Origin of the sequence: Tenacibaculum jejuense, from assembly GCF_900198195.1 — a bacterium.
GTDB classification, from domain to species: domain Bacteria; phylum Bacteroidota; class Bacteroidia; order Flavobacteriales; family Flavobacteriaceae; genus Polaribacter; species Polaribacter jejuensis.
Genome location: NZ_LT899436.1, coordinates 173,014 through 634,386, shown reverse-complemented (window position 1 = coordinate 634,386; position 461,373 = coordinate 173,014). Strand labels below are relative to the sequence as shown.

Below are 461,373 nucleotides of genomic sequence, written 5' to 3'. Positions count from 1 at the left end.
GAAGTAATTGAGAAAACTCATTATACTTTTTACTTCCTAAATGAGAACAATCTGCATCTTTTATTAGTTTTTCTAATTCTGAAACAGGCTCAACATCCATTTTTGTTGCCAGAATAGTTTTCCCGATAGTATTTATCATATTCCCTTCTACGCCTTCTTTCGATAAAAAATCAGATGCTATAACTACACTTTCTGCTTCATGATTGTTAGGATCAACCGTAAATCCTGTATCATGAAACCAAGCTGCTAAAACCAAACACTCTTTATCATTTTCTGATAATTTTGCTTCTTCTGCTAACTCTGACGATTTTTCAACTACACGAAGTGTATGCGATAAACTATGATAAACTAGTTTCTTGTCTAGTTTTTCATTTAAAATATTCATCACAAAACTTTCTGCTTTTTCTAGAAGAGTGCTCATAAATCCGTAATTTAGTTTAGTAAAAGTAACTAAACTTTAGCAATTTTTATAACGCAAGGTTTCTTGTATTATTTCGACTTATACTTATGCTTACTTGGAAAAATATTATACACTTTACCGTTGATGGTAACCCAACTCCAGATAAAAGAGTTGAGAAAACAGATGAAGAATGGAAAGAAATCCTTTCTCCTGAACAATTTATGATTACTCGATTAAAAGGAACTGAAAGACCTTTTAGTGGAGAACATTGTACTTCATTTACTGAAGGAAAATATAGTTGTGCTTGTTGCGGCACTCCTTTATTTGATTCTTCAATAAAATTTGATTCTAGTTCTGGTTGGCCAAGTTTTACTCAGCCAATAAAAGAGAACGCTATTAAATATCACAAAGATTCTTCACATGGAATGATTCGTGTTGAGATTGTTTGTAATACTTGTGATTCTCATTTAGGTCATGTTTTCCCAGACGGACCAGAACCTAGTGGTTTACGTTATTGTGTAAATTCTTTATCAATTCAATTAGACGATGAAAACTAAAATAGCTACAGTTGGCGGTGGATGTTTTTGGTGTACTGAAGCCATTTTTAATCAAGTAAAAGGTGTTGAAAAAGTAGTTTCTGGTTATGCAGGTGGAAACGCTCCTGGACATCCAACATACAGAGAAATTTGCTCTGGCTTAACAGGACATGCAGAAGTGATTCAGATTACTTATCAACCTGATGTAATTTCTTTTCAGGAAATTTTAATCATTTTTATGACTACTCATGATCCTACAACGCTAAATCGTCAAGGAGCAGATGTTGGTACTCAATACCGTTCTGTTATTTACTATCAGAATGAAGAAGAAAAAAGCATTACCGAAGAAGTTGTAAAACAAGTACAACCTTACTTTGATAATCCAATAGTTACTGAAGTAAGTGAAATGCCAATTTTCTATCCAGCAGAAGATTATCATCAAAACTACTATGAAAACAACAAAGAACAAGGCTATTGCAATTTTGTGATTACTCCTAAGCTTTCTAAGCTTAGAAAATTATATGGTGATAAATTGAAATAAATGCTAGTTTTCTTTTTAGTAAGTAATCATTATTCAACTCGACATAAAACCTGTAAATAAAATATTACTTCATGAAAAGATCTAAACTGAAAATACCTAACAGTAAAGGACAAATTTTAAATGCTTTTTTAGAATTACCAGCAAATCAAAAACCTGATTTCTTTGCCATTTTCGCACATTGTTTTACATGTACTAGTTCTTTAAGTGCTGTAAAAAATATCAGCAGAACACTTACGAATTATGGTTTTGGAGTTGTTCGTTTCGATTTTACAGGTTTAGGTAAAAGTGAAGGTGAATTTCATGAAAGTCATTTTTCTGCAAATGTTGCCGATCTTATTGCGGTAAGTGAATATATGAACACTAATTTTGAAGCTCCTTCTTTATTAGTTGGGCATTCTCTAGGTGGTGCAGCTGTGCTTACTGCAGCAGCAGAATTAACTTCTGTAAAAGCTATAGCAACAATTGGTGCGCCAGCAGATGTAGAACATGTAACGCATTTATTCTCTCACGGAATTCACGAAGTAGAGCAAAAGGGAGAAGTAAATGTGAATATTGGAGGAAGACCTTTTAAAATTAATAAAGAGTTTGTTGATAATTTTACGAAAACAGATTTACCAAGTATTGTAAAAGAATTAAGAAAACCAATTTTGATTCTTCATTCACCAATAGATACTGTTGTGGGTATTAAAAATGCTGAGAAAATATACCATAATGCACATCATCCAAAAAGTTTTGTAACGTTAGATAATGCAGATCATTTATTAACCAATCCAGAAGATAGTAAATATGCGGGTAATGTTATTGGGGCTTGGGTACAACGTTATTTTCCTAAAAAATCAAAAGTAAACTTAGACTCAGCTCAAGAACAAGCTGTTGGACATTTGAATTTAATTGAAGATAATTTCACCACAAAAATTCAAACTAGCAACCATAGTTTAATTGCTGATGAACCTGCTAGTGTTGGTGGAGACGATTTTGGTCCTTCTCCTTTCGATTATCTTAATGCTGCTTTAATTGCGTGTACTACAATGACACTTAAAATGTATGCCAATAGAAAACAGTGGGATTTACAAGAAGTATTTGTATATGTTACTCGTGTAAAAAAATCTAGTGAAGAATTAGGAATAACTTCAGAAGGAATCAACAGACACGACCATTTTACAAAAAAAATAAAACTGGTTGGTGATTTAGACGAAAAACAAAGAGCTCGTTTATTAGAAATCGCTGCAAAATGTCCAGTTCATAAAACTTTAGAAAACAAAGCGTATTTTGAATCTAGTTTAATAGATTAAAGAAGTATCTTTATGTATTATTTCAATAAAAATCTATGATTTTTAATATTAACAATACATTTAGCAATTCGCTTCCAGCAGATAAAACTTTAGAAAACACAAGAAGGCAAGTTGTTGATGCTTGCTTTTCTTATGTTACACCTAAAAAAACAGCAAAACCAGAACTTTTACATGTATCGGAAACTTTACTCGAACATTTAGGTTTGACTAAAGAAGACACAACATCGGATGAGTTTTTGTCGATTTTTACTGGAAATAAAGTTTTAGAAAACACACATTCGTATGCCATGTGCTATGGCGGACATCAATTCGGGAATTGGGCTGGACAATTAGGTGACGGTAGAGCGATTAACCTTTTTGAAATTGATTATAATAATGAACATTGGGCATTACAATTAAAAGGTGCTGGTGAAACTCCATATTCTAGAACGGCAGACGGACTGGCTGTACTTCGTTCTTCTATTCGTGAACATTTGTGTAGCGAAGCTATGCATCATTTAGGTGTACCAACTACACGATCTTTATCGTTGAGTTTAACTGGAGATCAAGTGTTACGTGATGTGATGTATAATGGAAATCCAGATTACGAAAAAGGAGCTGTAGTGTGTAGAGTTGCGCCTAGTTTTATTCGTTTTGGAAATTTTGAAATTTTAGCTGCTCGTCAGAATCATGAAACACTGCAATTGCTTACAGATTATACTATTAAACATTTCTATCCTGAAATTACTTCAGAAGGAAAACAAAAATATCTAGATTTTCTAACTGCTGTTAGAGATCGAACTATTGAAATGGTAGTCCACTGGCAACGTGTTGGATTTGTTCATGGTGTAATGAATACTGATAACATGTCTATCTTAGGATTAACTATTGATTATGGTCCATATGGCTGGTTAGAAGATTTTGATTATGAGTGGACTCCTAATACTACTGATGCACAACATCGACGTTATAAATTTGGCAATCAACCCTACATTTGTATGTGGAATTTATTCAAATTGGCAAATGCGTTATATCCTTTGATTAATGAAGTAGAACCACTTCAAGAAGTTCTAGATACTTTTGAAGGATTATATATTGAGCAGTATTCTAAAATGATGATGCAAAAACTTGGTCTTTCTATCAATGGAGATTATGTTGAACTTATTTCATCTTTAGAAAAGGCTTTACAACTTATAGAAACGGATTATACTATCTTCTTTAGGAATTTAGCTTCAATTTCAAAAAGTGATACAACTGCTAAGGCTATAGAAAAAATAACGTACGCATATTATAACGAAGAAGCTTTACAAGGAGAAGTTTTATTGCAGTGGAAAGATTGGATGAATAATTACATTGAAGTATTACAAAATGAAACTATTGAAGATGATGAAAGAAAAGTTAAAATGAATTCTATTAATCCAAAATATGTGCTAAGAAATTACATTGCACAATTAGCAATTGATGATGCTGATAAAGGAAATTATGAATTAATTGACGAATTATACCAAATGCTAAAGAAACCTTACGATGATCAACCTGAATATGAAAAATGGTTTACTAAGCGACCAGATTGGGCACGACATAAAATAGGTTGCTCTATGCTATCATGTAGTTCTTAATTTAAAAAAATACTCTCAAGTCTCTTATAATTCATTTAAGAGGCTTTTTTTAAGACTTCAGAAAATTAAACTAAGAATATCCTGAATACCGAGTAAAAGTTGATTTATTGACGCAAACCACTTTTTATTTGCAAAAAATTAGCTTTTATTTTAAGATGAAAAACACACATATTGTTTTACTTCAAGCATCTGTAAACTAATTTGTACTTTTGTTAGGAATAACTCTACTACTATGAAGAAATTCTTTGTTTTAGCCATAATTTTTATGTGCATATATGGTTGTGCCAGCTATAAAGCAAAGTACGATGTTAAAAACTACGTACCTAAAAAAATCACCGAGAAAAAACCTACATATTCTTTCTATTTAATTGGAGATGCCGGTAACGTGAAAAATTATGGCGGAAAACTTCCTTCATTAACATATTTTGAAAAAGAACTAATTAATGCTGATGAAAATAGTACAGCTATATTTTTAGGGGATAATGTATATCCTGTTGGAATTTACCCTAAAGATCACAAAGATTATAAACTTTCAAAGTATCGTTTAGAGGTTCAAACCGAAGCTGCAAAGAAAAATAAAGGAAAGACAATTTTTATTCCTGGTAATCATGATTGGTATAATAGTGTAGACGGATTAAAAAGACAGGAAAAACTTGTAGAAAAAGCTCTAGGAAAAAATACTTTTTTACCAGAAAATGGTTGTGGTTTAGATAAAGTAAACATCAACGATAATCTTACATTAATCACAATTGACAGTAAATGGTTTATTACAAACTGGGATAAAGAACCAAAAATAAACGACAACTGTGATATTAAAACTAGAGAACGTTTTATTGAAGAACTTTGGAGCTTATTTAAAAAGAATAGATATAAAAATGTTGTTGTTGCGATGCATCATCCGATGTATTCTAATGGACCACACGGAGGAAGTTTTTCTTTTAAAGATCACATGAGTCCCGCTCCTATTTTAGGAACCTTCAAAAATATGTTACGCTCACATGCGGGAATTCAAACAGATAATTTCCATAAACAATACAGTGATCTTGTTCGTCAAATAGAAACTATCGCTAATGATTTTAAAAACAATATTGTTTTTGTAAGCGGACATGAACATAATTTACAATACATAGAAAATAACGGATTTAAACAAATTGTTAGTGGTTCTGGTTCTAAACAGTCTCCTGCTCTAGCTGGATACGGAGCTAAATTTACTTATGGAAATTATGGTTATGCTAGATTAAACTTTTATGAGGATGGTTCTGCCATAGTGGAATATTATGCCGCTAATGAAAAAGACAAAAATAAACTTTTATTCAGCGAACAAATTATCGATCCAATTAAGAGGAAAACAAATTTTGACTTTTCTGAATTTGAACAACATAAAAAAGAAGTTACAACTTCATTATATACCAAAAACGCAGTAAATGTTTCTGGTTTTCACAAATTCATGTGGGGAGATTTAAACCGTGAAAAATATGGTAAAGAAATTAGTGTTCCTGTTTTAGAATTGGATAACGTTTTTGGAGGTTTAAAACCAATACGTCGTGGTGGTGGAAATCAAACCAACTCTTTGAGACTACAAAATCCTGAAGGAAAACAATACGTACTCCGTTCTATGTATAAAGACGGAAGTAGAATTATGGGTGGCGTTTTAAAAGGTACTTTCTTAGTTGATGTAGTTCAAGATATTTTTACCATGTCACATCCGTATGCTGCTTTTGTAATTCCAGATATGGCTGAAGCTGCAGGAATTTATCATACAAATCCGAAATTATATTACATGCCCAAACAACCTGCTTTAGGTATGTATAACGATATTTTTGGCGGTGGTTTATATCTGTTAGAAGAAAGGCCAGCTGGGAATCGTGAAGATGTTGATTCTTTTGGAAACTCTGAAAAAATCATCAGTACATACGATATGCTAGAAAAAATCAGGAAAAACGGAAAACATACAGTTGATCAAAGTTTTACGGTACGTTCTCGATTATTTGATATGGTCATCGGAGACTGGGATCGTCATGAAGATCAATGGCGTTTTGCTCGATTTGAAACTAAAGATGGAAAAAAATATTACAGACCTATTCCAAGAGATAGAGATCAGCCATTTTCTAAGTTTGATGGAGTTTTGATTCCAGTATTAAAGTTAAATACGCCATTAATCAAAAACATGCAAACTATGGATTATGACATTAGAGACATGAAATGGTATAATAATTATCCTCGTTTCTTTGATGCTGAATTCTTAAATCAATTAACTCTTGACGACTGGTTGAAGGAAGTAAAATACATTCAAGAAAATCTTACTGATGAGGTTATTGAAAAATCAATTCAACAATTCCCTAAAAGCATTTACGATATAGACGGAAAAGAGTTGATTGCTAAAATTAAATCTAGAAGAGATAAATTAGAATCTTTTGCTAGAAAATATTATGCTAAACAAGCTAAGAAAGTTCAAATAGTTGGTACAGACAAAGACGACATCTTTATTATTAAACGTTTGAACGACGATGAGACTAGCATTGAAATCTTAAGAAAACAAAATAAATTTTTTAGCAGAATTTTCAAAACCAGTGAAACTAAGGAAATTCAACTTTATGGTTTAAATGGAAAAGATCAATTTTTTATTTCTGGTCATGTTAAAGAAGGAATCTTATTACGTTTAATTGGAGGACACAACAACGATCTTTACGAAGACAATTCTTCAGTCGAAGGAAATAGTAAAATGACAAAGGTTTACGATTATATTTCAAAGAAAAACACTGTAAACGGACAAGAAGCTGATGATTTAAGAGAAGACAATTATTTTAAAAACACTTACAATCATAGAGATATTGAAAATAATACAACACTTGTTTTTCCAAGTTTAGGAGCTAACCCAGATGATGGTTTCTTCTTTGGTGTAAATGTTACTCATACGCGCTACGGTTTTAAGAAAAGACCTTTTGACAATCAGCATAATTTAACAGCAAACTATTATTCTAGCACAAGTGGTTTTGATATTAATTATACTGGTGAGTTTACTGAGTTTATTGGCAATTGGAGTTTAGAAGTAAAGGCTAGAGCCACAAGTAGTAATTACTCTTTTAACTTCTTTGGGTTTGGAAATGAATCTGAATTTGATCAAAATAATGATTTAGACTTTTATAGAGTAAAACGTGAAGAATTATTAGTTTTTCCTTCTTTAATAAGACGTTTTAACTGGGGAAGTACAGTAAAATTAACCGGAACTTTTGAAGCGATTAAAGTTGACAATACTCCAGGAAGAAACATTACAAACTTCACAAATGGAGTTACAAATATTTTTGATAGAAACTACTTTGTAGGTGGAGAAGTTAGTTTTAATCACAACAGAACAGATAATAATAGCTTTCCAACAAAAGGAATGAATTTCGATGTAACGATGGGAGCTAAAATGAATGCTGATAATACAGATCGTCATTTCGGATATTTAAAAACTTCTTTAGCTATTTATCAAAATTTAGTTCCTAACAGAAGTTTAGTGTACGCTACAGAAGTTGGAAGTCATATTAACTTTAAGAATCGATTTGAAATTTACCATGCATCTAGCCTAGGAGGAAATAGAAGCTTAAGAGGATATAATAATCAGCGTTTTACAGGTACAGAGAGTTTTTATCATTCAAATGATTTACGTTTACGTTTAGGAAGCTTTAAAACGTTTATACCAATGCGTGTTGGAGTAACTGGTGCGTTTGATTATGGTAAAGTGTGGAGTCCTTTTGCTCCCACTTCTAACACATGGAATTCAAGTTATGGTGGATCTTTTTGGCTTAGTGGTTTAGATATGTTTACTGCAAATTTAGCGCTATTCAATGGAGACGATGGAAGTCGTTTTACATTTAGTTTAGGATTTAACTTTTAAAAAATGACTCAAGAAATTACCATATTTATCGCATCAATCTTTGGATTCTTAGCAATTATTTTTGGAGCCTTTGGTGCACATTTATTGAAAAAAAAATTATCATCTGATCAATTAGACAGTTTTGAAACTGGTGTTAAATATCAAATGTATCATGCTATTGCTTTATTAGCATTAGGATTACAGTTTAACGAAAAATACAGCAACACAGTTCTATTATTTAGTATTGGTGTATTTCTATTTTCTTTTAGTATTTATGGCTTAGTATTGTCTGGAGCTTTTGGAAAAAAGATGAAGTTTTTAGGTCCAATTACACCGTTAGGCGGACTTTGTTTAGCTGCAGGATGGTTGTTATTAGGAATTTCTTTTTTATAGTATAAAACTGGAAAAATTACTCGACTTTAAACTCATAAGCTTTTAACTTTTCTAGAGTTGTGTATTGTAATGCTTTTCGATGTGTTGCTTCCAAAATAATATGAGGAGCTTTACCATATTTTTCTGCTTCCAACCATCTTGAAATGCATAAACACCATTTTGACCCTGGTTTTAATCCTGGAAATTTCCAATGTGGTATTGGAGTTGATAAATCATTTCCTCTTTTTTTAGTGAATTCAAGAAATTCTTCTGTTACTACTGCACAAACAACATGTGTTCCATAATCATGATCGGCAGTTCTACAGAAACCATCTCTAAAATAACCTGTAGCAGGATTTTCACAACAACTTTCTAATTGTTTTCCTAAAACGTTTAATTCCATAAATTCTCTTTAGTGATTTGTTTTTTTAGAAAGATCAAGTTCATATAATTTCCCTCCTTTTCCATGAGATCTTTCATCTGTGATAAATAATTTTGTGCCATCATCATTAAAATCGATCGCTTCTTTTTGAGACACAAAACCAAGATCTAATTCTTTTAGTTTTCCTTTCAGAAAATTGTCGCCGTCAAAATCATAAAATAACAAAACAGTATTAGAAGTTAATAAAGCTACTTGTTGCCCGTTATTGGAAATACTAGAAGATGTAATCCAACATTTCATTTTAGAACAGTTTTCAAAACTACTAATAAATTCTGCATTATATTTTCCTTGACTTGCTGGTATTTTGTACAAACTTGTTTTTCCGTAATCTTTTTTAACTCTACTTTTTGTAAAAATGTACAAGCTGTCATTATAATACAATATACTTTCTGCATCAAAAAAGCGTTTTTTCTTTTTAGGAGGAAACTTTGTTTGTTCGGGATATTGAAATTGTATTTTTTCAACCTCAACGGACTTCTTTTTCATTACCGCTTCAAAATTGATCTTCAGAATAGTTAAATCTCTTCTTATATTTTCATTGTTTCCGAAATCAGCTAAATACAAGTTTCCTTTTTGGTCTGAAGTAATATCTTCCCAATCGTTATTTTTTGCATTTACGACAACAGTTCTTTCTATTTTTCCTGAAGAATTGACTAAATAAATTTCGTTTTTATTACCCCCATCATTATGCATCCAAAATAAATTCTTTCCATGTATTTTTTCTATACCAGAAACTTCATCTAATAGCTTAGGCAACCTCGCTAACTTTTTTAATTGACCATAGTTTGAACAACCAAAACTTAAAAATAATACAACTAGGTAATAGCTTTTTTTCATAAATTAAAGATAAATAAAAAAAGCTCCTGAAATTAGGAGCTTTTATCATTTTATTTACACGTAAACTATATAGTTAATGTATTTTTTATTGCAGTTGTATATGTAGTTTCGGTAACTGTATCTACATAGTTCCAATCTGTTTTTACAGCTCCAGAAGTAACAGTTAATTTCATAAATCCACGATCAACTAAATTCGCAAAATTTAAATCATCGATTAAAAGTTCTAAAGCACTTCCTAATTGAACAGCTCCTTGTGCTCCTACAAATGATTCAAAACCTGGTGAAGAAACAGAACTTGTTGCTAACTCATCACCAACTTTATCTCCTGTGGCAGTTATTAAATTCGATTGCCAAGCATTATGAGTATCACCCGCTAATACCACAACTTTTTTATCTCTAAACGTTTCTAATATTTCTTCTCGTTCCGCATAATAACCATCCCAAGCATCTAAATTATATGGAATAACAGTTTTTACTCTTGCGATTTCTTCTGCAGTTAAAGTAGTATCATTTTGTAATAACCTTGTTTTAATTTGAACCAATTCACCCAATGCTACTTGAAATTGTGGACTACCAAAAAGTGTGATTAATTCTGCTGGAATTAACATTTTCCCCATTAAAACTTGTTGCCCTATAATTTGCCATGCACTGTTTGAAGCTTCAATTTCACTTTTAAACCAAGCTTTCTGTTGTGCTCCTAACAAAGTTCTAGACGGATCTAACCAAGCTTGTTGAAAAGCTACAGCATCAAAACCACTTGCAGTTGTATAATTTGCATATTCTAATTGCTTATCTCTACCTACTATTCTAGTATCTAACATTACTAAATCGACCAAGTTTCCTAATTGCAACTTTCTATAAATAATTGAATTATCTGTTAGATTCGTGGTGTTTGGTAAATATTCACTGTAAGCTTGTAAAGCACTTCTTTTTCTTTCTTGATAATCTCCTTCATTATCTTGATGATTCTCTGCTCCATCAATATAAGCATCGTTGGTAACTTCATGATCATCCCAAACACAAATAAAAGGTTTCTTTTGATGTAATTCTTTTAATTGTACATCTGATCTATATAAACGATAACGCTTTCTGTAATCATCTAAAGTAATAATTTCTCCTATTGGATCTGGATCTCTAAATGAACCATAAGTATCTTCACCATATTCATAAATGTAATCACCTAAATGTACTACAACATCAGCATCAGATTGGTTGATCGCTTCATACACATTAAAATACCCATAAGCGTGATTCGAACAAGAAGCTACAGCTAATTTTAGCTCTGAGGTATTTGCTCCAAAAGTTAAAGTTTCACCTACCGGAGAAGTTGCTTTATCATTTACATTTACAAAACGATAATATAACTTTAAGTTCTCATCTAAATCTTTTACTTCAATAGCTACAGTAAAATCTCTGGAAACATCTGTTTCTACTTCACCTTGTCTAACTAACTCTGTAAAGTCTTTGTTTTTAGCTAATTGCCAAATTAATTTTACAGTTGGATTTGTAGTAGAATAGCGAGTCCAAATAATAACTTGAGAGTTTGTTGGATCAAAACTTGCTACGCCAAGATCAAAATTCTTTTCAGTGATATCTGAAGGTATAGGATCTGTAGTTACATCTGGATCGGAATCACAACTAATAAAATTTGGTGCTAAAATAAGCCCACTAGTTACTAATAATGAGTTTTTTAGAAAACTTCTACGTTTTAAATTGGTTGACATGATATTTAGGAATTAAGTATTCACATAATTACATGCCTTATTTTTCCTAAACGTTACATAAAGTTAAGTTGTTTGTAAAGTTACCAACCTCCTGTAGCTCCACCTCCACCGAAGCCTCCGCCTCCAAATCCACCTCCGAAACCGCCTCCATCAAATCCACCACCACCGAAGCCACCTGAAGATCCTCCAAAACCACCAAAGCCACCGCTTCTTCGAGAAGAACCTCTTCTTCTACTTCTATCTTCTCTTCCAGCATTACTTAGAATAATAGTTTCTAGTGAAGATGTTGATCTTCCTGTTTCAATTCTATATGCTTTATATCCAATAAAAATAAATAGTGAAAAGAAAATAACAATTACAATAATGATTACACCGGCGTTAGAAGAAGAATTCTTTTTTCTAGTTCCTTGATATTCTCCATTCATTACTTTGAAAATGGATGTTACGCCAGAACTTAAACCTGAATAATATTGTCCCTTTTTAAAATAAGGAAGAATATCATATTCTATAATTTGTCTAGAAACAAAATCAGTTAATAAGTGTTCAGTACCATAACCAGTTCTAATGGTAACTTTACGATCGTCTTTAGCCAAAAGAACAAAAACTCCGTTGTCTTTGTCTTTCTGACCAATTCCCCATTTATGAGCCCAATTCGTTGCCAAATAACCTATTTCTTCTCCTTTAGTACTATTAATAATAGCAACTACAATTTGAGTAGAAGTTGTATCTGAATAACGAACTAATTTGTTTTCTAAAGCAGTTTTTTCGTTTAAAGTTAATAACCCTTTTTGTTCTTTAACTCCTTTTTTCTTTATGTAATAATCGTAGACACTTGTTTGAAACTTTGGTTTCTTAGGAATATTATACTGAGCAAAACTGAATTGAAATGCAACAAGAAAGAAAATTATAGTAAAAAAGCTCTTTTTCATTTAACCTTTAGATACTTCATTTGGTAATTCATCTACATCATCTTTATCCCAAGGAAAATGAGCCTTTAATTCTTCTCCTGCTTTTAATACTCCTTGAACTAAACCTGCTGTAAAATTACCGTTCTTAAAATTATGTTGTATGATATCTCTAGTCGTTTCCCAAAAATCATTTGGTACAACAGCATTTATACCTTTGTCTCCGTAAATCACAAATTTATGATCTACAACTGCTACATAGATTAACACCGCATTTTCTGCTTTAGTTTGATCCATGTTAAGCATTTTAAATACTTCTAATGCTCGATCGTAATGCGAAAGTGATGTAGTTGCTTCAATATGCACTCGAATTTCACCAGAAGTATTTAACTCTGCTTGTCGAATAGCCTCGACTATTTCTTGTTCTTCTGCTTTAGAAAGAAAATCTTCTACTTGAGACATTTATTTTCCAAAATCGAAATTAACATCTGGTGCTTTTTCTGAACCTGGATCAGCTTTGTAACGTACCATTTCATCAAAATTTAAGAAACCTGCATATAAAGATCCTGGGAATTTTTTGATGTGCTTATTGTAAATATTAACAGATTCGTTGTATCTATCTCTAGCAACTTTAATTCTGTTTTCTGTTCCTTCTAACTGGCTTTGTAATTCTAAAAAGTTACGATTTGCTTTTAACTCTGGATAACGCTCTACAGAAACTAACAACTTAGATAACGCACCTGATAAACCTGATTGTGCTTGTTGAAACTGCGCCATAGTTTCTGGAGTTAATTTACTAGCATCGATATTTACAGAAGTTGCTTTTGCTCTTGCGTTAATTACATCTGTTAACGTACTTTTTTCAAAATCTGCAGCACCTTGTACTGTTTTCACAAGATTACCTATCAAATCATTTCTTCTTTGATATGAACTCTCTACATTAGACCATTTTGTTTTTGCATTCTCCTCATACTCTACAGCAGTGTTATTAAAACTAACTCCTGATTTAAAAAAGTATATCACTAATGCTACAACTACTAATATAGGAACTAACCATTTTTTCATAATTTCGATTTTTTGTTATTCAATTTGATTTTTGATTTTTATTAACTCTGCTTTTACAGCTTCTAATCTGCTGATGATCTCCTGATTTTGTACTATTTTCTCTGGATTTTGTTTGAGTTTTTGTTTGGCGCCATCAAGAGTAAAACCTCTTTCTTTTACTAAGTTATAAATCAACTTAAAATTCTCTATATCCTCAGGAGTAAAAAGTCGATTCCCTTTTGCATTTTTTTTGGGTTTGATAATGTCAAATTCTCCTTCCCAAAAACGAATTAAAGATGTATTCACATCAAATGCTTTGGCAACTTCACCAATTTTATAATACCTTTTTTTAGGGAGATCAACGTGCATGTTACTTTAATTCTATTTTTCCAGATTTACCAAACTTAATTTTATTTTCTGGAAAATCTTGTAAAGTCAACTTTTTTATTTCGTTAAATGCACGTTCTTGAGTATCTAAAAAAGGGTATCTGGTTTTAGTTTGAATAGCTGAATGGATTTTTCCTTCAATAAAATCTCCATTCTCTTTCAGTTTCAATTCAAATATTGGCGAATATGCTTTTGAACCACTCATACTAAAACGTTTGTATGTTGCAAAATTCCCCATACTGTAAGCGATAAATTTCCCTTTATAAACTTCTATTGCTCTTGGTACGTGTGGACCGTGACCTAATACAATTCCTGCTCCAGCATCAATCATTTTATGAGCAAATGCATATACATTACCTCTATTCTCTCCGTAGAAATATTCTGTTTTTCTAGGTACATTTTTATGCTTAGTTCCTTCAGCTCCTCCGTGAAAAGAAACAATTACTATATCGACTTTCTTTGCTAAGTTTTTCACCATTTGTGTTCCCTTAGTTACAAAGTTCAACTTTAAACAGTCTTTATTCGGAGCAAAAGCGATTAAACCGTATTTAACTCCGTCCTTTTCAAAAACAGTAGTCGGTTTAGATAAAACCCCTGCACTTGCTATTCCAGAATTATCAAGAGTTTTTAAGGTATTTTTAATTCCTATACTTCCAAAATCTCCAATGTGATTATTTGCAACGCTTACAACATCAAAACCTGCTTTTTCAAAATGCTTACCAAAAGATTCTGGGCTTTTAAAAGAATAACATTTAGATGGATCTTTACATCGTTTTGCATTTTTTCCTGTATCAGTTAAAGTTCCTTCTAAATTTCCAAACAACACATCAGCTTTATCGAAAACAGTTTGTACATCTTTAAAAGGGTATGTTCCTTTTGGAGGTAAATACGATGCATTAGGAAAAGTGGTTCCTAACATCATATCTCCAACTGCCATAAAGTTAATTTCTTTTTCTTTTACTTGAATTGAATCAGCTTGTTGTGCATTCAAGCCTCCTAATAAACTAAATATACTAAGTGCTAGTACTCTTTTTTTAATTAACATATTTTAATACTGAGGTAAAAATTAGTCAAAAGACTGTCCTTCGTCTTCAGAAGCCTTTTGCATTGCTAAAAATTGTTCTGGTGTTAAATCTCCGTAATAATAGTATATTGGATTTACAGCTACACCATTTCGATGAACTTCATAGTGTAAATGTGCAGATACAGATCTTCCTGTATTTCCTACGTAACCTATAATATCTCCACGTTTTACAGTTTGCCCTTTCTTAACTCCAATCTTACTCATATGAGCATATACAGTTTTATAACCATACCCATGTTCAATGTAAACTACTTTTCCAAAAGTTGCACTTCTATTTGCTCTAGAAACTGTTCCATTTCCTGAAGCATAGATTGGTGTTCCTTTAGGTGCTGTAAAATCCATTCCCTTATGCATTTTACGAATTTTTAAAATTGGATGCATTCGCATTCCATAACCTGAAGCCATTCGTGTTAAATCTTCAGCTTTTAAAGGCTGAATTGCAGGTATAGAAGCCAACATTTTTTCTTTTGCTTTTGCTAAATCTACTATTTCATCTAGTGATTTCGATTGTACCACTATTTGTTTAGACAATACATCTAAACGTTTGGTCACATCAATAATCATTTCACTGTTATCAAAACCTTCTAAATTCTTGTAGCGATTTACTCCACCAAAACCTGCTTTTCGCTGTTCGTCTGGAATTGGATTTGCCTCAAAATATGTTCTATATATGTAATTATCTCGTTCCTGTAAATCACCTAAAACTTCAGTAACTTCTTCTATTCGCTTTCCTAATAATTCAATGTGAAGCTTAGAATTTTCTAATTCTCTTTTTTGTGCTTTTTGTTTTGGTGATTCAATGAACTGACTTAAAACCATAAATCCAAGAAACATCGTAAGTCCAACCCCCAATAGTATAATGATACTATTCTTGAACTTATCGCGCTTTCGTAACTCAATTTGCTGGTACGATAGCGTTTCTGGATCGTAATAATATTTTACTTTTGCCATATGACCAAATGTAGTACTTTTGTGTCCTTTGAAAGGACCTTGTTTTAGTTGATTAGACATGCAAAGTTATGAAATGTTTCAAAACTCAACGATTTCCTTTCTTTTATTAGAATTATTTTAACGTAATAACCTATGAAATCTCAAGAAATTAGAAGCAAGTTTTTAGAATTTTTTAAATCTAAACAACACGAAATTGTGCCTTCTGCCCCAATGGTATTAAAAAATGACCCAACCCTTATGTTCACTAACTCTGGGATGGCCCCATTTAAGGAATTTTTCTTGGGAAATAATACGCCTAAAAACCCACGTATTTCAGACTCTCAAAAATGTCTTCGTGTTTCTGGTAAACACAACGATTTAGAAGAAGTTGGTTATGATACTTATCATCACACCATGTTTGAAATGTTAGGTAACTGGAGTTTTGGTGATTACTTTAAAAAAGAAGCAATCGCTTGGGCTTGGGAATTGTTAACTGAAGTTTACAAAATTCCTAAAGACATTTTATATGTTACCGTGTTTGAAGGTGATGAAGGTGATGGAACAAAAATGGATCAAGAAGCTTACGATTTATGGAAACAGCATATTTCTGAAGATCGTATCTTAATGGGAAATAAAAAAGATAACTTCTGGGAAATGGGAGATCAAGGACCTTGCGGACCTTGTTCTGAAATTCACGTTGATATTCGTTCTGCTGATGAAAAAGCTAAAGTGGACGGAAAATCTTTAGTTAATGAAGATCATCCTGAAGTTGTTGAAATATGGAATTTAGTTTTCATGCAGTACAATAGAAAAGCAGATAAATCTTTAGAAGAACTACCTGCTAAACATATTGATACAGGTATGGGATTTGAGCGTTTATGTATGGTTTTACAAAACGTTCAATCGAATTATGATACAGATGTATTTACTCCGTTAATTAGAGAAATTGAAACTATTACTGGTGTACAATATGGAAACGATGAAAAAGTAGACGTAGCTGTTCGTGTAATTGCAGATCACGTAAGAGCTGTTTCTTTTGCTATTGCAGACGGACAATTACCAAGTAATAATGGAGCTGGTTATGTAATTCGTAGAATTTTAAGACGTGCTATTCGTTACGGATTCACATTTTTAAATCAGAAAGAAGCTTTTATTTACAAGTTATCTGAAACTTTAGCTCACCAAATGGGCGAAGCTTTTCCTGAAATAAAAAAGCAAGCCACTTTAGTTCATAATGTAATTAAAGAAGAAGAACAATCGTTCTTAAAAACTCTTGAACAAGGACTTCTTTTATTAGATACTGTAATTCAAAATAGTGCTTCCAAGGAAATTTCTGGACGTAAAGTATTTGAATTAAAAGATACCTATGGTTTCCCAGAAGATCTTACAGGTTTAATTTTATCTGAAAGAGGATTTTCTTATAACAAATCTGAATATGATGTTGCTCTAAAAGAACAACAAGAAAGAGGTAGACAAGCTACTGCACTTGCAACAGACGATTGGGTATCTTTAATTGATGATGAAGTTGAAGAATTTGTTGGTTACGATACTTTAAGTGTAGGTGTAAAATTAACTCGCTACAGAAAAGTAACCACAAAAAAAGATGGTGATCAATATCAATTAGTATTTAACATGACTCCTTTTTATCCTGAAGGAGGAGGACAAGTTGGTGACAAAGGTTTCTTAGAAGATGCTCATGGTGACGTGATTCATATTTTAAATACCAAAAAAGAAAATAATGTAATTATTCATTACACGAAAAATTTACCTAACCATTTAAACGAGTCGTTTAAAGCTGTAGTAAATGAAGAATACAGAAGACTTTCTGCAAGTAACCACACAGCAACACATTTATTACACCAAGCTTTACGTTCAATTTTAGGAACACATGTGGAACAAAAAGGATCTTTAGTAAGTCCTAAACATTTACGTTTCGATTTTTCTCATTTTTCTAAAGTTGATAGCGATCAATTAAAAGAAATTGAAGCATTTGTAAATGCTAGAATTCGCGAAAATCTTCCGTTAGAAGAAAAACGTAATATTCCAATGCAACAAGCAATCGACGAAGGGGCAATTGCTTTATTTGGAGAAAAATATGGCGATAGTGTAAGAGCAATTAAGTTTGGACAGTCGATGGAATTATGTGGAGGAACACACGTTCAACAAACTGGTGATGTTTGGTATTTCAAAATTAAATCTGAAGGGGCAGTAGCTGCTGGTATTCGTCGTATTGAAGCAATTACAAACATGGCTGTAGGAGAGTATTTCGAAGATGTTGAAGATAAATTTAATGCTGTAAAAGATGTGTTGAAAAATCCTAAAGATTTAACTAAAGCAGTTACTTCTTTACAAGATGAAAACGCTGCTTTAAAAAAGCAAATAGAACAGTTATTAAAAGATAAAGCTAAGAACATGAAAGGTGATTTAAAAAATCAAATCACTGAAATTAATGGTGTAAACTTCTTAGCAACAAAAGTAGATTTAGATCCTGCTAGTATTAAAAATCTACTATTTGAATTAGGAGGTGAGATTGACAATTTATTTGTCTTATTTGCTACTGCTCCTACAAAAGAAAAAGCAATGTTAACGTGTTATATTTCTAAAGATTTAGCTAACGAAAAAGGTTACGATGCTGGTAAAGTAGTTAGAGAATTAGGAAAATTAATCCACGGAGGTGGTGGTGGACAAAATTTCTTTGCTACGGCTGGAGGTAAAAACCCTGGTGGAATTCCTAAAGCATTAGAACGCGCTAAGGATTACATCGTATAACAAAAAATATTAACGCCAATCTGAATTAGTTTAAGATTCTTATGATGAGATTCTGAAATACTGAAACAAGTTCAGCACAGGTAAATTCAGAATAACACTAAAAAATCTAAGGTCATTATGACTTTAGATTTTTTTATTTTTACAGTCATGAAAGAGAAATTATCACATTATTGGAAATATATTAATTTTTGGGTTTGTTTCATCGGTTTTAAAACAATAGAACATTTCTATAGAGATGAAATTGCTTTTTACTATGACCAAATCCCAAAACCATACATAACAGTGGCTTTAATTCTATTATTAATATTTATAACCTATAAATCTTTCATCCCAAAGAAAAAAGATACAGATTCAGTATTTATACCTAGTGAAAACGATTATACTCATAAAGATACTAGCTTAGGTTTTTCTATATTCTTAGTAACTGGTCTTTTAGGTTATGCTTACATTGTTAATGTTTACCAAATTAACTACATGATAGTTTTCACAATGATCTTTGTATCATTTGTAAGTGGTATATTTCTTAGAAAAACAGCATCCTTCCAAATTAAAAAAGGGTTAATAACTTTTAAAAGTGGTAAAGAGGAACGAACTTTTAATGTTTCAGAAATAACTAGTTTAAAAGTATTTCAGAATCAGATTATTCTTTTCAAAGAAGACTCACAGGAATTAATTTCTTTTCTTGAATTAGAAAAAGAAGATTTCCAAAACATCAAAACATACTTTAATAAAAGAGTACCGGAAATTTCAATTGCTTTAGGCCAAACATCACAAAAAACTTAAAAACAAAATATTAAACTAAAGTAAAAATCTTTTATTACTGTTAAGTATTGTAGGAATTCTACACAATAGAAAAATGTATACTAAACGCCTTTTATTAGCGTTTAGTTACAGTTATTAAATTTGAAACCTCAAAAGCATCAACCCTAATTATTTTCTTGCTTCTAAAATTTCAAGTTAGCTGTTTTATACATGAAAAACTATTTTTATAGAGAACTCTGTTTAATTTTTTTCTTGTTTTTACTGATGCAAGTAAATTCACAAGAAACATCAAAATTTAAGGAACCTATTACCAAAACTTGGATTAATACTTATGGTAATATTAGGTTATCGAATCGTTTTTATTGGGTCGCACAAACACATTTTCGCTTTCAAGAAACTGAAAAAACTCCTTTTGTAGGTCAGCTTGCACAAATCTATAATAGACATGCCATCGGATATATTTACTCTAAAAAATTTAATATTAGTTTAGGAGGAGTATTACGACTTAACTTTAATACCGATGAAGAATCTACAGATAGAAATTTAGTTCCAGAATGGAGAATTTGGCATCAATATATGTTTGCCTCTCCTCTTTCATCATTACTATTTTATCATCGTATTCGTATTGAACATCGTTGGACAAAAAGTTTTTTAGAAGATAGTGAATATACTTTTAGGAATAGATGGCGTTATATGTTTAAAGCAAAAATACCGATAAACTCTAGTCAATTTAAACCAAAAACTTTTTATGTTTCTCCAGAAGCAGAACTCATATTACAGAGCGGAAAAACAGTTGCAGGAAGTGTAATGGAAGATTTAAGATTACATATGTCTGCTGGTTATATCGTAAGTCCTAGACTTACATTAGCAACAGGAATAATGTATTCTCATGGGCAAACACTAAGTGATGCAACCGTATTTAAACAAAGTTGGACCGCTAGATTTCATGTGTATTTTTCTTTAGATCCTAGAAATATTAAAAACAAGATTCCTGCAATACATATGGACGATTAATTTTTAGCCTTATGAAAGTATCAAAAACTTCAATTATATTTTTTTTAGTGTTATTTGTAACACTTATAGCAATAGCTATCAATGGAAATGTTAAGCAAAATCATCTTCAAGAAAAAATAACTTCACTAGAAAATGAACATCTTTTGCTTAAAGAAAAAGTAGTTCAAGAAAAAAATTTAACTCATATTGACTCTTTATTGATAGATGGTAAATATGAAACCGCGTTAACGGCATATGAAAAACAGTTTTCAGATAGTATTGTTAATCAAGACAAAGACTATGTGAAATTCCGTATTAAAATTGCCAAGCAATTTGTCAACTTAAAACAGATAGAGAAAAAGAGTAAAATCACTCAAAATATTACTAATGCTAATGCATCACATCAAAATGCAAATACAAGATTAAAAGACGAGAAATACGATTCTTTATATACCATCTTAAAAAAAACAAGACGACAATTGTATGCTTCTAGAAGAAAATTAAAAAAGAAAACTTCTTTTGGTTATTTGACATTTAAAAGCTCAAAAAAACATATAATTCATTATGTAGGCGAGATAAACAATAAGAAAGCAAATGGATACGGAATAGCTATTTTTGATACAGGGGGTAGATATGAAGGAAACTGGAAAAATAACAACAGAGAAGGAAAAGGTATATTTCACTGGGCAGATGGAGAATATTATGAAGGAGACTATAAAAATGATCTTAGAAACGGATCTGGAACCTATTTTTGGACCAATGGAAAAAAGTATACCGGTGGATGGAAAGATGATGAAAGACAAGGAAAAGGAATTTACTACAATAAAAAAGGTAAAACATTAGCTAAAGGTATTTGGAAGAAAGATAAACTTGTAGAAGAAACAGAGTAAAAGCACAGGTAAGAATTACTATCTGCAAAAATTTCTATTAAATTAGCCAAGAATAAATTAATTCTTCTACAAATGGATATTTATACTGCAGACTTGTGTGATGACTTTATTGATATACTTCAAGTAGCTACTCCAATAGATTTTAAAGATTATGGTGGTCGTAAAAATTTTCATGGTGAAATAGTTACGATAAAATGCTTTGAGAAAAATCCATTAGTAAAACAAACTTTAAACACAGATGGTACAGGCAAAGTTTTGGTTGTAGACGGAGGCGGATCGTTGAAATGTGCACTTATGGGTGATAATTTAGCAGCTTTAGCTATTAAAAATAACTGGAATGGTGTACTCATTTATGGCTGTATTAGAGATAGTAGAGAAATTTCTACCATGGAAATTGGAATAAAAGCCCTAAACACAACTCCAAGAAAAAGTATTAAAATACCAGAAGGTGATATTAATAACACAGTTTCTTTTGCTGATGTGAATTTCACTCCAGGACATTATATTTACTGTGATGAAGACGGAATAGTAGTTTCAGAAAAAAAATTAGTTTAATTTAATCTTCTTATGAACTTACAAACACAAATTCCACTTAAAAAACAACCTCACAACTTAATTGATTACAACTCTAAATTGCTATTATTAGGTTCGTGTTTTTCAGAAAATATTGGAAATAAACTTCATTATTTTAAATTTCAAGTTAATCAGAATCCTTTTGGAATTTTATTTCACCCGAAAGCTATAGAAACATTAATTACAAATGCAGTAAACGAAAAAAACTATGCTGAAACAGATATTTTCAAACTAAATGAACGCTGGCATTGTTTTGATGTACATTCTAGTTTAAGCGAAATTAAAAAGGAAGGTTTATTACAAAATATAAATACTGCAACTCAATTCACTTTAACTAAATTATTAAGTGCAAGTCATATTATTATTACTTTAGGAACTGCTTGGGTGTATCGTTTTATTTCATCAGATCATATTGTTGCAAACTGCCACAAAGTACCTCAAAAGCAATTTTTAAAAGAATTATTATCTGTAGAAGAAATTGCAGCTAGTTTAGAAAATACTTATACCTTAATTAAAAGTATAAATCCAAAAGCAAACATAATTTTCACTGTTTCTCCCGTACGACATTTAAAAGATGGATTTATCGAAAATCAAAGAAGTAAATCTCATTTATTTGCAGGAATTCATGAAGTTGTTGTACCAAGAAAGCAGGTTTATTATTTCCCTTCTTATGAGATTTTAATGGATGAATTACGTGACTATCGTTTTTATAATTCTGATATGATTCACCCAAATGAGACTGCTGTAAGTTATATCTGGGAAAAGTTTTCTGAAACTTGGTTTAGCGAAAACACATTACAAACATTAAAAAAAGTTGAAGAAATTCAAAAAGGATTAGCACACAAACCTTTTAATTCAAATTCCGAGGCACACCTGAAGTTCTTGGAAAAACTAAAATTTAAACAAGAGCAGTTACAAAAGGAATTTTCGTTTATGAAGTTTTAACCTGAATTATGCAGTAGGATTTCATTTATTAATCTTAGGCTAGGTTATTACTAGCTTTATTGAGTATTTTAAGTTTCACCCATATAGTTAATCTAACGATTAAATATTCAGATAAGCAAGTCACTCCTTTTGGCGGTATAAGTTTGATGAAAAGTTTTATCAATCAAACAGGAATTAGGGAGTGTATATTAGAGCTAGATTTACCACAATAGGGTTATAATCGCAATTATTCGTCCGAGCATACTATAGCGTCTTTCTGGTTAGGTGTTTGGACTGGTACTTCCCGTTATATTCGTTGTTATTGGATTCGTTATGATAGGACTCTTTATTATATTTTGAGATGGCATCAGATGCCATCTCAATCGAGGGAAACGCAAAAAAAGAGATATTAGAACGAGGGCTTTATTAGAAAACCTGAAACGTTATTCGTTTTAAAACAAATTAGTTAAGATGCTTGCTATTTAGAGGTGAAATATGTGGAATATTTTTAAATAAAACTACATTTTATAACCAATACTAATATTTCTGAGTTTTTTTTTGTTATAATCAAAAAACATTTTTACTTTAGTAATCGAATAGGAAAAATAAAAAGTCTCATAATTATGAAATTAAAAATTGCTATACAATTTTTTTTGTATTCATTTTTCTTTTTTTATTGTTCAAATATGGCTTTCGCTATATCTGATATAAAAATTAATGTTATTATTCTTAATAGTACTAAGAAAGAATTTAAATCAGGAACATTAATAATTAATGATAAAAACAAAAAAGAAGTAAAAAAGATGATCATTAATACTCTTTCATCTACAATCTTTTTAGATGATGAAAGTACTCAATATAATTTTTCTTTTAAATCTACAGGTTTTATAACTAATTTCTATTATTCACAAAACAATGAGATCATTATTCGTTTAAGTACTACCAAATCCTTAAATAGCATTTCTTATAATAAATATCTTTTAAATCAGAAAGATACTAATGATAGATATTTAGAAGGAGAACTTAGCTTTATACTTTTTGGCATTCAATCTACAATATCAAACGAAATGAAAGCTTTTAAAGAAAAGTATAACGTTAGTTTTGAATACAAAAACTGCGTTGTTGATCCAATTTTAATGAAACAAGTATCCGCTCATAATAGGGAAATCTATACATACTTAAAAAAGAAAATAGGTACACAATGGCTATTAGAATTGCCCGTATCTATATTAGGAATAAAAGAAAGGTAATCTAAAAATTGCTTTGAAGTTGAAAAAACCGACTAAACAACTTCAAGGGTTATATAAATCAAAGTCGGTATCATTTAAAATCTTTTAATTATGAAAAAAGTTTTGTTCTTAGGAGTAATTTTAGCTTTTACGCTAACTTCTTCTGCAACCAAAAAAGAAAAAGAAAAATTTGGAAGACAATGTTGTACTAAGACACAGTACATGTCGGATGGTAGTTCTGTAGCCATCACTGCTTGTGCAGGTTGGTTTTTATCTAATAATGCTAGAGCATTAAATAGAGCTTGTGCAAAAGTAGATGAAGCTATGGGAGTAAAATAATATTTAAATTTAATTACAATGTTAAAATCACTTTTTTTGGGATTATTTTCCCTTGCAATATTCAGTAATACTACTACTAAATCATCATCAGATAATAATTTAAATAGTAATAAAGATTTTTGTAGAGTTACTTGTACTGTTTCTGTACCTGACGGTTTTGGTGGTTCTATTGGTATTTCAGCAACAGCTGGTAACTTTTTGACAGGTTGCAAAAAAGCTCGTGAAAGAGCGTGCAAAAAAGCAGCAAGAAAAAGCATGAGTGCAATAATGGATAACTCATAATATTTTTATTAATTCAAATTAAAGTTAGGTGTTAATTGAAATATTATCACCTAACTTATTAAATAACAATATGTATGAACAAAATATGTTCTTTTTTATTTTCATTATTTAGTATTTTAAATCTTTTTGCTCAAAGTTATGAGATTGAGTATAACCAAATTGTTGATTTTGATGCTCACACAACTGAAGCTGTTTATAAGTTAATTTATAAAGAAAAGCAGAGCGTGTATTATCAATTGAACAGTGAGTTTACGGAAAATAATGGAAATGATGTTATAGAAGCAAACGAAGGGGTGGTACCTTTTGTTCAAAAAAATTACAAAAACAAAGAAATTGTTTACAATCAACCTATAATGAGTAGCATTAAGTTTGTTTCGGATAAGCTTCCAATACAGACGTGGAAATTAGAAAATAAAACAAAGAAAATAAAATCATTTACTTGTAAAAAAGCAGTAACAACGTTTAGAGGGAGAACTTATACGGCTTGGTATACGGAAGATATTCCTTTGATTGGAGGGCCATGGAAATTTGATGGATTACCTGGTTTAATTTTATCGGTTAGTTCTGATGATGGCGTTTTAAGTATCGAAGCAACTAAAATACAAAGGAAAAATATAGCTAACATTATTCACTTTAACTATAAACAAGATAAGCTTATTTCTTGGAAAATGTACTGTGAAAAATATAGAAAAGTAATTGAACGTATTAGAAAGAATTTAAAGGCAGATACTGACCCAGATATGGAATATGATCTAAATATAAATTTAATAGAGGACATTGGGCTATAATTTTAAAAGTAAGTTTACAAAAGTATTATTTAATAGCTCTATTTTAATAGGGCTATGTTTTTTATTTTCCTCTCCTTTATCAGCTCAAAGTTTCAGAGGAATTATAAAAAACGTAAAAGGAGAAATAGTAAATGATTGCTATATTCTTTTACTTAATGCTGAGACAAAAGAAATTATTGAGTACACTATTCCTGATAGTAAAGGCACATATTATATAGAGAATAAAAAAAAAGATATAAAAAAGATTACAATAAAATGTCAAGGATTACCTTATGTTACTCAGTTTAAAAATATTGATATTCATAAGGGTTTACATTTATATACTACAAATTTTAATTTGATACTTAAAGATCATCAACTTGATGAAGTTATTGTTATTTCTAAACGTATTGCGATAAAAGTAAAGAATGATACAGTTGTTTATGACGTATCTAAATTTAAGAGATTAGAAGATAGAAAGGTTATTAACGTTCTAAAAAACATGCCAGGCATTCAGGTTGATGATAAAACTGGGCTTATACGATATAAAGGAAAACCCATTGAAACCATTTTATTAGATGGAGATGATTTATTTGGTAAAGGGTATTCTATTGGAGCACGTAATATTTCTACAGAAATGGTAGATAAAATTGAAGCCATTGAAGATTATCATGATAATAAGCTTAAAAAAGGAATTAAAAAATCAGATAAGGTTGTACTTAATCTTAAATTTAAAGAGAATCAATTTAAACTTTCTGGTGAAGCCAGTTTAGGTTTGGGGAAAAATCATTATTTAGGAAATATAAATACGATTAATCTTTCAAGTAGACTAAAAGGTTTTGGTGTTTTTAATTTTAATAATATCTCTATTAATGAAACATCATTTAAAGATGAAACGTATGCGATAGAAAACAAAGAAGAATTAGAAAATTCCAGTGTGGATTTTTTTAAAGAAAGTTCCTTAACTCAAAAAACTAATTTTCCTAGAAGTTACATTAATAATATTAAATTTGGAACGCTTAGTAATCTATTTAAGCTATCAGATAAAATTTCATTTAAAAATAGTATCTCTGCTTTTAATGATACAAGTAAAAACTCATTTATATCTAAAAATAGTTTTGATATTAATAACTCAACTATTGAAACATCAAACCAAACTTCTAATATTAGCACGCCAGAATTTGTATCATTATCAAATGAAATGAACTATGATATTAGCAAAACTTCACTTTTAAAGTATCAAAATAAATTTGTGAGTTATTATAACGGTTTTAATCAAAGTAATTTGCAAAACAATACTGATCTTTTTGAAACTTATATAAATCAAACAAAGTTTTATTATCAACAAAAAATAAATTATTCAAGAAAGATTTCTAGAAAAGAATTATTAGAGTTGAATTTATTTCATTCAAATGATGATCGAAGACAAGAATTATTTTTATTAAATCAGGGTAGTATTCTAGTTAATGGAGTACCAATTAATAGAGAGAATACAGAAAGTAAGCGTAGGTTATTAAAAGGAAAAATGTCTTATTTAAAAAAGATTAAAAGATGGGATTTAGAACTTGCAGCTACTCATATTTTTGATGATGAGGATTTTAATTTTCTTCTAAACCCTGATACATATAATTATCAATCGCGAAGTAATACTTCTCATTTAATGCTAGAAACGAACTATAATAAAAGAAAAAAAATACAACTTAAAGGAAAAATAATATTAGGATATTCAGATAGAGCATTAAAAAACAGATTTGAAAATACAATCAATAATAAAAAAGGGTTCTTTATAAATTCCAAATTAAAAACACGATTTAAATTAGGAAAAAAGAATTCTTTTGGAATCACTTTTGAAAATAATAATAAATTAAACAATAATTATTATCTGTTTTCAAATCCTTTCCTAATTGATACACGGACAATTACAAGTAGTAGACCTTCTTTAGATTTTGAAAAATCTTGGAATTTGTCCATGAATTTCTCTCGATATAATCTTTTAAAGCAATCTAGCTTTTCATTTTTAAGCTCGTATGAAGAGGTCAGTAATTTTTTTATAGCTGAACAAACTATTAATGAAGATATTAATATCATTACTTATTTTCAGACACCACAAGCTAAAAGAGATTTAAATATTTCAGCATCGACATCCTTTTTTATAGATTCAATAAATAATAAGATGAGTGTTAATGCCAGTGCTATTTATAGTAATTATTTTAATGTTTTGAATAATAATGTCATTAGAAGTGTAAATTCATCTATCAACAATTTTAACATAGAACTTAATAGTGCATTTGAAGGTTTCTTTAATTATAAAAGTAGTATAGGTCTAACCTATATCGAAAATAAGCAAGAAAATACAAGAGTATTTATTAATAGTAATATAAATGCACGTTTAGAAACAATATTTAAGTTAGCTAAAAAAACTTATTGTAAAGTAGAACAAGAATTATTACTTCCAAGAGGTAGTAGAATTAATACAAATCAATTATTTATAGATTTTTCATTTAATCACATTGGAAAAAATATTGAATATTTTATCTTGGCTAAAAACTTATTGAATAAAAGTTCATTTAATCAGATTTATACAAGTGAATTTTCAACTAGTATTTTTTCAAACGACTTGTTTAATAGATATATTATTTTTGGTTTAAACTATTCATTTTAGCCTTGGAGTTTGATAGAGATTATATAATAAAATTTTCTTTCAAAAACATCATTCTAATCTTGATTAATTTCTCTTGGTCTGTACCGTTCGATGATGTTTAAATGTCTGGATCCATTTTCTGCTTTTAATTTATCATCTGTTTGATCACTTCGTTCATAATAATCAAAACCCATTTGAATTTTAAATTATCAGCGACTATTTATTAATGAGATTAATTTTCCTTCTAAAAATGCTACAGACAGTCGCCACATAAAAAGCATGCTTGAGTGAAAATAACATCTGATAGTTCATCGCATCAATTGGGAGTTATGAAATCACCAAGGCATTATTGTTTTCAAATCGATTAGAACACCAAAGTGTTTTTTCACTATCGTTGGCAAAGACGGAGATATTACTAGAGATGATCGGAAGAACTTCTGACCATCTCTACCCTTTACAGACAGCCTCTTTTTATTTTAAAATCTTACAGGTATTGATCAACATTACCCCAAGGACCGCCATTAATGATATCAATACCATGACCTTGCAAAAACTCAGTTGCCTGTCCGCTTCTTCCTCCACTTCTACATACAGCTATAACTGGTTTGTTCCATGATTTTATTTTTTCAACATGGTTTGGAATAGTATCTAAAACAATATGTTTAGCGCCTTCACTATGACCTTCATTCCATTCTGCCAAAGTTCTTACATCTAAAACTATTGCATCTTTCCCTAAATATTCTTGTATTTCGTTTGCCATATTTTTCTTTCTAAATAAATTAAATATATTCATTTTATACTACTTGTTCATTCAATAATAACGATAGCCCATCATCTATTAAACTAGCGAATTCTTCATTTGTTTTTAAGCCATTTAAGTACTCTTTAATAGAAGTTTGAATTTCATAATTCTGAGTTATTGCTATTTCATACAACTCTAATACCAACAACCAATCTTCGTTAAACTTTTCTTCTACTAGATTAAAAATTGCAATAATTTTTTCTTCAGAAAATGTATTGCTTTCTCTCATTTGTCGTACTTGGTCATACAAACCATACAACTCACGATCTGATGAAGAATAATTAATTTTATGTGTCTTTGTTTCTGAAACTTTCCCAAGGTCTTCAAAAGAATTTACATCAGCAGGACCAGCATAAGCAGAAACAACATCTACACCAACAGCCATATCATAAATCCCCCAATCTGGATGAAATAAAACCGTATCGAAATGAGTAACAGTACAATTTTTAAATGAGATTAGTAAAATTTTACCTCGCAAATCTCTCGTTCCTGTAATTACTTCTCCTTCAACTTTTACGCCTCCTTCAAACTCAAGATTTACTGTTTTTCCTTCATAAATTCCATAAGCCTCTAAATCTCTCGGACTCATATTTTCAATAGGAATATTAATACCTCTTAATTTTCCGATAGGGCTACCAAAACCTTCAGCATGATAGTTTGTACCATGACCAATTAGTTCTTTATCTCTGTTTGATAAAGCTGTTCCTCCAGTGGTTTGAATGTAAATTGGCTTGTTATTTTCGTCGGTGATAACATTAGAAAACACTCCCGAAACTTGAATACCTGTAGACAATTCGATTGTTCCTAAATTTTTAGAATCAATTAATTTATTAATTCCACTTAAACCACCTTTACGAATTCCCATAGTATTCGCATATTGTTCTAAAACCAAACTTAAATGCGCAAAATCTGGAGTTACGAATAATTGTGGCTGTGGTTTAGTGATATCAAAAGAAACATTTGAAGCTTCTAAAGTATATGGTAATTTCTTAACAGCATCTTGCATACACCATTTACTTTCTCCAATAGAAGAAAGTAATCCTGCTCCATAAATTTTAGGGTTTTCTACAGTTCCTATTAAACCATACTCTACTGTCCACCAGTGTAAGTTTCTAATTTGGGCCATTTCAGACAATTCACCCATATTATTTTGCAACCATTCTACTTTCTCTTGTGCTTCTTGAATCTCTTTCTGACTAGAATTCGGATTTTCCTTTAAGATTGAAAGTAAACGAATAGCTTCATACATTTCATAATCTCTAGAAGAGGAAATGGCTTTTGCTCCAATTTCTCCAAACCTTCTTAAATATTCTGCATATTCTGGATTCGCAATAATTGGCGCATGACCTGCTGCTTCATGAATAATATCTGGTGCTGGAGTATATTTGATATGATCTATTGTTCTCATATCAGAAGCAATTACTAAAACATTATAAGCTTGGAATTCCATAAAAGCATTTGGAGGGATAAAACCATCTACAGAAACTGCTGCCCAACCAATTTCTTTTAAAATTCTATTCATTCCTTCCATTCTTGGAATTGTATTTACAGAAATACCTGTTTTTTGCAATCCATCGATGTAAGATTCGTGAGCTACTTTACCTAAATAATCTACATTCATTCGCATAACATATCTCCATACCGCTTGGTTTTGTGCCGTATATTCATCATAAGGTTGCTTTACAACAAATTTATGTAAATGCTGAGGTAGTTTTTTCGTTACTTCATTTAACTCAAAGTGAGTTTTCATACGTTAAAATGTTTGTGTTGTTTGTAAAGATAAAAATACTCATTTCGAAATTAATAGCCTTATGATTTTCGATTTTTGTATATTTACAAAGAGTAAAAAACAGTATAGTTAACAAGATAAAAAGTCATACGCTAGACACCCAAAATTAATATTAGCATCTAACTATTACCCCCGTTATTTAATTCATATTATGCAAGTTTTAAAAACTACTACTATCCCTAATCATATCATAAAAGTTAAAAACGCATACCCAAATTCTAAAAATAGTATTCTACCAATGAAAACAGCTATCAAGAAGCACACTAAACAACCTTTCTTTTATTTCACATAACATAATAATTTTTAACAATTTAAGTTATACCTAGTAATTGAAAAGTGGTATACATTATAATCATATATTTAATTATCAAATTAACCTATGTCAAAATCTGAAGAAACAGATTTAACCCTATTAATTCACTCCTTAAGCCCTAAAGTTTATAACTCTTTTAAGAGGAATTTAAATTTAAAATCTGAACCCAAAATAAAGTTAAAACTCCTAGAAACCATTAGGAAAAAGAAAGTTTATAATAAAAGTGCTTTTATTAAAAAACATAAGCTTGCTTCTTTAAAATTTAATACATTAAAATTTGATTTATTTCAAGAATTAATAGAGCATTTAAAAATTTCTGATCGAAAATTTTCAGACATTAATGTATATAATGAGCTTATAGAACTTGAAGTTCTATTAAAAAATGCGTTGTATACAAAAGCCAAAAGAAAACTAAGTAAATTAAAAAAAATAGCTACTGAAAAGTGCGATTTTGATATTTGCTGTTTACTACAAAAAAAGGCTGTAGAGTTTCGATTATTTAACTATGAAAAAGGAAAAAATAGTTTTAGAGAAGGTGTTACCGAATTAGAAAACTATATCCGTCTTTCTGAAAATTTAAATTCGTACAAACTTTTAGCTGAAGAAATTTGCGAGTTACATTATCAATTTCTTGATAAAAGAATTAAAAATAGAGATGAACTTTTAAACTACAACAACAATCCTTTACTTCAAGATGTTAGTAAAGCAGAATCTGTACTATCGGTATACTTCTTTTACAGAGCAAAATCATTTATTTACATGGGAAATAATGATTTTATAGAAGGAAAACGCTATTCATTTCTTGCTTATGAACATTTGAATAACAACCCTTCAAAATACAGAGATGATTTTTTACTAAAATTTAAAGCCTTAAATAATTATTTGGATTCTAGTATGAATTTAATGGAAACCAGTCCGTTTGAAAAGATTCATCCTGAAATTCTTAAACTCATTGACAACAACAAACATAACTTTAATGCAATAATTAAGAGTTTTAGTACCATAGCTAATGATTGCTTAGTATTGAATTATTTATGGATTAAAAAAGATGTAAATCGTTTTTTAGAGATTGTTCCTCAAATAAAAAAGAACTACGATTTGCATAGCGAAATGACCGGACCTAACTTTAGTATTGAGGTTTTATTATCTATAGCTCGCATGTACTTTTTAAACGGTATGCTAAAAGAAGCTAATTATTATTGCGTTATGATTAGTGATAAAAAGACTAATCCTGCTTCTCTTATCATTTCATGTGGTAATATTTTAAGAATCATGATTCAGCACGACCTTGGTGATCATCAGTTGATTTCTCACTTAGTTCCAACTAGTAAGTATTTTTTAAAAAGTAATGAGCGTCTCTTTAACTTAGAAAAAAGTATTTTAAATGGTTTACATAAAATAAAACCATATTATTCTGAACCTGAAAAAAGGAAGCTTTTTAAAGAGCTTTATGCTGAAGTGTATGATAAATTTAATCAAGCTGAAGATTCTATCCTAGATAAAAAAATAGGAATTTTAGATTGGCTGAAATCTAAAATAGGCAATAAATAAAATAATTTAACCAATTATAGACTAAACTATAAAAAACTAAAAAACAAGAACTTAAAAACAAATCTATTTTATACTATCCTGAATTATAAAAAACTTAACAACTGAAAAAAAAATGATGCGTAAAGAAAAAAGATTCATCTTGCGTTCGATTCAAAATTCATCTTTAAAGATTTAAGTTAGACTTAAAGTAAGGATAATAACGAAATCGTTTTCAATACACTTTTCTTAAGATTAAGAACATAGGGAAGAATTAATCTTAAAAATTATTTATAGTGATTATTTGAATAGTTAGACTTTTATCTAACTCCTCAATTTTAAGGTGCAAAAAAAGGGTGAACTTAAGTTCACCCTTTTTCATAGTTAACAGAATTATTTACACTAAACTCAAGCAGCCTTAAGCTTACTTAATTCTTCCTTCTTTATCTTTATTTCGTTTTCTAATTTATTTAATCTTTTCTCTACTCTGCTGATAATTGCTTCTTTTCTCTGAATATCTTCAGCAGTTAATGCTCCTTCTTTCTTAGCAGTTTCTAACTGATCTTTCTTTTTCTTTAAACCTTGTCTTCCACTAATTAACATTTCTTCGTTAACACTAATATCATCTTCAACCTCCATTATTTTCATTCTCTTTTCTTTAGAAATCTTATCTTCAATTTCTTTCTTTTCAGCTTTTAATTGACTGTCAAGTTGTGTTAACTTTTCGTTTTTCTTGCGTAAAGCTTCTAATTGTTTTTGGTAAGCTTCTTCACTAGCTTTTATTTCTTTCTCTAATTTCTCTCTTGCAGCTTTTAACTCTTGCTCTCTTGTTGCTAAATCACTATCAGCTTTTGTATCTACTACAGGAGTTTTTTCTGTCTTAGTTTCTGTAGTTTCAATTTCTTTCACTTCAGCAACTTTTACATTTAAAGATTTCTTGAATGAATTTAACTCTTCTTTTTGAGTTTTTATCTTCTTATCTAGTTTAGATAATCTAGCCTCAACATTTCTGATAATCGTTTCCTTTCTTAAAACCTCTTCTTTAGTAATTCTATTCTTACTTTTATCTTTTGTTAATCTAGACTTTATTCTTTCTAATCCTTCAACTCCACTTAACAACATTTCTTCGTTAACACGAATCTCTTGCTCTTTACTTTTTATGGCTTTCTTATCTTCTCTAGAAATATCTTGAGAAAACGCAGTTTGAATACTAAAACAAACAATAACGATTGCAGGGATTAAACTTTTAAATATTTTCATTTCTTCTTTTATTTATGCATTCTATGTTTACACTAATATTTGAAACCTTTTTTATAAAAAAGTCACAAACATAACTTGTTTTTTTCGGGGTGCAAATTTACAAATAAAAAGAACACAAAAAACATTTTAACACAATCTATTAACATAGGTAAAAATGTAACGTTTTCAAATATTTAGCTACATATAGGAAATGCTAAATTATATTGTTATGAGTTTTGGAGGAGCAACATCTGCTATGATAGCGAGTATTAAGAATAATAAAAGACCTCGTAAAAGTGCTATTGAAAAATTAAAAAAACATGGTTATTATGATAATGACAACCCAGATCAATTATCTTTTAATAAGACAGCTACTGAAGAACAGTTAGAAAAAATAAGACAAGAGGCTAAAAAAGAAAATAGAAGAAAACTTCTTACATATTTAATTCCAATTGGTTTCATTTCTATTGCCGCTTTAATCGCAATCGGTTTCGTGAAATTTTAAATAAAAAACCTAAAATCTTTACTACTTTTACTTATCAAATTATACCAAATGGATAAGAAAGTAATTTTAATGATTTTAGATGGTTGGGGAATTTCACCTAACCCTGAAATTTCTGCAGTAGATAAAGCAAATACATCTTTTATAGATTCTTTATATACAAAATTTCCTCATTCTGAATTAAGAACTGACGGTGAATATGTTGGACTTCCAAAAGGACAAATGGGAAATTCTGAAGTTGGTCATATTAATTTAGGAGCTGGAAGAATTGTATATCAAAATCTTGCTAAAATAAACAAGGCTATAAAAGATGATACGTTAGCAAAAGAAACTGAATTACTTAATGCATTTAAATATGCAAAAGAAAACAATAAAAACATCCATTTATTAGGTTTAGTTTCAGACGGTGGAATACATTCGCACATTAATCATTTAAAAGGATTATTAGATGCAGCTAAGAATAATGATATATCAAATATTTTCTTACATGCATTTACTGATGGTAGAGATACGGACCCAAAATCTGGAGCTGGCTACATTAAAGATATAGAAAATCACATGATGAATAGTACCGGAAGTTTAGCTTCTATTACTGGTCGTTATTATGCAATGGATCGAGATAACCGTTGGGAAAGAGTAGCTTTAGCTTATAATGCATTAGTGAACGGTGAAGGAACTTTATCGACTAACGCTGTTGAAAGTATTGAAGCAAGTTATAAAAATGATATTACCGATGAATTCATTAAACCTATCATTTTAACTGACGAAAACAATCAGCCTAGAGCTATAATTAAAGAAAATGATGTTGTTATCTTTTTTAATTTCAGAACAGATCGAGGGAGACAATTAACTCAAGCGTTGAATCAAAAAGATTTTGCAGATCAAAATATTAAGAAGTTACCATTATATTTTGTTACCATGACAAATTACGACAGTACTTTTGAAGGAATCCATGTAATTTACGACAATAAAAATATTGAAAACACTTTAGGAGAAGTTTTAGAAACTGCAGGAAAGAAACAAATCAGAATCGCAGAAACTGAAAAATACCCACACGTTACATTTTTCTTCTCTGGCGGAAGAGAAAAAGAATTTGTAGGAGAGAAAAGAATCTTATGTCCTTCTCCAAAAGTAGCTACTTACGATTTAAAACCTGAAATGAGTGCTTTTGAAATTAAAGATGCAATCGTTCCTGAATTAGAAAAAGGAGAAGTAGACTTTGTATGCTTGAATTTTGCGAATGGAGACATGGTAGGACACACAGGAGATTTTGATGCTGCTGTTAAAGCTTGTGAAGCTGTTGACACTTGTGTGAATGAAGTTGTTACTAGTGCTTTAGCTAATGGGTATACAACCTTATTAATTGCAGATCACGGAAATTGTGAAACGATGATTAATCCAGACGGATCACCAAATACTGCACATACTACAAATCCGGTTCCATTAATTTTAATAGATAACGAATTAAAATCAATCAAAAATGGAATTTTAGGAGATATGGCTCCAACTATATTACATTTGTTAGGTATAGAAAAACCAGCTGAAATGACTCAAGAGTCTCTGGTATAAATCTTAAATAACAATGAAAAAAATAATATATGCAATCACCATATTTTTAATCGGTGCATGTTCTTCTTATCAAAAATCGAATGCAAAGTTTAAAGCAGAAAAAGATAGTGATGGAAACCTAGTTGGATACGCTACTCAAAATGACTTTAAACAAGAACCATACGGAAGCGAATGGTTTAATGATTATTATGAGTATTACGAAACAGATAAAAAAACCATTTCTGAGTTAACTCCTTATTTAAAAGATGTTACTATAAAAGCTTTTATGGGAACTTGGTGTGATGATAGCAGACGTGAAGTCCCTAACTTTTATAAGATTTTAAATGAAACAAATTTTGATCAAAATAGATTAGAACTTGTTACCGTAAACAGAGACAAAAAAGCAAAAGGAGTAGAAAAAGGATATAATATTGAAAGAGTTCCTACATTTATTTTTTATCGAAACGGAAAAGAAATTGGAAGATTTGTAGAACATACTGTTAACGATGCTTTTTTAGAACAAGACATACTACAAATTGTATCTGGCAAAGGATACAAACATGCATACGAGAAATAAATATTATGGCTCTAATCATTTTAGAATCAACAAAATGTTCTTTATGCAACAAAAAGTTAAAAGCAGATGATGAAATAATTTCATGGTCTGCTTTTTTAATGCCTGATCATAAATTTGGGAAATTTTCAAATTCTGGAATGCATAAATCTTGTTTTGAAAACTGGAAACATAAAGATGAATTTCAGTATTTAAACAGCTACAAACCTTATTTGGATTTTAATGATTCACACATTAAAACAATGATAGAAAAACATGGAATGCCGGACTGGTTAAAAGAAGTACAAGCGTTTAGAAAAACGCATCCCGAATTTAAACCTTAAATGTTTCAACGAATCGAGTATATTTGCACTTTATTTATTCCATAGGAAATGATTATACCAAAAAACAGAGAAGAAATAGAGTTAATGCGCGAAAGTGCTTTAGTAGTTTCTAAAACTTTAGGAATGTTAGCTAAAGAAGTAAAACCTGGAGTTACTACTTTATATTTAGATCAGCTTGCTGAAGAATTTATTAGAGCGCAAGGTGCAATCCCTGCTTTTTTAGGATTATATGATTTTCCAAACACACTATGTATGAGTCCAAATTCTCAAGTAGTACATGGAATTCCTAACAACACTCCTTTAGTTGAAGGAGATATTATTTCTATCGATTGTGGAGCTTTAAAGAATGAATTCTACGGAGATCATGCTTATACATTTGCTGTTGGCGAAATTGATCCAGAAACTAAAAAACTGTTAGACATCACAAAAGAAAGTTTGTATGTCGGTATTCGTGAATTTAAACTTGGAAACCGTGTTGGAGATGTTGGTTATGCCATTCAACAATTTACTGAAAAACATGGTTATGGTGTAGTAAGAGAATTGGTAGGACATGGAATTGGTAGAAAAATGCATGAAGATCCTGAAATGCCAAATTATGGAAGACGCGGTAGAGGAAAGAAATTTGTTGAAGGCATGGCTTTAGCTATTGAACCTATGACAAACATGGGAACTCATAAAATACGATTCCATAAAGACGGTTGGACTGTAACTACTTTAGATAATAAACCATCTGCACATTTTGAACATGATGTTGCTCTAATTGATGGAAAACCAGAGTTACTTTCTACTTTCCAGTACATTTACGAAGCTTTAGGTATTGAAAGTGATGAAGAAAACGAATTTAGACAACAACCTTTAGTTCTTTAATCGTGTCGCTTTTTAAGACTGTTTTAAATACGATTCCAAGACCAATTTTAATTAAAACTAGTTATTGGGTTCGCCCTGTAATTGCTTGGTGGTTAAAAGGAGATAATTTCACTGATCCTATCGATGGGAAATCTTTTAAAAAGATGCTACCTTATGGTTATGAAGTTCAACGTGAAAATGTATTATCTCCATCTACTCTTTCGTTAGAAAGACATCGCTTACTTTGGTTATATTTACAGCAAGAAACCAACTTTTTTTCATCTAAAGAAAAGAGAAAACTATTACATATTGCTCCTGAACAATGTTTTTTACACCGTTTTAGAGCATTAAACAATCTAGAATACATCACTTCAGATTTAGAATCGCCAATTGCTGATGTTAAAGCAGATATTTGTGATTTGCCTTTTGAAGATGAATCTTTCGATATTATTTTTTGCAATCATGTATTAGAACATATTCCAGATGATACGAAAGCAATGCAAGAATTGTATCGTATTTTAAAACCAGGTGGTTATGGTATCTTTCAAATTCCTCAAGATTTAAACAGAGAAACTACTTTTGAAGATGACTCTATTACAGACCCTAAGGAAAGAGCTAAAATATTTGGTCAATACGATCATGTTCGTGTTTATGGAAGAGATTATTTCAACAAACTACGTTCTATAGGTTTTGATGTAAAAGAAGTAGATTACACAAAACAAATCGCCCCAGAACTAGTGGAGCGATATGCTTTAGCTAAAGGTGAAATTTTACCTTTATGCTATAAAACAGGACAATAAACAGTTATTTATTTTCTTTCAAATAATTCTCTAAAGGTTGAAGTTTTTTATCTCTTAAAAATACAACTCCGTCCTTTTTAAGTTGATACTTACCTGTAGCTTTCTTTTCAATAACTACATCGTTAGTATAAGTTCCTTTGGCATCTTTCATTTTACTAACTTTTTCTCCAAGAATATTATACCAACTCGTATTTTTTCCTTTTTGAGCCTGAATTTTATTTTTATAAAAACTACCTAAATAGCCAATATCTTCGGCCAATAAAACTCGATTCTCGTTTTCAGAAATTTTAGAAGAGCCAAATAAATATCCTTTTAACTTTTCAGTTTCTTCATCATATAATGTATAAATATCTCCACCTAAATGACCACCTAACTTATACCATTTTTTATCAATCTTTACGATGTTCTCATCTTCATCGTACTTATCAATTATATCCGCTTTTTTCATAGCCTTTAATTGTCCTTCAATGTTTTTAATTCGAAGAGAACTCTCATTAACTAAATCAAAAATAAATGTGTTTGAACTGTTATTCGGATAAGCTACCAATTGCTGATTTCCCCTTGGTAATAAAACTGCCTCAAAAAAAAGAGACATCGAACTTACACTTTTGATATCTGGTAACTCAAAACCCTCATTTTCTTTCGACTTGTAACAATAAATCTGCGTTGCTTTTCTTGGTTTATCTAGAAATAAAAATACCCCTTCAAAAGTTAAGGCTTTCTTATATAAATTTGGTTTAATTAACACTTTGCCTCTGTCATTCAATAAACCATATTTATCTTCCTTTTTAAAAATAGCAAAACCAAAAGCATTAAATTTAAAAATTGTATCAGCTTTAATAGATAACGCATCTGAGATAACATTCCATTCACGTTTTAATGAATCTATTCGTTTTTGTTCTTTTTCAGCCATTAACTTTAGCTGTTCTTTTTCTTTTTGTTGTGCTTCAATCTTCTCTAATTTTTCTTCAATATCAACATACAATTCCAACATTTGCTTGTAAGTTTCTGAAGATTTACTTCTAGATAATTGAAAATACTTTTTTGCGAAATCCCTTGCTTCTGCATATGCTTTAAGCTCGTAGTATATAAGAGTTCCCATTTCAGCAACTTTAGCTTTTTGAATAGAATCTATTTTGGATACTCCTTTATCGAAATTAATTTTTGCAGACTGATAGTCTATTTTCTCCATATCTTTTTCAGCTTTACTGAAATAGACCTTTGCAATTTCATAATTAGATTGTGCAGTTGAGATATAAAAATTAACAGCTACAAAAATGACAAATAATCCCCTTCTCATTTTTATGTATTTATAGTTTATGACCTGTGATTGATCTTATTTAAGACCTCCACTAAAATATTATGAGAAAGAAATTTAAAATATACCTAAAGCTAGGTAAATTAGTTTGAATACTCCTCTATTTCACCTTGGGCATTTGTGAAAAGTAATACTACTTTTAATTCTGGATGTTTTTCTAAGAAAAGTTTAGTTTTTTCTAATCCCATTGCCATAAATGCTGTAGCATAAGCATCAACATCTGCACAATCTCCATTCATTAAAACTGAAGCACTTAATAAATTATTCTCTTGAGCTAATCCTGTTTTGGGATTTACAGTATGTACAATTTTTTCTCCTTTTTCATTGACTTTAAACTTTCTGTAATTTCCTGAAGTTGCCATAGATTGATTATCTAATAAAATAAATCGAGACTGACTTCTTGATCCATCGGTTTTAGGATCATCAATTGCTACTTTCCAAGCAGAATTTCTAGAGTTTTTACCTCTAGCTCTAATTTCACCACCTATTTCAACTAAATAATCTTTAATATTTTTGCTTTCAAGAAATCGTCCTACCACATCAATACCCAATCCTTTTGCATAAGCATTAACATTAAATTCCATTTCTGGAGCTTTTATAACTTTATTATCTTTTAAAGTCATTTTATCAAAACCTGTAATCTTCATTAATTCTTTAATCTCATCTGAAGTAAGATTCTTCTTTTCTTTACCAGAACCAAAACCATACGCATTAATTAATTTCCCTATGGTTGGATCAAAATATCCATCGGTTTCTTTGTATAGGCGTTTTGCTTTATCAAAAGCTTCAATAAAATAAGCATCTACAACAACTGTTGAATCGTTTTGATTTATTTTAGAAATTAAAGATGTTGGTATGTAGGTAGATAATGAATTATTAAAATCTTTAAATATGACATTAATTGGTTCCTGAAAATTTTCAGTGCTCTTGTAAATTATATTATATGTTGTTCCAAAAACATTTCCTCTTAATTTAGTATATAATTCTTGTGTTTTTTGAACTTCTTCCTTTTTTTCTTCTACCTTACACGATTGAAAAAAAACTAGGAAAATAAGCAGGAAAGAATAGTATTTTGGAGCCATTAATTTATAATTTTTTAACAAAAATAAATCAATCTGTACTAAAATACCGTTAATGTAAGTTTTTGTTTCATCATTTTTTTAAATTTGCTACTTACATTAACTACATAAAAGATGAAAAAAATAGTATTATTTCTATCGGCTGCTTTTCTGTTAGCTTCTTGTGCCTCAACAAAAGAACTAGAAGCCCTAAAGGCAAAACACGAACAAACTAAAGAAGAATTGTTAACCGTAAAAACAAACTTAACAAAATGTTTAGTTGAAAAAGAGAAATATCAAGATCGCTCTAAAGATTTAGAAGGAAGAATTGACGAACTAAGAAAAGACAAAGAAAATACTATTCAACAAGTTGAAAATTTAACTGTTTTAACTAAAGGTGCTAACGATAATATTAAAGAAACTTTAGCTCAATTAAGTAAAAAAGATAAATATATTAATAAAATTAGAGCTGCTGCATCTAAGAAAGATTCTTTAAACTTAGTAGTAGCATTTCATTTAAAGAAAGAATTACAGGACGGAATTGACGATCAAGATATCGAGGTTAATGTAGAGAAGACCGTTGTATTTATTTCTATCTCTGATAAATTATTATTCAAGAGCGGTAGCTATACTATTACAGATAAAGCTTCTAAAGTTTTACAAAAAGTTGCAACTGTAGTAAATGGACAACCAGAAATGGATGTTATGATTGAAGGTCACACTGATGATACTCCAATTAACACTGCGGCTGTTAAAGATAACTGGGATTTAAGTGTAAAACGTTCTACAGCAATTGTTCGTGAGTTACAAGCAAAATACAATGTAGCTCCTTCTAGATTAATCGCTGCTGGTAGAAGTAGTTTTATGCCTTTAGTTGCAAATGATACTCCTGCTAACAAAGCGAAAAACAGACGTACTAAAATTATTATTTTACCACGTTTAAATCAATTCTTTGATTTATTAGACCAAAAGGTTGAATAATAAATAATTTTATTTATAAAATTTAAAAACCACCTTAGTATAGGTGGTTTTTTTTATGCTTTATCTTCTGCTTTTCATAACATCAAATATGGGAACCTTATGAAAATTAAACACGTTATAATTAATAATTCACAAAGGCTTTAATCGGGTAATAAACTCTACTATCACAGTAAGTATTGTAATTCACAAACTAATCCAATAAACAGCATAAAATAAATCAGCCAGAGTAAAAATACTCTGGCTGATTTATTTATATTTTAAAAATCTGATTCTTACTTTAAGAATCGATAGGTGAATTTAATTAAAAATATATTCTCTAATTCTTGTTCTAAAATTTGATTATTCAAACCTCCTAGTAAAGATCGATCTGGATCTTGACTTCCAGTAGTTCCTTGAGACCATACAAAGAAAAACTCTGATCCTGGTATATATTCCCAACGCATTACTAAATTAGATCGAAACTGCGCAAAAGAAAAATCTGGGTTAGAAAATTCATAATCTGTAGTCCCATCTAAATTTTCATCTATCTGAAAAACATCATCTACATTGTTGAAATCAATTTGATTTTCATCTAAAAAAACAACTCTATTATCAATATTCTCTGAAAGTGAATTGGATACATAATTAAAATTACTATACCTTCCTCTAGCTATAAAAGGCTGTCCGTAATATTGAATAGATAAATTTGGATTAATACTATAATTTGCTCTAAATGTAAAAGACAAATTATTATTATCTATCTCTCCTAAAATATATCTTGGGGTTGTTCCATTTACTCTTTCTGAAACGTATTGCGTTTTATTTATGTTTTCTCTAAAATTAGTACTTAACGAAACACTTAAAGCATCTAATGGTTGATAATTCAAATTAAGATTATAATTCTTTACATCAAAACTATCGTCTGTACCGTAATTATTACTATAACCTATAGAAAAATTAAATCTTCTACTTGAATCTGATCCAATTGCAAAATTGTAATATACTTCTTCTGAATTTCTCCAACGCGGACCTCCTCTTAAAAATGAATTCTGGATAGATCTCGGACGATATCCAATTCTTCCTTCTGTATTCCAGTTATTATCCCAATTAATATTTCCTCTTGTTTCATATTCAATTCGGTTAAAATTCCCTGCAAAATCATACATACTTCTTAAAACTACTCTTGCTGATGCTCTTCTATATATTTTAGTAGGATTTTGCCATAAATATTCTATGTTTCCAAATTGCCAGATTTGATCTGTTTGTCTTAAAAAACCAATATCATTTAATTCAAATTCTGGAGATTTCCAGTTTGCGCCTAAAAAGAAACGCCAGTTTCCTCCTCCTCTTTTCCCACCGAAAAATCGTCCACCCGTTCCAGTTAATGATGTTCTGTTAGGATCTACACTTAAGTGATTAGCATCTACTCTTTGAAATAAATGACGAATAGATTCTTGAGTTCTTTGAATAGCTTCTTTACTTCCTGAAACATGACTCATAGAGAAGTTTCCTTGAATAAAGTAATCTCTATTTTTCCATTCATGTCTAAAATCTAAACCACCAGAATACGCTGATTTATGAAGTGTATTAATCGATTGTAAATCTCTATTAGTTGCGGTAAAAATCCCTCCGAAAAAAGACTTTCTGTCATTGAAATCTTTTTGAACTCTGGTAACAAAATAATTTGTTAATGGCTCAACTAAAACCTCTCTTCTTTCTCCATTATTATCTATCTCAGCATACTCATTATCTGTTACAGTTTCTAAAACACCAATAGACCATCCGTCTCTAGTTTTTCCAGAAAACTTAGCTGCAGCAATTATTGAACTATTAATTGGTGTATCTACGAATTCTCCATCATTAGAATCGGCAGAAGTCTGTGGAGTCCTTCCAATTCTTCTACTGTAAAACACATTATCTTGTCCTCCAACCCTAAAATCAAATATATTTTTATTCTCAACAAAGAATGGTCTTTGCTCTCTAAAGAAAACATCATCAAAACCATCCAATACAATATTTCCTGGATCGGCTTCAACCTGACCAAAATCAGGATTTATAGTAACATCTAAAGTTAAATCATTAGTGACTCCAATTTTAGCATCTAACCCACCATTAACTCTAAAATTTTCTCCATCTCGGAAAGGATTCCCTGGTTCTTTTTCAAAAGTTTCATAAGACAATACAGTAAATGGCTGAATTTCTAGTTGCTTTTGAGATTTTAGATCTATTAATCCATGCAATTCACCAGCTTCACTTACAAAACCAGAAATATCATTCGGTATTCTTTGCCATAATGATCTCTCGTTTTTTCTAAAGATTGTTCTGTTGAAATTCAATCCCCATATTTGTTCTTTTGCTTTACCAAAACGTAATTGACTAAATGGTATTTTCATTTCTCCTGTCCAACCTTTATCATCAATTACCGCATCTGTATACCAAACAGGATTCCAACTTTCATCCCAGTTTTGACCATTTTGAGTTACAAATTCTTCACCTTTTACTCCTGCAGCAGTAACGGTAAAAACAAAAGCAGTTCTTTTATCATGGTAACTATCTATAATTACATTTACACGATCTCCGGCAAAACCATCACGACGCGTTAAACGCGCTTCAATCTCTTCAGGAGATTCATCAAAAGCTCTAATAGCTACATAAAGATATTTAGCATCGTAAAGAATTTTGAACTTTGTTTGAAAAGCAGGAGCGACTCCTTCTTCAGGATTTTTTTGAATAAAATCACCACCCCAAGGTACAGTACCCCAAGCGTCATCATCTATCCTACCATCTATAAGTATCTCTTTATCAGTTTTTTTAGTCGTATAAATTTTCTTCTCTAAACTTTGTCCCCATCCGAATTGCAAACAAAAAATAGAAAAAATTAACAGTAATGTTCTTACCCTCATTGTTAGTTTTGAATCGTTGTCGCAAAAGTATACCAGAAATCTCTTAACAATATGTTAATTCGCATTTTGAGATTCTTAAATAAAATTAAACCAACCTCCTATTTGTCAGTAAAATAAATATTTGTAAATTTGCACTCCTTTTTTAAGGAAAATTAAATTATTTATTAATAGACAAAAACTAAATCGTGTATGAACACATTAAGTTACAAAACAGTATCAGCTAACAAAGCAACTGTAAACAAAGAGTGGGTTGTTGTTGATGCGGACGGGCAATCATTGGGTCGTTTAGCTTCTAAAGTTGCAAAACTTATTAGAGGTAAACACAAGCCAAATTATACACCTCACGTAGACTGTGGTGATAATGTTGTGGTTATCAATGCTGAAAAAATTAACTTAACAGGAAGTAAGTGGAATAACAAAACTTACATCCGTCACACTGGTTATCCAGGTGGACAAAGATCGTTAACTGCTCAAGAAATGTTCGACAAGAACCCTACTAGATTAGTAGAAAAAGCAGTAAAAGGTATGTTACCTAAAAACAAATTAGGTAGCGCTTTATTTAGAAATTTATATGTATATGCTGGTGCAGAGCATGCTCAAGAAGCTCAAAAACCAAAATCTATTAACCTTAACGATCTTAAATAATGGAAACAGTTCACAAAATAGGTAGAAGAAAAACAGCTGTTGCTCGTATTTATCTTTCAGAAGGTAAAGGAAACATCACGATCAACAAAAGAGATTTAAACAATTATTTTACTACTCCAACTTTACAATATAAAGTTAGACAACCTTTAATGTTAACTGAAAACTTAGAGGCTTATGATGTTAAAGTAAATGTTTATGGTGGTGGTGTAACAGGACAAGCTGAAGCTATCCGTTTAGCTATTACTAGAGCTTTAGTTTCAATTAACGAAGAGCACAAAGCAGTATTAAAGCCAGAAGGATTATTAACTCGTGATCCAAGAATGGTTGAGCGTAAGAAATTCGGTCAGAAGAAAGCACGTAAGAAATTCCAGTTCTCTAAGCGTTAATCGTTTATTGGAACTGTTTTTCAAAAAATATTTTTTTATCAACAGTTTAGTATCTAAATAGTTCAGACGTAAAACTACTGGACTATTGTGAAAACAGAACGTAAACACATTTATTAAAATGGCAAACATTCAAGAATTATTAGAAAACGGAGTACACTTCGGTCACTTAACTAGAAAGTGGAATCCAAACATGGCACCTTATATTTACACTGAGCGTAATGGTGTTCATATTATAGATTTATATAAAACTTCAGCTAAGATCGACGAGGCTAAAGAAGCTTTAAAAAAGATCGCTAACTCTGGTCGTAAGATTTTATTCGTAGCGACTAAGAAACAAGCTAAAGATATCGTAGCTGAAAAATCTAAATCTGTGAACATGCCTTACATCACTGAAAGATGGCCAGGTGGTATGTTAACAAATTTTGTTACTATCCGTAAAGCGGTTAAGAAAATGACTGCTATTGATAGAATGAAGCAAGATGGTTCTTTCGATGCTTTATCTAAAAGAGAAAAATTACAAATTAACCGTCAACGTGAAAAATTAGAAAAGAATTTAGGTTCTATTGCTGATATGACTCGTTTACCAGGAGCGTTATTTGTAATCGACGTAAAGAAAGAGCACATTGCAGTTGCTGAAGCTCAAAAATTAAATATTCCAATCTTTGCAATGGTTGATACAAACTCTGATCCAAGACCGATCGATTTCGTAATCCCTGCAAATGATGATGCTTCTAAGTCTATTGACAAAGTTTTATCTTATGTTACTGAAGCTATTTCTGAAGGTTTAGCTGACAGAAAAGCTGACAAAGAAAAAGCTAAAACAGAAAAAGAGACTGAAAGCAAGAAAGCTGAAGAAGTAAAAACTGAAGAGGCAAAATAAATATTTAAAGGTTTCATTACATTGAAACCTTTAATTTATTTTATCATTGTACAATTAAATACAACCTTAAAAAACAAACAAAATGTCAAAAATTAGCGCTGCAGACGTAAAAAAATTAAGAGAGACTACAGGTGCAGGAATGATGGACTGTAAGAACGCTTTAGTTGAAGCAGAGGGTAACTTTGATAAAGCTATTGAAATCTTACGTAAAAAAGGTCAAAAGATCGCTGCTAAAAGAGCAGATCGTGATTCTTCTGAAGGTGTAGCTATCGCTAAAATCAGTGACGACAATACTTACGGTGTTGCTATCGTATTAGCTTGTGAAACTGATTTTGTTGCTAAAAATGACACATATAAAGAATTAGCTCAGCAATTCGTTGATATCGCTATCAACTATACTAATAAAGAAGATTTTTTAGCTGCTGAATTCGAAAGTGGAGTTACTGTTGCTGAAAAATTAATCGAGCAAACTGGTGTAATCGGTGAAAAAATAGAAATCCCTTCTTTTGAAAGAATTGAAGCTCCTTATGTTGGTTCTTATACTCACGTTGGAAAGATTTCTGCTTTAGTAGGATTAACAAAAGCAATTGATAAAGCTGCTGAATTAACTAAAGATTTAGCTATGCAAGCTGCTTCTATGGGAGCTACAACTTTATCTTACAAAGATTTCTCTCCTGAGTACGTTGCTGCTGAAACTGACGCTAGAATTGCTGCTATCGTTAAAGATAACGAAGAATTAGTACGTTTAGGTAAAACTTTAAAGAACGTTCCACAATTCGTATCTAGATTACAATTAACAGACGAAGCTTTAGCTAATGCTGAAGAAGCTGCTAAAGAGCAATTAAAAGCAGAAGGTAAACCAGAAAAAATCTGGGATAAAATCTTACCAGGTAAAATGGAAAGATTTATTTCTGATAACACAACTTTAGATCAAGAGCAGTGTTTATTAGATCAGAAATTCATCAAGGATGAAAAGAAAACTGTTGCAGAATACGTTTCTTCTTATGGTGATGTTGAAGTTAAAAACTTCGTAAGAGTTACTTTAGGTTAATTCTTATTTCAATTATAAAATTAAAAAAGCTGTCTAAATTTAGACAGCTTTTTTTGTTTCGATATTTTTACAATATCCGTTTTTGAGATTTTTTACTGTATGATAACTTTCTTTGTTATCGTTTTATTGTGTTGTTCTACTTTAATAAAATAAATTCCTGTGCTTCCGAAATCACTTCTATTCAAATTCACAGCATTTTTATCTGTTATTTTATTAAAAATCATTTTTCCTGTAGTATCATAAATCAATATTCTTGAACTTTGATTACTATTACCAAATGAAACTGTAATTTTTTCCAACTTTAAAGGATTAGGATAAACTAATACTTCATTAGCTTTACTTACTTCTTTTCTTGCAAAACTAGACTTGGTGAACCCGTTTAATGTTACCAACTGTGTTGTTACTCTCGCATTACAAATAGCACGTAAGACTAAAGTATACTCTGTACCTTGCTGTAATCCATCGATAGTCATTTCAGGAATAGAAGATCCTTCATACGATGTAGCTCTTGGACTGTTGATATTTCCTGTAAATTGTCCTTTTGGCCAAGCTCTTAATTCATAGGTTTTTACATTCAATAAATCTGTAAATGTTACAGTAATAGATGAATTTGTACTGCTTTTCACTTTAAAATTCTCAATAATAACTTGATTGTTACATGCTTCTTTTCCTCTTAATGTAGTTGCATCAATCTGAACTAATTTTGTAGTCCCACCAGAAGCACAAATTGCACGTAAAACTAATGTATATGGTGTACCAGCTTCAAGTCCTTCAATTGTTAATGGTGAAGAATTTCCACCTTTATAAACTAAAGCAGCCGGAGTATTAATATTTCCAGTAAACTGTCCTTTTACCCAAGCACGTAATTCATACTTACTAACATTTTTAATTTCATCAAAAGCTAATGTTAAAGAGGTTTCGGTAGTGTTAGTTATCGCTAAATTTGAGATTTCAGAATCTATATTACACTTTTCTTCAGCACTAACTATTTTCCAATTTTGATTTTTATTTCCTTTTTGAAAAGCCCATAAATGCATTGTATTTCCATTGTTTCTGTCTACAACTTTAGAACAGTGTAAAGGCTCAAGAAAGTAATCCTCGCCCACTTTAGTAATACTCCATTTTTGATGATTTGCAGTAGCTTCTGTCCAAGTTCCAAAATTAAGATTTGGATTTTGAGTTGTATCATTTTTCTCACATGCAGCATATGGAACTTCAAAATACTCGTTATTTCTTAAATTCTTAATTGTATAATAGTTTCCTAATTTTACAATTTCCCATTTTGCACTATCTGCTGAAGTATTTGCTAAATCTACTGTTCTTCCGTTAGGACTATTTAATTTCTTATTATCGTACGGATTTTCGATATAATAAATACCATCATCTAAGTTGGCATCTGGTCTAGAAGCATCTCCACCAGTATCTGGATTATTACAAGATTCTCCTGGTAAACCATAACAACCTAAACCTGTTGGTCCGAATTCAGGATTCCAATTAATTCCAGGAACCCAATTATCACCAAGTTCATAAGCACCAACATCAGGAGCTTTTCCTTTATATCCATTAGTTATTCCGTTAATTACTCTACCATAATCAACAGCTTTAGCATTGGGTTTAAGTTTGAAATTATTACCAGCATGATTCACAAAAGAGTTCTTATCAATTAAATTATTTTGTTTGTCAGATTGAGGCTCCCAAGTTACTTCTGTTTCTTGATTTCCTGCTTGATCTGTTACTTTTCTATCTGTAATATTATTCCAAACTTTAACATTCGTGAATTTAGTCCCTGCTTTATGCCAAGCTCCCATGGTTCCACCTTTAGCTTTTACTAATGTATTATTGAAAATATCAAGGTCTTTACCATCCCAATTGATTTGAACATTCGTCCATTCAACATTCCAAACTACATTATGATGTACAGAAAAAGCTTCAGCATCGTTATCTAAATAAATTCCTGCTGCCTTTTTTAATTTTCCTCTACCTTCTGCATCGTGAAACCAATTGTGGTGAATTTCTGTGTTTTGTGGACCACCAACTGTGTAAAAAAGTGCACAATCATCGTTAATTAAATTACTTCTTGATACGTCATTATAACCAATCTCACAACGATTTCCATTAAAATTGATTCCGTCTCTACCTGCATTAAAAATTGTGTTTCGTAAAATTTTATTATCAGTTCCACCTCTTGCAACCAACGGAGCATCATATGAACCTAAATAATTAAAATCATGAATATAATTGTTCTCTAATTTATTAGAGCTTCCTCCTAAACGAACACCAGTAGCAGCACTAAAAGCAATTTCACATTTTTCTACTACATTATTTTTCCCATTTACTTCTACACTTGGTTTTCCAGCGTTAAAACCTTTAAAAATTCCTTGTGTATGATTTCCATAAAAAGAAGAAACCTTATATAGTCTATTATTATTAGAGTTCGATTTCATTAGGATAGCTCCACCAAAAACAGCTAAATTTTTGATTTCTATAAAATTTCTCTGATTTAAATCTATAGTAACTTTACGTCTTCTCATTTGTACTTTTCCATTAACTGGAGCAGTACCATTAGGCATTTGTACAAATAATTCTTTTGTTTTACTGTTAAACCACCATTCATTTTGATAATCTAAAGCGTCTTTGACTCCTTCTAAATAGAAATCACCTTTACTTGCTGGATCATGAAAAGTTCTGATCCAGGTTGGATTTTTATCTAAATTGAAATTTACTCTCCCTGAAGAACTTGAAGTGATAAAAGCTTTCCAAGCAATCCATCCAGAACCAGGACGATCTCCGTAAAAGAAAATAGCTCCTCCCTTCCAATTAATATTTGGGATTTTAGAAGAAGTTAAGAAGGCACCATTAGATACATTTTTGTTACTTCCGCCATCGTTTCTCAAAGAATTTAAAGTAAAAGGCTTTCCATCTGTATTGTTTGGCCAACGTGCTAAATCCATAGCAACATTACCGTTCATTACAAAGTTTTCTTGACCAAGATCCCAATTGACCTTCGTTTTATAAATAGATCCTTTGTCTTTTTGCCAACCATTTAAAGCTTGCATAGCTGTAATGATTACTTTTTCTCCTGGTTTGGAAGTGTACACAATTGGTGCACCAGCTCTACCTGATCTTGCAGGTCTAATAACTTCTTCATAAGTTCCTCCACCAATAACAATAATATCACCAGGTTGGGCAACAGCAGAAGCTTTATTGATTGTTAAAAAAGGTGCGTTAGCACTTCCATTGTTTGAATCATTTCCTTTCTTAGAAACGTAAATATCTCTGGCATGAGATAGATGTACAATAAAAAGCATGGATAAGATCAGACTTTTTAGACATAGTTTTTTAATAATTTTATAATTTTTCATCATTTGGTTTATTTAGGGGTTTATTTTGCAGGATATAACATTGAAAAGTATTAATTATTGCATATTATTTAAAAAAATAACAATCATTAACATAGTACAATAATTATAAACGTATTTACTTTTAGAAAAAACACGAAGAATTATAGATTCATCTTATGAACTTAACAGTAGAATGTTACAACAAAAGATATTAGGATAACAACGTAATGTTATACTAAATGTAAGAGCCTGTAAAGAATAATAAAATCAGTTTGTTTTTTATGAAGGTGGGTAAGATACTTTCATGATTTTTAGATTTAGGGGGTTATGACATCTAAATTAAAAAAAATAATATTCTGTTTTTGAACAGATTATAATAAAATCACATACTAAATCCACCTAACTTATTTAAAGACTTACTCTTAAATTTTCGTATTGGTCGGATTATCACTATCTCTTTTTTTATTATGAATACTTTGTATATTTGCACAACTTTCAACAGAACTATGCAATACAAACGAATACTTCTAAAATTAAGCGGAGAAGCTCTAATGGGAGAACGCGACTATGGAATAGACCCTAAAAGATTAAAAGAATACGCCTTGGAAATTAAACAAGTAGTTGAAAAAGGTGTAGAAGTTGCCATTGTTATTGGAGGAGGAAATATTTTTAGAGGTGTTTCTGGTGCTGCGAATGGTATGGATAGGGTTCAAGGTGATCACATGGGAATGCTAGCAACTTGTATTAATGGATTAGCTTTACAAAGTGCTTTAGAAGATGAAGGTGTGTATACCAGAATGCAAACTGCTTTAGAAATTAAAGAAGTAGCAGAACCTTATATCAAAAGAAAAGCGATAAGACATCTAGAAAAAGGTAGGGTTGTAATTTTTGGTGCTGGAACTGGTAATCCTTATTTTACTACTGATACAGCTGCCGTATTAAGAGCAATAGAAATTGATGCAGATGCAATTTTGAAAGGAACTCGTGTTGACGGAATTTACAACGATGATCCTGAAAAAAATAAAGATGCCATTAAATTTGAAACTATTACTTTTAAAGATGTAATCAACAAAGGATTAAAAGTGATGGATATGACTGCTTTTACTCTTAGTGAAGAAAATAAATTACCAATTATTGTTTTCGATATGAACAAACAAGGAAATTTAATTAAATTAGTTTCTGGAGAACCAATTGGAACAATAGTTGATCATAAATAAACCCGTTAAAAACGAGTTAATTAAATTATAAAGAGATGACTGAAGAAATAGATTTTATTTTAGATAGTACTAAAGAAGCTATGGTTAATGCTATTTCTCATTTAGAGAAAGAATTAAGAAGCATTAGAGCAGGAAAAGCATCTCCTGCAATGTTAGCAAATGTACAAGTTGATTATTATGGATCTCAAACTCCATTAGGTCAAGTAGCAAATGTAAATACACCAGATGCAAGAACAATCTCAATTCAACCATGGGAAAAAAACATGTTACAAGAGATTGAAAAAGCGATTATGATGGCTAACTTAGGTTTCAATCCTATGAATAATGGTGAAAATATTATCATTAATGTACCACCTTTAACTGAAGAGCGCCGTAGAGATTTAGCAAAACAAGCTAAAGCTGAAGCTGAAAATGCAAAAGTTGGAGTACGTAACGCACGTAAAGATGCTAACAATGAAATAAAAAAAGTGGATGTTTCTGACGATATGAAGAAAAATGCTGAAGCTGATGTACAAACTTTAACAGATAGCTACGTTAAGCAAATTGACGAAAAACTAGCTGTTAAAGAAAAAGAAATTATGACTGTTTAATTTTTCTCAAAATAAATTAAAAAAGAGTGTTTTAAAACACTCTTTTTTTTATTTTTCTTATCTTTTTAATATTTACCTTTGCACAAATTTTTTTAGATGACTTTTTGGACTAAAATCGCAGGATTTATTTTACGAAATCGCTACCTAGTGTTAACTACTATAGTTATTATCACTGCACTTTTACTTACCCAGTCCAAATACGTTCGATTTTCTTACACGGAAGCAAATCTTCTTCCAGAAAATCATGAAGCAAATATTCAATACAACAAATTCTTAGAAATTTTTGGTGAAGAAGGAAACCTAATCATTCTAGGAATAAAAGACAGTACTTTTTATTCTTTAGATAAATTCAATTCTTGGAATAAATTAGCTCGTGAATTAGATAGTGCTCCAGAAGTAGAATTTACAGTTTCTATTTCAGATATTAAGAAACTAAAAGCTGATCGTAAAAAAAGAAAGTTTGTTGTTGATCCTTTGTTTGAAAAAGAGCCAACAAAACAAGAAGAAATAGATCAAATTAAAATTCAACTTTTTGAGAAACTTCCTTTTTATGAAAATATTTTATTCAATAATGAAGGAACAATTCAAACAGCTATTTATCTAAAAAAAGATATTGTAAATAAACCTGAACGTGCTCAGTTTATTGAAGAAACTCTAATTCCAGCCATAGAAAAATTTAAAGCTGAAAACAACTTGGATGTTAAAGTATCTGGAATGCCATACATTCGAACTTTAAACTCTAAAAATATTTCCGAAGAAATGGGAATATTTGTGTTAGGCGCATTGTTTATTACAGCAATCATATTCTTTTTCTTCTTTCGATCGTTTAGAGCTACGTTTATCACCTTGTTAGTAGTTATAGTTGGTGTAATGTGGGCCTACGGTTTTATTGGTTTATTACGTTATGAATTGACTGTTTTAACAGCTTTAATTCCGCCATTAATCATTGTGATTGGAGTTCCTAACGCGGTATTTTTAATTAACAAGTATCAACAAGAGGTAAAAAAACACGGTAATCAAGCAAAATCATTACAACGTGTAATTTCTAAAATTGGAAATGCCACGTTAATGACAAATATTACAACTGCTTCTGGTTTTGCGACTTTTGTTTTTGTAAAAAGTAAATTACTTCGTGAATTCGGAATTTTAGCTTCAATAAATATCATTAGTATTTTCATTTTAGCACTGTTAATTATTCCTATTCTATATAGTTTTATGCCTCTTCCGCAGAAAAAGCATTTAAACCACTTAGAAAAAAGGTGGATGGAAAATGTAGTAGACTGGATGGAAAGAATGGTGAGAAAACAACGAATTTATATTTATATAACTACTGTTGTGATTATCATTTTAAGTATGATAGGTTTATATCAAATACGAGTTTCTGGTAGTTTAATTGAAGACATGCCTAAGGGTAAACAATTTTACAAAGACATCAAATTCTTTGAAAGTGAATTTGGTGGTATCATGCCTTTAGAGATTCTTATTGATACGAAGAAAGAAAAAGGTGTTATGAAACTTTCTACATTGAAAAAGATGGAAAAGTTAAATGAAACTATTGAAACTTTCCCTGAGCTTTCTAAACCTATTTCGGTAAACAACTTAGTGAAGTATTCTAAACAGGCATACTACAACGGAAATCCGAAGTATTATCAATTACCAACTAGTCAAGAAAAGAGTTACATTTTTGCATATACAAAGAATTCTAATAGTAACTCTGGAATGCTAAAAAACTTTGTGGATAGTACTGGTAGATATGCGCGTATTACAACATTTATGAAAGATATTGGAACTGATAAAATGGATATCATTCAAGATCGATTAAATGCTGTGATTCAAAAACAATTTAAAGGAGACAAGTTTAGTGTTTCTATGACTGGTAAAGCTTTAGTTTTCTTAAAAGGAACCAATTACTTAATTAAAAACCTAGTAATTTCTTTATCGTTAGCTATTTTATTGATTTCAATTTTTATGGCTTGGATGTTTAGATCTCCTCAAATGATTTTAATATCGTTAATTCCAAATATGCTTCCATTGTTAATTACTGCTGGATTGATGGGGTTCTTCGATATTCCTATAAAACCATCAACAATTCTTGTTTTTAGTATTGCTTTTGGTATTTCTGTAGATGACACCATACATTTCTTGGCAAAATACCGACAAGAATTATTAGCAAACAACTGGAAGATAAAACCTGCAGTTTATGCTGCTCTTAAGGAAACTGGTGTAAGTATGTTTTATACTTCTATTGTATTATTCTTTGGGTTCTTAGTATTTACTATTTCTAGTTTTGGAGGAACAATTGCTTTGGGTGGTTTAGTTTCTGTAACGTTATTACTAGCTATGGTTTCTAACTTATTATTGCTACCTTCTTTATTACTTTCTTTTGAGCGAAAAATTGCAAATCAGAAAGTATTAAAAGAAACGAACTTTAAAATTTTTCCGCCTAAGGAGAAGAAATAATATAAAAATTAGACATAACATAAAAAACGCACACTTCTTTAAAAGTGTGCGTTTTTGTTTCACAATCCAAATTATACAAATTATCTAAACTAAAATCGTTTATCTTTTAATTAATCGTTTTACTATTCTTCCTTGAGTTGATTGAATATTGATCATATACACTCCTGATGGCAAATCTTGAATATTTAATTTCTCTGTTACCTTATCAATAGACTTTACTTTCACTCCTGTTATTGAAAAAACATCTAATCTTCTTATACTAATATTATTTGAAACATCAATATTAAGAATACCGTTCGTTGGGTTTGGATATAAAACAATAAAGTTCTTCAACTCTTCATTCTCTATACTTAAAGTAGTATCAAATGTAGCTGTAACTGTTCCTGTTCTTAAGGTCAATCCTGTAACAATAGTGTTTGTAATTTGACAATAATAAGTTCCATCATCAGCAGAAGAAGGATTCAAAATATCGTAACTAGCTTCATTAGCTCCTGTTATTGGCGATCCATTTTTATACCACTGATATACATTATTATTTCCAGATACTTGAGCTTCTAATCGATAATCTGTATCAGTCAGCTCAATTGTTTCATCTTCGCTAACATTAGCTTGTGTTTCATATAGAAACTGAGTAAATGTATTGTAAATTGAAAATTCATCTTCAAAGTCACCAAATTGAAACTTATTATTATCAATATTAAAATTATTCAGTGAAGTGATATTGGTTAAATCTGGAATATCTCCTTCCAACTTATTAAAAGGAATTAAAAATGTTTCTAGTTGCGTTAATTGATTTAAACTTGGCGGCAGATTATTTTCTAGATTGTTAAAGCTTAAATCTAAATATTTTAGTTCTGATAAGCCTCCTAAACTTTCAGGTAAAGTTCCTGTGAGGTTATTGTTACTTAAGCTAATTCTAGTAATGTGTTTCCCTCCATTTACAATTTCTGTAGTTACTCCTTGCCATTTAGTTGCATTGAAAGGTGAATTCATAATAGCCCTATTTAAAACTCCAGTCCAATTTTGGTTGTTTGTCCAATTTCCTCCATCTAAGGAATTGTACATATCAACTAAAGCATTTATTTCTTCATTCGGAACATTGTTGTATGCAGTACAATCTTGTCCCCAAACAATCTCAGGATTTCTTTGTGCAAATCGTGAATTTTCCCAATCTGAAATTGTTGTTTGCGGAACGGCGATACAATTTAAATATGCATTAGAAAAACTGAACGATCTTGAAAAACCTCCATCAAAATCAAATTGATTATCAAAAACTTGTGGAGAAATACCAATTCTCAGTCCTGTAATCTCATTAGAACTTACCTGCAATGATGTTAGGTTTACGAGATTGGAAAAATCTAAATTTCCTTCAATATCATTTCCTTGGACATCTAAATGTTTCAATAAACTTAAATTATTTACTTCAGCAGGAAGCCTAGTTAATACATTCTGATTTGTAATTGGATCAATCTGACTACTTAAAGTTAACTGCTCCAAATTAATTAACATTCCTATTTCAGCCGGAATTAGTGAAATAGCATTACTTGACATTTTAAATATTTTTAACTGACTCAAATTTCCAATTTCAGCTGGCAATTCTCCCTTAAGTAAATTAGAGTTTAACTCTATTTTAGTTACATGTTTTTGTCCATTTATCACAGCTGTAGTTACACCGAACCAAGCACCAACATTTACTTTTTGAGTTATATCTGAATCCCAAAGTACTCCGTTATATGAACCTGTTAAGTCATTTCTCCAATTATTTCCATCTGTCGCATTAAATAGTGCTATTAACGCTTCTCTTTCTAAATCTGAAATACTATTATTGGTAACACCACTACAATTATCTGAATATACAACACCATTATCTAGAACGCTGTTTTGCTCATTAAAACCAGATAATTGCCAAGACACTAATTCGTCACTTGGTACTTCCACACAACCACAAGCATTTCTCAATAAAGAAAATCTACCAAAATTAGAACTTCCAAATGCTGTAGGTGCAATATTGATTTTTAAATTTTCAATAGTATTATATTCTAATTTTAACTCATTTAAAACAGTTAGATTACTTAAATCTAAATCGCCAGATATCTGGTTAAATTCTACTCTTAAATTTTTTAAATTTAATAAGTTATTAATGGTAGTTGGCAACTCTATTAATTCGTTATTTTGAACATACAATTCTTCTAAATTTGCCAGATTCCCAATAGATACTGGTAAACTGTTAATTTTATTTATTCTTAAATCTAGCTTTTTTAAACTAAGAATATTACCAATTTCATTGGGTAACGAGACTAATGTCTTCTCTCGTGTACTGAGATCATTTTGTTCAGTTATTAACAACTCTTCCAACACAGTAAAATTTCCAATACCAACTGGTAAACTAGATAACGAATTATTAGAAAGATCTAAATATGTTAAACTTGATAAATTTCCTATTTCTGTAGGTAAACTTGAGATGTTATTTCCTCTTAAATCTAAACGCGTAAGTTTACTTAACTCTCCAATCTCTGGCATTAATTCTGTTAAATTCCCTCTACCGTTAAACCTTCCTAAGTTTAATTCTACTAATTCAGTTAAGTTTTTAATTTCCGAAGGTATAAAACCATTTAATCTTCTATTTGAAAGATCTATTCTTACGATATGTTTTTGTCCATTAACAATTTCTGTAGTTACTCCTTCCCAAGCACCAACATTACTTAAACTGTTTGGATCAGTACCCCAAAACTGACCTGTCCAATCTGTACCTCCACTTGTAGCATTATAAAAAGCAATTAAAGCTTCACGTTCTAACTGCGGTACTCTAAATCCTGTACAATTATCACTAAAAGCAACACCATTGTCTATACTTACCGTATTACTTGGAGAGGTTTCCCAATTACTGACTTCTGAAGCAGGAACTTCAACACAAGTTAAATTAGGATTTACAGATAACCTTGCTGAAAAAGGAGCTTTCCCTAACTTTAAACCTGTTATCCTATTATCAGTAAGGACTAAACGTGTTAAAGAAAGAAGATTACTTAAATCTAGGTCACCTTCAATTCGATTACCAGAAGCATTAAAATTTGTTAAACTTGATAAATTGTTTATAGATAACGGTAAACTTGTTAAGTAATACGTTGTACCTCCGTCAAAAGTAACTTGATTCGCAACACTTAAATTTTCTAAGTTAGATAAATCCCCAATTTCTTCAGGTAAACTTGTTAGTCTGTTGTACTCGATATCTAGAATTTTAAGAGCATTTAGATTCCCAATTGTAGCAGGTAGACTCGATAACTCATTACCTCTACCAGAGCCGTCTCCTAAATATAACTGCTCTAAAGCTATTAATCCATCTATAGTATTTGGCAGTGATGTTAATTTATTATCTTGTAGGTATAATTGTTTTAAGCTTGTAATATTACCAATCTCGTCAGGTAAAATCGTTAATGTTTTTTCTCTTGTATTTACATTATTTTGACCTGTTATTCTTAACTCTTCTAGCACAGCAAAATCACCAATCCCAGCTGGTAAACTCGTTAATGAATTGTTAGAAAGATCTAGATAGATCAAACTTGACAAACTTCCTATTTCTGTAGGTATAGTAGGTAAGATATGACCTCTTAAATCTAATCGTTCTAGTTTTGTTAACTCTCCAATTTCTGGTTTTATTTCTGTTAAACTACCTCTTCCATTAAACACTCCTAAGTTTAATTCTACTAATTCAGTTAAGTTTTTAATTTCTGAAGGTATGAAACCGTTTAAACGAGAACTTCTTAATTCTAATTTTACAACATGTTTTTGTCCATTAACAATTTCTGTAGTTACTCCTTCCCAGGCACCAACGTTACTTAAACTGTTTGGATCAGTGTCCCAAAACTGACCTGTCCAATCTGTACCTCCACCTGTAGCATTATAAAAAGCAATTAAAGCTTCACGTTCTAACTGTGGCACTCTAAATCCTATACAATTATCACTAAAAGCAACGCCATTATCAACAGTTACTGTACTTGAAGTCGCTGCTGTTGTTTCCCAATTATTAACTTCTGAAGAAGGTACTTCAATACAAGTTAAATTAGGATTACTAGACAATTGTGAAAAGAAGGGAGCTTTACCTAATTTTAAGTCAGAAATACGATTGTCGGTAAGATTAAGAGACGTTAAAGTCATAATGTTACTTAGGTCTACACCTCCTTCGATTCGATTACCAGAAGCATTAAAGTTTATTAAGCTTGATAAATTGTTTATGGATAAGGGTAAACTTGTTAAGTAGTATGTTGTTCCTCCATCAAAAGTAACTTGGTTCGCAATGCTAAAATTTTCTAGATTAGATAAATTTCCTATTTCTTCAGGTAGGCTTGTTAACCTATTATATTCTATATTTAGAATCTTAAGAGTGTTTAGATTTCCTATTGAAGCTGGTAAACTTGATAACTCATTACCTCTACCAGAACTATCACCTAAATTTAACTGTTCTAAAACTACTAATCCATCAATAGTATTTGGCAATGATGTTAGTTTATTATCTTGTAAATACAATTGTTTTAAACTTGAAATATTACCAATCTCATCTGGTAAAGTAGTTAACGTTTTCTCACCTGTATTTACATTATTTTGACTTGTTATGCTTAACTCTTCTAATACAGTAAAATTACCAATCCCTGCTGGTAAACTCGTTAATGAATTGTTGGAAACATCCAAATATGTTAGACTTGATAAATTTCCTATTTCTGTAGGTATAGCAGGTAAGATATGACCTCTTAAATCTAATCGTTCTAGCTTTGTTAACTCTCCAATTTCTGGTTTTATTTCTATTAGATTCCCTCTTCCATTAAACACTCCTAAGTTTAATTCTACTAATTCAGTTAAGTTTTTAATTTCTGAAGGTATGAAACCGTTTAAACGAGAGTTTCTTACCTCTAATTTTACAACATGTTTTTGTCCGTTAATAACTGCTGTGGTAACACCGTTCCAGGCTCCAACATTACTCAAACTATTTGGATCTGTATTCCAAAACTGACCTGTCCAATCTGTACCTCCACCTGTAGCATTATAAAATGCAATTAAAGCTTCACGCTCTAATTGCGGCACTCTAAAACCTGAACAATTATCGCTAAAATCTACTCCATTATCAATACTTATAATACTATTTGTAAGAGCTGTACTTTTCCAATTATTCACTTGATCAGAGGGAACTTCAATACAACTTAAATTCGGATTAGATGTTGTCTGTATAGAAAAAGGAGCTTTCCCTAATTTTAATCCACTTATACGGTTACCAAAAAATCCCAGATAATCTAAAGCTAAACTGTTGCTTAAATCTATATCACCTTCGATACGATTTGAACTTGCTTCGAAATTTTTCAGACTTGTTAAATTAGTTATAGTAGCTGGTAAACTTGTAAGATGATAAATTGTTCCAGCATTAGCACTTGTTTGATTTGTAATATTTAAATCTTCTAAAGAAGATAAATTTCCAATTTCTACAGGTAATGCCGTTAATTGATTGTTCTGTAATTTTAATATTTTAAGTCCACTTAAACTTCCTATTCCAGTAGGTAAACTCTCTAACCTATTATTCTGTAATGGTAATTCTGACAACAATGTTAAGCTGCCAATAGTATTTGGTAATTCTTTTAACTGGTTATCATGAAGTGTTAACTCTTGTAGTAATGATAAATCACCAATATTAGCAGGAAGTTTAGTATCAAAAATCGCATTATCTTCACCTAATCTATTTTCATGTAGTCTTAAAAATTTCAATTTTGTAAAACCACCTAAACCTGCAATTACCTGTAAATCATTATTATTTAAATATAGCGTTTCTAACTCTGTTAGGTTTGAAAATTCTACTGGTGTATTTGAAATGCTATTTGACGATAAATCTAAAAATTGTAGTAATGTTAACTGTCCAAATTCTGAAGGAATACTAGCAATTTCGTTGTTAAAACCTCGCATTAAAGTTAGTAATGTAAGATTACCTAACTCTGGTGGTAATAATGTAATTTGATTATTTTGAAACTGTAAAGTTTTCATGTTGACTAAGTTCCCAACAGAACTAGGAATTTCATCAATATTATTAGAACTAAAATTAAGTTGTTCTAAAGCTGTTAAGTTTCCTAAACGATCAGACAGTGAAGGAATTTGGTTGTTACTAACATTTAATATTTTTAGATTCACCAAATCATAAAAATCTTCAGGTAACGAAGAAATTAAATTGCCATTCAAGTACAGTTGTTCGAGTTTTAATAGGCTTCCTAATTCAGGAGCAATACCTTGTAAACCATAACTTGTCAAATTTAAATAAAACAACTCTGTAAACACGTTGATATCAGATGGCATCACATCATTAATATTTTTTTGTGCAATATGAATTTCAGTTACTCTTGTTTCACCATTTATAACTTTCATGGCAATCCATTCATTATCATTCACTCCATTTTTTACTGTGCTTCCATAAGTATAATTATCATCTATAAATAACTTTTTTAATACTTCTCTTTCTTGTAAATTAGGCAATGCTGTTCTATCTGCCTGATCATGCATTACAATTCGTAGACCTAAATCGAAACGAGAACTCGATAATGTTATAAAGCTATTAGGATTAAAAGCTTCTAAGTAAGCTAGATTTGGAGTTTCAGAAATATTAATACTGTTTGGAGAAGAAATAGTACTGGGTATTTTAAGAAAACTAATACCTGTATTTTTAATATTGATGGCTCCGAGAGTAAATAAAGAAAAATCTAGTGTTCCAGATATCATAGGATTTTCTCCTATACTTATGGTAGACACTCCAACAGGAAATAAATCTTCTGAAATTACACCCGTAAGCATATTCTCATTTAATACTAAAAGAATTAAATTGTTGAATCGAGTAAAATCAGGAAAAGCACCAGACAAATTATTCTCTCTTAACTGAATAATTTCCATATTTTCTGGAAATTTAGTCACTAGTAATTCTCCTGTAATACTATTTTTTGCCAATTCTAAGCGTCTTAACTCTGAAAAACCATTGAAATCAGGTAATTCTCCTACAACATTGTTGTCATTTAGTATCAAGCGAATTACATGTTGCTGTCCATTCACGATTGAAACAGTTACTCCATGCCAAGTAGAAACATCTGAAGTACCATTAGGATCAGTATCCCAATTCGTGTTATTTGTCCAATTATCTCCATCTGTAGCATTGTAAAATGCTATTAGAGCTTCTCTTTCTGCTTGCGATACTTGGCCTTGCGCCCCCCAAAATATCACAACAAAAAGAAGTAAAAGTAATTTTGTTTTCATATGTAAGTTCTTTAATTCATCAAAACTACATTTGTAAACTAAGGAAGTAAATACCTAGTATTGGGTATTTTGGAGATCGTATAAAAAACAAAAGGCCCTCAATTAAGAGAACCTTTGTTTTAAATTGAATAGATAAACATTTAAAGTTTATCTCTATACATTATATGCCCCAATATTATGAAATAATTATCAAATTAATCACACATATTTTAACTATTTCAAATATTATATTGAAAAATCGTCTCTTTTTTATCAAATTAATTAAAACACACTGAAAATCAAAACTTAAACTTATTATCACTCTCTTAAATATCTTTTTAAAAAAGCTTTTAAAACTATAACTTCTTGTATTTTTTTTCTTCTTCGGTAAGTAGTCATAAAACACTATTGTAATTTCTCTCTAATAAATTATATTTGTTCCTCAATTTTTTAAAAGATGAAAACAAGTAGCGTAAAAGAATTATTAGCTTCAGAAAAGCTTCTTCAAGAAGTAAATGTTAAAGGTTGGGTAAGAGCGTTTAGAAGTAATCGTTTTATTCAATTAAATGATGGTTCTACTATAAATAGCATTCAATGTGTTGTAGATTTTGAAAATACAGATGAAGCTTTATTAAAGAGAATTAATACAGGCGCTGCTGTTTCTATTAATGGGACTCTAGTTGAAAGTCAAGGAAAAGGACAATCTGTAGAAGTTCAAGTAACTAATGTTGAAATTTTAGGAGATGCTGATCCAGATGAAGTTGCGAAAACTATTTTACAACCTAAAAGACACTCTTTAGAGTTATTAAGACAACAAGCTCATTTACGTGTTAGAACTAATACGTTTAGTGCGGTAATGCGTGTGCGTTCTGCGCTTTCTTTTGCTGTACATCAATATTTTCAGCAAAATGGGTTTTATTATGTAAACACACCTATTATTACTGGTTCAGATGCTGAAGGAGCTGGAGAAATGTTCAGAGTAACTAATTTTGAAACGAATAAAGCTCCATTGAATGAAGAAGGTGAAGTAGATTACAGTCAAGATTTCTTTGGTAAGCAAACTAACTTAACCGTATCTGGACAGTTAGAAGCTGAAACCTATGCCATGGGATTAGGTAAAGTATATACATTCGGACCTACGTTTAGAGCTGAGAATTCTAATACAACTAGACATTTAGCTGAATTCTGGATGATAGAACCTGAAGTTGCATTTAATGACTTAGATGCAAACATGGATTTATCGGAAGATTTTATTAAATATGTTTTACAATATGTATTAGATAACTGTAAAGATGATCTAGAGTTTTTAGAAAATAGACTTTTACAAGAAGAGAAGACAAAACCACAAGCTGAGCGAAGTGAAATGTCTTTAATAGAAAAGTTAAGATTTGTTGTAGACAATAACTTCAAACGTGTTTCTTACACAGAAGCTATTGATATTTTACGTAACTGTAAACCTAATAAGAAAAAGAAATTTCAGTATCTTATTGATGAATGGGGAGCAGATTTACAATCAGAACACGAACGTTATTTAGTTGAAAAGCATTTTAAATGTCCTGTGATTTTATTTGATTATCCAGCGAAAATTAAAGCATTTTACATGCGTTTAAATGAAGATGGAAAAACAGTAAGAGCTATGGACGTACTTTTCCCTGGAATTGGAGAAATGGTGGGTGGATCTCAAAGAGAAGAGCGTTTAGATGTACTAAAAGAAAAAATGGCTGCTTTAGATATTCCTGAAGAAGAATTATGGTGGTATTTAGATATTCGAAAATTTGGTACGGCTGTTCACTCTGGATTTGGTTTAGGTTTTGAACGTTTAGTTTTATTTACAACTGGAATGAGTAATATTAGAGACGTAATTCCTTACCCTAGAACACCACAAAACGCAGAATTTTAATTCTACAGTGATATATTAACAAGATCATCGTCATTCTTCCATAAGAATGGCGATTTTCTTTTTCATCGAATTCATATATTTGTAATTATGTTAAAGCAAAGTTTACATCATAAATTACTTCAAAAATTGTCTCCACAACAGATTCAATTAATGAAGTTAATACAATTACCTACTCAGGCTTTCGAAGAACGTTTAAAACAAGAAATCGAAGAGAATCCTGCATTAGATACTGGAAAAGAAGAAACTGATAATTTTGATGATACTTTAAGTAATGAAGCAGAATTTGATGATACTGGGAATGAAAAAATAGATGCTGAAGATATTAATATTGACGAGTATTTAAGCGACGATGAGTATCCAAGTTATAAAACACAGAGCAATAATTATTCTTCAGATGATGAAGAAAAACAAGTTCCTTATGCTGCAGGAACAACATTTCATCAGTCACTTAAAAATCAATTAAATACATTTAGAATTAATGATGAAGAGAGAGTTATTGCCGAATTTTTGGTTGGAAGTATTGATGATAGCGGATACATTAGACGTGAAATAATTGATTTAGTAGATGATTTAGCATTTACGCAAAACGTTTTTACTTCTGAAGAATTAGTATTGAAAATTCTAACTGAAGTAGTTCAAAAATTAGACCCTATAGGCGTAGGAGCTAGAGATTTAAAAGAATGCTTAATCATTCAATTAAAGTCTAAAACTGAAACTAAAAGTAGAGCTTTAGCTATTAAAGTTTTGGAAAGTGCTTTTGATCATTTTGTAAAAAAACATTACAAGAAGCTTTTAGATAAATTCAATATTTCTGAAGAAGAATTAAAAGAAGTGATTGGTGAAATCTCTAGGTTAAATCCAAAACCTGGAAGCTCATACGCTGGAAATAATAAAATAGCTGAACAAATTGTTCCTGACTTTACAATACGAATTTTAGATGGACAATTAGAGCTAACTTTAAACTCTAGAAATGCTCCTGAATTGCATGTTTCTAGAGAATATAACGAAATGCTTAAAGGCTATCAGAGTTCAAAAGATAAAAGTAAATCTCAGAAAGATGCTGTAATGTTTATCAAACAAAAGTTAGATGCTGCAAAGTGGTTTATTGATGCCATTAAGCAACGTCAACAAACATTATTGGTAACCATGAACTCCATAATGCATTACCAGTATGATTATTTCTTAACCGGTGATGAACGTAAGCTAAAACCTATGATTCTTAAAGACATTGCAGATCAAATTAATATGGATGTTTCTACTGTGTCTAGAGTTGCAAATAGTAAATATGTATCTACTCCTTACGGAACTAAATTAATTAAAGACTTCTTTTCTGAATCTATGAAAAATGATCAAGGAGAAGATGTTTCTACAAGAGAGATTAAAAAGATTTTGGAAAATGTAATTGCAGAAGAGGATAAACGTAAACCCTTAACGGATGAAAAACTATCTAAAATTTTAAAAGAAAAAGGATATCCTATTGCAAGAAGAACTGTAGCTAAATATAGAGAACAACTAGATATTCCTGTGGCTCGTTTAAGAAAAGAAATTTAATGAGCTGGCAAAAAGCAATATCAACTATTTTGCATCCAGTAGTTATGCCAACTATTGGAATATTAACGTATTTTATAATTACTCCTCATCATATTTCTGTAAGAGAACAGTTGTATCTTTTTGTAACAGTTTTTATCTCTACATACATTTTTCCTATGTTTTTACTGATTTTTTTAAAATTGATAGGGAAAATTAAATCTTTTGAAGTAAGCACTATTAAAGAGCGTAAAATACCGTTATTTTTAATGACTTGTATATTCTTATTCTTAGGTAAGTTCTTTAGACAATATACAATCGTAAATGAACTTTCTTTTTTGTTTTATGGAACGCTTTTAGCTTTAATAATTGTTTATTTTATATTCTTTTTAAAAATTAAAACAAGTTTACATTTACTTTCTACAGGAAGTGCTTTAGGTTTTTTTGTTATACTACAATTAATATATAATATTTCATTGCTACCGCTACTTTTAATTTTCACACTTTTAGCTGGTTTTTTAGCAACGGCAAGACTTGATCTTAAAGCTCATACTCCTAAAGAAGTTTACTTAGGCTTTTTATTAGGTTTTAGCTGTCAATTAATAGCTTATTATACACTGTAATTAAATTACAAGAGATAAAAAATAACTCCGAATTTTAGAATATTAGAATCTACACTCCGGCTATTTATAAATGTATTATTATACACTGGTGTTAAACCATAATACATATAGAAATTAAACGTACCATAACCAGCTGATAACTCTAAACCTGTTTGAAAGTTGTTATATATAGGAACATTACTAAATTCAACTATATTTTCGTTTTCGGTATAACTAAAAAGATTATTAAGGTTATAAGTCATTTTTACACCAGTATAAATTCTCCAAAAAGAATAGGTAATAGCATCTGATGTTCTCCATCGGAACTGAATAGGAAACTCAAGGTTGTGAAGTGTTAATTTATTTGACGTGATATTTTCTGCTAATTGAACTGTATTATCATTAACTAATTGTATTCCATGATTAAAAGAATTAAAACCATAACCTGCACCAACTCCAATCGCAATATTACCTCTTTTATTTAAAGGTATATCTCTAATGTAACCTACGGATAAGCTATAAGAAAATCCTGTACTACTAGTTCCTCTTGGCTGGTTTAACATAATATCATAGCTTACCCCCAAATACAGTTGATCTTCTAAATATTTGTCTCCAATTTTAAGTGAATCTACTTGCGAAAAAGACATGTAAAAACTAACGAAAAACAATAAAGTTGAAAGAAGATATTTTAACATAAAAATCAAATTAGTTTTAACTAAAAAAGAGCAATATAACTATTGCTCTTCTTTAACTATTTAGAAATAATATTTCTTATTTTTTAATGCTACTTCCTTTTTGAGTTGATAAACTCAATTTAAGTGCATTTACCTCTCTTAATTGTAAACGAATATCTGTAAGCGTACCTACATTTGATTCTTTATCAGCTTTAATTGAAGTCGTCATAAAAGGAATTTCTTTTTCAGAAACTTGTTGACGCTCATTTAAAATAAAAGCTGGTATATCATCTGGTGTAGCTATTTTATCATTCAATTGAATTCTATTATACTTAGAACCCCATTTGTCTGTATCTTTAGCTCTACCTACATATATAGTACTTACTAAACTTTTATGTTCTAACTTCTTTACTTCAGTAGCACTTGGTAAACGTGGACTATCTACTTTAAGATCAGTTTCACGCATTACTGTTGTTACCATGAAGAAGAATAATAACATAAAAACAATATCTGGTAAAGAGGCAGTTGATATGGCTTGTTGACCTGATTTTTTCTTTTTAAATTTAGACATAATTCAATGTTTTATAATTTAATTACTATCATCAGAATCTAAGTCAGTAATAATCTGAGGGTAACTAGATTTGATATTTTCTACCTTCTTTTTTAACTCCTCATCTTTACGACCAGTTTTCTTATATGCTTCTTCTAATTCTGTAAAAGACATACCATACTTTTTCTTGCATAGTTTATTTCTTAATTCAGAATAAGCACTTAACAATTCGTTTTGAATAGTTACATATGTACCGTAATCGGCAGCTCTGTCACTTTCAATAGATATAATCGCTTTGTTTGGGTGATCTGACGAATCAGGATTTCTATCACCTCCACAATAATCGCACTCAGTACCTTTATCTGCTCCTGGTAAAGGATTTCCTATTCCTCCTCCGTTGTCGATAAATTTAAGCGCAGCGCTCTTCAAATCTTTTAACTCTAAAACATCACCGTCAACAAATAAGTCATTATTTCTATTGATACTTATTTGAAAGATATTTTTCTCTTTAATTTTTGGCGGATCATAATCTTTTGGAGGTTTTTCAGCTAATTTTTTAGAAATACCTGAATCAACATCCATTGTTGTTGTTACAAGGAAAAAGATAAGTAGCAAGAAGGCTATATCTGCCATCGAACCTGCATTAATTTCTGGGTTTTCTCTTCTTGCCATTCTTTATTATTTAATTAATCCTTTGAATAAATCAAATACAAAGAATGCTCCTCCTACTACTAAAAGGATAAGACTTGACCAAATTCCTGTACTTGTTAACTTTGAAACAGAACTTCCTTCTGCTGCAATTACTTCCTTATTTGCATCTAAAACTTGACTAGAATCAGATACTAATGAAGAAACTAATAAAATCACTCCAAGAACTGCTAAACCTAATAAAGTTTTCTTAAGTGCTTTTGGATTTTTAGCTACTCCTAATATAGAGGCTAATACTGCAATCGCCATTGTAACGATAAGTATTACTATACCGAAGGTAACTATAGGGCTAGATGCATCAGACATAGCTACTTTGTCTTCTGAATCTGTCATCATTACGTTGATAAAAAGACCGAAGCCTACAACCGAAATAATAGCTACTAATAGTGTTAATATTTTATTATTCATTTGCTAACTTTATTATTTTTTATACTTAGCTAACAAATCAATTAAAGAAATTGATGCGTCTTCCATGTTGTTTACTATACTATCTACTTTAGATACGATATAGTTATAGAAAATTTGTAAGATAATTGCTACTACTAATCCAAATACTGTAGTTAAAAGTGCAATTTTAATACCACCTGCTACTACCGCTGGAGAGATATCATTTGCTACTGCAATTTTATCGAAGGCATCGATCATACCAATAACCGTTCCCATGAAACCAAGCATCGGTGCTAAAGCGATAAATAAAGATAACCAAGAGATGTTTTTCTCTAATAATCCCATTTGTACACCTCCATAACCAACTACAGCTTTTTCAGCAGCATCTAATCCTTCGTCTGCTCTTTCTAAACCTTGGTAAAAGATTGAAGCAACAGGTCCTTTTGTGTTTCTACACACTTCTTTAGCAGCCTCTACACCACCTGAACTTAAAGCGTCATCAACCTTAGCTACTAATTTCTTAGTATTTGTTGTTGCCATGTTTAAATAGATAATTCTTTCTATTGCTATAGCTAAACCTAATATTAAAGTAACTAAAACAATCCCCATGAATTTAGGATCTCCTTCAATAAAACGTTGTTTTAATTCTTGGTGGAAAGTTTTTTCAACTTCCTGAGCAAAAGTTGATTGAATAGCCCCAAAGAACATAATTCCTGTAAGTGTTAGGACATTTACTGCTTTTTTCATTTTGTTATAATTAATTTAAATAGTTAACGTGTTAAAAATACAAATTTTTAAATTGTCTAAACTGGCGTACAAATTACTATAATTTTAGTTTTTTTTGTTAAAAAATATGTACCCCAAGTTTTCAGACTGCCAATTAACAAAAAAATGTTGGTTCAGTAAAGAAAATTAACGGTTATTGTTAAAATACTTTGTCTTTTTAATGGAAACAATAATTCAATTAAGATAAATTTACGAAATCTCACCTCGCAATGGAGTTTCAAAATAATACTTGAATTGTTGATCAGATAAATCTTCTCCCAACAGGTACATCATTTTTGCAATTGCAGTCTCTGTTGTGATGTCTTTTCCATTTATAATCCCCATATCTTTTAAGTCTGTACTCGTCTCATACAAACCTAAAATCACACTTCCTCCACTGCATTGTGTAACATTTACTACTCGCACTCCTTTTTGTATCGTTTTAGCTATCAAATCAATAAACCATGACTCTGTAGGAGCATTACCAGAACCATAACTTTCAAGTATTAGTCCTTTTAAACCTTCAACATTAACAATAGCTTCAACAACTTTTGGTGTAATCCCTGGAAATAATTTCAGTATTACTATATCTGAAATCAAATTTTTTCTGAAAATTAATTTAGAATTCTTCGATTCATTTCTAAGCAACAAATGCTTATTAAAAGATAAATGTACTCCACTTTCTGCAAGTGGTGGATAATTCATTGATGTGAACGCTTCAAATTGTTCTGCGTTAATTTTTGTTGTTCTATTTGCTCTGTACAATTTGTATTCAAAATACAATCCGACTTCTTGAATTATAGGTTCTCCTTTCTCTGAAGCACAAGCTATTTCTATGGATGTAATTAAATTCTCTTTGGCATCTGTTCTCAAATCTCCAATAGGCAATTGCGATCCTGTAAAGATTACTGGTTTTTGTAAATTTTCGAACATAAAACTTACTGCAGAAGAAACGTAAGACATGGTATCTGAACCTGTTAATACAACAAAACCATCGTATTTATTATAGTTCTCTTCAATAATTTCAGCAATTGTTATGTAATAAGATGTATTCATATTAGAAGAATCTATTGGTTCTTCAAATGAAATAGTGTCTATTTCACAATTTAATTGCTTTAACTCTGGAATTTTCTCTAAAATCTGGCTAAAATCAAATGCTCTTAATGCGTTAGATTTATAATCTTTTACCATTCCTATTGTACCACCAGTGTACACTAATAAAATATTAGGTCTACTTGTCATTTTGTCAACTTTTTATCCACATTTTGATTGTGGAATAATTTATGTTGTAAATTTATCAAACTAAGAAAGAATACAATTATTAAAAGTAAAAAAGTATAACTATGGTAATGGATCTTGGATATTACGTAATAATGGGAGCTTTTGCTTTAATCAGTAGTTTGGTAAGCAGTTCTCTTAAAAGAAAGTTTAAAAAATACTCTAACATTCGTTTACGAAATGGAATGAGTGGTGCTGAAATAGCTCAAAAAATGTTAGATGATCATGGAATTTATGATGTTAAAGTAATTTCTACTCCAGGTAGTTTAACTGATCATTATAACCCTCAAAATAAAACTGTAAATTTAAGTGATGTCGTTTATCACGAAAGAAATGCTGCTGCTGCTGCGGTTGCTGCACATGAAGTTGGACATGCTGTACAACATGCTCGTGCTTACAAATGGTTAAAAATGCGATCTAATCTAGTTCCCTTAGTTGGTATATCATCTAAGTTTTCGAATATTTTGATCATGGCAGGATTAGTTTTAGGGCTAACTTCTAATTTAGGATATTATGCGCTTTCTATCGGAACTGCTATGTTTGGAGTTGCAACTCTATTTAGCTTTGTAACTTTACCTGTTGAATACGACGCTAGTAACAGAGCTTTAGCATGGTTAAAAAATAAAAACATGGTTACTCGTGAAGAATTAGCAGGTGCGCAAGATGCTTTAAAAGCTGCGGCAAGAACGTACTTAGTTGCTGCTATTGGTTCTTTAGCAACTTTATTATATTGGGCAATGCGATTAATGGCTGCAAGTCAGAATAGAAACGATTAGTTCTTCTATTCAAAAGAATGTAAGGAAAGTGTATTTTAATCGTCAAAGAAGTAAATTTTACTTATGAAAAAACTTTATACTTCATTGATTTTAACTTTAATATTTTCCTTATCAATGTCGGCGCAAGAAATGACACTTACTAAATTAGGAACTATATTAGAGAGAGCTAGTGACAGCATTATCAGTCAAAAGCCTCAATGGCGTTTCGTTATTAAAGATGTGCCTTTTATTGCCATAGCAGACTCTACTCACAATAGAATGCGAATTATTTCTCCGATTGGGGAAAGCGATAAATTAAATGAAGAATTAAAAACAGCTTCTTTAATGGCTAATTTTCATACTGCTTTAGATGTTAAATATGCTATTTCCGATAATATTTTATGGTCTGTATTTATTCATCCTTTAAAAGAGTTAACCGAAGATCAAGTTTATGATGCTGTAAGTCAAGTATATTATGCACACGTAAATTTTGGAACTACTTTTTCGAGTACATCTTTAGTGTTTCCTGGAAATAAAAGACCTCAAAAAAAACCTAAAAAAGTTGAGAAAAAAATTCTCAAAAAGATATAATTAAAAGCCTCAGTATATTTACTGAGGCTTTTTTTCTTTACTTTTTAAATACTTTAATTGATCTTAATTTTTTACTATCTTCAAATTGTAGAATATAAAATCCTGTTGAAACTGTATTCACATTAATAATCAAATTCTCTCCATCAAATACTTTTGCAATTGGTAACACTTTACCATTTACTCCAATTAACTTTAAGTTTCTTACCGACTTAAGAGACGGAATTCCTTTTACAATAAGTTTATCTTTAAAAGGAATTGGATACACTTTAATTCCCCCAAAGTCTTGTAAATCTACACTTGGAGCTATTTCATTTGTTTTTGAATCTTGACTTACAGCTTCTTCAGGTGAATCTATATACTTTACAGAAAACTCTGCAACAGAAGCCCATCGTTTACCATCTACTTCAGAAAGTGCTCTAAAATATAAATAACGTGTTTTGAATTGTTCAAAATCTGCCGATTGTTTTAATGTTGATTTTTGGAATGATCCTGTTGAAAGTTGTTTCCAATTACTTCCATCCCATCCAAAAAGAATATATTCTTTTACCATTCCTGTAGTTCCTGATTGGCGACCTTGATACGAAAATCCTACTACTTCTTTTTCTTTTCCTAAATCTATCGCTATAAAATGTGGATGTGATGTATTATCGTCGTACCAATTTGAATGCCAGTAAGTATTTGGATCTCCATCCGCAGCTTTCTCCTTCGAATGATCTGCATTAGTAGTTTCTTCACTATTGGTATCGTAAACTACACAACCAATACAATCTTCTTTAATGTCTGGTTCGTTTGAATTATCATTCACTTTAACTTCTACCACATTAGAAAAATCTGAATAATCAGAACTATCATAAGCTCTAACTCTATATTGGTAAGTTCCTTCAGCAAGGTTTTCATCTGTATAAGTTGTTAAATCATTTACAAAATTGATTCTACTAAATCCTTGTCCGTCGTTTCTCTGAATTGTAAACCCTGATTCATTATTAGAATTATCTTTCCATCTTAATGTTACATTTTTATCAGTTAATGCAGCAGTTAAATCACTTGGAGGAGTAATTGTATTATCAGTAATTGTTACTTTTATTTCTACTGTATTAGAAAAATCTGAATAATCAGTTCCATTATAAGCTCTTACTCTGTAAGTGTAAGTTCCGTCAGCCAAATTTTCATCTGTATATGTAGTTTGATCGTTTATAAATCCTACTCTACTGAACCCTTGTCCGTCATTTCTTTGAATTGTAAATCCTGACTCATTATTAGAATTATCTTTCCATGTTAATGTTACATTTCTTTCATTTAAAGAAGCAACTAAATCGCTTGGAGCTGTAATTTCAGTATCTGTATTATCTTCACTGTACAAATCAGACTCCCAAATACCTCTTCCATATGTAGCCAAACGAAGTTTTCTTGTACCATAGTGAATTTCTAAATCTGTAGTTTGAACACCAGGAAGATTTTTAGAAAACGAAACCCAAGAACTCAAATTATCATTCGTGTAGTAAACACCAGATTGCATTCCAACATAAAGACCATTTTTACTTGTATCATCAAACACTAAACATTGAGCAGCAATATTTGGCAAATTACTTCTGATGTTTGTCCAATCACTTCCTGCATTTGTAGAAATATATACTCTAGAACCTGTAGCAGCGATGGCAACTCTTTCCGGATTATTTGGATCGACAGCTATAAAGTTTACATCACCTCTAAAATTACTTACTTCGGTCCAAGTCGGATTACTACTTTGTCCGTTTTTCGTTCTCCAAACTCTTCCTTCTTGAGCTATATAAATGTAGTTGTTATTCGATTTAGCAATTGCCATTTCATCTAAATTACCACCAACATTTATTCTTGAGGTAATATTAGTCCAACTTCCACTTCTTCCACCATTATTACTTCTGTATAAATCTCTATATCCAACATAGATTTTTCTACTATCAATAGGATCCATCGTAAATGGTGTTACCCATTCTCCACTAAAATTTCCTGGCTTACTAATATTTCCAATACTGTTTCCACCGTCTGTACTTTTATACAAGCTACCAAACTGAACAGTTCCATAAACAATATTTCTATTGGTATGATCGATAAAACATTCCATTCCATCTGCTCCTAACCACTCAACAAATTGTCTGCTAGAACCTCTCATAATATTAGTTCCATTGTCTTGCGCTCCACCAACAATCATATTAGCGTCTGTTGCTGAATTTCCTATTCTATAATATTGACGAACAGCTAATCCTCCTTGAGTTAAATCGCGCATATTATTTCCACGATCTGAACTTCTAAAGATTCCACCGTCGCTACCTACATAAATAGTTCCGTTGATATATTGCATTACTTCGATATCAGCATGAACATAAGAGCGATCTCCAGGACTGCTCCATGATGCTAATTTTGTAAATGAAACTCCACCATCTAAAGACCTAGAATAATCCATTCCTCCAACATGAACTTCATTTGCATTTGTATTTGAAACTGTGATTGCCATATCTCTTGAAGCTTGTGTAAAATACACATCATTTGTAGAAAGTGTTTGATAACTTGATCTTGTAGAGAAACTAGATCCGCTATTCGTAGATCTGTATATATATCCAAAACTACTACCTCTTTTTTGTACTAAATACACCATATTTGGATTTGCAGGAGTTACAGCCATTTTCATACGTTCTGTTCGACTTAAACCACTGGTAATTCTACTAAAAGAAGCACCTCCATTTGTTGATTTATAAAAACTACTTCCGCAGGCATAAACTACATTTGTATTTCCTGGTTTAAATTCTACGTCTTCTGAATTTGCATTTAATACTGAAGAAAAACTAGCTCCTTTGTTTGTAGAACGATATAGCGCTCTAGAAGTTCCTATAAAAATTGTATTTCCATTAGGATGAATTAAAATTCTTCTTGGTGTTCCGCTTACTCTATAAATTTGCGACCAAGATGAACCTCCATTAGTAGATCTCATGATTTGTCCAGCAGAATTCCCAAGGTAAACAGTATTAGAATTTGTTGGATCTATAGCTATAGACCAAATAGACATGTTTGTCATATTATCTCCTAAGGGTGTCCAAGAAGAACCTCCGTTTGTAGTTTTCCAAATACCTCCACCAGGTGAACCTGCGTAAATAATGTTTTGTTGATTTGGTTCAACAGCAATAGAAACTATTCTACCCAAACCTGGAGACCAACTCCTAGTTCTAGTCCAGTTAAATGGCCCTAATTCTTTCCATCCACTCACATTTCGTGCTTGTCTAGATTGAATTTCTTTTGTGTTGTACTGCTTGTTAAATTTTTCACATTCATCTACAACTTGCCTGTCACTAATTACACGACCATTTGCATCTTGATTACGTTTTGCCCAATACAAGTTTCGCATGAATAATTTAAATCCGCTGCCCTTACCTTTACTATGAGTTTCGTAATATTTTTCTCCTAAGCGTTCTAGCTTTTTAACTTTTAAGTTTTCTTTCTGAGATAATTCGTATAACTCTTGAGCCTTGGCTACGGAGAAATTACACGATAGCAGTATTACTGCTATCGTTAATTTTAATGAGGTTAATTGTTTCATTTATAATTGGTTTTTAGTTGATAGTATTCTTATTTTATCATAACTCTTTTAGCAACACTTGTTTTTCCATTCGTAATTTTTAATAGATAGATTCCTTTAGGCAAAGCTTTTACATCAATTTTTTCTGAAACTGTAGCTCCTGGAGAAATTCTGTTAACTTGTTTAGTTAATACTAACTTCCCTAAGATGTTTCTAAGACTTACTTTAGTTTCTTTAGCTTTCATGTGTTTTACTTTGAAGTTTAAAAATTCCTTTACAGGATTGGGATACACATTAAGAGCAATTTTTTTAAAGTTATTTTTACTTAGAGAGTTTAATTTGATTCCTGGTTGTGAAGAACAAGTTGCTAATTCTATCCATTCAGCTCCATTCCATTCGAATGCTTTTCCTTGGTAAATAACTTTATCTCCTGCCTGATAGTTTGTATTTTCTTGCCAAGGATCAATTCCTGAACATGGATCTCCATTTTGATTATCACAAGAACCTAAACCTGTCCAATCGTTATTTTCTCTTTTAAATAAATTACCTTGATAAACAACTAAATCTCCATCTTTGTAATTGGCTTCACTAGTCCATTCATCTACGCCATAACAATTATCGCTACTACAGGCTCCTAAATCATTCCAGTCGTTATTCCCAGTTCTTTCAAACAGTCTACCATTATATACTACTTTATCTCCAGCTGTATAATTTGTATTCTCTGCCCAATTGTTAACTCCCGCACAACTCACTTCATCTCCATTACCTCCTCCTCCGTTGTCTGAACACGAATCCACACAACTTGCTCTGTTAATACTTCTTCGTATCACACTTGCAGGCTGTGAACCAAATCCTTTTCTAAGGTTTGTTCCTACACTATTAAGATGACAATAACTCATGATTGTTCCTCCGTCTGAAGGAGCTCCTGGTCTACTACAATTTCCTTCTGTTTGATAACAACCATCGATAGCAGTATTATTTCCATTCCAAACACAAGCATGTGTATGACTAGAACCAAAATTATGTCCTAGTTCGTGAGCAATTGTTGAAATATTCCACGAGTAACGAGGTACATTCGAATAATTTCTATAAATACCAGATAAACCATAACGATACGAGCCACAAAGTGCATTAACCCAAGCAACTCCTCCTGAATAATTATAGGTTACAAAATGGCCTAAATCACCATTAAATCCGTTTCTATTTCTGTAGCTTCTATAGCTATCTAGGTCATTAAAAGGCGCTGTTGAAGTCCAAGATCTAATTCCTGAAAGTTTCAAATTAACTCCTTCATCATTATAAAGAATAGCAACTTGATTGAACATAGCTTCAACAAAAGCTGACGCAGCACTTGCCCCTCCTTTATCTCTTACCACATCATTCGCAATATCAAAAAAGATTTTTGGGCATTTACCTGCATTTGCTGCTGGTTGTTTACTCTTTTTTTCTAATTCTTTAGGCGCTTTAAGATGATGTAATTTTTCTATTTGACATTTAAAATCATTTAAGTGACTTATATCTTTATCTTCATAAAGAATATGTTCGTTACTTCCTTTAATTTTTCCTAAAACAAAATTCCCTACTTTATCATCTAGGCTTATATAACCGTATATTTCACCATTTCGAATAGACATAGCAACTCTCGAATTACTTTCATTTTTTATAATTCCTCGATAATGAGTAATTTCTAAAGGTTTAGTTATTTGTTTAGATGGTAATTCTTTTGAAGAATAATCATCTGACTTAAGAGAAACTTTTACCAATTGTAAAATCATTGTAGACGATTTATTGGGCAAAGGCAAAATCATAGCTTCAGGAGATGAATTTGAATTCGAAAAACGTCCCATTACGCGAGAACTCAACGATAATAATTCATAGTTTTTCAATTCTTTAGGAATCTTGATTCGTTGTTTCCTTCTACTATTCTTTCCGAAATTAAAAAGATTTATTTCTTCAAATTTCTGTCCTTCAGATTGAGCTGATAAAATACGTTCTCTAGGTTTAATTTTTTGTGCAGTGCACGTTAAAGACATTGTTAGCACATACAATACCAACAACTTAAAGTTTGTTTTCATGTTTTCTATTAAAAAAAATTGGTTGGGAGATAGTTAAAATGAGATATAAGGTTAGCTAGGCCTATAAAACTTACATTTTAAAAGCTATCAATAAATACTACTATAAAGCCTAAAAAGACTTCATACTTTTCAATAAAATATCCGGATAAATTATGCTGTGTTAAGCAACAGCTACCACATGGTGCATCTAATTAGAATGCTATCCATTTATCATATTATTAATTTAGGACTACAATGGTTAGCTATTGTTTTTAAGGGAATTAAGTAAGTTTTCATATAATAGGGGATTTTGGTTAATTAAATTGGTTAACCAAATATACATACTCTTATTCAAATTATTGCAACTAATATGCAGATTTTCACATAAAAAAACACTTATAAACACATGTTAATCAATAAGATCACTACATTATTAATAAAGATTTAAACAGAATATTAAAGCAATTTCATCAACTTCCTATAAACTATTGATTATTAGCTAAAGATTTGGAATAATATAGATTGACTTTATAAAAGTCTGTTTCAACCTATTTTTATCCCAATTCAACAGTTTTACATTTCATATACCTTGTAACAATTATAGTTTTGAATTGTCTTTAAAAAATAAAAATTCAATTATGAAATTATTTAAACAACTACTATTCTTACTTTTTATTAGTTCTTTTAACCTGTCAGCTCAATTTTCTATTAATGGAAAAATAACTGACAAACAGAATCAACCTTTACCTTTTGCCAATGTTATTCTATTAAGTAAAGAAAAAGGTGCACTTCCTAAAGGAATGGTTTCAGATGATAATGGAAAATATTCTTTTGAAAAAGTGAAAAAAGGAACATATACAATTGAAATATCTATGTTAGGCTTTAAAACTAAAAACCTTAAAGCTTTTGAATTAAACAGTAATAAAACTTTCAATTTTACTTTAGAAGAAGAAAATGAATCTCTTGATGAAGTTGTTATACAAAGTAAAAGACCTGTAATTAGGCAAACCGCAGAAAAATTAGTTTTAGATTTAGAAAAATCTGAAATGCTGAATAGTAATTTACAAGATGTCGTAAAAAGAGTTCCTGGAGTTATTGTAACCAATAATGGAATTAATTTTGCCGGACGATCGGACATTCGAATTTTGATTAATGGAAAAACTACTGACTATATGGATGTAGAAACTCTATTACAAAACTTACCTGCCGATAATATTGCTAAAGTAGAATTAATAGAACAACCTGGAGCTGAATTTGATGCAGAAGGTTCTGGTCCAATTATAAATATCATCTTAAAAAAGAATGTTCGTTTAGGAACTCACGGATCTGTTGGAGTTTGGGTTGGTGAAGATGAAGGAATTGAATATGGTGCTAATGCTTCTATTGCTAGTTATAAAAACAAATTAAATTGGCAATTAAGTACTGGATATTCTGCACCAACATGGAGAAACGATCTTTTTATCAATCGTAGAGTTGTAGATCCAGGAACAAATGAAACAGTTACTTATGACCAAGCAACTATTGAACCTTTCGACCCAAAAAACACTTGGTTGTCTGGTAGTATTGACTACTATATTAATGATAAAAACACTATTGGTTTTAGTACTCGATATAACAACACAATGTCTGATAGAGTTGGTAGTAGTAATACTGAAGTGCGTTCTTCAACTAATATGGAACGTTTTGTAACTGAAAACTCTTTTGATAGAGAACGAAATACATTTAGTATTAATCCGTATTATGAATTTAAATCAGATCATGATAAGTTTATTTTAGACTTTAATTATGTAAACTTTATTAATGAAAATATAAATACCATTGAAGATGTAGATGGTAATACTGTACCATTTGTTAATCAACGATACTTACAAGATGGAAAATACACCATTAAAACTATTAAAGCTGATTACAATAAAAATATTACAGATGAATTTAAAGTTAGTTTTGGTTCTAAATTTTCTGATGTAGATACAGATAGCGACCTAAAATTATTTACGCAAAATGCTAGTGGTGATTTCGATTTTCAAGCTGATGATAGCAATCGTTTTATTATCGATGAAAGAATTTTTGCACTATACACAAAAGTAAATTATAAATGGAGTGATTGGTCTTTATCTGCAGGTGTTCGATACGAAAACAGTGATACCAGAGGAACATCTACATCTACTGATGAAACTAGAACTCGAATTATTTCTCAACTTTTCCCAAGTGCTTCTTTAAGCAAAAAACTTACAGAAAAGTTAGGAGCAAATGTTGCATATAGTTATAGAATTAGAAGACCAAACTATAATAGTTTAAATTCTTTTGTTACTCTTTACGATCCTTTAACTTCTGAAGTTGGTAACCCAGCTTTAAAACCAGCATTTACAAACAACTTACAGTTTAATTTAACTTTTGATAATCAACCTTTTTTTACCGTAAGTTATAGTGAAACTAGTGACGATTTATTCTTATTTATCTCACAAGATGATGCAACAGCACAAATTTCTAGAACAACCATTAATCTTCAAGATAGACAAAACTGGAACTTCAGATTATTCGGACCTTTAAGCTTTATTGAAAATCTTGACGGATTTACAGGTTTCATTGTAGATTACAACAAATTTGAATCAAATGAATTAAGTCCGAACTTATTTTTATCTAAATGGAATTTAGGTTGGTATACGCAAGCTAGTTACAAATTACCTTGGGATATTAATGCGGAAATGTCTAGTTACTTTGGTACTGGAGCTTTAGAAGGACAAATTGATGCTGGTTGGATAGGAGATTTAAGTTTCTCTTTTGGTAAAAAGTTCTTAGATGACAAGTTAAAAGTTAACTTAGGCATTAACAAAGTATTGAACAGAGGTTTTGTTGGTACTGTTAATTACGATAATATTGATGCTAATATTGAAAGTAACGGATCTCGTCAAAATGTTCAACTACGATTAACGTATAGTTTCGGATCTAGATTCGGAAAGAAAAAAGCAAAAAGAAATGCATCTGAAGAAGAACAAAATAGAATAGATAACAACAACTAATTACTATGAAAAAGGCATTACAATACACAATTTTATTTATCATCTTAATCTTACTAAAATCTATTATTAACGTCAACATAAAGAGTTATTTGATTTTTCATAATGTTGAAAATTATAATATTGTTTTAGTAACAAAAACAGTAAGTAACATTATACTAGGTATAATTTCAATCTTAATAGTCAAGAAACTAGATTTAGTTAAATTTAGTGGTATCAGACCGGTTAAAATCGAGAAAAAATTATTACTAATTTTTCCATTGGTTTATATCGTTGGATTAAATTTATTATTCGCTGATGATATTCCAAATTTTACAACCACTAACTTAATTGTCTTATTAACTTACTGTTTAAGTATTGGTATTGCTGAAGAATTAAGTTTAAGAAGTGTCTTAATACCTCTTCTGATAAAGTACTTTGGTGATTCAAAAAAATCAATAATTAAATCTGTACTTATAGCAGCTACTATTTTTGGATTACTACATTTTATAAAATTCGATAAAGGAGTTTACGGTGAGATTTCACAATTTTTCTTTGCAACCTTTATTGGAGTTATGTTTGGAGCTTTATTAATTGTAACCAAAAGAATTTATCCATTAATTATAATTCATATGCTTATCGATTTTGCAGCAAAACTTGACGATATTGGTGTGAATTTTAAACCAGAAGGTATCAGTGAAACAGATTTAACTGGAGCTATTTTTACAGTTATTATTACATTACCCTGTCTATTTTATGGAATGTATATTATGAAAAAACACATTCCGAATGAGCTTTCTATAACAGAATAAGCCAACAACAATTATAGCTATTAGGGCTTTTACTTAAAAGTTCTAGCCCTAATTTTACTTTACAATCTCCTAACGCTAATCATTCTATTAAACATTATACTATAACTTATTATCGTAGATAATAATGCTATTACTTTTGGTTTTATCTCAAGCCAATTAATCTGTGTATATTTAATTTTTCTATAGCATATTGTTTGATTTTATTTTCAACAAAAATCACATGAATACCAAACTTAATAAATCTGACTGGATACTACTCGCTTTGTTATACGGAGCTACAACCATTTTAAATGGAATAGATTATTACAGAAGTGAAAATAAACTTATTGAATACATTATTGATTTACCTTTAGATACAGTTTCTTCTATTATACTTATCTTAATTTTCTTGTATTTTATTATTCCTAGATACTTAATTAATGCAAAAAAATACACAACTTTCTTCTTTATTAGTTTGGCTGTATTGACTACTATTGGTTGTTTAGATAGACTCGTAGGTTTTGTAACCGCAGGAAGAAGTTGGAGTGATTTTCCTAATTTTCTTTTATTCCTTCAAGCAGGTTTATATGATGCTACAGACATGATTGGGTTTCCTTTGGGAATTTTATTAATCAAGAAATTTTATGAAGGACAAACTCAATTTTTAAAAGTTGAAAAACAACAAAAAGAAAACGAATTAAAGTTATTACGCTCTCAAATCGATCCGCATTTTCTATTTAATAACCTAAATACTTTAGATAGTTTAATTGATACAGATTCTGAAAAAGCAAAAGAATACATCAATCGATTGTCTTTAATATATCGTTACCTCATTCAAACTAAAGATTCTGAGGTTATGGAACTTTCTAAAGAAATACAATTTGCCGAAAATTATATCTTCTTAATAAAAACAAGATTCGAGTATGATTATGATTTTGAAGTCATTAAAAATGTAAGCCTTAAAGATTCATTTATTCCAACAGGTGCTATTCAAACATTATTAGAAAATGTAGTAAAACACAATAAACCCGACGGACAACAACCAATTCAAGCATCGATAACTATAGATGAAAATCGTTTAACTGTAGTAAATACAAAATCGAATTTTAAGGTTAAAAACGATTCACTAGGAACCGGATTAGATAATTTAAAAACGAGATATCAATTATTATCCGATCAAGAAATTAGTATTATAAATACAGATCATAACTTTAAAGTTTCTATTCCTATCATTAAACTATCTGAATAAAATACCGCTTATGAAAATTTTAATTTTAGAAGACGAAGTTCCTGCATATAAAAAGCTATTAAATTATTTAAATGACTTTTTTGAAATCGAAGTACAACACGATTGGGCTAGATCTATAAAAGACGGGAGAACAATGTTACTCCAAAATTCTTATGATTTTATTTTATCGGACATTCAATTGTTAGATGGAATATCATTCGATTTATTTGATGAAATTAATTTAGAAGCTCCAATTATATTTTGTTCTGCTCATGACGAATATTTATTTAAAGCTTTCAACACAAACGGAATTGCCTATATTTTAAAACCGTATACAAAACTTGACTTCAATAAAGCTATTGAAAAGTATAAAGCGTTATTTCAAAAGGGAGATTATAATAATTTAGACACCAAAATTATTACAGAACTAAAGTCAGCTTTAAAGGAAGAAGAAACCAATTATAAAAAACGATTTGTTATTAAGAAAAGTACAGGAATTCAGCTTTTAAATGTTAATGAAATTACATTAATAGAAGCTTCAGGTGATTTTTGTATTGCTACAGATACTAACGGTAAACGTCATACGATTTCTCAGAACTTAAGCTCTATTTTAAAACAACTAAACCCAAACAAGTTTTTTAAGATTAATAGAAGTGAGATTATAAGTATTGATTACATTGAAAATATTGAAAATCACTTTAAAAATAGATTATTACTTACAGTTACTGGCTGCAAAGAAAAACCTATGACAAGCACTGCTACTACATCTGAATTTAGAAAATGGCTGGAGAGTTAAAACACATTTTCAAAATCATTAAAAATGTGCTTTTTAGATAAGCAATAAAAGAATTAAAGCTATAATCTAACTCGTTTGAGTTCAAGTGAAATTCTGGAAAAGAATTTTACCTCGACAACAATCTTTTAGTAATCAAAATTGTCTTTCTCGGTACAATTTTCTATCGAAAATCTCTCGAATTGATAATCTTAATCATCTTAAATTTTTATATCAAACTCACTTCAAATCAGGTTAGATTTTATTTACTACTTTTTTTAAGAGTATTAAGTCCTATTAACTTGTACAAAGGACAAAAATTAACAAAACTAGTGAGCAATAAAACAATAGCCAAAGAAAGTAAAACATAAGCTAAAGTACCTACAATAATTCCTTTCCAAAACAATCCTGCTATTACAACTACTAAAAAGATTCTAACAATGCGGTCGATACCGCCCATATTTTTTTTCATGTTTAATGTCTTTACGAATTTTATAAATCAAAAATAATTTCTATGCATGATTCATGCAGTGACATTTGTTACAAGACTATATTATATTTCAGGAAGTTTTAAAAAAGGAAGGGTTTAGCTAAAGTTTTGGCTGATAAGAGTTACTTTACCTTGTCCTAATTTTACCAAACCATCAACTTCTAATTTTTTCAGCAATCTGGAGATAACTTCTCTAGAAGAACCTAACTCGTAAGCAATTTGTTGATGTGTAGTTTGTAATGTATTATTTTTTTTAAGAGAAGTTTCTTTCTTTAAATATTCTAGTAAACGTACATTTTTATTAGAAAAAGTTAAAATCTCAATAATATTAAGCAATTCATCAAATTTCAAATCAAATAAGTCATAGATGAATTCATTCCATTTTGGATATTTTTTAGCAATTTCAAAAGCTTTATTTGCTGGAATCAATACTATTTTGGAATCTTCTTCTAAAATTGCCTTGACACTACTTTTTTGTTGTTTAATTAAAGTGATAACAGACATAACACAACTCTCTCCTGGTTTTATGTAATATAACAACACCTCATTTCCATTAACTGACTCCTCTTTAAACACCTTTGCTAGTCCAGAAACTAACAGTGGAATTGACTTTACATAATCTCCTTGTTTTAAAATAACAGTTCCTGCCTCCATATCAACAATTGAGCTTATTGCAATCAATTCATTTTTTAAACTTGGCATTTTAGCTAATTCTGGAAAGTAATTATCTAGAGCTTCTGCAATCAAATTTTAACTATTTAACTTATCTTATAAAGATAAAAAAGCTCGTCTAAAATTAGACGAGCTTTTTTTAAATATAGTAATTTTTATAATTAGTCTCTACTCATAAAAATTCTTAATACATACCAGAATAATAACATTAGCGATGCAAATAAACCAATTGCAGCAGGAATATAATCTTCCGTAGTAAATCTATGAACTAGGTTAGATGTTTGATATAAAATTGATCCTCCAGCTAAAACACACATTCCTACAGAGAACCATAAGCCTAAGTTAAATCCGAATAATGATCCTGCTATAATTAAGCCAATTGCTATAAAAAAACCTATAGTTAAAGCTGATCTTAAAAAAGAAAAGTCTTTTTTAGTCATTAATACCACTGCAGATAAACCAGCAAAAAGTGTTAGTGTTACAATCCCTGCTTGTTGCAGTATTGCGAAACCTTGTCCATCTGTATAAGCAATAGCTATAAAAATTAACGGTATAAAGATAAATGCTTCTGCAAATACATAACCTGCATAAGCCATGTATTGTAAATTCTTATCTGTTGTTTTTAACGCTGTACTTTCTGCATAATTTGTTATCAACATGAAACCTCCTAAAAGAAGTAACCATCTGTAACCTTGTGTCATTGATAAAGCGAATTCTACAATAGCAGAACTCTGTAACAACACATATTCAAATAATACAAATAATAATACTCCTCCAGCCACATGAGCATAAGTTTTCTTATAAAATGCAACGCGTTCTACTTCTGTTGACTGAGCTACCAAAACTCTATTTGATGGATTATCAAAAGGATTGAATGAATTTTCCATAATAACTTTATTTATTTTTTAATTTATTTTAATACTACTTTACTTAGATACTCGTTAGTTCCATCTGTGATTTTAACTAAATAAACTCCTTTAGTTACTGAACTTAAATTAAAAGGAACTGTATTTGTAGAATTAGTTGTTTTCTTATTGTAAACTATCCTACCGTTTAAGTCATAAATTTTTACTGCAACTTTATCATTTGTAAAGTCTCCTTTCAAATTTACATTAAAAATTCCAGTTGATGGATTAGGGTAAATTTTTAACGCTTCTTTAGAGAAATCTTCTAAATTTAAAACTTCACTATCGCCAAATACAGCTAAAACTCCTGTCGTAGTTCCTTCAGATCTAAATGTTTCACTAGAATTGAAAACTCCATAATTTGTAGTAAAAGCTCCTACGATTAATTGATCTTTATGACCTGTGGTTACTATACTAGTTGGAACACTAAATCCTGTGGAAGAAAAAGTTTTAACCCATTGAAACTCTCCTTGCTCGTTGTACTTTATGATGAAAGATTCGTTTCCATTTTCAAATTCCTCATATAAAATTACATCATCGGTAATGAATAATTCCTCTTTAAATGTACCCGATATATACACATTACCTTCATCATCTGTATCAGAAGAATACGATGAAATTCTAGATGTACTTGAAATACCTTTAACCCACACAAAATCTGAATCGTTATTAATTTTTGCTACATATAAAACATCAGAATAACTGGTATTAAAATCAGCAATTCCAATAGCATTGAATGAAAAATCAGGTTGATTTTCAAAACTTAAATCACCAACTATATAAGTAGTGTTTGTTTTGTGAGGTAATATTTTTACTCTATTAACTGGATAATTCCTGTAATTTGAAGTATGCCCATAATTAAAAACGTTAAGCACATTTAAATTATCATCAATTTCAAATATTACATGTCTACCATTCGAAGTAGTGTCAGCTTCTTTCTTTTCAAAAACAGTTCCATTGTAGACAAGCTCATCTCCTTCAAATTCACCAATTAAATACGATTTTCCATTTACTCCTTTGTTAATACTTAAATTTGAAATTGCTAAATTATTTCCTTTGGTTTCTATATCTAAAGATGTACTTAGGGTTAAATCAGGATTAAATAACATTACTTTAAGCTCTATACTTCCTCTAATGATAATTAGTAACTTTTCATCATCTAAAACTGTAATATCTTCGTAGTTATAATACGTAGCATCTACAGCTGTAACTTCATAATCTGATAACACTCCATCTTCAGATATTTTAAGAATTACTAAGTTATTTTGCCCATTAGTAATAGGTGTTATTTTTTGACCTTTAACTTCAATTTCTTGAGTTATATAACCAGCTAAATACACAAAACCGTCGTGATAATTAATTTGTTCTCCTCCTTTAATTGCAGTTGTAAAACTACCGTTTAAACTACATGACCAACTTATATTATTATTTAAATCAGACTTAATTAGTGTAAAATTAGAGGTTCCAAAAAGATTATTAGATCTTCTTCCATCTCTTAATAAAGCATAGTAATTATTATTCTTATCAGAATCTACATCGACAACATAAGAACTCGTGGCATTTTCTCCAGAAATTTCATTTTCCCATACTTCGGAACCATTCTCTGTCTTACTTAAATAAAGATTATAATTATCTGTATTTACTTCTGAAGTAAACAATACATCATTATTTCCATAACAAGGTATCTTTAGTCGTGGCCAATCTGCAACTGATGTAATAGTTTCTGAGCCATCAGCATTAAAGGTTAAATGTGCAATACTTGCACTATTCCTTGAGTTTATTAATACAGACAAACGATCATTTTCATCATAAATAAAACTTGCATTAAAAAACTGTACTGCATTTAAATAGCTTAATTCTTCAAATATTCTTAGCGATGAAACTTCTGCTGTATTTTCATCAATATTTACAATAAAAGGGTACCCGCCTGTAGTTGGTCTTGGCAACGCTAAACCATTTAAATTACTTTCTGTAAAAAATTCAATTCCGAATAAATATAATTGATCGTTTTTAATGGTAAATTTTGCTCCACTTGATATTCCTTGATTATTATCAGGATAAGTTACTGAATTTGCATACAGCGCATTAAAATTTGAATTAAATCCAGCATAAAAAATAGTTGATATCGCATTATCATCTTCTAAAACAAAACCACCAATATTAGCTGTTCCGTTTATAATTCCTGTTATTAAAATCGTATTATTTAAATACGTGATATCACTCGTTAAAACATTTATATCTAAAAATTGTTCGAAATTAACTCTTGAAAGATCAATGTCCACAGAATAAATTTCATTAATAATGGCTACATAAAATTTATTATTATCAGGATCTATTGTAAATGTTGGCTTAATATAATCGTGACTAACAAGTCTTCTTCTAGCGGAAGCGTCACTTCCAATAAAAACCGTATTTTCAAGCGTTCCAGATAAAGTGTAAGAAGCTAGAACATAATTATTTTCCCCAACATCTTGTAATTCGGTTCCTTCTAGTTTATCTCCTCTTTTATAACTTCCTAAAACATAAATTTTATCATTATAAATTTTAAACTGAAAAGCTTCTACATTACCATTTAACTGGCTATCACTTTGAACTACCCAACCTAAATCTCCATTGGTTTTATATTGTGCAAGAAAAAAATTTTCGTTTACACCTTCACTTTTTAGCACTTTATCTCCAATGGTTGTTTCACCGTAAAATCTTCCTAAAACATACAGATTTCCTAAGTTGTCTTTTTGTAATTCAACTACAGTTTCTGATGCATTTCCACCAAAAGCTAAAATGGTATTCCAATCAGGTTCATTTGATTTTTTTAGTACAGCATTTTGAGCTGTCATTGATAGGCACACCAATAACAGCGAAAACATAAGTAATTTTCTTTTCATTTTATTTAACAATTTTTATTTTAAAAGTTGATTAATTTCTTAATCATTTAGTTTTAAGACAGCCATAAATGCTTGCTGTGGAATTTCTACATTTCCCACCTGACGCATACGCTTCTTACCTTTCTTTTGCTTTTCTAAAAGTTTACGTTTACGAGAAATATCACCTCCATAACATTTTGCTGTTACATCTTTACGTAACGCTTTTACCGTTTCACGAGCAATAATTTTAGCTCCGATTGCAGCCTGAATTGGAATATCGAATTGCTGACGCGGAATTAATTCTTTTAATTTCTCACAAATTCTCTTTCCAATAGAATAAGCATTACTATCATGTAATAAAGAAGAAAGTGCATCAACAGATTGTCCGTTTAATAACATATCTACACGTACTAACTTTGATTTTTTCATTCCTATAGGATGATAATCAAAAGACGCATAACCTTTTGAAACTGTTTTTAAACGATCATAAAAATCGAATACAATTTCTGCTAATGGCATTTCAAAAATCAACTCAACACGCTCTGGAGTTAAATAGGTTTGATTAATAATTTGCCCACGTTTTTCAATACATAAACTCATTACCTGACCAACGAAATCAGATTTTGTTATAATCGAAGCTTTGATAAAAGGTTCTTCTACTCTATCTAATTTTGATGGATCTGGTAAATCAGAAGGATTATTTACAATAATAATCTCATCTGGTTCTTTCTTTGTATATGCATGATAAGATACGTTAGGAACCGTAGTAATTACTGTCATATTGAACTCACGTTCCAAACGTTCTTGAATAATTTCCATGTGTAACATCCCTAAGAATCCACATCGGAAACCAAAACCTAAAGCGGCTGAACTTTCTGGCTGAAATACTAAAGAAGCATCATTTAATTGTAACTTCTCCATAGAAGCTCTTAATTCTTCATAATCTTCAGTATCTACAGGATAAATTCCTGCAAATACCATTGGCTTTACATCTTCAAAACCTTCAATAGTATCTGTAGTTGGATTAGCAAAATCTGTAATAGTATCTCCTACTTTTACTTCTTTAGCTGTTTTAATACCTGTAATTAAATATCCAACATCTCCTGTTTTTATTTCTTTTTTAGGCTCTTGATTTAATTTTAACGTACCAACTTCATCAGCAAAATAATCATTTCCTGTAGCCATGAATTTAATCTTCTGATTCTTTTTTATAGAACCATCAATAATTCTAAAATACGTTTCAATTCCACGGTAAGAATTATAAACACTATCAAAAATCAAGGCTTTTAATGGTGCTTCGGGATTTCCTTTAGGTGCAGGAATTCTATCTATAATTGCTTCTAAAATCTTATCCACTCCAAAACCTGTTTTTCCACTTGCAGGAATTACATCTTCAGGATCACAACCTAACAAATCAACAATATCATCTGTTACTTCTTCTGGGTTTGCAGAAGGTAAGTCTACTTTATTTAATACTGGAATAATTTCTAAATCATTCTCTAATGCCAAGTATAAGTTAGAAATGGTTTGTGCTTGTATACTTTGAGCCGCATCTACTATTAATAATGCACCTTCGCAAGCAGCAATTGAACGAGAAACTTCGTAAGAGAAATCTACGTGACCAGGAGTATCAATTAAGTTAAAAATATATTGTTCTCCTTCATGAACATAATCCATTTGTATTGCGTGAGATTTAATGGTAATTCCACGTTCACGCTCTAAATCCATATTATCTAATAATTGATCTTGCTTTTCGCGTTCAGTTACAGTTTGAGTAAAATCTAAAAGTCGATCTGCAAGCGTACTTTTACCATGATCAATGTGGGCAATAATACAAAAGTTTCTAATGTTCTTCATTCGTTCTAATAACTTCTTATGGCCGACAAAGATACGGTATTTGAAAGCTACTTCAAATAAAAATTACAGGCTTAATTAGAAAGAAACACATCACTTTTATATTGGATTCATAATTTCAATTATGATTATAAAATTAATTTCTTCAGTTTTTTGAATTTGATAAAATTTATATCTATAATTTTAACTAGATTCGATATTAGTTTAAAAAAAGCACGTTTTTCCAAACGTTTTTTTTCCCTTTTAACCTTAATTATTTCCTTTTGACTATATTTAATTAGTTTAAAACAAGGCCTCTCAACTACATTTGTCCAAGAATTTATTTCGAAGATGAAATGTTAAGATTTTCGAAATAACACGACTTAATTAAAGTCAAGTTTAACTAACAATTTTCAAAAATGAAATCACGCATTTACCCAATTATTTTATTTAGTCTTTTAGTGTTGAGCAGCTGCTCAACATCTGAAGTACCAATTGAGCAACTTCCAATTGTTCAACCTACGGAACAAATCACTTATGAAAAAGATGTGAAAAATATTATAAGTAATAGTTGTGCAACAACAAATTGTCACGACGATGTTTCTCCTGCTGCTGGTCTTGCTTTAACAAATTTTGATCGAGTTAGAAACGCAGCTGAAAATGGAAATTTATTCGGTCGTATTAATAATTCGGCTAATCCTATGCCTCCATCGGGATTACTTCCAACATCTACTAGAAATATTATTAGCCAATGGAGAGCTGATGGATATTTAGAAGAATAATCAAATAGAAAAAAATAACCCAAAATAAAAACACATAACATGAGACTTATCGTAATTTTTTTATTGATTTCACAATCGATATTTAGCCAGAAATTTTACACAAGAACTGGATCTACAGGTTTTAAAGCTTCTGTTGATGCATTTGAACCCGTACAAGCATTAAACAAAAGTACCACAGCAATTTTAACTAATGATGGTGAAATTGCTTCTCAATTATTTATTAGTGCTTTTAAATTTAGATTAGCATTAATGCAAGAACATTTTAATGAAAGTTTTATGGAATCTAACGAATTTCCGAAAGCTATCTTTAGAGGTAAAATTGAAGATTTTGACACCAATTCTTTACAAGGTAGTAAGGAGGTAAACATAAAAGGAAATATTACTATTAAAGGCATTAGTAAAGAAATTGAAACTAAAGGAACTGTTACTAAAGTAAATGACAAAATTAATTTAGTAACAAAATTTGAACTTTTACCTGGAGATTTTAATATTAAAATTCCGAGTGTAGTAAGACGTAAAATAGCAAGAATAGTTACTATTGATTTGAATTATGACTTTTCTGAAAAAAAATAAAAAACTTTTAATTGCACTTTTTTTAATCGCTCTAGTAGGATTTGGAGGTTATTTATATATTTTTCAAAAACCTGAAGAAGTATCTGAAATTAAGCCTTCTTTTATAGGAACTTCAAAAGATTTTATTTCTAAGAACAGCGCGAAAATTACAGAATGGAATACTAAAATTATTGAAATTACAGGTACTATTTCATCTGTTAGTAATGAAGGTGTGATTTTAGATCACAATGTTTTCTGTCAATTTCTAGAAGACCAAAAATTAAATACATTAAACGAAAATCAAACTATCACTGTAAAAGGTATGGTCATAGGATATGATGATTTGTTAGATGAATTAAAACTGAACCAATGCACATTAAAAAAATAACTTTACTTTTCTTCTTTTTACTAACTATACAAACAAGTTCTCTTTTTGCTCAAGATGACTTACTTGATGAACTAGACGATTATAGTAATGAAGAAACAACAGGAAAGTCTAAAAACGATAAAAAAGCACAAAATAAATTTGAATTGCCTGCTTTTAAAACTTTAAAGATTGGAAATCTTCAATCAACAAAAATAGGTGACAAAGGAGAACTGTATTTAATTGTTTCCCATAGATTCGGACCTTTAAAAGATGGATTTGATACATTTTTAGGTTTAGATCAAGCGAATACCAAAATTGAATTATTATATAGTTTTTGGGAAGGCACACAATTTAGTTTGAGTAGAGAATCTTTTGAAAAAACAGTTGCTTTAGCTGTAAAAAGTAGATTCACTAAGCAATCAGATTCATTTCCTTTCAATTTAGTAGGTTATGCCACAGCCAACATTAATACCGAGTTGAGTAATAGCCGATTTACAAATTACACATTACAAGATGGAGATAGAATGAGTTATGCGGTTCAACTTTTAGCATCGCATCGATTTTCTAAGCGTTTTTCATTCCAATTTGCTCCAACTTATGTAAGAGAAAATTTACAAATTTTAGAAGAAACAGGAGCTGCCAATCACAATCAGTTTGCAATGGGATTTGGTGGACGTTTAAAACTAAGCAAACGTGTTAGCTTAAATGCTGAGTACGTTCATAATTTTAACAGAGATGAAAATTCAATTTTTTACAATCCCTATACGTTCGGTGTAGATATTGAAACGGGAGGTCATGTTTTTCAATTACTATTTACGAATGCACAATCTTCAAATGAACCAGGATACATTAGCAATGCCGGGGGGGATATTGCGTTCGGTTTTAATATTGTGAGAGTTTTTTAGTAAGTTGATTCGGTCCTTTTCTAGATAGACCTATTTATTCCATCGTGATTGGGATAAATTAGGTCTATTGTTTTTCTAATTTTATCTAAAGTTTGAATAAGTTCTAAACTAAAATCATTTGATAAAATTGGACTTTCAATTAAACCTTTATCTAAACATTCCATAACGTGTGCAGCTTCAAAATAATATCCAAAACCTTTTCCGTCATCTTCTTTTAATTCTTGAATTCCATCTTCAGTTTTTATAAGAATAGGACAATTCATTTCTCTAGAAATTTGAACGGTTCCTTTTTCAAAATGAAAAATAGAATAGTTTGGCGCGTCACAAGTAAATCCTGCTCTTAAATATGCTCTTTTTTGATTCTCGTATTCAAAAACAACATCTATATGTTCATCAGATCCTGTCGGACTTTTAATTGCATTCGCTATAATATTGTCTGGAACACCTAAAGTTTGAAGCGCCGTAAAAACAGGATAAATTCCAATATCTAATAAAGCTCCGCCTCCTAAATCTAAATTATACAACCTACTATTTGGATTATATGCTCCATGAAACATAAAATCTGACTGAACAACTTTTAACTCTCCTAATTCTTTTGATTTTATAATTGATAAAACTTTTTGGAAAGTAGGAACCAAACGTGTCCAAAAAGCTTCCATTAAAAATGTATTTTGTTTTTTAGAAGCACTAATCATAGCTTGTACTTCTGTTTCGTTAATTGCAAAAGCTTTTTCACATAAAACCGCTTTTTTATGTTGTAATGAAAGTAAGGTATGTTCACAATGAAATGTATGCGGTGTAGCAATGTAAACGATATCTACGTTTTCGTCTTCGAGCATTTCCTTATAACTTCCATATGCTTTTTGAAAACCAAACTGACTCGCAAACTTTTCTGCTTTTTCTATATTTCGAGAAGCTGTAGCATATAACACTGCATTATCTAGCATTTTTAAATCTCCAGCAAATATTTCAGCAATCCATCCACAACCTAAAATTGCCCAATTGTATTTTTTCATAATGTTGGTAATAATCTTATTCTTATGCTCCTAAACATATTCCGAATCCTATTACATAAATAACAATAATGAATAGTGCAAATCGGTAAAAAAATTTAGAAACTATTATATCCTTTTTTCTTTAATAATAGCCTGTTAAAATCCCCAACAATGGTAAACCTAAAAATATGGCAATAAAAATATAAGACTCGTTAATTAAGTTTAGTGGTACTATAATTAATGTACTGATAGCAAAAATGAATACAATTTTAGCTCTTGATTTATGTTTTTCTTTTAACTTAAAACTTACAGCTAACAATATAAATGCAACCAACAAAATTAAGGTACTATGTACACCTAAAAAAAACATGAATTTATATTAATAAACTTAAACAAAGGCCTAATCCTACGATATAGGCTACTATAATGAAAGTAGCTAATCTATAAAGAAATCTCGATACTTTTTTGTCTTTTTCTTTGTAATAAACACCAGTTAAAATTACCATTACAGGAATAATAACCATAGAAAATAGAAAGCCTAAATATCCAATTCGCACGAATCTAAAATAAAAGAACAGAAAGATAAATCCGTACACTCCTAAAAAGAATAAAATTGTAGCCTTTGTCTTGTCTTTCTTTCTAAGTCTAAAACTGGTTAAAAACACAAAAAATAATAGTGTTAACAACACAAAAAATAGCCTTGAAAAATACATTTTAAGTTTTTAACTCTTTTTAATTATAATTACATGCCGCCAAAGCACATTCCTAAACCAACTAAAACATATAAAGCTGCCAAAATAAATAAAACGGTAGAAGCTCGTTTATTTTTTCTTCTAACTGCAATAGCAACAACTATTAACACCAAAGGCGGGCCCAACATTATTAAAATAAGTGCTGTAAACAATCCTGATAAATCACCTACTTCTAGAAAATTCATGTATGCTTCTTTTTTTTGTTCTTTTAATTTCTAATTTTTCAATTCCTTAAACAACCTTAAATTTTTTTACTATTCTGTGAAATTTACATTCCAGAACAAACTCCCCAACCAATAATAAAATATAAAATGGCTAATATGTAGAAGACTGTAGCCACTTTCTTATTCTTTCTTCTAAATAAAAAACCTATTAAGCCTAAAACTAAAGCAGGTCCTGCAAGCATTAGTAAAACTAGTACCCATAATCCAGACATTCCTCCTTCTAAAAAAATCATATGCTTTCTTTTTTAAGTTCTTCTAAACGTTGTTTTTTATCGTCTCTGTAGAATAAATTCATCGTTTCAAAAGGAATAATTTTATAGTCTTTATCAACGATATGTACACATGATTTTTTTACTGCACGCACATCGAAATTATAAGCATCTATAAACTGCATGATAATTATTCGAAATAGATTATCATAACCCAAATTTGGTGCATCTATATTGGGTAAACAGCACATAATAGACTTTAAGTTTTCTTGAGCAACTTCTACAGAATTCCCTGTACTAAACAATTCTATCATTTTTCCATGTAGTTGTTCATCTTGTTCATAAACAATAGTATTTTTACTATTATCTAATAAATCAGCAGGATTTACATAACGTGTTAACGGAAATACTTCTCCTCCAAGTTTTAAAGCATAGCCCATTACTAAAGCATCAGGATTACAAGGAACTGGAATTAAATCATCTGAATTAAAAACTGGAGATTGTTCCAAAATTTTCCTTCGAACTTCTGTTAATGTTAATCGATCTTTCTCTGGATCAAAATTCTCTAATCGACCAGCTATTTGTGTCGGTTGAAAAGTAACTCCTCGTACACATTCTTGTTGTAGTGCATATTCAATAATTTCTCCTATTTCGTGATCATTTAATCCTTTTTGAAGTGTTACAACCAATGTTGTTGATAAATTAACTTCATTCAAATTCGTTATAGCTTGTTTTCGAACTTCAGATAATTTGGCTCCTCTCATTGTTTTTAAAACCTCATCATCAAAAGAATCAAACTGTAAATAAATTTCAAAATCTGGCGTGTAGGTTTTTAGCCTTTTTACAAATTCTTTGTCTTTTGCTATTTTTATTCCATTCGTATTTACCATTAAATGACGAATAGGAAGCGTTTTCGCATAATCTAAAATTTCAAAAAACTGTGGATGAATAGTTGGTTCACCTCCACTAATTTGAACTACATCAGGTTCTTTTTCATTTTTTACAATCGTATCTAACATTTTCTTTATCTCCTCCAAAGTTCTGTGTCTTCCATACGTTGGTGAAGATCCTGCGTAACAAGTCGGACAAGTTAAATTGCATCGATCTGTTACTTCTAATACTGTTAAACAGGAGTGTTGTTCATGATCTGGACATAATCCACAATCGTAAGGACAACCATAATGGGTTTTCGTATTAAATGTATAAGGTGTTTCAGAAGGTTTATTGTAATTTCTAATATTCTTATAATATTCTACATCATCAGCTATTAAGACTTTTGAGTTTCCATGTTCAGGACAACGCTTTAACATATATACTTTATCGTTTTCAAAAACGATTTTAGCATCAACTCTTCTTAAACATTCAGGACATAAACTCAATGTAAAGTCGTAATAGGTATATTTTCTAACGGGCATAATTCATAGCTTTTAAAATAAACTTATAATAATATAACCAACAAGTTATACATAATATTTGAATGGAACTTAATCCGAAAACAAAAAACTCATTTGGCTTTAAGAATTCTATACAAAATCGAAATCCGAAATAACTCAGCATAAAAACTTTAAAAAGATCTCCGTTTGTTGAAAATTTACTCTTAAAGTTTTTTAAAAGAAAGAATAATAGGATTAGAAAAATCAATTCATAAAATGCTAAAGGATGTCGTAGTAAACCATCACCTAAATCCATTCCCATAAAAAAAGAAGTTTCTTTTCCGTAAGTAAACTCATTAATTCCTGTTAAAAAACAACCTATTCTACCAATAAAAATTCCAAGAATTATGGGTAAAGTAAATAAATCACCAGAAGATTGTTTTTCTCCAATAATTTTTTTAGAAATTTCCACTCCTAATAGACCACCAAACAAACCTCCCATGATGGTTTTCACATTAAATAAATATACGAGCGAATTTTCTAGTGCAACAATTGGATGTTCTAAAAAACCGACTATTCTTGAACCAAAAAAAGCTCCAATAGCCGCTCCGAGAATAATATAAAGTCTATTTTCTGAAAGAATATGATCGTTAGATTTCTTTTTTAGATATGCGTAATAACGATATCCAAGAAAAAAAGCTAAATATTCTAATATCAGATGAATATTAATTTTTACTCCAAAAAGTATGGGTTCAAAAGGGATTTCCAACAATTTATTTTTTAGATGAATTCAAACTTATAAAATCATTCTAAAAAAAACAGTAATTTTGCAACGATTTTTTGAATTATGGTAAAGATAGACAACATAGAACTTCCTGATTTTCCATTGCTTTTAGCTCCAATGGAAGATGTTAGTGATCCGCCTTTTAGAGCACTATGTAAAGAAAATGGTGCAGATGTGGTATATACTGAGTTTATTTCTTCTGAAGGATTAATTCGTGACGCAGCAAAAAGCGTTATTAAGCTTGATATTTACGAAAAAGAGCGTCCTGTTGGTATTCAAATTTTTGGTGCTAATATGGATTCTATGTTACGTTCTATAGAAATTGTAGAAAAAACCAAACCCGATATTATTGATATTAATTTTGGTTGTCCGGTAAAAAAAGTAGTTTCTAAAGGAGCTGGAGCAGGTATTTTGAAAGATATTGATTTAATGGTAAAGCTTACTGAAGCTATGGTGAAACATACAGATTTACCTGTTACTGTTAAGACTCGTTTGGGTTGGGACCATGATTCAATTCGAATTGTAGAAGTTGCTGAACGCTTACAAGATGTTGGAATTAAAGCGATTTCTATTCATGGTCGTACTCGTGCGCAGATGTATAAAGGTTTTGCAGATTGGAAACCTATTGCTGAAGTAAAAAATAATCCTAGAATGCATATTCCTGTATTTGGAAATGGTGATGTAGATTCTCCAGAAAAAGCTATGGAAATGCGAGATTCTTATGGATTAGATGGTGCTATGATTGGTAGAGCTGCTATTGGTTACCCATGGTTTTTTAATGAAGTAAAACACTTTTTTGAAACTGGTGAGCATTTACCTAAACCAACAATTGCTGAACGTGTAGAAGTTGCACGTCGTCACTTGCAAATGTCTATCGATTGGAAAGGTGAACATTTGGGAGTTGTAGAAACTCGTAGACATTATACTAATTATTTTAAAGGAATTCCACACTTTAAAGAATATCGATTAAAGTTAGTTACTTCTGATGACCCACAAGATGTATTTAATGCTTTTAATGAAATAGAACAGAAATTTGGTAATACTAGAATACCAGAAATCAAGTAGTTTTTCCATTCATCTTAGCTTTTATACCTTTTAACGACATCTAATAGACTTGTAACCAAATCAATATATTTAAGTAAGATATCTATTGTAACTTAGCAGTGAGTTAGTTAATTATAAATGATCCCTAATTATTCACAATTAATTAATCCATATTTACTTATATAAATGAAACATAAAGTAAATCTTGAAAAAGTAGATCACTAAAAAGAAACATTTATATAATGGAAAAACTAAATCCTGGCGCTGGGTTATATTTTAAGTTTTCTTTCACCATCCTCTAAATCGAAATGCTTCTTAGAGTAAATTTCTGCATAATAAATTCCCTTTCAAATACTACACAACAAATTGATTTTCAATATTAAATGTGACCTTTTAAAAAATCATGTGTCTTATAAATGTAAATGAATGAATCCTTTAAGTTATTCTTAGATTCAACATACATTTAATCTTTTACATGAAACATAAAGTAAATCTTGAAAGAATAGGTCACTAAAAAGAAACATGTATAGATTTGAATAATAAAAAATATCCTAGCGCTGGGTTTTAATTATCTTTTTATAATCTTGAAGAAATTAAAAGCTTATTTTTCAAAATAAAGAATAGTATGTATTACATATAATTGTATGTAATAAAAGAATAAACGTTTATTTACTTTTCTATAAATGCTTTTGTAATTCTACTTCCTGCAATTTTTGCAGCTAAGAAACCTAAACTTAATATTGTTAATATTACTGTAATTAGATTAAACCATCTGAATTCTACAGGATATGGAAGATCTGGACTTAATTTGAATAACCCGAATTCTTTTTGTAAAAAGACTAAACTCAGACCTAAAAACAAACCTATTCCCATTCCTATCAGACAAAGTAAAAAGCCTTGAAATACAAATATTTTTTTTATTTCCTTTAACGAAGCTCCTATATTCAGTAGAGTTTTAAGATTTTTTCTTTTATCGATAATCATCATAATAATTGCTCCTATTAAATTAAATAAAGCAATGATTACGATTAATGTAAAAATAAGATATGATACAAAATTTTCAGTATTTATAACCTTTAAGATTAATTCATTGAGTTCTGCTCGTGTTTGAACTTTGTACGTTTCTCCTAATTCTAATTGTAACTCTTGAGATATTTCATCTATCAAATCTGAATTTCTTACCTTCAATTCTACTGCAGAAATTCGATTATCTTCATATCCCATTAATTTTTGAGCTACATGTAATTCAGTAAAAACAAATTTATTCCTAAACTCTTCTGAACCACCATAAACACCAACCACTTGAGTATTAACAGATCGATATGCATTATTTGGATTAATAATACCTGTTCCTGGTTTTGGCATAAAAACTACTAATGGTCTTAAAAAGTTTTGTATTCTTAATTTATCGTCTATACCATAACCAATTACAGCAGTGTTTTTAAAGTCAGGATCAATCCAATGTCCTTTCCACAAAATGGAATCTACTTGTAGTACATCAGTGTAATTTACATCAACTCCTTTAATATAAGCAATATGATTTTTGTCTCCATATTTTAAAAAAGCTCTTTCTTCTACAACTTTTGAAAAATCAGCAATTTTAATATTAGATACTAAAACTTCATCTAACTCTTTTGTATACAATAAACTCTTGCCTTTATTTGCTGAAATTTTTATATCAGGATCAGAACTATCTAACATAGAATAGCTATACGCTCTTAATCCAGAAAAAGCTGATAATATGATAAATAACGCTAAAGTTCCAATAATTACTCCTAGCATTGCTATGATTGTAATTATATTAATAGCGTTTGTGCTATTTTTTGAACGCAAGTAGCGTTTTGCTATGTAAAATGGAAAATTCAATTGTTACAAAAATTATTGGCAATGTAACAATTATTCTCGATTATCTTTTTTGACGACGTGGTAATATTTCTGGATTTTTAATAGGATTTTCATCTTCTCCTTTCAAAGACTTATCAATGTCCTCAATATAATCTAAACTATCGTCACCAAAAAATAACAATTCAGGCATTCTTCTCAATTGATTTTTGGTTCTTTGCGATAATTCGTGACGAATTAATGGAGTATTCGATTTTACTCCTTCTAAAATTTCGTCTCTTTTTTCTGAAGGGAAAACGCTTAAAAAAACTTTAGCCACACCTAAATCTGCTGTAACCGATACTTTCGATACAGAAATAATTACTCCCTTCATTCCATCTTGAGCAGCACGTTGTAAAACTTCAACTAAGTCTTTTTGTAGTACTCCTGCTATCTTTCGCTGTCTATTAGTTTCTTCCATAGTGCAAAGTTATAGATTTATTGTGGAATAGCATTTTTTTACTGTAAAACTATTTCTATAAAAAAAATGCTATTTCTTTTTAAAAGTACTTTAGACTTAAAAGAGAAATAGCATCTTGTTTTTTTAGTTTAATTAGGGCGTATAAATTTTATTTTTTATCGCATACATCACTAAACCGACTCGATTTCGAACATCGAGTTTAGTAAATAAGCTGTCTCTATAACCGTCTATGGTTTTAGGACTTAAAAACATACGCTCCGCAATTTCTTTGTAAGTAAGTTCAGAACAAGCTAATCGCATAAACTTTATTTCATTCTCTTTAAAGTTTACTTGATTTCTGTTTCCTTTTCCAGAAACTGAATCTAGCAATAAGTTAGTTACATTACGGGTATGATAAAAACCATTTTCCATAATTTCTAACAACGCTTTTTCTAGCACTTCTTTCTGGGTATCTTTGAGTAGATAACCAATGGCTCCTGCTTTGAGCATTTTTAAAATAGTTCCATCTGCATCTTCTACTGATAATGCCAAAACGTGAACATCAGGGTAATTTGCAACAATCCATTCTGTCGTTTCTATACCATTCATTACAGGCATATTAACATCGACAAGAACGATGTCTGGAATGTTTCGGGGGGAAGATTTAAACTTTTCTTTTACCTCCCCTCCGTTCTTGCATGTATATAATACTTTAAACTTGTCAAAAGTATTAACCATGCCTTCAATAGCTTGTGATAACAACGTATGATCGTCGACCACAACAACTGAATACTTCATAGTTAAACGGGTTAAATAAGTTAGTAAATAACTAGTGCATAAGGGGATTATACATCCTAAAAGTAATAATAAATATTTAATTCCGTACCATTATTGGGTTTAGATTCTAAATTTATTTCTGCATTGATAAGTTTTGCTCTTGTTTTCATGTTTTCTAAACCTATTCCTTTTTTTTGTATCTCTTCCATATTGAAACCAATTCCATCATCAATTGCTTGAATTGTTAGCTTTTCGGGTTCAAAACTCAACGAAACTTCCAATTTAGTACCTTTCGCATGTTTTATCGTATTTGAGAAAAATTCTTGTAAAATTCGAAACAAAATAATGCCGTGTTTTTGGTTCAACTCTTTTTCTTCTCCTTTGATTTGTAATGTAGCCTGAATGAATTGTAAACGATTGAAACGTTCTATCTCTAATTGTAGTGCTTCTTTTAAAGCTATATTTTTGATAAATTCAGGATTAATAAGCTTGGAAAGTGAACGTATTTCATTTAAACTTTTCGTTATTGTTTCTGAAATATCATCTAAACTTTCTGAGGTAGCATTTTGCAACTGTATTTTTGCTAAAGTTAAGAGTTGCCCGATATTATCGTGCAACTCCCAACTAATATTTCTAAGTGTTTCTTCTCGAATTTCTATTTGTGTTTCTGCAATTTCGCGCTCGAATCGTTTTTTCTCTAATGACTTTTCTTTTAATAATTGATTTTTACGGCGCTGAAAAACGGTAAATAATATAATTAAGAAAATAACAATTAATGCGATAATAATTGTTGATATAATTAATACCTCTCCTCCTTGTTGCTGCATAATAAACCAAATATAATACCTGAATACATAATAATTCCTAAAGATTTAAGAATAAAATAGAAACTCCTATTACTCATTTGTTTTTGTATTAAGAAAAAAGGAATGGAACTTGTATAAAAAATTAAAAAGGAAACACTAATCCAAAACGGCAATACTTTTTTATAATTAATTATTCTATCGGACATTAATAACTCTTTCAAATATAAGAATGCATAAATACTAGTATTAAAAGAACCTAAAATTAAAAGATAATTAAATGATCCATCGACGAATAAATATAAAAACCAAGACAAAGAAAACACTAATGTCAAAATTCTTATCAGTTTCATAGAATTCTCATTATTTATAATTTTGGAGTAAAAAAAATAAATACTATTGAATAAAATAAACGAATAATAAAAGTGAAAATTTATATTTCCTAAATTATATTTGATAAATAATATAGTCAATGCCTCTGTAATTACCGTTGATAATAAAATTATCAATAAAAAAACCATGTAATTATAAGGAAACTTTCTATAACTTAATATTAGAATCAATAAAGACATTAATTCAAATAAAAATAATGGTTTCAAAAAGGGAATCATAATATTTTTTTTAATGTTCAGGTGGTCTCAATTCTCCAAAATTAGAGATCCCACTCAATGTATCATCAGAACCATCATTACTAATTCTAGATTGTATCTCATTGGTATCTTTTATTTTTTTGTCTTTTTCAGTTTTCAATTTATAATTTTCTTTATTATCATAACGCCATTCATAATGGTATTTAGCTAACATATCCTTAAACGTTGCTAATTTATCTTTTGAAGAATTCACTACATCTATTAAAGTTTCTTTTCCATTTATTATAGCTGTAGGTGTATACAGTAAATTTTCATAATCTATAAACTTATCATTTTTAACATTCTCTTTGTATACTCCTTTTATAAAACTTATCCCTTTTAATTTAATTCCTTTTTCTTTTGCTAATTTTTCTACATAATTCATGTAGTTCTTTAGTTCTGCAAACTCAAAAGTATTTATCCTAGTATCTTCAAAGCCTAATACTCCTATAAATTGATCTAATCTTGTTTCGTCGTAAGCACGTAACATGGTTACCACTTCTTTATAAGTAAGTAATGTACTTGGATGTGTTGGATGAATTGGTTTTACAGGCTGTAAAGCATCATATTCTTCTTTTGTTAATACCTTGTAACCAAAAATACCTAAAATAGCTTGTAGTAGTTTTTTCATGATGTTTGATGTTTGTGTTTAAATTCACAGCCAAAAGTACATGGTAATTTTTAAAGAAAACTACATTCTTTTTCTAGAGATCAAGTAAATCAAGTTTTTAAAAATAAAATACAGGAAAAACACCCTTTACTAGAAAGGGTGTTTCCTGTAGTATTTTCAGGGTTTTGATTTGAACACTTATATTATGTAGTCTATTTAAATTTCGCATAAATATCTAGAATCTTTGCATAATATTTCCAAGCAAGATATTTAGATCTATGGATTAGGAGGTTTAATATGACTTAAATTACCTGCTCCACTATCTAAATCAGCTTTTTTTTCTCTATTACTTAAATTAGCGTTTATTTGTTTATTTAAAACATTCCTGTTTTTGTAGTCTTCTTCACTGTCATAAACCCAATTGTAACCATAAGAAGCTAAAACTTCTTTAATTGTTACTACTTTATTTTCTGTAGAAAGCGAGGGATCAAATCCAATATTTTTACCACTAATGTTAGTTGTTGGCATAAACATAATATGCTGATAACCTGGTGTACCATAATTTGCATCTTTAGGATAAGCTCCTGAAACAAAATTAATTCCTGTAAATTCAATTCCTTTTTCTTTAGATAATTGTTTTACATAAGCAATATAATTTTCTAAAGTTTCGATAGAATAAAAATTAATTCTAGCATCTTCATAACCTAAAGCCTGCTCTAAAATTGGTTTTCTAGTTTTATCATAATCCTCTAAGCGTTCAATCATACCTTTATAAGAAATCATATTCCAAGGTCTTTCTACTTGGGTTTCTGTATTCGAATTTACAGGTACTTCATCTTTTTGGCACGCAATAAACGTTACCGCACTTACCAATAGGGCAAGCGTAACAACTCTAATTGTTTTCATAATTAAAATATAATAATGGTTAATAAATACGTAAGTAGTTAACTTTCTATGTGTGGATATGCAATTTTTAAAAAGAAAGTTTAACTAACAATTTCTTGTAAAGATACAATATATTATGTGTTAGTCCTAAACAATCTTCAATGATTGCAAGAAATCAACCAACTATAAACTAACAAATTACAAGCTTAAAACTTTATTGATTATGAAATCTTGGTGCAAGTAATTGTGAGATTAGCAACCTCAACAATCTAATTCTTAATACATTTTTTTTACATTCAACCTTGAAAAATAACTTGGAGTCATAAAACTTTACACTAACTCAAGGTAAAACATAATGAACTAAAATACTATAGTTTCTATTTCGTCTGAAAATCACCTTTAATAAAGATGTATTTTTCCTCTTAGCTTTTATCCCATGATAATCAGTTATAAAAAACTCATATCAAAAAGCTAATTTCTAAGAAAACACTCTAAAAAATATAGGATATTACCTCTTCATTTTCAAGCACTAAGACTTGCTATTTAACTTTTGTTTTTACAGAATTTTGTTGTTGCTATTTCGAAATACAAGAATGGCGATAGCCGAAAAGCCACAAAAATAGAGTAGGCATTTAATCAATAAAATTACTATTATGAGTTTATCAAACTACAATCCTGGTCAAGAATTGGCTAGTATTGATTTTGCAGGTATGATAGGCGGACCTTTAAGCGCTATTGTTGATGCGCAGTCTAAAGCAGCCTTATCTACTGTAGATTTTGTGAAAAGTGTTGGTTTTACACCAGACACTGAAGATGAAGCCACTGGCGAAATAAAACCAGGAGAACCAATTTATGTAAGTTTTAAATATCCAAAAATGGTTGCACCTTACCAGCCTGCAATTAGCGGGAAGTTAGATAGTGTAAGTATTAGCGCTGGTGGAACTGGTTATACACTTGGTGATATTTTAAATGCTGGTGGTTTATCTATTGAAGTTACTGCTGTAAGTAATACAGGTGCGGTTACACAGATTAGCACTAATTTAGAATTAACTGGAATTGATGATGAAAACGGAGCAGCTGCTACAGGTGGATCTGGTACTGGAGCTGAATTTGATATTGAAACAGAAGACATAGATGCTGTACCTGCTCAATTCGAAGAAATGCAATTACAAGTTCCTATTATTACAATGATGCCTATTCCTTTTATTCGTGTAGAAGAAGGTAATATCGACTTCAATGCGAAAATTACTTCTATGGAATATAAGCGAGTGGGAAGTGAATTTAAGTTTAACACTGGTTTTTCTTATGGAAATCAGAACACCAATAAGAATTATGCTTTAGGACCAGGAGTATTTAATGTAAATAAAAATACCAACACCGTTAAGTTAAATACTAGTATTTCTTACCAAAGAAATTCGCGTCAAGGACATAAAATAGATAAAACTTTCCATTTAGGTGTAAAAGTAAAAGTGAGTCAAGATGAAATTCCAGAAGGAATGGAAAAACTTTTAGGAATTTTAGAAGATGCTATAGTTTCTCAACCAGTAGAATAAACTAAAAACTAGAACAAATGATTGATTTAAAAGACTATTTAAGTTCTTTAGTCGTAGGAATTAATCAGGCAAGAATGATGGCAGACCTTGAGTCTGCCAGAATTGCCGAGATTTATGCTAAAGACAATTTATTAAAAACGTTTTCTATTCCTCGTTTTCGAACTCCAGATATTGAATTAAATATTCCTGTGGCTATTGGTAATTTAGAAAGTGAACCCGTAAAAGATTATCAACCTATAGATAATGTTCAGTTTAACTCTGCAACTTATAATGTGTTTAAAGATTTTTCTAAAACCTCTTCGTTTGATAGAAAGACTTCAACCATATTGCGAAGTGCTATTGCTAAAGAAACAGATAGCTTAGAAAAGCGAATTAAAGCAGATGATACACAAAAAGAAGCAGCTATGGAATCGTTATCTAAAAACCTTGCTGAATTGTATTTGAGTCGTGTAGATGACAACATCGAAATAGAAAGTTTACAACAAAAAATTAAAACTGAGCTTACACCTCGTATTCAGAAAAAACAACTTGCTCAACACCAAACTAAAGTTATTGTTCAAGCCAATGAGTTGAGAGAAATAAAACCAGAAAACATCATTCAAATTAAAATGAAACTAAGTGAAGATGGTATGGAATGGCATTCAACAGCTAATGATGACGGAAGCACTAACATGAAACTTTTACCCGAATAATTATGCGTCCTTCAAAAATAAATATCGTAAAAGCGCTTAATAAACAGTTATTAGATGTTCACAGGCTAACAAATTTAATAGAATCAAAAAACAGCACTAGTGCCTCTGAGTTTAGAAATTGGTTATTTGATACTGAAGAAATATTGAAGAAAAATAATCTTCCTCAAGTATCTCAAATATCTGCTATTAGAGCTGAACTCATAACTTATATTCCTAGTGTTAAAGGAAAACGTAAAGAATTGTATCGTTTTACTGCTCGTTTATTAAAACAAGCACAGGAAGATATTTGGGACTCTAATACAATATTTACTCAGAAAACAGAACAAGCACGAGAACTTATTCAACAATTATTGAATTTAGTTGCTCAAACCAAAGCATTTAATTTTGACAGAAAAACAGATTTTACTCATTTCTTAGAAGGCATCTGGCATTTTTGTAATACGCATGAACAACTAAGAAGCATTACACTTCAAATTTTAGGTTTATTGCATAAATCGGACGTTTTATTAGTTATGGCTGAAGAAATAGATTTAAACGATTTTTAAATCTATTTCTTTAATTTAGTAGTCTATTTTTATTTGATCATGGACAAAATCGAACACATTGGTATTGCTGTAAAAAGTATTGAAAAATCAAACGCTTTATTTGCTTCGCTTTTTGGTGAAGCACATTATAAAATTGAAGAAGTTGAGAGTGAAGGTGTAAAAACTTCATTCTTTAAAACTGGCCCTAATAAAATTGAATTGCTCGAAGCTACAAAACCTGATAGTCCTATTGCAAAGTTTATTGAAAAGAAAGGAGAAGGAATTCATCATATTGCTTTTGCTGTAGAAGATATTGAAGCTGAAATTACTCGCTTAAAAGGAGAAGGTTTTATCGTTTTAAATGAAACTCCAAAAAAAGGAGCAGACAATAAATTAGTTGCTTTTTTGCACCCTAAATCTACTAATGGAGTGCTTATAGAACTTTGTCAGGAAATAAAAAACGAGTAAATAACTCCATAGAAATAAAGACATTAAAAATACCCTACACTTTTTTTTAAAAAAAGTGTAGGGTATTTTTTTATTCAATTGTATTACTACTGTTAAAAACATAAAACTATTTACATAATGAAATTTTTAAAGCTTTTAATTGTATTCACATTAGTTCTTACTTCTTGTCAACAAAATGAAAACTTAGTTGATGAGCAGAATCCCTTATCAGAAATTATTGAGGAAGCTGAAGGAGCATTAGAAGGAGATTCTGACAATGATAACAATGGAGATAACGGAGATAACTCAGGTAATAATAATCCTGATGAAGGTTCGGATAATGGAAACAACGGTAATGACGGAAGTAACGGACAAGACGGTAACAATCCAGAAGAAACTCCTGGACCACCAAAACCAATAGATTGTTCAGTTTTTGACGGTGTTTTTGAATTTAACACAAGTAGAAATCAATTTGTAGGTGTTAAAACTATAAGTATTAGCGACATTAAAAATGTGAAATGGACAGTAAATGGAACAGAAGTAACACCTCGAACTCCTAGAGTTATGTTGGTTAAAGATCATGTACAACAATCAGGGAAAGTTGAGATTTGTTACGAAGCTGAATCAGAAACATGTGGTAAACTGTCAGACTGTATAACTGTAGATTTTGTAAAATAATAAACATACTTCATACTTTTTTCAACATCCTTCCAAATAGGAGCGAAACTTCTTTTCGCTCCTATTTTTTTTTATAATAAACTCATAAAAAATAACCTTCAATACATAAACGTTATCAGTTTATATCAATTATTTGTAACTTGCGAGTCAAATAGCACACATTAATGACGAATTCTTTCGATTCTTTTCAAAAAAGACGCTTGCGATCTTCTTATGCTTCAGTAATTATTAGTATTGCTATTGTACTATTTATGATTGGGATTTTAGGTTTAATCTTATTAAAATCTACTAAAGTTGCCAATCATTTTAAACAAGAAGTAGTAATGTCTTTATTCTTTAAAGATGACGTTACTAAGGAACAAATAGAATCCTTTAGAGAATCTCTAACAACTAAACCATATACAAGAGAACTGTATTATATTTCTAAAGAAGAAGCTGCAAAAACATATAGTAAAGACTTAGGAGAAGATTTTTTAGATTTTTTAGGTACTAATCCGTTAAAAAACGGTGTAGATTTATACTTAAAAGCAGACTTTGTTACTCCAGAAAAAATGGAGGAACTTAGAAAAGAGTTTGAGAAAAATACTTTCATAATAGATATTTCTTACGATAAACCACTAGTAGAACAACTTACCAAGAACATTAAAAAAATAAGCTTTTGGCTTTTAGTATTAAGTGGATTCTTCGCAGTAGTTTCTGTGATTTTAATTAATAGTTCTATCCGTTTATCTATTTATGCAAAACGTTTTAATATTAAAACTATGCAAATGGTAGGTGCTACCAAACGATTTATTAGAAAACCTTTTATTTGGCAAAGTATACGATTAGGTTTTATTGGTGCTTTATTAGCATTAATAGCTTTAAGCGTTATGATTTATTATATAGATAAAAATATACCAGCTTTAGAGTTGGTAAAAGACTATATCTCTTTAATTTATTTAGCAGTAGGAATTTTAGCTTCTGCATTTATTATTTCTTGGATTAGTACGTACTTTGCTACACAACGTTTCTTAAACTTACAAACCAACGATTTATATTATTAAACTATGGGAAAAAATAAAAATTCAGAACAACCAGAATTTTTATTCGGTAAACGAAATTATAAAATCATGTTAATTGGTTTAGCTGTTATTGCTTTAGGATTTATTCTTATGGCAGGCGGTGGAAGTGATGATCCTAATGTATTTAATGAAGAGTTATATAGTTGGAGAAGAATTCGCCTAGCTCCTATGTTAGTTATTATTGGCTTAGGTATTGAAATATATGCTATTTTAGCCAACCCTAAAAAGTAACTATGGATATTTTAGAAGCGATTATCCTTGGAATTATTCAAGGATTAACCGAGTTTTTACCCGTTTCATCAAGTGGACATTTAGAATTGGTAAAAGCCATTTTAGGTGATAATTCTGTACCTAAAGAAAGTTTAACTTTTACTGTTGTTTTGCATTTTGCTACAGCTTTAAGTACGTTGGTGATTTTCAGAAAAGAAGTTGCTCAAATTTTCAAAGGTTTGTTTCAATTCAAATGGAATGAAGAATCACAATTTTCGGCAAAAATTGTAATTTCCATGATTCCTGCGGTTATCATTGGTTTGTTGTTTGAAGAGCAATTAGAAACTTTTTTTAGTAAAAACATTTTACTTATTGGTTTTATGCTTTTAGTAACTGCTATACTTTTATTATTGGCAGACAAAGCTAAAAACACAGAAAAGAATGTATCATTTTCTAACTCTTTAGTTATTGGGATTTCGCAAGCAATAGCAATGTTACCAGGAATTTCTAGATCTGGTGCTACAATCTCTACATCTGTATTATTAGGAATAGACAGAACAAAAGCCGCGCGCTTTTCATTTTTAATGGTTGTGCCTTTAATTTTTGGTAAAATTGCGAAAGATATTTTAGGTGGAGATATTAATTTTCAATCTTCTGAAATTGTTCCGATTTCTGCTGGTTTTATTGCTGCTTTTATAACTGGATTACTAGCTTGCCAATGGATGATTGCTTTAGTGAAAAAAAGTAAACTTTCTTACTTTTCTATATACTGTGCAATTGTAGGTGTAATTGCGATTGGATACGCTTTATTAAAATAATCACATGAATACTTTAGAGGATTTTAAAGAAGGAAAGGTTTTACTTATTGACAAACCTTTAGAATGGACGTCTTTTCAAGTGGTTAACAAACTTCGTTGGCACATTAGAAAGCGTTTTGATATTAAGAAAATAAAAGTTGGTCATGCTGGAACATTAGATCCTTTGGCTACTGGCTTATTAATTATCTGTACAGGTAAACAAACTAAAAGTATTGAAACATATCAAGGTCAGATAAAAGAATACACAGGAACCTTCGTTTTAGGAGGAACTACACCTAGTTATGATTTAGAAACTGAAATTGATAAAACTTTCCCTACGGAACATATCACATCTGATTTAATTTATAAAACTACTGAACAATTTCTAGGAAAGATTCAGCAAAAACCACCTATTTTCTCTGCTATTAAAAAAGACGGTAAACGTCTATATGAACTAGCAAGACAAGGTAAAACAACAGAAATTAAATCGAGACAAGTAGAAATTTCTGAATTTGAAATTACTAAAATTGATGGTTTAAACATCGAGTTTAGAGTCGTTTGCAGCAAAGGAACTTATATTAGGTCTTTAGCTCATGATTTTGGTATTGCTTTAAATTCAGGTGCGCATTTATCTGTTTTACGACGTACAAAAATTGGTGATTTTTCTGTAGATAATGCACAAAATATAGATGGATTTATTGAAAGCTTATCGCACTAATTTATTACAATCTATATTCTCATTTTCGCATCGTAAACGATAACAGTTATTCATTTTAGTTTTCACTAAACTATTCTCCGGAAATAAGGTTGAGCTTTTTGTATAAAAGAATAGCGCATTTTTATAATGTCCTTGATAATAGAATTCATCTCCTTTTTTAATATTGATATTAAATTCATTTAACTTATGTTGATGATTTTTAGACGCTATATATTCTTCATAAACTCTATTTTGTTGAATTAAGTAACTCGCTGTAAAACCTACAAAAGCAATTACGAAAACAACAGTAAATACTCCTAGCACTTTTTCTTTCCAAGATTTTTTAGCCATTTCTTTCTTTAATAGCTTCAACTCTTCATCAGATAATTTTATAAATTCTAATTCTCCTTCTTCAGATTTAACTTTTTTGTCTTTATTCTTAAATAAACTTTTCTTTCGCAATAAATCTTTATTACTGTTTAATAAAGGCTGTATACTTCCATATCCTCCCATAGCTTTTTTATTATGGGACGCGAAATTCATTTTTTAGTTACAAAAGAAATCTTGGAATAGTTATTGATAAAATGATGAAAACTAAAAAACCATCATGAAGAAACTACTACTTAGTCTACTATTACTAAACATTTTTTTAACAGGTCAAGCACAGATTCGAGAGAAAAAACCTTTTTTTATTGGAAATATTGGAACCACTTTCGGCCTTAATCAGAAATTCAAATTAGCGGAAGAAGGTAATGGGTCATTTATTACTCCTAAATCAATTTTACTTAGAGCAGAAGTTGGTTATCAATTCGATCAACGTTGGTCTGGAAGTGTAAGTATGGGATACGATCATCATTTTAGATACGCTATTAACTCTATTCCCTATTTTGGAACACTACGATATAACTTTATTGCTAAAAGTAGCTCTGCTTACTTTATAGACGCAAGTTTTGGTAAAATGTGGAGACCTTCTGAAAGCTTTAGTAACGGTAATTATTATAAAGTCGGGTTAGGATTAATGAGTTTTAGCTCTAGTCGCTGGAACGGATTAGTACGCTTGGACTTTCATAGAAAGAAAATAGCAGAATTTGAAAACGGAAACTTAGATAGTATTTCTCTTGGTATCGGTTTCTCTTTCTTTTAAAATAAAAAAATGCGTTTAGTTTCCTAAACGCATTTTTTTATTTTAAGGTGTTAATTTACTTCTTTATGAATCGGAAAGGTTCATATCCTTCTACTTTTAAAAGATAAACTCCTTTAGCTAAATCGTCTACTTGAATTTCTTCTGTGTAAATTTTATCAGCTTTAACTTCCGTACCAATAACTGAATAAATCTTATATGTTTTATTGATTAAATCAGTTGGTAACACTAATCTTTCTGAAGCTGGATTTGGATAAACTTTTAAGATTTTATCTTCTATGTCTTCAATACTTAAAACTGCTGCCGTATACTCAATAACAGGAGACAATACGACTTGATTGTTTTGTCTTGTTACCACTGCATTATTCTGCATTCTTGTTGAAGTTTCATTAATAACCATTTCAACTTGATACTTACCTGATTTCGTTGGTTGGTAAGTAGGCTGAGTAGCTCCAGGAATTCTAACATCGTTATCAACATCGATCCATTGATAAGAGACTGCATTTTTATATAACGCTTCTAAAATTTGTAAAATTTGATTTACTGTATTATCAATTTCAATTTTATCGATACGAACAGTCAATGGATTTGAAACACAACCATTAGCATCTTGTACTACGATAGTATATGCCCCATCTTCTAAATCTAAGAATCTATTTGATCTCTTAAAAGGACCTCCGTTAATACTGTATTTGTATCTTGGTGTTCCTCCATCTGCTCCAATCTTGATTCTTCCACTAGGGAATCTTCCTGTAGCTCTTATATCTACAGAACTAATAAATAAAGTTTCTGGCTCTTCAACTACTAAAGAGATAACATTCGTACATCCAAAGTCATCTAATGCTGTTACGGTGTAAAAACCTGGTCTTAAACCTGTAAATCTATTTGCTCTTTGAAATGTTCCTGGCTGAGAGTTGATTTCATAAACATAATTTCCACTTCCTCCGGTTGTGTTTAATGTAATACTACCATCATCTGATCCATTACAACTTACATTTTGAACTGTCGCTGTAGTTTCTAGTAATTCAGGTTCTAAAAGAACTACATTGATAGATCTTGAAGTGTTTCCAGTATTATCTGTAACTTCTACAGTATAATCTCCAGCTGCTAAATTCGTAAAGATTCCATTAGTGTTGTTTGCAACCACGGCTGAAGAAGCATCTAAAAGCGCATACGAATATGGAGATACCCCGCCAATTACTACTGTTTCAATTATCCCATTATTATCTCCATTACAAGTTACATCTACATTAGTTAAACTTACAGTCATTGGATTTGCAGCTGGGCTTACTGTTAAAAAAACAGTTGCATCTTCACATTGATTAGTATTTGAGTTACAAACACTGTAGGTAAAACTATCTGTTCCTACAAAATCTGGATCTGAAACATATGTGATGATATCGTCATTAGGATTGTTTGGTGTTCCTGAATCATCTACAGTTAAAGTACCATTTAGCGGAGCGGTGACATTTAGAGATCCAAATACCGGGATATTTGTATCGTTTGCAAAAACATCTATTATCGTTGAAGTATTTGATAAAGCTCCGAAAGAATCATCATTCAAAATAATTGTTTCATCTACAATTGTTACAACTTCTACACTAGAACATGCATTAACATCTAATACCGTAATTTCATAAGTCCCTGCACTTAAATTAGTAAATATATTAGACGTTGTAAAAACTCCATCGTTTAATTTATAAGTATACGGTGGTATACCTCCAGTTGTTGCTACTGTGATTGTGCTACCTTCAACATTTGTGTTGATAGCTATTTCCTGTGGTTCTGTGATAGTTACTTGTATTGCATCAGTACAGCCAAAGTCATCTCTAGTTGTAATTGTATAACTACCAGGCGATAAACCTGCAAATGAATTGTATGTTTGAAATACACCTGGCTGAGAACTAATTTCATATGTATAATTTCCACTTCCTCCACTAGCATTAACTATAATATATGCATCATTAAACCCACTACATGTTATTTCTTGTACAAAAGAGTCGGTTATTAATGTTGCAGGTTCTGTAATTGTAACATTAATGCTTGTCGAATTTCCATTACTATCTGTTACTCTAACAGTGTAATCACTAGCAAAAAGATTTGAGAAAATTCCATTAGAATTTGTTGATACTACTAAGGATCCAGAAGATAAAGTAAATGTATAAGGTGCAGTTCCTCCTACAGCAAAAACCTCTATGGCTCCGTCTGATAAACCACTACAACTTACACTATTTGAATTAAATGAAACTGTAATCGGAGTTTGAATAGCATCTACAGCGATGAAAACAGTTGCAGTGTCACAGGTATTACTTGTAAGATCACAAATAGTATAGGTAAAACTATCTGTTCCTACAAAATCTTGATCTGGTGTATACGTTATAATATCGTCAGTTAAATCATCTTGAGTTCCTGAGTCGTTTATAATTACTATACCATTTGAAGGATTTGTTGTTGTTAAATTACCTACTGAAGGAATATTAATATCGTTAGAAAAAACATCAATGTCTAACGCAGTATTTGCTGGAGTAGAAACAGCATCATCTCCTAAAATAATATCAGTATTTGTATCTGTAACTGTTACTGTAGTACTACTTTCACATCCATTTACATCTCTAACATCAATTGTATACTCTCCAGGGCTAACACCACTAAAAACATTATTTGTGGTAAAACCAGTTCCATTCAAATTGTATTCATAAGAAGGAATACCTCCTGTTGCTAATACTGTAATTACATCTTCATTAACATCTGCAGTAATACTTAATGGTACTATAGGCCCGTCTACAACAACATTATTTGTAGTTAAAGAACAAAATGGATAATCGTTAAGTGTAACTTGGACTGCATAAGTTCCTGAACTCAAACCTACAATAGTTAAAGGATTACTTGTACTAACAGTAGATACACCTGATGGGATTCCTGCTGTATCAAATACTTCATAAGTATAACTTCCTGTGTATGGATTACCTCCGCCATCTTCAATCGTAAGCATTAAAGAAGCATTATTATCTCCAAAACAAATAACTGGAGATGAACTTACTACATTAGCAGTATATGGTTCCACATCATTTACTTGATATACTTGATTTATCTCACAACCACTAACTGGATTTGTTATTTTAATTATATAAAGACCTGGAGTTAAGCGAACATTAGAAGTTACTTCTGTATTACTTTGAACTTCCGAAATAGTATCTAGAGTCGTTCCAGTGCTATCTATGATTTGTATTGTTGATTTTGATAAACCTAAGCTAGAAGTATATGCTATATAAATCTGTTCACCCGCATTAGAACAACTAATCGATTCCGCTTGAGTAATAGTTATCTGATTCAACTGATCATAAGGACTAACAACTACACTAGTTGATATAGCTTCACAACCATTACTATCAATTACTTTGGCGTAGAAACTACCTCCATTCGTATCTAAAATATCAAAAGTGTAAATTGAACCCGTATTAACTCCATTAACTTTCACATCATCACTTGTATCTATTGGCGTTCCTTTATCATCAAATAATTCTACAGTAGGATAAACTCCAGTACCTCCAACTATTGAAGAAATATCTAATGTAACGTTTGCATTACTAACTATATTTCCAGAAGTACATCCAAACTCTGTAACTGCTAAAGAAGAAATAATTGCTACAGGAGGTAGTTCTGATAATGTTAATGCTAATAAAGATGTACAACTGTTACTATCTGTAACTTGAACTTCATAAGTACCTCCACTTAAATCAATAAACTCATATGTACTATCATTACTAACTACCTCATTAATTCCTCCATTATTACCAGACGAATTAAAAACTGTATATGTAAATGGTGGCTCTCCACTTGAAACATTTATGGATATACTTCCATCTGCACCTGAACATGTAGGATCACTTGGAGACGCCGTAAAACTAATATCTTCTTTTAAATCTACAGTCACTGGTGAGGATGTAGTGTTACAATTATTCGTATCTACTACTACAAATTCATATGTTCCTTCTTCTCCATAATTCACATCATAATTTATATCAGTAAAAAAGTTTTCAGCAGGTATTTCTGCTACACTAGTATAAGAAACAGGTGATTTTACAGCAGAGCTACTTGGTATATATGACCATACCGCATAACTGAAATTCCCTGTTCCACCTGTAGCTGATATAATAACTGAACCAGCTAAACATGATATATCTTGAGTTTTTATAACTGAAGTTAGTAAAGTAGCTGGACTTGAGATTGAAACTTCTTTTACTACTGAACAACCAGACGCAGAGACTTCAACTTCATATGTTCCTGAAGGAAGATCTGAAAAAGTTCTTATCATATCTGTGGTTGGGCCAAAAGTACTAATAACAGCTCCATTACTTATAAGGCTGTATGTATAAGGACCAGGTAGCGCATTACTAAGTTGCACCTCAATACCACCTAAATCATCAGAACATAATGGTTGTATTGCTAATAGATCAACATCTAAGTTTGTTGATGAATTTATAATTTGATCACTAAATGTAGAAACGCATAATGTTGATTTGTTTCTGATATAAATATCATAACTTCCTGCATCTAAAATTTCAAATGTGTTAGCATCTTGATAATTTGAACTCTCAACATTATCTCCAGAAGTCGTTATTGCAAATTCATAGTCACCTGCAACATTATTTATAGCTATACTTCCTTTAGTATCACATGTTATATCTTGTAAAACTATAGAAGGATTAATAGCCTCTCTTATTACATTGAATGTTTCTGTAAACGGTATACATGCAACTGGTGCTTCTGGAGCATTGGTTTTGTTAACCGAATAACTACCTACACTGCTTACTACTATTGTTTGAGTGTTTCCGATTACTGTTCCTGAACCATCTGTCCATTGATAAGTAGAAAAACCAGCTCCTGCAGTTAATTCAACAGAGCCTTCACATAATGCTACTTCTGTAGTTATAGCAGAACAACTTGTAACATCTAATAAAACAGCTGTAGCTCCTGTAATCCCATAATTACATGCATCAACTCCAGAAAAACTAGGACTACTTGATATTTGAATTCCGCTATTCACACCTGAATAACTAGAGAATGCTTGACTCTCTATGACATTAGAACAAGACTCTGTAAACTTACTACAGTCATTTGCCAATTCTACATGAATACGAATATTTTGTGTTGCACTACCTTCTTCTACTAAAGAATCATTTATAGAAAAATCTAATATTCCTCTAAAACCATTAGCACTTGAAGGTGGCTCATATGAATATGTTACACCAAGAGGCAAGATAATATCTGCTGGGATTAAACTTACATTTTTAGGAAGATGTTTTCTAATTACAGTATTAGTTGCATCGTCATTCCCTAAATTTTGAAATTGAAGATTATACCAAAAACTGCTTCCTAAACTTAATGTTGATCCAGACAAATCATTACCCGCACCATCATCTACAGTATTCACAACTCGTACATCTGGTTGAGCAACTTCTACTGCAATAGCATTCAAAAATGGCCAATACACATCTCCACTTGTTGTAAATCTTGCATCTACAGAAGTCTGATTATTGGCTATAAGAGCATTTCCTGGATTATTAATTTCAAATAAATCTATATCGAATCCTAAAGTATTTTCACTTGCAGGATTTCTATTCGTAACGTAATTATCATATTGAGTGATACTTCCGTTAAAAAAATTTGTAGTTGGATTAGAATTAGGTGTATCTATATTGATATAGGTTCCTGAACTGTTTTCAATTTGAAATGCATCACCTTGAATAAAAGTATCTCCTTCTAAAGCTGCTGTTAAAAATTGAGTTCTAACCGGTCCTGAAGGCGTCGTTAAAAAACCGTTGAAAGTAACATCTACGTTGTTAGTTCCATCAACTGCTGAAAATCCATCAAAAATTGAAATGTTTTTACTAGTTACCGTTTCATTCTCGTAAATAATAACCATTACCCAACCTGCAGCTCCTCCTAAATCATTTTTAGAATCATAACCTGTAGTTGCTCGAATATTAGCAGCATAATAATCTCCATTAGGGTTAGCTAGATTATTAACCATGCTTGTAATATCTTTATAGCACAAATAAGGACGTTGCGTAGCTATTCCGTTATCATAAATTACCTCATCACTGGTAATATCTTGATAATCTTCACCTGCCAACTTAAATTTGATATTTCTGTAATCTCCTGTTCTTGGAAGTTCATTCTCCCACGTATCGTAAGGATAAACAGCTGTCCAATACAATCCTGCATATACAATTTTTGAACAAGATGGTATATTTAACGTTGATTTAGATGATGAAAAAGTATCTGAACTTCCAGATATACCTTCTGCATCGTCAATATCAATATAATCCATAAAGAAATCACCGTTATTTAGTGGTGATTCATTAACATTTGCATAAAATGACCTACCACAAGCATTCTGAGATACTACATAATATAAATTATTTCCTGTAGCATTATTAGGATGAGGAATATTAGCTCCTAAATTAGCTGATATTTGAGTATAGGTATAATCTCTATACCTATTACCACAGCTATCTGTAAATCTAGACGTTTGGTCACTTCTAACATATAATGCAAAATCTTTGAAATCTCGATTTAAAACATTATTTCCAATAAAGGTCATGTCTCCTTTAACGGTGATACCACCATTGGGCAATCTCTGTGTAAACGGCACATCCTGTCCGTAAGATTTTAATAGAGAGGCAAAAAAAATTGCAAATAAGAGTAATAGTTTTTTCATATAACTTGATTTTAATTGAAGCAAAAATATTAGTAAGTAAAACTTTGAATTTAATAAAGTCAGATACGACTACTTGTAGTATATATTCGCTAGCAATTTTATTTTTTCCGAAAGATATGACATAAAAATGACACAACAAGAAACACTTCTGTTTTTTCTATATCTCCTATAAAAACAGCAGTTTACAAAATTTAACTTTTAATGTGAAAATGAGTTATTTTTTACAACTAAATCAGTTCTGATTATAAAAATCTATTATACCAACTTTCAGTAATTGGCACTTCCCAAAAGTTTTCAAAATCGTACTTGGTTTGAACCAAATTATCAAAAACTACAGTTTTGCTATTAACCGATTTGTTTTTGAGTAGTTTTTTAAATTCTTTTACTTCTTTATACTGGACAAATTCTCCTTGTTTGAAACTTACATTCATCTTATCAAGTAACTCTATCTGATATTCTTCTTGCAATTTTAGTATAAAACTAACTTGTTGATCTAAATCCTGATTATTAACAACCACATCTTCTTCAGAAGAAAACACTATAAACCTGTCATACTTTACACAGTATGATAGTTTTGCTTCAGTCGCATTTAACCAATCATTTAAAAAACTTTCAATTTTTTCTTTTAGAGGTTCTATTTCTTGAGCGTAAAATTTTCTACTTGATGGATAAATCCAAACTTTTGCTTCTTCAGATAAGGTTTCAAACGGTACAATCATAAGTTGCAAATATAAATAAAGCCTCATGAGTAACATCATGAGGCTTAAAATATAAACTACTTAATTATTTAAATCTTTAATTTTCTAGTAAAGACAAAATATCTTCTTGTACGTTTGTTCCTTTGTTTTTGTTATACCAAACCTGTAAGTCTTTTTTCACATCTGCATCTACAACACCATGTGCTTCTTTGTAATCTGCTATCATTTTTGTCGCTACAGATGGTCTTGGCCCCCAAGTAAATAACACCTCTTTATCTTTGTTTACAGCAACTAACTTAGGAATAGATCTTCCTCCATTTGTAAGAAAGTTATCCATTAAATCTAAGTTTTCATCTCTTAAAACCAATTGAAGATCGATATTAGGATTTTCTTCTGCCATTTTATTTAACACAGGAATATTATGTGCAGCATCTCCACACCAACCTTCTGTTAAAACGATCCAAGTTTGAGGCTCTTCAACATTCTTGATTCTTGTTAAAGTATCTTCTGTTAACTTTGATGTTTTATCCAAACGTTTCATACGTCTGTCGTTAAGAAAGCTATAATTATATAATGCTTCTGATTGATTTTCTCCTGTTGATTTATTTTCTTCCAATAAATCTGACACTAAAGTTCTGTACTCTGAATATGTTAATGCGCTTTCAAGGCTCTTTTCTATAACTTCTTTCATGTTTTTAACCATTTTACAATGATTATGACGTTGGTAATTTGATAAACTTACAAAGCCGTTAAAAGTTCGTTGTTTTTGGTTCCAATATTACTTAACATATCTTTTGTCATCAACTCTAAATCAAAAGAATGATTCCAGCTCCAATCTTCTCTTGCTGCACTATCATCTATAATTTGTGGCCAACTGTCAGCAATTTCTTGTCTGAAATCTGGCTTGTATGAAATTTCAAACTCTGGTATATGTTTTTGAATTTCTTCAGCAACTTCTTTAGGAGTAAAACTCATTGCTGCTAAGTTATAAGAAGTTCTTGTTTTAATATTTTCTGTAGGAGCTTGCATAATTTGAATTGTAGCATTAATTGCATCCTCCATGTACATCATAGGAAGCTTTGTTTCTTCTTCTAAAAAACATTCGTATTTACCTTCCTCTTTTGCTTTAAAATAGATGTCAACAGCATAATCTGTTGTTCCTCCACCTGGTTTTGTTTTCCAACTAATAATTCCTGGGTATCGTAAACTTCTTACATCTACACCAAATTTATTGTGGTAATAGTTACACCAATGCTCACCTGAAACCTTACTAATTCCGTAAACCGTTGATGGTTCCATTACTGTTTGCTGTGGCGTATCTATTTTAGGCGAAGTACTTCCAAAAACTGCTATAGAACTAGGCCAGTATACTTTTTGAATATGCTTTTCTTTCGCTATTTCTAATACATGTAAAAGTGATTGCATGTTTAAATCCCAAGCTTTTAAAGGAATTTTCTCTGCAGTTGCAGATAGCATAGCCGCCATTAAATACACTTGTGTTACTTTGTACTTTTTAACTACTTCTAATATTCTTTCCTTATCCATTGCATTAATGATTTCAAATGGACCTGAATTTAGAAAATCAGCATCTCCTTCTCTAATATCTGAAGCTACTACATGTTCACTTCCATAAATCTCTCGTAGTCTTTGAGTAAGTTCTGTACCTATTTGACCACATGCGCCTAGAATTAAAATAGTATCACTCATTTACAAAAATCTATTTTTAATACTCCACAAAGTTAATGAATTTAAATATTCGTAATATTTAATTATTATTTTTTAACTATCAATAATTTTGAATTTTTAAGAATCTGGTAATTAAGCTTTAAGTTTAGTTTTAGAAAAAACGAATTTAAAAAATGTATTTTTGACTAAAATTTACATGAGTAATGCTTAAGTATTCTAGTCTTTTTATTCTTTTAAGTTGTGTATTCTTTTTCAGTTGTAATGAAAAGAAAAAAAATACTGTCGAAAAAATAGCTACTTCTGATATGAGTACTGTTGTTAAGCACAAAAAAGTAACCAATCTTTCTGAATTAGCTAAAACTAAAATCCAAGATTGGACTGAATACAATGAACTTGATGAATTTTTAGGTAGATTTTCTTCTGTGTCTCCTAATCAAGCCTTACAAATGACTAATGAATTAAAAGGATTAGTCAAAAGCTTGAATGATAGTTTAAAAATTGAAACCCTTAAAACTAACGCCTTAAAAGCTAGAACTAATGTTTTAGAAAACGAAATTTTACGTTTGAATGACATGACTTTAATTCCCTCGATTAAAGCAAAAGAAGTAAATGACCAAATTGACAAAATTCTTCTTGTTTTTAGCAGCTATAATGCAAAAGTGAATACCATTTACAGTAAAAAAGAATTTGACGAAGAAATTAATTTAGATGATTTTTTTGACTTAGATAAAAAAAAATAATTTTAAAAACACTTTATTGTTTTTTTGAACAAAAACCTTTTAAAAGACCTATTTTTTTGAATATAAAACAATTACTAATGTTAAAAATTATTCTCGAACAAAAAACGTTTTTTATTTTTACAAAACAATTTATAATATTTTTTATATGAAAAAAGTTTACTTTTTAGTATTACTTAGTTTTTCTGTTGTTTGCTATTCTCAAACACTAAGTAATGCTCCATGGAATAACAATGCCTTAAAAAATAAAAGCGAAAAAGAAACTTTAGAAAATATTTCTCTTAGAGCTGAAAATTATTTCAAAACAATAGATAAATTTAAAAAAGGTAGCGGATATAAACCTTTTAAACGTTGGGAATATCATTGGTCTTATTATTTAAAACCGGATGGTACAATATCTAGTTCTCAAGATTTATGGAATGCATGGGAAGAAAAAAAAGTATTAAGTAGGTCCTCTGTTAGCAATAGAACCAATACAAGTAATTGGACTCCCCTTGGACCTTTTGATAATACTAATACATATAACGCAACGCCTCAAAAACGAACAGGACAAGGAAGAATAAATACAATAGCTGTTGATCCTAATAATCCTAACACATATTATATTGGTGCCCCAGCAGGTGGAATATGGAAATCTACAGACGCTGGTACTAGTTGGATACCTTTAACTGATAATTTACCACAAATTGGAGTCTCAGGGATAGCTATTAACCCTAGTAATTCAAACGTTATATATATTGCTACTGGTGATGATGACGCAGATGATTCTTTTGCTGTGGGAGTATGGAAATCTATTGATGGTGGTGCAACATGGAATAAAACTGGTGATATTGCTGGTGATCCTAGTTCTATGAATGAAATCTATATACACCCAACTAATAATGAAACTATTTTAGTTGCTACCAGTGTGGGAGTTATAAAAAGTACTGACGGAGGAAATACATGGTCTGTAAAATTAATTCAAAATATAGTTGATTTAAAAATGAAACCAGGAGATCCTACAACATGGTACGCCGTAAGTAATAGTAAGTTTTTTAAATCAACTGATTCAGGAGAAAATTTTTCTGAAATTGATATCCCTTCCTTAACTAATTCAGGTAGAATTACGTTAGATGTAACTCCAGCAGACCCTAACTACGTCTATTTTGTTAGTGCTGCAAGAAATAGCACTTTTAATGGAGTATATAAATCTACAGACAGTGGAAACACATTTAGTAAAACAGCAGAAACATCAAATATTTTTGGAGATAGTCTACAAGCATTTTTTGACTTAGCAATAACTGTATCTGATACTGATAAAGATACTGTATTTGTTGGGGTATTGGATATATGGAAATCTAATAACGGAGGAGATAGCTTTACGAAAATAAACGACTGGAGATTTCCTGATATGCCAACTTACACACATGCTGACATCCATTTTTTAAGATTTTTTGATGGTGATTTCTTTGCTGGTACAGATGGTGGAATTTATTTATCAACTGATAATGGTGATTCTTTTACAGATTTAACTAATACTATTGCGATTAGCCAATTTTATAAACTTTCTATATCTCAACAAACATCAGACATCATCGCTGGTGGATTGCAAGACAATGGAGGATTTGGATATGATGGTACTAACTGGAGAAATTATCATGGTGGTGACGGTATGGAAGGTATTGTTGATGTAAACAATTCTAATGTTTTTTATGGATTCACACAGTTTGGAGGACGTTTGACTGTAAGCCAAGATCAAGGTGAAACTAGAGAAATTTTTATAAACATGAATCCTAGGCGCGATGATTTTTTATTCGCTCCAAATGATGAAACTGGCTCTGGAGATAGTGGTGGAGAATGGGTGACTCCGCTAGTAATGAATACAGATGGAGAATTATTCGCTGGATATAGAAGTCTTTACAGATTTGATAATACTTCTTGGACAAAAGTTTCCAATTCTTCTGGTAATGCTTTTAGAGATGATATAGATTTATTAGAAATAGACCCAAACAACAATGATATCATATATGCTGCAGAGGGTAGAACATTATATAGAAGTAATAATAGGGGAGGATCTTTTATTGATATATTTACGTTTCCAGAAAATATAAATTCAATAGAAATAAACAATGGAGATTCTAAAATTGGATGGGTCGTGACAAACAGCTCAGTATTCAAAGCTGATAATTTATCTCTTTTTATACCTGTTTTCACAAATATAACTGGAAATCTTCCTTCGGAAAACAAAACTGTATTAAAACATCATGATGAAAGTGGTAATAATACTGTTTATTTAGGTACTAATTTAGGAGTTTATTTTATTAATGACGATTTATCTGAATGGCAAACCTTTGATAATAATTTACCTAACGTACAAGTTACCGACCTAGATATCAGCGAAAAAGATTCTAAACTTTATGCAGCAACATACGGTAGAGGTATTTTTGTAACTAATATCCCTAAACAAGGCGTTTTATCAATTAGTGAAAACGTTTTACTAAATAGTATATCGATATTCCCTAATCCGTCTACAAGTTTATTCAATTTAAGTAGAAATACAACAGAGGAACTAGATTTAAAAATATTTGATTTATCTGGTAAAGAAGTATTTAGTAAAAAGAAAATAATAGACACAAATTATATTATTGATTTAACAAATTATACTAAAGGTATTTATATTTTAAATATTACCTCAGAAGGTAAATCTGCTTCTAAAAAATTAATTTTGAATTAAATTATTTTACACATAAAATCTATATAAGGGGACTTTATTGGTCCCCTTTTTCATTTCTTAATAAGACAAGAATCATCTACGCACTACATTTCTAGTAGTAATTCTAGAACTATTAACCTTTCTTTATACTTCTACATAGTTTTAAGCTTCGAAACGAAACTAATTAAAAAGGAAAACATCCTTTAGTTACAAAAAAATTAAGGTCTCTAACGAATATATATCTTTCCTCATCATATTTAGTTTAGTCTATTCAATTGTTGAGCTTTTTCATATTTTAGAATATCAGTTAATAACATTTAAAATAATCATCCTTTTAAATCTTAAATTATGAAAAAATCAGTTTTAAACTTAGGAAAAACATTGAGTAAAAACGAGCAAAAAGAAATTAATGGTAAAGGAAAACGCTATTATTACCCTGCTTGTAAATGTGATCAATTTGGAAACAAAATAAATCAGCCTTGTGATGGTGGGTGTGAACATACTGTACCGCCTCTAAAAGATATTTGTGAGGTTTTTCCTGATATTTGTGATTTTTAGAAAAGATTTTATACTCTCTACTTTACGTGGAGAGTATTATTTTAAAAGTTCATTTAAAACTTCGTTTATTAAGTTGATTTCATATCCTCGGTAATTCAAATAATCAAAAACTTTTTTTCTTTTCTTAAAAGAATTAGATTCATTAGTAGACGAAATTTTTCTTTCAGCTAAACTATTTAATTTCGAAAAATACTCTTCTTCATCTATCTCTGAAAGTGCTTGTTTAATATTATAGACTGAAATATCTCTTAGTTTTAATTCTCTAGTAATACGAACCTTTCCCCAATTTTTAATTCTAAATTTCCCTCTAGCAAAACTTCTTGAAAAACGCTCTTCATTTAAAAAATCATGTTCTAAAAGATGTAATAAAATAAGCTCTCTTGCTTCTGGTATTAAATGAAAACCCCTTAATTTATCTTCTACCTCTTTATGACATCGATCTTGATACACACAAAATCTTTCAAGCTTTCTTTTTACCTCATCTACCGTTACCACACTCTGTTTATTCATACTTCAAAAAAACAAAAAGAGTTAGCAATACACAACTACTAACCCTTTTTTTAAGTAAAACAAATTATTAATTAATTTCCTATTTCTGCTATTTCATCAAATGATTCTTCTGTAACTGTATTTCTATTTTTGATCCACATTTTAAACTTTGTGATTAAATAGAATAAAATTGGAACAACAATTAATGTTAAGAATGTAGCTACAATTAAACCATAGATTACAGTCCATGCTAATGGCCCCCAGAAAATTACGTTATCTCCTCCAACATAAATATGCGGATCTAATTCTGATACTAAAGTGTAGAAATTTATATTTAAACCTGTAGCTAAAGGAATAAGACCTAAAATTGTTGTAATTGCCGTTAATAATACCGGACGTAATCTTGCCTTTCCTCCTTTAATAATACTTTCTTTTAAATCTTCTACAGAAACAAACTCATCATCATCTAAGCCTAAATCAACTTTTCTTCTATCTATCAATAGCTGTGTATAATCGAGTAGTACAACACCGTTATTTACCACAATTCCGGCGAGTGAAATAATCCCCATCATTGTCATCATAATAACAAATGATGAACCAGAAATTACAATTCCTCCGAACACTCCTATTAAACTTAAGAATATAGCAAGCATAATAATTGCTGGTTTTGACACAGAATTGAACTGATAAATTAAGATTAAGAAAATTAAACCTAAACCAGAGAAGAATGCTCCCATTAAGAAAGCCATTTGTTTGTTTTGCTCTTCAATTTGCCCTGTATAATCTACTTTGATTTGAGCCGGTAATTCAGTAAAGGTTTTCATTTCATTTTGAATCTTAGACACAATTGCTCCTGCATCTGTAAAACCTGGTGCTAATGCTGAGTATACTGTTACTACTCTTTTTCCTTGTTTATGTTTTATTGCACTAAATCCTGAAGTATTTTTTTGTGTTGCTAAAGCGGAAACTGGAATAGATTTCACTTGTCCGTTTGAAGGATCTCTAAAAGTAATATTCTGATTAAAAATAGCACTTGTATTGTATCTGTTCTCTTCATTAAATCTTACATAAATATCATAATCTTCACCATCTTCTTTATAAACACCAGCTTTAGCTCCGAAGATAGAATTACGTAATTGTGTTCCCACTTGAGCTGCACTAACACCTAATTCTCCAGCTTTCTTTCTATCAACATCAACTAACATAGTTGGCTTAGATTTATTTACATCAATCTTAAGCTCTGCAATTCCAGGAATAGATTTCGTATTGATAAAATCACGCATTTTTTCAGCTACATTAATCAGTTCAGCATAATCTTTACCTTCTAATTCAATATTAATCGGATAACCAGCAGGTGGACCAACTGGGTCTTTCTCAACAGAAATTGATAATCCTGGATACACTCCTTGTAATTCGTCGGTAATTGCTTTTTTAAGGACTTTACTATCTGCACCTTTTCTATACTTATACTCGCGCATAGAAGCTACAACTTTCCCTCTGTGTGGCATTTCTGCTGTTGAACCTCCATCTGTTTGTGGATTTCCTGATCCTGCACCAACTTGAGTAATAGAACTCTCAACTAAAAAGTTATATTCTCCATCTAAATATTCAGAAGAATTAATCACATTAGTTACTCGTTGTTCAATATCCTTCATTATTGCATTTGTTTTTTCAATATCCGTTCCTTGCGGATACTCAACATATACAATAACTTGATTTGGCGTATTATCTGGAAAGAATTCTACTTTTGTTCTTTTTTTCTGAACAGAATTTACGAAACCTCCTATAGAAACAAATAACATTAATAACGTAATTATCGAAATTACTTGTGGTTTCCAACCTTTTAACACACCACTAATCATTCTTTCATAAAAACGCTCCCATCTTGGTAAAACACGAGATTGAAATCTGTTAGCAGCAGGACGCATAATGAACCTGTATACCCAGAAATTTGCAGCAGCAAAAATCAATAATGTTCCCAATGGTCTAATAGCTCCACCAAATATTACAAAAAGCAATCCTAAAACTCCTAAGATTATTGTTAAACGTATAATCTTGTTTAATGGCATATTTTTATCTTCTGTACTCATAAATTGAGATACCAGTACTGAATTAAAGAATACCGCTACAAATAAAGACGAACCTAATACTACGGATAATGTGATTGGGAAATAAATCATGAATTGTCCCATTACCCCTGGCCACATCCCTAAAGGAATAAATGCTGCAACTGTTGTTGCTGTAGAAATAATAATTGGGAAAGCAATTTCACCAATACCTTTTCGAGCTGCTTCTAATCTCGACATCCCTTCTTCATCCATCAAACGGTACACATTTTCAACAACTACAATTCCGTTATCTACTAACATTCCTAATCCCATAATTAACCCGAAAAGAATCATGGTATTCATGGTGTATCCCATTATGTTTAAGATCATTAACGACATAAACATTGACATTGGAATTGCAAATCCTACGAATAATGCATTTTTCAACCCTAAGAAGAACATCAGTACAGTTACTACTAAAATAACTCCAAAAATGATATTATTTACTAAATCATCTACCTGACCAACTGTTTTAGAAGATTGATCGTTTGCTAAAGTTACTTTAAGTGTTTCTGGTAATACTTTAGTTTCTTGAGCTACTTTTACAATTTCTCTAATTTTATCAGTTGCCTCAACCATATTTTCTCCAGAACGCTTTTTAACATCAAGCATTACTACAGATTCTGCATTCTCACGAGCATACGTTGTTTTGTCTTTGTCTTTAAAAGAAACTGTTGCAATATCTTTTAAATAAATTGCACTACCTCTTTCAGATTTTACTACGAAATTATCTAACTCTGAAGGTTGTTCTATTTCTCCAAGAACACGAATCGTTCTTCTTTGACCACTAGAAATAATATTACCAGCAGAAATTGTAGCATTTCCATTTCCAATAGATTGAAGCACATCGTTGAAACTAACTTGAGCAGCCATCATTTTATAGATATCTACAGCAACTTCAACTTCTTTCTCTTCAGCTCCACGAATATCTGCCTTTTTAATTTCCTTTAAATCTTCTATTTCATCTTGAAGATATTCTGCATATTCTTTTAATTGTTCTACAGTAAAATCTCCAGAAATATTAATATTTAAAATCGGCGTTTCTTCAGCAATATTTAATTCGAAAACGTTAGGTTCAACTTTTGCTCCGTTAAACGTTGGCCAGTCTTCACCTGAAACCTCTTCATCAATTTCATCTTTAACTTTTTGCTTCGCTTCTTCAACGGTAATTTGTTCGTTAAATTCGATGGTAATCATCGAAACATTCTCTTGAGAAGTAGAGTTGATTTTAGTAACATTACTTACTGTTTTTAGCTTCTCTTCTAAAGGATCGGTAATTAATTTCTCTATGTCTTCTGCTGTATTTCCTGGAAAAACAGAGCTTACATAAATTTTGGTTTCTTTAATCTCTGGGAAATTCTCTCTTGGCATATTAATGAATGCCGAGATACCTGAGAACAATATAATTACCATTAATACATAAATAGTAGTTTTATTGTTTATTGCCCAAGAAGATAAACCAAACTCTTTATCTACTTTTTTTTGTTGTTCTGTCATCAGAATATTTTTTATTTTTTGGCTAGTTGTAATATTTTAACTTCCTGACTATCCTTCACACTTCTTGCTCCATCATTAATAATCTTCATACCGCTTTTAATTCCATCAATTACCTCAATAACATCTCCTTGAGTTTTACCTGTTTTGATGATAACTTGTTGCGCTGTAGATTTTCCGTCTTTAGTATTTACTACGTAAACGTACTGCTCTCCTTTTGAGTTTTCTGAAATAATACTCTGAGGAATTAAGATTGCGTTTGGATTGGTATAATCGTTAATTTTAAGTTTTGCTGTTAAGTTTGGCTTGATACTTCTATCTTTATTTGACACACCAATTTCAACTTTAAAAGTTCTGTTTGCTGGATTGATAAAATTCCCTGCTTGACGAACTTCTGAGTCTAACTTTTTCCCTAAAATTGGAAACTCAACTTCTACAGCTTTTCCTTTTTTTACTGAACTGATATAGGTTTCTGGAACATCTGTTTCTATATACATGTTTCCTAAGTTTACAATTCTAAAAACTTCTGCTCCAGGACCAGGAGCTACAACAGTCCCTTGTTCTTTAATTACATCATCTACAATTCCAGCAAAAGGTGCTCTTATGGTATACTTTGCAATATTCTTACGTAAATTAGTTACTGCATTAGTTTGTGCTTCAAAATTTGTTTTTGCTTGTAAAAATTGAATTTCTGAACCAATTTTTTGCTCCCATAAACGTTTTTGACGCTCATAAGTAGTTTTGGCTAAAGCTGCGTTTGCTTCTAACTGTGCTAATTGATTAGACATACCAGCATCATCTATTCTTGCTAGTGATTGTCCTTTAGCTACTTTTTGTCCTTCTTTTACAAAAACACTAACTAATTGCCCTGGTACTTCTGGGTATACTAATACATTTTTCTTTGTTTGAACATTACCTTGTAATTCTAAATAATGAATAAACTCAGATGAATTAGCATTGATCGTAGTGATTAATGGTATTTTCTTGTTCTTATCAAGTTTAGAAATTTCAGTATCTAATAATTTAATTTGACTTAATATCTCTTGACTCTTTGTACTTAACTCATCTTTCTTTGCTCTAATTTGCCCTAAATCTCCAGAAGCAATTACAGCGTCTACTGATTGTCCTTTTTTTCCGCATGAAGCTAAAAGAACTGTAGCTATAGTGAATATGAATATCTTTCTCATTGAGTTGGTTATTTTATAGGTATATTTAATGCTGTTTCTAATTGTGCTTTTTTAGCAATTACGCTTAACATTGATTGTACGTAATTTGATTGCTGTGTGTAAAGTTGATTTTGCGCTTGAGATAAATCGAAACTTGTTGAAAGTCCTTCGAAAAATTTCACTTGTTGTTTCTTCTCGATACGCTCAGCTAATAGTAAGTTTTTCTTAGCTGTTTCGTAGTTTTCGATACTTAATTGATATTCACTCTTTGCTGTTTGTGCTTGTAAATTCAATTTTTGTTTTATCTCTTCTAATCGTATGTCTGAATTTTCAAGCTCTAATTTTGCTTGTTTAATTCTTGATCTAGCTCTAAATGAACCAAAAATTGGAACATTTAAACTTACTCCTAAAAGAGAAGTTGATCTCCATTGTTGCGAACTATTAAAGAAAGAAAATGAGTTAGAATTAGCAATTGCATTGTAATTCACAAAAGCCGCTAATGTTGGTAATTGTCTGTTTCTCTCTAACTTTAATAATAATCTATTTGCTTCTCTGTCGTTACTAGCAATTCTGTAATCAATATGACTATCTAAACTAAACGCTTTGCCTAACAAACCTAGGTCTGTATTTTGAATTGCTAAATTTTCTAAAGTATCACTTAACTCTAATTGCTTATCGATAGAATTTCCTAAAGCGATATTTAACATCTTATACGCAATATCTTTAAGACGTTGTGTATTTCTGATGTTATTTTCTAAAGTTCCTAAGGTAATTTGAAGTTGCTCTACATTTTCTTCCTCTGTTAACCCGTTATCGAAAATCTTTTGCGTTTCGTTTAAGTTTTTAGTTAAAACTCTTTTATTACTTTCTAAAATCTCCAAACTTTTTTCAGCAACTAATACATTTCCATAAGCGTTAATTACTGCTTCTTTAGTTGCCAACTCCGTTTTTTCTTTAGCTTGCTCAGAAATCTTCAAGTATGTTTTAGCAGATTGCAATCCTACTAAATACGTTCCATCGAAAATTAATTGTGTTAATGTTACACCAGCTGTTACCGAATGTTTTGCTCCAAAATCTGGAAAACCATCTTGGTTAAAATCTACTGGATCGAAAAGTTGTTTCAAGTTATTTTGATAATCAACTTTACCATCAATTTGAGGTAATCCAATGGTTGTAGTCTCCCATTTTTTCTGTTTAGCAGCTTCAATATCTTTTAAAGCTACTTTGTTATCGTAGTTATTTTTTATCGCGTAATCTATGGCTTCATCCATGGATAATCGCAACACCTTTTCTTGAGCATTGGTTATTATACTCATAAAAAATAAAACAAATACACTTGTTATGTATTTCTTCATTAGTTTCAATTTTGATTAATTATTTTTAGTTGTTTTTCTAGCTCTTTCAATCCTTTTTCTGTAGCTATAGCTCTTATATGATACTCTAAAACATGGTATTCTATTCTCAATAATTCTTGTATATCTCGACTATACATGTCAGAATCATATACACCAAAAACTAATGTGAAATAAAAATTTGTAATTAGTTTAAGCTCTAAATTTTCTCTGTATAATCCTTGTTCTATACCTTTAGTTAAATTATCTGTGTTACAATCTCTAAACATACACACCTCTTTGTCTATTAACTTGTTATAGATTTCTGGGTAGTACTTTTTCAATTGATACATTGGCGAATCTTTGGCATTTTTGAACATTTCATTAAAAACTGCTTTAATTTTAAACTCTTCTTCTATTGCATTGTATTCTTTGCTTTTTATAGAAGTAATATTAGACTCAATCGTTTCTTGAATTGCTTCCGTAGACGCGTCAACTAAAGAAGCTTTATTCGAAAAATGTTTGTAAAGTGTTTTCTTTGAGATACCAAGCGCCTTTGCCATGTCGTCCATAGTTACGCTTTTAAACCCAAGGTTTAAGAATAACTCTCCTGCTTTTTTTATTATTTTATCTCTCATAATACGAAGCAAAGATAAACAAGGAAACTTTAGAAACAAAAAAAGTTTCCTAAGTTTTAATGATTTTTTAACATTAGCCTTACACAGTTCTTTTAATTGGCTTATTTTTGTGAAAAACTTTACTATTGGAATTATCTAAGTATCAGCAATCATTTTTAAGTTATTTACAAGATCAAGACTTCAACAGAGAACCTAAGAATTTATACGAGCCTGTTGATTATATCTTACAATTAGGAGGGAAACGGTTAAGACCAATTCTAACTTTAATAGCCTGCGATATTATTTCTGGGAGTTTCGAAAAAGCTTTACCAGCAGCAATGGCTGTAGAAACTTTTCACAATTTCACATTAGTTCATGATGATATTATGGATGAGGCTCCTTTGAGAAGAGGAAAAGAAACTGTTCATCATAAATGGGATATTAATACAGGAATTCTTTCTGGTGACGCTATGCTAATTTTAGCATATCAATATTTTGAAAACTACGAACCTATTATTTTTCAAAAACTTGCTAAATTATTTAGTAAAACAGCTATTGAAGTTTGTGACGGACAACAGTTAGATGTTGATTTTGAGACTCGTAATGATGTAACTATCGATGAATATATTAACATGATTACTTTGAAAACTTCTGTTTTAGTAGGTGCAGCTCTTAAAATGGGAGCTATTGTTGCCCAATCTTCGGATGAACAGGCGGAAGAACTGTATAATTTTGGGGTAAATCTTGGTATTGCTTTTCAATTACAAGATGATTATTTAGACACCTTTGGAAATCCTGAAACTTTTGGAAAACAAATTGGTGGTGATATTATTGAAAATAAAAAAACATACCTATATCTAAAATGTTTAGAAGTAGCGAATACGGAAGATGCTGAAAAGTTAAAATTTTTCTTCAATCAGAAATTAGAAGATAATTCTGTGAAAGTTTCTGAAGTAACTAGAATATTTGAACAAAATGATATTCCGAATCTTATTCAAGGCTTAATTAAAGAATACACAAAAAAATCTTTCGAAAATTTAAATCGACTAAACATCTCAGAATCAGCGAGAGAAAATCTAATTAATTTTGGAAAAAATTTAATGGTAAGAAAAGTGTAAAAAAGACTTTTAAATTTCAAAAAAGTTTTTATTTTTGCAATCCATTTTACTGGTCCTATAGCTCAGTTGGTTAGAGCACCTGACTCATAATCAGGGGGTCCATGGTTCGAGCCCATGTGGGACCACCTTTAAAGCTTCACTTTTTGTGAAGCTTTTTTGTTTTTAAAAACTCACTAACAATAAGTTACAACCCTTTATATCTACTAGTGTCAGAAGCATTTTTATGTATCGTAAGACTCCTGATATAGAGTAAGGTGACCTACATTAACAATACATTGATAATCAATAAAACCTTTCTGAAAAAAGTGCTTTTTCAACCATTTTTTTTCAAAAACACTACTTTTTTACGACTTTTTTTAACGATTTAAATTCATCTCAAATTTAAATTTTAGTTTTTCTATATTTACAGAAACACTCCTATATATAATGAAACTGACAATAACATTTAAGCAACAAAACCCAGAATTCGATAAAGAGTACGCAAAGCAATACCGAAACGGAAAAGAAAGTTACGGGAATTGGAAAAATTTATGGGCTGAAGTACTTGAAATCTAAAAGCATGAAATATTATTGGGTAAATCAAGGTAAAACCTATAAAGAAGAAAAAGAAGGTAAATATTTATGGGCACCTGTAAAAAATAATAAAGAACAAACGTTTTTCCATTGGAACAATATGACTAAATTAAAACCAAACGATATTGTCTTTAATTATCGAAAGGGCTTTATTATTGGTTATTGTCAAATTAAATCTCATTATTTTCTGGCTTCTCAACCAGAAGAATTCAATGTAGATGCTGAATGGGAAAATGAAGGTTACATGGTAGATGCAGACTATGTCTTGTTTTCATCTCCATTAAATGTTAAAAATATTTATAAAAAAATTAAAGACCATTTACCAGAAAAATATTCTCCATTAAACTCAAAAACAGAAGCTAATCAGGGTTATTTATATGAAATAAACGAAAAGATAGCCTTTCTGCTTTTCAATTTTGGTAAGATCAAATATAAAGTTGTAGAAAAAGAATTCGGCAATCTATCCGAAGAAGAAACACTTGACTATCAACTACAAGAAACCTCAAGAATAAATCTTACTACTTCTAGAATTGGACAAGGAAAGTTTAGACAAAAAATATTAAAAAAATGGAATTATAAATGTGCAGTAAGTAAAGTATCTGTGAAAGAAATTTTAATTGCATCACATATTATTCCTTGGAGAGAAGCTAATAATTTCGAAAGACTTGATGTAAATAACGGAATATTATTATCTCCTGTTTATGATGCGTTATTTGATAAGCATCTCATATCCTTTAAAGATGATGGTACAATTGTGATATCAAAACATTTAAAAGAATCTGAATATTCAAAATTAGGAATTACAGGAAATGAAAAAATACTTGAACTTACCCCTGGAAACAGAAAGTATTTAAAATCTCATAGAAACAAATTATACAAAATATGATTAAAGTAGTCTGTGGTATAATTTACAAAAAAGATAAAATACTACTATGCAGAAAAAAAAAGGATAAAAATTTAGGAGGTCTTTGGGAGTTTCCAGGTGGTAAGATCGAATTAAATGAAATTCCTGAAAAAGCTTTGACTCGAGAGTTAATAGAAGAACTTGGTATGCATGTGAAAATATTAAATCATTTTAGCACTACAATTCATAATTATGAAACATTTTCAGTAAAACTATTATCATATAAATGTGACTTTATTAAAGCCAGTTTTGAATTAACTGACCATGATAAATATGAATGGTTGAACTTATCAGAATTATCTAATAAAAAAATAGTTCCTGCTGATATTAAAATAATTAACAAATTAAAACAGGGTTAAAACCTTACTACTTTTTTACTACTTAAAAAAACACACTCAAAATAAAAAACTAGAAAACAACAAGTTACAATAAAAACGTTAATTACTCATAATCAGGGGGTCCATGGTTCGATCCCATGTGGGACCACCTTTAAAGCTTCACTTTTCGTGAAGCTTTTTGTTTTTTAAATAATCAATTAACCTTCTTTATCAACTCAGACACCTTACTCACATCCATTTTCTTGTATATATTTTTAATATGAGTATGAATCGTATGCAAAGACACCGATAAATTATCTGCAATTTCTTTACGAGATAAACCATCTACTAAAAAGTTAACAATCACATTTTCTGATTTGGTTAGCTGTTCTACAGCATAATTGATTCTTTCTTCAAATAATGTTTTTTGAGATTGCTCTTCATTTAAACGAACAATACCTTTTACCCCCGATAAAACTTGACTAGATTCATAACAAAGACCAGTAGAAAGAATTGGTATTTCATTTTTATCAAACTTTGTGTAAGAACTAAACTCAACCATTTGAATAATTTTTCCTGAAACTTTATGTCGCATTTTATAATAAATCTCAAAAACTATTTTACTCCGCTGTTCAGAGCTTAGCTGCTTAGAGAAATCATTCATCTTAGGAAAAAGATCTGCCGTTAATAAGTTAAAATCTTCTTCTACCATTATTAAAGGTAAAATACGCATTCCTTTTTCGTAAAAATCTTTTGAAGTATAACCTGTAAAACTTAAACAGGCATCATTGACATACTCATAATTCATTGTATTTAAATTCAATACATAAAAAATAGAATTTGCATTGATGCCTATATTTCCTATAATTTTAAATTGTGCTAAAAAAGATTCAAGTTCGTCAGAATTGATTGTAGTAGCATTATGTAATTCCTCTATATGATTTTTTAAAGTTCTTTTCCCCATTTATCTCCTTAAGTAACTACAAAATCTAAAATGTAAAACAATTATGCAACTGATATTGTTATTTTTTTGAAATTCAGTAATATTTTAACAAATACTATAGATAATAACTTCAAAACTCAACGTATGATTGAAAGAAAAAAATGTTAAAATTTCTAACAAAAAATAGCTATTTTAAAAAATAGTGTAACTTTAGAGTCATCAATCAATAAATTTAAAATAAACATTTCCTCACAGAAATGTTATTGCCTCCTATGAAAAATGCATTATCACTGATAGTACAAAAGTTACTATCTTACAATGGAATTGTATATGACAAGAAAGAATTAGCTTTTCAAATTCAAAGTCATCCTTCTTATCCTAGTTTGCACGCAATCACTGGTGTATTAGATCATTTTAATATTGAAAATATTGCTGCTGAAGTTCCTACAGATAAACAAACTTTAGAACAATTACCTGATAGTTTTATTGCTCAAATAAATACAGATACAGGAAATGACTTAGTTACTGTTAAAAGAGATCCTAAAAATAATTCTTATTCAACAGTTAGCGGTGATGATAACAAAGAAAAGAAATTAACTGAAGGGGAGTTTTTAACTCAATTTACCGGAATTATTGTTGCTGTTGAAAAAACTGATGCTATTACGACGACAAAAGAAAATAGCAATTCAAAAAATATAATTTTACTCGGACTTATTGCAATTGCAATTATATTCCTATTTATTAATAAAGAGTCTTCAATTTTCAATGTTGGTTATAGTATTTTATCAATCTTAGGTGTTATAACAAGTTACAGTATCTTAAAACAAGAATTAGGGGAAAGTACAGCAATTGGTAATGCCTTTTGCTCTGGCACTGATGAAAAGAAAGATTGTGATGCTGTATTAAACTCGAAAGGTGCAGAAATCATCAAAAATCATAAATTAAGTGATTTAAGTATTATTTATTTTTCTAGCATTTTACTTGCTTCATTATTACTTAACAATTTAAGTCCACTATACTTTATAAGTTTGGCAGCTTTACCCATAACTATTTACTCAATATATTACCAATATAAAATTGTAAAATCTTGGTGTTTGTTATGCTTAACAATAGTAGGAGTTTTATGGTTACAAGGTGCTTTAGTTTTTGCGAATGGGAATCCAATTGATCTAATAGCTAGCATTAACTTAGCTACAATAGCTATTACTGTAATTTCATTTCTAGGAACTTATTTGGTTTGGAACTTTGTAAAACCAATGGCTAAAGAGTTAGGACAACTTCAAAAAGAGAAAATTGGATTTGTAAAGTTTAAAAGGAACTTTAATCTTTTCAACAGTTTATTAGTAAAGTCACCTAGCTTAGATACACGAATCAATAATGCAAATGAAATTGTTTTTGGTAACAAAAATGCCTCATTAGAAATTATAACTGTGACCAATCCATTTTGTGGACATTGTAAAGGTGTTCATGAAATTGTAGATGAAATTCTGAAAAAATATAATGATTCTGCAAAAATTATTATCCGCTTTAATGTTCCTGCAGATGATGCTGAAAGCGCAGGCGCTAAAGTTACAACTACTTTACTAGAGTTATACAATACAGGAAAAATTGAAGACTGTAAGACTGGTCTTGATGAAATTTACAGTGGTGCAGATTATAAAAAATGGTTAGAAAAATGGAACAAAGACTCACATACAACAAATCCTATAGAAACTTTAAAAGCTGAAAAGGAATGGTGTGTTGAGAATGGAATAAATTTCACTCCAGAAATTTTAATTAATGGTAAATCTTTTCCTAAAGAATACGAAAGAGGTGATTTAGTCTTTTTTGTAGAAGATTTAGAAGAACATTACCAAACTACAACGGGGCTTCAAGTAGAGAATCAAAATTAGGCAAAGTCGCAAAAAGCGACTTTACCTTTCGAACAATACTCTCTCGCGAAGAATAGACACACTAGGTGAGTGTCTTAAAATGTTCGCCGCAAATGTAATCTTATAAATTTAAATTATTGCTAAAAAAGTAACAAATAAGTAAAAAACACAATTATTTAAATTCATTATATGTGTTTTTAAACCTTAAAAAACAACCAATAATCTTAAATTTTTTAAAATTGCAATATGTATTATCGTTAAAAATTCTATCTGGATTTTAAATGATTTTTTAACTAAATGAATCAGAACATACTTGAAAAAATTTCCACATTATAAACAAACCGAGGCCAAAGATTGCGGACCTACATGTATAAAGATTATTGCCAAACATTATGGTAAAACAATTAATACGCAACAGCTTCGTGAATTAAGTGAAACTACACGAGAAGGTAGTAGTCTCTTAGGTTTAAGTGAAGCTGTAGAATCTATGGGATTCAAATCTCTTGGGATAAAATTGGCTTTTGAAAAATTAAAAGAAGCTCCTTTACCATGTATAATTCACTGGAATAAGAATCATTATGTAGTTCTTTATAAGATCAAAAAAGACAAAGTTTATATTTCCGATCCTGCACATGGTTTAATCACTTTTACAAAAAAAGAATTTATTAAGCATTGGATTGGTAATAATGCAGATGAAAATACAGAAGATGGAATTGCCTTGTTAGTTGAACCCACAGCTGCTTTTTATTCACAAGAGTTTGAAGAAGATGAAAAATTTGGCTTCTCATTTATATTTAGATACTTAATAAGGTATAGAAAGTTTGTTATACAATTAATTATAGGATTGTTAGCAGGAAGTTTACTTCAATTGATATTACCATTTTTAACACAGAGTGTAGTTGATGTTGGTATAGAAAATCAAGATTTAAATTTTGTGTATTTAATCCTTTTTGCACAACTTTTTTTATTCTTTGGAAAAGCTTCTCTGGAAATTATTCGAAGTTGGATTTTATTACACTTAAGTACCAGAATTAATATTTCATTAATATCTGATTTCTTTATCAAACTAATGAAATTACCCATCTCATATTTTGATGTGAGAATGACTGGTGATTTACTTCAAAGGATTAATGATCATAAAAGGATTGAACGAATTTTAACTACTTCTTCATTATCTGTTTTATTTTCATTTATCAACTTAATCATATTTAGTTTTGTATTAGGTTTTTATAGCATACAAATTTTTGGAGTTTTTGTTCTTGGTAGTGTTTTATATTTTGCTTGGGTTCTCTTCTTTTTCAAGAAAAGAAAAGAATTAGACTATAAAAGATTCTCTGAAGTTAGTCAAGAACAAAGTAAAGTAATTGAGTTAATCAATGGAATGCAAGAAATTAAGCTCCATAATGCTGAAAGAAGAATGCGATGGAATTGGGAATATGTACAAGCACGTTTATTTAAAGTAGCCACTAAAAGTTTAGCTCTAGAACAAACACAGAGTGTTGGATCTAATTTCATTAACGAGCTTAAAAATATGCTGATTACAATTCTATCAGCAAAATTAGTAATTGATGGTAATATTACTTTGGGTATGATGATGGCCATAAGTTATATTGTTGGACAATTAAACGGACCAATTGTTCAACTTATCAACTTTATGAGAGATGTTCAAGACGCTCAAATATCACTAGATCGTTTAGGAGAAATCCACAACATGGAAGACGAAGAAAAACCAGGCGATGAAAAAGTAACCAATATTCCAGTAAATAATCCTATTCAACTTAAAAATGTTTCTTTTAGGTATACAGGAGGACTTGAACCTGTTATTAAAGATTTAACTTTAGAAATACCTGCAAATAAAACTACTGCCATTGTTGGTGTAAGTGGTAGTGGTAAAACTACATTAATGAAATTATTGTTAGGATTTTATCAAGTTGAAAATGGAGAAATCTCTGTTGGAAATTTCAATTTAAAAAATATTTCTCAAAAAGAATGGAGAAGAAATTGTGGTGTGGTAATGCAGGAAGGCTATGTTTTTAATGATAGTATAGCTAAGAATATTGCTGTTGGTGAAGATTTTGTAGATAAAGACAAATTAAGTCACGCTATAAATGTTGCTAACATCTCAGATTATATAGAAGCATTGCCTTTAGGTTATAATACTAAAATTGGTAGTGAAGGAAATGGATTAAGTACTGGGCAAAAGCAAAGATTATTAATAGCTAGGTCTGTTTATAAAGATCCTAAATTTTTATTTTTTGATGAAGCAACATCTGCTCTTGATGCTAATAATGAAAAAGTAATCATGGAAAACTTAAATAACTTTTTTGCTGATAAAACTGCTGTAGTTATTGCTCACCGTTTAAGTACGGTGAAAAACGCACATCAAATTGTTGTGTTAGATAAAGGTAAAATAGTTGAAAAAGGAAATCATGAAGAATTAATAAAATTAAAAGGAAGCTACTTTCACTTGGTTAAAAACCAACTTGATTTAGGTAGTTAGAATATTTTTTTCGCGAAGGATAGACATAAACCTTGAATGTCTCTAAATGATCAAGGGTTTAATCATTTTTAACCATTTATATTATGAAAAAATCAATTTTAAACCTTGGAAAAGCTTTAGAAAAAGCTGAACAAAAAAACATCAACGGAGGAAGAGTTTTTACAGGACCTTGTTTTGAGTGGTGTGCTTGCCCTCACTTACAAGAATTATTCTGGAAACCATTATACTGTTCATGTAATACAGGTAGTGGAGGTTCAGGTAACCCAGGCGGAGGAAATCCAGGTGGAGGAAACGATCCTGTATAGATCTTAAATTAGGTGAAATAACATGAAAAAGTCGATTGTAAACGTAGGTAAAGTTCTAAATAAAACAGAACAAAAAAACATTACCGGAGGACTCACTGTATTACCTGCTTGTAATTGTAATTACAGCACAGGAAAATGGAGTCATCCTATTTGTGGTTCAGGAGATTGTAGGGCACAAGAAATTGAAAACCCTCCTCTACCTGTAGACCCATTACAATGTCTTTTATTTCCTGCGACGCCTGGATGTTAATTTTAAAAATCTAAAAAGATGAAAAAATCAATTTTAAATATAGGAAAGGCTTTAAATAGAGCTGAACAAAGAAATGTTAAAGGTGGAGATTTTTATTTTACACCAGAAACAAATCCAGCTTGTATTATAGCGATATCGTTTGATGGTACTGCATGTTTATGTAAATATTGGATACCTGATGGAAATGGTAAATGTAAATTAGATTTAAGTCAAATAAATAGTGATCAATAAAATAAGTATCATGAAAAAATCAATCTTAAACTTAGGAAAAGCTTTAAATAAAGCAGATCAAAAGAACATCAATGGAGGATTTGGTAGTTGTAGTGATTACTCTGGTCCTTTTTGTTATGCTGATAGTATTCCTGGTTGCGCTTCATGTGATGAATACAACGCATTACCAAGAAAATACAAAGGTTGTGCTTTAACTCATGCTGAATGTGAAATTCCAGTATACCTATAACTTTCTAAAATTCAAATCATGAAAAAATCAATTTTAAATATTGGTAAAGCTTTAAACAAAGCTGAACAAAGAAATATTAACGGAGGTCTTAGAGGTGACGTTTTTATTGGTAGTGGATGTTTCTCTACCCAAAGAAGATGTAACTCAGCTGTAGCAGCAGCTATCTCTAATGGAGCTAATCCAACATGTACAAGATGTGTGCCTTGCACTACATTTTTTGGTACTTCTGGATTTGAAGCAAGAATTTTTTGCGAATAATACTAACTTTAGTGAGGGAGATTTCCCTCACTTTTTATAATAATAAATGCCACAAAATAGTCAAGATACAGAAATTAGAAGCGAGGAAGTACAAGAAATACTAAATAAAGTACCTAGCTGGATGATTAGATATGGTAACATGCTAATTCTACTGCTAATTATTATTTTACTTTTTATTTCTTGGTTTGTTAAATATCCAGACGTTATTAAAACTCAAGTTATGGTTACTACTGCCATTCCGCCAGAGAAAATTTATGCAAAAAACTCAGGTAAATTTGAAGTCCTTTTAGCAAATGAAGGAACAGAAGTAAAGGAAGGTGAAGTATTAGCAGTAATTAAAAATAGTGCTTCCTACAAAGATGTATTGTTTCTAAAAAGTGTTGTAGACACTATAGAGTTTCATAATGAAGAATTTAACTTTCCTCTAGATGATATTCCTGTTTTAAACTTAGGTGATATTAACTCTAGCTTTTCTCAATTTGAAAATGACTATCAAGAGTATTTATTAAATAAAGATCTAGCTCCGTTTAAATCACAAGTTATAGCTAGTCAAGTATCGGTTATTGAAGCCAAACGTAGACTACAAAATATGCTATACCAAAAAGAATTAAGCAAGAAAGAACTAGAATTCAAAAAAACAGACTTAAAAAGAAGTACTCAAATGTTTGAAAAAGGTGTGATTTCTGCCAAAGAAATGGAACAGCGAGAAGTTGAATTTATTCAGGCAGAACGAGGTTACGCCAATATGGAAGCATCTATTTTACAAATTAGAGAGCTTATTAATAGCTCTTCTCAAAATTTAGATGACACTAGCATTAAAAAAACACAAAATGATAAAAGTCTTCAAAAAAGAGCTAAACAATCATTTTTACTTCTTAAAAAAGCGATTAGCGACTGGGAAAACAACTATGCTTTAACTACCTCTATAAGTGGAAAAGTTTCTTTTCTTTCTTTCTGGAGTAAAAATCAAAATGTAAAAACTGGTGATCTAATTTTTACGATAGTTCCTAGTGATGCAGAAAATTTTGTTGGAAAAATTAAAGCACCTATAGCTAATTCTGGAAAAATTAAAATTGGACAACAAGTTCAAATTAAACTTTTAAATTATCCTTCAGATGAATTTGGTAAACTTGATGGTACGATACAACGTATTTCAGTAATAGCCGATGAAGAAGGTAATTACTATATAGATGTTGATTTACCTAATAAGCTTCAAACGTCTTATAACAAACAACTTGAATTCAGACAAGAAATGCAAGGTAATGCAGACATAATTACTGAAGATCTTAGGTTAATAGAACGCTTTTTCTATCAACTTAAAAAGGTCATTAAATAAACTTTTCGCGAAGAATAGACACAAGCCTTGGTGTCTTAAAATAACAAGGATTTAATTAACCTTAAATCTATTCGATTATGAAGAAATCGATCTTAAATTTTGGTACTCCTATCGCCAAAACAAAACAACAACAAATTCACGGTGGCATATCATGTTTTGAATGCTACGACAGATGTATATCTGAATCTAGAGATAGAATAGAACTCGGTATTTGTTATGACTCCTGCCAAAGAGTTCATTGTTAACCCTACACCTTAATGTTTTTGTGCTTTTAGAGTTCTAAGAAGAATTCTAAAAAACAGCTTGATCAATTAATAGAATTACTTCGGTAATTGCTATATGATATTATATATGGATCAGCAATCTCTGTATTTCAATTGTAGTTGAAATTAGGCAGGTATATTGCTTCTATATACTTAGAATTACATCTAACTGTAAATTTAAATTACAGTAATAAATCTATAATTTTTTAAAAATCACGAATAATGAAAAACTCAATCTCTAAACTAGGAAAAAAACTCACTAATACAGAATTAAAAAACATAGTTGGTAGCTTTTATGATCCAGATGAATATGGTGTTTGTAAAACAAGAAATGGATTTTTCTGTGGTGTACCAGGTCATATTTGTTGCAACTATTTATGTGTATTACCAGAGCACGGAGCTTGTGGCTTTTTAAATATTTAAAATAAAATAGACATAACCTTGAGTGTCTTTAAATGTTCAAGAATTCAATCAATTAAAATCTTATTATTATGAAAAACTCAATTTCGAAATTAGGTAAAACTTTAAACAAGAAAGAGCAAACAGAAATTAATGGTGGAATGCTTCTTAGAACTTGCCGTTACCACTGTAATGGTAGAAATTACGTATTAAATGGAGGTCAAGGAAGCTATTGTTATTTAAACTTCCCTGCTATTATTCCGAATCATCCAAATTGTGGAGGAAGCGGCGGAGGAAATCCTATTTACGCTTAAAAAGCCTAGTAAGGCCAAATATTTTGATATTAAATATATCAAAACCTATAACTTTTTGTTCACAAGTAAAAACATATTTCCTTTTGAACAATTTTATCGCGAAGAATAGACATAGACCTTGAGTGTCTTTAAATGTTCAAGGATTTAATCAATTTTAAAACCTTTCATTATGAAAAAATCAATCTTAAATCTTGGTAAAGCTTTAAACAAAGCTAGACAAGCAGAAGTTAACGGAGGAATTGTTCCGATTAGAGTAGCTACTTGTGACGAAGTATGTCGTACTGCACCTAGAGGAACTAAATGTGGACCTCCTCATTGTCCAGGAGTATGTAATGGACGTGGTGGTGCCGATAGGTACTAAAAAGATTTGAGGAGTTACTCCAACTCCTCTATCATTTTATTTAATGTAGTAAACATTGTATCGCGAAGAATAGACATAAACCTTGAGTGTCTTTAAATATTCAGGGATTTAATTCAACTTTAAATCTTTTTATTATGAAAAAATCAATCTTAAATCTTGGTAAAGCTTTAAACAAAGCGAAGCAAACTGAAATTACAGGTGGTATTGTTCCTCTTATCAGAATTCAATCATGTCCAGAAGTATGTCCTACAGCTACTACTACTATTAAATGTGGACCTCCTCATTGTCCTGGAGTTTGTGATGGACGTGGTGGTTGGATAAACTACTAATTCAAAAAAACAAATAGTTAAAAAACGCTATTGAGAAGTTTATCTAAAACCTCTCAATTGCACTTTAAATATGAGTATCATGAAGAAATCAATCAAAAACTTAGGACATTCATTAAGCAAAACCAAACAAAAGGAAATCCATGGAGGATTTATTCCAACTCCATATCAATTTTGTTGTACTAGAACACAAGGCTTTTGGTTAAGTAACTACCCTTTTTTAGGTGGCGACCCATCATATAATTGTGGTCAATTCGGGTCTTGTTAAAACATGATTTTTTCCTTTCTAAATAAATATAAACATGAAAAAAGTAATTTCAACACTAGGTAAAAGCCTAAATAAATCTGAACAAAAAACAATTCAAGGAGGTACAACTAAATGTTCTCATGCTATCTGTAGAATGTGGGAACACTTAATATTAAAGCCTGCTTGTAGTTGCGACGCATAAACCTAAAAACATGAAAAAAATAATTTCAACATTAGGCAAAAGTCTAGATAAGAGTACTCAAAAAAATATCCACGGTGGCGGCGATGTTCGTTGTTTCTCCAGCCCAACTTGTTATGGATATTTTGAAGGCGTAGATAGTTCAAGTTGTGGCACATGTGCGCAATATCACCAATTACCTTACGAATGTAGGATACGTGTTAAAGTAAGCGTTTTTTGTTTTCCTATATAAAAGGAAAAATTAAGACTTACACTTAGATAAAAAGTAAATCTTTGAACCTTCTACCGAATGTAGGAATATAAGATTAAGTTTTTATTTCCAATTTACATTCACTTATATAAGCAGAAAGACTACCATTTTTGGTAGTCTTTCTTATTTTTTCAATTCTAATATTATTTAAATATTATAATAAATTAAAGTCCTAAATAAGGTTTTTCAGATATAAACAACCCTCCTTTAATCACTTCTTTCCACTTAATTGGAATGTTTCCTTTTTGAATAATACTAGATAAAACATAAACTTGAGCTTTCCACTGAGTTGTTAAGTTTTGAATACGATCATCTACTCCAGAAAAATCTCTTTGCTTTATTAAAGAGATCAATTTATTAACATCTTTCGCTTCCATATCTAATGGTTGAAAAACAGGTAATAAGTCTGTATAATCTTTATTATCTAAAACATGCAATCCTAAAATAGGCCATACAGAATTATAATTCAACTGGTTAATATCTAAATTTCGAATTAGTTTATCTCTTAAATCTTTCTTTACTCCTTTTGATGCAGCTATAAAATAATTCACATAACTCATACGCTCATCATATTTTTTTACCAATTCATAAGCCTCATCAATCTTACCGTTATTTATGAGATAAAAGATATAATCTGGATTGTTTTCACCATTTTCGATTTTACCTGATTCTAGATTTTGATAATATTTTACTTGTTCATTTTTTATTATAGTTCTGTATCGTTTTTTTCCTTTTAAATTCAAGATTCTTTTTATTCTTTCAACATCTAAAGCTATCATTGATCTTAGTGTTGGATTACCTTTGGCAGCAACTCTGTAAGCCTCATATGCTTCTTCTAGATTATTTTTTTGTGTATAAATATATCCAGAAGCATAAGCCAACCAATTGTGTTGATTCCATTTTTTATACCCTTCTAAAAACTTACTATCTTTCAATTTCTCATCCTTGATACACCGAATTGATAAATAATATAAATCTGGGTTATCTGGTTCTTCTCGAGCAAGTTCTACATGTTTATTACAAATATCTTCGTGAGCTGTAGAATCAGATAAATCTTGTAATGCTCTTAGACTAATAAATTCCTTAGGATTTCTATTTAATCGTGAATTTAAAACCGCTAGACCTTCTTTTGTTCCTCTTAAATAGTATAACCAATTTACAATTTGTTTACTATCATCATCATCCCACTTTACATGAGTTTCAATCATTTCTGAAATCTGATCTTCATCTTTCAAAATTGACAACAATTCTTGAGGACCTTGCTCACTGTATGCCAACAATACGTCTTTTCTTTCTACACTTACTCCTGAAGGCATAGAAATTTCTTGAGGTGGTTCTGCTAGTATGTAATCTGCCTTTATAGGGAATATCTTACTTTCATTTAATAATTCTGTCTCACTTTTTGGACTTGTAAAAGCTCCAACACCATAAAAAACAGGATATTTCATCATCACAGCAGCATTGGCTACGTTGTACATATAAGCAGAATGCTCATTCATTGAAAAATTAAGACTATCAATAATTTGTCCTTCTGAATTTTTAGCTTTGATAATGTAGTTTGTTCCATAATTGATTAGTAATTCTTCGTTATAATTAGGTTCAATCTCGAAAAATTCACTTCCAACGGTTACACTTACTGTAGTTTGTAATCCATTATAAATATATAAAGGCAATTTTTGCGAACGATTTCCAAAGAAAATTGCCGCAAATACAATACCTCCTGATATTCCAAACTTTGCTATGGAAGGTATAATTCCATCTCCAGTTACAAAACGATCCCAAACACCTAATTTTGTTTGTAGTTTCCTTTCCTTTCCCGGAATTAATGTATCGTAACGATCTGGAAAACCTTTAATTATTGCTGTAGTTTTCTCAGTAAGTTTTTCTGTATAAGCTTGTTTTATATATTTCTCAGTCTCTAATAGTAATTCTAAAGATTCATTTCTCAATTTATTCAAAGCTGTCAAAGCAACAGAAGCCCATCCATCTACAACCTGTACCCACTCATTAATATTCTCTTTACTAGGAGGCGGCAACTTAAATTCTTCAAACAAACTATTATAATGATCGGTGTTCATGTTTTTCAATAGCGTGTTATTTAATGTAAAAGTTTCGGCATGTTTATATATTCTTCTTAGCGTTATATGATAAGTATCACCTATAGATAAAATACGAACCAATTCGTCATCTGAAACATTTCCATCAGCTAAAGCAATACCCATTACATTATTATACTTGCGTATCACATCTTTTAAGTTTGCCATAGCATGTTCACTATAATGCACAAGTTTGATCAATCTTTTATGATAATCTGCCCAACTTTGATCTACTTCTTTAGCTAACCTCTGAAAAGTAGATCTACATAAAACATCGTGTTCTTTTAATTTCTCTCTGATTACAGCTACTTCTTCTTTTAACCCTTTTAATATTTCAGGGATATCTTTTCTCTTCACCTCGTTTCCTCTATGCCATATTTTTCTTTTCTCTAAAGTTAAAGATTCGTCTTTACTCACTTCTAAAGCAATAATTTCCTCTTCTAATTCTTGCAATTCTTGTATATCATTACTTATATAATGTGGATACAATTTACTTACTGTAGTATCTAAATCAACATCTTTTATTTCCTTATTTAGCAAATCTTCATACGATTCAAAATTTTGAAATGGAAATCTATTTAAAAAATTAGAGTTGTACTCTGGTTCAAGAAACGTCCAATCGAAATATGATTTATTCTGATATTTAATTCCTTCCTCTTCAACTTCATCTGTAGTTTCAACTTTAGCTGTACTAATCAAACGTTTTGTCATTTCCTCCCTGTAAAACTTTGGATCAGAAAATAACTCCCAAGAAGATCTTTCATCGATCTCTTCAAAAATATAGTTCTTCTTTGCATTATTTTCTCTATCAATATCTGCAGGGTGAGTTGCCCACATCTTTGGCGGATTGTATTTCTTATTGGCAAAAATTCTATTTTCTTCTGGGGATTGGTCTGGTACTGTAGGAGATTTCCCATAAGCAGGATCGTTCAATATAACAGCCATTCTTTCAATGTAATTACTTTGCAAAGTATACATATCTTTTATGGCTTTTTTTTCACCTAACAACTCACTCATACACTGAATTGCATTTTCATGAGCTTCATCTGCTACCTGTAATTTGTATAACGCATGAATTAAAGCGTCACTTCCAGTTAAAGACACAGCAACTAAATCTGCTTGAAATTCCATTTCACGAGATAAAGCCCTTTCAGCAACTACAACCACGCGAAAACATATTTCTATAAATGATCTTACAGACCAAACTAAGATTGATAATATCCAGCCTATCCAAGCAATACGAAGATCTATTCTCGACAAGCCTGCTAAAAAAGAATCAAAAGCATCTCTTTTACCAACAATACGTGCTGCAATTTGTTGTACTACATAAACATACCTTCCCAAAAGCATAGAACGCTGCGCAAAATGTCCAAATTCATGAGCTAAAACTGCTTTTAATTCTCCCAAACTTAAAACATTAGTAATCCCTAATCCTATTTCTAAATTCTTTTTTGATGGAAAAATTAAATTGATTAAAGAAATATCATAAGATACACTTGCATTAACTCTATCAGTTAGAAAAACTTTGTTTGGTTTTGGAGCTCCAGCTTCATCTGCTAATTGATATAAATAATCAAATAAAACAGGTTCTTCTTTTTCCGTAATGTATTTATGAATTGGATTATCTTCTCTCTTATTAAGAAAGAACAATGATTTTGCCATGAATAGTGACAGAAAGCCAAATCCAAAAGCCAAAAGATAATTGAAGAAATGACCATCGAAATTATGGGCATCCATTGCTAAATTGTACGCCAATCGCCCAAACCATATCGTAAGACCTAAATACAAAACAATAAAGGCTAACAATCCTAGAACTGAAAGCCAAACATGCTTTTTAAACGATTGTGAAGGTTTGGTGTAGTCACTAGGAACCTCGGCAGAGATTCTCTTATATAAGCTTTTCATAGTTAATTATTTAAAAGCCTAAATATAGAATAATTATCTAAAAAAACTACTTTTACTTCAACGCTAAAATATTTATAAGCTGTTTTAAATGTTAACTTCTAAACTCCTGAAGTCTTGCCACATACTTACCAATAACGTCAAACTCTAAATTTACCTTTGTTCCAACTTCAAAGTGCTTAAAAACTGTATGTTCTAAAGTGTAAGGAATAATTGCTACACTAAATTCATTACGTTTAGAATTTACAACTGTTAAACTCACACCATTTACAGTTACAGAACCTTTTTCAATAGTAATATTATTTAATTCAGAATCATATTCGAAGGTAAATACAGTACTTCCTCCTTCATCTTTAATTCCTTTACAAACACCTGTTTGATCTACATGACCCTGAACGATATGACCATCTAAACGGTCTCCTAACTTCATCGCTCTTTCTAAATTTACCTCATCACCGATTTTTAAAGTCCCGATATTACTCTTATCAATAGTTTCTTTAATTGCTGTGACTGTATACTCATCGTTATCAATTGCAACAACAGTTAAACAAACGCCATTATGAGCAACACTCTGATCTATTTTTAGTTCGTTTGTAATTTCGCTTTTTAAAGAAATATGAATATTTTCTTGTTCTTTCTTTAGCTCAGTAACACTTGCAAGTGTTTCAATTATACCTGTAAACATTCCTTAAAATTTAGTTACTTTTGTTAACATCAAAAATACAACATAGGTATTCTAAATATGGAAAAAACGAATAAAATTATTGTCGGAATCTCAATTGGAGATATTAATGGTATAGGTATAGAAGTCATTCTTAAAACATTTGAAGATAAACGAATGTTAGAATTCTGTACTCCTGTTATTTTCGGCTCTAACAAAGTTATTTCCTTCCATAAAAAAGCATTAAACTTAAATAATAGTATTCATGGTATACAATCATTAGATAAGATTGTACATGGAAAAATTAATTTACTAAATATCTGGAAAGAAGATGTAAAAGTAGAACTTGGTAAAATAACACCCGATGGAGGAAAGTATGCATTAAAATCACTAGCTACAGCAGTAGATGCACTTAAAAACAATGCTATTAACGTATTGTTAACTGCTCCTATTAACAAAGAAAACATCCAATCTAAAGAATTCAATTTTCCTGGTCATACAGAGTTCTTAGAAAATGAATTGGAAGGGGATAGTTTAATGATTTTAATGTGTGAAGATTTAAGGATAGGATTAATTACAGGTCATGTTCCTGTTTCAAAAATATCTGAACTTATTACACCTGAGCTTATCAAAAACAAAGTGGATATTATGCATCAATCTTTAAAAAGAGATTTTAGTATCAATAAACCTAAGATTGCAATTTTAGGTTTAAATCCTCATTGTGGAGACAAAGGAGTTATGGGAAAAGAAGATGATGAAATTATAAGACCTACTATTGCTGAAATTAAAAAGACAGGTAAGATGGTTTTCGGACCTTATGCTGCAGATGGATTCTTTGGGTCTAAGACTTATGAACAATTTGATGGAGTCTTAGCAATGTACCATGATCAAGGATTGGCACCTTTTAAAGCATTATCTTTTGGAAACGGTGTGAATTTTACTGCTGGACTTAACAGAATTAGAACATCTCCAGACCACGGAACAGGCTTTGATATAGCAGGAAAAAACAAAGCAAACGTAGAATCTTTTAAAGAAGCTTTATTTAGTTCTTTAAAAATTTATAGAAACAGAAAAGAAAATATTGAATTAGAGTCGAATACATTAAAATCAAAATAGTTCTAATTCTTCTTTTTTAAAAAAATATTTTATTATATTTGCGCCCTCAAATTGATATTGTAAATGAAAGGTTTAAAAGAATATAGTATTCCTTTTGTAGGCTTGAAAGAAGGTAGCCACGAGTTTCAATACCAAATTGACAACACGTTCTTTAAAGAATTTCAGTATGAAGAATTCAACGAAACTAATGTAATTGTTGATGTTGAGTTCATAAAGAAGAGCACATTATTTGAAGTTTTATTTTCGATTAGTGGATCTGTTAATGTTCCTTGTGATTTAACAAGTGAATTATTTGATCAACCAATAGAAGGAGAATTTAAACTGATAGTTAAATTCGGACAGGAGTTTAATGATGACAATGAAGATATTTTAATCATTCCTCACGAAGAATACCAATTAAATATTGCTCAATATATTTATGAATTAACAATTCTTTCTGTTCCTAAAAAAAGAGTGCATCCAGATGTAATCAATGGAACAATGAAATCTGAAACTTTAGAGAGACTAAAGGAATTAGAGATTAATAAAGAGAAACCGGTTGAAGATGAATCAACCGACCCGAGGTGGGATAAGTTAAAAGATTTACTAACAGGAAAAAATACATAGAAATGGCACATCCTAAGAGAAAAATATCAAAAACTAGAAGAGATAAGAGAAGAACTCACTATAAAGCTACTATGCCTCAGATAGCTGTTGATCCTACTACTGGAGAAGCACATTTATATCATAGAGCTCACTGGCACGAAGGTAAGTTATATTACCGTGGACAAGTGGTAATTGATAGTACTGAAGCTGAGGCTTAATATATTATAACTTCTGCAAAGATTTTATAGTTTAACATATTTAACGTCAAAAACGAAAGTTTTTGGCGTTTTTTTCGTTTTCAAGTGAAAAAAAAATCACTACTTTTGAAAACTAAATTTACTATAAGTAACAAACATGGCTAAAATAACTGCAGCAATTACAGCAGTAGGAAAATATGTTCCTGACTACATTCTAACCAACCAAGAGTTGGAAACTATGGTAGATACCAACGATGAATGGATTACCTCTAGAACCGGAATTAAAGAAAGAAGAATATTAAAAAAAGAAGGCGAAGGTACTTCTTACTTAGCCATTAAAGCAGCTGAAGATTTAATAAGCAAGAATAACATTAATCCAGAAGAAATTGATTTAGTTATTGTGGCTACTGCAACTCCAGATATGTTGGTAGCATCTACAGCAGTGTACACAGCTACAAAAATTGGAGCTGTAAATGCATTTGCTTACGACCTACAAGCAGCTTGTTCAAGCTTTTTATATGGTATGTCTACCGCTTCTAGCTATATTGAATCTGGTAGATACAAGAAAGTACTATTAATTGGCGCAGACAAAATGTCTTCTATTATAGATTATACAGATAGGGCAACATGTATCATTTTTGGTGATGGTGCTGGTGCTGCTTTATTTGAACCTAATGAAGAAGGTTTAGGGTTCCAGGATGAATACTTAAGAAGTGACGGTATTGGAAGAGAATTCTTAAAGATTGATGCCGGAGGATCTATTTTACCTACTTCAGAAGAGACAATCAAAAATAACCAACACTATGTACATCAAGAAGGTAGAACTGTATTCAAATTTGCAGTTTCTAACATGGCTGATGTATCAGAAAAGATATTAGAACGAAACAATTTAACTAAAGAGACTGTAAATTGGTTAGTTCCACATCAAGCTAATAAAAGAATTATCGAAGCTACTGCCAATAGAATTGGTTTAGCTGAAGAAAAAGTAATGATGAATATTAGTAAGTATGGAAATACTACTTCTGCTACTTTACCATTATTACTTGCAGACTATGAAAAAGAACTTAAAAAAGGTGATAATTTAATTTTTGCTGCATTTGGTGGTGGCTTCACATGGGGAGCTATTTACTTAAAATGGGCGTATAATAAATAGACACAATCAACTAAAATTATAGACAATGGACATTAAAGAAATTCAAAATCTTATTAAGTTCGTAGCAAAATCTGGCGCTAGCGAGGTAAAGCTAGAAATGGATGATGTAAAAATTACCATTAAGACTGGATCAGATGCACCAGAAACAAAAATTATTCAAGCTGCTGCACCTATTGCCGCTGCGCCTCAAGTTGTTGCCGCTGCACCTGTAGCACAACCAGTAGTAGAAGCTGCTACTCCAGCTGCTCCTGCTAAAACAGATGACGATTCTAAATACGTTACTATAAAATCTCCAATCATTGGTACTTTATACCGTAAACCATCTCCAGACAAACCTGTGTTTGTTGAAGTTGGAGATGAAATCAAAGCTGGAGATACAGTATGTATCATTGAGGCAATGAAACTTTTCAACGAAATTGAATCTGAAATTTCAGGTAAAATCGTAAAAGTATTAGTAGATGATTCAACTCCTGTTGAATTCGATCAACCATTATTCTTAGTTGACCCATCTTAATTTATCATATGGCTTAATCGATTGAGCTATTAATTAACTATTACAATTATGTTTAAAAAAATATTAATTGCCAATAGAGGTGAAATTGCACTTCGTGTAATTCGTACCTGTAAAGAAATGGGTATAAAAACAGTAGCTGTTTACTCTAAGGCCGACGCTGAAAGTTTACATGTAAGATTTGCTGATGAAGCAGTTTGTATTGGTCCTGCACCAAGTAATGAATCTTACTTAAAAATGGATAGAATTATTGCTGCTGCTGAAATTACCAACGCAGATGCAATACACCCAGGTTATGGATTCCTTTCTGAAAATGCGAAGTTCTCTAAACTTTGTGAAGAGCATGATATTAAATTTATTGGTGCTTCTGAAGAAATGATCTCTAAAATGGGAGATAAAGCAACAGCTAAAGCAACAATGATTGCTGCTGGTGTACCTTGTATTCCTGGTTCTGAAGGAATTTTAGAATCTTATGAAGAAGCAGAAAAGATCGCTGTTGATATGGGATTCCCGGTAATGTTAAAAGCTACCGCTGGTGGTGGTGGAAAAGGGATGCGTGCTGTTTGGAACAAAGAAGATTTAAAACCAGCTTGGGATTCTGCTCGTATGGAAGCAAAAGCTTCTTTCGGAAACGACGGAATGTACATGGAAAAGTTAATTGAAGAGCCAAGACATATTGAAATTCAAATTGTTGGTGATTCATTTGGTAAGGCTTGTCATTTATCTGAAAGAGATTGTTCTGTACAACGTCGTCACCAAAAATTAACTGAGGAAACTCCATCTCCGTTCATGACTGATGAATTAAGAGATGCCATGGGAGAAGCTGCTGTGAAAGCTGCTGAATATATTAAATATGAAGGAGCTGGTACTGTTGAATTCTTAGTAGATAAGCACCGTAACTTCTACTTTATGGAGATGAATACTCGTATTCAAGTAGAGCATCCAATTACTGAAGAGGTTGTTGATTACGATTTAATTCGTGAGCAAATATTAGTTGCTGCTGGAGTGCCAATTTCTGGTAAAAATTATACTCCACAGTTACACTCGATCGAATGTAGAATTAATGCAGAAGACCCTCACAAGAACTTTAGACCTTCTCCTGGAAAGATTACTTCTTACCACGAGCCAGGTGGACATGGAGTTCGTATTGATACGCATGCATATGCTGGATATACAATTCCACCAAACTACGATTCTATGATCGCTAAATTAATTGTAACTGCACAAACTCGTGAAGAAGCAATTAATAAAATGAAGCGTGCTTTAGATGAGTATATCATCGAAGGAATTAAAACTACAATTCCTTTCCACAGACAATTAATGGATCATCCAGATTATGTAGCTGGTAATTACACTACGAAATTCATGGAAGATTTCGAAATTAAATAAATTCAAAAAAGACTGCCTAAACAAGGTAGTCTTTTTTATTTACGCCTATTTGTAATTATTTTTAGTTTTCTCGTCTACTTCATTGTATAAACAAACTAACCTTATGAAAACTAAAATAAGCTTATTCATAACTTTATTAAGTTGTATATCATTAATCTCTCAAATCATACAACCTAGTTTAAGTCCTACTATTACAACTAAACAAAAAGTTGGTTTAGCAACTATTGATTTACAATATGGTCAACCAAGTGTGAAAGGAAGAACAATTTTTGGTTCTTTAATTCCGTATAATAGAATTTGGAGAACTGGCGCTAATGCTTCAACAAAATTTACAACAGATAAAGAAATTAATGTTGCTGGTTTAAATCTTCCTGCTGGAACTTATGGTTTATATTCTATTCCTGAAGAAAAAGAATGGACTATTAGTTTCAATAAGAAAAGTAATTTATGGGGTAGCTCTGGATACAACAAAGAAAATGATATTATTCGTTTTAAAATACCAGTAACTAACTCTAAAGAATTACGAGAAACATTCTCTATATACTTTGAAAACTTTACGATTAATGGAGCTAGTATGGTTATTGCTTGGGAGAATACGATCATCAAAATCCCTGTTCTAGTAAATTCAGATCGTATTATTGAAGAACAAATTGCTACTAAAATAACAAATGAAAAAGGAGAAATTAAAGCACAAACATATTTCGATGCTGCTCAATATTATTATCAAAAAAACAAAGATTTAAAGCAAGCTTTAATCTGGTTTACAAAAGCAGAAAAATTAAGACCTCAGGCTTTTTGGTATACGTATTATAAATCTGAATTAGCTTTAAAACTGAATCAAAAAGATATCGCTAAAACGGGAGCTCAGAAATGTTTAAAAGCGGCAAAAAATAGTAAGAGTTCTGACTATGGTTATATTGCTAAATGTTCCTTATTGTTAAAAGCAATAGATAACTAAAAAACAAAACATATTTGATACTTTTAAAGGCTAATTATAATTAGCCTTTTTATATTTTTGGAACATGAATTTTCTTTATAACATTCTCATTCATGTCGCCTACTTTATTATACAGTGTCTAAATCTGTTTAATAAAAAACTTAAACTGTTTGTTAATGGACGTAAAGAGACTTTTAAAAAATTGGCTTCAATTAACTCTAATGATCGTGTTTTCTGGATTCATGCTGCTTCTTTAGGCGAATTTGAACAAGCAAGACCTATCATTGAAAAACTGAAAATTAAATATCCCAATCATAAAATTGTAGTTACTTTCTTCTCTCCTTCAGGATATGAAATCAGAAAAAATTATCATCTAGCAGATGTTGTTTGCTATTTACCTTTCGATACCAAAAGAAATGTAAAACGTTTTATAAAATTAGTGCATCCTGATTTAGCTATTATTGTCAAATATGAATTCTGGCCTAATTTATTGAATGAACTAAAAAAGTCTAATACTACAACCATTTTAGTTTCTGGAATATTTAGAAAAGAGCAACTGTTTTTTAAGTCTTACGGACAATGGATGCGTAAGTTTTTGCATACTTTTTCTTTCTTTTTTGTTCAAAATGAAATCTCTAAAGAATTATTAAATGACATTAATCTAAAAAATGTAGATGTTTCTGGTGATACAAGATTCGATCGTGTTTCTGAAATTCTAAATCAAGATAATACTATTGAAACTATAGAATTATTTAAAAATAACACATACACAGTTGTAGCTGGAAGTACATGGAAAGAAGATGATGAATGCATCGTAAACTACATAAATAATCAGGCTAAGAAAGATGAAAAGTTCATTATTGCTCCACATAATATTGATAAAAGTAAGATTGAAGAATTGAGGAATAGTATCTTAGAAAAAACAATCTTGTATTCTGAAAGAAACAATGTTAATCTTTCAGAATACAAAGTTCTTATTATTGATAATATTGGACTACTTGCGAAAATATATTCTTACGCTAATGCCGCTTATGTTGGAGGTGGTTTGGCAACCGGTTTACATAATATTTTAGAACCTGCTACATTTGGCATTCCTATTATTTTTGGTGGAAATAAACATCAAAAATTTCAAGAAGCATTAGATTTAATTGCAATTGGAGGTGCTAAAACTATATTAAATACTAGCGATTTTTCTAATATCTTTACTATCCTAAAAAAAGACATTAACCTGAGAGTTAAAATGGGTAATATCAATCAGAATTACATTCAACATAATGTTGGTGCTACTCAAAAAATACTCAACTATATTGAAAAAAATATCCCATCATGAATTACTTATTAGAACCATGGCCTTGGTATGCATCTGGTTTTTTAATTGCCATTGTTTTATTCCTGTTTTTTTACTTTGGAAAAAACTTTGGTGTTTCAACAAACTTAGAAACGCTGTGCACTATTAGCGGAGCAAACAAATTCTCTGACTACTTTAAAAAAGACTGGAAAGAAAGAGATTGGGCTTTGGTCTTTTTAATCGGTCTGATCATTGGAGGATTTATAGCTAGTAATTATCTTTCTAATCAAGTGCCAATTGATTTAAATCCGAAAACAATAACTGAGCTAAATGAATTAGGTTTTGCTAATGCTGGTAACACATTAGTTCCAGATGAGTTATTTGACTTAAAAAATGTATTCACACTAAAGGGAATTTTGATATTATTAATTGCTGGAATTTGCATTGGCTTTGGAACTCGTTATGCTGGAGGTTGTACTTCTGGTCATGCAATAACAGGTCTAAGTAGCTTACAATTACCTTCTTTAATAGCTGTAATCGGCTTTTTTATTGGAGGTTTAGTAATGGTTTGGTTAATTTTCCCACTTTTATTCTCTTAAAATGAAATACTTACGTTTTTTACTAATTGGAATTCTATTCGGTATTATTTTAACAAAATCTGAAGCTGTTTCTTGGTATCGAATGTTTGAAATGTTCAAGTTTCAATCCTTTCATATGTATGGAATAATTGGAACAGCAGTGCTATTTTCTATGTGTTTTATGTATCTTTTTAAAAAAGGAATAGTTAAAGATTATTTAGGCAATAAAATTTTAGTTAAACAGAAACCTAAAGAATACAAAAGAGCTTTAATTGGCGGAACTATTTTTGGTTTAGGCTGGGCTTTAGCAGGAGCTTGTCCTGCTCCTATTTTCACACTATTAGGAAATGGAGTAGTTTCTATACTTATTGTTCTATTAGGGAGCTTAATTGGTACTTTTATTTATGGTTTACTAAGTAATAAACTACCAAAATAAACTTAATCTAATAACGGAATTTCTTTAAAGGTATTAGTATTATCTACTACTGCCCAGTCGTATATTTTTGACAATTGATAAATTTTAGATAACTCTTCAAATAAACGTGCTTTTGCTTCTTTCTTCTGTGAAGTAAACTCTATGGTTTCTTCTATCATTTTTGTGGCTTTATCACTTAATTTATTTAATTCTTCTTTAGAAAACGTATTGAACTTACTTTGTTGTAAATCAAAATATTTAATATCTGGCGAAATGGTAATCTCTTCTTCTGGAATTTTATTTATAATAATTTGCTTTGCTACACTATCAATCTGAATATCCAACTTCGATAAATCGTAGCCCACTTCGACCTTTGCATTCACAGACAACATAGCTTTCTTTTGAAAATGGACATAATCAAAAAAGTATTTTTTAGTATCAGAAAAGCTATACATTTCAGAATACGTTCCTTGAGAAACAACTAGTTTACTCAGGTTTTCAATCTGATTTACCATAACTTTAATTTCTTCTGTTTGATGTTTCTCTTCTTCTTTATCGTACCAAAACTTAGCAACCAAAAAACCTATAAAAAAAACAGCTACATACCTAAGAAAACGCATAACAATTCAATATTTGTGGATAGAAAATTACTAAATATTTAGAAGAAGAAGAAATAAAATTAAAGTCGGGATGAGAGGATTCGAACCTCCGATCTCTGGTCCCCCAGACCAGCACTTTAACCGGACTAAGCTACATCCCGAAATTAGTTCGACAAATATAAAAAAGCCCCGATAAAATCGAGGCTGATATTTTGTTAAAACAGTGTTGGTTACATCGTGTAAAAAAACTGTTCATTTGTTATTTTACCATCTTTTACTTCAAATACACAAACTTCTTCCATTTGTTGTCTTCCTCTGTCTTTAAAGGTAACATCGAAAGCCATCTTTGAAGTAAAATGATTATCTGCAACAACAGGATCAGAAATTTCTGAAGCATGAAATTCTACTACGTTTTCTAACCATTGTTTACTCTTTTCAAAAACTTCTTGTTTTCCCGAAACAATTTCTCCGTATGGAACACCAGGCATTTCCTTACTTACAACATTATCTGCGTACAATTCTGTAATACAATCTAAATTCTTTCCTTCTCTGCACATTTGTGCCCATTGGTTTGCAACTTCTTGTGTGGTCATAATAATTTAATTTACTTGTTAATTCCTTAAATTTAATAAAAAGCCACACATAGATGATTAATTACTTGTTAAGAATCAGCATTTAACGCATTTTTATATGTTGTTAAACAGCGTTCCCTTGCAAACTTATGATCAACCATTTCTTTTGCATAAGTAAGTTCCTGAAATTCTGGAACCCACTTTTTAATATATTTTAATTCTTTATCAAACTTCTTAATTTGAGTAGTTGGGTTAAAAATTCTAAAATACGGAGCCGCATCTACACCACAACCTGCAACCCATTGCCAGTTTCCTACATTACTAGACAATTCAAAATCTAATAATTTTTCAGCAAAATAAGCTTCTCCCCATCTCCAATCAATTAGTAAATGCTTGCATAAAAAACTTCCAACCAACATACGAACTCTATTGTGCATGAAGCCAGTTTTGTTTAATTCTCGCATCCCTGCATCTACTAATGGATATCCTGTTTTACCTTCACACCAGCGTTTAAAGTCTTCTTCATTATTTCGCCATTCTATCCTGTCGTATTGTGGTTTAAAAGAATCTTTTACTGTATGCGGATAATGCCAAAGAATTTGAATAAAAAATTCACGCCAAATTAATTCTTTTAAAAAAGTAATATTCTCACTTTTGTTAGCTTCTTGAACTGCTTTTCTTGTAGAGTAACTTCCGAATCGTAAATGCAAACCTAACTTTGATGTTCCTTTTACAGCTGGAAAATTTCGTTTGGCTTCGTATTCATCTATAATTTGTTGACTCACATCATAATCTGGGATTTTTATTCCCGAAGGTTCAAAACCTAATTCAGACATTGAATGAATACCCTTACTTTCTGAAGTAAATATTTGATCTAAGTGTTCTTCTGAAGGAAACAAATTCAGAGGGATTGTTTTGAATTTAGCTAACCACTTTTTAGAATAAGGTGTGTAAACTTTATATGGATTTCCATCGTCTTTAACCACTTCTTTTTCTTCAAAAATTACATGATCTTTGAAAGATTTAAATCCGATTCCTTTTGAAAATAAAAACTCTTCAATATTATGATCTCTATCTAGCGCATAAGGTTCATAATCTTTGTTGGTATATACATTTTCTATAGCAAACTTTTCAGTAAGCGTTTCAAAAGCTTCTATAGGTGTACTATAAAAAGTAGACAAGTTCCCCCCTTTTTCTTGAAAAGTTTTATGTAATAATGATAATCTTGAATGGATAAACTCTAATCTGGCATCTTTCTTAGGAAGTTTATCTAAAATATTTTTATCAAAAATAAATATTGGTAGAATTTTTCTTCCACTTTGAAGTGCTTCTAATAATCCGTGGTTATCATCAATTCGTAAATCTCTTCTGAACCAAAAAATTGAAATTTTATCCATTGTATTCTCCAAAAAGCTCTATTAATTTTGTTTGACGATAACTAAAAATCTCTTCTAGTTTTGGTTTTACTAAAAACGGATGAACCATTTGACCTAAAATACCTAATGGAATTTTATAATCAATAATATCTTCCATTTCAATTCCTCCGTCTATTTCTTTAATAAAGTGTTTGTGATGCCACAGTGCATAAGGGCCAAAACGTTGCTCATCTACAAAATATTTTTGATGTCGTACATGAGTAATTTCTGTAACCCATTTGGTTTTAATTCCTAAGATAGGTGTAACGATGTACTGAATAATTTGACCAGAATACATTGGTCTATCTGCACCAGAGAGAATATTAAATCCCATATAATCGGGTGTAATCTCTTTTAAATTTTTCGGATCCGATAAAAATTCCCAAGCTTTCTCAACAGTTATCGGTAAGTTTTGTTTTTTTTGAAGACGATATATTTTCATATTAAAACTTAAGTTTTTGGTATAAAAAAGGCTGTTAATATAAAATAACAGCCCTTATAAATTTGTTTACTATGCAGTTAGAGGTTTCCCTTTAAGCCTTTTTTCAATTCTTTGCTTAACAACGGTTAACCTTTTCATTAAATCCATTAGCTCACCATCTTTACTTTTTTTATACTCTTCATTTATTTCTAAAATCAAAGCTTTAACTTCTCTAGAAGCTAAAATTCTATCGCTGGTAGTTACGAATTTAAATTTTCGGTTCTCAAACTCTAATGCTTTTTCTATTAATGTCATAACTATTCAATAATTATAAATATTTATGTCAAACTACTATAGTTTGCTCAAATTGATCGTCTCAAAATTTAGTCGCATTTGATGAAAAATTCTTTCAAAAAAGGTGTTACAATCTTAAATCAAGAAACTTGGGGCAACAAATGTATACATATCTTTGACATATACATATATTTTTTGATTGATTTAAATAATATCTTAATTATTTTTTCTTATACCAATCGTTTTGTTTAACAAACATACAAAAAAAGTAAACAAAAATAAAAAAACTATTAAATTTTAAATTATTGTAGTCGTAAGGCTAGTGTAATTTCTAGTTTAGAATTCTACCTAAATCATAAAAAAAGAAATTCTTATCATCATTCATGGCTACAAATAACCCATTTGGAAACTTCTTTGGATAAACAAAAAACGAACTATATTAAAAAAAGAAAAATCACCTTTTTAAAAAGGTGATTTTAAGAACCAATACAACTAAAGTAGTAGCCTAATGTAAAAGATCTAGCTGCTTTAGTAGATTATTAAATACGATTAAGTTTTTATTCCCTTTGAAAGCTAAAGTCTTATTATCGAAATTAACGATTGTTTTAGGTAAATCTCTTCCTTTTTTACTTTCAGAATCAACTACAGAAGATAGTTTCGATAATTCTCCTTTTAATAATTTCACCTGTTGTGCGGAAATATGATATGTTGCTTCTCCTTTGATTTTTGTATTATTTACACCGTTAAAAATTACTTTTCCATTATCGTATACATATAAATCAAAAACAGGACATTTCCCTAAACATGCTGTTTTTCTATAATGGATTTTATCTTCTGAAAAATTCTTTGTTGTTGAACAACTCACTATCAAAAGGATTATGACGATATATAACTGTTTCATGATTTCTAATTTTTAAATGCGCCAAAACGATTCAACATGAAAAATCTGAACAAGTGTTTTGGCGCTAAGAGGGATATTTTAATGCTTGTGACGTCTACAAGATTTTCCAATTCTATTTGCTTCTTTCCACTTTCCTGGCTCAGGTAAAATAAAACTATCTGCTCCTCTACCTCTAAGGTTTAAGTTTTTACGAATATGATTTCTAAAGTCTACAATTTCTTTTCTATTATTCATTAATAGCATTTTCTTTTCTGCTATTGTATTCCCTGCAGCAATATCTCTTTTGGTAACATAAGTAGCAAAAACTTCAGCTATGTCTTCTGCTGGATTAGTCGCTGCATAATTAGTTACAAATCGATCTCTGTTTGCTTGGTAAAAATTATTTAAAGCTTCTTCTCCTTCATTATTCGCCTTTTCGTAAGCTGTCCAAATATCTGCCCAATACTTTTGATATAACTCATTTATGTATGCATTAGATTTTGCACATCCTTCACCTGGATTATATGTTCCACAATTAGTCTGACTTGAGTCTAATTGTGTATTGTTTAACGTTAATACATGTCCGAATTCATGAATAATGGTGTAAGCTAATTCTCCTCTATTGTTAAAACCTCCTTCGTAAGCATAGTTAATTGCAATTCCCATTTTCCAGCTTGATAAATCTTCTTTTATTTGAACTACAAAACCTGCGCTACCTGTTGGAGTTCCATTGTAAATAACAAATTCTCCTACCTTTTTTAACTGATTTAGCGGAACAATTTTTAAAACTAAATCCCAAATCTGGTTATGTTTTGCGATATCTTTCTGATAAGCTAAATCTTCACCTGCAACTTTATAATCTTGAATTTTGTTTATCTTATTACCATTGACTTTATATAATGTGATTTCTCCTTGATCACTTGTTCCTCCTTGATTACCATCTCCAGTTGGATTGGTCGTATCTGGTAAGACAGTATCAGCTGGAATTATTACTTCATCATCACTACAACTTGTAACTATACTTAATGTAAATGCTACTAAAAATAAAAACTTGAACACTTGTTTAAAATTTTTCATACTCTTATCATTTATTAATTAATAATTCATGCCTGATTTGAATAAGAAACAGGCATCTAAAAATCTACCCTACCTTTTTTGATTAATTTTTTTTTATGTTTGCTCTAAATGGAGCAAGAAAATTCAATATGTAAACCCAAAGTTTTTGAGGAAGTGTTCGACACACATTCTGAAAGTCTTAGAAATTATATGTTTTATAAATGTGGTGATGTAGATTTAGCGGAAGATTTCGTTCAAGAAAGCTATGTTCGACTTTGGAAAAATTGTGCTAAAGTTCTTATAACTAAAGCTAAATCGTATTTATTTACTGTAGCTACAAATTTATTTTTAAACCATGTAGCTCACAAAAAAGTAGTTTTAAAACATCAAAAAACTCAAGAAAAAAAATACACTTATGAAACACCTGAATTTCTTTTAGAAGAGAAAGAATTTATGGTAAAACTTCAAAATGCAATAAGTGAATTATCTGAAAAACAACGCGAGGTTTTTTTATTAAATAGAATTGACAAGAAAAAATATTCTGAAATTGCAGAAATGTTAGGAATATCTGTAAAAGCAGTTGAAAAAAGAATTTCTGCAGCTTTAAAAAAGCTCAGAGAAAAAATAGATGTAATATAGTTAGGGTAAATTATTAATAAACTGTTTTTAAGAAACAAACATCCTAAAAACTCAAATATGGAAATCAATAAAGATGAAACTTTTTTAGCCAAGTGGATGAATGGTGAATTAAATGCTGAAGAATTAGAAGCGTTTAAAAAGCATCCTGATTTTCCATTATATGAAAAGATTGTTTTTAAATCAGAAAAATTAGCTGCTCCACCTTATGATAAACAAAAACTTTTATCAAAAGTAAAGGAAGAAATTGAAGATACTAAAAAACCAAAAGTAGTTTCTTTATACTCAAAACTTACTATTCTAGCAGCTGCATCTGTATTAATTTTATTTAGTGTTTTCTATTTTAAAAATTCTGCAACTGTATACAATACTAGTTTCGGAGAAAAATTAGCTGTTAATTTACCAGACGATTCTGAGGTAATATTAAATGCTAAGTCTTCTATTTCTTTTAAAGAAAACAAATGGTCGACAGATAGAACAATCAATTTAAAAGGAGAAGCTTTTTTCAAAGTAAACAAAGGAAAAACATTTACTGTAGAAACTAGTTTAGGGAAAGTAACTGTTTTAGGAACTCAATTTAATGTAAATATTGAAGATGATCTTTTAGAAGTAAACTGTTATGAAGGAAAAGTAAAAGTAACCATAAACGAAAAAGATGTATTTCTTACTAAAGGAAAGGCATTTAGAATTACAAAAGACACAAGTAAAGAGTGGGAATTTAAAGCAACCAACCCTAGTTGGCAGAATGGAGAAAGCACATTTAATAGTGTACCTTTAAAATACGTGATAAGAGCGATTACCGATCAATATAATGTAGAAATAAACGCAACTGAAGACATAAATTTAAACTATCTTTACACTGGTGCATTTACTCATAAAGATTTAAAAATAGCTTTAGAAACTGTTTTTACCCCATTAAAAATTAAAACTGAGTTTACAAATAAAAGCACCATTTTACTCGTTAAACATTAATGACGCTTAAAAAAAAGTACACTTTTCTTGCTTTTATTTTTATTTCGAATCTCCTTTTTTCTCAAAAAGATAGAGACAATAACTACCTTAAAAATATTTTGATAGGCTTAGAGAAAAAACATAAAGTTAAATTCTCGTATGCAGATGATGTTATTAAAGACAAAAAAGTTAATACAAAACTTTTACAACTTTCTTTTAAAGAATTACTTGTTAAACTAGCAGATCAAACCGATTTAATCTTCAAAAAAGTTTCTGATAGATATATTCTTATTTTAGAGAAGGATAGTAATTCATTTATTTGCGGTTATGTGAAAGACACCTATTCTAATCAACCTATTTTTGGAGCAGAAGTTTACCTAGTAGATAATTCTGTAGGAACTGTTACTAATGAAAAAGGATATTTTGAGTTATCTGGACATCGAAAAACAGATACCTTGGTTATTTCTTTATTAGGATACCAATCAAAACGAGTAATTATACCTCAACAAAAGAACACCAAATGCAGGCACTACACTATTGAAGAGCATTCTTCTGAATTAAATGAAATCCTGATTACAAGCTATTTAACAGATGGAATTACAAAAAGTAATAATGGAACTATAGAAATTTCTCCTCAGAAGAGAGGAATTTTACCTGGATTAACAGAACCTGATGTACTTCAAAGTTTACAGTTATTACCAGACATCCAAAGTCCGAACGAAACAACTTCTGGTTTACATATCAGAGGCGGAACTCCAGACCATAATCTTGTCCTTTTTGATGGAATTCGAGTTTATAATCCTGCACATTTTTTCGGAATGATTTCCGCTTTCAATCCTTATATAATTGATAAAGTAAACATTCAAACCAGTGGTGTAAATGCGAAATTTGGAAATCACATTGCTGGGGTAATTGATATAGAAACTAACTCTAAAATAGATTCTATAATTTCTGGTGGATTTGGAACAAACTTAACTCATGCTGATGCTTTTTTGAAATTTCCGTTGAGTAAAAACACGGCCATTCATGTTGCTGGTAGAAGATCTTTAACTGATGCTTTTAATAGTATTACATTTCAAAGAATCTCTGATCGTGTTTTTCAAAATTCAATTATAGCCACTAATGAACTCAACGATACTGAAAACTTTTTTGAAAAAGACAACATCTTCTTTTTTGATGATTTACATGTTAAACTTCTTGCTAACTTAGGAGAACAAGATCGTGTTTCAATCAGTCATATATACGTTAATAATAAATTAGATTACAGATTTGGTAATGAAAATAGAAGTTTCATACAAAATGATGATCTGTCTGTTCAAAACTTTGGTGTTAGTGGTTCTTGGGATAGGATTTGGGACGATAACTTGAAGCAAAACACAACCTTATATTATTCTAAATACAACTTAGACTACACTTTTAACGGAGAACAAACAGTTGGAATTCCGTATACTGAATCTTCCATTAAAAAGAATGAAATTAGGGAATTTAGTTTAAAATCTTCATTAAATACATCTTTTAATGAAAAACATCAGCTAGGTTTTGGCGTTGAATATATTAGAAACAAAGTAAGTTTTGTTTTAGGTAGAACATTTTCTCTTTTTCCTGTTAATGATTACAGAACAGAAGAAGAAAACACGAATAATACTATTGCTATATTTTCTGAATATCAATTTAAAAAGAACAAAGATTTTAATGTGAATTTAGGAGTAAGAAGCAGCTATTTTTCTATTGAAAAAAAATTCACTTTTGCTCCTCGATTATTCTTACAAACGAAATTAGTTGACCATACTTGGTTTAATATTTCTTATGAAAGAAAATACCAGAATATTAGCCAATTAATAGAATTCTCCACTAGTGATTTCGGTTTAGAAAATAAAGTTTGGAGTCTTTCTAACAAAGAAGAAATTCCGATTTTAAAAGCAGATCAGATTTCTACTGGCTTTGTTTTTAAAAACAATGGTTGGCTGTTAGATCTTAATGCATATTATAAAAATGTAGATGGGTTAACTTCACTTTCAAGAGGAGTAACTTCAAATTCTAGTATTATACTAAATGGAGAAAGTAGTTCGAAAGGAATTACCTCATTATTAAAAAAGAATTTTGGTAATTACACCACTTGGATGAGTTATAATTTAGGAGAAACAGACTTTACATTTCCCCTTGCTAATAATGGTCAAGCATTCCCAGATGACAATGATATTCGACATAGTTTTTTTTGGTCTCATAGTTATCGTATTGGACAATTTAATTTTGCTTTAGGTTGGAATTACAGAACAGGAATTCCTTTTACACAAGTTGTAGAAACTAACGATAATGGTTTTCAAGATTTTGTTGTAAATGAAATTAACGGGGAACGATTAACACGTTATCATCGTTTAGATTTTTCTGCAACCTACAAATTCAATTTTTCTAAAAGTAAGCGTTGGAAGGGAAAGCTAGGAGTTTCTTTTCTCAATATTTACAATAGAAAGAACCAACTACAAAGACGTTTTTTTCTTACCAATGATGGTTTCAATGATGCTCTTGCAAACGAAGAAACTGTTTCTTTGGGTTTTACTCCTAATGTAGTTTTTAGAGTAGAATTTTAAATTAAAAATACACATGCTAGCTACTTCAAAAAAAGGTTTGGTTATAACACCAAACCTTATATTATTTTTGATTGTTTAGTTAAGCTCTATAACAAAGAATAATCTATTAGTCTCATCAACATCGTTCCACTGTCCAGCAAATCCTAAAGGCCAGCCATTAAGTGAAAGTCCTAAAGCATCTTGTGCACCATTAAAATTATCTGGTTCATTAAAAGGTCCATTTGGATTTGGAGCTCCATTTGTTGGTCTTCCCCAGTTCACATAAGAGTTATTCACTACATTACCAGTTGTAGCACCTGACCAAAAAGGTGTTCCTGTACCTTGATTATTTCCATTCCAAACCCAGTTTCCTCCAGTTCCAATATCATTTCCTCCTAACCAAACATAAGAACCTCCTCCTCCATCTGGAGCAACTGTATTATTTGGTGTAATGTTAGCGTTATTCAATGCCTGAAAAATAGCATCCTGTTCTTGTTGATCATTAATTTCAGCTAAAAAACCTCCTCTTGTAACTGCAAAAGCAGCTGCATCTTTCCAAGATTTTGCTTCTTGAACAATTTCATAAGTTTTACCATTGTGAGTGAAAGAGGAAATATTTGTATTTGCTTGAATAGTTACAGAAACACTAAAGGTTTTGGTACTTCCATCTTCTGCTGTTACTACATAAGATACTGGATTAGAAAAATCTTGTGCAATGCCAGATTTCGGATTTATCGTCGCTTTATCTGAGACTTCTATGGTTGGTATAAGATTAGTAACATCTGTAACTGTCACTAAGACAGAAACCTTATTCGCATTTCTATCTACAGTACCTTGAACACCATCCACAACAAACTTTGTAATTTCCTTAGCATTGGAAACAGATTGACCGGTTACTGAAACACTATAAATTTTAGTACTTCCATCTTCTGCTGTTACTGTATAAGATACAGGATTAGAAAAGTCTTGTGCAACACCAGATTTCGGATTTATAGTTGCTTTGTCCGATATTTCAATTGTTGGCACAAGGTTAGTTACATCTGTAGTTGTAACTGAAACAGAAATCTTATTTGTATTAACATCTATTGTACCTTGAACACCATTTACTACAAATTTTGTTACTTCTTTTGCATTACTTTGTACTACTATTTTCGATTCGTCTTCATTACATGAAAAAAGGATTAAGAATAATCCTAACGAAATAAATAATTGGTTTAATCTCATAATTTTATCTTAATTATTACACTGATGTAACAATCAAAAGATAAATTCCCCTCATTTTTTCCCGATTTTTTAACACTAGTAGTAAACAAATGACAAATAGTAAGCTAAACCAAATACTATAATTTTCTGTTTTCTTTTATTTTCCCAAAAAATAAAATATAGCAATAGTGTACAAAAGTTTTTTGATTTCTTGAAGTTGTGTTTTTACCAACAAAAAATAGAGTCTTTGATAATAAAATCATATAAATTTTATAGGGCTTTACTGAACTGAATTGTAATAGTATAGTTAAACACTTAAATATGATATTATGAGAAAAACTTTACTAATTACGACATTACTTTCTACACTATTTTCTTGTTCTAACGATGAGGAACTTAGTAATTCAACACCTGATTGTAGTGAATTAGATAAAATTAAAATTGTTATCAATAATAAAACTACTACAACTTGTGAAACAACATACGAATTCAATTCTGATAGTTTCTCTAACCTACAATATGAATGGTATATTGATAATAAACGAATTGATAATTCAATAGCAGATACTGCTACACTTTCACATACTTTCACTAAAAATGGAACTTATGAAATATGTCTAAAACCAATTGTAGAAGAGGGAACTTGTACACTTGAAAAAAAATGTACCACATTAAATATTGAAAACTTAACAATTGGAGCTGTAAAAAGTATTCAAGATTATTTAGTTGGTTTAGAAGGACCTATGAATCCAGTATTGAAAGGAAATGAGCTATATTTTTCAGAATCAATACGATCATTTAATAGGATCTCTAAAATAGATATTACTGAAGCTTCACCAACAATAAAAGAAGTTGTATTAATACCAAAATCGGCAACTCTATTTGAAGTTCCACTTATATCGGCTCTTGTGTTTAAAGATAATATCCTTTATGCATCAGAAAGTAGAAATGGTAACAGCCTTGGAAATATTTATAAAATAGATGTAACTGCTGATTCTCCTAAAGCAGAAAGTATCGCCAAATTTTTAAAACCAACTGACCTAGCTTTTAAAGGAAACAATTTATATGTTGCTGATTTAGGTAATAGTACTAATTCAGATCAAAGCACAATTTACAAAATAGATGTTACTAGCTCAGAAATAAAAAAAGAAGTAGTAATTGAACCTACATTAGCTCCTATTAATATTGTTTTCAAAGGAGATGATCTTTTTATGATATTAAGACCTAATGCATTTTCTGGTGGGCAAATTTCAAAAATTAATGTTACAGAAAATTCACCTCAACTTACAGATATTGCTACCGGAATAAATCTTCCAAGAGAAATCAACTTTATAGGAAACGATCTGTATTTACTTGATTATGGTTCAAAAGAAATCTTAAAAGTAGATCAAGTATCTGGTAATATGTCAACTATTCTGGCCAATACTCCAGACAACTTTCAAGATTTTATTTTCGCGAATGGTGATCTGTATTTAACTTCATACACGTCCAGAAAAATTCAAAAAGTAACTTTAAAGTGTAATTAGTTTTTTAGAAACTTTCCTTAGTTCACTTTAGTCTTAAGAATAGAACTAGGTGCTAGATTGAACTTAGAGTGCTATTAAAATAAAAAAGTCTTTCTAAAATTAGAAAGACTTTTTTAGTCGGGGTGGCAGGATTCGAACCTGCGACCTCCTGCTCCCAAAGCAGGCGCGATGACCGGGCTACGCTACACCCCGTTTTACGGGCGACAAATATATAAATTTTTTCTAACACTACTAACCTTTTAAACAAAAAACTAATGTAAGATTAGTTTTAATTATCGTCTAATAGTAGAAATATATGTATATTGCTCAAACGCAAATAAAAAAAAAATTACATTTGTAGTTCTATAAAAAATACCCAATGTCAAATACTGTAGAAAGAATAAAATGTTTAATAATCGGTTCTGGGCCTGCAGGATATACTGCTGCAATTTATGCTGCAAGAGCTGATATGAAACCTGTAATGTATACAGGTATGCAAATGGGTGGTCAATTAACAACGACCACAGAAGTTGATAATTTTCCAGGTTACCCAAATGGTACAGACGGTACTGCTATGATGGAAGATTTAAAAAATCAAGCTGAACGTTTTGGTACAGAGGTTCGTTTTGGTATGGTTACCAAAGTTGATTTCTCTACTGAAGAAGGAGGTATTCATAAAGTTGTGGTTGATGAAGCTACTGAATTAGAAGCTGAAACTGTAATTATATCTACAGGTGCAACTGCTAAATATCTTGGTTTAGAAAGCGAACAACGTTTAATTGGTGGTGGAGTTTCTGCTTGTGCTACTTGTGATGGTTTCTTTTATAAAGGGCAAGATGTTGTAGTTGTTGGAGCTGGAGATACTGCTGCTGAAGAAGCTACTTACCTAGCTAACATTTGTAGTAAAGTTACTATGTTAGTTCGTAAAGATTATATGCGTGCTTCTAAAGCCATGCAACATAGAGTAAATAAAACTGAAAATATTGAAGTATTATTTAATACTGAAATTGATGAAGTTTTAGGAGATAATGTTGTTGAAGGTGTTAGAGCTGTAAACAATCAGACTGGTGATAAAACAGATATTTCTGTAACAGGAGTATTTATTGCTATCGGACATACGCCAAATACACAATTATTTAAAGGTGTTTTAGATATGGACGAAACTGGTTATTTAATTACTAACGGTAAAACAACTAAAACGAATATTCCTGGAGTTTTTGCTGCTGGTGATGTTCAAGATAAAGAATACAGACAAGCGGTTACTGCTGCTGGTACAGGTTGTATGGCTGCATTAGATGCTGAACGTTATTTAGGAGCTTTAGAATAGAGTTCTCAAACATAAAATTAGAAAAAGAGATTACGAAAAGTGGTCTCTTTTTTATTTTAAACCTAGTTTATCTATTGTATTAAGAAGAGTTTTAGCTTTCATTTCATCTTCTAATTCAGTGAAATCTTCTTTCATTACTTTTTTCACAAAACTTCCTTTTTCTAATACATGAATTTCATCGCAAGTTGTCGCTAAAGTTGAAAAAATATGAGATGAAATAATTACTAATTTATTCAGCTTTTTTAATTGATGAATAATTTCCGTGATGACAATATTACTCTGTATATCTACTCCATTAAAAGGTTCATCGAAAATAAACACTTTATTTTCTTGTAATAGAATTGCCGTTAGAGCCAATTTCTTTTTCATTCCTGTAGAGTAATTCACCGCATATTTATCTAATGGCAAATCGAAAATATTACGTTTATCTATATCCTTTACACTTACTTCTCTAGCGTTTAATAACAATTGAATGTATTCTCTTCCGGTAATCTTAGGAAAAAAATAAAATTCAGTTTGTAAAAAACCAATTGTGTCTTTTAAATTTGATATTGAAATAATGTTTCCATTATAATTTTCTATTCCCGACAAACAGTTAAAAAAAGTAGTCTTTCCTGCTCCATTTTCACCTACGATACCATATGCTTTACCTTCTTCAAAATCAATATTAATATTATTTAACACTGAGTTTCTTCCATATTTTTTTGATAGATTTTTAATGCTTATCATGTAAAATGGATTTTAATTTTTGAATAGATTTCTTGTAAAAATAGCCAAATGTAAAAAGTACAAAAGGCGGCAAAGCTAAACTCGCTGCAAATATCATTGAGCTTGGTAAATTCATTTTTTTAGGAAAATCACAATATTTGGCTATAATAGCCTGAATGTAATATAAAAAACAAAGTAGATTAAAAACGATTATAATAAGTATGTAATGACTGAAAAAGAAAGCTAAAAATATAGAAATAGGTAAACTTAAGATACTAGCATATAGCACACCTATTTTTATTTTTTTAAAAAGAAATTCTTCCGCAGAATACTTGAATGACCACACATAAAATTCGTTTTCCATTTTAGAATAATATGTGGTTAGTGTTACAAACAATAATAGTAAAGAAAAAATTCCAAGATTAAAATTACCTACTTCAATTGATTTATAAGTTAACCAATATACTATTGGAAACATATAAAAAGTGGTTCTAAAACCTACAGAAAATTCAAAAGGTCTTTTTCCAAATGGTGTAGGAATAACGAAATTAGAAGAAAGATTTGCTTTTAGTTTACTTAAGACTAATGCTGCACAAAAAACATATAATATAAATAGATATTCTCTTTGATAAACTAAGTATAAAACAAATGGTATGCAGATCACTAAATTTTCTATAATTCTTAGCTTATAGTATCCTTTTTTGGTGAAATTAAGTTTTAAAAAATCATTTCGTTTTTTCTCACTCAACTTAATCAACACAGATATTGATAACAATAAATAACCATAAGCACCATAACCTTCTAAAGTATAGAAGATAAAATTAGAACTTAAAATAAATACGATAAATAATATGGGATAAGCTAACAATGGTAGAACTCCAAAATCATTTAAATGTCGGTTAAACATTTTTATTTGAAGCTTTAAATACCATTTCATCTATTCCTTTTTAGTCTTAGGAAAAGCGTGCTTATTATAAATGAATAATAAAATTACACCAATGGTAATCCAACTATCTGCTCCATTAAAAATAGCATTGAAAAAAGTAAAACTTTCGCCTTGATATATTGGAAAGTATAACATATCTACTACTTTTCCGAAAAACATCTCTGCATAACCTTCATCTGGAAACATTGTTGCTACAGGACCTCTATGAGTAGATGCACTAAAAATAACTCCGTAGAAAACAGAATCAATAATATTACCAATAGCACCAGCAAGAATTAAAGAAATAGCTATAACAACCCCGTTATGAATTTTACTTTTTATAGTTTGTACCAACCAATAAATAATTCCAGAAACAGCAACTAATCGAAATAACGTTAAAAATAACTTTCCTGCTTTTCCTCCGAACTCAAATCCCCAAGCCATTCCGTTATTCTCAGTAAAATGAATTCTAAACCAGTCTAAGCCTAACACCTTAATTTCTTCTCCTAAAGAAAAGTGAGTTTTTATGTAAATCTTACTAATTTGATCAATCAGTATTGCTAGAATTACGGTAAGTATAGCTATAGTTTTCTTAGACATGTTTAAAATTTAATAGCGACAAAAATAAGAAAAGTATTATGAATAAAGTAAGTAGCTATTAGTCAAAAAACTATTTTAAGGAAAATTTATCAATATCAAAAAAATATAGTAAGTTGCCTTAGTATATGATGGATATTAAAACCATAACTCCAAGTAAGGTTAGCGGGCTTTCTAAATATATTTGTTTTTACTACGAGCTGGAATTAGATAATGAAAATTATTACGCATTTCCGTCGAGTAATAATGTCATTTGTATTTTTGAACAGGCAGATGTAAACTATGCTTCAGATTGTATTCATATTAAAAAAAACAGCACTTTTCCAAATAGTTTTACTGCATTAAATAAGTATACAAAACCTCTTCTTGTAAAATCTGAAGGTAAAGTTAGAGAGTTTGTAATTATCTTTAAACCCTTTGGATTATCTCAATTTACTACTGCTGATTTTACAAATTCTCCTTTTTTTCATATAGATGAATTTGCTGATTTTTTAGAGCAAGAAACTAACTTTTTTGAATTATCGGTTCATGAAAAAATTAAAGTAGTGGAAAGTTATTTACATTCTAAATTAAACGAGAAAAAAGAATTAGATCTAGTTATACAAGCCTTGAATTTATTGGAAGAAGAAAAACTTAATATTAAAGAAATAGCAAAAGAATTAAACTGTAGTTACAAAAAAATGTATCGATTATTTATCACACATTGTAGATGCTCACCTACAGTGTTAAGAAATAATATTCGGTTTAGAAATATTTTAGAAACTCTTAAAACTCAAAATAAAAATTTTAAACTCTCTGATATTGCTTTTGATGAAGGTTTTTATGATCAGGCCTCTTTTAATAGAATGTTCAAAAATCAAACTGGTATTACTCCCAAAAAATTTTTCAAAGAAGTAAGCGTATTTTCAAAGAAAAATATATATTTCAAAAACATTAAGGAAGTATAATGTCCACATAATACAATTTTTTTTCCTTCAATAAAAATAGATTTGAATTCACCGAATATTTATCTATCAACCAACCTATGGAAAGTACTTCTTTAGTAATAACACAGTGGTCTAAAACTAAAAAAATCTTATTTCGTTTTTTCTTTACCTATTTCGTGTTATTTCTTCTGTTTATGCATGACTTCAGTAACATTTTTACTTTCTTTTTATCTAAAATAATTCCTTGGTTTGGTGAAAATATTTTTAATATTAATTATGAAATAAAATCAGTATTTACAGGTAGTAGTGACACAACATATAACTATATTTTAATTTTTACTGTTTTCTTATTTTCTATACTGTCAACAATTATTTGGTCTTTATTAGATAGAAAGAGAACTAACTACAAAAAGCTATATTATTGGCTAACTGTTTCCTTAAGATTTTACTTAGCGCTAATCTTAATTAGTTATGGGATGGCAAAAATTATAAAAACGCAATTTCCGTACCCATCTTACAATCGATTAAATCAAACATATGGAGAATCATCTCCAATGGGATTAGCTTGGACTTTCTTGGGCTTTTCTAAAGGTTATAATTTATTTATGGGGTTTGCTGAAGTAGCAGCTGTACTGCTACTTTTTAGAAGAACATTAACCTTCGGATTAATTATTACTGTAGCTACGTTGGCAAATGTAGTTGCTATTAACTTCTTTTATGATGTACCTGTTAAAATAGTCTCGTCTCATTTATTACTTATAGCTCTATTTTTACTTGCTTACAATGTTAAAGATTTATATGAATTTTTCTTTTTGAAAAAACCTGTTGAGATTAAACATATTGAAAAGCCTAGATTAAAAAGCTGGATGAATAAAACATTCGTTGTTATTAAGATTATTATCATTTTTTTAGCTATTCCTTACGCTTTATACAGCAGAATGGGAAGTAATGAAGAAAGTCCTTTAAAAGGTTATTATGAAGTAAAAGAATTTAAAGTAAATGATTCTGTTTACTCTGCATCTGAAGTTACTAGATATGAAATCACAAAGTGGAAAGACATGCTTATTGAATCTAAACAATGGATGCGCATTAAAAAAGGTGATGACAAAACTAGCTGGTACGGAATTGATTTAAACGAAGAAAAAAATAAATTAAAATTAACTGGTTACAGAGATTCTACTGAAGTTTATAATCTTAAATACAAAGAAATAGATACTACGAATTTTATCATAAGAGGCTCTTTAAAATCTGACTCAATACATGTTAAATTCAATAAAACTAAAGACTATAGAAAAAATTATCTTTTAACCAATAGAGGTTTCCATTGGATTAATGAAAGACCTTATAATCGATAACAATCAAAATGAATATCCCTAAATATAAATATCTAATTCTTTTTGATGGAGTATGTAATTTGTGTAATTCTAGTGTACAATTTATTTTAAAATATGATAAAAAAAATCAGTTTGTCTTTACCTCTCTTCAAGGAAAAACCGCTGAAAAAATTATCGACAATTTTAATATTGAGACTAGTAAAATTGATTCTATCTTACTGTTTACTCCTGAAGAAAATTTATTTTATAAATCTACAGCAGCATTAAAAATAGCATATCGCTTAAAATTTCCTATATCTCTTTTAAGTATCTTTTTTATTCTGCCAAGATTTATAAGAGACATTGTTTATGATTTTATTGCTAAGAACAGATATAAGTGGTTCGGTAAAAGGGAATCTTGTTATGTACCAACTCCAGAATTATCAGCCAAATTTCTGGACTAATTGAACTTAGTCTTACTAACCAAATGAGAAGGGTCTTTATCATGAAAGTGATATTGACCTTTCTTTTATTATTTTATTCTATTAGTTTGATTAATTCTTTACGATACGATTTTCCAACTGGCACTATTTTATCGTTACCTAATCGAACTTGATTGCCATCTATAAGTTTTAAGTGGTTAAAGTTAATAACAAAAGATTTATGTATTCTTAAAAAGTTATTTGGAAGTTTTGTAAGAAACTCAGTTAACGTTTGAGGTGTCAAAATCATGGTACCTGTATAAATTTTTATATAGTTACCATAAGCCTCTACATAGTAAATTTCGTCAAAATTTAACTTGATGATTTTCTTATCACTTTTAACGAATAAAGAATTAGCTTCGTTTTCTTTATTTACGATTATTGGCTGTGAATTACCAATCGGAATTGTTTTGAGTTTCTGTTGAACTTTAACTATTGCTTGTAAAAATCGTTCTAATGAAAATGGTTTTAATAAGTAATCCGTTACGGCGAGTTCAAAACCTTCTATAGCATATTCCGGATAAGCTGTTGTGATAATAACCTCAGGTTTTTTAGCTAATGATTTCAATAAGCTTATTCCAGAGAACTTAGGCATGTTAATATCTAAGAATAGTAAATCTATTTGCTCCTTTTGTAATACTTCCATAACTTCAAAAGCATTCTTACAGGTAGTTACTAACTCTAAATACAGAATATCTTTAATATAATTCTCTATTATTTGACGTGCAATTGGCTCGTCGTCTGCAATTAAACATCTAATCTTTTCCATATTATATCGAAAGTTTTAAATCAACGGAAAAAATACCATTGGTTTTTCCAATTTTTAAACTATGTGCTTCAGGATAAATTAAATCTAGTCTTTTTTTGACATTGACTAATCCAATTCCACTTTTTCCTTTTTCTAGGTTCTCTCCTTTATCACTATGTATATCAAAAGAATTTTCACACTTGAATACTAATTCATTTTCGGAAATATGAATATCAATATTCACAGTGCTTTTTTCTCCTTCCGTAGGCGCTAAATGTTTAAATGCATTCTCAACAAACACAATTAACAACATTGGTGCTAATTTCTTATCGTTTAGTATTCCAGAAATTGAAAATGAAATATCTGCTTGCTCTTCCAACCTCAATTTTTCGAGAGAAATATAATTTTCCAAATAACTCATTTCCTTTTTTAAAGAAACAAAAGATTCTTTTGTTTCATACAAACTATAGCGTAATAAATCCGATAATTTCAACATCAGATTTGGTAGTTTATCCGATTTAACCACAGATAAACCATATAAATTATTCAATGTATTAAATAGAAAATGAGGATTCAGTTGTCCTTTTAATAATTTCAATTCAGCTTCCTTTACCTCTTGTCTGCGTTTAAAACTATCTCTTGCAATACGAATAGTCATACCAAAAATCATTGCTAATAAAATGAAACCAAACAGATTTAAAAACATCTTTACATCTAACGGTTGATTTATGGATTTACTAATAACATAAACCGGTAATAAAGTAAAAAGCGTTCCACTTAAAATAAAAAGTATGAAAAATATAGTTTTCCTTTTTTGGAAATATGGAAGAACAAAATAGTTAGTAATGTAAATAGCAGGTAGTAAAAATAGAATTGCATAAAGAGCTGTTTGAATTCTATTTTCTGATTGAATTCCACCGATTAAAATGATAAACAGAATAAACCATACAAAGATGTTTTGTATTAGTTTATTATCTATCAAAGTATCTAATTTAGACATTCCCATATATTTAACATAGTTACTACAAACTTAATTATTACCTATAAAAAGGACACTTTTTAATGATGAAAGATATTCTTTTCTATCTGAATGTACTCATTACAATGATAATCGTTCAAATTCCATAAAATCATTTTTACCAATACGTTCATCATTCTTCTTTTTAAAACCTGAGATTTTAACTGACTTTTGAAGTGTTAATTCTAAAAATCAATTCATTATGCAACTATTTAAAATATTCTTTACAATGTTTTTGTATGCAATGAGTGTTATCTATAATTCGGTAACAAAGCAAGAAGACCAACATAATTCTACTATTCAAAAAGCAGTGACTTCAACCGTAACATTAGATAAAAAAATAAAAAATATGGATAACAATATTTCCTTCAAAAATCTAAAAGATAATTCAACACAATTAAAATAAATAACTATGAGACTCGATATACAAAACGTATCTAAAAAATACAGTGCAACCAAATACGGATTAAAAGACTTTTCAATTGGTATTGACAAAGGAATATTAGGATTGTTAGGACCAAATGGAGCTGGTAAATCTACTTTACTAAAAATGATTGCTACTGTAAGCAAACCAAGTGACGGCCAAATTATTTTAAACAAAAACAACGTTGTAAAAGATCCTAATTACATGCGTAAACAAATTGGCTTTTTACCTCAGGATTTTGGAGTGTATCCTAACTTAAACGCTTTTGAATTTTTAAAATATATAGCAGCCATGAAAGGTGTTGGCGGAAAACAATTAAACTCTAAAATAACACAACTTTTAGAAGGTTTGAACTTAACGGATGCTGCTCATAAACCTATTGGAAGTTATTCTGGTGGTATGAAACAACGTGTAGGAATTGCTCAAGCTCTATTAAACGACCCAAAAGTGTTGATTTTTGACGAACCTACTGTTGGTTTAGATCCAGAAGAGCGCATGAGATTCAGAGATCTTATTCATCAACTAGCTAATGATGCCATTGTGATATTGTCTTCACATATTGTTTCAGATATAGATACTGTAGCTGATAAAGTAGCTATAATGAAAAATGGAAATTTACTCGCCTACGGAGATCAAGAAGAATTGATTGATAAGGTAAAAGGGAAAGTTTTTGAAACTAAAATTGATAAAAACACGTTACACGAGTTTAAGCAAAATCATTTAGTAGTTCATTCTTTACTAAAAGGAAAATCAACTATCGTTAGATTTATTAGTTCACAAAAACCAAATGGAGCTTTAGCACAACAACCAACATTAGAAGACGCATATTTATACACCACTAAAACATCTTAATCATGAAAACATCGAACAAGAAAACCTTACAAATCATACTTTTTTTAATCATTGCGATTTCCCTATTAACAGCTTTAATTTTTTCTTCAGACACTATTCACTTTGGAGTATATAATGCACATTAAATCTTATCACTATGAATATTTTTCCTTTAATAAAATATAGCTATTTACAACGCGTTCGAAATTATAATTTCTTAATTACACTTTGTGCAAGTTTAGCAGTTGCATATACATTTGTACCAGCACCAGATGCTAATTATTCAACGATAAGAATTGCCGATTATGTTGGAGATTATAATTCTGCTTGGTTTGGATATGTTACAGCCATTATGAGTAGTTTGTTCTTATCTTTAGTTGGTTTTTATTTGATTAATGGTGGAATTAAAACCGACATACAAACTAAGGTCGGGCAAATTATTGCTACTACAAAAGTGACCAATGCCACGTATTTATTTTCAAAAGTTATAAGTGGATTTTTAATATTATTGACTATTCTTGGAATAGTGCTTATGATGAGTGTCGCTTTATTTCATTTGTACAATGAAAACTTTCCTTTTGAAATTTTTCAGTTCATTAAACCTTATTTTTTAATTACTATTCCAGCATTATTTTTAATTGCCGTATTAGCCGTTGTTTTTGAAGTTTTTTTTAGAAAGTATACCATACTTCAAAATATTGGTTTTTTCTTCTTATTCTCTTTCTTAATGTTATCATCAAGAACTCATGAAGATCATTTTATATCTGATATGTTGGGTACTCAAATTGTAATGAATAAAATGGAAAATCAGGTTAGAGAACTAACACAAGGAGATCGGATAAAAGAATTATCTATAGGATATGTAATTGGGAATAAAAATGCTGCGAAAAAATTTCATTTTAATGGAATGGAATTTCCATACTCATTTGTAATTAGCAGAATATTTTGGATTGCTTTAGCAGCATTACTTGTTTTTCTAACAACAAGTTTCTTTCATAGGTTTTCACTTAGGGAATCTTCTGTTCAAAAAACACCAAAAATTGCGATTAAAACAGAAATAACAAATAAGGAAATTCATATCTCAGGATTATCCAAACTAACTACGAATTTCTCTATTCTTCCATTACTTAAAACCGAATTATTGTTACTGATTAGGAAAGGAAAAAAATGGTTGTGGTTTATAAATGGTATAGGAATGTTACTCTTGGCATTAGTTCCTTTAGAAATTGCACATCAGTTTGTATTGCCAATTCTTTGGTTTTTCCAAGTAAGTAGAATCTCAGGATTAACTACAAAAGAATTTACAAACAAAGTCCATTATTTTGCTTTTGCTTCTTTTAAACCGTTACAAAGATTATTAATTTCTCAACTTTTGGCTAGTATCCTATTACTTCTATCCTTAGCTCTTCCTTTATTGGTAAGATTAATTTTAGCCGCTAATTTTATAGCATTAAGCTCTATAATTTTAGGAGGGATTTTTATAGTTTTCTTAGCAGCAGCCTTTGGAATAATAACAAAAGGGAAGAAATTATTTGAAGTTGTATTTTTTATGATTACGTATACTAATATCAATAAAATTCCCTTTACAGATTATTTCGGAGCCTTAAGTCAAAATAACTTTTTTCCAGTTAAATTAACAATTTGTATTCTTATGCTTGGTACAATTGTGTATAGCATCCGTAATTATCAATTAAAAACATCTTAGTCACTTAACTATTAACTATAGTTCACTTTAATAAAAAATGAGACTAATTTCTTAGTCTCATTTTTTTGATGCTTTATATTTTACCAAACTAAAAGTTTATCCTTTTAGCCATGCTTGTAATAAATCTTTCTGTTTTTGTGTAGCATCTGATTTGGCTGCTAAACTTTTACCCATCGTGTAAGATTGAGTTAATTTAGTTTTAATTACGATCTCTTTTCCTGCTCTTTCTAGCTTCACTTCTACATCTGCTCCAGGCTGCCAAGTAAACAATCCTCCTATTACTTGTCTTGCGTTCTCTCTTGTTAAAGCCGTACCATTAATTACTTTAATTGCATCTCCTGGTAAAGCTCCATTCTCAGCCCAAAAACTATTAGCTTTAACAGCTTCTGTAAAGATAATATTTCCTGTAATTTGATCTCCACGTAAAATAAATGCTCCTCCATTTCTTACATAATCTGTTTTAATTTTACGTTCTGCTATACCTACTCCAACTTTTTCAAAGAAAGCATTATAATCTATAGGAATTCCTCCAACTACATGAGTATTTAAAAATTCTCCAACAGAAGGGTATGTCATTGCTGTAATTTCAGCTATTAATTTATCATCCTCAAACGGTTGGTGTTTCCCGTATTTGTTAGATAATTCTTTCATTAATGATAAGATTCCTCTTTCTCCATTACTCTCTTCTCGCATTAAAATATCAATACACATTCCTATTAAAGCACCTTTTTGATATACATTTATATATTGATCATGGTATTCTTTTTCTAAAATATTTTCACTCATTTTAGTAAAACTCATCGTATCATTCATAAGAGAAGCACTATTAATTTTATCCATGATCTTTGTAAAGAACTCATCTTCTTGCACTAAACCTTTATTGACTTGAAAATGTGTTGCGAAGTATTCGGTTACACCTTCATACATCCATAAATGCTTAGAAAATGTTGGCTGATTATAATCAAAATAATGTACATCTTCAGAGTGTACACTTAATGGAGTTACAATATGAAAAAACTCATGAGAAACAACATCTATCATAGATTCAGCTAATCGAGTATCATCCATAAACTCAGGCAATACAACGACAGTAGATGTATGATGCTCTAAAGCTCCAAAACCTTTTGGTGCATCATCATTTTGTCCGGCTAAGTATAAATAAATATCATATCTAGGTGTACTATTAATACTTCCTAAGTATGATTTTTGAGCTTGCATCATTTTCTCCATTACTGCTTTTATTTTTTTAGCAGAATGTTTTTTAGTTGGAGAATATACACTTAATACAATTTTAATATTCCCCACATTAAATTCTTCAACATCTAATTCTCCATAAAACATAGGATTATCAGTAATATCGAAATAACGTGGTGCTAAGAAACTAGTAGTTACTACTGAACCATCTTCGCTAGCTTTTACTCCTATTTCTTGTAATGCAGAAGTTCTTTTAAATTTTGAAGGAGCAATTACATCTAACTTGTATTGATTCTTTTTTAACGTATCAAAATACCCAATAAATCCATGTAAGTTTAACACATAGTTAGTATCTTCAATATTAGTTCCTGATGGTGAAAACGGGACCTCTTCACCTATCCCTCCTACTTTTTCCTGATCGAAAGTATCGTTAACAGCATACGTTATTTTATCTAATGTAGTCGCATTTGTGATCTCCCAAGTATTTTCATCTACTTTAGTAACTGGTAACAGCTCACCTGAGTAATCAAGCGCTTTAAAATCGTCTATATATTTACCAAAGTTACTTACGGAATATGTTCCTTGTACAACTCTTGGTAATCTATAAGTAACTTTATCGGTAGTAAATCGACCTGGATTTATAACTACAGGTACTTTATCTTCCTTTACGTTTGTTAAGTCTATATTAGAGACTATTGGGTTATTAACTGCAGAATCATCTTTCTTTAATGATTTAGTAGAACTACATCCTACTAACAATAATCCTACAGCAACAGCAGTTAATGTGTTTCTGTTCATCCGTATTTATTTTTTTAATGGTTTTTATTAGTTTACAAAAATTGCAATCTGTTACGAATTCTCAAGAATATTTAACGCTTTTTGTGATAAATTGTGAAGATTATGATTGGTTGATAGAAATATTTACTTTAAAAAAGATAGTTTTTAACCATAAAAAAAGCTTCCTTTTAGGAAGCTCTTATTTATTGTTTTCTTTTCGCCTCAATACTTAGTGTGGCGTGAGGAACTAATTTCAATCTTTCTTTTTGAATGAGTTTACCTGTAACTCTACAAACACCGTATGTTTTATTCTCAATACGGATAATTGCATTTTTTAAATCACGAATAAACTTTTCTTGTCGAATAGCTAACTGCATATTTCGCTCTTTAGCCATAGTCTCTGTTCCTTCTTCAAACGACTTAAACGTCGGTGAAGTATCATCGGTTCCATTACCAGCACCATTTTCATATGAAGATTTTAGTAATTCTAAATCCTCTTCGGCTTGCTGTATTTTGTCTTGAATGATTTCTTTGAATTCTTGTAAGTCACTATCTGAATACCTTACTTTTACATCTTCTGCCATACTACTATGCTTTTTCGATTAACATCTTACTTTTAATGGTATCAAACTCGATATCTGTACCATTTTCTATAGCATCAACAAAAACTAACTCATTCGTAAGTGTTTCTGTTTTTATGTAGCTTTCATTAGCTAACACAGATTGTTGTAATTCTTCTAAATTTAGAAACGTTAAATTGATTTTATCAGTTACTTCAAAACCTGAATCTTTACGTGCGTTTTGAATTCTATTTACAAGCTCTCTTGCAATTCCTTCTTTTCGTAATTCATCTGTAATCGTAACATCTAACGCAACTGTTAAACCACCAGCATTTGCCACTAGCCAACCTTCTATGTCTTTTGATGAAATTTCTACATCAGCCGTTTCTAATGTAATCATTTTTCCGCTAATTTCAATAGAAATTTGACCTTCTTTTTCAAGCTGAGCAATATGTCCCTGCGTAAAAGACTGAATTTCAGAAGCAACAGATTTCATGTCTTTTCCAAATTTTGGACCTAAGGCTTTAAAATTTGGTTTGATTTGTTTTACCAATATACCTGAAGCGTCGTCTAAAAGCTCTATTTCTTTTACATTTACTTCCGATTTTATTAAATCTGAAACAGCTAAGATTTCCTCTTTTTGAGTATCATCTAAAATAGGAATCATGATTCTTTGTAATGGTTGACGAACTTTTATTTTCTCTTTAGCTCTTAAAGAAAGTACTAAAGATGAAATTGTTTGTGCGTTTTCCATTTTGCGCTCTAGCGATTTATCGACTAAAGCTTCATTGAATTTTGGAAACTCTGCTAAATGAACACTTTCGAAAGATTCTTTACCTGTTGCCGCATTTAAATCTTTATATAAACGATCCATAAAGAATGGTGCAACCGGTGCTCCTAACTTGGCTACAGTTTCCATACAAGTATATAATGTCTGGTAAGCAGAAATTTTATCTTGAGCGTATTCTCCTTTCCAAAAACGTCTTCTACATAAACGAACGTACCAGTTACTCAAGTGATCTTGAACAAAATCTGAAACTGCTCTTGTTGCTCTTGTTGGCTCATATTCTGCATAGAATTTATCTACTTTAGCAACTAAAGTATTCAATTCAGAAAGGATCCAACGATCGATTTCTGGACGCTCAGCTAAAGGAATTTCAGCCTCTGCATAAGTAAATCCATCGATATTAGCATATAAACTAAAGAATGAATATGTGTTGTATAATGTTCCAAAGAACTTACGTTTTACCTCTTCAATTCCAGCGATATCAAACTTTAAGTTATCCCAAGGATTTGCATTTGAAATCATATACCAACGCGTTGCATCTGGTCCATGATCTGCTAATGTTGTAAACGGATCGACAGCGTTTCCTAAACGCTTCGACATTTTTTGTCCGTTTTTATCTAAAACCAATCCGTTAGAAACTACATTTTTATACGCTACAGAATCGAACACCATGGTTCCAATTGCATGTAATGTGTAGAACCATCCACGAGTTTGATCTACTCCTTCTGCGATAAAGTTTGCTGGATAACTCTCTTTATTATCAATTAATTCTTTGTTTTCAAATGGATAGTGCCATTGTGCATAAGGCATTGAACCAGAATCGAACCAAACATCAATTAAATCACTTTCACGTTGCATTGGTTTTCCTGAAGCAGAAACTAATATGATTTTATCAACTACATTTTTATGTAAGTCAACTTTATCATAGTTTTCTTCAGACATGTTACCAACTTCAAACTCAGCAAAAATATCTGAATCCATAACTCCAGCTTCAACAGCTTTTGCTATTTCTGATTTTAATTCTTCTAAAGAACCAATACAAATTTGTTCTGTTCCATCTTCAGTTCTCCATATTGGTAATGGAATTCCCCAGAAACGAGAACGTGATAAATTCCAATCGTTTGCATTCTTTAACCAATTTCCGAAACGACCTTCACCAGTTGATTTTGGTTTCCAATTAATCGTTTCATTTAAATCGAACATACGATCCTTTTTATCAGTTACTTTAATGAACCAAGAATCTAATGGATAATATAAAACTGGCTTATCAGTTCTCCAACAATGCGGATAACTGTGCACATATTTTTCAACCTTAAAGGCTTTATTTTCTGTTTTTAGTTTGATAGCAATTTCAACATCGATAGATTTCTCAGGAGCATCTTCAGTATAATATTCATTCTTCACATATTTGCCTCCAAACTCCTTCAATTCTGGTCTAAAACGACCTTGTAAATCTACTAAAGGAACCGCGTTTCCATTTTCATCTAAAACTAATAATGGTGGAATTTCTGGCACTGCTTGTTTTGCTACGAAAGCATCATCTGCTCCAAATGTTGGTGCAGTATGAACAATTCCTGTTCCATCTTCCGTAGTTACAAAATCTCCTCCAATAACACGGAATGCATTTTCTGCATTTTCATATGGCAATACATAATCGATTAATTGCTCATATTTGATATTGATTAAATCAGCTCCTTTAAACTCTTTAACAACATAAAAAGGAATTTGTTTGTCTCCTTCTTTATACGCTATTAGATCTGATTTCGCTTCAACTTTATTAAACTTTTTACCTGCAAATTGTTTTGACACTAGGTTTTTAGCCAATACAACATTTATAGGTTCAAACGTATATTGATTATATGTTTCTACTAAAACATAATCAATCTTTGGTCCAACTGTTAAAGCTGTATTACTTGGCAATGTCCATGGAGTTGTCGTCCAAGCTAAGAAATAAATTGTTCCTTCATTCTGTAAGAAATCTGGTAATGTTTCTTCAACTGCTTTGAACTGCGCAACTACAGTCGTATCAGTCACATCACGATAACAACCTGGTTGATTTAATTCATGTGAACTTAGTCCTGTACCTGCTTTTGGCGAATACGGTTGGATTGTATATCCTTTATAAATTAAATCTTTATTATACATCTGTTTTAGCAACCACCAAACAGATTCCATATATTTAGATTTATAGGTGATATATGGATCTTCCATATCAACCCAATATCCCATTTTATGAGTAAGATCATTCCAAATATCAGTATAACGCATTACAGCTTTTTTACAAGCTTCGTTGTATTCTTCAACTGTAATTTTACTTCCGATATCTTCTTTAGTAATACCTAACTCTTTTTCTACTCCAAGTTCAACCGGTAAACCATGTGTATCCCAACCTGCTTTACGCTTCACTTGATATCCTTTTTGCGTTTTATAACGACAAAAAATATCTTTAATAGAACGTGCCATTACGTGGTGAATTCCAGGTAATCCATTTGCTGAAGGTGGACCTTCGAAAAACACGAATGGTTCATTTCCTTCACGAGTTGTAACACTTTTCTCAAAGATGTTATTTTCCTCCCAATAGTTTAAGATTTCTTCTGCTACTTTAGGTAGGTTTAATCCTTTGTATTCAGTAAAATTCTTACTCATTTTTTCGTTCTATATATTGAATTTGCGAAATTACATATTTTATTGTAATTCCAATCTTTAACAAAAGAAAAACGCTCCAAGAATGGAACGTTTTTTTCATATTACTAGTTTTTCTTTAAAATTGCCTAAAAATCTGTATCTAGTTGATCTTTTTCAAGGCTATTTATGACATATTTCTTTCATTCTTGATACTCTCGTAAGCATTTTGAATACTTTGGAATTTTTCTTTCGCTCCTTTTTTATGCTCATCACCGACATCCTGTAAACGGTCTGGATGATATTTCTTTGCCATTTTCCTGTATGCTTTCTTCACCTCATCATCAGTTGCATCTTTACTAATTTCAAGAATTTTATAGGCACTATCTACTTCATTGTAGAACATTGCTTTTATCGAGTTGTAGTCGGCTTCATTAATGTATAAATAACCTGATATTTTGTGTATTGCGTCTTCTTCAGATGCAGTTACATTTCCATCAGCTTTTGCGATTCCGAAAAGAAAATGAATTAATTGTAATCTTGAAGAATGCGACATGTGTTCACGAATTTGAATACACACTTGTCTTGTAGATACATCTTTTTTTATAATTCCATTGAATAGTTTAAAAGCGTTGTTTGCTCTTTGCTTACCATATAGATTGATGAAATGTAAACGCACATAATCTAATTCTGTCTTATCAATTTTTCCATCAGCTTTTATAACAATTGATGCTAAAATCAACAAACTAATTTCGAAATCTCCTGCTGTAGTTTGCTTAACTTTTGGTCTTTCTTTTCTCCCAGTTGCTCTTTTGTAATCTTCTTGTTCACTTGTGAAATCCTTTATTCCAACCCCATCTAACATACTTCCTACAGCAAATCCAATTATTGCTCCAATTGGACCACCTAAAGTAAATCCAAGCCCAGCGCCTAGCCATTTTGTAAAATTTCCCATCACTATTCTTTTGAATTTCAAATATAATGAGATTATAAGTATCTTTGTACCTCTAAAAATAAATAATTATGTATCCAGAAGAATTAGTAAAACCTATGCGTGATCAGTTAATCGATGCTGGTTTTACGGCATTATATACTGCAGATGACGTAGATACTGCGTTAGCAAAAGAAGGAACGACATTAGTAATGGTTAATTCTGTATGTGGTTGTGCAGCAGGAACTGCAAGACCAGGAGCAATAGCTTCTTTAGGAGCAGATAAATCTCCTACAAATTTAACGACTGTTTTTGCAGGTGTAGAAAAAGAATCTACAGCTAAAGCACGTGAATATATGATTCCTTTTCCTCCTTCTTCTCCAGCTATTGCTTTATTTAAGGATGGTAAATTAGTTCATATGTTAGAAAGACATCATATTGAAGGTCGTTCTGCTCAAATGATTGCACAAAATTTAGCACAAGCTTATGACGAATTCTGTTAATTTTCAGTATTCATAAAAGTCTTAAAATATTAATCCACTCAGTGAGTGGATTTTTTTATGCGTACTTTTGATTCTTAATTTAATTCTCATTTCTTGAAGAAAAAAGAACATATTATTGTTTTCAGATTATCTGCAATGGGAGATGTAGCGATGACTGTTCCTGTTGTAAAAGCATTAGTTCAGCAACATCCTAATAAAGAAGTTACAGTAGTTTCAAAAAAGTTTTTAGCTCCTCTATTTGAAGATATTGAAAATGTAAATTTTTTCACTGCAGAAGTCACTTCTAAACACAAAGGTTTTCTTGGTTTAATTCGATTGTACAAAGAATTGAAAAAATTACAACCAACACATTTTGCAGATTTACATAACGTTTTACGCTCTAAAGTAGTTCGAACTTTATTTCAATTTTTCAGTTCTATTAAAGTCTCTAAAATTGATAAAGGAAGAAAAGAGAAAAAACTATTAACGGCCGAGACAAAAAAAACTATTCAGCAATTAAAAACCTCACATCAGAGATATGTTGATGTTTTTAGTGATTTAGGATTTTCTATCAACTTAAATGAAGTTATTTTAAATACATCTCCTTTGAACTCTGTTAATATTTCTAAGCTAGGAAATAAAACGAAACCTTGGATTGGTATTGCTCCTTTTGCTGCGTTTGATTCAAAGACATATCCTTTAGATTTATTAGAACAAGTAATTGATCAACTCACTCAGAACGACATTAAAATATTTTTATTTGGCGGAAAGAATGACACTAAAATCCTTGAAGAACTTGAAAAAAAATACAGTAATACTATTTCTCTTGCTGGAAAACTAAGTGGACTACAAAACGAACTGAATGTCATCGAGAACTTAGATGTGATGTTATCTATGGATAGTGGAAATGCTCATTTAGCAGCAATGAAAAATGTGAAAACAATAACCTTGTGGGGTAACACGCATCCCTATGCTGGATTTGCTCCTTTTAATCAGCCTAAAGACTTTTGCATTTTACCAGATTTAGATAAATTTCCTTTGTTGCCTTGTTCAATATACGGTAATAAAACTTTTGAAGGTTATGAAGATGTTATGCGAAGTATTGATCCACATAAAATTGTGAAAAAAATAGAATCTATAATATAAAAAAAGCATCACAAATTGTGATGCTTTTCTATTTTGGTTATGTGACTTTTGGTTAGTCTACTAAAGGTGGAATTCTTAAAACTTGTCCAGGATAAATCTTATCTGGGTGTTGTAACATAGGTTTGTTAGCTTCAAAAATTACAGGATACTTCATAGCATCACCATAAAAAGTTTTTGCAATCTTACCTAAAGTATCACCGCTTACCACTGTGTGGAATTGTGCCATTTCTTCTTCAGCCACTTCCTCAACCTCAGCCACAGTCATATTATCTTCAACAGTTGCAATACCTTCTGTATTACCAACTACTAATACTACTTTTTCTTTTGTTGCTAAATCAGCAGCTTCACCACTAATTGTTGCTTTATCATCATCAACGCTAACTGCTAAATCTGCAACAGATAATTCTAATGCGTTAACAGCTCCAACTAATTTATTTGCTTTTTCAGCAGCTTCTTCTTCAGTTGTTTTTCCAATTCCGAAAACTTTGGCTCCGGCGTTTTTAATGAATGAAAATAAACCCATTTCTTTTAATTTTTTGTTGTTATTAAATATTAATTCGTTTTAGCAATATACAAATTTTATACCAGAAATGTTAATTTTCTTGATTGAAGGAATTCCACCCTTGAGCCCTTAATTTAATCGACTGATTACCACGTGTAATTAAGTTTACACCTTCATTTTCTTCAGTAATATGACCTATTACAGTTAAGTTTGGATTCCCTTTTATTTTATCAAAATCTTTAATAGGAATTGTAAATAGCAGTTCATAATCTTCACCTCCACTTAGGGCAACAGTTGTAGCATCTAAATCAAACTCTTCGCAAGTAGAAATTACTTGTGGATCTAAAGGTAACTTTTCTTCATAAATATTGCATCCTACTTTACTTTGTGTACAAATATGTATTAGTTCAGACGATAATCCATCAGAAACATCAATCATAGAAGTAGGTTGAACTTCTAATTCTTTTAATAATTTAGGAATATCTTTTCTAGCCTCAGGCTTTAATTGTCTTTCTATGATATAAGAATACTCCTGAAGATCAGGTTGATTTTGTGGATTTACCTTAAACACTTCCTTCTCTCGTTCCAATACTTGCAAACCTAAATACGCTCCTCCTATATCTCCTGTTAACACAATAAGATCGGTTGGTTTAGCCCCATTACGATAAGCTATTTCTTCTTCTTTAGCAGAACCAATAGCTGTTACAGAAATTATCATTCCTTTTGTAGAAGAAGTTGTATCCCCACCAATTAAATCAATTTTATAAGTATCGCAAGCTAATTGAATTCCTGCATACAACTCTTCTAAAGCTTCTAAAGGAAAACGGTTAGACACCGCAATTGAAACAGTAATTTGTTCTGCAGACGCATTCATTGCGTAGACATCTGATATATTAACCATTACAGCTTTATATCCTAAATGCTTTAAAGGCATATAACTTAAATCAAAATGCACACCTTCAACTAAAAAATCAGTTGTTATTAATGTTTTTTCATTCTGAGAAATAACCGCACAATCATCACCTATCGCTTTCGTAGTAGTTTCATGATGAATCTTAAAATATTGAGTTAAATGTTCAATCAAGCCAAACTCTCCTAATTCAGCTAATGAAGTCTTTTGTTTATTCTTATCTTCCAACATATTGGCAAAGATACTATTAGATTTGTTAATGAAACAGTTGATATTTATATTTAAAATGAATTATTTTTCTATTATTGTTAGGGATTTTACATTTTTAACTGTTTAATTTTAGAATAAACTTATCAAATTTTATAAATTTGTTTATGGCTCCGAAAAAAATCAACCTTCCAGAAAAACTTTTTTTAGGCATAATAATGTCTTTTTTATTTTGTAGTAATGTTTTAGCACAAACTCCTTGTACTAGTGGTCTAGCTGGGTCATATCCCTGTAATGACTATGATTTAATGTCTGTAATTTCTACACAAAATTTATCAGGTTCATCTATAGCAGAAGGTAGTGATGTATGGGGATGGACAGATCCTTCTAACGGTAAAGAATATGCAATTGCCGCTATGACTAACACCACTGCTTTTATCGATATATCTGATCCAGTGAATCCAATTTTACTTGGGCGATTAAACTCAAATGCTGGCTCAAACTCATGGAGAGATGTAAAAGTGTATAATAATTATGCTTTTATTGTCGCTGATAATGTAGGAGCTCATGGCGTTCAAGTTTTTGACTTAACTAGATTAAGAAATGTAGATTTTCCTCCTACTTTTTTCAATGCAAATACTGTGTATACTGGTGTAGATAGTTGTCATAACATTGTTATTAATGAAGATAAAGCTGTAGCATATTTAGTTGGCTGTAGATCGAGTAACGGAGGCGGACCTATTTTCCTAGATATATCAGATCCTTTAAACCCAACTTCACTAGGAGATTATAGAGGTTCTGGATACTCTCATGATGCACAAGTAATCACTTACAAAGGGCCTGATACAGAACACGATGGTAAAGAAATTTATATTGGCAGTAATGAAACAGAAATTGTAGTTCTTGATGTTACAAACAAAGCAAACGTAGTAGAATTAGCTACACTTGATTATCCTCAGGTGGGATATACGCATCAAGGATGGTTTACGGAAGATCAAAGATATTTTATTTTAGGAGATGAAACCGATGAAAGTAATTTTGGCTTAAATACAAGAACGCTCGTATTTGATTTAACTGACTTAGACAACCCACGACTTTCTTCAACTTATTTCGGTCCAACTAATGCTATTGACCATAATGGATATGTAAAAGGTAATAAATACTTTATGGCAAGTTATGCTGCTGGAATGCGAGTACTAGACATCACAAACATAAGTGCTTCAACCAACTCAATGACTGAAGTTGGTTTTTTCGACACATTTCCAACTAGTAATTCTAATGTTTCTAATGGTGCTTGGAGTGTTTACCCTTATTTTCCTAGCGGAAATATTATAATTAATGATATTGATAACGGTTTGTTTGTTGTTAGAAAAAGTGGAACACTATCTATAGATCCAGTTACGAAAACCGCAAATAGCTTTAATATAACACCAAATCCTACACGTGTAGATCCTAGGATAGTATCAAGTAATACTCCTATAGAAACTATAGAAGTATTTAATATTTTAGGAAAAAAAGTGTTTCAAAAGAAAAACATCAACTCTAAAAACTTTACCATACCATTATCAAGTCAATCCAGTGGTATTTATATCGTAAAAATTAATAATACAGTAGGAAAAAAACTAATTATTAGGTAAGTAACGGTTGATTAAATTCAGATACATATTAATCTTAAGTATTTTCACGATTTTCCTTTCTTGTGGAAGTGATAATGACTCGGGGGTGATTACTAATCCTACTCCTACTTTTCTAGGAGAACTAGATTTTACTAAGACTTTTGGCGGAACAAGAAATGAAATTGGAAATTCAATTGTAGCGACAAATGACTCTGGTTATGCCATCTTAGGTTATGTAGACAGTGCCGATGGTGATGTAATGAATAGAACTACAAATGATTCAGATTTTTTAGTTCTTAAATACGACGCAAACGATAATTTACAATGGCAAAAATCATATGGTGGCTCTAAAGATGATAGAGGAAACGCTATCATACAAACTAACGATAATGGATTTGCCTTAATTGGTTTTAGTAAAAGTAACGATGGCGATGTAGGCCAAAACGAAGGAAACTCAGATTTTTGGTTTATTAAACTTTCTCCTTCTGGCGATATTAGCTGGAAAAAAACTTTTGGATTTCTTGGTAATGATTTTGGAACATCTGTAATTCAAACTTCTGATAATGGTTTTTTAATTGTTGGGGAATTAGATGTTACGTCATCTGGAGGACAAGGAAATTCTAGACTTATAAATAGACATGCAGGTGGAGATTTCTGGGCAATTAAATTGGATGCTTCAGGAAACACTGAATGGACAAAATTTTTCGGTGGAACTTTTACTGACACAGCTCTAGACGTTATTCAAACTGAAGATAATAATTTTATCATTTTAGGAACTTCCGACAGCTCAGACACAGATATTTCTGACCCAAAAGGTGATTATGATTTCTGGATTATAAAGATTGATAGCACAGGGAAATTGATCTGGGAAAAGAATCTTGGAGGTTCACAAATAGATAAAGCCGCTAAACTTACTAAAACTAGCGACGGTAATTTTATATGTGTTGGAAATACTAGAAGTTCTGATAAAAATATCTCAGTTAATAACGGAGGTGGAGACCTTTGGATTATTAAAATTTCTACTAATGGAAATATTATTTGGGAAAAAACTTATGGTGGTACAAATTTCGACGATGGAACTTCAATCTCACCTAGCAAAAACGGAAATTTCATTTTAGTTGGAAATTCTAGAAGTACAGATAATCAATTTTCTAACAACGGGCAAAACGATGCTTGGATTTTAAAAATATCATCTGAAGGAAATACAATCTGGCAAAAATTTATAGGCGGAAGCAATATAGATCTACTTCACGATGTTATTGAATTAGATAATGAAAACATTGTTGCTGTAGGAGAAAGTAACAGTAACGATATAGACATTTCAGAAAACAAAGGTTTTTCTGACCTATTAATAGTTAAAATCAAATAAATAATGAATAAAATAATAGTTTCACTAATAACTCTTTTACTTTTCATCTCTTGTTCTAGCAATGAAGATGACACTTTACAAAGTAAAAAAATCACAATAAACTTTGTTCATAAGTGGGATGACACAGTTGTTACAAAAGCTGATTTTAATACTGAAAAGTTTGAAACTAGAAATGAAGACAAAGTTAGTATTGAACGTTATAGATATGTTTTGTCTAATATTAAGTTAGTAGACGCTAATAATAATGAAACCAATTTATCTGATTATTTACTTATTGATCTTGGTGAGGAACAAAACCTAACTTTTGAAACCGACAAAACTGTACTCAACGGAACTTACAGTTTAGACTTTACATTTGGTTTTACTGATGAAGATAACAAAGACGGAGAATATGCAGATTTAAATTCTGCTAACTTTAATGTACCTGCAATGTTAGGAGGTGGATATCATTACATGCAGTTTGATGGAAAATATTCAAGCACTACGACTACAACACCTTCTGGATTTAATTATCATGCTATTAAAGCTGCAAATATTATAGATCCAGCAAATCCCGTATATCAAGATACATCTATCGCTGTTAAATTAACAGATATTGAAGTTACCAATAGTGATATTATCATCAACGTAAATGTTGACATTAACCAATGGTTTGAAGATCCTAATACTTGGGATTTAAACACATTAAACCAGATGTTAATGCCTAATTTCGATGCGCAAATTTTAATGAATGCTAATGGCGCTACAGTTTTTAGTTTAAGCAGTGATAGTGATTCGTAATTACATATTTGTTTTTATAATATCTATTTTTATTTCTTGTTCTTCAGACACTAATGAAGAACAAGAAACATATACTCCAGTTCCTGTTTCACTCAAAACACCTAAATTATTTAGTGATAAACTTATTGCCCCTATAATCCCAAGTACAAATCCAACAACTAAAGAAGGAATTCGATTAGGTAAAAAATTATTTTTCGATCCTATTTTATCTTCAGACAACTCTACATCTTGTGCTTCTTGTCATGATCCAAAAAAATCATTTACAGACAATTTACGGTTTAGCGAAGGAGTAAATAATAAAATTGGAACTCGTAATTCTATGCCATTATTTAATTTAGCTTGGAATTTTGATGAACGTTTTGCGTGGGATGGTAAAGAATTTGGTTTAGAAGCGCAAGCATTCGAACCTGTTACTAATCCTTTAGAAATGAATAGTGACTGGAAAGTTATAGCTACAAAACTTAAAAACCACAATGAATATCCGCTATTATTTAAAGAAACATTCGGTGATATTGAAATAGATTCAAACTTAGTGGTTAAAGCTATTGCTCAGTTTGAAAGAACTTTAATTTCTGGAAATTCTAAGTTTGATAAGTTTCTAAACAATGAAGTTGAACTTACTCCTGAAGAACAAAATGGTTTTAATGTTTTTATGGAAGAAAGCAGAGGAGACTGTTTCCATTGTCATGGAAGCGAAAACAATCCACTATGGACTAACAATAAATTCCACAATAACGGATTAGATGAAAACTTCACAGATTTAGGTTTGGGTGCTATTACTGGTGACCCTAATGATAACGGAAAATTTAGAACTCCATCACTACGAAACTTAGCATTTACCGCTCCATACATGCACGATGGACGTTTTGCCACACTTGAAGAAGTAATTAATCATTATTCAGAAGGCTTAAAAAACTCTCCTACTATAGATCCACTAATGAAAAAAGTTGCTCAAGGTGGAGTACGCTTAACAGATAAAGACAAAGCCGACTTAAAAGCATTTCTTCTAACACTTTCGGATACTGAATTCATAAATAATCCTGATTTTCAGAAATAACTATTAAACTTTTTCGACAAAATAGTTAAACATTATAGTTGCATAGATCATATTCATTCTAAAAATAGGATAATATGACATTTTGTATTTATCTTTGCATTCAATTTAGACTTAATCAATTTAAAGTATGATAAAAGTTTCAGACACAGCTAAAAAGAAAGTTGTTCAATTAATGACCGAAGATGGTTTTGATGCTACAAACGACTTTGTACGTGTTGGCGTTAAAAGCGGTGGTTGTTCAGGACTTTCTTACGATTTAAAATTTGATAATTCACAAGAAGAAAATGATAAACTTTTTGAAGATAATGGCGTAAAAATTATTGTTGACAAAAAGAGTTTCTTGTACTTAGTAGGAACTACCTTAGAATATTCTGGTGGTTTAAACGGTAAAGGATTTGTATTTAACAATCCAAATGCTAATAGAACTTGTGGTTGTGGAGAAAGCTTCTCTCTATAACATTCATTCCAACAACTGAAAACTTGACGATGAGTAAATATACAGAAGACGATTTAAGAGAAGAGTTAAAAACCAAAGAATATGAATATGGTTTTTATACTGATATAGAAAGTGAAAAATTTCCAAAAGGACTTAATGAAGACATAGTTCGTGCTATTTCTAAAAAGAAGAACGAACCTGAATGGATGACTGAATGGAGATTAGAAGCTTTTAGAATTTGGCAAGAAATGGAAGAGCCAGAATGGGCTAATGTTAACTACGAAAAGCCTCAATTCCAAGATATCTCATATTATTCTGCACCTAAGCAAAAACCAAAATTAAATAGTTTAGATGAAGTAGACCCAGAAATGCTAGCTACTTTCGAAAAACTAGGTATTTCTTTAGAAGAACAAAAACGTTTAGCTAATGTTGCCGTTGATATCGTTATGGATTCTGTTTCTGTAGCTACTACTTTTAAAGAAACTTTAGCTGAAAAAGGCATCATATTCATGCCTATTTCAGAAGCTATTCAAGAGCATCCAGAATTAGTAAAGAAATATATTGGTTCTGTAGTTCCTCCGACAGATAACTTTTATGCTGCATTAAACTCAGCGGTTTTCTCTGATGGATCTTTCTGTTATATTCCTAAAGGAGTTCGTTGTCCGATGGAATTATCTACGTACTTCAGAATTAATGAAGGCGGAACAGGACAATTTGAAAGAACTTTAGTAGTTGCTGATGAAAGCAGTTATGTATCTTACTTAGAAGGATGTACTGCACCTCAACGTGATGAAAATCAATTACACGCAGCTGTAGTTGAGTTAATTGCAATGGATGATGCAGAAATTAAATACTCTACGGTTCAAAATTGGTTCCCTGGTGATGCTGAAGGAAAAGGTGGAGTTTTCAACTTTGTAACAAAAAGAGGTTTATGTGAAACAAACGCTAAGATTTCTTGGACTCAGGTTGAAACAGGTTCTGCTGTAACATGGAAATATCCAAGTTGTGTACTAAAAGGTAATAACTCTGTAGGGGAATTTTATTCAATTGCAGTAACTAACAATTACCAACAAGCAGATACAGGAACAAAAATGATTCACTTAGGTAAGAATACAAAGTCAACTATCATTTCTAAAGGTATTTCTGCTGGTAAATCACAAAATAGTTATCGTGGTTTAGTTCAGATCGGTTCTAGAGCAGAAAATGCAAGAAATTTTTCTCAATGTGATTCTTTATTAATGGGTAATGAATGTGGAGCACACACATTCCCTTATATTGAAGCTAAAAATAAAACAGCTCAAATAGAGCACGAAGCAACTACAAGTAAGATTGGTGAAGATCAATTATTCTACTGTAATCAACGTGGTATCGATACTGAAAAAGCCATTGCACTTATTGTAAATGGATTCAGTAAAGAAGTGTTAAACAAATTACCGATGGAATTTGCTGTAGAAGCACAAAAATTATTAGAAATTTCTTTAGAAGGAAGTGTAGGATAATTCTTACTAACATGTATAAATTCAACAATTATATAAAAAAAACATTGTCCCTTTTGTCATCAATGTTTTTTATCCTAAATATTCTTGGTCAATCAATAGAAATTGACACAGATTATGGAGTAAATGGATTAACTGAAATTTTATCCACTTCAAACACGTCTGTTCAACCATATTCTAAACAATTAAATGATGGAAGTTTATTAGTTTCTACTTCAAGATATTTAGAGGCTGAAGATAAACATGAAGAAGTAATTGTTAAATATAAACCAGATGGAAGTATTGATACTTCATTTGCAAACAATGGAGTTTATGTTCTTGATATAGATTTAGAAAACACTAGTGTATTATACGATGATAACGGAATAGAGCTATTTTTAGATGAAAGTGAAAATATCTATTTATATCTATCTCCTTTCAAGAATGCTATCGTCAAATTAAATAGTGAAGGTGTTTTAGAGACTAGTTTTGGTACTAATGGTTATCTAATAACTGTTGATGATCAATATGAAAACTCTAAAAACGGAAGAGTTATAGCATATGACGAAGGTATAATAGTAGGACTTGTTAAAAAAGATGATCCACAAATCAGAATTTTAAAAAAGTATACATCTAATGGAAGTATAGACAATACTTTTGGTAATAACGGTATTTTATCTGTTCCTTATGAGGGTAGAATGTTTAAATTAAATGATGGAGATTTTATTTTAAGCCAAAAGTATGAAAGCGGAACATTAGGATTTATAAAAATATCTCCTAAAGGTAATATTGATAATTCTTTTGGGAATAATGGTCAAGTTCTATTTGATAAAGAAGGATATTTAAATTATCATGAAGCATCTAATAATGCTTTATATGTTAGTTTAACCTCTTTTGAAGAAGTAAATGGTGAAACTAAAATAAAAACCAACATATATAAATTTGATGCAAATAGCGGTGAAAAAGACATGGATTTTGGCACAAATAGTACGGTAGTTATTGAAGACGTTTTTGTTCAAGAATCATTTACAGAACTAAATGATAAATTATATATCCATGGACTAAACTTTAAATCTTTTGATACCCATATAGCTTCTTTGAATTTTGATGGGACAATTAATAGCTCTTTTGAGGATAATGGTACCTACATTGAAAACTTAAATACTACTAAAGAATTTTCAATTAGTATATTTCCTTCTGAAAATGCTTTGATAATAGTAGGTAAAACTATACAGAATGGTACAAACCCAACAAAGCATTTTTCTAAAAAATATAAATTATCAAATGCTACCGCTTCAATAGATGAAATAGAAAAACAAAAAATCGTTTTTGAAAACCCGATTAAAGATAAAATTGAAGTAAAATCTACAATATCTCAAATTAATCGATTAGATATAATTTCATTAAATGGAAGATTAATAAAATCTTCTAAGTCAAACATTATAGAAACAAAAAATTTACCTAGTAATATCTACATATTAAATAGTTATTTAGAAAATGGAAATATCATTAGGAAAAAAATAATTAAAAAATAGCAGTTCAATTACAAAAAATGAAAAAAATATTATTTTCTTTTTTATTACTTAATTTTAGTCTAAATGTTTTTAGTCAATCGATAGATATTGATAATAATTATGGAGATAATGGAGTTACAGTTATTTCTTCTAAAACAACTAATGACCCTACTAGATCTATTTTATTAGCTGATGGTAGCTTATTAATGTCAGTATTAAAATACAACGAAACTACGAGTAGTCACGAATCAGTTATAATTAAATACACAAGTCAAGGAGAAATCGATACGAGTTTTGGTAATAACGGTATTTATACTTCTGATATTGATGATGACAATGGCTTAGATACTTTTATTGATAGTAATGGAAATATTTTTCTTACTGGTCAAGATTTTAACTTGGATAAAAATTTTATAGTAAAAGTTACTCCTAATGGTGTAAATGACACGAGTTTTGGTAATAACGGAAAAAAGGAAATAGATCCGAAATATATCAATCTTAGATATTTTTTTAGAGATGATTATATATATGTTGGAGTAAATTATTCAGGGGCAACTTCAAGTGACCAATACGGAATAAAAAGACTTGATCTAAATGGTGATTTTGATACTTCTTTTGGTTCTGGAGGTATTATTAGTATAGATAATTTTATTAATGAATTCTATGTAACAGAATCTAATGAGTTTGTTATTGTAGGATCTGATTCAAGTTTTTCTACTTTAACCATATCTAAACACAATACTGATGGAACTTTAGATACAGATTTTGGGACAAACGGTATTTTATTTACAGGAAGTGGTGATACTTCTGGCAGATACTTTACTTTTAATGAAGCTCAAAATAACTTATTTATGACTATTGGTAATATTGGAGCGAACACATATTCTGAAATATATAAGTATAACTCTAATGGAGAATTAGATAATAATTTTGGAACATCAGGAATAAAAACTGTTGATAATTATTATTTAACTAACTTAAAACTGTTGAATCAAAGTTTATACGTGTTAGGAATTAAATTTGATACTTTGGATACACAAATCCTTTCTTTTAATTCAGTTGACGCTTCAACAAATACTAATTTTGCTGATAATGGAATTTTTATAGAACCAACGACTTTCACCCAGTTTGCTATAAACTTACATTTAAGAGAAGATTATCTCATTGTAACTGGTAAAAACCAATATGCAAGTGATAACGTTGAACATTTTTCCTCAAAATATACATTGGTATTCTCAACAGCTTCTACAAAAGATATAGAAACACAAAAAATCGTTTTTGAAAATCCGATAAAAGATATTGTTGAAGTAAAAGCAGCATTATCTAAAGTTAATAAATTAGATATTTTTGCTTTAAACGGAAAATTGATAAAATCCTCTGAATCTAATGTTATTAGAACAGATGAATTACCAAACAATGTTTACATTTTAAATAGTTATTTAGATAATGGAAACGTTGTGAGTCATAAAATAATTAAGAAATAAACACTGACAATTAATAGCATATACAATGTTAAAAATAGAAAATTTACACGCAGAAGTAGAAGAAAAATCAATCTTAAAAGGATTGAATTTAGAAGTAAAAGCAGGAGAAGTACATGCAATTATGGGACCTAATGGAGCTGGAAAAAGTACAATGGCTTCTGTTATTGCAGGTAAAGAAGAGTATGAGGTAACTTCTGGAACTATTGAATTGGAAGGTGAAGATATTAGTGAATTAGCACCTGAGGAAAGAGCACACGCTGGAGTATTTTTATCATTCCAATATCCTGTAGAAATTCCCGGAGTAACCGTAACAAATTTTGTTAAGACATCTATCAACGAATCAAGAAAGGCACAAGGTTTAGAAGAAATGCCTGCTAAAGAAATGTTACAAAAAATTCGTGAAAAATCTGAATTATTAGAAATTGATCGTAAATTCTTATCTCGTTCTTTAAACGAAGGTTTCTCTGGAGGTGAAAAGAAACGTAATGAGATTTTTCAAATGGCAATGTTAGAGCCTAAATTAGCGATTTTAGATGAAACAGATTCTGGTTTAGATATCGATGCATTACGAATTGTTGCAAATGGTGTAAATAAATTAAAATCTAAAGACAACGCTGTTATAGTTATCACGCATTACCAACGTTTATTAGATTATATCGTGCCAGATTATGTACACGTTTTACACGATGGTAAAATCGTTAAAACTGGAGATGCTTCTTTAGCTTTAGAATTAGAAGCTAAAGGATACGATTGGATTAAGGAAGAAGTGAACTCATAATTCATTTGAAAAACAACACTAGAGAATGGAATTAAAAGACAAATTAATATCATCATACGTTGCTTTTGAAAATGGATTGGATGTGAATTCTGATGTTCATGATATTAGATCAAAAGCGCTTCAAAATTTTGAAAAGTTAGGTTTCCCTACGAAAAAATTAGAAGCATGGAAATACACTTCTTTAAATTCAGTTTTAAAGGAAGATTATAGTTTATTTCCTAAAGCTGAAAAAGCTGTTGAATTAGCAGATGTAAAGAAATATTTCATACACGATATCGATACGTATAAAATCGTATTTATAGATGGAAAATATAGTTCTTTTTTATCTGAAACTACTCACGATAATATCGATGTTTGCTTACTATCATCGGCTTTAGATAAGGCAAAATATAAACCTGTAATAGAAAACTATTTCAATAAAATAGCAAAAGAAGACAATTTAACATCGTTAAATACTGCATTTGCTAACGAAGGTGCTTACATTCATATTCCTAGAAACGTTGAAGTAGAAAAACCTATACAAATTATCAACTTTACTACTGGAGCAGAAAATGCAACTATGGTACAACCTCGTAACTTAATTGTTGCTGATAGAAATGCTCATGTACAAATTATTGAGCGTCATCAAAGTTTAACTGACCATACAGTATTAACGAATTCTGTAACTGAAATTTTTGTTGATACTCATGCAAATGTAGATTATTACAAAATTCAGAATGATAACATTAATGCTTCTTTAGTTGATAACACTTATATAGAACAACAAAAAGAGAGTGTTTGTTCTGTACATACTTTCTCTTTCGGAGGAAATATTACTAGAAATAACTTAAACTTTTACCAAAAAGGAGAACATATTAATTCTATTCAAAAAGGAATTACTATTCTTGAAGGTAAACAACATGTTGATCATCATACATTAGTACATCACATTGAGCCAAACTGTGAAAGTCATCAAGATTATAAAGGAATTTATGGTGATCGTTCTACAGGAGTTTTTAATGGTAAAGTAGTCGTTGAGAAAGAAGCTCAGAAAACAAATGCTTATCAACAAAATAATAATGTTTTAATTAGTGATAAAGCAACTATAAATGCAAAGCCTCAATTAGAGATTTTTGCTGACGATGTAAAGTGTTCTCATGGTTGTACAATCGGTCAATTAGACGATCAAGCATTATTTTACATGCAACAAAGAGGAATTCCAAAAAAAGAAGCTAAGGCTCTTTTAATGTATGCTTTTGCAAATACTGTTTTAGAAAGTGTTAGAATTCCGGAAGTAAAACAAAGAATTAATAAATTAATCGCTAATAAGCTAGGAGTTAACATCGGTTTTGACTTATAGATTTTAGTATTTAATTTTAAGAACAAAATAAAAACCCTCTTGATTTTCAAGAGGGTTTTCTAGTCAATTCAATTAATAATTATACTACTTATTTATTATTCATTGATAATAAATTTCTTTTTAGTTACTATAGATTTATTTTCTATTCTCAGAATATAAACTCCTGTATTCAGGTCACTTGTTTGTATGACTTTACTTGATGTTACATTTCCTTTTTTAACAACTTGCCCTAACATATTTATCACAGCATAAGACGCATTATTTAAACTTCTATCAGGACCAAATAATTGTAAAGCACTTCCTCTTTTTAATGGATTAGGCGCAACCTCAACAGCCGTAAACAAATCTTCATCTTCATCTCCTAATACATCTACTCTTGTTCCGAAAGATTCTGCAACAACTACATTAGCGTTTTCACAAGAACCTTCATAAATCCTAACGTTAGAGAATGTAGAGTTATTTCCTGAACCTGCATCATTATCATTAATAAATACTAAACGATCCATATTACCAGTATAAGAACTTCCTACAGGTATAGTATATGTTACAGTTCCGTTTGTGTAATTATCAAAATTGGTAACTCCATAATTTTGAGTTCCATGTAATTTAAAGTAACGAGTAGAAGTTAATGAGTTATCATCTTCAAAACCTATTCCGTGAATTTCACCTTGAGATGTACTTGAGAATTGGAATTCAATTACAGTGTTTGCGGTAACTGTATAATTCATTGGAAGATATTTCCAAGTATTATTTGTTAACGTTAAAGATGTCCCAGAATTAGCTACAGAAAAATTTCCATCAGAATCTTGGTTTGAAAATGAAGTAATTGAAAAATCATTAAAATCTAAAGCTGCACAAGCTGGTGGATTAGTATCTCCACCTCCAGCAGTTAATGATAAATCATCTATTGCTATATCACTAGACCAGCTAGTACCTGTTGTTCCTACAAAACGTAATCTTACTTCACTTTGTCCTAAATAACTGCTTAAATTAACAGAAACACTATTCCATTGATTTCCTTTATTGTCAGAATCATTCCATAAACTAGTCCAAGTAGCTCCATCTGTAGAAGCTTCTAAACGTAAAGAACCAACACTAGTTCCAAACATATGATTACTGAAAGAAAAAGTTGCTGAAGATAAACTAGAAAGATCAAAACAAGGACTTTCTAAGATTGCTATTGCGTTAGAACCAATTTGACCTGTACTTCCATTTGTAGATGCTTCTAAAAATAGATAGAAATTACCGTCAGCTCCCGCACTTGGTCCTGTTCCAGAAGATGGAGTACCAGAAGCATCTCTAACCCAGTTTCCATCGTCTCCAGTTGCTTGAGTCCAACCAACATTAGATTCGAAGCTCTCTCCGTATGGAAAAGAATTTACAGTAGAAGTACATTGAGTTGGATTTGGTGGATTTCCTCCACCACCGTTTCCATCTACACCGTCATTTGGCATATCATTACCAATAGAAGAAATTAAATCATCACTTCTACCAAATGAACCATTAGGACATTCACCTGTATTATGAATTGCTAAAACTAAATGAGAATTAAAATCAATTACAGGAGATCCAGAACTTCCTCCTTCAGTATCAGCAAAATAGTTAATTGTTTTTTGTGGTACTCGTGGCGTTGCGCAATTACCAACACAATTCACTGTAGAAAAACCATTATCTGTATTTACAGAAATTTCTTTTCTTCTTCCTCCTGGGTGCTGTGGTATATATATTCTATCACCTGCTGAAGGTAAAACAGAGCTTAAACTTAAGAATCCGTAAGTTGCGGTTGGATTAGTTGGTAATCTAACTAAAGTATAATCTAAACTAGAACTTGTTTTAATAAAAGTTGAAGAAGAAGCTACAACATCAGAACTTGCTGCACTACTTCCAGAACAATTTGTATTTTGAAAATTAAAAACAAAATCTGTGTTTTGAGCAGCAGAAGAAGAACCAATACAGTGATTATTGGTCATTAAATGACCTTCACTTCCTAATAACCAACCTGTACAACTACTACTACCGTTAATAATTAAACGACAAACAGCTTTAGCTTTCTCAAACATTTCTGTTCCTTGGTAACAAGCAATTTGCTCTTTATTATCACCTGAACATATTGCCTTGCTTTGTAAAGATTTGTTTCTATCAAAAATTTCTGCAAGTTTTTCGTTGCTATATCCATAGGCCACTCTTGAAATTTCAAAACCTTTTTGATTGTCAATCTTTCCGTAAGAATATAGTTTAACTTCTACTTTATCATCAAATAAAACTTTTGACCAGAAATCACTTATCATAGTCATATCACTATCAACGATTTTTCCTTTACCACCATAGATAATTTTTTCATTTGAATTCATACCTGTGATTTCAACATAGTCACCAGGAGCTAAATCAAAATCTTTAAAATACAACTTTACGTAAGAAGAATTTTGAGAATAAAATTCCTTTTTAAAGACCATTTCTGGCTTTCCATCGACAGTTTTTAAGTTCAATTCTTTTAATTTCTGATAACTTTTTGTCACTTTAATATCAGAATTAAATTCGTCTCCAATTTTAAATGCTTTTTGTGCAAGAGAAACATTTGCACACAGAAAAATTGTGGCAAAAAAAGCCACTTTGAAAAAGATTTTTTTCATTTTTGAAGGGTTTATAGTTGGTTAATTACTCTTTAACAAATCTATAAATTATAGATAAATAATACAATTATTTACTCAAAATTATAAATAAAATACAATTATTTTTAACTTTTTAACAAAAAGATTAAACAAAACATATTTAAAACTCGAGTGACTACTCAAAAAAGTCTACAATTTAATTAGTTTACTCTTTGTTAACATTTTAAATAAAATAAAAACCTTGGTTTGTACTCGAAAAAATAGATTTTATGGAATAAAAAAAAGACTAAATTTTAACACTTTTTATTTCTTTTTTAATTTTTTTTTATTCGGTTTATGTAATGAGATGCTTTTTATCACGTCTTAATCATTGTAAATAAATTCCCCTTGAGGACAAATTAATACAAAATGAAAAAACTATTTATTACTTTACTATTCAGCGCATTAGCATACAGTGCTCAGTCTCAATCTAACGAAGTATTCGATGCTTTATTAAAAACTTATGTTACTTCTGACGGAATGTTAGACTACAAAGGTTTAAGAAAAAATAAAGCAGTATTAGATATCTACTTAAATCAATTAGAAGCTACAATTCCAACAAAAAAATGGTCTTCTAAAAAAGCAAAAGCTTTTTGGATGAACGCATACAATGCTTATACTATAAAATTAATTATAGATAGTTATCCTTTAAAAAAATTAACTGATATAAAAATTAAAGGTAGAAATGCTTGGAAACTTCCATTTGCTAAAGTTGGAAAAAAAACATACTCATTAGATTACATTGAACACAAAATTTTAAGAAGATGGCATGATGATGCAAGAATTCATGTAGGAGTAAATGCTGGTTCTGTATCTGGTCCAAAATTCCCTAACTATGCATTTACTGCAAAAAATATCGACCAAAAGTTAGAGAGTTTAATGAGTGACTTTATAAATGATGCCTCAAAAAATAAAATCTCTTTAACTGAAATTCAAGTTTCAAAAATATTTGAATGGTATCAAGAAGATTTCACATCAAATACTACTTTAGTAGATTACATCAATAAATATTCTAAAACTAAGGTTAATGATAACGCTAAAGTTTCTTATTTAGAATACGATTGGAGCTTAAACGACAAATAAGAAATAAATACCCTAAATAAAAATAATTCCTAGAAACGAGTAGTTTATAACTACTCGTTTTATTTTTTTAAAGAAATAAAATCTAAATTAAAATTTTAGTGCTCGATATAATATTCTCATTAATAATTAAGTATATTAGAGTCAGTAGATTGACTAACTAAAAATTCTTAATTATGAAAAAAATCATTTTCATTGCATCAGTTATACTTATTACAAACACCTTATTTAGTCAAACTGAAAGTTATGATACTATCCTGAAAAAAAATGTAAATAATCAAGGAAAGATAAATTATAAGTCAATTCAAGAAAACCCAGATGATTTAAATACGTATTTAGAATATTTATCGAATACAATACCAACAGAAGACTGGAGTGAAAATAAAAGAAAAGCATTTTGGATAAATGCATATAATGCTTACACTATTAAAATAATAATAGATAATTACCCTCCTAAGAAGAAAGTTGATATTGAAAAAAAACAAAACTCTAATAATGCTGTTAGTTTTGTTATTACAAATACCATAAGTAACAGTATAACTTTTATAAAAGTAGACGGAAAAGACGCTTGGAATTATCGTTTCGCAAAAATTGGTGGTAAAGTATATACATTGAATGAAATTGAACATGGGATAATAAGAAAACAATTTAATGATGGGCGTATACATGTAGGATTAAACGCAGCAAGTTATTCAGGACCAAAATTCGTTAACTATGCCTTTACAGAAACTAACATCGATCAAAACTTAGAGCAGCTCACCAAACAGTTTATTAATGATACTACAAAAAATAAAATTTCAAATACTGATATAGAAATATCTAAAGTTTTTGAATGGTATCCAGAAGATTTCAATATGGGAGACATCATCACTTTTATTAACAAATACTCAAACGTAAAAGTGCTATCAGATACCGAGATAAAATACATGAATTACAATTGGAAACTTAATGACCAAAAGTAATTTCTTTGACTTTTTTATCATGAAATAAAATATCTTAATTATTTATCAACACGAAATCGATTTCGATTCTCACCACTGAATAAAAGGCAATAAATAATAACTAAATTGTCGAAAATGTAATTAATACTGCAGATAATTACATTTTTATCAACCTTCAATTTATTACAAACAAACCCTATTATTCATGAAAAAAACTTACCAAAAATTAAGTTTTGTGGCTTTGTTGATTGCCACATTGACTTTTAGTAATGTTTACTCTCAAGTTGATTTTAGAGAAGAAACAATTTATTTTCTACTTACCAGTAGATTTAATGATGGAGACCCCAACAATAATGCTCCCACAGAATGGTCTTCATACAATCCTGATCCAGACATCAATCCAAGTATCACAGATCCAAACGATGTAACTTGGCGTGGTGATTTTAAAGGTCTAATTGAAAAATTAGATTACATTAAAGATTTAGGTTTCACAGCAATTTGGGTAACTCCTATTGTACATAATCGAAGTCCGTTAGATTATCATGGTTATCATGCTTGGGATTTCACTAAAGTTGATCCAAGATTAGAATCTCCAGGTGCTACTTTTCAAGATTTAATTAATGAAGTTCATGCAAGAGATATGAAAATCGTTCTTGATGTAGTTACGAATCATGCTGGACGATTTGGAATTAAAGATGTTGCTGAGATTAAGTACAACACAGATCCAACAAAACCTTGGGCTGCGGATGATAATCCGAACTGGGAATATGATGGAATTACACCAAATCCAGACGACGGATTAATTTGGAGTAGAGCAAATCTTGCAAAGATGCCAGCTCCATATAATCAAAACTTAGCAGCTTATAATTTTCCAGGAAAAGAAAGTTATGTTGATACTAGTGATCCTGATTGGTATCATCACTCAGGAAACGGTTTTGCACAAGGATTTGACGATGTTGAAAACTTACAAAACAGAGCGCTTGCAGGAGATACTCCAGATTTAAATACTGGAAGTCAAAAAGTAAGAGATTACTTAGTAAATGCCTACAGAAAGTATATTGAAATGGGAGTTGATGCTTTCCGTTGGGATACGTTAAAACATATGAGTAAAGAAGATGTTTTATATTTCTTTGATGCTTTTAAAGCTATAAATCCTGATTTATTCATTTTTGGAGAAGTAGCTCAAAAAAGACATGAGTTACATCCAGTGGAAGAAACAAATCCTCACTATTATACTTGGCGTGGTGCTGTGAATAATTCTGCTCCTTTAGATTTAGCCGTAATCGATTTTTATGGTGAAGCTACTTTTCACGGAACTTTTGAAGAAGGTCAATCGTTTCCTACAGTAAAAGCTGCAGCTAGATATGATAATTTATATAGTGATCCGTCAACATTAGTTACATGGTTAGATAACCATGATTTTGGTCCAAACAATGACTGGAACAGACGTTATGGTGGTACAGATGAGAACTTAGCGGCTTGTATGAACTTTATGTTTACTTGGCGTGGAATTCCTACAGTATATTACGGAACTGAAATGCGTTTTAAAGCTGGAGAATTTGCTGATATTCATAATGCAGCTGGTATTCAAGAATCTATTGATAAAACAGGTAGAGCCTATTATGGTGATGTGATGGATCAAGCTCCAAATCATAAAATCTACCAGCAAATTAAAAAGTTAAATGCAATGCGTCGTGCTATTCCTGCTTTACAAAAAGGAAATTGGGAATGGAAAGAAGCTCCTGGAAATGCAGTTTCGTACAAAAGAGTTCATGGAAACAGTGAAGTTGTTGTAGGTTTAGCTAAAGACGGTGGTGCATCATTTTCAATTTCTGGTGTTCGTGATGGTGTTTACAGAGACGCAGTAACTGGTAGAGAAGTTTTTGCTTCTGGTGGAAGAATCAATTTTTCTGTAACTTCTGGTTCTGCGGGTATTTATGTGTTAAACGGACCTGGTTTAATAGGACCTTGTGGTGGTGGATATTTTGAAAACTGTGTAAACGGACCAAGTAAACCGATTGTAAATATTAATCCAAGTAACACAAGATCTGAAGATCCAATACAAATTTCTATGGAAGCTTTCGGTGGAAACGGAAACTTAGAAATTTTTTATACAACCGATAATTCAAATCCTAGCAGATCTAGCACTAGATATTCGGGTTCATTTACCATTAATAACTCTACAACTATAAAAGCTATTGCATATGATAGTAGTGGAATCGCTTCTGATGTAATTACAAAATCTTTTGTTATTGGTCCAATTGAAGGATTACATGTATATTTTAAAAAACCAAACTCTTGGTCTCAAGTAAATATACATTATTGGAGTGAATCACCTGATGTTTTACCACCAAGTAATTGGCCTGGTCCGCAAATGAGTAGAATTGGAAATACAGATTGGTACGAATATATTTTCGATGGTGTAACCAGTACAAATCTATTATTCAATGATAATGGAAATGCTAAAACTGATGATTTATCTAGAGATAGAGATGGTTGGTTTGATAATGGAACTTGGTATGATACTGATCCTAAGGATTCAAATCCAGATAACCCTGACAATCCAGACAACCCTGACACATCAGATTCAATGACTGTGTATTACAAAGGAAACTTATCAAATCCTACTGTATATTTTTGGAATACAAGTCCGGGATCACAAACTACTTCATGGCCTGGAGAAAGTATGACTGATATTGGTAACGGATGGTATTCGTATACCTTAAATGGTGTGGGATGTACAAACCTTATTTTTAGTCAGAACGGAGCAAATAAAACGTCAGATTTACAACGTTGTGGTGATGGATGGTATTTCAATGGAACTTGGTATGATCAAAATCCAGAAAATCAACAAGGAGGAAGTAATGATTTAAAAGTATATTTTAAATCTGATAATTTTAGTGATCCAGAAATTTACTTCTGGTCTGTTTCACCTTCAAACTTAACTACTAGTTGGCCTGGAGAAACTATGCAATTGGAAGCTAATGGTTGGTATAGCTATACTTTAACTAACACAGACTGTGCAAATATTATTTTTAGTAATAATGGAAATTCTCAAACAGCTGATTTATCAAGATGTACTAATGGTTGGTATTATAATGGAACTTGGTATGATCAAAATCCGAATATTGCTTCAAGAAATAGTATAACTACTAACACTGGTATAATTTCAGATAACTTATTAATCTACCCAAATGCTTTAAATGAAAAGTCTGTGGTAGAAGTAACGAATTCGACAAATAATTCGCTTGTAAAAATTGAGTTTATCAATATTTATGGAGCATCTCAAACTATTGTTAATTCTAAAATAGATTCTGGAATTCACAAATTTAAATTAGATGAAATTCAAAGTCGTTTGGCTAGCGGAATTTATTTCTGTAGAGTTACTTTGAATGGAAAATCTATGATTAAAAAAGTGATAAAAAAATAGTATAGAAGAAACCGTCTATAGAGAAATTATTTCGTCAGACTGAACTTGTTTCAGTTTCTGACAATTAAATAAATGAGATTCTGAAATAAATTCAGAATGACGTTTTAAAATACTTTTTAGACAGCTTCTTTTTATTTAACCTTTTATTTAAAAATTAAAACAAATGAGAACACTTTTAATAAGTTTTTTCTTGCTATTCAGTCTTTTTGTAGTGGGGCAAAACGAAAACCGAGATAAACCCTTTAGTTGGGATAACTCTACTGTATATTTTGTAATTCAAGATCGTTTTGAAAACGGAAAAACAAGTAATGATCAATCTTATGGAAGAGGAAAAGATGGAAATGGAAATGATTATGGATTTGATGAAGTTGGTAATTTCTATGGAGGAGATTTCGTTGGATTAACTCAAAAAATCAACGAAGGATATTTTGATGATTTAGGAGTTAATGCCATTTGGTTTTCTGCTCCGTATGAACAAATCCATGGATGGGTTTCTGGTGGACAAAATGGAGAATTTAGACATTACGCATATCATGGTTATTATGGATTAGACTGGACTGAAATGGATGCTAATTTTGGTACAGAAGATGAATTTAGAGCTTTTGTAGATGCAGCACACAATCGAGGTATTCGTTTGGTTATGGATGTAGTAATGAATCATGTTGGTTACAATACTTTACACGACATGCAAGAATTCAATTTTGGTTGCGCTAACGATAGCTGGAAAGGTTGGAGACCTTCAAACGGTCAAAATTGGGCAAGTATTCACGATTTATTTATCAATTATTCCAACGGTTGTAATAACTGGGGAAATTGGTGGTCTGGTGATTGGATGCGTGCAGGATTACCTGGATATCCTTCTCCAGGAGGAAGCGAGCTTACACAAACTTTAGCTGGTTTACCCGATATCCTTACCGAATCTAATTCTGAAGTTGGATTACCTCCTATTCTACTTAGAAAATGGTCTTCTAGCAAATTAGCTCAAGAACAATCAGAATTAAATGATTTTTTTAACAGAACAGGATATCGTAGAACTGTACGAAACCACTTCGTAAAATGGTTAACGGACTGGGTTAGAGAATACGGAATTGATGGATTTAGAGTTGATACTGAAAAACATGTAGAAGGAGAATCGTGGAGAATCTTAAAAGAACAAGCTGTAATTGCTTTGCAAGATTGGAAAAATAATAATCCGACTAAAAAAATAGATGATTTACCATTCTGGATGGTTGGAGAAAATTTTGGCTACGGATTTGGAAGATCTCAATATCATATTGATAATGGTTTTGATGGTTTAATCAACTTTGATTTTCAAGGAAGAGCTGGAAACATAAACGATTTAGAAAATATTTATTCTAGTTATGCAAACTCGATCAATTCAGCTTCAGATTGGAATGCTTTAAGTTATATTTCTTCTCACGATACTTCTTTATTTGACAGAGGAAACTTAATTAATGGAGGAACTAGTTTACTATTAGCTCCTGGATCTGTACAAATTTTTTATGGAGATGAAACTGGAAGACCTGAAGGTCCAAGAGGTGGTGATCCACACCAAGGAACTCGTTCTTTTATGAACTGGAATAACATAAACACCAACGTTCAAAACCACTGGCAAAGATTAGGACAATTTAGAAGAAATCACCTAGCTGTTGGTGGAGGAACTCACCAAAGATTATCTAGTAGTCCATATACGTTTTCAAGAACACTAAATGATGATAGAGTTGTAGTTGTTGTAGGCGCATCTGGTAACACTTCAGTGAATGTATCTTCTCTATTTCCTAACGGAACCGAATTACGTGATTTTTATACAGAAGCTGTAGCAACAGTATCAAACGGATCTGTAACTTTCAATGCTCATAGTAATGGAATCATCTTAATAGAAGAAACAAATCCTACAAATCGTCCTTCATTAGCAGTTACACCTGAAAGTAGTTATGATCCAGATGCTATCACGATGACTGCTTCAGCAACAGATAAAGAAGATCCAAATCCGACGATATATTACACTACTGACTTAAACTTAAGTACAGATAATTTAAACAATTGGACAGTTTATACTGGCGATGTAACTTTTACTGAAACTGTAGATGTACAAATCGTAGCTCAGAATGCAAACGGAGAATTATCTTCTGTAATTACTAGAAAATACTCTATTGGTGAAATTGATGGATTTACACTGTATGCTTTTTCTGATTGTGGCGAAGTTCCTAAAGTTTATTATTGGTTAGAAGAACCAAACGTATTACCAAATGTAGCTTGGCCTGGAGTAGAAATGACTCCTTTAGGTGAAGGTTGTGAAGGCTGGTACAAATATGAATTACCAGGAATTTTGAGTACAAATTACATTATCAATCAATGTGGTGGACAAACAGAAGATTTGTTCTTAGATAGTCAAATGCCAGTTCCATGTACAACAGGAAATCAAGCTCCGAGTTTATCTGTAAGTCCAGTTGGTGGTGAATACACTACAGGAGAAACAGTTGAAGTTAGTTTAACTGCTACAGATAGTAGTGATCCGAACCCTGTAATTAGATATACTTTAGATGATTCTACACCAACAAGTTCTTCACCAATTTATAACGATCCGATAACCATTACTACAAACACGACCGTAAAAGCAGTCGCGTTTGATGCAGAAGGTTTGGCTTCAAACATCATTTCAGAAACTTACACTTTTACTGAACAATCGAGTGGTATGACAGTGTATTATAAAGGAAATCTTACAAATCCAAGTATTTATTTCTGGAATACGAGTCCTGCTTCTTTAACTACATCTTGGCCAGGAGAAAACATGACTGATATTGGTAATGGCTGGTTTTCTTACACTTTTGATGGAATTGATTGTACCAACTTAATTTTCAGCAATAATGGAGCAAATCAAACAGCAGATTTACAACGTTGTGGAGATGGTTGGTATTTCAATGGAACTTGGTATGATGAACAACCAAATAGCAATGATTTAAAAGTATATTTCAAATCGGATTCTTTTAGTAATCCTGAAATTTACTTCTGGAACACATCTCCATCGAATTTGACTACATCTTGGCCTGGAGAAAGTATGCAACCAGAAGCTAACGGTTGGTATAGTTATACTTTTACAGATACGAATTGTGCAAATGTAATTTTTAGTAATAATGGAAATTCTCAAACTGCTGATTTATCTAGATGTTCTGAAGGTTGGTATTACAACGGAACTTGGTACGATCAAAATCCGAATACACTTTCATCTAGAAATGTTGCTCCTGATAACACAAAACTTCTTTCAAATGAAATGCTCATTTATCCTAATGCATTAAATGAGAAATCTGTAGTAGAAGTAACGAATTCTGATGATAACACGCTCATTAAAATTGAGTTCATCAATGTGTATGGGACTTCTCAAACTATTGTTGACACTAAGATAAATTCAGGAGTTCATAAATTTAAATTAAATGAAATCCAAAGTAGATTAGCTAGCGGAATTTATTTCTGTAGAGTTACTCTAAATGGAAAATCTATGATTAAAAAAGTGATTAAGAAATAATTCTCTTAATTACAAAATATAATCACGTTTAAAACTGTTTCATAACTGTTTTAAACGTGATTTTTTATGCATAAATACGTTATTCATCTACAAAAATGAATTTCATTTTCAAACACATTCTTTTTAATTATATTTTTATCAAATGGCACATGATATTTTATAAAAACAATAAACTATTAGAATTTGAGAAGTAAAACCATGAAATTCAAATTAATCACTTTGCTTTATTTTATTTGTGAATTATGCTTTGCTCAGCATCTCAAAATTCCTGAAGGATATAAAAAAATAACAAATAGTCCTGCTAGTGGAAGAATGATGAGCACTATAGCTTTTAAATTTGATAGTGATTCTTTAGATGATTATGCCTTAGTTGTAATTAATAAAGAAGTTTTTAATGATGTTAAATTACTTATTTATGTTAGTAGTTTAGATAAGCAATTTGAAGTCGATTACATAAATGACTATGATTTTTCGATTTATCCAATACCTTTAACTCTTAAAAAAAATGTGCTTAGCTATGGTTATTTTTTAGATGGAACTGCTGCTTTTGGTAGGTTTTTAAAATTAAGATTTAATGCTAATCGAAATAAAATACAGATTATTGGATACGATTCTAGCTATAGATTAAATGACGGATATGTAAATAAATCGTACAACCTTTTAACAGGAAAATATATAGTTACAAAAACAACTCATAGTCAAGAAGACAAAACTAACAAACAGTATTTTAATGGTAAAAAGCAAATAGAGAAGCTATTCATAGATGATATTAATAATAAATTATTTGAACAACTTGATAACACAGGAAAAGAATTCGAGAAGTAAAACGATTAAAAATAAAATTATAGGGTACAATAAACAGATCGCTTCGTGCCTCGAAAAGACGTTATTTTCTCGAAAATTTTGTCTGTAAGTAAATTTTAACCCATATGAAAAAACGCTTATTTTGTATATGTATAAAGCTGATTTTTATTTCTTCATCATTTAGTCAAGATATCATTGATAATGGAGACCTGTCATCTGTAAAAGAATTTAAGAATGACTTAAATGAAAAATTTTCGTTTGGTAATAGCTATACACAGTTGAAAAATGAAAATATAGAAACTTTTGTTAAAAGGATTTTAGGAGATAAAATTAATTTACATCATGGTGCTTTTAAACTTAAAGACTTTCAAAACTGTATAGTAGCATTTGCCTCATACACATACGAAGAAACTCCTATTGTTATTGGATTCTTATTAAAACCTACAGATACTAAACAAGAATATAAACTTTTAAAAATACTTGAATTAAGTTCTGGTTGCGGAAATGAACCCGAAGTAAAATCAGTTTTTCTTCATAATACGGATACAAACTCTGTTGGAAAAGAACTTGTAATTCACACATCAGATAATTGTGGTAAGCACGGTAAAAAAAATTATGTTTTCGTGTATAATGGGCTAATAAAAAACAATAAGCTTATTCTACAAAATTTCTTATTTGAGCATTGTGATTATTCTCAAGTAAGAATTGGTGAAGAATGGGATTATGACATGGGTGAAAAAGATGTTGACGAAAGAAAATATTACAAATGCATATATCTTGATTTTAAAACAATTAGAAAATCACTTGATGCTACTAAAAAACATTAATAAACCAGTTTTACTCGCTCCATAAAAGTCAGGAGAATTTACGTAGCGAGTAACTAATGGTATATCTTATAAATGCTGATCTATTAAAATCGTGTTTCCATCAGGATCAAAAAACACAATACTTGCAGGACCAGTTGTAGTTTCATCTGTTTCTTTTTCTAATTTGATGTGATTCTCTTTTAAGTGTTTTTGAATCGTTCTTACATCATCAAACTCTTCTAAATTATTTGCGTTTTCATCCCAACCTGGATTAAATGTTAGAATATTGTTTTCGAACATTCCTTGAAATAAACCAATCAACGAATTTTTATTTTTCATGATTAGATAGTTTTGTTCCATTTCTCCAGCGAATACTGAAAAACCTAATGTTTCATAAAACTCTTTTGATTTTTTTAAGCTTTTCACAGCCAAACTTATTGAAAAAGCACCTAATTTCATTGTAAGAAGATTTAGTTAATATTCTCTAATTTAGTCTTTTTTCTTTTTCTGTATAACAAAAATCCCACAACACCTATTAAAATCACTGGCCAAATATGTACTAGAGTTAACACTAAATTCTCTAGAAAAGTCCACCCAAAGGAAATCGCTCTCTTAAATTTACTACCAAAAGTTTCTGTTTTTACTTTTGAAACTTTATAAGGAATTTCTTCATATAATTTTACATGAATAGTGCTTAACATCACTCTATTGGATAAGTATTTCAATCGACCTTGTGCTACTTCTATTTCTTCCTGAATAGCCCCTAACTTCTCTTCTGCATAAATAATATCTTCTACGGTTTTAGCTTTCTTTTTCAATATAGTTTCGTATCGTTCTTTAACTTGAAGTTTTGTTGCTAGTCTTGTTTCTATATCTAGAAATTCTTCAGTCACATCTTGGGTACTCACATTTTCATAATCTAAAACTTCAGCATAAGTACTAATCGAATCTAATAACATATCGAAATATGCTTTCGGCACTTTAATGGTAAAATTATTTTGCTTCTGATAAGAGGTGTTTTCATATCGTAAATTTGCTATGTAAGCATTATACTTTTCTAGTAAAGTTTTTATTTGAGCAGTTGCTCTTTTTACATTTTTAACTTTAAGTTTTAACTCACCCGTTTTAATAATTTTTAATTTCTGTTTTTCAATAGTTTCAATAGTTGACTTATATTTTACTTCTTCTGAAGCAGCAGATGCTTTTAAATCATTTTCACTTGCGTAGCTTTCTGAAACAGAAATATTTTCTCTGTAAGACGGAGATTTTTTACTGCACGCAAAAACTTGCAATAACATAAGAAATAAACAACACCATTTTAATTGGGTTTTGATTGAATAAACTTTCATAACTTTATATTTAATAATTCGTTTTACAAACCTATTTTTGTTGCTATACATAGCCTTGTAAAACACTTGTAAAAGCTTTGTAAACTATTTTACAAAACAAAAAAGCTATTAGAATTTTGGAGAAAACCGAATCTTATCACTTTGATTTACTTAAAAAAGAGCTTGTTGCTACTTTTTTAAAAACACATAACGCTCCAAAAAATATTGAAGAATGGAAAGGAGAAAATATTGTTCTTTTTCAGGAAGATTTATTTGACAAGGTGAAAGGAAAAGTCAGTGAAAAATGGTTTTATACCTATTGTAAAAAGACTCCTGATAAATTACCAAGAATTGATATTTTAAATTTATTAAGTAAGTATATTGGCTACGAAAACTGGAATGATTTTATCACTAAAAAAGAAAAAAGTCGTGCAATTCCTAAAAAGCCTCTACTCTTCGGAATTTTAATTCTCTTAATTAGTATTATTGGTTGGACTTTAGTAAAACCTAAAACTAATGAATTTGTATTCTGTTTTGTAGATCAAATTACAGATATTCCGATCACCAAATCGCATTTAAATATTACCGTATTATCGAAAACAGAATCTCCTTTGTATTTTAAAACTGATAGTTTAGGTTGTTTTCGATACAAAACTACGGCTGAACAAATCACTTTTGTTGTGAGTTCTCCTTATCATAAAACAGACACTATTACGCGTCGTATTGTGTCTAACAGCAATAATAAAGTTAGAATTGCTTCTGATGATTATTCTTTAATGTTAGACTATTATGCGAATAATAATGTGAAAGACTGGAAGGTTCGTCAACAAAACTTAAATAATTTAATTGCAAACAATGCTAAAATCTATCGTTTTTACGGAAATGATTTAGGTGTAGAAGTATACTCAAAATTAAACTTTATTCAGCTGATTTCTACTCCAACGAATACCTTGAAGAAAATTAAAATTCTTGATAAAGTTATTGAGCAAGGAAAAATTGTTAAACTTAAATTTATTGTACAATGAAACAGTTAATCTACATAATTTTAGTTTTACTATTTATGTCTTGTGCGAATAAAGAGATGAATAAAAAATATGATTTTACTACCGAAAGTCATATGAAGACATCAGCATTAGAAATTACAAAATATGAACTCTTATCAGAGAAGTTCAATCAGTATTTTGATTTATTGAAACTGAAAGCCACTCATCCTGATTTTAAAGATAATATTATAACGCAACTTCAAGATTTATCTCAGAATGGAATACTAGAAATCAATCAAATTGAAGAAGCTACAGTTCAGAATATTGAAGTTACTAATGAAATTAAAATTATATCTGATTCCATCGAAAAAATTAAAATTAATTATGATTTAGTTACATCTAAATCAACCGTGAAAGATTCAATTTACGCTTATAAAACCTCTTCTGAAATAATTATAGATGGTGTTACTTTTCCTAGCTTAAAAATTAAATTTTCTAAAGAATAACCTTACTTCTTTGTGTTTTTTATCACGGCCCTCATTAAGAAATAATATGCTGTATTATATAAAACGACACTTAAAATGATAAAAAATAGTGACGTTCCAGTTATTTTTTTAGAACCTGATAAAGCATCAGAAATAATAAAAATTATAATTGACAATAGCATTTCGCGATTTCCGTAGTTCCCTCCTTTTGTTGTAAATACTGAAAAAGCTGCTGATAACAACATCAATAAACCCAAAGTTGTAGCAATAGATAGATAGTAAAATACACTATTTACATACAAAGCATACAATACGACTCCAAAAAAAGCAGCAGTAATTCCTAAGACTTTAAAAAAAATGGTGTAGTCAATTTTAGTATTTAAATCGAAAATTAGTTTTAACCAAGTAAAACGCAAAGCAATTAAACTTAGCATTCCTAATAAGTTATAATCATTTAAAGAGAATAAAACACCCGTTAAAACAATAAAAAAAGATAAGACCCAAAAGCTTAATTTGACTTGTTTTTTTGAAAAGTATCCATAAAAAACTATAGCCATTAAACTTAATACTCTAGGCAACCATAATAAATCTTTAAACCCAAATAAAATTGTTGAAACATCAACAATACTAAAAGAAATAAACAAAGCAAAAAACAAATGCTTAGGTTGCATTACGAGGGATTTACAAGGGTGAAAAGATAAATATATAAAATCCTTAAATAATTATATAATCTAATACCCCTTTTTAACTTAAATCGCTTTCTGTAAGTTAAGCATCTTTGTAGCCTTTCTAATAATCAAACCTAAAATAACAAACCTCACTTTATTTATAACATCTTAAAAAACAGAAACTAAATTTGATTTCGTTTGCCTTCAAATAAAAAATCCTCCGTAAATGCGGAGGGTTTTTTATTTTAAATTTTTTAGAAAAAGATACCTTTTTTCCTTTCTGAAGCTTAGACTATACCCATCTTACTTATTTTTTGAAGATAGCACTCAGTCCAACATTAATAGTTTCTTCTTTTCCTTTGATATTATCTTTGACTGCTTTTTCTACTTCAGTATAAAATTCATTCGCTTTTCCATAAATCGCTCGAATTATAAAATGTCCTATAATTCCAACTTCCTTATTAAAAAAAGCCAACCATCCTGCTACAGTAGCTTCAGAAAAAACTATTGTATTTGCTTCTCCTGTAATTGTTCTAGGGTCTTTAACTTTATCTAAAGTAATTACCATACGATGATAAGCGTTTTTAATAACAACTATATGATCTGCTGCGCCACCAGTTGCTATTTTCCCTGCTATACTTTTAGCTTTTCTATTTACTTTGTATTTGTATGTATCTCCAAAATTCTCTACCAGAATGTCTTCAACTTGATCTATTAAAATATCTCCTTCTGTATAATATGTTTTAACTTCCATATGATTTTTTTATTTACTCTTTATGATGCAGTGGTAAAATTTGATAAATAGAATTTGTATACGTAGTAATAGTACTAGATATCTTTTCGAATGATTCTGCTTGTGGATCTTCAGTATTCCATTCAATTCTTCCTTTATTAAAATCTTCATAATAAGTTTTCCAATCTTTGTACTTTTCTTGAGCTAAAGGAAGAATTTCCTGTACTATATTTTTTACTTCTTCTTTTGTTAACCAACTAGCTGCATATCCCATAGAAGCATTATTTATTATTCTTGCGTAATCCCAAGATTTATATTTATAATCTCTAGTTTTTAAATCGTTTATGCTTGCTAATAGTTCTTTTTTATTACTAACATCCCACATTGACTTAAACATTCTTTTTATTCCGCTACCTTGAGACTTTTCAAAAGCAAATTGAAAAATTTCTTTGTATCCTTCAATTAATTGTTTGTCTGTAGTATATCCTGCATCATTCATCATTTTTGTTACCGCTTCTACACCTCCATATCCATTTAAAAAATAAATACCTCCTAGCATAAAACTACTTAACTCTTTATCTTCTAAATGTTCTTTTTTTTCTCCACAAGATTGAATGCCAAGCATTAACGAACTGATACATATTAATGTTATTACTCTTAAAATTTTCATTTTTTATGATTTATTATAGTTTTGATTTAATTTGTATAAATGACTTTGTTGTATTTAAATTGATATTTCTTGTAAACATCAATGTCTTTAATTTTTCTAAGAAAAGGACTCCTCGAGAAAAAGACTTGTTTCACTTGTTTTACTATGCCATCAATTTCAAATCCTGCAAGCTTTCTTCCTATCAAAAATGATATCGTGTATGATTCCCAATCATCTCCATGTTCTGAAGCTTGTTCTACACCTTTACTTATGAAGTTCCACATTTCTTCTCTAGTAATATAGCCTGCCCAAAAGTACCATTTGCTCTTAGCAACCAACCGACAAATATCCCATGCGTATGTAGAATTTACAGGATTAATTTGTTGTAAGGAAACTTTCATTTTTTTTGAAATTTCTTTTTTCACACTAGTTGCATCTAAAACTTGCTTACCTATTAAATAATCCATTTTTTTACTTTCACCTAACTCAAGTAAATGTTGTAAATTCTTTATAGCAATTTCTCGATCTTGACTCTCATCTTTTATTTCATTTAAAAAAAGTTCATATTCATTTTTGAATGAAACACTTAAAATCTTTTGTCCTTCAGTATGAAATAATATGGCTCCAAAAGCCAACATTCGTTTCTGTGATTTTGTAATTGCTACTCTTGTATTACTATTTTCTTTCACAATATTTATTTCTTTTCAATCTCAATTAAAAACAAGTCCAAATATTACTTCAGACTTGTTATAAATTAATAATCCCCCAATTATTAACTATATAATAGTTCTTTTCTCTTTTTCTATTTTCTTTGTTTATAAGGATATCTTTTTACTTAAAACACCTCTGCTTGTGTGTACTTGTATTACATAGATTCCTTTTAAAAATGTTGAAATATTTAGTTCTTGTTCTTTACTTTCTGCTACTTGAATTCCGTTAAAATCAAATACTTTGAAAGCTTTAAAATCATAAGCTTCATCTAAAGCTTGTATTTCTAATACATTATCTTTTACAAAAATTTCAAACGCTCTCTTTTCACTGAAACTTGGTGTTCTTAAAGTGCCAATTTCTTTAATCGTTCCAAAATCTTTCCATACTAATACTGATGTATAAAGTGATTTAGTTCCGTTGGGTACTATTAAGGTAGCTCTACTTAAATCTGTTACTACACCTGAAAAAACATTAGTGTTTAATGATGGTGGAATTACACTCTTTAATGTGATCACATTTATAGCACTTCTCCTAAAAGCAAGATCTCCAATTTGTGTTACTTCTGATGGAATTGTTATTTCTTTTAATGATGGAGTGGTATCAAATAATCCTGATGAAAGTATAGTTATGGAAGCAGGTAATTTTATCCTTTCTAAAAAAGTAAATTTAAATGCTAATTTACTGATCTCTTTTACACTATCAGGAATTTCAATTTCTTTAATAGCTGTAATTGAAAATGCTGAAACACCAATAGAAGTAACCGTATTAGGAATTGAAACGGCACTTAGCTTTGTATTATAAAATGCTCTATCACCTATAGCTGTAACTGTGTAATCTTTATCGTTATAAACTATAGTATCTGGAATTGTTACACTTCCCGAAACACTCGGACTTTCTATTACTTTAACTTCAGCCAAATCATGTGAAGTTACTTCATAGTTGATATTATTTTGTGAAATCAATTCCTCTTTAATCGTTCCGAAATCTTTCCATACAAATGCTGATGCATAAAGTGATTTAGTTCCGTTGGGTACTATCAAAGTAGCCCTACTTAAATCTGTTACTACACCTGAAAAAACATTAGCGTTTAATGATGGTGGAATTACACTCTTTAATGTGATCACATTTATAGCACTTCTCCTAAAAGCAAGATCTCCAATTTGTGTCACTTCTGAAGGAATGGTTATTTCTTTTAATGATGGAGTGGTATCAAATAATCCTGATGAAAGCGTGGTAATAGAAGCAGGTAATTTTATTTTCTCTAAAAAAGTAAATTTAAATGCTAATTTACTGATCTCTTTTACACTATCAGGAATTTCAATTTCTTTAATAGCTGTAATTGAAAATGCTGAAACACCAATAGAAGTAACCGTATTAGGAATTGAAACGGCACTTAGCTTTGTATTATAAAATGCTCTATCACCTATAGCTGTAACTGTGTAATCTTTATCGTTATAAACTATAGTATCTGGAATTGTTACACTTCCCGAAACACTCGGACTTTCTATTACTTTAACTTCAGCCAAATCATGTGAAGTTACTTCATAGTTGATATTATTTTGTGAAATCAATTCCTCTTTAATTGTTCCGAAATCTTTCCATACTAATGCTGATGCATAAAGTGATTTAGTTCCGTTAGGTACTATTAAGGTAGCACTACTTAAATCTGTTACTACACCTGAAAAAACATTAGCGTTTAATGATGGTGGAATTACACTCTTCAATGTGATTACATTTATAGCACTTCTCCTAAAAGCAAGATCTCCAATTTGTGTTACTTCTGATGGAATTGTTATTTCTTTTAATGATGGAGTGGTATCAAATAATCCTGATGAAAGTATAGTTATAGAAGCAGGTAATTTTATCTTCTCTAAAAAAGTAAATTTAAATGCTAATTTACTGATCTCTTTTATACTATCAGGAATTTCAATTTCTTTAATTGCCGTAATTGAAAATGCTGAAACACCAATAGAAGTAACCGTACCAGCAATTGAAACAGCACTTAGCTTTGTATTATAAAATGCTCTATCACCTACTGCTGTAACTGTGTAATTTTTACCGTTGTAAACTATAGTATCTGGAATTGTTACACTTCCCGAAACACTCGGACTTTCTATTACTTTAACTTCAGCCAAACCATGTGAAGTTACTTCATAGTTGATATTTGCAATCGTAAATGTTTGAGCGGCACAAAATACTGTAGAAAGTATTGTAAAAAATAGTATAATCTTTTTCATTAGGTATAATTTTCTTCACCAAAGAAAATCATAACCAATTATATGTCACATAACAAATGTAAATACGTAATGATTGGGTTTCCATTTGTATTGACCTAGTAATTATTTATTTAATAGTTTTGATAAAAATTCTTCTTTTTTCCTGATAGATACTGGTAACCGTGTGTTACATTTTAAGATAATCATTCCGCTTTTGTCGTACTTTTCTACATAATCTAGATTAACAATACACGACTGATGTGTCCTTACAAACTTTGAAGGTGGTAACTGCTCCATAAAAAACTTTAAAGGTTTGGAAGCTAAAATTGTTTTTCCATCATTTAAATAAAACGTCGTGTATCCTCTATCAGATTTACAGAATTTCAAATGATTAATTTCAATTACTCGATAGCCATCTTGCAAACTTATTACCAAACGATTATTTTCTATATGTTCCCTAACTTTAGAAATTTGTTCTTTAGCTATTGTAGCGTTACGAGCAACGACTTTATCAATAGCAACTTCTAATTCATCTACATCTACAGGCTTTAAAATATAATCTATCGCTCCTATTTTTAAAGCTTGTAAAGCATACTCATCATAAGCTGTGATAAAAATCACTTTGTAATTAAATGCCTCTGTTTGCATTAAAAAATCAAATGCATTACCATCAGATAAATTTATATCTAAAAAAATCAAATCTGGCTTGCAAGCATGAACTACTGTTACCGCTTCTTTAACACTTCCACATTCTCCTATAATAGTTAAACCTTTATCAAGCATTTCTATTAACGACATTAAACCTTTTCGGATGTAAGGTTTATCTTCTACTAATAATGTTTTAATCATTTGCAATTTTCTTATATGGTAGTTTTAATGTGACTTCTGTTCCTTGTTCATTAATCTCTCTTCTATCTTTAATGCTAATACTCGAATCTACTTTAAATTCCTTTGAAAGCATTTTTAATCTATCTTTAGTTATGGTTGTTGCTAATGATTTCTTTAACAAAATATTTGATTGCTTTTTTGAAGCTATACCAATTCCATTATCTAAAATTACACAAACCAATTGGTTGTCTTTGTATTCAAGATTAACATTAATTTTTCTATCTGTTTGTTCTTCTTCAAAAGCATGTTCTAAAGCATTCTCAACAAAAGGTTGAATAAGCATAGGAGGAACTAAAACTTCTTCTTCTTGAACTTCTTCTGCTTTATGAATTGTATAGTCGAAAGGTTTTTCTACCCCTAAACTTTGAACCATAACATAATGTTGTAAAGCTTCTAATTCTTTTTTTAAAGGAACCATTTTATCTCTAGAGTTTTCTAAAGTAATTCGTAATAATTTGGAAAATCTTGACAAATACTTCACTGCATTTTTGATTTCTCTATTTAAAATTACGCCTTGGAGTACAGACAAACAATTAAAAATAAAATGAGGAGTCATTTGTGATCGCAGTAACTTCTGTTCCATTAAAATGTTCTCATTTACTGATTTTATATTTTTCAATTTTTGATATAAAATGATTCCTCCTAAAACAACAGAAACAAGTAAGAAAATAATAATACCTATGAGCAAATTTTGTTTAGATTTTGCTAAAGCTAAAGCTGTTCTTTCAACCTCTTGTGTAAGTTGTAATTCTTTATAATTGGCCGATTGTAATTGCTCTTTGTATTTATACTCATATTCTAACTCTGCTATTTTTTTTATATTTTCTTTATTGAAGAGACTATCATTTAACTTTTTATAAAGTATATGATGCTCTAATGCTGTTTTATAATCTCCTTTACTTTTGTATAACTTGGCTAGTATAGAATTAACTTCTCTTTGTTCTTCTAGTAATGATAACTCATTCACTATTTTTTCTCCTTTAGAAGCATATTTAAAAGATTTAGAGTAGTTTTTGAAATGAAAATAAACTTTTGCTAATGCAATATTTAACATTCCTATAATACGTTTCTCCCCTAAGCTTTCTGCAATGTTTAAAGCTATTTGAAAGTTTTTTTCTGCATTTTTAAAATCTGATTCTTTGAAATAAACAGTTCCTATATTATGGTAAGAAGTTAGTGTTCCTTTTTTACCATTAACTTTTTTGTAATTTTCAAGAGCTTTATTTAAATAACTTAATGATTTTTTTTGGTCTCCTAAATCTCTATAAATATTAGCCATGCTTATAATGCACAAAGAAATTCCGTTTTTATCCTCTAATTCTTCATAGATTTTAGAAGCTTCACGATAAGACTCTTTCGCTTTATCATAATCTTTAATAGCAGAATATACTGCTCCTATATTTATTAAATCATCGGCTATACTCTTTTTATTTTCTTGTTTTCTATTAATCTCAAGGCTCTTTTTAAAACACGCTAAACCTTCTAAATTCTTACCTTGTCTAGTATAAATAACTGCAATATTATTTAATGGAATAAGTATTGATTTTTTATCATTCAATTCTTCATAAATAGCGATCACTTGATTGTAATATTCAATTGCTTCATCTAATTTTCCTTGAGCTAAGTTTATGTTCCCAATATTATTTATGAAATCTGCTTGCTTTTTCTTAGACCCTAATTCTTCAGCAAGTTGAAGTGCTTTCTGATAATGTACAATAGCCTTTTTATAATTCCCTTGATAGTAACTTATAGTTCCCATCAAATCATAACACGTAGATTCTCCATGAGATTCATTAATTTTTTTATACAGTTGAAGGGATTTCTCAATTGCGCCAAAAGCATCTTTAAAATTACCTTTTGATAAGTAATAAACACCCATTAAATATTTGCTCCTTGCTTCTCCTTTAGTAAACCCTATTTTTTTTGCTAAAAGATTCGCTTTTTCTGCGTAATTATATATTTCTTCTGGTGCTATACCATAATTCTTATATGAAATGGTATTCAGCAAATTAACTTTAGCATAGTCTCCATTATCTTGCTTTGACAACATTAACTTTAAACTATCTAGCTCTTTTACAGCAGACTGAGAAATTAACACATTACTCAAAAGCAACATTAAGTACACGAAAAACTTTCTCATACTGATGTTTATCAAAGTATTCATTAGAATTATTTATGTTTGATTTACCCCACAGTTATCATTCTTAGTTCTACAAACTTTTACTTTAAGTCTAACTAAAATGATTTTCCCAAAAATATAATTTTAGAACTCGAAATTCTAGTTTATTAGATACTTATAACTTATTGTAGTTTAGAAAAGTTTTTTTCTACAGCTAAACAAACTCGTTTTATCAATAATTAGCCATAAAAAAATCCTGTATTTTCACAATACAGGACTTATATATTTTAAGATGATAATCTAGCTTACATTTCTAAAGCTTTCTTTATATCTCCATTCATTAATAATTCTACAGGGTTCTCTAAAGCCTCTTTAACAGCAACAAGGAAACCTACAGATTCTTTACCATCAATAATTCTGTGATCGTAAGATAAAGCTACATACATAATCGGACGAATAACAACTTCTCCGTTTTCTGCAACTGGTCTGTTCACAATGTTATGCATTCCTAAGATTGCACTTTGTGGAGGATTAATAATTGGTGTAGATAACATAGATCCAAATACACCACCGTTTGTAATTGTAAATGTACCACCTGTCATTTCATCAACAGTAATTTGACCTTCACGAGCTCTGATCGCTAAACGCTTTACTTCGCTTTCAACACCTCTAAACGTTAAATTTTCAGCATTTCTAATTACAGGAACCATTAAACCTTTTGGTCCAGATACTGCAATAGAAACATCTTGAAAATCGAAAGAAACCATTTCTTTACCATCGATCATAGAGTTTACAGCTGGATACATTTGTAATGCTCTCACACAAGCTAATGTAAAGAAACTCATGAATCCTAAACCTACTCCGTGCTTCGCTTTAAAAGCCTCTTTATATTCGTTACGTAAATCGAAAATTGGCTTCATATTAACTTCGTTAAACGTAGTTAACATAGCTGTTTCATTCTTTACAGAAACTAAACGCTCTGCTACTTTTCTACGTAACATCGATAATTTCTTACGTTCAGAACCACGAGCTCCCATTCCTGGAGTTCCCATAGATGGAACGGCTTGTACTGCATCTTCTTTAGTAACTCTTCCGTCTTTTCCTGTTCCTTTAACAGTAGCTGCGCTAATTCCTTTTTCAGCTAAAATTTTCTTAGCTGCTGGAGAAGCTGTACCTGTTGCATAAGTTTCCTTAGCTGGTTCAGCTTTTGGAGCCTCTTTTTTCTCTTCAGTTTTTGGAGCTTCTTTCTTCTCTTCTCCTCCTTCTGGTTTTGCAGCACTCATATCAATATGACATACCACAGCACCAACTGCTACTGCATCTCCTTCCTCTGCTTTTAAAGTGATAATTCCGCTTTCTTCCGCAGGTAATTCTAACGTAGCTTTGTCAGAATCAACTTCTGCAATTGGTTGATCTTTTTCTACATAATCACCATCTTCAACTAACCAAGTTGCTATTTCTACTTCTGTAATTGATTCCCCCGGAGAAGGAACTTTCATTTCTAAAACACTCATATTTTCTTTTTTTTCTGAGTTTATTTTATTCTTTATTTATCAAAAACTTTGTCGATTATTGCTTTGTGACGCTCTTCTGAACGCTTTTTAGAACCTGCAGCTGGAGCAGCTCTATATGCATCTGAAACGCACTCTAATCTTGCATGCTCAAAACGCTCTAACATGTGCGACCAAGCTCCCATGTTTTTAGGTTCTTCCTGTGCCCAAACATAACTCTCAATATTTGGATACTTATCCATAACTTCTTTGATTTTGTCGTTATGTAATGGGAATAATTGCTCAATACGAACTAAAGCAACATCTTCTCTACCTAATTCATTACGTTCAGCTAATAAATCGTAATAAAATTTACCTGTACAGAATACCATTTTCTTCACTTTGGCCGTATCGATTGTATCATCGATTACTTCTTGGAAAGTTCCTTCAGCTAATTCTTCAATTGTACTTACTGCCGCTGGTAAACGTAATAAACTTTTAGGAGTGAATACCACTAGGGGTTTTCTAAAATCACGTTTCATCTGACGACGTAAAATGTGATACATATTTGCTGGCGTAGAACAATTTGCGATTGTCCAGTTATCTGTAGAAGACGATTGTAAGAAACGTTCTATTCTTGCTGATGAATGTTCTGGTCCTTGACCTTCATATCCATGAGGCAGTAACATTACTAATCCGTTCTGTAACTTCCACTTATCTTCTGCTGAAGAAATATATTGATCGAAAACGATTTGTGCTCCGTTGGCAAAATCACCAAACTGTGCTTCCCAAATTGTTAACGTATTTGGTGCAGCCATTGCATAACCGTAATCGAAACCTAAAACTCCGTATTCAGATAAATGAGAGTTGAAAATTGTTAACTCTCCTTTATTCTTAGGGTTTGTGTTTAATAAGTTTACACGCTCTAAAGTATTTTCATCACGCATGATTGCATGACGGTGAGAGAATGTTCCTCTTTCTACATCTTCCCCAGAAATACGAACATTATAACCTTCTTCTAATAAAGTTCCATAAGCTAAATTTTCAGCAGTACCCCAATCTAACTCATTCTTTTCAAACACCATATCTGCACGTCCTTTTAAAATACGCTCAGCTTTACGAACAAACTTATGTCCGCCTGGTGTAGATGAAATTACTTTTGCAATATCTTTTAATGCTTCAACAGAATACGTTGTATCTGTTGGTTGTAACATATCTTCTAATTGCTTACGTACGAATCCATCCCAAACATCTGGCATAAAATCTTGAATCTTTGAAGTTGTTTTCTTTTTTGATTCTGTAAACTCGGCCTCTAAATGTTCTTTGAATTCGTCTGTAATTTGTTTTACGTAATCTTTAGTTATCGCTCCTTCTTCTAATAACTTTGCTACGTAAATTTCTTTCGCATTTTTATGCTTCTTGATTAATTGATATAATTTAGGCTGCGTAAAACTTGGTTCATCACCTTCGTTATGACCATATTTACGGTATCCTAATAAATCAATAAATACATCTTTTTTGAATTTTGCTCTATATTCCACAGCAATTTGCATAGCATGACAAACAGCTTCTGCATCATCTGCATTTACATGTAAAACAGGAGACAATGTTACTTTTGCAACATCTGTACAATATGTACTAGAACGAGCATCTAAATAATTTGTTGTAAAACCAACTTGGTTATTTACTACAACGTGAATTGTTCCACCCGTTTTATATCCGTTTAATTGTGCCATTTGCACAACTTCGTATACAATACCTTGACCTGCGATTGCGGCATCACCATGTACTAAAATTGGAAGAATTTTAGCATCGTCGCCATCATAATCTAAATCAACTTTAGCTCTAACAATTCCTTCAGCTACTGCATCTACAGTTTCTAAATGAGAAGGGTTTGGAACTAAGTTCATTTTCATTTCTTGACCACCTCTATATGATTTACTTAACGTAAGACCTAAGTGATACTTTACATCTCCATCGATAGTTTCATCTTCGAAATCTTTACCTTCAAACTCACTAAATAAATCACGAACAGGTTTTTTAAAGATATTCACTAATGTATTTAAACGACCACGGTGAGCCATACCTAAAACACATTCTTGAACGCCATATTTTTCAGCGGCATCACGAAGTGCCACACTAATACCTGGAATTAACGTTTCTCCTCCTTCAACAGAGAATCGTTTCTGACCTACGTATTTTGTTTGTAAAAAACTTTCGAAAGTAGAGGCTTGATTTAATTTAGATAAGATATATTTCTTTTCTTCTGAATTATAACTTGGGTGATTGTCGTTTTTATTCAAACGATCTTGCCACCATTTAATCTCTTCTGGATTTCTGATGTACATATACTCCACACCAATACTATCACAGTAGATGTTTTGTAAATGTTTAACAATTACAGATAAAGTTTGTGGACCAATACCTAAAATTTGTCCGGCATTAAAAACCGTATTTAGATCTTGATCGGTCAATCCGAAATTCGCTAAATCTAGAGTTGGCGTATATTTTCTACGCTCTCTAACTGGATTCGTTTTAGTGAACAGGTGTCCTCTGGTACGATATCCATTTATTAAATCGATTACTAGAAACTCTTTACGAACTTCTTCGGGAATCTCTATCTCTTCTTCATCAGTTAACGAGTAATTCTCGTTTGCTAAATCATATCCTTGGAAAAAACTTCTCCAACTTGGTTCAACAGCATCTGGGTTTTTCTGATATTGTTCATACAATTCTGAAATAAAACCAATGTGTGCTGCATTTAAGAACGAAAACTTGTCCATATAAAACAATTGTACTTTTCTGTAATAAGAATAACTAATACAAAAGTACAACTTTTAGTAAAATAGCATTCTTTAATTTTAAGATTTTAATTTTGAGACACTAATTAAAAAAAAAACGTTTTTTTTCACTAAAAAGTTTGTGGAATAAAAAAATGATTATATATTTGCACTCGCAAAACACAAATCTTGTGTCACAAACTCCTCCTTAGCTCAGTTGGTTAGAGCATCTGACTGTTAATCAGAGGGTCCTTGGTTCGAGCCCAAGAGGGGGAGCAAAAGTTCAACAGAAATGTTGGACTTTTTTTATGCCTTTAAAAACCTTATATTTTTTTTCACTTTGTATCTTATTCATTTTTAATTCATTTAATTATTTGACTAAAAAACTAAAAAGAATTACATAAAATAACGTTTGTGAAATAAAAAAATGATTATATATTTGCACTCGCAAAACACAAATCTTGTGTCGCAAACTCCTCCTTAGCTCAGTTGGTTAGAGCATCTGACTGTTAATCAGAGGGTCCTTGGTTCGAGCCCAAGAGGGGGAGCAAAAAGTTCAACAGAAATGTTGGACTTTTTTTTTATGTAGCTCATTTTATTCCTCAGACCACAACTCTTCCGTACCGCATTCATTTTAAACTAATTTCATTTAAATTATTATTTTAGCTCTGCTATAAAAAGAATGTTATGAAAGTTAAAACTATTGTAATCCTGAAAGGAATTACTCATAAAAACGAATCACAGATTGCGATTCAATTTCCGTACGATACTAAAATCATCCATTTAATAAAAACTATAAAAGGTGCTACTTGGAGCAGAAGTTTAAAAACATGGTATTTATTACAATCAAAAGATAACTTAAATACTCTCATTAAATTATTACGAGAAAATAATATTTCCGTAAGAAATTTGATTCAACTTCCTCATCAATCAAAAAAAATAGACAAAACAATTCCTGAAACTTACGAAAAAACTTTAAAGAGAAAGAGATACAGTAAGAACACCATTAAAGTTTACACTTCTTTTTTACATCAATTTATTCATTTTCTTGATCCTAAAACTATTGAAGAAGCATCAGACAATGATGTTCGTAATTTTCAAGATCATTTAATCCATAAAAGAAAGGTTGCTATCAGCACTCAGAATCAAGCTATAAATGCTATTAAATTTTATTTTGAACAAATTTTACAAAAAGATCGAAAAACATATTACATAGAACGACCTAAAAAACCAAAACAATTGCCTAAAGTATTAAGTGAAAATCAAATTTTTGCCATACTTAAACATTCTGATAATTTGAAACATAAGTTCATTCTAGCCCTACTTTATTCTTCTGGGCTACGAATAAGTGAATTATTGAGTTTAAGAAAAGAGGATATTTTATATGACAAAAATCTTATATTTGTTAGGTCTGGAAAAGGAAACAAAGATAGGGTCACAATTTTTGCTGAGCATATGAAAAAATTGCATCACTTGTATTTAGATGAATTTAAACCTAATTATTGGCTGATTGAAGGAATTAACAGAAAACAATATAGCAGCTCTAGTGTTTCTAAAATTTTAAAAAGAGCAGCTTTAAAAGCAGGAATAACACAAAATGTTACGCCTCATATGTTACGCCACTCTTTTGCTACTCATATGTTAGAACAAGGTATTGATTTAAGATATATTCAAAATATTTTAGGTCATGGTAGCAGTAAGACCACTGAGATTTATACACGAGTTTCTAGTAAATCTCTTGCAAAAATCAAAAGTCCGTTAGACACATTTTTAGACAATAAAGAACTATAAAACAAACATTTAAACAACAATATCATAAATGCAGATATACTGCATTACTGTATATACAAACGTTGTAGGTAATTAGACAAAACCAAGCGAAAATCATAAAACAAAATAAAGGAGAATGGGAATTTTTGACATTTTTAAATCAGATTCAAATAGTAAAAATCCATCAATTGATTTGACAGATTTTAAATTTCTATCGGATGACCATACTCGAATACAAAGCGGACATCAGACAAATGCTAATAATAAAGGAGCTTGGAGAGGAATAAGAGTAAAAACTTCTGACAATAAAATTTTCTATGTAACAATGTACAATATGGATGGAAATCACCCAGTTTGGGGAGATAACATTCAAATGGCTGAAAAACAAATGAAAATGTTAGAGGAAACTAACGAAAGAATAGTTTTAAGAGGCTTTGGGAAAGATGCAATGGGTTCTTCTTTTGCCGACTATGGATTAACTCTTTACAAGAGTAATAATAAAATTGATAAAGTTTCTTTGCATATGCACGATAGGAATATTGACATTGTTTATGAAAAAGCAGAGAACAAAGAGCAATCAACCAAACTAGATAACTTTACTGAAAAAGACAGTTTCAAAGGATTTATTCAAAGATTCAGCTCAATGACAATGACTGATAAAATGCAAATTGCAATGCAAACAGATACAGTCAATAACAAAGGAGCAACAGCATACAATAATGGTGATATAGAATTGGCAATAAAAAGCTTTAACCAAGCCTTACAAATAATGCCGATTAATGATGACGCATTAATAAATCTAGCAAGATGCTACACTAGAATTGAAGATTATGAAAAAAGTATCGAGCCTTTACATAAATTACACATTTTAAATACGGATAACAAAGGCAAAATAATTGCTTACAGTTTATTAATGCACTTGCTTGAAGACTTTGATTCTGATGGAGGAGCAGTAAGCCCCTCAACTTTAATTAGTTTCATTCAAGAAAATTTTGGATTTTCAACTAATGACTCTGAAATTAAAAGCATAATGAGCAAAATAAATGAACCATATAATCGAGATATTTTGGTTTATATGATTGGTGGTTTAGGATTGGGTATGGGTTCGGGAGAAAGTCCATATATGACTTCAGATGGAACGACAAAATCCGTAATCCGTGATGAAATTAAAGATGTACTAAATTGGAACTAAAAATAACTACCTACAACAATGGGTATATTGCATAGCTTCCTAACGTCAGCTACGACAACATACCCGATCCGTTAGCAGTAATTACCATTCATCAATATAATATGGAAAAAAGTTATCCAACTACCAATAATTTTAAGTTTGATATTATCTCACCCAAATTGAAACCCATCGATTGTTTTAATATTCCTATTTCCTTTTTACCTTATAGTAATTGCTTATTACTGGTAGATAACGATATGGTATTTATTTCGACTGACGCAGGAGTAGTATCTGTTGATCTGAATAAGAAGCAGACCGTTTGGGAAATGAAAGTTGAAGCAACAATTAGAGGGCAAATGTTATTGCTCGATAATGTTTTACTTATTCAATGCGAAAATCACTTATATGCAATAAATCCAATAAATGGAGAATTGCTCTGGAAGTTCTATTATCCCAGATTTTATTCATTTTTGACCACACCTGTCATCAAGAACAATATTGTTTACCTTCGCCATCGTAAAGCAATTACTGGAATTGATTTAAAAACAGGGAAGAAAAAGTATAAGGCTACTACTAAATATACACAAAAGGATGATTGGCCGGGAGAAACATATGCTGGCATGAGTATTCTAGGCAATAGGTTGTATACACAGACAGGCAATAAGAAAGAAAAATACTTTTTAGAGAGTTGTGACATAGAGACTGGGGAATTAGCTTCTCCAATAGAAATTCCTTTTGCTTGTGATGATTATTTTTTTCGTGACGGACTTCAAGTAAACAATCTTTTTTTCTTTGTAAGTTCATGCGAAGCCCACAGAAGAATTAAAACTGAATTTACCAACTCTCGCCTATTTTGCATCTTGGACTTGCTTACGGGAAAAATGACTTATCACCGACTAGGGGGTGGTCGTGCAAAAGAATGCTCAAACATCGTTCATCACCTTGGTAAAGTATATTTCTGTATTCACAAATCAGGTCTTGCTAGCGAAAGCGGATGCATCTATGTTTATGATATAGAAAAAGGTTCAGAACCTGAGATTCTTACTACAGATTGTACCGCAAAATTTTTAGCTGTTAGTAAAAATTCTCTCTTTGCCGTCGAAGAGATGAATATCTGCTTTAAGGAATATGACTTTGATGGAAATCAATTAAACAGCTTTTTTGCCGATAAGGATAATGCTTTTTACAAATGGTCAAATATAGTTGCAAAAGAGGACAAAACATATATTTCATATATTGATGAAAATGATGAAATCAAATTGTTGATTTTAGGAGATTAAGCTGAATAAAACTACTGCTAACACAGTGTATAAGTAATAGTGATTTAAGTGATAATACAAAAGTATAGTTATAAAACAAAGGTCTGTGCAAAACCGAAAGGTTTGCGAGTAGAAATCCACTACTACTCATACACGAACCGTTGTGCATTATAAAAAAGACGAAGTGATAATATGATAATCTCGGAAAACTCATTTATTCGTAAACCACCGAAAATTTTATTACCTAGACAAATCCCTGTCTTTGACGCAATTACTTGTAGTGTAGATATTTGTGAAATATCATATAAAAATCTAAAAGAAAAATTAAATAAATTTAGCAATAAACCAAATCCAAAAGGACTAGTATTTCAAGAACTTTATTTAGAAATATGGTCAATTTTTAATAATCTAACGATTTTTTCAAACTTATTAAATGAACATTTTGGAATTGAGAAAAACAATCCGCTTTTTGAAAACTTTTATGAAGTTAGGCAGTTGAGAAATACAATTGCTCATATTGAAAAAAGAATTACTGAAATCTTAATTGAAAAAGAATTTCCAATTTATGGAGTAATTTCTTGGACAAAAAATATTAAAAACACTAATGACTCAAAGTTATTTGCAGTATCAACAGGAACTTTTACTGATAAAAATAAAATGAATGGAAAGATTTTAGGTGTTAACTCTAAATTTAAAGAAAAAGAAATTTATAATATTTGTTATACTGGAATTATTAGAAACTTAGATAATACATTTCAAGAAGTTTCAGTAAATATTGACGAAATTATTCAGCAACTAAAGGGAATAATTGAACATCTTGAAAGTCAAATAAATATTAAAAAATCAGAAGAAAGACATTTAACTAATTTATTTATTGAAATTGATGGAAGTTGGAAATAAATTACAATGCACAACACGGTATATAATTTATTGCTGGCTTCTTGCCTACTTGCGAAAGTCCTCTCGGACTTTCTTGATCGGTATTTATTTACTAAATTATTTGCTTGAAACACGCAACAAACCATATACAACAACGTTGGCAGTAATTTGAAAAAAATAAAGATGATTACATTAAAAACATTATCAAAGAAAGACATTTTTCCATTCTATGACTGGATTAATGATGATGATGTAATTAAATATTCTTTGTCACTATTTAGAAAAATCAATACCGAAAAGGAAATTGAAAATTGGTATTCAGAATTACTTAAAAATGAAAAAGATATTACCCTGGGTATATTTTTAGAATCAACTAATGAATTAATTGGATATGCTGGTATTTGTGATATTTCAGAGACAAATAAATCTGGTGAGTATTATATTTTCATTGGTGAAAAGAAATTATGGGGAAAGGGAATCGGAACAAAAGTTACTGAACAGATTTTGAAAATAGGATTTGTAGACAAAAAATTAAACAGAATAATGCTAACAGTATCTGAACCTAATATTGGCGGATTGAAAGCATATGAAAAGTCTGGATTTAAAATTGAAGGACGATTAAGAGAAGCATCTTTCCGAGATAATGGATTTCACGATAAATTGATTATGTCTATATTGAAATCGGAATGGAAAGAAAGAAAAACTACTGCCAACAAAACCTAAACTGCATTAAAACGCAGCTTAGCCAAAACGTTAGCTATAATTATGAAAAAGACAAACAAACTGGTGATTTTGATGTATCTTCTTCTATCAGTCTGGAGTTGTAAACACGCTGGAAACAAAACTGAAATTAACAAGAAAAAAACAGAACTGGATTCAGTATTAATTAAGAATTTCCTATTAGACCCAAGAGATAATTCATCATTAAAAAACTTAGATTTCAAGACTAATTTGAAACAACTTACAAATGCCAATGACTCAACTTATATATTCCCTCGTGAAAATTATTATGTTGAATATTTAAAGGACAACAGAAAGATTGCTGAAATGAGTTTTTCAACATATAAAACTGATTCGACTTGGACTTTTGGAACCAATGGACTTAGAATTCAACTCTTCGAATCTGATAATAAAGAATTCCCGCTCAAATATAATTTGACCGTGGGAACTAAAGTTTCTGATTTTTTTAAAACGTTTGGGACACCCACTGAATTTAAAAAGAAATACTTATATGATTTTAAGTTTAACCTATTCAGCAGCAGATTAATTCTAGAGCATAAAAATAACATTATAAAAAAAATAACTATAGCTAACACCGTATATAATTAATTGCGGCTGAATTTCCTCACCAGAAATTCAATCTTATTAATTATCTTTCCACAACAACGGAAAACGACTCACGTCCTTTTCCCGCAAAAAATCATACACAAATACGTTAGCAAACATTAAACGAAAAATTGAAAAGAAAGTTAATAATATTTAGTTTTTTACTTCTTACATTTTCTTTAATATCACAAGAAAGTGAATTCAGAGATAGTTTTGGAAAAGTAAATTCTGAAAATTTAGATTTACTTTTATTGGATTTTGAAACAAATTTCTTGAAGAAAAACTACCCAGATAAAAACATTCAAAATTCATACAAAAAGTTTTTGAAAGATTTTTTTGAAAATGAAATTGAGTTGAATAGTGGCTTACTACAAAATGGAGAAAAAATATTGGAAAAGAATAATTTAAAGTTTCATATTTATAATGTAATCGATTCAATCTGGGTTGGAAAATCTGTAATCTCTGAAAGTAATGAGAAAGTTTTAATTACGAAATACAAACACTTAAATACTAACGGAGAGTTTAATTATGCAATTTCTGAAACATCTCAAAATAATTTAAGTTTAAAAAGAAGTATTCTTGAAAAATATAAGGAACCTAATTTGAATGGAATATTTTTTGAATCTTTAAAGAGAGCATCTTTAAAATCTGAATTATTAAAACCTTATGTTGAAAATCTGAATATAAGTGGAAGCTTTATGTCTCCATTAGTTTTGGCAGGTAATATTTTAAATAATAAAGTTGACTTGAATAATTATTTTGTTAGAATAATTATACTAACGAATATAGTTCATAGATAAAACGTTTGCTAACAACGTGTATATTCAATTGCTAGTTTCTAGCCTATTTTGGAAAATCCTTACGGATTTTCCATTCAGTAATTATTTACTAAATTTAATGCTTAAACGCCGCAACTGAAACATACACAACAACGTTACCCAACATTTGCAATAAATTGAAAAAAAGAACAAAATACATCCTTCTAATTTTATCAATTATCACATTTACTTTATTAATTTTTAATTCAGTAAAAATGCAATATTGGTACAATGTAAAATTGGAATTGACAATTTCAAAGGTTTTATTTTTCATAGGTTTTATGAGTGTTGGACTTTATTCCCTCGCTAAAGATTGGCGGAATTTCTTGACAAAAACAATGATTGGCGCATTTGGAATCTGTTTTGTTTTAAATTTACATTTATGGACTGAATATTATAAATCTTTACAAAAACAAAAGAGACTTACTGAATATTATGAATTAGATACTTGTGAAAAAATGAAAAATAGATTCTCTATTGACTTAAAAAAGGGTGAATTAAAATACTTTCATTTTGGTATTGGCTCTATTATAGGAATGGATGAAATTTTGGGATCGAAATATAATATTGAATACTATTCAATGGGTTGCATTTTAAGGTCAGAAATGGAATGTTATAATAAACTAATAGATAAACACCTAAAAAAGAAATTCAACAAATCTATATCTGATATTCAAAAAGAAACTGATTTTTATAAATTAACTGAATCTGAATAAAAACATTGGGTAACAAAATGTATTATTAATTGCTTACGGATTTATCCTTCGGACAAATCTCGCAAAGCCAAAAGCCCATCACTTTTAATTAACTTTACAATCAAAAAATCGCAAATAACAATACACGAAACGTTGTACACAAGCTCTGAAAAGCCAACCGCACAGTCAAGCACATTTCATTTTGCTCGTTCCTCACAAAATAAAAAGAGCTTGCCTTCCCCACCACTACTCGTGATATTTCAATGAATATTTTCATTATTATTCAATGAACTTTATTATCTTTCAACTCTAATAAAAAAGGTTTAAAATGAACCGAATAAAGGAAATTTTAAAAGAAAAAGGAATTAGTCAAACCTGGCTTGCGGAAAAGATGGACAAAAGTTATCCGACAATTAATGAATACGCAAGAAACAAAAGGCAACCAAGTTTAGAAGACCTTTTTAAAATTGCGGAAATACTTTCCGTTGATGTTAAAGACCTAATTCAAAGTACAGACAACGAGACGAATGCTAGATAAGATAATAAGAAATAAAACAGTTCAATGGTTACAATCACCTGATTGTAGTGTGAATGAACTTATTACATATATTAAAAACAAAGGTCAGTTAAGAGATACTCAAATTGAGGCAATAGAAACTTTTTTGTTTTTGAAAATTCAAGGTCAAAACAAACCTCTTTGGCAGCTATTTGCAGAAGGTTTTTTTACAAATGGTACTGATTTGTCAAAATTAGATATTAACCAAAATGCAAGAGAATTCCTTGAAAACAATAAAGAGGCGTTTTCTTTATTTGATTTTGCAAGACAAAAAGTGAAAGGCAAAAAGCAACTACCTAACCTTGAACAGGAAATCATAAAATCACCAGAAGAGTTAGATTATCAAGAAATAATTAAAAAGTTATTTTACAATGTAAACTATTCTGACTATCTAATGAGTTTACCAATGGGTTCTGGTAAAACTTACTTAATGGCTGCATTTATCTATTTAGATTTATATTTTGCTTCAAATGAACCCGAAAATAAAAATTTTGCTCATAATTTTTTGGTTTTAATTCCTTCTGGTTTAAAAACATCAATTGGACCAAGTTTAAGAACTATTGAAGATTTTGACCCATCTTGGGTTATTCCAGAACCAGCAGCAACTAATCTAAAAAAACAACTAAAGTTTGATGTATTAGATGAAGCAAAGTCTGCTAAAAAAAGTAATAAAGCTCGAAATCCAAATGCTCAAAAAGTAAACGAAATACTTCCTGACCCTTTTGGGCAAGTTTTTATAGTAAATGCTGAAAAAGTAATCTTAAACAGAGTTGATACAACAGGTCAAACAAACTTATTTGAAGATGATGAGGACAAAAAGGCTAACGAATTAAGAGCACTGATTGGTAAAATACCAAACTTATCTATTTTGATAGACGAAGTGCATCACGCGGCAAAATCAGACATTAAATTAAGACAGGTAGTTAATAGATGGAATGATAGAGGTAGTATAACCACTGTACTCGGTTTTTCAGGTACGCCTTATTTATCAACAGCAGAAAAAATTCTGCTTACAGAAGATGATACCTTAAGAATTTCAGAAATTACAAATACAGTCTATTATTATCCGCTTACAAATGCAATAGAAGATTTTTTAAAAAATCCAACAGTTAAAATAGCCGATAATCTTACTCATTTACAAATAGTAAAAGAAGGTATTAACGACTTTAATGAAGCGTATGGAGATTTAACTTACGCAAATGGTACAATTCCAAAAGTTGCTATTTATTGCAGTAATATCGAAATGTTAGAAGAAGAAGTTTATCCATTTCTTCAAAGTGATTTAAAAATTCATCCTGACGAAATATTAAGATTTCACGGTGGTAATAAAACGTACAGTTTACCAAAGGAAAATGAATTACAATTTAAATCATTAGACACGGCAATTTCAAAAAAGAAATACATTCTGTTAGTAGCAATTGGTAAAGAAGGTTGGGATTGTAAGAGTTTAACTTCTGTAATACTACCGCAAAAAAGTAAGAGCGCTTCCAAAAATGCTATCATTCAAACAACTTGTAGATGTTTAAGACAAGTTACTAAAGGTAATGATGAATCAGCTTTAATTTGGTTAAATAGAGAAAATGCTACAATACTTAATAAGGCATTAGAAAAAGAACAAAACACGTCTATTGAAGAACTTAACAATTTAGACAAAAATAAAGGTGCTGATTTAATTGAACGTCATTCAAGAATGGAATTTCTTAAACTTCCAAAAATTGACTATTACCAGCTAAAAGTAAAATATCAATCTATTGAGGAAGAACAAAAGCCAAACACCAAAGTTAAATTAGAAGAGCTACTAAAAAACATAAAAGATTACAAAGCTAACTATGCTATAACTACTAAAGGATTAGACTTTTTAGACGAAGGTGAATTATCTTTTTTAAACAGTTCTGGTATCATGTTGGCTAACTACAATCAATGGATTGCAAATATTTCTAAAGATAGTTTCAGTACAATTTCCGCAAAAGAATTACATCGCTTTGATGAACAATTAAAACCTATATTTAAAGCAATTACTCTAAACAACGAAGGAAATCTATTTTTTAATGAACAATTTGATACTTATAAAATTGAATCTAAAATTCGAGTGGCTTTCAGTATTAAAAGAGAATTAACAACCGAAGAAGAAATAATTCCAAAAGAAGCCAACTTACTTATTGTAGATAAGTTAAAATCTATTCCAAAACATAAAAACTTATATCCAAATAAAGAGGTTACAGAACAGATTTTACAATTTGACAGTAACCCACTTTCATCAGAAGATTTTAATAAACAAAAGCAGGAGCGAATTTTAAAATTAACAGAACAGGGTAAGTTTGATGAAATTGCAAAAGTTGCAGCAGAAACCATAAATCCATTAATTGAACAAAAAGACAAATCATTTCATCTGTTGCCTTACAATTTCGATAGTGGTTTTGAAAGTCAGTTCTTGAATGAAATATTAAAGCTAAAAGACTTTAAAGAAAATAATTTAGAAATCTATTTTAATGGCGAACGTGGTATTACAGAGTTTATTATAAACTGCTTTGCTAAAAAAGGAAAACGATGGAATAAAGTAGGTAAATACACAACCGACTTTTTAATCATTAAACGCAATGCTAAAGATGCTATATACAAAGCATTAATTATTGAAACCAAAGGAGAAGGCTACGCTAATAACAAAGACTTTATTAAGAAAAAGAACTTTATAGAAACAGACTTCTTAAAACATAACGAAGACAAATTTGGATACAAAAAATTCGACTTTCTGTATTTAGAAGATAGCAATAAACTATTAGACAATATTGCAGAAGTAAACCTACGTATCAATCAATTTTTCAAAGATTAATTACAATTATGCCAATTAAATATATACCATACACACCAAATACCATAGAAGGTCAAGCAGTATTAGACAATATTACACGCACAAAACGTGTATTACGTTATCGAGAAAACAATGAAGTTTATAACCGTTTAGAGCGTGGTATGCCATACTACGAAGTAGAAACCGTTGAACAAGTAGGTGAATCTTCTGATAATTTAATTATGCGTGGTGAGTGTGTCTCAAATTGCGCATACCTAAAAGAACAAGGAATAAAAGTTGATTTGGTGTATATAGACCCACCTTTTGCCAGTGGTGTAGATTATGCAAAAAAAGTGTATTTGAGAAGAAACCCAAAATTGGCGGAAAAAATTAAAACCGCTAAAAAAGAACTTAATAGTGAAGATTTTAAATTTTTTGAAGAAAAAATGTATGGGGACATCTGGCAAAAAGAAGAATATCTAAACTGGATGTACGAGAATTTACAGGCTATAAGAAGCATAATGAATGAAAATGCATCCATTTATTTGCATTTAGACACTCACATTGGGCATTATGGAAAAATATTAATGGATGAAGTTTTTGGAGAAGATAATTTTATAAATCATATTTCGTGGATGAGGTCACACGCTCACGGTGATTCTGGTCAAGGCTCTTCTCATTTCGGAAGAGTCGTAGATATGATTTTTTATTACAGGTTAGGTTCTGAAGGTGTTTGGAATCCTCAATATCTTGATTATTCTGAAGAAACAATTAAAAGAGATTACAAGTACAAGGAAAAGGATGGAAGAAAGTATAGGTTGGCACCAGTAGATGGACCTGGTGGAGCTTCCAAGGGTAACCCTTATTATGAATTTGAAGGAATAAGTGGATATTGGCGATTTTCAAAAGAAAAAATGCAAAAATTATATGATGAAGGTATCGTTGTAAAAAGTAGTACAGGTAAGAGTTTAAGTCAAAAGAAATATTTAGATGAAGCTAAAGGAAAATCTGTTACCGATTTATGGGATGATGTCTATAGAGTGTCACCAACTTCTAATGAAAGAGTTGACTATGCAACTCAAAAGCCTGAAGCTCTTCTAACAAGGATTATTGAAACAAGTAGTAATGAAAAAATGATTGTGGCTGACTTCTTTGGAGGAAGTGGTGTAACAGCGAAAGTAGCTAATAAATTAGGTAGAAAGTTTATTCATTGCGATGTTGGTATAAATTCTATTCAAACAGTTAGAGACCGTTTAGTAGCCGAAAAAGCAAACTTTACTATAAAAGAAGTTAAAGATGGTGTAAACCTTTTTAGAAATCCGCAACAAACTATGGATAAATTAGCAACCCTTATTACAGGTTTGCAGACAAAAGTGGAAGGTGTTTCTAATTTTTGGTTAGGTGCTATTAACGATAGTAAATTAGGAACTGTTCCTGTATACGTCCCAGACTTAATAGACAGTCAACAAAAATTATTAGATATACCAACCATTAACCGTATTATAAATCAAGAAATACAAAATCTTTCAATTAATGCTAAAAAAGTAATTGTTTACTACATAGATATTGATGATGAAAAAGAACTGAAAAAATTCATCAAAGAAAATAATGCAACCACAACAGATGTTGAGTTAAAAGATTTAAAGAATCTTCTTCACGAAACTGTAGTAGATGATGAATTAGAATTTTCAATTACTGAAGGTAAGGGAGAATATACTGTATCAATCGATAAGTTTACAAGTGACAGATTGCAGCAAAAGATTAATGAGTTCAATGAAAAAGGAAACTTACAAGCAATAAACAAAGGAAAGAAATTCGACCCTATTAATATTAGCGAAGAAGGATTAGAGCTAATTGAATTAATCTCTTTAGACTGTAAAAATTCAGAGGGTGAATGGTTTAGTTCAACAGAAATAAAAATTGACAAATTAGGTTATGTCATTTACGATGGAGAGAAATCGAAAGACTTTTGGAATGGAAAAATTACATCAAAAGAAAAATCATTGAGAATTAAAGTTAGAAACATTAGTGGAGATGAATCGATTGTGAGTGTTGAATAAGCCAACGCACAAAGCCATACACATCTGCAATTCGCACCAGCCAAAGCTTAATCCAAAAATTGCAAAAGAGTATGTCTTTAGCCAACGCTGAATGACAATCTGAACGGAAAAAAGCCAGTGTACAACAACGTATATAAAAAATAGCGGTTTAATCGCTTAAACGTAACAAAATGAATAAATTAGAGGTCGGTTATAATCCGAAAAATTAGTGCATAAAATCCGCTACTTTTCATATACAAGACCGTTAGCCAAAATACAAAGCCATAAAAATTTTGATAGATATTGATAAGACTATAGATTCTCTAAACCTCTTAAAAGTTAGAGAAGCTGGAAATATTAACTACCAAAATATTTTCTTAGTTGGAGTTGCTTTAGGAGCTAAACTATTTTTAATTGATTTAGAAAGAAACTGGATACCTATTGAATTGATACTAGCTATCATTATAATAGTAACAATAATAATTACTCTAATTTACCGTAAATTCTATTCAAACAAACTAGGATTGATTTGGTCCAGTTTTCATAATTTAAGTATTGGAATAGTCGCTGTATATGCTTTTATGCTTAGCAATGATATTTTATCTAATGAACCAACAATAACAAAAAAATATAAGGTTTCTGAAATGAGACTTGTTCATGATACAAGCAAGAAAATAGGTATTTCTAGTAATTTAAAACCAAAAATAATTGTAGAGATTGATAATATAGATAGAGAATTTAAGCTTCATAGATCTAGATCAAAATATGCTACTCATACTCGTAAAGTAAATATTGGAATAAAAAAAGGATTTTGGGGATATGATATAGTAGAAAAGTTGAAACTTGACAACGAGGAATAAGTACTTTGGCTAACACTATATATACATCATGCGACTTAATCTTTTTGAGCTAATGTATGGTTTCTTTTTGCTAATCCGTGCATATAATTTTGATTAGTCGCTGGTTTGAATTAAGTTAGCGTCAAACAAAAAGATATGCACTCGTGCTACACCAGAAATTCCTTGAATTTCCGCTCGCACGAATGCATATATTCACCGTTGCCCATAATTATGAAAAAGACCTGTTTGCTTATTTTATTTATTACTTCATTAGTAGTTAGTTGTGCTAAAAAAACTATTTCGGAAAGATTTTTTGATGTTGAGAAACCTGACTTAATGTTTGGAGGAATGATAAAGTCCGCAAATCCATTTCAAATTGAGGGTGAGAATGGAAAAAGATACATTCGTGAAAAAGGTGGCGTTGGTGGAATAAACATAAAAATACCTGAATTAGAAAAACTGTATGGAGCAAATCAAATTGTAACTGACAGTACTAAAGCTATCCTAATTATCGACTTTCCATTAAATAAAATAATTGGATATGAAATAGAAAATAAAAATGGATTTAACAAAAAAGACCTGACAATTGAATTAAGCAAAGTCTATTCTGAAATATATACCCAAAAGCATAAATATGGAATATGTTGCGATAATCTAGAGGACTTGGAATTGACTAATATTTTAGTTTTCGAAGTCGGAAAACAGATTTATTTAGAAACAAAAGTTGAATCAAAAAAATAACTAAGGGCAACAAGGTGTATAATTAATTGCGGCTGAATTTCCTCAACGGAAATCCAATCTTATTAATTATCTTTCCGAAACAATGGAAAACGACTAGCGTCCTTTCCCGCAAAAAATCATACACAAATACGTTGTGCAACATTATGAAAAAACAGATTCTAATAATAATTTTATTCATGATTTCAAGCTCGACTTTTGCTTGTAGTTGTAAATGGGGTGGGAATTTTATAAAATCTTCTAAATATTCTGAAGCAATAATTAAAGCTAAAGTTATTGAAAAATTTTGGCATTTTGAAGATGGAAAAACCTTAAGTAGTAAGGAGAGTTTTGGAGATTATTTAATCAAAACCGACAAAGAATATTATCAATCAATAAAAGTTGAAGTTATTCAGTTAATAAAAGGACAAGAAGAACGCAAAACTTTTGAAATTTATGGAAGTAATGGAGTTGATTGTCGAGAAAGCATTCATCTATTTAAAATTAACAAAGTCTATATTTTCGGAATTTACAAAACTCAAAAAACTGAGTACAGTCAACCTAATGAAGACGAAAATGATTATGCTATTGGTGGATGTTCGGAAAAGTGGCTAGAATACTTACCTGAAACGAACGAGGTTAAAGGCTATATAAAAGGAAAAAATAGAAGAAAGAAAATTAAATATAGTTACGAAAAACTTCTAAAAAAAATAACGTAGCACAACAAAATGTATAGTTAATTGCTTGCGGATTTAATCCTTCGGACTAAATCTCGCAAAACCAAAAGTCCATCACTTTTAATTAACTTTACAACAAAAAAATCGCAAATAACAATACACAAAACGTTGGCAACCATATAACAAAACAATGAAATTAATCAATATCCTTATTATTTTTCTTTTGACTATTAGTTGCACTCAAAACAAAGCTATTTTTGAATTTAACAGGGTCTTAGGAAAAGAAAATGGTAAAACTCTAAAATTACTCACTAAAAACTTCGAAAATAATTTCCTGAAAAATCATTATCCTAATTCTGAATTGACTCAGTCCTATAAAAAATTCTTAATTGATTATGAAAAAGGGGAATTTAAAGATTTACCATACTTTTTACCTAAAAAAAATATAGATGATTTTAATCATAGTAACTTAAAAAAGGAAATATATTATCACCCAGATTCAGTTTGGGTTTTAAAAAACAGCACATACGATAAGGTGGAAGAAGATTCTTTATTATTTCTTGATGTAAATAAACCATATATTAAATTAAGAAAAAAGAATTTATTTTTTAGTGAGGCTAATAAAATAGTTTATGACTACGAAAGACATTATGTTCATATTGATTCTACAACTAATATCGATTCATTAATTAATAAAACAATGAATTTAAGATATAGAAACCTTTATGATGGAAAATATATCCAAGCAATAGGAAGTATTAGAGAATTAAATGAGTTCTATGAACTATTTTATAGTACAAAAATAATAATAGGTTTTGGTAAAAGAGAAGTTTTCAACTTGATTAAGGAAAAAGGAAATTTGAATAATGAATTAGTAAGGCAATTAATTATTATAGAATTTGTATTATAAATTAGATTAGAGAATAAAAACGGTAGCCAACAAAATGTATTATTAATTGCTTACGGATTTTTCCTTCGGACAAATCTCGCAAAACCAAAAGTTCACAACCTTTTAATTAACTTTACAATCAAAAAGCGCAAATAACAATACACGAAACGTTGTGCAACATTTGAAAAAACCGTATGTCCGAAAATACTCTTGAAAAAATTTTAGCAGATTTACTTCTAAATTATATGGAATTAAGTGAAACGGAAATTGATTTTTTACTTCAGAATTCTGATTACAATTTTAAAGAACGGATTACGACAATTAAGAATTTGAAAATAATTATATACTCAAACGACCATAATCCACCTCATTTTCACGTAATTTCAAACGATTATAAGATTAATGCCAAATTTTTAATCGAAAATGGTGAGTTATTAAGCGGCGAAATGAAAAGTAAAGATTTAAAAAGAATCAGAGCTTTTTATGAAAGCCCGAAAACCAAAATGGTTATGGAAAAGATTTGGAATAAGAAAAATAAAAATACATGAAGCAACAAGAAGCGGAACAAAAAGCGAATGAATTAATTGAAGTGTTAAGACCTAAATATTCGGATTTAGTTGCTCACGTTGACATTGTTGATGGAACGGATGATATTGTAATCTCGTTCTTTTGGAATAGAATTAGTGTGGAACAGTGGAATGACGCAAAAACATTTAAATGTAAAGCTAAAGATTATCAAACAGTCGTTGACACGAAAATAATTCCGTTCTTTAAATAAAAAACGTTACACAACAATGTATAACCGCAATTACGGCGGATTCGACTACGTCCGAATCCACTCGGAATTGCTAAAGTCTTTGCTAAACCGAAAATTATTAACTTTAAAACCGTAACTGACGGTTATACGAGACCGTTGTACAACATTTCATAATCACTAAAAAAATGCAGAAAGAAAAAGATAAGTTTGAATTTGTTTATGTTGAAAGCGATGGAACTATTCGTGAATTGGATAATACAGACATTGAATATCTACAAACTGAATTTGAACCATTTGATGGAGCTAGACCATATATTAAAAGTGATTATAAGCAATTGACACCTGACAAAAAGATTTCAGGATTTCTCCATAGAAATAATATCCCTAGAGACATTAAAGTAATAAATACCAATTTGAGGTATGCAGAAATTAGATTTCCAATTCGAATTCATGATTCAAATCAAGCAATCGCATTATCAGTCGGAGTTTATAGCATTAACGTTCTTGGTGGGTGGAGTGTTTTTCTTGGTAACTTTTCAATCTTATTAATAAATAAGAAAGGTAGAGAAGTAATAATACCGAAAGTTACAAATTGGAGAATTCAATCATATGAGCTTGGTGAAAGAGCTAAAAGAATAATGACATTTGAAATTAAAGAACCTGGAGTTTATTTTATTGAATTTAAAAATCCAAAGGATTTAAAAGTAAGACGTTCAAATTTATTTCTAATGAAATTATTTGAAAACGAAATACCTAATAATGAATTGAATATTTGGATTGATAAAAAATGAAAAACATTGTACAACAAAATGTATAATTAATTGCTTGCAGATTTATTCCTTCGGACAAATCTCGCAATACCAAAAGTTCAATCCATTTAATTAACTTTACAATCAAAAAATCGCAAATAACAATACACGAAACGTTGCCCACAATATGAAAAAAACGATTCCTTTAATATTTAGCTTTCTGATTTTAACAAGTTTTGTTGGAATTTCAATTGGAAATTTACTTCCGACTGAAAAGCAAAGTGTGGAAAAAATATTCGCTAATGACCGAATTGAAATACGAATCACAAATCATGGCGGATTTAGAGCAAACGTAATCGGAATTAGTAAACTGACTATAAAACGGAAAAACAACGGAAAGGAATATCGAATTAAATACAGTGATAAACTGGACGGAAAAAAATCTGAATTTAAAATCACTCAAGTCGAATTTGAAGAGCTGAAAAATATTTTTCTTGATTTAGTCAAAGTAAATGACTCTAAAAAAATTCTGAACGGAGATTGTGTGATTATAGATAAAAATTACGAATTGAAAAGTCGCGGATTGAAAATGATAATAAAACCAAATAAAAATTCATCGGAATTATTTGCACTCGATGGTTGGATTTATAAATCAGAACGTGAATAAAATACTGTGGGCAACAATGTATAACCGCAATTACGGCGGATTCGACTACGTCCGAATCCACTTGAAATCTCTTAAGTTTGTGCTAAACCGAAAATAATCGCTAACTTTTCCCGTAAAAGACAGTTACACGAAACCGTTGCCAACAATGCCGAAAATGAAACTGCTGAAAGAAAAGAATAACGATAATCCAAATTTCATCCTCAATTGCGAAAAAATAATTCAGAATCGAATTAACATTTGGAATCCAACTGATATTTTCGTGAATCGAATAGATAATTGGTTTGATGAAAAATGGTTGGAGTTTTCTGGAACAACAATGTCTGGATTGTCAATTTGGAAAGGAGAAACAACAATTCCACCTTTTCATCCAAATCGAGTTGAATTTTCCGACTTTTATCAAAAAATAGCTGAACATTATGTGCAAAAGGAAAATCCAAAAATTTTACACATTTACCAAAAGAGCAAGGACAATCTGAAAAGATATATTTCGGGATTTACTAACAACGGACTTTTTATTTGGTACAGTGGAAATTCAAAAGTGAATGATGTTGAAACATTAATGTGTTATTTATTTAGAGAGTCGGAATGTCACCCGTTCTTTATCACATTGAACGGAAAAAAAGAATGGAACGTTTCCCAAGCAAAAGGAATCTTAATAAAGGAAATACAATCAATAATTGAGAGTGAACTGAATGAAAAGCACAGTTGGCAACAACGTGTATAATTAATTGCTTACGGATTTATCCTTCGGACAAATCTCGCAAAACAAAAAGTCCATCACTTTTAATTAACTTTACAATTAAAAATCGCAAATAACAATACACAAAACGTTAGCAACAAGCTGAAAAATGAAACCGCAAACAATCCTTTTTGTTTTAATTTTAATTACAACCTCTTGTGCTACACAAAAAGAATTTCCGAGAACATATGGAAACTACTGTTCGGAAATAACTCTTAACCCGAATAAGACATTTGAATACAGAGAAGCTTGTACTGGTTTGGGAGGTGAATTCATTCGAAAGGGAACTTGGAGACAAGGAATCGCAGACACCATTCTATTAAATACATACGAACAACCAAAAATTGCAAAGACTACTTACAAGGGAAAAGTAAATCCGAATATGAATGGAAAAATTAAAATACAGGTTTCAGACAAAGATGGAGCTTTAGGATATGTAAATATTCTGATAAATGATAAGACACTTGGAATTGGTGCAAATGATAAAGGATTTGGAATATTTCAATCAGAAATGTTAAAAAATGTTACTTACAATTTCTTAGGTCAAGAAGAGACGATTCAAATCGACAATCCAAATTATAATGAAATTGAAATACTGATTCGTGATTTAGATACCGATATAGTCCCGAATTATTTTACGGATATGCCATTTGTCGTTACTAAAAATAAAATTGTTCTTTATCCTAATGACAAGGAAAAAAGGTATGAGAAAAAGCGAATTAAAAAGAAAAGAAAAATAAAGCCAGTTGCTAACAATGTATAACCGCAATTACGGCGGATTCGACTACGTCCGAATCCACTCGGAATTGCTAAAGGTCAGTTATTTTTTACTAAATTTAGTGCAAAACAAACCGTAACTGACGGTTATACGAAACCGTTGGCATACATTAAAACAAATCATAGTGGAGATTAATTACGAAAGTATAATTCAACTTCTAAAACTGGAATCTAACAAAGTCATAGAAAAACTTCGAATAAATAACACTTCAGAATTAATAAATGAAAAAAAGAATATTGAAAATGGAATAAAATGGCTGAAAAAGGGAATGGAAAACCAAATAGACCCAAACTTGAATATAATTACTATTCCTGAACAAATTACGAAAACACCATCTTCTGAATATCGATTAATAGAAGATCACGAATCTGATGATAAAAAATATTGGACTGAAGTTAAACTTAATAATGCTGAATTGAGACCAATGTCAGGAGATTTCTTGATTATGAAATAAACGTATGCTAACAATGTATAACCGCAATTACGGCGGATTCGACTACGTCCGAATCCACTCGGAATTACTAACTTCAGTACTAATCCAAAATAATCGCTAATTTAACCCGTAACCGACGGTTATACGAGACCGTTGTAAAACATTTATGCATAAAATAGTTTTCATTTTAATAGTATTTGTCTTTGATTTTTCATACGCTCAATCTGATGTGTTTATTGAATTAATTAAGATTGAAAAAACTGAATATGATATTATAATACATAATAATTCTAAAAAAGACATTATGCTTTTTTTACCTGAAAAGATAGACTGTATAAATGTTCCGATCTATACCTTTGGGCTTATGAGTGAGTCGTTGAATGAAGGAGGTAACTGTATCGTTTATAAATCTAAATGTAATTCTGTTAGAAATATAAATAGAGATGATTTCGTTTTAATAAAAAAAGGAAATAAAAAAAATATACATTAGATACAGATTCTACATTATGTGATAACGAAGAAATAAGAGTAGTATACAAGCCTATAAATTTAAAGATTTTAGAAGGGGATATTTACAAACATTTTTTCGGATATCACCCTAAAAAAGAAAGAATTACTATAAAACGTTTGATAGAAAAAACTTTTAAAGAAAAAATAGTGAGCAATAAAATACGGCCACAAATAAACCTAGCTCTTTTTGGTAAAATCAAGAATTAAATAATTCACTAACAATAAACGTTTTACAATTTACCCTTTTTATAATCATTTGATTAAATATAGAATAGAAATTGATAATACATTAAGACATAATAGTGGTGTTTTAATGGCTAGTAGTTTAGGATTTATATCTACTATCTCTCCCGTAAATGAATTAAATAATGAATTCTATAATAAAGTCAAAAAAGTAGATCAATATTGATTTGAGATCATTAACCCTAAAGGACTTGAGTTTAAAGAAGACGTACTAATCTAACACTATGGATTACCTAAAGATGATTAGATACAATAGATATAGACAATTGGTAGAAAAACGTTTTACAACACTATATATGCATCATGCGGGGTAATATTTTTGAGCGAATGTATGGTTTCTTTTTGCTAAGCCGTGCATATAATTTTGATTAGTCGCTGGTTTGAATTAAGTTAGCGTCAAACAAAAAGATATGCACTCGTGCTCCACCAGAAATTCCCTGAATTTCCGCTCGCACGAATGCATATATTCACCGTTGTGAGTAATTGAAGAGCACCATGAAAAAGAAATATACAGAAGATAACATTCAAGCTCTTGAAGCTGGAGAACACGTCAGAATGAGACCTAAAATGTATTTTGAAAAGTGTTTTTCAGAAAACTCACTTGATTCTCTACCTTTTGAGGTTTTATGTCACGCTTTCGATGAATATTTTGATGGAAATTGTAATGAAATAGAATTGACTATTTGGAAAAATTCCTTTTCCCTTAAATACAACGCAGGAATGCCACTTTCTGTGAGATATGAAGACCTGACAAACGCAGAAATAATAATGACAAAAATCGGTGCTTGTTCGAATCTGAAAAAGCATTTAGCTGTTGGTCAAGAATTTTGTAGTTTAGGAATGGCAACCATTAATTTTGCATCTGAAAAATGCAAATTAACAACTGTTTGGCAAAACCAAAAAGGAACTTTTGAATTTGAAAATGGAAAGCTAAAAGCAAAGAACATTGAATCTTCTGAAAGTAAAAGTTCTTGGACTGAAATAATTGTTGAACCGAACAAATTGCTTTTCGAAAATTTAGAATTTACTTCAAAAGGGATTAAAGAAAAAGCTAATGAAATCAACAAAAGATTGACTGATTTGAATTTAGTAATAATTGATAAAATTAAATAAAACAACTACTCACAACAATGGCTATAAGTAATTGCTTGTTCCCGACTACTTCTGAAAATCCTCGCGGATTTTCAGCTTGGTGTGTACTTGCAAAGTTACGTGCTAACCCACGCAACTACTCATAGCCGAGACCGTTGTAGGTAATTCACCAAAGCAATAAACTGGATGGAAAAAATTCAAAATCAGAAACACACAAAAGAAACTCTCTACTACTCTATTTCCAGAATGTTGGAAAGAGCATCTTATTATGGTTTGAGAGCTCTTGTGGTTCTCTATATGGTTGGAGAGATACTGAAAATGGAAAGAACTGAAGCATTAAGCATTTATGGTTGGTTTACAGCTTCATTAGTGTTTTCTCAAATCGTTGGAGCTCTTTTTGGAGACTTACTAATCGGAAATAAAAAATCAATAATAATTGGTGGAATTATTCAAGCAATTGGAGCTTTTAGTTTGTGCATCCCTTCCACAATTGGACTTTATTTAGGTTTATTTCTTATCGTTTTAGGAAGTGGATTTTTTACACCAAATATCATCTCAAATTTTGGAAAGACTTATCTAAATAAGACTAAACTATTAGATTCAGGATTTACAATATTTTATCTAGCAATAAATCTAGGTTCATTTTTGGGCATATTATTAATTGGTTATTTAGGAGAAAAATATGGCTACAATATTGGATTCGTTATATCTGGAATATTAATGCTAATCTCAATAATTCCTATCTTTCTTTCAAAGGAAAAAGGATTGGATGAAATTGAGAAAAATAAGTTTTCAATAAGTAAAAGAATTTTAAACATATTAATTGCATTTATTGTTGTTGGTTTATTTTGGGGGCTTTACGAACTATCAAGTATTCGAACTTTTGACTTACAATTACAATTGAGCGAAATATCGACTTTAGATATCCCAAGTTATTTATGGCAATCTCTTAATTCAATTTTCATTTTACCAATTAGTATAATCGCTATTGTTTTGTGGACTTATTTCTACAGCAGTCAATTCTTTAAATTAATGCTTGGATTTATTTTTGGAGCAATCTCATTCGGAATATTATTTGTAATTCCAGAAGTGCCAACTGAACAGAATACAATAATATACTTGTTTTCTTTGCTGTTTCTCGCAATTTCAGAGATTCATATTGCACCAATAATTCATTCGATTTTGACAAAATATTCCAATCCAAAATATTTAGCAATTTTAATTAGCTTGGCATTTTTACCGACAAAATTAATTTCTCTAATTTTTGGTTTGTTTAATGACAAGTTATACGACAATCCTATGTTAGGACTGAAAATTGGAATTGTTGGAATGACAATTATTGGAATTGGAATGATTGGATATGTAATAATTAATAGAAAAACTACCTACAACAATGTGTAAAGTGCATAGCTTCCTATCGTCAGCTACGACACCTTACACTAGACGTTGGCAAACATTAAAATGGATCAAAAAGAAATCAAATATTCAGAATTTTATGAATTGGTCTTTAAAAGTCTACCGAATTTTCGAAAAATAAAGGTTTTTGACGAATACAAAGACGAAATAAACGACGGTTTCTCTGCCATTGTTATATTATCGGAATTAGCAAGAAAAATGATGAGAGAAACTGAAAATGGAAATGAAAAAGTAGCTGATAAATTATTTGGAATAGTTGAGAAGGTTTTAGTGGATTTTCCTAACTCTGGGATTGCCTCTTTGATTGGAACTGATTTCATTGTGAGTATTTTGGAATACCCAATGGAAAAGGAATTAAAAATTAGCATTTTGAAAAAAATGGGGAAAGAAACACTAAGATGTTACGAAATTTCTAAAAAAGGTTACAGAGAAATATTTAAATAAAATAATTTGCCAACAAAATGTATTATTAATTGCTTGCGGATTTATTCCTTCGGACTAAATCTCACAAAACCAAAAATTCACCACTTTTAATTAACTTTACAAACAAAAAACGCAAATAACAATACACAAAACGTTACCTACCATTACCAAACAGAAATCTGAACCTGTAATGAAATGAAAACTGAAAAAATTGCACGACCTGAAAGAATTGAAATATTTACTTCTGCACAATTGACAATTCCAAGTAAAAATTTTGAAGAAAATCCAGAAGTAATGGAAATGTCAGTATTAATTGAAATTGCGAGAATTGAAGATGAAGATAATGTAAATCCTCATAAGATTTTATATGAAGTAAGAAATGAACTAAATGCATTGAATCAAAATATTATTGACGATTTAATAAATCAATATGAGTTTCTCTCTTGTAGAATATCAAAATTGAGTAGATTATCTGAAACAATAAATAAACAACTGGAAAGTATTTATAATTTTTATTTAAAGAAAAATGAAATAGCAGAGATTGTTGAAAGAAATAGTAAATGTAAAGAATTAAAAAAATACCTTTTAAATGGTAATTTAACATTCAATCAACTAAGAAACATTTTGAGTTGTATAATTAAAACTGACAAGATATTTCATCAAATAAACGAACTGAATAACTCTGAAAAAAGAAAAAGCTTCACAAAAAAATTACATAATTACATTTACGACAGAGATTGTTATACTCACGGTTTTTTATCATTTTTATTTCCAAATTTCACACCTGTTTTAGAAGTAAAACCACCAAATGAAAAATCACACCATATAGTCATAAGTGAAAAAGTAATAATAGATAATATGAAACTACATAAAGAGCTACGAAAAATATTAGAAAAAATATCCCTCATTAGTCAAGGGCTTGAAATTAAACAATAAATTTATTATGGATTAAATACGGTAGCTAACAAAATGTATAGTTAACTGCTTGCGGATTTAATCCTTCGGACTAAATCTAGCAAAACCAAAAGTTCATCTCTTTTAATTAACTTTACAATCAAAAAATCGCAAATAACAATACACAAAACGTTAGGCATAATTTAAATGGAACAAATAACCTCAATAGTATCTGAACTTGAAAATATAGTTTCACAATTAAGCAATGAAGCTAAGAAAAGCATATTAATGGAAAATAAAGGTTTGAAACACATTCTTTATGGCTTGCCTAATTATTTCCATCCCATTTCTTATGAGATTAATTTATTTGAAAAAAAATTTGACACTAAACTTTCTGTAGAGCTAAAGAAAGTATTAGAAATTGTTGGTTCAAAAGGATATTCATTCCTCGATTTATTTAACCACAATATAGCTTCATATTATCCTGTTGAATCTTTTTTTTCAGAGGACTTTCTAATAAAACTAATTCAAAATGGAGTTAGTAAATCTGAAATAGAAGAAGGTTATTACGATAAAGAAAGTAAGACATTTAATTCAAAGAGAATTGAAGAAATTTACACTAGTTCTAATGAAAAAGAAAATCTACTAATTGATTATATATCATTCGATGAATGTTGTGGAGGAAGGTCTCTTTTAATTTTAAACGGACCAGATGAAAATATGATAACATATGATAATCACGGATCTTATAAAGAATTTATTTACGAGAATGACACTTATGAATACGAAACATATCTTTACAATTCTAAAACCAAAACTATTTTTGATATGATTTATAATGAGATCAATCAAATAGTAATAAGTCTAAAAAATAGAAATACGATTAGTGCATGAGAATGATTTTGAGTTTCATCTTATACTCTAGGAATTAAAAAACAATGCCTAACAACGTGTATAATTAATTGCTTGCGGATTTATTCCTTCAGACTAAATCTCGTAAAACCAAAAGTCCATCGCTTTTAATTAACTTTATAAACAAAAAATCGCAAATAACAATACACAAAACGTTATGCTTCATTAAAAAAAACAATGAGAATATTTAGCAGAAAAAAGAAAAAGGAAGAAAATTTTGATGACTTTCCGTCCATTGGAGGCTTAATGGTTTCAAAAATGGTTTCAGAAGAAGAAAAGAAACCGCTTTTTATGTATAGAGAAAAAAGAACTAGACCAGAGGATAGTGGTTGGAGAATATTTTCGGGATATGAATCTCAAGATTATACCAATACCCCAAACAATGTTGGAATATATAACCCATCAACAATTTTGAAAATTGACTCTAGTATAAAAGAGCTATTACTAAAAGGTGTCGGTTCCGTTTTTGAGAGAGAAAATGATAAATCAAGCTGGTATGAAGTGGATGATTATGAATTAGAAGATGATTACCTAACCAAACACAGATTGACTGAAAATTGGATTCTAGAAATAAATAATTTATTTGAACGAATAAAGGAAGAGAGCGGAGATTTGCTTTATACAACTGGTGACAAGTCATTAAGAATAGCAATATGGGATGAAAGAGGTAAAAACCGACAACAGATTTTTGAAGAACATCAACAGCAAATCAATAATCGAGACGAATCCAATGCTAAGACTCTAGACACTTTCGATTTTTCAGATGACTTTGTCAAACGAATTGGTTATGAAATACAGGAACAAGATGAAAATAAAAAGTACAATGTTATCTATGCTTTTTCATTGATAGACGAAGAAATTCTTCAAATGGCTTTTTATTTTGATAACGAAAAGGATAAAAGTTGGGCTATTGAAACTTGGAAAAAAATAAAAACTGAATAGAAACGAAAGCATAACAAAATGTATAGTTAATTGCTTACGGATTTAATCCTTCGGACTAAATCTCGCAAAACCAAAAGTTCAGCGCTTTTAATTAACTTTACAATCAAAAAATCGCAAATAACAATACACAAAACGTTGTTATTAATTTGAAAAACTTTGAAAACAGATTTGACTAAAAGATATTTAAGTAAAAGACCTAAGAATATATTTTGGCTTTCATTATTAGGAATTCCTTATTTGATTTGGATGTACTCAATTGGAATTGAACTAAATAAAAAGAACACGAAATCCAGCAGAATGAATAAAATTCTACTGAATATTCTTGTCGGATATCCAACTTTTTATTTGATTAGTGTATGGATTTTAATACTTACTGGAAATATAAATATGGAAAAAACTTTACCATTCCATTTTGCCGCAATGTTCAATATCTTATTACTGATGATTTTGACTTCTAGAACAATAATAAAATTTGAAAAAAGAGAAAGGTTAAAAGAATCGAATGGAATTGGACTCTTTTTCGGGATTTGGTATTACTTTATTGGAATTTGGTATATCCAACCGAAAATGAACGATTATATTAAAAGAGTTGAATAAAAAACGTATTACAACAATGTATAACCGCAATTACGGCGGATTTGACTACGTCCGAATCCACTCGGAACTGCTAAAGCTTGTGCTAAAACGAAAATAATCGTTAATTTAACCCATAACTGATGGTTATACGAGACCGTTGTGTACAATAATAAAAAATGGCAATACCTAAAAAAGGAACAAGAAAAATAGATGTTGATGGATTAAAATTTAGATGGCTGATTCGAAAAAAAGCAACCTACACTCAATCGGTTTACGGAATTGGAAAATTACATGTTGCTATTGAGTAGGAGCAAAACCCAGGTACGAACTTATTTATCTGTACAGACAGAAAACATCCGAATGATATAGAAACTGAGATAGTGAATCCTATAACGCCGCATGATATTTCAAATTGGATTAAGCAAGCTTTTGAATTGGGCTGGAAACCTTCTAAAAATGGAAATCCATTTCGAACTAGAATTGTGAACAATAAAATAGAAGCTGAATAAAATTACTGCACATAACAAAATGTATTATTAACTGCTTATGCATTTAATCCTTCGGACTAAATCTCGCAAAACCAAAAGCTCACCACTTTTAATTAACTTTACAATTAAAAGTTTCAGTTAAATATTAAGATTATATAATATATCTAAAAATGGAAAAACAGCTAGATTCAGCTTGGTCAAAATTATTAAATAAACTTGCAAGTTGGTTTGATTCACTTATTTTGAATCTTCCAAACATGTTAATTGCTCTTTTAGTATTTGTATTGGCATACTGGTTTTCAAGGCATTTGAAAAGTCTTGCGAACAAATATCTAAAAAAACTTATAAAACAGCCATCAATTAGAGATTTAGTGACAACAGTACTTTCTGTAATTATAATTATTCTCGGGACTTTTCTAGCACTATCTATACTGAATTTAGATGGAACTCTTAAATCTTTATTAGCAGGAGCAGGTGTCGCTGGACTTGCTATTAGTTTAGCATTACAAGGCACGCTTTCAAATACATTCTCTGGAATATTTATTGCTATAAAAGACGAAATGAACATAGGTGATTGGGTTGAGACTAATGGTTTTTCTGGAAGAGTAACTGAAATTGGTTTACGTAATACAAAAATTAAGGAAGCAGACAATAATATAGTGGTCGTTCCTAATAAACTGATTTTAGACCAACCATTTAAAAATTATGGACTTACGAAAAGGATAAGAACAACCATAACTTGTGGAGTAGGATATGAATCAGATCTTAAGAATGTAAAAAAAATTTCCGTCAAAGCTATTAAAGAATTATTTCCTCCTAGTACTGAAGAATCTATCGAATTCTATTTTACAGATTTTGGGGATAGTTCTATAGACTTTCTTTTAAGGTTTTGGGTAGACGCACAAGAAAACCTAACTGCATTAGAAGTAAAAAGTGAAGCAGTTATGAAAATAAAAGAAGTATTTGATAACAACAATATCAATATACCTTTTCCAATTCGAACTATAATTAATAAAAATTGATTTTCTACTGACCAAAACCACACAATTGAATCATAAACAAAATAACATCTAATATTTTATTAATACTTATTAAGTATTATAAATGAATATAAGTTTTAATCTTGACAATACTTAAATCTCAAACGGAAGTGAACTTGAAACTGAAAGTAGAAATATAATAGCAAAGTTATTTGATATTGAAAGTACCCGAAAAGATACTTTTAATTTAATTACTGAATTACAAAGTCATGGACACAACACTACTCATATTTACGCCACTTCCTTTCGCAGTAAAATAAAGATAGGGCTAACATTAAAATATTATGCAATAAAAGTAAACCGAATCGTAAACGAAAAGGAAAATCGTAAAGTTTTAAAATCTAGAAAAATTGACTCGTCGAAATGCCCTTCAGCTTTTGGTTTTGATATACATATTGACGATTCAAAAAGAGTAAAAAATTTAATTTCAACGTAATAATTATTGAACTAACAGATAAAAATTGGGTTAAAAATATTCAATAACAAAATATACTATTAATAACTTACAGATTTCTCCCTTGGACTAAATCTCGCAAAACCAAATGCTGATGACTTTTAATTAGTTTAACAATTAAAAAATTGCAAATTACAATACACAAAACATTGAAATCAAATGGCACATACTAATAACGGAATAATAACAAGTTTTAAATATGATGGAGAACTTCTAAATGTAATTTTAGTTGGTAATTATTGTTTGATTCCTTTTAAAAATAAATACGGAACTAATTATTCAGATTCTGTACTTGAACCATATGAAGAATTGACAAAAGAAACACGTAAAATTCTAAAGGAATTATCATTCAAAGGAAAATGCGCATATATAGAAACCGATTATTTTGGAGGACCTGGATCACAAATATCCGAGGTTTGGTTTAATGGAGAAAGAATGATTGGTCCTTTAATTTCGTTTGATGGTATTGAAAACCCAAAAATTCCATTAGGAGCAATTTTAGTAGAAAACTCTATAAATGAGAGTTTAAAAACAATTGGAGTGTATAGACACGAAGAAAAAGATGAATTTGATTCTTTAAGATTAGGATCGTATCGTTCTAATGATGAAATAATAGAAGAATATAAAAAAACTCAATCTAATAAAGTGTGAAAATACGTTACAATACTTTTAATACTATACCTGCTGATCTTAATAAGCCATAACAAAATGCAAAAAACACTACTTTTTATTATTCCAATCATATTTGCTTTCAGTATGATACTGATATCTGCATCAAGTCCAGCTTCAATCATAGAGAAATCAGGCTATAATGACATTTTAGAAAATAAACCATTTTATGGGATAAAACACATGAGAAAAGTAATCTCTTTAAATTCTAATCGTGATGTCATTAAAAATTTAAAAAGAAAAATATTAATTCGAAAAATAGGTTATTCATTATTAATAAGCACTCCACTTCTAATGATGTTAAATGCAATTATAAGTAGATAGAAACTGCAAAAATAAAACAGGAAAAGCATCAATGATTATGATTCATGGAGTCAGAACATTAATCAGAATGCAGCAAATGACTGAGCGTAATATTGAAAACACTTTACAAAGTTGGAGTAAACAAAATGAAAAACTTAAGTAACAATACACAAAAAATTGTAACTAATTATAAATAAAAAGAGAAATGAAAAAAAGAAAAATATTATTTAGCATATTAATAACTCTAGTTTTAGCAATATCAATATTTCTTTATATAAATAAAGATAAATTTACCTATGTAGGTTCTGTAGATATCATAGAAGTTGATTGTAGTAAAAAACATCAAATTTTAAGTGACGTTTACGAAAGCGATCAAAAAATTAGAAAATCAAATGAACTGATCAAGTATGCTAAAGAAGATCACAGAAATCAAGAATTAGTAATTAGCATTATTGAAAAATGTGGTATGCCCACATTACAAGAAGTAACTCAAAAACACATGAATGCTATCTGGCTAGGACTTCAACATACAAATAAAAAATATAGAAAAAAGTATTTTCCTCAGGTAAAGAAAGCTGTTGAAAATGGAGATTTATCTAAACAACAATATGCATTAATGAAAGATAGGATTTTAATGGACGAAGGTAAACCTCAAATATATGGTTCACAAGTAAGAAATGGCAAGTTATATAAATTAGAAAATCCTGAAACTGTTAACGAAAGAAGAAAAGAAATGGGATTAGAATCAATTGAAGATTATTTAAAGAATTTCAATATTGAGTTTAACTTAAATTAAAAATACGATTTATTGTTCGTTTCTTTCAGATCAATCTCACCAAGACTAAAGTTCAATCATTTGAATTAAATTTACATCGAACAAAACATAAAAAGTTTTGTTTCCTATGAACAATGGAAAAATTAAAACATCTTATAAAAGTAATCACTAAAGATTCTAATTGTGAAGTTTTTAAACCAAATACCGAAATAAGTATAGATAGAAAAATACCAGATGATCTAGACTTATTTTTTAAACTAACCAACGGAATTCGCTTATTTCAAAATGAATCTTTTGGTATTGAAATAATTGGAAAAGAAGACTTTATTTCTACTAATAAATATCTCTACCCAAAGGATGACATAATCTGGGAAGAACTTGAAGGAGATATAACTAACGAATGGTTTTTAATTGCTAAAAATCCAGAATTAGCTCAATACGTTAGTATAGATTTGACTCAGCAAAACTTTGGAAAATGTTATGACAGTTACTTATCAACTCACGGAGAAGAAGGAATGTCGGAAATAGTAGCTCATAATTTTACAGAATTACTTTGGAGTTTATATCATAGTAAAGGGAAAGGTGACACCTGGTTTTGGAATAAAAACGACTTTAAAAAAATTGGTGATGCTTTTGACTGAAAACTAACATAACGCTAGTAAAATAGCTAATAGTTTTAAAAGATTACTAAATAGCAAAGAAAGAAATGAAGTATAATATTACATATAAAGATAATCATGGAATTATTAAAGGAACGTTAGAAAATAGATATACTGAAAGAAACTACACAAAAGATTATTCTTTAGAGTTAAAATTGGAAAATATCTTTTTTAAAGGAGATACATTTGACGGATTAGAAATTCAAAACGAAAAAAATTACGATAAAGAACAATTAAACAGATTTTCTTTCAATGAACTAAGAACTCATGGAGCTAAGGAAGTGGTTAAAGAATTAACAAATTGTATAATTAAACTTGATTTACAATTAGAGTTTACACATAAAAAATCATTACTCCCAAAAAAAGTAAATGGGATTTTAGTAATAGCATTAGGAAGCTATAGTTCTAAAGAAGATCCTATTTTTAAATACACTTTTTCGGTCTTAAATACTGAATATAAAGTAGCAGGATATTCTTTTGAAGAACTATTTGACAATTTAAAAGAAACAATAAAAGACAATTATCTGATAAAGAACTGTTATGGATGTAATTATTCTGATTACAGTCCTTATGGAAGAGGCTCTTTTGGAGATATGTTATGTCTAAAAAATGCTAAGGAAAAATACTTAAAAATAAATGGAAAAGATGGTTTATTAGAATTAATGTCAAATGAAAAAATAATTCAAGTTCAAGAAACATATCTTTGCAGTAAATTTGAATTCAGAAAGGAAAATATCGGTTATAGAGGTTAAATAAACAAGCATACATTTAAATTGAATTGTACGTGATAACTCCAATAAGAAACCGTAACACTAAACTAAAAATTAACTAATGAAAAAAATTAAAGTACTAATTGGTTTACTGATCATTTTATCTTGCTCTAGTGAAGATGAAATAACTGAAAACGAGCTAGGTAATCCAGGAATGATTAAATCTATAATAAGTTCATCTCCCAATGAAAATGATGCTAAAATAAGCTATTCGTATCAGGATGGAAATAAACTCAAAAGTATAGCATATTCAAAAGAATCTTTAGATGACGGAACACTTGATTATAAGCACTATTTCTTCTATGAAGATAATCTAATTGTTAGAATTGAATCCTCTTACAGAACCGAGAACATTACTAATTTGAATGTGATCAATTACTTTGAATATGACAATGATGGGAAACTCATAAAGTTCACAAGAGATAGTAATAGAGACGGTATAGAAACCCACAATTACAGTCACTTAAGTAATGGAAATATTAGCGATAGTTATAAAAGACAAAATATGTCCAATTTTCAGACTAAAACACTAGAAATTAATGACGCTAAAAATTTAGTCTCTGATGGATTCTACAGAACTTATACTTACGATGATAAAAGAAGTCCTCATTATGGTATTATTGGTTTTGATAAGTTATACTTTGCTGAAATACATTTGTTAGGAGTTGAAAGTTATCCTGAATATTATAACAATATCAAAACTATAACTTGGAATTTTAACTCAAGAAGTTTTTCATACAAATATAACTCTGATTTAAAACCTTTAAGTAGAGACTATGAGGATATGAATTATATATTTACAACAACTTATCAATATTACTAAAAGTTACAATGTATAAACATATAAACCACGTTAAAAATAGTTATTTAACATAAAAAACTAAGCATTATTAATATGTGGAATTCATCTTTAAAATATTGAATGAAATGTTATTGAGTCGAATTTATAAGTATATTTTAGTTTTTAATAATTCTTATGATTTAAATCTCAAAAAACTAGGAAAGAGAGGAAATCATCTAAAAAACCACATTACAAATAGTTAACACAAATAAAAAACGCTGTAAAAGTTAAATCTGGAAATAAACACAAAACAAAATTATAATGATATGAAAAAGCTATTATTCGTAAGTTTACTATTTATAACTCTAAGTAGTTGTCAAAAAAATGAAGAAAACACTGAAGCTGGCCAAGAGCGTATAACCATAAAAGAATTGATTTCAGCTGTAGAAAACAATAATAACGTTTACCTAAACAAAACATTTAAAATTACAGCAAACTTTAAATTTTCACATCCATTAGCAGAATGTTTAGGAGAATGCAACGGAAGTAAACAAAAAGAAGATTACGAAGTAACTAATGAATATTTATTCAAAGATTTTCATTTATGTTACAATAAAACTGAAATTGTTTTTCAAGATAACGAAGAAAATAAAATTACAATTCTCAATTTCCCAAAATATAAAATAGCAGAAGAATACGATTCTACTTTAAATAATGAATTAAATCATTTTATCGAAAATATAGAAATTGAAGCCAAAGTACTATACAATCAAACCTTTAATTACTGTAAAGAAACAAAACATCCGAGTCTTTATCTTGAATTGAGTGACAAAAACATTAATGAAATATTTAACTCAATTGAAAACATCATACTGTCTCAATAATAATTAATATATACTACTTGTATGATTTTATTATTTTCTAAAAATACGTAAGCATTTTAAATTTAGTGTTTATTTAAACGCTAAATTAGGTATTTATTAAACAACCATATTATTAAAAATCAAATTGAAAAGAAAAAAAAAATACTTAAATTCATTTTTATTACACTCACAGCTTTTTATCTAATTAATTGTGCTGGGTTTTATTTTACTCAAGAAAAACATTTTTTTACACCAACTAAACTTTCTTCAAATTATAAATTTAACACTACCAGAAATTTTAAAGAAGTAAACTTTACAACAAAAGATGGCATTACTTTAAACAATCTTTTATTTAAAGTAGATCACCCAAAAGGTTTGGTGTTTTATCTTCATGGTTCTGGAGAGTCGTTGGCTCCCCTTAAAAAAGGATCAAATATATACACACAACTAGGTTATGATGTATTTATGATTGATTACAGAGGTTTTGGAAAAAGTGAAGGAAACATAACAAGTGAAGATCAGTTGTATGAAGACAATCAAATGTTGTATGATGAAATAAAAAAGAATTATGCAGAAGAAGATATTATTGTTGTAGGTTATTCTCTTGGATCGGCAATGGCAGCTAAATTAGCCTCTACGAATAATCCAAAGTTATTAATAATGAAAGCTCCTTTTTATAATTTCAATGAAGCCATATCGGAAAGAGTAAAGTTATTAAGTGCTATTTTCCCTCTAAAAATATTGAACAAATATAAATTTAACAACCATGAATTCATTCAAAATTGTAAAATGCCTGTTGTAATTTTTCATGGTACTAAAGACAAAACCAACCAACATCATTACTCCTTAAAACTCCAAAAACTTTTTAAACCACTAGATAAATTAATACTTTTAGAAGGTGAAGGTCACGATAATATTTCTAGTAATCTTCAATTTCAAAAAGAACTGAAAATACTTTTAGACACTACAAAAATAAAAAAGTGAACTTATACCATTAAAGAACATGAATATATATTTACACTTCTGAAATTTTATTGTTTTAACTAATTTTATATAAATTGTAAAAAGTAAAATCCTAAAATTCTACATACATTTTACACAAATAATGGAACACGATTATATAAATCTAAAAATTGGAGATATTGAACAATATGCAATGGTTGTAAAAAAGCAGGATTTGCTTACATGGAAAACTCAAGATTGGCTAGAATACACTGAAATCGGATTACCAGAAGGTGATGAAGAAGCTCATATGCTATATGGAGAAATATGCGAAGATGAACAATTAATTTTCAGCAGACCTAAGTTGCTAAAGCAAAAAGAGAAAGCAAACATCATAGGATTAAAAATTATTGATTTTAACTCTCATCTTGGAACTTATGGAATGGGTGGACCAGGATTTTTCGGACTCTTACTAAGTAATAATGAATACTTAACATACACCGTTTGGAATGCAGGAAGCTATGTTATTATAAATAATAAAGTCGTAGAATGTAACCCTGAACTTTATCATAAAACCCAACCTTGGGTTTCAAATTTTGGCGAAGATAAAACATGGAACTTTTTAACTGAATATATCTCTGGAAGTAAAATCGTAGCGTATACAATTCACCAAGATTCTTTAGAAATTAAAGCTGAAAAGAATACAACAACATTCAAAATTCACTTCTTAAAAAATGATAAACGTCTACCTAGAAAAACAGGTCGAAAACGAAATGCATACAAAAAAGGAAAAATAGAAGATTACATTTTATTTCAACATAAAAATGCAATATTAATTGTATAAAAAATGATTTGAGTGATGTGCAGATACGCAATGACAAAATACAAATCTCATTACGCTTGCTTTAACTGTAGAAAAACATTTAAACGTAGATTACTGAGTGATATTAATGGTGGATACAACAAAAATGAAAAAGAGTCTCCAGCCAAATGCCCTGAGTGCAACAGTTTAATGGCTAACATGGGACTAGATTTTGAATCTCCTAAAAAAACAGATATCGCTCGTTGGAAACATTTGGCTACACTTTATAAAGTTGGAATTACATTCCATTCTTGTGGTTGTAGTGGACCAGGATACATCCCTAATGATTCAAATGCATTATTAACATATTTTGAAAAAATAAAAAGCCATTATTTAGAGCATCAATATTTTTGGTCACAAAGAAAAAATGATCCCAAAACTCAAAGTGAAATAGCAAAAGATCAACACAAAAACGCAACATTTCTTTCTAGTATTCCACAAAAGATGAAAACTGGTTCAAAAAAGACTCCAGAATATGATGCGCTGAGTGCACAAAAGTATTGGAATAATAAAGTGAAACAGATTGAAGAGAAAATTGAAACTGTAAAAGCACATATTACCCATAAAAAAGGATAAATCACCTGTTTTCATAAGTTTTATTCAACACAAAAAACCGACAACTATACAAAAATGAAATACATTAACTTAATCTTTATTTTAATACTATTTTCTTGTAATGGACAGACTAAAAATAAAGAGTTACAAAAAAATAAAGAACAACCTAAATCAGTAAAAACCTCTAATCAAAATCAACACACTAAAGAGTTAAGTTACATTAAGAGACGAAATAAAAACATTAAATTTTTTAAGAATAAAGAATTTAGTGATCGTGTTGATCGCCAAATGAATGATTCTCTTCAAGCATTAGAAAAATTGCTTAAAGATATTTTAACTGATACTAAAATTGAAAATATTAGTAAAACCGGTCATATAAATCTTGAAACTTTCTTTGACGAACTTGGCTTTGGTAAGCTAGATGCTTTAGGAACTTACAATAAGAAAGTATCAAAATTATGTACTACTAAATTCCTTTTCTCAGATTATTTCAAAAAAGAGCGTTATGATTTACAAGATTTTAATGAGTCTGATTTAGAAAATATTCTTACTGCCGCTTTTGCTTCAAGTTACGTAATAACTGGCGTTTATACTTTTGAAATTAAATCTGATCCTAATATCAAAGCTTACGGTATGATTAGTATTGATGGACAAGACATTGGCCCATTCAATCCAAATAATTTATATCTTGTCGCATCTACAAAAGAGCATATATATTTGGTTAGTAAAGGAATGGAAAAAGAATTCAAGCAAATAGAAAAATGCTCGGAAATTTGGAAGAATGTAGATTCTGAAAACAAAGCCTGGAAAGCATATTGTGAATGCTATAAAAGAGAAATTCCAAATCATGAACAATTGCTATCAATAAAAGAAGAAATACAAGAAATTTATACAAAGCTATTTCAAAAAAAATAAAATAGTAGCGTCGAATACAATCTAAAAAAGTATTTGCTACATTAGTTAAGTTAAAAACTGTGAATAAGTAATGGATAAAGAAAATTCAAAAAATAATATTTTATTTAAACTCATTTTTTTAGTTGTAATTATTTGGGGGCTTTCAGCAGTTTTAATTATGGCTTTTCTTTCTGAATGGTCTGACAGAGGTACTTTTGGAGATCTTTTTGGAGCTGTAAACGCCTTATTTTCTGCGCTTGCTTTTGCCGTTTTAATTTATACAATTATTCTTCAAAGAGAAGAAATAAAACAAAATAGAGAAGAAATTGTTTTAAATAGAAAGGAACTTGAAAAAAGTGGTAAGATTCAACGTAAATCTCAAGAAGTTTTAATTCAGCAGGTAGAACAAACGCATTTAAGTGCAAAAATGAATGCAATGAGAACTCTAGTAGATTACTATAATAATCAAATATCGAATCCTAAAAGTACAGAAGAAGTTATTGAAAAAGCTAAACAAAAAAGAAAACAAATCATTCTTCAAATAGATGAATTAATTGATGGCTTAACCGATTCTAATGTAGATTAATTTATCATATATGAATAAAATAAGATTCATTCATACTTTAATTTCAGGTTATTCATAAATTAAATTACTTCACAAAACACCCGTTTAATTTACTTGATTTCTATATGATTAAAAAATGTCAGTTCGAGTGATATGATGTAAGAATTTTATACCGAGAACAATCTTTTAGTGAGTAAAATCGTCTTTCTCGATATGATATCCTATCAGAATCACTCGAAATGATAATTTCATAAACTGAAAAGTATTCAAAATATCAATTTAGTTTAACTTTTCGTTTTATATTTTGATTTTTCAAATAACTCTTACTCCTCATTTAATTCTTTACAAATTTTAGAATAGTATTATTTTTTAACTTCAAAAAGTACAAACCACTTGATAACATTTGAGTAGCAATTTTCTCATTTTTAGTTACTACTCCCCTATTTACTTCACTACCATCTATTTTATAAAGAATGTAGTTTTGTGAATCTTCAAGATTTAGAATTTGAACAAATTCTTTAGATGGATTTGGATATAATTTAAAATTAGTATCAACCTTATCAGAAATATCAACAGTAGATAAAACAGCACTATTAAGTCTGGCAATTTTACCATTAAACCTATCTGTAATGTTAACCGTTATACCATTTTTAAATGTTTTTTTTACGATGTCATGATAAGAAATATGTAAACCACTCTGATGAGGAATAATTGCATTAATATCTCTAAATGTTTTTTCATTTATAATAGTTGGAGTTATTGTCTGTGCTGTAATATCTGCTTTAGCTATTATTTGATATTTATCAGAATCATCTTTACTATCAAAACCAACATAAAGCTCATTATTACTAAATGCTAAAGCATTTGGATTTTTTATTCCAGTTAAAACATCTGTTATAGTTGGTTTTATTGCTGTAACATTTACTTTAACAATTCTATCAGATTTAAAAAGTGACACATACACTTGTTTTCCATCAGATACTATGCTCCTTCCTTGTTCTCTATTTGTAGCTAATTCAATTACATCTTTTAAAACAGGATTTATATCTGCTACATTAATTTTAGAAATTAGAGTACTTCCCTGCGGATTTCTTAATACATAAAGCTCGTTACCTAAAAATGTAAATGAATTAGGTCGGTTTACATTCTTTACTATACTTGTAAGTCGAGGATTTTTTGCTGTAACGTCTATTTTAGCTATTTCACTTCTTATATTAAATCTACCATCTGATAATGACATGTAAAGTTCATTTCCTCTGAAAGCAAGAGCACTAACTCCGAAGTTTATACCAGAAAAAACTATTTCATATGGTTTCTTCTTTAAAAGATCTATTTTAATAATATCATAAGGACTATTGATACTATAAACACCGTTTTTATGTTGTTGTTTTACTAAGTAGAGTTCATTACCTTTTAAAGCACTCGGACCTTGAAGATGTTCAATCTCAGTCAGTAATTCTGTATTTTGTGCTTTTATAGTATGAAAAAACAAACCAAAAGTTAATAAAAGTAGTAAATGCTTCATAATGTTAAATGTTTATGTTTAATACAATTATGTCATAAAACACCCTACTCCTTAATCAAAAGAAAACTTTAGAAATGCATACACTATTCAAAAGTTAAAATCTTAATTTTTAGATTGTATCTTTCAAGAAATTTAATTCTAAAATATTCCTTCTAATGTATGCACTATACCAATAAAGAAATTTTTCAACATTCAAATATTGAGTTATTAGATACCATAAAAACAGATCGAAATAAAGTTAGAATTGATCACGCCAAAAAGGAATTAGCTCGTAGAAATTTAACTAAAGAGCAAGAATATAAATTAAATACTGAATACATACAATATAAAAAAAATCAAAAACAAAGAGCAGAAACTTCATTAACAAATGAAGAATTTTTAACTTTCTTTATATTGCCCTTTTTTATAGCAAAAAATAAAAACGATCAATTCTCAGAATCTGAAATGGATCGATTCAAAAAACATGGATTTAATAAAAAGATAAAACAAGCAACAATCGCTAAAACTATAGGATTTATATTTTGGTTTTTTATACTTGTTATAGTTGCTGTAATAGCAAGGAACATGTAGCTTATGATACTTTTTACCTAAATTTATAAAGTTTGTTAATTTAAAAACCTAAATGAAAAAGAAATGAAATCAGAACGTATACATTCTTTAGATGCTTTAAGAGCAATCATGATGCTTCTTGGGCTTGTTATACATTCTGCTTTAACCTACAATATTACACCTCACGGAAATGCATGGTCTATTAAAGATCCAAATTCTACACATATTCTTAGTGATTTTATTGTGTTATTAATCCATTCTTTTCGAATGCCTATATTTTTTGTAGTTGCAGGTTTTTTTGGTGCACTTTTATTTTATGAAAGACAACCTTCACAGATGATCAAAAATAGAATTTCGAGAATTGTATTTCCTTTCATAGTTTTTCTATGGATACTTTGGCCAATTACTGTGTTTTCATTTAGATATACTCATAACGTTTTTAACCACATCGACAATCCTTTAAAGAAAACCTTAACAATATTTACAGATATTACCGCATTTTTCCCAAAGACTACCTCACATTTATGGTTTTTATATTATTTATCTTTAATCACAGGAAGTACAGTTATTATCAGTTTGATATTTAGGAATAAAAAAGTAACAAAATACACACACCAAGTTCTTAACTCTTTAATCCAAAAAACATTAATAAGAGTTTTGTTCTTATTCGGAATAATTTTCATCACATTAACCCTATTAAAAACATCGATGGTAAAAACTTCTGTTTCTTTAATTCCTGATCGCAATACTTTTATCTATTTTTTTATTTTTTATTGTGTTGGATGGCTTCTGTATAAGTCAAAAAATATACTTCATAGTTTTATGCATTATGATTGGGTATTTACAGTTACAGCAATTATTCTAGCTAGCGTACAAGGTTTAATTATTGAAGAATATAAATTAGATCCAAGTGACAATTCTCGTCTTTTAATTACTTTTAGTGCAATAGTTGTTTGTCTTTTTATTTCTGGAATTATTGGACTTTTTGTTCGGTATGCAAGCAAACATTCGCATCGTATGCGTTATATTTCAGATGCTTCTTATTGGGTATACTTAATTCACTTACCATTAACTGCAATTATTCCTGCTTTCCTTTTAAATTTTCCAATTCCCGCCATGATTAAGTTTTTAATTGTTTTAACCATAACCACAATTATTTGTTTTGTTTCCTATCATTTTTGTGTTAGAAATACTTTTATAGGAAAATTTTTAAATGGTCAAAAATATCCAACATAACATGAAAAACACGATACTTCTATATTTAATATGCTCTTTTCTTTTAGCTTGTAAAAAAGAGATAAAGAGCGATAAAACCTTTGATAATTCAAATCTATTAACAACTAAAAACACATTATCTAAAGAAGTTTTAAGAGGTAAAACTAGTGAAGAATTAAGAATTTTAAGAAATGAAATATTTGCTAAAAAAGGGTATGTTTTTAAAGATTCTAGTTTAAAAAAGTACTTTTCTAATAAGAAATGGTACACACCAAATAAAGATGCAGAAATAATCTTAACAGACGCTGAAAAAAAAGATATTGAATTAATTACATCTATTGAAAAAGAATTGAAACCTTTTGAATTACCAAAGGGTTATAAAATGCTTGACAGTATTGTATTTGACTATGATAATGACCAAATACTAGACGTTATTCAATTGGTAAAGAATATTGAAAGTAATTATTTTGAACAATATATTTTCATTTATCTGACACAAACAAAAAAGCTGCAAAAAATAGATTTAGGCCTAGACGATGAATTTGATCAAACCTATGCACACATAAATAAGAAAGATAATATGTTTCAGTTTGAATACACTTTGCCAGGAACTGGTGTATTTAATTATGAATATAACTTTAAGTACAATTCTGAAATTAAAAACTTTCAATTGTGCTCGTATGTATCATCAAGTCGAATAATGTTCGGTCATATTAGTAAAGAATACAACTTATTAAACGGAACTTACGAAGTTACTAAAGAAGCTTCTACTATAGATAACCCAGACATTATCACAACAAAAAACTTAGGAAAACAAGAATCTAAATTAATTACTCTAGATTTAATTGATGGTAAATTATCTACTTACCTAGATTATATAGGTGATGAGTTTTATGAAGAACGATATTCAGATTATGATGATGAATTTATAGACTGTAGAGAAGTTATTATTCAAAAATTAGCTTTGGATTTTGAATATGGTACAAACAACTATCTTGGCGATTACTCAATTTTTAAAAATCAGATAAAAAACTTTATCCAATCTATCAATTCAAATAAGTTATTGAAATCTAGTGAAAATAGTTATTCAAAAAACTATACTCTTCACAGAGACTGGGATTTAAATTATATCAAAGAAGATAACTGTTTGGATGAACTATTTATAACATTCAATACTAAAAAAAATTCATTTACTATTCAGATTAACAACTGTGCACATGTATTCGAAGATGGTAAAGTTATTCATGCATCTGAACAATCGATTATATTTGAATATAAAATAGAAAGAAATTGCACATACAAGTATGATAAAACCAATGGCGCAGGATAATACTTTAGGAATAAATACTTTTAAATTGAATTTTTAAATAATACACAAAACTAACACAACCATTCAATGGGATTTTTAACGAAAAAAACGCTAAAGAAAAATTTACTTTACTACATCGGAGAAATTATTGTTATCGTTTTAGGAATTTTTATTGCTATTCAACTAAACAATTGGAATGACAATAGGAAAATTAAAGCAGAAGAGAAAAAGGTAATCAAACAACTATTAACAGATTTAGATAAAGAAAAATTTGTACTCAACAGTTCAATAAATGGTTTAAATAAAAGTCAAGAATTTCTTAAAAAAATCATTTATAAATCGAACCATAAAAATTTAGACTCTATTTACTTTCATATAGCAAGTAGTTTTACTCATTTCCCTATAAATGCAGTATATGTTAATCTTAAATCTAGTGGGAAACTTGATATTATATCAAATGATAAAATACGCCATGATATTGTAAATTACTATGAAGTAAACTACAAAATATATCAAAAACTGGAGAACAGTCATGAAAAATTCATTAACGAAAAAATAAGCTCCTATTTTAACTCTGAGCTTCCTATCGATACAGCTTTATTCGTGAATCCAGATTTGGTGAAAATCAAATTAAAAGATGAAAAATTTCGCAAATTGATAATTGAACAAATTAGTACTTGCCGTTTAATAAAAAGCTATTTAAATATAAATTCAATCGACCAATTAATTACTGTTATAAAAAACAATCAAACTGAATAAATAAACAATGCGGTACATTTATTAATTATGAGAAAACCTATACTTCTAGAACATAATCATTGGATTTCAATTGAAGAAATTGAAGTTTTAGATCACGGATTGAATTGGAGTAATTGGGTTGATACCTATCCTTGCAAAGGAAGATGGGAAATTGAACTATGTAAATCTGATGATTCTATTTTTGAAATAAAAATTTTTATGCCTGCGTCAGAGTGGAATCAAAAAAATCATCACGGGTTTTGGAGAGTTTACTATGGACGAATTGAATTCACTAATACCAAACTATTCATTTGGCAAAATGAAGACGTTCCTGTCAGTATTCATTATTATGAAATAGAATCTGAAATTGAATTAACTATATTTAAAAGAAAAATAAGATTTAGAAAAAAGACTCATGAGTAAGTCTCAATAACATAGAATAAAGGAAGAAGAACTAAAAACATGAAACAAACCACTTTAATATTTATTGCTTTAGCATTTTTTATTATTTCATGTCAACCTCAAGTTGATAATAGAGGAATTCCCAAAAAAATCACTAAATCTGAAAAAGGAAATAAAAAACATGATACTATTAATGCTTTCAAAATCAACATCAATTCAAAAAGCGAAATTTTAATAGAGAATCAGAAGATTGATATTAAACAACTAAGAAAAAAAATTAAGGATTATGAAACTATAAACGAATCTAAATCTCTAATAATTATATCTTCACATAAAGCTGTAGATTATGGAACTTATGTGATTTTACAAAATGCAATAATTGAAGAAATTAATAATTTAAGAAAATCACTAGCACAAAAAAAGTTTAATACTGACATTGAAAACCTAAATAAAGAACAACTGAATACAATTAAATTAATTTATCCAATAGAAATAACTGATGGATCATAATGATAAATTTCTTTTTAAACACTCCAAAAATTATAAATTAATGTTATGAGAATACTGCTAAAAATTTATTGAAAATGAAAAAAATACTTTTTGTGTGCTTCTTCATACTACAAATTAAAAACGCTTACGGTTGTAGCTGTAGCCGTGACCAAATCAATCAAGAGGAATACGATAAATACACGCTTATTTTTCTGGGAAAAATCATACAAGTTGAAGATTGTGATAACGAAGGATATCAAGAATTTACTTTTGAAATAGAAGAACTTTTTAAGGGGCAAACAACTACCTTTGTTTCAGGTTTTAACAACTGTGGCGGAGTTTGTAATTATGGCTATAAAATTGGTCAAAAATGGTTAGTTTTTTCAAATCCAGAATACGGATTAATAAACGACCAACATGCTTGTAATGCTAGTCTTATTGTAGCTCATGAAGAAAATGAAACATTAATTGGAAAAGATGATTATCTCTCCTTAAAAGACTGGGAATTTGAAATAACGTTTTTAAATAGTAGAAAAACTAAAGATGTAAAAATTGTTAGCTTTCAATTTGTACAAGTTATTCCCATACTAAAAGAAGTAATTATATTAGGATTTTTTTTCTTCATTTTCTTTTTCTCCATAAAATTTAAATTAAAACTAGTGTTATATAGTTTTGGTTTTGGATCAATAGCAGGCGTTTCTTATTATTCCGTATTAATCTCTAATTTTCCTGAGCCTATAAACTATGTTTTAATAATCTCTTTAATAATGCTATTTTTATTAATCGCAAGTGCTATTTATTATATCGGCACAAAAGAAAAACTCATATTTAAAACATCTCTTATCTTCAACTTCATCACATATGCAACATTCATCATTACTACAATTTTTATGATTGTTTTAAATAGACACCAAAGCATAACATATAATACTTCTTTTTTTACGATTTTACTTATGGTTTTAGGAGTTGGAATATTTTTCAGCCTCTTTGTAAGCTCATTTGTAGAGCTTTTTAAAAGAATAAAACAGCATAATTAAAAACTAATTTGACTCTAATCACTTATGAAAAATAGTATTGAAAAATTAAAGTATCATGAAAAAAATGAACTTGATGAATGGCTAGATCTTGATGAAAATGAAAGCAAAAAATTCTTGCAAGAAATAATTGAGTTTTCTAGAGAAAATTTTGATCAAATCAAACAATATTGTCTTAATACAATACCCACTGAATTTTCAAGCTTAAGTATTATTTACGAAGCTTACTCTGAGCATTCAAGTGATTTTAACCAGTTTCTATTTGAAGAAATACAAAGAGTAGTTCATTTAGCGAAAACCAATAAAATTGATCCGGAATGTTTGGAAATTCTTACAGATATAGATACTGAAAATATATATACAGATTCTATCGATATCTACATTCAAATCATGAACTTTCTAACTTCTAATTTATCCTTAAGAAATGATAAATATTTAAACATTCAGTTATTAGAGGTGATCAGTTGGTATATTATTGAATTAGATGAAGATCATAATATTTCTGAATCCAAAGTTTGGTTTCAAAAAATTAAAGTATTAGCCGAAAGAGGAAGTTGGAGTGTAAGAAAAAAAGCTAGAGAGATTCTTAATGATTCTGATCCTTCAAATGTTTCTAACTTCTTTTCTCTTTTTAGAAGAATTAAAAGAATATTCAACTAAAGGATAAACAATGAAAAACAACATTAAAAGATTTATTAAAGATATAATTCCTGTTTTACTAGGTGTATTAATCGCACTGTGGATAAATAACTGGAATGAAAATAGAAAAGACAAAAAATACATTTCCAATTTTTATAGATCCTTAAAAAAAGAATTTAAAGACACCGATAAAGAAATTATTAATAAAACACCTTCTCAAAGAATTTTAATCGACTCTTTAAATTTTTATTCGAACAATAAAAATGTACAACTAATAACCATTATTGAAAAAGCTGGAGGCGTTAATGGTCCACTTATAAAACTCAATTATTGGAACGCCTTATCAAAATCAAAAATAGAATTAATAGAATATGATAAGTTGGCTCTCTTAACAGAGATTGAAGAGAATAATGAACTTTTAAAATACAAAAGAAATAAACTTTTAGATTTCATATATGCTAACTTAACTGAAACGGGACAAAAAGAAAAAATCTTAATGAAATTAATGTTGGAAGAATTAATCAGAACTCAAAATAATGTACAAGATGGAATTAGAAAAATACTTAAATATGATGCTAAATCGTCATAAATTTAGCATCATAATGAGTTTTTGTTAAATAAAACTTACTGCATGTATTACTTAAAGTTATTCTAATAAGTTTATAGTAACGTTGTTATTATCTCTTAATAAAGTTACTGAATACAGTTTACCGTTTTTCGTGTTGAATTTTAAAAAGTTTGGATAATCTACAATCTTAAATAAACCATTATTTAGTTGTACCATTTCACTATCTTTTTTCCCAGTAAAGTATTCAAAAAATGGAGATTCAACATATAGCTTCTTATTTCTTTCTATAATTTGAGTTGGTATTCCTTGTCCAAAAAGAAAATCTTTATACGTTCCTATTAAACTAGTTTTTAAATCATTTGAAGTTTCCTGTATATCTTTCTTTTTAAATTCTTGTTTCCAGTTCATTAAAGACAAAAGTTTAGTTCTAACATGATTTATTACTGGAAAACGATTTGGTTTTTCTCCATTAGCAAGAAAAACAAAACCATTACCATTGGTTACAGTAGCAAAAATATCACCACCAACACCCGTATTAGATCCATTACACGAAAACCAATCGTAATTATTAAATCCAAAAGATCTCTGCCAACCATAACTCCAACCTCCCACTGCATCTTTTAATGCAGTTACCTCGACAACTTTTTTTGCTACATCATGAGAAATAATCGTATTCCCTTTATCCTGTAAAGCATGCTGCAACTCAATTGTTATTTTTGCTAAATCTCTTGGTGTAGACCATAATCCAGATGGAGCAACTTGTGGAGTTATTGGCAAACCTGTTTTTATAATTTCATTTTTCTTATCGTGAACTAAAGCAACATTCTTTAGAAAACCTTGTTCATTAGGCTGAATCATAGTTGTATTTTTCAAATGTAGAGGAGTAAAAATATATTCATCTGCAAGTGCTGCGATTGATGTATTTAATGTATCCTCTAAAGCCATTTGAATAATTACATAACCACCTCCACTGTAGGACCAACTTGAGCCTGGTGAAAACAAAAAATCAATTTCTTTATCATATCTAGGCAATTTACCCAATAAGCTTTCTTTTATAGTCGGAATCGTATCTCCTTCATAAAAATCTGCAAAACCATGTTGATTTGTTCCTGCTGTATGATTTAAAAAATCTTTCCATGTTGGCTTTGTTTTTTTGATGAATTCACTCTTGGGTAAATGCCAACGTTTAAGATAACTGTCTATTGGATCATTTAAATTGATTAATCCTTTTTCTTCCAGCATAAAACATAGAAGTGCAGTTATTGGCTTTGAGATTGATGCAGTAGAAAATGCTGTGTTTTCATCTATTTTTTCATTTGAATTAACAGATTTCAATCCAAATTGATTAGAATATACGATGTTATAATTCTCAAAGACAACAAGACTAAACCCTGCTAGATTATGATCTTTCAATTTCTGATCAATTTTTAAACTATCCGTTAAAAAATTAAAATCTTTTTCAGGTCTAGTCTCATTTTCATTAGATTGACATCCTAAAATTATTGTTGTAAGAAATAAAAGGTAAATTAAATTTTTCATATGTTTTTTTATATCAAGACGACTTAATTTTAGTAATGTTACTTAGTATTCCTTATAATAAAACTTGTTGTAAAAAAACACCTTCAAAATATGAACTGGGAAAAGTTAACATCAAAAGATCACGAATACATGTTATTTAAGCATAACACAAATTCTTCTTATAAACTAATTACCTGTAAACCAATAGCGGGCGGATTAGATATAATTCATTACTTAACTCAAAAAGAAATTCAAGATTATCAAGATTTTGGAATTGAAAGTTTAAAATCAAGAATGGTTGATATGGATAAAAATTTCTCAAAATATGAAGTTATTTCATGGAGATAAATAAACAATATATCTAGACTTCTATGAAATACTAGCAATCAAAATAATGTCATTCAACTATACAGTTTAGTCTATTATAATGCAGTAAAAGAATTGTTTATCATTAAACTGAAAATTATTAAATTTATGTCGAAAGCATAAGGACAACTCTAAAATTTATTTTCAAAACAATCAACCTAAAGAAAATAATTGAACCCTTATTACTTTTCTTATAAATCTAAAGCCTATATTTTTAAATGAAAACATTAAAACTGTTACTCTTTTGTATTCTTTTTTTGCCTTTAACCAATAATGCTCAAAAAAGTAAAAAACCTGATTTAGAAATTACTGATTCTTTGTTTCATGGGTTAAAGTGGCGTAATATTGGTCCGTTTAGAGGAGGAAGAAGCGTAACATCTTCAGGAGTTATCGGTCAGCCACTCACCTATTACATGGGATCGACTGGTGGTGGTGTTTTTAAAACCACAGATGCTGGAATTACATGGAAAAATATTTCTGATAAATATTTTAAAACAGGTTCTGTTGGAGCCATTGCAGTTTCAGAAAGTGATCCAAATATCGTTGTTGTTGGTATGGGAGAACATGCTGCTCGTGGAGTTATGACTTCAATGGGAAATGGTGTGTATAAATCTATGGATGCAGGAAAAACTTGGACACACTTAGGTTTGGAAAAAACACGTCATATTTCTGATGTTGTTATTCACCCAACAAATCCAAATATTATCTACATAACTGCGCAAGGTGCTCAATATGCACCAACCGAAGAACGTGGAATTTATAGAACTATCGATGGAGGAAAAACTTGGAAAAAAGTTTTATATGTAAATACAACTACAGGAGCTTCTTCATTATCTATGGACATGACAAATCCACGAATCTTATATGCTTCAATGTGGCAACACCAACGTTTCCCTTGGATTATAGAATCTGGTGGTAAGCATTCTGGTTTATACAAATCTGTTGATGGTGGTGATACTTGGACTAAAATGAAAGTTGGTTTACCTAAAGACTTTGGTAAATCTGGTATTTCTGTTTCTAGAGCAAATCCTGAAAGAGTTTTTGCTGTTATCGAAGCTGAAGGTAAAAAAGGTGGTGTGTATCGTTCTGATGATGCTGGTAAAAAATGGAAACAAGTAAATGGAAACAGAGTAAATATCGCGCGTTCTTGGTATTATATGGAGATTTTTGCTGATCCTCAGAATGAAAATATTGTGTATGTACTAAATGCTCCAGTTATGAAATCTATTGATGGAGGAAAAAGTTTTTCTAACATTCCTGTTCCTCATGGAGACAATCATCATTTATGGATTAATCCGTATGACAACACAAACATGATTAATTCTAACGATGGTGGTGCTAATATTTCTTTCAATAGTGGAAAAAGTTGGAGTACACAACAAAATCAATCTACTGCACAGTTTTACCGTGTAATTACAGATAATTTAGTTCCGTATAATGTTTATGGCGGTCAGCAAGATAACTCTGCAATAGCAATAGCTAGTAGAACAAATGATGGTGGAATCGATTGGAAAGATTGGTATTCTGTAGCTGGTGGAGAAAGTGCTTTTATTGCTTTTGATCCAGATAATCCAGAAACTGTTTACGGTGGAACTTACCAAGGAAATATTAGTAAATGGACAAAATCTTCTCGAGCTCAAAAAGCATTGAAAGAATATCCTGAATTAGGATTAAGTATAGCACCTAAAGATTCAAAATATCGTTACAATTGGAATGCACCAATTATCTCTTCTCCTCATAATAGAAAAACGATTTATCATGCAGGAAATGTTGTTTTCAAAACTACGGACGGAGGAATTAGCTGGAAAATTATTAGTCCAGATTTAACTAAAAACGAAAAAGACAAACATGGTCCGGGTGGCGGACCTTACACGAACGAAGCTGCTGGAGGAGAAAACTACAATACACTTACGGCTTTAGTAGAATCTCAACATCAGGAAGGAGTTTTATATGCTGGTAGTGACGATGGTTTATTACATATTACTAAAAATGGTGGTGCGAATTGGGAAAACATTACTCCGAAAGGAATTTCGAATGGAATTATAAATAGCATTGAAGTTTCTGAACACGACCCTGCAACCGCTTATGTTGTAATTATGCGATATAAATCGCTAGACTTAAACTCGTATATTTTTAAAACTACCAATTACGGAAAATCATGGACGAAAATTGTAAACGGATTAAACGATTCTAATGGTTTTGCTCGAGTTGTGAGAGCAGATAAAAAACGTAAAGGTTTATTATATGCTGCAACAGAAACTGGTTTATATGTTTCTAATGACGATGGAAAATTTTGGCAACGTTTAAAACTAAATTTACCTGTGGTTGCAATTAACGATTTAACTATTCAAGATAATGATTTGGTCGCAGCTACATCTGGACGAGGTTTCTGGATTTTAGATGATTTAGGTGTATTACAAAATATGTCTTCAAATAAAAAAGCAATTCAAATTTTTAAACCAAAGCCAAGTTATCGAATTTTTGGTGGTGTTACTAGAGCTGTTGGACAAGGACAAAATCCTAGAAGCGGTGTAACTTTCGATTATTATTTAGATAAAAAAGTAGACACTTTAAATTTAAAACTAGAAGTATTAGAAGGTTCAAAAGTTATTAGAACCTACACCAATAAAAAACCAAAAGGATTTAAATCTTGGCCAGGTGGACCATCTAGACCACAAATTCTTCCTTCAAAAAAAGGATTCAATAGATTTACTTGGAATTTTAATAGAGAAGCTATTCCTGCTGTTAATAAGGTTTTTGTTTTTGGTGGACTTTCAGGATCTAGTGTAGCACCAGGGAATTATACATTAAAACTTTCTTTAGAAGGAAAAACTGTTTCAACAGAAGCTGTAATTCTACCAAATCCTGCAATTCAATCTACTCCGCAAGATTTTAAAGAACAACAAAATATATTGGTTCGTATTGAAACTACTTTAAGAGAAATGCACACCTCTGTAAATCAACTACGCTCGGTAAAAAAACAACTCAAAGGTTATGCTAAACTTTTAAAAGATAATACCAATGCAAAACCACTCATTGACAAGGGAGAAAAGCTTTTAAAGCGTATCAAAACTTGGGAAGAAAACTTAATACAAGAAAAGCAAAAAACGTTTCAAGATGTAATCAATTTCAATAATAAATTGAACTCACAATTATTACAACTTTTAAATTATATCGATCAGGCAGATCCTAAAGTTACCAAAGGAGCGAAAGAACGTTTTAACGATCTTATGAACGATTGGCAAGTTTATAAAAATGAACGAGATGCAATAATCAATACAGAAATGAGTCAGTATAATAGTTTATACAAATCGTTAAATATTCCAGCATTAATTATTGAAAATAAAAACTAGCAGATGAAAATATTAATTATTGGAGGAAATGGAACCATTGGGAAAAAAGTAACTGATCATTTTAAGCAAAAACATGAAGTGATTATTGGCGGTAGAACCAATGGTGATGTTCTTATAGATATTGCTGAAAGTAAATCGATAGAAGAAGCTTTCGAAAAAATCGGAAAACTCGATGCTATTGTTTGTATTGCAGGTGAAGCCAAATGGGATAATTTTGATAAACTTACTGAAGAAGATTTCTACATTGGTTTAAAAAGTAAATTAATGGGACAAGTAAATGTTGTTCGAATTGGTCGAAAATACTTGAATCCAAAAGGATCAATTACCTTGTCTACTGGAATTTTAGCAGATGATCCTGTGAAAAAAACAACAAGTGCTGCAATGGTAAACGGGGCTATACATAGTTTTGTAAAAGCTGTTGATCTTGAACTAGAAAATGAAATTAGAGTAAATGTAGTTTCTTTAGGTATGGTTGAAGATGCCTACGAAAAGTATAAAGATTATTTCCCTGGTCATAATCCTGTTCCTATGTTTAAAGTTATCAATGCTTATGCAAGAAGTGTCGAAGGCAAAGGAAGAGGACAAATAATAAGATACTACGAATAAAAATTTATGATAAACAACCTCAATCTCGTTAATAATTAAGAAAAAAAATGAATATATAATAAAAGTTGTAACATTGTAAAACCTAATATTAACATAATTAACTAAAAATTAAAATGAAGAGAATTAAAACATTATTGTCAATTACATTAGCTTTAGCTTCTTTAATAGTTGTAAAAGCACAAGAGAATGATTCGTATGATCAAGCTGTTAAGCAAATAAAAAATAAAGAGTGGGATAACGCTGTATCTACCTTAACTAACTTAATAGAAAAAGAACCCGAAAATACTACGTATTATTTTTATCGCGGTTACGCTAAAGAAATGAACTTAAAGTACAAAGAATCTGTTGAAGATTTTACAAAAGTTATTGAGTTAGATCCTAAAGCTAAAGTGGCTAGAACTAACAGAGGTTATGCGTACAGACATCTAGGTGAATACGACAAAGCCATAAACGATTTTCAAGAAGAATTAAAAGTAAATCCAAAAGCTACATATTCTTACGAACACATTAGTATGGTTTACTATTTGAAAAAAGATTATGCTAAAGCTTTGGAAAATGTAAATACTGCTATTGAAAAAGATGCTAGCAATTCAATTTCATACAAAACTAAAGCTTTAATTTACAAAGCCATGAACGATAAAGAAAACGCTTGTTCTAATAAAAACAAGGCTGTTGAAATGGGGATTCTTAAAGACTACCCTAGCTTTAAAGTTGATATTGATGAAGTAAACGAATTCTGTTCTAAGTAAAATTATACTTTAAAATATTTCTAATAGCTATGAATTAATCAAATTTCATAGCTATTATTTTTTTGCAGTGATTTGGCTTTTCACTGGACCCTATTTGCTTAACAAAAAGCAGTTTTTTTTAACTAAAATTCATATAAGACTGTATTTTAAAATCACTTTATAAAACCTAAATCCTTCGCCATTTGTAAAGAAATCTTCTCAAAATCTCTGTTCTTTGCTTGTTCTTCTTTATTGAAAGGAGCTCCAGGTGCAACTATTTCTAAAGTATAACCTTCTAACTTTACTTCTAACTTTCTTTTTGCATCTGTATATAAAGCCGCTTTACCAACTTTTGGAATCCATTTTGCCGATTTAGACATTGATTTTTTTAACGACCAAGCTTCTTTCCAATTTTCACCTTGCCCAATTGCTTCAGAAATTCCTCCTGCATCTTGACTAGAACTTACTTCTTTGTAAAGAGAAATCATACCTGTTAAAAAGTTCCAGTTAGAACCACCAAGTTTTACTCTTAACATACACGTTTTTGTATTTCCGTTTTGCACGAACTTCCCTTGTCCTACAGTTACGATTGCATCTGCTGATACGTTATATAAACTAGCTAATTTTTCCTTACTTATTAAACTGCATACATCTGTTACTGCATCAAATTCAATTGTATTTCCTTGAAAGTTTTTATTTACAAAAGATGTATTTCCTAAATCAGATCCAATAATTGATTTTTTATCTCCAAAACATGAACTTAGTACTGCTAAAGTCATGATAAATATTACTGTTTTTAATAGTTTCATAATTTCTTCTTTTTTGATTATTATCTAAAATCCTCGAACTTTTTCAATTTCACATTGATCGTTCCTTTTACTTCTCCTTCTTTAAAAACAAAAAACTCTTTCATGTATTTTGAACGATGTGATTTACACTTTTTTTCTTCTTCTTTAGAACTTGCAGCTCTTTTCTCTAAACAGTCTACAATTTGAATTCCGTTGAAACTTGCTACAAATTCTTTCTCATTAAAACGCTCTATATAAAGCGTACCAGAAAAAGCTCTACTTTCTATTAATTTATACGTATTTATGAAATCGATACTATATGTCGTAGCATCTTCAGCTTCAGTAAAACGTATACTATTCGTATAACTAGATTGAGCTTCTTTTAATAAAGGATCACTTAAAGCTTTTAATTTCTTACCAAATTCATCAGCAGAAATTTTACCTTCTTGAAATTTCTTGGTAAGCGCTTTCATTTTCTCTTGCATTCCGTTCTTTTTCCCTTGAAAGTCTTTCCTTTCTTTTTCAACACGCGCATGGTCTTTACTATTAATTTGGCTCATCATACTCATGTCATCACGATAACCTTTATTTAATGCACTTAAGTTAATATATACACTGTCTTTAGGTGTAATAGGAAACTTTAAACCGTTTACAAAATCCACCTCCATAACCAATTCTAAATTATTTGGAACTTTGTTGTTATCTACATTTAATCTTCCTCCAGACAACTCAAATTTTCCTCCGTAACCTTCTCTTAATTCATGTTGTGAGATATAAACTGAAAACTTGTTTTTACTCACACTTGCTTCTACAGCTTCGCAAGCTCCAAAAGCTTCACCATTGTAACTTACTTTTTGACTAACACCTGTTTGAATCAATAGAAAAAACAATAACAGACTGACTACTTTTTTCATATTTAATGTTTTATAATTTTTTTATGGATAAAGTTTTTGAATTCGTCTTCGACACGAATAAAATATAAACCTACAGGCAGATTTCTTAATGAAACTTCTGTTTGTGTGTTTTCTATATTTTTCTCTTTCAAACAAACTTTCCCTTTACTATTGAATACAACTATAGATTGAATTGAATTTGAATTTTTAATCTTTATCAATTCTGAAGTTGGATTTGGATATATGGAGAAATCTATATCAGAAACTACATCTTCAGTAGATAATACATTGGAAGTATCTTCGGCCTTTAAAACAAAACCTCCAGATTCTGATTTAGATTGAAATCTACTAGATAGTTCTAACCAAACTTGTAAATAGTATTCTTGACCAGGATTTAAATTGTCTACTGATAAATTTCCTTCATCACAATTTAATGGAGTTGCATCTGTACAAGTTTCATACAATGCAATTTTTGAAATTAATGTACCTGCAGAAATAGTGATATTCATACTTCCAGATTCTGGAGCTGTGAATGAATACCAAACATCAAAAACTGTTGTTCCATTTTGAGCACAATTCGGATTTGTTGCTGCTCCAGATGCACTAATTGTACTTCCTGGTGTATCTTGTCCTAAAACAATTGGAATCGTAAAAGAACAATCGTCATTTACTGGTGTACAGTTTTCGTTAAAGTTTGTTTGCATATCAGTTTGAAACCAATTTGTAGTGCTATAGTTCTCATCATCTACCTGAATACAGGTTAAATCTGGATTTGCAAAAACAGAGAAGTTTTCATTAGAAATTCGTGAATTATTTCCATTTTTTATGTTTAAACCAACCAAAGCATTATCATTACAACTTAACTTAGTTAATCGAGAATTATTTACTAAATCTAAATACTCAATAGCATTAACTTCACAGTTTAAATTTTCTAACTTTGAGTTTGATAAAGTGTTTAATTCTGTAATCTGATTTGCACTACAGTTTAAGTTTACCAACTCTAAATTTTTAATAACCGATAACTCACCAATATCATTATAAGAACAATCTAAGTCTGTTAAATTCACTAATGTGCTAACATCTAAACTTGTAAGTTCATTTGTACTACAATTTAAATTTGTTAAAGCAGTAAACTCCTCGATCCCAGAAAGATTAGTAATACTTTGCCCGCTAACATCTAAAGTAGTTAATGCTTGAATAGCCGAAGTCGATACCTTATTATCTCCTGTAACTCCATTACCAGCACCTATAGATTCTAAATAAGTTTCAAAATTACTATCAGGAATTTCAGTAGTTTCTAGAGTTGAAGATCCTCCACAATCGTTACTGAAGACTAAGTATTCATCGAATCGTAAAGCTCCTGTTATTTTTGTTCTCGACCAATTTGCATTCACATAATCTGCATCAGAAACCTCTACACATCTTAAATTAGGATTTCTTAAGCTTTCTAGATAATAGTTATTCTTACCATTTTTAATAGAAACATTTGATAAACTAGTCATTTCATTAAAAATGATATCTGTAATACGAGTATTATTCACAAAATCTAGGTTATTTAGTTTTTCGCAGTAGTAAGCTGAAAATCTTTTTAATGCTGTATTTGCTGAAAGATTAATAGTTTCCAATTTATCATTATTAACATTTCTAAGGCTTTCTAAACTAACGGCTCCATTAATATTTAAATCAACTAATTCTGTATTATCTTCTAAGGTTAACAACTCTAAGTTCGTATTCGAAGAAACATCAAGTGCAGTGATAGAAGATTCCAAGATAAAAAGCCTTTTAAGCTTGGTTAAGTTATACACATTGATTGATGTTAATATTTGGTTTCCCATTCTTAAAAACTGTAGCTCTTTATTGGCTGTTAAGTCTACAGTTTGTAATGGATTTCCAAAAATCCTGAGGTCTGTTAATGCACTAAAGTCTTCTAAACCCGTTAAATCTTTAATTCCTTGAGAATCTATGGGTAAAAAAGTAACATTTTTTATGTTTTCTGTTAGTACATAATCATCTAAAACAGTATCGTAACCTTCATTGATAAGAAACTGTTCAAAAGCATCATCTGGTACAAAAGTTTGTTGAGCTAAAAGTCCTACAGATAATGTCATAAAAAAAAGTAGTAATCTATATTTCATATAAAGCGTTTTTAATTGTTGTTCAGTTGTTTCGTTTTTATATTCATATATTAGTTTTGTAATTATTTCGAATCTTAACATTTTCCAGAAAAAAAAATTTTCTGTTAATATTTACTGTATCTCAGCAACTAATGAATAGAAACATTAATGATATATCACTTCAACAAGAATTAAGAAATGGTAATAGAGATGCTTTACGAAAGGTATACGTGAATTATAGAGCAGACTTTTTAAAGTATGCTTTTACTTACAAGCTAAGTGAAGAAGATGCTTTAGATATTTATCATGATACTATTATTGCGTTCAATAAAAGTTTCACACAGAACAAAATAAATATTACTAAAAGTTCTATAAAAACCTATTTGTTTGGTATTGGAAAAAATAAGATTTATAATCACTTTAAAAAGAATAAAAAAATACATTTAGTAAAAGACAGAAAAGATGAAGCCTACGAAAGTATTGAAATCGATGATGTAACTCCAACAATCGAGCAAATTGCATTAAGTAAAGCTTTACAAAAGATATCGGAATCTTGTAGAACTCTTTTAAAGCTGTTTTATTTTCGAAACTTAGATATTGAAGAAATTGTAAATCTTACCGATTACAAAGATGCAAATACAGTGAGTAGTCATAAATCTAGATGCATGAAAAAACTTAAAGCGTTAGTCAAAAATGAATAATTACGACGAAATCATACAAAAACACTTTAAGAATGAATTAAATAGTGAAGAACAAAAACTATTCGATTCATTAAAAGAAACTAATAAAGAATTCTTAGTCACTTTAAAAGCTCATGAAGATCTTATGATCGCTTTTCAAGTGAATGAAGACAAAGAAATTAGTAATCTTATTAAAAATATTGAAAGTAAAAAGAAACCAAAGCCTATTTTTCTTAAAATCGTAGCGGCTTTAGCTGTATTTATTACTGGTTATTATTTTCTTTTTTTATCTAGTGAAAATTATGAATCTTATTTAGAAGAATATCCTAATGTTCATCATCCTATTACACGAGGAAATTCTGAAAGTAAACTAGATGAAGCTTTTAGTGCCTATGAAAGTAAATCTTATAAAAATGCTATAGTAAAGTTTGATGCTATTTTAAGCGAAGAGAAATCTCCTGAAATTGAATTTTACAAAGCAATGGCATTATTAAATGATAAGCAATATGCTAAAGCAGAAAATATATTACAAAACTTAACTCAAACCTCCTTTGAGTTTAAAGACGAAACATTTTGGTATTTAACAATGGTATCTTTAATAAAAGAAGACGAAATTAATGCTAAAAAACTCTTGAATACAATGAATAAAGAAAACATGGAATTCAAACAAAAAGAGCGTCAATTATTACTAAAAAAATTAAATTAAGAACAACTTTCTTTTCCACAATAAATGATTCAAGAACTATATCAAAACGCCATGAAATTTGCGGGGGAAAAACATTGTAACCAACAAGTTCCTGGAACTAAAGCAAATTACTTATTACATATTTCTAATGTAGTGATGGAAGTTATTATTGCTCATAATTATGATAATTCTTTTGACATAAACTTAGCGGTACAAACTGCTATTCTTCATGATACTATTGAAGATACTGATACTAGTTTTGAAGAAATTTCATTAAACTTCGGAAAAGCTGTAGCTGAAGGTGTTTTAGCACTCACAAAAGATGAAAAATTAAGCACCAAAGAAAAACGGATGCGTGATAGTTTAGATAGAATTAATAAACTATCTAAAGAAATTGGTATTGTTAAAATAGCTGATCGAATTACGAACTTACAGGAACCACCAAAACATTGGAATCAAAATAAAATTGAAAACTATTTAAAGGAAGCCCAATTAATTTCAAACGAATTGAGTGGTAAAAATGATTGTCTGAATAACAGATTATTACAAAAAATAGAAGCGTACTCAAAATTTATAAAAAGTAAAATTTAACTTTCTATATTTTACTACTTTTGCCCCGCTATATAATTTATAAAATTGAAAAACTATGACTAGAGAAGAACGTTTAAGCTTCTGTAAGATTTGTAAAAATCAAAAATTAGATTTTAAACAAGGAATTGTTTGCGGACTAACTAATGCTCCTGCTAACTTTGAAAACTCATGCGATTCTTTTGATGAAGATATAACCTTAAAAAATGAAATTATTTTTCAAGAGTTTGAAAATATTCATGAAACTGTTGGTAAAGGAATCCGATTGGCAAATTATCTACTTGATCTTATTTTTATTTATATACTGGGTTACTTGATTGGTTTAATGATTGGACCGATATTAGTTAATATTGCTCCTGATTTAATTTATTCTACAAACACAAGTAAAATTTTACTTTTTGAGTATGCTTTAGGTGCTTTTATAAATATGATTTACTATGTTTCTTTTGAAGCAAGTTCAGGAAGAACTATAGGTAAATATATTACGAAAACAAAAGTAGTTACCCTTGATGGTGAAAAACCGAACTTTAGTGTAATTGTAATGCGTTCTTTGTGTAGACTAATACCTTTTGAAGGTTTTTCTTTTTTAGGTGCCGAAGATTCTGGTTGGCATGATACTTTTTCAAAAACAAAAGTAGTAAAGGCATAATTTTTTGTAACCTATTTTAAAGTTTACCTGTCCTACTAAAAAAACTTTCAATGACTAAGATTTTAAAAATTTTAAAATGGTTTCTAATTGTAATAGTTACCATTATTATCGTAGGCCTTTTATTCTTAAGATTCTCACGATTTTCTGATGCTATGATTTATCATGTAAATGGATTAGAATACAGCGAGTTCAAATCTGATTTTAATCATGAAGAATTTTATTTTGATATTGCTGAAAACACCAAAATTCACGCAGCACTTTTTAAACCAGACTCTATTCCTACAATTGGAACAATCTTCCATTTTTCAGGAAAAGGAATGCATTTAATGTCGGTTCAAAAATCGTATCAACCCTTGTTAGATAAAGGATTTCAAATCTTTTGCTACGAACGTAGAGACTTTGGAAAATCTACAGGTGAAGCAAAAAACTCTACTATTATACAGGAAGATGCTTTAACTATGTTTGATAAAATCGCAGCTCTACCAAATGTAAAAGAGAAACCTATTGTAATTTGGGGACAATCACTTGGTGGCGCATTTGCGACGATGACCGCTAATAAAAGAGAAAATAAAATTGAAGGTTTATTATTAGAAGGAACTTTTAGTTCTTTTCCTGATATTGGTAAAGAATATGCGAGAGCTTTACATTTAGAAAACTTTAAATGGTTAATTCCTGTCATCATGAATAATGATTTTCCTGCAGAAGAAGAAATCAAAAACTTAAAGATACCTATTGTAATTGCGCATAGTAAAACTGACAAACAAGTTAGATATGAACTAGGAAAGAAACTTTATAAAAATGCTCCTAAAAATAACAGCGTTTTTTGGGATATAAATGGTAAACATATTAGAGGAATTTACAATCATGAAAAGGAGTATGTAAATCACTTCTTAAAAATGATTCAATAATGATGGTCAAAGGTATTACATATATTGAAAATTGGATTTTAAATTCAGACCAGTTATTTCATCATTTCATTACAAATATAAATTGGGATGAAAGAATGACTGCAAGAAAAACAGCTAGTTATGGCGTTGCTTACAATTATTCACAAATTAGTTATCCAGATCAAGAGTTTATTCCCGAACTAAAAACTATTATTGCAAGCATTGAAGAAGAGTTAGGTTTCACACCTAATAATTGTTTACTTAATTATTATTTAGATGGAAAATCTAGTATGGGATTTCATTCAGATCAAACCGATATTCTTTATGAAAATACTGGTGTTGTAATTATTTCTTTAGGTGAAACCCGTACACTTCGATTCAGAAGAATTAATGCAAAAGAAGTTACTAAAGATTATCTTTTAACTTCTGGCTCTTTATTTTATATGACCGATGCAGTTCAAGAAGAATGGCAACATGCAATTCCAAAAACAAATACCGATTTAGGAAGAATTAGTTTAACTTTCAGGAAAATTAAATAATTTATTTTATCTTATTTTCCTGAATTTTAATTTTCTACATCATGAAATCAACTGCACATCACGACGAAAGAATTGCAAATATGACATTCGCTTCTGTTTATCCGCATTACGTAAATAAAATCGAGAAAAAAGAGAGGACTACAGAAGAATTACATGAAGTAATTACATGGTTAACTGGATTTTCATCTGAAGAGATACAAGGTTTGATTGATGAAAAAGTAACGTTTAAAACTTTCTTTGAAAGAGCGAATCTAAATCCGAATGCTGATTTAATTAAAGGTGTAATCTGCGGATATCGAGTTGAAGAAATCACAAACAAGTTAACTCAACAAGCTCGATACTTAGATAAACTAATAGATGAATTAGCTAAAGGACGTAAAATGGAGAAAATTCTGAGAAAACCTAAAGAATAGTAACAACTAAACATCTTCTAGTTAATATTCAAACATTTCAACTTGCTAATTAAAAAATTGTTCGACCTTTGCCGCTTAATTCAAATAAACGAATAAAATGAACACTAGAGTTATAGCGTTATTAGCAGTTTCTATTGTTACTATTATTTACGGAGTTACTTTTACCGTAGCCAAAGAAGTAATGCCTCACTATGTAAAACCATTTGGTTTTATCTTTCTTAGAGTATTCGGAGCTGCTGCTGTATTTTGGTTTTTAAGTTTATTTATTAAAAACGATAAAATTGAAAAAGGTGATTATAAAACCATTGCCTTATCAGCTTTCTTCGGTATTGCATTAAACATGCTTACCTTTTTTAAAGGTTTAAATTATACAACACCAATTAGTGCATCTGTAATGATGGTAACTTCACCTATTTTAGTGCTTATTTTTTCGAGTATTTTAATTAAAGAACGTCCAACATTAACCAAAATCATTGGTGTTATTATCGGATTAATCGGTGCAGTCGTTCTTATTGTTTACGGAACTGAACCCGGAGCAGATGCTAAAAATATGATGTTAGGAAATTTCTTGGTGTTTATAAATGCCGCATCCTATGGAATGTATTTGGTTATTGTTAAAAAAGTCGTTGCAAAATATAAACCGGTTACATTTATCAGATGGCTATATTTCTTCGGATGTATTTTTGTGTTTCCTTTTGGAATAGCTGAATTCTCAGAAGTACAATGGACAATTATTCCAATATCTGGCTATTTAAGAATTGGATTCGTAGTTATTTTTGCTTCTTGTATCACATATCTTTTCAACCTTTTTGCATTATCCAAATTAAAACCAACGACAGTAAGTGTTTTCATTTATTTACAACCTGTTGTCGCTAGTATTTATGCATTATTGGTAGGAAGTGATCAATTAAATACGATTAAAATTTTAGCGAGTATTTTAATATTTGCAGGTGTGTACTTGGTTTCTAAACAAACTGCCGAGAGTACAAGCAAATAATGTATCTTTACAGCCAATTAAAAACAACCTATGATTCAATCAATGACAGGATACGGTAAATCCGTATTACAACTTCCTACTAAAAAAGTAACTATTGAGATTAAATCACTTAATAGCAAAAATTTAGATATCAATACCCGTATTCCTTCATACTACAAAGAGAAAGAATTAAGTATCAGAAAAAAACTTGCTTCAGCATTAGTAAGAGGTAAAGTTGATTTTTCTATTTATGTTGAAATCACTGCTGATGAAACTTCTTCTTCTATAAATAAAGCTGTTGTAAATAAATATATCGATCAACTTAGAGATATTGTAGTTGTTGGTACTTCAGATGATGTAAAGTTATTAGAAATGGCAGTTCGTATGCCAGATGCTTTAAAAACTGAGCGTGAAGAACTAGATGAAAATGAATGGAGTGAAATTGAAAATCATATCGATACTGCTTTAAAAGATATTGTTCAATATAGAACTGATGAAGCTGCTTCATTAGAAAACGACTTTAAACAACGTATTACCAATATTAAAAGTTGTTTGGCTCAAGTTCATGAAATGGACGGTGAAAGAATTGAAAACGTAAAACAACGTTTAGGAAAAGCTTTAGATGAATTAAAAGTTGAAGTTGATGAAAACCGATTTGAACAAGAATTAATTTACTATTTAGAAAAGTTAGACATTAACGAAGAAAAAGTGCGTTTAGCAAATCACTTAGATTACTTCTTACAAACTTTAGATACTAGTGACTCTAACGGAAAAAAATTAGGATTTATCGTTCAAGAAATTGGAAGAGAAATTAATACTACTGGATCGAAAGCAAACTATGCTCCGTTACAAAAAGTAGTGATTCAAATGAAAGACGAGTTAGAAAAAATTAAAGAACAAATATTAAACGTATTATAATGGCGAAAGAGTTTCAAGGAAAATTATTTGTGTTTTCGGCACCTTCTGGATCTGGTAAAACAACAATTGTTCGTCATTTATTAGCACAGGAACGCTTTAATTTAGAGTTTTCAATTTCTGCTACTTCTAGAGCTCCACGTGGAGAAGAAAAAGACGGAATTGATTATTATTTTATCTCGAGAGATGAATTTATTCAGAAAATAAAATCTGAAGAATTCCTAGAGTGGGAAGAAGTATATACTGAAAACTTCTACGGAACTTTAAAAACAGAGGTAGAACGTATTTGGTCTGAAGGAAAACATGTGATTTTTGATATCGATGTTGCTGGTGGATTACGTATTAAAAAGAAATTTCCTGAAGAAACATTAGCTGTTTTTGTAAAACCACCAAGTGTTGATGAATTAAAAAGACGCTTAAAGGAAAGAAAAACAGAAAGCGAAGATAAAATCAACATGCGAATTGCTAAAGCTTCTGTTGAATTAGCTACTGCGCCTCAGTTTGATACTATTATTAAAAACTACGATTTAAGTACAGCTTTACAAGAAGCAGAAGATCTGGTTTCAGACTTTATTGGTTTAGATAAAAATTAGAAGTCAAAAAGAGTTCATGAAAAACATTGGGTTATATTTCGGAACATTTAATCCTATTCATATTGGGCATTTAATTATTGCCAATCATATGGTAGAAAACTCTGATTTGGATGAAATCTGGATGGTTGTTACACCTCACAATCCTTTCAAGAAAAAAAGCTCTCTTCTTGATAATCATCATCGTTTAGAAATGGTGTTTAAAGCTACGGAAGATTACGATAAAATTTCTCCTTCAGATATAGAATTTAAATTACCTCAGCCGAATTATACAGTTCATACTTTAGCACATATTTCTGATAAATATCCTGATAACAACTTCAGTTTAATTATGGGAGAAGACAATTTAAAAAGTCTTCATAAATGGAAAAACTACGAAGTAATTTTACAAGATCATAATGTATATGTTTATCCAAGAATTTCTGAAGGAAAAGTAGAAACTCAATTTGATAATCATCCGAAAATTCATCGTGTAAATGCTCCAATTGTTGAGATTTCTTCTACAATGATTCGTAATGCCATAAAGGAAAATAAAAATATTAAACCATTACTTACTGCTGAAGTTTGGCAATACATAGACGAGATGAACTTTTATAAAAAATAGTTGTCCTATTTTTTCGTTGTATATTTGAGAATCCAAACCTAGTATTCGTGGCTAAAAACAAGAAAAAACCGAGTAAGTTAAAACAAAAACTGACCGATAAATACAGATTGGTAGTTTTAAATGAAGATACGTTTCAGGAACGTTTTTCATTAAAATTATCGCGTTTAAATGTTTTTGTATTCGGCGGTATTTTTTCTATTCTGTTAATTACACTTACTACGTTTTTAATCGCGTTTACTTCTTTAAAAGAATATATTCCTGGCTATTCTTCAACAAAACTTAAAAAAGACGCAAGCCGATTAACTTATAAAGCAGATTCACTTCGTATCCGTTTAGCAGTTTTAGAAAAATTCACTCAAGCTATTCGTCCGGTTTTAACTGGCGATATAAAACCAGAAGCTATTGACTCTATTAGAAACGAAGCAGACAAAGCTGCTATCGATTATGAAAAACTAGAAGCTACAGAACAAGATTTACAATTTAGAGAAGAAATAGAACGTAAAGATCGTTATGCGTTATCAGCTGGAACAGCAAACAAAGCTAAAATTGTATTCTTTGCTCCAATTACCGGAAATGTAACACAATCTTTTAATGCAGCCAACAAACATTTCGCTATAGATATTGTCGCCAAAACAGGAACTCCTGTGAAATCAATTGCAGATGGAACCGTTATTCTTTCTGGATGGACGGCAGAAACTGGTTATATCATTACAGTACAACATGCTAATAATTATGTTTCTGTATATAAACATAACGGACAATTACTAAAACAACAAGGTGACTTTGTAAAATCTGGTGAAGTTATTGCTAGTGTAGGTTCTACAGGTGAATTAACAACTGGGCCTCATCTTCATTTTGAGTTATGGAACAATGGTTATCCTGTAAATCCAACAAGCTATATTAACTTTCAGTAATAATTTAGAAGTAAAAATCTTCAAGCTTCAAGCAAAATAAAACTCTATGTCATTAAAATCTTTATTAGCTATTCCTTTCGCAAAACGAGCGGTAAAACAAGTAAGAAAATGGGCTTCTAAACCAATTAAAACTCAAGATAAAGTTTTTCAATATTTAATTTCTGAAGGATGTAAAACTGCCTTTGGAAAAGATCATGACTTTGTTTCGATTAATTCTTATGAAGATTTTAAAAAACGTGTTCCTGTTAACGATTATGAAGGTTTACGTCCTTATGTAGATAGAATGGTTGCTGGTGAAGAAAATATTTTATGGAAAGGAAAACCAATCTACTTTGCTAAAACATCTGGAACAACATCTGGTGCAAAATATATTCCAATCACTAAAGAATCGATGCCAACACATATTAAATCGGCACGAAATGTTTTGTTATTTTATATCAACGAAACTAAGGATGCTTCTTTTGTAAATGGAAAAATGATCTTTTTACAAGGAAGTCCAGTTCTTGAAGATATGAATGGAATTAAGTTAGGTCGTTTAAGCGGAATTGTAGCGCATTATGTCCCTAATTATTTATTGAAAAATAGATTACCAAGTTGGGAAACAAATTGTATTGAAGATTGGGACACAAAAGTAGATAAGGTAGTTGAAGAAACATTACCTGAAAACATGAGTGTAATTAGTGGAATTCCTTCTTGGGTTCAAATGTATTTTGAAAAGTTAATTGATAAAACAGGAAAAACAATTTCTGAAATTTTCCCTAACTTCAATTTCTTCATTTACGGCGGTGTAAACTTTGAACCTTACAAGAATAAATTTGAAGCTTTAATTGGTAAAAAAATCGATTATATCGAACTATATCCAGCTTCTGAAGGTTTTATTGCATTTCAAGATTCTCAAAAAGAAAAAGGAATGCTATTACAGCTTGATTCTGGTATTTTTTACGAGTTTATTCCTGCTACTGAATTCTTTGATGAAAATCCAACGCGTATTTCCTTAAAAGACGTACAATTGGGTGTAAACTATGTTATCATTTTAAATACAACTGCAGGACTTTGGGGATACAATATTGGAGATACTGTTGAATTTACTTCTCTAGCTCCATATCGAATAAAAGTTACTGGAAGAATTAAGCATTTTATTTCTGCTTTTGGTGAGCATGTTATTGGTAAAGAAGTTGAAAAAGCATTAAACGATGCTATTGTTGGAACAAATGTGAATGTAAGTGAATTTACTGTAGCTCCACAGGTAAATCCAGAGTCTGGATTACCATATCACGAGTGGTTTATTGAGTTTGAAAATGAACCCGAAAATTTAGATGAAATGGCTGCAAAAATTGATACTTCTATGCAGCAACAAAATATTTATTATCAAGATTTAATTGAAGGAAAAGTATTACGTCCATTACTGATTCGAAAAGTTAAAAAAGGTGGTTTTCATGAATATATGAAATCGATAGGTAAATTCGGCGGACAAAACAAAATCCCACAACTTTCTGATAATCGTAAAATAGCCGATGTTTTAAACAATTTTTTGAAACAATAATGTATGATTTCATTATGACTAACAACCTACATAAGATTGTTAAATAGTAAAAAAGATAGGATTACTCACGCTTAAACTTACCTTTTACAAAAACTTTCTTTTAGTCTTTGAAAAGCATTTAGGACGTAATCCCTTCTAATTCTTTTTTTACAATAGCTTCTAAAAGAAGGTGCTACTGAGTCTATCAATGTGTATATTATTCCTATAATCTTATCTAAAACTATGATAGTATTGATAGTACCGAACATTTATCACGAAAATCGATTATAGTACTTATACTAGCAAATTTAAATCTAATGTAGACTAAAATATATTAATACTTCTAAAGCAAATCAAAAAAACTAGATTTGATTTTTAGAGTATTACAATTATTTCTATTAGAAAAATAGATATATTATTACAAACAATCATTTACAGTTTATTGAATAAAGATGAAAAAAATAATCCCTATAATACTATTTTCTTTACTTTCTCTTTTTTCTTGTAGTAAAGATACTATTGAAGGACCTATTGAAAATCCGATACCTGAAGAGCCAGATATTTCCTCTAATACACCATGTGATTTTGATTTATCTAATGCAGAAGAAGGAGAAACCATTAGTATTGATTGCTCTCTAAATTTAGAGGGAAAAACTATTAATCTTCCCAAAGCCATAACAATCCTTTTCAATGAAGGGAAAATCGAAAACGGAACTTTAAATTTTACTGAAGATGGTAAAATTGATGGTGCTCTTTTAAACAATTCTCTAACAATTCAAGGAGATATACAACTTACCAAAAATGAATTCGATTTTATTCCTTCTAAATGGGGAATTGTAGAAGGAGTTACAACTAATGAGATTTCTAGAACAAACAGAGACATTTTAGAAAATAACATGACTTTTATTAAAAGTTTAGGAGCTTCTATATTCAAAATTGACAAGATGGATGCTTTTTTTAATGTTGATGAACCTGATATTTTACCTTCTGAAGCAGCTATTAACGTTCCTTCTGATTTTACACTTAAAATGACTAACAATACACATTTAAGAATGCAACCTAATGCTGCTATAAGACCTACATTATTAGCAACTTTTACAGCAAGTAATGTTACAATTGATGGTGGTGTTTTACATGGAGATAGAGATAGTCATGATTATACGACAATTAATAGTACGCATGAATGGGGACATCTTTTACGTATAACAGGTACCAAAAACTCAGTTTTTAAAAACATTAGATTTGAAGATGCTACAGGCGATGCCATAGACGTCCACGCCTATGGACATTCTTTTGATCCTCATTACACGTATTGTGATAATGTTTTAATTACTAATAATATAATGTTGAGAAGTAGGCGTAACCACATTTCTATTACAGACGGAAGAAATATTACTGTGGAAAAAAATGATTTTATTGATGCTAGTATTCATACAAATAAATCTACAGGTATTGCCCCTGGTTTTGCTATTGATGTAGAAGCTGTTAGACATGGAAATCCTAGAGGTATTTCTGAAATAGCTGAAGATATTTTTATTAAAAATAACACTGAAAACGGAAGTCGTGTTGGAGCTGTAACAGTTCATACGGGTGATAGGGTTACTATTGAAGGTAATAAATTTGAAAACTCTATTTCTTACTCTACATCTATAGGTACAATTATTAGAAACAATGAAATTATTGCTACAACCTATAAAAATATAAATAACGGTACAGCAATAGTTGCTGGTAGAGCAGATCGATATGATGACAATTACAATGGTAAGGTTTATGGTAATACTATTGAAAATTATGCTATTGGAATGACTGTTAGTAATAAGGATTTAGAGGTTTATGCTAATAAAATAACGAATTGTAAAACTGGACTCAGGATAACAACGATCAGGAATGCAAAAATATATGACAATATCATAACAAGTTCTAAAGAAAATAGTGATGGTATTGTAAGTCATCCTAATCTTGAGTATATGGATAATGTTATTGTTGGTGGAGAATCAAAAGGAAATACTATAAAAGTTACAAGAACTCCTTTAAAGTTTGTAAATGTAAATGAGAAGAGTGGACAAGAAAATTTTAAGTTAATTGTAGCAAACAATATAATAACTTCAGAAAATACTTCCAGCTTTAGTAAAACTCATGGTTTTGAATTTATTGAAAACACAATATCTCAAGGAGGCGTAAGGATTGTAAATTCTGAAAACGGAAAAATCAACAATAATTCAATTACATCAACAAGCTCTAATGGTATAAGATTAGATACTGGTTGTAAAAATTTAACGATTAAAGATAATACCATTAATGTTACAGGAAACAATCTAGAATGCATTAAAATAAACACTACCGATGGTATTAACATAAATATTGAAAATAATTCTTGTAATTAAGGTATAATATTTTGCTAGCAACTGACTTTTTTATATGCTTTTTAGATTACAATTTATATTCATGTTTTGGCTAAAAGATGAATTTATATACTGGGTTTAAGTACATAAAATATTATAGCATCAACATGGGGTTTGGACAATTTTTAGTAGATTAAATATTTTAAAAATAAAAAACCGAAATCATATTTGATTTCGGTTTTTTTATCTGTAAGCAACACTTTCTACACTCATTTCTCATAAAAATCCTATAATGAATTTGTATATAAACAACAGTAATTTTAAAGCTTAAAGATTACGTTTAATAATATTCCGTTAAATAATAATTTAAGCTAAATTTTTCTTAAGAAAATATTTCCACTTATTGTTTTTAAATCTAAAGAAGCGGTTCCATTTTTTACCTTACCATTAATCTTTTGATGCGGATCTCTTCTTCTTCTTTTATCAAAGTCTATATTTAGGTCAGAATATACAGTTCCTGTTAAAGTTTGCGCTTTAAACTGAGCGTCGGCAATATATACATCAATATCTCCACTAATTGTTTTCAATTTCATGCTTTTTGAATGTTTCTTCACAGTAATATCCCCACTGATTAAATCTAATGTTAGTTTTCCTTTATAGCTTACTTCTGTTACGTTTCCAGAAATACTTTTTACTTTTAAATCTACATTTTCTGGTAAATAAATTGTGTAATCAACAATGACTTCATTGTGATAATTACAGTAGTTACAGTTTTCACAATCCTTATCCTTATTCGTTTTTGAAAGTATTTTTCTTTGTTTTTTAAAGAAGCTTCCATAATCTGACTTCACTAGGTACGTACTACCGAACTTTTCACTTTTTAATGAAAAATATTCGTTGTCTTGGTTATCATTTAAATTAGCAGAAGCTGTAACTAAAACTTCTTTCTTGTTCCAATTTTTTATTTGAATATTCTGAGCAAATTTTACATTTACTTCTACAGTTTCTATTCCTGAAGTTGTATTCTTAATCTCTGTTTTTTTCTGAGCTGATAGGTTACTAAAAGTCAATAGTATTCCTATGAAAAAAAGTATTCTTTTCATTTTTAGTAGTTTAAAAAAATAATTGTTTTTTGGTTAGCTTTCTAAGCTAAATAAAGTAGTATTATTTCTTACGGAGATAAATATTCCCCATTGTAGATTTTAATTTAATCTGAACACCTCCATTATTAAGAGTACTTGAGATTTTTTGACTTCCTCTAACAGCTCGCAATCCATCTTTCTTAGGCATTTCTATATCGAAGTTGGTATAAAAGGTTCCTCGAGTTCTTAAATCTAAATTTGCTTTAGTATTTTCGGGTATCGTTACATCTATTTCACCTACATTAGAAAAAATAGTTATTGGTGAGCTTTGATTTACTTTAGAAAATTCTATGTTTACATTTGCTGCATTAGCATTTACTGTAATTGGTCCTGTAACATCTTTCATTACGATAGCACCTACATTTGTTTTTGCTTCAACTTCAGATGTAAAACCTATTACTTCCACTGCTCCTAAGTTTGGCGTATCAAAAATGATATTTATATTTTTTGGTAATGTTATGTATAATTTCTTACGTTTTACGTGCGATAATAAATCTACAACATTCAAAACATCACCAGATTTTTCAATAGAGAACCCCATACCATCAGTACTATCTTCACCTCCAGGATAAATCGCTTTTAAACCTTTTGTTTTTTCTTCTAATGATTTACGATTTCCTCCCTGATCATGATCACAGTCTCCACAATGACTATTTTCATTATAATTTTTTTCTTTTATATTTAATTCATTAGAACCTAAAGCTGTGATAACTACTTTTGTATCAGTGTCTATTTTTACTGTTTTTACCCCTTGTAATTTGTAAGTAAAACTTTTCTTTTGTCCGTAAGCTACAGACATTAAAAGCAATGTTGCTATTGTTATTAATTTTCTCATAATTTTATTAAATTAAAGTCGGCATATTATAAGCTAACTCTTGTTTGACATAATCTGGAGTTTCTTCACGATCTAACAGTTTTTTCATAGGAACGAGCGCTCTTTTTTCCTGAATTTCTGCTAAAACTTGGATCAACTCTATTTGAACCGAAGGCTCTTTATCTGTTTCTAACGCTTTTAATAAAGCATTTCGAACTTTCTCTAAACTTGAAAACTTGGCTAAAGCTTCTACAGCTGCTAAACGAACATTGGTATTTTTATCTACAAACATTTTATTAATTAAAGCATCTATTATACGTGTATCTTCTACTGAATACGTTGTCGTTTTTGAGATCGCTAAAATTCGTTTGCTTGCCGATTGATTTTCTAATAATGAAAATATAGCTTGCTGTTCTTTGTTTGGTTGTATGGTAGATGTATTATTAGATAATTTACCTAAGAAATAACCACTAATTAATATCACTACACTCGCTACTACTCGTAGATAACTTTTCCATTCTTTTTGAGGTGTTAATGCAACAACTTTCGTTTCTTCCTTATTGATTTCTTCTTGTAAAGCAGTTTCAAAACGTTGTTTTAAATTATTACTTGGTTGTTCTTCTTCAACAGCATTCATAACATCTAAAAAAGATTGAACATTTGCTAGCTCTGTTTTACAAGCATCACAAGTTTGAATATGGTTTTCAATCGCTACTCTTTCCGATTCAGCAACTTCATTCATTACATACGCCATTAATTGTTCTTGTACATCTTTACACTCCATCATACTTTAATTTTTGTTACTTACTGTATTTATTGATTGAAAATAAATCTCCTTTAATTTTTTTAATGCTCTATGCGTTTTTACTTTGACTGCATTTTCTGAACTTCCTACAATTTGTGCAATTTGTTCGTATTGTATTTCTTGAAGCTTGTGCATAACTATCAACTCTCTGTCTTTGGCATTCAACTTTAATAACGAACGTTGTAAATGTTCTAAGTCTTCTTTATTTGAGTCTGTAAAAAGTTTTTCTTCTGAGCTTAAAAAATCATCTTCTATAATATTACTTCGCTCTTTTTTTTGTTTTTGATAATAACTCGAAAATATATTTCTTGCTACTGTATATAACCAAGAAGCAAAATTACCGTCGTTATAAGAGCTTCTGTATTTTAAAACTTTAATAAAAACTTCTTGAGTTAAATCTTCACTTACCATTTTGTTGTGTGTCATTTTCTGAAAGAAATTATAGATTCGAACATGATATCTGTCGAATAAAACAGACAGCTTATTTAGCTCTCCGTTGGCTACAGCCTTCATTAATTGTTCGTCAGTTAAATGCTTCAACTTGTTTGGTAGTTTTGATTAGTTTCTATTATTAATACCTCCACTTTTTTTAAAGGTTACATTTTAGTTTCATTTTTTTTTTTAATAAAAACACAAGTTACTCAGATAATAATTTTAATTCAAAAAACAAGAACAAATCTATATCACGTTTCAAATCATATCGTTTATACTCTTAACGTTTACGTTTCTTTTCTATTGAATTAACTTTTCGTTCTCTTTTTAATAATGTTGAAAAAATAGATTTGCAACCACTATTAACCTAATATTATTCTATTATGAAATTATTTTCCCCTTTTAAAAATCTTATCTATTTATTATCATTATCCCTACTTCTGAGTTGTAATGATGACGAAATTATTATTCAAGAAAATGAAAATACTATATCTGAACCTTTAAAAATTAGTGGTTCAATTATGGTAAACACTAAGTTTTATGATAACCAAGGCCCGCATGAACATAACTATACCTCGAGAAGGGTTACTGGATTTACTGAGGGATTTGAATCGAAGTCTAAGTTTTTTTACAATACAACAACTATAGATTTGAATCAGTCTGGAAACTGGAGTTTTAGTGATGGAAAAATTGGAACTAGTTCTAGGGACAGAAAATTTGGAACTAGAGCAGCAAGATTAAGAGAAACTGGTTATATTTTAATGGCCTTTAACATGGAAAACGGTGTTAAAACAATACGTATTCGTCATGCTAAATATGGAAATGATAATAATTCTTCTTGGCAATTAGTGGCTTCTTATGATAATGGAGATTCTTGGATCACAGTTGGAGAAACGGTAAATACCACTTCTACTACACTTAACACAGTTTCTTTTGAAGTTAATGAAGATAGAAGTGTACGTTATGGTGTCTCAAAAATTTCAGGCAGTTCTAATCGTATTAATATTGATAATTTCGAAATTGTAACCGATGCTAATGGTGGCGGAAATAATGGAAATGACAATGCAGGAAGAGATAGCAACTTAACATTTGGAAACCCTTCTAATGCCAACACAACAGATCCTAATAATTATTTCCTTTTTAAACCAGAATTTACACTTTCCTACAATAATGAAAATGGAACTCCAAATTGGGTTAGTTGGCATTTAAATGCAGACTGGCTAGGTAGTAGAGGACGTTGTAATTGCTTTCAACAAGATAATTCGTTACCAAGCAACTTTAAAAGAATTGGAGATAATGAATACAGGAGTTCGGGATTTCATAGAGGACATATTTGTCCGTCTGCTGATCGAACAGTAACTGGTCAAGAAAACGCAAATACATTTTTCATGACTAATATGGCTCCTCAAGCTCCTAGAAACAATACTAGACCTTGGGTTGGATTAGAAAGACATTTACGTTCTTTAGTGAATAACGGAAATGAAATACATATTATTGCTGGTATTATCGGTACAGGTGGCTCTGGAAGTAGAGGATATCGTGAAAACCTTAGTAACGGAAGAATTAATGTTCCTGGTTCTTTCTGGAAAGTAGCCTTGATTTTACCTAATGGAACTGACGATATTAATAGAGTAACTACAAATACACAAATAATAGCTGTTAATATTCCTAACAATCAGAATGTATCATCTAACTGGAGACAATACCTAACTTCTGTAGATACCATTGAAAACCTTACTGGATATGATTTCTTTGAAAACATACCTGATACAATCGAAAACATTATCGAATCAAACATTAGCTCTAGATCTAGTATATAATTGAATAAAAAAGCTCGCCTTTATAGCGAGCTTTTATTTTATTTTTTCTCTAGTTCGAGAACTTGTTTTATCATTTTATCATCTAAATGATTAAGTCGATACCAACCTTCATCATTAAATAACTCTCTAGCGATATTAATCTTTAATAACTTCCTTAACTTCTCTTTTGTTTTTGTAGATGTTCTAATATCTTTTACTTGATCAAAAAAGCGATCTGATATTTTTCTGTCTTTATCAAATTCATTAACAAACTCATCAAACGATAGCTTGTTCAGTTCATTTCTATGATTATCTACATAATTAAAAGCAAAATCATTCATTGGTGAAAAGAAAATTGCTGGTAAATATGCTGAAGTATCTATTGCAACAAAAACATCTGGTACAATACCTCCACCTCCGTAAACAATTTTTCCTTTAGGAGTTTTGTATTGTAAACTATCTATTAATTTAATACTGTCTTTGCTAAATAACTCTCCGTTTCTGTAACGGCTTTCTACTTCGTCTCCGTAATTAACACTTTTTTGTAAAGCATTTGAATCTTTTAATTCTAATCCTATGTTATATGGTTTTTGTATCGATCTTCCTGTAGGTGTGTAATAACGTGCTGTAGTTAATCGTACTGCTGACCCATCTCCTAAATCCATTTCTTCTTGAACTAATCCTTTACCAAAAGATCTTCTTCCAATAATAGTTCCTTTATCATTGTCTTGCAATGCTCCAGCTACAATTTCAGATGCTGAAGCTGAGTTTTCGTCTATTAAGACATATAAACCTCCTTCTTCAAACGAACCTTTCTCTGTAGCAAAAGACTCAACAACCTCTCCTCCATTATTTTTTGTAAAAACAATAAGTTTATCGTCTTCTAAAAATTCATCAACTATTTTATTCGCAATATGAATAAATCCTCCACCATTTCCTCTTAAGTCTAAAACCAAATCAGTCATTCCTTCAGATAATAAGTTATCTAAAGAAGTTTTAAATTCTCGATAAGTATTCTGAGCAAAGCGATCTAGCTTAATGTAACCAATACTATCATTTAACATGTAGGCTACATCTACACTCTTTATGTTAATTCTACCTCGTCCTATGGTTACATCAAACAAACTATCATTAGACTTTCGGTATACTTGTAATTTCACTTGTGAGTTCGGAGCTCCTTTTAATCTTTTTAAAATTTCTCCATTTCTTAATTGTTTTCCGTATAACGTATCGTTATTGGCCATTAAGATTCTGTCTCCAGCTAAAATTCCTTTTTTTATACTAGGTCCACCTTCCATAGGGTGAATTACAGTTATTGAATCGTTAATTAAACGAAATTGCACTCCAATACCTACAAAATTACCTTGCATACTTTCCGTAACAGCTTGTAAGTTTTCTTTAGGAATGTAAACCGAATGTGGATCTAACTTGGTAAGCATTTCAGCTATTGCTCCATCTAATAGCTCATCTGTATCAACATCATCAACATAGTCTTGCTGAATAAAGTTAATTAATCGTTTTACTTTTTGTTCGTTTGCAGAAGTTCTTTTTAGCCGTGAAGAATTACCATTAAAAAAGTAACCAATTAAAATTCCAAAGGTTACTGCTATTGCAAAATATATTGGCAAATAATTTTTATTCATTCGGTAAATAAATCAATTCTACTCCAGCTTTCTCTAAAAATTTTAATCCAGAAATATCTTTGTACTTATTAGAATATACTACTCTTGTAATTCCTGATTGATGGATTAACTTACTACATTCTCGACAAGGAGATAAAGTGACATATAACGTAGCTCCTTTACATGTTTGTGTGGAACCAGCTACTTTTAAAATTGCATTTGCTTCTGCGTGTAAAACTGACCATTTGGTTTTACCATCTTCATCTTCACATACATTTTCAAAACCTGTAGGCGTACCATTGTAACCATCTGAAATAATCATACGATCTTTCACAATAATTGCACCTACTTTTTTACGCTGACAATAAGAAAGTTGAGCCCATTCTTCAGCTATTTTCAAATAAGCTTTAGCGTACTTTAATTCTTTTTTTGTTAAAGTCATAGGAAAGCTAAAATACGGAGAAAATTAAGTTTTTCACGTTAATTTTTACCAAAAAACACGATCAATCATCATTTGCAAAGCAAAACCAATTACGATTGATGATGCAACCAAAATCCAGTCTCTTCTATTTACACCAAAAACAGATTGTACTAAACTACCAACTATTAATATTAATGCTACAATAATTACTTGTGCAGCTTCTACTCCTAGTGCAAACTCTAATAATGGAACCAATTTATCTTCTCCTCTACTTACCATCATTTTAAAGTAGTTAGAAAATCCTAAACCGTGAATTAATCCAAAAAACAATGCAAAAAATAAGTTTTGATTTTCTTTTCCTACTGAAGCCTTTCTAGCAGTAAATACATTCATTAACCCTGTAATAAAAATGGTTAACGGAATTAAAAATTCAACTAAATCTGCTCTTACATTAATCTTTCCAAAAGCAGATAAGGCCAATGTTATGGAATGACCAATGGTAAATAATGTAATTAACCACAATACTTTTTTCCATTGTTTAAATTGATAAACAACTGCTAGAACAATTAAAAAAAGAATATGGTCGTATGCCTTGATATCTAAAACATGAAATAATCCTAGTTTAAAGTATTCGATAAATTCGTTCATTATAGGGATTTAAATTTTTATTTGTCGATCTATTTGTTGATCCAAAGATATGAATGTTTCTGTTCTTGAGACTCCTTTTATAGATTGGATATCTTTATTTAACAGGTGCATTAAATCTTGATTATTTTTACACATAATTTTAATAAATACTGCGTAGTTCCCAGTTGTGTAGTGACTTTCTACAACTTCTGGAATATCTTTTAAACGTTTTATCGCAGATGAATACAGACTTGCAGACTCCAAAAAAATACCAACAAAGGCTGTTGTTGTATATCCTAAAGCTTCGGGGTTTAAAACCATTTTGTATCCATCAATCAGATTAGATTCATCTAATTTGCGTAATCTTTGATGGATAGCAGCTCCGGAAATTCCAACTTCTCTTGCTATACTTAAAATAGGAGTTCTTGCGTCTTTTACTAACCTTTTGATGATAATTTTATCTATACCATCAATTTTTAATTTTTTCGACATAGAGACAAAAATAAGGAAAACAAACAGTAAATTTACTATCTGTAGTTTTTAGTTTTCAAAACTTTTTATAATTAAAAAACAATAAATAATTACTGAAAAACAATAATTATTTATATTTTTGAGAAGTTTATAAAAATTTTTGCTTTGAAAACTGCATTGAACCTTTTAAAAATTATTGTCTTATTATTTATCATTAGTTTATCTATAGATTCTGTAAGAAAAGTATTTCACTTCATTCAACATATTGTAAATGGAGGCCAGAAAATAGAAATATTTAAAATTCAACTTACAGATCATTTTAACACTAATCTTTATCATTTCTTTTTGGCTACTGTAATACTTTTAGGTTTATATTTATTATACCTTTTATTTAGTTTTAAAACTGTTATCTCAAACTTTATTAATGATACTATTTTCACTCCAGAAAATTGTGATCGATTAAAAAAGATTGGAAACGGACTTATTATTTATGCTACAGTTCTTATTGTTTTGGAAATTTTCTTTAGAGGCTTTTTAGGACTTAATGAAATAAGGTTTTCTAATGATCCTGCTGTAAACCTTGGATATAACTTAGGTTATGCATCGGCCACTATAATAAAGCAGAAATTACCAATATTTTTGATTGCTCTGTTCATACAATTCATATCTTATGTATTAGTGAAAGGAAATGTACTTCAACAAGAAAACGATTTAACTATTTAACTTATGCCAATTATCGTTAATCTTGATGTAATGCTTGCCAAAAGAAAAATGAAAAGTAAAGATTTAGCTGAGAAAATAGGTATTACTACTGCTAATTTATCTATCTTAAAATCAGGGAAAGCCAAAGCTATACGCTTTTCTACTCTTGAAGCAATTTGTAAAGCTTTAGATTGTCAACCTTCTGATATATTAGAGTATAAAGCTTAATATTCTTTATCTTTGCACTAATGTTTGCTTTAGTTGATTGTAATAATTTTTATGCTTCTTGCGAGCGAGTTTTTAATCCGAACTTGCAAAACAAACCTGTGGCTATTTTAAGTAATAACGATGGTTGTGTAATTTCTAGAAGTGATGAAGCTAAAACAATCGGTTTACCAATGGGAGCTCCAATTTTTAAATGGGAGAACTATTGCAAACAACACAACATTAAAGTGATTTCTTCTAATTATCCGTTGTACGGAGACATGAGTGATCGAGTGATGAAAATTTTAGCTCAATTTACTCCTGATGTTGAAATTTATTCTATTGATGAAGCTTTTCTTCAATTTAAAGGTTTCGAAAGCTATGATTTAGATGACTATGGAAATCAAATTCGAAATCGTATTTTACAATGGACTGGAATTCCAACGTGTGTTGGTATAGCTCCAACCAAAGCTTTAAGTAAAGTTGCGAATAAAATTGCTCGAAAATTCCTTAAGGAAACTGGTGGTGTTTATGTTATTGATTCTGAAGAAAAAAGAATTAAAGCTTTAAAATGGATGCCTATTGAAAAAGTTTGGGGAATTGGTCGCGGACTTCAAAAAAAATTAAAAGCTGCGGGTTGCATAAAAGCTTATGATTTTACACAATTGGATAGTGAAATGGTTCGTAAAAAATATTCTATTGTTGTTTGGAGATTACAACAAGACTTACTGGGAAAACCTACAATGGAATTAGATGAAGAGAAAGATAAAAAAGCAATTGCTACTACACGTAGTTTTGAATATACATATTCTGATATTGAAAACATTAAGGAACGAATTTCTACGTTTGCAACTCATTGTGCAGAAAAATTAAGAAAGCAGAAGAGCAGTTGTCATATGGTTATTGTGCTACTGCGTAGTAACAAACATCAACATCATCTTGAACAACATCGGGTAAGTAAAACTGTTATTTTGCCTAACCCAACAAACTCTTCATTAACTATCAGCAAGTGTGCTATTGAAGCTGTTAAAACTATTTTTAAGCCTGGAATTGAATATAAAAAAGCAGGCGTAATTCTTACAGGATTAGTTCCTGAAGATAACTTTCAGCTCGATTTATTTACCAAAGAAGATCCTAAACATAAACCTCTTATGAATGCTATTGATCTTATTAATCAGAAATATAAGTCAAATAGTGTTAAATTAGCTAGCCAAGATCTACAGAGAACTTGGAAAATGCGTCAAGAACGATTAACTCCTAAATACACAACAAACATTAACGATATAATAGTTGTAAAATGAGTGTAACATTAACATTCTTTAGTCCGAAAAGCACAGAAAGTAAAGGTGCTATTTTCTTTGATACTGGAATTTCTGCTGGTTTTCCTTCTCCTGCTGATGACTTTAAGGAATCGCGAATTTCTTTAGATGAAGAATTAATACGCAATAAAGAAGCTACTTTTTTTGCTCGTGTTAGTGGACAATCGATGATTGGTGCTGGTTTAGATGATAACGATCTATTGGTTATCGATCGAAGTATTCCACCGACAAATAATAAAATTGCCGTTTGTTTTTTAGATGGAGAATTCACTGTAAAAAGACTTCGTGTAGATGGTAGCGAAGTTTGGTTACAACCTGAAAATCCGGAATACCCAATTATTAAAATCACTGAAGAAAATAATTTTGTGATTTGGGGAATAGTTACAAATGTGATTAAACGTGTTTAGTTTTTATTGAACCTTTTTCGCATTTTTTCCCACCTGGGATCCACCAATTCATATCTTTCAGATAATTCGTAAGGAACCTGTTTGTAATGATCTTTAGGTAATTCTTTATTCTTTAAATCTACAACACCAATTTTAGGATATTTATCAAATGATCTAGTTCAAAAACTTCATCGGGTATAGTTCTTAATCCTTCATTATTTAAACTTAGCAAACTACTGTGTAATTCTTTTGCTTTTGCAATTTTTTTAATGACGTTTTCCATACAATCTGATATTCATTTGCAAACATAAATAACAAAGGTGAATTGAAAAATCTTAAACTAAAAAAGACAGATTTGTTATCTGTCTTTTTATTTTTTTAAAAATCTTACATTACCAAAACTAGAGTATCGTTAGCTCTAATCATTCTTTTGTTATCTGGATCAAAACTTGGAATTTGAGCTGTAAAGATTGTTTCATCTGTTACTGGATTATCTTCAGTTTCTCCTTGGATTGTATAGGATAATCCGTAGTTTAACAACAACTCTCTAATCTCACCAAAAGTTCTGTCTTTATTACTTTTTTCACCATCATCATTTATGATTTCTTTTTGTATTACGTTTGGTAAAAATCGAATTATTTGTGCATCTGATGGAGGTACAGGAACAATGTCAAACTGAATTTCTGCTGTTGCATTTAATCCCATGTTATACTTATTATGGTTAGAAGCATTTACTGGTGTTGCGTACATTTTAGGTCGGAAAGCACGTTGGCTTTGACCAATAATTCCGGTATTTTGTTGCGAAATAGATAGTGAAATTTTTGCTTTTGCGGTTGTTTTAGGTATGGTATAAAATGTTGGTTGATATCCAACCTCTCTTAACATTTTTAATGTTTCATGAGATTCATCTGGATTGCTATTATAAATCTCTAATGTTTGTCGTAATGAACCTTCATCTAAAGCTGCTTGTGCTTCTCCTACACCTTCACCAATTGAAGCTATAAAATCTCCTAAAGGTGCTGCAAAGGCATCTTTTACATAATCGTATGAATTGCTTGACATAATTTTTTAGTTTAATGGTTTTGCGAAAATGACAACTACTTCCTGACCTTCTACAATATTTGCTTCTGGTGCTGGTGATTGTTTAAAAGATTGTCCTTCTATTAAATTTGCATCATTTGTTGGATGATAAATTGCATCTAGTTTTAGTCCGTATTCTGATAATTTTTTTCTCGTAGCTGTCTCTGTTAATCCTAAAACATTTGGCATTTTTTCACCGACAGTAGTTACAGAATTTTGATTAGGAACGATATCTATACTAATATCACTAATTGCTGCTCCGTTTATTCCTTTAGCTGTTTCAAAATCTAAAAGTCCTAGCATAGTTCCTTCTGGTCCTTTTTCTACAGTAGTTTTTAAATTCAAAGAAACATTTGCCAATTTAAATTTCGAGTTTAATAATTCTTCATCTGCTTTAATTACATCATTTACTATACTTCCATAAACTTTACTAGCAGATAATTTATTAGGATGATCTGTTTTATTAAAAGCTTTGACTTCTTCTAATTCTTTAGTTAGTTTTTGAATGTTTTGTTCTAAACCTGTAATTAAAGTTTGTTTTCTTTCTAATTCAGTATTTTTTGCTGTTAATAGTTTATTATGATCTCTAATATCGTTTTGAAGTTTCGTTATATTGAATAAAAAAGCTTCTCTTTCTTCTATGAGTTCCTCTTTTTCTCTTTGTTTTTCCTTCAATAGATCTTCCAATTGAACTATTTTTTCTTCCAACATCACATTCCCTTCAGCTTCTAATTCTTTAATTCGATTCTTCAACTCTAAATTTTGTCCTTCAGAAACTGTTATTGCATCTATCAATGATTGTTTGCTTTCAATTTCCTTACTTAAATCAGAGTTTAATTGGGTAACATTATTGTTAAGTTCAATAAATAAAATTTCTTTTTCTTTTGTTTCATTTTTAACCTCATTCATTTCATTCATAAGGTTTTCTTTCTCTTCTTCTAAAATTGCTGTTTTATCATTTAGATTGGTAATTTGTTTATCTAAATTTTTGTTTGATGCAGTTAAGGTATCTTTCTCACTTTCTAGCGTGTTAATTATGGCATTAGCTTTAAATAAAGGAATTGGTGAAGCTATAATTGCATGTGTTTTTACATTTGTTACGAAAGCATCTGTTAACAACCAATGTCTACCAAAATTTAAAATCAAAACACCTTTATTTTTATCAATTTGCACATTGAAATCTGATGCAATGACTAGTGGTTGTGAAGTTTCTTTAGTTACTTTAATTAGTCTAAATGACGGAACTCCACCAGATCTCAAAACCTCTCTTACCGCTCTAATTGTTTGGTTTGAAGTTGAAATTCTATCTGGAATTTCTAATCCTTGACTTAGTTTTCCTTCTTTTACCATTAAAGAGGTTAAGGTAATCCAAGAATGAATATTCGTATTGTAAAACTGAATTGCCACTGGCAACTCTTTGACAGGTTTATTTACAGCATTAAATAACTGACCTTGAAACTGTATAAAATCTAATTCTATATCCATAACCTATTTTTGTATTGAAATTTTGGTAATTACATTTCCTACGTTCACTTCTAAAATTAGAATATGACCATTAGCAAAATCTACAGCATCAACTTTAACTTGTACAGCAGCCTTTCCATTAACGTCAGTTCTTATTTCACTAGCATTTAAAAATGAAGTGGTGTGATTTAATGTAGCATTTGAATTTAAAAGATCTGTTTTTTGTTTATTGTAATTAAACTCTACTAAAGCGTCTGAAATCTGTTCTCCAGCAGCATTAATAACCTCTACATTAATAGTGTACACATGAGTTCCTGTTTTTTTTGGTATTGCATTTATAATCAGTTGAGGCAATCCTTCGTTAGGAACAACAGCTACAAATCTGCCTGAAATGGTACTCGTAACTTTATTTGTTTCTTTTGTATCTGTAGTTGTATTTACTACAGGTTTAAAAGCAATTGCTCTTGCATAACCTTTTTTAGGATACGATTCATAAGGGTATGAAACTGGACTTAGTGCATCTGATTGTTGGGTTTCTGTACTAGTTTCCTTTTCGAATTCTGCCTCTACTTGAAGGTTAAAATCTAAATAAGGTAAAGTATACAACGTATTTGGTCTTCCAAACTCATCGTAAGGTTTTACATTTCTGAGGTGATTTTGCGCTTCATTTAAGCTGTCGGAAATCCCTAATAATATTTGTTTTAGGGTTAATGCGTTATTAACTGAGCTCATTTGGTTCGTTTTTAATATGAAAAACTATCTTTTTTATTTTTTAAATCTTTTAAGGTTTCTATTCCTTTTTTTACTTTTTTGATCGTGTTTAAATCCACTGTAAGTTTCTGATTATTTACACTAAAACTCTGACTTTCTTCTTGCTTTGATTTTTTACTTTGAATAAAATCAAAATCGAAAGCATTACTTGTTTTCTTTTCTAGGTTGTTAATTGTATTTTCTACTTTATTTTTTTCTTGAAAAACTCCAATTACCTTCGTTTTATCTAAATATTTATTAGCAGTATTAAACAGTTCTGTTACTTTATTTGATTGTGTATCTATCGAATTTATAATTTCGGTTCCCTGAGTACTCTTTTTACTCATATTATTTAAATCGACCGTATTTAGTCTTTTAGAGAAATCTTGAAAACTTTTAGATACCTTCTTACTTGTTTTGTTTATGTCTTGATAAGTGTTTACTACTTTTTTTACTGTTTTAACTGTGTTCTTGAAACCTTCTGCTTTTGTTTTTTTTGACTTTTCAGCATCCAATATGTTTTTCACAGCTTTCTTTTTTTGCAAAAATTCTTTTATAACTACATCTTGTCTCTTTTTTATAGATGAATTTATCTTTGGATCTACATTAAAAAATGATGCCTTAGGCTTTTTTTTCAATGTTTCCACTTGTTTTTTTACTGCTTTAACTTTACCTATAATAGTTTCTAAATTCTTCTCTTTATTTTTTATAGATACTGGCGTGATCCCTGTTTTTTTCTTTAGTTTTTCAATCTGCAATTTTGCATCATCTATCTTTTTTTTAGATTGAATAACACCTTCCTTCTTTTTCTTAAAATCATTTTTAAACGAATTTAAAACCTGACTCTTTTTATCTTTTTTTTGATGAGATCCTTCAACAATCCATCTATCTTCCCGTTTGCTTTTTTTATACTTTTTCTTCTCTTCTAGTCGTTCTGCTTTTCTTTTTTGATCTATTGTTTTTATCTCATGATTGTACTTTTTATCTGTACTAGATTTATCCTTTTTCCCTGTTAGTTCTGCCATTTTATTCTCCAACTCCTTCTGCTCATCTAGCAAGGATCTTAAACTAGAGTTAAAGCCAACAACATCTTCAAGTGACTTTTCTGAAGTTGTTTTCCCTTCAGAGGAAAGAAGAGTTTTAAAATTCAACTCTTCTTTTACTTCTGAAGTTTTTTCCTTTTTTACAAACTGTTTCCAATGTTTAGCCATAGTTATGAATTGGTAGTTGTAATTGGATTTCTTTTACTTTCTAATTCAGCTTCAATCAAACTTTGTAGACGCTGTTCAAATACAGGTGGATTGGGAACAGTGACTAGTTTTGTTCGAATTAATGAACTTGCTTCTGCCGAATATTGATATTTCTGAGAGTAACTAGCAGAAACAGATGCTGTAACCGCTGCAAAACCTACGTTAAATCCAGCTTCTACAGATACTGAAGCACCAAACTCTCTAGATTCCATCATTGATACCGACATTTTGCATTCAAAAAAAGTATCAACATATTGATAAAAGGTTGGCGTAAAACCTAAAGCTAATAGGCTATACTCTTCTCCTCCCATTTCAATTTTGGTCGTTACAAGCTCTTTAGCTAATTCCATAGAAACTCTATCTAAAGCTTGTTGAGCCTGTGCTATACCAATACCTAAGCTTTTTACCATTTCTGGTAAAGGTGCATTTTGTATTTCTCTAGTGATTCTACTCATTGGAATTATTCATTTAATTCCATTAACTTTCTAATACGTTCTTCTAAAATTGCTGGAGGTGGAATTGGTACTAGTTTAGTTTGTAACAAACTAGATGCTTCTGCAGAATAACTATATTTTTGAGAATGACTCGCATTTACTTGAGTAGTACTTACGGTTCTATTACTTCTAAAGCCTCTTCTAAATCCAAAACCAAAGCTTCCTCCCTTTTGTTCACTCTTTCTACTATATTCTCTAGATGAACTTCCTTCACGTGTGAATGTTATTCCCATCGTTACTTTAAGAATTGTATCTACGAATTGATAAAACGTTGGTGAAAAACCTAGTTCTAACATTGATTTTCGAGAAGGAATAATAATCTCAGCATTTTCATCTGTTGCTCCTTTAAGTTTTATATTTCCCGTACTTCCGTCAGCTTCAAACTTATCTGTGTTTTTTCCCGTCCCTGCCTCATTGAAAATTTGATGTTTTGTAGCATCATCTGTTGTGTTATTGTAAATAATAACAGCATCAGAAACTTTTACTTTTTCACTTCCAAAAAATACACGACTGTCTTCAAAAGTGATTACTTCTTTTCCGTCTACTTCTGTTGTAATGGCCTTTAGACCTCCCATCATTTCTGCAACTTCAATTGAATTTGAATCTAATTTCAATTGTGCTTCAGCTATTGATTCTGCCATTTGCTGAATCATTTCACCCATAGGAACATTTAAAATCTCTTGTCCTATTTGAGGTGTTTCTCTAAACATATTCATAATTTGTTCTTTTTAATTTTTATTCGTCTTTATCTAATGTTGATTTTAATATCTCTAAGTATATGTCTGGTGCTGGAAGAGATACTATTTTAGCCGCTATTGATGAAGAACCTTCGGCAGAAGCCGAAAATTTCCTTGCATAATGTGCAGAAACTGATACGCCAAACATTTGTGTTGATGTATTTCCATTTCCATCTTTTCCTCCAGAATTATCATTTTTAGTTTCACTTTTTCCATAATTGAAAGCTAAAGAACCACCGTAACTTTCAGATTCTGCCATCGAAAATTCCATTTTCATTTCCAATGAAGCTTCTGTAAAAGCATAAAATGTTGGAGCAAAACCCAGACTTAATAAATTGAATTCATCATCACCTACATTAATTTTTACCGTTGCCAGTTCATTTGCTAAGCGTATTGAATTTGCATCTAAAGCAGATTGTGCATTAGCAATTGAAGTCCCCAATTTTTCCAACATCATTGGTAATGGAGCGTTGGTAATTTGTTGTATTACTTTAGGTGTCTCCATACATCAAATTAATTAGATGATGGATTAGTATTACCTGTTAACGACTGTACATAGTTTTCAAATTCTGTAGGTGCTGGTATAGAAATCATACTTGCTGTAACAGAAGCATTCCCTTCTACAGACATTCCAAACTGACGTGCATAACGGAAGTCTAAAGAACCACTCCAAGCTGAAACTTTTGGATCTTTAATTGATTGTATATCTGATTTTGCAAAATACTTACTGTTAATTACTTTATGAATTTGTAATGTATCATTACTGTTCTGAGTATTTTGAGTATTTGTAGACTTATCTTCAATAACTAACTCTTCAGTATCATTAGAATATAGTGTATATTCTATTTTAGCATCTTTTCTTAATACATATACTACATCACCTGATACTTGTGAATAAAACTTATTACTATTCGCGAATTGTGTATTTACCTCAGCCAATGTCTGAACATTTTGACTTACTGAGTCAGATCCTGATTCTACATCAAGTTGTTTTGTTGCTGCTGCTGCTAATTTTTGATGCTTCTTTAAAATTCCTGAATTTGTAGATGACCAATTAGCGATTGTAATTTCTGCTGCAGCCTGAGTAAAATTAAAATCACCTCCTTCTACAAAAATGTATTCGTTTCCTCCAGTATCAACTTCTATAACCGCTTTTCTATAATTTGCATCTTTTTTGTTATCACCAATGCTTGCTTTTGCTGCATCTTCTCCTTCTGAGGTAGTTTCTGTAATTTGGGCAGCATCTACACCTAAAGCTTTTAGATAATTTGCTGTTCCTTTCGCTCGCTTTAAACCTAAATCTTTGTTGAATTTGTCTCCACTAACACTATCCGTATGACCTACAATTTTTACTTTGATATCTGTATCAGCTTTCATAATTAAAGCTAATGCTCTCAACTTTTCTTTTAACTGATCTGTATTCTTTGGAGTAGCTCCACCAGTATAACTAAAATCAATAGGATGATGTTTAGAAAAATCGAAATACACGGTGAATTTATCTTTATCCTTAAGACCCATTTTAAAAGTACTGGTAGTAATACTATTTAAACAAGCAGTAAGATTTCCTCCAGTAATTTTAACTGTGTTAGCTGCTGTTGTTCCTTTAATTTTTACATCTACAGCTGTTGTGTAATTCTTAATCTTTACGACACCAATATCTTCTGTATAATAATCTAACATAGATAGCATACCATAACCCATATAATTGTGTACACTTAAAGCATTTGAGCTTTTAGCTACAACATCTTTGGTATCTATAATTTCCGACTCTACTCGTTCAACTTTAGCATCTGTAGAAAGTTTACTTGTAGTTTCATCTACACGATCTATACTACCAGTTTTATTACTAGTTGTAACTGTCATTTCATTAACTTTCAAAGTATGCTCGTTAGATAAAGTAGACCAATATTTTCTACTACTTTTAAACTCACGATACTTTTCTTCTTTGTAATTGTTTTCAATTTTTTGAATATGCTCGTCTGTGTATCCTTTTTTTCTGGTCGAATCATATTCCAATTCAAAATCGATTTCAAGCTCTTCTTGTACTGCCATTTTTAAGCTTATTGAGGCAGAAATTTCCGCACGTTCAAATGCATAAAAAGCAGGTCTAAAGCCTAACTCTAATAGCGATTTTCCTCCAACTTGTGTTTGTGCAAGTTTTGTAATCTGTTTTACAGAATTGTTATCCAGTTGCTCTTGAGCGTTTGCAATACCTAATGCTAATCCTGTAACCATACTAGTTACATCAACATTCTGTAAAATTTGAGCTCCCTGGTCAAATGTGTTAATGTTTGCCATATTCTACTATTTAAATGATTAAAATGGAGAAATGCCCTCGGGTAAATCCATGGCAATTTTGGGATTCACCGATTCTTTTCTCACAATGAAATAATTATGTTTCTTTTGTAATTGTCTTAACTGATCTGGATTAACTTTATAGCCTCTCAATAACCAATTCAGTAACTCGTCGGTGATCGGTTGTTTTCCTTTACCAAGATTTTTTTGTGTGGTTTGTAGTAATGATTTTGCTTCTTCTTGTTCTCCTCTTAAGATGTGTTGTATTGCTTGACGCTCACTAACAAAAGCATTATGTTTTTGTACCAAGAAATCTTCCTCCTTTTCTTGTAAAAAAGCTCTGTAATTTTCACAAAATGAAATTACTTGATCATATGCTCCAGATAGTTCCAAAGTTTCCATCACACATTGACTATAATGTTGAAAAAACAATTCACTATCTTTTTGTTCTCTCGTTAGCTTTAAAGCTTCTTTATAGTGACGTAAAGCTTCCTTATAGTTTTTGTCTAAAGCATGCATTTTTCCTCGTTCGGCTATTCTGTAGTGTAACATTTTTTGATCCATAACTAAACGATTTCTGTATTACAACCAACTCTTTCTAATTGTTCTGATAAGTATCTTGCAATTAAACTAGGCATTACATTTCTACTCTTCCATTCTTTAGCATTAGCTTTGACTAAATTATCTTTACTAACAAACTGAGCTAATATGGTATTAACATTTTTAGTATCTCTAATTTTTGTGATGTGAAGTTGTTTTTTAAAATCGAAGTCTTTTTCTAACGCTACTTCCATTCCTATTTTCTCAGCCTTTTCTACCAAATCTTCGGCTCTTTCTCTATTGATATATTCAAAAAGAGTTATTGGTAAAGCTTGTTGTATGTCGCTTAGTATTGATTCAGGAATTCCTACATGATTTGTTAAATAAGATATATGCTCGCTATTTTCTGGATCAAAATCACTTAAATTTATTGTTACTAATTGATGAGTTTGACTTATTAATTTAACCTTGTCTTGTGTTTGATATTTTCTCCACAACCATTGAGAATCTGAATATGAAATGTTTTCAGCTACATAGCAATCTCCTTTTCTCTTTAATTTTACTTGTAGTTGTTTTTCAATAGCTTTTAATTCTAATTCTTTTATTTCTGTATTAATAAGAATTGTATACAAATCTTTCTTAGGATTTGCATAATGTACATGAGCATTCACTCTTTTTTTCATAGCTAAAGCAGTAGCTTCAGAAACATTTCCTAAAACTATGCTCGGTTCGTTTAATAATAAATTTAACACCTCTGCTTGTTTACATCCTAAAAAAGAAGCCAGTTGTTCTGTTACTTTAGGTAATGTTAAAACATCTTCAAAACTCACACTAATATCTACCAACTCAGTAGTTAAATTAAGTGGCTCTTGTTCATCACATACAGATACATCCAAGCCTAACTTCTTTAATGTATCCTCTGCTTTTAATGCTGTATCTTCATCAACTTTTTGAAATAAAACTGATGGAGCACTATATAATAATTTCAAAATATAATCTTGAGGAACTTTTAATGCATCTGATAAGATTTTTGAAGCTCCTGGAGTGGCAGTACCAATAGAGTTTATAATTACAGTATTCATTTTGTGTTTTTTTGTTATGACAATTTTATTACGAATACTGACTAATAATTCAAGGAAAAAAAACAAACCTTTTTAGGGGAAAAACCCCTAAAAAAATAGTTAAAAACAAAATCATTATTCTTCAAGAAATACTATTCGCGCGATTTGTATTTTTGTATTGATGAATTTTCCAAAGAAACTAGAACAAAAACTCATTCAAAGAGCAACTTCTAACACCTTAAGAAGTTTAAAATCTGATACCAATCGTATTGATTTTTATTCTAATGATTATTTAGGTTTAGCGCAATCTGAATCTGTTTTCGATCAAACACATCAGTTATTATTAGATAAAAACATCAAAATCAATGGAGCTACAGGCTCTCGTTTAATTTCTGGAAATCATCAGTTATATCAAGAAGCTGAAAATTATATTGCTCAATTTCATAACTCACCAAAAGCATTACTTTTTAACTCTGGTTACGATGCTAACGTCGGATTCTTTTCTTGTGTTCCACAACGTGGTGATGTGATTTTATATGATGAATATATCCATGCTTCTATTCGAGACGGAATTCAACTTTCGAATACAAAAAACTATAAATTCAAGCATAATGATCTCGATCATCTTGAAAAGCAGTTAGTGTCAGTTCGAGCGCAGTCGAGAACTAAGGATTCAGAAATTTATATTGTTACAGAATCGGTATTTTCTATGGATGGTGACACACCAAATCTTAATGGATTAATTACTGTTACAAAACAACACAATGCGTATTTGGTTGTTGATGAAGCTCATGCTTTGGGTGTTTTCGGAGAAAAAGGTGAAGGTTTAGTTCAGCAATTACAATTGGAAAATGAAGTTTTTGCTAGAATTATTACTTACGGAAAAGCTTTAGGTTGTCATGGAGCAACAATTTTGAGTAATGAAAAATTATACAGTTATTTAATTAACTTTTCTAGAAGTTTTATTTATACCACGGGTTTGTCACCTCATGCGTTAGCCACAATACAAGTTGCTTATCTGCATTTAAATTCTGAAATCATTCAGCAACTAGAAGACAATATCAATTTCTTTAAAAGTGAAGTGAGACGATTACAATTAAATCATTCTTTTATTGAAAGTAACTCTGCTATTCACTGCTCTGTAATTTCTGGAATAGAAAAAACAAAAGCAATTGCGTTGAAATTACAAGAAAACGGATTCAATATAAAACCAATTCTTTCTCCAACAGTTCCTGAAGGTCAAGAACGATTACGTTTTTGTTTGCATAGTTTTAATTCTAAAAAACACATTACAACTATTCTAGAACAACTTGCTCATCTTATTTAAAATTAAAAAAAGTCACCCTCATTATAAAATACTGAAACAAGTTCAGCACAGGTAAATTCAGCATAATTATGTACTCTATATTTATCTAAACCTTACTACCTTTGTTTGTAGATAAACTATCTCAATTTAACTATTGAGAAATTAAACCTTGGCTATCGCCCTGCGATTAGAGAAATGAGAGAAGATTATACAATTTTAGCTGTTTTTGAATATTCTACTGAAGCTCAACTGGTGAAATCTAAGTTAGATTCTGAAAACATTAGAACCATGTTAATGGATGAAACCACAATAGATTCAGACCCATTGATTAGTCAGGCTATTGGTGGTGTAAAACTTTTAGTTTTTAATCAAGATTTAAAAAAAGCTTCAGAAATTTATAACGACATCAGAACTTATGAAACCGACAATAAAGGTAATGCCATTCATTGTCCGAATTGTAATTCTACAAGGATTTTAGTAGCTGACGTACAACGAAAGAATTTCTTTCACATGCTTTTCCCATTTTTTGAACCACGAAAATTAATTTGTAACGATTGTAAAACAATCTTTAAATGAAAAAATATTTTATCACCGGTATTTCAACAGAAGTAGGAAAAACTGTTGCTTCAGCAATTATTACAGAAGCTTTAGAGGCTGATTATTGGAAACCAATCCAATCTGGCGATTTAGATTATTCAGATACACATAAAGTAGAAAAATTAGTAACAAACAAAAAGTCTGTTTTTCATCCAAATAGCTATGCGTTACAAACGCCAATGAGTCCGCATGCTTCTGCTGAAATCGATGGAATTACGATTGACATCAATCAAATTAAAGCTCCAGAAACTCAAAATAATTTAGTTATCGAAGGTGCGGGTGGACTTTTAGTTCCGTTAAACAATGAACATACTATTTTAGATTTAATTCAACCTGATTATAAAGTTATAGTAGTTTCTCGTCATTATTTAGGAAGTATTAATCACACCTTATTGACTCTTAATTTACTAAAAGAAAAAGGATTTGATATTTCTTTAATTTTTAGTGGCGATGAGCATCCAACTACAGAAAGTATCATTAAAAAAATGAGTGGAGTTCCTGTAATTGGAAGAATTGAAGAAGAGCCTTACATTGATCAGAATGTAATTAAAGAATACGCTGACAAATTTAAAACCAAACTGTAATTTAAACTTCTAATCTTGAAGAAAGCATCAAAAAACAGTGTAAGAATAATTACAACACTTGGATTGTTGACTATTATCTATACCAGTTTTGTAGTTTATATTTCACAAACGGGACCCGATTGGGAAGTTCCTCAAAACGTGATGTTTTATATTTCTATTCTACCTGTTATTTTGTTAATTACTATGATCTTAATTTATAAAGCACTTAATTTAAAACTTTCTTCTGAAGCGCATAAATTAAAAAGACATGTCATTATAATCTCTTGTATTTCATTCATTTTTTCAACTACTATAGCTTTTATAGATATTTATAATTGGCCCTTAACATATCCTACAATTTCAAAATTTTTAAATTTTTATTTTTTGCTAGTCGTAATGCTAATAGCAATTTTAGAATTCATTTATATAAATAAAAAATTAAATGACACTACAAGAACGCGATAAAAAACACATTTGGCATCCTTTAAAACAACACCAAACACACCCGAATAGTTTAGGAATTGTAAAAGCTAAAGGATGTATCCTTACAGATGAACATGGTAACGAATATATCGATGCTATTTCCTCTTGGTACACATGTATGTTCGGCCATTGTAACGATTTTATTACCAATCGTGTTTATCAGCAAATGCAGCAATTAGATCAAATCATGTTTAGTGATTTTACACATCCTGCTGCTGTAGAACTTTCAGAAAAACTAATTCAAATTCTTCCTGAAAATCAAGCTAAAATTTTCTTTAACGATAATGGTTCAACAGCTGTAGAGTCTGCTATAAAAATGGCTTTACAGTATTATTTCAATATTGGAGACAAACGCACAACTTTTATTGCTTTTGAAAATGGTTTTCACGGAGATACTTTCGGAGCCATGTCTACGTCTGGACTTTCAGTTTATAACGGACCTTTTGAAGATTTTCTAATTAATATTCATAGAATTCCAGTACCAAATGGAGAGAATCATGCTGAAATTTTAGAACAGTTATCTGAAATTATTACCAATAATAAAATAGCTGCTTTTGTTTACGAACCTATTGTTCAAGGAGCTGCCGGAATGAAAATTCATAATATTGAAGGATTAAATCAAATTATTGAATATTGTAAAAACAATGATGTTTTAACTATTGCAGATGAAGTAATGACTGGCTTTGGTAAAACAGGAAAAAACTTTGCTTCAGATCATGTGGCTACGAAACCAGATATTATTTGTTTGAGTAAAGCTTTAACTGGTGGATTAGTTCCAATGGCAATTACTTCTTGTACTCAGAAAATCTACGATGCTTTTTTAAGTAACGATATTGCAAAAGGATATTTCCATTGTCATACGTATTCAGCGAATCCGATAGGTTGTGCGGCTGCAATTGCAAGTATAGATTTATTAACTTCAGAAAAAATTCAAGAAAGTATTCGGCGAATTAGTACATCACATATTGAATTTAGTGAAAAAATTAAAACGCACGCTAAAGTAAAATCAACCCGATCTATTGGAGTAATTTTCGCTTTAGATTTAGACACAAACATGGAACGTTATGGAACTTTAAGAGATTTACTACTATCTTCTTTTATGAAAGAAGGTGTGTTTTTAAGACCTTTAGGAAACACCATTTACATTCAAGTTCCTTATGTAATTACAGATGAACAATTAGAAAAAGTATATACTACTATAGAAAAGGTTTTAAATCAATTATAAACTAATTATGAATTACGAATTTGAAATTGTGAATTTGTAATTCGTAATTTAGAACCTATATAATTTCAGGAATCTTTTCTTGTTCTAATAAATTGATTTGTTCACCAGTTTCTTTAATCAATACATATAAATCTTCATATACCCATTTTTTATCAACTCGAATCCCTTTTACGATTAAAGTTCCTTCTCCTTTATCACCAACAATTCGAATTGAAAAATCTATTTCTCCGCTATCATTATTTATAGAAATGTTTCCATTTGGAAATCCTTTAGATTCAATATTATCACCTAATAGTGCTATAACTTTATCGTTTTGTTTAGCTATTTCAGTAACTTCATCTACTGGAGAAGCATCTACAAATTCACTAACAACACCGAATATAGCTGCTCCGAATCCAAAAACAAATACTAATATCATCATTAAGCAACCAGAACAACATCCTACTGGTAATACCCAAGGCCAGTTTCTACTTAACCAACTTTTTTGAGATCTTTCGTTCATTTAATTTTTTTTTAATTAGACTATCTTACTGTGATGTTGTTACATTATTATTTGTGAAAATATTTTCTATTTATCTCATTAAAAACTAAAACAGATATAAATTAAAGTTTCTTTGTTAGATAAACCTTAATTTTGCTGAAATTTTTTTGTTTTGAAACCAATATCAATCTCAGCTTTTGCTTCAATTTCTCCATTAGGGAAAACTTCTGAAGAAGTATGGACAAGTTATTTGGATGACAATCATCGAATGACCAAAAAAGAGTTTAAACACTTCTCTGAATGGGTCTCTAAAATTTCAGATGAAGATTTAAAAGCCATTGAAGAATTAAAAAAGTCTGATAATAAATATAAAAATCTAGACAATACTGTTCTGTTTGCTATTTATGCCTCACGAAAAGCTATAGAAAAAGCAAACTGGAAAACAGGAGACGACTTTGGAATTAATATCGGTTCTTCTAGAGGTGCTACAGCTTTATTCGAAAAATATCATGAAGAGTTCTTACAAAATGGAACTTCTTCAACCTTAAGTTCTCCAACAACAACACTAGGAAATATTTCTTCTTGGATTGCTCACGATTTAAGAAGTAATGGGCCAGAAATATCTCACTCTATTACTTGTTCTACAGCATTACATTCTCTTTTGAATGGAGTTGCTTGGTTACAAGCAGGTTTATGTGATAAATTTTTAGTTGGTGGAAGTGAAGCTCCATTAACTGAATTTACCGTAGCACAAATGAAAGCGCTTAAAGTGTATTCAAAAGAAACTGAAGGTTATCCTTGTAAGGCTTTTGATTTAAGCAAAACCAGAAATACCATGATACTAGGTGAAGGCGCTGCTGTTGTATGTTTAGAAAATGAAATTTCTGATAAAACTGTAGCAAAAATTGAAGGTATTGGTTATGCTACTGAAGTTTTAAAACATAACACATCTGTTACTGCTGATGCTGAATGTTTTCAAAAATCGATGAAAATGGCGTGTAAAAACATCAATCTTAACGAAGTAGATGCAATTGTAATGCACGCACCTGGAACTATAAAAGGAGATTCATCAGAAATAAATGCAGTTAAAAAAGTATTTGGAAATCACGAACCTTTCTTAACTACAAATAAGTGGAAATTAGGACACACTTTTGGCGCATCTGGACTTTTAAATTTTGAATTAGGTTTACTAATGTTAACGCATCAAAAATTAATAGAAGTTCCTTTTGCTCAAGCTCAAAAGAAACCTAAAAAGATTCAAAAAATAATAATAAATGCCGTTGGTTTTGGAGGAAATGCTGTATCAGTTTTAATTTCAAAATAGTATAATAATACAATTAGTTTTCCTACTTTTGATAACGCAAACAATGACGACTATATGAGTGAGACTAGACATAACTGGACGAAAGAAGAAATTTTAGCAATTTACAATAAGCCGATGATGGAGCTGTTATATGACGCAGCAACTATTCATCGTAAACACCACGATCCAAATACAGTACAGGTATCTACATTACTTTCTATAAAGACAGGAGGATGCCCAGAAGATTGTGGTTATTGCCCACAAGCAGCAAGATATCATACAGATGTTGAAGGAAATGATTTAATGAGTGTTAACCAAGTTAAAGCTCAAGCATTACGTGCTAAAGCTTCTGGAAGCTCTAGAGTTTGTATGGGTGCAGCTTGGAGAAATGTAAAAGACGGACCAGAATTCGATCAAGTATTAGAAATGGTTCGTACAATTAATAAGCTAGATATGGAAGTTTGTTGTACTTTAGGTATGATCACTGAAAATCAAGCACACCGTTTAGCTGAAGCTGGTTTATATGCGTATAACCACAATTTAGATTCATCTGAAGAATATTATAAAGAAGTAATTTCAACTAGAGGTTTTGAAGATCGTTTAGAAACTATTGACAATGTTCGTAAAACTAATGTAACGGTTTGTTCTGGTGGAATTATTGGAATGGGTGAAGCTATTGAAGATAGAGCAGGAATGTTAGTTGCATTATCTACTTTAAATCCACAACCAGAATCTGTACCTATTAATGCATTAGTAGCTGTTGATGGAACTCCGTTAGAAGATCAAAAACCTGTTTCAATTTGGGAAATGGTAAGAATGGTAGCAACAACTCGTGTTGTAATGCCAGAAACTCAAGTACGTTTATCTGCTGGTAGAACTCAAATGAGTCAAGAAGGACAAACTATGTGTTTCTTTGCTGGAGCGAATTCTATTTTTGCTGGGGATAAGTTATTAACTACTCCAAATCCAGATGTAAACGAAGACATGAAGTTATTCGAATTACTTGGATTAAATCCTCAAAAGCCATTTATCAAGAAAATGCAACCTAAAACAGTTGAGGCAGAAGATTCTCAATATAAAGATTTAGGTGAAAAACCAAAATGGACTAGACCAAGTCATACGATTGAAAGAAATGAGGTTAAAAAACAAGAAGCTAAACAAGTAAAAGCTTAAAATAGATAATACAAATAGAATAATTTATTTTAACAATTACTTTTAAAAAAGGTTTCGTAACGTTTTCTTAACTTTGCGGTTATCAAAATTTGACTAATGGGATTACAATTGGAACAAATCGATAGAGTTGAAACTATTACTAAAGAAGACTTTATCAAGAACTATTTCAAGCCTCAAAAACCTGTAGTTATTGAGCGTTTTATAGAAGACTGGCCTGCATATTCTAAGTGGTCTTTAGAATATATGAAAGAAGTTGCCGGTGATAAAACTGTTCCGTTATACGACGATAGACCAGTAGATTATAAAGATGGTTTTAACGAACCTCACGCTAAAATGAAAATGAGTGAATATGTAGATTTATTAAAGCGTGAGCCTACTAAATTTCGAATTTTCTTATGGAATATCTTAAAAGAAGTACCTGTGCTTCAAAAAGACTTTTCTTATCCTGATTTTGGATTACGATTAATGAAAGGCTTACCAATGTTATTCTTTGGAGGTAGAGATTCGTATACATTCATGCATTATGATATTGATTTAGCCAATATCTTTCACTTCCATTTCGAAGGAAAAAAGAAATGCATTTTATTTGATCAAAAACAAAATAAACATCTTTATAAAATCCCACATTCGTTAATTACTAGAGAAGATATTGACTTTAATAACCCAGATTTTGATAAATGGCCAGCATTAAAACATGCGAAAGGCCATGTTGCAGAGTTAGAACATGGAAATGTTTTATACATGCCAGAAGGTTATTGGCATTATATGCGTTATATAACGCCAGGTTTTTCTATGAGCCTTCGTGCTATCGCTAGAAATCCTAAAAACCTTGGAAAAGCAGTTTATAATGTCTTTATCATGCGAACCATAGACAATGTCATGAGACGTATAAAAGGGCAAAAATGGATTGATTGGAAAAATGAGCAAGCAATAATCAAGACAAATAGAACAAATAATATTTCATAAAAAGAAGGGGAAAAATCCCCTTCTTTTTTTTATTTACTATAATTTCTTTCATTTATATTTAGAGGTAGGAACAGAAACAGAAAACTACTAAAATAAAATTCATGAAAACTTGCCCGCATTGTGGTTCGAATAATCGAATCAGAAAAAGAAGGACTGGTGTAGCTAAACACATTCCTTTTTTAAAATTTTACAACTGCTTAGATTGTAGAAACAACTATTATTGGATCACTCCTTTCAATTTTTCTTTAAAAGTAAAACCCACATCCTAGTTTATTTTTAGAATGAAGGTTTATTTTAAATCATATTTAACCTTATCTATTCTACTTAAATAATCTTACAATGTCATTACCATTAGCAAAGATTAATAAGGCTAATAATATCACAAAACCTACTAATTGAGCATACTCTAAAAACTTATCCCCAGGTTTTTTTCCTGTGATCATTTCCCATAATGTAAACACAACATGTCCTCCATCTAAAGCAGGAATAGGTAGTAAATTCATAAAACCTAACATGATTGATAAAAATGCAGTGATATTCCAAAACGTTTGAGCACTCCATTCAGATGGAAAAATACTTCCTATAGAAATAAATCCTCCTAAACCTTTGTAAGCCCCAGTACTTGGGTTAAATATCTTTTTAAGTTGCTTAACGTATCCCGTTAAAGTACTCCAAGATTTATCTAATCCTGCTGGTATCGCTTCCCCGAATGAATACGTTTTTGTTTCTAAATTGTAATACCCTAACTTCTCTAAATCTTTTAAAGGTATGGCTGCAAAACCTACACCTAACTTACCCTCATCATTAACTTGTACTTCTATACTTTTTGTAGCATCTCCTCTTCTTACTTTTATAGAAGTAGTTGTTCCTTTTACTTTTTCAAAAGCTCCTTTAGCCTCATCAAAATACTTAATAGGTGTATCTCCAACAGAAATGATAATATCTTTCTCTTGTAAACCTGAGTTATAATTTGGCGAATTCTTATCGATAGATGTAACTACAAAAGGATATCTAGGTAAGATAAAGCTTCCAGCATCTCTACCTCTATCAACTAATTTTGATATAAAATTTACTGGAATTTCTTTTTCAATTTTCTTTCCATTTCTTTCAATAACGAAACGTTCACCATTTATTAATTCAATTGGAATTTGATTAAATTTTTTAATCAGCTTTCCATCTACAGAAATTACTTTATCTCCTGTTTCAAGTGTTAAGCTTTTAGCTAGCTCATCTTGCACCCAAAGTCCATCTTTTACATTCTCATTTGGTAGATACTTTTCACCATACACCCACATTAAACAGATATAAATTAAAATTCCTAAAATGAAATTTACGATTACACCACCTAACATAATGATTAATCTTTGCCATGCTGGTTTTGATCGAAATTCCCAAGGTTGCGGTTCTCCTTGCATTTGTTCAGTATCCATACTTTCATCAATCATTCCTGCTATTTTCACATATCCTCCTAAAGGAATCCACCCAATACCATATACTGTTTCTCCAACTTTCTTTTTAAGTAATGAAAACTTGTAATCAAAGAATAAATAGAACTTTTCAACTTTAGTTTTAAATAATTTTGCTGGTATAAAATGTCCTAATTCATGAAGTACAATTAGTAACGATAAACTTAAAATAAACTGTGATGCTTTTATAAATATTTCCATAAATGGTTTGTAGTGTCTTTTCTATAAAATTTAACAAATGTACGCTTTTAAGTAGAGTTGTAAAAATTGCTTATTTCTTCTTTTACATGTTTTAACAAAGATTTTAGGAATCCCTTTTTATAAGCCGTATTTTTGTACTAGAATTACATCATATCTAATGAATATTGCTTTTTTTAAAAAATCGAAATATACTTTTATCTTTCTAATTTTCTTTTCAATAGTTGCTCTACCTTGCTACTATTTCTTAGTTAAAGTTGAAAAAAGATTACCTATTTACAATCCTGCAGATGTTAATCCGAAATTAGTAGATAAATCTATTCGTATGTTTACTAAAAACCATACGATTTCAGACTTTCATCTTATCAATCAAAATGGTAAGAAAATCACTCAAGAAGATTACAAAAATAAAATTTATGTAGCTGATTTCTTTTTTGCGACTTGTAAAGGAATTTGTATCCCAATGGCAACAAATATGGTGAAATTACAAGAGCACTTTGAGAATGATGATGATATTCGTTTTCTTTCTCATACTGTTATGCCAGAAAAAGACTCTGTTCCTGCTTTAAAAGCTTACAGCAGACGAATGGGTGTTATTGATGGAAAGTGGAATGTAGTTACTGGAGATAAAAAACATATTTACGAACTAGCTAGAAAGAGTTACTTTGCTGTTTTAGATGAAGGTGATGGCGGCGAAAGTGATTTTATTCATACTGAAAATTTTATTTTAATTGATAAAGAACGAAGAATTCGTGGTATTTACGACGGAACTAAGTTTGAGAATATGAAACAGATTATTGATGATATTCTACTGTTAAAAGAGGAATATGAATAAAAAACGGTTTTGTACTTATTTTTAAGTATTGGTAGTATCTTTTCCAATATCTTTTATCAAACTAAGTGCAAAATAAACAACTAAAAGTCCGCCTAAAACAATACAAATCCACATAAACATAGGAGTCTGCCAAAAAGCTTGATTTTTTGTATCAGTTACTACGGTTAATTTTCTAAAATTTGAAACCCCTATACTTTTGATCCCTGTAGTTTTATTCGAAATGAAATTACCTAAATTATATGAAGGTTTTTTTAAGCTCTTGTCTATTTCTATACTATAATTATCAGTTTTATTCAAACTAGAGATTAAATACAAAGGTTTCTGAAAAAGCTTTACATTAATAATATCTAAAGGTAAATTGTCTTTGTTTTCTATAGCTATCGTGAAGCTTTTCTCATTTAAGTTTCTCAGAATAAAAGTGTTATTATTATTTGAATTCAGTTGAATTTGATCAATTGCATGATTGTAAGTTTCTTCACGTTTTTTTACTTTTCGAGTTCTTTTTGTGAAAATTTTCGCATTCCTTAAGTAGAACTTAGTATTGATCTCAAAAGATATATAATCTATTTTTGAAGCAATGTCTGCTGAAAAATTTAATAATGTCGTTTTGTTCTCTTCGTTTTGATTGATATTCAACTGGTAATTCTCTATCTCAACAGGATTTTGTTTAAATGTTTCACTTGTATATATCCCTGCTTCTAGAATTTCTATTGGTAATGAATAAGAATCATCAAAATCAATTCGTAAATATCTGTAAGAATTTAATGGAAAATTAATTGTTTTTTCAACATCTAAGTTTTTTGAGCTAGTAATGTGTGTGAGTCTTTTATTCGATACCAAACCAAACCAATTTTTTTCATCGTTACTTCCTAAAACCGAATAATTCTTAGTAATGGCAGTATTCGAAATTTTTAAAATAATATGTTCACGCTTTTTTCCTGAAGTGTTTTCTAAACCAATAGAGGTTATAGAATCTTTAATAATACTTTTGGAAGCTATTGGAATAGATGTAAACTTCGAAAATTTTCGGTCTGTATTAAAAACTAAAACATATGGAATTTCTTTATCGCTTGTATTTTTAATTCTTAAAGTATTAAAATTCTCATTACTTGCAGAGCGTATGTCTTGAGTAAGTTTTATTTTATAAAGTCCATCTTCCTTAATTTCATTTATTGATCCCTTATAATCTTGACCAAATCCATTAAAAAGAATAAAAAAAGCGAATACGGTATTATATATTTTCATCTGTTTTATTTTCTGAATCTTCTTCAACAACTAACTTTCTTATTTTTTGATATACAAAAGAGATAATCAAAATTAAAACACCCAATAAAATAAAAGCTATTATTTTTCCTGTTTCAGATACGTTTTTAATATCATAAACAAAAAGCTTTAAGATGGTTATTCCTAATAAAGAAAGTGCTATTATTCGTAATGTTTTCCATTGTTTTTTGATACCTACAATTAAGAATATAAAAGAAAAAAGTCCCCATAAAATAGGATATCCTATTTTAATAATTTGACTCTGAACACTTTTTATTTGAGCTGTTACAAATCTATATTTTGCATAATAATCTCCATTTTCTCCCGAAAATCCTTTAGTTAACGCAACAGTATCTGTAGCTTCTGAAAACACTAACCCATGAATCATTACTTCGTTACTAAATACATATACTATAACAAAAACAAAAATCCAAGGTAACCATTTGTTGTTTTTAATAACACCTAAAGAAGAGTTTTGCACGAATTGATATCCAAAGTACAGTAAACAAGCCAAAATAATATAATGGAAATAATATGCATAATTACTTTGTGTACCCAAGTTAAAGTTTTCAATTATTTCAAACTTTGGTAAACTGTAAAAATAGACAACATAAAAAACTATAGAAATAGCACTAAAAAAGAGCATTCCTTTTATAAATTCTTTTTTAAATTTTATTGCTAAAAATAGTAGTATAGCTATAATCGTAAAATGATAAGTTACAGGAAATGCTAAAGCACTATAATAATTTTGTATCGTTTGATATGACTGATAGTTTATCTCTAAAAGACCTGTTAAATAACTTAAAACAGTTCCTACGACAAGTAATAAAGCGCTATAAAACTTCATCTCTAAGAAAATATATTTATTTTCTATGTTGTTTTCATTTTTCACCAAGAAATAGGTAATAAATAATGAAATACTAGTTATAAAACCTGAAATAAATAATGGGTTTAAAATAATAGTAAAATCTTGTTCTAGATACGTGTATTTCCACCAATCCATGAATAAACTAATCACAGTAAGTATTTGAACAATAACAGCGCCTATTTTAAATGAATCAATCTTTGATTTTTTCGAAAGCCAAAACAACAATACAACTTCTAGTGCCCAGAAAATTGTAATTTGATTTCCTTCAAATTGAATTGGTATAGTTAAGGTTACAAATGTTAAAGCTAAACCAACTAAGAGATAAATTGCATTTTTATCTAATCCGAACTTCTTATATAAAATCGTTGCATATATTAAGTTATAAATGGCTAATGAAAGTGTAAATAATCCAGTAAAATTAGATTCCCAACCTTTTAAAATAGTCATTCCTATTCCAAAGAAATAAAAAGTATTAGCCATTAAAATGAAATATTCTATTTTAGAAAAAACACCTTTATTTCTTAAATTATTTAAAACAATAGTGATGCTAAAAATGAAGTAAAATAGAGTAGCGAAAGTTAAAGCTCCAAAATGAGAAAAGTATTTTTCATTAAAATCTGCAAAAAGCCAACCAGCAAATAATACAATTGTAAAAACAAAATCTAGTATTGTAGCTATTTTCCACTTTCTAAAATAAGATATTGCTAAAATTCCGATATTTAATAAAGCTATGTAGCTAAACAAGACTATATAATTCCCTTCACCTGTACTTACCATAAACGGAGCAGCAAATCCACCAATTAAAGATAATACAGCCAATTCTTGTCGATTGTAAGAAATAGATACTAAAGCACTAAAAGCTGTAATTACTGTCATTATTGAAAACGCTATAGTCTGACTGAATAATTGATATTCATGAAAACCAATATAAATAGTAAAGTAAAAAATACTAATTGCACCTGCTACTAATACCGAACTAAACGCTGCATAATTCTTCTTTAATTTATGTGCAACTCCCATAACTAATGCTCCACATAAAACACCTATACCAACTCTTGCTGGTTCATTAATCCAATCTTTATCAATAGCATATTTAACAAAGAAACTTATTCCTAAAACTAAAATTAAAATCCCAACTTTGTTAATTAGGTTTTCACCAATAAACTTCTCTAAATCTGGATTTTTCTCCTTAAACGTCTCAAACCACGATTTTTTTGGCGTTTGTATTTTTTTAGGTTCAATTATTTTTTCAGGTACTGGAGCAGTCTTTTTCTGATCATTAAAAGAGTGCTGGGAACGAACAACTTCAGCTGGCTTTTCAACTGTCTCTTTTTCTTTAGATAAATCTGGAGTATTTATTTCCTTTTCCTTAGGAGTATAAATCGGTGGTATTGGCTCTGGTTCCTTTTCAACACGAGTTGGTTCAATATTTTCTTTTTCTGATAATAATGACTGCGATTTTAGTTTTTCTTGTAAAGATCGTATTCGCGCATTTAAAATATCAATAGTTTGTTCTAACTTTTTAAACTTTGAATTGATATTATTATTGATACTTATAAAACCAATTACAAGTATTAAAAAAACAAGAGTTTCCATATCATTCTTTTTTGTAAATGTAACTTTTTTCCTGTTTACACCTACTACAAATCTATTTTTGTATGGAATTGGTTATTAAATGACAAAAAGCAAAGAATAAATTTAGCCACAACTTCCCTTTGATAATTTCAGCTTTATTAAAATAGCTATCATCGTAATTGACAAATCAAAAGTAAATTTCAACTGAAAAACACACTATTTTAATTTCTTTCCTTCTTTATCAAAATGCTTATTTAGTTCTTGTTCTGTTTTAACTACAGAAACAGCTAAACATAGTACTAACAAAACCATAGGTTGCCAACTTAATTTAGGGTTTATAAATGCTAAGGCAAAAGCTCCTAGGAAAGATATTCCAGAATATAACAAAAACTGTTTGTTGAAATAGTTATTAGCAAAGTCCCAAATTTTCTGATTCTGCATAGTTCGGAAAGTTCTATAACCGTAAAATGAATTGATCTTTTTTGCTGGAAAAAAGTAAAATATTAAACTAAAAAGGAATAATAATCCGTTAACAGATAATACATATAAAAAAGGACTCATATAATTTTATTTTTTTCTTGGAGGTCGCATTAAACCTTCTTGTGCTACAGAAGCTACTAATTTTCCTTCTCTTGTGTAAATATTACCACAAGCAAATCCTCTAGCTCCATAAGAATTTGGACTTTCGATTGAAAACAGCATCCAATCATTAAAATCAAAATCACGATAAAACCACATCGAATGATCTAGACTTGCCATTTGAGTATTTCCAAAATGCGCTTTACTTGCGTTTGGATACAAACAAGCTGTTAAGATATTATAATCGGATATGTAAGTTAATATTTGTTGTTTCTGGGCTAAATTCAAGTTAGAACGATCTCCTTTTAATTTAAACCAAACATCAACAACAGGAGGTAAATCTTTTTTATCAAACGGATTTACAACCTGAACAGGCTTAAATTCTATTGGTCTTTCTATACTTAAAAAAGCTTTCATTTTCTTGGGAAGAAAATCACCAAACTGATCTAACATATCAGTCCAACTTAGTAAATCTTCTGGTTGCTTAATTTCTTTTTTAACAGGCATTTGATGCTCATATCCTTCTTCTTTTTTATGAAAAGAGCATGCCAGAATAAAGATGGTTTTTTCTCCTTGATGCGCAGTTACTCTTCGTGTTGAAAAACTTCCTCCATCACGAATAGTTTGTACATTATATACAATGGGTAATTCTAAATTTCCTGGTTCTAAAAAATAAGAATGTAAAGAATGTAAAATTCGTTTCGAATTTACTGTTCTGTATGCGGCATTTAATGACTGTGCTAAAACTTGACCTCCAAACACATTCGGGCTACCAATATCTTTACTAATTCCACTAAAATTATTATCTCCCTGATCTTCAAGCGTAAGAATATTTACGAGCTCTGTAGTATTCTTCATAAGGCTGATTTTATACCTTAAAAGTACTCTTTTTAACTCTGCTTAACAAGAGTTTTAGCTTTAAATGGATACTTCTGTTGAAAAGGAGTTGGTTGAATTTTATCAATAAAACACTTCAAAATTTTATTTGGAATACTGTTTTTATGTCTAAAATAAATAGTTAAATCTTGAGGTTCAGCTCCAACAGAACTTTTGATTTCACTAGCAGTTCTACCAAAATTGATCTGTTTTAAATTCCTAGTTATCGCAATATTTATATAATCGTAAAGCATGCGTTGGTAAACAGCATATTTTCTATTGTATTGATAAGAAATACCTACAAAATGAGCATCCAAATTCTCTTGATTGATCATTCCAGATAAAAAACCAACTAATTTATTATTTAGAAGATATCCTTTAATAATATAATCTCTTTGTAAATTTTCTTTTAATACAGCATAAGAACGGATATTAAATTCACCTAAATTAAAGCCTGCTTTAGACGATACACTTTTATAAAGTTTTTCCATGTCCTTTAAGTAAAGATCGATATTGCTTTCTGTAATATCGATTTCGTTTAATCCTGCACTAAGTTCCATCGCTTTTTTAGCTTTTACACGGAATTTTGTTTTCATCGCAGCTAAATAGTCATCAAAATTTGACCAATCTTGATCGATTTGCATTAGCATGTTAGGCTCAACATTGAACGAATGATAATTGTACCCTAAAAGTTCGTCACTTATAAATAAAGATTCGTGTTCAAAATCTTTAAGCATAAAGCCACTTACTTTATAGTCGAAATGACCTTCGTCATTAACTAGCTGAAGTACCGATTTTGCGATTTGCTTAATTACTTTTTGCTTGTCTTGTCCTTCTTTTATGAAAATACCATGCTCTCCACTAACAAATGTATTTCCACAGGTTAAAATTTTTAAAGGTTTTTGATCAGATAATAGATGTAACTTTCGACCTATCCTTTTAATAAACTCAACTATACTTTGTAATTCATTCTGAACACTGTCTAAATAAAAGTTTACTATCTGAACTGTTGAAAAAGCTATAGGTTTATAATGGTCATCGAATAAAACTACGTACCAAAAATCTATATTTTCATGATATTTTGAAATAGCAGATAAATAATTCGGATTAAAATATAAATCGTTTGTACAATTTAACTCTTTCCAAATATGTTCTGGAATATCTTCTACTGTAGGATAGTAATTTGCGTTCTGTATTTTTTTACAAATATTCAATTGACTCGTTTACTGTTTATATGTTCGACTTATTGCAATTTAAACCTTAAAAAAACAAATTTATAATACTCGTTTGAGTTTTAGCTTTTTTTTACAAAATTACCATATAAATACATGTAAAAAAAGCCCGTAAAAACGGACTTAAATTTTTTATGATAGTAAGAAAACTTACTTTTTAAAATAATTTCTTCCAAACATTATTTATACAAACATAAGGCACTACGGTAATGCAACTCACAGGCATTCCTACGGTACAAAAACCTCCTTCCGAAGGACAAGAAAAAGTAATTCCTCCTTTAATTTGTTGTTGATCTTTTTTTTCAAGTTTTTTTGCGCCTGTAAAGCTTAAAATTTCTTTCATGATATTTAGATTTTAATAGATTAATTACATAAATCTAAACAATTCTTAAAGCATTAACAAGCTGAAATTCATTTTATTTACATCTTTCTCTTTAACTTTCTTATGGTTGATGAACTTAAATAAAATAAATAAAAACCAGATAATATTGTTGCTAACCCTAAAACAGAAAAAATACGCAATGTCCAATTTGTAATATGATCTCTAGTTTCAAAATCCATAACATGTAACATCCATAAAAAATCGAAACGTCTCCAATTATCGTTTCTTACTGAAGTAATTTTAGCTAACTGAGGGTGAACATACACTTTTGTATTCGTAGAATGTTCTAATTCTACAACATAAACTGGCAATGGTTTTTCTCTATACTCGTGATCTTTAGTTAAACTATCTTTAATAGCATAGACACTATTACTTAATGTTAAAAGATAATTTTTTGAAACAGTTTTAACTCGTAAAAGACTATCTTGATGCACTACAATTCCTTCAATATTTTTAATAGGTTCTTTTATAACTCCTAAAAGTTTACGAACTGGTTCATTGAATTGAAAAGCAAAAGTGTGCTCCGATTTATCTAATAAAGTTTTACCGTGAACATCTTTCATATTGTTCCAGCTAAAGTACAACCCTCCAATTGTCCAGAATAAAAACTGAGCCCCTATAAAAAGACCTAAATAACGATGTGTTTTTCTAGTTCTTAAATGAAGTTTACGTGACATTAAGTATAGTTTACTATTTGTATTTAAGCTTCATTATTATTAGCATAACTGCTGAAACTCCTGTAACTGTATTTGCTAAAATTATAGGCAAACTATTTAAGTAAATACCATAAATCAACCAGCAAATAATTCCTGTCAGAAAAATAGTATACATAGTAAGTGATAATCCTTCTGTAGATTTTGTTTTCCATGTTTTATATACCTGAGGTAAAAAAGAAGCCGTAGTTAAAAATGCTGCTAAATACCCTAAAATCTCATGAAATGGCATAATAATATTTCAATTTTAATCGCCAAAGATAGCGCTATAAATCTTACCAACCATCATGTTTCCGATAGGAAAATACAAACCAAAAAACATAGTCATTCCTAAACTGAAATTCCTGATATTAAAAAGTTTATCTAAAATATTATCAGGATACGCATAAGAAGTTTGTAACGCGTAACCTAAAAATTCCAATACACCCATTGCTATTAATCCGTACGCATATTGCATATGAAATGGTAAACCACGTAAAAGCAACGATATTGGTATCATGTAAAAGATATAACACGTAATTACTTGCCACCAATAAGTAAATCTTGCGATTTCAACAGCAGCACCAAAATTATTCATTATGGTTCCCCATATAAAGTATACGATTGCATAGGTTAAAACTAGTTTTTTATCTACTGAAAATTGCAATTTTGCGTAAGCGATAAATTCTTTCATGAGTTTAGATTTAAGATTGAAACTGCGCCATAATTACCGTGATGGGTAAGTGATATATTAACTTCTAAAGTTTGATTATTGACTTTAACTTCTGGAATACCTAATGCTGTTTTTTCTATCTGAATAATTTCTGAATTCAGATTATATTTTTCTGCAATTCTATTTTTTAATTGACTGTAAACAGTTGCTCGTTGTGTACTGAAATCACTTTCTTTTAAAGGAAAACAAAAAGTATCGACACTTAACAAATTGCCTACATCAGAAATTGCAGTGGAATAGATATAATTTTTATTCGTGGTGGTTTTCGTAAGATACTTTTCATTATTTATGATTACCGATCCTTTAGAAGAATTAGTAACAGTGCATACGAGTTTTTTAGGAGCAAAGAAACGTTCTTTACGTTTTCTAACATAGATTTTGTAAACACTCTCTTTCATACTCCACAATTGCCAAACTGTAGTAAAACTACATTTACTTTCTAGTATATGTTCTTGTTCTTCAGATGTAAAAATCTTATCTAAAAAACCGTCACGTTGCCAATTACTTTGCTTTCGTGTAAAGTTGATATCTACAATATCATTCCCAATCATTACGAAGCTAATTTATCTTTAATAATTGCTATTGCGTTTTTTACATTTAACATTTGCTCCATAGCATCGTTATCTATTTCGATATCAAACTCATCTTCAACATCTAAAACTACATCCACTAAATTAGCAGAATTGATTTTTAAATCATTAATAAAATCAGTCTCTTCCGTTAAATTATCAAAAGCCGCTTGATCTTGAATATAAGGTTTAACGATTTCTTTTAATTTAGGTATTAGTTCTTCGTTTGTCATATACTTATTGGTTGTATTTTTTAAATATTACGCATCCATTTACGTCACCAAAACCAAAACTTGCTTTGGCTATAATATTAATTTTTGTATCTATTTTTTCTTTTGGAATTCGTGTTGGATCTATTTCAGCTAAAATATCTTGATGAATATCTTCACAATTTATTGATGGAAATATAAAATCGTGATGTAACTGAAGAACAGCAGAAACACTTTCGATACTTCCAGCAGCGGCTAAACAATGACCAATCATTGATTTTAATGAATTGATATAAGGAAAATTCGCCCCTTTTCTTCCTAATGCTTCTGACCAATTTTGAATTTCAAAAGCATCTTTTGATGTAGCCGTTAAATGTCCATTAATCACATCAATTTCATCCGCAGTAATTCCTGAATTTCGAATTGCATCTGTAATACATCGCTGTACAGCTATTCCATTTGGTGCAGTCATTGTTCCTCCATTTCTTTGTCCGCCAGAATTCACTGCTCCACCTAAAACTTCTCCATAAATAGTTGCCCCTCTTTCCAACGCACTTTCTAAAGATTCTAACACCAAAGCTCCAGCTCCAGCTCCTGGAACAAAACCAGATGCTGTTGCACTCATTGGTCGAGATCCTTCTTCTGGATTCTCATTGTGTTTATATGTCATTACACGCATAGCATCGAAACCACCCCAAACGTAAGGTCCGCCATCACTACAACTCCCAACTAACATTCGACTTGCTTTGCCTGAAGCAATTCTATCGTAACCCATTAATATCGCTTCCGTTCCGGTTGTACAAGCAGAAGAATTTGTAGTTACTTGATTTCCTAAACCGAGTTTACCGCCTAAATATGCGCTAATTCCGCTAGCCATAGTTTGAATAACCGTTGTGCTACCTAAACGTTTTACTTTATGAGCATCAACTTTATAAATAGCTTCACGAAATTTTTCAACTCCAGAAGTTCCAGTTCCAAAAACAATTCCTGTATCAAAGTCTAAATCACTTTCTTTATCAACTGTAAAGCCAGCATCGTTCCAAGCATCTATTCCTGCAATACAACCGTATAAAATTCCGGAACTATTAAAACCTCTCAATTCTAAAGCCGTTAAATAATCTAGTTTTTTCTCTTCGGTAATTATTGGAAGTCCGCCAATACAACACGAGAAATTTAGGTCTTTTAAATCTTGATGAAATGTAATACCAGAAACACCATTTTTAATCGCATTTGTAAACGACTGTATATCGACTCCATTCGGAGCAACAACACCTAAACCTGTTATTACAACTCTTTTATTCAACTGATTATTTTTTATTCGTTAACATTCCAGCGATTTCACCTCTACACACTAATTCGCCTTTAGCATTCAGCATTTTTACATGACATTTCAATTTATTGAATCTGAAATATTGTTTTTCAGAAATAACTGTTACTTTCTCTTCAGGAAATACAGGAAGAAAAAAATCAATAGCATGAGATGTTAACGCTATTGCTAGTTTTTCTTCTAACACGCTTTCTTTTCCTAAAAGATAAACACCGAGACAAACTACACCAATTTGCGCCATTACTTCCGTTAATATGACTCCCGGTGTTACTGGATTATCTTTAAAATGTCCTTGATAATAAAATTCTTCTTTTTGAAATGTATACTGACCTGTAACTCCTTCTTCAGAAATATTGATGATTTCATCAACAAATAAAAAAGGTTTTTCATAAGGTAATACTGTTATGATTTGTTCACTTGTCATGCTACACTATATGTTCTCCGCCGTCCACAGGAATAATACTTCCATTAATCCATTTGGCTTCATCTTTACTTAATAAATATACCACATTTGCAACATCTTCTGGTGTGGTTAACCGTTTAAAAGGATTCGTTTTTAATACGTGATTTTTTATGGTTTCACTTCCTGGAATTCGTTGAAATGAATTTGTATCGGTAACACCTGCTTGAATACAATTCGCTTTAATTCCATAAGGAGCAAACTCTAAAGCAATGTTTCGAGTAATCGCTTCTAAAGTTACTTTAGCCGCAGAAACAGCTGCATAATTTTGCCAAACCTTCTGATTTCCTTCACTTGTAAAACTTATAATTCTAGTGTCATCAGCAAATAACTTCGCAGTAAATAACGCCTTTACCCAATCGTATAAACTAATTGCCATGGCATTAATAGTTAGACTAAAATCATCGTTTTTTAATTGTGTCGATTCATCTTCAGCTACCATCGGTTTTAAATTTCCTTTGGCAATACTGTGTACAAATATTCGAATCTTTCCAGCTGATCCTAAATTCTCTTTTAATTCTGAAATAACATGTGCTCTTTTCTCAGTATGTAATGCGTCTACATTAAAAGCTAATAATTGAACATTTTCATTACGAATAATTTCAAAATCATTTTCAATGCGTGACATATCAGATTTTCGATCTCGGTGCAAAACACAAATATTCAAACCGTGTTTTGCTAGCTTTTTAGCTGTTGCTAAACCTAATCCGCTAGAACCACCTAAAATAACAGCCCACTCATTTTTATGTGTAAATTCTCTTACCATTCTAATAAAATTCGTTGCGCTGAAAATCCGGGTCCAAAACTCAACATTAATCCTTTATCTCCTTTTGGTAAATCTCTATCCATAAAACGTTCTAAAACATATAAAACAGTAGCACTAGACATATTTCCATATAATTTTAAAACTTCTTTCGTATCTTCTATATTCTTTCCTAGTTTTCCAAAAAGATCTTCTACTGTTTGTACGATTTTCTTTCCTCCTGGATGAAAAACTAAATGATCTATATCTGATATACTTAGCTTATTCTTTTCTAAAAAAGGATGAATAATCTTCGGAAAATGATTTGAAATGGTCTCAGGAACAGATTTATCTAACACCATTTGTAATCCGGTATTTTTCAAATTGAATCCCATCATGTGCGTTGCATCATAAAAATGATACATCGCTTCATCTAAGATTTGCGGACCAACTTCATCTTCATAAGACGATAAAATAACTGCTGAGGCTCCATCTCCAAAAATAGCAGCGCTTACAATATTTACCATCGAATAATCTTCTAACTGAAACGTAGCTGTTGGTGATTCTACTGCAACTACTACTGCTCTTTTATTCGGGTTTGCTTTTAAAAAGTTTTTCGCATAAATAATTCCTGAAACTCCAGCTGCACAACCCATTTCTGTCACAGGTAAACGAACAATATCTTGTTTCATTTCTAAGCTATTGATTAGATAAGCATCTAAAGACGGAATCATAATTCCTGTACAACTTACTGTAATAATATAATCAACTTCATTTGCGGCAAGATTTGCTTTCGCCAAAGCTTTTAACAAAGCTTGTTCTGCTAACTTTGTACATTCTCTGGTGTAGATTTCGTTTTTCTCTTCAAAAGAGGTATTTAGAAAAACATCTTCTGCATCCATAATTGAATAACGTCGATCTACACCTGCGTTTTCGAAAATTTTAATTGCCTTTCGCTGAAAACGTTCTTCTTGACCAGACAACCATACTTTTAAATATGGTAAAATTTCTTTTGTGTTTCTTGTATATTTTGGAAGCTGCTTTGCAACTGATGTAATTCGTACGCTCATAAATATTTAATGATGCTTTATTAACCATTGGTAACGGAATGCCCATTTCCAAGTAATTGTGCTTTTACCAGATAAGTTCTTAGCAAAACTCTCTAGTTCTTTTCTTTTAAATCCTCTTAAAATAGATACCAAACCATCGTTCTTCACCATTTTGTTATTGATAAATAGTGTAATAATTTTGAATAAATAATAAGCTAATTTATGTCGATGTAAATCGTTTATCACTAAACCTAACTTGGTTCGATCTTGAATTATTGGTAATAAATTTGCTATTTCTTTATCTGAAAAATGATGCAGGAAAAGTGTAAATAGTGAAATATCGTAAGACAGCTTTTTAAATTCATCAGTCAGGATATCTTGTTTCAAATACCGAATCTCTGGATATTCTTTTGACAACTCAATCGCATAATCTATTGTAGTTTGATTTGCATCTACTCCGATCAAATCAAATTTATGGCCTTGTTTTCTTCCTAATTTGGCAATTGCTCTTAACATATCTCCATTACCACAACCCAAATCAATTATAGAAATCACTTTCTCTTTTGGTTGATCTTTACAGAGTTTTTTTACGCCATTTAAGGTTAACATATTACCTCCTAGTACACGATTAATTTTAGCAATGATGTCTAGTGTTTTGATTAAGGTTTCACCAGACATATCGAAATCATCCATGATTTCTTCTTCTTTGCTTCTATATTTGGTATTGATCATTGTATTGGTTTGAGGTATTTCCCATGTGTTTTTTTAATAATGATGGGTAAAATCCATGGAAATAGTCGTAAGCCCAAGGTAATCATTTCCGAAAAGAAATCCATATTAAACAAAGCAGCAAGTTTTCTTCCCATTTGTAAACGCTTATTAAAAGCTTTTCTCCATTCTCGAGTATACATTTCTTCAAGCTCTTCTCTCGTTGAAATCTCTTTATTGAAATATTGTATGATAGTTTCTGAAGCTATTTGCGCAGAATGAATTGCCATAGCCATTCCGTTTCCGCAAAGTGGATGAATCATTCCTGCAGTATCGCCACACATCAGCATATGATTTTCTACAGGTTGTTTTTCAGCAAAAGAAATCTGACTTATGGTTAACGGACTTGGGAACATTAATTTAGAATTCCCTATAATTCTTTGTAGTTGTTTATTTTGTAAGAGGACTTTATTTTGAAATTCATCAATATCTGTATACTTTTTAAAAGCATCGTAACTTGTGATATAACAAACATTAATATGATCGTTTTCTACTTTAGAAACTCCGCAATATCCTCCTTTAAAATTGTATAATGAAACTTTATCCTCAGGAAATTCTCCTTCGTAATGTGCTTTTACTGCCAGAAAAGGTGATTTTTGCTGAATAAAAGAACGTTTTAAACTAATATCAATATTAGAACGCTTTCCATATGCTCCAATAACAATATCTGCTGTGAAAGTTTTGTTACTTTTTGTAGTTATCGTGAAGATTTCATTCTGAAAATCAATTTGATTCACATAATCATGAACAATTTCAACACCATTTTGTTTAGCTAAATTTGCTAATTCATAATCTAATGTATATCTACTGATTCCAAAGCCACCTAATGGTAATTTTGTTTTTATAGTCGTATTAGTCGAAGTCGATAACGTAAAATCAGTAATTTCTTTAGCTTGAAACTGAAGCGGATTAAAACCTAAGGATTGTAAATAAGGTAAAACTTCGTTTGATATATATTCTCCACAAACTTTATGCTTTGGATATATATTTTTTTCAATGACTGTTACGTATATTCCTTTTTTAGAAAGATGAATAGCACTTACCAAACCTGCTAAGCCCCCACCAACGATAACCACCTTATTTTGTACCAAGATAGTTTACTTTAGCTATTACTTTTTTAGATAAAATGAAGCTGCTTTTCCCAACTTTATAGTCTAGTCTATTAATTTCAAAGTCAGCACTAATATTTAGTTTATTCTCTTGATTTGATACTTTTATGGGAATAGTTACAATTTTGGTAATTCCTTTAATGGTTAAATCTCCTGTTAATCTAAAAGAGTTAGCATCTATCATTTCAATCTTTCTAGATTTTAAAGTAATGTTAGGATACTTTGTTACATTAAAATACTTCTCTTTTTTTAAGCTTTTATCTCGTGATTTGTTGTTCGTATCTACAGTTGACACGGCTATTGTAGTGTTGATATAACTATTTGTTAAATCATTTTTATTGAAGTTTACATCGAAGTTTACATCAGAAAATAGACAATCTACATAAGAGCCAAAATTCTTAATCTTAAACGTAATTTTTGTTTCAGATTGATTCTGAACAAATTTTTGTGCCGTAAGATTCCATGTAGTAACACATAGAAAAGCAAACATAATTAGTCTTTTCATCTTGATGTAAGTTCGTTTGAGTTTTACTGGATTGAAGATAAGAAAAATTACAGTTTGTTTAAACTCACAAACATCTTAATAACTAAACTTTAAGATTATATAAAATTAATTGAATGTTAGATCAATTTTACTTAACCGCTAAAAAATTCACATTTGTAATTACTTTCCTAGATAATAAGAAACTACTTTTTCCTACTTTGTAGTCTAATCTATCAATAGTAAAACCTGATTTGATACTAATCTTATTTCCGTTTTCAGAAACGATTAAAGGTAAAGTTACTGATTTTGTAGTTCCTTTGATATTTAAATCTGCCTTAAGATTATATAAGTTAACAGCGACTTTCTCTATCTCTGTTGATTTTAAGGTAATTGTTGGATGATTTTTTACATCAAAGTAATCTTCAGATAAAATTTTATCTCGATACGAATTATTAGTATCGAATGAATTTACATCTATCGTAGCATTTAAAAAACTAGATTCTAAATCTTTTTGATCAAAATTACCATCAATGTCTACTTTTGTAAATAAGGCATCTACATAAGATCCAAAATATTTAATTTTAAAAACAACGGTAGTTTTTGATACGTCTTGAGTTAGCTTTTGTGAGTGGATTTGAAAGGCACTCAAGAAAACGAGCATTAAGGGGATTATTTTTTTCATCTTGTAAACCTTTTACATTAAGTCTGTTAACAAATAACAAAAACTTAATAAAATTAGTTAATAAGATAGGGGATTTTTAATGAAAAACCAATTTAAAAGAAATAAAAACACAAAAAACTATAAAAAAATAGGCATTTATCAATCTTTTGTAAATGCCTATTTTTATTAAATTATCCTACGATATTGATAATCTTTCCAGGCACAATAATCACCTTTTTAGGTGTACGTCCTTGTAATTGTTCTTGCGTTTTTTCGTGAGCCATTACTGTTTTTTCAATATCTTCTTTCGACATGTCTAATGGTAAATTAAGCTTGAAACGCATTTTTCCATTAAAAGAAATTGGGTATTCTTTTTCAGACTCTATTAAGTGTTTTCCGTCAAACTGAGGGAAAGCTGCAAAAGCAATAGAGTTTTCATGACCTAATTTACTCCATAATTCTTCTGCGATATGTGGCGCATAAGGAGAAACTAAGATTAATAACTCTTCTAAAATTGCTTTGTTATTACATTTTTGAGCAGTGAACTCATTAACCGCAATCATGAATGTAGAAACTGAAGTATTGAAAGAGAAATTCTCAATATCTTCTTCTACTTTCTTAATTGTTTTATGTAATGTTTTTAAGCTGTCTTTAGTTGGTTCACCTTCTGAAACTTCAAAGTTTTCTCCGTTGTGGAATAACTTCCAAAGTTTCTTTAAGAAAGAATATACTCCAGAAATACCAGAGGTTTTCCAAGGTTTAAATTGCTCTAAAGGTCCTAAGAACATTTCGAATAAACGTAAACTATCTGCTCCGTATTCTTCACAAATTAAATCTGGATTTACTACATTGAATTTGGATTTAGACATTTTTTCAACTTCTCTACCTACAACATATTTCCCTTCTTCTAAAATAAACTCAGCATCTTTAAAATCTGATCTCCAATTTTTAAAAGCTTCAATATCTAATTCATCTGAAGAATTAACAAAAGAAACATCAGCATGTGTTGCTACATCTCCAAACCAAATTTTACCTTCAATACTCTTAAATTCAGGATACTCAGATATTACCTTTTGTTTAAAAGATTCATCTTCAAAAAAATGTTCAATATTTACATCAAGGTTTTTAGAGACAAAAAACGGTTTAGTTTTTAAAGGATCATATTGTTTTGTACCACTTTTAGATTCAGTCATTTTATAAGCAATCCTTCTGTATACAAAAGCAGAAGTTCCTAAGATCATTCCTTGGTTGATTAATTTCTTTGCAAACTCATCCACAGGAACTAAACCTAAATCGAATAAGAACTTTTGCCAAAAACGTGCATATAATAAATGTCCTGTTGCATGTTCAGAACCACCGATATATAAATCAACTTCTTTCCAATACTCAACCGCTGCTGCGCTCACAAACTCACCATCATTTGTAGCATCCATATAACGGTTAAAATACCAAGAACTTCCTGCCCAACCTGGCATTGTATTTAGTTCTAATGGAAATATAGTTTCATTATCTATTTTATCATTTGAAACAACAGCATTTGTAGTTGTGTCCCAAGCCCAAACATCAGCATTTCCTAATGGTGGTTTACCATCTTCTGTTGGTAAATACTTTTCAACTTCTGGTAGAACAACAGGCAAATGTTGCTTCTCAATCATCTGAGGCATTCCGTCTTTGTAATATACTGGGAATGGTTCTCCCCAATAACGTTGACGACTGAATACTGCATCACGTAAACGATAGTTTATTTTTCCGTAACCAAATCCACGTTGTTCCATTTCATAGATTACAGTTTTCATCGCTTTCTTGTATGGTAAACCATTTAAGAAATCAGAATTCGCAATAACAGACTTTTCTTTATCAGCAAAAGCTTCTTCAGAAATATCAACACCTTCAAAAATATTTGGAATCTCTAAATCGAAATGTTTTGCAAAATCGTAATCACGTTGGTCACCACAAGGAACTGCCATTACAGCACCAGTTCCGTAGCTTGCTAATACATAATCACCAATCCAAATTGGCACTTGTTTTCCAGAGAATGGATGAATTGCATATGCTCCTGTAAAAACTCCAGAAATTGTTTTCACGTCAGCCATACGATCTCTTTCTGAACGTTTTGCCGTAGCTTCAACATAAGTTTCTACTGCTTCACGTTGAGCATCAGTTGTAATTTTCGCTACCAATTCATGTTCTGGAGCTAACGTCATAAAACTTACTCCGTAAATGGTATCAGGACGCGTAGTAAACACATCGATATTAGCATCGTACCCATCAACTTTAAAAGACACCATTGCTCCTTGCGAACGGCCAATCCAGTTGGTTTGAATATCTTTTAACGGCTGAGGCCAATCAATTCCACTTAATCCATCTAATAAACGTTGTGCATAGGCAGAAATTCGCATCGACCATTGTGTCATTTTTTTACGAACAACAGGATGACCTCCACGTTCTGAAACTCCGTTTACAATTTCATCATTTGCTAAAACTGTTCCTAAAGCTGGACACCAGTTTACTTCTGTATCAGATAAAAATGTTAAACGATATTGTAATAAAATTTCTTGTTGTTTTGTTGAAGAAAAACCGTTCCACTCATCAGCAGTGAACGTAATGATATCTTCATCACAAACTGCATTTACAGTTGTATTTCCTTCAACTTCAAACTTTGCAATTAATGTACTTACATCTTCTGCTTTATCTGAATCTTTATTATACCAAGAATTAAACAATTGGATAAAAATCCACTGAGTCCATTTATAATATTCTGGATTTGATGTACGAACTTCTCGAGACCAATCGAATGAAAATCCGATTTTATCTAACTGTCCGCGATATGTTTTAATATTAGTTTCTGTAGTTATTGCAGGATGCTGACCTGTTTGAATTGCATACTGCTCTGCAGGTAATCCGAAAGAATCGTAACCTTGTGGGTGCAATACATTAAATCCTTTATGACGTTTGTAACGCGCATAAATATCACTTGCGATATATCCCAATGGATGTCCAACATGTAATCCTGCTCCAGATGGATAAGGAAACATATCTAACACATAATATTTTGGTTTATCGGAAGTGTTACTCGCTTTAAAAGTTTGGTTTTTTGCCCAAAACTCTTGCCACTTTTTTTCGATTTCTTGGTGATTGTATTGCATTCTTTAATTTTATTCCTGTCATTAAAAAAACGACGTAATTTAAGCTGCAAATTTACGGTAATTTCAGGATTATAAAAGTTTTAGCTAAAGCAATTCAAAGATAAATTTAAGTTATAAAAAAAGGACAGTGCTGGGTAGGCACTATCCTAGATAATAGAATATAAAAAACTTGGTTTAATTTAAACAATTTTAATGTTGTTCTTGAGCTTATAAAGGTATTTTCACAATCGTAAATCTCAAATATTTATATTTTTTTTATTGAAATAACTCTAAATAAAATGTACATACTTGATTTCAATTCACATACAAATAACTATAGAATCTAATAAAGACAAGCTATTAGACTTTGTGAAAAATGAAATATATCCGTTAAAGAGGAAAAAAAAGGTTTAAAAGGAAGTGGGAGCTATTGTTTTACAAACTACATATTCAACCATTGTTTAAACTCAGCAGCTTTATTTTTACTAATAATAATTTCTTCATTAGCATTAGAGTTTAAAACAATCTTTAATTGACTTTTTCCGTATTTTATAATTTTATCGATAGCAGATATACTTATGATATATTGTCTGTTAGCTCTAAAAAACAATGTTGGGTCAAAGTTGGTATACATATCATCTAAACTTGCGTTAGATGTAGACTTCTTTCCGTCGAAATTTACAACATAAGTAATTGTATTCTCCGTATACACATATGCTATCTCGTTTATTAGTACAGGTACTAATTCATTTCGCATATATGTTAAGATTCTTTTTCTGTTTGGTTCGTTTACCTCAGTTTCGCTTGGTTCTAAAACAACCTCTTCTTTTTCTTCTATTTGAGTAGCGAGTTCGGCAGCAATTTTAGCTTCTCTTTCTAAATCTTTTTCTTTTTTCTCTTTATAATTTACCAAATCGGTATTCAATTTAGACAAATTAATAACTTCAGACTCTAAAGAAGTATACTTTTCTTCTAATTGCTTCTCATATTTACTTCCTATAATACGAACAGCCACAGATGATAAAACAATAACTAATATTCCCATTAATAAGAAAATTAAATAAAAGTTACGTTTCAATTGTTGTAATTGTTTATCAATGCTACTTACGTTCACGTTTGCAGCTATTAATAAATCGGTGCTTTTTACTGGAGCAGTATGAATTACCTCTACATATTCTTTTCCTTTTTCTTCTGATCTGTTTGAAACAAGAATATCATACAAATCTTCAGAATTGTTCTTTTCTTTTAATGATTGTAATAAATTAGAATTTGATTTTTCAATCTCTCCTAACTTCGTTTTATCTGGATAGCATACTTTTTTTCCAGACCAATCTAAAACCGAAATAAACCAAGCGTTTGAATTTGTTCCTAAAATAGTGGTTTGCAAATTTTCTAAAACCGCTTCTTTATTTAGATTATTTGCCAATTGAAAATCTATAATGCTAGCAATTTCATTTGCCTCTCTTTTACTGGTTTCAACTTGTACTTCTATTAATTGATTTGCACTTGCCTTAATAAAATATTTGGCTGCAATAAAAGCAATAATTAAAAACACAACTGTTATTGATAAAACAGTAAATAGATATAATTTATCTTTTTTCATTTGGTCTTATATAAAAATGATCAATAATCATTTTTTCCTTTTCATCGTTGTATTTTCCTTTTCATTCAAAATTATTCTAAATTAATTAAAATAATTAGTTTTCTTTGATAGAAATTAAATATAGCTCTATGGCTAAAAGATATAGCTTCCTTTTAAAAAGTGTTTTTTTACTCGTCTTAGGTATTTTTATCTATCAAGCTATATTTTTTGATAAAAGTATTAAAAAAACTGAATCGGAATTTACTATTTCTGCCGATCAGCTTTTGAAAGAATTTGAACAAAATGAAACTCAATCAAATAAAAAATACACGAATAAAATTATTACAATTTATGGCAGCGTAAAAAACATATCTCATTTAAACAACCGGCGCACAATTATCTTAAACAATACTACTAATTCTAGTATTATTTGCGATTTAGACGATAAAGAAACAACCAATATTAATACTATAAAAGTAAATCAACAATTGTACATAAAAGGAATTTGTAAAGGATACTTAAAAGATGTTATCCTTTTAAATTGTTTTTTAGACACACGAAATAACCATGAATAAACTACGACTTTTAGTAATTCTTTCCTTTTTTAAGGTAGGAGATATCTTAGGACAGCAATTTATTGCTCGGCAAGGTCAAGTTACCTTCTTTTCCTATGCTTCTGTAGAAAATATTGAAGCTAAAAACAATCAGGTATTAAGTATTCTTGACTTTGATAAAAAAGAAATCGCAGCAACTATGCTGATGCGAGCATTTGTTTTCAAGAAAGATTTAATGCACGAACATTTTAATGAAAGCTACATTGAGTCTGATATTTTTCCAAAAGCAACTTTTGAAGGAACTCTTTTAGAAGGTCTTGAAAATGCAGCACCTCAAACGCAATTAATTAAAGGTAAGGTTACTATTCATGGAGTTACGAAAGAAATTGAAATAAAGACAACAATTCAAAAAACATCAGATAGTTACAACTTAACTGGTGAATTTAACCTGCCTGTTCATGATTTTAATATAAAAATACCACCAATTTTATCAAATAACATTGCTAAAATTGTACTTGTAAAATTTAATTTCCAATATTTACCTTATGAGAATAACTAAACTATTATTCACCTTTATTCTAGCATTACTAGTAAATTTTGTTAGTTATGCACAGGGACTTTTGGATAAATTAGATAAAGAATATCCTAAGAACCCAACATATGAAATGGCTACTTTTAAAACAACAAGACTAGGTTTGGGCCATTCCGTAGAAACTCGTAAAAAAGGGACTTTAGAAATATCTTGGTATAACAGATATTGGAACAGACCTAATGGAGAAACTCAGTTTTTTCTTGCAGATGAAGTTAATATGCGATTTGGTTTAGATTATGCTATTTCTGATAATTTTGCCATCGGTGTTGGTTACAGTACTTGGGATGAAATTGCTGATGGATATTTAAAATATAAGTTTTTAAGACAAACAAAGAAAGGAAATCCTTTTAGTATGGTTGCCTTGCAAACTATATCTATGACAGATAATATGATGAGTAGAAGTTTATATGGAGCCAATTCGTCTTCTAATAATTATAGCTTTACTTCGAAAATTTTAATTGCTAGAAAATTCAATCCAAAATTATCGTTACAAGTAAGTCCGTTTTTAATTTTACGAAGTCAGGAACCAATGAATAATAATCCTGGAGCACAATACGGAGTTGGATTTGGTGGACGTTACAAAGTAGGAGGTCATGTATCAATAGTATCAGAATATTATGCTGTATTCAATCCTATTAAAACGATTAAAACATATAATCCTTTTATGGTAGGTGTAAATTGGGAATTAAGTCATTTAATGTTACAATTTCATATGACCAATGCTCGAACTTTTGCTGAGGATGCATTTATTACTCAAACTACAAATAATTTCAACTTTCATGACGGTAACTTCCATTTTGGATTTAATGCAACATTCGTTTTACAATTAAGTAAGAATAAACTTTAAAAAAAAACTGAGAACCAATGGTTCTCAGTTTTTTTTAAACATGTAAAATAGAATTACAATAATAGTCAAGGTAATCAACTTCAGGACTACCAGGAAATTTTCCACCTTGGTATTGATGACTCATTTTACTTGAATAATTTCCTGAATGGAAATAAGCATACTTTCTATCATGTCCATATTCATCATTATAAACCCAAATCATTCCTATATCTTTAAAGTCTTCGTAATATTTATTTAAATATTCTTTAAAATGATAATAAATATTACCTCCTCTATTTTCTCTGTGTCTAACTTTATCATAAGCATATTCAATTGTCTTATAATCTCTTGGAGTAGGTCTACACTCTTTTTCTGTTTTACTTAAAACAATATTAATTTTACCTTTATTATCACCACCACCAACAATTTGTCGAGGATAAAATTTAAAATAACCTGCTACTCCATGTCTATCGTAACCTGATACAGGATCATAAGTAATCACAACCCAATCGTACCAAAACCATTGTTCAGATAATATCTTACCTAAAATATCAGCTGATTCTTGTAGATTATCTGCTGATAATTTTTGAAAAATTTCATTTTCACAATAACTTGCGATATATCTATCACTTACTTCTTCCTTCTTTACATTAATTAAAGCATTTTTTAGTCCAGTTTTTATCTCTTGTATTAAACCATTATACATTATTTTTTTATTGTCGATTTCATTTAAAATTCGATCATGACTTTTTCCTTCTCTGTCACCTCTAATCCCTACCAAAGTACCCTCTAACTGCATAGCCAATATTACATAATTTAAAATTGTATTTCCTACAACCATTATGAATCTGATATCTCCAAAAGTTTGTTCTTGAGATGCTACTAATATATTATCTCCACTCAACGTACTTCCATTAATAAGGTTAGTAAGTTCTTGGGCTTTATCAAAAATAACCGTCTGATTTATAGTTAGTAAGTCATCATTTTCAAAATCTTTTATCTGTTCTTCTTTAACATCTTTATCTTCTTTTAATTTCTTGTAAGTCATCATTTTATTATTCAAGGCGTCAAAAACATACTTAGCCTCAGAAAATCTATTTGTAAAGAGCTTATAGTTAATATAAGTTTTAAGCCTATCGAATTGATAATCCATGCGAGACCTTAAATCATCAATTTGTTTAGAAATATTAGATAACATTTCTATCATTTTTTCTTCAGTACTTTTCTCTCCAGAAAGAAAAGTTGCAATCTCTAATCCTGCACTTAACGCTCCAAAAACATATGATGCACTTCCTATACCATCTAGTCTTTTGATAAAATCTTGGAGTTTACTTAGAGTTCCTCCTTTTTCTAAAATCTCCTTAGCTTCATCAATATAAGTTTGTGTTTTTTCAGCCGCTTCTTTAGCTTTTTCAATAGCTTCTTTAGGTGAAATTTGAATACTTGAATTTTTGTTTGACATAATTTTAATAATTGAAAAGTTAACGAATCTAAGTTCTCTTTTTTTAAAATTTAAAAACTGCTTTTGACTTTAAGCGGAACATATTAAACCATAATCGTAAGATTATCAAGCATGATTTTTTTTAAAAAACTCTTTTCACGGAAAACAGGGTGGTTTTCTTTGTACAATTCTGCTAGTTTTGACATTGTTATATAAGCAATGAAGATTAGCACTAGAAAATAAAAAAACTTAGCATATGAAATGTACTACAATAGAAGAAGCTCTTAATAATTATAAAGAAGTTACACATCTTTACTTAAAAGGTGAAGAATGTAAAAAAGCTTACACAGAAGAGATAGAAAAATTCACCAATTTAAAATCGCTTCACTTTTTACCTAATATTGAAGAATGGTCTACTTTTCCTGAAGGATTTAAAAAGTTAGAGTTAGACGTTTTACATATTTCTGGAGTTCGTATCAACGAACTTTTAGGAATGAAAATAAAACATTTGGGCATTCAATTAGCGCATATTGATTTAGTACCGCTTTGTAAAAACTTTCCTGATTTAGAAGAACTCACATTGGCTTTTGGAAACGCTGAATTTTCTATTCCAAAAGAAATTGAGCAATTAACCAAACTACAAAAGTTATCAATTAAACAAGGTACATTAACCAATGTTGCCGACGAAATTAAAAACTTAACGAATCTAAAATCTTTAGAACTTCATGGTTTAGGTTTTGAAGAATTACCAATACAATTTGCAACTATTCCTAATGTAAAAGAAGTTACACTAAAAAACTTTTACATGTTAACAACGTTACCTGAAGAAATTAAAAACTGGAAAGTTCTTGAAAAAATTAACTTTAAATTCTGTTTTAAAGGTAGAGAGGAAAAAAGTTTTGAAGATGAGTTATTTATAGAAGACACACCAAACACATTACCTACTGCAATTTCGGGATTAAAAAACTTAAAAGAGATTCGTTTAGAGTTTTGTCCTATTCAAAACCTTGACCCGATTGCAGAACTAAGTCATTTAGAAGAAATACATATCACTCAAGCTAAGTTAAATACAATTGATGCTGTTAAAAACCTAATAAATCTCAAAAAATTAGATGTTAAAAACTCATATGATCTTAACAATGTAGATGCTCTTAGTGAACTCATCAACCTAGAATATTTAGATATTTCTAGTTCAAAAATTACTGATTTAGAACCTTTACATAAACTAACAAAACTAGAGTTCCTAAACATTAAAGGATGTACATTGGATAAAAGTAATTTTAATGTAAAAAATGCCCTTTTACCTTTATATAATTTTGAAAATCTGAAAACAGTAAAATCCTCTCATCTTACAAAAGAAGAATGGATTGAAAGAGATAAAAATGAGGCTACAAAAAAGAAATTTTCTCCTGAAGAAATTATCGCTGTTTTAGAAAATAAGGATAGTAATCTTATTACAATCGAAGAAGTATTGAATTCCATTGGTGATATGGAGTTTGTTTTTAAGGTAAACAAACATGATGCTTATGACAGCACTTTGAAAATACCTGTACTTGATACTATTGTAACTTCTTATGCTGAAAAATTGAGCGAAGAAACTTTAAAAAAGTTGATTTCTGTTAGTTTTGCTGATACCGGAATGGCTGATAGTTATGAAGTAACTACTATTGTAATTCGTGAATTTATAAAACGTAAATCTGTAGCAGGACAAAATCATGTTGTAAACGCTTTTATAAATTGTATGAAATATTACGATGCTGGTCATCGTTACTTTGGCTCTACTGTTCACGACCAATTAATTGATAATTTCTTGCCTCAGTTTGAAATTGAATCTTTAGCAAAACTAATACTTTCTGTAGGAAACGGAATAAAACATCCAGAATACGGTGATGGAATATGTGAATTGTATGCTCCTGCTTTCAGCAGGATGAAAGAAGATAATACTTATGAAGCTGAGATCGTAAGTGATTTTACCAATTTCATATTTGAAAATGTTGATGAATCAATCATATTAGATATTATTGATGACGTTTTAGAAGAAGATATTTCTAATGATACTAGAGAAGTAATTGTGAAGATTAAAAATATTGCTTCAAGAACTCATAAGGCTTTAAAAAGTGAAAGCGCTTCTGATTTTGAAATAATGTTGAAAGATGTGTTAAATGGTGATTTACCTTCATATTTATTTAACGATTATGATTTAGAGCGTTCATTTGAGAACTTCAACATTCAAGAACTTTCTTTTGATCTTTTACATAAGGTTTTCGACTATACATTTTTTGCAAAAAGTTACAGAACATTAAACAATTTAAACAAAGTACTTTTTTCATTAAATCGTGAAAAATTAACTACTTATTTAGAGGATATTTCTGAAGATAATGAAGAAGTAACTCAAATGCTTATTAAGATTTTGGACTACAAAGTTTCTACTACTGAAAAGAAGTATATTGACAAAGATGCTTATGAAAGTTTTGCACTAGAATTTAAATATAAGCTACAAGGAAAGTCTAAAGAAGATATCGCTAGAGAATTGGCTGAAAAGAAAGAAGCTGAGTTAAAAAAGGCAGCAGCAAAAAATCAGAATAATAAATTAAAAGAAGCTTTTCAGCAATCTTTAGCAAATGGTGATAATTCTATTTTTATCTCTGAAAGTAAAAAAGTAATTTCAGAAGAACTGTTAAACGATTACTCGTTTGACATGTCTAATTTCACAACCAAATTGTTAATTAACTCTTTAATGCGTGGAGATTTTAATTCTGCTAAAAACGTATTCTTAAACTTTACAGAAAACTTACTTCCTGTTGTTGGAATGTCTCATAAGACAGATGATGTAGCATCGAACGCTATTGTATTAGCTATAATGGCTAAAGATAAAGAAGTAGAATCTTTAGTGTTTGAAAAATTATTACCAAAAGATTTTAAAGCTAAAGATGTAAGTAATGAAGTTTTAGCTTTTAATTTATCGTGTTATTATGCTAAAAATGAAAAGAAAGAAGACATGTTAGATATGATTAAACAGTCGTTAAATTTAGGAAAACAAGCCAAGCAATTTCAAACAGACTCTGACTTTGAACTGTATTGGCAGGATCAAGATTTTATTGAGGTTTTAGAAGCCTAAATAAAATTATCATATTTAAATAGCAATTATAAAAAAAGCCTTTTAAAAATTTAAAAGGCTTTTTGAAGTTATTCTTATTGTGTTATTTTATCCTTTTATAGGAACTGAAACAACAGTAGTTCCCCATCCTAAGTGCATGTTGGCATTTTCTCCTTTACCATCAAAAACAATAGAGAAATTTTCTAATGATTTTTTTGATGTAGAAACCTTTCCTTTTACTCTAACTACATCTTCACTTTCTTTATAAAAATAAGACCCCCAAACATTTAATGTTGTATTCAAAATAATAGTCCATTCTTTATCTCCAGGAATAGCAAACAATGAATATGTTCCTGCTTTTACAGGTTTACCTCCAAAAGTAACATCTTTATAAAATATAATTTCAGCTGCTTCATTAGCACCTGTTCTCCAAACCTTTCCTTCTGGAACCAATTTTGCTAATGGTCTACCTTTTAAATATGGACGACTGTATACTACTTTTATTAGCTTATCTAAAACTCTTTTACTTGTTGGATAAACTGAAGCATCCATTGGACTTTTATCTAACTCTAGAAACTCCTGTCCAAAAGTATTATTGGAAAATACTAAAGCTAAAGCAAACACAACAATTGATAAAATCGATTTTTTCATGATTGATTGTTTTAAATTATAATTTAAAGATTCGTCTATTTATTTACGAAACCTTACATATAATTTAATTAATTTTTTGTGAATCATGTATTCAAACTTTTTCTATTTGTAAAAAGCTCTGAAAGATAAATTAGAACAACACTTAATCCAAACAAAGGGAAAATTACTCCTAAAAATAGTATCGCAATGACTAAACCATAGTTTTGCTTGAAACTCTTTGGTGATTTGGGTACACTCAATTTCCCTTTTTGTTTTCTGAATATATAAGAAAAAATTGCTGCAATACTTGTTAAGGTTAATAAAACTGCTATAGCAAACATTAAATACCAATTCCATCCACCAAACTCTCCTTGATGAAAAGCCATTAACCACATTCTAGCTCTCATTAATACTCCAACATCACTCCAATTGTGAGACTTAACTAGTTCTCCAGAATATTGATCGAAGTGAATCATTTTTTGTCCAGAAAGCGGAAAAGTTTTATTTGAAACTGAGAATGTACTTTTTACTGATTTTGGTAAACCTACTGTGATTTTACCTGACAAATTTTGTGCATTTGCAATGCTGATCATTTCATCTAAAGACAATCTCTTTTCTTTAACTGTAGAAGTTAATCCACGACCACTCCACGTTTTTGGGTAACCAGTGTTTGTCCATTTTTGAACTTTCTTAAAGTTTCCTCCAAAAACATCTGTCCAAGGAAAACCTCCTGCTAATACGATCAGTAATAAAATAGAAATCCAGAAACCAGTAACTGCATGTAAATCTCTAAAAAGAGTTCTCTTTCCTTCTTTTAATCGCACTGTGAAAACACCTTTAATTCCTCTTACAAAAGGAAACCAAATGTATAAACCTGATAAAATCAAAACGACCATCCAACTTGTAATAAGCTCAACTACTTTTGTTCCTACTTTTCCTCCCAAAAGTTCACCATGTAACTTTCTTACAGAATACATCCAAGTATCTTTAGCTTTAAAAGTACCCGAAACTTTTCCAGAATACGGATTAACATATACAGATTGTTTTCCTCCAAATCTTCCGGCAATAAATTCGGTACTTAAGTCACCATCATCGAGAACTACTGAATTTAATTTTCTTTTAGAGTTTTTCTGAGCGATCTCCCATTGTTTATCATAACTCAGTCGTTCACTTTTTTCTTCAGGAATTAATTTTTGTATTCCTTGAATAACTTCGTTTTCTACATCTGATTTAAACAGGTAGATTCCACCAGTAATTGATAAAACAATTACAAACGGCAAGGAAATGATACCTGCAATGAAGTGCCATTTCCATAACCATTGATTTAATTTTCTGTTTTTCATTTTTAAAAGTTATACTTCACTCCAAAATGAAAAGCTCTAGGATTACCGATACTATAGCTATTTTCTCTTCTCCAGATATTATAACTAGCTCGTACAGCATATAATTCATCAAAAATATTTAGTGCTTGTCCCCAGAATTCAAAATCATAAAACTTAAAACTTCCTCTGAAGTTGAACACGTGATGTCCATCGTAAGTTGATGTTCCTAAAATATCATTTCCTGCAGTATCAGTTCCAACAACTACTTGATTTTCGAAACTTGTATTGTAACTTCCAACTTGCTCGTGCTCTAATGTTAATGTTAAATTATTTAGCGGCTTATACGTAATATTAGACATCGACAAGTAATTTGGCGCTGTTTGCATATCTGTATTTGAATAATCTACACCGTTATCGAAAAACGAAATATATTTATGCGTAGCATAACTTCCGCTATAGTTAACCGAAAGGTTTTCTAAAATTTGATATTTAAGCCCAAGTTCTACACCCTGTGATCTAGTTTTTCCAGCATTTAACTGAACAAAATCTCCCGACACATCTCTAAGAGAAATTAATCGATCTGTTCCATCTAATCTGTATACCGCTACATCTACTTTTAATTTCGATGGAATTGTAAAATATCCTCCAACTTCGTAGTTATCGAACTTCGCTGGTTTTAAATCGAAAATTGTAGCACCTGTACTACTATTTCTACTATTTCTGAATAATGTTGATGTTTGTGGTGGTGTAAATCCTTTTGAGTAATTGCTATAGAAACCTAAGTTTTTATTCACATTATAGTTTAACCCAAATTTTGGTGCAACACTGCTATAATTTACTTTAGTATCTACAACTCCTGCCTGACTTTCAATTAAATTATTATAATCGTAACTAAACTCATCAAAACGAACAGCTGCTGTAACTTTTAAAGCTTCAATTGGTGAAATTTCAAACTGTGCATATCCTGCATAATTAAAAATATCCGCATTATAATTTAAAATGTAATCTCCAGAATTGATTGTAAAATCAATGTTCTTTCCTGTTTGTGTATCTACAACTACATCTACAGTTTCTGCAACATAATCTTGCGGAGAAAAATCGGCTGTCGCTCCTACCACTAAAGAAGCATCTTTAAAATTAAAATCTAATTTATGTTGAATTAAACCAACATAACTTCTAAATTGATTTGAATTAATTTCACCCGAACCTGTTCCTGTTAATTGTCCCATGTTTCTATCTTGGCGAACTCGATACGATGGAAGTTGATTCATGATGTTGTTTCTGTAAATAAAGTTTACAGAAGTTTTGTTACGATCGTTCCAAACTTTCTCTAAAGTAGATCGAAAACGTAATGCTTGTGCTTCACGTTCTGTAAAAGTTTGATCACTTTCGTAATTCCCAGCTAAAAAGTTTTGTTCAGAAATAGAACCAGTCATATCTGATCTGTAATCAATAAAACTTACCGAATTTATCCAACGTAAAGTTTCAGAGAAATTATTTTCGTTCTTAAATGTGATGGCAAATTTCTCATAATCTGAATGTCCAACAGGACCATTATTTCTTTGAATATAATGTCCACCAACATAAAATCCGTATTTCTCATTTGCAGTTGTAGAAGCTTCTGCCTCATATCTTGTAATTCCAAGATCATTTCCTTGGATACTTACAGAGCCTCCAAAATCTTTTCTAGGTGATTTTGTAATAAAGTTAAAACTTCCACCAATAGCTTCACTTCCGTAAATACTAGAAGCCGGACCTTTTAAAACTTCTACTTTTTCGAAAGTAGTATTATTCATTTCCAATAATGCGTTGTGATTAAACACAGCTACAGGACGAATTGGTAATCCGTCTTCAACATATAAGAATAAAGATCTTGTTGAAATAGGAGAACGAACTGCCATAAAATGTTGTTCGTTACTCGCAGCTTTTGAAGAACTCATAAAAACTCCAGGAACTTGATTTACTAATTGTTCAATTCCGAAAGCTTTTGTTTCTTCAATTTGCTTACTTGTTAATACTCCAATAGCAGCAGGAACTTCTTTTCTTTGCTGAATTTCTCTACTTGCTGATACGATAACCTCATCTAAATTTTGAAGATTTTCTTGTAAAATAATCGTATTAAATTCTGATGATAATTTTACAGTTTTAGTAGTAAAACCAACCATCGAGATTTTCACTTGATTATCGTTAAGCTTAATCATAAATCCACCTTCAAAATCTGTAGCTACACCTCTTTTTGTGTTTTTTACTGAGATTACTGAAGCTCCAAAAATTGGATTTTGATTTACATCTACTACTTTTCCTTTATATAAATCTTGTGCTGAAATATTTAGGACTAACATTAATAGTCCTATAATGATCAGATTTTTCATTTTTACTTTGTGTTAAATACTATTTTTTATGAATTATTTGTAAACTGTCTATAGATGATGCTAGCATTGTATCATACATTAATTCGATCATTTGACGAACTTTTGTATTTGTTTTCTCTGGACTTCCTCCTTCTATTGGAGGTTTAGCATCGTACTCCATATCTAACATGATACCTTGGGTATAATTTTCGCCCCAATTATCTGCTACAATTGCGAGAGACATATCCATTCCGGCAGTTACACCAGCAGAAGTCCAATATTTACCATCTTTTGTATATCGTTCATTTGCAGGAATTGCTCCAAATCTGGTTAATATTTCTTCTTCTCTATACCAGTTTGTTGAAGCTTTTTTGTCTTTTAGTAATCCAGTTGCTCCTAAAATCCAACCACCAGTACATACTGAAGCTGTGTAAACAGAGTTTTCATCAATTTTTCTAATCCAGTTTAATAACTTTTTATTGCTAGCTGCTTTTACTGTAGCAATAGTTCCCCCTGGAATTACTAGAATATCTAGCTTTTGGACAGAATCAATAATTGTATTCACTGAAAACTCTAATCCATTAGCTGATTTCACAGTTCCAGACTTTAATCCTACTAATAATGCCTTAACCCCACTACTTCCAAACACATATCGTGGACCAATAAAATCCATAGAATTTACTCCATCATAAACTAAAATACCTATTGATTTTATAGTTTGTTTTGGTGTACCAAATATCTCTTTCATCATATCATTATGATTCTCGATAGTGATATTTTTATCCTTCACTTCTTTTTGAGCTGTATTACAGGCAATAAAAATTAAACCTGTTAATACTAGATATAAACTTTTCATTAGAAGTTACACTACAACGAATATTGTAAGCCAAAAGTTAATGTCTCTCTTCTCTCTAATTGAATTCCATTAGGTTCTTGAAATAATGGTTGTGCATATTCGAATCCGAATCGTACATTTTTAAACCTTCCTTCAGGAATATAAATGTTAAACCCAAGTCCTCCATTAATATATTTTCCTCCTGAGTTAAATGTATCGGCAGTGGTGACCATCATCGGATTTAAATTTGGATTTGCTCCATTAATTCGTTCTTCTGCAACTACTTCTCCTCTGGCAGAAAAACTTAACCAATCTGTAGTTTTATATGCAAACCAAGAGTTTAAATTATAACGATTTCCTAAAGAATAATCGAAATCATTTCTTCCAAAACGATACAATCCTTTTAACTGTGTTCCCCAAGAAAAGTTATTAGTTTGACCTAAATATGTTAAGCCTAATTCTGCATCAAAAGTTCCACTACCGATTTGCATTGGATAAGGCAATTGAATTTCGTTTGGAGCAGACATTGGCGTTACATCTTTTGCTTCTAAAGTTCCTGTAGGAATTGATAAACTAACGTTTGCATGTAATGATTGACGATCTTTATTGATAAATTTATATAAAGCTCCGATTTTAATATCTCCAAAACCAGAAGAAGCTGTAGCAAATTGATTCGTCATTCCTGTTGGCATACGCATTTGTAAATCCATTTCATTTTGCATGTACATTGCCATAGCCATCACTGTGATTTTATCCGTTACACCGTACATTACTCCAATCATATGCATATCCATTGGCATATTAAGTGGCGTTACCATATAACCACGATTGTGAGCTGCTGTATTAGAAATATCTGAAGTTCCGTCTAATAAACCTTCCATATTCATCCTCATATATCTGTAAGAGAACATTACATCACCTTTTCCGTGATAATGATCTCCCATAACAGAGATTGGCGCATGACCATCAGGTCTTCCTGCTTTCCATAAATTTTCTTTTTCTTGTGCGTATGTATTTACCATTGCTATTAACGAAATAGCAACAATCATTAATTTGTTTTTCATCGATTGTAATTTTTGATTTCTGAATTTTAAAATTGAATCTGTTCAGAAATCTGCATGAATAGTAAACTCTCACGATATCGGAAAGAATAATAATTCATATTAATTTTTTTATATATTGAATACGAGTTTGTTGATTGATAGTACTATCAATCTTAAAAGAGTGTAAGTCCGTTATCGAACTCCTTAAATAAATAAATTATGCAGTGGGTGGATGAAAAACTGAAGGATGAAATAAAAACTTATAGTTTTTATGATAACCGAAGTTAGCTTTTTGTTTTTGCTGGTAATCATCTCTTTTCTTTACTTCTAATACAGAAACAAAACCTATTGGATATTCTTCCATAGCTATTCGTAAAGAATTGAAATCATCTTCTTGTTGTTGCTTAAGCTTTTTCATTAATTGACATTTACCTTTACAACTAAGTTCTGGTTTGTCTTTGTTAATACATAAAACTTTAGCGATGTAATCGTAATTAATTGCGTACTCTACAAAAGGAGCTATTGGTCGCAACATTGCAATTAAATACAATAGTACAAAGAAATATGTTGTTAATTTTAACTTCAAAAAAAGCTTGTTTATCGATTTGCAAAGGTAAATCAGTTTTAAAACAACAACAATTAAATTTCACTATTTCTAATGAAAAACAGGTTCTTTTACTATCGTTATTTCTTTAACAGAATTATTATGCTTTATCTTGACTTTTAAGGAATCTGATGTGTTTTTTCTATTTCTATATTCACAAAGTGCTTTTTCTGAATCCATTGATTCATTGTTGTATGATAAAACCTCTGCATTTAAAGGAATTTTCATTTCATCTGCTGAAGAATTTTCTAGAATACTTTTTACTATGAGCTTGTTACTTTCTTCATCGAATTTTGTTCCTAAACCATTAGATTTCCATATAAAATTCGGAATACTATCATAAGGTTCTAAAATCATTTTCTTTGATTTCCAGCTTAGTGTTGTCTTGTACTTTTTGAAAAAACCTAATCCTAATAAATTAGCTGAAGTTGGAGACATTAAAGCAGGAACTTTTTGAATATTAAACGGAGTTTTTTTGAAATATAAAGAATCTAAAAGTACTAGTTTTTCTGTATCACTAGATTTAGATTCTCCTCCTAAACCTTCTGAACTTTTCCCAAGATATTTTCTGGTTTGTAATTTTAAAGAATCCTTTAACACGGATTTCTCTACTAAAGAAAGCACACCGTTGTTTCCTAAATCTACAAGTACTGACTTCGATTTCTTTTCTTTTGAGAACTGAATTGATGTTCTGATATGAAAACTAGATTTATTCACATGTAATGGTATTTCTATTTTGTTTTCATTGAATTTTAAATCATTTAAAGATTGTGTTATTGTTATTTGCTGATTTTCAAAATCTATTTGCCAATCTACGTTTTTCATGGTTCCATTACCAATTAATCCATAAATTTCATCAGTACAATTAAAATTAAAACCAAGTTCTTTAAAGTTCAGGTTTTCAATACGCATTTGACCAATTTCAATTGCGTCTACTTTTTTAACGCTCGCTAAGAAAAAGTTGCCTGTTGCTCCTCTACCTATCATTTTTCCATTAGATTCTAACTCAAATTCATTGGAGTGATGTTTAAAAATAAAATTTGAAGCTCCACTATCTAAAATAAAAGGATATGCTTTTTTACTATTATCAAACTTTACATCAATAAGTATGTGTCCGGATGTTGAATAATAAAACGGAATTGTTATGGATTTTTCTTCTCCAAAATATAGTTCTCCCTCACTTAACTTTTTTTGTTGTTGTAAAAAATAATATAAACTACCTCCTCCAAATAAAATAAGTACTCCAATTAGGGATACAGTGATAATAATAATTCTTTTTAGCATAAATATCTTTTTGTGTATTTGTATGATAACAAAATGGTTTCGTTACAAATAAATTTTTATTTTAATTTATTCTAAATAAATAATTATATTTGCATCGAATTTACAGAAAGTATGATTGTTTTTTATTCACCTAAAAAAGAAATAGTTAAAACATTACCAAAGGTTAGTGCTTGTAATACTGACTGTGCTGCTAATTGTTTGAAGCCTAAAAGTAAATGCTGTAATAAGTATAAGAAAAAAGGCATCAACTGTAAGCGATGCCCTTTAAGTTTTGATATTAAGATAGCTTCTTAATTATTCTGCTTTCAATAAAAAATAATTTCTTCTTCCTCTTTGAAGAATTACATATTTATCAGCAATCAAATCATTAGAAGTAATTTTATAATCTTCTTTAACCTTTACTTTATTTACCGCTATCGAGTTTTCTTTTAAAGCTCTTCTAGCATCTCCATTCGATTTTAGGAATTGTGTTTTTGCTGCTAATGCACCAATCATATCTAAACCAGCTTCAATTTCAGCTTTCTCTATAATTGCCTGAGGTACACCTTCAAAAATATCTAAAAACGTTTGTTCATCTAAACCTTTTAAATCTTCATCTGTAGATTTTCCAAAAAGAATATTAGAAGCCGCAATTGCTTTATCTAACTCTTCTTTAGAGTGCACAAATGTAGTAACTTCTTCTGCTAATTTCTTTTGTAAAGCTCTTTGATGCGGAGCTTCTTTATGTTCTTCTATTAAGCTATCTATAGTTACTTTATCTAAGAATGTAAATATTTTAATATACTTTTCAGCATCTACATCTGTGGTATTTAACCAAAATTGATAGAATTTATATACTGAAGTTTTACTGGCATCTAACCAAACATTTCCTCCTTCGGTTTTACCAAATTTAGAACCGTCTGCTTTTGTGATTAACGGACAAGTCATTGCAAACGCTTTTACATCTTCTCCTGGGTTCATTCTTCTTACTAGTTCTGTTCCTGTAGTAATATTTCCCCATTGATCTGAACCTCCCATTTGTAATGCACATTTATGTGCTTTATGTAAATGATAGAAATCATATCCCTGAATTAATTGATACGTAAATTCGGTAAACGACATTCCGCTTCCTGTTTCTCCTGAAATTCTTTTTTTCACAGAGTCTTTAGCCATCATGTAGTTTACAGTAATTCTCTTACCTACATCTCTAGCAAATTCGATGAAAGAAAAATCCTTCATCCAATCATAATTATTCACTAAAACAGGCGCGTTTTCTTTTGTACTATCAAAATCTAAAAATCTTGCAAGTGTAGCTTTAATTCCGTTTACATTCTTTGCTAAAGTTTCTTCATTTAATAAATTTCTTTCATCAGATTTTCCAGAAGGATCTCCAATCATTCCTGTAGCTCCACCAACTAAAGCGATAGGTTTATGACCTGCTTTTTCTAAATGCACTAACAGTATTATTGGTACTAAACTTCCGATATGTAATGAATCTGAAGTAGGATCGAAACCAATATAAGCACTAGTCATTTCCTTTTGAAGTTGCTCTTCCGTTCCTGGCATCATATCGTGAATCATACCACGCCACTCTAATTCTTTTACTAAATTTTCAGTCATTGGTGTAAATTACTTTGTGTTGACAAATATACCATTTACAAAATTTTAATTTCTAAGAATATTCATAAACCAGCAGTTTAATTTTAATTTTCATTTTTTTACAAAATTTTAATATCTATTTCATGTGACTTTTAGTGTTTTTTATGGTCTAAAGACTAAATTTGACACTTAAAATAAAATTTATAAAGATGAAGAATACAATTAAATTCCCATTATTATTTGCCCTAATTTCAAGTTTATTTTTCTTAACTAGCTGTGGCAGCGAAGATGAAGTTGTTGGCGGAGGAGATCCAGTTGATCCACCTGTAGCAGTTACAACTTATTCTGCAAGATTATTAGCTGCTCCTTTAGGTGATGAAACATCATCTACTTTTATGACATTTTATAACAATACAATTCATAAAATTAATGAGGCTTCAACTACTGGAAGTTCTTGGGATTTCGGTTATTTTTATGGTACAAGCAGAAAAGCTTCTTTTGCTTCAGTAAAAAATTATCCAACAGATGTTTTCGATTTAACTGAAATTGCTGATGCTGATAAAAAAGAGTGTTTCTTTGCTAAGTCTACTGTTTTAACAGCTGCGGATTTTGATGCTATTACTTTAGAATCTGAATTAAACAGTGTTGCTAAACCAACAACACAATCTGTTACTGGATTAAACGTTGGTGATGTGATTGAGTTTCAAGATTCATATGATAACAAAGGACTTATTAAAATTACAAGAATTGTAGAAGGAAATGGAGCAAATGGACAAATAGAGTTTGACGTAAAGATTCAAATTAATAATATTCCTGTTCAATCGTAACAATAAAATCATTTTAAAATTTAAAGGTTGCTTTTAGGCAACCTTTTTTTTTATCCATATTTTTGAAATATGATTTTAGTTACTGGAGGAACAGGTTTAGTCGGATCGCACTTATTATATTTTCTAACTAAAGAAAATGACGATATTACTGCTATTTATAGATCAAAAGAAAAAATCACTGCTACTAAAAAAGTTTTTTCTTACTACACTGAAAACTATAACGAACTATTTGATAAAATTCACTGGATTCAGGCGGATATTATTGATATTCCTTCACTAGAAAAAGTATTCTCAAAGTCTTATACTTATGTTTACCATTGTGCTGCTTTAGTTTCATTCGATCCTAAAGATTACCAGAAAATGAGAAAAGTGAATATAGAAGGAACAGCTAATTTGGTGAATTTCTCAATAGAAAATACTGTAAAAAAATTCTGTTTTGTAAGCTCTATTGCTGCTGTTGGTGATGCCATTAATAACGAAATTGTTAATGAAGAAAATGAATGGGTAGATACAAAAGATAAACACGGATATGCGATTAGCAAATACGGTGCTGAGATGGAAGTTTGGAGAGGAAGCCAAGAAAACATGGATGTTGTTATTGTAAACCCTGGTGTTATTTTAGGAAGTGGTTTTTTTCATGAAGGATCTGGTAAAATGTTTAGTCAAATACAAAAAGGATTAAAATTTTATACAGAAGGAATTACTGGTTTTGTAGGAGTTAAAGATGTGGTAAAGTCTTTAATTATGTTAGCAAACTCTAACACAATAAACGAGCGCTTTATTTTAATTTCTGAAAATAAATCTTTTAAAGAAATATTTCAAAGTATTGCCAAGAATTTAAACGTAAAGGAACCTAAAATTAAAATTAGTAAGTTGGTAACTTCTGTAGCATGGAGAATAGACTGGTTTCTAACTTTAATCACAGGAAAACAGCCTTTTTTAACTAAAAATTCTGCTCGTTCTGCTCACAACAAAGAATACTACAGTTCACAGAAGATTATAGATACTTTAGATTTCGGTTTTGAACCTATTGAAAAAGTTATTGAAGATGTTTGTAATGACTATTTAAAATAACTTAAAAACACTTCATTTAATCAGTAAAAGCACTATATAAAAAACGCCTTTTTATACTCTTAAAATTAAAACATTTAACTACTCATCTTCCTCTTCTGAAGGAACAATTAAACTATCTTTTTTAGCTTTTATTTTCTTCGCATTAATAGAATCTAAACGTTTGGCCTTACTTTTCTTGATAGAATCTCTTTTATTTTTTTCGAGTTGATGTGTACTAGCTATTACTTCTATATTTCTTCTTATGTCTTTTAGTAGTTTATCATACTCATCAATCTTAGATGTATAGTAAATATTACTTTGTTCAAAACGAAGGCTATCTATTTTATATTTGTCATACACCAATTGCATGTAATTTAAATCTCTTTTTTGATCTAAATTCTTCACTGGTTTAGCTGCGGCTGCTATGTGCATATCCGTTAATAAAGCAACCATAGAATCTCTAGGAATTAAGTTTTTAGGTTCTTTATATATTGTGTTTCCTGTACAAGCTAAACACAAACTAATACATAAAATAAATAGGATTATGTTTTTCATTTATCTTTCAAACAATAAGCGTTTTCCTTTAATTTCTTCATTAAATACTCCGTTATCGTACATTAAGTTACCATTAATAAAGGTATGTGTAATTTTAGATGATAAGGTAACGCCTTCGAATGGAGACCAACCACATTTATACAATACATTATCTCTAGAAACTTCCCAAGGATCGTTTGGATCTACTAATACAATATCTGCGTAATAACCTTCTTTAATATAACCTCTTTTTTCAACTTGAAAAAGAATAGCAGGATTATGACACATTTTTTCTACAACTTTTTCTATTGAAATTACTCCTTCTTTTACTTTTTCAAAAAGAGCAACTACTGCATGTTGAACTAATGGTCCACCACTTGGAGCTTTAGTATACACATTCGCTTTTTCCTCTAAAGTATGAGGTGCGTGGTCTGTAGCAATTACATCTATTCTATCGTCTAATAAAGCTTTCCAAAGTCCGTCTTTATCTTGTTGTGTTTTTACCGCAGGATTCCACTTAATGTGTGTTCCTTTTCTATCATAGTCAGCATCTGTAAACCATAAATGGTGAATACAAACTTCAGCTGTAATTTTCTTATCTTTTAAAGGAATATCATTTCTAAAAAGCTCTGTTTCTTTAGCTGTTGATAAATGAAAAACATGTAATCTTGCACCAGTTTTCTTTGCTAGTTCAATAGCTTTAGATGATGATAAGTAACATGCTTCTTCACTTCTAATAATTGGATGAAACTTTACAGGAATATCGTCTCCATATTTTTCCTTGAACTCAGCTGTGTTTTTTCTAATTGTACCTTCATCTTCACAGTGAACAGAAATAACTAGATCTGTTGAAGAAAATATTTTTTCTAAAACCTCTTCATTATCTACTAACATATTTCCTGTAGAAGAACCCAAGAATAATTTGATCCCAGCTACATTTCTAGGGTTTGTTTTTAGCAACTCTTCTAGATTATCGTTAGTTCCTCCAAACATAAACGAATAATTTGCGTATGAAGTTTTACTCGCTATTTCAAATTTATCTTCTAATAGTTCTTGCGTTGTAGCTTGTGGAGATGTATTTGGCATTTCTATAAAAGAAGTAATACCTCCTGCAACTGCTGCTTTACTTTCTGTGGCTATATTTGCTTTATGAGTTAATCCTGGCTCACGAAAATGAACTTGATCATCTATCATACCTGGAATTAAGTATTTTCCTTTAGCATCAATTATAATTTCATCACCCGATGGCGTTATACTTTCAGCAATCTTAGCAATAAATTCGTCTTTTACTAAAACATCACCTGTAAACACTTGGTTTTCGTTTACAATTTTTGCGTTTTGGATTAAGTATGATTTTTTCATTTTATTTTGGTAAGCCTTTTAATCTCATTTTTATCACTCCAAGTAAAGCTTCAGAAACTATTCCTCCACTCATTTTAGATTCTCCTAAAGTTCTATCTGTAAAAATTACAGACACTTCGTTGATTTTAAATTTATGTTTCCATGCCTTGTACTTCATTTCTATCTGAAAAGCATATCCTACAAATTTAATTTTATCAAGTTTTATTGTTTCTAATACTTTTCTAGACCAGCAAACAAAACCAGCAGTGGTATCATGAACAGGAATTCCTGTAATAAACCTCACATATTTAGATGCAAAATATGAAAGTAACACTCTATACATTGGCCAATTTACTACATTAACTCCTATAGAATAACGTGACCCAACAGCTACATCACCACCATCTGATAAACAAGAATTATATAATCGAATTAAATCTTTTGGATTGTGAGAGAAATCAGCGTCCATTTCAATCAAATATTGGTAATCTTTCGCCAATCCCCATTTAAATCCATGAATATAAGCTGTTCCTAATCCGTTTTTTCCTTTACGTTTTTCTAAAAACAATTGATTTGGAAATTCAGCTCTTAAATTCTCAACTATGGTAGCAGTACCGTCTGGAGAATTATCATCTACAACTAGAATATCAAAAGCTTTTTCTTGATCGAAAGTCGCTCTAATAATTCTCTCGATATTTTCTTTCTCATTGTAAGTAGGGATTATGACTAGTGTGTCAGACATTAAACTTTATTTCGTTAAAAACTTGGGCAAAGATAAACTAATTTATTACTAATTTTGTGTTAATTGAACTTCTTACATCTTTATGGAATTAATAGAAAGAAATTTCATTTCTACAGACTGGATTACACTAACATTCTTGGCTGGTTTAGTAATGATTGCATTAATGAAATTATATAAACCTCAGTTATTATTAGGGTATTCGATTGCCTTTTTTTCTCAAGGTTTTATCGAAAGTCGTTCAGATAAAAACCCATCTATCTTTACTGTTTTTCATGTTTTAATTTTTCTATTCAGTCTACTTGTTTTTTCTCTCACACTACATTTACTAATCAGTAATTTTATGGTTAGTTATAATTTTTCATACTTGTATACTTTAGCTTTTACAACTCTATTTATTATGCTAAAATATATTCTTGTGAAATTGATCGTTATCACACTTAAGATTGAAGAAATTACAAGATATTTTTTATTCTCTAAAACAGGTTACTTATATGCCATTAGTTTATGGTTGTATCCGATATTAGTATTATATCAATATTCTTACTTTAACGATACTTTTTTAATTATTTATATCCTTTTACTATTGGCTTTTAGAGTATTCTTGATTACAAAAAATAACAAAAAGCTGATTTTTAATCACTTCTTCTATTTTATTTTGTACTTTTGCACCCTCGAATTAGCTCCTTTGCTAATCATTTATAAAACAACAACTATATAAAGAGAGTTTTATGAAAGTGAAAACGATTTTAGTGTCTCAACCAGCACCAAAAACTGAGACATCGCCTTATTTTGATTTAGCTGAAAAACAAAAAGTAAAAGTTGATTTCCGTTCATTTATTCATGTAGAAGGAATACCTGTAAAAGAGGTTAGGGCTCAGAAAATTGACCTAAGTAACTTTACAGCTATTATTTTAACAAGTAGAAATGCAGTGGATAATTTCTTTAGAATTGCTGAAGAAATGCGCTTTACCGTACCAGACAGTATGAAATATTTCTGTCAATCTGAAGCTGTGGCTTACTACTTACAAAAATATGTAGTGTATCGTAAGCGTAAAATATATGTAGGAACAAGAACTTTTCCTGAATTATGTAAATTAATTAAAAAACATAAAGACGAGAAATTCTTATTACCTTCTTCTGACAAATTGAAGTCATTAATTCCTGATGAATTAAATAAGTTGGGTGTAAATTGGCAAAGAGCTGATTTATACAGAACTGTTGTTAGTGACTTATCTGACTTAGAAGATGTATTTTATGATGTACTAGTTTTCTTCAGTCCTTCAGGTATTGAAAGTTTATTTGAAAACTTCCCAGATTTTAAACAAAACAATACCAGAATCGCAGTATTTGGAAACTCAACAATTAAAGCAGTAGAAGCACGCGGCTTAAGAGTAGATATTTCTGCTCCAACTCCAGAAACTCCTTCTATGACAATGGCTTTAGAAAAGTACATTAAAGAAGTAAATAAGAAGTAATTTTACTTTAAATAATATTGAAAACCTCGCTGATTTAGCGAGGTTTTTTTATTTTTATATTAAACCTTCTCTACTAAATACTGTCTTAATATTATGAAAACAAATCATATACTCCATCTTTACCATAGAATTGGTTTTGGTTTACAACCTCAAGAAATTAAAGCACTTCAAACTAAAGAAAAAGCTGAAGTGATTCATGATATTTTTCAAGCTTCAAAAAAAATTACTCCATTATACATCGACACCAGTTTTGCTGATCGTCTTTCTTCAGAAGATATTAAAAACAAAAAAAGAAGAAAAGAACTAATGAAAATCAGTAGAAAAAAAGTAAAAGAGCTTAATGGTATTTGGATCGATCGTTTAAATAAGCCTTCAGAAATATTAAGAGAAAAAATGACCTTGTTTTGGGCAAATCATTTTGTTTGTGAAGACAAAAATATTTTACATGTTTTACAATACAACAATACGCTTAGAAAATATGCACTCGGCGATTTTAGAGCTTTTGTAAAAGCGATTTCTAAAGAAGCGGCCATGTTGAAATATTTAAACAACAAACAGAATAAAAAAGATAGTCCAAATGAGAACTTTGCCAGAGAGTTGCTAGAACTTTTCACATTAGGTCAAGGAAATTATACAGAAACCGATATTAAAGAAGCTGCTAGAGCTTTCACAGGATATAATCATGATTTTAAAGGCAACTTTAAACTAAGAAAGCGAAAACATGATTATAACGAAAAAACTTTTTTAGGTGAAACAGGAAACTTTTTTGGTGACGACATTATCGATATTGTTTTAAGCAAAAAACAATGTGCACGTTTTATCTGCAAGAAAATCTACAGTTATTTTGTAAATGATAAAATAGATAATGATAAAATAGAAGAACTAACAACTATTTTCTTTACAGACTACAATATTGAAAACTTGATGAAACACATTCTTTCGTCAGATTGGTTTTACGACGAAACAAATATTGGAACAAAGATTAAATCTCCAATAGAATTAATTGTAGGTACTCATCACATTGTTCCGTTTACATTTCAAAAAGAAAAACAAGAACTACTTATTCAGAAATTATTAGGCCAGATTTTATTGTCACCGCCAAATGTTGCCGGCTGGAAAGGCGGACAAAATTGGATAGATAGTAACACTATTGTTACACGACTTCGTTTGGCTTCTGTATTATTAAATAACGCGGAAATCACATATTCTGATAAAGATGATTTTAAAGCTGTAATTACTGATTTTAAAAAGAGAAAACGAAAGCGTAAAACTTTTATAAAAACAACTACCGATTGGGAGAACTTTGAAAAAAAATACAGTAATATTTCTAACGTAGAACTTGTTGATGTATTAATTACAGCCCCAATAAGTATCGGAACCAAAGAATTACTGAAACAATATTACAAACTACCTAAAAAGGAGTTTTGCATTCAGTTATTATCACTTCCAGAGTTTCAATTATGTTAAAATAGTAAGATCATGAAAAGAAGAAATTTTATTAAAAGAACATCGCTAGCTACAGGTGGAGCTTTTTTAGTTCCTCAGTTTTTAAAAGCTTTTGAAACGACACTTTCCCAAGTGAATTCATACAAAAAAGTAGTGATTATTCAATTGAAAGGTGGAAATGACGGATTAAACACTGTTGTTCCGTTTAGAAATGATCTTTACTATCAAAACAGAGGGAATATAGCACTTCAGAAAAATCAATTATTACAATTAAATGGGGAAATAGGATTTCATCCGAGTTTAGCTCCTTTGCAAAGTTTATTTGATGATGGACATATATCGATTATTAATAATGTAGGGTACCCAAATCCGAATCGATCACATTTTAGATCAACAGATATTTGGCAAACCGCTAGTGATAGCAATGAATATTTACAATCGGGTTGGGTTGGTCGTTTTTTAGATGTCACAAACTCAAAACCATATCGTGCTATTGAAGTAGACGAAAGTCTTTCTTTACTGTTGAAAGGAAATCACCAAAACGGCTTGGCAATTACAAATCCGAAGTTATTTCACCGTTTATTAAATCAGCCTTTTTTTGACAATGTTTTCAATAATTATACGAACGACAAACATTTAAGTGAACACAATTTAGGCTACTTATACAACACCATGATTGATGCTAAATCTTCGGCTTCGTATATTTATGAAAAAACAAAAACACAATCGTCTTCAGTAGATTATCCTAAAAATGCATTCGGAAAACAGCTAAAAACAATTGCTGAGTTTATTTCTTCTGGAATAGATACACAAATTTATTATGCTGGTTTAACTGGATTTGATACACATGCAAATCAGAAAAATAGACAAGCGCGATTATTAAAAGTGTATGCAGAAAGTATAGATGCTTTTGTAAAAGATTTAAAGCGCAATAACACATTTGACGATACATTAATTCTTACATTTTCTGAATTTGGTAGACGTGTAAAACAAAATGGTTCTAACGGAACTGACCATGGAACTGCAAATAATGTTTTTGTGATTGGAAAAAACCTAAAGAAAAATGGAATGTATAATAATCTTCCGAATTTAGATGATTTGGACGATAATGGAGATTTAAAATACACTGTAGATTTTAGAGAAGTTTATGCTACAATTTTAGACAAATGGCTGTCGATTGATAACGCTAAAGTTCTAAATAAAAACTTTTCTAACCTAGATTTTATCTAGGGCGGAATCTATCAATTTTATAAACATAAAAAAGCAAGAGAACAGTAACAACTGTTCTACTTGCTTTAATTTTCTTTTTTATAATCGAATTCTCCCTTTTTATTTAGATTTTTTTTCAAATTCCTTTAGATTAAATTCTGTGTTTTCTATATCAAAATAAAGTTCTCCTGCGTACGGCTTTTTATATTTCCTTTTAACTCCGAACATATGTGTTTTCTTTTGCTCTTTGTTTGGTTCTACCTTAGCCTCTATTTCTCCATATTTAAAAACCGAAGTATTCCCATAAGCACGCAATTTGTAATCATTATCTGGTTCGTAAAAATAAATTTTAGAATACTCTCCTTTAAAATTCATCTTTTTAAAACTATCAGTAAAATCATAAAGATAAAACCTACTTCCAAAATCTTTAATATCATTATATTCTCCAACTTCTCCAATTTCTACTTTTGTATGTTCTCCAATGATATTGGAATTAGCAATTCCTCCAATTAAAATATTGGTTGTACTTCTTGCTGTAATAATACTACTATCTACTTCACCTAAAAAGACACTACCATTCCAACAGGTCAATTTTGATTTGTTAATTTTTCTGATTTTGAGATATCCTCCATCTACAAATACATTTAAGTTTTTAAATTCTAATTCATTAAAATCTAAATTACATTGTTTTGCTTTTAAATCTATAGTTGTGTTTAATTGTTTAGGAATACGTATTGTGAAAAAAGTTTTAATTAGCTTTTTATCATTATTTACTATTACTTTTTCTTTTAATCTTATAAATTTTTCATAATCCTCTCCTTTTCCTTTTCTGTATTTCTTTAAAATTTCTTTCTTACTCTTCCTTTTCAAGGAAAAAACCATGTAATTTTTAATTACTCCGTTTACGAGCTTAGAAAGCTCATCATCAGTTACTCTTTCATAAAAAGCATGTGTTCTATTTAATTCAATTTCACTTTTTACATCAAAATTTATAACCTCATCTATAATTTCTTCATTAAACTTTATGGACTCCAAAAAAGAAATTCTTTCTTTATCAGAAAAATTTTCAAACTCTAGCTTAAAGTCAAAATGAATTTGATTGTCTTCTGATGGTTTAATGTCTAAAGGAACATTTTTTAAAGATAGTTTTAGACTATCAATATTCTTCATTTGAAAACTTTTACTATATAATATCTCTGTTTGTGCAAAAACAAAATTGCTTAAAAAGTATAGGCTAAATAATAATCGTTTCATGAGTTGCTTTTTTTTCTTTTAAATTTTTTATGTGCGCTTGTATATCTTTTAAAGCTTGTAATCTTTTTTGAAGATTAGAAATCAAACCTTCTAAAGTGTTTATATCATTAGGATTTTTATTAAATCTAGATAATATGACTTTATAACTTTCTGATAATTTCTTCAGTTTATCGTCATACTTTTTTATCAGTTTTTCATCGTCTGTTAGCTCTAAAAAATTATTCCATTCTGTATTAATATTCTTTAAATATTCTGTTTCTATTTGCTGAACATGTAATAATAATCGCTGATCTTTTTCTTCAATTTTATCATCTGGCAAAAACAGATATACAGAAACTAAAACAAGAACTGAAGCAACCAAACCCATCATTTTTTTAAAAGGAAATTTTTTCTTTTTGGAAGTTATTTTAAGTTTTTCTAAAAACTCAATTCTATGATTTTCTGGTAACTCTTTTTCGAATTCATCTTCTTTAAAAAGCTCTCTAATGTCTCGCTTCATTGAAATATTTTTTTAATAATTCTCTTAACTGTAATTTACCTCTTCTCAATTGTGTTCGAGAAGTTTTCACTTCGATTCCTAAAATTTGAGAGATTTCAGAATGATCGTAACCTTCCAACAGATATAATTTCACTACCAATTGATATTTTTCTCTTAACTGGTCTATAGCTTGTAAAATTTCTTGTTTTGTAATTTGTGAGTCAAATAACCAATCTTCATCATCAACAATTTCTAATTGAACCTCCTCAATAGGACTTGTTTCTAATTTTCTCTTTTTCAATTGATCGATACATTGATTGATAACGATTCGCTTTAACCAAGCTCCAAAAGTTTTGTCTTTTTCAAATGTTTGAATATTTAAAAATGCTTTTAGAAACCCTTCTTGCATAGCTTCTTTAGCTTCTTCATCTGGCAAATATCTGCATGCAACAGTAAACATGGCATTACAATATTTGTCATAAATATGCATTTGAGCTTTTCTATTGCCCTTTTTACATTGATAAATTAATATGTCGATTTGTTTAGACACGTATTTGATTGCGTTGATTTACCCTTAATAACGAAGAAAAAAATAAAGGGTTTCAACAAAGTAAAAAAATTATGCAAACAATGTAGCAAAAGCGTCTTCTATCTTACCCACTAAAATGAGTTTAATCGAATGATTTTTAGATGTAATCTTATTGTATTTTGAAGTTACAAATGTTTTATAACCTAACTTTTCTGCTTCAACTATACGTTGATCGATTTTAGAAACAGGACGAATTTCTCCTGCTAAACCTACTTCTGCAGCGAAACATACATCTGGATTAATTGCAATATCTTGATTTGAAGAAAGAATTGCTGCCACAACAGCTAAATCTATTGCAGGATCGTCGATATAAATACCTCCAGTAACGTTTAAGAACACATCTTTTGCACCAAGTTTAAATCCAGCTCGTTTCTCTAAAACAGCCAGAATCATATGTAAACGTTTTAAATTATAACCGGTAGTAGATCTTTGTGGAGTTCCATAAACTGCAGTACTTACTAAAGCTTGAATTTCTATCATTAACGGACGAACACCTTCTAAAGTTGAAGCAATTGCTGTTCCACTTAAATCGGTATCTTTTTCTGAAATTAAAATCTCTGATGGATTTTTAACTTCACGTAAACCGTCGGATAACATTTCATAAATTCCTAATTCTGCTGTAGAACCAAATCTGTTTTTTTGAGAACGTAAAATTCTATAGGTATGATTTCTGTCTCCTTCAAACTGAAGCACAACATCTACCATATGTTCTAAGATTTTTGGTCCCGCTATATTTCCGTCTTTATTAATGTGTCCGATTAATAAAACTGGTGTATTTGTTTCTTTCGCAAATTTGATCAACTCAGCGGAAGTTTCTTTAATTTGAGAAATACTTCCTGGTGAAGCTTCAATATTATTCGTGTATAATGTTTGGATAGAATCTATGACTAAAACATCAGGCTGAACTTCTTCTACATTTCTAAAGATTTGTTGTGTATTTGTTTCTGTTAAAATCAAGCAATTTGAATCTTCATTTTGCAAACGTTCAGCTCGCATTTTAATTTGCGATTGACTTTCTTCTCCAGAAACATACAATACCTTCTGCGGAATTTGTAAAGCAACTTGCAGTAATAATGTTGATTTACCAATTCCTGGTTCACCACCTAATAACGTGATAGAACCTTTTACCAATCCACCACCTAAAACTACATCTAACTCATTATTTCGAGTAATAATTCGCTCTTCTGTATTCAATTCAATTTCTTGAATTCTTCTAGGTTTAGAAACAACTTTTTGTGTATTTGAAGGTGTTTTCCAATTTCTCTTTTCTTCTTTTTGGATTACTTCTTCTACAACTGTATTCCATTGTTTACAATTCGGACATTGTCCTACCCATTGCGCGTGTTGCGCTCCACAATTCTGACAGAAAAAAGTTGTTTTTGTTTTTGGCATGAAATCAGTTATCAGTTATCAGTTATCAGTTATCAGTTATCAGTTATCAGTTATCAGTTATCAGTTATCAGTTATCAGTTATCAGTTATCAGTTATCAGTTATCAGTTATCAGTTATTTAAAACACAAACCTAATCCCAAAATCTTTATTGCATTTCAAGTCTATTTTTACCTTCAACTTTAGACAAAAAACTATTTTGCCTTGTTATAAATAGGTAGTAGTAAAAAAGCTAGTCCGCCAAATACTACAATCATTAAAGTCTGCGCAGTCCACATTATCCAACCGAAAGCTTCACTAGGATCTTTTTCAACACCAAATAACATAAATGCACCAGCTACAGCTATAGGATATAATCCTATTCCTCCATTGGTTGCTGCGATGCTAAATCCACCAGCAATAAAACCGATTAAAACTGCTCCAAAAGGAACTTTTAAACCCTCTATCGATGGAATGGTTACCCAAAACATGGCGACATACATTACCCAGATAAATACAGTATGAAAAATAAAAGCCCATTTATTTTCCATCTTAAAAATACTAGTAGCGCCTTCTATCAATCCGTTGACAAAATTTTTGATTTTTAATCCAATTCCTGAATTTGCTTTCTTTACGTATCTAGTAAAAATTAAAAAACCAACAATTAGTCCGGCTAAAAGAATAATAATTTTAACTGGATTAAAGTTCTTGGTTAATAAATTATAAATGAAATCAAATTGAACAAATAAAGTGATCGCAATAACTATGAGCATCATTAGTAAATCTGCCATTCGTTCTGCAACGATAGTTCCAAATCCTTTTTCGAAAGGTATATCTTCGTAATTTGTCATGACTAAAGCTCTAGAAACCTCGCCTGCTCTTGGTACAGCTAAATTCACCAAATAAGCAATAATAACTGCCATGGTACTATTACCAAAATCTGGTTTATAACCCATTGGTTGTAATAAAAATTTCCAACGATACGCTCTAGATAAATGGCTTAAAACTCCAAAAAAAAGTCCTAAAATAATCCAACCATAATTAGCAGATTTTACGTAGCCGATCATTTTGTCTTTGTCCATTCCCGACAAAGAATACCAAACTAAAAAACCTCCCAAAATGAGAGGTAAAATTATTTTTAAAATTTTCTTTTGTGAAGTATTCAAACTACTCTAATAAATTTGTTTCCTCGTTAGGAAATACTAGTTGAGGCTTAAATTTTTTTGCTTCTTCTAACTCTAAGAATCCATATACAATTAAGATTAAAACATCTCCTTTTTGAACTCTTCTAGCAGCAGCTCCATTTAATGTAATTTCTCCACTTTTCCTTGGTCCTGGAATTGCGTAAGTCTCTAAACGCTCTCCGTTATTATTATTTACGATTTGAACTCGCTCTCCTTCTATGATTCCAGCGGCATCCATTAAATCTTCATCTATAGTGATGCTCCCGATATAATTTAAATCTGCACCTGTTACTTTAACTCGGTGAATTTTAGATTTTACAACTTGTACTAACATGCGACAAAAATACTGTTTTTAAGGAATTTATTCTTTAATTATTTTAATTGTTTTTGAATCGGACATTGTCTATCAATCTAATTTCTCCAGCAAATACGGCAATAAATGCACGGTATCTTTTTGTAGCATCAAAATTTTCAGCAGTTTGTAACGTTTTTTCTTCAGCTATAATAAAATACTCTAATTCTAGAAGTGGATGTTTTTTAAATTGATTCTCTACCCATTTTGTTATTTCCGTTACATTTTTTGTGCCAATTTTTTTTCTAGCTTTTTTTAAAGTTTTATGGATAAAAGGTGCTGCTTCTCTGTGTTCAGGAGTTAATCTTGTATTTCTTGAACTCATTGCCAAACCATCTTTTTCTCTGAAAATCGGCATTCCTTTTATTCTGATTGGAAGATTTAATTTCTCCACCATTTTTTTAATGATTTGAAGTTGTTGAAAATCTTTCTTTCCAAAGTACGCAACATTTGGTGCTACGATTTCAAACAAAGCTTTAACGATAGTTCCAACACCATCAAAATGTCCATCTCTAAATTTCCCTTCCATTTGATGTTCTAATCCATCAAAATCAAAAGCTTCAGAATTCACATTATCCCCATAAATTTCATTAACAGCAGGAACAAATACGGCATCACAATTTACACTTTTCAATAATTCAACATCTTTCTCAAACGTTTTCGGGTAATTATCTAAATCTTCTTTCTTATCGAATTGAGTTGGGTTTACAAAAATGCTTACAATTGTAACGTCGTTTTTCTTTATTGCTCTCTTTACCAAAGACAAATGTCCTTTGTGAAGCGCCCCCATGGTAGGTACAAATCCGATTGAATTTCCTTCTTCTTTTTTTAGTGAAATATAGCTTTTTAAATCTGATTTAGACTTGAATATTTTCATGTGTAAAATTATTAGAACAAGAGCAAAATTAGCAATTTAACAGGATTTTAGCATAAAATTTCGTAGTTTTGCCGCTTTATAAAGAGTTCGATTTAATGAAGGATAAGAGAATATTATATGTTTCTTCGGAAGTAATTCCATATTTACCAGAAACAGAATTATCATCTACGGCGTTTAATGTTGCTAAATATGCACATTCTAAGGGGGTTCAAACGCGAATTTTTATGCCTCGTTTTGGGGTTATCAACGAAAGAAGGCATCAACTACACGAAGTAATTCGTTTATCAGGGATGAATCTTATCATAGACGATATGGATATGCCTTTAATCATAAAAGTAGCTTCTATTCCTAAAGAAAGAATGCAAGTATACTTCATTGATAACGATGAATACTTTAAGCGTAAAGCTATTTACACGGATGAAGATGATAAATTATTCGACGATAATGATGAAAGAATGATTTTCTTTGCTAAAGGTGTAGTAGAAACCGTAAAGAAATTAAATTGGGCTCCAGATATAATTCACGTTCACGGATGGATGGCTTCTTTATTACCTCTTTACTTAAAAGAGTTTTATAGAGAAGAACCTTTATTCAGTGAAAGTAAAATTGTTACTTCTTTATATAGTAATGAGTTTCCAGGTGAATTAAACCCCAAACTTATTGACAAAGTAAAGTTTGATAAAATAGACAACGACACTGTATCTCATCTTCAAACTCCAAATCAAGAAAATATTTTAAGGAACGCAATCTTAAATTCGGATGCTATTATTAAAGGAAGTTCTGATTTTTCTGAAGATTTAGAGCAATTCATCTCTGAAAGTGGCGTTACTGTTCTTGACTACCAATCTGAAGAGTATTTAACAGAAGCTTACTTAGATTTCTACAAAGAAAGTGTATTAGAGCTTCAGGATTCTTAATTTATCAAATTTTTATAATGAAAAAGATTTTTTATGCATCTCTAACTTTCATAAGCTTCATATTGATGATGTCTTGTGAAAAAGATTTTAGAGAAATTGGAGGTAACGTGATCAGTAATAATGAATTTAGTACTGATAAAATAACACTTGAAGTTGAAATTACGCCAATGGACATTAGTTCTGTACGCGCTGATAATATCACAATAGGGGCATTAGGAGAATATTGGTTTGGTGTTTACAACAATAGTGATTACAAATCGATCAATGCTTCTTTTGTTAGTCAATTAAGTGTAGCTACTCCAAATCCACAAACAGTAGATCGAAAAAGTGCAGTTGATGAAGAAACTCAAGCAAGAAAAATAGATTCTTTTTTTCAATTAGATAGAGTAATTTTAAAACTTCCTTATACCGCTACCAACATTAGAACAACTGCTGATAATATCCCAAGATTTAGATTAGATTCTATTCTAGGTGATGCAACTGTAAAAATGCCTTTATCAGTCGTTGTGAATGAAACTTTCTTAAACACATTGGATCCAAACAATCCTACAGAAACGAATAGTTTTCAATCAGATGCTAATTATGCTGGTACAGAAGTTTTGAATGAAGATCTAGGTTTTGAATTTTCACCAAGTCCTAACGATACAATGTATGTAATTACAAGAAGTGTTAGTGATGTTATGGGTAATGTTAATGGGACATACAGAGATACCATTAGACTAAATAATGGGAATACTAACTCTGCTCCTAATCCGTTTTTAGCAGTTCCTTTAGATACTGATAAAATGAGAGCTATGTTTTGGGATAAATTCAGTGGCCCAGAATTTGAAAATTCAGTTACATTCAATAATTTCTTCAAAGGAATTAAAGTAGAAACTAATGCAACTGCAGGATCTCTTATACCGTTTCAATTATCTGGAAATACTTCTTCTGCTGCTGTAGAATTTTATTATACAATTACACGTTACGAAATAAAAGAAGGAGAAACTGCCTTGAGTTTAAAAGACACATTGGCGAGAGCCTACACATTTCCTTTAGATAGAGTACGAAACAGTAAATACTCAATGTCTCCTATTCAAAATACACCTCCTTCAAATAGTTTCAATATCCAAGGAACGGCTGGAAGTATGGCTAGGATTAATATTTTAAATGGTAGTGAACTTCAAAATTTAAGAAATAGAAACATTCTAATTAATGATGCAACATTAACATTTAATATTGATGCATCTAGGGACACTACTTCTGTTCCTTTACAGATGTTATTATTCAGACAAACATCTGAAGGTGATCAACAAATCCTTGATGCGATAACTGAAGGACCTGATTTATTTGGTGGTAGACTACAATTAGAAGATTCTAAACCTAGCTCATATTCATTTGGAATAACAGACTATATATCTGATTTAATATCTGGGGAAATAACAGAAAATTCTCCTTTAGGTTTACGAGTTTTCAATACACCAACAGACCTAGCTATAGATCCAAATACAGGAACAATTAGAAACTTAAATATTGAAACTTACAATTGGAATCCTAGAGGAGTTACAATTTTAAATAATTCTGCTACTAACGGTGAAAAGAGAGCCAAACTAACAATTTCATTTACCGAAGAAAAAGACAACAATTAATTAAAAAACTAAAAAATTATGTGTGGAATTACTGGTTACATAGGAGAACGAAACGCTTATCCTATAGTAATTAATGGCCTTAAAAGACTCGAATACCGAGGTTATGATAGTGCTGGAATAATGATGTATGATGGTTCAGAGATGAACTTATCTAAAACAAAAGGTAAAGTATCAGATCTTGAGGTTATTACTAATAATGACGAGTCTAGAAAAAAAGGTAAAATTGGTATTGGACACACAAGATGGGCTACCCATGGTGTGCCGAATAATGTAAATTCACATCCACATTTTTCACAGTCTGGGAATTTAGTCATTGTTCACAATGGTATTATTGAAAATTATGATACCATTAGAAAAGAACTAATTTCTAGAGGTTATGAATTTCAAAGTGATACTGATACTGAAGTCTTAGTAAACTTAATTGAAGAAGTCAAAAGAAAAGAAGGTTGTAAATTAGGTAAAGCTGTTCAATTAGCATTAACAAATGTAATTGGTGCATATGCTATTGCTGTTTTTGATAAAACTAAACCAAACGAATTAGTTGTAGCACGATTAGGTAGTCCAATAGCTATTGGCGTAGGTGAAAATAACGAAGAGTTTTTTGTTGCTTCTGATGCTTCTCCATTTATTGAATTCACAAAAGACGCTGTTTACTTAGAGGACGGCGAACTTGCAATCATAAAAAAAGGTAGAGGAATACGTGTTCGTAAGATAGATAATGATAAACCTGTTGACGCTAAAATTCAAGAATTAAAATTGAATTTAGATCAAATCGAAAAAGGTGGTTATGATCATTTCATGTTAAAAGAAATTTACGAGCAACCAAAAGCTATTACTGATACATTTAGAGGAAGAATGCTAGCCAATGAAGGTATTATTAGAATGGCTGGTATTGATGATAATATTTCTAAATTTTTAAATGCCGATAGAATCATTGTCATCGCTTGCGGTACATCTTGGCATGCTGGATTAGTCGGAGAATATCTTCTTGAAGATATGGCCAGAATTCCTGTTGAAGTAGAATATGCTTCTGAATTTAGATATAGAAATCCAATTATAACTCCAAAAGATGTTGTAATTGCTATTTCACAATCTGGTGAAACAGCTGATACATTAGCAGCAATTAAACTTGCTAAATCTAAAGGAGCATTTGTATTTGGAATCTGTAATGTTGTAGGATCTTCTATTGCGAGAGAAACTCATGCTGGAGCTTACACACATGCCGGACCGGAAATAGGAGTTGCATCTACAAAAGCATTTACAACTCAAATTACAATTCTTTCTTTAATTTCTTTAAAGTTAGCTCAAGCAAAAGGAACTTTATCTAAAACTGCTGTAAACAAGTACTTACAAACTATGCAGCAAATTCCTAATCAGGTAGAGAATTTATTAAAAATAGACAAAGAGGTTCAAGAAATAGCTTACCATTACAAAGACGCAACAAACTGTTTATATTTAGGTAGAGGGTTCAATTTCCCAGTTGCATTAGAAGGTGCTTTAAAACTTAAAGAAATTTCTTATATCCATGCAGAAGGTTATCCTGCTGCTGAGATGAAACACGGACCTATTGCTTTAATTGATGAAAATATGCCTGTTTTTGTAATTGCAACAAGAAAAGGTCATTACGAAAAAGTAGTAAGTAATATTCAAGAGATTAAATCGAGAAGTGGAAAGATTATTGCAATTGTTACTGAAGGTGATGAAACTGTAAAAGAAATAGCAGATCATGTAATTGAAATTCCTGAAACAGAAGAAGCTTTTACGCCACTATTAACAACAATTCCTTTTCAATTACTATCATATCACATAGCTGTAATGTTAGGAAAGAATGTTGATCAACCTAGAAACTTAGCAAAGTCTGTTACTGTTGAGTAATAGAATAAAGTAATAAAACAAAAAACCAGCTTTATCAGCTGGTTTTTTTTTACCTTTTTTTTCAAATTACTTTTTTAAAAAACTTGCATAAATGGGAAAGTGATCTGAAAAACCACCTTTATACCATGGTCCAATATATGTTCTAAATGGACTTCCTTTACGTTTTCCTTTATGAGTTTTTAACCATCTTTTATTAAATATTTTTGCTGCTATGAACTTGTGTTCAACCTCATCTTCAAATAGGTTCTTAGAAACGATAATTTGGTCGAATAAAAACCATTCTTTTTTATACGTCAGAGAACCTAATCCTTTCGCATGAAGATGTAACATCGGATTATGAAAATCTTCGGAAACTAAATACTCTTTAATACTTTCTGAAGATGGATTATCATTAAAATCTCCCATAATAATAATCTTTGCCTGCTGATCTTCCTCTTTTATTTCTTCAATTACTTGTTTAACTACTTGAGCTGCTTTTATTCTTTTAGGCTTAGTAATCTCTTCTCCTTCTCTTCTAGACGGCCAGTGATTTACGATAATGTGAATTAAATCTCCATTTAAAAAACCAGAAACTAATAAAACATCTCTTGTATGATCTCTTTCTCCATTTTCATCAATAAAATCGAATTGAATTTTTTTACTATTTACAGGATCAAAAAATTGATCTCTGTAGAGTAAAGCTGTATCTATTCCTCGTTCATCCTTAGAATCAAAATGAATATATCTGTAACCGTATTCAAAAAGTTTTTTTTGATGAATTAAGTCATTCAATACTTTAGTATTTTCTACCTCAACTAAACCAACAATTGCTGGAGCTTCGTTAGATGAATCTTTCCCTATTTGAGAAATTACATAACTTATTTTCTGAAGCTTTTTAAAATACCTTTTATGTGTCCATTTTCGCTCCCCTGTTGGTGTAAACTTGTCATCATTAGTTAACGGATCATCTATTGTATCAAATAGATTTTCAACATTATAAAAAGCGATGTTAATGATTTTATCTCTACTGTAATTCATTAGTAATATTTCATAAACTAAAAACGCAACCAAAAGGTTGCGTCTTTATTAAATTGTTTCTCCTAACTCTTTTAATTTAGAAGTATTTTCAGCAAGCATAAGCTCGTCTATAATTTTTTGAATATCTCCATTTACAATATTTTGTAAATCGTAAAGTGTTAATCCGATTCTATGATCTGTAACACGACCTTGTGGATAATTATATGTTCTAATCTTAGCCGAACGATCACCAGAAGTTACCATAGAACCTCTTTTTGCTGCATCTTCAGCTTGTTTTTTAGCCAACTCTAAATCATATAAACGAGAACGTAATACTTTAAATGCTTTTTCTTTGTTTTTATGCTGAGATTTCTGATCCTGACATTGTGCAACCAAACCTGTTGGAATATGCGTTAAACGAACTGCTGAATACGTTGTATTTACAGACTGACCTCCTGGTCCAGATGAACAGAAGAAATCGATACGAACATCTTTTGGATTAATTTCAACATCAAACTCTTCAGCTTCAGGAAAAACCATACAAGTTGCAGCAGAAGTATGAACTCTACCTTGAGTTTCTGTTTGAGGTACACGTTGTACACGATGAACTCCAGCTTCGAACTTTAAAGTTCCGTAGACATCTTCACCTGAAACTTCAAACTGAATTTCCTTAAATCCACCATTTGTTCCTTCACTATAATCTACAATAGAAACTTTCCAACCTTTACCTTCACAATACTTAGAATACATTCTAAATAAGTCTCCAGCGAAAATACTAGCTTCATCTCCTCCTGTTCCTGCACGTAATTCAACTACAGCATTTTTACCATCTTCAGGGTCTTTAGGAATTAATAAAAATTTGATCTCTTCTTCTAAAGCAGGAATTCTATTTTTAGCTTCATCCATCTCCATTTTAGCCATTTCGACCATTTCGGCATCACTTCCGTCTGCAATGATTTCTTTAGCCTCATCTATATTGTTTAAAAGCGTTTGATATTCGTCCGCTTTTTTTACAACTTTACCTAAATCTTTATATTCCTTATTTAACTGAACATAACGTTTTTGATCAGAAATAATATCCGGTTGAATGATTAAATCTGATACCTCATCGAAACGTTGTTTAACAATCTGTAATTTATCTAGCATTATTCTTTTCGTTGGTGTGCGAATTTACGACTTTTCTTTAAATTTGTTGTACTGGAAATCAGCGTATGAACAAAAATTGTTTGATATGAAACAGCTATTTTTTATTTTTTTTCTTCTAATAATCGTGTCTTGTAAGCAAGAAGTTACTAATCCGGATTTCTTAATAGGAAAATGGAAACGTGTTAATAATGAAAATTCAAAAGAAACTTTTGAAATATGGAATCAAAATTTTAGTGGAATTGGATATTCTCTTCAAGAAAAAGATACTGTTTTTAAAGAAAATCTAGCTATTATTGAAATCCAGGGGAATAAATATTTACAAGTTACTGGAGTAAACCAAAGACCAACTTTATTTGAATTCACTGAACTCACTAAAAACTCATTCACTTGTAAAAACCCAAGTAATGAATTTCCTAAATTAATTTCCTATTGGTTAGAGAATAATCAATTAAAAGCCAAAGTTGCTAATGACGACTTTGCAATTGATTTTGTTTTTGATAGAATAAAGTAATTTTAGCTCTTTATCAATAAAACTATTCCTGAAATAAACAGCAGACTTAAAACCATATTTTTCATCGCCTTTTCATTAAGTTTAGAATAAAGTTTCTTCCCTAAAAAAGTTGCTAATAAAAAGACAGGAATAACAAACAATGAATCATAAACATGATTTACAGTTAGTATATCTTGTACAAATAATATAGGAACTCTAGTTAGTGTAATTAAACCTAAAACACCAATCATTGTAGCTCTAAAAACCTTCATATCAACAACATCATTTTTCACAACCATAACATATAAAGGTCCGCCAGTAGAAAATAAGCCAGAGAAAAAACCTCCGAATAACCCAAACACAAAGCCTAATTTGGGATTTTTAACACCTTCATTTTTGATTAAGAAAGTGGTGTAAGCAACATACAAAAGAATAAAAGCACCTAAGAGTTTTTTCAGAATTAAAGGTTTTCCAAACTGCAACACCCAAATACCAATTCCAACTCCTATAATGGTAGCTAAAACTAATTTAAGAATTACTGGTCTATCTATATTTTTCCATTCCTTAGAAACTAAGATGACACTTGAATACAAATAAAATAAAGCCAAGTAAGCTATTGCGTCTTGCAAACTCATACCAATCAATAGAATTGGTAAAGCAACTAAAGCACCAGCAAATCCAACTACTGTTTGTATAAAAAAACCCAGAAAAATTGCTAATATCAATATTAAAAAAACACTTAAGGCCATGAAATAAAATCAATAAAAAATCTTGATTCAAAATTAAAAACCCATTATTTTAGTAGGAAATTAATTCAGTTGTGTTTTATGAAATATCAAGTTGAATTCATTTTTTTAAATCAAACAAACAAACGATTCAATGGTTGATGAAATAGATCTTTCCATTCTGAAAGAAATACAAATAAACTCTAGAATATCATTTGCCGATATAGGTAGAAAAATAAATTTATCTCCTTCTGCTGTTCGGGAAAGAGTTCAAAAGCTTGAAGACAATGAAGTGATTAAAAAATATTCAGCAGATATTGATTATGCGAAAATTGGTTACGGAATAGAAGCTTTTATTATACTGAAATTATACAGTGGAAAACTGAAGATCTTCATGAATGAATCTCAGCAATTTTCTGAAATCAAGAAAGCGTATAGAATTACAGGCTCACAAAATATACACATGAAAGTAGCTTTAAAAAATCAGTTACATCTACAAGAATTTATAGATAAGTTAATTGATTATGGAGATACAACAACTCATTTAATTTTATCTGAAATCACAAAAAATTAATGTTAATTATCTAAAACATAAATTCAAAAATACATCAACTTATAATTAAGGATTTATTGACAAGTTTTTACACTTCTTTTACAATCATTTGACAGTTTTTACGAATATCAAAAATAGTTTTACTCAGAATCTAAAATCTAAATCGATGAGAAAAATTATTATTCTTTTTGTGTCATTATTTTCTTTGCTTACTGGTATTGAAGCTCAAGAAAAATTAACTATTAATACTGAAAACAGTACCATAAGATGGATTGGTGAGTATACTTTTCATTTCGGAGGGCATGATGGTTATATACAATTCAAAGAAGGTTTTTTTATAAAAAAAGGAAATAAAATTACTGGTGGTGAATTTGTAATAGATATGAATTCAATGACCAATAACGACATTAAAGAACAAGAAGGAAAAGACAGTTTAATTAATCATTTAAAGGATCCTGATTTTTTTGATGTCCCAAAATATCCTATAGCTAAATTAGAGATCTTAACTATTGAATATTTTAAAAATAACAAAGGAAAAATTCACGCAAACATGACTATTAAAGAGATTACAAAACCAATTACTTTTAATGCTGAATTTAACTATGATAAAAAAGAAATGTTTGCTCGCTTTAAAATTGACAGACGAGATTGGAATGTAAGTTACAAGAGCAAGTTTAAAAACGGAGCTATTTCGGATGCAATAGGATTCGAAGTCACTATAAACTTATAAATGTGAAGAAAATATTCATAGTCTCACTTTTATTACTTTGAATTACTCAAATAAAAAAGCTTCGAAAATTCGAAGCTTTTTTATTTTTTTTGTCAATTCTAGTACTCAAAAGTACCAAATTCACTATTAATCGTTAACTTCTTATTTTCTGAAGCTTCTACTCTACCTATAATCTGAGCATCTACATTAAATGATTTTGAAATAGCTATAATTTCTTCAGCAACATCTGGTTTCACATAAAGCTCCATTCGATGTCCGCAATTAAATACTTGATACATTTCTTTCCAATCTGTTTTCGATTGCTCTTGTATCAATTTAAATAATGGTGGAATTTCGAACATATTATCTTTTACAATATGAAGATTATCTACAAAGTGTAAAATTTTTGTTTGCGCTCCACCAGAACAATGAATCATTCCGTGAATCGAGTCTGATTTATATTTTGATAAAATCGCTTTAATAATTGGTGCATAAGTTCTTGTTGGAGAAAGCACTAATTTACCAGCATCAATTGGTGAATTTTCAACTTCATCAGTAAGCTTTACATTTCCTGAATACACTAAATCAGAAGGCACAGCAGCATCAAAACTCTCTGGATATTTTTCAGCTAAATAATTATTGAAAACATCATGACGAGCGGAAGTTAATCCGTTACTTCCCATTCCTCCATTATATTCCTTTTCATAAGAAGCTTGACCGAAAGAAGCCAACCCTACAATTACATCTCCAGCTTGAATATTAGCATTATCGATTACATCTTCGCGCTTCATACGAGCAGTTACCGTAGAATCTACAATAATTGTACGTACTAAATCTCCAACATCGGCAGTTTCACCACCAGTTGAATGAATTGTTACACCAAATTCTTTCAACTCTGCTATTAACTCTTCCGTTCCATTTATAATTGCCGATAAAACTTCACCTGGAATTAAATTCTTGTTTCTTCCGATAGTAGAAGATAACATAATATTATCTGTTGCTCCGACACATAACAAATCATCAATATTCATGATTAACGCATCTTGAGCAATACCTTTCCATACAGAAACATCTCCAGTTTCTTTCCAATACATATATGCTAAAGATGATTTTGTTCCAGCACCATCTGCATGCATAATTAAACAATGTTCATCATCATTCGTTAAATAATCTGGTACGATTTTACAAAATGCTTTAGGAAACAAACCTTTATCGATATTCTTAATCGCATTGTGTACATCTTCTTTAGATGCAGAAACACCTCTTTGTGCGTATCTCTTAGAAACTTCTTGACTCATTATTTTGTGTTGTTGTTGAGCACAAAATTACTTTAAAAGGTAAGACTACCAAAGTAATTTACTGTTATTTACTTCTTCGTTCATATATTACTGTATCCCTCCAAACTCCATTCTGCTCAGCAATTCTTTCTCTAAAACCAACTTTTCTAAATCCAAATTTCTCGTGAAGACGAACACTTCCTATGTTTTCAGGAAACATACTTGAATATAAAGTCCAAATTCCGTTTACCTCAGAAGATTGGATCAAATTATTCATTAATAAGGAACCAATACCTTTCCCTATTACAGATGGTTTAATGTAAACACTTACCTCGGCCACACCTCTGTATTCAAATCTGGCAGAAACTGGAGTCAACGCATACCAACCTAAAACTTCTTCTTTACTAATGAACACAAACCGACTATGTTTGTGACAATTAGAATTCCACGTTTCCCAATCTGGAACCTGAGTTCGAAAAGTAGCATTTCCTGTTTGAATTCCCTCTTCGTAAATTTTAGTGACTTGTTTCCAATGCTCTTCTGTAAAAGGTAGGATCTTCAAAACATCTTATTTAGTAAATAATAACTCTCTATATTTTGTTAATGGCCATAAGTTATCATCTACTAATAATTCTAATTTATCTACATGATAACGAATATCTTCTAAATATGGCTTCACCTTATTACAATACGCTTCTGCATTCTTTTGACCAGATAACTTATTTGCTTTTTTGCGTTGATCAGTCATATCTTCAATCATAGAATTAATCTCTACAATATGATTCGATATTCTCTTAATTAAATCTATTTGTTCCGAAGCATATTTTTGATAATCATTACCAAAGATTTCTTTTAATCCTTTTACATTTTCTATTAATGTATTTTGATATTGAATTACCGTAGGAATTACATGATTTCTAGAAATATCTCCTAAAACCCTACTCTCTATCTGAATTCGTTTCGCGTATTCTTCTAACTCAATTTCATGACGAGCTTCTAGCTCCACACGATTCATCACTTTCATTTCTTCAAAAACAGCAATATTTTTATCACTAATCTTTGCTTTTAAAGCTTCTGGTGTGGTTCTGTGATTACTCAATCCTCTTTTCTTTGCTTCCTTTTCCCAAGAATCACCATAACCATCACCTTCGAATCGAATATCTTTTGAAGCTTTAATATATTCACGTAATACATTAAATACTGCTTCATCTTTTTTCAATCCTTTACCGTCGACCAACTTGTCAACTTCTACTTTAAAATCTTTAAGCTGCTTCGCTATAATCGTATTTAAAACTGTCATTGGTCCAGCACAATTCGACCAAGAACCAACAGCTCTTAATTCAAACTTATTCCCTGTAAACGCAAATGGCGATGTTCTATTTCTATCTGTATTATCCAATAAAATTTCTGGAATTTTACCAATAATATTGAGTTTTAGATCAGTTTTTTCCTTTGGTGAAAGTTTTCCTTTGGTTACATTCTCTAATTCATCTAAAACCTGTGAAAGTTGAGATCCAATAAAAACAGATATAATTGCTGGCGGAGCTTCATTTGCACCTAATCGATGATCGTTTCCTGCGCTAGCTATAGAAGCTCGAATCAATTCTTCATATTCATAAACCGCTTTAATTGTATTTACAAAAAAGGTTAAAAATTGAAGGTTTTTCATTGGAGTTTTTCCAGGACTCAATAAATTGACTCCAGTATTTGTACTTAAACTCCAATTGTTATGTTTTCCAGATCCATTAATTCCTTTGAAAGGCTTTTCATGAAACAAAACTTTAAAATTATGCTTTTGAGAAACCTTTTTCATCAAATCCATTAATAATGAATTATGATCAACAGCTAAGTTCGCTTCCTCAAAAATTGGTGCAACCTCAAACTGATTCGGCGCAACTTCATTATGTCTTGTTTTTACAGGAATTCCAAGTAACATACATTCTTGCTCTAAATCTCGCATAAAGTTTAAAATACGAGTTGGAATTGAACCAAAATAATGATCATCTAATTGTTGCCCTTTTGCTGAAGCATGACCTAACAAAGTTCTTCCTGTCATCATAATATCAGGACGAGAAGCGGCTAAAGCTTTATCAATTAAAAAATATTCTTGCTCCCAACCTAGAGTAGCTGAGACTTTGGTTACATTTTTATCAAAATATTTGCAAACTGCAGTTGCAGCATCATCAACGGCTTGTAACGCTCTTAATAATGGAGTTTTATTATCTAAAGCTTCACCTGTATACGCTACAAAAACTGTTGGAATACATAATGTAGTATCATAAATAAAAGCAGGTGAAGTAGGATCCCAAGCGGTATAACCACGAGCTTCAAAAGTGTTTCGAATTCCTCCATGAGGAAAAGAAGAAGCATCAGGTTCTTGTTGTACTAATTTTCCTCCATCAAATAATTCCATGGCATTACCTCCTTCAATGGTTTCAAAAAACGCATCATGTTTTTCTGCTGTAGAACCTGTTAATGGCTGAAACCAATGTGTATAATGTGTAGCTCCTTTAGATAAAGCCCAATCTTTCATACTTACAGCAATTTGATCTGCAATCTTCCTGTCTATCTTATGTCCGAACTCTACAGCATCTCTTACACTTCTATAAGCTTCAGCTGTCATATATTGAAGCATCGCTTTTTCATTAAATACATATTTAGCATATAACTGAGATCGACGCTCTTTTTCTTCCACTAACACCGGTACTCTGTTAAGAGTTTCCTGCAATGCATTAAATCTAATTGTAGCCATTATTAATAATTTTAAGCAAAATTACTATTAATACCCTAAAAAAATAGGGGTGAAATTATTTATTTTTAAAATAACTGTTTTTTAACCCTAAAAAATTTGGGGGTGTTTGAAAAAAAATACATTTTTGCATGATAAACTAATTAACGATAAAAAAATCATGGCTAAATCTAAATTAGAATACATTTGGTTAGACGGATATTATCCAACACAAAACATGCGAAGCAAAACTAAAGTTGTTGAAGACTTTAGTGGAAAAATAGAAGACTGTCCTATTTGGTCTTTTGATGGATCATCTACAAAACAAGCTGAAGGAGGAGACTCTGATTGTTTATTAAAGCCTGTAGCTATTTATCCTGATCCAGCTCGTGACAACGGTTATTTAGTAATGACTGAAGTTTTAAATGCTGATGGTACTCCACACGAATCAAATGCAAGAGCTACTATTGATGATGATGATAATGATTTCTGGTTTGGATTTGAGCAAGAGTATTTTATTATGGATACGCACACTCAATTACCTTTAGGTTTCCCTATTGGTGGTTATCCTGGACCTCAAGGAATGTACTACTGTTCTGTAGGAGGTAAAAATACTCATGGTCGTGATTTTGTTGAAGAGCATGCTGATTTATGTATTGCTGCTGGTTTGAACTTTGAAGGAATTAACCAAGAAGTTGCTTCAGGGCAGTGGGAATTCCAATTATTTGCTAAAGGAGCTAAAAAAGCTGGTGATGAAATTTGGGTTGCTCGTTACTTATTAGATAGATTAACTGAGAAATACGGATTCTATATTGAATATCACCCAAAACCAGTAAAAGGAGACTGGAATGGTTCTGGTATGCATGCTAACTTCTCAAACACTTTATTAAGAACTTGTGGAAGCAAAGAAACTTACGAAAAAGTTTGTGAAGCATTTAGACCTGTAACTAAAGAGCATATTGCTGTTTATGGAGAATACAACGACCAACGTTTAACAGGATTACACGAAACAGCTTCAATTAACGATTTTAGCTATGGTGTATCTGATAGAGGAGCTTCTATCCGTATTCCAATTATTACTGTAGAAAAAGGATGGAAAGGATGGTTAGAAGATCGTCGTCCAGCTTCAAATGCTGATCCATACAAAGTAGCAGGAAGAATCGTTCAAACTGTAAAAAGCGCAGATATTAAGTAAAATAATATCATTTGTAGATAAAAAAACTCACATTAATTAATGTGAGTTTTTTGTTTTTTATAAGAAAGCTAAATAAATAAAAACACAATATCCTAAAAACAGTACTGCTCCTTTTAATCTAGTTAACTTAAATCTTTCAGGAATAAACACTAAAGGTAAAATCACAAAAGCAAATGCTAGCATCCAATAAATATCTCTTGTTAAAATTTGTGGTTCTGTAACAGGAATAGTTTTAATCATAGATGTTAAACCTAAAACAGAAGCAATATTAAAAATATTTGACCCTATTAAATTCCCTAAAGATATAGCCTTTTCTCCTTTAACAGCAGCGATTACAGAAGCAGCTAACTCAGGCACACTAGTCCCTATTGCTATCATTGTAATAGAAATCACACCTTCGCTAACTCCGACACGTTCAGCTAAATCTTTTGCACCAGTAACTAACAAATCAGAACCAAAATATAATGCAGCAGCTCCAATTAGTAACCAGATCGCTATTTTACCATAACCAGTATTAGCTAACTTATCATCTACTTCATCTGAATCTGCATCATCTTCTTTTGCTGACTTTATTAGAACTATTAAAAACACAATCAAACCTAAGAATAAAGTTATTCCTTCTGTATTTGTTAACTGATTATCATTTTGAAGAAAGTAAAAGATGGCTAATGAAAAAAGCATCATTACAGGCCAATTTAACCTATAAAAATCTTTACTTACAGCTATAGGACCTATTAAAGCCGTAACTCCCAAAACCAAACCAATATTAGCAATATTAGACCCAATTACATTATTAATAGCAATAGCTGGAGAACCATCTAAAGCCGCTTGTAAACTAACCAATAACTCAGGAGCTGAAGTAGCAAAAGATACTACTGTCATACCTATAACCATTTTTGATATGTTCAATTTAAAAGAAAGTCCAACTGAGGCTTTCACTAGAAAGTCACCTCCAAAAACTAACAGCACCAAACCAATAAGAACATATACAATACTCATACAATTGAAAATTTTATTGCGAATATAGGTAATTATACGTTGTTTGAATTTCAATTTTTGACAACAAAAAACTTAAAAATTTAATTCTGAAAAAATCATTAATTTTTTTATCAAAAAGATAAAATTAATTTTTTCACTTCTTAAAAAGACCATTTTTCCTTTGCTTTTAAAACACGAACAAAAAAAGGCCTTTGTTTTATTACACATAAAAACATAAAACAAAAATTAAGTTAACATTTAAAACAATAATAAAGATTAATAAGTTTTAGTTTAAAACTTTTTTGACTTTTTTGACTTCATATATAAATCCAATTAAATTAAATCTATTTCAAAAATTTGGTAATGATATTTCGTTCGCCATATATTCATCAAACAATTTCGAAATTGATCTAATTACTAACTAAAAAACAACTTAAAAAATGATAACTATCATATTAAAATTAACAGAAGCTATTGTTGAACTTATATCAACTTTAATTCAAATTATATTTTAACAACAACTATTTAAAACATTAAACTAACTATGCTAACATTTTTCGGAATTTTATTAATCCTACTAGGATTTGCATCTATTGTAATAAAACCTTTCTTTAAAAAAGTAAAAGACTTAGAATGGTTAACAACACAAAAAAGCATTACCGTAATTATTGTAGGTGTATTACTAAGTATAACTTCTGGAATATTCTTTTACGCTGAACCTGGAACTGCTTATGCTGTTCAATATCCTTGGGGCGGACAAAAAGCAGTATTTCAACAAGGTTTAAAAACTAAAATGTGGGGAAGATTAATCCCTATACAATTTGAAATCCCAGTAAAATATGTGATACCAAATAAAAAAGGACAATTAGGAGATCAAAGTCAGTATGCCTATGTAGACAAATCACGTCAATGGGAATTTAACGACGCAGTAAAAGGGAAAATTGCTACATCAATTGTCATAAGTATCGATATTTCAGATGAAAAACAGTTTTTATCTGTCGCTGATAGAAACAAAACGGAAAAAAATTTAATACGATCTAGAATTATACCTAATATCGATCAATCTATAAAAAACACTTGTAAACTTATGGCTGCACAAGATTATATTTCAGGACAGGCTGCAGATTTCGACAGATATTTTCAAGATCAATTAGAAAATGGAATGTATGTTTTAGAAGAATATACTGAAAACCAAAAACCAGAGATTATTGGTGACAGTACTGTAACTAGAACTATTCCTAATAAAGAATCTCGTCAAAAAAGATTCAGAATTAAAATGCAAAATGGTGAACCTGTAAGAGTAAAAGGAAATTCATTAAAATCATACGGTTTAACTGTAGTACAAGCTGTAGTTACTGAAATTGATTGGGAAGAGACTTTTGACAACAGATTACAATTACAAAAAGAAGAAGTTGCACAAACACAATTAGAAAAACAACAAGCAGAAAGAGAATTTTACCGTGCACAAAAAGAAAAAGCAAAAGGAGAAGCAGAAAAAGCAAAAGAAAGAGCTAGACTAGAAAAAGCGCAGATACAACAAACTATTGCTGCAGAAACAGAAGCAAAAGTTGCTGAATTTAATTTAACAAAAGAAAAGAAACAATATGAAGTTGAGCAATACAAAGCTAAAAGTAAAAAACTAGCTGCCGATGCTCAAGCCTATGAAAATCAAAGATTGGTAACTGCAGGTTTAACCCCTCAAGAAAAAGCAGAATGGGAGTACAAGACTGCAGTGGGAGTTGCTCAACAATTGAAAGATTTGAAACTCCCAACTACCTACATAGAAGGAAGTACAGGAAACAAAAACAGTGGGAATTTGCTACAATCATTAATCGGAGCTGAGTTAGCTAAGAAAATGATAGAAAAGAAAAAGTGAAAACGAAAAAGTGAAAACGAAAAAGTGAAAACGAAAAAGTGAAAACGAAAAAGTGAAAACGAAAAAGTGAAAACGAAAAAGTGAAAACGAAAAAGTGAAAACGAAAAAGTGAAAACGAAAAAGTGAAAACGAAAAAGTGAAAACGAAAAAGTGAAAACGAAAAAGTGAAAACGAAAAAGTGAAAACGAAAAAGTGAAAACGAAAAAGTGAAAACGAAAAAGTGAAAACGAAAAAGTGAAAACGAAAAAGTGAAAACGAAAAAGTGAAAACGAAAAAGTGAAAACGAAAAAGTGAAAACGAAAAAGTGAAAACGAAAAAGTGAAAACGAAAAAGTGAAAACGAAAAAGTGAAAACGAAAAAGTGAAAACGAAAAAGTGAAAACGAAAAAGTGAAAACGAAAAAGTGAAAACGAAAAAGTGAAAACGAAAAAGTGAAAAGTGATGAGCCAAGCCTCATCACTTTTCCATACTTTTTCATTATATTTGATTATAAAGCTTATATAATGAAAAAGCATTTATTTAAGGCTTTAGCCAAGATCAACAAAACCATACTTCTGTCTTTTACCAAAAGACAATTGGATATTTCAAAAGCATCGAAACTTCAATTAATAATTATTGGATGGAGAGCTTATATCACGAAAAATGCATTAGATTAATTTTTAAAAAATTTTGATTATGAGTGATTATATTAAACTTTTTTCAGGAACATCAATAATAGTAAATAGACTAGCGCAAATTCTAAATGAACTAGGTATTACTTCCATTGTTAAAGACAATCATGAATCTGGCAGATTAGCCGGTTTTGGAACCTTAGGACAATCTGTTGACTTATTAATTAATGAGTCGGATTATGAAAAAGCAAGTGAAGCTTTAGAAGATTTTAAAAAAGAATTTTCTAAATAATTTTAAGATTCCAAAAAAACTTATATATTTGCATCCGCAAAAACGGCCTCGTAGCATAACTGAATAGTGCACTTGATTACGGCTCAAGAGGTTGCAGGTTTGAATCCTGCCGAGGTCACAAAATCCTTTAGAAATTACTCTAAAGGATTTTTTTATTTAACACATTACCATGCTTTTTCCACTCACCCTAAGTTAACTTTAATCCATATTAAAAGTCAAGTAAAAGAAGCTTTTAACTAATTAAACAGTTTTAAAAGTAATATCTATTATAAAAGTTATAACTTTGTGGCTTGTTAAGCTAATTAAACGTATTAAGAACGAATTTCATAATACATGCACATAGCTAAAGTTTAAATTTAATACTAGAATAAAATAGTTATTTTATCGTTGTAATATTTTATAAATCTCATAGTAAAAGCCCCAATATAAAGTAATGAGTCCTAAAAACCGTATAAAACCTAATGGTTTTAAGTATCTTATAGCTACACTTGTAATTCTGCTAGTTGTTTATTCTTTTAAACTGAATAGTGATTACAAAAAACTAGAAGACGCCTTTTCTGAACAGAAAATTGAACTTCAGGCTGAATTAGACGAAATTATTGATGATTACAAAAACATTAATGTAAAAAATAAAGATCTATCACAGCGACTTGTAAAAGAAATCAATAAAATAATCACTCTAAGAGATTCGATAAAAAACTTAAAAAAATCGAATTACAATCTTATTGTTAAATATTCTAGAAAAATTGTAAAATTAGAAAGAGAAAACAGAAGGTTATTTATTCAAGTAGATTCTCTGAACAAACAGAATTACGAGTTATTACAAGAGAATATTGTGGTTAAAAACCAACTTGAAGAAAAAAACGCTTCTCAAAAAACGCTTAGCAGAAAAAATCAAACACTTATTAAAGAGCGTAAAGCATTAAAAGCAAAGGTTGATGTTGCTGGTATCATCAAGGTAAACAACATTAATGCTTATGCTATGAAAGAAAGAAGTAGTGGTAAGTTAACGACTACATCAAGATCTAGAAGAACAGATGCTTTTAAAATAAAATTTGACTTAGAACCAAATCCAGTTACTACTCCTGGGAAAAAAGAAATTTTAATTCAGATTTTAGATGAAGACAAAAATGTTATAGCCGCAAAAGGTGATAAAAAAATAAAATCAGGTGAAACTATTGTGTTTAGCGACAATATTTTTGCCGATTATGATAACAATCAATTAGGAGTTGTTTCATTAATTTTAGTAAACAGAGGCGATATTACCAAAGGAATCCATACCATAAATACGTACGTAGATGGTATCTTCACAGGAAAAACTCAAGTAAAATTAAGATAACATTCAAACAAAATATAATACCTTAAAAGTGAAGAACAATAAATTCTTCACTTTTTTATTTATTAAGTATTAATAATTCAAACCATATTTTATTTTTGCAATATGGCAAAACAAGAAGATCAATTTAAAAAGGTTATTTCTCACGCTAAAGAATACGGATATATTTTTCAATCATCTGAAATTTATGACGGATTAAGCGCTGTATATGATTATGCTCAAAATGGAGTAGAATTAAAGAAGAATATTAGAGAATATTGGTGGAAGGCAATGGTTCAAATGAATGAAAATATAGTAGGAATAGATGCCTCTATATTGATGCACCCAACCACTTGGAAAGCATCTGGCCACGTAGATGCTTTTAATGATCCTTTAATTGATAATAAAGACTCTAAAAAAAGATATAGAGCAGATGTTTTAGTAGAAGATTATTGTGCTAAAATTGAAGCTAAAATTGATAAAGAAGTTAAAAAAGCTGCTAAAAGATTTGGTGAAAGTTTTGACAAAGAACAATTTTTAGCAACAAACGGACGTGTTTTAGGATATCAAGAAAAGATTAATTCGATTCTTTCTCGTTTGGCAAAGTCTTTAGAAAATGAAGATTTAGCAGATGTTAAAACTTTAATTGAAGAATTAGAGATTGCAGATCCTTTAACTGGCTCAAAAAACTGGACAGATGTTAAGCAATTTAACTTAATGTTCGGAACTCAATTAGGAGCTTCCGCAGATAGTTCTATGCAAGTTTATTTACGACCAGAAACTGCACAAGGTATATTTGTAAACTTCTTAAATGTTCAAAAAACTGGTAGAATGAAAATTCCTTTTGGAATTGCTCAAACTGGTAAAGCTTTCAGAAATGAAATCGTTGCTCGTCAATTTATTTTTAGAATGCGCGAATTTGAACAAATGGAAATGCAATTCTTTATTAAACCAGGCACACAAAAAGAATGGTATAAACACTGGAAAGAGACGCGTTTAAAATGGCATTTATCTCTTGGAATGGGTGAAGACAATTACCGTTTCCATGATCATGAAAAATTAGCTCATTACGCTGATGCTGCTGCAGATATTGAATTTAAATTCCCATTCGGGTTTAAAGAATTAGAAGGAATTCACTCACGTACAGATTTTGATTTAAATCAACATGAAGAATTCTCTGGTAAAAAATTACAATATTTCGACCACGAAGAAAATAAAAGCTATGTACCATATGTATTAGAAACCTCTATTGGTTTAGATCGTATGTTTTTAGCTGTTTTCTCAAACTCTTTACAGGAAGAAGAACTAGAGAACGGAACTTCAAGAGTAGTATTAAAATTACCTGCGGTTTTAGCCCCAACTAAAGCTGCTATCCTTCCTTTAGTTAAAAAGGATGGATTACCTGAAATCGCTCGTAAAATTATTAATGATCTAAAGTGGGATTTTAATGTTGCTTATGATGAAAAGGATGCAGTAGGTAGAAGATATAGAAGGCAAGATGCTGCAGGAACACCATTTTGTATTACTGTTGATCACGATACCTTAGAAGATAATACTGTTACCATTCGTCACAGAGACACAATGGAACAAAAAAGAGTGAAAATAGACGATTTAAGAAGTATTATTGCTCAAGAGGTTGACATGAAGACTTGGTTAATGAAAATGTAAAAAATACACTCTAAAAACAATATAAAGCCTACTAAATTAATCTTAGTAGGTTTTTTATTTTTGTATCATAAAAACATAATCAAAAATGAAAAAAATCATTCCTATACTTTTCATCATCTTTTTATTATGGATGATTATTGGAGCTTATCTTCTAAATACAAATCATGAAAAAGCACAAATAGTTATGGGGCTTGGTGTGATGTATATGTCTTTTATATTAATGCCTACTTTTATTTACGATAGATACAAAGATGGTAAATACAAGAAATATATAATTGACAATAAGAAAAATGACGACACAAAAAAAGGCTGAGAAAAATTCTCAACCTTTTTTACATTATGATATTTTTTATTTACTCTACCTAAGTGAAGGAGAATAATTTGTAGGATAATCATCTGCTTTTGCTAAACCATCTACAGCATTTGCAAAATTACTTCCATATTTTTCATCTATAGCTTCAAGGAATTTATTAGCCATTAAAGCATAACCTCTAGCTGTTAAATGTACTCCATCTAAACTAACTAAACCACCAGTTACTAAATCTGTAGTAAGGATATATCTATCAAATTTAAGCCCACTCGTAGCTCCTTCTTGTAAAACTTGATTAAAATCAACAAAAGCTAAATCATTAGCATCTGCTAAAGCTTTAATTGTTGAATTATAAGCATCTGTTGCTTTTCTAATCTCCTCTTGCTCTTGAGGCGTTAATACCCATCTATCTGCTAAAGGTAAGGTAACTCCATGTGCAGAAAACTGACCTGCTAAAGCCACTGGCAATTGTCCCATACTATCAGCTATTAACTGTGCAGCTGCATCTTGGTTTACTGTTCCGATAATAGCACTACTTGGCAACACAAATAAATCACTAGATGTTGCAGATCTCGCCTTACCGTATTGTTTTCCTAACAATTGAGCTACTAAAGGAGCAGCAGCTGCAGGTAAGTTTAAAGATTGAACAAAAGGAACAAATGTAGGGCTTGCCGCTAAAGTACTTGTTATTGCCATAGATAAATCTGTAGCATCCTCATCGTAAACAACAACAGCATTTGGTCCATCAGGAGAAAAAACAATTGATCTCTCTGGTTGACCAGCACCTGCATAAATTTGGTTTATTGCACCGTATACATTATTTAATAATGGTATTTGTGCTGCTAATTGAGCTCCTGCATCTGTATTTGCTGTAGGATCTAAAGGATTGAAAGGCACAGTAGTGAAATGCGCTAATGTTGTAATATAAGGTAAATTACCAACTACTCCTTTAGCTCCATTAGATGTTAAAGCAGTAACCATGTTGTTCATTACGTTCGCAAACACATTTGTATCAGTTATATCTGTTCTTCCATAAGTAGAAGGATCAATATTTCCTTCTTGACTTACTCCGGTTCCTCCTGCTAAAGCATAACCTAAAACATCATTTCCTCCAATTTCTGAAAGAGAGAAAAAAGTAGGCTGTCTTGTAACCGCATCACCTAAAACAGTAGCTGTAGCTCCTGATGAAAATCTTGCAAAATATGGATTAGCTAAATTTAAAGGAACTGCACTTAAATTTCCATAACCTGGTGCTACAAAGTGAAAACTTTTAGCTCCCGGAATTCCATAGTTCCCAACACTACCTGTTACCGGCACAGTAACATCAGTTGAAGGAGTAGCTCCAAAAACTCCTAAGGAAGTTGGTCCTGTACCATTAAAAAATAATCTTGGTCCTTGAATTTGAGTTCCTCCAAATAACAAACCTCCTACGTTATCATTCATTAAAGGTTGTGAAAAATTACCTCCACCACCTAAAGCAAATTTTTGAGCTAAAATATTCGGAAAAGAATTTTCTTGCGCTGCAATAAATAGTGCATTATCTGTAAAACCAGCTGTAAAAGAAGCACCAACAGCTATATAGTTAGAAAAATCTAATCCATTTACATTTAACGGAGCTAATTCAGGTTCTGGTTGAAGAATAGGTTCAAGGTCATTATTTACATCACATGCAGTTAACCCTAATAAAACAAGAGCTAACCAACTATATTTAAATTTCATTCTGTTCATTTTTTAGTTATTAATTGTCCATGAGATAAAGTACTGAGATCCAATCGCTCCAACACCAGGTGCACTTAAGTACTCTTTTCCTGTTAAGTTCGCTCCTCCAACTTTGATTATTGATTTGATTGAAGGAATTCTATAGTTAATTTGAGCATCTAATACTGTACGAGAATCGATTACAGCATCATGGAAAGTAGACTCCCATAAATACTCATCTTGCCATCTCGCATTAATATTAAATCCGAAGTTCTCAAATAAATTATTATGTCCAAATTGTAATTTGATTTTGTGTTCAGGTGTATTAAAACCAGCTTCAAAATCAGGGTCAGTAGACTGGTCAAAATCAAACTTAGATAATGTATAGTTTAAACCTACGTTAAAACCATTAAATATTTTAGTATTCAATCCAATAGTAGCACCGTAAGAACTAATATCTGAATCTGTATTAGTATAAGTGTTAAATACAGCTGTATCTCCATTCGCTAAAGAAGCAATTGCCAATGGCACTGGAGCACCTCCTGGTCCAATTGGAGCTGTATCAGATAAATTTACATTTCCATATAAAGGAGCTACTACATTTTCATTTGCAATAAAATCTTCATATTCGTTATAATACACACTTAAATCTACACTTAATTTATTATCCCCTGTTGGAATAGCAGAACGATAACCTACTTCAAAAGCAGTTACTTTTTCTGGTTTTACTAAACCAACATCTGCAACTACTAAATCAGAAACATTTCCTGTTTGAGCAAATACTTGAGCAGAAGTAGCTGAGAATGCGTTCTCATATCCTGCTCTACCAGTAATAGCTATACTTGGTAATCCTGTTATTGCCGTACCGTTACCACTTAAATCAATTTGCGGAGTAACATAACGATCTAAATTATCTGGAGCAGAACCTACTAAGAAAGCTCTACCAACATCTAAACCAATGTATTGATCTTGAGTAGTTGGATTTCTAAATCCTGTTTGAAAAGATGCTCTAAAGTTGTGATTCTTACTTTCTCCAGCAGCATAAGCTACAGAAATTCTTGGAGAGAAATTCCCATCGAAGTTTTGAGCTTTATCGTATCTGATAGATCCTGTTAACTTTAATCTATCATCCATCAATTTCTTTTGAATTTGTGTATAAACACCATATTCATCGTAAGTAATAGGTCCATCAAAATCAGTATAAATAGTACCTTGAGAGTTTAATAAATATTCTCTGTAAGAACCTCCTACTTGAACTTCAGCAAAATCGATGTACTCTTTTAAGTTAAGATTTGCATCTACATGACGAATCTGAGATTCATCTTGAAACTTTGAACCAGTTGCTAAGTCTGGATCAGCAATAACTTGTTGGAATAATCTATTGAATTCAGGTGTTCCGGCATCTGGTCTAACTCCAGATCCATCATTACGTGCAATTCTTGTTGTTCCATTATTGATATATCCATCAGCATAATCTCTTGCGATTTGATGATTTGAAGCTTGAACTCTTGGATCTGCTCCTAGGTAAGCTGCTGCATAATCTTGGAACCATGCTCTATCACCTTTCCATGCTCTGTTTAAATTTATAGCTGTAAATCTAGTATCGTAAGAATCTCCAGCATCTTCAGAAGTTAAATATCCTCTAACGAAGAAATACTTACCTCTAAATTCTAATTTATGTTGCTCCATAAAGAAGTTCTTAATGTAGTAACGGTTTGCACCTTGGTAAATCGTATTACCTCTACCATATTTAGAGTTCCATATAATTTCTAAACGGTCATTTCCTAAAGGTCTGTAATGTAAAGATGCTCCAAACTTCATACTTCTAGCATCATAATCCATTAATTCACTTTCGTTATAACCAGTTCTACTTACTTCACCAATTGCACCACCTAAATTGGTAGACACTTCATCACCATAAACATTTAAACCATCATAGTTTGGATCAGACTCTCTGTTTCCGAAAGTATAGTCTCCATTTAAAGTATTACGATCATCAGTTGCGAACCATTCCGTACCTTTTAAATATGAAAAAGTTGCTTTAGCAGCAAAATAGTCACTAAAAGTGTGAGCCATTCTCATACTAACATCATAAAACTCATTATCTCCAGCTGCTTGCTGACTTGTAAAACCTGTTTTTGCGACAAAACTAACACCAGCATCATCAAACGGACTTTTACTAGTCATAAACATAATACCGTTAAAAGCATTTGCACCATATAATGCAGACGATGCTCCAGGAAGTAATTCTACACTCTTTACATCTAGCTCTGATAACCCTAATAAGTTACCTAAAGCAAAGTTTAATGCAGGTGATGAATTATCCATTCCATCCACTAATTGCATAAAACGTGTATTTGCAAATGTTGCAAAACCTCTGGTATTAACAGACTTAAAGGTTAAACTATTTGTATTAATGTCTACACCTTTTAGGTTTTCTAAACCATCATAGAAAGAAGGCGAAGAAGTATTTTTAATTGCTCTAGAATCAAATCGCTCCACTGTTACTGGAGATTCCATAATTCTTTCAGGAGTTCTCGAAGCCGAAACAACTACTTCATCTAAAGCTGTAGCGTTCTCCTTTAAAGCAACAGTAACTACTTGATTGTTTTTTGTGATTTCTACTTTTTGAGTTTGATATCCTAAAGAAGAGATCTCAAGAGTAAATGGTGGTTTGTCATTTACTACTAATGTAAACTTCCCATCAAAATCAGTAGTGGTACCTACTGCTTTTCTAGAAATTTTAATATCTGCTCCTGGTAGAGGACCACCAAGAGATGCATCATTTACCGTACCAGTAATGGTGGTTTGTGCAATCATTAATGAGCTGCTCAATAACAGAAAGGCAGCTAATAATAATTTTTTCATCATAATGTAAATAATTTGTTAACTATATCGCAAAATACAATTTTTTTTCATTCCTAAAATATTTTGACACTTTTTATTATTATTTAATCAATAACTAAGCGTTTTTTTTAATATTATCACATTTTACGAACTCATGTGTTTTCTTGTATTTTTTACTTGTAAATTTGCATAAACTATACTATAGCATTTGGAAACAGTTTACTCTATTTCAGATTTCACTCCAACTCAAGAAACTTATGTAACTATTGGTACTTTTGATGGAGTTCATATTGGACATCAAAAGATAATAAAAAAACTAGTAGATGAGGCTAAGAACAACGGTAAAAAATCTGTATTACTTACGTTTTTTCCACACCCTAGAATGGTACTTCAGAAAGAAGCTTCTGTTAAATTGATAAATACAATTGAAGAACGTACTGAATTACTTGAAAAAATTGGATTGGATTATTTAATTATTCATCCCTTTAGTAAAGAGTTTTCTAGATTAACAGCTCTTGATTTTGTTCGTGATATTTTAGTGAATCAACTAAAAATTTCAAAATTAATCATTGGTTATGATCATCACTTTGGAAAAAACAGAGAGGGAAATATTGAGCAATTAACTGAATTTTCTCATATCTATAATTTTAAAGTTGAAGAGATTCCTGCTCAAGATATAGATAGTGTAGCTGTAAGTTCTACAAAAATTAGAAATGCTCTAAAAAATGGAAATCTAAAAACAGCAAACAATTATTTAGGATACAATTTTATTTTAGCTGGAAAAGTTGTTACTGGCAATAACTTAGGAAACAAAATAGGTTTTCCTACTGCTAACATCACCATAAAAGAAGACTACAAATTAATTCCTAAGGCTGGGGTCTATCTTGTAAAATCTGAAATTAAAGATAATTGTTTTTACGGGATGATGAATATTGGTAATAGACCAACTATAGATGGTACACATCAAACTATAGAAGTTAATTTCTTTGATTTTTCAGAAAACCTATATGATAAAACAATTACAACAGAATTAATATACTTTATCAGAGAAGAACAAAAGTTTAATTCAATAGAAGCCTTGACGAAACAATTAGAACTTGACAAAAAGTTTTGTTTAAATTACATTGATAATAATCTATAAGTATAGATTGTTTAAGTCTAGTGCTTCGTGTATCTTTGTCGCCTAAAAAATTCAACTTATGTTACAAGTTCAGTTTATTCGAGACAACAAAGATGTTGTATTAGAAGGTCTAGCAAAAAGGAATTTTGCTAACGCAGAAGCTATTATTAATAATGTTTTACAACTTGACGAAACTAGAAGATCTACTCAAGTTTCTTTAGATAATGTATTAGCTGATTCTAATAAACTGTCCAAAGAAATAGGTATGCTCTTTAAATCTGGTGAAGTTCAGAAAGCAAATCTTTTAAAAGAAAAAACTAGTCAGTTAAAAGAAAATGGAAAAGAGCTTACAGAGCAATTAAACGATGTAACAACGAAACTTCAAGACGTATTATATCAAATTCCTAATGTTCCTCACGCTTCAGTTGTTGCTGGAACTTCGGAAGAAGATAACGAAGAAGTTTATAAAGAAGGAACTATTCCTGATTTAGGAGAAAAAGCACTTCCTCACTGGGAACTTGCTAAGAAATACGATATTATAGATTTTGATTTGGGCGCAAAAATTTCTGGTGCTGGTTTTCCTGTCTATAAAGGAAAAGGTGCTCGTTTACAACGTGCTTTAATTAATTATTTTTTAGATAAAAACACAAGCGCAGGTTATAACGAAGTTCAAGTCCCTCATTTAGTGAATGAAGCTTCTGGATTTGGAACAGGTCAATTACCTGATAAAGAAGGTCAAATGTACCATGTGACTGCTGATGATTTATATTTAATTCCTACTGCCGAAGTTCCTATCACAAATTTATACAGAGGATCTTTAGTTAAAGAAGCAGATTTACCTATCACATTAACAGGTTACACTCCTTGTTTCCGTAGAGAAGCAGGTAGTTATGGTGCACATGTACGTGGTTTAAATCGTTTACACCAATTTGATAAAGTTGAAATTGTTAGAGTTGAAAAGCCAGAAAATTCTTACGAAGCTTTAAATGGAATGGTTGAACACATAAAAGGAATTTTAAGAGAATTAAAATTACCATATCGAATTTTAAGATTATGTGGTGGAGATACTGGATTTACAGCTGCTTTAACTTTTGATTTTGAATTGTATTCTACAGCTCAAGAAAGGTGGTTAGAAATCAGTTCAGCTTCTAACTTTGAAACGTTTCAAGCAAATCGCTTAAAATTACGTTATAAAAATAATGAAGGTAAAAATCAATTAGCGCATACTCTTAATGGAAGTTCTCTTGCTTTACCAAGAGTATTGGCAGCTATTTTAGAAAATTATCAAACTGCTGAAGGAATAAAAATACCAGAAGTATTGGTACCTTATTGCGGGTTTGAAATGATAGATTAATATGAAATAACAGTAATCAGTGCGCGCCGCTGGTTACTGTGTTTATATATTAATTCGAAACAACAATGGTCATTAATTTTTTATATCTGTTTACTTCTAATAAAGCCTCAAAATATTGAGATATTTGTCCGTTCTTCATGAATTCTTTTGCTTTATTATTGGCTAAATCGTATTGCTTAGTTAAATTTTTCATCTTGGTAAATTGTTTAGTTATACACAAAGAATAAGACAAACTTCGTGCCAAAACATTACAAAGTTTCTATAAAAAACCTTTTTTTTAATGTATTTTTAACAATATTGTTGCTTATTTTTGATTGATGAAGATTCGTATATTTTTACTTATTACACTGGTTAGCAACATATTTATTCATGCTCAATCTAATAATTTTGCATTAGCTGAAAATTATTTTAGAAATAATGAATTTGAAAAAGCTACTCAGATTTATAAAGAGCTAGTTAACAAAAGTCCTTACAATACTACTTATTTAAAGCGGTTAATTTCTTGCTATCAAGAAACCGATCAGTTTAAAATAGCAACAGACTTATTAAATACTAAGATAAAACAGCGACCATCACTCACTTTTTTAAATGTAATTATTGGTTATAATTATGAGCGTCAGCAACAAACTGATTTAGCTGAAAAATTTTATAAAAAAGCTATTAAATCTATTTCAAAAAAATCAGGTTATGGTGGTACAATTGCTAACTTATTCAAAGGGTACAATAAATTAGATTTAGCTATAGAAGCATACAAAAAAGCTTCTGAAAGTAATAAGAATCTCCATTACGAATTTCAAATAGCGCAAATTCACGGAGAAAAAGGAGATTTCGCTTTAATGTTCGATGAATACATTAATTTTTTAGATCACAACGAAAACTACCTCAACACAATTAAAAGTTTTACAGCTAAATATATTACAGACGATAGTGAGAATGAAAATAATATTCTTTTCAAAAAAACATTACTTCGTAAATCTGCAAGTAATCCAAAAAATATTTGGAATGACTTACTAAGCTGGTTATTCATAACTCAAAAAGAGTACGGAAAAGCTTTAATTCAAAACAAAGCTTTATATCAGAGAGATAATGATAAATTGATTAAAATTTATGATTTAGGAGAAATTGCTTTTGAGAACAAAGATTATGAAACTGCAAAAAAATGTTTTGATTTCACCATAGAAAAATCAAATTATGCAGAAGATAAGTTCAGTGCAATTTTAATGAATTTAAAAATTGCAATAGCTACAAATGCGGAAAATATAGAAACCGAATTTCAAAATGTTTTCAAAGAGTTTGGTGTAAATCGAAATACATTTTCGATCCAAGTTGCTTATGCAGATTATCTAACGTTTGAAAAAAACGAACCAGAGGAAGCAAAAAAAGTACTTGAAAAAGCGTTGAGTTTTTCTGAAAATAGATATCAAAAAGCAAATGTAAAATTAAAATTAGCAGATGTGCTGGTGTATCAAAACACGTTCAACAAAGCTTTAATTTATTTTTCGCAAGTACAATCTCAATTTAAAAATCATGAATTAGGACAAAAAGCACGTTATAAAGTTGCACAAACCTCATATTTTAAAGGTGATTTTAAATGGGCAAAAGCACAACTTAAAGTTTTAAAAGGATCAACTAGTCAACTAATAGCTAACGATGCGGCAGATTTATTTTTAATTATATCTGATAATCAACCTAAAGATAGTTTACCTAGTGGTTTAGCGTCTTATGCAAAAGCAGATTTATTAGCATATCAAAATAAGAATGATGAAGCCATGAATTTGTTAGATGGTGTTATATCAGAATTTAAAGGTCAACCAATAGAAGATGAAGCTTTATTTAAAAAAGCAGAATTATTCACCAAAAAGAAAAAGTTTGATGAAGCTATTTTAGCATATGCAAAAATATTAGAAATCGATCAAAAAGGAATTTTAGCTGATGATGTGTACTATAATGTTGCAGAACTTTACAATAATGAGCTAAATAATCCTGAAAAAGCAAAAGAATATTACCAAAAAATAATTTTTGATTATCCGTCAAGCATTTATTTAGTAGATGCTAGAAAGAAATTTAGAAAATTAAGAGGTGATACTATATAACTGAAAATTTATTTATGTACATATATAACGTTACAATCAATATTGATGAAAGTGTTCACAAAGAATGGTTACACTGGATACAATCACATATCCCAGAAGTATTAGCTACTGGAAGATTCACTAGTGCTAAAATGACGCAAGTTTTAGTAGAAGAAGAAATGGGTGGAATCACATATTCTATTCAATATACAGCACCAACAAGAGAAGACTTAGACAACTATTACAAATATGATGCTGAAAAATTACGTTCTGACGGAATGAAAAAATTCGCAGATAAAATGCTAGCTTTCAGAACAGAATTGAAAGTAATTAAGGAGTTTTTCCCGAAAGTAGCTAGTAATTAAAATGCGCTACAGATTTATTTACATATTATTCATTTTTAATTTCTTTTTCTCTTTTTCTCAAAAAAAGAACTTTTACATAAGCGGACAAGCTAAAATAATTATAGGAAATGATACCTTACCATGTAATGAGTTATCTCTAAAACTGAAAAACAAGCACACTTATGCTTACACCGATAGTCTTGGTTATTTTGAATTTAAAAATTTAAAAAAAGGCAAATATGTTCTTGAAATGATCTATAATACTGCTTCAAAGAATAAGTTTGAAGTGAATATAGTCGATAAATCAATCAAAAATTTTGATATTGTATTTAATTCTAATTGTGAATTTACCAGTATTACTGCTGAGAAAGATATTCAAGAAAACAACATTAGACTATTAATTACTGGAGGAATTGCTCCAATTTATCATAGAGATCAACATTTGGCAGAGAAAAAATATAGTTTTAAATATTATGATTTTGGATGTGTTATAGAAGATTTTAAATGTATAGATCAATACAACAAAACAATTTTTGAGTACTTCGACAAGAAATATAGTGAAAAGTGGAGAAAGGAAGTAAGAGATGATATATATGGTTTAAAAAATTAGTTTCTTTATGAGAAAGATACTTTTATACTTTATTACCCTTATTACCATCTCCTTTTCTTGCTCTAATTCAAAAAAGAAAAAACAACAAATTGTTATAACAAAAGACACTATAACTCTTATTAAATCGTATAAAGACACTATTCCTAAAGAATTTATAGCTGTACATTTTGATTTTCCTGTAAGTAAACCCAATGCTAAAGGATATTATAATGCTCAGAAGTTTCAAAAGAACTATCATTTAGGTGATGATTGGAATGCTGTAACCGGTGGAAACACAGATTTAGGTGATCCTATTTATACTATTGCAAATGGTTTTGTAAAAGAGAGTAAAGACTATGCTGGTGGATGGGGAAATGTTATTCGTATTTTACATTTTCTACCAAATAATAAAATTGTAGAGTCACTATATGCACATTGCGATACCTTACTAGTAAAGAAACACCAATGGGTTAAAAGAGGTACAAAAATTGGAACCATCGGAACTGCTAATGGAACATATTATGCACATTTGCATTTCGAAATAAGAGAAGATATTAGCTTACCTTTGGGGCCAGGATATTCTCAAGACACAAAAGGATATCTTGACCCAACAGAGTTTATTAAAAATCACAGAATTATAGAAGATGAGCGTTAGAGCAAAAAAACACCTAGGACAGCACTTTTTAACTGATGAAAATATCGCTAATAAAATTGCAGATTCTTTAACTGAAACTGGTTACGACCAAGTATTAGAAATTGGACCTGGAATGGGTGTACTTACCAAACACATACTTCGTAAGAGAAAATTTAAAGTTACTGTCATGGAACTGGATAGTGAATCTGTAAAATATTTACATGAAGTTTTTCCAGTAGAACATATAAAACTCGATACCTCTAAAGAGAATTTTAATATAATTGAAGGTGATTTTTTAAAGCAAGACCTGAATACCATTTTCCAAGGAAAAGAAATTGCGATAATAGGTAACTTTCCTTACAATATTTCATCACAAATCGTTTTTAAAGCAATAGAAAACAGACATATTGTTCCTGAGTTTTCTGGAATGTTTCAAAAAGAAGTTGCACAACGTATTGCAGAAAAAAAAGGAAGTAAAGCCTATGGAATTTTATCAGTATTAGCACAAGCTTTTTATGATGTTGAATACTTATTTACTGTTCCTCCTACCGTTTTTAATCCACCACCAAGGGTAAACTCAGGAGTAATACGTATGATTCGAAAAAAGGATTATACATTACCTGTAGATGAAAAACTTTTTTTCCGTGTTGTAAAGACAGCTTTCAACCAAAGAAGAAAAATGTTACGTAGTAGTTTAAAATCCATGAATCTTTCGGTTACCTTAAAAGAAGACCCTATATTTGCCATGCGTCCCGAACAATTATCGGTACAAGAGTTTATAGAATTGACGGATAAAATTGCAAGTCATGGCGATAGAAATAACGAAAGAACTTCTTGATAACGTTTCCAACTTAATTGCAAATCAAAAAGATACTGCACTTTTAAATCTTTTTACTGATGTACACCATGCTGATATCGCTGAAGTTTTAGATGAATTAACTTTTGATGATGCCGTATACATTATTCGTTTATTAGATAGCGAAACTACATCCGAAGTTTTAATGGATGTAGATGATGATGTTCGTGAAAAAGTTTTAGAACAATTATCTGCAAAAGAAATTGCAGAAGAAATTGACGAACTAGATACCGATGACGCTGCAGACGTAATTGCTGAACTTCCTGAAGAAAGAAAGGAAGCTGTAATGCAACAAATTGAAGATGAAGAACATGCTAAAGAAATTGTTGAACTTCTTCGCTTCGATGAAAATTCTGCGGGTGGACTCATGGCAAAAGAGCTTGTTAAAGTAAATGAAAACTGGTCTGTTTTAGGCTGTGTAACCAAAATGCGAGAACAGGCTGCAGAAGTTACCAGAGTACATTCAATTTATGTGGTAGATGATAGCGGAAAACTTAAAGGTCGTTTGTCATTAAAAGATGTATTAATGGCTTCTACCAAATCAAAAATTGCCGACATTTATATTCCTCGAGTTGACTTTGTAAATGTTCATGATACTGCCGAAGATGTAGCAAATAAAATGCGTAAATACGATTTAGAAGCTATTCCTGTTGTTGATGAATTAGGAACACTTGTCGGTAGAATTACCATAGATGATATTGTTGATGTAATTAAAGAAGAAGCAGATAAAGATTATCAATTAGCTGCCGGTATTACACAAGATGTTGAAGCCGATGATACCATTTTAGAATTAACAAGAGCTCGTTTACCTTGGTTATTCTTAGGATTATTGGGTGGAATAGGAGCTTTTTTAATCATGAAAAATTTCGAACATACATTTAAAGAGAATGCAGTGTTATTTTTCTTCACTCCATTAATTGCTGCGATGGCTGGAAATGTAGGAGTTCAATCTTCAGCAATTATTGTTCAAGGTTTAGCAAACGACGATGTTAAAGGAAGCGTGAATAAACGATTGATAAAAGAGATGTTGTTAGCTACACTAAACGGAATAGCTTTAGCCATAGTTTTATTCTTGTTTGTTTATTTTTCTGATGCTGATAACGATTTAAGAATCTCTCTTGCCGTATCTGTATCGTTAGTAGCTGTAATTATTGTAGCTGGACTTATCGGTACATTTATTCCTTTATTCTTAGATAAAAGAGGAATTGATCCTGCGATAGCAACTGGACCGTTTATCACCACTAGTAATGATATTTTTGGAATCTTAATTTACTTTACGATTGCTAAAATAATTTTAGGATATTAATATTCTATGATTAGAGTTGATGATCAATTAATTACTCCAAAAGTACGAGAAGCTTTGTTCAATAACTCTGAACAAATTACCTTTCAAAAAAATGAAATAATTGTAGCATCTGGTAAAATTTGCAATCATCTATTTATCATAGAAAAAGGAATGTTACGTAGTTTTTACTACAACAAAAAAGGAAACGATATAACCAATTGGTTTTCTAGCGAACAAATGATTATTACTGAAGCCTACAGTTTCTTTAAACGCAAACCCAGCAATATTAGCATTGAAGCCATCGAAGAAACAACTGTAAAAGCTATTTCTCATGATAAACTAGAAACTGTTCTCAACAATTCAAAAGATGTAGAGCGTTTTATGCGTCTTTTGGTTACGGAAATCATGATGGCTTTAGGGAAAAAAGTAATTTACCTTCAAAATAAAAGTGCTAAAGAGCGTTACGACGATTTATTAAAAACACATCCCGATATTTTTCAGCGCGCAAAATTAGGTCATATTGCTGGTTACTTAGGTGTCGCACAACAAAGCCTCAGTAGAATTCGATCAAAGTCTGAATAACCTATTCCTTTTTTAACATAGGTGAAAAGATAAGCCAATTCAAATCCTTATTTTTAGAGTATTCATTTCAAATTCAACCTATTGTGAATCGAAAAAACATACTCATTACTGGAGCTAGTTCTGGTTTAGGAAAAGGCATGGCCATAGAATTTGCCAAGCAAGGCTGTAACTTAGCTTTATGCGCAAGAAGAACAGAAAAACTAGAAAATTTAAAAGAAGAACTCCTAAAGATAAACAGTAGCATCAACGTTTTTATCAAAGCTTTAGATGTTACTCAACAAAAAGATGTTTTTTCTGTTTTTAAAGGTTTCCATAATGATTTTCAAACAATCAACGGGAAATTAGATCGCGTGATTGTTAATGCCGGAATGGGTAAAGGAGCTTCTATAGGGAAAGGATTTGCTAATCAAAATTTGCAAACTGCTGTGACTAATTTTTGCGGCGCTTTACATCAAATGGAAGCTGCTATGGAAATCTTTAGAGCACAAAATTCTGGACATTTAGTGGTCATTTCATCTATGTCTGCTTTCAGAGGTTACCCAAGAGCAATGACTGTTTATGCAGCAACAAAAGCTGGTGTAAAAAGTTTAGCGGAAGGAATTCGAGCAGATGTACTCAAAAAACCCATCAAAGTATCTACTATTTGTCCTGGTTACATTCAGTCAGAAATGACAGATTCTATCGGAAAACCACCTCCGTTTATGATTTCTTTAGATAAAGGTTCAAAACTTTTAGTAAAAGCCATAAATAAAGAAAAAGCAAATGCTTTTGTTCCATTTTGGCCATGGTATTTTATCAAACAAGCTATGCCATTTTTCACTTTAAAAATGTTGAGAAAATTCTAATCTATAACTCATGAATTTTAATCCATCACAAAAATCAAAAGACTATTTAGATCGTCTTAAAAAGTTTATGGATAAACATATTTATCCATTTGAACGAGAACTTATAACCTATCATAAAGAACACAATATTTCTGGAAATTGGAAAGAATGGACAGAACACCCAAAATTAGACACTTTAAAAGAACTTGCTAAACAAGAAGGGCTATGGAATCTTTTCTTGCCTGACAATTCATTAGGACAAGGATTAAGCGTTCTTGAATACGCGCCTCTTGCTGAAGAAATGGGACGTGTATATAATGCTGCTGAAATTTTTAATTGTAACGCTCCAGACACAGGAAATATGGAGGTTTTATATCACTTCGGAAATGAACAGCAAAAAGAAGAATGGTTACAACCTTTATTGGACGGAAAAATAAAATCTGTTTTCTGTATGACTGAACCTGATGTTGCTTCTTCCGACGCTACTAATATTGAAACTTCTATAGTTGAAGATGGAGATGAGATTGTGGTGAACGGTAAAAAATGGTGGTCTACAGGATTAGGACATCCGAAAGCAAAACTGGCCATAGTACTAGGAAAAACAGATACTACACAAGAAAAACACAAACAACACAGTATGGTTTTGGTTCCTTTGGATACTCCTGGAGTGGAAATACAAAGAATGCAAAATACATTTGGGGCTTACGACGCTCCTGCTGGTCATGGAGAAATCCATTTCAATAATGTCCGAATTCCGAAAAAGAATTTAATTTTAGATTTTGGTGCTGGTTTTGCTATTGCACAAGGAAGATTAGGTCCAGGTAGAATACACCATTGTATGCGTTGTATTGGAGCTGCTGAACGCGCTTTACAATTGGCGATTATTCGAAGTGGAACTCGACAAGCTTTTGGAAAACCTTTGGCTAAATTAGGCGGAAACTCTGAACGTTTTGCACAAGCTAGAGTTGCTATAGATCAAGCACGATTATTAACATATTATGCGGCTTGGAAAATTGATGAACAAGGTGTAAAAAATAGTATGACTGAAATTTCTGCGATAAAAGTTGTTGCTCCGAAAGTATTACAAGAAGTCACAGATATGGCAATGCAAATTCATGGAGGTGCTGGATTGTCTGACGATTTTCCTTTGACTAATTTTTTCATTCAAGCACGTGCTTTACGTTTAGCTGATGGACCAGATGAAGTGCATTTACGAATGATTTCTAGACTTGAATTTAAAAAATACTTAGGCTAATGTCGAACATTGTTAAAGATCTTGAAAAACAACAACGCTCAGGTGAAGAATTAAATTTAGATGCTTTATTGCCTTGGATAAAAAATCATATTCCAAATATTAATTCTAATCCGATTATTACACAATTTTCTGGTGGAGCATCGAATTGGACGTATCGCTTAAAATTTGACGAACAAGATATTATTTTACGTAGAGCTCCTTTAGGGAAAAAAGCAGCTGGAGCGCACGATATGCCAAGAGAGTTTTATCTTCAACAAAAATTAAAACCGCATTATCCTTATGTCCCAAAAATGATCGCCGTTTGTGAAGATGAATCTGTTTTAGGTTCAACTTTTTATCTGATGGAACGATTGGAAGGAATTATTCTTAGAAAAAATCCTCCAAGAGGAATTGATTGGGATGAAGAAACGGTTCGTAAAATTTGTTATTCTTTCTGGGATAAAATGATTCATTTACATCAAGTAGATTATAAGAAAGAAGGATTACAAGATTTAGGTAAAGGTGAAGGTTATATTGAACGTCAAATTCTTGGATGGAATAAACGTTATGCAAATGCAAAAACATGGAATGTTCCTGCCGGGAAAAAAGTAATGAAATGGCTAGAAGCAAACATTCCTAAAGAAGAAAATCTATGTATTATTCATAACGATTTTCGATTAGATAATGTGGTTATCGATCCTAGTAATCCGGAAAATATTTTAGGTGTTTTAGATTGGGAATTGGCTGCCATTGGAGATCCTTTGATGGATTTAGGAAACAGCTTGGCGTATTGGGTTGAAGAAAAAGATGACTTTTTTGTAAAATCTATTCGAAGACAACCAAGTAATATTCCTGGCATGTTAACTAGAGAAAAAATTATAAACTATTATTGTGAAAAAACAGGAAGGACAATTGATGATTTCCGTTTTTACAGAGTTTATGGTTTATTCCGATTAGCCGGAATTGTGCAACAGATTTACTACAGATATTCAAAAGGATATACCAAAAACAAAGCTTTTAAAAATTTCTGGTTGATTTCTATCTATTTGATTAAAACCTGCGAAAACATTATTAAACGTAAAAATAACTGTTAACTAACAATTACTTTTAAGTATGTATATGTAATAGTAAATCTACGTCAACCTGAACTTGATTCGGGTTCTCATCATAAATTGTTGTTTAATAACACAATGAGATTCCGAAATAAATTCGGAATGACGAAAAATCATCATTAAACCTAGAACTGAAACTTAAAAAATAACTACAAACTATTATCATTATGAATCTAAAAAAATTGAATGCTTTATATTCGAATAAAACTGCTTTTGTTACAGGAGCAGGATCTGGATTGGGTACTGCTTTTGCAAAATTATTGGCTAAGAATAATTGGACACTTCATTTAAGTGACATTAATGAAGAGGCTTTAGAAAATGTAGTTCAGAATTTAAACACAAACGAGAAGGTATTTCAATATTCTTTAGATGTAAGCGATAAAAATCAGTTTGAAAATGTGGTTAATAAAGTTTACGAAAACAGTGAAACAGTAGATGTTGTGATTAATAATGCTGGAATTGGTGATGGTTTATTATTTAAAGATTATCCTATCGAAAAATGGGAAAAGATGATCGAAGTAAACTTAATGGGAACCTATTACGGTTGTCATTTCTTTGTGCCTAAATTATTAAAACAGAAAAAAGGTGTGTTACTAAATGTTGGTAGTTCAGCTGGATTTATGAACGCACCAGGAATGTCGGCTTATAGTGTTTCTAAAGCTGCTGTATTTTCACTTTCTGAATCTTTATATCATGAATTAAAACTGAATAACATTCATGTGAGTGTATTAACTCCAACTTTCTTTAAAACAAACATTATGGAAAATGCTAGTTCTAAAATGTTTAAAGGATTTGCAGAAAAACAGATGAAACATTCTACTACTAATGCAGATGAAGTTGCCGCAATCGCTCTTAAAAAAGCTTCTGAAGGAAAGTTTCAAATTATCTATCCTAAAGATGCTAAAACTAAGTTTTTCTATAAAAAATGGTTGCCAAAATTAGTTGAGAAGCAATATCAAAAAATGATGTCTAGATTGTCTCATCGCTAATTACTTTTTCTTAGTGATTTCTACGCTATTGATTAACCTATCAAGTTCTTCCTTAGAAATAAAGCTTTTTAGCATCATAACCGCTCCAAAAACGATTAATAAAACGCCCATTCCTTTTTTTACTTTGTAAATTACTAAAGGTGTTAATTTAGAGCGTAGTTGTTTCGCTAACAGTATTTTTATTAAATCTAGAGCAAAATATCCAATAACTACTTTAACAAAATACCAGAAAATTAAATTAGAATCCATTCCTAAAAGCGGACCAACAATTACCATAATAGTTAACCAACCTGCTAAAACACCAATATTGATAAAGTTTAAGAAATAACCATTTAGAAAAAGCTTGAAATAGTTGTTACTTTTTGGAACATCAACTTCAGATTCATCGACTTCCTTTTTGTTTTTCTTGTCTAGAAATGTGATAAATCCGTAGACTACTAAAATCAATCCACCAATTAAAAACAATCGTGGATCGTCTTTAATTTTCTCAAGTAAACTTCTACTTCCGAAATAAGCAATTAGAATAAATGTTATATCTCCTAATATCACGCCTATATCAAAAGCAATAGCAGCTCTAAATCCTTTTAATGCACTTGTCTTTAGCAACATAAAAAAAACTGGCCCGATCATTAAAGCCATAAAAGCTCCTACCGCATATGCATTACTGTAATCTAAAGACTCCATTTATAGCAATTTTTGATTTATTTTAAACATCATCAAAATCTACAGTGATTGTTGGTGTTGTTGGATGAGCTTGGCAAGTTAATATAAAACCTTCTTCTAATTCTTCATCTGTTAAAATTTGGTTTTTTACCATCACGGCTTTTCCTTCGGTAACTTTTGCGATACAACTACTACAAACTCCACCTTGACAAGAATATGGTGCGTCTATTTTTTTACGTAATGCTTCTGCAAGAATATCTGAATCTTGCGGCATTGTAAATGTTGTTTTTTCATCATCTAAAACAACTGTAATTTCAGTTTCACCTTCTTTTACTTGGCTAGCTGCTGCTTCGTCGATTGATGTTGTAAATAACTCAAACAATACATTCTCTTTAGCAAAACCATTTTCAACAAGCGTTTCTGAAGCAATGTTAATCATTTCTTCAGGTCCACATAAGAAAGCTTTATCAAAAGATAGATCCTTATAAATATTCTTCATAAAATAATTTACGTGAGCCTTATCAATTCTACCAAAAACAGCACTTTCTACATTTTCTCTACTGAATACATAACTTAAATTAAATCGCTCTGCATATTGTGTTTGTAATTCAGCAAGTTCTTTATAAAAAATAGTATCTGTGATAGTTTTATTTCCATATACTAAAGTAAATGTTGAAGAAGTATTAGATTCTAAAACAGACTTTACCATCGATAATACAGGAGTAATTCCACTACCCGCAGCAAAACCAATATAATTTTTATCATTTTCTGGTTCTAAAACAAACTTTCCTTCTGGTTTAGAAACCTCTAAAAGATCTCCAGCGTTTAATTTTTCATTTACAAAAACAGAAAAAGTTCCATTTTCTACAGCTTTTACCGCAACCTTAACTTCACCACTTTTAGGTGATGAACATAAAGAATAAGCTCTTCTTACTTCTTCCCCATTAATTGTTGTTTTTAATGTGATATACTGACCAGCAATAAAATTAAAATCATTAGTTAATTCAGAAGGAATATCGAAAACTAAAGAAACCGCAGATGAAGTTTCTCGTATAACATCTTTTATCTTGATTGGGTAAAATTGACTCATCTCTAAAAAAAATTTGAATACAAAAATACTAAAGAAAAGAGGAATCAAACGTATAAATCAACTTCAAAAACATACCTAAGATTTTTATGTATAAGAATTTTATGTATATTTGTATACCTAAGTTTTTTAGGTATAAGATAAAAATTCTTAAAAATGGGAAATCAAAAATTGTATAAAGGTTCTTTACAAACCATCATTTTAAAGCTTTTAGCTGAACAAGACAAAATGTATGGTTATGAAATTACTCAGAAAGTAAAGGAGCTTACGAAAGGAGAACTACAGATAACAGAAGGAGCTTTGTATCCTGCATTACATAAACTCGAAGCTGAAGGTTTGTTAGATGTAGAAGTCGCTAAAGTGGGAAATCGCCTGAGAAAGTATTATAAATTGACTGAAACAGGAACAACAGAAACTGTAAATCGGCTACAGCAAATGCAAGAATTTTTAAATACAATGCAGCATTTGGTGAATCCAAAATTAGGTTTAGAATAACTATGAAATCAGATGAAAAACATATTGAAAGAATAAATGATTTTTTAGAGGCAATTGGTGTCGAGTCTCTTGATATTCGACTAGAAATGGTTGATCATATAGCTTCTGAAATTGAAAATAGTGTTGATGATATAAATGCTTTTTTTAAAGATGATGGTTTTCAAACACCTTTTTTAAAATATATGTTAAGTCGAAAGGATGGCATTCTAAAAAGATATAACAATCAAGTAAAACAATTGAATTGGTATTACTTAAAAAAGTTGTGCAAAGAGCTATTTAGTTTATTACTGAAACCTAAGTTTTCATTTACAATCACTCTTTTGATTTTAGTGTTAGTCAATTTTGGATCTGTATACTTTAAAGAATTATCTATTCTATTTTTTACAACAGTAATTGTATTATATGTTTACACTGCTATTAAAATTCAGTTTTTTCTGAAACGTTTTAAAGAATTACGATTTATTAAGTTTTACTCTAGAATAATTTCTCTTTTTTCATTGTTAATTCTAATTTTCCCAAGTTATATAGACGTTTACATTGAAGGAAATTATTCTGAGTTCATAATGTATCAGTCTCTATTTACTTTAATAATTACTGCTTTAATACATTTCAATTTTCACAGGAAAAGTGAAATAATTAAAAACAAGTATAACTTTTTAATTCAATAGCTATGGAAATTACGAATGAACAAGTTACTTACATCGATAATCTACTTGAGGAAAACGGAATTAAATATTGGGATGTTAGAATTGAATTATTAGATCATGTAGTTTCTGAATTAGAAAACACACCTGATAATATAGATTTTAAAACTGCTCTTTGGGATGTTTTTAAAAAGTTAGGTTGGAAAGAAAATTTTAATGGTAGTTCATTTGAAGATGTTATTAAGCAATATCATAATTCCACTTCAAAGAAAATTAGGAGGAATTTCTCAGGTTTTAGGAAAAAAACTTTGTCCAACCCTTTAGTAATTGGTGCTTTTTTCTTTGTGTTGTTTTTACTTTATGAAATAGCTCATTACAAATCAATACTAAAATACAGTATGATACTTATTATGGTAGCATACTTGATTCCTTTAGGATATTTTCTTTCTAGAAAAGCATATTATAAATCGTTACAATTAAGTCATGTTGGATCATTAGCTTTTTTCGGATTATCTATATTGAATGTTTTTATTCATATTCCTAAAGTGTTTTTTGATTTCAATGTTTTCGATTACCCTGTAGTAGTTGCTTTAATTTTTAGTTCCACACTTTTCTACTCTTACATTGGGTTTAAGTTTTTCTTTAAAGAATTTACCAAAACTAATAACATTTATAAAAAATTGAAAACGCTATGAAATTAACAGACTTACAAATACAAGAAATTGATGTTCTTTTGAAGAAAGGAGGAATAAAATACTGGGATTTAAGAATAGAAATGGTAGATCATATTGTTTCTGATATCGAACATAATGCTACTACAAATGACTTTCAATTAGAATTTGAAACTTCATTAAAAAAAGCTGGTTGGTATAAGAAGCTAAATTCGATTCACACAAACGGTTGGAAAAAAACGAATGATATCTACAGAAAAAAATACTTTAAAGGGATGCTTCAGTTTTTCACTAAACCTATTAATCCGATCTTATTTTCTGTAGCTTTTTGTTGCTATTTTTATTTATCAAAACAATTATCTTACAGCACATTCTCTAAGATTAATTTTGCTTTATTTTTAGTGCCAATTATTATGTTTTTTATTTATTCCATCATCATATGGAGAAAAAAACTTGGTAATTCTGTCAACGTTAGTTACGGAATATTTTATTTTGGTTTAGCCTTTGTAATGTTACAACCTGTGACTAATTTCATGGAGGATTTATCAACAGATAGTCAAACTCTTATTTGGCTTGTTCTTCTTCCTTTATATAGCATAGCTTCTTATTCAGGATACAAACTATGCAAAGAATCCGTAGAAAAAATCGAAAAATTTAAAAAATTGCTAGCCTAATGAAATTAACAGATACACAAATACAAGACTTATATACATTTACAAGAAAACATTATGTTGAATATTATGATGTTCAAACCGAATTGGTAGATCATTTAGCGAATGATATCGAAGCAATTTGGGAAGAAAAACCTGAGTTGTCTTTCGAAAAAGCTAGAGATATTTCTTTCAAAAAATTTGGTATTTATGGTTTTATGGATGTAGTTGAAGAAAAGCAACGTCAACTTTCAAAAAGATATTTAAAAATCATTTTACGTTTTGTGAAAGAGTGGTTTAAACTACCTAAAATTATTCTAACTGCCTGTCTAGTTTGGTTATTTTATGAAGTTCAGAGCTTCAATCATGCATTTTACATTTACGCTACAATTTACTTTTGTATTATCTCTTTTGAATTTATTAAAATGTTTCAATCAAGAAAAAAAATTACTCGTAAACAAAAGACTACAGGAAAAAAATGGATGCTAGAAAACATTATTTTAGCTCAAGGTGTGGGAAACTTAGCGCTAATTTTATTTTATATGGTTGACTTCTCTTTACCAAATAATCATAATTTTTTAGAATTAAGCCAAACCAACAGAGTTTTTTGTGCTAGTATTTTAGTTCTTACTATTATAATTGCTCATGTTACAGTTCATGTTATTCCTAACAAAGCTGAAGAATTACTAGAAGAACAATATCCAGAATATAAGTTAGTATAGTTTACTTTTTACCATCAACAATAATTACAATCTCGCCTTTGGCAGGTTTCTCTGTATAATATGATAACACTTCTTTTACAGTTCCTCGTTTGGTTTCTTCGAACATTTTTGTCAATTCTCTAGAAACTGATATTAAACGTTCTTCTCCGAAATATTCAGAAAAGTTCGTTAATGTTTTTAACAACTTATGTGGACTTTCATAGAAAATTATGGTTCGAGTTTCTTCTGCAAGAAACTTCAATCGTGTTTGGCGACCTTTTTTTACGGGTAAAAAACCTTCAAATACAAACTTATCATTCGGTAATCCAGAATTTACTAAAGCGGGAACAAAAGCTGTAGCTCCTGGCAAGCACTCCACTTCGATATTATTTTGAATACAAGCGCGAGTTAATAAAAAACCTGGATCTGAAATAGCTGGAGTTCCAGCATCTGAAATTAAGGCAAATATTTCTCCTGCCTGAATTCGCTTTACGATATGCTCAACTGTTTTATGCTCATTATGCATATGATGCGATTGCATTGGCGTATTTATATCGAAATGCTTTAATAATTTTCCACTTGTTCTTGTGTCTTCAGCTAAAATATAATCAACTTCTTTTAGCACTTTTAAGGCTCTAAAAGTAATATCTTCTAAATTTCCGATAGGCGTTGGTACCAAATACAATTTACTCATACTGCAAAGTTAGTAAAAGTGTTAGTTTGAAATCGTTCTAATGAATCAAAAAAAATAAAACACTCAACTTCTTAGTTACAACTTATCACTAACTTTGTCTCATGTCTGAAAAGCTATTAAATACTATTATCATTCCTTCAGATCTTAGAAAATTAGACACAAAGGAATTGCCTCAAGTAGCTCAAGAGCTTCGTGAATTTATTATTGATATTGTAGCTACCAAAGAAGGTCATTTAGGTGCTAGTTTAGGTGTTATTGAACTTACCATAGCGTTGCATTATGTATTTAATACTCCTGAAGATTTATTGGTTTGGGATGTTGGACATCAAGCATACGGACATAAAATTTTAACGGGTAGAAAAGATAATTTTCATACCAATCGCCAACTTCACGGGATTTCTGGATTTCCAAAACGTAGCGAAAGTGAATACGATACATTTGGAGTTGGACATTCTTCAACATCAATTTCTGCAGCTTTAGGAATGGCAATTGCTTCGCAACTAAAAGGTGAACATAAACATCATATCGCTGTTATTGGAGATGCATCGATAGCTAGTGGAATGGCCTTTGAAGCTTTAAATCACGCTGGAGTAACTAATGCTAATCTTTTAGTTATTTTAAATGATAATGCCATAGGAATTGATCCTGCTGTAGGAGCTTTAAAAGAGTATTTAACTCGAGTTAAGTCTGAAAGAAGTGATGTTGAACAAGATAATATTTTTGAAGCTCTAAACTTTGATTATTCTGGTCCAATTGACGGTCATAATTTGGAGGAAATTATTCGTGAATTACAACGTTTAAAACATATTTCTGGACCTAAGTTTTTACATGTTATTACAACAAAAGGGAAAGGATTACGTCAGGCAGAAGAAGATCAGGTGAAATATCATGCTCCTGGAAAGTTTGATAAAGTTTCTGGAGATTTACTTCCGAAGCCTAAGAGTATTCAACCACCAAAATATCAAGATGTTTTTGGAAAAACTATTGTAGAACTTGCAGAACAAAACGATAAAATAGTTGGAATTACTCCAGCAATGTTAACTGGGAGTTCTTTAAAATTTATGTTAGATAAGTTTCCAAATAGAACTTTCGATGTTGGAATAGCAGAACAACATGCTGTTACTTTAGCTGCTGGAATGGCCGCCGAAGGTATTATTCCTTATTGTAATGTCTATTCCACGTTTTTGCAACGAGCTTACGATCAAATTATCCACGATGTAGCTTTGCAAAATCTACCTGTGATTTTTTGTTTAGATCGTGCTGGATTAGTCGGTGAAGATGGAGCAACACATCATGGTGTTTTTGATCTTGCTTATTTACGTTGTATTCCAAACCTAACTATTTTCGCTCCACGGAATGAAATTGAATTAAGAAACATCTTATATACAGTTCAGTTAGGTATAAAAAATCCTATAGCGATTCGTTACCCAAGAGGTAGAGGAGTTACTATCGATTGGCAATTACCTTTTGATACAATAGAAATAGGAAAAGGAGCTTGTTTACAAAAAGGAAACGAAATAGCTATACTTTCTATTGGTTCTATAGCTAAAAATGTCTCAGAAGCTTTAAAATCATCAAAAGAGAAGGGTCAAGTTGCACATTATGATTTACGTTTTGTAAAACCACTTGATCAGGAGCTCTTACATCGCATCTTTAAAAAGTTTGATAAAATAATTACAATTGAAGACGGAACTATAAAAGGTGGATTCGGTTCTGCCATTTTAGAGTTTGCAACTGAACATCATTATAAAAATCAAATTAAAGTTTTAGGAATACCAGATCAGTTTATACATCATGGTACAGTAGCAGAGTTACATCAAACTTGTGGAATTGATGCTAAATCTATTTCATCGGAAATTAAGAGTATACTATAAAAAAAGCGAATCCCAATGGATTCGCCTTTATTTTTTTCTTATATGAATTTAATTAAGATTCACAGAGACAACTCCATTTCCTCTATTTCCGGAAAAACCTGCAACTTCAATTACATAACTACCTGGCTGTAGTGAGCCAACAATTCTCGATAATGCGCCTTGACCTCCATCATCATCTGAATTTAATTGTACTCCATTTGAATCATACAATCTTAAAAAGGTATCATAATTTGCTACTATTGTTTCAATAGTATAAGTAGCGTTTGTATTGATATTAAAACTAATTCTGTTTACACCATTTGTCGAAGAAGTTGTGTCATATTCGTAATTTCTATTGAATGGTGTATTTATAGTTCCTAAATTTTCACTCTCATTAATGATATTTACAGGATTAACATTAATATTAACTGATTCTGAAATTCGACTAAAAGACTGATTTCTTATCTCTAGGAAATATTTCTGAGAATTTCTAATAATTCCAGTAAAGTTAGATCCAAAACTACTATTTAAAAAATTTCTATTTTCATCAAATAAAGTCATTGAAACTGATGCATTTGTTGTAAAAGTATATCTTGCTGTCCCAACAGCCTCAAATTCAAAAACAATAACGTTATCTGGTTCTGAATTTAATACTTCAAGACTTTCTGTTCCAGAAAATGGAGAAGAAAGTACACCTAAGTTTACATCCGTTTCTGTTGCATTTCTAAAATTTAATGAAAATGTACCTGATTGTACGTTTCTAAAATCTTCTTGAATTTCAAGATAATAATCTCCTGGTTCTAAAGATTCAACATTCAACTTAGTACCACCTGAATTAATAAATTGATTATTATCCTTTCTTGTAAGAATAAAAGATTTGTTATTAGTAAAATCAGTAATAGATATACCTGTAGCAGTTTCTAATGTGAAATTATAACCTATCTTTCTGTCGGTTTCGTTGTCTGAAAATTCGTAGTCCTGTGATTCGTTATATGGTAAACTTATTGTACCTAAGTCCACATCTGTTGCTCTAAAATTAAAAGCTCTAGTTATTTCTTTTGTACCTCCAGATCTATCATTAGCTACTATTTTAATTATAAATTCATCTTCTATTAGATCTCTAAAGTTATAATTTACACTAATACTACCGTTACTATTGAAATTATTAGAACCAATGATGTAATCCTCTACTAATGGATCATCATTGATAAAAACATCATAAGAAAGAATGTCATTATCTGCATCAGTAGCAGGAGACCATTCTAATGTAATAAAATCATAGTTAAATAAATTAAAGTCAATTTGTACAAAGTCAAAATCACCTGGAGCTCTATTGATAAAAACATAACGTTTAACCTCAGTTTCCTCTGAAACATTGCTTTCACTATCAAAAGCTGTTATACTAATTGATAATTCTAAACCTGTACCTCTAGCTATAACTTCTTTTAATTGTCTATTACTTAAAGGTAAAAATTCAGTAACATCCAACTCTAAAGAAGTATTACTAGTTTTGTTTTCAATTAAAGTTCCATTGACAATTACAGTATATGTAACATCGTCTCCGTTTGGATCCTCTGATGCCTCCCAAGAAATTTTAACTCTAGTTTCTGATATAACTTCAGCTTCTATTCCAGAAACACTAGAAGGTGGTACATTTAACTCTTCATCATTACTACATGATAAAAGAATTGATAAAATAAAAAGTTGTAGGAAAAATATAATTTTTCTCATAGCGATATATTTAAGTTTAATAAATTTTCTTTTTTCAGTTGCAAAAATAAACAAAAAAAGAGGAAAGTAAACATACTTTCCTCTTTCTTTATATATATTTTTTTTCTTAGTTATTCAATGCTTCTGCCCCACCAACGATCTCTAAGATCTCATTAGTAATTGCAGCCTGACGTGCTTTGTTATATGTTAATAATAAATCGTCACGTAATTCCTTAGCATTATCTGTTGCTTTGTGCATTGCAGTCATACGAGCACCGTGTTCGGCAGCAAATGAATCACGAATTGCTTTATATAACTGAGTTTTTAATGACTTAGGAATTAATTCTAAAACTATCTCTTCTTTAGAAGGTTCGAAAATATAGTCTGAACTAACATTGTTTTCTCCTTCAACAGGTTTAATAGGTAAAAATTGCTCTACCATTGCAATTTGCGTAGCAGCATTTTTAAATTGATTGTAGATAATTTCGATTCTATCGTAAGTACCTGCAACGTATAAATCCATTAATTGTTGAGCAACTTCAGCAGCATTATCAAAAGTTAAATCATCGAAAATACTATTGTTATTTTCAACAACATTATACTCTTTTGATAAAATGTCGTTTCCTTTTTTACCGATAGTTAAAAGGTCAACTTCTACTCCGTTGTATGTTTCATTAATTGTACTAACAGTTTTTTTGATGATAGAAGAGTTAAATCCTCCACATAAACCTCTGTTAGAAGTAACAGCAACTAATAAAACTTTGTTTACTTCTCTTTGTTCAGAATAAGCTCCTCCTGTATTTCCTTCTAAAGTAGCACTTAAACTTTGTAAAAGTTCAGTTAATTTAGAAGAATAAGGGCGCATTGCTGTAATAGCATCTTGTGCCTTTTTCAACTTTGCAGCAGATACCATTTTCATGGCAGATGTAATCTGCATTGTTGATTTAATCGAAGTAATTCTGTTACGTATTTCTTTTAAGTTTGCCATCTATATGAACTTAAAATTGTTTGAATTTCCTCATTGATTTCTCAATGAGGAAATGTGTTTTAATTATGCTGAATATTTAGCAGAAATCTCTTTAGCTGCTTGTGTTAATACATCAGTAGCCTCATCAGTTAATTTCCCTGATTTTAATGTATCTAATGTATCTCTATGCTTTGCATTTAAGAACTCGATATAATTTGCTTCAAATTCTTTTACTTTATTTACAGGAACATCTTTTAATAAGTTCTTAGAACCTGCGTAAATAATAGCGATCTGATCTTCTACTGTAAATGGATCTCCTTGATTTTGCTTTAAAATCTCAACGTTACGTTGACCTTTAGAAATTACATTCATTGTAGCTGCATCTAAATCAGAACCAAACTTAGCAAATGCTTCTAATTCACGGTACTGAGCTTGATCTAACTTTAATGTACCAGATACTTTCTTCATTGACTTAATCTGAGCAGAACCTCCTACACGAGATACAGAAATACCTACGTTAATCGCTGGACGAACACCCGAGTTGAATAAATCAGACTCTAAGAAAATCTGACCATCAGTAATCGAAATTACATTTGTTGGAATATATGCAGAAACATCTCCCGCTTGAGTTTCGATAATTGGTAATGCAGTTAAAGAACCACCACCTTTTACTTTACTCTTTAATGACTCTGGTAAGTCGTTCATTTGAGCTGCAATTGAATCGTCATTAATAACTTTTGCTGCACGCTCTAATAATCTAGAGTGTAAGTAGAATACATCTCCAGGATACGCCTCACGTCCTGGCGGACGACGTAATAATAAAGATACCTCACGATACGCAACTGCTTGCTTAGATAAATCATCATAAATGATTAATGCTGGACGACCAGTATCACGGAAATACTCACCGATAGCAGCTCCTGCGAAAGGTGCATATACCTGCATTGGAGCAGGATCTGAAGCGTTAGCAGCAACAATAGTTGTATACGCTAAAGCTCCTTTTTCTTCTAACATGTTAGCGATAGCAGCTACTGTAGAACCTTTTTGACCTACTGCAACGTAGATACAATATACTGGCTCACCTGCATCGTAAAATTCTTTTTGATTTAAGATAGTATCAATAGCAACTGTTGATTTACCAGTTTGACGGTCACCAATGATTAACTCACGTTGTCCACGTCCAATTGGAATCATTGCATCTACAGACTTAATACCTGTTTGTAATGGTTCCGTTACTGGTTGACGATAGATTACCCCTGGTGCTTTACGCTCTAAAGGCATTTCGAAAGTTTCTCCTTCGATTGGTCCTTTACCGTCGATTGGGTTACCTAAAGTATCTACAACTCTACCTACAACTCCTTCTCCAACTTTTAAAGAAGCAATTCTTTCAGTACGTTTTACTGTAGAACCTTCACTTACTCCAGTAGATGCTCCTAATAATACAACACCAACGTTATCTTCTTCTAAGTTTAATACGATTCCTTCTAAACCGTTACCAAATTCAACTAATTCACCATATTGTACGTTAGATAAACCGTAAACACGTGCGATACCATCACCTACTTGTAATACAGTTCCTACTTCGTTTAACGTAGCTTTTGATTCAAAATTTGTTAATTGTTCCTTTAAAATTGCTGATACTTCAGCTGGTTTAATTGCTGCCATCTTATATCTTTTGATGTATAATTAAATTTTTGGAATATAATGACTATTGTCAAATTCTCTTCTTAATTCGTTTAATTGGTTAGAGATACTTGCATCGTACTGCACATCTCCTACACGTAAAATAAATCCTCCTAAAATATCTGGATTTATTACGTTTTCAATTGTTGCACTGTTTCCAGTAATTTCAACAATCTTTTTTTGGATCTTAGCCTCTAATTCTGAACTTAAAGCAACTGCTGTAGTAACTGTAGCAACCTGCATGTTCTTGTAGTAATCGAAAATGATAGTGTATTGCTTAGCAACACTTTCTAACATTGACATTCTTTTATTTTCAGCTAATAAGCTAAATAATCCTTTTCCGATACTATTTACTTTATCTCCAAATAAAGCGTCTAACACTTTCTTTTTATCAGAAGCTTTAATAACTGGACTTTTAAGCATAGCATCTAAATCGTCACTTTCAGCAACAGTAGCAGCGATAAGTTTCATGTTATCGTTTACTTCTGCATCATTACCTTGCTCTTTAGCTAGGTTTAATATCGCTTTTGCGTAACGTAATGCTGGTCTTGACTGTTTCATTATGCTTGATTAGTTTAAAGTAACGTCTTCTAACATTCCTTCTACAAGCTTTAATTGATCGTCTTGAGAAGCTAATTCTTTCTTTACAACTGTTTCAGCGATACCAATTGAAAGCTCTGCTACTTTTTTCTTTAATTCTGCAATTGCAGCTTGTTGATCTTGCTTGATTGTTGCTTTTGCATTTTCAATCATTTTAGAAGCTTCTTCTCCTGCTTCTTCTTTAGCATCAGCAATAATTTTATCTTTGATCTCGCGAGCTTCCTTCATCATTGCATCACGTTCTGCTCTCGCTTCTTTTAATAATTTTTCATTATCAGCCTGTAAGTTTTGCATTTCCTTACGAGCATTCTCAGCTTGATCTAAAGCACTCTGAATACCTTCTTCTCTTTCGTCAAGAGAATTTAAAATTGGTTTCCAAGCAAACTTAGCTAATAAAACTAATAATACGATAAGGATTATCGCTTGCATGAAAAATAACCCTGGCGAAAAATCATTTAATAACTGATCCATTATATTTAATTTATTCTTTTAAAAATCTTTTTTGTTTAATTTGAAAACATTTCCTGTAACCAACCGTTACAGGAAAATGTTTTGTTTTTGTTTCTTTTGGAATTATTTTCCTAAGATTAAAGCACCGAATGCTAATCCTTCTAATAATGCTCCGATGATGATCATCGCAGTTTGGATTTTACCAGCAGCCTCAGGTTGACGAGCAATTCCTTCCATTGCTTTTCCACCGATTTGACCTAATCCGATTCCTCCACCGATTACGATTAATCCTGCTCCTATTAAATTAAGAGTTCCTGTCATGATACTTGATTTATATAATTAAACAAATTCTTATTCTATATTAATGATGTGCATGATCGTGTTCATGCTCTTCTACTGCCATTCCGATGAATAGGGCAGATAACATGGTAAAGATAAACGCTTGTAAAAACGCTACTAATACCTCAATTACCATAATAAATGTTGCTAAAACAAAAGACATTCCTGTTGAAGCTATAGGTCCAAAATCCTTCTTTAAAACAATCATTAAAGCGATTAAACTCATTACTACGAAGTGTCCTGCTGTAATGTTTGCAAATAAACGAACTAATAACGAGAATGGCTTAATTAAAACAAACCCTACTAATTCAATTACTGCTAATATTGGTCTTAATACTACTGGTACACCTGGCATCCATAGTGTGTGAGCCCAGAAATCTTTAGAACCATTAGTTAAATATATTATCGCAGTAAATAATGCTAAACACATTGTAACTGCAATTTGACCTGTAACGTTAAATCCTATTGGAGTTAATCCTAATAAATTTAATATCCAGATAAAGAAGAATACCGTTAATAAATACGGCATAAACTTCTTGTATTTTTTCTCACCAATATTTGGTCTAGCGATTTCATCTCTTACGTATAATACTAAAGGCTCAAGAACACGACCAACTCCTGTTGGAATAGCTCCTTTTTTGTATCCTTTAGCTAAAGAACCAAACCCTAAGAACATTAGTAATCCAGCGAATAACATTCCGAAAACACTTTTAGTGATTGAGAAATCCAACACTTTGTGTGCGTTTGTTGCGTGGTGTGCTTCATCTAGTTTTACATGCTCAGCATCTGCATCTAACTCATATATTTTACTATGAATTTTAGCAAACTTAACACCACCTCTTTCTACAACCACATGACCATCGTCATTGTGATGAAAAGCAGAAGACATGAAAGTTTTTAAACCTTTGCTCGTCCAAACAATTACTGGCAATGGAAAACCAACATGTTTTCTTTCACCTGCATCATTTGTATACGAATACAATGTAAAATCGTGTGAATCGGCTAAGTGGTGTTTGATATAGCCTTTAATAGATTCAGGAGTATTAATCTGTCCTCCTTTGCTTGGAGTTTCTCCTCCTCCAGCGAATACGTTAAATGAAGTAAATACTAATGCTAGTATTGCTACAAACTTGATAGATTTTTTTGCTATCATCATACCTTACTAAATGTAGAATTATGGTCTCTAAATTTCGGTGCAAAGGTACACATTTAATTAAAACTACAAACTCTTTTTTAGATATACTTTAATATCGTTCCTAAAACGTTATAGTTTAATTGAATTGCTTATTATTTAAGAGTTTAGAAATTGCAACGGCTTCTGTAATTAAAAACAGAAATAGTGGTACAACTAAAGATACTCGTTCTGGTCTTGATAGATTTTCTTTACTAAAGACAGATGCGTTAAAAATCAACACAAATAAACCTATTTTAATAAATATAGAAGCTAAATAGGCATAGCCTGCTTGATTGGGAAGTATATCTGCAATAAACTCAACAATTGCATATACTACAAGTGCTGCTAGGACATGAAACACATACACATTTAACAATGAAAAAGAAATCGTCATTTCTTTTACTAAATAAGTATTTGTGAAATAACTTAATATAAAAAGAAATACTAGCACTGCTGTAAATAAAAGAATACGCTTAATCATTATATTTAGAAAATTAATTACTGTGTGTATTGTTGAATATATCCAATGTAAACGGCTGCTAAAGTACAAATTTTAGTGTTTAAGTATTTAGATTCAGATCATTTATTATAGAAGCATCTATTTTAGGAATTGTTAAACTAATACGTTGTTTTTCTTTTTTCTCAGTTGTAGAAAGGTTAATGTGATAAAATTTATAAAAACAGCGAGAAATTAATCAATATTTTCATCAGATGACAAAACCGGGGAAAACTCGAATAAAATCTCTTATTTTTTTTAATTTAGGCGGAAACTTAAAACAACCTATTTTAATCAAAAAAAGTTAACAGAAATGAAAACTAGAGAAGCACATAGAGATGATTACACCATTTCAACTGACAAAAGTAAATTGAATATTTTAAGCATTCACCAATTTCTTGCAAACGAAACTGATTGGGCTAATGGAATTCCTTTCGATACTTTAAAAATATCAATTGAAAACTCTTTGAATTTTGGACTCTATCATAAAGACAAGCAAATTGGATACGCAAGAATAATATCCGATTTTTCAACTATAGCTTATTTAGGAGATGTTTATATTCTAGATGAATATAGAGGAAAAGGATTAAGTAAATGGTTAATAAATGAAATAATGGAGCATCCTAATTTACAAGGATTAAGACGTTGGATTTTATTGACAAACACAGCCGAATGGCTTTATAAAAAGTTTGGGTTTACTGAAGTACCTCATCCTGAATTTTACATGGAAAAACATAACCCTAATGTTTACAAGAAAATAGCATCTGTTTAATTATTCAGTGAAAAATAATTATTAATCTAAACAAACACTAACTAAACTAAGTAAAGTGTATATTTCTTTATCGAAATTATTAGTGATATTTCAAAAATTGATAAGATTACGGTACAATAAACAGGAATATGTTAATCATTGTTCTTAGAAAGATTAATAACCTGTTTTATTACTGAATACATAGCTATGAAAACAGCAGCTAAAGTGCAAATTTTAGTATATAAATCGCTTGAATTAGGGTACTTGCCATCTAGCCATTTACCTAATAAACTTCCAAGGTAAATAGTAATTCCCATTTGAATGGCTATTCCACTAAAACGTGCGTATTGTTTAAGCTGACTTTTGTTTGTCTTTTTGGGCATTAGTTTCTTTACCTCCTAGTTCTTTAATTGCTCCTTTCATATTGCATGTCGCATTGAATGCAGCTCCAGGTTCAGTAGAAATTTGCCCTACGTTTACATTACCAGTAATATTTGCAGTAGACTTGGCTGTTAAGGTGTTTGACACGTTAAACTCTCCAGAAAATCTTCCTTCAACGTCTGCATTGTTACACTCTACAGTACCGTTAATAAAACCTTCTTGACCTATAATTACTCTACCGTTAGTTTTTAATGTACCTTCTAAAGTTCCATCGATTCTAAAATCTCCTTCAGAGACAAAATCTCCTGTAATTTTAGTTCCTCTTCCGATTACATTTCTACTTGTAGATTTTCTTTCAACGGTATTGTCTTTTTTGTTTTTATTACTGAACATAAGGGAATTATTTTAAAAGTTGTATTATTTCATTGGCTTTCTGACCTTCAATTTGATTCGCATACTTAAATGCGACGAATTCAAGCGCTTTTTTGTATTCTTCTTTACTTTTGTATCTACCTATACATAAAGCACGAAGTAAAGCAAATTTAGCAATTAATTCTGAATTCTCAATTTCCGAACCTAAATTATCTATTTGATTTACAGCTTCTTCATTCATATTAAACTTATACATGCTGTAAATATTCTTATATTTTTTATCTATTTCACTTACTTCATCGTCTGTACTCAACTTAGTATTTGGCTCTCTGATAATCTGGGCAAACTTTGAATCTGCATATTTTGTTAGTATCAGATTTTTCTTTTCTTCAGACTTTTCTTTCTCTGAAATCCTTTCATACAATTGGTATAAATGATAATTAATAGGAAGTTTTAGTTCTGGTTTTTCATTTACAGTAAGCAAATATTCAAACTTTTCTATAGCCAAATCTGGGTTTTTAAATTGCTCCTTGTAAATCAATCCTAATTGATATAGGGCTTCGTTTCTATCTTTAGCTAAAGCTTTAATTTCTTCTTTATTTGTAGGTATAGTTTTTACATAAGTAGCTACTTCGTACCTACTATTGTCTTGCTTTTTTGTTTCTTCATTTTCTTCTGATTCTTCTGAAGGAGCAGTTTTATCAGACCATCGCCAATTATCTTCTAAAGGTCTATCTCCCCAAACTTTTGTAAAAGATACCTTACCAAATCCTTTAGATTGTGAATTATAAAAATACCATTTCCCTTTGTTTCCTCCGAAGGAACTTCCACTAGCTAGTTGATTTCCAAAATTCTGTGAGTTTGCTAAACGTTGACGTTTTTTCTCTTCGTCTTCTTTTAACTTTTCAATATACTGTTCAAAAAAAGCGGTTTGTTCCTCTGAACTCATCTTCGTCAATTTCAGAATACTATCGTTAGTTTTTACTACCTCTTCAAAAGACCTTAATTTATTTAATCCTTTTTGCTTTCGCTTTATTCTTCGAATTCTTTTTTCATTTTCAAACTCTTCTGAAGTAGCCTGTAAAACACTATCATAAAAAGAACCAGCCAGTAAATATTCTTGTTTATCGAAATAAATATTTCCCAGACGCTCGTAAGCATATGTCTTTTGATAATTATTATTCTTTTTTGCTTCTAAAGATTTTATATAGTAATCTGTTGCTGTTTCGATACTATCTCTTTTCTCTTCTAAAACACCAAGATGATAATACAATTCATTATGATATTTTCTATTGTCAGAATTTCTAATCAGTTTTTTAAATTTCCCTATTAAACCTAAATTAGATGAATCTTTTTCTAAGTTTTTTACCAGTTCAATATAAGCATGAATTCTATACTTTCTAGGCGTTTTTTTATTTCCTGCTAATAATTTAAAAATTGTTCTTGAAGAGTCTTTACGATTAAGCTCACTGTATATCTGACCTAAAACAAATTTATTTCTGTACGATTGTTCATTGTTTGCTAAACCTACAGATTTTTTTAAATTATCTATAACTTTCTGAATAGTATCTGTCTTTTCATAAGCCATAGCTAAAGCTGTGTGAGCAGATTGAAGTTGAACTCCAGATAAATCTTCTTCATTTTTATCTAAATCAACTAATAACTTTAGTGTTTCTATAGCTAATTTTTCATTCTCTAATCTAACATTTGCCTTAGCTCGCCAAACCTTAGTATCGTAAATTAAATCTGCTTTTGGGTAATTTGCAATAATGTAATTAAAAGCCTCAATGGCTGGAATAAAACGTTGTGTGTAGTATCTAGATTTTCCTAATAACAAATAAGCATCATCTATTTGTCGGTTTTTTTCATAACCCCCAATATTCATTGAGTGTTTTTGTATCGCTTTTACGGCTTTCTCTTCTGCTCTATCGAAAGGAGTTGCAGGTTTGTTCTTTTGGTCTTCTTTATTATCAAAACCATTACCAGGTGTTCCTAATCTTAATTCACCAATGTTTCTTTCATCAAATTTTATAGGCTCTAAAGGCAAGCGCTTCCAAAAATTATCAGTGTAATTATCTTCAATATTTTTAATTCCTTTCTCAAATGCCTGCTCTCCATTGAACAGCACGTTATACTTTGTATTTAATACATGGAAATTTCTATTAATAACTGTATCTTTCTTGGTGCTACAAGAATAGATTACAATTGCACAGATAATTAACGTAAGTACTTTGTATAATTTTTTCATAAAAAAGAGCTCTACTTGTACAACAACGAAATTTCAGGTGTTATCGTACAGGTGAGCGTAAAAATAGAAATAAAAACCTAATTTTCTAGGGAAGAAGAAAAATAGCTTTCTAATTCTTTTAAACTTAGTGCTGTTGTGGTGATATCTTTCACTAAATTTCCTTTTTCTAAGACGACAATTCTGTCACAAACTTCTGTTACATGACTTAAATCGTGACTAGAAATTAACACTGTAGTTTCTTTATCTTCTTTTAGTTTTTTTATGATGTTTTTTAATCTAATTTGTGTTGTCGGATCTAAATTTGCAAAAGGTTCATCTAAAATGACAACTTTCGGATTCCCCATTAAAGCAGCTACAATTCCTGCTTTTTTCTGATTTCCCTTGCTTAAATCTCTTAAAAACTTCTTTTTTCCTAAAATTTCTCCATTAAAAAACTCTTCAAATTGTTGCAAAAAACTGTAAACATCTGCTTTGTTCATTCCACGCAGTTCGCCAATAAATTCAAAATATTCGTTTGGTGTTAAATATCCAATTAAAAAGCTTTCATCAATAAAAGAACCTGTAAATGTTTTCCAGTCTTCACTTTTATTAACTACAACATTACTACTTGTAATTGATCCTGTTGTTGGTCGAATTAGATCTAACAGCAAGTTAAATAAAGTTGTTTTTCCTGCTCCATTATTTCCTACCAAACCAAAAGATTCACCAGTTGGAATATCTAAAGATTGTACATTTAAAACTTCTATTGATCCGTATTTTTTTGAAATATTTTTTACTTGTATCATAATCAATTTATTTTTTTTGGTTGAAACCGTGAATTGTTGCGTATTTGTCTTTAATGTATTTTTTTTCGATGAAATTCATGATGCTATTTTTCAAAAGAATTCCTAATAAACCGAAACTAGCGATGGCAATTATACCTGCATTAAAACCTAAGAAACTACTAAAAGCCAAATATAAAACCATGGGAAAACCTGTTAAAGGGATAATAATTAAAAACTGAGTTGCACTTGTTCCTTGAGTATTTCCAAAGCCGCTGGCATCTAAATCTATTCGCTTTCTGTTAAAAGAACCCGACCATAATAAAAACAGAGAATTAAAACCAACATTAAAAATTGCTCCTGCGGAAATCATTAAGAACTTATCTAAACCTAAATACAAATATGGAATACTTAATACATACAAAACAAAAGTTACAGAAGACATTATTAACCACTTACTTTCTAAAAATTTTCGGTAACTGATGTTTTGGGTCATAATCATTCTGTAATATTCACTGTCCCAAGCCGGAATAAATTGTCCGTAATTAATAGCAAAACCTCCAGTAACGAATAGTGCTGCAAAAATTAACATGGCTGGATTATCTGCATAAGCTTCTTGAGTAAAAAAGATTAATCCGTAAAACAAGAAAATAAAAGACATTAAGAATACTGTTTTCGTTCTTTTATTTCTCCAAATCAATCGCATTTCGTTTTTCATGAAAGGTGCTAAATCTCCAAACCTATCTACAAATGATAAATCACTTGTATTAGCTTCTTTAGTTTTAGTTTGAATAGCGTCATCTAAATACAATTGACCTTTCAACTTTTTATAATTGATCACATAAAAAGTAATCAATAAAAATAATGGCACTAAAACAAAAAGCCAATTAGTGTATAAACTATTGAAAATTGCAACGCTTACCCCAGTAAAATCATAAATTCCAAATTGTTGTAAAGCGATAATACTTCCTAAGAATGCTACTAAAACACCAAAAGCAATATTACTTTTGTTGGTGATAAAATTCAAGTAATTTGCTGCGAAAACAAGGGTTGTAATTCCAGTTAACCAGCTTAATACATTATTTGTGGGATAGCCTTCCTTTATAAGAACAAAAGAAAATGGAATAAAGAAAAATAAACTAAAGAAGTTGAAAAATGATAGTCCAGATTTTATAAGTGTGTAGTTAATTAATTTACTTTTTTTGATGTCAAGTATCAACAAGGGTTTGATATTCAATACAGGTAATTTCTGCATTAAATATCTAAAGATTAAATCTCCAATAACATAAAACAATAAAAAACCGTTAACAAATTCAAATGGGTCTTTATCTGGAAAAATGTCTTTGATTAAATAAAATCCTCCCAATCCAATACCCAAAAAAGAAAGTATAATCCATAAAGCAAAAAGTGCCATAATAATATTCACAACAACTCCTTTTTGCCAAAACATAGAACGGAAAAATTGTTTCATTTCGAAACTTATAAAACGTGTAAACATAGCGATTCAATTAGTTAGGTTTTACATAAGTAGTTAAAAGTTCTATTTCGTTACATGAAAAAAGCACCTAAATGGTGCTTTTCAATATTTCTTTTAAAACCATTGGCAAATAATACCTCCCATTAAACCTAGTGTAACAACCCAATATCCTACATTAATTGCTATATATACAAATGTTTTTCGCTCAAAAATAGCTTGAATTGCTAAAATCGGTAAGGCTATAAAAAAACCTAAAATACTTCCATGTAATAATCCGTGTTTAAAAGTTCGAAATCTAGTTCCGTAAGTTTCCATTAACGAAGTATATGTGTTATAAGCATCACCACTTTGATTAATAAAATCTGGTTCTCCAGCTAAAGTTGAATAAATTCCCATTTGATGAATTACTATAGGAATTAAACCTAAAGCTATAATAAAACTTAATACATAAGAAATTCCAAAAATAGCAGCCATGTTACCACCTTTAAGGTTTTCCTCAGTAAAACGCATTTCTTTCATCCAAGCATTTTTAAATAATGGTCCGTACCAAATAAAACCTGTAAATAGAGGCACAAGTGCTGCTAAAGCACAAATTAAAAAATTGATTTTCATTGTTTTGTAAGTTTTAATGTTTCTCTAATTAAAAGTAAAAAATTATTATAACTTTGTAGATATCAACCAATAATCCTCAAAAAAGTGAAAAAGATAATTGCAATCTTATGCGTTTCTACAATATTTTCTTGTAGCAAAGACAACGGTATTGTTCTTAATGATAATAAAGACGATCAACCGCAAATTACCACTCCATGTAAACCCGATTTTTTAAACATTCAGTCAAATTCAACAATAGAAGTTAATTGTCTGTTAGATTTACAAGGAGAAACCATAATATTACCTTCTAATGTAAACTTTGAGTATAAAGGAGGAAGTATTATTAATGGTGCGTTAAAGTTTTCTGGTGGAAATATTTCAGGAGAACTTTTAAATCATAAACTTACAGTTGAAGGTAATGTAAAACTAAAAAGCAACACATTCTTCTTTGAAAAAGAAAAATGGGATTTAACTGAAGGTCAAACAACTTCAGAAATTGCTTTACAGAACACAGCTAAACTTGAAAATTTATTTTTTTTAATAAAAAATCTAGGTGCTGATACTTTTAAAATTGATGAGTTAGATGCCTTCTTTGAAGTTACCAAAGTAACTAGTACAACTACTAATCAAAATTGGTATCCTTCATTAGAAGCAGTAAACCTTCCTTCAGACTTTAACTTAATAATGTCTGATAATACACATTTAAGAATTTTTCCTGCTGATCGTTATAACAGAAAATCGGGTGCAATTTTAGCTGTAAGAGATGCTGAAAACATTACTATTTCTGGGGGAAACTTTTATGGAGATAGAGATGAACGTGTATTTTCTCCTGATGATACGGGTATAGAAGGAAGCCATTTAATTCATATACATTCTGGGAGAAATATTGTTGTAGATGGAGGAAACTTTCAAGATGGTTCTTCAGGAACTTTTGCTATATATTCTTTTGGCTTTGCCTTTAATCCAGATTATAACCCAACTACAAATGTTACTATTAAAAATTGTACAATTAAAAATTCTAGAAGAATGGCAATTGCTTTAGTTGATGGTAGAAATGTAACTATAGAAAACAATACTTTTATTAATACTGGACAACCTTCTGCTAATACAGATGGAGGAGAGGTTGGTTATGCTATAAATATCGAACCAGAGCGTTTTAGAGACAGTAATGGAGAATTGAAAGAACGACAACGCGTATTTGATGTTTTAATAAAAAACAACACTGAAAGTGGAAGTAGAGGCGGTTTTTTAACATTAACCATTGGACAAGACATTACCGTAGAAGAAAACAATATTGGAACCAGAGTTGTAAGTTCTTTTACTTCTGGAATTCGTATTCGAAAAAATAAATTTAAGGCTTTAGGAGAAGCTACTGATAGTTGGGCAATGTTTATTGCTGGATCTGGTGAAACTGTTTTTGATAATGAAATTTTTGAAAATACTATTGAAGGTTATAGTTCAGGAATAATTGTAGGAACTAAAGATGCTTCTATCCATAATAATACGATACTAAATTGCGGAGCAGGAATACAAATTAGCAAAGTTGAAAATATTACTATCAACAACAATAATATCGATGTTTCTAAAAACGGAATTCAAGCTACAAATACGTATGCTAACAATATAACTTTGAAGGAAAACAAAGTGAAAACTTCAGGAAATTATAGTGTTTATTTTGCTCAAATGAATAATAAACCTGAAGACCAAAGTAAAACAGTACTTTTTGAGAAAAACACGTTTTATAATGATAAATCACTTATTTTCTCAAATGCTTATGGAGTTACGTTCATCAATAATATAGTAAATGGCGGAATTACATTAAATAATGCTACGAATTGTGAAGTTTTAGAAAATGAAATTATCCCAATAGAAAAACACGGAATTAGTTTAAGCAATTCACTTAACAATATTAAAATAGCAAACAATCAAATTACAAAGCCAACAGGAACAACAAGTAATTACGAGTGTATAAAAAACAACTCAACAACTATTACCAACGTCACACAAAACAATAACAGTTGTAATTAAAATAAAACAGCCACCTGAATTAGGTGGCTGTTTTATTTTATATGAGTCGAGTTTATTTAATTTTTAAGGATTTTGCAATTGCTTCTAACTCGAAAAGAAAATCTCTTTTATTTACAGACGGAGCATAAGTGAATCCTTCAAAAACTACTAATCGATTATTCTTTTTATCTACGATTGTATAATTTAAAAATGGACCAGCCATAAAATCGTTTTTCACTTCCCATTTACCACGTGTTTCATAAGCTTTCTTACCATCTAAAGTAGTTTCGTATGTAAATGGAGTATAAGCCTGTTCTGTAATCATATACATTCCTTCTCTGCTTCCTGGAATAAATATTTCTCCTATACTATCTCTAACCGATGTAATATTATCAGCAACTTTAGTTTCATCTCCAAGTGGTAAAGAATAAATTAATAAATTATTAGAACCGTCTCCTCTAGCTATTCCACTCATTAAATGATGGCGCATCCATAAAAAATTATTTAACGTATCTTGAACTAGTTTATAACGTTCTGGTATAATAATATCTATACCTAAATTTTCAACAGTTTTAAATTTAGATGCATCTATACGTTCTTTTCTAAAAATACTTTGCGTAAACTTTATATCCTCATCTTTAAATAACTGTATAATTTCTTTCCCTCTAGTTTTAATAAGGTTTGTTAAATCTAATTCATCTCCGTAAGTAGCCTTGATAACAATTTGAGGTCTTGCATCTTTATCTCTTTCAATTGAAATACCAGTAGAATCTGCTTTTTGAAATAATAAAATAGCCTTATTATTTTTTATAAACTTACTGAATCCTGAATGATCAATTTGGTTTACTGAAAGTAATGTTTCTGGTTGTGGTAACCCCACTTGATGCTCACCAAAAACAGTTCTAATTTCATCACCTGGTTTTCCATGCCAATCGGCACTTTTCATAACTACCAAAATCTCATTCGTATTCCCAGTAGATCTTGGTAAAATTATATCAGCTTTACTACTTCTCTTACAACTAAAGAGCGCTAGAGAAGCAACAAATAATATTAATATTTTATTCATAATAGTTAGTTTTTTTAGACCTTTTATTTGATTAATCAAAAAGCGTACCTTTTACATTCTTCTCGGATAAATATACAAACGTTGCCCTGCTCTTAAATTTGAATTTCTCATATTATTCCAACGTTTTATATCTTTAACTCGAACTCCAAATTTAATTGCAATTTTACCTAAATAGTCTCCAGACCTTACTTTGTAACGAATTCTTTTATCCATTTCAAAGTATTTTGGTAAAGGTTTTTCTCTCAATGAATCTTCAGCAGCAGCTAATGCATAAATTTCTTTTTCTTTCTCTAAGAAATCAATTGTTTTGTTTCTAGGTAAACGTATTGAGAATTTCTTCTTTTTTACAAAAGGTATAATATCGATTTTATACTGTGGGTTTAAAAAAGAAAGCATTTCAGTATTTATATCTATCTTCTCTGCTATTTGATCAAAAGAAACAGTTCTTTTTACCTGAATTGTATCTGTTTGAAAGTTAAATATTTTTGGACTTTCTGGATACAAACCTAACTCATCTGCATATTTAAAAATATACATTGTAGCATAAAACGCAGGAACATAACCAGCTGTTTCTCTCGGTAAAAACGGACGAATATTCCAGTAATTTCTATATCCTCCAGATCTTTTGATAGCTTTCAATACATTTCCTGGACCAGAATTATAAGCCGCCAAAGCTAAATCCCAATCATTAAAAAGTCCGTGTAAAAAAGTAAGATATTTACATGCTGCAATGGTAGATTTAACAGGATCTTGACGTTCATCAACATAAGAGTTTACAGCAAGTTTATACTGCTTTCCTGTTCCGTACATAAATTGCCATAATCCGGTAGCGCCAACTCTTGATTTAATTTGTGGTCTTAACGAAGATTCTACGATCGCTAGATATTTCATTTCTAATGGAATATCATATTGATCTAAATATCTTTCAAACATTGGAAAAAAGTATTTTGCTCTAGACATTAGTGCAGGATAATACTTCTTTCGGTATTTTAAATAGTTATTAATAACACGCTCTAAAGCAGGATTAAAAGCTAAGTTAAATGGAGTTTCTTGATTAATTAATGCTAATCGTTCTTTTAGTAATTCTGGGGTAACAACAGGTGTTACATTAGTTACTAAATCTTTGTCATTGATAATGTAAGGAACACTATCGAAAAGTGGAGAATACAATTTTGCTTCCACTAATAAGCTATCTATTCGCTTTAAATCGTCGTTTGTATAACGTTCCTTTACAATCAATTTCTTTTGTGGAATTGAATCTGATGCTGAGTTTGGAATAGAATCCTTGCGGATTATAGTTTTAGTAATTAAATCAATCTCTTTAATAGAATCAACAGGTTGATTTTGAGCAAAAAGATTAGCAATACTAAATAGGCTTAAGACAAAGAACTTTTTCATTAAAATGTATACGTGACTAAAATTGAAATTCGACAGCAACTGGACAATGATCAGAATGTTTTGCTTCTGGTAAAATATAGGCTCTAGAAATCTTTTCTTTTAAGGGTTCTGTTACCATGCAATAATCTAATCGCCAACCTTTATTATTAGCTCTTGCATTCGCTCTATAACTCCACCAAGAGTATTCTTGACGTTCTGGATTTAAATAACGGAAACTGTCGATAAATCCACTATCAATAAACTTGCTTAACCATTCTCTTTCTTCTGGAAGAAAACCTGAAACACCTTTCATTTTTGGATTATGAATATCTATCGCTTCATGACAAATATTATAGTCTCCACAGATTACCAAATTTGGAATTGTTTTTCTTAATTCTGAAGCATATTCTAGGATTTCATCCATGTAGTTGAATTTAAATTCCAATCGATCACTATTGGTTCCTGATGGTAAATACATACTCATAATAGATACTTCGTCGTAATCTACACGAATATTTCTTCCTTCAAAATCCATAGATTCTATGCCTGTGCCATAAGCTACATGATTAGGTTCTTTTTTACAAAAAACAGCAACACCAGAATATCCTTTTTTATCTGCAGAAAACCAGTATTGATACGGATAACCCGCAGCTTCAAAATCTTCAGCATTTAATTGTTCTTTCTGTGCTTTTGTTTCTTGAATACAAATTACATCTGGATTAGCAGCTTGCAACCACTCTAAAAAACCTTTTTTTAAAGCAGCACGAATTCCGTTTACGTTATATGAAATTACTTTCATTCTGTTTTTTATTAGAATCTAATTTTAAAACAAAGCAATCTTACTATTATAAGATTGCTTCTAATTGTATTTTTTATTTATTTAAATATCCATTTCTGGAACGTCTCCATTCACAACTAAAGTTCCTTGAGTTGCAGCTTGAATTTCCTCTACAGAAACTCCAGGAGCTCTTTCTACCAAATGGAAAGTATGATCTTTAATTTCTAAGACTGCTAGGTTTGTAACAATTTTTGTTACACAACCAACACCAGTTAAGGGTAAAGAGCATTTTTTTAATAGCTTAGATTCACCTCTTTTATTCGTGTGCATCATAGCTACAATAATATTTTCAGCAGAAGCAACTAAATCCATTGCTCCTCCCATTCCTTTTACCATTTTTCCTGGAATTTTCCAGTTTGCAATATCTCCATTTTCGGCTACTTCCATAGCTCCTAAAATGGTTAAATCAACGTGTTTTCCTCTAATCATAGAAAAACTTGTTGCAGAATCAAAGAAACTTGCACCTGGTAAAGTAGTTATTGTTTGTTTTCCGGCATTAATAATATCTGCATCTTCTTCTCCTTCAAACGGGAACGGTCCCATTCCTAAAACACCGTTTTCACTTTGAAATTCAACTTCTATATCGTCACGCACAAAATTGGCTACTAAAGTTGGAATTCCAATTCCTAAATTTACATAGTATCCGTTTTTAACTTCTTTTGCTATTCGTTTTGCTATTCCGTTTTTATCTAAAGCCATGATTAGTTTCTTTGTCTTACTGTGCGTTGTTCGATTCTCTTCTCATATTTTTCTCCTTGAAAAATACGTTGTACAAAAATTCCAGGAATGTGAATTTGATTTGGATCTAACTCACCAACTGGAACTAACTCTTCTACTTCGGCGACAGTAATATTTGCCGCTCCACACATATTAGGGTTGAAATTTCTTGATGTACCTTTGAAAATTAAATTTCCAGCAGCATCTCCTTTCCAAGCCTTTACAAAACCAAAATCTGCTTTAAATGCAGGTTCTAAAACATACATTTTTCCGTCGAACTCTCTAGTTTCTTTACCTTCTGCTACTTCTGTTCCGTAGCCTGCAGGAGTATAAAACGCAGGAAAACCAGCTTGAGCTGCTCTACATTTCTCTGCTAAAGTTCCTTGAGGTGTTAACTCTACTTCTAATTCTCCAGAAAGCATTTGACGTTCGAATTCATCATTTTCTCCTACATAAGAAGAAATCATTTTTTTTATTTGACGATTCTGTAATAATAATCCTAAACCGAAATCATCTACTCCGGCATTGTTAGAAATACAGGTTAAATTATTTACTCCTAATTTTACTAATTCAGTAATCGCATTCTCAGGAATTCCGCATAATCCAAAACCTCCAAGCATTAAAGTCATTCCACTTGAAACGCCTTCCAATGCTTCTTGGACATTATTTACTTTTTTGTTAATCATTTATAATTCAGTTGTTTGTTTTGTTTGTATCGTTTATGCTTTAGAAATCATCTGCATTTTGAACTTTTTCAGCATCTTTCTTTTCATCTTTCTTTTCTTCATGCTTTTTACAATCTACGTTAATAGAAAGATCACTTGGCTCCTCAAAATCAGCTTTACTAATTTTAAGCGATTTATCTGCATAACATTTACGCATAAAAATAGCCCAAGTAGGTAACGACATTGATGCTCCTCCTCCTTTGTCTAAACCTACAAAATGTATAGAACGATCTTCACCACCTGTCCAAACACCAGTTGTTAAATTTGGAACAGTTCCCATAAACCAACCATCTGATTGATTTTGAGTTGTTCCCGTTTTTCCAGCTATAGCATTATTGAATTCATATGGATAACCTGTAATAAATTTTGGTCTAGTATATTTACTTCGTAATCTTGCTCCAGAACCAAATTTAGTAACACCCTCCATTAAGTTTAATGCTACGTAAGCAGATTCTTCACTTAGAACTTCTTTTGTTTTTGGCACAAAAGTTTCTAGTACTGTACCATTTTTATCTTCTATTTGTGTAATGAATATTGGTGTTACGCGCATTCCTTTATTTGCAAATGTTGAATATGCGCTTGTCATCTCTAACAACGTTAAATCTATAGCTCCTAAAGCAATAGAAGGATTTGCTTGAAATTCTGTAGATATACCTGCCGACTTCGCTAAACGTGCTACGTTTATTGGAGAAACTTCATCAATTAAACGAGCGGTAATTACATTTACCGATTTAGCTAATGCTTGTTGTAATGTTAATTCACCTCCATACTTATTCCCAGCATTCTTTGGTGTCCAATCGTCATCCATTCCATATTTTTCTTTAGGAATTGTATATGGCGTATTTGGCAATTTATCACAAGGTGATCTTTTTAATTGGTTAATTGCTGTTGCATACACAAAAGGTTTGAAAGTAGAACCAACCTGACGCTTTTGCTGGTCTACAGCTTCATATTTAAAGTGCTTATTATTAATTCCACCAACCCAAGCTTTAATATGACCTGTTTGTGGTTCTATAGAAACTAAACCAGAACGTAAAAAGTATTTATAATAACGAATAGAATCGTAAGGTGTCATTACTGTATCTCTATCTCCTTTCCAAGAGAAAACAGTCATATCTGTTTTGGTGTTGAATGCTTTTTCAATTTCTTTATCAGATTTTCCAGCAGCTTTCATTCTTTTGTAACGATCGGAATTTGTTTTTGCTCTGTTGATAATCTTTCTTATATCATCTCGTTCTATGTCATAAAATGGTGCATTCTTATTCTTTTTATGCTCTGCGAAAAAATATTTTTGAAGATTCGACATATGCTCTGTCATAGCTTCTTCGGCATATTGCTGCATACGAGAATCTATAGTAACATAAACTTTTAATCCATCTTTATATATATCATACAACTCACCATCAGCTTTTGGATTTTTCTTTGCCCAATCTTTTAAAAACTTTTTTAAATGCTCTCTAAAATATGTTGCTAAACCATCACTATGGCTCTCTGGAGTAAATTTAATCTTTAAAGGTAGCTTTTGTAAAGAATCTTTCTCTTGCTGTGTTATAAATCCATTTTTTAGCATTTGAGCAAACACGACATTTCTTCGGTTTAGAGATTTCTTCTTTGAAATCTTTCTATTTGGATTGAATTGTCGAGGATTTTTCAACATAGCAACAATAATTGCTGACTCTTGTAAATCTAAATCTTTAGGCTCTTTACCAAAATAAATGCGCGCAGCAGAACGAATACCTACAGCATTGAAAATAAAATCTTGAGTATTTAAATACATCGTAATGATTTCTTTTTTTGTGTACTGTCGTTCCAGACGAACTGCAATCACCCATTCTTTTACCTTCTGAATTATTCTCTTTATTTTATTTGAAGAAGCTCTTTTAGTAAATAAATTTTTAGCTAACTGTTGGGTAATTGTACTAGCTCCTCCACCTTTACCTAATTTGGCAATAGCTCTTGCTAAACCTCTAAAATCAATACCAGAATGTTCGTAAAAACGTTCATCTTCTGTAGCTACTAGAGCTTTCACTAAATTATCTGGTAAATCTTTATATTTTATTGGAGTTCTATTCGCTTTTAAATAATATTTTCCAATTGTTTTTCCATCAGAAGAAATGATTTCTGTAGCTAGATCGTTCTGCGGATTTTCTAATTGTTCAAAAGTTGGTAATTTACCTAAAACTCCCCAAGAGGCGAATAAAAACACCAAGCATATTGATAAAATACCTCCTAGTAATAATCCCCAAAACCACTTTATATAGGATCTAAAGCTTATAGTCTTTTTTTCACTCATAATTTATTCAATTTTTTCAATTCTAAATCCTACATCAGTAATTCCTTCAAGTTCTTGTACACCTAATACTTCTCCATTTTTTCTCATGGCTTGAAAAACTTCTAATTGATAGTCTCCTACTGCAGGAAATAATATTTGTTCTTTATAAAACAGTTTATTTTCTTTTATTTCGGAAAAACCAGTTCCTAAAAAATTCCCTTTTTTATCAGTCATATTGTACTCTAAAGTATCTGTTAGAAAATGACCATCAGGAAATTTTAACTTTGTAATTAGAAACAGATTGCTAAACTCGTAATCGTTATTATTTCTAATATTGATAAATAAATTCTTATTTGCTAAAGTATCTTTTACTGTAAATTGAAAAGTTACTGGAGTGTTAATTTCCCATTTTCCTTTGTTTACAGTTCTATAATTATCGAAAATCCCTTTGGAATCACAAGAGGTCAAAACCAGTAGTATTAATAGCTTGTATACTATATTTTTACTGTTTATTAGTCTTTGCATTTTTGTTTCCGTTATTGTTTCTTCTTTTATTATTTCTTCGTTGATTCGAATTCTGTTTGTTGTTGTTATTGTTCTTTGGAGTATTCTGATTATCCGGTTTTCTGTTTGGATTTCTTTTTTTGTTTTGCTGTGTTTTTTGATTCGAATTTTTCTCTTGATTATTTGCCTGTTTCGTATTCTTTGGCCTAGGCTTCTGTTTTTGTCCTTGCTTTGGCGCTTGTTTTTTAGAATTGTTATTTGGCGATTTTTGGTTTGAATTCGAATTGTTCTTTTGGTTCTGATTCCTCCTTCTTCGCTTATTACGACGTGGTTTTTTAGGAGTATCGAATCGAGTTAAACTATCTTGACCCACAACATTTTCAAAGCTAACCTCCACTTCCTCTTCTATCTCAGAAGCATAGTCTTCTAACGGAGAACCTAATTCATTACCTTCATTCAATTCAATAATTTCAGTAACTTGATCTAGAGATAGCTTGAACCATTTCATCTTTTCTTCTTTGTATGTGTACCAAAGCAGCTTTTTAAAGATGTCCATTTTCACAAAAATCGCTTCTCCTTTCTCCGTTTTTAAAACTACATCTTGTTTCGGAAAAGATTCTAGTGCATCTAAATAAGAATCTAATTCAAAATTTAAACAGCATTTTAATTTTCCACATTGACCAGCTAATTTTAAAGGATTTAAAGATAATTGCTGATATCTCGCGGCAGCGGTATTTACCTTTCTAAAATCTGTCAACCAAGTAGAACAACATAATTCTCTACCACAAGAACCAACTCCACCTAAACGTGCAGCTTCTTGTCGCATTCCAACTTGCTTCATTTCAACTCGAATAGAAAATGCACTAGCTAAATCTCGAATTAATTGACGAAAATCTACACGATCATCTGCAGTGTAATAAAAAGTCGCTTTATTTCCATCTCCTTGAAATTCAACATCAGATAATTTCATTTTTAAACCAAGTTTACTAATGATTTCTCTTCCTTTTCGTTGAGTTTCCAATTCTCTGTCTCGTGCGTTTTGCCAAACATCTATATCTTTTTGAGTGGCCTTACGATAGATCTTTTTTACGTCTTCACTATCTTGTTCTACCTTACGTTTTTTCATTTGCACTTTTACAAGTTCACCTGCAAGTGAGACGATACCTATGTCGTGACCTGGTGAACCTTCTACAGCAACCACATCTCCCATAGAAATTCTCATCTTAGGATTACTCTTGTAAAAATGTTTTCTTCCGTTTTTAAAACGTACTTCGTATATATTAAATGGAGCTTCACCTGTTGGTAAAGTCATGTTTGATAACCAATCAAAAACAGCTAATTTATTTCCACTTCCGCATGTTCCCGTACCGCAATTTCCGTTACTCTTACATCCTTTAGGAACGCCATTCTTGTTAGTTGAGCAACTGCTACAACCCATAATTTATGTATTTGTGTAATAATCTCTTAAATCTGATGTTCACATCAGCATCAAGAAATTAATTATATTTATTTGATTTTTAATTAGATAAAAAATATACTTTTTTTTCTTATCGATTTGTAAATATAGTCATTCTAAAAGAATGTGAAAATCCGTTTGCTCAATGAAACAGCTAGTTCCCTAAAAATGATTTACAAATAGCAACTACCTTCTGTAAATCACTTGGCGCTTTAGCTTCTAACCAAGGATGTTTAGCTCCAAAAACATGATTTGCATTTTCTATAATATGAAACGCTGCTGATGGATTCCAACTAAGTAAATCTTCGGCTTCTGAAATGGCTATTGATGTATCTGCATTACCATGGATAATACAAAATGGAATTTTTAAATTCTTTACTGCTCGTTTAATAGTTAATCGGTCTTCATTAGCAATAAAATCTTCATAAAACTGATAAAAATGTGGCATTTGCTGACCTGTTCTTCCATTTAAAATATACTTAACACCATCATTTTTCCAAGATTCTAATTCACCTGTAGTGGCTGTTCTTCGCTTATAATCTGAAACTCCTGCTAAAGAAATTACTTTTTTCACTCTAGGATCTTCTTCAGCTTTAATACAAACAATTCCTCCAGCTCTACTATGGCCTAAAAGCGCTATAGCATTTTCATTTATTTCATTTTTAAACTTTTCTTCTTGAGAACACCAATCAATTACTTTGTTTAAATCGTCTAACTCTTTTGAATAATTATTATTTCCAAAAGCTTCTAAATCTCCGAACTCTAAAGGGTTTTCTGTAGTCGTTCCATTATGAGAAAAATTAAACTTCATAAAAAACAAACCAGCTTCTGCGAAGGCTTCTCCCATTAAATCCCAAGCTCCCCAATCTTTAAAACCTTTGTAACCATGACAAAAAATTATCACATCTTTTTTTTGATGATTAGACTTGTAGAATACATCAAGTAAAATTGGCTTTTCAAATGTGCTTGATATTTTGATGTTTTTAATTTTTTTCATGGATAGATTTTTTCATAATATCCACAAAATACAAAAGCTCATCTAAAAAAGATGAGCTTCTGCTTATTTTTAATTAAAGAATAATTCTTAAACTACCCCTTGTGCTAACATTGCGTCTGCAACTTTAACAAAACCTGCTATGTTTGCTCCTTTTACGTAGTCCACATAACCAGACTCGTCAGTTCCATACTCAACACAAGCTTTGTGGATATTCTCCATAATATCTTTAAGTCTTTCATCGACCTCTTCACGGGACCAACTTAAACGTAATGAATTCTGACTCATTTCTAAACCTGAAGTTGCAACTCCACCAGCATTAGATGCCTTACCTGGCGCGAATAATACTTTTTCTTTGTGGAATACAGCAATTGCTTCTGGAGTAGAAGGCATGTTAGCTCCTTCACTAACACAAACACATCCATTATCTACTAAAGTTTGAGCTTCTTCACCATTTAACTCATTTTGAGTTGCACATGGTAAAGCAACATCACACTTTACTCCCCAAGGACGCTCTCCTTTAAAGAACTTAGCAGACGGGTATTTCTCTACATATTCGTGAATTCTTCCTCTTTTTACATTCTTTAACTCCATTACGAAAGCCAATTTCTCAGCATCGATTCCATCTTCATCATAAATATAACCAGAAGAATCTGATAATGTAACCACTTTAGCGCCTAATTCAGTAGCTTTTTCACAAGCGTACTGTGCTACATTTCCAGAACCAGAAACCGTTACTATTTTTCCTTCAAAAGAATCTCCTTTAGTTTTTAACATGCTATCAGCAAAGTATACGTTTCCGTAACCTGTTGCTTCTGGTCTAATTAAAGATCCACCCCAAGTAGCTCCTTTACCTGTTAAAACTCCGGTAAATTCGTTTCTTAATTTTTTATACATACCGAACATAAATCCGATTTCTCTTCCTCCAACTCCAATATCTCCAGCAGGAACATCAGTATTAGGGCCAATATGTCTAAATAATTCACTCATAAAGGCGTGACAGAAACGCATAATTTCATTGTCTGACTTTCCTTTCGGATCAAAATCAGATCCACCTTTTCCACCACCCATTGGTAAGGTCGTTAATGAGTTTTTAAATACTTGTTCGAAAGCTAAAAACTTTAAAATACTAGCGTTTACAGTTGGATGAAAACGTAACCCTCCTTTGTAAGGCCCAATAGCAGAATTCATTTGAACTCTGTATCCTCTATTTACCTGAATCTCACCATCATCATCTACCCAGTTTACTCTAAAAGAAATTAATCTTTCAGGTTCAACCATTCTTAATAATATATTTTTTCCGTGGTAAATATCATGCTTAACAATATATGGTATAACAGTTTCTGCTACTTCTTGTACAGCTTGCAAAAATTCTGGTTCATGACCGTTACGTTGTCTAACCAGATCCATAAAGGCCTTTATTTTAGATTCCATAATTTAACTATTCTAAAAATGTTTTTTTTATAAAAATAATGTACAAATATAACTAATTAACTAATTTGATGGTCTAAAAAAGACCTTTTTTTGCTGATACGAAAACGTTGTAGTCGTTGATATAATTTACCAGCCTATTTCAGTAAAAAATATTAAATTTGCCACCTAATTTGACGGATTATGTTAGAAAAGATTACAGGGTTAATTGATGAAGTTAAAAATTTTGAAACTTCTTCTCCTGAAGAAATTGAAAATTTCAGAATTAAATACCTTGGTAGCAAGGGTATTTTAAAGGATTTATTTGCTGAATTTAAAAATGTTCCTAACGAACAAAAAAAAGAATTCGGACAAACAATTAATCTTTTAAAGAAATCTGCTGAGGAAAAAGTAAACACTTTAAAAGAAGCATTAGAAAGTGCAATTGAAGATAAAGGTGTTTATGGAGATTTAACTCGACCATCTGAACCTATTGAATTGGGTTCGAGACATCCTATATCTATTGTTAAAAATCGAATTATTGAAGTTTTTAACAGAATAGGGTTTACTGTATCTGAAGGTCCGGAAATAGAAGATGACTGGCACAACTTTACAGCTTTAAATCTTCCTGAATATCATCCAGCAAGAGATATGCAGGATACTTTCTTTATTGAAAAAAATCCTGACACATTGTTACGTACACATACTTCTTCTGTACAAGTGCGTTACATGGAAAAAAACGAGCCACCAATCCGAACAATTTCTCCAGGTAGGGTTTTTAGAAACGAAGATATTTCCGCAAGAGCACATTGTATTTTCCATCAAGTAGAAGGTTTATACATTGATACCGATGTTTCTTTTGCTGATTTAAAGCAGACTTTATTATACTTTACTAAGGAAATGTTTGGTAAATCTAAAATCAGATTACGTCCGTCGTATTTCCCATTTACCGAGCCAAGTGCTGAAGTAGATATTTACTGGGGATTAGAAACTGAAACTGATTACAGAATCACAAAAGGTACAGGTTGGTTAGAAATTATGGGATGTGGCATGGTTGATCCAAACGTACTTAAAAACTGTAATATTGATCCTACAAAATATTCTGGGTATGCATTTGGAATGGGTATAGAACGTATTGCGATGCTTTTATATCAAATTCCAGATATTAGAATGTTTTACGAAAATGATGTTCGTTTCTTAGAACAATTTAAATCGGTGATTTAACTTTAGAAACATATTTATAAATAAGAGTTGTGAAATTTCAATGATTTTAATTGAGTTTTACAACTTTTTAATTTTTAAGAATTAATACATGAAAAAAGATATTGTAATTCCTGAGGTTACTGGGATTGAAATGGCTGTGGTTTTAGAGCATAATGAGACACATAACACAGATGATTGGTATGTTTATCTTATTAATAAAAAAGAAGTGGCTTTAGACATGATTATGATCGTTTCTCAAGGTTTTTCTGAAACAAAAACTACTACAGTTTTTAGAAAGAAAATACATCAGCTTGGTGCAAATTCCTTTGCTAAAATAGAAATGATACACCCTGATGTGTTTGGTTTATCTAACAGATTTCAAGTTTCATTTTTTGAAGGAAATCAAATTCAAGAAAAAACTTTTGTATTCCAAGCTAATACAATAAAGGAAGGAGCTTTACGTATGGTTCCATCATTAAATAAAAGAGGAATCGTAATAAAATAAAAAATCCTTTTGCAATTGGGGATGCAAAAGGATTAATTTAATCAACCAAATAAATTTAAAAAACCTTCATTTATTTTTTTATAATGAAAAAAACAAAACTATAAGGAATACTTTCATGTATATCACTTATTTACACTTCAAATATAGTTTGGTTTTCTAGAAAAAAATGATCTTATTCGACCTATGGATTTTTATCTGTAGACAAGCTGTTTAATTTCTTCGACGAATGAAATAAAACTCTAAAAGTTAACTCATTAATCTACATCTATAAAAAAAGAAACCCTTTTACATTTGGGGCTTGCAAAAGGGTTGAGTTAGGTTTTAAAAGTAAACCTTATAACTTAAAAATGAAAAAACAAAACTTAAATTGGGATTATTAAATTTTCGTTATTTCTTGAACTATTAACACTTCAAAAGTATAAAGCTTTAAGGGATAATTATTTCATCATTCGATATCTAGTATTTTAACTTTAGATTAACGGTAATTTTTTATCGATGAATTGTTTTTATCGTTTTAAAAACACTTTAAATAGATTCATATGTCTCAACAGTTATATCTGCAGTAACATCTCCTGTGTGTTTAGTGGATAACGGTTCAAAAAGTAAAATATGTACTTCTTCTTTTGCAACAGGCTTATGTAAAACACCTTTGGGTACAACATAAAACTCTCCTTCATTTACAGTTACAGAACTATCTTCTAAATCAATTTGTAATTGTCCTTTAATCACCATAAAAAGCTCGTCTTCATTATCATGCTTGTGAAAAACAAATTCTCCTTTTATTTTAGCTAGCAGGACTTGTTGACCGTTGAGTTCAGCTATTTTTTTTGGAGACCATTGATCTGTAAATAGACTAAACTTGTCTTTAATATTAATTACTTTTGACATAATTCTTATGCTTTTAGTTACTGTTTAAGTTAACTACATTTTCTGTTTCAATTTTTGAAAGTTCTTTTAACTTTCCTTCTTCATATAACTTTGGTAACTCTGACAAAGGAGTTCCTACTTCGGCTTTATAATTTATATAATCCTGAAAAATAATTCCTCCAATATTTCTTTTATTGTAACTACTTCTAAAACGTACACCTCCATTATTTACTTTGTAGTTGTAAGCTAAATAATCAATCGTATGGGTTTTAGAATTTACCCAGTAATAAAACTGATCTTCAAAATCTTTCCCTCCACCTTCTTGATTAAAGGTAACTTGTACAATTTTATATGTTTCGTTTTTAATTGTTACTTCTCTTTTAAATTCTTTATTAACCGCAGCGTCATTCAATTTATAAGGAAGTGTGGCAAAGTATATTACTGAATTTAAAGCTTCAGAATATCTTAATTTATCTCTCTCATTAAGTTCTACAGATTCTCCATTAATTGTTCTAGTAATACTTCCATTATCTAAAATATCTTCTACAATTTTATCCTCTACTTTTCTTTTTACTGTATAGATGTAAGAATTCTCTGAGTTCTTAAATGAATATTCATTTTTTCGAAAAATAAAGCTATAATATGCGTTATCATACAAGTTTCCTCCGTGAGCTTTTATAGCTTCATTAATTATTTTATCTCCTTCAGAAACTGCAATTTCTACTTCTTTCTTTATCTCTTCTTTCTTTTCTTCTGTTTTTAATTGGCATGAAATCGCAAATAATGATGTCATTAAAATTATTCCGCCTAAAAAAGTTTTTTTCATTGTTTAGTTTGTTTTTATCAATACTAGTCTATTTTTTTGGAGTAACTTACAAGTAAATCAAATAATTTTATTAGTACAACTTCAAAAATGGATATAAGCCTAAAATACTGAAGGGTTACTTTAATTAAAGTAACCCTTCAGTATTTTATTTGTATGTAATTAATTTATTCTATCTAAGATTTATGATTGATTTACCCACCTTTCTTTTACCGATGTATACGTTTACTGTATAATCTCCTTCGTTCATAGAAGCTCGGTCTACAGAAACTAAAGAAACCACACTAATTTTTTCTCTATCATAATCTATACTAATAAGGTCATTATATGATATTTCGTTTTTAGAACCACTTTTTTCAGAAGGGACAGTGTTATTGTGATCATCTAAAATTTGAACAAAGATTTCGCGATTTCCAATATTTGCTAATTCATTAGGTAAAATGTCAAACTTAATTCTAAATGCATCTGTTTTCTTGTAGCGATTGGTTGTTGTGTATTTACCATTACTTTTTTCTTTTAGAGCTTCAACAAGAACAGAACTAATTTCTATTGTCCCTGCAATATTTACTTTACGTTTTAAAGCTAGCTCTTCTCTTTTCAACTTTTTGTTTTCTGCAACTAAAGAACTGAATGATTTTTCTTCGGCTTGAAGATCTTTTTTTACTTGTGTATTTTCACTACGTAATTTTGTGTTTTGCTTTTGTAATGATTCTACTTTTAAAAACAACTTTCTATTTTCACGTTCAAGTTTTGTAATTTTTAATGAATACTTAAACAGTAAGTCATAATTTACTTTTTCAAGTTGTTCTACAGAGTCTTTTAAAGCTATGATTTTATTCATACCATTAACCACTCTTTTTGTTAACCACTTCTTTTTAGAAGTAATTTCTTTGTAGTCTGCTACAATTTTATTGAGTTCGTTTTGGAGTAGTTTTTTCTCTTTGAAAAATTCGTCTTCTAACTCATTTTTGTTCTCATGAGTATTAAAAGAATAGATAACTAATAAAATTAAAAGAATTGCTGGTGAAAAATTCAATACTTTTTTCACCGAAGAG

444 protein-coding genes and 6 tRNA genes (1 of these 450 only partly in view) are annotated in these 461,373 nt (G+C 30.3%); 255 read left to right on the top strand and 195 right to left on the bottom strand.

Annotation, left to right across the window (positions count from 1 at the left end; genetic code table 11):
* A protein-coding gene (locus tag AQ1685_RS03015) for a Pycsar system effector family protein (RefSeq protein ID WP_095069328.1) crosses the window boundary here: on the bottom strand, positions 1–421 show its 5' portion. 794 nt of this gene lie to the left of the window's left edge; only the first 421 of its 1,215 coding nucleotides appear in the window; its start codon is at positions 419–421; the stop codon falls past the left edge of the window.
* An 86-nt stretch (positions 422–507) separates the two neighbouring features.
* Between AQ1685_RS03015 and msrB the strand changes: the two genes are divergently transcribed.
* The 6 genes from msrB (at position 508) to AQ1685_RS02985 (ending at position 8,619) form a co-directional block, all read left to right on the top strand.
* Entirely contained in the window at positions 508–957 is a 450-nt protein-coding gene (gene msrB / locus AQ1685_RS03010) for a peptide-methionine (R)-S-oxide reductase MsrB (RefSeq protein WP_095069326.1), read from the top strand.
* On the top strand, positions 947–1,477 hold the full coding sequence (gene msrA, locus AQ1685_RS03005) for a peptide-methionine (S)-S-oxide reductase MsrA (protein ID WP_095069325.1): 531 nt from the start codon (positions 947–949) through the stop codon (positions 1,475–1,477). Before msrB ends, msrA begins: the two co-directional genes overlap by 11 nt.
* Positions 1,478–1,548: 71 nt before the next feature.
* Positions 1,549–2,769, top strand: a complete 1,221-nt coding sequence (locus AQ1685_RS03000) for a bifunctional alpha/beta hydrolase/OsmC family protein (RefSeq protein ID WP_095069322.1) — start codon at positions 1,549–1,551, stop codon at positions 2,767–2,769.
* A gap of 35 nt (positions 2,770–2,804) precedes the next feature.
* Positions 2,805–4,367, top strand: a complete 1,563-nt coding sequence (locus tag AQ1685_RS02995) for a protein adenylyltransferase SelO (protein ID WP_095069319.1) — start codon at positions 2,805–2,807, stop codon at positions 4,365–4,367.
* A 232-nt stretch (positions 4,368–4,599) separates the two neighbouring features.
* Positions 4,600–8,247, top strand: coding sequence for a metallophosphoesterase (locus AQ1685_RS02990; RefSeq protein WP_095069318.1), 3,648 nt, complete (start codon positions 4,600–4,602; stop codon positions 8,245–8,247).
* Positions 8,248–8,250: 3 nt separating this feature from the next.
* On the top strand, positions 8,251–8,619 hold the full coding sequence (locus AQ1685_RS02985; RefSeq protein ID WP_095069316.1) for a DUF423 domain-containing protein: 369 nt from the start codon (positions 8,251–8,253) through the stop codon (positions 8,617–8,619).
* 16 nt (positions 8,620–8,635) lie between these two features.
* Here AQ1685_RS02985 and AQ1685_RS02980 read toward each other — a convergent pair whose 3' ends face one another.
* From AQ1685_RS02980 to AQ1685_RS02940, 9 genes are all read right to left on the bottom strand, one after another.
* Positions 8,636–9,001, bottom strand: a complete 366-nt coding sequence (locus tag AQ1685_RS02980) for a DUF2237 family protein (RefSeq protein WP_095069314.1) — start codon at positions 8,999–9,001, stop codon at positions 8,636–8,638.
* A gap of 9 nt (positions 9,002–9,010) precedes the next feature.
* Positions 9,011–9,877 carry a hypothetical protein gene (locus AQ1685_RS02975; RefSeq protein WP_095069312.1) on the bottom strand — a complete coding sequence of 289 codons (867 nt, stop codon included), beginning with the start codon at positions 9,875–9,877 and terminating at the stop codon, positions 9,011–9,013.
* 65 nt (positions 9,878–9,942) lie between these two features.
* Positions 9,943–11,601, bottom strand: a complete 1,659-nt coding sequence (locus AQ1685_RS02970) for an alkaline phosphatase D family protein (protein WP_095069310.1) — start codon at positions 11,599–11,601, stop codon at positions 9,943–9,945.
* Positions 11,602–11,681: 80 nt separating this feature from the next.
* The gene (locus AQ1685_RS02965) at positions 11,682–12,530 is read right to left on the bottom strand and encodes a TPM domain-containing protein (RefSeq protein ID WP_095069307.1); all 849 of its coding nucleotides are present in this window, start codon (positions 12,528–12,530) and stop codon (positions 11,682–11,684) included.
* On the bottom strand, positions 12,531–12,968 hold the full coding sequence (locus tag AQ1685_RS02960; RefSeq protein ID WP_095069305.1) for a TPM domain-containing protein: 438 nt from the start codon (positions 12,966–12,968) through the stop codon (positions 12,531–12,533).
* Positions 12,969–13,571 (bottom strand): LemA family protein, encoded by a 603-nt coding sequence (locus AQ1685_RS02955; RefSeq protein WP_095069303.1) that lies wholly within the window; start codon positions 13,569–13,571, stop codon positions 12,969–12,971. It abuts the gene before it with no gap.
* 15 nt (positions 13,572–13,586) lie between these two features.
* Positions 13,587–13,919 carry a MerR family transcriptional regulator gene (locus AQ1685_RS02950; protein WP_095069301.1) on the bottom strand — a complete coding sequence of 111 codons (333 nt, stop codon included), beginning with the start codon at positions 13,917–13,919 and terminating at the stop codon, positions 13,587–13,589.
* 1 nt (position 13,920) lies between these two features.
* The gene (locus AQ1685_RS02945) at positions 13,921–14,982 is read right to left on the bottom strand and encodes a CapA family protein (protein WP_231970241.1); all 1,062 of its coding nucleotides are present in this window, start codon (positions 14,980–14,982) and stop codon (positions 13,921–13,923) included.
* Between the two features lie 21 nt (positions 14,983–15,003).
* Positions 15,004–15,972, bottom strand: coding sequence for a M23 family metallopeptidase (locus tag AQ1685_RS02940; RefSeq protein ID WP_095074985.1), 969 nt, complete (start codon positions 15,970–15,972; stop codon positions 15,004–15,006).
* Positions 15,973–16,104: 132 nt separating this feature from the next.
* Between AQ1685_RS02940 and alaS the strand changes: the two genes are divergently transcribed.
* From alaS to AQ1685_RS02885, 11 genes are all read left to right on the top strand, one after another.
* Complete coding sequence (gene alaS, locus AQ1685_RS02935; RefSeq protein WP_095069299.1) at positions 16,105–18,720, top strand: alanine--tRNA ligase; 2,616 nt, start codon at positions 16,105–16,107, stop codon at positions 18,718–18,720.
* Between the two features lie 117 nt (positions 18,721–18,837).
* Positions 18,838–19,503, top strand: coding sequence for a hypothetical protein (locus AQ1685_RS02930; RefSeq protein ID WP_157730063.1), 666 nt, complete (start codon positions 18,838–18,840; stop codon positions 19,501–19,503).
* A 189-nt stretch (positions 19,504–19,692) separates the two neighbouring features.
* Entirely contained in the window at positions 19,693–20,496 is an 804-nt protein-coding gene (locus AQ1685_RS02925; RefSeq protein ID WP_095069295.1) for a DUF2490 domain-containing protein, read from the top strand.
* An 11-nt stretch (positions 20,497–20,507) separates the two neighbouring features.
* Positions 20,508–21,365: an MORN repeat-containing protein gene (locus tag AQ1685_RS02920; RefSeq protein ID WP_095069293.1), complete on the top strand. Its 858-nt coding sequence runs from the start codon at positions 20,508–20,510 to the stop codon at positions 21,363–21,365.
* A 72-nt stretch (positions 21,366–21,437) separates the two neighbouring features.
* A complete protein-coding gene (rraA, locus tag AQ1685_RS02915; protein ID WP_095069291.1) occupies positions 21,438–21,920 on the top strand; it encodes a ribonuclease E activity regulator RraA in 483 nt (160 codons plus the stop codon).
* A 12-nt stretch (positions 21,921–21,932) separates the two neighbouring features.
* Positions 21,933–22,883: a GSCFA domain-containing protein gene (locus AQ1685_RS02910; protein WP_095069289.1), complete on the top strand. Its 951-nt coding sequence runs from the start codon at positions 21,933–21,935 to the stop codon at positions 22,881–22,883.
* A 665-nt stretch (positions 22,884–23,548) separates the two neighbouring features.
* Positions 23,549–24,112, top strand: a complete 564-nt coding sequence (locus tag AQ1685_RS02905; protein WP_095069288.1) for an FEKKY domain-containing protein — start codon at positions 23,549–23,551, stop codon at positions 24,110–24,112.
* A 90-nt stretch (positions 24,113–24,202) separates the two neighbouring features.
* Positions 24,203–24,430: a hypothetical protein gene (locus tag AQ1685_RS02900; protein WP_095069286.1), complete on the top strand. Its 228-nt coding sequence runs from the start codon at positions 24,203–24,205 to the stop codon at positions 24,428–24,430.
* Positions 24,431–24,466: 36 nt separating this feature from the next.
* Complete coding sequence (locus AQ1685_RS02895; protein ID WP_157730062.1) at positions 24,467–24,712, top strand: hypothetical protein; 246 nt, start codon at positions 24,467–24,469, stop codon at positions 24,710–24,712.
* Positions 24,713–24,786: 74 nt separating this feature from the next.
* The gene (locus AQ1685_RS02890; RefSeq protein WP_095069284.1) at positions 24,787–25,500 is read left to right on the top strand and encodes a GLPGLI family protein; all 714 of its coding nucleotides are present in this window, start codon (positions 24,787–24,789) and stop codon (positions 25,498–25,500) included.
* A complete protein-coding gene (locus AQ1685_RS02885) occupies positions 25,490–28,141 on the top strand; it encodes a TonB-dependent receptor (RefSeq protein WP_095069282.1) in 2,652 nt (883 codons plus the stop codon). Before AQ1685_RS02890 ends, AQ1685_RS02885 begins: the two co-directional genes overlap by 11 nt.
* Before the next feature lie 463 nt (positions 28,142–28,604).
* Here the strand turns inward: AQ1685_RS02885 and AQ1685_RS02880 are convergent, their stop codons facing one another.
* Both AQ1685_RS02880 and AQ1685_RS02875 read right to left on the bottom strand, forming a co-directional pair.
* A complete protein-coding gene (locus AQ1685_RS02880; protein WP_095074984.1) occupies positions 28,605–28,880 on the bottom strand; it encodes a rhodanese-like domain-containing protein in 276 nt (91 codons plus the stop codon).
* Positions 28,881–28,914: 34 nt separating this feature from the next.
* Positions 28,915–30,672 (bottom strand): aromatic amino acid hydroxylase, encoded by a 1,758-nt coding sequence (locus AQ1685_RS02875; protein ID WP_095069281.1) that lies wholly within the window; start codon positions 30,670–30,672, stop codon positions 28,915–28,917.
* A gap of 418 nt (positions 30,673–31,090) precedes the next feature.
* Here AQ1685_RS02875 and AQ1685_RS02870 point away from each other — a divergent pair, with 418 nt between their 5' ends.
* Positions 31,091–32,575, top strand: coding sequence for a hypothetical protein (locus AQ1685_RS02870; protein ID WP_095069279.1), 1,485 nt, complete (start codon positions 31,091–31,093; stop codon positions 32,573–32,575).
* A 384-nt stretch (positions 32,576–32,959) separates the two neighbouring features.
* Here AQ1685_RS02870 and AQ1685_RS02865 read toward each other — a convergent pair whose 3' ends face one another.
* The gene (locus AQ1685_RS02865; protein WP_095069276.1) at positions 32,960–33,811 is read right to left on the bottom strand and encodes a hypothetical protein; all 852 of its coding nucleotides are present in this window, start codon (positions 33,809–33,811) and stop codon (positions 32,960–32,962) included.
* Between the two features lie 190 nt (positions 33,812–34,001).
* Here AQ1685_RS02865 and AQ1685_RS02860 point away from each other — a divergent pair, with 190 nt between their 5' ends.
* From AQ1685_RS02860 to AQ1685_RS02835, 6 genes are read left to right on the top strand one after another with little or no spacing between them, the layout of a single operon-like run.
* The gene (locus AQ1685_RS02860) at positions 34,002–34,295 is read left to right on the top strand and encodes a hypothetical protein (RefSeq protein WP_231970240.1); all 294 of its coding nucleotides are present in this window, start codon (positions 34,002–34,004) and stop codon (positions 34,293–34,295) included.
* A 48-nt stretch (positions 34,296–34,343) separates the two neighbouring features.
* On the top strand, positions 34,344–35,861 hold the full coding sequence (gpmI, locus tag AQ1685_RS02855) for a 2,3-bisphosphoglycerate-independent phosphoglycerate mutase (RefSeq protein ID WP_095069272.1): 1,518 nt from the start codon (positions 34,344–34,346) through the stop codon (positions 35,859–35,861).
* A 13-nt stretch (positions 35,862–35,874) separates the two neighbouring features.
* On the top strand, positions 35,875–36,417 hold the full coding sequence (locus tag AQ1685_RS02850) for a thioredoxin family protein (RefSeq protein WP_095069271.1): 543 nt from the start codon (positions 35,875–35,877) through the stop codon (positions 36,415–36,417).
* A gap of 5 nt (positions 36,418–36,422) precedes the next feature.
* Entirely contained in the window at positions 36,423–36,737 is a 315-nt protein-coding gene (locus AQ1685_RS02845; RefSeq protein ID WP_095069269.1) for a hypothetical protein, read from the top strand.
* Positions 36,738–36,785: 48 nt separating this feature from the next.
* The gene (gene map, locus AQ1685_RS02840) at positions 36,786–37,604 is read left to right on the top strand and encodes a type I methionyl aminopeptidase (RefSeq protein ID WP_095069268.1); all 819 of its coding nucleotides are present in this window, start codon (positions 36,786–36,788) and stop codon (positions 37,602–37,604) included.
* Positions 37,604–38,383 carry a class I SAM-dependent methyltransferase gene (locus tag AQ1685_RS02835; RefSeq protein WP_095069266.1) on the top strand — a complete coding sequence of 260 codons (780 nt, stop codon included), beginning with the start codon at positions 37,604–37,606 and terminating at the stop codon, positions 38,381–38,383. The genes map and AQ1685_RS02835 overlap by 1 nt, the downstream gene beginning before the upstream one ends.
* Before the next feature lie 4 nt (positions 38,384–38,387).
* Here AQ1685_RS02835 and AQ1685_RS02830 read toward each other — a convergent pair whose 3' ends face one another.
* Positions 38,388–39,683 (bottom strand): hypothetical protein, encoded by a 1,296-nt coding sequence (locus AQ1685_RS02830; protein WP_095069265.1) that lies wholly within the window; start codon positions 39,681–39,683, stop codon positions 38,388–38,390.
* A 101-nt stretch (positions 39,684–39,784) separates the two neighbouring features.
* Positions 39,785–40,783 carry an FAD:protein FMN transferase gene (locus tag AQ1685_RS02825; protein ID WP_095069264.1) on the bottom strand — a complete coding sequence of 333 codons (999 nt, stop codon included), beginning with the start codon at positions 40,781–40,783 and terminating at the stop codon, positions 39,785–39,787.
* A 111-nt stretch (positions 40,784–40,894) separates the two neighbouring features.
* On the opposite strand from AQ1685_RS02825, the gene AQ1685_RS02820 reads away from it, so the two are divergent.
* Positions 40,895–41,740, top strand: coding sequence for an OmpA/MotB family protein (locus AQ1685_RS02820; protein WP_095069262.1), 846 nt, complete (start codon positions 40,895–40,897; stop codon positions 41,738–41,740).
* Positions 41,741–42,012: 272 nt separating this feature from the next.
* On the opposite strand, the gene AQ1685_RS02815 is transcribed toward AQ1685_RS02820, so the two are convergent.
* Positions 42,013–44,622: a DUF5916 domain-containing protein gene (locus AQ1685_RS02815; RefSeq protein ID WP_095069261.1), complete on the bottom strand. Its 2,610-nt coding sequence runs from the start codon at positions 44,620–44,622 to the stop codon at positions 42,013–42,015.
* A gap of 189 nt (positions 44,623–44,811) precedes the next feature.
* Here AQ1685_RS02815 and rplM point away from each other — a divergent pair, with 189 nt between their 5' ends.
* From rplM to tsf, 4 genes are all read left to right on the top strand, one after another.
* Positions 44,812–45,267 carry a 50S ribosomal protein L13 gene (rplM, locus tag AQ1685_RS02810; RefSeq protein ID WP_095069259.1) on the top strand — a complete coding sequence of 152 codons (456 nt, stop codon included), beginning with the start codon at positions 44,812–44,814 and terminating at the stop codon, positions 45,265–45,267.
* A complete protein-coding gene (gene rpsI, locus AQ1685_RS02805; protein ID WP_095069258.1) occupies positions 45,267–45,653 on the top strand; it encodes a 30S ribosomal protein S9 in 387 nt (128 codons plus the stop codon). The genes rplM and rpsI overlap by 1 nt, the downstream gene beginning before the upstream one ends.
* Before the next feature lie 118 nt (positions 45,654–45,771).
* A complete protein-coding gene (rpsB, locus tag AQ1685_RS02800; protein ID WP_095069256.1) occupies positions 45,772–46,533 on the top strand; it encodes a 30S ribosomal protein S2 in 762 nt (253 codons plus the stop codon).
* An 82-nt stretch (positions 46,534–46,615) separates the two neighbouring features.
* A complete protein-coding gene (gene tsf, locus AQ1685_RS02795; RefSeq protein WP_095069254.1) occupies positions 46,616–47,584 on the top strand; it encodes a translation elongation factor Ts in 969 nt (322 codons plus the stop codon).
* A gap of 92 nt (positions 47,585–47,676) precedes the next feature.
* On the opposite strand, the gene AQ1685_RS02790 is transcribed toward tsf, so the two are convergent.
* Entirely contained in the window at positions 47,677–50,892 is a 3,216-nt protein-coding gene (locus tag AQ1685_RS02790) for a T9SS type A sorting domain-containing protein (RefSeq protein WP_162288547.1), read from the bottom strand.
* Positions 50,893–51,431: 539 nt separating this feature from the next.
* Here AQ1685_RS02790 and pyrH point away from each other — a divergent pair.
* From pyrH to AQ1685_RS02775, 3 genes are all read left to right on the top strand, one after another.
* Complete coding sequence (gene pyrH, locus AQ1685_RS02785) at positions 51,432–52,142, top strand: UMP kinase (protein WP_095069250.1); 711 nt, start codon at positions 51,432–51,434, stop codon at positions 52,140–52,142.
* 35 nt (positions 52,143–52,177) lie between these two features.
* Positions 52,178–52,732 carry a ribosome recycling factor gene (gene frr / locus AQ1685_RS02780; RefSeq protein WP_095069248.1) on the top strand — a complete coding sequence of 185 codons (555 nt, stop codon included), beginning with the start codon at positions 52,178–52,180 and terminating at the stop codon, positions 52,730–52,732.
* A 96-nt stretch (positions 52,733–52,828) separates the two neighbouring features.
* Positions 52,829–55,192 carry an efflux RND transporter permease subunit gene (locus AQ1685_RS02775; RefSeq protein ID WP_095069246.1) on the top strand — a complete coding sequence of 788 codons (2,364 nt, stop codon included), beginning with the start codon at positions 52,829–52,831 and terminating at the stop codon, positions 55,190–55,192.
* A gap of 99 nt (positions 55,193–55,291) precedes the next feature.
* Here the strand turns inward: AQ1685_RS02775 and AQ1685_RS02770 are convergent, their stop codons facing one another.
* Positions 55,292–62,461 carry a leucine-rich repeat domain-containing protein gene (locus AQ1685_RS02770; RefSeq protein WP_095069244.1) on the bottom strand — a complete coding sequence of 2,390 codons (7,170 nt, stop codon included), beginning with the start codon at positions 62,459–62,461 and terminating at the stop codon, positions 55,292–55,294.
* A 436-nt stretch (positions 62,462–62,897) separates the two neighbouring features.
* On the opposite strand from AQ1685_RS02770, the gene asnS reads away from it, so the two are divergent.
* The 3 genes from asnS to AQ1685_RS02755 all read left to right on the top strand — a co-directional run bounded on the left by asnS (position 62,898) and on the right by AQ1685_RS02755 (position 66,490).
* On the top strand, positions 62,898–64,340 hold the full coding sequence (gene asnS / locus AQ1685_RS02765) for an asparagine--tRNA ligase (protein WP_095069242.1): 1,443 nt from the start codon (positions 62,898–62,900) through the stop codon (positions 64,338–64,340).
* A gap of 87 nt (positions 64,341–64,427) precedes the next feature.
* Positions 64,428–65,891 (top strand): RNA polymerase factor sigma-54, encoded by a 1,464-nt coding sequence (rpoN, locus tag AQ1685_RS02760; protein WP_095069240.1) that lies wholly within the window; start codon positions 64,428–64,430, stop codon positions 65,889–65,891.
* The gene (locus tag AQ1685_RS02755; protein WP_095069238.1) at positions 65,891–66,490 is read left to right on the top strand and encodes a hypothetical protein; all 600 of its coding nucleotides are present in this window, start codon (positions 65,891–65,893) and stop codon (positions 66,488–66,490) included. The genes rpoN and AQ1685_RS02755 overlap by 1 nt, the downstream gene beginning before the upstream one ends.
* 5 nt (positions 66,491–66,495) lie before the next feature.
* Here the strand turns inward: AQ1685_RS02755 and AQ1685_RS02750 are convergent, their stop codons facing one another.
* The 6 genes from AQ1685_RS02750 to AQ1685_RS02725 form a co-directional block, all read right to left on the bottom strand.
* Positions 66,496–67,164, bottom strand: a complete 669-nt coding sequence (locus AQ1685_RS02750) for a porin family protein (RefSeq protein ID WP_231970239.1) — start codon at positions 67,162–67,164, stop codon at positions 66,496–66,498.
* A 76-nt stretch (positions 67,165–67,240) separates the two neighbouring features.
* Complete coding sequence (locus tag AQ1685_RS02745) at positions 67,241–67,714, bottom strand: ExbD/TolR family protein (protein ID WP_095069234.1); 474 nt, start codon at positions 67,712–67,714, stop codon at positions 67,241–67,243.
* 18 nt (positions 67,715–67,732) lie between these two features.
* Entirely contained in the window at positions 67,733–68,365 is a 633-nt protein-coding gene (locus AQ1685_RS02740; protein WP_095069233.1) for an ExbD/TolR family protein, read from the bottom strand.
* A 6-nt stretch (positions 68,366–68,371) separates the two neighbouring features.
* On the bottom strand, positions 68,372–68,809 hold the full coding sequence (locus AQ1685_RS02735; protein ID WP_095069231.1) for a hypothetical protein: 438 nt from the start codon (positions 68,807–68,809) through the stop codon (positions 68,372–68,374).
* 12 nt (positions 68,810–68,821) lie between these two features.
* Complete coding sequence (locus AQ1685_RS02730) at positions 68,822–69,535, bottom strand: MotA/TolQ/ExbB proton channel family protein (RefSeq protein ID WP_095069227.1); 714 nt, start codon at positions 69,533–69,535, stop codon at positions 68,822–68,824.
* A 228-nt stretch (positions 69,536–69,763) separates the two neighbouring features.
* Positions 69,764–70,795, bottom strand: coding sequence for an asparaginase (locus AQ1685_RS02725; RefSeq protein ID WP_095069226.1), 1,032 nt, complete (start codon positions 70,793–70,795; stop codon positions 69,764–69,766).
* A gap of 101 nt (positions 70,796–70,896) precedes the next feature.
* On the opposite strand from AQ1685_RS02725, the gene AQ1685_RS02720 reads away from it, so the two are divergent.
* On the top strand, positions 70,897–71,607 hold the full coding sequence (locus tag AQ1685_RS02720; protein WP_394341870.1) for a zinc metallopeptidase: 711 nt from the start codon (positions 70,897–70,899) through the stop codon (positions 71,605–71,607).
* 63 nt (positions 71,608–71,670) lie between these two features.
* Positions 71,671–72,177: a hypothetical protein gene (locus AQ1685_RS02715; protein ID WP_231970238.1), complete on the top strand. Its 507-nt coding sequence runs from the start codon at positions 71,671–71,673 to the stop codon at positions 72,175–72,177.
* A gap of 37 nt (positions 72,178–72,214) precedes the next feature.
* Here AQ1685_RS02715 and AQ1685_RS02710 read toward each other — a convergent pair whose 3' ends face one another.
* Both AQ1685_RS02710 and AQ1685_RS02705 read right to left on the bottom strand, forming a co-directional pair.
* Positions 72,215–75,745 carry a discoidin domain-containing protein gene (locus AQ1685_RS02710; RefSeq protein WP_095069212.1) on the bottom strand — a complete coding sequence of 1,177 codons (3,531 nt, stop codon included), beginning with the start codon at positions 75,743–75,745 and terminating at the stop codon, positions 72,215–72,217.
* A 29-nt stretch (positions 75,746–75,774) separates the two neighbouring features.
* Positions 75,775–77,757 (bottom strand): M12 family metallo-peptidase, encoded by a 1,983-nt coding sequence (locus AQ1685_RS02705; protein WP_162288546.1) that lies wholly within the window; start codon positions 77,755–77,757, stop codon positions 75,775–75,777.
* 659 nt (positions 77,758–78,416) lie between these two features.
* On the opposite strand from AQ1685_RS02705, the gene AQ1685_RS02700 reads away from it, so the two are divergent.
* From AQ1685_RS02700 to AQ1685_RS02685, 4 genes are all read left to right on the top strand, one after another.
* Positions 78,417–80,798 (top strand): outer membrane beta-barrel protein, encoded by a 2,382-nt coding sequence (locus tag AQ1685_RS02700; protein WP_095069210.1) that lies wholly within the window; start codon positions 78,417–78,419, stop codon positions 80,796–80,798.
* 5 nt (positions 80,799–80,803) lie between these two features.
* A complete protein-coding gene (locus tag AQ1685_RS02695; RefSeq protein WP_095069209.1) occupies positions 80,804–81,586 on the top strand; it encodes a CPBP family intramembrane glutamic endopeptidase in 783 nt (260 codons plus the stop codon).
* A 220-nt stretch (positions 81,587–81,806) separates the two neighbouring features.
* Positions 81,807–82,814, top strand: coding sequence for a sensor histidine kinase (locus AQ1685_RS02690; protein WP_095069208.1), 1,008 nt, complete (start codon positions 81,807–81,809; stop codon positions 82,812–82,814).
* Positions 82,815–82,824: 10 nt separating this feature from the next.
* On the top strand, positions 82,825–83,589 hold the full coding sequence (locus tag AQ1685_RS02685; RefSeq protein WP_095069207.1) for a LytR/AlgR family response regulator transcription factor: 765 nt from the start codon (positions 82,825–82,827) through the stop codon (positions 83,587–83,589).
* A gap of 238 nt (positions 83,590–83,827) precedes the next feature.
* Here AQ1685_RS02685 and AQ1685_RS02680 read toward each other — a convergent pair whose 3' ends face one another.
* The 5 genes from AQ1685_RS02680 to lepA all read right to left on the bottom strand — a co-directional run bounded on the left by AQ1685_RS02680 (position 83,828) and on the right by lepA (position 90,353).
* On the bottom strand, positions 83,828–84,037 hold the full coding sequence (locus AQ1685_RS02680) for a YgaP family membrane protein (RefSeq protein WP_095069205.1): 210 nt from the start codon (positions 84,035–84,037) through the stop codon (positions 83,828–83,830).
* Positions 84,038–84,151: 114 nt separating this feature from the next.
* Positions 84,152–84,802 (bottom strand): Crp/Fnr family transcriptional regulator, encoded by a 651-nt coding sequence (locus tag AQ1685_RS02675; RefSeq protein ID WP_095069203.1) that lies wholly within the window; start codon positions 84,800–84,802, stop codon positions 84,152–84,154.
* Between the two features lie 86 nt (positions 84,803–84,888).
* Complete coding sequence (locus tag AQ1685_RS02670) at positions 84,889–85,614, bottom strand: Bax inhibitor-1/YccA family protein (RefSeq protein WP_095069201.1); 726 nt, start codon at positions 85,612–85,614, stop codon at positions 84,889–84,891.
* A 23-nt stretch (positions 85,615–85,637) separates the two neighbouring features.
* Complete coding sequence (locus tag AQ1685_RS02665) at positions 85,638–88,469, bottom strand: T9SS type A sorting domain-containing protein (protein WP_157730061.1); 2,832 nt, start codon at positions 88,467–88,469, stop codon at positions 85,638–85,640.
* 87 nt (positions 88,470–88,556) lie between these two features.
* Positions 88,557–90,353 carry a translation elongation factor 4 gene (gene lepA / locus AQ1685_RS02660; RefSeq protein ID WP_095069197.1) on the bottom strand — a complete coding sequence of 599 codons (1,797 nt, stop codon included), beginning with the start codon at positions 90,351–90,353 and terminating at the stop codon, positions 88,557–88,559.
* Positions 90,354–90,748: 395 nt separating this feature from the next.
* Here lepA and AQ1685_RS02655 point away from each other — a divergent pair, with 395 nt between their 5' ends.
* From AQ1685_RS02655 to AQ1685_RS02640, 4 genes are read left to right on the top strand one after another with little or no spacing between them, the layout of a single operon-like run.
* Positions 90,749–91,111, top strand: coding sequence for a hypothetical protein (locus tag AQ1685_RS02655; RefSeq protein WP_157730060.1), 363 nt, complete (start codon positions 90,749–90,751; stop codon positions 91,109–91,111).
* Positions 91,112–91,150: 39 nt separating this feature from the next.
* Entirely contained in the window at positions 91,151–91,684 is a 534-nt protein-coding gene (locus AQ1685_RS02650) for a YceI family protein (RefSeq protein WP_095069193.1), read from the top strand.
* On the top strand, positions 91,662–92,051 hold the full coding sequence (locus AQ1685_RS02645) for a hypothetical protein (protein WP_095069191.1): 390 nt from the start codon (positions 91,662–91,664) through the stop codon (positions 92,049–92,051). Before AQ1685_RS02650 ends, AQ1685_RS02645 begins: the two co-directional genes overlap by 23 nt.
* Positions 92,033–92,935, top strand: a complete 903-nt coding sequence (locus tag AQ1685_RS02640) for a DUF5777 family beta-barrel protein (protein WP_095069189.1) — start codon at positions 92,033–92,035, stop codon at positions 92,933–92,935. Before AQ1685_RS02645 ends, AQ1685_RS02640 begins: the two co-directional genes overlap by 19 nt.
* A 20-nt stretch (positions 92,936–92,955) precedes the next feature.
* Here the strand turns inward: AQ1685_RS02640 and AQ1685_RS02635 are convergent, their stop codons facing one another.
* The 6 genes from AQ1685_RS02635 to AQ1685_RS02610 form a co-directional block, all read right to left on the bottom strand.
* Entirely contained in the window at positions 92,956–93,951 is a 996-nt protein-coding gene (locus tag AQ1685_RS02635; RefSeq protein WP_095069187.1) for a Gfo/Idh/MocA family protein, read from the bottom strand.
* A gap of 353 nt (positions 93,952–94,304) precedes the next feature.
* Positions 94,305–94,595, bottom strand: a complete 291-nt coding sequence (locus AQ1685_RS02630) for a hypothetical protein (protein ID WP_095069183.1) — start codon at positions 94,593–94,595, stop codon at positions 94,305–94,307.
* A 77-nt stretch (positions 94,596–94,672) separates the two neighbouring features.
* A complete protein-coding gene (locus tag AQ1685_RS02625) occupies positions 94,673–94,867 on the bottom strand; it encodes a hypothetical protein (protein ID WP_095069181.1) in 195 nt (64 codons plus the stop codon).
* An 83-nt stretch (positions 94,868–94,950) separates the two neighbouring features.
* Positions 94,951–95,139, bottom strand: a complete 189-nt coding sequence (locus AQ1685_RS02620) for an LPXTG cell wall anchor domain-containing protein (RefSeq protein ID WP_095069179.1) — start codon at positions 95,137–95,139, stop codon at positions 94,951–94,953.
* Positions 95,136–96,530, bottom strand: a complete 1,395-nt coding sequence (locus AQ1685_RS02615) for a radical SAM protein (RefSeq protein WP_095069178.1) — start codon at positions 96,528–96,530, stop codon at positions 95,136–95,138. The genes AQ1685_RS02620 and AQ1685_RS02615 overlap by 4 nt, the downstream gene beginning before the upstream one ends.
* The gene (locus AQ1685_RS02610) at positions 96,520–97,257 is read right to left on the bottom strand and encodes a prolipoprotein diacylglyceryl transferase (RefSeq protein ID WP_095069177.1); all 738 of its coding nucleotides are present in this window, start codon (positions 97,255–97,257) and stop codon (positions 96,520–96,522) included. The genes AQ1685_RS02615 and AQ1685_RS02610 overlap by 11 nt, the downstream gene beginning before the upstream one ends.
* A 78-nt stretch (positions 97,258–97,335) precedes the next feature.
* Between AQ1685_RS02610 and dusB the strand changes: the two genes are divergently transcribed.
* A complete protein-coding gene (dusB, locus tag AQ1685_RS02605; RefSeq protein WP_095069176.1) occupies positions 97,336–98,337 on the top strand; it encodes a tRNA dihydrouridine synthase DusB in 1,002 nt (333 codons plus the stop codon).
* A 648-nt stretch (positions 98,338–98,985) separates the two neighbouring features.
* Here dusB and AQ1685_RS02600 read toward each other — a convergent pair.
* The 6 genes from AQ1685_RS02600 to AQ1685_RS02575 all read right to left on the bottom strand — a co-directional run bounded on the left by AQ1685_RS02600 (position 98,986) and on the right by AQ1685_RS02575 (position 104,322).
* Complete coding sequence (locus AQ1685_RS02600; RefSeq protein ID WP_231970237.1) at positions 98,986–100,098, bottom strand: ABC transporter permease; 1,113 nt, start codon at positions 100,096–100,098, stop codon at positions 98,986–98,988.
* 124 nt (positions 100,099–100,222) lie between these two features.
* Complete coding sequence (rbfA, locus tag AQ1685_RS02595) at positions 100,223–100,618, bottom strand: 30S ribosome-binding factor RbfA (protein WP_095069174.1); 396 nt, start codon at positions 100,616–100,618, stop codon at positions 100,223–100,225.
* Positions 100,619–100,750: 132 nt separating this feature from the next.
* A complete protein-coding gene (locus tag AQ1685_RS02590; RefSeq protein ID WP_095069173.1) occupies positions 100,751–101,395 on the bottom strand; it encodes a response regulator transcription factor in 645 nt (214 codons plus the stop codon).
* Positions 101,396–101,451: 56 nt separating this feature from the next.
* Positions 101,452–102,201 carry a sensor histidine kinase gene (locus AQ1685_RS02585; RefSeq protein WP_095069172.1) on the bottom strand — a complete coding sequence of 250 codons (750 nt, stop codon included), beginning with the start codon at positions 102,199–102,201 and terminating at the stop codon, positions 101,452–101,454.
* Positions 102,202–102,798: 597 nt separating this feature from the next.
* Positions 102,799–103,437 (bottom strand): hypothetical protein, encoded by a 639-nt coding sequence (locus AQ1685_RS02580; protein WP_095069171.1) that lies wholly within the window; start codon positions 103,435–103,437, stop codon positions 102,799–102,801.
* Positions 103,438–103,692: 255 nt separating this feature from the next.
* Entirely contained in the window at positions 103,693–104,322 is a 630-nt protein-coding gene (locus tag AQ1685_RS02575; RefSeq protein ID WP_095069170.1) for a hypothetical protein, read from the bottom strand.
* A 632-nt stretch (positions 104,323–104,954) separates the two neighbouring features.
* Here AQ1685_RS02575 and AQ1685_RS02570 point away from each other — a divergent pair.
* The 9 genes from AQ1685_RS02570 to truB all read left to right on the top strand — a co-directional run bounded on the left by AQ1685_RS02570 (position 104,955) and on the right by truB (position 110,981).
* A complete protein-coding gene (locus tag AQ1685_RS02570) occupies positions 104,955–105,854 on the top strand; it encodes a DUF2589 domain-containing protein (protein WP_095069169.1) in 900 nt (299 codons plus the stop codon).
* A gap of 17 nt (positions 105,855–105,871) precedes the next feature.
* The gene (locus AQ1685_RS02565; protein ID WP_095069168.1) at positions 105,872–106,546 is read left to right on the top strand and encodes a hypothetical protein; all 675 of its coding nucleotides are present in this window, start codon (positions 105,872–105,874) and stop codon (positions 106,544–106,546) included.
* 2 nt (positions 106,547–106,548) lie between these two features.
* Positions 106,549–107,091, top strand: coding sequence for a hypothetical protein (locus AQ1685_RS02560; RefSeq protein ID WP_095069167.1), 543 nt, complete (start codon positions 106,549–106,551; stop codon positions 107,089–107,091).
* Positions 107,092–107,130: 39 nt separating this feature from the next.
* Positions 107,131–107,538: a methylmalonyl-CoA epimerase gene (gene mce / locus AQ1685_RS02555; RefSeq protein WP_095069166.1), complete on the top strand. Its 408-nt coding sequence runs from the start codon at positions 107,131–107,133 to the stop codon at positions 107,536–107,538.
* Positions 107,539–107,655: 117 nt separating this feature from the next.
* Entirely contained in the window at positions 107,656–108,195 is a 540-nt protein-coding gene (locus AQ1685_RS02550) for a hypothetical protein (protein ID WP_095069165.1), read from the top strand.
* A gap of 164 nt (positions 108,196–108,359) precedes the next feature.
* Positions 108,360–109,238: a cell division protein FtsX gene (locus tag AQ1685_RS02545; RefSeq protein WP_095069164.1), complete on the top strand. Its 879-nt coding sequence runs from the start codon at positions 108,360–108,362 to the stop codon at positions 109,236–109,238.
* A gap of 3 nt (positions 109,239–109,241) precedes the next feature.
* A complete protein-coding gene (locus tag AQ1685_RS02540) occupies positions 109,242–109,487 on the top strand; it encodes a DUF3098 domain-containing protein (protein WP_095069163.1) in 246 nt (81 codons plus the stop codon).
* A gap of 2 nt (positions 109,488–109,489) precedes the next feature.
* Positions 109,490–110,284, top strand: a complete 795-nt coding sequence (locus tag AQ1685_RS02535; protein WP_095069162.1) for an undecaprenyl-diphosphate phosphatase — start codon at positions 109,490–109,492, stop codon at positions 110,282–110,284.
* Positions 110,285–110,288: 4 nt separating this feature from the next.
* Positions 110,289–110,981 carry a tRNA pseudouridine(55) synthase TruB gene (truB, locus tag AQ1685_RS02530; RefSeq protein ID WP_095069161.1) on the top strand — a complete coding sequence of 231 codons (693 nt, stop codon included), beginning with the start codon at positions 110,289–110,291 and terminating at the stop codon, positions 110,979–110,981.
* Here the strand turns inward: truB and AQ1685_RS02525 are convergent.
* Positions 110,970–111,503, bottom strand: coding sequence for a hypothetical protein (locus tag AQ1685_RS02525; protein ID WP_157730058.1), 534 nt, complete (start codon positions 111,501–111,503; stop codon positions 110,970–110,972). The genes truB and AQ1685_RS02525 overlap by 12 nt on opposite strands.
* A 64-nt stretch (positions 111,504–111,567) precedes the next feature.
* Between AQ1685_RS02525 and AQ1685_RS02520 the strand changes: the two genes are divergently transcribed.
* A complete protein-coding gene (locus AQ1685_RS02520; RefSeq protein WP_095069159.1) occupies positions 111,568–112,104 on the top strand; it encodes a hypothetical protein in 537 nt (178 codons plus the stop codon).
* A gap of 55 nt (positions 112,105–112,159) precedes the next feature.
* On the opposite strand, the gene AQ1685_RS02515 is transcribed toward AQ1685_RS02520, so the two are convergent.
* The 4 genes from AQ1685_RS02515 to AQ1685_RS02500 form a co-directional block, all read right to left on the bottom strand.
* Positions 112,160–118,825 carry an Ig-like domain-containing protein gene (locus AQ1685_RS02515; protein ID WP_095069158.1) on the bottom strand — a complete coding sequence of 2,222 codons (6,666 nt, stop codon included), beginning with the start codon at positions 118,823–118,825 and terminating at the stop codon, positions 112,160–112,162.
* Between the two features lie 242 nt (positions 118,826–119,067).
* Entirely contained in the window at positions 119,068–119,544 is a 477-nt protein-coding gene (locus AQ1685_RS02510) for an ABC transporter ATPase (RefSeq protein ID WP_095069157.1), read from the bottom strand.
* Positions 119,545–119,620: 76 nt separating this feature from the next.
* Complete coding sequence (locus AQ1685_RS02505; protein ID WP_095074983.1) at positions 119,621–120,214, bottom strand: thioredoxin family protein; 594 nt, start codon at positions 120,212–120,214, stop codon at positions 119,621–119,623.
* A gap of 47 nt (positions 120,215–120,261) precedes the next feature.
* Positions 120,262–121,230 (bottom strand): NAD-dependent epimerase/dehydratase family protein, encoded by a 969-nt coding sequence (locus AQ1685_RS02500; protein ID WP_095069156.1) that lies wholly within the window; start codon positions 121,228–121,230, stop codon positions 120,262–120,264.
* 182 nt (positions 121,231–121,412) lie between these two features.
* Here AQ1685_RS02500 and AQ1685_RS02495 point away from each other — a divergent pair, with 182 nt between their 5' ends.
* The 3 genes from AQ1685_RS02495 (at position 121,413) to AQ1685_RS02485 (ending at position 125,196) form a co-directional block, all read left to right on the top strand.
* The gene (locus tag AQ1685_RS02495) at positions 121,413–121,949 is read left to right on the top strand and encodes a hypothetical protein (RefSeq protein ID WP_095069155.1); all 537 of its coding nucleotides are present in this window, start codon (positions 121,413–121,415) and stop codon (positions 121,947–121,949) included.
* Positions 121,950–122,094: 145 nt separating this feature from the next.
* The gene (locus tag AQ1685_RS02490; protein WP_095069154.1) at positions 122,095–124,659 is read left to right on the top strand and encodes a T9SS type A sorting domain-containing protein; all 2,565 of its coding nucleotides are present in this window, start codon (positions 122,095–122,097) and stop codon (positions 124,657–124,659) included.
* A gap of 327 nt (positions 124,660–124,986) precedes the next feature.
* Complete coding sequence (locus AQ1685_RS02485) at positions 124,987–125,196, top strand: hypothetical protein (RefSeq protein WP_095069153.1); 210 nt, start codon at positions 124,987–124,989, stop codon at positions 125,194–125,196.
* Positions 125,197–125,232: 36 nt separating this feature from the next.
* On the opposite strand, the gene AQ1685_RS02480 is transcribed toward AQ1685_RS02485, so the two are convergent.
* The 5 genes from AQ1685_RS02480 to AQ1685_RS02460 form a co-directional block, all read right to left on the bottom strand.
* A complete protein-coding gene (locus tag AQ1685_RS02480) occupies positions 125,233–125,706 on the bottom strand; it encodes a regulatory protein RecX (RefSeq protein ID WP_095069152.1) in 474 nt (157 codons plus the stop codon).
* A 71-nt stretch (positions 125,707–125,777) separates the two neighbouring features.
* Positions 125,778–129,290, bottom strand: coding sequence for an efflux RND transporter permease subunit (locus AQ1685_RS02475; RefSeq protein ID WP_095069151.1), 3,513 nt, complete (start codon positions 129,288–129,290; stop codon positions 125,778–125,780).
* Positions 129,291–129,301: 11 nt separating this feature from the next.
* Positions 129,302–130,474, bottom strand: a complete 1,173-nt coding sequence (locus AQ1685_RS02470) for an efflux RND transporter periplasmic adaptor subunit (protein WP_095069150.1) — start codon at positions 130,472–130,474, stop codon at positions 129,302–129,304.
* Between the two features lie 8 nt (positions 130,475–130,482).
* Positions 130,483–131,808 (bottom strand): TolC family protein, encoded by a 1,326-nt coding sequence (locus AQ1685_RS02465; RefSeq protein ID WP_095069149.1) that lies wholly within the window; start codon positions 131,806–131,808, stop codon positions 130,483–130,485.
* Between the two features lie 5 nt (positions 131,809–131,813).
* Entirely contained in the window at positions 131,814–132,422 is a 609-nt protein-coding gene (locus AQ1685_RS02460) for a TetR/AcrR family transcriptional regulator (protein WP_095069148.1), read from the bottom strand.
* A 125-nt stretch (positions 132,423–132,547) separates the two neighbouring features.
* On the opposite strand from AQ1685_RS02460, the gene AQ1685_RS02455 reads away from it, so the two are divergent.
* The 5 genes from AQ1685_RS02455 to AQ1685_RS02440 all read left to right on the top strand — a co-directional run bounded on the left by AQ1685_RS02455 (position 132,548) and on the right by AQ1685_RS02440 (position 135,355).
* Positions 132,548–133,519, top strand: a complete 972-nt coding sequence (locus AQ1685_RS02455; protein WP_157730057.1) for a polyprenyl synthetase family protein — start codon at positions 132,548–132,550, stop codon at positions 133,517–133,519.
* A 51-nt stretch (positions 133,520–133,570) separates the two neighbouring features.
* Positions 133,571–133,644, top strand: a tRNA-Ile gene (locus AQ1685_RS02450).
* Positions 133,645–133,945: 301 nt separating this feature from the next.
* Positions 133,946–134,074 carry a hypothetical protein gene (locus AQ1685_RS20575; protein WP_262509591.1) on the top strand — a complete coding sequence of 43 codons (129 nt, stop codon included), beginning with the start codon at positions 133,946–133,948 and terminating at the stop codon, positions 134,072–134,074.
* Positions 134,075–134,078: 4 nt separating this feature from the next.
* Positions 134,079–134,978, top strand: coding sequence for an HNH endonuclease (locus AQ1685_RS02445; RefSeq protein ID WP_095069147.1), 900 nt, complete (start codon positions 134,079–134,081; stop codon positions 134,976–134,978).
* On the top strand, positions 134,975–135,355 hold the full coding sequence (locus AQ1685_RS02440) for a (deoxy)nucleoside triphosphate pyrophosphohydrolase (RefSeq protein ID WP_095069146.1): 381 nt from the start codon (positions 134,975–134,977) through the stop codon (positions 135,353–135,355). The genes AQ1685_RS02445 and AQ1685_RS02440 overlap by 4 nt, the downstream gene beginning before the upstream one ends.
* A 172-nt stretch (positions 135,356–135,527) precedes the next feature.
* Here AQ1685_RS02440 and AQ1685_RS02435 read toward each other — a convergent pair whose 3' ends face one another.
* Positions 135,528–136,277, bottom strand: a complete 750-nt coding sequence (locus AQ1685_RS02435) for a LuxR C-terminal-related transcriptional regulator (protein ID WP_095069145.1) — start codon at positions 136,275–136,277, stop codon at positions 135,528–135,530.
* Between the two features lie 251 nt (positions 136,278–136,528).
* Here AQ1685_RS02435 and AQ1685_RS02430 point away from each other — a divergent pair, with 251 nt between their 5' ends.
* From AQ1685_RS02430 to AQ1685_RS02365, 14 genes are all read left to right on the top strand, one after another.
* The gene (locus AQ1685_RS02430) at positions 136,529–138,148 is read left to right on the top strand and encodes a vitamin K epoxide reductase family protein (protein WP_162288545.1); all 1,620 of its coding nucleotides are present in this window, start codon (positions 136,529–136,531) and stop codon (positions 138,146–138,148) included.
* 292 nt (positions 138,149–138,440) lie between these two features.
* Positions 138,441–140,627 (top strand): peptidase domain-containing ABC transporter, encoded by a 2,187-nt coding sequence (locus AQ1685_RS02425; protein ID WP_095069143.1) that lies wholly within the window; start codon positions 138,441–138,443, stop codon positions 140,625–140,627.
* Between the two features lie 83 nt (positions 140,628–140,710).
* Positions 140,711–140,932 (top strand): hypothetical protein, encoded by a 222-nt coding sequence (locus tag AQ1685_RS02420; protein ID WP_095069142.1) that lies wholly within the window; start codon positions 140,711–140,713, stop codon positions 140,930–140,932.
* A 22-nt stretch (positions 140,933–140,954) separates the two neighbouring features.
* A complete protein-coding gene (locus AQ1685_RS02415; RefSeq protein WP_095069141.1) occupies positions 140,955–141,182 on the top strand; it encodes a hypothetical protein in 228 nt (75 codons plus the stop codon).
* 18 nt (positions 141,183–141,200) lie between these two features.
* Positions 141,201–141,413 (top strand): hypothetical protein, encoded by a 213-nt coding sequence (locus tag AQ1685_RS02410; protein ID WP_095069140.1) that lies wholly within the window; start codon positions 141,201–141,203, stop codon positions 141,411–141,413.
* Between the two features lie 10 nt (positions 141,414–141,423).
* Positions 141,424–141,642, top strand: coding sequence for a hypothetical protein (locus AQ1685_RS02405; protein WP_095069139.1), 219 nt, complete (start codon positions 141,424–141,426; stop codon positions 141,640–141,642).
* 18 nt (positions 141,643–141,660) lie between these two features.
* Positions 141,661–141,900, top strand: a complete 240-nt coding sequence (locus AQ1685_RS02400; RefSeq protein ID WP_095069138.1) for a hypothetical protein — start codon at positions 141,661–141,663, stop codon at positions 141,898–141,900.
* A 46-nt stretch (positions 141,901–141,946) separates the two neighbouring features.
* Positions 141,947–143,236 carry an HlyD family secretion protein gene (locus tag AQ1685_RS02395; protein WP_095069137.1) on the top strand — a complete coding sequence of 430 codons (1,290 nt, stop codon included), beginning with the start codon at positions 141,947–141,949 and terminating at the stop codon, positions 143,234–143,236.
* Positions 143,237–143,721: 485 nt separating this feature from the next.
* A complete protein-coding gene (locus AQ1685_RS02390) occupies positions 143,722–143,922 on the top strand; it encodes a hypothetical protein (protein ID WP_095069136.1) in 201 nt (66 codons plus the stop codon).
* 68 nt (positions 143,923–143,990) lie between these two features.
* A complete protein-coding gene (locus AQ1685_RS02385) occupies positions 143,991–144,212 on the top strand; it encodes a hypothetical protein (protein ID WP_095069135.1) in 222 nt (73 codons plus the stop codon).
* 169 nt (positions 144,213–144,381) lie between these two features.
* Positions 144,382–144,573, top strand: coding sequence for a hypothetical protein (locus tag AQ1685_RS02380; RefSeq protein WP_095069134.1), 192 nt, complete (start codon positions 144,382–144,384; stop codon positions 144,571–144,573).
* A 134-nt stretch (positions 144,574–144,707) separates the two neighbouring features.
* Positions 144,708–144,902: a hypothetical protein gene (locus AQ1685_RS02375; protein ID WP_095069133.1), complete on the top strand. Its 195-nt coding sequence runs from the start codon at positions 144,708–144,710 to the stop codon at positions 144,900–144,902.
* A 79-nt stretch (positions 144,903–144,981) separates the two neighbouring features.
* Entirely contained in the window at positions 144,982–145,167 is a 186-nt protein-coding gene (locus AQ1685_RS02370) for a hypothetical protein (protein WP_157730056.1), read from the top strand.
* Between the two features lie 34 nt (positions 145,168–145,201).
* Positions 145,202–145,348: a hypothetical protein gene (locus tag AQ1685_RS02365; RefSeq protein WP_157730055.1), complete on the top strand. Its 147-nt coding sequence runs from the start codon at positions 145,202–145,204 to the stop codon at positions 145,346–145,348.
* A gap of 411 nt (positions 145,349–145,759) precedes the next feature.
* Here AQ1685_RS02365 and AQ1685_RS02360 read toward each other — a convergent pair whose 3' ends face one another.
* Positions 145,760–149,596, bottom strand: coding sequence for a M48 family metallopeptidase (locus AQ1685_RS02360; protein ID WP_095069132.1), 3,837 nt, complete (start codon positions 149,594–149,596; stop codon positions 145,760–145,762).
* A 91-nt stretch (positions 149,597–149,687) separates the two neighbouring features.
* Positions 149,688–150,278: a riboflavin synthase gene (locus tag AQ1685_RS02355; protein WP_095069131.1), complete on the bottom strand. Its 591-nt coding sequence runs from the start codon at positions 150,276–150,278 to the stop codon at positions 149,688–149,690.
* A 57-nt stretch (positions 150,279–150,335) separates the two neighbouring features.
* On the opposite strand from AQ1685_RS02355, the gene pdxA reads away from it, so the two are divergent.
* The 10 genes from pdxA to AQ1685_RS02305 all read left to right on the top strand — a co-directional run bounded on the left by pdxA (position 150,336) and on the right by AQ1685_RS02305 (position 158,444).
* Positions 150,336–151,370, top strand: a complete 1,035-nt coding sequence (gene pdxA / locus AQ1685_RS02350; RefSeq protein ID WP_095069130.1) for a 4-hydroxythreonine-4-phosphate dehydrogenase PdxA — start codon at positions 150,336–150,338, stop codon at positions 151,368–151,370.
* Positions 151,371–151,433: 63 nt separating this feature from the next.
* Positions 151,434–151,976, top strand: a complete 543-nt coding sequence (locus AQ1685_RS02345; RefSeq protein ID WP_095069129.1) for a YceD family protein — start codon at positions 151,434–151,436, stop codon at positions 151,974–151,976.
* A 2-nt stretch (positions 151,977–151,978) separates the two neighbouring features.
* On the top strand, positions 151,979–152,173 hold the full coding sequence (rpmF, locus tag AQ1685_RS02340) for a 50S ribosomal protein L32 (protein WP_095069128.1): 195 nt from the start codon (positions 151,979–151,981) through the stop codon (positions 152,171–152,173).
* 136 nt (positions 152,174–152,309) lie between these two features.
* Positions 152,310–153,305, top strand: coding sequence for a beta-ketoacyl-ACP synthase III (locus AQ1685_RS02335; RefSeq protein WP_095069127.1), 996 nt, complete (start codon positions 152,310–152,312; stop codon positions 153,303–153,305).
* A gap of 25 nt (positions 153,306–153,330) precedes the next feature.
* Entirely contained in the window at positions 153,331–153,819 is a 489-nt protein-coding gene (gene accB, locus AQ1685_RS02330) for an acetyl-CoA carboxylase biotin carboxyl carrier protein (RefSeq protein WP_095069126.1), read from the top strand.
* Positions 153,820–153,867: 48 nt separating this feature from the next.
* On the top strand, positions 153,868–155,205 hold the full coding sequence (accC, locus tag AQ1685_RS02325; protein ID WP_095069125.1) for an acetyl-CoA carboxylase biotin carboxylase subunit: 1,338 nt from the start codon (positions 153,868–153,870) through the stop codon (positions 155,203–155,205).
* 103 nt (positions 155,206–155,308) lie between these two features.
* Positions 155,309–156,163: a DUF2911 domain-containing protein gene (locus tag AQ1685_RS02320; protein WP_095069124.1), complete on the top strand. Its 855-nt coding sequence runs from the start codon at positions 155,309–155,311 to the stop codon at positions 156,161–156,163.
* A 64-nt stretch (positions 156,164–156,227) separates the two neighbouring features.
* Positions 156,228–157,472, top strand: coding sequence for a 3-deoxy-D-manno-octulosonic acid transferase (locus AQ1685_RS02315; RefSeq protein WP_095069123.1), 1,245 nt, complete (start codon positions 156,228–156,230; stop codon positions 157,470–157,472).
* Positions 157,469–158,029: a YeeE/YedE family protein gene (locus AQ1685_RS02310; protein ID WP_095069122.1), complete on the top strand. Its 561-nt coding sequence runs from the start codon at positions 157,469–157,471 to the stop codon at positions 158,027–158,029. The genes AQ1685_RS02315 and AQ1685_RS02310 overlap by 4 nt, the downstream gene beginning before the upstream one ends.
* A 1-nt stretch (position 158,030) precedes the next feature.
* On the top strand, positions 158,031–158,444 hold the full coding sequence (locus tag AQ1685_RS02305; RefSeq protein ID WP_095069121.1) for a DUF6691 family protein: 414 nt from the start codon (positions 158,031–158,033) through the stop codon (positions 158,442–158,444).
* A 2-nt stretch (positions 158,445–158,446) separates the two neighbouring features.
* Here the strand turns inward: AQ1685_RS02305 and AQ1685_RS02300 are convergent, their stop codons facing one another.
* The 8 genes from AQ1685_RS02300 to AQ1685_RS02265 all read right to left on the bottom strand — a co-directional run bounded on the left by AQ1685_RS02300 (position 158,447) and on the right by AQ1685_RS02265 (position 163,681).
* A complete protein-coding gene (locus AQ1685_RS02300) occupies positions 158,447–159,043 on the bottom strand; it encodes a DUF4230 domain-containing protein (RefSeq protein ID WP_095069120.1) in 597 nt (198 codons plus the stop codon).
* Positions 159,044–159,108: 65 nt separating this feature from the next.
* Positions 159,109–159,183: transfer RNA gene (locus AQ1685_RS02295), tRNA-Pro, on the bottom strand.
* A 69-nt stretch (positions 159,184–159,252) separates the two neighbouring features.
* Positions 159,253–159,615, bottom strand: coding sequence for a nuclear transport factor 2 family protein (locus tag AQ1685_RS02290; protein ID WP_095069119.1), 363 nt, complete (start codon positions 159,613–159,615; stop codon positions 159,253–159,255).
* Positions 159,616–159,683: 68 nt separating this feature from the next.
* The gene (locus AQ1685_RS02285) at positions 159,684–160,991 is read right to left on the bottom strand and encodes a cryptochrome/photolyase family protein (protein WP_095069118.1); all 1,308 of its coding nucleotides are present in this window, start codon (positions 160,989–160,991) and stop codon (positions 159,684–159,686) included.
* A complete protein-coding gene (locus AQ1685_RS02280; protein WP_095069117.1) occupies positions 160,984–161,451 on the bottom strand; it encodes an SRPBCC family protein in 468 nt (155 codons plus the stop codon). Before AQ1685_RS02280 ends, AQ1685_RS02285 begins: the two co-directional genes overlap by 8 nt.
* A gap of 69 nt (positions 161,452–161,520) precedes the next feature.
* Complete coding sequence (locus tag AQ1685_RS02275) at positions 161,521–161,745, bottom strand: hypothetical protein (protein ID WP_095069116.1); 225 nt, start codon at positions 161,743–161,745, stop codon at positions 161,521–161,523.
* Positions 161,746–162,229: 484 nt separating this feature from the next.
* On the bottom strand, positions 162,230–162,625 hold the full coding sequence (locus tag AQ1685_RS02270; protein WP_157730054.1) for a DUF6438 domain-containing protein: 396 nt from the start codon (positions 162,623–162,625) through the stop codon (positions 162,230–162,232).
* 78 nt (positions 162,626–162,703) lie between these two features.
* The gene (locus AQ1685_RS02265) at positions 162,704–163,681 is read right to left on the bottom strand and encodes a putative zinc-binding metallopeptidase (RefSeq protein WP_095069114.1); all 978 of its coding nucleotides are present in this window, start codon (positions 163,679–163,681) and stop codon (positions 162,704–162,706) included.
* Between the two features lie 108 nt (positions 163,682–163,789).
* Between AQ1685_RS02265 and AQ1685_RS02260 the strand changes: the two genes are divergently transcribed.
* The 3 genes from AQ1685_RS02260 to AQ1685_RS02250 are packed head-to-tail and all read left to right on the top strand — an operon-like array spanning position 163,790 to position 167,835.
* A complete protein-coding gene (locus tag AQ1685_RS02260) occupies positions 163,790–164,299 on the top strand; it encodes an RNA polymerase sigma factor (RefSeq protein ID WP_095069113.1) in 510 nt (169 codons plus the stop codon).
* A gap of 57 nt (positions 164,300–164,356) precedes the next feature.
* On the top strand, positions 164,357–165,268 hold the full coding sequence (locus AQ1685_RS02255; RefSeq protein WP_095069112.1) for a FecR family protein: 912 nt from the start codon (positions 164,357–164,359) through the stop codon (positions 165,266–165,268).
* Complete coding sequence (locus AQ1685_RS02250; protein WP_095069111.1) at positions 165,268–167,835, top strand: TonB-dependent receptor; 2,568 nt, start codon at positions 165,268–165,270, stop codon at positions 167,833–167,835. Before AQ1685_RS02255 ends, AQ1685_RS02250 begins: the two co-directional genes overlap by 1 nt.
* A 75-nt stretch (positions 167,836–167,910) precedes the next feature.
* Here the strand turns inward: AQ1685_RS02250 and AQ1685_RS20435 are convergent, their stop codons facing one another.
* Positions 167,911–169,038, bottom strand: a complete 1,128-nt coding sequence (locus AQ1685_RS20435; protein WP_095069110.1) for a DUF5018 domain-containing protein — start codon at positions 169,036–169,038, stop codon at positions 167,911–167,913.
* 308 nt (positions 169,039–169,346) lie between these two features.
* Here AQ1685_RS20435 and AQ1685_RS02240 point away from each other — a divergent pair, with 308 nt between their 5' ends.
* On the top strand, positions 169,347–170,543 hold the full coding sequence (locus AQ1685_RS02240) for a hypothetical protein (protein WP_095069109.1): 1,197 nt from the start codon (positions 169,347–169,349) through the stop codon (positions 170,541–170,543).
* Positions 170,544–170,660: 117 nt separating this feature from the next.
* On the opposite strand, the gene AQ1685_RS02235 is transcribed toward AQ1685_RS02240, so the two are convergent.
* Positions 170,661–170,735: transfer RNA gene (locus AQ1685_RS02235), tRNA-Pro, on the bottom strand.
* Between the two features lie 166 nt (positions 170,736–170,901).
* On the opposite strand from AQ1685_RS02235, the gene trxB reads away from it, so the two are divergent.
* Positions 170,902–171,849, top strand: coding sequence for a thioredoxin-disulfide reductase (gene trxB, locus AQ1685_RS02230; RefSeq protein ID WP_095069108.1), 948 nt, complete (start codon positions 170,902–170,904; stop codon positions 171,847–171,849).
* A gap of 51 nt (positions 171,850–171,900) precedes the next feature.
* On the opposite strand, the gene AQ1685_RS02225 is transcribed toward trxB, so the two are convergent.
* The 3 genes from AQ1685_RS02225 to AQ1685_RS02215 are packed head-to-tail and all read right to left on the bottom strand — an operon-like array spanning position 171,901 to position 174,082.
* Complete coding sequence (locus tag AQ1685_RS02225; RefSeq protein ID WP_095069107.1) at positions 171,901–172,578, bottom strand: ABC transporter ATP-binding protein; 678 nt, start codon at positions 172,576–172,578, stop codon at positions 171,901–171,903.
* Positions 172,565–173,494 (bottom strand): ABC transporter permease, encoded by a 930-nt coding sequence (locus AQ1685_RS02220; protein ID WP_095069106.1) that lies wholly within the window; start codon positions 173,492–173,494, stop codon positions 172,565–172,567. Before AQ1685_RS02220 ends, AQ1685_RS02225 begins: the two co-directional genes overlap by 14 nt.
* Positions 173,495–174,082 carry a lipoprotein signal peptidase gene (locus tag AQ1685_RS02215; protein ID WP_095069105.1) on the bottom strand — a complete coding sequence of 196 codons (588 nt, stop codon included), beginning with the start codon at positions 174,080–174,082 and terminating at the stop codon, positions 173,495–173,497.
* A 125-nt stretch (positions 174,083–174,207) separates the two neighbouring features.
* Here AQ1685_RS02215 and AQ1685_RS02210 point away from each other — a divergent pair, with 125 nt between their 5' ends.
* From AQ1685_RS02210 to AQ1685_RS02200, 3 genes are all read left to right on the top strand, one after another.
* On the top strand, positions 174,208–175,026 hold the full coding sequence (locus AQ1685_RS02210) for a helix-turn-helix domain-containing protein (protein WP_095069104.1): 819 nt from the start codon (positions 174,208–174,210) through the stop codon (positions 175,024–175,026).
* A gap of 77 nt (positions 175,027–175,103) precedes the next feature.
* Entirely contained in the window at positions 175,104–176,360 is a 1,257-nt protein-coding gene (locus AQ1685_RS02205; RefSeq protein ID WP_095069103.1) for a hypothetical protein, read from the top strand.
* 8 nt (positions 176,361–176,368) lie between these two features.
* Positions 176,369–176,782, top strand: coding sequence for a thiol-disulfide oxidoreductase DCC family protein (locus AQ1685_RS02200; RefSeq protein WP_095069102.1), 414 nt, complete (start codon positions 176,369–176,371; stop codon positions 176,780–176,782).
* Positions 176,783–176,855: 73 nt separating this feature from the next.
* Here the strand turns inward: AQ1685_RS02200 and AQ1685_RS02195 are convergent, their stop codons facing one another.
* Both AQ1685_RS02195 and AQ1685_RS02190 read right to left on the bottom strand, forming a co-directional pair.
* Positions 176,856–177,569 carry a LytR/AlgR family response regulator transcription factor gene (locus AQ1685_RS02195; protein ID WP_095069101.1) on the bottom strand — a complete coding sequence of 238 codons (714 nt, stop codon included), beginning with the start codon at positions 177,567–177,569 and terminating at the stop codon, positions 176,856–176,858.
* 1 nt (position 177,570) lies between these two features.
* Positions 177,571–178,548, bottom strand: coding sequence for a sensor histidine kinase (locus AQ1685_RS02190; protein WP_095074982.1), 978 nt, complete (start codon positions 178,546–178,548; stop codon positions 177,571–177,573).
* Between the two features lie 220 nt (positions 178,549–178,768).
* Here AQ1685_RS02190 and AQ1685_RS02185 point away from each other — a divergent pair, with 220 nt between their 5' ends.
* Genes AQ1685_RS02185 through AQ1685_RS02175 form a run of 4 tightly spaced genes read left to right on the top strand, consistent with a single transcriptional unit; the run spans position 178,769 to position 181,526 of the window.
* Positions 178,769–178,972, top strand: a complete 204-nt coding sequence (locus AQ1685_RS02185; RefSeq protein WP_095069100.1) for a hypothetical protein — start codon at positions 178,769–178,771, stop codon at positions 178,970–178,972.
* 6 nt (positions 178,973–178,978) lie between these two features.
* On the top strand, positions 178,979–179,842 hold the full coding sequence (locus AQ1685_RS02180; protein WP_095069099.1) for an ABC transporter ATP-binding protein: 864 nt from the start codon (positions 178,979–178,981) through the stop codon (positions 179,840–179,842).
* A gap of 2 nt (positions 179,843–179,844) precedes the next feature.
* Positions 179,845–179,967: a hypothetical protein gene (locus AQ1685_RS20570; RefSeq protein ID WP_262509590.1), complete on the top strand. Its 123-nt coding sequence runs from the start codon at positions 179,845–179,847 to the stop codon at positions 179,965–179,967.
* A gap of 11 nt (positions 179,968–179,978) precedes the next feature.
* The gene (locus AQ1685_RS02175; RefSeq protein WP_095069098.1) at positions 179,979–181,526 is read left to right on the top strand and encodes an ABC transporter permease; all 1,548 of its coding nucleotides are present in this window, start codon (positions 179,979–179,981) and stop codon (positions 181,524–181,526) included.
* A gap of 96 nt (positions 181,527–181,622) precedes the next feature.
* Here the strand turns inward: AQ1685_RS02175 and AQ1685_RS02170 are convergent, their stop codons facing one another.
* From AQ1685_RS02170 to AQ1685_RS02155, 4 genes are all read right to left on the bottom strand, one after another.
* Positions 181,623–183,518: a M61 family metallopeptidase gene (locus AQ1685_RS02170; protein WP_095069097.1), complete on the bottom strand. Its 1,896-nt coding sequence runs from the start codon at positions 183,516–183,518 to the stop codon at positions 181,623–181,625.
* Between the two features lie 182 nt (positions 183,519–183,700).
* Entirely contained in the window at positions 183,701–184,081 is a 381-nt protein-coding gene (locus tag AQ1685_RS02165; RefSeq protein WP_095069096.1) for a TraR/DksA family transcriptional regulator, read from the bottom strand.
* A gap of 4 nt (positions 184,082–184,085) precedes the next feature.
* The gene (gene ileS, locus AQ1685_RS02160; RefSeq protein WP_095069095.1) at positions 184,086–187,490 is read right to left on the bottom strand and encodes an isoleucine--tRNA ligase; all 3,405 of its coding nucleotides are present in this window, start codon (positions 187,488–187,490) and stop codon (positions 184,086–184,088) included.
* Positions 187,491–187,653: 163 nt separating this feature from the next.
* On the bottom strand, positions 187,654–188,421 hold the full coding sequence (locus tag AQ1685_RS02155) for a TerB family tellurite resistance protein (RefSeq protein WP_095069094.1): 768 nt from the start codon (positions 188,419–188,421) through the stop codon (positions 187,654–187,656).
* A 68-nt stretch (positions 188,422–188,489) separates the two neighbouring features.
* Here AQ1685_RS02155 and AQ1685_RS02150 point away from each other — a divergent pair, with 68 nt between their 5' ends.
* Together AQ1685_RS02150 and AQ1685_RS02145 are read left to right on the top strand one after the other, a co-directional pair.
* Positions 188,490–188,900 carry a BrxA/BrxB family bacilliredoxin gene (locus AQ1685_RS02150; protein ID WP_095069093.1) on the top strand — a complete coding sequence of 137 codons (411 nt, stop codon included), beginning with the start codon at positions 188,490–188,492 and terminating at the stop codon, positions 188,898–188,900.
* Between the two features lie 93 nt (positions 188,901–188,993).
* Entirely contained in the window at positions 188,994–190,025 is a 1,032-nt protein-coding gene (locus AQ1685_RS02145) for a glycosyltransferase family 9 protein (protein WP_231970236.1), read from the top strand.
* Between the two features lie 52 nt (positions 190,026–190,077).
* On the opposite strand, the gene lysM is transcribed toward AQ1685_RS02145, so the two are convergent.
* Together lysM and thiL are read right to left on the bottom strand one after the other, a co-directional pair.
* Positions 190,078–190,548 carry a peptidoglycan-binding protein LysM gene (gene lysM / locus AQ1685_RS02140; RefSeq protein ID WP_095069092.1) on the bottom strand — a complete coding sequence of 157 codons (471 nt, stop codon included), beginning with the start codon at positions 190,546–190,548 and terminating at the stop codon, positions 190,078–190,080.
* 70 nt (positions 190,549–190,618) lie between these two features.
* The gene (gene thiL, locus AQ1685_RS02135; protein ID WP_095069091.1) at positions 190,619–191,668 is read right to left on the bottom strand and encodes a thiamine-phosphate kinase; all 1,050 of its coding nucleotides are present in this window, start codon (positions 191,666–191,668) and stop codon (positions 190,619–190,621) included.
* 194 nt (positions 191,669–191,862) lie between these two features.
* On the opposite strand from thiL, the gene AQ1685_RS02130 reads away from it, so the two are divergent.
* The 10 genes from AQ1685_RS02130 (at position 191,863) to sufD (ending at position 203,492) form a co-directional block, all read left to right on the top strand.
* Positions 191,863–193,281 carry a choice-of-anchor B family protein gene (locus AQ1685_RS02130; RefSeq protein ID WP_095074980.1) on the top strand — a complete coding sequence of 473 codons (1,419 nt, stop codon included), beginning with the start codon at positions 191,863–191,865 and terminating at the stop codon, positions 193,279–193,281.
* A gap of 7 nt (positions 193,282–193,288) precedes the next feature.
* Positions 193,289–194,629: a hypothetical protein gene (locus AQ1685_RS02125; protein ID WP_173862339.1), complete on the top strand. Its 1,341-nt coding sequence runs from the start codon at positions 193,289–193,291 to the stop codon at positions 194,627–194,629.
* Between the two features lie 3 nt (positions 194,630–194,632).
* Positions 194,633–195,409 (top strand): MbnP family protein, encoded by a 777-nt coding sequence (locus AQ1685_RS02120; protein ID WP_095069090.1) that lies wholly within the window; start codon positions 194,633–194,635, stop codon positions 195,407–195,409.
* Complete coding sequence (locus tag AQ1685_RS02115) at positions 195,399–196,466, top strand: cytochrome-c peroxidase (RefSeq protein ID WP_231970235.1); 1,068 nt, start codon at positions 195,399–195,401, stop codon at positions 196,464–196,466. The genes AQ1685_RS02120 and AQ1685_RS02115 overlap by 11 nt, the downstream gene beginning before the upstream one ends.
* Before the next feature lie 127 nt (positions 196,467–196,593).
* A complete protein-coding gene (locus AQ1685_RS02110) occupies positions 196,594–196,923 on the top strand; it encodes a HesB/IscA family protein (RefSeq protein ID WP_095069089.1) in 330 nt (109 codons plus the stop codon).
* A 29-nt stretch (positions 196,924–196,952) separates the two neighbouring features.
* A complete protein-coding gene (gene sufB / locus AQ1685_RS02105; RefSeq protein WP_095069088.1) occupies positions 196,953–198,401 on the top strand; it encodes a Fe-S cluster assembly protein SufB in 1,449 nt (482 codons plus the stop codon).
* A 62-nt stretch (positions 198,402–198,463) separates the two neighbouring features.
* Positions 198,464–199,912, top strand: a complete 1,449-nt coding sequence (locus tag AQ1685_RS02100) for an NHL repeat-containing protein (RefSeq protein WP_162288544.1) — start codon at positions 198,464–198,466, stop codon at positions 199,910–199,912.
* Between the two features lie 17 nt (positions 199,913–199,929).
* Positions 199,930–201,375 carry an NHL repeat-containing protein gene (locus AQ1685_RS02095; protein ID WP_095069086.1) on the top strand — a complete coding sequence of 482 codons (1,446 nt, stop codon included), beginning with the start codon at positions 199,930–199,932 and terminating at the stop codon, positions 201,373–201,375.
* Between the two features lie 25 nt (positions 201,376–201,400).
* Complete coding sequence (gene sufC, locus AQ1685_RS02090; RefSeq protein WP_095069085.1) at positions 201,401–202,153, top strand: Fe-S cluster assembly ATPase SufC; 753 nt, start codon at positions 201,401–201,403, stop codon at positions 202,151–202,153.
* 25 nt (positions 202,154–202,178) lie between these two features.
* Entirely contained in the window at positions 202,179–203,492 is a 1,314-nt protein-coding gene (gene sufD, locus AQ1685_RS02085; RefSeq protein WP_095069084.1) for a Fe-S cluster assembly protein SufD, read from the top strand.
* Positions 203,493–203,587: 95 nt separating this feature from the next.
* Here the strand turns inward: sufD and AQ1685_RS02080 are convergent, their stop codons facing one another.
* Positions 203,588–206,122 carry a trypsin-like peptidase domain-containing protein gene (locus AQ1685_RS02080; RefSeq protein WP_095069083.1) on the bottom strand — a complete coding sequence of 845 codons (2,535 nt, stop codon included), beginning with the start codon at positions 206,120–206,122 and terminating at the stop codon, positions 203,588–203,590.
* 387 nt (positions 206,123–206,509) lie between these two features.
* Here AQ1685_RS02080 and AQ1685_RS02075 point away from each other — a divergent pair, with 387 nt between their 5' ends.
* The 6 genes from AQ1685_RS02075 (at position 206,510) to AQ1685_RS02050 (ending at position 216,745) form a co-directional block, all read left to right on the top strand.
* Complete coding sequence (locus AQ1685_RS02075; RefSeq protein WP_095069082.1) at positions 206,510–207,223, top strand: DUF547 domain-containing protein; 714 nt, start codon at positions 206,510–206,512, stop codon at positions 207,221–207,223.
* Between the two features lie 173 nt (positions 207,224–207,396).
* A complete protein-coding gene (locus AQ1685_RS02070; protein WP_095069081.1) occupies positions 207,397–208,182 on the top strand; it encodes a DUF547 domain-containing protein in 786 nt (261 codons plus the stop codon).
* A 184-nt stretch (positions 208,183–208,366) separates the two neighbouring features.
* Positions 208,367–211,591 (top strand): starch-binding protein, encoded by a 3,225-nt coding sequence (locus tag AQ1685_RS02065; RefSeq protein WP_095069080.1) that lies wholly within the window; start codon positions 208,367–208,369, stop codon positions 211,589–211,591.
* A 163-nt stretch (positions 211,592–211,754) separates the two neighbouring features.
* Positions 211,755–215,114 (top strand): starch-binding protein, encoded by a 3,360-nt coding sequence (locus AQ1685_RS02060; RefSeq protein WP_095069079.1) that lies wholly within the window; start codon positions 211,755–211,757, stop codon positions 215,112–215,114.
* A gap of 198 nt (positions 215,115–215,312) precedes the next feature.
* Positions 215,313–215,939, top strand: a complete 627-nt coding sequence (locus tag AQ1685_RS02055) for a hypothetical protein (protein ID WP_095069078.1) — start codon at positions 215,313–215,315, stop codon at positions 215,937–215,939.
* Positions 215,940–216,043: 104 nt separating this feature from the next.
* Positions 216,044–216,745, top strand: coding sequence for a hypothetical protein (locus tag AQ1685_RS02050; protein WP_095069077.1), 702 nt, complete (start codon positions 216,044–216,046; stop codon positions 216,743–216,745).
* Positions 216,746–216,811: 66 nt separating this feature from the next.
* Here the strand turns inward: AQ1685_RS02050 and AQ1685_RS02045 are convergent, their stop codons facing one another.
* Both AQ1685_RS02045 and AQ1685_RS02040 read right to left on the bottom strand, forming a co-directional pair.
* Complete coding sequence (locus tag AQ1685_RS02045; protein ID WP_095069076.1) at positions 216,812–217,183, bottom strand: VOC family protein; 372 nt, start codon at positions 217,181–217,183, stop codon at positions 216,812–216,814.
* An 11-nt stretch (positions 217,184–217,194) separates the two neighbouring features.
* The gene (locus AQ1685_RS02040) at positions 217,195–218,073 is read right to left on the bottom strand and encodes a DUF4349 domain-containing protein (protein WP_157730053.1); all 879 of its coding nucleotides are present in this window, start codon (positions 218,071–218,073) and stop codon (positions 217,195–217,197) included.
* Positions 218,074–218,189: 116 nt separating this feature from the next.
* Here AQ1685_RS02040 and AQ1685_RS02035 point away from each other — a divergent pair, with 116 nt between their 5' ends.
* Positions 218,190–219,077 carry a hypothetical protein gene (locus tag AQ1685_RS02035; protein WP_095069074.1) on the top strand — a complete coding sequence of 296 codons (888 nt, stop codon included), beginning with the start codon at positions 218,190–218,192 and terminating at the stop codon, positions 219,075–219,077.
* Positions 219,074–219,541, top strand: a complete 468-nt coding sequence (locus tag AQ1685_RS02030) for a hypothetical protein (RefSeq protein WP_095069073.1) — start codon at positions 219,074–219,076, stop codon at positions 219,539–219,541. Before AQ1685_RS02035 ends, AQ1685_RS02030 begins: the two co-directional genes overlap by 4 nt.
* Before the next feature lie 2 nt (positions 219,542–219,543).
* Here the strand turns inward: AQ1685_RS02030 and AQ1685_RS02025 are convergent, their stop codons facing one another.
* The 9 genes from AQ1685_RS02025 to AQ1685_RS01985 form a co-directional block, all read right to left on the bottom strand.
* Positions 219,544–220,191 carry a hypothetical protein gene (locus AQ1685_RS02025; RefSeq protein ID WP_095069072.1) on the bottom strand — a complete coding sequence of 216 codons (648 nt, stop codon included), beginning with the start codon at positions 220,189–220,191 and terminating at the stop codon, positions 219,544–219,546.
* Between the two features lie 304 nt (positions 220,192–220,495).
* A complete protein-coding gene (locus AQ1685_RS02020; RefSeq protein WP_095069071.1) occupies positions 220,496–220,942 on the bottom strand; it encodes a hypothetical protein in 447 nt (148 codons plus the stop codon).
* A gap of 13 nt (positions 220,943–220,955) precedes the next feature.
* Complete coding sequence (locus AQ1685_RS02015; RefSeq protein WP_095069070.1) at positions 220,956–221,591, bottom strand: DUF1266 domain-containing protein; 636 nt, start codon at positions 221,589–221,591, stop codon at positions 220,956–220,958.
* A 26-nt stretch (positions 221,592–221,617) separates the two neighbouring features.
* Positions 221,618–222,259, bottom strand: a complete 642-nt coding sequence (locus AQ1685_RS02010) for a DUF1266 domain-containing protein (protein WP_095069069.1) — start codon at positions 222,257–222,259, stop codon at positions 221,618–221,620.
* 126 nt (positions 222,260–222,385) lie between these two features.
* The gene (locus AQ1685_RS02005) at positions 222,386–224,518 is read right to left on the bottom strand and encodes a leucine-rich repeat domain-containing protein (RefSeq protein ID WP_095069068.1); all 2,133 of its coding nucleotides are present in this window, start codon (positions 224,516–224,518) and stop codon (positions 222,386–222,388) included.
* 102 nt (positions 224,519–224,620) lie between these two features.
* Positions 224,621–225,346 (bottom strand): LytR/AlgR family response regulator transcription factor, encoded by a 726-nt coding sequence (locus AQ1685_RS02000; RefSeq protein WP_095069067.1) that lies wholly within the window; start codon positions 225,344–225,346, stop codon positions 224,621–224,623.
* The gene (locus AQ1685_RS01995) at positions 225,339–227,549 is read right to left on the bottom strand and encodes a DUF2225 domain-containing protein (RefSeq protein WP_095069066.1); all 2,211 of its coding nucleotides are present in this window, start codon (positions 227,547–227,549) and stop codon (positions 225,339–225,341) included. Before AQ1685_RS01995 ends, AQ1685_RS02000 begins: the two co-directional genes overlap by 8 nt.
* Before the next feature lie 260 nt (positions 227,550–227,809).
* Complete coding sequence (odhB, locus tag AQ1685_RS01990) at positions 227,810–229,018, bottom strand: 2-oxoglutarate dehydrogenase complex dihydrolipoyllysine-residue succinyltransferase (RefSeq protein WP_095069065.1); 1,209 nt, start codon at positions 229,016–229,018, stop codon at positions 227,810–227,812.
* Positions 229,019–229,050: 32 nt separating this feature from the next.
* Positions 229,051–231,777 (bottom strand): 2-oxoglutarate dehydrogenase E1 component, encoded by a 2,727-nt coding sequence (locus tag AQ1685_RS01985; protein ID WP_095069064.1) that lies wholly within the window; start codon positions 231,775–231,777, stop codon positions 229,051–229,053.
* A gap of 199 nt (positions 231,778–231,976) precedes the next feature.
* Here AQ1685_RS01985 and AQ1685_RS01980 point away from each other — a divergent pair.
* From AQ1685_RS01980 to AQ1685_RS01755, 48 genes are all read left to right on the top strand, one after another.
* Positions 231,977–232,050, top strand: a tRNA-Asn gene (locus AQ1685_RS01980).
* A gap of 198 nt (positions 232,051–232,248) precedes the next feature.
* A tRNA-Asn gene (locus AQ1685_RS01975) sits at positions 232,249–232,322 on the top strand.
* 139 nt (positions 232,323–232,461) lie between these two features.
* Positions 232,462–233,565 carry a site-specific tyrosine recombinase/integron integrase gene (gene xerA / locus AQ1685_RS01970; protein WP_095069063.1) on the top strand — a complete coding sequence of 368 codons (1,104 nt, stop codon included), beginning with the start codon at positions 232,462–232,464 and terminating at the stop codon, positions 233,563–233,565.
* A 115-nt stretch (positions 233,566–233,680) separates the two neighbouring features.
* Complete coding sequence (locus AQ1685_RS01965; protein WP_095069062.1) at positions 233,681–234,736, top strand: tetratricopeptide repeat protein; 1,056 nt, start codon at positions 233,681–233,683, stop codon at positions 234,734–234,736.
* 101 nt (positions 234,737–234,837) lie between these two features.
* Positions 234,838–235,995: an outer membrane protein assembly factor BamB family protein gene (locus tag AQ1685_RS01960; protein WP_095069061.1), complete on the top strand. Its 1,158-nt coding sequence runs from the start codon at positions 234,838–234,840 to the stop codon at positions 235,993–235,995.
* A gap of 171 nt (positions 235,996–236,166) precedes the next feature.
* Positions 236,167–236,874, top strand: a complete 708-nt coding sequence (locus AQ1685_RS01955; protein ID WP_095069060.1) for a hypothetical protein — start codon at positions 236,167–236,169, stop codon at positions 236,872–236,874.
* 162 nt (positions 236,875–237,036) lie between these two features.
* Positions 237,037–237,576: a GNAT family N-acetyltransferase gene (locus tag AQ1685_RS01950; RefSeq protein WP_095069059.1), complete on the top strand. Its 540-nt coding sequence runs from the start codon at positions 237,037–237,039 to the stop codon at positions 237,574–237,576.
* Between the two features lie 42 nt (positions 237,577–237,618).
* Positions 237,619–238,182: a hypothetical protein gene (locus AQ1685_RS01945; protein ID WP_095069058.1), complete on the top strand. Its 564-nt coding sequence runs from the start codon at positions 237,619–237,621 to the stop codon at positions 238,180–238,182.
* Positions 238,183–238,310: 128 nt separating this feature from the next.
* Positions 238,311–238,979 carry a hypothetical protein gene (locus AQ1685_RS01940; RefSeq protein WP_095069057.1) on the top strand — a complete coding sequence of 223 codons (669 nt, stop codon included), beginning with the start codon at positions 238,311–238,313 and terminating at the stop codon, positions 238,977–238,979.
* A gap of 233 nt (positions 238,980–239,212) precedes the next feature.
* The gene (locus AQ1685_RS01935) at positions 239,213–239,713 is read left to right on the top strand and encodes an FEKKY domain-containing protein (RefSeq protein WP_095069056.1); all 501 of its coding nucleotides are present in this window, start codon (positions 239,213–239,215) and stop codon (positions 239,711–239,713) included.
* 307 nt (positions 239,714–240,020) lie between these two features.
* Positions 240,021–240,230: a helix-turn-helix domain-containing protein gene (locus AQ1685_RS01930; RefSeq protein ID WP_095069055.1), complete on the top strand. Its 210-nt coding sequence runs from the start codon at positions 240,021–240,023 to the stop codon at positions 240,228–240,230.
* A complete protein-coding gene (locus AQ1685_RS01925) occupies positions 240,220–243,078 on the top strand; it encodes a DEAD/DEAH box helicase (protein WP_095069054.1) in 2,859 nt (952 codons plus the stop codon). Before AQ1685_RS01930 ends, AQ1685_RS01925 begins: the two co-directional genes overlap by 11 nt.
* 8 nt (positions 243,079–243,086) lie before the next feature.
* Positions 243,087–245,096 (top strand): DNA methyltransferase, encoded by a 2,010-nt coding sequence (locus AQ1685_RS01920; RefSeq protein WP_095069053.1) that lies wholly within the window; start codon positions 243,087–243,089, stop codon positions 245,094–245,096.
* A 272-nt stretch (positions 245,097–245,368) separates the two neighbouring features.
* On the top strand, positions 245,369–245,935 hold the full coding sequence (locus AQ1685_RS01915) for a hypothetical protein (protein WP_095069052.1): 567 nt from the start codon (positions 245,369–245,371) through the stop codon (positions 245,933–245,935).
* Positions 245,936–246,145: 210 nt separating this feature from the next.
* On the top strand, positions 246,146–246,655 hold the full coding sequence (locus AQ1685_RS01910; RefSeq protein ID WP_095069051.1) for a hypothetical protein: 510 nt from the start codon (positions 246,146–246,148) through the stop codon (positions 246,653–246,655).
* Between the two features lie 176 nt (positions 246,656–246,831).
* A complete protein-coding gene (locus tag AQ1685_RS01905; protein ID WP_095069050.1) occupies positions 246,832–247,350 on the top strand; it encodes a hypothetical protein in 519 nt (172 codons plus the stop codon).
* A gap of 148 nt (positions 247,351–247,498) precedes the next feature.
* Positions 247,499–248,218 (top strand): hypothetical protein, encoded by a 720-nt coding sequence (locus AQ1685_RS01900; protein WP_157730052.1) that lies wholly within the window; start codon positions 247,499–247,501, stop codon positions 248,216–248,218.
* A 173-nt stretch (positions 248,219–248,391) separates the two neighbouring features.
* Positions 248,392–248,745 carry a DUF4160 domain-containing protein gene (locus AQ1685_RS01895; protein ID WP_095069048.1) on the top strand — a complete coding sequence of 118 codons (354 nt, stop codon included), beginning with the start codon at positions 248,392–248,394 and terminating at the stop codon, positions 248,743–248,745.
* Complete coding sequence (locus tag AQ1685_RS01890; RefSeq protein ID WP_095069047.1) at positions 248,742–248,975, top strand: hypothetical protein; 234 nt, start codon at positions 248,742–248,744, stop codon at positions 248,973–248,975. Before AQ1685_RS01895 ends, AQ1685_RS01890 begins: the two co-directional genes overlap by 4 nt.
* A gap of 164 nt (positions 248,976–249,139) precedes the next feature.
* Entirely contained in the window at positions 249,140–249,745 is a 606-nt protein-coding gene (locus AQ1685_RS01885; protein ID WP_095069046.1) for a hypothetical protein, read from the top strand.
* A 145-nt stretch (positions 249,746–249,890) separates the two neighbouring features.
* Positions 249,891–250,370: a hypothetical protein gene (locus AQ1685_RS01880; RefSeq protein WP_095069045.1), complete on the top strand. Its 480-nt coding sequence runs from the start codon at positions 249,891–249,893 to the stop codon at positions 250,368–250,370.
* A 154-nt stretch (positions 250,371–250,524) separates the two neighbouring features.
* Positions 250,525–251,094, top strand: coding sequence for a hypothetical protein (locus tag AQ1685_RS01875; RefSeq protein ID WP_157730051.1), 570 nt, complete (start codon positions 250,525–250,527; stop codon positions 251,092–251,094).
* 124 nt (positions 251,095–251,218) lie between these two features.
* The gene (locus AQ1685_RS01870; protein WP_095069043.1) at positions 251,219–251,872 is read left to right on the top strand and encodes a hypothetical protein; all 654 of its coding nucleotides are present in this window, start codon (positions 251,219–251,221) and stop codon (positions 251,870–251,872) included.
* A 139-nt stretch (positions 251,873–252,011) separates the two neighbouring features.
* Entirely contained in the window at positions 252,012–252,341 is a 330-nt protein-coding gene (locus tag AQ1685_RS01865; RefSeq protein WP_095069042.1) for a hypothetical protein, read from the top strand.
* Positions 252,342–252,486: 145 nt separating this feature from the next.
* Entirely contained in the window at positions 252,487–252,810 is a 324-nt protein-coding gene (locus AQ1685_RS01860) for a hypothetical protein (protein ID WP_095069041.1), read from the top strand.
* Between the two features lie 276 nt (positions 252,811–253,086).
* Positions 253,087–253,239, top strand: coding sequence for a hypothetical protein (locus AQ1685_RS01855; RefSeq protein WP_157730050.1), 153 nt, complete (start codon positions 253,087–253,089; stop codon positions 253,237–253,239).
* Between the two features lie 329 nt (positions 253,240–253,568).
* Complete coding sequence (locus AQ1685_RS01850; RefSeq protein WP_095069040.1) at positions 253,569–254,186, top strand: DNA topoisomerase subunit B; 618 nt, start codon at positions 253,569–253,571, stop codon at positions 254,184–254,186.
* 165 nt (positions 254,187–254,351) lie between these two features.
* The gene (locus AQ1685_RS01845) at positions 254,352–255,566 is read left to right on the top strand and encodes a POT-type proton-dependent oligopeptide transporter (RefSeq protein WP_095069039.1); all 1,215 of its coding nucleotides are present in this window, start codon (positions 254,352–254,354) and stop codon (positions 255,564–255,566) included.
* A gap of 60 nt (positions 255,567–255,626) precedes the next feature.
* On the top strand, positions 255,627–256,025 hold the full coding sequence (locus tag AQ1685_RS01840) for a DUF7674 family protein (protein WP_095069038.1): 399 nt from the start codon (positions 255,627–255,629) through the stop codon (positions 256,023–256,025).
* 174 nt (positions 256,026–256,199) lie between these two features.
* Positions 256,200–256,940 (top strand): hypothetical protein, encoded by a 741-nt coding sequence (locus AQ1685_RS01835; RefSeq protein WP_095069037.1) that lies wholly within the window; start codon positions 256,200–256,202, stop codon positions 256,938–256,940.
* Positions 256,941–257,105: 165 nt separating this feature from the next.
* Positions 257,106–257,792: a hypothetical protein gene (locus AQ1685_RS01830; protein WP_095069036.1), complete on the top strand. Its 687-nt coding sequence runs from the start codon at positions 257,106–257,108 to the stop codon at positions 257,790–257,792.
* A 195-nt stretch (positions 257,793–257,987) separates the two neighbouring features.
* Positions 257,988–258,752, top strand: a complete 765-nt coding sequence (locus AQ1685_RS01825; protein WP_095069035.1) for a DUF2185 domain-containing protein — start codon at positions 257,988–257,990, stop codon at positions 258,750–258,752.
* 156 nt (positions 258,753–258,908) lie between these two features.
* On the top strand, positions 258,909–259,349 hold the full coding sequence (locus AQ1685_RS01820; RefSeq protein ID WP_095069034.1) for a hypothetical protein: 441 nt from the start codon (positions 258,909–258,911) through the stop codon (positions 259,347–259,349).
* Positions 259,350–259,504: 155 nt separating this feature from the next.
* Positions 259,505–259,636 carry a hypothetical protein gene (locus tag AQ1685_RS20565; RefSeq protein WP_262509589.1) on the top strand — a complete coding sequence of 44 codons (132 nt, stop codon included), beginning with the start codon at positions 259,505–259,507 and terminating at the stop codon, positions 259,634–259,636.
* 72 nt (positions 259,637–259,708) lie between these two features.
* Positions 259,709–259,837: a hypothetical protein gene (locus tag AQ1685_RS20560; protein ID WP_262509588.1), complete on the top strand. Its 129-nt coding sequence runs from the start codon at positions 259,709–259,711 to the stop codon at positions 259,835–259,837.
* A 149-nt stretch (positions 259,838–259,986) separates the two neighbouring features.
* Positions 259,987–260,838 (top strand): mechanosensitive ion channel family protein, encoded by an 852-nt coding sequence (locus AQ1685_RS01815; protein ID WP_095069033.1) that lies wholly within the window; start codon positions 259,987–259,989, stop codon positions 260,836–260,838.
* Between the two features lie 631 nt (positions 260,839–261,469).
* Positions 261,470–261,961: a hypothetical protein gene (locus tag AQ1685_RS01810; RefSeq protein ID WP_095069032.1), complete on the top strand. Its 492-nt coding sequence runs from the start codon at positions 261,470–261,472 to the stop codon at positions 261,959–261,961.
* Positions 261,962–262,018: 57 nt separating this feature from the next.
* Positions 262,019–262,303 carry a hypothetical protein gene (locus tag AQ1685_RS01805; protein WP_157730049.1) on the top strand — a complete coding sequence of 95 codons (285 nt, stop codon included), beginning with the start codon at positions 262,019–262,021 and terminating at the stop codon, positions 262,301–262,303.
* A 184-nt stretch (positions 262,304–262,487) separates the two neighbouring features.
* Complete coding sequence (locus AQ1685_RS01800) at positions 262,488–263,078, top strand: DUF6624 domain-containing protein (RefSeq protein ID WP_095069030.1); 591 nt, start codon at positions 262,488–262,490, stop codon at positions 263,076–263,078.
* A gap of 113 nt (positions 263,079–263,191) precedes the next feature.
* The gene (locus AQ1685_RS01795; protein ID WP_095069029.1) at positions 263,192–263,698 is read left to right on the top strand and encodes an SMI1/KNR4 family protein; all 507 of its coding nucleotides are present in this window, start codon (positions 263,192–263,194) and stop codon (positions 263,696–263,698) included.
* 65 nt (positions 263,699–263,763) lie between these two features.
* Positions 263,764–264,468, top strand: coding sequence for a DUF6304 family protein (locus AQ1685_RS01790; protein ID WP_095069028.1), 705 nt, complete (start codon positions 263,764–263,766; stop codon positions 264,466–264,468).
* A 79-nt stretch (positions 264,469–264,547) separates the two neighbouring features.
* Complete coding sequence (locus AQ1685_RS01785) at positions 264,548–265,309, top strand: hypothetical protein (RefSeq protein ID WP_095069027.1); 762 nt, start codon at positions 264,548–264,550, stop codon at positions 265,307–265,309.
* A 284-nt stretch (positions 265,310–265,593) separates the two neighbouring features.
* Positions 265,594–266,151 carry a hypothetical protein gene (locus AQ1685_RS01780; protein ID WP_095069026.1) on the top strand — a complete coding sequence of 186 codons (558 nt, stop codon included), beginning with the start codon at positions 265,594–265,596 and terminating at the stop codon, positions 266,149–266,151.
* Between the two features lie 354 nt (positions 266,152–266,505).
* Entirely contained in the window at positions 266,506–267,114 is a 609-nt protein-coding gene (locus tag AQ1685_RS01775; protein ID WP_262509587.1) for an alpha/beta hydrolase, read from the top strand.
* Positions 267,115–267,235: 121 nt separating this feature from the next.
* Positions 267,236–267,916, top strand: a complete 681-nt coding sequence (locus AQ1685_RS01770) for a hypothetical protein (protein ID WP_095069024.1) — start codon at positions 267,236–267,238, stop codon at positions 267,914–267,916.
* Between the two features lie 30 nt (positions 267,917–267,946).
* Positions 267,947–268,510 carry a hypothetical protein gene (locus tag AQ1685_RS01765; protein ID WP_231970233.1) on the top strand — a complete coding sequence of 188 codons (564 nt, stop codon included), beginning with the start codon at positions 267,947–267,949 and terminating at the stop codon, positions 268,508–268,510.
* A 54-nt stretch (positions 268,511–268,564) separates the two neighbouring features.
* The gene (locus AQ1685_RS01760; protein ID WP_095069022.1) at positions 268,565–269,404 is read left to right on the top strand and encodes a hypothetical protein; all 840 of its coding nucleotides are present in this window, start codon (positions 268,565–268,567) and stop codon (positions 269,402–269,404) included.
* Between the two features lie 70 nt (positions 269,405–269,474).
* Positions 269,475–269,969, top strand: coding sequence for a hypothetical protein (locus tag AQ1685_RS01755; RefSeq protein ID WP_095069021.1), 495 nt, complete (start codon positions 269,475–269,477; stop codon positions 269,967–269,969).
* A gap of 313 nt (positions 269,970–270,282) precedes the next feature.
* On the opposite strand, the gene AQ1685_RS01750 is transcribed toward AQ1685_RS01755, so the two are convergent.
* Positions 270,283–271,473 (bottom strand): T9SS type A sorting domain-containing protein, encoded by a 1,191-nt coding sequence (locus tag AQ1685_RS01750; RefSeq protein WP_095069020.1) that lies wholly within the window; start codon positions 271,471–271,473, stop codon positions 270,283–270,285.
* A 159-nt stretch (positions 271,474–271,632) separates the two neighbouring features.
* Here AQ1685_RS01750 and AQ1685_RS01745 point away from each other — a divergent pair, with 159 nt between their 5' ends.
* From AQ1685_RS01745 to AQ1685_RS01705, 9 genes are all read left to right on the top strand, one after another.
* Positions 271,633–272,043, top strand: a complete 411-nt coding sequence (locus AQ1685_RS01745; protein WP_095069019.1) for a hypothetical protein — start codon at positions 271,633–271,635, stop codon at positions 272,041–272,043.
* 63 nt (positions 272,044–272,106) lie between these two features.
* Positions 272,107–273,258, top strand: a complete 1,152-nt coding sequence (locus AQ1685_RS01740; protein ID WP_095069018.1) for an acyltransferase family protein — start codon at positions 272,107–272,109, stop codon at positions 273,256–273,258.
* A 1-nt stretch (position 273,259) separates the two neighbouring features.
* On the top strand, positions 273,260–274,567 hold the full coding sequence (locus tag AQ1685_RS01735) for a YARHG domain-containing protein (RefSeq protein ID WP_157730048.1): 1,308 nt from the start codon (positions 273,260–273,262) through the stop codon (positions 274,565–274,567).
* 66 nt (positions 274,568–274,633) lie between these two features.
* Positions 274,634–275,305 (top strand): DUF6090 family protein, encoded by a 672-nt coding sequence (locus AQ1685_RS01730; protein ID WP_095069016.1) that lies wholly within the window; start codon positions 274,634–274,636, stop codon positions 275,303–275,305.
* Positions 275,306–275,332: 27 nt separating this feature from the next.
* Positions 275,333–275,707 carry a hypothetical protein gene (locus AQ1685_RS01725; RefSeq protein WP_095069015.1) on the top strand — a complete coding sequence of 125 codons (375 nt, stop codon included), beginning with the start codon at positions 275,333–275,335 and terminating at the stop codon, positions 275,705–275,707.
* 39 nt (positions 275,708–275,746) lie between these two features.
* On the top strand, positions 275,747–276,196 hold the full coding sequence (locus tag AQ1685_RS01720; RefSeq protein WP_095069014.1) for an ExbD/TolR family protein: 450 nt from the start codon (positions 275,747–275,749) through the stop codon (positions 276,194–276,196).
* 74 nt (positions 276,197–276,270) lie between these two features.
* The gene (locus AQ1685_RS01715) at positions 276,271–277,212 is read left to right on the top strand and encodes a hypothetical protein (RefSeq protein ID WP_095069013.1); all 942 of its coding nucleotides are present in this window, start codon (positions 276,271–276,273) and stop codon (positions 277,210–277,212) included.
* A gap of 24 nt (positions 277,213–277,236) precedes the next feature.
* On the top strand, positions 277,237–277,869 hold the full coding sequence (locus tag AQ1685_RS01710) for a hypothetical protein (RefSeq protein ID WP_095069012.1): 633 nt from the start codon (positions 277,237–277,239) through the stop codon (positions 277,867–277,869).
* Positions 277,870–277,879: 10 nt separating this feature from the next.
* Positions 277,880–278,437 carry a hypothetical protein gene (locus AQ1685_RS01705; protein ID WP_095069011.1) on the top strand — a complete coding sequence of 186 codons (558 nt, stop codon included), beginning with the start codon at positions 277,880–277,882 and terminating at the stop codon, positions 278,435–278,437.
* A 57-nt stretch (positions 278,438–278,494) separates the two neighbouring features.
* Here the strand turns inward: AQ1685_RS01705 and AQ1685_RS01700 are convergent, their stop codons facing one another.
* Entirely contained in the window at positions 278,495–279,955 is a 1,461-nt protein-coding gene (locus AQ1685_RS01700; RefSeq protein WP_095069010.1) for a serine hydrolase domain-containing protein, read from the bottom strand.
* Between the two features lie 90 nt (positions 279,956–280,045).
* On the opposite strand from AQ1685_RS01700, the gene AQ1685_RS01695 reads away from it, so the two are divergent.
* The 4 genes from AQ1685_RS01695 (at position 280,046) to AQ1685_RS01680 (ending at position 285,008) form a co-directional block, all read left to right on the top strand.
* Positions 280,046–280,282, top strand: a complete 237-nt coding sequence (locus AQ1685_RS01695) for a hypothetical protein (protein ID WP_095069009.1) — start codon at positions 280,046–280,048, stop codon at positions 280,280–280,282.
* A 236-nt stretch (positions 280,283–280,518) separates the two neighbouring features.
* The gene (locus AQ1685_RS01690) at positions 280,519–283,653 is read left to right on the top strand and encodes a VPS10 domain-containing protein (protein WP_095069008.1); all 3,135 of its coding nucleotides are present in this window, start codon (positions 280,519–280,521) and stop codon (positions 283,651–283,653) included.
* Positions 283,654–283,656: 3 nt separating this feature from the next.
* A complete protein-coding gene (locus AQ1685_RS01685) occupies positions 283,657–284,259 on the top strand; it encodes a short chain dehydrogenase (RefSeq protein ID WP_095069007.1) in 603 nt (200 codons plus the stop codon).
* A gap of 113 nt (positions 284,260–284,372) precedes the next feature.
* The gene (locus AQ1685_RS01680) at positions 284,373–285,008 is read left to right on the top strand and encodes a tetratricopeptide repeat protein (protein ID WP_095069006.1); all 636 of its coding nucleotides are present in this window, start codon (positions 284,373–284,375) and stop codon (positions 285,006–285,008) included.
* Positions 285,009–285,160: 152 nt separating this feature from the next.
* Here AQ1685_RS01680 and AQ1685_RS01675 read toward each other — a convergent pair whose 3' ends face one another.
* From AQ1685_RS01675 to AQ1685_RS01665, 3 genes are read right to left on the bottom strand one after another with little or no spacing between them, the layout of a single operon-like run.
* Entirely contained in the window at positions 285,161–285,796 is a 636-nt protein-coding gene (locus AQ1685_RS01675; protein WP_157730047.1) for a hypothetical protein, read from the bottom strand.
* A 20-nt stretch (positions 285,797–285,816) separates the two neighbouring features.
* The gene (locus tag AQ1685_RS01670) at positions 285,817–286,689 is read right to left on the bottom strand and encodes a hypothetical protein (RefSeq protein ID WP_095069004.1); all 873 of its coding nucleotides are present in this window, start codon (positions 286,687–286,689) and stop codon (positions 285,817–285,819) included.
* Positions 286,690–286,691: 2 nt separating this feature from the next.
* Entirely contained in the window at positions 286,692–288,803 is a 2,112-nt protein-coding gene (locus AQ1685_RS01665; RefSeq protein WP_157730046.1) for a T9SS type A sorting domain-containing protein, read from the bottom strand.
* 131 nt (positions 288,804–288,934) lie between these two features.
* Here AQ1685_RS01665 and AQ1685_RS01660 point away from each other — a divergent pair, with 131 nt between their 5' ends.
* The 14 genes from AQ1685_RS01660 to AQ1685_RS01595 all read left to right on the top strand — a co-directional run bounded on the left by AQ1685_RS01660 (position 288,935) and on the right by AQ1685_RS01595 (position 301,128).
* Positions 288,935–289,483, top strand: a complete 549-nt coding sequence (locus AQ1685_RS01660; protein ID WP_095069002.1) for an RNA polymerase sigma factor — start codon at positions 288,935–288,937, stop codon at positions 289,481–289,483.
* A complete protein-coding gene (locus AQ1685_RS01655) occupies positions 289,476–290,168 on the top strand; it encodes an outer membrane protein assembly factor BamD (RefSeq protein WP_095069001.1) in 693 nt (230 codons plus the stop codon). The genes AQ1685_RS01660 and AQ1685_RS01655 overlap by 8 nt, the downstream gene beginning before the upstream one ends.
* A 24-nt stretch (positions 290,169–290,192) precedes the next feature.
* Positions 290,193–290,738: an HD domain-containing protein gene (locus AQ1685_RS01650; RefSeq protein WP_095069000.1), complete on the top strand. Its 546-nt coding sequence runs from the start codon at positions 290,193–290,195 to the stop codon at positions 290,736–290,738.
* Between the two features lie 55 nt (positions 290,739–290,793).
* Positions 290,794–291,384 (top strand): RDD family protein, encoded by a 591-nt coding sequence (locus AQ1685_RS01645; RefSeq protein WP_095068999.1) that lies wholly within the window; start codon positions 290,794–290,796, stop codon positions 291,382–291,384.
* 50 nt (positions 291,385–291,434) lie between these two features.
* Positions 291,435–292,292, top strand: a complete 858-nt coding sequence (locus AQ1685_RS01640; protein ID WP_095068998.1) for an alpha/beta hydrolase — start codon at positions 291,435–291,437, stop codon at positions 292,290–292,292.
* Positions 292,292–292,810, top strand: a complete 519-nt coding sequence (locus tag AQ1685_RS01635) for an alpha-ketoglutarate-dependent dioxygenase AlkB family protein (RefSeq protein ID WP_231970232.1) — start codon at positions 292,292–292,294, stop codon at positions 292,808–292,810. The genes AQ1685_RS01640 and AQ1685_RS01635 overlap by 1 nt, the downstream gene beginning before the upstream one ends.
* A gap of 41 nt (positions 292,811–292,851) precedes the next feature.
* On the top strand, positions 292,852–293,223 hold the full coding sequence (locus AQ1685_RS01630; RefSeq protein WP_095068997.1) for a DUF2200 domain-containing protein: 372 nt from the start codon (positions 292,852–292,854) through the stop codon (positions 293,221–293,223).
* A 97-nt stretch (positions 293,224–293,320) separates the two neighbouring features.
* On the top strand, positions 293,321–294,220 hold the full coding sequence (locus AQ1685_RS01625; RefSeq protein ID WP_095068996.1) for a DMT family transporter: 900 nt from the start codon (positions 293,321–293,323) through the stop codon (positions 294,218–294,220).
* 30 nt (positions 294,221–294,250) lie between these two features.
* A complete protein-coding gene (locus tag AQ1685_RS01620; RefSeq protein ID WP_231970231.1) occupies positions 294,251–295,117 on the top strand; it encodes a YicC/YloC family endoribonuclease in 867 nt (288 codons plus the stop codon).
* Positions 295,117–295,707: a guanylate kinase gene (gene gmk / locus AQ1685_RS01615; protein ID WP_095068994.1), complete on the top strand. Its 591-nt coding sequence runs from the start codon at positions 295,117–295,119 to the stop codon at positions 295,705–295,707. Before AQ1685_RS01620 ends, gmk begins: the two co-directional genes overlap by 1 nt.
* 16 nt (positions 295,708–295,723) lie before the next feature.
* Positions 295,724–296,308 carry a nicotinate (nicotinamide) nucleotide adenylyltransferase gene (nadD, locus tag AQ1685_RS01610; RefSeq protein ID WP_095068993.1) on the top strand — a complete coding sequence of 195 codons (585 nt, stop codon included), beginning with the start codon at positions 295,724–295,726 and terminating at the stop codon, positions 296,306–296,308.
* 47 nt (positions 296,309–296,355) lie between these two features.
* A complete protein-coding gene (locus AQ1685_RS01605; protein ID WP_095068992.1) occupies positions 296,356–297,222 on the top strand; it encodes a M23 family metallopeptidase in 867 nt (288 codons plus the stop codon).
* A 46-nt stretch (positions 297,223–297,268) separates the two neighbouring features.
* Positions 297,269–298,765, top strand: a complete 1,497-nt coding sequence (locus tag AQ1685_RS01600; RefSeq protein WP_095068991.1) for a GH3 auxin-responsive promoter family protein — start codon at positions 297,269–297,271, stop codon at positions 298,763–298,765.
* Between the two features lie 431 nt (positions 298,766–299,196).
* Positions 299,197–301,128, top strand: coding sequence for a right-handed parallel beta-helix repeat-containing protein (locus AQ1685_RS01595; protein ID WP_095068990.1), 1,932 nt, complete (start codon positions 299,197–299,199; stop codon positions 301,126–301,128).
* A 329-nt stretch (positions 301,129–301,457) separates the two neighbouring features.
* Here the strand turns inward: AQ1685_RS01595 and AQ1685_RS01590 are convergent, their stop codons facing one another.
* The 4 genes from AQ1685_RS01590 to AQ1685_RS01575 all read right to left on the bottom strand — a co-directional run bounded on the left by AQ1685_RS01590 (position 301,458) and on the right by AQ1685_RS01575 (position 304,387).
* Positions 301,458–302,189, bottom strand: coding sequence for a DUF4097 family beta strand repeat-containing protein (locus tag AQ1685_RS01590; protein ID WP_095068989.1), 732 nt, complete (start codon positions 302,187–302,189; stop codon positions 301,458–301,460).
* Positions 302,190–302,250: 61 nt separating this feature from the next.
* Positions 302,251–303,063: a DUF4097 family beta strand repeat-containing protein gene (locus AQ1685_RS01585; RefSeq protein ID WP_095068988.1), complete on the bottom strand. Its 813-nt coding sequence runs from the start codon at positions 303,061–303,063 to the stop codon at positions 302,251–302,253.
* Between the two features lie 7 nt (positions 303,064–303,070).
* On the bottom strand, positions 303,071–303,826 hold the full coding sequence (locus AQ1685_RS01580) for a HEAT repeat domain-containing protein (protein ID WP_162288543.1): 756 nt from the start codon (positions 303,824–303,826) through the stop codon (positions 303,071–303,073).
* A 6-nt stretch (positions 303,827–303,832) separates the two neighbouring features.
* Positions 303,833–304,387 carry an RNA polymerase sigma factor gene (locus AQ1685_RS01575; RefSeq protein ID WP_157730045.1) on the bottom strand — a complete coding sequence of 185 codons (555 nt, stop codon included), beginning with the start codon at positions 304,385–304,387 and terminating at the stop codon, positions 303,833–303,835.
* A gap of 275 nt (positions 304,388–304,662) precedes the next feature.
* Here AQ1685_RS01575 and AQ1685_RS01570 point away from each other — a divergent pair, with 275 nt between their 5' ends.
* Complete coding sequence (locus tag AQ1685_RS01570; RefSeq protein WP_095068986.1) at positions 304,663–306,099, top strand: DNA/RNA non-specific endonuclease; 1,437 nt, start codon at positions 304,663–304,665, stop codon at positions 306,097–306,099.
* Positions 306,100–306,137: 38 nt separating this feature from the next.
* Here AQ1685_RS01570 and AQ1685_RS01565 read toward each other — a convergent pair whose 3' ends face one another.
* From AQ1685_RS01565 to AQ1685_RS01550, 4 genes are read right to left on the bottom strand one after another with little or no spacing between them, the layout of a single operon-like run.
* Complete coding sequence (locus AQ1685_RS01565; RefSeq protein WP_095068985.1) at positions 306,138–307,721, bottom strand: S41 family peptidase; 1,584 nt, start codon at positions 307,719–307,721, stop codon at positions 306,138–306,140.
* Positions 307,714–308,142 (bottom strand): deoxycytidylate deaminase, encoded by a 429-nt coding sequence (locus AQ1685_RS01560; protein ID WP_095068984.1) that lies wholly within the window; start codon positions 308,140–308,142, stop codon positions 307,714–307,716. The genes AQ1685_RS01565 and AQ1685_RS01560 overlap by 8 nt, the downstream gene beginning before the upstream one ends.
* A 45-nt stretch (positions 308,143–308,187) precedes the next feature.
* Positions 308,188–308,769 (bottom strand): HupE/UreJ family protein, encoded by a 582-nt coding sequence (locus tag AQ1685_RS01555; protein WP_095068983.1) that lies wholly within the window; start codon positions 308,767–308,769, stop codon positions 308,188–308,190.
* 9 nt (positions 308,770–308,778) lie between these two features.
* On the bottom strand, positions 308,779–309,240 hold the full coding sequence (locus AQ1685_RS01550; protein WP_095068982.1) for an Lrp/AsnC ligand binding domain-containing protein: 462 nt from the start codon (positions 309,238–309,240) through the stop codon (positions 308,779–308,781).
* 144 nt (positions 309,241–309,384) lie between these two features.
* Between AQ1685_RS01550 and AQ1685_RS01545 the strand changes: the two genes are divergently transcribed.
* Genes AQ1685_RS01545 through AQ1685_RS01530 form a run of 4 tightly spaced genes read left to right on the top strand, consistent with a single transcriptional unit; the run spans position 309,385 to position 311,851 of the window.
* Positions 309,385–309,942, top strand: a complete 558-nt coding sequence (locus AQ1685_RS01545; protein WP_157730044.1) for a DUF2975 domain-containing protein — start codon at positions 309,385–309,387, stop codon at positions 309,940–309,942.
* 3 nt (positions 309,943–309,945) lie between these two features.
* The gene (locus tag AQ1685_RS01540; protein ID WP_095068980.1) at positions 309,946–310,149 is read left to right on the top strand and encodes a helix-turn-helix domain-containing protein; all 204 of its coding nucleotides are present in this window, start codon (positions 309,946–309,948) and stop codon (positions 310,147–310,149) included.
* A gap of 20 nt (positions 310,150–310,169) precedes the next feature.
* Entirely contained in the window at positions 310,170–311,426 is a 1,257-nt protein-coding gene (locus AQ1685_RS01535; protein ID WP_095068979.1) for a Y-family DNA polymerase, read from the top strand.
* Positions 311,423–311,851, top strand: coding sequence for a LexA family protein (locus AQ1685_RS01530; protein WP_095068978.1), 429 nt, complete (start codon positions 311,423–311,425; stop codon positions 311,849–311,851). Before AQ1685_RS01535 ends, AQ1685_RS01530 begins: the two co-directional genes overlap by 4 nt.
* Positions 311,852–311,969: 118 nt before the next feature.
* Here AQ1685_RS01530 and AQ1685_RS01525 read toward each other — a convergent pair whose 3' ends face one another.
* From AQ1685_RS01525 to AQ1685_RS01475, 11 genes are all read right to left on the bottom strand, one after another.
* Positions 311,970–312,113, bottom strand: a complete 144-nt coding sequence (locus AQ1685_RS01525; protein ID WP_157730043.1) for a hypothetical protein — start codon at positions 312,111–312,113, stop codon at positions 311,970–311,972.
* 104 nt (positions 312,114–312,217) lie between these two features.
* The gene (locus tag AQ1685_RS01520) at positions 312,218–312,892 is read right to left on the bottom strand and encodes a hypothetical protein (protein WP_095068977.1); all 675 of its coding nucleotides are present in this window, start codon (positions 312,890–312,892) and stop codon (positions 312,218–312,220) included.
* Positions 312,893–312,898: 6 nt separating this feature from the next.
* Positions 312,899–314,395, bottom strand: a complete 1,497-nt coding sequence (locus AQ1685_RS01515; RefSeq protein WP_095068976.1) for a PASTA domain-containing protein — start codon at positions 314,393–314,395, stop codon at positions 312,899–312,901.
* A gap of 3 nt (positions 314,396–314,398) precedes the next feature.
* On the bottom strand, positions 314,399–315,106 hold the full coding sequence (locus AQ1685_RS01510; protein WP_095068975.1) for a hypothetical protein: 708 nt from the start codon (positions 315,104–315,106) through the stop codon (positions 314,399–314,401).
* Between the two features lie 11 nt (positions 315,107–315,117).
* Entirely contained in the window at positions 315,118–316,335 is a 1,218-nt protein-coding gene (locus AQ1685_RS01505; RefSeq protein WP_095068974.1) for a hypothetical protein, read from the bottom strand.
* A gap of 2 nt (positions 316,336–316,337) precedes the next feature.
* Positions 316,338–316,829 carry a hypothetical protein gene (locus AQ1685_RS01500; RefSeq protein WP_095068973.1) on the bottom strand — a complete coding sequence of 164 codons (492 nt, stop codon included), beginning with the start codon at positions 316,827–316,829 and terminating at the stop codon, positions 316,338–316,340.
* 5 nt (positions 316,830–316,834) lie between these two features.
* Positions 316,835–317,584 (bottom strand): hypothetical protein, encoded by a 750-nt coding sequence (locus AQ1685_RS01495; RefSeq protein ID WP_095068972.1) that lies wholly within the window; start codon positions 317,582–317,584, stop codon positions 316,835–316,837.
* Positions 317,585–317,603: 19 nt separating this feature from the next.
* Positions 317,604–318,110 (bottom strand): hypothetical protein, encoded by a 507-nt coding sequence (locus AQ1685_RS01490; protein ID WP_095068971.1) that lies wholly within the window; start codon positions 318,108–318,110, stop codon positions 317,604–317,606.
* A gap of 8 nt (positions 318,111–318,118) precedes the next feature.
* Entirely contained in the window at positions 318,119–319,903 is a 1,785-nt protein-coding gene (locus AQ1685_RS01485; RefSeq protein WP_095068970.1) for an OmpA family protein, read from the bottom strand.
* Positions 319,904–319,921: 18 nt separating this feature from the next.
* The gene (locus tag AQ1685_RS01480) at positions 319,922–320,464 is read right to left on the bottom strand and encodes a hypothetical protein (protein WP_095068969.1); all 543 of its coding nucleotides are present in this window, start codon (positions 320,462–320,464) and stop codon (positions 319,922–319,924) included.
* A 2-nt stretch (positions 320,465–320,466) separates the two neighbouring features.
* Positions 320,467–321,522: a hypothetical protein gene (locus AQ1685_RS01475; protein ID WP_095068968.1), complete on the bottom strand. Its 1,056-nt coding sequence runs from the start codon at positions 321,520–321,522 to the stop codon at positions 320,467–320,469.
* 160 nt (positions 321,523–321,682) lie between these two features.
* On the opposite strand from AQ1685_RS01475, the gene AQ1685_RS01470 reads away from it, so the two are divergent.
* From AQ1685_RS01470 to bioA, 4 genes are all read left to right on the top strand, one after another.
* Positions 321,683–322,828, top strand: coding sequence for an aminotransferase class I/II-fold pyridoxal phosphate-dependent enzyme (locus tag AQ1685_RS01470; protein WP_095068967.1), 1,146 nt, complete (start codon positions 321,683–321,685; stop codon positions 322,826–322,828).
* Between the two features lie 174 nt (positions 322,829–323,002).
* Complete coding sequence (locus AQ1685_RS01465) at positions 323,003–323,383, top strand: putative signal transducing protein (protein ID WP_095068966.1); 381 nt, start codon at positions 323,003–323,005, stop codon at positions 323,381–323,383.
* Entirely contained in the window at positions 323,380–323,988 is a 609-nt protein-coding gene (gene bioD / locus AQ1685_RS01460; protein WP_095068965.1) for a dethiobiotin synthase, read from the top strand. Before AQ1685_RS01465 ends, bioD begins: the two co-directional genes overlap by 4 nt.
* A 421-nt stretch (positions 323,989–324,409) precedes the next feature.
* Positions 324,410–325,675 (top strand): adenosylmethionine--8-amino-7-oxononanoate transaminase, encoded by a 1,266-nt coding sequence (bioA, locus tag AQ1685_RS01455; protein WP_095068963.1) that lies wholly within the window; start codon positions 324,410–324,412, stop codon positions 325,673–325,675.
* A 55-nt stretch (positions 325,676–325,730) separates the two neighbouring features.
* On the opposite strand, the gene AQ1685_RS01450 is transcribed toward bioA, so the two are convergent.
* The gene (locus AQ1685_RS01450) at positions 325,731–326,177 is read right to left on the bottom strand and encodes a cytochrome c oxidase assembly factor Coa1 family protein (protein WP_095068962.1); all 447 of its coding nucleotides are present in this window, start codon (positions 326,175–326,177) and stop codon (positions 325,731–325,733) included.
* Positions 326,178–326,328: 151 nt separating this feature from the next.
* Here AQ1685_RS01450 and AQ1685_RS01445 point away from each other — a divergent pair, with 151 nt between their 5' ends.
* The 3 genes from AQ1685_RS01445 to AQ1685_RS01435 all read left to right on the top strand — a co-directional run bounded on the left by AQ1685_RS01445 (position 326,329) and on the right by AQ1685_RS01435 (position 329,598).
* The gene (locus AQ1685_RS01445) at positions 326,329–327,480 is read left to right on the top strand and encodes a beta-ketoacyl synthase N-terminal-like domain-containing protein (protein WP_095068961.1); all 1,152 of its coding nucleotides are present in this window, start codon (positions 326,329–326,331) and stop codon (positions 327,478–327,480) included.
* Positions 327,481–327,534: 54 nt separating this feature from the next.
* Positions 327,535–328,632, top strand: coding sequence for a biotin synthase BioB (gene bioB / locus AQ1685_RS01440; protein ID WP_095068960.1), 1,098 nt, complete (start codon positions 327,535–327,537; stop codon positions 328,630–328,632).
* 96 nt (positions 328,633–328,728) lie between these two features.
* Positions 328,729–329,598 carry a cupin-like domain-containing protein gene (locus tag AQ1685_RS01435; RefSeq protein WP_095068959.1) on the top strand — a complete coding sequence of 290 codons (870 nt, stop codon included), beginning with the start codon at positions 328,729–328,731 and terminating at the stop codon, positions 329,596–329,598.
* A 320-nt stretch (positions 329,599–329,918) separates the two neighbouring features.
* Here the strand turns inward: AQ1685_RS01435 and rseP are convergent, their stop codons facing one another.
* Positions 329,919–331,265 (bottom strand): RIP metalloprotease RseP, encoded by a 1,347-nt coding sequence (gene rseP / locus AQ1685_RS01430; RefSeq protein WP_095068958.1) that lies wholly within the window; start codon positions 331,263–331,265, stop codon positions 329,919–329,921.
* Between the two features lie 157 nt (positions 331,266–331,422).
* Between rseP and AQ1685_RS01425 the strand changes: the two genes are divergently transcribed.
* On the top strand, positions 331,423–332,097 hold the full coding sequence (locus tag AQ1685_RS01425; protein WP_095068957.1) for an SCO family protein: 675 nt from the start codon (positions 331,423–331,425) through the stop codon (positions 332,095–332,097).
* A gap of 21 nt (positions 332,098–332,118) precedes the next feature.
* Here the strand turns inward: AQ1685_RS01425 and AQ1685_RS01420 are convergent, their stop codons facing one another.
* The 21 genes from AQ1685_RS01420 to AQ1685_RS01320 form a co-directional block, all read right to left on the bottom strand.
* Positions 332,119–333,342 carry a hypothetical protein gene (locus AQ1685_RS01420; protein ID WP_157730042.1) on the bottom strand — a complete coding sequence of 408 codons (1,224 nt, stop codon included), beginning with the start codon at positions 333,340–333,342 and terminating at the stop codon, positions 332,119–332,121.
* Positions 333,329–335,824 carry a DUF2339 domain-containing protein gene (locus tag AQ1685_RS01415; protein ID WP_095068955.1) on the bottom strand — a complete coding sequence of 832 codons (2,496 nt, stop codon included), beginning with the start codon at positions 335,822–335,824 and terminating at the stop codon, positions 333,329–333,331. The genes AQ1685_RS01420 and AQ1685_RS01415 overlap by 14 nt, the downstream gene beginning before the upstream one ends.
* A gap of 195 nt (positions 335,825–336,019) precedes the next feature.
* Complete coding sequence (locus tag AQ1685_RS01410) at positions 336,020–336,364, bottom strand: SdpI family protein (RefSeq protein ID WP_095068954.1); 345 nt, start codon at positions 336,362–336,364, stop codon at positions 336,020–336,022.
* Positions 336,365–336,370: 6 nt separating this feature from the next.
* The gene (locus AQ1685_RS01405) at positions 336,371–337,240 is read right to left on the bottom strand and encodes an acyl-CoA thioesterase (RefSeq protein ID WP_095068953.1); all 870 of its coding nucleotides are present in this window, start codon (positions 337,238–337,240) and stop codon (positions 336,371–336,373) included.
* Between the two features lie 32 nt (positions 337,241–337,272).
* On the bottom strand, positions 337,273–338,472 hold the full coding sequence (locus AQ1685_RS01400) for a peptidogalycan biosysnthesis protein (RefSeq protein WP_157730041.1): 1,200 nt from the start codon (positions 338,470–338,472) through the stop codon (positions 337,273–337,275).
* Positions 338,473–338,647: 175 nt separating this feature from the next.
* Complete coding sequence (locus AQ1685_RS01395) at positions 338,648–338,833, bottom strand: hypothetical protein (RefSeq protein ID WP_095068952.1); 186 nt, start codon at positions 338,831–338,833, stop codon at positions 338,648–338,650.
* A gap of 77 nt (positions 338,834–338,910) precedes the next feature.
* Positions 338,911–339,549, bottom strand: a complete 639-nt coding sequence (locus AQ1685_RS01390; RefSeq protein WP_095068951.1) for a hypothetical protein — start codon at positions 339,547–339,549, stop codon at positions 338,911–338,913.
* 13 nt (positions 339,550–339,562) lie between these two features.
* Positions 339,563–339,817 (bottom strand): SemiSWEET family sugar transporter, encoded by a 255-nt coding sequence (locus tag AQ1685_RS01385; RefSeq protein ID WP_095068950.1) that lies wholly within the window; start codon positions 339,815–339,817, stop codon positions 339,563–339,565.
* Positions 339,818–339,832: 15 nt separating this feature from the next.
* Positions 339,833–340,258 carry a hypothetical protein gene (locus AQ1685_RS01380; protein ID WP_095068949.1) on the bottom strand — a complete coding sequence of 142 codons (426 nt, stop codon included), beginning with the start codon at positions 340,256–340,258 and terminating at the stop codon, positions 339,833–339,835.
* Positions 340,255–340,848 carry a 4'-phosphopantetheinyl transferase family protein gene (locus AQ1685_RS01375; RefSeq protein ID WP_095068948.1) on the bottom strand — a complete coding sequence of 198 codons (594 nt, stop codon included), beginning with the start codon at positions 340,846–340,848 and terminating at the stop codon, positions 340,255–340,257. The genes AQ1685_RS01380 and AQ1685_RS01375 overlap by 4 nt, the downstream gene beginning before the upstream one ends.
* The gene (locus AQ1685_RS01370; protein WP_095068947.1) at positions 340,848–341,099 is read right to left on the bottom strand and encodes an acyl carrier protein; all 252 of its coding nucleotides are present in this window, start codon (positions 341,097–341,099) and stop codon (positions 340,848–340,850) included. Before AQ1685_RS01370 ends, AQ1685_RS01375 begins: the two co-directional genes overlap by 1 nt.
* A gap of 4 nt (positions 341,100–341,103) precedes the next feature.
* Complete coding sequence (locus AQ1685_RS01365) at positions 341,104–342,378, bottom strand: beta-ketoacyl-[acyl-carrier-protein] synthase family protein (protein ID WP_173862338.1); 1,275 nt, start codon at positions 342,376–342,378, stop codon at positions 341,104–341,106.
* A 4-nt stretch (positions 342,379–342,382) separates the two neighbouring features.
* Positions 342,383–342,826 (bottom strand): 3-hydroxyacyl-ACP dehydratase FabZ family protein, encoded by a 444-nt coding sequence (locus AQ1685_RS01360; RefSeq protein WP_095068945.1) that lies wholly within the window; start codon positions 342,824–342,826, stop codon positions 342,383–342,385.
* Position 342,827: 1 nt separating this feature from the next.
* Positions 342,828–343,628: an enoyl-ACP reductase FabI gene (locus AQ1685_RS01355; RefSeq protein WP_095068944.1), complete on the bottom strand. Its 801-nt coding sequence runs from the start codon at positions 343,626–343,628 to the stop codon at positions 342,828–342,830.
* Positions 343,622–344,674: a type III polyketide synthase gene (locus AQ1685_RS01350; protein WP_095068943.1), complete on the bottom strand. Its 1,053-nt coding sequence runs from the start codon at positions 344,672–344,674 to the stop codon at positions 343,622–343,624. The genes AQ1685_RS01355 and AQ1685_RS01350 overlap by 7 nt, the downstream gene beginning before the upstream one ends.
* Before the next feature lie 6 nt (positions 344,675–344,680).
* A complete protein-coding gene (locus AQ1685_RS01345) occupies positions 344,681–345,385 on the bottom strand; it encodes a methyltransferase domain-containing protein (protein WP_095068942.1) in 705 nt (234 codons plus the stop codon).
* Positions 345,382–346,512 (bottom strand): NAD(P)/FAD-dependent oxidoreductase, encoded by a 1,131-nt coding sequence (locus AQ1685_RS01340; protein WP_095068941.1) that lies wholly within the window; start codon positions 346,510–346,512, stop codon positions 345,382–345,384. The genes AQ1685_RS01345 and AQ1685_RS01340 overlap by 4 nt, the downstream gene beginning before the upstream one ends.
* Positions 346,499–347,035 carry a YceI family protein gene (locus tag AQ1685_RS01335; protein ID WP_095068940.1) on the bottom strand — a complete coding sequence of 179 codons (537 nt, stop codon included), beginning with the start codon at positions 347,033–347,035 and terminating at the stop codon, positions 346,499–346,501. Before AQ1685_RS01335 ends, AQ1685_RS01340 begins: the two co-directional genes overlap by 14 nt.
* Positions 347,036–347,162: 127 nt before the next feature.
* Positions 347,163–347,696, bottom strand: a complete 534-nt coding sequence (locus tag AQ1685_RS01330; RefSeq protein WP_095068939.1) for a YceI family protein — start codon at positions 347,694–347,696, stop codon at positions 347,163–347,165.
* 170 nt (positions 347,697–347,866) lie between these two features.
* Positions 347,867–350,821 carry a leucine--tRNA ligase gene (locus tag AQ1685_RS01325; RefSeq protein ID WP_095068938.1) on the bottom strand — a complete coding sequence of 985 codons (2,955 nt, stop codon included), beginning with the start codon at positions 350,819–350,821 and terminating at the stop codon, positions 347,867–347,869.
* A 421-nt stretch (positions 350,822–351,242) separates the two neighbouring features.
* The gene (locus AQ1685_RS01320; protein WP_095068937.1) at positions 351,243–352,403 is read right to left on the bottom strand and encodes a LytR/AlgR family response regulator transcription factor; all 1,161 of its coding nucleotides are present in this window, start codon (positions 352,401–352,403) and stop codon (positions 351,243–351,245) included.
* Between the two features lie 128 nt (positions 352,404–352,531).
* Here AQ1685_RS01320 and AQ1685_RS01315 point away from each other — a divergent pair, with 128 nt between their 5' ends.
* Genes AQ1685_RS01315 through AQ1685_RS01305 form a run of 3 tightly spaced genes read left to right on the top strand, consistent with a single transcriptional unit; the run spans position 352,532 to position 354,375 of the window.
* Positions 352,532–352,957: an OB-fold protein gene (locus AQ1685_RS01315; protein WP_095068936.1), complete on the top strand. Its 426-nt coding sequence runs from the start codon at positions 352,532–352,534 to the stop codon at positions 352,955–352,957.
* Positions 352,950–353,495, top strand: coding sequence for a YceI family protein (locus AQ1685_RS01310; protein ID WP_095068935.1), 546 nt, complete (start codon positions 352,950–352,952; stop codon positions 353,493–353,495). The genes AQ1685_RS01315 and AQ1685_RS01310 overlap by 8 nt, the downstream gene beginning before the upstream one ends.
* Positions 353,482–354,375: a DUF5777 family beta-barrel protein gene (locus AQ1685_RS01305; RefSeq protein ID WP_095068934.1), complete on the top strand. Its 894-nt coding sequence runs from the start codon at positions 353,482–353,484 to the stop codon at positions 354,373–354,375. The genes AQ1685_RS01310 and AQ1685_RS01305 overlap by 14 nt, the downstream gene beginning before the upstream one ends.
* A 34-nt stretch (positions 354,376–354,409) precedes the next feature.
* Here the strand turns inward: AQ1685_RS01305 and AQ1685_RS01300 are convergent, their stop codons facing one another.
* On the bottom strand, positions 354,410–355,816 hold the full coding sequence (locus AQ1685_RS01300; RefSeq protein WP_095068933.1) for a hypothetical protein: 1,407 nt from the start codon (positions 355,814–355,816) through the stop codon (positions 354,410–354,412).
* A gap of 235 nt (positions 355,817–356,051) precedes the next feature.
* On the opposite strand from AQ1685_RS01300, the gene AQ1685_RS01295 reads away from it, so the two are divergent.
* Positions 356,052–358,913, top strand: coding sequence for a leucine-rich repeat domain-containing protein (locus AQ1685_RS01295; protein WP_095068932.1), 2,862 nt, complete (start codon positions 356,052–356,054; stop codon positions 358,911–358,913).
* 87 nt (positions 358,914–359,000) lie between these two features.
* On the opposite strand, the gene AQ1685_RS01290 is transcribed toward AQ1685_RS01295, so the two are convergent.
* The 8 genes from AQ1685_RS01290 to tyrS all read right to left on the bottom strand — a co-directional run bounded on the left by AQ1685_RS01290 (position 359,001) and on the right by tyrS (position 368,560).
* Complete coding sequence (locus AQ1685_RS01290) at positions 359,001–359,543, bottom strand: DUF2911 domain-containing protein (protein ID WP_095068931.1); 543 nt, start codon at positions 359,541–359,543, stop codon at positions 359,001–359,003.
* 83 nt (positions 359,544–359,626) lie between these two features.
* Positions 359,627–360,865, bottom strand: a complete 1,239-nt coding sequence (locus tag AQ1685_RS01285; protein WP_095068930.1) for a PepSY-associated TM helix domain-containing protein — start codon at positions 360,863–360,865, stop codon at positions 359,627–359,629.
* A 2-nt stretch (positions 360,866–360,867) separates the two neighbouring features.
* A complete protein-coding gene (locus AQ1685_RS01280; protein WP_095068929.1) occupies positions 360,868–363,216 on the bottom strand; it encodes a TonB-dependent receptor in 2,349 nt (782 codons plus the stop codon).
* A 19-nt stretch (positions 363,217–363,235) separates the two neighbouring features.
* Positions 363,236–364,051 (bottom strand): DJ-1/PfpI family protein, encoded by an 816-nt coding sequence (locus tag AQ1685_RS01275; protein WP_095068928.1) that lies wholly within the window; start codon positions 364,049–364,051, stop codon positions 363,236–363,238.
* A gap of 11 nt (positions 364,052–364,062) precedes the next feature.
* Complete coding sequence (locus AQ1685_RS01270) at positions 364,063–365,094, bottom strand: transporter (RefSeq protein WP_095068927.1); 1,032 nt, start codon at positions 365,092–365,094, stop codon at positions 364,063–364,065.
* Positions 365,095–365,290: 196 nt separating this feature from the next.
* Complete coding sequence (locus AQ1685_RS01265) at positions 365,291–365,659, bottom strand: hypothetical protein (RefSeq protein WP_095068926.1); 369 nt, start codon at positions 365,657–365,659, stop codon at positions 365,291–365,293.
* Positions 365,660–365,728: 69 nt separating this feature from the next.
* Entirely contained in the window at positions 365,729–366,961 is a 1,233-nt protein-coding gene (locus AQ1685_RS01260; protein WP_095068925.1) for an aspartyl protease family protein, read from the bottom strand.
* A 294-nt stretch (positions 366,962–367,255) separates the two neighbouring features.
* On the bottom strand, positions 367,256–368,560 hold the full coding sequence (gene tyrS / locus AQ1685_RS01255; protein ID WP_095068924.1) for a tyrosine--tRNA ligase: 1,305 nt from the start codon (positions 368,558–368,560) through the stop codon (positions 367,256–367,258).
* A gap of 188 nt (positions 368,561–368,748) precedes the next feature.
* Between tyrS and AQ1685_RS01250 the strand changes: the two genes are divergently transcribed.
* The gene (locus AQ1685_RS01250; RefSeq protein ID WP_095068923.1) at positions 368,749–369,366 is read left to right on the top strand and encodes a hypothetical protein; all 618 of its coding nucleotides are present in this window, start codon (positions 368,749–368,751) and stop codon (positions 369,364–369,366) included.
* 69 nt (positions 369,367–369,435) lie between these two features.
* A complete protein-coding gene (locus AQ1685_RS01245; RefSeq protein ID WP_095068922.1) occupies positions 369,436–370,440 on the top strand; it encodes an NAD-dependent epimerase/dehydratase family protein in 1,005 nt (334 codons plus the stop codon).
* Positions 370,441–370,518: 78 nt separating this feature from the next.
* Here AQ1685_RS01245 and AQ1685_RS01240 read toward each other — a convergent pair whose 3' ends face one another.
* Genes AQ1685_RS01240 through AQ1685_RS01230 form a run of 3 tightly spaced genes read right to left on the bottom strand, consistent with a single transcriptional unit; the run spans position 370,519 to position 373,036 of the window.
* Complete coding sequence (locus AQ1685_RS01240) at positions 370,519–370,974, bottom strand: DUF4296 domain-containing protein (RefSeq protein ID WP_095068921.1); 456 nt, start codon at positions 370,972–370,974, stop codon at positions 370,519–370,521.
* On the bottom strand, positions 370,975–372,315 hold the full coding sequence (locus AQ1685_RS01235; RefSeq protein WP_095068920.1) for a dihydroorotase: 1,341 nt from the start codon (positions 372,313–372,315) through the stop codon (positions 370,975–370,977).
* Between the two features lies 1 nt (position 372,316).
* A complete protein-coding gene (locus AQ1685_RS01230; protein WP_095068919.1) occupies positions 372,317–373,036 on the bottom strand; it encodes a polyprenol monophosphomannose synthase in 720 nt (239 codons plus the stop codon).
* An 82-nt stretch (positions 373,037–373,118) separates the two neighbouring features.
* Here AQ1685_RS01230 and AQ1685_RS01225 point away from each other — a divergent pair, with 82 nt between their 5' ends.
* From AQ1685_RS01225 to AQ1685_RS01210, 4 genes are all read left to right on the top strand, one after another.
* Positions 373,119–373,754, top strand: coding sequence for a DUF4271 domain-containing protein (locus AQ1685_RS01225; RefSeq protein WP_095068918.1), 636 nt, complete (start codon positions 373,119–373,121; stop codon positions 373,752–373,754).
* A gap of 10 nt (positions 373,755–373,764) precedes the next feature.
* Entirely contained in the window at positions 373,765–374,511 is a 747-nt protein-coding gene (locus AQ1685_RS01220) for a uroporphyrinogen-III synthase (RefSeq protein ID WP_095068917.1), read from the top strand.
* Between the two features lie 93 nt (positions 374,512–374,604).
* Positions 374,605–375,978: a DUF1800 domain-containing protein gene (locus tag AQ1685_RS01215; protein WP_095068916.1), complete on the top strand. Its 1,374-nt coding sequence runs from the start codon at positions 374,605–374,607 to the stop codon at positions 375,976–375,978.
* A 12-nt stretch (positions 375,979–375,990) separates the two neighbouring features.
* Positions 375,991–377,187 (top strand): DUF1501 domain-containing protein, encoded by a 1,197-nt coding sequence (locus tag AQ1685_RS01210; protein WP_095068915.1) that lies wholly within the window; start codon positions 375,991–375,993, stop codon positions 377,185–377,187.
* A 99-nt stretch (positions 377,188–377,286) separates the two neighbouring features.
* Here AQ1685_RS01210 and AQ1685_RS01205 read toward each other — a convergent pair whose 3' ends face one another.
* The 7 genes from AQ1685_RS01205 to panC form a co-directional block, all read right to left on the bottom strand.
* Positions 377,287–378,336, bottom strand: a complete 1,050-nt coding sequence (locus tag AQ1685_RS01205; RefSeq protein ID WP_157730040.1) for a hypothetical protein — start codon at positions 378,334–378,336, stop codon at positions 377,287–377,289.
* 64 nt (positions 378,337–378,400) lie between these two features.
* A complete protein-coding gene (locus tag AQ1685_RS01200; protein WP_095068913.1) occupies positions 378,401–378,919 on the bottom strand; it encodes a hypothetical protein in 519 nt (172 codons plus the stop codon).
* Positions 378,903–379,448: an RNA polymerase sigma factor gene (locus tag AQ1685_RS01195; RefSeq protein WP_317042154.1), complete on the bottom strand. Its 546-nt coding sequence runs from the start codon at positions 379,446–379,448 to the stop codon at positions 378,903–378,905. Before AQ1685_RS01195 ends, AQ1685_RS01200 begins: the two co-directional genes overlap by 17 nt.
* A 69-nt stretch (positions 379,449–379,517) precedes the next feature.
* Entirely contained in the window at positions 379,518–380,879 is a 1,362-nt protein-coding gene (gene radA, locus AQ1685_RS01190) for a DNA repair protein RadA (RefSeq protein ID WP_095068911.1), read from the bottom strand.
* A 191-nt stretch (positions 380,880–381,070) separates the two neighbouring features.
* Complete coding sequence (locus AQ1685_RS01185) at positions 381,071–382,021, bottom strand: lysylphosphatidylglycerol synthase transmembrane domain-containing protein (RefSeq protein WP_095068909.1); 951 nt, start codon at positions 382,019–382,021, stop codon at positions 381,071–381,073.
* 1 nt (position 382,022) lies between these two features.
* Positions 382,023–382,373, bottom strand: coding sequence for an aspartate 1-decarboxylase (gene panD, locus AQ1685_RS01180; protein ID WP_075344580.1), 351 nt, complete (start codon positions 382,371–382,373; stop codon positions 382,023–382,025).
* Positions 382,374–382,416: 43 nt separating this feature from the next.
* The gene (gene panC / locus AQ1685_RS01175) at positions 382,417–383,268 is read right to left on the bottom strand and encodes a pantoate--beta-alanine ligase (RefSeq protein WP_095068908.1); all 852 of its coding nucleotides are present in this window, start codon (positions 383,266–383,268) and stop codon (positions 382,417–382,419) included.
* 95 nt (positions 383,269–383,363) lie between these two features.
* On the opposite strand from panC, the gene AQ1685_RS01170 reads away from it, so the two are divergent.
* From AQ1685_RS01170 to glmS, 3 genes are read left to right on the top strand one after another with little or no spacing between them, the layout of a single operon-like run.
* Positions 383,364–384,185 (top strand): glycogen/starch synthase, encoded by an 822-nt coding sequence (locus AQ1685_RS01170; RefSeq protein WP_095068907.1) that lies wholly within the window; start codon positions 383,364–383,366, stop codon positions 384,183–384,185.
* 17 nt (positions 384,186–384,202) lie between these two features.
* The gene (locus AQ1685_RS01165) at positions 384,203–385,813 is read left to right on the top strand and encodes a DUF4270 family protein (protein ID WP_095068906.1); all 1,611 of its coding nucleotides are present in this window, start codon (positions 384,203–384,205) and stop codon (positions 385,811–385,813) included.
* Positions 385,814–385,831: 18 nt separating this feature from the next.
* Positions 385,832–387,688: a glutamine--fructose-6-phosphate transaminase (isomerizing) gene (gene glmS / locus AQ1685_RS01160; RefSeq protein ID WP_095068905.1), complete on the top strand. Its 1,857-nt coding sequence runs from the start codon at positions 385,832–385,834 to the stop codon at positions 387,686–387,688.
* Positions 387,689–387,754: 66 nt separating this feature from the next.
* On the opposite strand, the gene AQ1685_RS01155 is transcribed toward glmS, so the two are convergent.
* Together AQ1685_RS01155 and prfA are read right to left on the bottom strand one after the other, a co-directional pair.
* Positions 387,755–388,705 (bottom strand): endonuclease/exonuclease/phosphatase family protein, encoded by a 951-nt coding sequence (locus AQ1685_RS01155; RefSeq protein WP_095068904.1) that lies wholly within the window; start codon positions 388,703–388,705, stop codon positions 387,755–387,757.
* Positions 388,706–388,753: 48 nt separating this feature from the next.
* Positions 388,754–389,830, bottom strand: a complete 1,077-nt coding sequence (prfA, locus tag AQ1685_RS01150) for a peptide chain release factor 1 (protein ID WP_095068903.1) — start codon at positions 389,828–389,830, stop codon at positions 388,754–388,756.
* Positions 389,831–389,915: 85 nt separating this feature from the next.
* Between prfA and AQ1685_RS01145 the strand changes: the two genes are divergently transcribed.
* Positions 389,916–390,341 carry a hypothetical protein gene (locus tag AQ1685_RS01145; protein WP_157730039.1) on the top strand — a complete coding sequence of 142 codons (426 nt, stop codon included), beginning with the start codon at positions 389,916–389,918 and terminating at the stop codon, positions 390,339–390,341.
* 2 nt (positions 390,342–390,343) lie between these two features.
* Here AQ1685_RS01145 and AQ1685_RS01140 read toward each other — a convergent pair whose 3' ends face one another.
* The gene (locus AQ1685_RS01140; RefSeq protein WP_317042153.1) at positions 390,344–391,045 is read right to left on the bottom strand and encodes a sulfite exporter TauE/SafE family protein; all 702 of its coding nucleotides are present in this window, start codon (positions 391,043–391,045) and stop codon (positions 390,344–390,346) included.
* A gap of 154 nt (positions 391,046–391,199) precedes the next feature.
* Between AQ1685_RS01140 and AQ1685_RS01135 the strand changes: the two genes are divergently transcribed.
* Both AQ1685_RS01135 and AQ1685_RS01130 read left to right on the top strand, forming a co-directional pair.
* Positions 391,200–391,619 (top strand): Lrp/AsnC family transcriptional regulator, encoded by a 420-nt coding sequence (locus AQ1685_RS01135; RefSeq protein WP_095068900.1) that lies wholly within the window; start codon positions 391,200–391,202, stop codon positions 391,617–391,619.
* 145 nt (positions 391,620–391,764) lie between these two features.
* The gene (locus tag AQ1685_RS01130) at positions 391,765–392,328 is read left to right on the top strand and encodes a YceI family protein (RefSeq protein ID WP_095068899.1); all 564 of its coding nucleotides are present in this window, start codon (positions 391,765–391,767) and stop codon (positions 392,326–392,328) included.
* A 98-nt stretch (positions 392,329–392,426) separates the two neighbouring features.
* Here AQ1685_RS01130 and AQ1685_RS01125 read toward each other — a convergent pair whose 3' ends face one another.
* The 3 genes from AQ1685_RS01125 to AQ1685_RS01115 all read right to left on the bottom strand — a co-directional run bounded on the left by AQ1685_RS01125 (position 392,427) and on the right by AQ1685_RS01115 (position 396,336).
* Positions 392,427–393,605 carry an AIR synthase related protein gene (locus tag AQ1685_RS01125; RefSeq protein WP_095068898.1) on the bottom strand — a complete coding sequence of 393 codons (1,179 nt, stop codon included), beginning with the start codon at positions 393,603–393,605 and terminating at the stop codon, positions 392,427–392,429.
* Between the two features lie 64 nt (positions 393,606–393,669).
* Positions 393,670–394,146 carry a GNAT family N-acetyltransferase gene (locus tag AQ1685_RS01120; protein ID WP_095068897.1) on the bottom strand — a complete coding sequence of 159 codons (477 nt, stop codon included), beginning with the start codon at positions 394,144–394,146 and terminating at the stop codon, positions 393,670–393,672.
* Between the two features lie 6 nt (positions 394,147–394,152).
* Positions 394,153–396,336 (bottom strand): glutamine synthetase III family protein, encoded by a 2,184-nt coding sequence (locus tag AQ1685_RS01115; protein WP_095068896.1) that lies wholly within the window; start codon positions 396,334–396,336, stop codon positions 394,153–394,155.
* A 157-nt stretch (positions 396,337–396,493) separates the two neighbouring features.
* Here AQ1685_RS01115 and AQ1685_RS01110 point away from each other — a divergent pair, with 157 nt between their 5' ends.
* Positions 396,494–397,507 (top strand): glutamine synthetase beta-grasp domain-containing protein, encoded by a 1,014-nt coding sequence (locus tag AQ1685_RS01110; protein ID WP_095068895.1) that lies wholly within the window; start codon positions 396,494–396,496, stop codon positions 397,505–397,507.
* A gap of 57 nt (positions 397,508–397,564) precedes the next feature.
* Here the strand turns inward: AQ1685_RS01110 and AQ1685_RS01105 are convergent, their stop codons facing one another.
* Positions 397,565–398,506: a calcium/sodium antiporter gene (locus tag AQ1685_RS01105; protein WP_095068894.1), complete on the bottom strand. Its 942-nt coding sequence runs from the start codon at positions 398,504–398,506 to the stop codon at positions 397,565–397,567.
* A 523-nt stretch (positions 398,507–399,029) separates the two neighbouring features.
* On the opposite strand from AQ1685_RS01105, the gene AQ1685_RS01100 reads away from it, so the two are divergent.
* The 7 genes from AQ1685_RS01100 (at position 399,030) to AQ1685_RS01070 (ending at position 404,559) form a co-directional block, all read left to right on the top strand.
* Positions 399,030–400,361 (top strand): SPFH domain-containing protein, encoded by a 1,332-nt coding sequence (locus AQ1685_RS01100; RefSeq protein ID WP_095068893.1) that lies wholly within the window; start codon positions 399,030–399,032, stop codon positions 400,359–400,361.
* A gap of 502 nt (positions 400,362–400,863) precedes the next feature.
* The gene (locus tag AQ1685_RS01095) at positions 400,864–401,016 is read left to right on the top strand and encodes an SsrA-binding protein (protein ID WP_095068892.1); all 153 of its coding nucleotides are present in this window, start codon (positions 400,864–400,866) and stop codon (positions 401,014–401,016) included.
* A 19-nt stretch (positions 401,017–401,035) separates the two neighbouring features.
* Positions 401,036–401,263, top strand: coding sequence for a putative signal transducing protein (locus AQ1685_RS01090; protein ID WP_095068891.1), 228 nt, complete (start codon positions 401,036–401,038; stop codon positions 401,261–401,263).
* A gap of 44 nt (positions 401,264–401,307) precedes the next feature.
* A tRNA-Arg gene (locus tag AQ1685_RS01085) sits at positions 401,308–401,381 on the top strand.
* A gap of 315 nt (positions 401,382–401,696) precedes the next feature.
* On the top strand, positions 401,697–402,602 hold the full coding sequence (locus AQ1685_RS01080; RefSeq protein WP_095068890.1) for a hypothetical protein: 906 nt from the start codon (positions 401,697–401,699) through the stop codon (positions 402,600–402,602).
* A 102-nt stretch (positions 402,603–402,704) separates the two neighbouring features.
* Positions 402,705–404,246 carry a glycine--tRNA ligase gene (locus AQ1685_RS01075; protein ID WP_095068889.1) on the top strand — a complete coding sequence of 514 codons (1,542 nt, stop codon included), beginning with the start codon at positions 402,705–402,707 and terminating at the stop codon, positions 404,244–404,246.
* Between the two features lie 85 nt (positions 404,247–404,331).
* Positions 404,332–404,559: a hypothetical protein gene (locus tag AQ1685_RS01070; RefSeq protein WP_095068888.1), complete on the top strand. Its 228-nt coding sequence runs from the start codon at positions 404,332–404,334 to the stop codon at positions 404,557–404,559.
* 45 nt (positions 404,560–404,604) lie between these two features.
* On the opposite strand, the gene AQ1685_RS01065 is transcribed toward AQ1685_RS01070, so the two are convergent.
* Positions 404,605–406,275: an SGNH/GDSL hydrolase family protein gene (locus AQ1685_RS01065; protein WP_095074974.1), complete on the bottom strand. Its 1,671-nt coding sequence runs from the start codon at positions 406,273–406,275 to the stop codon at positions 404,605–404,607.
* A 12-nt stretch (positions 406,276–406,287) separates the two neighbouring features.
* A complete protein-coding gene (locus AQ1685_RS01060) occupies positions 406,288–409,125 on the bottom strand; it encodes a TonB-dependent receptor (protein WP_095068887.1) in 2,838 nt (945 codons plus the stop codon).
* A gap of 184 nt (positions 409,126–409,309) precedes the next feature.
* Here AQ1685_RS01060 and AQ1685_RS01055 point away from each other — a divergent pair, with 184 nt between their 5' ends.
* On the top strand, positions 409,310–410,242 hold the full coding sequence (locus AQ1685_RS01055) for a bifunctional riboflavin kinase/FAD synthetase (RefSeq protein ID WP_095068886.1): 933 nt from the start codon (positions 409,310–409,312) through the stop codon (positions 410,240–410,242).
* A gap of 58 nt (positions 410,243–410,300) precedes the next feature.
* Positions 410,301–411,575: a serine--tRNA ligase gene (gene serS, locus AQ1685_RS01050; RefSeq protein WP_095068885.1), complete on the top strand. Its 1,275-nt coding sequence runs from the start codon at positions 410,301–410,303 to the stop codon at positions 411,573–411,575.
* 49 nt (positions 411,576–411,624) lie between these two features.
* Here serS and AQ1685_RS20370 read toward each other — a convergent pair whose 3' ends face one another.
* Entirely contained in the window at positions 411,625–411,768 is a 144-nt protein-coding gene (locus AQ1685_RS20370) for a hypothetical protein (RefSeq protein WP_173862337.1), read from the bottom strand.
* 124 nt (positions 411,769–411,892) lie between these two features.
* Between AQ1685_RS20370 and AQ1685_RS01045 the strand changes: the two genes are divergently transcribed.
* From AQ1685_RS01045 to AQ1685_RS00995, 11 genes are all read left to right on the top strand, one after another.
* Positions 411,893–413,668, top strand: a complete 1,776-nt coding sequence (locus tag AQ1685_RS01045; RefSeq protein WP_095068884.1) for a tetratricopeptide repeat protein — start codon at positions 411,893–411,895, stop codon at positions 413,666–413,668.
* Positions 413,669–413,682: 14 nt separating this feature from the next.
* Entirely contained in the window at positions 413,683–414,012 is a 330-nt protein-coding gene (locus AQ1685_RS01040) for a DUF4286 family protein (protein ID WP_095068883.1), read from the top strand.
* Between the two features lies 1 nt (position 414,013).
* Complete coding sequence (locus tag AQ1685_RS01035; protein ID WP_095068882.1) at positions 414,014–414,601, top strand: FEKKY domain-containing protein; 588 nt, start codon at positions 414,014–414,016, stop codon at positions 414,599–414,601.
* 7 nt (positions 414,602–414,608) lie between these two features.
* Positions 414,609–415,235 (top strand): M23 family metallopeptidase, encoded by a 627-nt coding sequence (locus AQ1685_RS01030; RefSeq protein WP_095068881.1) that lies wholly within the window; start codon positions 414,609–414,611, stop codon positions 415,233–415,235.
* A complete protein-coding gene (gene rsmA / locus AQ1685_RS01025; RefSeq protein WP_095068880.1) occupies positions 415,225–416,052 on the top strand; it encodes a 16S rRNA (adenine(1518)-N(6)/adenine(1519)-N(6))-dimethyltransferase RsmA in 828 nt (275 codons plus the stop codon). Before AQ1685_RS01030 ends, rsmA begins: the two co-directional genes overlap by 11 nt.
* A complete protein-coding gene (gene mgtE, locus AQ1685_RS01020; protein WP_095068879.1) occupies positions 416,021–417,376 on the top strand; it encodes a magnesium transporter in 1,356 nt (451 codons plus the stop codon). The genes rsmA and mgtE overlap by 32 nt, the downstream gene beginning before the upstream one ends.
* Positions 417,377–417,382: 6 nt before the next feature.
* Positions 417,383–417,937, top strand: coding sequence for a Crp/Fnr family transcriptional regulator (locus tag AQ1685_RS01015; RefSeq protein ID WP_095068878.1), 555 nt, complete (start codon positions 417,383–417,385; stop codon positions 417,935–417,937).
* 83 nt (positions 417,938–418,020) lie between these two features.
* Positions 418,021–418,782, top strand: a complete 762-nt coding sequence (locus AQ1685_RS01010) for an SDR family oxidoreductase (RefSeq protein WP_095068877.1) — start codon at positions 418,021–418,023, stop codon at positions 418,780–418,782.
* Positions 418,783–418,792: 10 nt separating this feature from the next.
* The gene (locus AQ1685_RS01005; RefSeq protein WP_095068876.1) at positions 418,793–420,016 is read left to right on the top strand and encodes an acyl-CoA dehydrogenase family protein; all 1,224 of its coding nucleotides are present in this window, start codon (positions 418,793–418,795) and stop codon (positions 420,014–420,016) included.
* The gene (locus AQ1685_RS01000; protein ID WP_095068875.1) at positions 420,016–421,089 is read left to right on the top strand and encodes a phosphotransferase family protein; all 1,074 of its coding nucleotides are present in this window, start codon (positions 420,016–420,018) and stop codon (positions 421,087–421,089) included. Before AQ1685_RS01005 ends, AQ1685_RS01000 begins: the two co-directional genes overlap by 1 nt.
* A gap of 185 nt (positions 421,090–421,274) precedes the next feature.
* Positions 421,275–422,096, top strand: coding sequence for an SDR family NAD(P)-dependent oxidoreductase (locus tag AQ1685_RS00995; protein WP_095068874.1), 822 nt, complete (start codon positions 421,275–421,277; stop codon positions 422,094–422,096).
* Here AQ1685_RS00995 and AQ1685_RS00990 read toward each other — a convergent pair whose 3' ends face one another.
* Positions 422,097–422,780 (bottom strand): LysE family translocator, encoded by a 684-nt coding sequence (locus AQ1685_RS00990; RefSeq protein WP_095068873.1) that lies wholly within the window; start codon positions 422,778–422,780, stop codon positions 422,097–422,099.
* Between the two features lie 22 nt (positions 422,781–422,802).
* On the bottom strand, positions 422,803–423,849 hold the full coding sequence (locus AQ1685_RS00985; RefSeq protein ID WP_095068872.1) for a ferredoxin--NADP reductase: 1,047 nt from the start codon (positions 423,847–423,849) through the stop codon (positions 422,803–422,805).
* A 153-nt stretch (positions 423,850–424,002) separates the two neighbouring features.
* Here AQ1685_RS00985 and AQ1685_RS00980 point away from each other — a divergent pair, with 153 nt between their 5' ends.
* Genes AQ1685_RS00980 through AQ1685_RS00960 form a run of 5 tightly spaced genes read left to right on the top strand, consistent with a single transcriptional unit; the run spans position 424,003 to position 427,028 of the window.
* Positions 424,003–424,341 carry a PadR family transcriptional regulator gene (locus AQ1685_RS00980; protein ID WP_095068871.1) on the top strand — a complete coding sequence of 113 codons (339 nt, stop codon included), beginning with the start codon at positions 424,003–424,005 and terminating at the stop codon, positions 424,339–424,341.
* Between the two features lie 2 nt (positions 424,342–424,343).
* On the top strand, positions 424,344–425,009 hold the full coding sequence (locus tag AQ1685_RS00975; RefSeq protein ID WP_095068870.1) for a hypothetical protein: 666 nt from the start codon (positions 424,344–424,346) through the stop codon (positions 425,007–425,009).
* 2 nt (positions 425,010–425,011) lie between these two features.
* The gene (locus AQ1685_RS00970; RefSeq protein WP_095068869.1) at positions 425,012–425,680 is read left to right on the top strand and encodes a hypothetical protein; all 669 of its coding nucleotides are present in this window, start codon (positions 425,012–425,014) and stop codon (positions 425,678–425,680) included.
* Positions 425,677–426,330: a hypothetical protein gene (locus tag AQ1685_RS00965; RefSeq protein WP_095068868.1), complete on the top strand. Its 654-nt coding sequence runs from the start codon at positions 425,677–425,679 to the stop codon at positions 426,328–426,330. Before AQ1685_RS00970 ends, AQ1685_RS00965 begins: the two co-directional genes overlap by 4 nt.
* On the top strand, positions 426,330–427,028 hold the full coding sequence (locus tag AQ1685_RS00960; RefSeq protein ID WP_095068867.1) for a hypothetical protein: 699 nt from the start codon (positions 426,330–426,332) through the stop codon (positions 427,026–427,028). Before AQ1685_RS00965 ends, AQ1685_RS00960 begins: the two co-directional genes overlap by 1 nt.
* A 1-nt stretch (position 427,029) precedes the next feature.
* Here AQ1685_RS00960 and rsmI read toward each other — a convergent pair whose 3' ends face one another.
* On the bottom strand, positions 427,030–427,701 hold the full coding sequence (gene rsmI / locus AQ1685_RS00955) for a 16S rRNA (cytidine(1402)-2'-O)-methyltransferase (protein WP_095068866.1): 672 nt from the start codon (positions 427,699–427,701) through the stop codon (positions 427,030–427,032).
* 101 nt (positions 427,702–427,802) lie between these two features.
* Here rsmI and dxs point away from each other — a divergent pair, with 101 nt between their 5' ends.
* Complete coding sequence (dxs, locus tag AQ1685_RS00950; RefSeq protein ID WP_095068865.1) at positions 427,803–429,575, top strand: 1-deoxy-D-xylulose-5-phosphate synthase; 1,773 nt, start codon at positions 427,803–427,805, stop codon at positions 429,573–429,575.
* Positions 429,576–429,623: 48 nt separating this feature from the next.
* Here the strand turns inward: dxs and AQ1685_RS00945 are convergent, their stop codons facing one another.
* From AQ1685_RS00945 to AQ1685_RS00910, 8 genes are all read right to left on the bottom strand, one after another.
* Positions 429,624–431,285 carry a fibronectin type III domain-containing protein gene (locus tag AQ1685_RS00945; protein WP_157730038.1) on the bottom strand — a complete coding sequence of 554 codons (1,662 nt, stop codon included), beginning with the start codon at positions 431,283–431,285 and terminating at the stop codon, positions 429,624–429,626.
* Between the two features lie 106 nt (positions 431,286–431,391).
* Positions 431,392–432,252 (bottom strand): ATP synthase F1 subunit gamma, encoded by an 861-nt coding sequence (atpG, locus tag AQ1685_RS00940; protein ID WP_095068863.1) that lies wholly within the window; start codon positions 432,250–432,252, stop codon positions 431,392–431,394.
* 63 nt (positions 432,253–432,315) lie between these two features.
* Entirely contained in the window at positions 432,316–433,896 is a 1,581-nt protein-coding gene (gene atpA / locus AQ1685_RS00935; protein ID WP_095068862.1) for a F0F1 ATP synthase subunit alpha, read from the bottom strand.
* 21 nt (positions 433,897–433,917) lie between these two features.
* Positions 433,918–434,475 carry an ATP synthase F1 subunit delta gene (gene atpH, locus AQ1685_RS00930; RefSeq protein WP_095068861.1) on the bottom strand — a complete coding sequence of 186 codons (558 nt, stop codon included), beginning with the start codon at positions 434,473–434,475 and terminating at the stop codon, positions 433,918–433,920.
* Between the two features lie 9 nt (positions 434,476–434,484).
* The gene (locus AQ1685_RS00925) at positions 434,485–434,985 is read right to left on the bottom strand and encodes a F0F1 ATP synthase subunit B (RefSeq protein WP_095068860.1); all 501 of its coding nucleotides are present in this window, start codon (positions 434,983–434,985) and stop codon (positions 434,485–434,487) included.
* A gap of 102 nt (positions 434,986–435,087) precedes the next feature.
* Positions 435,088–435,285, bottom strand: coding sequence for an ATP synthase F0 subunit C (gene atpE, locus AQ1685_RS00920; protein ID WP_095068859.1), 198 nt, complete (start codon positions 435,283–435,285; stop codon positions 435,088–435,090).
* Between the two features lie 40 nt (positions 435,286–435,325).
* Positions 435,326–436,459: a F0F1 ATP synthase subunit A gene (atpB, locus tag AQ1685_RS00915; RefSeq protein WP_095068858.1), complete on the bottom strand. Its 1,134-nt coding sequence runs from the start codon at positions 436,457–436,459 to the stop codon at positions 435,326–435,328.
* Between the two features lie 115 nt (positions 436,460–436,574).
* Positions 436,575–436,958, bottom strand: a complete 384-nt coding sequence (locus AQ1685_RS00910; protein ID WP_095068857.1) for a DUF6168 family protein — start codon at positions 436,956–436,958, stop codon at positions 436,575–436,577.
* Positions 436,959–437,286: 328 nt separating this feature from the next.
* On the opposite strand from AQ1685_RS00910, the gene AQ1685_RS00905 reads away from it, so the two are divergent.
* Positions 437,287–437,745, top strand: a complete 459-nt coding sequence (locus AQ1685_RS00905) for a GNAT family N-acetyltransferase (RefSeq protein ID WP_095068856.1) — start codon at positions 437,287–437,289, stop codon at positions 437,743–437,745.
* Positions 437,746–437,876: 131 nt separating this feature from the next.
* On the opposite strand, the gene AQ1685_RS00900 is transcribed toward AQ1685_RS00905, so the two are convergent.
* The 6 genes from AQ1685_RS00900 to AQ1685_RS00875 form a co-directional block, all read right to left on the bottom strand.
* Positions 437,877–438,107 carry an AtpZ/AtpI family protein gene (locus AQ1685_RS00900; RefSeq protein WP_095068855.1) on the bottom strand — a complete coding sequence of 77 codons (231 nt, stop codon included), beginning with the start codon at positions 438,105–438,107 and terminating at the stop codon, positions 437,877–437,879.
* Positions 438,076–438,498 carry a bactofilin family protein gene (locus AQ1685_RS00895; protein WP_095068854.1) on the bottom strand — a complete coding sequence of 141 codons (423 nt, stop codon included), beginning with the start codon at positions 438,496–438,498 and terminating at the stop codon, positions 438,076–438,078. Before AQ1685_RS00895 ends, AQ1685_RS00900 begins: the two co-directional genes overlap by 32 nt.
* 7 nt (positions 438,499–438,505) lie before the next feature.
* Positions 438,506–440,725, bottom strand: coding sequence for a type IX secretion system periplasmic lipoprotein PorW/SprE (gene porW, locus AQ1685_RS00890; protein ID WP_095068853.1), 2,220 nt, complete (start codon positions 440,723–440,725; stop codon positions 438,506–438,508).
* A 77-nt stretch (positions 440,726–440,802) separates the two neighbouring features.
* Positions 440,803–441,510 (bottom strand): ABC transporter ATP-binding protein, encoded by a 708-nt coding sequence (locus AQ1685_RS00885; protein WP_095068852.1) that lies wholly within the window; start codon positions 441,508–441,510, stop codon positions 440,803–440,805.
* A gap of 7 nt (positions 441,511–441,517) precedes the next feature.
* Positions 441,518–442,957, bottom strand: coding sequence for a DUF5687 family protein (locus AQ1685_RS00880; protein WP_231970230.1), 1,440 nt, complete (start codon positions 442,955–442,957; stop codon positions 441,518–441,520).
* Positions 442,958–443,077: 120 nt separating this feature from the next.
* Positions 443,078–443,575, bottom strand: a complete 498-nt coding sequence (locus AQ1685_RS00875; RefSeq protein WP_095068850.1) for a DUF1761 domain-containing protein — start codon at positions 443,573–443,575, stop codon at positions 443,078–443,080.
* Between the two features lie 84 nt (positions 443,576–443,659).
* Here AQ1685_RS00875 and AQ1685_RS00870 point away from each other — a divergent pair, with 84 nt between their 5' ends.
* Complete coding sequence (locus AQ1685_RS00870; protein ID WP_095068849.1) at positions 443,660–445,582, top strand: right-handed parallel beta-helix repeat-containing protein; 1,923 nt, start codon at positions 443,660–443,662, stop codon at positions 445,580–445,582.
* 52 nt (positions 445,583–445,634) lie between these two features.
* Here the strand turns inward: AQ1685_RS00870 and AQ1685_RS00865 are convergent, their stop codons facing one another.
* The 10 genes from AQ1685_RS00865 to gdhA all read right to left on the bottom strand — a co-directional run bounded on the left by AQ1685_RS00865 (position 445,635) and on the right by gdhA (position 456,944).
* A complete protein-coding gene (locus AQ1685_RS00865) occupies positions 445,635–446,627 on the bottom strand; it encodes a DUF4837 family protein (RefSeq protein WP_095074973.1) in 993 nt (330 codons plus the stop codon).
* A gap of 51 nt (positions 446,628–446,678) precedes the next feature.
* Positions 446,679–448,025 carry a lytic transglycosylase domain-containing protein gene (locus tag AQ1685_RS00860; RefSeq protein ID WP_095068848.1) on the bottom strand — a complete coding sequence of 449 codons (1,347 nt, stop codon included), beginning with the start codon at positions 448,023–448,025 and terminating at the stop codon, positions 446,679–446,681.
* A 16-nt stretch (positions 448,026–448,041) separates the two neighbouring features.
* The gene (locus tag AQ1685_RS00855) at positions 448,042–448,803 is read right to left on the bottom strand and encodes an exodeoxyribonuclease III (protein ID WP_095068847.1); all 762 of its coding nucleotides are present in this window, start codon (positions 448,801–448,803) and stop codon (positions 448,042–448,044) included.
* Between the two features lie 81 nt (positions 448,804–448,884).
* Positions 448,885–449,541, bottom strand: a complete 657-nt coding sequence (locus AQ1685_RS00850; protein WP_095068846.1) for a 3-oxoacid CoA-transferase subunit B — start codon at positions 449,539–449,541, stop codon at positions 448,885–448,887.
* 2 nt (positions 449,542–449,543) lie between these two features.
* Positions 449,544–450,245: a CoA transferase subunit A gene (locus tag AQ1685_RS00845; protein WP_095068845.1), complete on the bottom strand. Its 702-nt coding sequence runs from the start codon at positions 450,243–450,245 to the stop codon at positions 449,544–449,546.
* A 40-nt stretch (positions 450,246–450,285) separates the two neighbouring features.
* Positions 450,286–452,577, bottom strand: coding sequence for a penicillin-binding protein 1A (locus tag AQ1685_RS00840; protein ID WP_095068844.1), 2,292 nt, complete (start codon positions 452,575–452,577; stop codon positions 450,286–450,288).
* Positions 452,578–452,580: 3 nt separating this feature from the next.
* Positions 452,581–453,081 (bottom strand): gliding motility lipoprotein GldH, encoded by a 501-nt coding sequence (locus AQ1685_RS00835; protein WP_095068843.1) that lies wholly within the window; start codon positions 453,079–453,081, stop codon positions 452,581–452,583.
* The gene (locus tag AQ1685_RS00830; protein ID WP_095068842.1) at positions 453,059–454,498 is read right to left on the bottom strand and encodes a PSP1 domain-containing protein; all 1,440 of its coding nucleotides are present in this window, start codon (positions 454,496–454,498) and stop codon (positions 453,059–453,061) included. Before AQ1685_RS00830 ends, AQ1685_RS00835 begins: the two co-directional genes overlap by 23 nt.
* Positions 454,499–454,670: 172 nt before the next feature.
* Positions 454,671–455,513: an alpha/beta hydrolase family protein gene (locus tag AQ1685_RS00825; RefSeq protein ID WP_095068841.1), complete on the bottom strand. Its 843-nt coding sequence runs from the start codon at positions 455,511–455,513 to the stop codon at positions 454,671–454,673.
* Between the two features lie 87 nt (positions 455,514–455,600).
* Positions 455,601–456,944: an NADP-specific glutamate dehydrogenase gene (gene gdhA / locus AQ1685_RS00820; RefSeq protein ID WP_095068840.1), complete on the bottom strand. Its 1,344-nt coding sequence runs from the start codon at positions 456,942–456,944 to the stop codon at positions 455,601–455,603.
* Positions 456,945–457,124: 180 nt separating this feature from the next.
* Between gdhA and pheS the strand changes: the two genes are divergently transcribed.
* A complete protein-coding gene (gene pheS, locus AQ1685_RS00815) occupies positions 457,125–458,144 on the top strand; it encodes a phenylalanine--tRNA ligase subunit alpha (protein WP_095068839.1) in 1,020 nt (339 codons plus the stop codon).
* An 88-nt stretch (positions 458,145–458,232) separates the two neighbouring features.
* Positions 458,233–458,628 (top strand): hypothetical protein, encoded by a 396-nt coding sequence (locus tag AQ1685_RS00810; RefSeq protein WP_095068838.1) that lies wholly within the window; start codon positions 458,233–458,235, stop codon positions 458,626–458,628.
* A gap of 525 nt (positions 458,629–459,153) precedes the next feature.
* Here AQ1685_RS00810 and AQ1685_RS00805 read toward each other — a convergent pair.
* From AQ1685_RS00805 to AQ1685_RS00795, 3 genes are all read right to left on the bottom strand, one after another.
* Positions 459,154–459,516, bottom strand: coding sequence for a cupin domain-containing protein (locus AQ1685_RS00805; protein ID WP_095068837.1), 363 nt, complete (start codon positions 459,514–459,516; stop codon positions 459,154–459,156).
* Between the two features lie 13 nt (positions 459,517–459,529).
* Positions 459,530–460,321, bottom strand: coding sequence for a DUF6503 family protein (locus AQ1685_RS00800; protein WP_095068836.1), 792 nt, complete (start codon positions 460,319–460,321; stop codon positions 459,530–459,532).
* 169 nt (positions 460,322–460,490) lie between these two features.
* Positions 460,491–461,366 carry a hypothetical protein gene (locus AQ1685_RS00795; RefSeq protein ID WP_157730037.1) on the bottom strand — a complete coding sequence of 292 codons (876 nt, stop codon included), beginning with the start codon at positions 461,364–461,366 and terminating at the stop codon, positions 460,491–460,493.
* Between the last annotated feature and the right edge of the window lie 7 nt (positions 461,367–461,373).

Coding starts and splice junctions, on each gene's coding strand:
- AQ1685_RS02070 (WP_095069081.1), top strand. CDS start 207,397: ATGAAAAAAATCATTTTCATTGCATCAGTTATACTTATTACAAACACC.
- AQ1685_RS02750 (WP_231970239.1), bottom strand. CDS start 67,164: ATGTTAAAATATCTTCTTTCAACTTTATTGTTTTTCGTTAGTTTTTAC.
- AQ1685_RS20435 (WP_095069110.1), bottom strand. CDS start 169,038: ATGAGATTAAACCAATTATTTATTTCGTTAGGATTATTCTTAATCCTT.
- AQ1685_RS01660 (WP_095069002.1), top strand. CDS start 288,935: ATGAATAGAAACATTAATGATATATCACTTCAACAAGAATTAAGAAAT.
- AQ1685_RS02345 (WP_095069129.1), top strand. CDS start 151,434: ATGAAAGGTTTAAAAGAATATAGTATTCCTTTTGTAGGCTTGAAAGAA.
- AQ1685_RS02740 (WP_095069233.1), bottom strand. CDS start 68,365: ATGGCAAGAAGAGAAAACCCAGAAATTAATGCAGGTTCGATGGCAGAT.
- frr (WP_095069248.1), top strand. CDS start 52,178: ATGACTGAAGAAATAGATTTTATTTTAGATAGTACTAAAGAAGCTATG.
- AQ1685_RS01130 (WP_095068899.1), top strand. CDS start 391,765: ATGAGAAAAATTATTATTCTTTTTGTGTCATTATTTTCTTTGCTTACT.
- AQ1685_RS02845 (WP_095069269.1), top strand. CDS start 36,423: ATGGCTCTAATCATTTTAGAATCAACAAAATGTTCTTTATGCAACAAA.
- AQ1685_RS01600 (WP_095068991.1), top strand. CDS start 297,269: ATGTCATTAAAATCTTTATTAGCTATTCCTTTCGCAAAACGAGCGGTA.
- AQ1685_RS01090 (WP_095068891.1), top strand. CDS start 401,036: ATGAGTGATTATATTAAACTTTTTTCAGGAACATCAATAATAGTAAAT.
- AQ1685_RS00865 (WP_095074973.1), bottom strand. CDS start 446,627: ATGAATAAAATATTAATATTATTTGTTGCTTCTCTAGCGCTCTTTAGT.
- AQ1685_RS02365 (WP_157730055.1), top strand. CDS start 145,202: ATGAAAAAAGTAATTTCAACACTAGGTAAAAGCCTAAATAAATCTGAA.
- alaS (WP_095069299.1), top strand. CDS start 16,105: ATGAAATCTCAAGAAATTAGAAGCAAGTTTTTAGAATTTTTTAAATCT.
- AQ1685_RS02410 (WP_095069140.1), top strand. CDS start 141,201: ATGAAAAAATCAATTTTAAATATAGGAAAGGCTTTAAATAGAGCTGAA.
- sufB (WP_095069088.1), top strand. CDS start 196,953: ATGAGTAAATATACAGAAGACGATTTAAGAGAAGAGTTAAAAACCAAA.
- AQ1685_RS01390 (WP_095068951.1), bottom strand. CDS start 339,549: ATGTCACGTAAACTTCATTTAAGAACTAGAAAAACACATCGTTATTTA.
- glmS (WP_095068905.1), top strand. CDS start 385,832: ATGTGTGGAATTACTGGTTACATAGGAGAACGAAACGCTTATCCTATA.
- AQ1685_RS02000 (WP_095069067.1), bottom strand. CDS start 225,346: ATGATTAAAACATTATTAGTAGAAGATAAACCTTACATCCGAAAAGGT.
- AQ1685_RS02185 (WP_095069100.1), top strand. CDS start 178,769: ATGCAACTATTTAAAATATTCTTTACAATGTTTTTGTATGCAATGAGT.
- AQ1685_RS01795 (WP_095069029.1), top strand. CDS start 263,192: ATGGAAAAATTAAAACATCTTATAAAAGTAATCACTAAAGATTCTAAT.
- AQ1685_RS01825 (WP_095069035.1), top strand. CDS start 257,988: ATGAGAATATTTAGCAGAAAAAAGAAAAAGGAAGAAAATTTTGATGAC.
- map (WP_095069268.1), top strand. CDS start 36,786: ATGATTATACCAAAAAACAGAGAAGAAATAGAGTTAATGCGCGAAAGT.
- AQ1685_RS01625 (WP_095068996.1), top strand. CDS start 293,321: ATGAACACTAGAGTTATAGCGTTATTAGCAGTTTCTATTGTTACTATT.
- AQ1685_RS02250 (WP_095069111.1), top strand. CDS start 165,268: ATGACGCTTAAAAAAAAGTACACTTTTCTTGCTTTTATTTTTATTTCG.
- mce (WP_095069166.1), top strand. CDS start 107,131: ATGGACAAAATCGAACACATTGGTATTGCTGTAAAAAGTATTGAAAAA.
- AQ1685_RS01715 (WP_095069013.1), top strand. CDS start 276,271: ATGAAAAAAATACTTTTTGTGTGCTTCTTCATACTACAAATTAAAAAC.
- AQ1685_RS02210 (WP_095069104.1), top strand. CDS start 174,208: ATGATGGATATTAAAACCATAACTCCAAGTAAGGTTAGCGGGCTTTCT.
- AQ1685_RS01920 (WP_095069053.1), top strand. CDS start 243,087: ATGCCAATTAAATATATACCATACACACCAAATACCATAGAAGGTCAA.
- AQ1685_RS01310 (WP_095068935.1), top strand. CDS start 352,950: ATGAATAAACTACGACTTTTAGTAATTCTTTCCTTTTTTAAGGTAGGA.
- AQ1685_RS01885 (WP_095069046.1), top strand. CDS start 249,140: ATGCAGAAAGAAAAAGATAAGTTTGAATTTGTTTATGTTGAAAGCGAT.
- AQ1685_RS01520 (WP_095068977.1), bottom strand. CDS start 312,892: ATGTCAAGCAATTCATACGATTATGTAAAAGATGCCTTTGCAGCACCT.
- AQ1685_RS01765 (WP_231970233.1), top strand. CDS start 267,947: ATGACAAAATACAAATCTCATTACGCTTGCTTTAACTGTAGAAAAACA.
- AQ1685_RS01005 (WP_095068876.1), top strand. CDS start 418,793: ATGAATTTTAATCCATCACAAAAATCAAAAGACTATTTAGATCGTCTT.
- AQ1685_RS02575 (WP_095069170.1), bottom strand. CDS start 104,322: ATGAAAACAATTAGAGTTGTTACGCTTGCCCTATTGGTAAGTGCGGTA.
- AQ1685_RS01075 (WP_095068889.1), top strand. CDS start 402,705: ATGGCAAAACAAGAAGATCAATTTAAAAAGGTTATTTCTCACGCTAAA.
- AQ1685_RS02015 (WP_095069070.1), bottom strand. CDS start 221,591: ATGAAAATTTTAAGAGTAATAACATTAATATGTATCAGTTCGTTAATG.
- truB (WP_095069161.1), top strand. CDS start 110,289: ATGAATACTTTAGAGGATTTTAAAGAAGGAAAGGTTTTACTTATTGAC.
- AQ1685_RS02370 (WP_157730056.1), top strand. CDS start 144,982: ATGAAGAAATCAATCAAAAACTTAGGACATTCATTAAGCAAAACCAAA.
- AQ1685_RS02385 (WP_095069135.1), top strand. CDS start 143,991: ATGAAAAACTCAATTTCGAAATTAGGTAAAACTTTAAACAAGAAAGAG.
- AQ1685_RS01290 (WP_095068931.1), bottom strand. CDS start 359,543: ATGAAAAAATCGATTTTATCAATTGTTGTGTTTGCTTTAGCTTTAGTA.
- prfA (WP_095068903.1), bottom strand. CDS start 389,830: ATGCTAGATAAATTACAGATTGTTAAACAACGTTTCGATGAGGTATCA.
- AQ1685_RS01935 (WP_095069056.1), top strand. CDS start 239,213: ATGCAATATTGGTACAATGTAAAATTGGAATTGACAATTTCAAAGGTT.
- AQ1685_RS01275 (WP_095068928.1), bottom strand. CDS start 364,051: ATGAAAAGTTTATATCTAGTATTAACAGGTTTAATTTTTATTGCCTGT.
- AQ1685_RS01695 (WP_095069009.1), top strand. CDS start 280,046: ATGAACTGGGAAAAGTTAACATCAAAAGATCACGAATACATGTTATTT.
- AQ1685_RS00830 (WP_095068842.1), bottom strand. CDS start 454,498: ATGGGTTGTAGCAGTTGCTCAACTAACAAGAATGGCGTTCCTAAAGGA.
- AQ1685_RS01320 (WP_095068937.1), bottom strand. CDS start 352,403: ATGAAAAAAGATAAATTATATCTATTTACTGTTTTATCAATAACAGTT.
- AQ1685_RS00825 (WP_095068841.1), bottom strand. CDS start 455,513: ATGAAAAAAATTAAAAACATCAAAATATCAAGCACATTTGAAAAGCCA.
- AQ1685_RS02045 (WP_095069076.1), bottom strand. CDS start 217,183: ATGAAATTAGGTGCTTTTTCAATAAGTTTGGCTGTGAAAAGCTTAAAA.
- AQ1685_RS01035 (WP_095068882.1), top strand. CDS start 414,014: ATGCGCTACAGATTTATTTACATATTATTCATTTTTAATTTCTTTTTC.
- AQ1685_RS02190 (WP_095074982.1), bottom strand. CDS start 178,548: ATGTCTAAATTAGATACTTTGATAGATAATAAACTAATACAAAACATC.
- AQ1685_RS01690 (WP_095069008.1), top strand. CDS start 280,519: ATGAAAACATTAAAACTGTTACTCTTTTGTATTCTTTTTTTGCCTTTA.
- AQ1685_RS01030 (WP_095068881.1), top strand. CDS start 414,609: ATGAGAAAGATACTTTTATACTTTATTACCCTTATTACCATCTCCTTT.
- AQ1685_RS01465 (WP_095068966.1), top strand. CDS start 323,003: ATGAGAGAAGATTATACAATTTTAGCTGTTTTTGAATATTCTACTGAA.
- AQ1685_RS02735 (WP_095069231.1), bottom strand. CDS start 68,809: ATGAATAATAAAATATTAACACTATTAGTAGCTATTATTTCGGTTGTA.
- lepA (WP_095069197.1), bottom strand. CDS start 90,353: ATGAAGAACATTAGAAACTTTTGTATTATTGCCCACATTGATCATGGT.
- AQ1685_RS01100 (WP_095068893.1), top strand. CDS start 399,030: ATGCTAACATTTTTCGGAATTTTATTAATCCTACTAGGATTTGCATCT.
- AQ1685_RS01495 (WP_095068972.1), bottom strand. CDS start 317,584: ATGAATATGTTTAGAGAAACACCTCAAATAGGACAAGAGATTTTAAAT.
- AQ1685_RS01685 (WP_095069007.1), top strand. CDS start 283,657: ATGAAAATATTAATTATTGGAGGAAATGGAACCATTGGGAAAAAAGTA.
- gdhA (WP_095068840.1), bottom strand. CDS start 456,944: ATGGAATCTAAAATAAAGGCCTTTATGGATCTGGTTAGACAACGTAAC.
- AQ1685_RS01285 (WP_095068930.1), bottom strand. CDS start 360,865: ATGAAAAACAGAAAATTAAATCAATGGTTATGGAAATGGCACTTCATT.
- rbfA (WP_095069174.1), bottom strand. CDS start 100,618: ATGGAAGAAACTAATAGACAGCGAAAGATAGCAGGAGTACTACAAAAA.
- AQ1685_RS01345 (WP_095068942.1), bottom strand. CDS start 345,385: ATGATCAATACCAAATATAGAAGCAAAGAAGAAGAAATCATGGATGAT.
- AQ1685_RS01210 (WP_095068915.1), top strand. CDS start 375,991: ATGAAAAGAAGAAATTTTATTAAAAGAACATCGCTAGCTACAGGTGGA.
- AQ1685_RS01645 (WP_095068999.1), top strand. CDS start 290,794: ATGACTAGAGAAGAACGTTTAAGCTTCTGTAAGATTTGTAAAAATCAA.
- AQ1685_RS01860 (WP_095069041.1), top strand. CDS start 252,487: ATGCATAAAATAGTTTTCATTTTAATAGTATTTGTCTTTGATTTTTCA.
- AQ1685_RS02405 (WP_095069139.1), top strand. CDS start 141,424: ATGAAAAAATCAATCTTAAACTTAGGAAAAGCTTTAAATAAAGCAGAT.
- tsf (WP_095069254.1), top strand. CDS start 46,616: ATGTCAAAAATTAGCGCTGCAGACGTAAAAAAATTAAGAGAGACTACA.
- AQ1685_RS02445 (WP_095069147.1), top strand. CDS start 134,079: ATGAAATATTATTGGGTAAATCAAGGTAAAACCTATAAAGAAGAAAAA.
- AQ1685_RS01550 (WP_095068982.1), bottom strand. CDS start 309,240: ATGTCGAAAAAATTAAAAATTGATGGTATAGATAAAATTATCATCAAA.
- AQ1685_RS01475 (WP_095068968.1), bottom strand. CDS start 321,522: ATGAATACTGTAATTATAAACTCTATTGGTACTGCCACTCCAGGAGCT.
- AQ1685_RS01995 (WP_095069066.1), bottom strand. CDS start 227,549: ATGAATACTTTGATAAACATCAGTATGAGAAAGTTTTTCGTGTACTTA.
- AQ1685_RS01095 (WP_095068892.1), top strand. CDS start 400,864: ATGAAAAAGCATTTATTTAAGGCTTTAGCCAAGATCAACAAAACCATA.
- gmk (WP_095068994.1), top strand. CDS start 295,117: ATGGCGAAAGAGTTTCAAGGAAAATTATTTGTGTTTTCGGCACCTTCT.
- AQ1685_RS02980 (WP_095069314.1), bottom strand. CDS start 9,001: ATGGAATTAAACGTTTTAGGAAAACAATTAGAAAGTTGTTGTGAAAAT.
- AQ1685_RS02265 (WP_095069114.1), bottom strand. CDS start 163,681: ATGAAAAATTTTAAACAAGTGTTCAAGTTTTTATTTTTAGTAGCATTT.
- AQ1685_RS01835 (WP_095069037.1), top strand. CDS start 256,200: ATGAAAACTGAAAAAATTGCACGACCTGAAAGAATTGAAATATTTACT.
- AQ1685_RS02560 (WP_095069167.1), top strand. CDS start 106,549: ATGCGTCCTTCAAAAATAAATATCGTAAAAGCGCTTAATAAACAGTTA.
- AQ1685_RS02685 (WP_095069207.1), top strand. CDS start 82,825: ATGAAAATTTTAATTTTAGAAGACGAAGTTCCTGCATATAAAAAGCTA.
- AQ1685_RS02910 (WP_095069289.1), top strand. CDS start 21,933: ATGAACTTACAAACACAAATTCCACTTAAAAAACAACCTCACAACTTA.
- AQ1685_RS01370 (WP_095068947.1), bottom strand. CDS start 341,099: ATGACAAACGAAGAACTAATACCTAAATTAAAAGAAATCGTTAAACCT.
- AQ1685_RS00875 (WP_095068850.1), bottom strand. CDS start 443,575: ATGAAAATCAATTTTTTAATTTGTGCTTTAGCAGCACTTGTGCCTCTA.
- atpA (WP_095068862.1), bottom strand. CDS start 433,896: ATGGCAGCAATTAAACCAGCTGAAGTATCAGCAATTTTAAAGGAACAA.
- AQ1685_RS00985 (WP_095068872.1), bottom strand. CDS start 423,849: ATGAGTCAATTTTACCCAATCAAGATAAAAGATGTTATACGAGAAACT.
- AQ1685_RS02055 (WP_095069078.1), top strand. CDS start 215,313: ATGAAATTCAAATTAATCACTTTGCTTTATTTTATTTGTGAATTATGC.
- AQ1685_RS02175 (WP_095069098.1), top strand. CDS start 179,979: ATGAATATTTTTCCTTTAATAAAATATAGCTATTTACAACGCGTTCGA.
- AQ1685_RS01080 (WP_095068890.1), top strand. CDS start 401,697: ATGAGTCCTAAAAACCGTATAAAACCTAATGGTTTTAAGTATCTTATA.
- AQ1685_RS01650 (WP_095069000.1), top strand. CDS start 290,193: ATGATTCAAGAACTATATCAAAACGCCATGAAATTTGCGGGGGAAAAA.
- AQ1685_RS00805 (WP_095068837.1), bottom strand. CDS start 459,516: ATGTCAAAAGTAATTAATATTAAAGACAAGTTTAGTCTATTTACAGAT.
- rsmA (WP_095068880.1), top strand. CDS start 415,225: ATGAGCGTTAGAGCAAAAAAACACCTAGGACAGCACTTTTTAACTGAT.
- AQ1685_RS01505 (WP_095068974.1), bottom strand. CDS start 316,335: ATGGCTAAACATTGGAAACAGTTTGTAAAAAAGGAAAAAACTTCAGAA.
- AQ1685_RS02075 (WP_095069082.1), top strand. CDS start 206,510: ATGAAAAAACTATTTATTACTTTACTATTCAGCGCATTAGCATACAGT.
- msrA (WP_095069325.1), top strand. CDS start 947: ATGAAAACTAAAATAGCTACAGTTGGCGGTGGATGTTTTTGGTGTACT.
- AQ1685_RS01225 (WP_095068918.1), top strand. CDS start 373,119: ATGGAATTAATAGAAAGAAATTTCATTTCTACAGACTGGATTACACTA.
- radA (WP_095068911.1), bottom strand. CDS start 380,879: ATGCCAAAAACAAAAACAACTTTTTTCTGTCAGAATTGTGGAGCGCAA.
- AQ1685_RS02635 (WP_095069187.1), bottom strand. CDS start 93,951: ATGAAAAAATACAATTGGGCAATTTTAGGTTGTGGATGGATTGCTGAA.
- atpB (WP_095068858.1), bottom strand. CDS start 436,459: ATGATGATAGCAAAAAAATCTATCAAGTTTGTAGCAATACTAGCATTA.
- AQ1685_RS01335 (WP_095068940.1), bottom strand. CDS start 347,035: ATGAAAAGACTAATTATGTTTGCTTTTCTATGTGTTACTACATGGAAT.
- AQ1685_RS01435 (WP_095068959.1), top strand. CDS start 328,729: ATGGGATTACAATTGGAACAAATCGATAGAGTTGAAACTATTACTAAA.
- AQ1685_RS02025 (WP_095069072.1), bottom strand. CDS start 220,191: ATGCAACCTAAGCATTTGTTTTTTGCTTTGTTTATTTCTTTTAGTATT.
- AQ1685_RS02485 (WP_095069153.1), top strand. CDS start 124,987: ATGAAAAAATCAGTTTTAAACTTAGGAAAAACATTGAGTAAAAACGAG.
- AQ1685_RS01595 (WP_095068990.1), top strand. CDS start 299,197: ATGAAAAAAATAATCCCTATAATACTATTTTCTTTACTTTCTCTTTTT.
- AQ1685_RS02705 (WP_162288546.1), bottom strand. CDS start 77,757: ATGTCTTTAACGTGCACTGCACAAAAAATTAAACCTAGAGAACGTATT.
- AQ1685_RS01955 (WP_095069060.1), top strand. CDS start 236,167: ATGATAATCTCGGAAAACTCATTTATTCGTAAACCACCGAAAATTTTA.
- AQ1685_RS02380 (WP_095069134.1), top strand. CDS start 144,382: ATGAAAAAATCAATCTTAAATCTTGGTAAAGCTTTAAACAAAGCTAGA.
- AQ1685_RS01105 (WP_095068894.1), bottom strand. CDS start 398,506: ATGAGTATTGTATATGTTCTTATTGGTTTGGTGCTGTTAGTTTTTGGA.
- AQ1685_RS02790 (WP_162288547.1), bottom strand. CDS start 50,892: ATGCTTTTTATTGTACATCTATCTCATGCCAGAGATATTTACGTTTCT.
- porW (WP_095068853.1), bottom strand. CDS start 440,725: ATGAAAAAATTATACAAAGTACTTACGTTAATTATCTGTGCAATTGTA.
- AQ1685_RS00845 (WP_095068845.1), bottom strand. CDS start 450,245: ATGATTAACAAAAAAGTAAATAATGTCCAAGAAGCATTGGAAGGCGTT.
- AQ1685_RS02965 (WP_095069307.1), bottom strand. CDS start 12,530: ATGAAAAAGAGCTTTTTTACTATAATTTTCTTTCTTGTTGCATTTCAA.
- AQ1685_RS01170 (WP_095068907.1), top strand. CDS start 383,364: ATGAAGGATAAGAGAATATTATATGTTTCTTCGGAAGTAATTCCATAT.
- AQ1685_RS02640 (WP_095069189.1), top strand. CDS start 92,033: ATGCACATTAAAAAAATAACTTTACTTTTCTTCTTTTTACTAACTATA.
- AQ1685_RS02920 (WP_095069293.1), top strand. CDS start 20,508: ATGAAAGTATCAAAAACTTCAATTATATTTTTTTTAGTGTTATTTGTA.
- lysM (WP_095069092.1), bottom strand. CDS start 190,548: ATGGGTTTATTTTCATTCATTAAAAACGCCGGAGCCAAAGTTTTCGGA.
- AQ1685_RS02700 (WP_095069210.1), top strand. CDS start 78,417: ATGAAATTATTTAAACAACTACTATTCTTACTTTTTATTAGTTCTTTT.
- AQ1685_RS02945 (WP_231970241.1), bottom strand. CDS start 14,982: ATGTTAATTAAAAAAAGAGTACTAGCACTTAGTATATTTAGTTTATTA.
- AQ1685_RS02545 (WP_095069164.1), top strand. CDS start 108,360: ATGACGAATTCTTTCGATTCTTTTCAAAAAAGACGCTTGCGATCTTCT.
- AQ1685_RS02665 (WP_157730061.1), bottom strand. CDS start 88,469: ATGACAGCTCAAAATGCTGTACTAAAAAAATCAAATGAACCTGATTGG.
- asnS (WP_095069242.1), top strand. CDS start 62,898: ATGAAAACAAGTAGCGTAAAAGAATTATTAGCTTCAGAAAAGCTTCTT.
- AQ1685_RS02460 (WP_095069148.1), bottom strand. CDS start 132,422: ATGAGAGATAAAATAATAAAAAAAGCAGGAGAGTTATTCTTAAACCTT.
- AQ1685_RS02550 (WP_095069165.1), top strand. CDS start 107,656: ATGAAATTTTTAAAGCTTTTAATTGTATTCACATTAGTTCTTACTTCT.
- AQ1685_RS01405 (WP_095068953.1), bottom strand. CDS start 337,240: ATGAAGAATACTACAGAGCTCGTAAATATTCTTACGCTTGAAGATCAG.
- AQ1685_RS01235 (WP_095068920.1), bottom strand. CDS start 372,315: ATGAAAAAATCATACTTAATCCAAAACGCAAAAATTGTAAACGAAAAC.
- AQ1685_RS02525 (WP_157730058.1), bottom strand. CDS start 111,503: ATGAATTTCGCGTCCCATAATAAAAAAGCTATGGGAGGATATGGAAGT.
- AQ1685_RS01420 (WP_157730042.1), bottom strand. CDS start 333,342: ATGAAAATATATAATACCGTATTCGCTTTTTTTATTCTTTTTAATGGA.
- AQ1685_RS00910 (WP_095068857.1), bottom strand. CDS start 436,958: ATGATTAAGCGTATTCTTTTATTTACAGCAGTGCTAGTATTTCTTTTT.
- ileS (WP_095069095.1), bottom strand. CDS start 187,490: ATGAGTAAGAATTTTACTGAATACAAAGGATTAAACCTACCTAAAGTA.
- AQ1685_RS01395 (WP_095068952.1), bottom strand. CDS start 338,833: ATGAAAGAAATTTTAAGCTTTACAGGCGCAAAAAAACTTGAAAAAAAA.
- AQ1685_RS01245 (WP_095068922.1), top strand. CDS start 369,436: ATGATTTTAGTTACTGGAGGAACAGGTTTAGTCGGATCGCACTTATTA.
- thiL (WP_095069091.1), bottom strand. CDS start 191,668: ATGTTGGAAGATAAGAATAAACAAAAGACTTCATTAGCTGAATTAGGA.
- AQ1685_RS00855 (WP_095068847.1), bottom strand. CDS start 448,803: ATGAAAGTAATTTCATATAACGTAAACGGAATTCGTGCTGCTTTAAAA.
- AQ1685_RS02305 (WP_095069121.1), top strand. CDS start 158,031: ATGAAATACTTACGTTTTTTACTAATTGGAATTCTATTCGGTATTATT.
- AQ1685_RS02565 (WP_095069168.1), top strand. CDS start 105,872: ATGATTGATTTAAAAGACTATTTAAGTTCTTTAGTCGTAGGAATTAAT.
- tyrS (WP_095068924.1), bottom strand. CDS start 368,560: ATGACTGAAAATTTAGTAAAAGAATTAGAGTGGCGTGGTATGATTCAC.
- AQ1685_RS01555 (WP_095068983.1), bottom strand. CDS start 308,769: ATGAACGAATTTATCGAATACTTTAAACTAGGATTATTTCATGTTTTA.
- AQ1685_RS02955 (WP_095069303.1), bottom strand. CDS start 13,571: ATGAAAAAATGGTTAGTTCCTATATTAGTAGTTGTAGCATTAGTGATA.
- AQ1685_RS02390 (WP_095069136.1), top strand. CDS start 143,722: ATGAAAAACTCAATCTCTAAACTAGGAAAAAAACTCACTAATACAGAA.
- AQ1685_RS02375 (WP_095069133.1), top strand. CDS start 144,708: ATGAAAAAATCAATCTTAAATCTTGGTAAAGCTTTAAACAAAGCGAAG.
- AQ1685_RS02710 (WP_095069212.1), bottom strand. CDS start 75,745: ATGAAACAATTAACCTCATTAAAATTAACGATAGCAGTAATACTGCTA.
- AQ1685_RS01585 (WP_095068988.1), bottom strand. CDS start 303,063: ATGAGAAAATTAATAACAATAGCAACATTGCTTTTAATGTCTGTAGCT.
- AQ1685_RS01800 (WP_095069030.1), top strand. CDS start 262,488: ATGAAAAAAAGAAAAATATTATTTAGCATATTAATAACTCTAGTTTTA.
- AQ1685_RS02960 (WP_095069305.1), bottom strand. CDS start 12,968: ATGTCTCAAGTAGAAGATTTTCTTTCTAAAGCAGAAGAACAAGAAATA.
- AQ1685_RS02150 (WP_095069093.1), top strand. CDS start 188,490: ATGTATCCAGAAGAATTAGTAAAACCTATGCGTGATCAGTTAATCGAT.
- AQ1685_RS00860 (WP_095068848.1), bottom strand. CDS start 448,025: ATGAAAAAGTTCTTTGTCTTAAGCCTATTTAGTATTGCTAATCTTTTT.
- AQ1685_RS01000 (WP_095068875.1), top strand. CDS start 420,016: ATGTCGAACATTGTTAAAGATCTTGAAAAACAACAACGCTCAGGTGAA.
- AQ1685_RS01965 (WP_095069062.1), top strand. CDS start 233,681: ATGGGAATTTTTGACATTTTTAAATCAGATTCAAATAGTAAAAATCCA.
- panD (WP_075344580.1), bottom strand. CDS start 382,373: ATGTTAGTACAAGTTGTAAAATCTAAAATTCACCGAGTTAAAGTAACA.
- AQ1685_RS01115 (WP_095068896.1), bottom strand. CDS start 396,336: ATGGCTACAATTAGATTTAATGCATTGCAGGAAACTCTTAACAGAGTA.
- AQ1685_RS02225 (WP_095069107.1), bottom strand. CDS start 172,578: ATGATAAGCATTAAAAATCTATCAAAAAAATATGGAAGAAACTCAGTG.
- AQ1685_RS20565 (WP_262509589.1), top strand. CDS start 259,505: ATGGCAATACCTAAAAAAGGAACAAGAAAAATAGATGTTGATGGATTA.
- AQ1685_RS01740 (WP_095069018.1), top strand. CDS start 272,107: ATGAAATCAGAACGTATACATTCTTTAGATGCTTTAAGAGCAATCATG.
- AQ1685_RS02925 (WP_095069295.1), top strand. CDS start 19,693: ATGAAAAACTATTTTTATAGAGAACTCTGTTTAATTTTTTTCTTGTTT.
- AQ1685_RS01490 (WP_095068971.1), bottom strand. CDS start 318,110: ATGGAGACACCTAAAGTAATACAACAAATTACCAACGCTCCATTACCA.
- AQ1685_RS20570 (WP_262509590.1), top strand. CDS start 179,845: ATGAAAACATCGAACAAGAAAACCTTACAAATCATACTTTTTTTAATC.
- AQ1685_RS01325 (WP_095068938.1), bottom strand. CDS start 350,821: ATGCAATACAATCACCAAGAAATCGAAAAAAAGTGGCAAGAGTTTTGG.
- AQ1685_RS01630 (WP_095068997.1), top strand. CDS start 292,852: ATGAAATCAACTGCACATCACGACGAAAGAATTGCAAATATGACATTC.
- AQ1685_RS02535 (WP_095069162.1), top strand. CDS start 109,490: ATGGATATTTTAGAAGCGATTATCCTTGGAATTATTCAAGGATTAACC.
- AQ1685_RS01015 (WP_095068878.1), top strand. CDS start 417,383: ATGATTAGAGTTGATGATCAATTAATTACTCCAAAAGTACGAGAAGCT.
- AQ1685_RS01570 (WP_095068986.1), top strand. CDS start 304,663: ATGAAATTATTTTCCCCTTTTAAAAATCTTATCTATTTATTATCATTA.
- AQ1685_RS01270 (WP_095068927.1), bottom strand. CDS start 365,094: ATGAAAAACAAATTAATGATTGTTGCTATTTCGTTAATAGCAATGGTA.
- rpsI (WP_095069258.1), top strand. CDS start 45,267: ATGGAAACAGTTCACAAAATAGGTAGAAGAAAAACAGCTGTTGCTCGT.
- AQ1685_RS01295 (WP_095068932.1), top strand. CDS start 356,052: ATGAAATGTACTACAATAGAAGAAGCTCTTAATAATTATAAAGAAGTT.
- AQ1685_RS02520 (WP_095069159.1), top strand. CDS start 111,568: ATGAAGAAACTACTACTTAGTCTACTATTACTAAACATTTTTTTAACA.
- AQ1685_RS02890 (WP_095069284.1), top strand. CDS start 24,787: ATGAACAAAATATGTTCTTTTTTATTTTCATTATTTAGTATTTTAAAT.
- AQ1685_RS01580 (WP_162288543.1), bottom strand. CDS start 303,826: ATGGAGTGTAAAGATGTACAAGAACAATTAATGGCGTATGTAATGAAT.
- AQ1685_RS02540 (WP_095069163.1), top strand. CDS start 109,242: ATGGGAAAAAATAAAAATTCAGAACAACCAGAATTTTTATTCGGTAAA.
- AQ1685_RS01960 (WP_095069061.1), top strand. CDS start 234,838: ATGGAAAAAAGTTATCCAACTACCAATAATTTTAAGTTTGATATTATC.
- AQ1685_RS01590 (WP_095068989.1), bottom strand. CDS start 302,189: ATGAAAAGAATACTTTTTTTCATAGGAATACTATTGACTTTTAGTAAC.
- dxs (WP_095068865.1), top strand. CDS start 427,803: ATGTCTGAAAAGCTATTAAATACTATTATCATTCCTTCAGATCTTAGA.
- AQ1685_RS02655 (WP_157730060.1), top strand. CDS start 90,749: ATGAAATCACGCATTTACCCAATTATTTTATTTAGTCTTTTAGTGTTG.
- AQ1685_RS01880 (WP_095069045.1), top strand. CDS start 249,891: ATGAAAAAAACGATTCCTTTAATATTTAGCTTTCTGATTTTAACAAGT.
- AQ1685_RS03000 (WP_095069322.1), top strand. CDS start 1,549: ATGAAAAGATCTAAACTGAAAATACCTAACAGTAAAGGACAAATTTTA.
- AQ1685_RS01240 (WP_095068921.1), bottom strand. CDS start 370,974: ATGAAAAACATAATCCTATTTATTTTATGTATTAGTTTGTGTTTAGCT.
- AQ1685_RS01985 (WP_095069064.1), bottom strand. CDS start 231,777: ATGGACAAGTTTTCGTTCTTAAATGCAGCACACATTGGTTTTATTTCA.
- AQ1685_RS01870 (WP_095069043.1), top strand. CDS start 251,219: ATGAAACCGCAAACAATCCTTTTTGTTTTAATTTTAATTACAACCTCT.
- AQ1685_RS02820 (WP_095069262.1), top strand. CDS start 40,895: ATGAAAAAAATAGTATTATTTCTATCGGCTGCTTTTCTGTTAGCTTCT.
- AQ1685_RS02875 (WP_095069281.1), bottom strand. CDS start 30,672: ATGAAAACTCACTTTGAGTTAAATGAAGTAACGAAAAAACTACCTCAG.
- bioD (WP_095068965.1), top strand. CDS start 323,380: ATGAAAAAATATTTTATCACCGGTATTTCAACAGAAGTAGGAAAAACT.
- AQ1685_RS02500 (WP_095069156.1), bottom strand. CDS start 121,230: ATGAGTGATACTATTTTAATTCTAGGCGCATGTGGTCAAATAGGTACA.
- AQ1685_RS02260 (WP_095069113.1), top strand. CDS start 163,790: ATGGAGCAAGAAAATTCAATATGTAAACCCAAAGTTTTTGAGGAAGTG.
- AQ1685_RS01375 (WP_095068948.1), bottom strand. CDS start 340,848: ATGATTGGGAATGATATTGTAGATATCAACTTTACACGAAAGCAAAGT.
- AQ1685_RS01230 (WP_095068919.1), bottom strand. CDS start 373,036: ATGTCTGACACACTAGTCATAATCCCTACTTACAATGAGAAAGAAAAT.
- AQ1685_RS02440 (WP_095069146.1), top strand. CDS start 134,975: ATGATTAAAGTAGTCTGTGGTATAATTTACAAAAAAGATAAAATACTA.
- AQ1685_RS01425 (WP_095068957.1), top strand. CDS start 331,423: ATGAATATTGCTTTTTTTAAAAAATCGAAATATACTTTTATCTTTCTA.
- AQ1685_RS02220 (WP_095069106.1), bottom strand. CDS start 173,494: ATGAAATGGTATTTAAAGCTTCAAATAAAAATGTTTAACCGACATTTA.
- panC (WP_095068908.1), bottom strand. CDS start 383,268: ATGAAAATATTCAAGTCTAAATCAGATTTAAAAAGCTATATTTCACTA.
- AQ1685_RS02650 (WP_095069193.1), top strand. CDS start 91,151: ATGAGACTTATCGTAATTTTTTTATTGATTTCACAATCGATATTTAGC.
- AQ1685_RS02975 (WP_095069312.1), bottom strand. CDS start 9,877: ATGAAAAAAAGCTATTACCTAGTTGTATTATTTTTAAGTTTTGGTTGT.
- AQ1685_RS01950 (WP_095069059.1), top strand. CDS start 237,037: ATGATTACATTAAAAACATTATCAAAGAAAGACATTTTTCCATTCTAT.
- AQ1685_RS02420 (WP_095069142.1), top strand. CDS start 140,711: ATGAAAAAATCAATTTTAAACCTTGGAAAAGCTTTAGAAAAAGCTGAA.
- AQ1685_RS01830 (WP_095069036.1), top strand. CDS start 257,106: ATGGAACAAATAACCTCAATAGTATCTGAACTTGAAAATATAGTTTCA.
- AQ1685_RS00885 (WP_095068852.1), bottom strand. CDS start 441,510: ATGATACAAGTAAAAAATATTTCAAAAAAATACGGATCAATAGAAGTT.
- AQ1685_RS02695 (WP_095069209.1), top strand. CDS start 80,804: ATGAAAAAGGCATTACAATACACAATTTTATTTATCATCTTAATCTTA.
- AQ1685_RS01300 (WP_095068933.1), bottom strand. CDS start 355,816: ATGTCAAACAAAAATTCAAGTATTCAAATTTCACCTAAAGAAGCTATT.
- AQ1685_RS00850 (WP_095068846.1), bottom strand. CDS start 449,541: ATGGCTTTAGATAAAAACGGAATAGCAAAACGAATAGCAAAAGAAGTT.
- AQ1685_RS01755 (WP_095069021.1), top strand. CDS start 269,475: ATGGATAAAGAAAATTCAAAAAATAATATTTTATTTAAACTCATTTTT.
- trxB (WP_095069108.1), top strand. CDS start 170,902: ATGTCAAATACTGTAGAAAGAATAAAATGTTTAATAATCGGTTCTGGG.
- AQ1685_RS01525 (WP_157730043.1), bottom strand. CDS start 312,113: ATGGAAAACGTCATTAAAAAAATTGCAAAAGCAAAAGAATTACACAGT.
- AQ1685_RS02620 (WP_095069179.1), bottom strand. CDS start 95,139: ATGATTTTTTTAGAAGGAGGAATGTCTGGATTATGGGTACTAGTTTTA.
- AQ1685_RS00965 (WP_095068868.1), top strand. CDS start 425,677: ATGAAATTAACAGACTTACAAATACAAGAAATTGATGTTCTTTTGAAG.
- rplM (WP_095069259.1), top strand. CDS start 44,812: ATGAACACATTAAGTTACAAAACAGTATCAGCTAACAAAGCAACTGTA.
- AQ1685_RS01810 (WP_095069032.1), top strand. CDS start 261,470: ATGGCACATACTAATAACGGAATAATAACAAGTTTTAAATATGATGGA.
- AQ1685_RS01560 (WP_095068984.1), bottom strand. CDS start 308,142: ATGACTTTAACAAAAAAAGAATTAAAGTACGCTAAAGCTTATTTGAAA.
- AQ1685_RS01900 (WP_157730052.1), top strand. CDS start 247,499: ATGAAATTAATCAATATCCTTATTATTTTTCTTTTGACTATTAGTTGC.
- AQ1685_RS01450 (WP_095068962.1), bottom strand. CDS start 326,177: ATGAACGAAAGATCTCAAAAAAGTTGGTTAAGTAGAAACTGGCCTTGG.
- AQ1685_RS01565 (WP_095068985.1), bottom strand. CDS start 307,721: ATGAATAAAAATTATTTGCCAATATATTTTGCAATAGCAGTAACCTTT.
- AQ1685_RS02815 (WP_095069261.1), bottom strand. CDS start 44,622: ATGAGGGTAAGAACATTACTGTTAATTTTTTCTATTTTTTGTTTGCAA.
- AQ1685_RS01850 (WP_095069040.1), top strand. CDS start 253,569: ATGAAAAAGAAATATACAGAAGATAACATTCAAGCTCTTGAAGCTGGA.
- AQ1685_RS00905 (WP_095068856.1), top strand. CDS start 437,287: ATGAAAACTAGAGAAGCACATAGAGATGATTACACCATTTCAACTGAC.
- rpoN (WP_095069240.1), top strand. CDS start 64,428: ATGTTAAAGCAAAGTTTACATCATAAATTACTTCAAAAATTGTCTCCA.
- AQ1685_RS02400 (WP_095069138.1), top strand. CDS start 141,661: ATGAAAAAATCAATTTTAAATATTGGTAAAGCTTTAAACAAAGCTGAA.
- rraA (WP_095069291.1), top strand. CDS start 21,438: ATGGATATTTATACTGCAGACTTGTGTGATGACTTTATTGATATACTT.
- AQ1685_RS02060 (WP_095069079.1), top strand. CDS start 211,755: ATGAGAACACTTTTAATAAGTTTTTTCTTGCTATTCAGTCTTTTTGTA.
- AQ1685_RS01770 (WP_095069024.1), top strand. CDS start 267,236: ATGGAACACGATTATATAAATCTAAAAATTGGAGATATTGAACAATAT.
- AQ1685_RS01410 (WP_095068954.1), bottom strand. CDS start 336,364: ATGAGTCCTTTTTTATATGTATTATCTGTTAACGGATTATTATTCCTT.
- gpmI (WP_095069272.1), top strand. CDS start 34,344: ATGGATAAGAAAGTAATTTTAATGATTTTAGATGGTTGGGGAATTTCA.
- AQ1685_RS02020 (WP_095069071.1), bottom strand. CDS start 220,942: ATGGAAGTTAAAACATATTATACAGAAGGAGATATTTTAATAGATCAA.
- AQ1685_RS01165 (WP_095068906.1), top strand. CDS start 384,203: ATGAAAAAGATTTTTTATGCATCTCTAACTTTCATAAGCTTCATATTG.
- AQ1685_RS01200 (WP_095068913.1), bottom strand. CDS start 378,919: ATGAAGCGAGACATTAGAGAGCTTTTTAAAGAAGATGAATTCGAAAAA.
- AQ1685_RS02905 (WP_095069288.1), top strand. CDS start 23,549: ATGGCTTTCGCTATATCTGATATAAAAATTAATGTTATTATTCTTAAT.
- AQ1685_RS01680 (WP_095069006.1), top strand. CDS start 284,373: ATGAAGAGAATTAAAACATTATTGTCAATTACATTAGCTTTAGCTTCT.
- AQ1685_RS01905 (WP_095069050.1), top strand. CDS start 246,832: ATGATTTCAAGCTCGACTTTTGCTTGTAGTTGTAAATGGGGTGGGAAT.
- AQ1685_RS02985 (WP_095069316.1), top strand. CDS start 8,251: ATGACTCAAGAAATTACCATATTTATCGCATCAATCTTTGGATTCTTA.
- AQ1685_RS01485 (WP_095068970.1), bottom strand. CDS start 319,903: ATGGCAAACATTAACACATTTGACCAGGGAGCTCAAATTTTACAGAAT.
- AQ1685_RS01060 (WP_095068887.1), bottom strand. CDS start 409,125: ATGATGAAAAAATTATTATTAGCTGCCTTTCTGTTATTGAGCAGCTCA.
- AQ1685_RS02240 (WP_095069109.1), top strand. CDS start 169,347: ATGAGAAAAACTTTACTAATTACGACATTACTTTCTACACTATTTTCT.
- AQ1685_RS02120 (WP_095069090.1), top strand. CDS start 194,633: ATGAATAAAATAATAGTTTCACTAATAACTCTTTTACTTTTCATCTCT.
- AQ1685_RS02215 (WP_095069105.1), bottom strand. CDS start 174,082: ATGTCTAAGAAAACTATAGCTATACTTACCGTAATTCTAGCAATACTG.
- AQ1685_RS00945 (WP_157730038.1), bottom strand. CDS start 431,285: ATGAGAAAAATTATATTTTTCCTACAACTTTTTATTTTATCAATTCTT.
- AQ1685_RS01805 (WP_157730049.1), top strand. CDS start 262,019: ATGCAAAAAACACTACTTTTTATTATTCCAATCATATTTGCTTTCAGT.
- AQ1685_RS01480 (WP_095068969.1), bottom strand. CDS start 320,464: ATGGATCAAAAAATGTTACACTACAGAATAGCCGAACGAGGAAAAATG.
- AQ1685_RS02155 (WP_095069094.1), bottom strand. CDS start 188,421: ATGGGAAATTTTACAAAATGGCTAGGCGCTGGGCTTGGATTTACTTTA.
- AQ1685_RS02850 (WP_095069271.1), top strand. CDS start 35,875: ATGAAAAAAATAATATATGCAATCACCATATTTTTAATCGGTGCATGT.
- bioB (WP_095068960.1), top strand. CDS start 327,535: ATGAGTGAGACTAGACATAACTGGACGAAAGAAGAAATTTTAGCAATT.
- AQ1685_RS01535 (WP_095068979.1), top strand. CDS start 310,170: ATGTTTGCTTTAGTTGATTGTAATAATTTTTATGCTTCTTGCGAGCGA.
- dusB (WP_095069176.1), top strand. CDS start 97,336: ATGGTAAAGATAGACAACATAGAACTTCCTGATTTTCCATTGCTTTTA.
- AQ1685_RS00880 (WP_231970230.1), bottom strand. CDS start 442,957: ATGAAACAATTTTTCCGTTCTATGTTTTGGCAAAAAGGAGTTGTTGTG.
- AQ1685_RS01875 (WP_157730051.1), top strand. CDS start 250,525: ATGAAACTGCTGAAAGAAAAGAATAACGATAATCCAAATTTCATCCTC.
- AQ1685_RS00970 (WP_095068869.1), top strand. CDS start 425,012: ATGGAAATTACGAATGAACAAGTTACTTACATCGATAATCTACTTGAG.
- AQ1685_RS02825 (WP_095069264.1), bottom strand. CDS start 40,783: ATGGCTCCAAAATACTATTCTTTCCTGCTTATTTTCCTAGTTTTTTTT.
- AQ1685_RS02995 (WP_095069319.1), top strand. CDS start 2,805: ATGATTTTTAATATTAACAATACATTTAGCAATTCGCTTCCAGCAGAT.
- AQ1685_RS02170 (WP_095069097.1), bottom strand. CDS start 183,518: ATGAACAGAAACACATTAACTGCTGTTGCTGTAGGATTATTGTTAGTA.
- AQ1685_RS01925 (WP_095069054.1), top strand. CDS start 240,220: ATGCTAGATAAGATAATAAGAAATAAAACAGTTCAATGGTTACAATCA.
- AQ1685_RS01890 (WP_095069047.1), top strand. CDS start 248,742: ATGAAGCAACAAGAAGCGGAACAAAAAGCGAATGAATTAATTGAAGTG.
- AQ1685_RS01260 (WP_095068925.1), bottom strand. CDS start 366,961: ATGCTAAAAAGAATTATTATTATCACTGTATCCCTAATTGGAGTACTT.
- AQ1685_RS02065 (WP_095069080.1), top strand. CDS start 208,367: ATGAAAAAAACTTACCAAAAATTAAGTTTTGTGGCTTTGTTGATTGCC.
- AQ1685_RS02495 (WP_095069155.1), top strand. CDS start 121,413: ATGCTTAAGTATTCTAGTCTTTTTATTCTTTTAAGTTGTGTATTCTTT.
- AQ1685_RS02360 (WP_095069132.1), bottom strand. CDS start 149,596: ATGAAAAGCTTATATAAGAGAATCTCTGCCGAGGTTCCTAGTGACTAC.
- AQ1685_RS01780 (WP_095069026.1), top strand. CDS start 265,594: ATGAAAAAGCTATTATTCGTAAGTTTACTATTTATAACTCTAAGTAGT.
- msrB (WP_095069326.1), top strand. CDS start 508: ATGCTTACTTGGAAAAATATTATACACTTTACCGTTGATGGTAACCCA.
- AQ1685_RS01515 (WP_095068976.1), bottom strand. CDS start 314,395: ATGGATATAGAATTAGATTTTATACAGTTTCAAGGTCAGTTATTTAAT.
- AQ1685_RS01760 (WP_095069022.1), top strand. CDS start 268,565: ATGAAATACATTAACTTAATCTTTATTTTAATACTATTTTCTTGTAAT.
- AQ1685_RS01470 (WP_095068967.1), top strand. CDS start 321,683: ATGAATTTTCCAAAGAAACTAGAACAAAAACTCATTCAAAGAGCAACT.
- AQ1685_RS02255 (WP_095069112.1), top strand. CDS start 164,357: ATGGAAATCAATAAAGATGAAACTTTTTTAGCCAAGTGGATGAATGGT.
- AQ1685_RS01895 (WP_095069048.1), top strand. CDS start 248,392: ATGTCCGAAAATACTCTTGAAAAAATTTTAGCAGATTTACTTCTAAAT.
- serS (WP_095068885.1), top strand. CDS start 410,301: ATGTTACAAGTTCAGTTTATTCGAGACAACAAAGATGTTGTATTAGAA.
- AQ1685_RS02745 (WP_095069234.1), bottom strand. CDS start 67,714: ATGTCTAAATTTAAAAAGAAAAAATCAGGTCAACAAGCCATATCAACT.
- AQ1685_RS02510 (WP_095069157.1), bottom strand. CDS start 119,544: ATGATTGTACCGTTTGAAACCTTATCTGAAGAAGCAAAAGTTTGGATT.
- AQ1685_RS01215 (WP_095068916.1), top strand. CDS start 374,605: ATGAAAACAAATCATATACTCCATCTTTACCATAGAATTGGTTTTGGT.
- AQ1685_RS02205 (WP_095069103.1), top strand. CDS start 175,104: ATGGAAAGTACTTCTTTAGTAATAACACAGTGGTCTAAAACTAAAAAA.
- AQ1685_RS02490 (WP_095069154.1), top strand. CDS start 122,095: ATGAAAAAAGTTTACTTTTTAGTATTACTTAGTTTTTCTGTTGTTTGC.
- sufD (WP_095069084.1), top strand. CDS start 202,179: ATGGAATTAAAAGACAAATTAATATCATCATACGTTGCTTTTGAAAAT.
- AQ1685_RS02030 (WP_095069073.1), top strand. CDS start 219,074: ATGAAACAGTTAATCTACATAATTTTAGTTTTACTATTTATGTCTTGT.
- AQ1685_RS02570 (WP_095069169.1), top strand. CDS start 104,955: ATGAGTTTATCAAACTACAATCCTGGTCAAGAATTGGCTAGTATTGAT.
- AQ1685_RS01540 (WP_095068980.1), top strand. CDS start 309,946: ATGCCAATTATCGTTAATCTTGATGTAATGCTTGCCAAAAGAAAAATG.
- accC (WP_095069125.1), top strand. CDS start 153,868: ATGTTTAAAAAAATATTAATTGCCAATAGAGGTGAAATTGCACTTCGT.
- AQ1685_RS02465 (WP_095069149.1), bottom strand. CDS start 131,808: ATGAAGAAATACATAACAAGTGTATTTGTTTTATTTTTTATGAGTATA.
- AQ1685_RS01730 (WP_095069016.1), top strand. CDS start 274,634: ATGGGATTTTTAACGAAAAAAACGCTAAAGAAAAATTTACTTTACTAC.
- AQ1685_RS02415 (WP_095069141.1), top strand. CDS start 140,955: ATGAAAAAGTCGATTGTAAACGTAGGTAAAGTTCTAAATAAAACAGAA.
- AQ1685_RS02280 (WP_095069117.1), bottom strand. CDS start 161,451: ATGAAAATATATCGTCTTCAAAAAAAACAAAACTTACCGATAACTGTT.
- AQ1685_RS01065 (WP_095074974.1), bottom strand. CDS start 406,275: ATGAAATTTAAATATAGTTGGTTAGCTCTTGTTTTATTAGGGTTAACT.
- AQ1685_RS01355 (WP_095068944.1), bottom strand. CDS start 343,628: ATGGTAAGAGAATTTACACATAAAAATGAGTGGGCTGTTATTTTAGGT.
- AQ1685_RS01360 (WP_095068945.1), bottom strand. CDS start 342,826: ATGACAAGTGAACAAATCATAACAGTATTACCTTATGAAAAACCTTTT.
- AQ1685_RS00960 (WP_095068867.1), top strand. CDS start 426,330: ATGAAATTAACAGATACACAAATACAAGACTTATATACATTTACAAGA.
- AQ1685_RS02625 (WP_095069181.1), bottom strand. CDS start 94,867: ATGAATTTTCTAGAAGTAGGTGATTTATCAGGATTGTTTACAGCACTT.
- AQ1685_RS02275 (WP_095069116.1), bottom strand. CDS start 161,745: ATGACATTAATAGAAAAAGCATTAGAGTTTGAGAACCGAAAATTTAAA.
- AQ1685_RS02110 (WP_095069089.1), top strand. CDS start 196,594: ATGATAAAAGTTTCAGACACAGCTAAAAAGAAAGTTGTTCAATTAATG.
- AQ1685_RS02870 (WP_095069279.1), top strand. CDS start 31,091: ATGTCAAAATCTGAAGAAACAGATTTAACCCTATTAATTCACTCCTTA.
- AQ1685_RS01785 (WP_095069027.1), top strand. CDS start 264,548: ATGAAAAAAATTAAAGTACTAATTGGTTTACTGATCATTTTATCTTGC.
- AQ1685_RS02355 (WP_095069131.1), bottom strand. CDS start 150,278: ATGTTTACAGGTATAATTGAAACACTTGCAAGTGTTACTGAGCTAAAG.
- AQ1685_RS00925 (WP_095068860.1), bottom strand. CDS start 434,985: ATGGATCAGTTATTAAATGATTTTTCGCCAGGGTTATTTTTCATGCAA.
- AQ1685_RS02430 (WP_162288545.1), top strand. CDS start 136,529: ATGAAAAATGCATTATCACTGATAGTACAAAAGTTACTATCTTACAAT.
- AQ1685_RS02720 (WP_394341870.1), top strand. CDS start 70,897: ATGGTAATGGATCTTGGATATTACGTAATAATGGGAGCTTTTGCTTTA.
- AQ1685_RS02335 (WP_095069127.1), top strand. CDS start 152,310: ATGGCTAAAATAACTGCAGCAATTACAGCAGTAGGAAAATATGTTCCT.
- AQ1685_RS02670 (WP_095069201.1), bottom strand. CDS start 85,614: ATGGAAAATTCATTCAATCCTTTTGATAATCCATCAAATAGAGTTTTG.
- xerA (WP_095069063.1), top strand. CDS start 232,462: ATGAAAGTTAAAACTATTGTAATCCTGAAAGGAATTACTCATAAAAAC.
- rpmF (WP_095069128.1), top strand. CDS start 151,979: ATGGCACATCCTAAGAGAAAAATATCAAAAACTAGAAGAGATAAGAGA.
- AQ1685_RS01250 (WP_095068923.1), top strand. CDS start 368,749: ATGAAGAATACAATTAAATTCCCATTATTATTTGCCCTAATTTCAAGT.
- AQ1685_RS01910 (WP_095069051.1), top strand. CDS start 246,146: ATGAAAAAGACCTGTTTGCTTATTTTATTTATTACTTCATTAGTAGTT.
- AQ1685_RS00800 (WP_095068836.1), bottom strand. CDS start 460,321: ATGAAAAAAACTTTTTTAGGCGGAATAATTTTAATGACATCATTATTT.
- AQ1685_RS02395 (WP_095069137.1), top strand. CDS start 141,947: ATGCCACAAAATAGTCAAGATACAGAAATTAGAAGCGAGGAAGTACAA.
- AQ1685_RS01655 (WP_095069001.1), top strand. CDS start 289,476: ATGAATAATTACGACGAAATCATACAAAAACACTTTAAGAATGAATTA.
- AQ1685_RS02585 (WP_095069172.1), bottom strand. CDS start 102,201: ATGCAGCAACAAGGAGGAGAGGTATTAATTATATCAACAATTATTATC.
- AQ1685_RS02300 (WP_095069120.1), bottom strand. CDS start 159,043: ATGCGTTTTCTTAGGTATGTAGCTGTTTTTTTTATAGGTTTTTTGGTT.
- AQ1685_RS01110 (WP_095068895.1), top strand. CDS start 396,494: ATGGCTAAATCTAAATTAGAATACATTTGGTTAGACGGATATTATCCA.
- AQ1685_RS01350 (WP_095068943.1), bottom strand. CDS start 344,674: ATGAGCGTACGAATTACATCAGTTGCAAAGCAGCTTCCAAAATATACA.
- AQ1685_RS01675 (WP_157730047.1), bottom strand. CDS start 285,796: ATGAAACTATTAAAAACAGTAATATTTATCATGACTTTAGCAGTACTA.
- mgtE (WP_095068879.1), top strand. CDS start 416,021: ATGGCGATAGAAATAACGAAAGAACTTCTTGATAACGTTTCCAACTTA.
- atpE (WP_095068859.1), bottom strand. CDS start 435,285: ATGACAGGAACTCTTAATTTAATAGGAGCAGGATTAATCGTAATCGGT.
- AQ1685_RS02040 (WP_157730053.1), bottom strand. CDS start 218,073: ATGAAAGTTTATTCAATCAAAACCCAATTAAAATGGTGTTGTTTATTT.
- AQ1685_RS01720 (WP_095069014.1), top strand. CDS start 275,747: ATGAAACAAACCACTTTAATATTTATTGCTTTAGCATTTTTTATTATT.
- AQ1685_RS00840 (WP_095068844.1), bottom strand. CDS start 452,577: ATGAGTGAAAAAAAGACTATAAGCTTTAGATCCTATATAAAGTGGTTT.
- AQ1685_RS01305 (WP_095068934.1), top strand. CDS start 353,482: ATGAGAATAACTAAACTATTATTCACCTTTATTCTAGCATTACTAGTA.
- AQ1685_RS02505 (WP_095074983.1), bottom strand. CDS start 120,214: ATGAAAGAAGTTATAGAAAAGAGCCTTGAAAGCGCATTAACATATTCA.
- AQ1685_RS01385 (WP_095068950.1), bottom strand. CDS start 339,817: ATGCCATTTCATGAGATTTTAGGGTATTTAGCAGCATTTTTAACTACG.
- AQ1685_RS01620 (WP_231970231.1), top strand. CDS start 294,251: ATGATTCAATCAATGACAGGATACGGTAAATCCGTATTACAACTTCCT.
- AQ1685_RS02005 (WP_095069068.1), bottom strand. CDS start 224,518: ATGAAAAAGATTATACTATTTTTTACAATACTTTCTACAGTATTTTGT.
- AQ1685_RS02315 (WP_095069123.1), top strand. CDS start 156,228: ATGAATTTTCTTTATAACATTCTCATTCATGTCGCCTACTTTATTATA.
- AQ1685_RS01045 (WP_095068884.1), top strand. CDS start 411,893: ATGAAGATTCGTATATTTTTACTTATTACACTGGTTAGCAACATATTT.
- AQ1685_RS01040 (WP_095068883.1), top strand. CDS start 413,683: ATGTACATATATAACGTTACAATCAATATTGATGAAAGTGTTCACAAA.
- bioA (WP_095068963.1), top strand. CDS start 324,410: ATGACACTACAAGAACGCGATAAAAAACACATTTGGCATCCTTTAAAA.
- AQ1685_RS02730 (WP_095069227.1), bottom strand. CDS start 69,535: ATGAAAAAAGCAGTAAATGTCCTAACACTTACAGGAATTATGTTCTTT.
- rsmI (WP_095068866.1), bottom strand. CDS start 427,701: ATGAGTAAATTGTATTTGGTACCAACGCCTATCGGAAATTTAGAAGAT.
- AQ1685_RS01315 (WP_095068936.1), top strand. CDS start 352,532: ATGGCTAAAAGATATAGCTTCCTTTTAAAAAGTGTTTTTTTACTCGTC.
- AQ1685_RS01735 (WP_157730048.1), top strand. CDS start 273,260: ATGAAAAACACGATACTTCTATATTTAATATGCTCTTTTCTTTTAGCT.
- AQ1685_RS02200 (WP_095069102.1), top strand. CDS start 176,369: ATGAATATCCCTAAATATAAATATCTAATTCTTTTTGATGGAGTATGT.
- AQ1685_RS02860 (WP_231970240.1), top strand. CDS start 34,002: ATGCTAAATTATATTGTTATGAGTTTTGGAGGAGCAACATCTGCTATG.
- AQ1685_RS02165 (WP_095069096.1), bottom strand. CDS start 184,081: ATGGCAGAAGATGTAAAAGTAAGGTATTCAGATAGTGACTTACAAGAA.
- AQ1685_RS02900 (WP_095069286.1), top strand. CDS start 24,203: ATGAAAAAAGTTTTGTTCTTAGGAGTAATTTTAGCTTTTACGCTAACT.
- AQ1685_RS01670 (WP_095069004.1), bottom strand. CDS start 286,689: ATGAAAAAAGTAGTCAGTCTGTTATTGTTTTTTCTATTGATTCAAACA.
- AQ1685_RS02195 (WP_095069101.1), bottom strand. CDS start 177,569: ATGGAAAAGATTAGATGTTTAATTGCAGACGACGAGCCAATTGCACGT.
- AQ1685_RS02865 (WP_095069276.1), bottom strand. CDS start 33,811: ATGAAAATATTTAAAAGTTTAATCCCTGCAATCGTTATTGTTTGTTTT.
- AQ1685_RS02950 (WP_095069301.1), bottom strand. CDS start 13,919: ATGCACGTTGATCTCCCTAAAAAAAGGTATTATAAAATTGGTGAAGTT.
- AQ1685_RS01705 (WP_095069011.1), top strand. CDS start 277,880: ATGAAAAACAACATTAAAAGATTTATTAAAGATATAATTCCTGTTTTA.
- AQ1685_RS02180 (WP_095069099.1), top strand. CDS start 178,979: ATGAGACTCGATATACAAAACGTATCTAAAAAATACAGTGCAACCAAA.
- AQ1685_RS02080 (WP_095069083.1), bottom strand. CDS start 206,122: ATGAAAAAAATCTTTTTCAAAGTGGCTTTTTTTGCCACAATTTTTCTG.
- AQ1685_RS00810 (WP_095068838.1), top strand. CDS start 458,233: ATGAAAAAAGATATTGTAATTCCTGAGGTTACTGGGATTGAAATGGCT.
- AQ1685_RS02285 (WP_095069118.1), bottom strand. CDS start 160,991: ATGGATAAAATTTCAATTTTTTGGTTCAGAAGAGATTTACGAATTGAT.
- AQ1685_RS01155 (WP_095068904.1), bottom strand. CDS start 388,705: ATGAATTACAGTAGAGATAAAATCATTAACATCGCTTTTTATAATGTT.
- atpG (WP_095068863.1), bottom strand. CDS start 432,252: ATGGCAAACTTAAAAGAAATACGTAACAGAATTACTTCGATTAAATCA.
- rseP (WP_095068958.1), bottom strand. CDS start 331,265: ATGGAAATATTTATAAAAGCATCACAGTTTATTTTAAGTTTATCGTTA.
- AQ1685_RS01665 (WP_157730046.1), bottom strand. CDS start 288,803: ATGAAATATAGATTACTACTTTTTTTTATGACATTATCTGTAGGACTT.
- AQ1685_RS01945 (WP_095069058.1), top strand. CDS start 237,619: ATGAAAAAGACAAACAAACTGGTGATTTTGATGTATCTTCTTCTATCA.
- AQ1685_RS02680 (WP_095069205.1), bottom strand. CDS start 84,037: ATGAAAAAAAATATGGGCGGTATCGACCGCATTGTTAGAATCTTTTTA.
- AQ1685_RS01745 (WP_095069019.1), top strand. CDS start 271,633: ATGCACTATACCAATAAAGAAATTTTTCAACATTCAAATATTGAGTTA.
- AQ1685_RS02470 (WP_095069150.1), bottom strand. CDS start 130,474: ATGAGAAAGATATTCATATTCACTATAGCTACAGTTCTTTTAGCTTCA.
- AQ1685_RS02290 (WP_095069119.1), bottom strand. CDS start 159,615: ATGACCACACAAGAAGTTGCAAACCAATGGGCACAAATGTGCAGAGAA.
- AQ1685_RS02130 (WP_095074980.1), top strand. CDS start 191,863: ATGTCTTTTTTATTTTGTAGTAATGTTTTAGCACAAACTCCTTGTACT.
- AQ1685_RS02515 (WP_095069158.1), bottom strand. CDS start 118,825: ATGAAAAAACTATTACTCTTATTTGCAATTTTTTTTGCCTCTCTATTA.
- AQ1685_RS00900 (WP_095068855.1), bottom strand. CDS start 438,107: ATGCCCAAAAAGACAAACAAAAGTCAGCTTAAACAATACGCACGTTTT.
- AQ1685_RS02715 (WP_231970238.1), top strand. CDS start 71,671: ATGAAAAAACTTTATACTTCATTGATTTTAACTTTAATATTTTCCTTA.
- pdxA (WP_095069130.1), top strand. CDS start 150,336: ATGGAAAAAACGAATAAAATTATTGTCGGAATCTCAATTGGAGATATT.
- AQ1685_RS02830 (WP_095069265.1), bottom strand. CDS start 39,683: ATGAGAAGGGGATTATTTGTCATTTTTGTAGCTGTTAATTTTTATATC.
- sufC (WP_095069085.1), top strand. CDS start 201,401: ATGTTAAAAATAGAAAATTTACACGCAGAAGTAGAAGAAAAATCAATC.
- AQ1685_RS01700 (WP_095069010.1), bottom strand. CDS start 279,955: ATGAAAAATTTAATTTACCTTTTATTTCTTACAACAATAATTTTAGGA.
- AQ1685_RS02475 (WP_095069151.1), bottom strand. CDS start 129,290: ATGACAGAACAACAAAAAAAAGTAGATAAAGAGTTTGGTTTATCTTCT.
- AQ1685_RS01725 (WP_095069015.1), top strand. CDS start 275,333: ATGAGAAAACCTATACTTCTAGAACATAATCATTGGATTTCAATTGAA.
- AQ1685_RS02095 (WP_095069086.1), top strand. CDS start 199,930: ATGAAAAAAATATTATTTTCTTTTTTATTACTTAATTTTAGTCTAAAT.
- AQ1685_RS02590 (WP_095069173.1), bottom strand. CDS start 101,395: ATGAAGTATTCAGTTGTTGTGGTCGACGATCATACGTTGTTATCACAA.
- AQ1685_RS01640 (WP_095068998.1), top strand. CDS start 291,435: ATGACTAAGATTTTAAAAATTTTAAAATGGTTTCTAATTGTAATAGTT.
- AQ1685_RS02050 (WP_095069077.1), top strand. CDS start 216,044: ATGAAAAAACGCTTATTTTGTATATGTATAAAGCTGATTTTTATTTCT.
- AQ1685_RS02690 (WP_095069208.1), top strand. CDS start 81,807: ATGAATACCAAACTTAATAAATCTGACTGGATACTACTCGCTTTGTTA.
- AQ1685_RS02310 (WP_095069122.1), top strand. CDS start 157,469: ATGAATTACTTATTAGAACCATGGCCTTGGTATGCATCTGGTTTTTTA.
- AQ1685_RS02480 (WP_095069152.1), bottom strand. CDS start 125,706: ATGAATAAACAGAGTGTGGTAACGGTAGATGAGGTAAAAAGAAAGCTT.
- pheS (WP_095068839.1), top strand. CDS start 457,125: ATGTTAGAAAAGATTACAGGGTTAATTGATGAAGTTAAAAATTTTGAA.
- AQ1685_RS00990 (WP_095068873.1), bottom strand. CDS start 422,780: ATGGAGTCTTTAGATTACAGTAATGCATATGCGGTAGGAGCTTTTATG.
- AQ1685_RS02990 (WP_095069318.1), top strand. CDS start 4,600: ATGAAGAAATTCTTTGTTTTAGCCATAATTTTTATGTGCATATATGGT.
- AQ1685_RS01815 (WP_095069033.1), top strand. CDS start 259,987: ATGGAAAAACAGCTAGATTCAGCTTGGTCAAAATTATTAAATAAACTT.
- AQ1685_RS00835 (WP_095068843.1), bottom strand. CDS start 453,081: ATGCAAAGACTAATAAACAGTAAAAATATAGTATACAAGCTATTAATA.
- atpH (WP_095068861.1), bottom strand. CDS start 434,475: ATGAAACAGTCAAGACCAGCATTACGTTACGCAAAAGCGATATTAAAC.
- AQ1685_RS00980 (WP_095068871.1), top strand. CDS start 424,003: ATGGGAAATCAAAAATTGTATAAAGGTTCTTTACAAACCATCATTTTA.
- AQ1685_RS02100 (WP_162288544.1), top strand. CDS start 198,464: ATGTTTTTTATCCTAAATATTCTTGGTCAATCAATAGAAATTGACACA.
- AQ1685_RS02600 (WP_231970237.1), bottom strand. CDS start 100,098: ATGCTAGGAGTAATTATTGGAACTTTAGCGTTATTTATCATATTATCA.
- accB (WP_095069126.1), top strand. CDS start 153,331: ATGGACATTAAAGAAATTCAAAATCTTATTAAGTTCGTAGCAAAATCT.
- AQ1685_RS02880 (WP_095074984.1), bottom strand. CDS start 28,880: ATGGCAAACGAAATACAAGAATATTTAGGGAAAGATGCAATAGTTTTA.
- AQ1685_RS01145 (WP_157730039.1), top strand. CDS start 389,916: ATGAAACAGCTATTTTTTATTTTTTTTCTTCTAATAATCGTGTCTTGT.
- AQ1685_RS20370 (WP_173862337.1), bottom strand. CDS start 411,768: ATGAAAAATTTAACTAAGCAATACGATTTAGCCAATAATAAAGCAAAA.
- AQ1685_RS01125 (WP_095068898.1), bottom strand. CDS start 393,605: ATGAGTCAAGAAGTTTCTAAGAGATACGCACAAAGAGGTGTTTCTGCA.
- AQ1685_RS01330 (WP_095068939.1), bottom strand. CDS start 347,696: ATGAAAAAAATAATCCCCTTAATGCTCGTTTTCTTGAGTGCCTTTCAA.
- AQ1685_RS02645 (WP_095069191.1), top strand. CDS start 91,662: ATGACTTTTCTGAAAAAAAATAAAAAACTTTTAATTGCACTTTTTTTA.
- AQ1685_RS01070 (WP_095068888.1), top strand. CDS start 404,332: ATGAAAAAAATCATTCCTATACTTTTCATCATCTTTTTATTATGGATG.
- odhB (WP_095069065.1), bottom strand. CDS start 229,018: ATGAGTGTTTTAGAAATGAAAGTTCCTTCTCCGGGGGAATCAATTACA.
- AQ1685_RS20575 (WP_262509591.1), top strand. CDS start 133,946: ATGAAACTGACAATAACATTTAAGCAACAAAACCCAGAATTCGATAAA.
- AQ1685_RS02770 (WP_095069244.1), bottom strand. CDS start 62,461: ATGAAAACAAAATTACTTTTACTTCTTTTTGTTGTGATATTTTGGGGG.
- AQ1685_RS01840 (WP_095069038.1), top strand. CDS start 255,627: ATGGATCAAAAAGAAATCAAATATTCAGAATTTTATGAATTGGTCTTT.
- AQ1685_RS01750 (WP_095069020.1), bottom strand. CDS start 271,473: ATGAAGCATTTACTACTTTTATTAACTTTTGGTTTGTTTTTTCATACT.
- AQ1685_RS01510 (WP_095068975.1), bottom strand. CDS start 315,106: ATGAGCTCAGTTAATAACGCATTAACCCTAAAACAAATATTATTAGGG.
- AQ1685_RS02270 (WP_157730054.1), bottom strand. CDS start 162,625: ATGAAACAGTTATATATCGTCATAATCCTTTTGATAGTGAGTTGTTCA.
- AQ1685_RS01635 (WP_231970232.1), top strand. CDS start 292,292: ATGATGGTCAAAGGTATTACATATATTGAAAATTGGATTTTAAATTCA.
- AQ1685_RS01415 (WP_095068955.1), bottom strand. CDS start 335,824: ATGGAAACTCTTGTTTTTTTAATACTTGTAATTGGTTTTATAAGTATC.
- AQ1685_RS00995 (WP_095068874.1), top strand. CDS start 421,275: ATGAATCTAAAAAAATTGAATGCTTTATATTCGAATAAAACTGCTTTT.
- AQ1685_RS01710 (WP_095069012.1), top strand. CDS start 277,237: ATGAAAAATAGTATTGAAAAATTAAAGTATCATGAAAAAAATGAACTT.
- AQ1685_RS02755 (WP_095069238.1), top strand. CDS start 65,891: ATGAGCTGGCAAAAAGCAATATCAACTATTTTGCATCCAGTAGTTATG.
- AQ1685_RS02615 (WP_095069178.1), bottom strand. CDS start 96,530: ATGCCCGTTAGAAAATATACCTATTACGACTTTACATTGAGTTTATGT.
- AQ1685_RS02725 (WP_095069226.1), bottom strand. CDS start 70,795: ATGACAAGTAGACCTAATATTTTATTAGTGTACACTGGTGGTACAATA.
- AQ1685_RS02320 (WP_095069124.1), top strand. CDS start 155,309: ATGAAAACTAAAATAAGCTTATTCATAACTTTATTAAGTTGTATATCA.
- AQ1685_RS01135 (WP_095068900.1), top strand. CDS start 391,200: ATGGTTGATGAAATAGATCTTTCCATTCTGAAAGAAATACAAATAAAC.
- AQ1685_RS01790 (WP_095069028.1), top strand. CDS start 263,764: ATGAAGTATAATATTACATATAAAGATAATCATGGAATTATTAAAGGA.
- AQ1685_RS01220 (WP_095068917.1), top strand. CDS start 373,765: ATGAAAGTGAAAACGATTTTAGTGTCTCAACCAGCACCAAAAACTGAG.
- AQ1685_RS02930 (WP_157730063.1), top strand. CDS start 18,838: ATGACTTTAGATTTTTTTATTTTTACAGTCATGAAAGAGAAATTATCA.
- AQ1685_RS00975 (WP_095068870.1), top strand. CDS start 424,344: ATGAAATCAGATGAAAAACATATTGAAAGAATAAATGATTTTTTAGAG.
- AQ1685_RS02940 (WP_095074985.1), bottom strand. CDS start 15,972: ATGGCAAAAGTAAAATATTATTACGATCCAGAAACGCTATCGTACCAG.
- AQ1685_RS02775 (WP_095069246.1), top strand. CDS start 52,829: ATGACTTTTTGGACTAAAATCGCAGGATTTATTTTACGAAATCGCTAC.
- AQ1685_RS01930 (WP_095069055.1), top strand. CDS start 240,021: ATGAACCGAATAAAGGAAATTTTAAAAGAAAAAGGAATTAGTCAAACC.
- nadD (WP_095068993.1), top strand. CDS start 295,724: ATGAAAAACATTGGGTTATATTTCGGAACATTTAATCCTATTCATATT.
- rpsB (WP_095069256.1), top strand. CDS start 45,772: ATGGCAAACATTCAAGAATTATTAGAAAACGGAGTACACTTCGGTCAC.
- AQ1685_RS01530 (WP_095068978.1), top strand. CDS start 311,423: ATGAGTGTAACATTAACATTCTTTAGTCCGAAAAGCACAGAAAGTAAA.
- pyrH (WP_095069250.1), top strand. CDS start 51,432: ATGCAATACAAACGAATACTTCTAAAATTAAGCGGAGAAGCTCTAATG.
- AQ1685_RS02580 (WP_095069171.1), bottom strand. CDS start 103,437: ATGAAAAAACTACTACAAGCTATTTTAGGTATTTTTGGTTACAAGGTA.
- AQ1685_RS02970 (WP_095069310.1), bottom strand. CDS start 11,601: ATGTCAACCAATTTAAAACGTAGAAGTTTTCTAAAAAACTCATTATTA.
- AQ1685_RS01380 (WP_095068949.1), bottom strand. CDS start 340,258: ATGAAAGAATTTATCGCTTACGCAAAATTGCAATTTTCAGTAGATAAA.
- AQ1685_RS00895 (WP_095068854.1), bottom strand. CDS start 438,498: ATGTTCAGTAATAAAAACAAAAAAGACAATACCGTTGAAAGAAAATCT.
- AQ1685_RS02435 (WP_095069145.1), bottom strand. CDS start 136,277: ATGGGGAAAAGAACTTTAAAAAATCATATAGAGGAATTACATAATGCT.
- AQ1685_RS01205 (WP_157730040.1), bottom strand. CDS start 378,336: ATGAAGAATATTGATAGTCTAAAACTATCTTTAAAAAATGTTCCTTTA.
- AQ1685_RS01500 (WP_095068973.1), bottom strand. CDS start 316,829: ATGAGTAGAATCACTAGAGAAATACAAAATGCACCTTTACCAGAAATG.
- AQ1685_RS01845 (WP_095069039.1), top strand. CDS start 254,352: ATGGAAAAAATTCAAAATCAGAAACACACAAAAGAAACTCTCTACTAC.
- AQ1685_RS01280 (WP_095068929.1), bottom strand. CDS start 363,216: ATGAAAAATCTGATCATTATAGGACTATTAATGTTAGTCCTAAATATT.